Raw genomic sequence first — 455,949 nt, forward strand, 5'->3', positions numbered from 1 at the left:
GTCACCACCGCCGCCGACCTGGCCGCCCGCTGCCACAAAGCGGCGATCGAAGGCCGCTGGTCGACGACCATGCGGTTCTTCGCTGGCCCGACGCTGCTCGTCATCGACGAACTCGGCTACCTCCCCTTGCCCGCCGAAGCCGCATCAGCGTTGTTTCAGGTTGTCGCGCAACGGTATCTGAAAACATCGATCGTCATCACCACCAACCGATCGGTCTCCGAATGGGGCGAAGTCCTCGGCGACACCACCGTCGCCGCGGCCATGCTCGACAGGCTCCTACACCGCTCCGTCGTCCTCAAACTCGACGGCGACAGCTACCGACTACGAGACCACCACGCCCGCAACGAAACCCACCGCACAGCAATCGCACCCAGCCGCCGACCGCTATAATCCGACCGCACCCAGGTGAGGAATTTCAATGAGCATCACTGGGGACTTTCGATGAGCCTGATCACCGGCACCCCAGCACGTCCTACGAGTGGTCCAACGCCGTTCATCGCGGCGTGGGCCCGAAGCTCCCCCATCGCCTTCACGCGGTCGCGTGGGCACTGGCAGACCGCGCCCAGCTGGAGAACGGGAAGTTCGTCTGCTGGCCCTCTCTGAACACGTTGAGCGATGACACCGGCCTCGACCGAAGCAATATCAAGCGACACCTGGGGGAGCTGGAAGCTCTCGATTGGGTGGCCCGTGAGCCCGGTGGTCCGCGGCGAGCGACCCGGTACACCCTTGTGATTCCGGTAGGGGCGGAGGCGCGCCCACCCGAAGAATCGGTAGGGGCGGAGGCACCACAGGTAGGCGCGGTACCGCCCCTAGGTAGGGGCGGAGGCGCGCCCTCAGAGGGGGCGGAGGCGCGCCCCGAAGTATCCATAGAAGTACCCAATGAAGTTTCCAATGAAGTGCGGCTGCTCTCTTACGTAAGTAACGCGGGCGCGCGCGAACTTCCACCCCCACCACGATCCATCACCGAAGAACGACAGGACACCTACGTCGGCGTCTTCGACGGCATGGGCCGCGGCAAACCCAACAACGTGGACAAACCCGCCGACCCGCTCGCCGAGTACGCCCACCTACTCACCCCCTGGACGCGCAAGCAGCTCCTCGCACGGGCTCGCGCAGAAGTACCCGACCCCGACTACACGCCCGAGCACATGGTCGAGATCTTCATCCAGCTATTCACCCACTCCAACCGACCGCAGACGAAGGACGGCCTACGCCAATTCGTCGTCGCGATCAACGAAGCAACCGACGGCACAGGCCTACCCGAGCCCGCAGCCGTCCGAGCCCTACTCGGAATCGAGGCCGCATGACCGAGCACATCCAGCTACCCCACGGACTCACCGCCACGTACATCACCCACGCCGCAGCAGACGCACGAGGTGATGAACAAGACGGTGCTGATCTACACGATGATCCCGCCCTCTTCGATCCCGAGGACATCTGGTGAAACGCATGCAGCGTCGCGGCGAGGCCACTGTCACGCCCATCAATGCCGGCCAGGTCATGGTCCGACTCGGCGGCGACACCTGGGTTATGAGCGCAGATGAAGCCCGCGACCTCACCAACCGAATCGCCGACGCCCTCGAGACGGAGACACCATGACCGCACGACCCTGCCTTACATGCGGTGACCTCATCAGCAGCGGCACGTACTGCACCGACTGCAAGCCAGCAGAGACCGGACGCGACAAGACCAGCGCTCACTGGAACGCCGCCCTCTGGAAGAACCTCTCCCGCCACCTCCGCCGACAGTCGCCGTTCTGCGAGCTGTGCAGCAGCACCCGCAACCTGCAGGTCGACCACATCCTGCCGATCGTCGACTACCCGGAACTCACGTACGAGGTGGAAAACCTGCGCGTCCTCTGCCGCACCTGCAACGGCCGACGAGGAGCCAGCTTCACGTTAGCCGAAGCAACAGACGTCCTGAATCGCCTTCTAAGCGAGCAGGCACGCACACGCAAGGTCAAGTACCGAAAGCTCACCCCAGTCGCTCAGCGTGCCGTACAGGTGGGGAGTAGGCCCCCTACCAGCAACGTTCCGCCCGGGGGCAAGGCGCATTCCCAGTTACACATGCACGTGCATACATCTGGAGGAGGTGAAGCGGCATGAGAGCAGGCCCAAAAGCGGCTCCGAAGGGTGATCCGCTGCCCCTACATGAGCTGCCGGAAGATGGTTCGGAGCGGGTGATCGCATTCATCGAGACGTACTGCCGCGTGGTCAAGGGCGGCAAGGGCAACCCGGCCGGCGAACTGATTCGACTGCGCCCGTGGCAGCGCGAGTTCCTGGCCGACGTGTACGACCCGCAGCCGCGGCCCCGGCAAGGTCTGCTGTCCGTCGCCCGCAAGAACGGCAAGTCGCTGCTCGGTGCCGGTATCGCGCTGTACCACTTGCTCGCGGATGGGGAGGAGTCCGCCGAGGTGCTGCTCGCCTCGTCGGACCAGAAGACGGCGGAGGTGATCTTCCGGGTGGCCCGCCGCATGGTGGAGCTCGACGAGCGCATGTCTGGTGTGTGCCAGCTGTTCCAAGATCGGATCTACCATCCGGCGTCGGATTCGGTTCTCGAGCCGCTTCCGGCGAACGCGTCGAACATCCAGGGCAGGAACCCGAGCCTCAGTCTGTGCGACGAGGTCCACGTGATGCAGGCCGACACCTGGGATGCCCTGGCGCTCGCGGGCGGTACTCGCGCGCAGCCGCTCACCCTCGGTCTGTCCACCGAGTGCGGCGACGACCCTGACAACCTCATGGCCCGGTTGGTGGAGCACGGCAGGTTCGGCGAAGATCCGTCGTTCGCCTTTCGTGAGTACACCGCGCCGCTCGGTTGTGCCCTCGACGACCGAGCGGCGTGGGCCGCGGCTAATCCGATGCTGGGCGACACCCTCAGTGAGGATCACCTCGCGACGACATTGGGCACGACCAGGGAGGCCGCGTTTCGCCGGTACCACCTGAATCAGCGGGTGAACGCCGCCGGTTCGTGGCTACCGCCGGGTGTGTGGGACGCGCTGTCCACGGGCGACCCGGTACCGGACGGTACGCGGGTGGTCGTTTCGTGTGACGGCTCGTACAACAGCGACTCAACAGCCCTCGTCGTGGCCTCGGTATCGCCCACGCCTCATTTCGATGTGCTCGGGGTGTGGGAGCCACCTGAGGGCGCGGAGGACTGGACGGTACCGCTGCACGACGTCATGGACGCCATCAGGGCCGCGTGCAAGCGGTACCGCGTTCTGGAGGTTGTGTTCGACCCGTTCCGGTTCGCCCTCGTCATGCAGACCCTGGAATCGGAGCGGATCCCAGTCGTGGCGTTCCCGTGGTCACCGGCCCGGATCACCCCGGCGACGACGGACCTGTACCGGGCCGTGATCGGCGGCGAACTCACTCATTCGGGTGACCAGCGGCTCGCACGGCACGTCGCGAACGCCGTTGTCCGCGAGGACTCCAAGGGCATCCGGTTGGACAAGGCGAAACGCGGTTCCCGAGCGAGGATCGACCTTGCCGCCGCGATGCTCCAAGCACATTCACGCGCCACTTGGCGCGCGACCAAGAAGAGCAGCCGCGTGGCTGCAGTGAAGAGGTACTAGAGATGACTGACACCCTGACCAACATGCTGCAGGCCGTCGACGCGCCCGCAGCCCGGTACTCACGCCTGGATGCGTACTACGCCGGGAACAGCCCGTTGTCTTACTTGGCGCCGGAGGCCGCGGCGCTGCTGGGTGATCGGCTGCGCAGGGTCCGCGCGAACATCCCCAAGGTGCTCGTCGACTCCATCGTGGAGCGGTTGCGAATCACTGGCTTCGCGGGCGTCGACGTGTGGGCCGACTGGCTGCGCAACGACTTGGATCAACTGTCGCCGCAAGCGATGCGGGAAGCCTTGATCCTGGGCAGTGGCTACGCGATCGTGTGGGCCGGCGTCGATGGTCGCCCGTCCGTGAGCATCGAGAGCGCGCGGCAGATGGCGATGGTCACGGACCCAGGTACGCGGCAGACGGTGGCCGCCCTCAAGCGTTGGGAGACCGCCACCACCACGGAGTGCACGCTTTTCCTACCTGACCGGGTACAGCGCTACACCGCGAATTCGACCGGTGCGACGACTGCCGGGTTCCGCCTCGTAGACGAGTTGGACAACCCGCTGGGCACCGTCCCGGTGGTGCGGCTACTCAACTCCGACCGGGTGTTGGACACCGAAGGCACGAGCGAGATGGAGTCCGTGATCGACCTGTCCGATGCGCTGGTGAAGTTGCTGTGCGACATGATGATTGCGTCGGAGACCGGTGCTCGTCCGCGTCGGTGGTCGACCGGCGTCGAACTGTCCGAGGACGACGAGGGCAACGCGGTGTCGCCGTTCGCTGAGGGTGACCAGTTCCTCGTCGCGGAGGCTGAGGGCGCGAAGTTCGGACAGTTGCCGGGTGCGGACCTCGGTGGGTACGAGAACGCGATCGGCGTCATCATGCGGCAGATCTCCGCTGTCTCAGGGCTTCCCGAGCACATGCTCGGCATCGGCGGCGACAACCCCACCAGTGCGGACAGCATCCGCGCATCCGAGGCGGCACTCACCGCGAAGGCGGAGGCGAAGCAGGCCCTCTTCGGTAGGAGCTGGGAGCAGATCGCCCGCCTCATGGTGGGTGTCCGTGACGGTGCCGATCCGTCGTCGGTGGAGGCGCGTGTCGAGTGGGCCGATCCTGCTACCCGCTCCGAAGCCCAGGAGGCCGACGCCGTCACGAAACTGTTCAGCGTGGGCCTGCTGCCCGCGTCCTTCGCGCTCCGCAAGCTGGGCTACTCGGATTCCGAGATCGACGAGATCCATGCCGCCCGGGCCCGCGACAACATCGCCAACGCGGACGTCTCCAAGTTGTTCGGCGGCGCGGCATGACCCCGGGCGAGCTTGCGGAGCAGTTCGAGCTGTACGTCGACCAACTCGGCGACAAGCTCTCCGTGGCCCTCATCGCCGCGTACGAGCAGTGGCAGGCCGGCACGCTCACCACCGCGGAGTTCGAGGCCGTGTTCATCCAACTGGTCGGCACGATGAACGCCTACGCCCGCACCGGCGCGGACTGGCTCGGCAGCGTCTACCTGGCGTCCACGCCGAAGGGCACGACGCTGGTCACCGTCGCGGGTGAGACCGCGCGCCTCGCTGACGCCGCGGCCACCCTCGTCGCGCTGCTCGACACCGCCGACGACCTGAAGACCCAGCTCGACCGGATCGGCCGCAACGAGCCCACCGAGGCCGCGCAACAGCAACTCGTCCACACCTACAACGTGCACGAGGTGCCCGGCTACCGTCGCCGGCTCAACGCGGGCGCGTGCGAACTGTGCGTGTGGCTGCAGAAGAAGCACCTTGACCCCGAAGGCATCGGCTACATCTACCCGACCGACAAGCTCATGCATCGACACACCGGGTGCCGATGCACACCAGTCCCCGCAACCCGAATCGAAAGGACAGCAGCATGACCGACGACCAGACCACCGAGGATGCCCGCGTTTCAAACGCGACCAAGACAGACGAGGAGGGTCGCATTTCAAATGCGACCCTCGACGCCACCGAAGGGTCCAACCTCAAATCGGACCCCACCTCCTCGTTGGACGAGCAGTCCGAGGCCGATCAAATCGCTGACAGCGACACGTTCCCGCGCTCCTATGTCGAGCAGCTTCGGCAGGAGAGCGGCAAGTACCGGCAGGACGCCCGCGATGCCGGTGCCCGTGCGGATGATCTCGCCAAACGCCTGCACACAGCTCTCGTGGCCGCTACCGGCAAGCTGGCCGACCCCACGGACTTGCCGTACGACGAGGCCCACCTCGACGGTGATGCCCTAAGCCTGACTGAGGCCATCGACGAGCTGCTGACTCGCAAGCCGCACCTGGCCGTGCGCAAGGTTGCCGGTGACGTCGGGCAGGGAAGCCGAAACGGCACCGGGACAGTTGATTTGCTCGGTATGCTCCGCGGCAACAACGTCTAGAGGGAGGCAACACAATGGCTACATACAGGATCAATTCGCAGCAGGCAGACTTCGTCCCGAAGTACGAATTCGAGGCCGATCGCTACGCCGAGGACGGCGCGTACACCAAGTTCTACGACGCGAGCGACGCCGAAGTGAAGGCGTTCCGCACCGACACGGTGTTCGACATCGAGATCATCTAGTACCCCCATGGGGTACTCTGAAGGGGACCGGCCTGGCGCTGGTCCCCTTCAGTCGTCCTGGTGGCGCGTGGAATCCCAACATCCCACTGCTGCCCCAGGAGGCAACTCATGGCCGAAACCACGGCATCCAACCCCACTCTTCTGCAGGACCAGGTCGCGAGCCTGCTCGTCCAGCCGCTCGAGGCCGCGTCGGTGGTCCTAAGCTCCGGTGTCCGCGTCTTCGACACCAGCTCGGAGCTGCGCATCCCGCGCCTCGTCTCCGGCTCCACTCCGACGTTCGTCGCGGAGGGTGGCCTGATCCCTGACACCGCCGACATCGCGTTCGACGAGATCAAGCTCATGCCGAACGCCCGCACCAGCATCAAGACGATCATGCGGTTCACCAACGAGCTGGTCCGTCAGTCCGTCATCGGCATCGACGCGACCCTCAAGGCCCGCCTGGTCAAGGATGTCTCGGACCTGCTCGACGACGCTCTCCTCGCTGGTGCCGGAGCGTCGAACTCGATCAAGGGCATCATCAACCAGACCGGCGTCACCACGGGCGAGCTGGACGTCACCGACCCCGACTCCCTGCTCGACGCGATCGCCTCGCTCAACGCGCAGGAGGTCACCCCGAACCGCTGGTTCCTCAGTGGCGCCGACTTCGCCGCACTCCGCAAGCTCAAGGAGGGCACCGCGTCGAACCGCTACCTGCTCGAGCCCGACCCGAGCAAGGCCGGCGGCACCACCCTGTTCGGCATCCCCGCGACCGTCACTAACAAGCTCGCGGCCGGTAAGGCGATCCTCGCGGACACCAGCACCATCGCGGTGGCCCGCGACGTCGCCCCGTCCGTGACGGTGCTGACCGAGCGGTACGCCGAGTACGACCAGGTGGGCCTGCGGGTCACCTGCCGCTACGACCTCGGCCTACTGCACCCCGAGGCCGTCGCCGTCCTCACCGACGCGCCGTAATCATGGCGGTCTCCGGCCAGGACGTGGCCGACTTCCTAGGCCAGGGCGACGACACCCAGCTCGTCGCCCTGGCCGGGCAGGCCGCCACCGTCATCACCGCAATGGCGATGGCCTACACCCGCGACCAGGGATTCACCGGCACCGAGCCGAACGACCAGATCGCCGCTGTCATCACCACCGCAGCCGCACGCCTCGCCGTCCACCCCGAGCAGCTGGCAACCGACGTCGGATCCGTGTCCGTGCGCGGCGGCTTCACCGGCTGGACCCTCGCCGAGCTGTTCGTGCTGAACCGCTATCGGAAGCGAGCCCTGTAATGCTGTGGCCGCACCGGATCAAGGTGTCCTACGAACAGCCCTACGTGCCGCCTCAGTACAACAGCCATGGAAACGAGATATACGAGACCATCGAGAAGGTGGTCCCGGGGCAGGTGGTGCCCCTCGGCAACGGCAACACCGTCAACGGCGGCATCGCGTACACCGAGACGCGATACAAGATCATGCTCGCCCCGTCCCTCGAACTCCCGACCTACGGAGTCGCGGTGACCTACGAGTGGGCCGGCCGACGGTTCGACGCCCAAGGCGCTGCCGAACGCCACATGCTCGGCGGACGACTCCACCACTACGAGGCGGTGTCACAGAGCCTCACCTAAACGGGCCGGTCGGGTTCCTATCCCTGCTACCGGCAAGGGCACGCGGACTTTCGTCCCCTTTCACCCGCGCCCTGCGCCCCCACCCGCTGAGGGTGGGGGCGTTTCCCGTCTCGATGCCTCATGCGTGCCTCAACTCGGTACGACAGCCACGGATTCCCACGGACGGTGATAGACAGTCTGCGCAGGTCACGCACCACATGCAGATTCACCTACACCTCCTAGAATCGGCTTCAGCGATCTTGTAAAGCGAAGGTCGTCGGTTCAATCCCGACGGGGGGCTCCGCGAAAGGATGGCGATGTCCACAACGGTCCCGGTCATCCTGATCACCGCGCTCGTCCTCGGCCTCGTCGCCGTGGTCTTCGGCCTGGTGTACCTCTGGAACTCGAAGGTCGAGGGCACCGAGCGCGAGAAGAAGATCGACGGCTTCTTCGACAGACTCAGCGACCGGTTCTTCGACCGCTGAGCGTCACTCCTCGTCGGGCGGGACGATCAGGTCCGCCAGATAGGCGTCGAAGGACTCGGCGACGGGGAACTCGATGTCGATCCGCTCGGTGTCGATGACGGTGACCGCAGGGTCGATACGCAGGCCGGCCGGACCGGACGGCGAGCGTCGGTAGTCGAGGCACAGGTCCCAGTGACCGTCACCGTCGAAGGAGATCAGCCAGTCCGGATCCGACGGGGTCGGGATGTCCGCGTCCTCGTCCTCCCACTGCCACCACGCCTCTTTGGCGAGGTGCGGAAACTTCTCACCGATACCCCGGATCTCGCCGTGGACGATGTCGTAGTCGCGATCCTGCGGCAGGGTCATGCGAATGGGCCCACCGTTGCGATGGGCCAGAAGCGCCACAAGGGACGACGGCAGCCGCACTCCCAGCGCACGCTCCGCGGCGTCGAGGATCTCCGGCGTGAGCGGATCCTGGATGTACGGCTCGTAGCGGTCCTCCGACCACACCTTCTCCGGCTCCATGCGGTCAGCGTAAGGTCGTCGACCTGAGCATTCAAACGCACCAATGATAAATTGGTTATGGTGCATATCATGGATGGTGGACTCTACGAGGAACTGGAGGCCCACACCGAGGTGCGCCTCGGTATCGCTGCGGCGAACGCGCTGAGCACCATGCGGTCGCAGTGGACGTTCGTCGGCGGGAACGACGGACTCGTCGGGGAGCTCACCGCGCAGCTCACGGCGAGCGAGCCCTACCGGAGCTACGCGGCGAAGGTCCTCGAGCTCGCCGACGACCATCTCGCGCGGATCCACAACGGCTCGGAGCCCTTCGCCGCGGACAAGGCATTCACCCCCGAGGACGCGCGGGCGCTGGAACGGGCCGCCCTCGTCGCGCTGACCCTCGACGCGGACTGGGCCGGTTCCGTTTCCCGCATCCTGGCGCGGGCGTCGGTCGCCCCGGATCCCGCAGTGAAGGCGGTCCCGTCGCAGGCCGCAGCCTTCGCGATGGCGCGCGCCATCCTGGCGGCCCCCACGCCGGAGTCCGTATCGGCGCTCGCCGAGGCGACCAGCAACACCCGACATGCGGGCATCAAGAAGAAGTTCACGCGGTACACCCGGGACGCCCGGCGCCGCATGGCGACCCGACCCGAGGTAGCCCTTCGCCTGGACACCGAAGGTCCGACGAAGGCGCAGCTCACCACCTGGCTGAAGTCGTTGGAGGGTTCGTGGGCGGTCGCCGCCACCTGGCCGGCACAACGATGGACGCACGCCGCCTTCGCCGCCCCCGTCGTGCGGTACAGCGAGGCGCTGATCTGGCAAGTCGTCGAGGGCCCATCGCTACTGGGCCGGCCGGGTGAATTCCGCGACCCGACGGGCACGCCGGTACAGATCCCCGACGATGCGCGGGTCCGGCTCTGGCACCCGGCGGCGTCGACGGAGCCCGAACGAGCCGCGTGGCGGGAACACGTCCGGGAGTCGAGGCTCGAACAGCCCTTCCCCCAGGCCTTCCGCGAACGCTACGAATCGTCGGACACCGACCGGTTGGTCGCCGCCGGAAGCGTGCACGACGTCCGACAGGTGCTCGGTCTCTACCGCTCCGAAGGCTGGCACCACGACGGCGACGGCACCATCTCCCGCGGTAATCAGGCCGCAGTGGCGTCATTGTGGTTCGACGCCCCGATGTACCCGGGTTCCTGCGTCGAGCAGTGCCATCCGCTCGGATTGACCGTCGGCGCACCGTCGTTCACCGCGCAGGGCATCCGGACACTCGACGCTGAACCCGATACGGCGGCACTGTCGGAGGTCCTGCGGTCGGCCGACCTCATCCTCAGCGCATCGACGATCGCACTCGACGAGAACGAGGACGGGTACGAGTTCGACCGCGGGACGCACGGCGCGCAGTCACCCGCAGGCGTGCTCGCCACCCGCAGAGTCGTTCTCGAACACATCCTGGCCGAGCTGCCGACCGGCGCAGCGACCGTCACCTCCCGCCACGTGGAGGTGAACGGACACCGCGTGAGCATCGCGACCGGCCGCGTCACACACGACGGCGACCCCGTCGAGGTCACCCCGCGCCGTCGCCACGGACTGTGGCAGCCGGCCGCCGACCGACTGCTCACGACCATCGTCGGCACCGTCGTCGCACTGCTCGACGACGCCTGACGGCGGACCGTCAGCCCCGCAGGGCGGAGGCGAAGATGCCGGGCAACTTCAGCCACGAGGGCTTCGACACGAAGTCCGTGAGGCGCTTGCCCGTCACCGCACCGGTGCGGTTGGTGACGAACCACGGCGGCTTCGGCGACATCGACAGCTCTCCACCGACGAACGACCGGGGCGACGGCCGGAAGGGACCACGCACGACGGTGCGCTCGACATCGTCGAGGAGCAGCGCGTTGTGCACCACGCCGATTCCGCTCTGCACGTCGTCGATGGTGTGGCCGGGGAACGCGCCCCACGACGCGCGGGCCGTCAGGTAGCCGACACCGGTCCACGCGTTCACGGCGATCGTGCCGTAGCGCAGGTCGGTGATCGCCTGGTCGAACCGGTCACCGAGGGCCTTGATCGTGGACGGATCCGCGACGATGTTCACGCCCAGCGTGCCCTCGAAGTCCTCGTTCGCGGCCCGCACCGCGTTCGCGAGGAAGGTCGCCGCGTCGCCGGGCAGCTCGAGCACGCCGTAGACGGGCGCGAAGTACTCGGTGTGCAGGGCCTCCTCGGTCTTGTCGGCCTGGAGGCCGAAGACGAGGGTGCGGGCACCGTCGGGCCCGGCGGGCTGCGCCTGCGCGCCGTAGCCGGCCCGGGCAGCGGCCACGCGGTCGGCGGAGCCCGGGTAGTAGTCACGGCGCTGCGGGGCGCGGTCGAAGGCGGCGCGCAGCTCGGTGAGGAACTGCTCCTTCTGCGGCCAGTCGGCGCTGATCACGGCCACCTGCGAGGCGACGCAGTTGTAGCCGTTGTTGTGCAGGCGCTGCGTGGCGAGGTGCTCGGCCTGGAAGGTCAGGTCGGCACTCGACCATTCGCCGGGCACGACGATGGTCGGCGAGACGCCGCCGAGCTCGCTGGTGATGGTCTTGTCGAGGAGCGGGGCGTTCGCCGCCTTGCGCTGCGCCCCTTCGTCTCCCGTGCCGAAGACGATGGCGTCATGAGTGCGGGCGCTGCCCGTCATGTGCACCGTGGTCACACCGGGGTGGTTCACGAGGGCACCACCGACATCGGCGCCGCCGGTCACGATGCGGACCACGCCGTGCTCGATGAGCGGCGCGAACGCGGCGCGGAAGACGTCCAGCAGCGGGTCCGTCACCGGATTGAGCTTGAGCAGCACCACGCGGTTGTCGGCGTACAGCTGGTACAGGGTGTCGAGCGGCGGGATCGAGAAGATGTTGCCCGCGCCGAGGACGCCCGCAACACCGTGGGTGATCGTCGGATCGAGCTCGCCGAGGCCGGCGCGCTCACGCACCGCAGCGGCGTCGACGCCCGGCACGGTCCAGACCTGCGCCGAGAAGCCGCTCATCAACAGCTGATCGAACACGGTGTGCGGCAGCACCTCGACGGCGGACCGGCCGCCCGGGGCAGCGGTCACGGTGAAACCGTCGACGGGGCTGCGCCCCTCCTCGAGCGCCTGCAGCGACGCGGCGAGCGCCTCGCACGCGGTGATCACGGAGTACGGGCCGCTGAGCCACTCCTCGCCCAGCAGCGTCGAATCGGCGGGCAGGCCCTTGATCCCGGCCGCGGCGTCCACCCACTCCTGGGCGACGGCCGCGGTGGCCTCGCGGACGGCGTCGAGCAGGGCGCGGCGATCGGCGAGCGAGGTCGCGGCCCAGGTCCGCTCCCCCTGCTGCAGGTCCGCGACGGCGGCGTCCAAGATGTTCTCGGTGGTGGTCATTGCTTCTCCTCGCGGGTCATCGATCCTGTGAGCCCTGTCACGTCTCGCTCCATCCAGTGTGGTCCTCACGGAGGGCCGGCGCATCGTGCCGGAGCTACGGCCCGCTTGCGGTCGCGTTGTGCGCAAGCACACTCGACGCCGGAGGTCGCGCGCTAGCATCGAGGCGTGTTGACGATCACGGCCCCGGCCGGCGCCTCCCCCGCGGAGTTCGCCCGACTGCTGATGGCGGACCTGGAGCCACTCACGGATGAGCTGGTGCGGCGCATCCTCACGGGCGAGCACGCCTACGCCGAGAGCACTCTGCTCAGCGCCGAGGAGCTCCGCGAGGCTGTGCACACCAACCTCGATTCCGTCCTGCGCCAGCTCGCCGGCGAGCCCGACCACGGCCTCCACGCCGCCCGCGCCACCGGCCGCCTCAAGGCCGAGTACGGCTTCCCTCTCGCGGCGCTGCTGCACGCGTACCGCCTCGCGGGGCGACTCGTCTGGGACCACATGCGCGCCGCCTGCACCGAGAACCCGGAACTGCTCCCGGACATCGGCGCGGACGTGTGGCGGATCATCGACGACTACTCGACCGCCGCCACCGAGGAGTACGGCCGCGCGGTCGCCGAGCGCACCGGCCGCGACGCGGAACTGCGGCGCGTCGAGCTGCGGGCCCTTCTCGACGGGGTGCTCGAGCCCGGCCGGCTGCACGCCGCGGCGCAGACGCTGCAGCTGCCGGCGACGGGCGTCTTCCTCGTGGTCTGCGCGGAGTCCGGCGGCGCCACCGAGCCCCTCGCGGGGATCGAGCGCCGGCTGCGCGACAAGAACGTCGTCTCGTACTGGACGTCCGAGGTGCACACCCGCGTCGGCCTGCTCAGCCTGAGCACCGAGCACGTGCTGCCGCAGGTGCTGGACCTGCTGCGCCGCGAGGCGGGCGGGCGGGTCGGCGTCAGCGCGCGCTTCGCCGCGCCGCTCGGGGCACGGGCCGCCGTGCGGCAGGCCGAGCTCGCGATGACCGGCATCGAGCCCGGCGAGACGACCGCCGCGGCGTACGGCCAGGCAGCACTGCCACTGGCGCTGGCACACACCCCGGACGCGGCCCGCGAACTGCGCGACGCCGTGCTCGGGCCGGTACTGGCGCTCCCCGACCCCGACCGCGACGCGCTCATCACGACGGTCCGCGCCTGGTTCGACTGCGGCGGCTCCCTGGCCGCCACGGCCGAGCGCCTGCACTACCACCGCAACACGATCAACCACCGCCTGCGCCGCGTGGAGCAGCTCACGGGCCGCGACCGGTCCGACCCGCGCGCCGCCGCCGAGCTGTACGCCGCGGTCCTCGCCGACCGGCTCTTCCCGCTGCCCGAGGAGTAGCCCGGTCCGCGGTCCGCGGTCACGGATCCCCGAGAAATCATTGCGACCCGCGTCACATCGCCCTACACTCAGTCATACGACCGACTGTATATGCGGTGTCGCCGCGGACAGGAGCCCCTCATGACCGACTCGCCCGAGACCCGCCCCACGGACGCGGCGGCCGCACCGTCGGACCCCGGGACCGCGCAGCCGAGCACCGAACGGGCCACCGTCGTCGTCGTGGGTGCGGGGATCGCCGGACTGCGCGCAGCGCTGGACCTGCACGCCCGCGGCGTCGACGTGCTGGTCCTCGAGGCCGCACCCCGCGTCGGGGGTCGGGTGCTCACCGAGACCACCGCGCTCGGCACGCACGTCGACCTGGGCGGCCAGTGGATCGGCAAGGGCCATCACCGGTTCGAGGCACTCGCCGCCGAGTTCGGCGCACAGGTCTTCGAGATGGAGACGCCGAAGATGCCGAAGCTGGTCGATGGTGCGCGCACCATCGGGATGGCGAGCCCCACTCTCCTGCTCGCCGGCGCCGCGCTCGTCGCCTGGGAGGGCGTGGTCCGGCTCGGCGGTCCGTTCGCGGGAGGCGGTTCGACGGTGGCCGACCTCCTGCGCAAGGTGCCGGGGCGCGCCCGGCGGCTGCTCGACGTGCTCATCGCGATCGCGACCACCGCCGACGCCGACCGGTTCGCGCTGCGCGACTTCGCCGCCGCCGTCCGCGTGCAGGAGGGGCTGCTGACCGCCATGTCCACCCGGGGCGGCGCGCAGGACTCCCTGGTCGTCGACGGTGCCGGCACCCTCGCGGTCCGGATGGCGGAGCGCCTCGGCGACCGCGTGCACACCGACCGCGCCGTGCTCGCGGTCCACCGCGACGACGACGGCGCCACCGTGCACACCACCGCCGGCACCGTCCGCGCCCAGCGCGTGATCGTCACCGTGCCCCCGCCCATCGCCACCGCCATCGAGCACCGTCCGGCCCTGCCCACCGAGAGGTCCCACGCCGAGCGCGGCATGTACATGGGCTCGGTCTACAAGGCGCTGGCCGTGTACGAGAGCCCCTTCTGGCGCGCGAACGGGCACGCCGAGATGATCGACATCGACGGCCCCGGCGTCGGGGTGTTCGACACCACGCCACCGTCGGCCGACGGGACCGGGCCCGGGCACCTGTGCCTGCTCGTGGGCGGCGCCGACGCGCGCTCCCTCGACGACCTGAGCCCGGCGGACCGTCGGGAGACGATGCTCGCTCGGCTCGCCGTGCACCTGGGCGAGGGCGCCGAAACCCCCGCGAGCTGGCACGAGAAGTCCTGGCACCGCGACGAGTACGTCGGCGGCGGCTACCTCGCCGTCCCCGACCCGAAGGCGGGAGCGATGACCTTCCCACTCGGGCACGCCCCGGCGGGCGTCGTCCACTGGGCCGGCACCGAGACGGCGGCGGAGCACGCCGGATACATCGAGGGCGCCCTCGAATCGGGCGAGCGGGTGGCCGGGGAGGTCGCGTCGGCACTACGGTGATGCACCGAGGAGGTGCCCCGACATGAAGCCCGCGTTCCGCGATCACCTCGCGCACGCCGTCCAGTCCCTGACCGGCCGGAACGCAGCGACCGTCGACACCGCGGGAATGCCGGTGCTGACGCCGCTGCAACCGGTCGACCTGCGCGACAACGAGACGGTCGGCGAGGTCCTCGAAGTGGCCATGAAGGTCGGCGAGGTCCTGCTGGACTCGGGGACCGGCGCCGTCGACACCGAGGCCCAGGTCCGCTACGTCGCCGCGACCTACGGCATCGACGATGTCACGGTCACCGTCACCTACAACGCGATCACCGTGAGCGTGCAGCGCGGGCGGGGACTGCCACCGTCGACCTACACGCGGACTGTGAGCCACCGGTCGCTGGACTACACCCGGCTCTCCCAGGTCGACACGCTGGTGCGGCGGATCGGGCGCGGTCGGATCCGGCCGGACCAGGCGCTCTCCGCGCTGGAATCGATCATGACCGCCGGGCACCCGTACCCGCGCGCCGTCGCGACCTTCGGCTGGGCACTCATGGCGGGCGCGCTGACCCTGCTGCTCGGCGGCAAGCCGGCGCTCGCGGCCGTCGCCTTCGCGACCACCGCGGTGATCTACGTCGTGAACGTCCGGCTCAGCAACTGGGGGCTGCCGTACTTCTTCCAGCAGGTGGTGGGCGGTTTCCTGGCGACTCTGCCGGCGGCGCTGATCTACCGGCTGTCCATCGAGTTCGGCTGGGACGTGCAGCCCTACCGGGTGATCGTCGCGGGCATCATCGTGCTCATGGCGGGGCTCTCGCTCGTGGGCTCGGTGCAGGACGCCATCACCGGCGCGCCCGTGACCGGCGCGGCCCGGTTCTTCGAGGTGGTGGTGTTCACCGGCGGCGTGGTCGCGGGCGTCGGCATCGCGCTGCGCGTCACCAGCGAGCTGGGTGCCACCCTGCCCCCGCTGCAGCAGCAGCCCTTCGACTACGCGCCGCTGCCGATCCTGGTGGCGACCGGCGGCGTGGCCGCGGCGGCGTTCGCGCTGGCCGGGTACGCGCAGATCCGGGCGCTCACCGCGTCCTTCCTGGCGGGCTGCTTCGGGGCGCTCGTCGCGGGCTCCATCCTCAACCTGGGCCTCGGGCCGATCGTCTCGTCCGTGGTGGCCGCCACCGTCGTCGGCCTGGCCGGCGGTCTCCTCGCCCGACGGGCCGTGGTCCCCCCGCTCATCGTCGCCGTCGCGGGCATCACCCCGCTGGTGCCGGGTCTCGCGGTCTACCGCGGGCTGTCGGAGCTGATGGAGGGGCAGACCACGTCGGCACTGACGAACATGGCGACGGCGCTGACCGTCGGCTGCGCCTTGGCCGCAGGGGTCACGCTCGGCGAATGGGTGGCCCGCACGATCCGGCGCCCGCACATCGCGCCGATCGCGGTGCTCCGCCGCCGCCGAGTCCGCGAGTGAGCGGATCCGGGCCACCCGGGTAAGCTGGCCCGTGCTCGTCCCTTACCGATACGAAGGTGTGTTCATGCCCCCGAAGACCACGCAGGACATCAGCGAAGACGATCTCGAGCCCGTGGGCGACGAGACCGCGCGCCAGGCCCAGCGGGTCGTCGCGGCGTACGCGGAGGACGCCGACGAGTGCCGGATGCTGCTGTCGATGCTCGGCATCGGCGTCAAGGAGGCGTAGCCCTCCATGCCCGCTGCGGCGTTCGGAACATCTGATTTCGTCGTCGTGGCGAACCGCCTACCCGTCGACGTCGAGAAGGCGCCCGACGGGGAGCTGATCTGGAAGGAATCCCCGGGCGGGCTGGTCACGGCCCTCAAACCCATTCTCAGCGCGCGCAACGGCGCGTGGGTGGGCTGGCCGGGCGCACCCGACATCGGGGACGGGGCCGACGATCCGATCCCCGGCGAGGACATGCTCCTCGTGCCCGTGAAGCTCAGCGCCCAGGAGGTCGAGGAGCACTACGAGGGCTTCTCCAACGGCAGCCTCTGGCCGCTGTACCACGACGTCATCGTCAAACCCGAGTACCACCGCGAGTGGTGGAACACCTACGTCGAGGTCAACCGTCGCTTCGCGGAGGAGACGGCGCGCATCGCCGCGGAGGGCGCCACCGTCTGGGTCCAGGACTACCAGCTGCAGCTGGTACCGAAGATGCTGCGCATGCTGCGGCCCGACGTCAAGATTGGCTTCTTCCTGCACATCCCGTTCCCCCCGGTCGAGCTGTTCATGCAGATGCCGTGGCGGCGCGAGATCATCGAGGGCATCCTCGGCGCCGACCTGGTCGGCTTCCACCTGCCGGGGGGCGCACAGAACTTCCTCTACCTGGCGGACAAGCTCGCCGGGTACTCCACCAGCCGGAACTCGATCGGGGTGCGCTCGAAGTTCGGCGTGGTCACCGTCGGGTTCCGTTCCGTCCGGGTGGGCGCGTTCCCCATCTCCATCGACTCCGCGGAGCTCACCGCGACCGCCAAGCTCCCGGAGACGCGCAAGCGCGCGCGGGCCCTGCGCAAGGAGCTCGGCGACCCGGAGAAGATCATGCTCGGCGTCGACCGACTCGACTACACCAAGGGCATCGACGTGCGGCTGCGCGCCATCGGCGAGCTGTACCAGGAGGGCCGGCTCGACCCCGAGCGACACATCTTCGTCCAGCTGGCGACCCCCTCGCGCGAGCGCGTCGAGTCGTACCGGGCGATGCGCGACGACATCGAGCTGCAGGTCGGCCGGATCAACGGCAACTTCGGTCGCATCGGCCACCCCGCCATCCACTACATCCACCGCCCCGTTCCGCGCCGCGAGCTACTGGCCTTCTTCGCCGCCTCCGATGTCATGCTGGTGACTCCGCTGCGCGACGGCATGAACCTCGTGGCCAAGGAGTACATCGCGTGCCGCACGGACTCCTCCGGCGCGCTCGTGCTCAGTGAGTTCACCGGCGCCGCCGCCGAGCTGCGCCAGGCGTACCAGTGCAATCCGCACGACCTGGAAGGCGTCAAGAACGCCATCGACGAGGCCGTGCACCAGGATCCCGAGGACGGCAAGCGCCGCATCCGCGCCATGCGCCGCCAGGTGCTGCAGTACGACGTCGACCGCTGGGCCCGCTCGTTCCTGCAGACGCTCGCCGGCACCGTCGACGAGACCCGGGCATGAGCCTGCACACGGCGCTCGAGCGGTTCGCCGCGCTGGGCACGGTCCTCGTGGCCACGGACTACGACGGCGTGCTCGCGCCGATCGTCTCCGATCCGGCCGCCGCGTTCCCGTTGCCGGGATCCGTTGCGGCACTGACCTCCTTGTCCGGGCTGCCGGGCGTGACGGTGGCCGTGGTGTCGGGCCGGGACCGCGCGACGCTGGGCCGGCTATCGGGCGTCGCCGCGCCGATCGTCACCGTCGGCAGTCACGGGGCGGAGTGGGCCGAGGGCTTCGAGGCCGCGTTGGGAGCGGACCTGCTCCAACTGCGGTCGACGGTGCTGTCCGCTCTGTCCGCGATCGCCGACCGGTTCCCGGGCGCGGCCGTCGAGCCGAAGCCGCTGGGCGGCGCGCTGCACGTCCGGAACGTGGTGGACCCGGCCGCCGGCGCGCAGGCCCTGCAGGAGGCCCGACGGGGCCCCGCCGCCCTCCCCGGCGTGCACGCCACGGAGGGCAAGGCCGTGCTGGAGCTGACGGTGCTCGACGCCTCGAAGGGCCGCGCCCTGACGGTGCTCCGGGAGCAGGTACGCGCCGACGCCGTCCTCTACCTCGGCGACGACGTGACCGACGAGAAGGCCTTCGCCGTGCTCGATGCGCCCCGCGACGTGTCGATCAAGGTCGATTCGGATCCGGCGGTCGTCACCGCCGCCCGGTTCCGCGTGGACGGGCCGGCCGAGGCGCGGTCGGTGTTCGAAGAGCTGGCGGCGCTGCGGCGCAGCTGAGCGGGCGGAGGGGCGCGTGTCGTTCCGAACAGCCATGCGTCCGGCGCATGCCCGACGTTTTCGCAGGTAGAAGCCGTTTTTCACCGGACTTGCCATGCGTGTCACGCATGCCTCACCACACTCGTTCCGGTTTCGCGGGGCGTAGAACCGAAGCTCCGGGCGGCGTCCGGGCAAGGTCAGGAACGCCAGTGGTCGCGGCGGTTCGGGCGCAGGTATGCACGAAACGCATACCCCGAACAACGAAACAACCCTTTGACCGGCAGATTCGAGGGTATACGTGGGGTGTATAGCTACTCGGCAGGACACGTCCCACGATGACCGCGCGCACTGCGCGGACGCGATCAGGCGATCGGGATCAGGGCGTACGGATCGTCGGCGGGGAGGGGCGCGAGGCTGTCGGCGGTCACCGTCAGGCGCTCGAACCGGATGGACCCGCCGTGGTTGTCGAGGAAGGCGATGTCGGCGGCGTCGCGTCCGGTGGCGATCCGGACCATCGCGGCTCGCGGGGCGAGCCCCGTCGCGTCGAGCACCCACCAGTGGCCGTCGACCATCACCTCGGCGACGGCGTGGAAGTCCATCGGGTCGCAGCCGGGCGCGAAGACCGCGGACATCCGGGCCGGCAGCTTCAGCGCGCGCAGCAGCGCGATGGTCAGGTGCGCGTAGTCCCGGCACACGCCGGCGGACGCCAGCAGGGTGTCGGAGGCACCGTCGACGGACCTGCTGACGGGCAGGTAGTCGAGCCGCCCCGCCACGAACTCCCGCACCGCCACAGCACGCTGCGCGTCGCCGGTCACGCCGGCGAACTGCTTGGCGGCGAACCCGAAGAACCGGTCGACCTCGCAGTACCGGGAGGGCCGCAGGTACAGCGAGCGCAGGTACTCGTCGACCGGCTCGGGCAGCGCGAACCCCGCGACCTGCGCGTGGTACTCGAGAAGCACCTTCCCGGGGGCCGCATCGACGCGATGGATCCGGCCGCCGTGCGGCCCGACGACCTCCCGGATGGGGAGCGGCGCACCGTCGAGCGTGACGGCGAGGGACTCCTGCACGGCAAGACCCGGCACACGCGCGACGGTGGCCTGGTACTCGAGGACCGTGGGCGCGACGACGGTGCACGCGACGCGCGCCGACATCGCCCGCGCGCCGGGAACGACTACTTCTGGCGGAGCGCCGACATCGATTGCCACGTCGGCCAGTCTAGGGTCCAGTCGTAGATGTCCCCGTCGGCCTCCGACAACTCGATCGACGTGCCCGTGACCTCGACCGGGTCACCGAAGATCGCGCTCTGGAAGTAGGTCTGTGCGTTCTCGAGCGACAGGTTGATGCAGCCGTTGGTCACGTTCGAGCTGCCCTGGTTCCCGACGGTGCCCGGGTTGGCGTGGATGAACTCGCCGTTGTTGGAGATCCGCACCGCCCAGCGCTCGTGCACGTTGAAGTACCCGGCGGCGGGGTTGGACATGTAGAAGTCCTCGTGCTTCTCGCTGACCACGTGGATGCCGGACCGCGTGATGTTGCGCGGCAGGTCCGCCTCGCCGTAGGAGCAGGGCAGGTCGAGGAAGACCTGGTCGCCGCGCATCACCCGGATCCGGTGCGACGGGGCCGAGGCCTTGACGATCTGCGACCGGCCGATCACGAAGCTGCTGGTCACGTCGTCGGCACCGTACTTGCCGCCGCCATGGTCGAGGCCGTACAACTTGCCCGTCATCGACACCTTGGTGCCCGGCTTGTAGTACTCGCGGGGCCGCCAGTGCGCGCGGGAGCCGTTGTCCTCGGGCAGCCACGCCCACGCGCCCTCGGTCGGCGGGGTCGTGACCACCTGCAGCGCCTTCTCGACGGCCGCCTTGTCCTGGACGGTGCCCGCGAACTTGAGGATCAGGGGCGCTGCGATGCCGACCTCGGCATCGTCGGCGATGTTGATCTGGACGGACATCGTCGCGTCGGGCGAGACGACGGAGACCTTGCCGTCGAGGCTCGACCAGGTCCCACCGGCACCGTCGGCCGCGCCGGACCAGGCGTACGTCGCGCCGTAGCCGAGCGGCTCCGCGGTTGAGTACGTCACACCGTCCGGGGAGGCGGTCAGTTTCACCTGTTTCCCGGTGGCGCTGTTGGTCAGTGCGACGCCGGGCCGGAAGGTACCGCCCTGCACGCTCACGGACACGGTGTCGCGGGGGCCGATCTTCTTGTCCCCCGACGGCGTGTATACGAATTTGGGCGCATCGGCCCTGGTCTCGGCGGTATCGCCCGGCTTGTTGCACGCGGTCGCGACGACGGCCACCGTCGCCGCCGCACCACCGAGGAAGGCGCGCCGACCGAAGGGCGCGCGAAACATGTCGAACACCCTATGGATTCTACCGGCGGGACGAGGGCAGTTCCGCACCCACGAGGACCGGCTCCGGATGCAGCTCGACCCCGAATCGGGCGAACACCCCATCTCGGACCTCGGCCGCCAGCGCGAGCAACTCGGTGGTCGTGCCCGTCCCGCGGTTGGTGAGCGCGAGCGTGTGTTTCGTCGACAGTGAGACTCCCGTCCGGCCTCCCGCGAAGCCCTTGTGGAAGCCCGCCCGCTCGATCAGCCAGCCCGCGGACAGCTTGATCCCCGCCGGCGCGGGGTACCGCGGCGTGCTCTCGCCCGCGGCCTCCTCGACCCGCGCGACCGCGGCGTCGTCGGGCACCACCGGGTTGGTGAAGAAGGACCCGACGCTCCACGTGTCGTGGTCGGCGGGGTCGAGCACCATGCCCTTGCTCCGGCGCAGCGCCAGCACCTCGGCCCGCGCTCGGGAGGGCTCCACGGTGCCGCCCGCCTCGGCTCCCAGGGCCCGCGCGAGCTCCCCGTACCGGACGGGGGCGGAGGCACCGTCGGTCAGGGCGAACCGGACGCGCAGGACGACGTCGGCGGGGCCGACATCTGCGGCGGAGCCCGCAGGGCCGCTCGCGCTGTGCTGCTTGAGGCGCGACGTGCGGTAGGCGAGGCCGAGGGTCTCGGGCGCGACCCACGCCGTCTCCCCGGTCGCGCGATGGTAGAGCTCGACGGCGTCGAGCCAGGACGCGACCTCGACGCCGTACGCCCCCACGTTCTGCACGGGCGTCGCGCCCGCGGAGCCGGGGATGCCGGAGAGGCACTCGAGGCCGCCGAGGCCGGCGTCGACGGATGCCGAGACGACATCGTCCCAGACCGCGCCCGCGTCCGCGGTGAGCGTCGTTCCCTCGATCTCGATCCTGTCGCCGCGCAGGTGGACGACGGTGCCGTCGAAGCCGGCGTCGGCGACCACCAGGTTGGAGCCGCCACCGACCAGCAGCACGGGCTCGCCGGCGGCGTCGCACCGCGCGACCTCCCGCGCGGTCTCGGCGGCGCTCTCGCACCGCACGTACGCGCGTGCGGGGCCGCCCAGGCGCAGCGTGGTCAACTCCGATAGCAGTTCAGGCACACCGCAACGGTAACGTGTCCCCCCATGACTACCCGTCTCGAACGCTCGCTCGACTACGCCACCGGTCCGGCCGCCCTGCACGCCGCGTTCACCGACGCCGCGTACTGGCCCGCCCGCGTGGCCGAGGTCGGCGGCGAGGGCGCGCGGGTCGCGGAGCTGACCGTCACGGGCGAGGGTGCCGGCGCGTCGGTGCGCGTGCTCGTGGTGCACGTGATCGGTGAGGACAAGCTGCCGCCCGTCGTGACCGCGATCCGGCCCGGCGGCCTGGAGATCCACCGCGTCGAGGAGTGGGGCCCGTTCGACGGCACCCGCTGCGAGGGCCGCTTCTCCGCCGACATCCAGGGCGTGCCCGCCCAGCTGTCCGGGACGACGGTGCTCGAGGGCGCGCCCGGCGCGGACGGCACCGCCCGCATCACCGCCGACGGCGAGGCCAGCGTGTCGATCCCGTTCGTCGCGAAGAAGGTCGAGTCGCTGGTGGTGGAGAACCTGCAGGAGCTCATGGAGGGCGAGCGCGAGTTCACGCTGCAGTGGATCGCCGAGCACTGATCCCCGAGTAAGGTCTCCCCTCATGGCACGACGTCTCAGCTATTCGGCGCGCTTCCCGTTCCCCGCGCAGGTCTTCTACGACGCGTACTCCACCAAGGAGTACTGGACTGAGAAGATGACCGACTTCCGCAACCTCACCCCGCTGTCCGAGCTCACCGAGTTCGACGTCGACGACGAGGGCATCACGGTCGTCCAGAAGCAGAACCTGCCGCACGAGTACCTGCCGCCGATCGCGCAGGGCGTCGTGAAGAAGGACATGATCATCACACGCCAGGAGTTCTACGGCGCCTGGGACGGCGAGCACTCGATCGGCGACTACAAGGCGTCGATCCCCGCGGGCCCCGGCTCGCTCAAGGGCGAGGCCGACCTGTTCAACACCGAGACCGGCTGCACCATGCGCTACACCAGCGTGGTGAAGGTGTTCGTGCCCTTCGTCGGCACCAAGCTCGAGCAGCTGATCCTCATCAACCTCGTGGACCTGTTCCGCGCCGAGGCCGAGTACCTCAAGTACTGGGTCGACAAGCACTGACCCGTGGCCGCGCCGCAGGGCCGGATCACCCGCGGCACGACCGGACTCAACCGTCTCCGGCGCAGTGACCGCTGGTCGGCGCACTCCCCCGCCGTCGTGGCGGCGCTCGCCGGCCCCGCTCCGCTCGCCGTCGACGTGGGCTACGGCGCCCGTCCGAACACCACCCTCGAGTGGGTGTCCTGGCTGCGCCGCGTCAGTCCCTCCGTGCGGGTCACGGGCTTGGAGATCGACCCCGCCCGGGTGGTCCCCGGCCGCGACGGGGTCGAGTTCGCCCGCGGCGGCTTCGAGCTCGCCGGCCTCCGGCCGAATCTCGTGCGCGCCTTCAACGTGCTGCGGCAGTACGACGAAGCCGAGGTGTCCGACGCCTGGGCCACAGTCGTCTCGCGGCTCGCCCCGGACGGGGTCTTCATCGAGGGCACGTGCGACGAGCTGGGCCGACGGTGCTGCTGGCTCACCCTGGGTGCGTCGGCGGACGCCGCTCCGGTGCCGCGCACGCTCACGCTGGCGTGGCACCCGGGATTCACCGACCACCCCTCCGACCTGGCGGAACGGCTGCCGAAGGCCCTCATCCACCACAACGTCCCGGGCGAGCGGATCCACGACCTGCTCACGCTCGCGGACCGCTGCTGGGACGAGTCCGCCGGTTACGCGCCGTACGGCAACCGCATCCGGTGGCGGGCCGCCGGGGCGGTGCTGGCCCGGCGGACCGACGGTGCCGCCCGCCCGCCGCGTCGCCCCGTCCGGGACAACCTGCTCACGGTCGACTGGGAGCTCGTCGCGCCGTAGTCGGTTCACGATCTGGACTTCTGCGGCACAGGACGTGCCACACGCGGCCCTGCACTGCCGCAGAACTCGACATCGTGAGCCGCGCGACCTATCGAACGCGAGTCAGTAGTGTGGTGCGCATGACATCGCTGACCGTCGCGCTGGCGCAGATCGAGGCCACCGCAGATCCCGCCGCCAACGCGGCGCTGGTCGAGGACGGTCTGCGCCGCGCCGCGGACGCCGGCGCGCAGCTCGCGGTGTTCCCCGAGGCCACGATGTGCCGGTTCGGCGTCCCGCTCGGACCCGTCGCCGAGCCCCTCGACGGCCCGTGGGCCACCCGCATCGCCGCGGCGACCGCCGCCACCGGCGTGCACGTGGTCGCGGGCGTGTTCACGCCCGGCTCCGACGGCCGCGTCCGCAACACGCTGCTGTCCGCCGCGCCGGACGGCACGATCGCGCACTACGACAAGGTGCACCTCTACGACGCCTTCGGCTTCGCCGAGTCGCGCACCGTCGAACCGGGTGACCGGGCCGTCATCGTGCACGTCGGGGAGGTCGCCGTCGGGCTGAGCACCTGTTACGACCTGCGTTTCCCCGCCCTCTACCAGGCGCTCGCCGATGCCGGTGCGCAGGTGATCGTCGCGCCCGCATCGTGGGGCGACGGCCCCGGCAAGCTCGACGCCTTCACCACGCTGGCCCGCGCCCGCGCACTCGACTCGACCACGTTCGTCGTCGCCGTCGACCAGGCGCGGCCCTCCGACGCCGAGCCCGGCAGCGCCCCGCGCGGTGTGGGCGGCTCGCTGGCCGTCGGGCCCGACGGTGCCGTGCTCGCCTCCGCGGGCGCCGCCCCGGAGCAGATCGTCGTCGACCTGCCGCTGGACCGGCTCGACGAGGTGCGGGCCGTGCTGCCCGTGCTGACCAACCGTAGGGACTTCACCGTCTCCACCCAGGGATGAGGAACAATCGCCACCGATGGACACGAACCCGAACCACCCGCAGAACCCCGGCCCGCAGCATCCGGCCCCGCAGAACGTCGGCCCGCAGGACGGCCTGACGCGGCCGATCGAGTCTGCGGCGCGGCCCTCAGGCGCGCACGCGCGACCCGAGCCCGGCCAGCAGCCGCCGGTGCCGCCCGCCCAGATCCCGCCCAGCGGACCGTCGGGACAGGGAGGCCCGGGCGGCCCCGGTAAGCCCCCGAAGGCGAAGCGGTCCACCGGCAAGCTGATCGGATTGATCGCGGCGGGACTGGTCGCGCTCGTCGTGATCGCGTTCGTCGGTATCGAGCTGTACGTGCGCAACCACATCGAGGGTTGCCTCGCGGACAACATCAAGGGCGGCGCCAAGGCCAACGACGTCTCGGTCTCCTTCGCCAAGACGCCCATGCTGATCCAGAACGCGAGCGGCAAGATGTCGTCGATCGACATCAACATCGACGGCATGCAGGGCACCTCGGGCCTCAACGTGCACATCCTGCTCAAGGGCGTCGATCCCAGCGGCGACAACAAGATCGACGACGCGACCATCCTGGGTGAGTTCACCGCCGACGGCATCAAGAACAAGGTCTCGCAGGTGCCCCTCCTGTCCGACCCGAAGGTCACCCTGAATCCGTCCGCCAACCAGATCGAGATCACGACGGGCCTCATCACGATCAATCTCACGCCGTCCATCAAGGACAACAAGGTGGTGCTGACCGCCAGCAAGGCCTCGATCTTCGGCTTCGGCGTCCCCGACGATCTGGCGCAGCAGGTGATCACCGCGATCGCCGACATCCCGACCCCCAACGGCCTGACCGCGAGCGACCTGAAGATGACCGACCAGGCCGTCAGCGTGCGCTACTCGGGCCAGAACGTGCTGCCCAAGGACATCGAGAGCGGCAACGACGTGGGCGCCACCAACTGCTCGGTGCTCTGACGATGCTGCTGCCGGCGGCGCTGGCGACCCGGGTGCGCTGGGGGATCATGCACGGCCTCCCCCGGCGCGCCCTGCCGCGGCGCGCCGAGCGCGGCGACCGCATGGCCCAGATGCTGCTCGGCTACGGCGAACCCGGGTCGCAGTACGAGGTCTTCGACGCGCTGCGGGCGGAGGGGCCGCTCGTGCGCAGCGAGGTCGGCGCCACCACCGCGGATCACGCGGTGTGCCGGGAGATCCTGCGCGACCAGCGCTTCGGCACCGTCCAGACCGCGGACTTCGGTTTCCCGGGGCCGCTGCTCCGTCTCCTGGAGCTGCTCGACCCGCAGCTGCCCAACCCCGTCGAGCCGCCGTCGATGCTGGTCAGCGAGCCGCCGGCGCACACTGCCTACCGACACCCGATCGCGAAGACCTTCACGCCCCGGTCCATCGAGCAGCTCACCGACCGCGCGCGCACGGTGACCGCCTCGCTCCTGGACGCGATGGCGGAGGCGCCCGCGCCCGACCTGGTCCGCGACTTCGCGGCGAGGCTGCCGGTCACCATGATCGGGCGGCTCCTCGGCCTGCCCGAGAAGGACGACGACTACATGCTCGAGTGGGGCGAGGCCGCGGCGCCGCTGCTCGACCCGGGTCTGTCGTGGCCCGTCTACCGGCGCTCGCAGGTCGCGCTGACCGGGCTGCGCGAGTACCTCACCGCGCACTTCGCGCGGGTGCGCGCCGACCCCGACGCCGACGCCGACCATCCGTTCGCCCTCCTCGCCTCGAGCGGCGAGCTGTCGGACCGCGAGCTCATTGCGAACGCGGCGCTGCTCATCGGGGCGGGCTTCGAGACGACCGTCAACCTGATCGGCAACGGCATCGCCCTGCTGCTGGCGCACCCGGACCAGCTGGCGATCCTGCGGGAGCGCCCCGAACTGTGGCCGAACGCCGTCGAGGAGGTCCTGCGCTTCTCGAGCCCCATCCAGCGCACGGCGCGCGTCGCGCGGGAGGACGTGGAGGTCGCGGGCGTACGCATCGGACGCGGCACCATGGTCTCGCTGCAGCTCGCCGGCGCGAACCGCGACCCGAAGGTCTTCGACCGGCCGAACGAGTTCGACGTGACTCGCCCCGACGCGAAGAAGAACGTCAGCTTCGGCTACGGCATCCACGCCTGCATCGGCGCCGCGCTGGCGCGGATGGAGGGCGCCGTCGCCCTGTCCGGGCTGTTCGAGCGCTACCCCGCGGTCGCCCTGTCCGACGGTGCGCGGCATCGCGGGCTCTCGACCCTGTACGGGTACGCCGCGCTCCCGGCCCGCCTGCGCTGAGCCCGGCGCACCGTCGGGCGGCCCGACGGTGCCGGCCTACTCCGGGAAGCCCGCCAGCACGGCGCGCGAGCCGGAGAGGCCGAGCCGGTTGGCACCGGCGTCGATCATCTCCTGCGCGGCCTCGGCCGTGCGGATGCCACCGGAGGCCTTGACGCCCACGTCGGGACCGACTGCGGCGCGCATGATGCGCACCGCCTCGGCGGACGCGCCGCCGCTGGGGTGGAAGCCGGTGGAGGTCTTGACGAAGGTCGCGCCGCCCTTGACGGACCGCTTGCACACCTCGGTGAGCAAGTCTGCGTCGCCGAACTCGAGCAGCGCGGCGGACTCGACGATGACCTTGAGCACGGGATCGGCGCCGATGGCCTCGCGGACCGTCAGCACGTCGGCGAAGACGCGGTCCAGCTCCCCGGCGAGGGCGAGTCCGACGTCGATCACCATGTCGACCTCGTGCGCGCCCTCCTCGATCGCCATCCGCGCCTCGGCGGCCTTGATGAGCGTGTGGTGCTTACCGGACGGGAATCCGGCGACGACGCAGGTCCGGGGAGCCCAGCGCCCGCCGGCGGCGTGCGCCTCCTGCGCGTCGATCGCGACGCGCAGCGGCAGCATCGACGGCGACAGGCAGACGGCGTAGACCCCCAGGTCCAGCCCCTCCTGGTAGGCCGCAGCAGCGGCGGCCTCGGTGGCCTCCGGCTTGAGCAGGGTGTGATCGACGAGGGCGGCGACTTCGGAGCGTGTGAGCACGTTTGAGACGATACCGTCCGTGACCCGCGATACCCGCTATGTCCTGACCCTGGGCTGCCCCGACACCACCGGCATCGTCGCCCGCATCTCGACCTTCCTCGCCGACGTCGGCGGATGGATCGTCGAGGCCGCGTACCACTCCGACGCCGACTCCGGCTGGTTCTTCACCCGCCAGGCGGTCCGGGCGGACAGCGTCTCCCTGTCGCTGGACGAGCTGCGCGCGCGGTTCGCCGCCGAGGTCGCCGCGGAGCTCGGCCCCGAGACGGAGTGGCGCCTGACCTCGAGCGCCGAGCCGAAGGACATCGTCCTGCTGGTCAGCAAGGAGGGGCACTGCCTGCACGACATCGTCGGGCGGGTCGCGACGGGTGAGCTGAACGCGCGCATCGCCGCCGTCATCGGCAACCACGAGGACCTGCGCGATTTCACCGAGCGCCTCGACATCCCGTTCCACCACGTGCCCTTCCCCGGGCCGGGCGCGGACAAGTCCGCGGCCTTCGCTCGCGTCGCGGAACTCACTGATGCGCTGAACCCCGACGCGGTGGTCCTGGCCCGGTTCATGCAGGTGCTGCCTGCGGATCTCTGCGCGGCGTGGGCGGGGCGGGCGATCAACATCCACCACAGCTTCCTGCCGTCCTTCGTCGGCGCGCGGCCGTATCACCAGGCCTTCGCCCGCGGCGTGAAGCTGATCGGCGCGACCTGCCACTACGTGACCGCCGACCTCGACGCCGGCCCGATCATCGAGCAGGACGTGGCCCGCGTGGATCACGCCGACGCCGCCGCGGACATGGTGCTCCGCGGCCGCGACATCGAGAAGGTCGTGCTGGCCCGCGGCCTGCGCTGGCACCTCGAGAACCGGGTCCTCGTGCACGGCCGCAAGACCGTCGTCTTCTCCTGACGCGATTGAACACCGTTATGGAGAAACCGACCTGCGGGTTCCCCCTCCATAACGGTGTTCAATTGCGACGGTGCGCTACTCCGGGGCGCCGGACGCGACGGGCCGACCGTCGAGGATGGAGTCGAGGAGGGCATTGAGCTTCTCCGGCTGCTCCAGCGGCAGCATGTGGCCGGAGTCGCGGATCACGGCGAACCGGTCGAGATATCCGGAGACGCGCAGCTCTCCGGCGATGACATCGGCGTCGGACGGCGGCGTCAGGTGGTCGTATTGGCCGACCACCACCGAGGTGGGGACGGTCAGCGTGCGCAGGCCGTCGGTCACGTCGAGCCCGGCCAGCACGTGGCCCCACTCGCCCCGGACGTCGGGCGGGCACGTGGCGAGCATGTCCTCGGTGTACTTCACGGCGCCGTAGGAGGCGTAGCCGCACAGCGCCGAGTACCGGATCACGGCGGTGTGCAGGCGGTTGTTGCGGACCCGCACGGGCGCTCCCAGCACGGCGTCGCCGAGGCGGTCGGTGAAGCGCGGCACGAGCCGCGGGAGTGCAGCGAGCGGCGTCGCACCGACGAAGTTCGCTACGGCCTCGCGGGCGTAGGTGGACACGAGCACCGCGTGGTGCGCGTACCGCTCGACCTCGTCGGAGTACTTGCCGGCCCACGCCATGATCGTGATGGCGCCCATGCTGTGGCCGACGAGCAGCGCCTGCTTCCCGTCCGGCACGTGGGCCTCGAGGACGGCGTGCAGGTCGTCGGCGAGGACGTCGGTGGAGAACGCGAACGCGCCGGCCTCGGACTCGCCGTGGCCGCGCTGATCGTAGCCGATCACGCGGTAGCCGCGCGCGACGAGGTGCTCGACCTGGCGCGGGAAGTTGGTCACGTTGCACGTCCAGCCGTGGATCAGCACCGCGAGCGGACCGTCGACGGGGCCCCAGACGCGGGTGTGCAGCCGGGTCCCGTCACCGGAGACGACGGTGCCGTCCTCGGACGGGCCGTCGTAGTCCTCGATCAGCTTGGCGTTGGCCGGCTCCGTCGGCGACGACAGCGCGTACGCGGCGGCACCGGCGGCGACCGCCGCGGCACCGGCTCCGAGGGCGCCGAGCGCACCGACGACGAGCTTGCTGGAGATCTTCATGCGACCAACCTTACTAACTAATGCTCAATAGCGCGGGCGGCGGACCTCGTCCAGCTTGGGCTTGACGTCCAGCATGTAGACCAGGACGCCGATCGCCCCGATCACCAGCCCCATGCCATTGAGACCGGCCAGGGCCAGCAGTATGCACGCGACGAGCGTCAGCGACCAGTACTTCTTCTGCCACTTCCCGGTGGCCCGGAAGGCGTCCTCGGGCGCACGCAGAGCGTGCACCAGCGCGAACAGCCCGCCACCGACGATGAGCACTGTCACCACCAGATAGGCGTAGAAAGTCACGGAGCCGAACGCGTACAGCAGGTTCATGGCACCAGCCTAAAGGTCGGGCGCCCGGCGGCAGTGCCGCCGGGCGCCCGGGGTGGAGCTGAGGGTGTGACGATCAGGCGTCGGCCTTCTTCGGCGCAGCCTTGGGGGCGGCCTTCTTGACGGCGGCGGTGGCCTTCTCGGTGGTCTCCTTGACGGTGGCCTCGACCTTGTCGGCGGCGGCCTCGGCCTCGTCACCGGCACGGTTGACCAGCTTCGCGGCGCGCTCGCCGACCTGCTTGGTGGCGGACGCGACCTGGCCCAGCGAGGACTCGGTCAGCTCGACGGCCTGGTTGTAGGCCTTGGTCGCCTGCTCGGTGGCGTCCTCGATCACGGAGCCCGACTTGATGCGCTCGAAGGCGCTCTCGCCGCGCTCGGCGAGCGACTCGTAGATGTCGGTCGCGACCTGGATGTAGGCGGCGGCCACCTTGCGCAGCTCCTCGGGGGTGAACTTGGCGCGCAGCTCGTCGACGTCCTTGGGCAGGCCGTCCTTGGCCTCGGTCAGCTTGGCCTGCGCGGAATCGGCGGCCTCCTCGACCTTCGCCTGGGCCTCCTCGACCTTGGTCTGGAAGTCCTTCGACGCGTCGGTGGCTGCGGCGCGCAGCTTCTCGACGACCTCGGCCACGGCCTCGTAGGCGTAGTCACCGGCGCCGAGGGCGGCGAACAGGGGGGTCTTCAGGTCTTCGAGGGTGTTCTGCTCGGTCATGGGACGTTCTCCTTCAATGCGGTCTCGTTCTCGCGGCGGAAGCTCTCGTAGACGTCGAGTAGGGCCTGCTTCTGCCGCTCGTTGATGGCAGTGTCCGCGATCAGTGCGTCGCGTACCGGGGACTCCGGACGCTCCTCGAGGATCCCGGCCTGCACGTAGAGCACCTCCGCCGAGAGCCGTAGCGCTTTGGCGATCTGCCCGAGCACGTCGGCCGACGGTCGTCGGAGCCCCCGCTCGATCTGGCTGAGATACGGGTTGGAAACCCCCGCCCTCTCCGCCAGTTGCCGGATGGACACCTCCGCCGCAAGACGTTGCGCCCGGATGAACGCTCCAATATCGGATCCCGAGTTCACTGAATTCACTTCGGGCTCTTCATTGCTCGTCATGTCCGGTCTCCCGTCTGCGCGGCTGACACCACGCTAACAGCTAGTGCTAGCTCTTGCAAGCAGTTGGTTAGCAGTGTGATTCTGATCATTGACACGAACCGCGTGCCTCAGAAGAAGATCTGAGTGATCGTGTAGATCGCCAGGCCGGCCAGGGCGCCGACGACGGTTCCGTTGATCCGGATGAACTGCAGGTCCCGACCCACCGCGAGCTCGATCTTCCCCGACGCCTCGTCGGCGTCCCAGCGCGCGACGGTGTCGGTGATGATCGAGGTGATCTGCCCCGCGTAGTTCTCGACGAGGTGCCGCACCGAGCGATCGACCCAGAAGTCGACCTTCCCGCGCAGCGCCGGGTCGTCGCGCAGTCGCACGCCGAACCGGGCGGCGGACTCGCTGAACTTCTCGCGCAGCGTCGAATCGGGGTCGTCGACCGACGCCTCGATCATCCGCTTGGCCGCGCGCCAGGCCGCCTGCGCCGCGGTGCGCACCTCCTCGCGCCCCATCAGCTCCGCCTTGACGTCCTCGACCTTGGCGATGGTCCGCGGGTCGTGCTGCAGGTCGGAGGCGAAGTCCCAGAGGAAGGTACTCATGGCGTGCCGCACCTCGTGGTCGGGGTCGCTGCGCACCTTCCACGTGAACTCGACGAGCTCGCGGTAGATCCGTTCCCCCAGCAGCGAGTTGACGAACTTGGGCGACCACTGCGGACCGTCGGTGTCGACGATCTTGTCGATGACGCCCTGGCTGCCCAGGGCCCAGTGGTGGGCGCGCTCGGCGAGCAGGTTGATCAGCGGCAGCTGGCGCTGCTCCTGCAGCAGGGTCTCGACGAGGCGCCCGATGGGCGGCCCCCACTCGGGTTCGGCGAGCCGTTTGATGATGGTGGAGTTGAGCACGGCCTCGACGTCCTCGTCGCGCAGCACCTCGCTCATGACCTTGACCAGCTTCGCGGCCTCGGCGCCCAGCTTCTGCGAGTTGTCGGGGTCCGCCATCCAGTTGGCGACGCGGCCGCTGAGCTCGAGCGAGCCGACCTTCTCCGCGATCACGTCGGGCGTGAGGAAGTTGCTCTCGACGAACCCGCCGAGCGCGTCGCCCAGCTGGTCCTTCTTGCGCTTGATGATGGCCGTGTGCGGGATCGGCAGGCCCAACGGGTGCCGGAACAGCGCGGTCACCGCGAACCAGTCCGCGAGGCCGCCGACCATGCCCGCCTCGGACGCGGCCTTGACGTACCCGACCCACGGCCCGGCGATCGACAGGTGCGCACCCTTGGTGTCCAGGTACTCGCAGATCAGGTAGATGATGGCCGCGCCGATGAGGAAGGAGAGGGCCAGCGCCTTCATCTTCCGCAGGTCTCGGCGCTTCTGCTCGTCGGGCGTGCCGAAGGGGCTCGCCTGCGGGGCGAGGGGCGTGGCCGCCGGGGATGACACCGTCACGAGTCGATCTTGCCCGAAGATCCGTACCTCCGACGGATAGGGTGACCCCATGGCGAAGAAGAGCGGTTGGTCCGGTTCCGTCTCCGAGGCCCTGCGGTGGCGTCCCGGGGGTCTCGTGCAGGACATCGACACCTCCGGCAAGCCGGGTTTCGACGGTGACAAGGCGGCGGGCGAGGCGCTCCTCGCCGAGCGCGGCGAGCGGCTCTCGCAGCTGCAGGAGCTGCTGTACGCGAACGGTCGCGCGGGCGATCACCGTTCGGTGCTGCTGGTGCTGCAGGGCATGGACACGGCCGGCAAGGGCGGCATCGTCCGGCACGTGATCGGCATGGTCGATCCGCAGGGCGTCAAGACCGCCTCGTTCGGCAAGCCCACCGAGGAGGAGCTGGCCCACGACTTCCTCTGGCGCATCCACCAGCAGACCCCCAAGGGCGGCCAGATCGGTGTCTTCGACCGCTCGCACTACGAGGACGTGCTGGTCGTCCGCGTGCACGACCTGGTGCCGCAGTCGGTGTGGGAGCCGCGCTACGGGATCATCAACAGCTTCGAGGAGGACCTGGCCGCGTCGGGCGTCACCGTGGTCAAGGCCGCGATGTTCGTCTCGCTGGACGAGCAGAAGAAGCGACTGCAGGAGCGACTGGACCGCCCCGACAAGTACTGGAAGTACAACCCCGCCGACATCGACGAGCGCGGCTACTGGCCGAAGTACCAGGAGGCCTACCAGGCCATGCTCGACCGCACCAGCGTCGACGGCGCTCCCTGGCACGTCATCCCCGCCGACCGCAAGTGGTTCTCCCGCCTCGCGATCACCGAGCTGCTCATCGAGGCGCTCGAGGGCCTCGGGCTGGACTGGCCGCCCGCCGATTTCGACGTCGAGCACGAGAAGGCCCGCCTGGCGGACGCGTAGCCCGCTCGCGCTCCACATGCCCGACGGTGCGCCGTCGCCCGGCCCGCCGCTGAGATGTCGACCCCATGCCGGCGGGCACCCGGAGTAGCGATCACGCCAGGCGCGCAGCCCGGCGCTTGCCGGACCACACCTCCTCGACGACGACCTGCACCAGCAGGGCGAGCGCGCTCCATACCAGCGCGGCGAGCGGCGTGGCGCCGGCGGCCACGGCCGCGACGCCCGCGCCCAGCAGGGCGAGGGTGATGCACACCGCGAAGGCGCGGTGGCCGTCGAAACCGGTGAGGTAGGCGTCCATGACGCCGATCCCGAGGACCGCGACCGCCAGCGGCACGACGAACGCCGACGCGACCACCACGTTGCTGACGTGCGCCTCGTGCGAGATGCCGAGAGCCTCGACGTGCAGCCCGGCACCGAACGCCGCGATCCCCATGAAGATCACCATGTGGCCGTAGCCCCAGGCGAAGCACTTGTTCGGGTTCCGCACGAGCGCCTCCCCGACCGGGATCGAGAAGTAGATCCACCAGATCGACAGGTTGAGCATCATCGCGGCGACGCCGAGCACGGCGATGTCGGGGCTCCAGCCCTGGGCCTTGAGCAGCGCCTGCAGCGCGACGACGGTGCCGACCACGCCCTCACCCAGGGTGATGATGGTGAGCAGGCCGTAGCGCTCGGCGATGTGGTGCGGGTTCCACGGGGTGCGCTCGCGCCGCTCGGCGACGTACGGCCCGCCGAGCTCGACGATGAACAGGATCAGGCCCGCGACGAGTACCTGCGCCAGGGTCAGCGGCGCGAACGCGCTGAAGATCCACCCGATCTGGGCGGTGGTGATCGCGACGATGTAGATGACTGCTGCCTTGCGGTACTGGGGCGACGAGACGGCCACGCGGGTCCACTGCGCGAGCAGCGCGACGCGCATCACCACGTAGCCGATCACCAGCACCGTGTTGTTCGGCTGCTCGTGGGCGGCGACCGACGCGAAGAAGGGTTCCACGCCGAGGCCCATGATGCAGACGCCGATCATCTGCAACGCGGTGACGATGCGGAAGAGCCAGTCGTCCGTGTCGAACGCGGAGGCCATCCACGTGAAGTTGATCCACGCCCAGATCGCGGCGAAGGCGCAGAACCCGAATCCGAGGAAGGCGGCGAAGTAGTGCCCCTCCGCGATCGCGTCGGCGAGCTGCACGCCCGCGAGGGAGAAGACCACCACGAAGGTGAGGTCGAAGAGCAACTCCAGCGTGGTGGCCGTCCGGCCCTCCTCGTGCGGATCGCGCCCGGACATCCGGACCAATCGACGGCGCATCGCCGACGGCGCTTCACTCACTCGCGTCTCCCTCTTCGCAACCCCACAGAACGAAGCTCATCGTAGGCGCGCCGAACGCCCTCCGCGCGCCGGGATCAGCGGGTGGTGTAGCCGCCGTTGGCGAACAGGGTCTGCCCGGTGATCCAGTGCCCGTCGGTGGCGAGGAAGTCGACGATGGGCGCGATGTCCTCGATGAGGGTCAGCCGGCCGCCCATGCCCTGCGACTTGTGGAACTCGACGCGCTCGGGCGTCTCCTGGCCGTAGAAGAAGGGCGTGTCCATCGGCCCGGGCGCGATGGCGTTGACCGTGACCCCGCGGCCCGCGAACTCCTTGGCCGCGGCGCGGTTGAAGTGCTCGACGGGCGACTTGCCGCCCGCGTAGGTGGAGTAGCCGTCGGTGAAGGCGCCGAGCAGCGCGGTCACGATCGTGATCAGCGTGCCGTCGTCGTTCAGCGTGCGGCCGGCCTCCTTGATGAAGAAGTAGGCGGCCTTGGCGTTGATGTCCAGCATCGAGTCGTATTCGGCCTCAGAGGTTTCCAGGATCGGCTTGCGAAGCACTTTGCCCACCGTGTTCACCGCCACGTCGACGCCGCCGAACTCGGCCACCGCCGCGTCGAACAGCTCGGTCACCTTCGCGGGCACCGTGAGGTCGCCCTGGACCAGCAGCGCCTTGCCGCCGGCGGCCTCGACGGCGGCCGCGGTCTCCCGGGACTCCGCCTCGGACGAGGCGCTGTTGTAATGCACGACCACGTTCGCGCCGAGGCCGGCGAGGTGGCGACTGACCAGGCCACCGAGGTTCTTGCCGCCACCGGCGACGACTGCGGTCTTCCCTGCGAGCTTCGTCATGTTGTCGTTCTCTTTCCTTCGTCGGATCTGTGACTTCTTCTAACCTAGGCAGAGAATCGACAAACTACTAGCGAATGTTTCCGGACTATTCACCAGTAGCAGTTGTGAATAGGATGGCCGGATGACCACCCCCGACCTCCGCCGCCTGGAGCAGTTCGTCGCCGCGATGGAGGCGCCCTCGCTCGCCGCCGCGGCCGTCCGCCTGCACCTGAGCCAGCAGGCCCTCTCCGCCGCACTGCGCCAGCTCGAGCGCGAGCTCGGCACGCCGCTGTTCACGCGCTCCGCGCGCCGCCTCGCCCCCACCGCCGCGGCCCGCACCCTGTACGACGGTGCGCCGTCCCTCCTGTCCGGCGCCCGGCTGCTCGCGGCGCGCGCCCGGGACGCGGGGGCGCAGCGCCGGCCACCGTTCGTCGTCGGCCGCAGCCCCGCGGTGACCGCCGACGAGGCCTACGAGATCCTGGAACCGCTGATCACCCAGGAGGATCCGCCGTCGGTCACCGTGCGCGAGCTGTTCCCGGCGGCGATGGTGGCCGAGCTGCAGGAGGGCACCGTCGACCTGGTGCTCCGGCGCGGCGCAGCCCTACCGGACCAGCTGGCGGGCGGCACGCTCGTCTACCACCCACTGCGGGTCGCCCTGCACCGCGACCACGAGCTGGCCGGTCGCGAACGCCTCGCGCTGGCCGAGCTCGCGCCGTCGCCGATCGTGGTGTGGGCGCCGCCGCACGCGTCGTTCTACACGGATTTCCTGGTCGCGCAGTGCCGTCGGGCCGGCTTCGAGCCGGACCTGCTGATCAACCACGTGCAGGGCACGCCGCCCGCGACGGCGGTGCTCGCCGCGCCGCACGCGGCCGCGTTCGTGACCGGTCCGCCCGGGGAACGCCTCGGGGGCCGGGTCACGGTCGTCGAGCTCGACGATGCCCCGCAGGTCCCGGTGCAGGCGCTGTGGCTGCCGCACACCACCGATCCGGTCCGCGCCGCACTCCTCGCCGCCCACCCGCCGGCCTGACACACGCTTCTTCCCGCGAGGCCCAGCGGCACGCCCCGTCTCAGCTCACTGTGGTGGCGATCAGTCCGCGCGCCGCGCGGTGACGAACTGGCCCTGACCGCTGACCGTCTGCTTGACGTCCACGAGGCCGTTGTCCCGGAGCCAGCCGGTGATCTCGTCCTTGCCGAACCAGCGGAAGCCCGAGACCCGTTCGGCCGTGGACGATCCGAGGACCGAGGTGAGCGGGGTCTGCAGCGAGGTGAACAGCGCGACCCGCCCGCCGGGCTTGACCACGCGACAGATCTCCCGGACCGCCAGCCGGGGCGCCGGGATCAGGTACAGCGCGGCCAGGCAGACGACGGTGTCGAAGGCACCGTCGGGGAAGGGCAGCTCGAGGGCACTGCCCCGGACGTAGACGACGCGATCCCCCGCGTTGTCGCGCACGGCGCGCTGCAGCATCGCGTCGGAGACGTCCAGGCCGACGACCGCCCCGTCGCCGCTGAGCTTGCGCGCCAACGGTTTCGTGTACAGCCCCGGACCGCAGGCCACGTCGAGGATCTTCTGGTCGCCGCGGCCGGTCAGCTCGTCGAGGAGCACGTCCTGCCGGCTCAGGGTGCCGGAGCCACCGAGGCTGAACAGACGGGTGAACGCGGGCCGCCACGCCTTCTCGTACACCGCGGCCAGCGCCGGGTTGTGCATGAGCGCATTGCTCAGCCCCGTCGGCTTCGCGCTCTCGGGCTTGAGCACGTCGAGGTAGCCGTGAGTGCGGTCCGGCTCGCGGCCGAGCCGGGTGGGGTCGAGCATCGCCTCGACCCGGTCGATCGCGCCGGTCATGCGGCCCACGCTAGCGCGCTACGCGCCGACCCGGGTCCGTTCCCGTTCGATGTCGCTCTGCAGCAGGTGCGCACTGATCGCAGTGGCCGCGACGGAGCCCGCACCGGCGGCGACGATGACCTGGGCCATGGGGTTGACGACATTGCCCGCCGCCCACACGCCGGGCTGTCCGGTGACGGCACCCATCGGGTCGACGGGCACCGTCGGGAAGGGGCCCGCGGCGACGCGCTCGGCGCCGAGTCCGATGAGCAGGTCGTCCTGCGGGACGAACCGCGGGCCGACGAACACGGCCTCCCGCTCGATCTCCGTGCCGTCGGCGAGCCGGACGGCGCGCAGGGCGTCACCCTCGACGACCAGGCCGGCCACGGCACCGTCGACGATGCTGGTGCCGCGCGCCTCGATCGTGGCCCGGTCCTCGGTGGAGATGTCGAGGCCGTTGGTGAAGAACACCATGTCGCGCGACCACTGCGGGATGAGCAGCGCCTGGTGCACGGACATCGCGGCCACCTCGCCGCCGATCACCGCGAGCGGGCGGTCGCGGACCTCGTAGCCGTGGCAGAAGGGGCAGTGCAGGACGTCGCGGCCGAACCGCTCGGCGACGCCGGGGATGTCGGACAGCACGTCGGTCAAGCCGGTGGCGACCAGCAGGGTCCGAGCGCGCAGCACCTCGTCACCGGCGACCACCTCGATCAGGTCGCCGTCCCGCCGCGCGGCCGTCGCCCTGCCGGAGTGGATGCGCACGCCGTAGGCCTGCGCCTCGCGCCGACCGATCGCCAGCAGCTCCGCCGGGTTCAGTCCGTCGTGCCCGAGGTAGCCGTGCATGTGCTCGGCCGGGGCGTTGCGGGGCTCGCCCGCATCGACGACGGTGACCGAACGTCGCGCCCGGCCGAGGACCTGTGCCGCGGTGAGGCCGGCGGCCCCACCGCCGACAATGACGGTGTCGATGATGATCTCGTTCATGGGATCCACCGTGCCCCGGAAACGACTGAACCGGCAAGTTTCCTTGCCGGTTCAGCAACTGTTCTGTCTACTTCGCGGGGTACTCGAAGAAGCCGCGGCCGGCCTTCTTGCCCTTGTAGCCGGCCTCGACCATGCGCAGCAGGAGCGGCGGGGCGGCGTAGAGCGGCTCCTTGTACTCCTCGTACATGGCGTCGGCGATGAACTTCACGGTGTCCAGGCCGATGAGATCGGTCAGCTTGAGCGGGCCCATCGGGTGTGCCAGGCCCAGCACGATCGCCTTGTCGATGTCCTCGGCCGTGGCGAAGCCCGACTCGTACATACGGATCGCCGAGAGCAGGTACGGGACCAGCAGGGCGTTGACGATGAAGCCCGAGCGGTCGGTCGCGTGCACGACCTGCTTGCCCAGCACCTCGGAGGCGAACTGCTCGGCGCGGGCCACGGCACCGTCGGACGTGGACAGCGAGCTGATCACCTCGACGAGCGGGAGCACCGGCACCGGGTTGAAGAAGTGCAGGCCCAGGACGCGGCCGGGGTTCTTCGTGGCCTCGGCGATGCGCTGGATCGGCAGCGACGAGGTGTTCGACGCGAGCACGGCGTCGGGGTCGGTCACCACGGCGTCGAGCTTGCCGAACACCTCGGCCTTGACGGCCTCGTTCTCGACGATGGCCTCGATCACCAGCTGGCGGTCGGCGAAGTCGGCGAGGTCGGTGGTGAAGGTCAGCCGCTCGGCGGCCTGGTCCCGCTCACGCTCGGTGATCTTGCCGCTGGACACGGCCCGGTCCAGCGACTTGAGGATGCGCGCGCGACCGCCGGCCGCGAGCTCCTCCGTGGCCTCCCAGACCAGCACGTCGGCGCCGGCGCGGGCCGACACCTCGGCGATACCGCCACCCATTTGGCCGGCGCCCACGACACCGACGCGAGAAACACTCTCAGACATTTCCGCCTCTCCGAAACTTCTGCCGATATGAAGGAGGCCCGCAACGTCGCGTTGCGGGCCTCCTGTCAGGTATTCGGGCACGTTTGCGCGTACCCCTGTGGGATTACCCTCGTCTCACCTCACGCACTCGTCGCGTGTGACACGGGGCACTCCCAGACCAACTCCCTAGTGGAACTGGCCTTCCTCGGTCGAGCCCTTCAGCGCCGCGGTGGACGTGTTGGGGTCGACGGTGGTGGCGATGCGGTCGAAGTAACCGGCGCCGACCTCGCGCTGGTGCTTCGTGGCGGTGTAACCGCGCTCCTCAGCAGCGAACTCGCGCTCCTGCAGGTCGACGTAGGCCGACATCTGGTTGCGGGCGTAGCCGTGCGCCAGGTCGAACATCGAGTAGTTGAGGGCGTGGAAGCCGGCCAGCGTGATGAACTGGAAGGTGAAGCCCATGGCGCCCAGCTCGTTCTGGAACTTCGCGATGGTCGCGTCGTCCAGGTGCTGCTTCCAGTTGAACGACGGCGAGCAGTTGTACGCCAGCAGCTGGTCCGGGAAGTCGGCCTTGACGGCCTCGGCGAACTTCTTGGCGAGCTCGAGATCGGGCTTGCCGGTCTCCATCCAGATCATGTCGGCGTAGGGCGCGTAGGCCTTGGCACGGGCGATGCAGGGCTCGACACCGTTCTTGATGCCGAAGAAGCCCTCGGACGTGCGGGTGCCGTCGAGGAAGGGCTTGTCACGGTCGTCCACGTCGGTGGTCAGCAGCGTGGCCGCCTCGGCGTCGGTACGGGCGATCACCACGGTGGGGGTGTTCGCGACGTCCGCGGCCAGACGGGCCGAGGTCAGGGTGCGGATGTGCTGCTGGGTGGGGATGAGCACCTTGCCACCGAGGTGGCCGCACTTCTTCTCCGAGGCGAGCTGATCCTCCCAGTGGGTACCGGCGGCACCCGCGGCGATCATGGCCTTCTGCAGCTCGTAGACGTTGAGCGCGCCACCGAAGCCGGCCTCGCCGTCGGCGACGATCGGCACGACCCAGTTGTCGACGGCGTTGTCGCCCTCGACCTTGGCGATCTCGTCGGCACGGAGCATCGCGTTGTTGATGCGGCGGACCACGGCCGGAACCGAGTTGGCCGGGTACAGCGACTGGTCCGGGTAGGTGTGGCCCGCGAGGTTCGCGTCGCCGGCGACCTGCCAGCCGGAGAGGTAGATGGCCTTGAGGCCGGCGCGCACCTGCTGCACGGCCATGTTGCCGGTGAGGGCACCCAGGGCGTTGATGTACGAGCCGTCGCCCTTGGTCACGCCGTCCCAGAGGATCTCGGCGCCGCGCTTGGCGAGCGTGTTCTCCTCGACGACGGAGCCCTGGAGCTCCTCCACCTGAGCGGCGGTGTAGTCGCGCTTGATGCCGTTCCAGCGCGGGTTGGTGTCCCAATCCTGCTGGATCTCTGCGGCGGTCCTCGGCTGTCCGACGGTGCTCATTGGCTCCCCGTTCTTCGCTCTAGTCGATAAAGATTCAATCGGCCACCGATGGCGGGCGAGAGGCTGATCGCTAACCCGCTTCACTGCACCGGCGTTGCGCCTGAAGCCACTGTGCCACACCTAAAGCCGCAGGCCAAGGCAGTCGACGATGCCAAAGCAAGCCATGAAATCAGGAAGATCGTGCTAATTCTGCGAAGGATCGTCGCACGGCCCGCAGAAAAAAGTACGTCCGTACTGGGAGTTTGCGGGCCGGGCTTCCCGGCCCCGTCGGGCCGATTCCGACGGTCCGCCGCGGCCCGGCCGCGCACCGTCGGACCGGTTGTGTGACGTACTTCACTGCGAAGGTGGGCGATCGCTCCCGGAACGCACCGGTAGCTGGGCTTCCACGACTAATATTCGCTGCATGTCCAAGACCTTCGTGGGTGCTCGCCTCCGGGGCCTGCGCAAGGAGCGCGGGCTGTCGCAGGCGTCCCTCGCGGAGGCGCTGGAGATCTCGCCGTCCTACCTGAATCAGATCGAGCACGACGTGCGGCCGCTCAGCGTGCCGGTGCTGCTGAAGATCACCGACGTCTTCGGCGTGGACACCTCGTTCTTCAACTCGCAGGACCAGACACGGCTCATCGCGGAGCTGCGCGAGGTCACGATGGACGTCGACGCGCCCACCAGTACCGACGAGCTCTCCGAGCTGGCCCGCGACCACCCCGGCTTCGCCCGCGCCATGGTCGCGCTGCACCGCCGCTACCTCGGCGCCGCCGACCAGCTCGCGCAGGTCACCGACGGCCGCAACGACCCCGGTGCGCGCGGCAGCATCCCCAACCCGCACGAGGAAGTGCGGGACTTCTTCTACCAGCGGCAGAACTACTTCCACGAACTGGACACCGCCGCGGAAGAGCTCACCGCCCGGATGCGCATGCACAGCGCCGACGTCCGCACCGAGATCGTCACCCGCCTCGAGGCCGTGCACAACGTGTCCATCCGCCGCCGCGTCGACCTGGGCGAGACGGTGCTCCACCGGTACGACCCGCGCACCCGCGTGCTGGAGATCAACCGGCACCTGTCGGGCGGGCAGCAGGTCTTCAAGATGGCCGCCGAGCTCGCGTACCTCGAGTGCGGCCGCGAGATCGACGCCATGGTCGACGGTGCCGGGTTCGGCTCCGAGGAGGCGGGTCGCCTCGCGCGGCTCGGGCTCGCGAACTACTACGCCGCTGCGGTGGTGCTGCCGTACACGCAGTTCCACGGCGCCGCCGAGGAGTTCGAGTACGACATCGAGCGGCTGTCCGCGTTCTTCTCCGTGAGCTACGAGACCATCGCGCACCGTCTGTCCACGCTGCAGCGCCCCAACCTGCGCGGCGTACCCCTCTCCTTCGTCCGCGTCGACCGCGCCGGGAACATGAGCAAGCGGCAGAGTTCCACGGGGTTCCACTTCTCGGCGTCCGGCGGCACGTGCCCGCTGTGGAACGTCTACGAGACCTTCGCGTGGCCGGGCAAGATCATCACGCAGATCGTCGAGATGCCCGACGGCCGCAACTACCTGTGGGTCGCGCGCACCGTCGAGCGCCGTGCCGCGCGGTACGGCCAGCCCGGCAAGACCTTCGCCATCGGCATCGGCTGCGAGCTGCGGCACGCCCACCGCCTCGTCTACGCCCGCGGCCTGGACCTGAGCGACGCCAACGCCACCCCCATCGGCGCCGGCTGCCGCGTCTGCGAGCGCTCCGGCTGCCCCCAGCGCGCCTTCCCCGCCATCGGCAAGAGCCTGGATATCGACGAGCACCGTTCCACCGTCTCGCCCTACCTCGTCCGTTAGCGACGTGCCCTCGACATCCCCGCCAACCGCTCCACGGTCAGCCCCTACCTCGTCCGTTGGCGACCTGCCCTCGACATCGCCGCCAATCGCTCCACGGTCTTCCCCTACCTCGTCCGGTACGCCGATCGCCCGACGGTGAAATGAACTTCGTTCAAATCCTGCTCCCGGCGGTGCACCGCACGCGGTAGCGTCGGGTCATGACACCGCGTGTGACGCCCGGCGGACTCGGCCGGCTCGGACCGATCAACTACGCCATCGCCAAGGTCGGGGCGCGGGCCGTCCGCGCCGACGACATGCACCTGTTCTCCACCCTCGGCCGCACGAAGCGGCTGTTCCTCGGCTGGCTCGGCTACTCCGGCATGCTGATGCCCTTCGGCGCGCTCAAGCGGACGGAGTCCGAGACGGTCATCGTCCGCGTCGCCCACCTGCGGGGGAACGCCTACGAGCTCGGCCACCACCGTCGCATCGGCGCCCGCGCCGGCCTCACGGCGACCCAGTTCGAGCGGATCTTCGACGGCTCCGGCTGGAACGAGCGCAGCGCTGCACTACTGGACGTGGTCACCGAGATCGTCGAGGACAAGTCCGTGTCCGACGATGCCTGGGCCCGCCTCGCCGAGTTCTACGACGAGCGTCGGCTGGTCGAGATCGTCCTGCTCGCCACCAATTACGACGGCCTCGCCACCACGATCGACGTCCTGGGGATCGAGCCGGAGCGGTGACGGCGCCGTCGACCGCCCTGCTCGCCGCCGCCCAGCGCGACGACCTGTTGTCGCGCTGGAACGAGCCGCACCGCAGGTACCACACCGTCGACCACCTTGCCGGGGTGCTGCGCGGCCTCGATGACCTCGCGGCGGCCGGCGCTCCCTTCGATCGCGACGCCGTCGAGCTCGCCGCATGGTTCCACGACGCCGTCTACGTGATCGGCGCCCCGGACAACGAGGAGCAGTCGGCCGTCCTGGCCGAGCAGATGCTGGGCGGTGAGCTGGGTACCGAGGTCGCGCGACTCGTGCGGGTGACGGCCGACCACGACGTCCCCGCCGGCGACCCCGACGCCGCGGCCCTGTGCGACGCCGATCTCGCCGTCCTCGCCTCCCCGCCCGACCGGTACCGCGCCTACGCGGCAGCGGTGCGGGCGGAGTATTCGACGGTGCCCGACGACCTGTTCCGGCCGGGCCGCGCGCAGGTTCTCCGCGGCCTGCTCGAGCACGCCTTCCTGTTCCACACCGCAGCGGGGCGGGCCCGGTGGGAGGAAGCGGCGCGCGCCAACCTGGTCGCGGAATTGAACGAGCTGGAGGCCTGATCATGCAGGTGCACAAGGTGATCACCAACATCGCGGTCGACGACATCGACGCCGCCCGCGGCTTCTACGCCGACTTCCTCGGCCTGCCCGACGAGGAGTTCAACCTCGGCTGGGTCGCCCGCTTCTCCTCCCCCGACCATGCCGCCAGCGTGCAACTCGTGACCGGCGACCGCACCGCGGAGATCGACTCCGACATCTCCGTGATGACCGAGGACGTCGAGGCCGCGTGGGCGGAGGCGCAGGCCTCGGGCTACGAGATCGTGCACCCGCTGACCAGTGAGGAGTGGGGCCCGCGACGGTTCTTCGTCCGCGCCCCGGACGGCACGGTGGTCAACGTCGTCGGCCACCCGCACTGACGGCTCACGAATTCGAATTCTGCGGCATCGCAGGGTGCGCAAGAGCACACGTGACGCCGCAGAACTCGAATTCGTGAACCGCTAGCGCGTCGCCAGGTAGTCCGGGCGACGGGCGTCGGCCGCGAAGGGCTCGCCCAGCTCGTTCGACGCGGCGTTGAACACGACGAACAGGTTGGACCGCGGGTACGGTGAGATGTTCCCGGCGGAGGCGTGCAGGCAGTTGCAGTCGAAGTACAGTGCGCTGCCCGCACCTCCGGTGACCTGCTCGATCCCGTATTCGTCGGCCATCGCAGCGATGACGCTCTCCTCGGGCGTCCCGAACGGCGGGCGGTAGGACTTCAGCGACTGGCGGTGGTACTCCCCCGGCGTCCGGCCGACGCACGAGACGAACCGGCGGTGCGATCCCGGCATGATCATCAGCGATCCGTTGAACGGCGTGTTCGGCGTGAGCGCCAGCGAGACGCTCACGGCGCGGGGCGTCGGCATGCCGTCCTCGGCGTGCCAGGTCTCGAAGTCGCTGTGCCAGTAGAAGGGCCCGCCGGCGAAACCCGGCTTGAGGTTCACCCGGCTCTGGTGCACGTAGACCTCGTCACCGAGCAGCTGCCGGGCGACACCGGCGATCTCGTCGCGGGCGATGATCGACGCGATGCGCTCGCTGAGCTCGTGCACCGCGAACACCGAACGCACACTGCCGTCCGAGGTCTCGCGGATCACGCGCTCGTCCGGCCCGAGCCGTGCCGTGACCGCGTCGATCTCCGAGCGCACCTCACGGATGTCACCGGCATCGAGCACGCCCTCCACCGCACGGAAGCCGTGCGTCGCGAAGTGGTCGACGGCACCGTCGGGCCAGGGTCCGGAACGTCCGGGCCAGACGACGGGGTCGCGTCGATCCTGGATCTCACTGGTGTCGACGCGCGTCGGGTAGTGGTCGGTGAGCGTCGCTGCGTGGTTCATCGATTCCTTCCGTCCGTGCAGTGCGTTCCACTGCTGCCTCACGGCGCGGACGTCCGACGGTGACCGATGCCCCTTCTCGACCCGGCGCCGTGGCATCGCCACGCCGCGCACCCGACCCTGCCAGGGTCCGGGACGAGTGTCCAACTCAGCCGGTCAGTCCCACCAGAACGACCAGTGGGTCCATTCGGTCAGGCCCTCGCGGTACGCGGCGGTCCCCTCACCCCGGTCGACGTTGTCGGGGCAGAAGGCGTAATGCTCGGACAGCACACCGTCGAGCTGCTCGGGAGACTGCGGCGGGCGCGCGACCTGCAGCATCAGGGCGTCGTCGCCGATCGACACGGGCACTGCGCCGAACCGCTCCTCCCACGAGCGCAGCACCGACGAGACCTCCGTGCCGCTCAGCCCGTCGTCGCTCGCGCCGAGCCAGCCGACCGCGTGCGGCACGTCGGCGGGTCGCGCGACGGGCACGAGCAACAGCGCGCCGGCGCCCTCCACGTCGAGCGCGCCGGCGGGCAGCTCAGCGCCGGGCACCGCCGCGGCCAGTGCGGTCACGGCCGCCGGGCGGTCGGGGTCGGCGTCCGGATCATCGGCATCTGCGTTCTCGGCGCCGAGCCGCAGGAGCACGGGTAGGGCGTCGCCGACGGTGCTCTCCGGCCCGGCGAGTTCACCGTCTCCCCACGGCTGCCCCAGGTCTCCCCCGCTCCATGCCGCGTCGTCGCCGACGTCGCCCGGGACGTCGCCGTCCCACGAGTCCGGGCCGTCCTGGCCACGGCCGTGCGCCTGCAGCGGCCACAGTCCGGTGGTGCCGAAGACGGCCGCGAGGTCGCGGATCAGCGCACCCAACTGGTCGGCGGGCACCACATCGGCGCTGATCCAGGCGATCTCCTCGCCGCCCTGCGAGTTCACCGCCTTGCCCGGCGGGAGCTTCACACCCCCGATCTCGGTGGTATCGGCGGCGGGCAGCTTTCCGGGGGTGGCTCGGAACATCGTCGAATCTCCTGAACTCGAAGGGAATGCACGTCGGCCCGGCACCGTCGATGACGATGCCGGGCCGACGAGGGTGCGGTACCTACAGGTTGATCATGTGGCCCGCGAGGCCGTGGATCGACTCCTGCAACGCCTCCGACAGCGTCGGGTGCGTGTGCACGTTGCGCGCCAGCTCGTTGACGGTGAGGTCCCACTTCTGCGCGAGGGTCAGCTCGGGCAGCAGCTCGGAGACGTCGGGGCCGATGAGGTGGCCGCCAAGCAGCTCGCCGTACTTGGCGTCGGAGACCAGCTTGACGAAGCCGACGGGCTCGCCCAGGCCCTGGGCCTTGCCGTTCGCCGTGTACGGGAAGGTCGCGGTCTTGACGTCGTAGCCCTCGTCCTTGGCCTGCTGCTCGGTGAGGCCGAACGAGGCGACCTGCGGCTGGCAGAACGTGGCGCGCGGCATCATGCGGTAGTCGCCCAGGGCCTGGGTCTCCGCGCCGGCGATGGTCTCGGCGGCGACGACGCCCTGCGCTTCGGCGACGTGCGCCAGCTGCAGCTTCGCGGTGACATCGCCGATGGCGTAGACGCCCGGCACGTTGGTGCGCATGAAGTCGTCGATGGCGATGGCGCCGCGCTCGGTGAGGGCGACGCCCGTCTTCTCGAGGCCGAAGCCCTCGACGCGGGGCGCGAAGCCGATCGACATGAGCACCTTGGAGACGGTGATCTCGCCCGGGCCCTTGGGGCCGGTGTACTTCACGACGACCTGCGAGCCCTGATCGTCGACCGACTCGACCTTGGTGGAGGTCAGGATGTTCACGCCCAGCTTCTTGTACTGCTTGGCGATCTCCTTGGAGACGTCGGCGTCCTCGTTGGGCAGCGCGCGGTCCAGGAACTCGATGATGGTGACGTCCACACCGTAGTTCTTCAGGACGTAGGCGAACTCCATGCCGATGGCGCCGGCGCCGACGATGGCGATCGACTCGGGGAGGTCGCGGGTGAGGATCTGCTCCTCGTAGGTGACCACGTTGTCGGACAGCGTCACACCCGGGAGGAGGCGCACCGTCGAACCCGTGTCGATGATGATGTTGTCGGCGGTCACCGTCTGATCGCCCACCTGGATGGTGTGCGCGTCCACGAAGGTGCCGTAGCCGTTGATCTCGGTGATCTTGTTCTTCTTCATCAGGAAGTGAACGCCCTTGACGATCCCCTCGGAGACCTTGCGACTGCGGTCGAACGCGGCCCCGAAGTCGAACGAGACGTCACCGGAGATGCCGAAGAGCTGCGCCTTGTGCGTGAAGGTGTGCGCCAGCTCGGCGTTCTTCAGGAGCGCCTTCGACGGGATGCAGCCCACGTTCAGGCACACACCGCCCCAGTACTTCTCCTCGATGACCGCGACCTTCTGCCCGAGTTGGGCGGCGCGAATAGCAGCGACGTAGCCTCCTGGGCCTGCGCCGAGAACAACAGTGTCAAAGTGATCAGCCACGGGATTCAGCGTAGCCCTACTGTGGTGTCCATGGACCAGTACGCATGGCTCGAAGAAGTGGAATCCGCCACTGCCCTCGATTGGGCTCGCGCCCGCAACGCCGAAAGCACGCGCCGCCTGACCGGACCACGGTTCGACGAGCTCGAGTCGCGCGTCCTCGCGATCCTCGACACCGACCAGCGCATCCCCTACCCGGTCCGCCGCGGCGAGCACCTGTGGAACTTCTGGCGCGACGCCGACCACCCCTACGGCCTGTGGCGCCGCACCACGCTCGAGTCCTTCCGCACGGACAGCCCGGAGTGGGAGGTCGTCATCGACGTCGACGCCCTCCGCGAGGCCGAGGGCGAGAACTGGGTCTGGGGCAGGGCGGCCGTCCTGCGCGGGGAATCGCCCGACGGTGCGCGATACGACCGGGCGCTCGTCTCCCTCTCGCGCGGCGGCGCCGACGCGAGCGTGGTGCGGGAGTTCTCCATCTCCCGCCGGGAGTTCGTCGACGGTGGCTTCTCCCTCCCCGAGGCGAAGAGCCGGATCTCGTGGATCGACAAGGACACCGTGTACGTGGGCACGGACTTCGGGCCGGGCTCGCTCACCGACTCCGGGTACCCCCGGCTGGTGAAGCGGTGGCGCCGCGATACCCCGCTAGGACACGCGGACCTCGTGTACGAGGGGCACCACTCGGACGTCTCGATCGGCGCCGGCTATGACGACACCCCCGGCTACGAGCGGCATTTCGTCACCCGCGCGATCGACTTCTACAACAGCGAGATCTACCTGCTCTCTCCGGATACGCTGGCGCTGGAGCGGATCGACGTCCCGACGGACGCGGACGCGGACGTCCACGAGTCCCGCCTGCTGGTGCGCCCGAAGTCCGCGTGGGAGCTCCCCTCCGGCACCGTGCCGCCGGGGGCGTTGGTCGCCTTCGACGTCGACGCGTACCGGGCGGGCTCGCGCGAGTACAGCACCGTCTTCACCCCCGACGCGCACACGGCGCTCGCCGGATACGCCTGGACCAAGTCGTACCTGCTGCTGTCGACGATGCGGGACGTGCGCTCGGAGCTGCACACCCTCGAACCGGGGACCTGGGAGCGCCGTGAGACGCGCGGCTTCCCGGAACTGGCCGAGATCGGCGTGTACTACACGGACCCCCGCGAGGGCGACGAGATCTTCGCCACTGCCAGCGGTTTCACGCTGCCTCCCACCTTGCTGCACGGCGAGGCGGGCGGATCCGTCGAGCCGCTGAAGTCCGCGCCCGCGTTCTACGACGCCGAGGGGGTGACCTCCGAGCAGTTCTTCGCGACCAGCGAGGACGGGACGCAGGTGCCGTACTTCGTGGTCCGCCGCCCGCAGGAGGGCCCGCAGCCGACGCTGCTCTACGGCTACGGCGGCTTCGAGGTCTCTCTCACACCGGACTACACCGCGGTGTCCGGCGCGGCGTGGATCGAGCGGGGCGGGGTGTACGTGCTGGCGAACATCCGCGGCGGCGGCGAGTACGGGCCCGATTGGCACACAGCGGCCCTCAAGGAGAACCGGCTGCGCGCCTACGAGGACTTCGCCGCGGTCGCGAAGGACCTCGTGGCCCGCGGCATCACCACTCGCGAACAGCTCGGCGCGCAGGGCGGCTCGAACGGCGGACTGCTCATGGGCGTGATGTACACGCGGTACCCGGAGTTGTTCGGCGCCATCGTCTGCCAGGTGCCGTTGCTCGACATGCGGCGCTACCACCAGCTCCTCGCAGGCGCATCGTGGATGGCGGAGTACGGCGACCCCGACGATCCCGCGCAGTGGGCGTACATCAGCGAGTACTCGCCGTACCAGAACCTGCCCGAATCCGCCGGTGCGCCCGGAGATCTGCCCGCGCTTCTGGTCACCACGTCCACCCGCGACGACCGCGTGCACCCGGCGCACGCCCGCAAGTTCGTCGCGGCGCTCGAGGCGCGCGGCATCGACGTGGACTACTACGAGAACATCGAGGGCGGCCACGGCGGCGCGGCCGACAACAAGCAGGCGGCGTTCAAATCCGCTCTCGCCTACGAGTTCCTGTGGCGCGAGCTGGGATCCGCGGAGTCCTGATGCCGGTCCGCACCGCCCGGTCGCTGGCGATCTTCATGGGGCTGATGACCATCGCCTGGTCGGTCCTGGGCCTGCACGCGTACCCGCTCGTCGCCGCGATCGGCGCGGTGCTGGGCGCGGCGATCGCCCTCGGCGCGGTCGTCACCGCCCGGCGGGGCGCCCCGGCCCCGGCACCGCCGTCGCCCGGGACCGGAGAGGCGAAGGCCCGCCAGGTGTTCCGGATCGCGGTCGCGCTGGAGACGGTGGCGATCCTGGCCGCGATCGTGGTCCTCAACAAGACCGGTCACCCGGAGTTCATCATGCCGTCGATCGCGCTGGCGGTAGCGCTGCACTTCTTCGTGTTCCTGGTGAGCCAGCCGAGGTTCGCACTGCACGTCGTCGCCGGCACGGTGGGCACCGTCGGCGCGGTCACCGCGATCGTGCTCATGGCCACGAGCATCGTCGGGGCCGCTGCCGGCCACGCGATCGCCGGCGGGGCGCTCGCGCTGTGCACCCTGGCCTACGGGCTGACCTTCCTCCGCGTCGTCATGTCGAACACCACCGGCCGCGGCCGGAACTGAGAGGACACATCATGCTCGCAGCTTTCTCGATCAGCCCCATGGGCGGCGACCAGAGCCCCGACGGCGGCGTCGCCGCAGCGGTCGCGGAGGCCGTCGCCATCGTGCGCGCCTCAGGCTTGCCGAACGAGACCACGTCCATGTTCACCACCATCGAGGGCGAGTGGGACGAGGTGATGGGCGTGATCAAGGCATGCGTGGACCGCCTGGCCGAGTCCGCCCCGCGGGTGTCCCTCGTGGTCAAGTGCGACATCCGCCCCGGCCACACCGGCCAGCTCACGGCCAAGCTCGAACGGATCGAGCAGCACCTCCGCGACAACGATCACTGACCGTCACGCGAGGCCCGACTCGGCGTCGCCACCCCTCCCGCGGAAGTTCTTCACCCGTCATCGGGTTGCAACCCACTACTCAGCGAGAGACTCCCGCGGGAGAACGGTCGCGGCCGGGCCGCAGGACTTCATGAGTGCCGACCACCATGTCATACTGTGGCGCATGTTACTAAAGAGGCGCCAGGTACTCATGAGGTTCGCCGCGATCCCCGCGGCGGCCGTCGCCGCATCGCTGGCGATCCCGCACGCCGCAGCAGCCGACGCCGACAAGGCCCTGCTGGACGCCGCCATCGCGGCAGCTCCGAGCGCGCGCGAGGTCATCACGGTCGCGGCACCGTCGTTCTCCTCGACGGACGTGCAGGTCTCGGCGTGGGCGCTCCTCCAAACGGGCTGGACGAAGGTCTTCGGGCCGGTCCCGGGCAAGGTCGGGGAGCAGGGCATCGGCGAAGGCAAGGACGATGTCCCCCGCACCCCGTTCGGCGTCTTCGCGCTGGACCAGGCGTTCGGCCGGCAGGAGAACCCCGGCACGACGCTGCCGTACACCAAGGTCACCGATCAGCAGTGGTGGGACGGCAACCAGAGCTCACCGACCTACGACACGATGGTCACCCGCGCCACCAGCCCCGGCCCGGGCAGCGAGAACCTCTACGGCGCCGGTCCCGTCTACGACTACGCCGTGCATTTCAACAACAACCCGTCCCACACGCCGGGCAAGGGCGGCGCCATGTTCCTGCACGTCACAGACGGCAAGCCCACTCTCGGCTGCGTCGCGATCAGCAAGGAAGGCATGGTCACTCTTCTGAAATGGCTGGCGCCCGCACACAACCCGGTGCTCGTCACCGGCCTCGCCGGGTAGCCATGCGCCACACGCATGGCTCATCTCCCAAAAATCACCACTGACCTGCAGTTTCGCAGCCATGCGCCGCACGCATGGCTCGTGCGATCGACCATGCCACTCCGCCGAGACGCGCTACACCTTCTGCGCGATCCATCCCGACAGCGCGGGAACCACCGCATCGGGCGAGAGGATCCACTGGTTGTGGCCCAGCGGTTCCGCGATCCGTCGATGCACGGACGCGGGGAACTTCTCCCCCACGAACCGGGACTGCTCGTCGCTGACCAGTTCGTCGCCGGCGATGGCCAGTGTCAACACCGGCGTCTTCGTTCCCGCCAGCCGCGCCTCGTAGTCCACGTCCGCTCCGGAGACGTTGAAGTCGCCCGTCTGCACCAGGTGGTCGAAATCGCGGACGATGCCCTTCGGAACCTCTCCCAGCCCGTCGGGACCGGACCAGTGGCCCCGTCGGGCCGCGGTACGCGCGGCGACGGAGGTACCGATTCGGCGGGCGGCGCCGGACAGCCCGTCGAGCTTGTAATAGCCCGTGCCGCAGGCGATCAGGACCACCCCGGCCAGGTTCCGCCGGGCCCGCGCGGCGTACATGACACCCATCAGCCCACCGAGGCTGTGCCCCACCAGGATCCGCGGCGCACCGGGGAACTTCTGCCGCGCCAGGGCGGACACCGCCGGGTAGTCCTCCACCACCACGTCCTGGAAGCCGTGGGAACCGCCGGCACCGCGGGGCCGCGAATCGCCCTGCCCCCGTAGCTCGGCCACCACCGCGTTGAAGCCCGCGTCGATGAGCCCACGCCCGAAGTCGTCGAAGTACCCGGCGGGCACGTTCACGCCCGGCCAGATCATCAGTACGGGCGCGGCCGGGTCCGGCCCGCGGAAGATCCGGACGGGGTTCGTGGTCCCGTCCTGGTAGGTCAGCGTCGCGACGGTCGGCCGGGCGGTGGAACTCACCAGTCCCGCCGTTCGGCCCGCCGCGCCGCGACCGCGCCGAGCCCGCCGAAGATCAGCCCCAGCAGCGCGAGCGCGCCGCCGACCGCCGCCTCGGTCACGATCCACGGGGTCAGGCTCTTCGTCACCTGGCTCAGCGCCGCGTCGATGACCGGGCTCAGTCCGCCGGTGCCGCTGCGGCCCGTCACGTACGACGGTGCCGCCACGCACAGCATCCAGGTCACGCCCGCGGCGACCGCGCCGCCCAGCCCCAGGTAGAACAGCATGAATCCACGACGGTGCGCGGCGAGCAGCGCCAGCAGCGCGGCGACCACCGCCACCAGCGGCGCGATCCACGCGACCTGCTTCAACTTGTCGGCGATCTCGGCGTACCGTCCGGCCCGGAACAGGTCCCGGTTGGCGCCCGTGCCGGACAGGTCGATCGTGACCCGCTCGGGAACCGTCACCTTCACGTTGTTCGCCTCGGCGACGGACGTGATCATCGGCGCGAGGTCGATCTCCGCAGTGGTCGCGCCGCGCAACCGCTGCTCGGCGGTCGGCCGCACCAGCAGCCACGTGTGCACCTGCCCGATCGCCTCCTTGAAGGCGCCCGGGAACTGCGGGCCGTGGGTGTAGGTCGAGACATAGGGCGTGATCGCGGACAACGGCGGGCGCGCGTCCCCCTGCTCGGTGAGCAACCGCTGCACCTGCTGGGCGATCTCCTGCGCCATGGCGTCCTGCACCGCCGGGTCGTGCCCCAACGGCTCCATGAGCGTCATGAACGCGCCGCGGTCGAGCACGGTGTTCTTCGCCCAGACGGCGGGGACCGCCACGAAGGTGGCCAGGATCGCCACCAGAACGAGGAGGAAGGCCGTCAGAGAACGCACGGCGACAACGGTACTCGACGGTGCCGCCGGGCCCGGTCCGCTCGGCGCACCGTCGGCCCCGCGAACCGGCCCGCGCGGCGCACCGTCAGTCCCCGATCAGGTCCCGGCCGCGCCCGACGATGAGAGGATCCGGTCCCGACGCGAGGACCTCCATGTCCTTGTTGTCGTAGTCGAACTTGTCGAGGATGTAGCGCATGGCGTTGAGGCGGGCGCGCTTCTTGTCGTTGCTCTTGACCACGGTCCAGGGCGCGTAATCGGTGTCCGTCGCCGCGAACACCTCCTCCTTCGCCGCGGTGTAGCCGTCCCACTTGTCCAGCGACGCGAGGTCCATCGGCGAGAGCTTCCACTGCCGCACGGGGTCGATCTGCCGGATCGCGAAGCGGGTGCGCTGCTCGAGCTGGGTCACGGAAAACCAGAACTTGGTCACGTCGATGCCGTCTTCGACCAGCATCTTCTCGAACAGCGGCACCTGGTGGGTCCAACGCTCGTGCTGCTCGTCGGAGCAGAAGCCCATGACCCGCTCGACGCCGCCGCGGTTGTACCAGGAGCGGTCGAACAGGACGATCTCACCCTTGGTCGGGAAGTGGTCGATGTAGCGCTGGAAGTACCACTCGCCGGCCTCACGCTCGGTGGGCTTGACCAGCGCCACCACGCGCGCGCCACGCGGGTTGAGGTGCTCCATGAACCGCTTGATGGTGCCGCCCTTGCCGGCGGCGTCGCGGCCCTCGAACACGATGACCAGGCGCTGGCCGGTGTCCTTGACCCAGCGCTGCAGCTTGAGCAGCTCGATCTGCAGCAGCCGCTTGTCCCGCTCGTACTCCGAACGCGCCATCCGCTCGGAGTACGGGTAGCCCTCGCGCCACGTGTCCACGACGTGCCGCTCCGGGGTGAGCAGCACCGGATCGTCGTCATCGTCGTCGTTCACGGAGAAGCCCTCGGTCGCCCGGAGGTCGACGATCTTCTGCAGTGCCTCGCGGCCGCTGACCGCGCTCAAATCGATGCCCACGGGCAGGTCGAGATCCATCACGGCCGGAAGCGTACGGGCAGGTCCGGACCGGCGGGTGAACGTCGCATGAACGCGGGGTGCATCCGACCCGCGTAAACTCCTCGGCGATGCCTACCACCGCCAACCGCGCACGCCGGCGCGCCGAACACCTCGGTCCCGAGCGTCGCCGCCCCCAGGTCCTGGACGCCGCGCTGGAGATCGCCGCGCGCGACGGTCTCGGTGCCGTGACGATCGGCACCGTCGCCGACCGCCTGCAGGTCACGCGCCCCGTGATCTACTCGTGTTTCCCGGACCGCGTCGCGCTCATCACCGAGCTGCTCGACCGCGAGACCGAGACGATGATGGCCTTCGTCCTCGCATCGCTGCACAGCGCCCACGGGGAGGATCCCGAGCAGGCCTTCATCATCGGCATGCGCGGCCTGCTCGACGCGGTGAACGAACGCGCCGACACCTGGCAGTTGTTGTTCTCCGGCGTCACCGACCCGGAGGTCGTGCACCGCGTCGTGGCCGCCCGCGCCACCCTGGCGCGGCAGGCGGAGGAGTGGATCCGGCCCGCGCTCACCCGGTGGTGGGACATGCAGGGCCTCGATGAGAAGCTGCCGATGCTGATGGAGCTCTTCGTCTCGGTCTGCGAGGCGGCAGTGCGGTCGATGCTCGCCGACCGCCCCGACGACGCCCCCGCCTCCTGGCGCGGCGATTCCGAGCGGATCGGCACGTTCTACGGTTCGGCCGTCTACCGCGCCTTCCACGACGCCTGACGGTCCGCCCGCCGGTACTGCCGGCGGCCCGTCCCGGTCCGCCCGCCCGACGGTCCGCCGTCACCTCACCGATGCCGGGACCAGGCGGCCCAGAGCCGGGCGTACCGTCCGCCCGCGGCGCGCAGGCTCTCGTGCGTGCCCTCCTCGACGATGGCGCCGTGCTCCATCACCAGGATCCGGTCGGCGCGCGCCGCCTGGCTCAGGCGGTGCGCCACCACCATCGCCGTGCGCCCGGCGAGCGCGGCCTGCGCGGCGTCCTCGAGGACGTCGGCGTCGGCGCTGTCCGCGTCGGCGGTGGCCTCGTCGAGGATCACCACCGGCGGATCCAGGAGCACCAGCCGGGCGAGCGCCAGCTGCTGCTCACGCTTCGGGGTCAGGGCGTGCCCGCCGGCCCCGACGACGGTGTCGAGTCCGTCGTCGAGCATCTCCACCCACTCGCGGGCGCGAACGCGGTCCAGTGCGGCGCGCAGATCGTCGTCGGTGGCATCGGGCGCGGCCATTCGCAGGTCCTCCGCGAGGGTCCCGGCGAAGACGTGCACGTCCTGCGTGAGCAGCACGGGCGCGGCGTCCTCGGGGAGCGTCGCGAGGTCGGTGCCGCCGATCCGGACCGCGCCGGCGTCGGGCACGTGCACCCCCGCGATGAGCGCGGCGAGCGTCGACTTGCCCGCACCGGAGGTGCCGACCACGGCCACCGTCTCCCCCGACTCGAGGGCGACGCTCACCCCGTCGAGCACGCGGCGCGCGCCGCCGTACCCGAAGGCGACGCCGTCGACCTCCACGCGGGGCGGCCCGTCCGTCCGGTTCACCACGCCCGACGGTGCGCTCTCCCCGTCCGCCAGCCGGATGACGCCGACGATGCGGGCGAGCGAGGCGCCCGCGGACTGGATGTCGTCCATCACCATGAGCAGGGCACCGATGGGTCCGAACAGCCGCAGGAAGAGCAGCATCGCGGTGGTCACGGCGCCGACGGTCGCGAGCTCGCGATCGACGAGCGCGTAGCCGAGCAGCAGGATGGTGGCCATGCCGACGAACTCGGCGAGGTTGACCCGGCCGAACAACCGGTTCTGCACGATCCGCGCCCGCATCGTCCAGCGCACGACGCCCCACGACGCGGTGCTCACCCGCAGGCTCGAGCGCTCCATGAGGTCGAAGGCGTGCACCGTGGGCAGGCCGCGGATCGAGCCGAGCATGTGGTGTGCACGCACTGCCATCGCCGCCCGTTCTGAGCGGTAGACCGGGGGCGCGGTGCGCACGTACATGCGGGCGCCCAGCGCGTACACGGGCAGCACCACGAGCACCACGAGCAGGAACCGCCAGTCGAGCGCGGCGAAGCCGCCGATGGTGACGACGACGGAGAAGCCCGACCGGGCGAGTGCGGGCACGCCCCGCGAGATCGCCTGGCTGACAACGCTGACATCGTCGGTGGCGCGGGAGACGAGGTCGCCGGAACCGGCCTCCTCGACGCGCGCCTGCGGGAGCCGGAACGCGGCGCCCACCATGGACTCGCGCAGCCGCGCGAGGGCGGTCTCGAAGAGCTGGGCCGTGAGCGCGATCCCGATGCCGGTGAACGCAGCCGACGCGATGGCCGCGACCACCATGAGGCCGCCGATGCGCAGTACCTCGAGGTATCCGCCGTCGTCGATGGCGATGTCGACCATCGCGCCGAATCCCCAGGGCACGGCGAGGCCGAGGGCGGCGCCCACGAGCAGGACCGCGAACACGACGAGCAGCGGCCCGCGTTTCCCGGTGAGCAGCCCGCGGGCGTAGCGGAAGGTCTCGCGTCCGCCCGCGACGGGCAGGGCGCCCTCGGCGGTGTCGGTGGCGATGGTCATGCGCGTACCTCCGGTGCGGCCGTGACGATCTCGTCGTCGCGGCTCAGCGTGAGCACGGTGTCGGCCGCGGCGATGAGCGTCGGAGACTGCGTGAACACCACCGTCGCGAGGCCCGCGCGCGCCGCGCCGAGTCGCTCGGCGATGGTGGCCTCGGTGACGGAGTCCACGGCGCTCGTCGGGTCGACGAGTACGAGGGTCCGGGTGTCGGTCGCCAACGCGCGGGCCAGCGCGACGCGCTGCCGCTGGCCGCCGGACAGTAGCCGGCCGGCCTCGCCGACGGGCGTCTCGAGCCCGTTCGGGAGCACCTCGAGGACGTCGTCACAGGCGGCGGCGAGCAGCGCGGCGGCCACCCGGTCGGGCGCCGCGTCGGCGCCCACGTTGTCGGCGACGGTGCCCTCGAACAGGGTGGTGGCGTGCGGCGCGACACGCACGGCCCGCAGCGCGGCCGGCTCGTCGAGCGTGTACAGGTCCGTGGTCCCGACGGTGACCGACCGGCCGGGGTCCGGGGCGCCCGTCCGGGCGAGCAGCGTGGTCGCGGCGGTCGCGGTCCCGGGGTCGCACACGACGGCGGTGACGCCGACGGACGGGAGCTCCAGGTCGACGGTGCCGCCACCCACCGGCAGTCCCGTGATCCGCACGGGCACGGCACCGTCGGGATCGGCGACCGTGCCGGCGTCCCGGGCGTACCGCGCCTGCAGCACCATGAGCACGCGCTTCGCCGAAGCGTTGCCGGCGACCCAGAACTTGCCGAAGTTGGTGCCCATCGCCTGCAGCGGCGACATCACCACCTGGGTCAGGCCGACGACGGTGATGAGCTGCCCCACGCTGAGGTCACCGTGCACGGCCTGCACCCCGGCCAGCACACCCACGACTACGACGAAGACCGCGGCGACGGCCTCCATCGAGCCGACATAGGCGCCCTCCGAGCGGCGGGCGCGGATGACGGCGGCCAGGGCGCGGGCGCTCGCCGCGCGGTAACGCCGGTCGGCCTCCCTCTCGGCGTGCATGCCCTTGACCACCCGGAGCCCGGCGACGAGATCGGCCGCGGAGCCCGCGGCCTCGCCCGCCGCCCGCTGCTCGGCCTCGCTCCGGGCGCGCAGTGCGGCGCCCGCCTTGTCGAGGCACCAGAGCATCGCGGGGGCGCCGAGCAGCACGAGCAGGCCGAGCTGCCAGGAGATCGACAGCAGCACGACGCCGCAGAAGACCACCGCCGCCAGCTCGCCGACCGGATAGAGGCCGAGCGCGACCGACATCGCCAGCCGCTGCACGTCCGAGGTGGCGATCGACAGCAGCACGCCCGGCGGGTGGCCGCCACCCAGGCCGCGCGGGTCGAGGATCCGGTCGGTGACCTGCGTCCGCAGCCGATGCTGCACCGTGTTCATCCCGAGGAAGCCGATCCGTGAGCCGAACCGGAAACTGAAGGACAGGAAGGCGAACAACACGCCCAGCAGCAGCACCCAGCGCACCGTCGATCCCCAGTCGCCGGTCTTGATCGCGCGGTCGATGGCGAGCCCCATCACGACGGGGACGAGCGCCTCGCCCACCTGGTGCCCGATGATGAGCAGCCCCGCGGGGAGCGTGCGCGACGGGTTGCCGAACATGGTGCGCAGCACCAGTGTGCGGGGCGTGGTGTCGTCGTCGACGCCGATCGGCCGGTGGTCCGGCTGCTGCTCGGGCGCCTCGAAGAACACCGGCAGGCGGCTGCCGGTCCAATCGGTCATCGGGTCAGCTCCGGGCGGTCTCGGTGACGAGGAAGGGTCCGAGCACGGTGCGCAGCTTGTTGTGCGTCTCGGTGAGCTCGGCCCGCGGGTCGGACGCGCCGACGATGCCGCCGCCCGCGTAGGCCCGCAGCGCTGTCCCGGCGACCTCGGCGCAGCGGATGCTCACGCGCCAGTGCCCGTCGCCGCTCGCGTCGGTCCACCCGACGGCGCCGGCGTAGAAGCCCCGCTCGCCCTCGATGTCGGCGATGGCGCGGGCGGCGCTCGCGCGGGGGAAACCGCACACCGCCGGGGTCGGATGCAGGGCCAGCGCCAGGTCGAGGGCGGTGGTCGACGGGTCGCGCAGCGTCCCGGCGATCCTGGTTCCGAGGTGCCACACGGGCCCGGCCCGGGTCACCGACGGTGCGCCGGGCACGTCCAGCTCGGCGCACAGAGGCGCGAGCGCGGCCGCGATCTCGTCGACGACGTAGGCGTGCTCCTCGCGGTCCTTCTCGGAATCCAACAGGCCCTCGGGCGTCGACGCGGTGCCCGCGAAGGGGTGGCAGTAGACGGTGTCGCCCATCCGCGCGACGAGCACCTCGGGGCTCGAGCCGACCAGCGCGCGCCCGCGGAACGCGTCGCCGGCAGCCGCGAGGTCGACGGCGAAGGCATTGCCCTCGAGATCGCGGTCCGCCAGCGCTGCGGCCACGGCGAACGGATCGAGCGGCTCGGCGGCCTCGAAATCGACCGCGCGCGCGAGGACGACCTTGCGCAGGTCCCCGGGGCCGGTGATGAGCCGGACGGCCCGCTCGACCCGCGCCACGTGCTCGGCGGGCTCGGGGTGCTGGGCGGTCAGCGTCAGGGTCGGCAGTTCCGCGGCGGGGCGCGCGGGCAGGGCGCCGAATCGGACGGGCACCGTCAGCGCGGCGGGATCGTGCAGGTCGAAGGGCAGGGCGCCGACGACGACGGGAGCGCTCCCGTCGCGCAGGGCCGCGGCCGCCGCGTGCGGGTCCGGGAACACCGCGCGGACGCCGCTCCCCGCGTGGGACCGCCCCGCAGCGGTCAGCAGGAAGTGCGGCTGCTCGCCTTCCTGAGTCATCGCAGTGCCTCCAATACCCGATCCGTGCTCTCCACTCTGCCGCATCGAGTGGACACGTAGGTGAGTGCGCGCTCGTGATCCTCCACCGAGAAGTCCGCGACGGCGTCGCGCACCACGTAGGGCTGGACATCCCGCATGAACGCGTCGAGGGCGGTGGTCATGATCCCGATGTGGGCGTAGATCCCGGCGATCACCAGCTGGTCGCGGCCCCACGCGCGCATCCGCTCGGCGAGGTCGGACTTGGCGAACGCGCTGTAACGCCACTTGGTGAGCAGTACGTCGTCGGCCGCCGGGGTGAGCTCGGCGATGATGTCCTGGTTCGCGGTGGCCAGCCCGGGCCCCCAGAAATCGGTGAGCAGCGCCCGCTCCTCAGGGTCCTGGTCCCCCGGCTGCGCGGTGTAGACGACCGGCATTCCTGCGGCGCGCGCCGCGGCGCGCAGGGCCACGATGTTCGGCACGACGGTGCGCAGCGGCTCGGCGTCGCGCCGGAACGGGCCGACGAAGTGCTCCTGCATGTCGTGGATGAGCAGCACGGCCCGGCCGGGTTCGACGGCCCAGTCGACGGTGTCGGCGCACTCGATGCCGGGCAGTTCGTAGACGATGCTCTTGGGCAGGCTCATTGCTTGTCCTCCTGGTCCGCCCTGGAGAGCTGCTCCGCCAGGGTGCGCCGCAGCTCGCGGCGACTGATCTTGCCGACGCCCGTGGTCGGGAACTCGTCGGCGAACACGATGCGATCGGGCACCTTGTACTCGGCCACGCCCCGGGCGCGGACGAACTTCTTCAGTTCGGGAACGGTCGGCCGCGCGCCCGCGGTCAGGACGACGGCGCAGGACCGCTCGCCGAGGAAGTCGTCGGCCACGGCCACGACCGCCGCGTCGATCACGGCGGGGTGCGCGATGAGGTGGTTCTCGACCTCCTCGGCGGCGATCTTCTCGCCGCCGCGGTTGATCTGGTCCTTCGCGCGGCCCTCCACCACGAGGTGCCCGCTCGGCAGCCGCCGGACGATGTCCCCGGTGCGGTAGAAGCCCTCGGCGTCGAAGGACTCGGCGTCGACGCCGCCCAGGTAGCCACGGATCGTGTACGGGCCGCGCGTCCAGAGGAGGCCGGGCTCGCCGTCGGCGACGGGGAGGCCGTCCTCGTCGAGCACGCGCACCTCGTCGTCGGGCGAGATCGCCCTCCCCTGGGTGCCGAGCACGAGATCCTCGGGATCGTCCGCACGCGTGTAGTTCACGAGCCCCTCGGCCATGCCGAAGACCTGCTGCAGCCGGCAGCCCAGCTCGGGCTCGACGCGGCGCGCGGCCTCGGGGGTGAACTTGGCGCCGCCCACCTGCAGGACCTCGAGGCTGGACAGGTCCGCGGTCGCGGTGGGCCGGGCCTGCAGCCAGAGCATCGCGAGCGGCGGCACGAGCGAGGTCATGGTCACCTTCTCGGCCTCGATCAGCGGGAAGGCCCGCGACGGTGCCGGGTCGGTCCCCAACACGACGGTGCCGCCGGCCCACAGCACTCCGAGGATGCCGGGGCTGCTCATCGGGAAGTTGTGCGCCACGGGCAGGACCACCAGGAACCGGGTACCGGGTCCGAGTCGGCAGATCGTGGCGGACTCGCGGACCGAGTACAGGTAGTCGGCGTGGGTGCGCGGGATCAGCTTCGGCACGCCGGTAGTACCGCCCGAGAGCTGCAGGAAGGCCAGGGATTCCGGTTCGACGGTGACCGGCGTCCCGCTCGCTACGCTCCCGGCGACGGTGACCGGCGTCCCGTCCGCGTTCCCGGCGCCGAAGGGCTCGTCGTCCACCACGAACGCCCGCACGCCGGTCTCCGCAGCGACCTCTGCGGCGAGGCCGCGGTGATCGAACCGGTTGATCGACGCGGCGGTGACGAGCGCCTTCGCCCCGGCCGTCAGTACGAAGTGGGTGAGCTCGCTGCGACGGTGCGCGGGGAGCGCGAACACGGGGACCGCACCGATCCGGAACAGCCCGAACAGGACCGAGACGTACTCGACGGTGTTCGGCAGCTGCAGCACGACGCGGTCGCCCGCTCCGATGCCGCGGGCGACCAGCCCCGCCGCGATGGCCGCGGCGGCGGCGTCCAGCTCGCGATAGGTCAGGCGGACCCGATCACCCGTGCGGTCCTCGCCCACGAGGGCCTCGGCGTCGCCGAACCGCTCCGCGGCCTCCGGAAGGAAGCCGGCGAAGGTGTCGCCGTTCCAGTACCCCGCCGCGCGGTAGCGCTCCGCGAACTCGGGCGGGAAGTACCGGGTCTCGGTGCTGGTCATGCGGTGGCTCCTCCGTCGACGGTGAGTACCTGCGCGGTCACGTGCCGCGCGTCGGGCGAGAGCAGGTACTCGATCGCCCCGGCGATGTCGTCCGCATCGGCGATGCGGCCCAGCGGGATTCCGGGCCGGTGCCGCGACAGGTCGCCGGCGATGGCCGCCTCGGCGGCCGCGGCGCCGCCGAACGCCGTCTGCATCGGCGTCGCGGTCGAGCCGGGAGCGACCACGTTGACCCGCACGCCGCTGCCCGCCACCTCGAGCGCCAGGGCCAGTGTGAGGTTGTGCGCGGCGGCCTTCGACGCGCCGTACACGCCCAGGCCCACGCGGGGGCCGTTGCCGGCGTTGGACCCGACGACGACGGCGGAACCCGTTCCGCGTTCGGCCATCCGGGAGACGACAGCGGTGAGGACGTTCGCGGTGCCGGTCAGGTTCACGCCGAGTGCGGCCGCGATGTCGGCGGCGGACGCATGGAGCACGGGCCCGGTCACGAGGACTCCGGCGCAGTGCGCGAGCGCGTCGACCGGCCCGCCTGCGCGCTCGGCGGCGTCGAGGGCCGCGAGCACGGCGGCGCGGTCGGTCACGTCGACCACGTGGGAGGACGCCGTGCCGCCCGCGGCGGACACGGCGCGCGCGGTGGCGACCAGGCCGTCGGCGTCACGGTCGGCGAGGGCGACGGGTCCGCGCCGCGCGAGCCGCAGGGCGGTCGCGGCACCGATTCCCGACGCCGCGCCGGTCACGAATGCGTGCATCAGTGGTCGTCCTCGTCGAAGTCGGCGACGCCGAGCTTCCAGTAGCCCGTGATGTCCTGGTCGTGCTTGGGCAGTTTCCACGCCTCGGCGACCCAGCGGCGCAGGGGCTTGAGCACCCCGGCCTCGCCGGCCAGCCAGCAGTACCACCGCTCACCGTCGGGTACCTCCTGCGGGAGCTCGGCGACGGCACGCTCCAGCACGTCGGAGGTGCCGGGCGCGGCCTCGCCGCGGTGCAGCCAGCGGACCTGGAAGCCCGGCGGCGGGTCGAGCGGGATCTCCTCGGAGGCGTCGATCACCTCGATGAGCGCCCAGCCGGCGGCGTCGCGCGGCAACTCCTCGAGCCAGCGGTCCATCGCCGGCAGCGCGGTGATGTCGCCGGCCATGAGGTACCGGTCGTAGCGCGGGGGCACGATCACGCCGCCGGGCGGGCCGGCCACGTGGATCCGCGCGCCCGGGGCGACCGCCTCGGCCCAGTCCGAGCCGAGGCCACCCGGGTGCAGGGCGATGTCGATGTCGAGCTCGCCCGCGGCGGCGTCGTAGCGGCGCACGGTGTACTCGCGGGTGATCGGCCGCGGGTCGCGAGGCCAGTGCAGCATGAGCCCGTCCTTGCGCGGCAGGTTGAGTTCGCCGCTCTCCTCGGGGTAGAGGAACTTGATGTGATCGTCGGCGGCGTGGGTCTGGAAGCCCTCGAGCTCGGGGCCTCCGAGGGTCACCCGGATCAGGCCTGCGCCCACCCGTCGGGTGCCGCGGATCTCCAACTCGCGCATGCCGATCGGGTAGGGCACGCGCTCGGCGCCCTCCGTCGCACCGCCGAGCACCTCGGCGATCCGCTCGTGATGTCGAGCGCGGTGATCGGTTCGTGCCATGTCGATGGTCCTGTTCGTCGGGCTGGGCTGGGCTGGGCTGGGCTGGGCTGGTGGTCGCGACGGGCGGGTCAGGTGCCGAGGTAGGCGCCGGAGTCACCGAGGATCTTGGCGGCGGGGTGTTCGGCGCCGTCTGCGGTGCGGACACGCTCGACGACGAGGGCGGGGTTGCCGCCGCGCCAGGCCTCGGGGCCGGCGACGACGGCGATGCCCTCGCCGTCGGGGACGCATACCCGCCCGGGCGTGCCGCCGTACCGCTTGGTGGAGACGGACGCGGCGGTGATCGCCAGTCGCTCACCACGGAAGACGGTGTGCGCGTTCGGGTACGGGTCGGACTGCGCGCGGATCAGGCGTTCGATCGCGTCGGCCGGCCAGGACCAGTCGATCGCGCTGTCGGAGTCGGAGCGCTTGTGGAAGTACGTCGCCGCGGCGGGGTCCTGCGGGATCGGCTGTGCGGTCCCGGCTTCCAGCTCGCCGAGGGACCGGGCGACCAGCGGGCCGATCAGGTCGACGGTGCGGTGGAACAGGTCGACGGTGCGGTCGGCGGGCCCGACGGCGATCGACTCCTGCGCGATGATCGGACCGGTGTCGAGCCCGTCGTCCATGAGGTGCGCGGTGACCCCGACATGGGTCTCGCCGTTGATCAGCGCCCAGATCAGCGGCGAGAAGCCGGCGTAGCGGGGCAACAACGAGTCGTGGATGTTGAGCGTGCCCAGGCGCGGCATGTCGTAGATCGACTTCGGCAGCCAGGTGCGCCAGTTGTTGGCGACGATGATGTCCGGATCGGCCGCTGTGACGGCCTCGAACAGGGCGTCGTCGGGCTTCTTCGCGAGGTGCACCGGCACGCCGCGGTCGGTGGCCAACTGCTCCACCGAGTCGTTCCACATCATCTCGTACGGGTTGTTCGACACGGGATGGGTCACCGCGAGGGTGACCTCGTGGCCCGCGTCGAGGACGGCGGACAGCGTGCGGTGGCCCCAGGTCTGGAAGCCGAAGGTGACGACGCGCATCATGCTCCCTTCGCGACGGTGGTGAGGGCGGTGTCGGCGACGAGTCCGTCGAGGATCTCGCCGGAGCGGACGGCGACGTTCGACAGCAAGGTCGACCCGAGGCCGTGGGTGGATTCGGTGGCACCCTGCACGTACAGGCCGGCGACGGGCTCGCCGTCGATGGTGAGGCGGTAGTCGCGGCCGACGCCCAGGCGCTCGGGCGCCACGTCCCATCCGGCGAGCACGTCGGAGACGCCGATCGAACGGAAACCGGTGGCGCACACGACGGCCGTGTAGTCGGCGGTGTCGGTGACGCCCGCGAGGCGGTCGTGCAGGTCCACGCGGACCCCGGTGTCCGACGGTGCCGCGGAGACCACGGCGGTCGCCGGGCGCATGACCAGGCGGCGGCGCCCCGTGACCTTCTCCTGGTACTCGACGGCGAAGAGCTCGTTGATCAGCTCCAGGTCGACGCAGCCGTAGTTGGTGGTGGCGTGCCGGGTCATCAGCTCGGCGCGCACCTCCGCCGGCGCGTCGTAGAAGTCGTCCACGGCCTGCGGGTCGAACACCCGGTTGGCGTACGGGCTGTCGTCTGCGGGCTGGAAGCCGTAGGAGTTGAACGCGCACTCCACCACGGCCTCCGGGTAGCCGCGGTGCAGGTACTGCGCGACCTCCGCCGCACTCTGACCGCCGCCCAGCACCAGGAAGCGGTGCGGCGCCGTGGGGTCGAGCGCGGCGGCATCGAGGTGCTCGAGCAGTCGGTGGTTGTGGAACAGCCGGGGTCCGGTCTCGGCCCACTCGGGAACACGCTCGCGCAGCCCCGTCGCCACGACGACGGAGCGGGCGCGCAGTTCCCCCGCACCGTCCGGGCCGGTGTACCGGACGAGCCACCGCGCACCGTCGACGGCGATGCCGTCGAGCCGCTCGACGGAGGTGACCGTGGTGCCGTACTCGATGCGCGCGGCGACGGTCTCGGCCACCCAGGAGAGGTAATCGGTGAACTCGACCCTGGTCGGGAAGAAGGTCTGGTGATTGATGAAGTCCACGAGCCGCCCTCGCGCCTCGAGGTAGCTCAGGAAGGTGAACGGGCTGCGTGGATTGCGCAGGGTCACCAAGTCCTTGAGGAACGCGATCTGCATGGTCGCACCGTCGAGCAGCATGCCGGGGTGCCACGCGAAGGACGGTTTGCGTTCGAGCACGGTCATCGAGATCGGGGGCAGGCCGGTGCGATTGCGCTCATCGACGGCGGCGGCCAGGCCCAGGTTGGACGGGCCCGCCCCGATCCCGATCACGTCGACGATCGCGTGCTGCTGTGCCATGTGTCTCCCTCGTGCTGACCAACTTAGATAGGATAGGCATACCTGAAATTCGGTACGGTTCGCCAGTCGATCCACTCGCTGTGTCCAGTGCCACAGCCCCGACGAACCAGGAGAGAAACCGTGTTCTTCCGACCCCGACTCGCGCGATCGGCGCTGGTCATCACCACTGCCGCAGCACTTCTCGCGGGCACCGCGGCGTGCGGCTCCACCCCCGCCGGCGAGGACCACGCGCAGCACGACGCAGGCTTCCCCGTCAGCATCACCAGCTCGCTCGGCACGGCCGAGATCACGCAGCGGCCGCAGCGCGTCGTGACCCTCGGCTGGGGCAGCACCGAGGCTGCGCTCGCGCTCGGCGTCACTCCGGTGGGCATGCGCGACATGAAGTCCGACTCGGGCACCGTCGACGGGATCCTGCCCTGGGTCAAGGACCGGCTGGGCGACGCGAAACCGGTTCTGCTGCAGGAGACCAGCAAGGCGATCCCGATCGAGGAGATCGCCGCGCTCAAGCCGGATGTGATCCTGTCGGTGCAGTCCGGGCTCACCGCGGACCAGTACGCGCAGCTGAGCCGGATCGCCCCCACCGTGGCGCAGCCGGGCCGCGCCTGGCAGACCTCGTGGCAGGATCAGACCACGATCGTGGGCAAGGCGCTCGGTCGCGACGCCGAGGCGAAGCAGCTCGTCACCGACACGGATCGACGCATCGGCGAGGCGAAGACGGCGCACCCGGAGTTCGCGGGGAAGACGGTCGCGGCGGCCAGCGCCACCACCACGGACAGCCTGAACCTGTACTTCGACACCGATCCGCGCGTGCAGCTGCTGCAGGGCCTCGGCTTCACCCCGCTGCCGGGCCTGGCGAAGCTCCGCGAGGAGTCGCCGGCCGGCAAGTTCGCGGTGCCGGTCAGCTGGGAGAAGGTCTCGCAGTACAACGCGGACGTCCTCACCGCCTGGTACCTCTCGCCCGAGACCCAGCGGACGGTCGAGGCCAACCCGGTGTTCGCGAGCCTGACCGCGGTGCAGCGCAAGTCCTATGTGCCACTGACCGATCCGCCACTGGTGTTCGCCGTGAGCTCGCCGAACGCATTGAACATGCCGTGGCTGCTCGAGCGCTACACACCGCTGCTCAAGGCCGCCGTCGACTCCGTTCGCTGACACGGCTACAACCCGGCGGCCTCAAGGGCCTGTTCGTAGAGATCCGTCGCCTCGTCGCGGGAGAGTCCCGCAGCGAGGGCGTCGGCGAACACGCCGCGGAGCCGGTCCTCGCCCACGGCTTCGAACCGTTTCGTCCACTCCTCGGCGTCGAACCGCCAGTAGCCGACGACATCGGCACGGTCCCGCACCCACCCCAGCCCGCGCACGTGCTTCTTGGCGGCGCGGGTGTCCGCCGCCTCTCCCGCGAGCCAGAGGTAGGCGTCGGTCGGCAGGTCGACGGTGCGCAGCAGCGCCGGCAGGCGGCTGGGCGCGGCGCCGTTGCCGGTCCCGATCGCCTCGATGATCTCGGTCCCCGGGCGGCGCGGCAGGTAGTCGATCTCGCTGCGGTCCAACACCTCCGCGATCACGGTCACCTCGATGCCCGCCGGGGTGTCCTCCAGGATCCGGGCGAGCGCGGGCAGTGCCGCCAGGTCGCCCGCGAGCACGTGCCGGACAGCGTCCCCGGGCGGCTCGTACCAGGAGCGCGGCCCGGCGGCGAGGAGCCGCCAGCCTGGCTGCGCCGCCCGGAACCAGTCGATGGCCGGGCCGTGGCCGTGTTCGGCCACGTCCACGACCATCCGCCTGGTGCCGGGGTCGTAGCTGCGCACGGTGTAGTTGCGGTGGCCGAGACTACGGGCCTCGTCGCCGATCTCCCAGCCGCCCAGCGCCTTCGGATCGTCCGACGGTACGGCCCGCAGCTCGGCACCGTCCGGCGAGAAGTAGAACGCGATGGACTCGTCCCCGGGGGCGATGGGGGTGTAGCCCCCGCCCGATCCCTCGCCGACCTCGAACTCGAGGCGCAGCAGGTTCCGGGCGACCTGCGAGACGCCGGTCACGGTGAGGACGAAATCGTTCCACTTCACGCTTGCACTCCGTTCTTCCTACTTCTTGCGGAAGGTCTTCTCCACCACGTCCAGCGTGTCCATCGCCCGGTCGAAGTCGGGACGCTGCACCCAGTACGGCAGGTCGTAGGCGTGGTTCGTGGTGAATGCGGGCAGCGCGGCGTACACCGGCTCGCTGCGCAGCTTGGCCACGTCGAAGGTGTCGCGGTTGAAGCCGATGATGAACACCGTCGGCTGGGTGATCACCGAGGGCAGCAGCTCACTGCTGAGTTCGAACGAGTCGCCGCCGGCCTGATAGGGCTTGTACTTCCCGCTCGCGAACAGCGGGTCGGTCGTGAAGCCCAGGCGGGCGAACTCAGCGGGCAGGCCGCGGTTCTCGATGAGCACGAAGGGCCGCTTGTCGGCGGTCATCGACAGGAACGAGACCGGGTTCGGCGGCACCGTGATGTTGCCCTTGACCTGCTCGATGCGGGCGTCGTAGCGCTTCGCGGCGTCCGTGTAGACGTCCGGCTTGCCGAAGGAGTCCGCGATCCACTTGAACTGCTGCTGCCAGGTGTCGAGCTTGTTGTCCACGAGCACCGTGGGCGCGATCTTGCTCAGCTTGTCGTAGCTGTCGCTGGCCTGCTTGAACGGGAAGGCCAGACCGCCCGCGAGGATCAGGTCCGGCTTCTGGGCGGTGATCGCCTCGATGTCGAAGCCCGTCGAGGGCCAGGGCAGGAACTTCGTTCCGGCCTTGTCGAAGTCCGCCTTCCATGCGTCGCGGGGAACGCTGGTCTTGTCGGTCGCCTCCGGCGTCATCGCAACGATCGGCAGACCGAGGTCGAAGGCGTAGCCCGCCAAGGAGTAGTTCAGCAGCACCACGCGCTTGGGCGCGACGGGCACGGTGACCTCGCCCTTGACGGTGCTGATCGTGCGGGTCGCGGTGTCCGCCGGCGCGTCCTTCGCGCCGGAGTCGCCACAGCCGGCGACCAACGCGACCGCACAGGCAAGGGCGGCGATGATACGGAACTGTCTCTTCACGGGGGACCTTTCTTCGAGGATGTCCGTAGGTCAGGGTAGACTAACCTAGTTTTGGATAGGCATGCACTACCCTTCGCCGACCTTCAGGAGTACTCACTCATGACCGCCCCCACCCTCACCGCCGCGCAGGTCCGCACCGACGTCGCCGAGCTGCTGCAGAGCGACCCGTCGTCGATCGCGCTCGACGACAACCTGTTCGACCTGGGCCTGGATTCGGTACGAGTGATGACGCTCATCGAGCGCTGGCGCACCGCCGGCGCCGCGGTCGAGTTCCCCGATCTCGCCGAGCAGCCGGAGCTGGGCCACTGGCAGGCGCTGCTGGGACTGTCCGAATGAACCCGTTCGACGAGGCCGACGGCGCATTCCTCGTGCTCGTCAACCACGAGGACCAGCGCTCGCTGTGGCCCGCGTTCGCCGAGGTGCCCGACGGCTGGCGGCCGGTGTTCGGGCCGGCCGGCCGCGCCGAATGCCTCGCCCACGTCGAGACCACGTGGACCGACCTGCGCCCGCTCTCACTCCAGGAGGCTCTGCGCCCGTGACCCGTGCCGATCTCGATGCTCCCCACGATGCGGGCCCGACGGAACCCGACCGGACCCCGGATCGTCGCGGACCCGCCGCGGCGACCGATTCCCCCGAGGCGCTGCTCCCGCTCACCGCGGCACAGCTGGGGATCTGGAACGCCCAACGCCTGGAGCCGGACTCGCCCTTCTACGTGGTGGGCGATGTGATCGAGATCGGCGGGGGCCCCGCGATCGACGGTGCCGCGCTGCGCCGGGCGATCGCCGACACCGTCGACGAGGCGGACAGCCTCCGGGTGCGGATCCGCGAGACCGCCGACGGTCCGCGGCAGTGGATCTCGACGGAGCCGACTCCCCTGCCCGAGGTCCTGGACCTGCGCGGGGAGAGCGATCCGCACGCCGCGGCGGAGGCCGCCGTCACCGCCGAGCGCGCGCGGATCGCGGCGCGGTGCCGCGCGATGACCGACCGGCCGCTGTTCGCGCACCGCGTGCTCGTCCTCGCCGAGGACGAGGTCTGGTACACCCAGCTCGGCCATCACCTGGTCTTCGACGGCTACTCCGCGGCCATGCTCTCGCGCCGCGTGGCCGCGCGGTACACCGCCGCCGTCGACGGGACCCCCCTGCGGCCCAGCCCCTTCGGCAGTTTCGCCGAGCTGATCGCCGACGACGCGCAGTACCGCGCGGGTGAGCAGCACGACGCCGACCGGGCCTACTGGCGGGACCGGCTCACCCCGCTCCCGGACATCCCGCCGCGCGGCGAGGTCGACGGTGCCGCGGCCGGCACCCTCAGCGCGCGCGGCATCGTCGACGCCGCAACCCGCGAGCGCCTCGCCGAGGTGGCCGGCGAGTCCGGGACCACCTGGGGCGAGGCGATGATCGCCTGCTACGCGGCGTTCCTGCAGCGCAGCACCGGCGTCTCCGACGTGGTCTTCGCCCTGCCCCTCATGTGCCGCACGGGCTCCGTCGCGCTGCGCACCCCGGCGATGGCGGTCAACGTGCTGCCCCTGCGGGTGCGCGTGGACGCCGGCGACACGCTGCCGGAGTTGAGCGCACGCGTCGCGGAGGCCATGCGCGAGATGCGCACTCACCAGCGCTACCGTGGCGAGGACCTCCCCCGCGACCTCGGAGCACCCGGGGCCGGCGCGATCCTGCACGGCCGCGGCATCAACCTCAAGGCCTTCGACCTCACGCTCACGTTCGGCGGGGCGTCGGGTGTCATGCGCAATGTCGCCGGCGGACCGCCGGAGGACTACGGGCTCAGCGTCATTCCGGCCGGCGACGATCTTCTGCTCGGCTTCGAGGTGGATTCCCGGGCGGCCGACCAGGACCGGGTCGACCGCCGTATGGCCGCGATGCTGGCCTTGATCGAGGGACTCACCGCGGACGATCGCCCGGCAGTGGGACAGGTCCCGCTCCGCGGCGCCGCGGAATCCGCGGCCCTGCTACACGCCTGGCACACACCCGACGACGCGCCGCTGCCGTCGGCGATCGACGCACTCGCGGCGCTCGACCCGGCGGCCCCGGCCCTCGTCGCGGGCACGGAACGTCTCACGGCCGGCGACCTCACCGCCCGTGTGCACCGCCTCGCGCGGCTCCTGCGTGCCCGTGGGGTCGGCGCCGACGACGTGGTCGCGATCGCGCTTCCCCGTTCCGCCGACCTGATCGTCGCGCTGCTCGCGGTCCTCGACGCCGGTGCCGCCTACGTGTGCCTCGACCTCGCCCACCCCGACGCGCGACTGCGCGACCTGGTGGCCGACGCCCGCCCCGCGCTCGTCCTCACGGATTCCGCGCACGCGGGCGAGCCCTGGCGCGGCGACGTCCCGGTCCTGGACCTCGACGGCGCCGCCGCGGAACTGTCCACCCTTTCGGCGGATCCGCTGGTACCCCGCGAACTCTCGGCGCCCCGCCACCCCGACCACCTGGCGTACGTCATCTACACCTCCGGTTCGACGGGCCGCCCCAAGGGCGTACTCGGCCGCGTCGGAGGGCTCGCGAGTCTGCTGCGGCACCACCGTCGCACGCTGCAGCCCCACGCCGCCCGGCAGGAACCGCAGGGACGGTTGCGGACCGCGCACACAGAGTCCCCTCTCCCCGCCCAGGGCGTCGCCCGGCAGGAACGGTTGCGGACCGCGCACACAGAGTCCCTTCTCCCCGCCCAGGGCGTCGCCCGGCAGGAACGGTTGCGGACCGCGCACACCTACTCCTTCTCCTTCGACGCCTCCCTCGACCAGCTGCTGTGGCTGCTCGACGGGCACGAGCTGCACCTCTACGACACCGGGATCAGCCGCGACGCCGAGGCGCTCGCGGCCGCGTACGCCGCCGACCGCATCGACGTCGTGGACACCACCCCGTCGATGGTCCAGCCGCTGCTCGACGCCGGGCTGCTGACCTCCGCGCACCCTCCGGCGCTGCTGCTCCTGGGCGGCGAGGCGACGCCGCCCGCGCTGTGGCGCACCGTCGCGGCCAGCGGGGTCCCGGCGCTGAACCTGTACGGCCCCACCGAGGCCGCCGTCGACGCGACCGCCGCGCCGATCACCGGCACAGCGCCGACCATCGGGCGAGCCGTCGCCGGCACCACCGCGATGGTGCTCGACGGCGCCCTCGAACCGGTACCCGAGGGCGAGACCGGCGAGCTGTACCTCGCGGGCCCGCACCTGGCTCGCGGCTATCTCGGCATGCCGGGCACGACGGCCGAGCGATTCGTCGCGAATCCCCACGGCGAACCCGGGTCCCGCATGTACCGGACCGGTGATCGGGTGCGCTGGAGCGCTGCCCAGGGCCTCGAGTTCCTCGGCCGCAGCGACGACCAGGTCAAGATCCGGGGATACCGGATCGAACTCGGCGAGGCGGAGACCGCCCTGGCCGACGTCCCGGGCGTGACCGCGGCCGCGGTCATCGTGCGGTCCGACGGCGGTCGCCCCCGCCTCGTCGGCTACGTGACGGGCGCCGTCGACGCGGACGCGGTGCGCGCCGACCTCGCGGACAGGCTGCCGGAACACCTCGTGCCCAGCGCGGTCGTCGTGCTCGACGAGTTGCCCGTCACCATCAACGGCAAGCTCGACCGCGCCGCGCTGCCCGCGCCGCAGGTGCGCTCCGAGGGCCGCGCACCGCGCACCGACGCGGAGCGCACCATGGTCGCGGTCGTCGCGGCCGCCCTCGGCCTCGAATCGGTGTCGATCGACGACGACCTGTTCTCGATCGGCGGCGACAGCATCTCGGCGATCACCGTGTGCAGCGCGCTCCGCGCCGAGGGACTGGAGATCCGTCCGCGGGAGTTCCTGTCGGGCAGGACCTTCGCCGCGCTCGCGGCCGCGGCGCAGCGCACCTCGGACGCCGTGGTCGCGCCGCCCGACGAGCCCCTCGGCGAGGTCCCGCCGCCGCCGATCGTGCGCTCGCTCCTCGCGGCGGCTCCAGACCTGGACGTCATCGCGGGCTACGCGCAGTGGACCGCGCTGCGCGTCCCCGCCGGCCTGTCCGAGACCGCCCTGGCCGCGGCGTTCGACGAGACCTTGCGCGTCCACGACGCCCTGCGGCTCCAGATCGGAGACGACGGCGTGCTCGTCGTGCCGCCCGTCCCCGCCTCGGGCTCGGGAGAGCCCCCGGTGCTCACCGTCTCCGACGGTGCCGCCGACCCCCGGTCCGTCGCGGAGCGCCTCGGCGCACGGCTCGACCCGCGGGTCGGCCGGATGCTGGTCGCCGAGCTCATCCGCACCGGCGGCGACGAGGATCGGCTCGTGATCGTTGCGCATCACCTCGTGGTGGACGGCGTCTCGTGGCGGATCCTGGTGCCCGATCTGGAGGCCGCCTACGCGGGGGCGACGATCGCGCCCGCGGCCACGAGCTGGCGCAGCCACGCGCTGGCTCTCGCCGGTACCCCACCGCGCCCCGCCGAGACCGCGCTGTGGGAGGCCGCGGATGCCGCGGTGTTCCGGCTCGGCGACCGCCCCCTCGATCCGCACCTCGACACGGTCGCCACCGCACGGATCTCGCACACCGGGACCGCGGCCGCCACGACGGCGCTGCTCGACGACCTGGCCGCAGCGTTCCGCGCGGGTGTCGACGACGTCCTCCTCGCGGCGCTCGCGCTCACCGTCGCCGCGTGGTCGCGCGGGGCGCGCGGCGCGGTCCCCACCGCCGCGACGGTGACGGTCGAGGGCCACGGACGCGAACCGCTCACGCCCGGTGCGGATCTGGCGCGCACTGTCGGCTGGTTCACCACCGAGTTCCCGCTGCGGCTCCCGCTCGATGCGGTCGCCGACGGCTCCGCGGGCGGCGATCCGTCTGCCGGCGATCTCGCCGATGCGCTGCGTGGCGGCTCCGCGGCGGGGCGGCTGCTGCGGGCGGTGAAGGAGTGCAAACGCGCGATCCCCGACGGCGGCATCGGTCACGGCCTGCTCCCCAGCACCGGAGCCGTGCCGGACGCCACCGCGGGCGGCGCGCAGAACTCCGCTCCCGACCTCGTGCTGAACTACCTTGGCCGCTTCGCGGACGCCCCCCACGCCGGGTGGCGACTCCCCGAGGAGGAACCGTTCGGTCTGCTCGACCCGTCCGCGAAGGCGCTCGAACAGGTACTGGCGATCAACTGCTTCCGCGTGGGCGACGGCCTGCGCACGGAGTGGACGGCGGCATCGCGTGCGGTGTCCGAGGGCACCGTCGAGCGGCTGCAGGAGCTCTGGGCCCGGTCCCTCGACGGGCTCGCGGCGTACGCGCGATCCCTCGGCGGACGCCGGGGCGCGCTGACGCCGTCCGATGTTCCGCTGGTACGGATCCCGCAGGCGGAGCTCGACGTGTTGCAGGCCGACCGTGCGATCGCCGATGTCCTGCCGGCGACGCCGCTGCAGGTGGGGCTGGCGTACCAGACGATGCTCGCCGCCGACGGCGACGCCGACGCCTACGTGGTGCAGGCCGCGACGCATCTGTCGGGCACCGTCGACCCCGATCGGATGCGGCGGGCCGCCGAGGAACTGTTGCGGCGCACGCCCGCGCTGCGGGCGTACCTCGCCCAGATCGAGGGCCGGGACGCCGACGATCAGGTGGTCCAGGTGGTCCCCACGGAGACGGCGCCGGAGTTCCGGTTCATCGACCTGCGTTCCGCGCCCGAGCGTTTCGAGTCCGAGGCGCTCGTCGAACGGACCCGGCCCTTCGATCCGGCCGAGCCGCCGCTGATCCGGTTCCTCCTGTGCCGCACCGGCGGCGAGGAATACCGCCTGGCGATCACCAATCACCACAGCCTGCTCGACGGCTGGTCCATGCCGATCGTGGGCCGCACGCTGCTCGCGCTCTACGCGGAACTGGGCGGCGGCCCCGTCGCCCCGGCCGCGGAGCCGCTGGGCGAGTACTTCCGATGGCTCGCGGGCCGCGACGCCGAGGAGGCGCGGACCGCGTGGCGCTCCGAGCTCGAGGGCCTGGACGCGGGGACGCACCTGGTCCCCGCCCGGCCGGCGGGCCCGGCGCAGGCCGCGGAGCGCGTGTACACCGACCTCGGTGCCGACCTCACGCGGCGCGTCGAGGCCCTGGCCCGCGCGCAGGGCGCGACGCTGACCTCGGTGCTGCACACGGCATGGGGCGTGCTGCTCGGGCGGCTCACCGGCCGCCGGGACGTGACCTTCGGCTGTCCGGTGTCCGGCCGCCCGCCGGAGGTCGACGGCGTCGGCCGCATGGTCGGGCAGCTCGGCAACACCATCGTGGTGCGCGTGGGCTTCACCCCGGCGACCCCGGCCGCGACCGTCATCGCGGACGTGCACGCCCGCTCGCTCGCCGTCGCCGACCACCACCACGTGGGTCTCACCGAGATCACGCGGCTGGCCGGCGTGGGCGAGCTGTTCGACACGATGGTGGTCACCGAGAACTTCCCGATGTCGGACCGGCACACCGAATCGATCACGGCGGAACTGGATCTCACGGGCGTCGACATCGCCGATGCCACCCACTACCCGCTCACGCTGATCGTGCTGCCGGGCGAGACGATCCGCATCGGCTTCGGCTACCGGCCGGAGCTGCTCGACGAATCCGTGGTGCGCGGCTACGCGCGGTGGCTGACTCGGCTGCTCGAGTCCCTGGTCGCGGCACCGGATCTCCCGGTGGGCCGCCTGCGGCACCTGCCCGGCGACGAGGAGCGGCGGGTCCTGGACCTGGGTCGCGTGCCCTCCTCCCACCGCCGCGGGCCGATCCTCGACGAGCTCGCCGCCCGCACCGCGGAGACGCCCGACGCCGAGGCGCTGGTGTGCCGCGACCGGTCCCTGACCTTCGCGGAGCTCCGCGGCGCGGTGAACACCGCTGCGCGGGAGCTGATCCGGCGGGGCGTGGCGCCGCAGGACACCGTCGCCGTGTTCGCCGAGCGGGACGTCGAGATGACGATCGCACTCCTGGCGATCCTCACCGCGGGCGCCGTGTACCTGCCGCTCGATCCCGCGCATCCGGCGGGTCGCCTGCAGTACATGCTCGACGACGCCGCGCCCGCCCTGGTGGTGACGACCGGTTCCGTGGAGATCCCCGCGGAGCTCGCGGCGGAGCGCCCCGTCTGGCACCTGGCGTACGAGGCGGGCACCGTCGACCCCGGGGATCCGGCGGCGGCGCGCTCCCGCCTGACCCCGGACGCGCTCGCGTACGTGATCTACACGTCGGGCACGACGGGGCGACCGAAGGGCGTCGCGGTCCCGCTGCGCGGTCTGCCGGACCTGATCTCGTTGCAGGAGGAGGTCGTCGGGATGCGGCGCGGCGAACGCTACCTGCAGTTCGCGTCGACGGGCTTCGACGTCGCGGTGTGGCAGATGCTCGGGCCGCTGCTCTCCGGCGGCACGTCGGTCATCGCGCCGGACGAGGTGCGGCTGCCGGGCGACGAGCTGTTGGACTACATCGCCGAGCACCGCGTGACCGGCGTCAACCTCCTGCCGTCGTTCCTGGCGGCGATGCCCGACGACCGCGCCGTGCCCGACGACGTGTTCTTCGTGGTCGGCGCCGAGCGGCTCGACCCGGCGCTCGCGCGGCGATGGGGCGAGGGCCGCACGGCCCTGTTCAACGCGTACGGGCCGACGGAGGTCACCGTCAACGCGGTGACCTGGCGCTACGACCCGTCCGATCCCGGCCCCCTGCCGATCGGCCGCCCGGATCCGGATGTGGACGCGTACGTCCTCGACGACGCCCTGCTCCCCGTGGGCGTCGGCGTCGTCGGCGAGCTGTACCTCGCCGGCACCTCCGTGGCCCGCGGCTACCTGGGCCGGCCCGACCTGACGGCGTCGGCGTTCACGGCGAACCCGTTCGGTCCGAGCGGGTCCCGCATGTACCGCACCGGCGACCGGGTGTGCTGGCGCGAGGACGGGAACCTGGTGTTCCTCGGCCGCGTCGACCACCAGGTGAAGATCCGCGGTCTACGGGTGGAGCTGGGCGAGATCGAGACCGTTCTCGCGCAGCAGGACTCGGTCCGCGCCGCCGCGGTCCTGGTTCGCGATGACGACGCCACCGGGAAACAGCGATTGGTCGCGTACCTGGTGCCGTCCGACGGTGCCGTCCCCGACCCGGATGCGATCCGTGCGGCCGCGGCGCAGCGGCTACCGGACCACATGGTGCCCACCGCGTACGTCGTGCTCGACCGGTTCCCCCTGGGCGCCACCGGCAAACTCGATCGCGACGCGCTGCCCGCGCCCGCGGCCGCCTCGGGAGGCGCGGACCGGACACCGTCGACGGACGCGGAACGGGCCCTGCTGCCGATCTTCCGGGACCTCCTGGGCGACGACACCGGTATGGACGACGATTTCACCGACCGCGGCGGCGACTCACTGCTGTCGCTGCAGGTGGTCTCGCGGGCGCGGCGCCGCGGCTGGACGCTGAGCCCGCGGGACGTGCTCGAGGGCCGATCGGTGGCGGGCATCGCCCGCCGCGCCGTGCCCGCAGCGCGCGAGACCGGTATCGAGGTCAGCGATTTCGAGGATCTCCTGGCCGTGCTGCACCTCGCCGACGGCGAGGCGCCGGGCGTCTTCTTCGGGCGGCACCCGGCGAAGGTCGGCGTGCACACCTTCGGTGGGCAGATCCTGGCGCAGGCGATCGTCGCCGCGGGGCGCACGGTCGACGGGCTCCCCCTGCACGCGGCGCATACGCACTTCGTGGAACTGGGTTCCGTGACAGCGGATCTGGTCTATCGCGTGGTGGCGCTGCGCGACACCCCGTCGGCGGCGAACCGGCAGGTCACCGTGGAACAGGACGGCCGGGTCGTCGCGGTGATGACGCTCGCGTACCAGGCGGACGCCCCGGATCCGCTGACGCACGCCGACCCCGCGCCGCGGGTCGCGCCACCCGAGTCGCTGCCGCGGATCCAGGAGTCCTTCGCCGGACGCGAACGCGAACTGCACGCCCTCGTGGATGCCTCGCACCCGATCGACATGCGGTTCGCATCGGATCCCGTGTGGGTGCGCCGGGAGACGGAGACCCGCGAGGGCGGCAACCGGGTGTGGATGCGGGCCGACGGCGCGCTCCCCGACGATCAGGTGGTGCACGACGCCGCGCTGGCGTGGGCATCGGACATCACGGTGCAGGACCCGATCGTGATGCGGCACGGCCTGTCCTGGGGCTACGACCGCGTGGCGGCGGCGACGCTGAACCAGTCGCTGTGGTTCCACCGGCCGGTACGGTTCGACGCCTTCCACCTGTTCGCCACGGACTCGCCGGTGGCGCGCCGCGGGCGCGGACTCTCGACCGGACACTTCTACACCCGGTCCGGGGAACTGGTGGCGACCGTGACCCAGGAAGCCGCCGTCCGGAGGACGCACGCATGACCCGGGCCGAGCGGCCCTCCCCCGCCATCGTGGTCGCGCGGACCGTCGCGCTCGCGGTGGCGGGCCTGGTCCTCCTGCTCTTCACGGCCGCCGTGCTCCTGTCTCAGATCTTCGCCGCGATCTCCGCGGCGTCGGCGTTCTCGCCCGTGTGGCGGACCGTCGGGGCTCTGGGCGCGAGGGTGACGGGCACCGCCCCCGCCCCGGTCGACGTGGCGACGGGCAGCGACCTCGCCTGGGCCTGGCAGTTCCACGCGGGAGCGCTCGTGATCGGCATCGCCGTGGGACTGGTGTGGGGCGTACTCGCCGTCCGCGGCGACGACCGGGGCCGGGCCGGCATCGAGCGCGCCGGCCGCGTACTGCGGGCGGCCGCGATCGGCGTCCTCGCCGTCGCGATGCTGCTCTACGGCCTCGCCAAGGTGATCCCCGCGCAGATGGGGTACATGAACCTGCCCGCGTACCAGTTGCAGGCCGTCGGCGACACGGAGCCCTTCTCCCTGCTCTGGGGATACATGGCGGCGTCCACGCCCTACACCGTGATCACGGGGGCGATCGAACTCACCGCGGGACTGCTGCTGATCGTCCCCCGCACCCGGCTCGTCGGGGCGATGCTCTCGATCGCCGCGCTGACGCAGATCGTGCTGCTCAATGTCTTCTACGACGTGCCGGTCAAGCTGCTCGCCGCCGAGCTGCTGGTGATCGCCGTGGTCCTGGTGTTCCCGCATCGCCGGGAACTGCTGCGCGCCGTCCTTCCCACCGCCGCATCGCCCGCGCGGCGGACGGGCACCGTCGTGGCAGGCGTGCTGGCCGCCGTCCTCATCGCCGCGACCGTCTCCGGAAACCTGGCGCGGGTCGACACCATGAACACGCCGCGCGATCCGCGGGACGGGGTCTGGCGGGCGGTCTCACTCACCGTCGACGGTGCGCCCGCCCTCGCCACGGGCGAGGCCGGCCCCGTCTGGACGTCGATCGCGATCACGCTGCGCGGGACCGCGGACCGTCCGGCGAGCGGATCCGCACAGGACAGCCTCGTCACGCAGGCCCCCGACGGGGCCGTGACGGCCTGGGGCCTGCGGGTGCGGGGCGATCGGTTCACCGTGCGCCGGGGTGCGTCCGCGGCGCCGGTGGACCTGCTGGTCACGACGGTGCCGGGCGGACTCCGGATGGTCGGCACCGTCGACGGGCGGAGCCTCGACGCGCGGTACGAGCGGCGCGCACTCGAGCGTCGGGACGACATCCGACTGGTGCAGGCGCCCTTCGATCGCACCCGCCCGCGCCTGTAGTGGCACAGTGGTCTCCCATGGAGCTACGCATCTTCGTCGAACCCCAGCAGGGCGCCACCTACGCCGACCAGCTCGCCGTGGCCCGGACCGCGGAAGCATCCGGGTTCGGTGCCTTCTTCCGGTCCGACCACTACGTCGCCATGAACGTCGACGGTGCGCCCGGCCCGACGGACTCGTGGGTCACGCTCGGCGGGATCGCGCGGGAGACCTCGTCGATCCGGCTCGGCACCCTGGTCACCTCGGCCACCTTCCGCTTCCCCGGCCCGCTGGCGATCTCGGTCGCGCAGGTCGACGAGATGTCCGGCGGGCGTGTGGAACTGGGCCTCGGTGCGGGCTGGTTCGCCGACGAGCACCGCGCCTACGCCATCCCCTTCCCCGAGGTGAAGGAGCGCTTCGCCCGGTTCGAGGAGACCCTCGAGATCGTGACCGGTCTGTGGGAGGCTCAGGGCCCGTACAGCTTCCAGGGTGAGCACTTCTCCGTGGTCGACTCCCCCGCGCTGCCCAAACCGGCGCAGGCGCACGTCCCGATCGTGCTCGGCGGGGCGGGCCGCACGCGCGGGGCGGCGCTGGCGGCGCGGTTCGCCGACGAGTACAACACCCCGTTCGTGCCGGTCGCCGAGGCGGCCGCGGTGTGGGGCCGGATCGATGCGGCCTGCGAGGCGGCGGGCCGCGATCCGCGATCCGTGATCAAGTCCGCCGCGCAGGTCGTGTGCGGCGGCTCCAGCGAGGCCACCGTCGCCCGCCGGGCCGCGACCATCGGTCGCGAGCTGCCCGAGCTCCGCGAGAACGGCCTCACCGGGTCCGCGGACGAGATCGTCGACAAGCTCGGCGTCTTCGCCGAAGCGGGCGCATCGCGGGTCTACCTGCAGGTGCTGGACATGAGCGATCTCGACCACGTCGAGTGGATCGGCGCCGAGGTGCTCCCGCAGGTCGCCGGGCTGTAGCGGGCCGCCACCGCCCGTCTCCTTCCCGCGACCGCGACGTGTTCCCGCGATCACCGTGGTGATCGCGGGAACGATTCGTCGCCGCGGGAGACGCCGTGCGGCGGCGATCAGGCCTTCGCGGCCAGCAGGTTGGTCGCGGTGCGGCGGGCCAGCGCCATCGTCGTGATCATCGGGTTGACGCCCGAGCACGTGGGCATACCGCTGGCGTCGGCGATCCACACGCCCCGGGTGTCGTGCAGCTCGCCCGAGGGCTTCGCCACCGAGGTCGCGGGGTCGGCGCCCAGCGGGGCGCTGCACATCTGGTGCGCGCTGAACACCGGAGTACCGCCGGGGCCGATCGGGATCGCGTTCACCTGCTCGATGAACGCCTCGAGATCCTCGCCGCGGGTCCAGGGCTCGAATCGCTGGCCCGCCACGTAGATCCGTCGGGCGCCGGCGGCCTCCTGCATGCGGATCGACGCGACGATCCCCTCGCGGAAGTGCTTGCGGTCCAGCTCGTCGTCGAACGGGTAGGCGTGCACGGCCTCGCCGTCGGGGCCGATCGTGACGGTGCCGGTGCCGCGGTCCTTGACCAGCACCACCCAATCGGCCCGGTTCCCGTACTGCGCGGTCAGCTCCTTGTGCGCGGCACCGCCGAGCCACGGCACGACGCTGTTGAACAGGCCGGGCAGGTGCTGCACGGACTCGACGAGGAAGCCGTAGCCCGAATCGGCATCGGCGAACTCGTTCATCACGCCGGACATCGCCGGGCCGTACCAGGGGTTCTGCGGCTCGTCGTAGATGCCGCTGACCAGCGTGGCCGGGTGCAGCCGGAGGCTCTGCCCGACGGCGGGGCCGCCGATCCCCGACCGCAACAGCAGGGCGGGCGTCTCGAGACTGCCGGCGGAGACGACGACGACGGGCGCCTCGATCCGCACCGGCGTCTGCGCGCCGGTCTCGGGGTCGGTGTACACGCCCTCCACGCCTGTCGTGGTGCGCGTACCGTCGGCCGCGTCGACGGTGGTGACGGTGGCGATCCGGGTGTTCGGCAGCAGCCGCGCGCCGGCGTCGGAGGCGTCCTGCAGGTAGGTCCTCATGGTGCCCTGCTTGGCGCCCGTCTGATCACCCATGCCGCTGTACGCGCTGCGCACCGGATCGAACCGGTCCGGGCTCACGTTGAGATCGACCTTCCGGTAGGTGTAGCCCAGGCCCGCGGCGCCCTCGGACAGCCGCTGGTGGGGCTCGTTCTGCAGCGCGACATCCTCGTTGCAGCCAAGCCGGGCGAAGACCGCGTTCAGGTGCTCGTCGAACTCGGGGCCGAGGGCATCGTCGAGGCCCGCACCGGCCCATTCCTTGCGGACGATCTCGGGCGTCTTGAGCGAGTTGGACCAGTTGACGGTGCTGCCGCCACCGACGGTGCCGCCCGCGGCCAGCATGATCATGCCGTCGGACGACGGGAAGAAGCCGCCGCGCAGGAACAGCGTCTGGTACGCGAACAGTTCGTTCTGCACGAAGTCGGCCTCGTTGCGGTAGGAGCCGCCCTCGACCACGATGACCTTCTTGCCGGCGCGAGCCAGCTCGGCCGCGGCCACACCGCCGCCGGAGCCGGAGCCGACGACCACGGCGTCCGCGGTCAGGGTCTCGCCCGCGGTCGGTGCGATCGCGGTGATCGTCTTCGGGGTGGCGGGCGGCGCGGACACGGGCCCGGGGTAGCCCATCCCGGCCCACAGCGGGTTGCGGCCCTCCTCGTCCATGAGGCCGTACGCGATCATCGTGGACAGCTGGCACAGGCTCGCGACAGCGAGGCCGGACTCAGGCGTGATGCCGCCGAGGTTCGCGAGGATCACCTCACGGACGGCCTGCGGCTGGTTCTTCAGGCCCACGAGGGCCGCGGTGTCGAGCAGCTGGGCGAGGCCGGCGAGCCCCTCCTCGGGCAAGTGGGCGAGCAGGTACTGCTCGACCGCGGCATCGACCATCAGGTCGCTGCCCTTGACGGCCCAGAAGCCGGTGGGATCGTCCTCGCGGGGCACGGAGGCGACGAAGGTGTCGACCACGGCGGTGAGCGTCTTGCGCTGGCGCGCATCGAATTCGAAGGTCATGATGGGTCCTCTCGGGAAGGTCGGTCGTGGAGTCGGGTGCGCACTCAGGGCAGCTGCATCGACTTGGTCTCGAGGTAGTCGTCGAGGCCCCACGCGCCGAACTCCCGGCCGTTGCCCGACTGCTTGTAGCCCCCGAACGGGGCGTTGATGTTGAAGGCACCGTCGTTGATCTGGACCTGCCCGGCCCGGATGCGCCGGCCCACCGCCACTGCGCGGTCCTGATCGGCGGAGAAGACCGCGGCGTTGAGGCCGTACGGAGTGTCGTTGGCGAGCTCGACCGCCTCGTCCTCGGTGTCGTAGGCCTGGATCACCAGGACGGGACCGAAGATCTCCTCGCGGACGATCGCCATCCCGGCGTCGACGTCGGAGAACACCGTCGGGCGGACGAAGTAGCCGCGATCCAGTCCTTCCGGCGCGGTCGGGCCGCCGGCGACCAGACGCGCACCGTCGGCGATGCCCTTCTCGATGTACCCGACCACCCGGTCCCGTTGCTGCGCGGAGACCAGCGGCCCGAGCACGGTGTCGGGCTCGAAGGGCCCGCCCACCTTGATCTGCTCGACGCCCGCCGCGGCGATGGCCTCGAACTGCGGCATCGCGGCTCGGGGCACGATCATGCGGGTCAGCGCGATGCAGGTCTGGCCGGAGTTGAGGAAGCACCCGTTCAGGCCGGCGGTGACCGCCTCGACCGGGTCGGCGTCGTCGAGGACCACGAGCGGCGACTTGCCGCCGAGCTCGAGGGCGACCTTCTTGATCGACTGCGCGGCCACCGCGCCGATGCGGCGGCCCGCGCCGGTGGAGCCGGTGAGCGAGACCATGTCGACCTCGGGGTGACCGACGAGCGCCTCGCCGACCGTCTGCCCGGTGCCCGTGACCACGTTGAACACGCCCTTCGGCAGCCCCAGTGCGTCGAAGACCTCGGCGAGCACGAACGCCGTCAGAGGCGCGACCTCACTCGGCTTGAGCACCACGGTGCAGCCGGCGGCGAGAGCGGGCGCGACCTTGGCGACCACCTGGTGCAGCGGGTAGTTCCACGGCGTGATCGCGACGACGACGCCGATCGGCTCGCGGACGACCAGCGAGTTGTACACCGTCTCCTCGAAGGCGTAGGTGCTCGCGACCTCCGCGATCGAGACCAGCGACTGCACCGGCAGGCCGGCCTGCACCACGTTGCTGTACGCGAAGGGCATGCCCACCTCCTGGCTGACCAGGGTCGCGATCTCGGTCTGCCGGGCCTGCAGGGCGCGGGCGGCGCCGAGGAGGAAGTCGAGCCGCTCGGCCAGGGGCGTGCGCGACCAGCCGTCGAAGGCGGCGCGGGCGGCGGCGACCGCGGCATCGGCATCGTCGGCGGTACCGGCGGCGACCCGGGCGATGACCTCCTCGGTCGTCGCGTCGTGGACGTCGATCGTCTCGGTGCCGGCCGACGGCCGCCACTGTCCGTCGATGTAGTGACTGGTGCGGTCGATCATGTCAGGCTCCTGCGGTCGGGTGTGTTGTTCGACACTCCTATGATCGTGTGTGATGAGCGTCATATTCTTGGTGTCATGAGCAAGGTTCGGCCCGATTTTTGTCCCTCCGAACAAAGCCCGTCGTCGTGACGGCGCTGTCGCCGCCCGCCCGCCGGTGGCTCGCGGAATTCGCGCGGGCCGGCGAGAACGAGCAGGCGCTCGACACGATGGTGCGCGACGTCGACGACGCGATCGTCGCGGCGCTGCCCGAGATCGACGAGCCTCTGCTGCGCGCCGAGCTCGACGCCAGCACCCGCGCGCACTGGCGCGGCGTGCTCGGCAACGCCACGCGCGAGACGATCACGATCCGCCCCGGCGAGGAGACCCACGACCTGGCCCGCACCATGGCGCGCCGCGGCCACGAACTCCGCGTCCTCCTCGCGGTCTACCGCGTGGGCCAGAGCGCGGCGTGGGAGCTGTTCACCACCACCGCTGCCGCCGAGATTCCCGACGCGGAGGTCCGCTCCGAGGTGCTGCTGCACTTCTGGCCCCGGACCACGCAGTGGCTGGACGTCTCGATCGAGGCGATGATCGGCACCTTCGTCGCGGAGCGCGAACAGTGGCAGCGCGGCGCGCTGGCCCGGCAGGCCGCCACCGTCGAGGCGCTGCTGTCCGGGCAGGACGTCGACCCCGCCGATGCCAGTGCTGCGCTCGGATATCCGGTGAACCCCGTGCACACCGCGTACACCCTGTGGGCCGACGAGGGCGTCCTCGACGCCGACGTGCAGCGGCACCTCGAGCGCGCAGGCCTCGCCGTGCACCGGGCCGTGGGCGGCGAGCACCGTCTGGCCCTACGGACCGGAGCCCGGTCACTGCGGTGCTGGAGCACGGGATCGACGGTGCCCGATCCCCCGGACCTCCCCCCGACGGTGCGCTGCGCCCTCGGCACCGCGCACCCCGGGATCGACGGATTCCGGACCAGTGCAGCCGAATCCGCGGCGGCCCTGGAGGTCGCGCAACGGACCGGCCGGCGGATCGTCGCCTATCGGGACGTGGAGCTGGCCTGCCTGGCGCACGGGATCGCGGGGCCGACCGGCGCGGACACGCTGATCCGGCGGGAGCTCGGCGACCTCGCCGCCGCGACGGATTCCGCTGCGCGCCTGCGGGAGACGGCGCTCGCCTACCTCGGCGCGGGCGGCGATGCGAAAGCCGCCGGCGAGTCGCTGATCCTGCACCCCAATACCGTTCGGTATCGGATCCGGCAGGTCGAGCAGCTGCTCGGGCACTCCATCGACGAGCGGCGCGTGTACGTCGAGCTGGCACTGCACGCCGTGAAGACCTTCGGTGCGGGCCCCGCGTGACGAGTCAGATCGTGGACTCGAGGGCGCCCTTGAGGTAGGCGGCGGCGCCGAGGTGCTGGGCGCAGTCGTCGACGATGCTCACCAGCCGCACGGCGACGGTGACCGGCGGGTCCCACGCCTCGTCGATCACGCGGGCGAGCTCGTCCGGTGTCACATCGGTCAGATAGGTGCGGGCCATCGCGTCGACGTCGCGGAAGTAGCCGATGAGCAGCGCGTCGCTGCCGTGCACCTGCGCCGCCTCCACGCGGGTGTGTCCGTATCCGGTGGAGTCCGCGGGCAGATCGAGGCCGAACCGGCCGAACCAGTCCTGCGCGGTCCAGACCTGCTCGACCCCGGCGATCGGCGCGAGCTGCGCGTCGATCACCCGGGCGCTGTGCCAGACCAGCCACGCGATCGTGTTGGCGTCCGGCACGATCCGACGGTCCGCGATGTCCGCGGTGAGCCCGTCCGTCACGGCCTCCGCGTGCTCGGCGATCCTCGCGAAGGAGTCGATCAGCAGGTCCCGGGCAGCGGTCGCGTCGTCCATGGACCCGACGGTACGCCTCCCGCCGCCGATCAGCCGAGGTTGCGGGCGAGCTGCCGGGCGAGCACCGCGGCGAACTCGGCCGGGTCGTCCACGGCACCGCCCTCGGCGAGCACCGCGGTGCCGTAGAGGATCTCGGCGGCGTCCTGCAGATCGTCGGCGGGCTCGCCGTCGCCGACCTTCTCGCGCAGGGCGAGCACGAGTGCGTTGTCCGGGTTGAGCTCGAGCGTGCGCCGGGTGCGCGGCACCTCCTGGCCGCTGGCGCGGTACATCTGCTCGAGCTGCGGACTGAGATCGAACTCGCCGCCCACGAGGCACGCGGGCGAGCTGGTCAGTCGGGAGGTGAGGCGCACGCCCGAGACCTTGTCCTCCAGCGTCTTCGCGAGCCAGGCGGTGAGCGACTCGAAGCCCTCCGCCTCCGGCGCGTCGCCGCCGAGATCGGCCTCGCCCTTCGCCACGGAGACGAACCGCTTACCGTCGAACTCCGCGCCGGTGGTCCAGAGCTCGTCGACCTGGTCGGTCAACAGTAGGACCTCGAAGCCCTTGGCGGCGAACGCCTCCAGGTGCGGGGACGACTCCAGCTGGCGCCGCGACTCGCCCGCCGCGTAGTAGATGACGTCCTGCGCCTCGGGCATGCGGGAGACGTACTCCGCCAGGCCCGTGGTTCCGTCCGCGCTGAAGGTCGACGCGAACGACGATGCCTTGAGCAGGGTTTCGCGGTTGTCCTGATCGTCGAGCAGCCCCTCCTTGAGGACGGCGCCGAAGGCGGTCCAGAAGGTGTCGTACTTCTCGCGTTCGTTCTCCCGCATTGCCGTGATCGTCTGCAGCACACGCTTGACCAGGCGCTTGCGGATCATCACCAGGTGGCGGTCGTTCTGCAGGATCTCACGGGAGACGTTGAGCGACAGGTCCTGTGCGTCCACGACGCCGGTGATGAAACGGAGGTACGGGGGCAGCAGCGCCTCGCAGTGATCCATGATGAACACCCGCTTGACGTAGAGCGCGGGGCCCGGCTTGGTGTTCCGGTAGAACATGTCGAAGGGCGGCATCGTCGGGATGAACAGCAGCGCCTGATACTCGAAGGTGCCCTCGGCGCGGACGGCGATGGTCTCCAGCGGCTCGTCGAAGGCGTGGCTGGTGTGCCGGTAGAAGTCGGCGTACTCCTCGGCGCTCACCTCGTCCTTCGGGCGCGCCCAGAGCGCCTGCATGGAGTTGAGGGTCTCCGGGCCGGACGGTGCGGCATCGTCGGCCTCGGTGGTCTCACCGTCCTTCGCGGCCGGGAGGACCAGTCGGATCGGGAAGGCGATGAAGTCGCTGTAGCGCCGCACGACCGTGCGGAGCACGTGCTCGGAGGCGTAGTCGTGGAGGCTGTCGTCGCCGTCCGCGGCGCGCAGGTGCAGCGTGATCGCGGTGCCGTGTTGGGCGGGGACCTGGTCGCCGGCGAGATCGGTGACCGTGTACGTGCCGTGGCCCTCGGACTCCCAGCGGGTCGCGGTGTCCTCCCCCGCCTTGCGAGTGACGAGAACGACGTGGTCGGCGACCATGAAGGCGCTGTAGAAGCCGATGCCGAACTGGCCGATGAGCTCCGCCGAAGCCCCCTGCTCCTTGGCCTGCTTCGCGGCCTCCAGCTTGCGCTTGAGTTCACCGGTGCCGGACTTGGCGAGCGTGCCGATGAGGTCGACGACCTCGTCGCGGCCCATGCCGATGCCGTTGTCGGCGATGGTCAGCGTGCGGGCCTCGGGGTCCGGGCGCAGCTCGATGTGCAGATCGGACGCGTCCGCCTCGAGGTCCTTGTCCTGGTACGCCTCGAGGCGCAGCTTGTCGAGGGCGTCGGAGGCGTTGGAGATCAGCTCGCGGAGGAAGACGTCCTTCTCCGAGTAGACGGAGTGGATCATCAGCGACAGCAGCTGATCGGTCTCGGCCTGGAACTGCAAGGTCTCTGCGGTCACGTCTCGCGCCTCTCTCGTACGACTGGTGCGCCGACGATTCTGCCAACCCGATGTCGATCGGACGGAGGGGGTACCGGTCACGCGCCCGGCGCAGCAGAAATCGCCGGGCGCAGCGAACACCTCCGCTCGCCCCGTGGATTCTCGGGGCGAGCGGAGGTATCTGCAGCCGCTGAAGATTTCTGCTGCCGGCGCGGTCAGCCCTGCGCCGTGGGGAGCACGATCATCGAGGCGACGTTGACACCCGTGGGCAGCGCCGCGCTCCAGGCCACGGCGTCGCCGATGGCGGATGCCGGGATCGGCGGGTTCTGGATGGCGTACTCGCGCAGGGCAACAGCGGCGTCCGGGTCCGTGACTCCCGCTGCCAGTTCCGACTCGATCATCCCCGGCTCGATCGCCCGCACCCGCACACCCCGCGGCCCGAACTCACCGCGCAGGTGCGTTGTGAGGTGCGTGACCGCCGCCTTAGTCGCGTTGTAGACCGAATATCCGGGGAGGACGATGTGCGCGCCGATGGAGCTGATCAGGATCAGATCGGCAGCGCCTCCGGCTTCGGCGGCCGCCGCGAGATCGCCGATCGACTCACGGGCCGTCGTGAGCAGACCCGTGATGTTGGTCGCGATCATCCGGTCCCAGTCCAGCGGATCGGCGGAATCGAACGCAGCGGGGAGCATGGCGCCGGCGTTCGCGACGACGAGGTCGAACGGCCCGGTCTGCGCGCGGACCTCCGCGATCGCGTGCGTCAGCGCGTTCCGATCGGTCACATCGGCCGAGGTGAACACAGCTCCCGTCGCTGCTGCGACCTCCGCCAGCCGGTCGGCACGACGACCGATCATTCCCACCCGCGCACCGGCCGCAGCCAGGGCGACCGCGGTCGCGGCGCCGATACCGGAACCTCCTCCGGTCACGAGCGCGGTCCGGCCGATCAGATTCTGTGTCTCTGTCATGGGATCGAGCCTCGCGGAGACGTCCGATGCCAAGAAGGCCGCGTCACTGCCGGGTAGCCGCACTACCTGGCTGGACCTGCACGAATGGGTAGCGTGGGACGGGTGACCGACAACGTGCTGGGTGAGTTCCTCCGCGCGCGCCGCGAACGCGTCGACCCGAAGGCGCTCGGGCTGCGCGCCATGGGCGTACGACGCACCCCGGGCCTCCGACGCGAGGAGGTCGCAGCGCAAGCGGGAATCAGCGTCGAATACCTCGTGCGCCTGGAGCGAGGGCGGGACCGCAGGCCGTCCCCCGCCGTGGTCGCCGCGCTCGCGGGAGTTCTCCAGCTCGACTCCGACGGTGCTGCCCACCTCGCACAACTCGCGGAGCTTCCCGATGGTCGTGGCGGCGAGGTGGTCGACGAGATGTCCGATGTGGTCCGCCGCCTGCTCGATTCATGGCCGAACCCGACGATCGTCACCAACTCGCTCCTCGATCTCATCGGGACCAACGCGGCGGGTGGGGAACTGCATCGCGGGATCGGGCTCGAAGTCGGCGACAACATGGTGCGGTCCCTGTTCCTCGACCCCCGATCGCGAGAGGTGTTCCTGGACTTCGACACCGTCGCCCGGGAATCAGTCGGGAACCTGCGGGCACTCTCGGGCCCGAACCCGTCGAATCCTCGATTGATGGCGCTCGTCGGCGAGCTTTCGGTGCGCAGCGAGCACTTCGCCCGCCTGTGGGGCGATGGTGAGGTTCAGGCCAAGACCAACGGCGGCAAAGTGATCGCACATCCCGAGTTGGGAGTTCTCGAACTGGAATGGTCCACGCTCGAGGTCGCCGCGGCGCCGGGGCAACTCGTCGTGGCATACCAGGCCCAAGAAGGCACCGCGACGGTGGCCGTACTCGACGCCCTGGTGCGGCGGGTGCCCGTTCCTCGTGACGTTGCAGCCTCCCGCCGAAAGTGACAAGAATCCCCGCATGACGCGAATGTTGTCACTTAGCTTCGCCGTAAAGTGACAATGCGCAGGTCGAGGGCAGAAACGGGAAGGGCCCGGCACCGTCTTTTGCGACGATGCCGGGCCCTTGAATCCCTAGCCGAGGGGGAAGGACTTAGAAGTCCATGCCGCCCATGCCGCCGGTCGGATCGCCCATGGGCGCTCCGGCCTTCTCCGGCTTGTCGGCGACGACGGCCTCGGTGGTGAGGAACAGCGCCGCGATCGAGGCTGCGTTCTGCAGCGCCGAGCGGGTGACCTTCACCGGGTCGTTGATGCCGGCGACCAGCAGGTCCTCGTAGACGCCGGTGGCGGCGTTGAGGCCGGTGCCGGACGGCGAGTTGCGGACCTTCTCGGCCACGACGCCGGGCTCGAGGCCGGCGTTGAAGGCGATCTGCTTGACGGGGGCGTCGAGCGCGACCTTGACGATGTTCGCGCCGGTGGCCTCGTCACCCTCGAGAGCGAGGGCGTCGAACACGGAACCGGACTGCGCGAGAGCGACGCCACCACCGGCGACGATGCCCTCCTCGACGGCGGCCTTGGCGTTGCGCACGGCATCCTCGATGCGGTGCTTGCGCTCCTTGAGCTCGACCTCGGTCGCAGCGCCGGCCTTGATGACGGCGACGCCGCCGGCCAGCTTCGCGAGGCGCTCCTGCAGCTTCTCCCGGTCGTAATCCGAGTCGCTGTTCTCGATCTCGGCACGGATCTGAGCCACGCGGCCGGCGATCTGCTCCTGCGAGCCCGAGCCGTCGACGATGGTGGTCTCGTCCTTGGTCACGACGACCTTGCGGGCGGTACCCAGCACCTCGAGGCCGGCGGTGTCGAGCGACAGGCCGATCTCCTCGGAGATGACCTGGCCACCGGTGAGGATCGCCATGTCCTGCAGCATCGCCTTGCGGCGATCGCCGAAGCCGGGGGCCTTGATGGCGACCGACTTGAAGGTGCCGCGGATCTTGTTGACGATGAGCGTCGACAGGGCCTCGCCCTCGACGTCCTCGGCGATGATCGCGAGCGGCTTGCCCGACTGGATGACCTTCTCCAGCAGCGGCAGCAGGTCCTTGACGGTCGAGATCTTGCCGGCGACGAGCAGCACGTAGGCGTCCTCGAGCACGGCCTCCTGACGCTCCGCGTCCGTGGCGAAGTAGCCCGAGATGAAGCCCTTGTCGAAGCGCATGCCCTCGGTCAGCTCCAGCTGGAGCCCGAAGGTGTTGCTCTCCTCGACGGTGATGACGCCTTCCTTGCCGACCTTGTCCATGGCCTCGGCGATGAGCTCACCGATGGCGGGGTCGCCGGCCGAGATGCCCGCGGTAGCAGCGATCTGCTCCTTGGTCTCGACCTCCTTGGCCTCCTTGAGCAGGTGCTCCGTGACGGCCGCGACGGCCTTCTCGATGCCCCGCTTGAGGCCCAGCGGGTTCGCACCCGCGGCCACGTTCCGCAGGCCCTCGCGCACGAGCGCCTGGGCCAGAACGGTGGCGGTGGTGGTGCCGTCGCCCGCGACGTCGTCGGTCTTCTTGGCGACCTCCTTGACGAGCTCGGCGCCGATCTTCTCGTAGGGATCCTCGAGCTCGATCTCCTTGGCGATGGAAACACCGTCGTTGGTGATCGTGGGGGCGCCCCACTTCTTCTCCAGCACGACGTTGCGGCCCTTGGGGCCGAGCGTCACCTTGACGGCGTCGGCGAGGGCGTTCAGGCCCCGCTCGAGACCGCGGCGGGCCTCTTCGTCGAACGCGATGATCTTGGCCATTGCGAAGTGATTCCTCCAGATAGGGGCCGGTTCGGCCCGTACTTTGGACACGTCTTCTAGGTCGATTCGGTGCCCGCGACGGACGACCCGGCGTGTCACCTGCGCGGGTTGCGCACAGGGCCCGGTCTCACCTACTCGACCTAGCACTCACGTAATCCGAGTGCTAAGTCGTTTCTAGCACTCGACAGGGTCGAGTGCAAGGTCGATGCCGGCTGTTCCGCCACGGGCGGAAGCACGGCACCGTCGGGCGCTTCCTACTGCCGGGTAGGATCCGGTCATGGCAACCCCCGTATTGGAGTCGAGCGTCGTGATCGACGCGCCCGTGGAGAAGGTCTGGACCGTCGTGTCCGACCTCGAGGCGATGGGCCGTCGCAGCCCGCAGTGCAAGAAGGTGTTCGTGTTCGGCGGCCCGCTCAAGGTCGGCAGCCGGATGCTGAACATCAACCGTCAGGGCTGGAAGGTCTGGCCCACCAACACCCGGGTCACCGAGTTCACGACGAACGAGCGCGTGGCCTTCCGTGTGGCCGAGAACCACACCGTCTGGAGCTTCACCCTGGTGCCGGACGGCGACAAGACCACCGTCGTCGAGCGTCGCGAGGCGGCCGGCGGCAAGACGACCGCGGTGAGCAGCGGCCTCGTCGCCGCGCTCCTGGGCGGCAACGAGGACTTCGAGCGCGGCCTGCTGGTCGGCATGAAGCAGACCCTCTCCCACATCAAGACCGAGGCCGAGGCGAAGTAACCCACTGGCTCACGACCGAAGGGCGCACCCGGCGAGGGTGCGCCCTTCGTCGTCAGCGCTGTTGCGGCGCCGCGCGCCTCACTTCACGTCCCGCAGGATCAGGTACTCGGCGCCGATGCGTTGGACGACCTGTTGCTGCTGCCCCGCAGCGACTTCGACGACGAATCGGCCCGCCGTGGCGATGCACCAGTTGGTGGTGATGGAGCTGCCCGGGTACATCGGCAGCACCATGCACACCACGCCCGGGATGTTCTTCGCGGCGATGGGCGTGTTCGTCGAGTAGAAGCTCCGGACGTCGTCGACGAAGGACTTCTGCATCCGGACCGCCGCTGCCGCGTCCTTCGCGCGGTAGACGGTGCTGTTGCCGACGCCGACCGCGTCGACGCCGGCATCGTCGAAGGCCTTCTTGGCACTGGTGACGTCGAGCTGGTTCTGCAGGGCCACCGTGATCGGCAGTGTTCCTGTGCGCGTGGGGTCCTCGGTGCTCGGCGGGAGCGTGTACTTCGCGACACCGGAGTCGTCGACGGGGAGCGTGGTGAGCTTGTCGACGGGGGTGGGCGTGAAGCCGTCGAGGCCCTTGGTCTGCTCGTCGAAGTACCTCTGGATCTGCACCGGCGAGAAGGAGCCGTAGCTGAAGATCACGAACTGCTTGTACGCGAGGAACGCCACGTTCGGAGTGCCGGTCTTGAACGCCTGCGAGTACGCGATCGCCTTGTCGTAACCGGGAATCGATATCGTCTTCTTCTCCGGAGTCTCCGCGTCCGCATCGGGCTCGCGGCCCCGCAGGCCGACGGTGACGGCGGCCGCCGCTCGAGCCGGCGACGGCATGCGCAGCACCCCGACCGTGATACCGCGGGACTTCGTGGTCGAGGAGCTGCGGACACCGGGCTTCTGATCGCTCGCGCCGATGAAGAAACCCACCTCGTGATCGCGGAAGGCGTCCGCACCGAGCTGCCCGATCATGAACTTCACGCTGCGCTGCCCGGTGTTGAGCCGCCCCGTCTCCACCTGGCTGCTGTAGCGGATCGCGGGGTCGATGTCGAAGACGAGCGGCGACGTCGCCGCCATCCGACGTCCCTCGAGCACGAGACCCAGTGCGGTGTCGGCCGTCCCGACATCCCGGGGCTCGATGCGGTTGGAGCCGTACTCCGGCTTCGGGACCGCAGAGGGGTCGACGACGGCGGTGCCGGGCACCGTCGTCGAGCAGGCTGCGAGGAGAGCCACCGAGGCGACCACCAGTGCCGCGCGGGTCTTCACTTCGCCCCCTGCAGGACGAGGTACGACGCGCCGACGGCCTGTTTGGTCTTCTCGAGCTGGGTGCCGGAGACCTCGACGAGATACCGACCGACCGGGGCGACGCAGTAGCTCCGGGAATCCTTGGACCCCTTGTACGGCGGATAGGTCAGGCACTGACCGCCCGGCACGCCCTTGACCGTGGAGGCCGTGTTGCCGGCGTAGAAGCCCTTGAGTTCCGCGACGAACGCGTCCGCGAGCAGCCGAGCACCGGCCGCATCCTTGGCGCGGTACACCGTGTTGCCCGCGCGGGCGACGACATCGACACCGGCGTCCGCGAAGTTCTTCACCGATCCGGTGATGTCCGACTGGTTGACCACCGCGGTCCGCGCCGGCAGCACGACGTCACGGTTGCCCTCGCCCGCCAGGGTGTACTTCAACAGGTCGTCCCGATCCTTGGTGAGGGTGCTGAACCTGTCGACAGGAGTCGGCGTGAAGCCGCCCAGCGCCTTGGTCTGCAGGTCGAAGAACTTCTTCACCGCGTCCGCGGTCATGGTGGTGTAGGTGAACAGTACGTACCGATCGCTCGCGAGCACCGCCACGATCGACACCGTCTTGGTCGACGGCCAGGTCATCCGGTAGGCCTTCGCGGCCGAGTAGCCCGGGATCGCGACCTGTTCCTTCGCCGGCTCCGAGGTGCTGAACTGAGGCTTCTCGGCCGCCAGGATCGCCGGGTCGGACACCGCCGCCGTCGCGGCGGCAGCGTCCTTCATCCGGGCGAAGCCCATGAGCAGCGATGTGCCCGGGGTGTCGAAGGTCGAGACGCCGGGTTTGGTCGACTGCGCCGACGAGTACGCGCCGACCTCCATGTCCTTGAGCGCACTGCCCACGCCCTCACCGAACGACAGTCCGAGACTGGGCTTTCCGACCGATATCGATCCGTTGTACCGCTGCGAGGGATCGACATCGGGCGGCATGGGGATGATCTCCGCCATGCGATAGCCCTCGGCAGCACGTGCCTGCGAGTCCGTGAGCGAGCCGACGGTGCGCGGGGCCGTCGGGAACGAGCCGACGTCCGGCTTCGGCACCGCCGACGGGTCCGCGACCGGAGTACCCGCGATCGTGGACGAGCAGGATGCGAGGAGAAGCGCCGTACCCACGACGGCCAGTGCCGCGCGGACTCTCACTTCACGCCCTGCAGGATCAGGTACGACGCGCCGATGGCCTGGTTCGCGCGCGTCTGCTGCGTATCGGAGACCTCCGCCAGGTAGCGCCCGACCGGCGCGACGCAGTACGTACGGGTGTCTTTGGATCCGGAGTACGAGGGATAGGTCAGGCAGCGCCCGCCCGGCACCCCCTTCGGCTTAGACTCGGTCGACCCGGCGTAGAAGGTCCGCGTCTCGGTGATGAACCGATCCGCGAGCAGCGAGGCACCGGCTGCGTCCCGCGCACGATAGACGTTGTTCCCGGCGCGGGCGATGTAGTCGACGCCGGCGTCGGCGAAATCCTTGACGGCAGCAGTGATATCGCTCTGCATGGGCGTCATCGTCCGGGCGTTCAGCGTGGCCTGGTAGATGGTCGGGGTCGATTCCGCGAGGGTGTACGTGAGCAGATCGTCGTGGTCGCGCGTCAGGGTGGAGAACTTGTCCACCGGCGTCGGCGTGAAGTCCTTCAACGCCGGGATCTGCAGGTCGAAGAACTTCTTGACCCAGTCGAGCGAGCCCGTCGTCCAGCCGGCGAGGACGTACCGCCCGCTCGCGAGCAGTCCGACGGTGCTGGTCGAGTACGTGGTCGTCTTCGTGTACGCCTTCGCATCCGCGTATCCCGGGACGGTCACGGGCACCTTCGGTGTCGGCGTGGAACCCGCGAAACCCTTGTCGTCGGCGAAGACGGCCGGATTGCCGACCGCCGCGCGCGCCGCGGCCTCGTCCTTGAACCGGAACACGCCCGTGATCAGGTCCTTACCGGAATCGGTCGACTTCGAGCCCGGCGCCTTGTCGCCGGCCGACGTGTACGCCCCCACTTCCAGGCCCTCGAGCGCCGTGCCGACCCCGTCACCGATGGCTGACCCGATGGAGCTCGAGATCCGACCGAAGCCCGGCCTCCCCGGGTACCGGACCGAGCCGTCGATCTGGGTGGCGAGCGGGATGATCTCCATCATCCGGAACCCCTCCGCGGCGGCCTGCACCTTCTCCGTCATCGGTTCGACGGTCCGCGGAGCTGTCGCGTACGAGCCCGTGTCCGGCCTCGGCATCCCCGACGGATCGGCCTCGGGTGTGCCCGCCACCGTTGTGGAACAGCCCGCGAGCAGCAGCGCTGCCCCCACCGCTGCGATCGACTTTCGCACCATGGATTCCTCCTCCAGAGTCATCTCAGTGAACCACGGGACGCCTATCGGCTCTCTGCGCCGCGCTATCGTGAACCGATGACCGACAGCAGCCTGCGGCGCACCGTCGAATCCCTGATGGACCGGGCCCGCTCGGACCTCGCCGAGTTGGTGGCGCACCCGTCGGTGCACGACTCCCCCGAGTTCGGCCCGGAGCCCAACGCGGCCTCCGCGGAGTGGGTCGCGAAGGCCTTCACCGAGGCGGGCATCGGGAACGTCGAGCGGATCACGACCTCCGACGGGTCCATCGCGATCGTCGGGCACGCACCGGCACCCGAGGGCGCGCCGACGGTGCTGCTCTACAGCCACCACGACGTCCAGCCGCCCGGCCCGAGCGAGGCCTGGGAGTCCGACCCGTTCACTCTGACCACCCGGCCGGGCCCGGACGGCACGGACCGCTGGTACGGCCGCGGCGCCGCGGACTGCAAGGGCAACCTCGTGGCGCACCTGACAGCGCTGCGCGCGGTCCGCGGGGAGGACGGGACCTTCCCTGTGGGCGTGCGCATCGTCATCGAGGGTTCCGAGGAGGGCGGCGGCGTGGGCCTGGAGGACCTCGTCGCGCAGCGTCCCGAGCTCGCGCAGGCCGACCTCATCGTCATCGGCGACACCGGCAACGTCGCGGTCGGCCGGCCGACGCTGACCACCTCGCTACGCGGCGCTGCGAACGTCCGCGTCGAGGTCAGCACCGGCACCTCGGACCTGCACTCCGGCGCCTTCGGCGGCGCCGCACCCGACGCACTCGCCGCCCTCATCGCCCTCCTCGCGACCCTGCGGGACGGCTTCGGCAACACCACGATCGACGGGCTCGACAGCTCGGCCCGCTGGGCCGGAGAGCCCTACGATCCGGCGCAGTTCGCCACCGACGCCGCGATCTACGACGATGCCGCGATCCTCGGCTCCGGGACCATCGCCGACCAGCTGTGGGCGCGCCCCGCGCTCACCGTCATCGGCCTGGACGCCCCCGCTACGGCCACGGCCGCCGCCGCGATCCAGCCCCGCGCCGCCGCCCTGCTCAACCTGCGCGTACCCCCGGGCACCGACCCGCACGCCGCCACCGAGCTGCTCCTAGCGCACCTGCGCACCAACGCGCCGTGGGGCGCGCACGTCGACGCGCACATCGAGGCCGTCGGCGAGCCCTTCGCCGCGGAGACCACCGGTCCCGCCTACGCAGTCCTCCGCGAGGCCCTCGCCGAGGCGTACGACGGTGCCGAGGTCGCCTTCAGCGGCCAGGGCGGGTCGATCCCGCTGTGCACGCAGCTGCGGAAGGCCGCACCGCAGGCGGAGATCGCGCTGCTCGGCGTCGAGGAGCCGCAGTGCCGCATCCACGCCCCCAACGAGTCCGTCGACCCCGGTGAACTGCGGCGCACCGCGCTCGCCGAGGCACTACTGCTCACCCGGCTCGCGCCGGCACGGTCGGAGGCCCCGGCACCGTCGAACGCGCCGAGCGCATGAGGTCGGTGGACGAGCACCGGGCCGCGGTCGCCGCACTGATCCCGGCACCGCGGACCGTCGACCTGCGACCCGGGCTGCGTCCCGACCTGGTCCTGGCCCGCGACGTCCTCGCGCCGATCTCCCTGCCGCCCTTCACCAACTCGGCGATGGACGGCTACGCGGTCCGCGCCGCCGACGCCCCGGCGGGCGCGGTGCTGCCCGTCGCCTTCGACATCCCCGCCGGCCGCACCGACGTGCCCGCGCTCCCGCCCGGGGCGGCGTGCCGCATCATGACCGGCGCTCCCCTGCCCGACGGTGCCGACGCCATCGTCCCCGTCGAGCAGACCGACGGCGGCACCTCGACCGTGCGGATCGACCTCGCACCCGAGCCGGGGCGGTTCTTCCGCGCCGCGGGCAGCGACATCGAAGCCGGGGAGGTGGCGCTGCGCGCCGGGGAGCGGGTGAGCGCGCCCGCCGTCGGCCTCGCGGCGGCGCTGGGGCTCACCGCACTGCCGGTGCTCGAGCCGCTGCGCGTCGCCGTGCTGTCCACCGGGTCCGAGCTGGTCCGCCCGGGGACGCCCCTTCTCCCGGGGCAGATCTACGAGTCGAACGCCGAGATGCTGGCCGCCGCGCTGACCGAGTCGGGCGGGGTCACGGTCGAGGTGCTGCACCTCGTCGAGGACTCGGTGGACTCGCTCCTGGCGCGGCTCGCCGAGCGCGTCACGGCGGGCGGGATCGACCTCGTCATCACCACGGGCGGCGTCAGCGCCGGGGCGTACGAGGTGGTCAAGGACGCCCTCGCGGACCGCGGCGTCGAGTTCGCCAAGGTCGCCATGCAGCCGGGCATGCCGCAGGGGTGCGGCACCGTCGACCTGGGCGGGGCGCGCGTGCCCTTCGTGACCTTCCCCGGGAACCCCGTCAGCGCCCTCGTCTCGTTCGAGGTCTTCCTGCGCCCGGCCCTGCGGGCAGCGATGGGCCTGCCGGACCGTCCCCGACGGTCCGCGCGGCTCGCCGAGCCGGTGGACTCGATCCCCGGGAAGCGCCAGTACCTGCGCGGACGCCTGACCAAGGAGCACGACGGTACCGATTCGGTCTCGGTGCTGGGCGGACCGGGTTCGCACTACCTACGATGGCTTGCACAGGCGGATTGTCTGCTGGACGTTCCGCCCGAGGTCGAGCACCTGGCCGAGGGCGCGACGGTGGACGTCGTTGACCTGAACGGCACTCACTAGGAGGCACACATGATCACCCAGTACGCCGACACGCTTCTCGCCGAACCGTTCACGCCCGACAAGGTCGGATGGATCGGGTGGATCATCATCGGCGGCCTCGCCGGCTGGATCGCCAGCAAGTTCATGGGCACCGACAAGCAGATGGGTTTCATCCTCAACGTCGTGGTCGGCATCATCGGCGGCCTCCTCGGCGGCTTCATCCTCACCAAGCTCGGGATCGACGTGAAGGGCGGGGGGTACTGGTTCACGTTCTTCACCGCGATCGCGGGCGCCTGCATCCTCCTCTTCATCGTGAAGCTGGTCACCGGACGCAAGTGATCGCACCGTCGGGTGCGAGAATGTCACCCGACATGAGCACTGAACTGAAGGGACGTTAGGTGGCGCGCCGACCTCGCACGCCGGTCGACGGGCATCTGACCGAGCACTCCACCGGTATCGAGCACATCGCCGAGCTGATCCGGCACACCGTCCCGCCGCTGCACCCCGCGGGCACCCCGTTCATCGCGGGGTCCCTCGGGGTGGCGGCGGTCGGCTACCGCAAGGGCTGGATCCGCGTGCCCGCGCTGCTCACCGCCGCCGCGTGCGCCGCCTTCTTCCGGCACCCGCCCCGCGTGACGCCCACACTGGAGGGCGTCGCGGTCGCCCCCGCGGACGGCGAGGTCACCCTCGTGGACGAGCACGTCCCCCCGCGCGAGCTGGGCCTGGGCGATCAGCCGCTGCCCCGCGTCTCGATCTTCCTGTCGGTCTTCGACGCGCACGTGCAGCGCTCCCCGCTGGCCGGCGTGGTCGACTCCGTGGTGCACACCGACGGCAAGTTCCTCTCCGCCGACCTCCCCGAGGCCAGCGACGCCAACGAGCGCACGACGGTGCGCCTGGCCACCGAATACGGTCCCGTCGGCGTCGTGCAGATCGCGGGCCTCGTGGCGCGCCGCATCCGCACCGACTGCGCGCCGGGCGACCAGCTGGAACTCGGCGAGACCTACGGCATCATCCGGTTCGGCTCGCGGGTGGACACCTACTTCCCCGCCGGCACCGAGCTCGCCGTCTACAGCGGACAGCGCGCCGTAGCGGCTGAGACCGTGATAGCGCACCTCCCGGTCGCGCAGCCGTGAGTCCGGCCCGTCAGGAGCAGCCGCGCCCCGTCGGGATCATGATCCTGCCGTCGGTGCTGACCGTGGCAGCGCTGTGCGCCGGCCTGACCGGCGTGCGGTTCGCCGCGGCCGGCAAGGTCGACCTGGCGATCATGCTGGTCGTGGTCGCGGCGATCCTCGACGGCCTCGACGGCCGGGTCGCCCGCCTGCTGGGCGCCGCCACCAAGATCGGCGCCGAGCTCGACTCGCTGGCCGACGCGATCAACTTCGGCGTGACGCCCGCTCTGATCCTGTACTTCGTCGTGTTCCCGGGTTCGCCGGTGGGCTGGATCGTCGCGCTGTTGTTCGCGGTCGCGATGGTGCTCCGGCTCGCCCGGTTCAACACCCTCGCCGCCGACCCCACGGCCCCCGCGTACACCAAGGACTTCTTCGTCGGCGTGCCCGCGCCCGCCGGCGCGCTGCTCGTGCTGGCCCCGCTGGCCGCGCAACAGGAATGGGGCAAGGGGTGGTGGGTCAGCACACCCGCCGTCGCGATCTGGACGCTCCTGGTCGCCGCGCTCACCGTCTCACGGATCCCCACCTCCAGCTTCAAGACCATGACCGTCGAGCCCGCGAAGGCCGCCGGCGTGCTCGTGGTGGTCGCGGGCCTGGTCGCGCTGATGCTCACCTACCCGTACATCGCGCTGCTCGTGGTGATCGCGATCTACCTGCTGCACATCCCCTTCGCGTGGCGCTCGAAGCGGTGGGTCGTCGCCCGGCCCGAGGCCTGGGACAGCAAGCCCGCCGAACGCCGCCAGATGCGTCGGCAGATGCGCCACCCGGACCGCCGGCCGCTGCGCCCCAAGCGCCGCGCCGCGACCATCCGCCGCGGGAGCGGACGGTCCGCCGCCCGCCTCGGCCTGCGCCGACCGGGCCGCGACGACTGATACCGCCACGGGTCGGGTCCGCTGGCTAATCTGGACGTCGTGCCGAACCTGTCGCTCACCGTCCGTCTGCAGACCTCGGCCCTCGAGGCGCGGCGGGGCATCGTCCGGATCCATCCGGAGGCGCTCGCTGCCCTCGGCCTGCGCGAATGGGACGGCATCGAACTGCTCGGCGCGCGCCGCACCGCGGCGGTCGTGGCGGCGGCACCGTCGGGCAGCGCCCCCGGGGTCGCGCTCCTGGACGAGCTGACGATCGCCAACTGCGGTCTCCGCGAGGACGCGACGGTCGTGATCACGCCGGCCGTCGTCTACGGCGCGAAGCGGGTCCTCCTGCGCGGCAGCGCCCTCACCCGCAACGCCCTCGACGGTGCCGCCCTCCGGCAGGCCCTCCTCGGCAAGGTGATGATGCCCGGCGACAGCGTGTCGCTGCTCCCGCGCGACCTCGGGCCCGGCACGTCGAACGCCGAGGCCACCCAGCAGCTCGCGCGGCTGGTCGGGATCACGTGGACGAACGAGCTGCTCACGGTCGTGTCCGTCGATCCCGCACCCGGGCCGGTGTCGGTGCAGCCGAACTCCGCCGTGCTGTGGGCGGACGAGCAGGCTCCTGCGGCACCGTCGGAGATCGTGACGCTCGCGGAGGAGGCGCCCGAGGCCGAAGCGCCCGCGGTGCGACCCGTCGCGGACCTCGTCGGCGCGGACACCGCGGTCAAGCGCCTCACCGAGTGGCTGTCGCTGGCGCTCGACGAGCCGGAGCTGCTCGAGAAGCTGGGCGCACCCGCGCGGCTCGGGGTGCTCGTCACCGGGCCCACGGGCGGCGGCAAGGCGACCGTGGCACGAGCCGTCGTGGCGCCGCGCCCCCTCGTCGAGCTCGACGGTGCCTTCACCGGCGCGCTGGAGCCGCAGGCGCGGCTCCAGCGGGTGCGGGACGCCGTCGCGCAGGTCCGGGCCGCGGTCGACGGATCCGGGGCGGCGCTGCTGGTCCGCGACGTCGAGGCCCTGCTCCCCGCGGCGCGCGAGCCGGTCGGGGCGTTGATCCTCGACGAACTGCGTCGCGCCGTCGCCACGCCGCGGGTCGCGCTCATCGCGACCACCTCCGCGCCCGGCGACCTCGACTCGCGACTGCGGGAGCCGGACCTCGCGGACCGGACGGTCGCCGTCGACCTCCCGGACGTGGGGCAGCGGGAGAAGCTGCTCGAGCTGCTGCTGCGGGAGGCGCCGACCGTCGGCCTCGACCCGCACGAGGTGGCGCTGCGCGCACCCGGGTTCGTGGCCGCCGACCTGGCGGCGCTGTGCCGGGAAGGTGCGCTGCGTGCGGCCGCGCGGGTGCTGAACGACAGTGCGGATCACTCCCTTTCCATCACCCAACCCGACCTGCTCGGCGCGCTGTCGGTGATCCGGCCGGTGTCGCGGTCGGCGACCGAGGAGGTGTCGGTCGGGTCGATCACCCTGGACGACGTGGGCGACATGGTCGAGACGAAGCAGGCCCTCACCGAGACCGTGCTGTGGCCGCTGCGCCACCCGGACACCTTCGCGCGCCTCGGCGTCGAGCCGCCGCGCGGCGTGCTGCTCTACGGTCCGCCCGGCTGCGGCAAGACCTTCGTGGTCCGCGCGCTCGCCGCGTCGGGCCAACTGTCGGTGCACGCGGTCAAGGGCGCCGAGCTCATGAACAAGTGGGTCGGCGAATCGGAGAAGGCCGTCCGCGACCTGTTCGCCCGGGCACGGGGCAGCGCACCGTCGTTGATCTTCCTGGACGAGGTCGACGCGCTCGCCCCGCGCCGCGGGCAGTCGTCGGATTCCGGGGTGGGCGACAAGGTCGTCGCCGCGCTGCTCACCGAGCTCGACGGTGCCGAGCCCCTCCGCGACGTGGTGGTGCTGGGCGCGACGAACCGGCCGGACCTGATCGACCCGGCGCTGCTGCGACCGGGCCGGCTGGAGCGACTGATCTTCGTGCCGCCGCCGGACGCCGAGGCCCGCGCGGAGATCCTGCGGACCGGCTCGCGGTCGATACCGCTGGCCGACGACGTGGACCTTCCGGCGCTCGCCGAGCGGCTCGACGGCTACTCGGCCGCGGACTGCACCGCACTGCTGCGCGAGGCCGCACTGACCGCGATGCGCCGGGATCTGGACACGGCCACCGTCACCGCCGCGGACGTCGAGGCGGCACGCCGGGCCGTCCGCCCGTCCTTGGACCCGGACCAGGTCGCGGACCTGCAGGCGTACGCGGACCGTCGGACCTCGTAGCCGCCGGTCGGCGGTGCCGGGCCGGCGGGAACGGCGGACCGACGAGGGCGGCGATCGCTGCAGGGTGGCATGGTCGATCGCGAGTCACGCGGAACCGCGACCGCCCAGCGAACTGCCCCGACCCAGGTCTACGCCTTGCTGACGGCGTAGAACACGGCGTCCGGAACGGCGCCGGCCTGGACGGAGCTCACGGTGACGATGTAGCCCTTGCCCGAGAACTGCGCCGACCGCGACGCTCCGCCCGCACCGCCGTCACCGAGGGCGGTGTAGCCGGCGGCGACGAGCTTCTTCTTCGCCTCGTCGTACCCCTCGGGCTTGGCCTGAACCGTCACGTTGAAGACGGTCACGCCGCCCTGGGAGCGCTCGCCCGCGTCGATGAGGTTCCCGTCGACCAGCGGCACATCACCCTTGGGGAAGGTGGCCGGGAGGGTCACCGTGGCGGTGGGCGCGTCCTTGGTGTCGCCCTTGCACGCGGCGGTGCCCAGGAGCAGCCCGGCGACCGCCAGAAGTGACGCGACGGCCGGCCCGACGCGCCGACGCGCAGACCCGAACGAAGTGGTCGGACGATCCGTCATCTGGTCCATGCAGCTCCCGAGATCCCTCACCGGTAGAATCAACAAAGAACGACACCCCGCTCACCAAGGACGGAGTGCCCATTGCTTGTCATTCTCATCTGTTTATCATTGGCGACCTTAGCCGCACCGGTCGCGGTCGGCCGTTTCGGCGCGCGCGCCTTCCTCGGGCTCGCGGTGGTCCCGGCCGCGGCTTTGGCGTGGGTCATCACCGTGTGGCCGGTCTCCGGCGAACCCGCACGGACCGAGTCCCTGCAGTGGGTCCCCGCGCTGCACATGAACCTCGAGCTGCGGCTCACCGAGCTCGGCGCGATCATGTCGGTCCTGGTCCTCGGGATCGGCGCGGTCATCCTGGTCTACTGCGCGGGTTATTTCACCGGAGTCTCGAACACCCGCAAGCTACCCACCTTCGCAGCCGAACTGGTCGCCTTCATGGCCGTCATGTTCGGCCTCGTCGTCAGCGACAACATGCTGGCGATGTACGTCTTCTGGGAGCTCACCTCGGTGCTCAGCTTCCTGCTCGTCGGGTACTACGCCGAGCGCGCCACCAGCCGCCGCGCGGCCACCCAGGCGCTGCTGGTCACCACGCTCGGCGGCCTCGCGATGCTGGTCGGCATCGTCGAGCTGGGCGAGCACTACGGCACGTACCTGTTCTCCGAGATCATCGCCCGCGCGATGGCCGACCCGGCGACCATCTCCCTCGGCGTCGAGGTGGGCGTCGTGCTGATCCTGATCGGCGCGATCAGCAAGTCCGCGATCGTCCCGTTCCACTTCTGGCTCCCCGGCGCCATGGCGGCGCCCACGCCGGTCTCGGGGTACCTGCACGCCGCCGCAATGGTCAAGGCGGGCATCTACCTCGTCGCGCTGCTGGCTCCGGCCTTCTCCCACCTGAACGCCTGGCGGGTGATCGTGCTGGGCCTGGGCATTCTGACGATGATCCTGGCGGGCTGGCGCGCGCTGCGCGAGTTCGACCTCAAACTCATCCTGGCCTTCGGCACCGTCAGCCAGCTCGGCATGCTCATGGTGCTGGTCGGCACCGGCGAACGGAACGTCGCGCTCGCGGGGATGACGATGCTCACCGCGCACGCCCTGTTCAAGGCGACGCTCTTCATGGTGGTCGGCATCATCGACCACGCCACCGGCACACGCGACATCCGGCGGCTGGCGATGCTCGGCGACAAGCAGAAGGTACTCGCGGTGATCGCCGCCCTGGCCGCCGCGTCGATGGCGGGCATCCCGCCGCTGTACGGCTTCGTCGGCAAGGAGGCGGCGCTCGAGACGATGCTGCATGCCTCCCTGCCGTCGCCGATCCCGGTGGTGCTGCTCGTCGGCCTGTGCGCCGGCTCGGCGCTGACGGTGGCCTACAGCATCCGGTTCCTCTGGGGCGCCTTCGGCCGCAAGGGCCAGGCCAAGCCGACCAGCGCCGTCGAGAACATGCACGCGATCAGCCCGCTGTTCCTGGCCGGGCCCGCGCTGCTCGCGGTCCTCAGCCTGGTCGACGGTGTCCTCTCACCGTGGCTCGACCACGTGCTGGCCGAGTACCCCGATCAGTACTTCCCGCCCGCGGACGACCCGTACCACCTCGCGCTGTGGCACGGCTTCACGCTCCCGCTGCTGCTGACGGTGCTGATCATCGGGACCGGCATCGTCATCGCCCAGCCGCACAGCCCGTTCTCCCGGCTGCGGCGGCGAAACAGCGTGCTCCTGGGCAACGCCGACCGGCTCTACGACGCCACCCTGCGCGGCGCCGACGTGCTGTCGCTGCGCATGACCCAGAGCACGCAGCGCGGTTCGCTGCCGCTCACCCAGGGAACGATCCTGCTGACGCTGGTGCTGCTACCGGTCCTGGTGCTGACCTTCGGGACCCGGGCGCGGCCCGACCTGCGGGTCGAGGCCTCGCCGCTGTTCCTCGCGATCTCGGTGCTGATGTGCGCCGCCGCGCTGACGGCCGTGCTGCTGCGCAACCGCCTGGCGACGGTGCTCGTCGTGGGCGTGACGGGCTACGGCACGGGCGTGATCTTCGCGATCTACGGCGCACCCGACCTGGCGTTGACGCAGTTCCTGGTCGAGACGCTGACCCTGGTGATCTTCGTCCTGGTGCTGCGCAAGCTGCCCGCCGAGGCGCCGATCACCGGCAGCCGACCGTCGCGGGTGGCGCGGGCGCTGCTCGGCGTGGCCGTCGCTGCGATGGTCGTCGTGGTCGCGATCGCGGCCCGCGCCGCGCGTGTCGCGGCCCCCGTCGCGGACCGTCTGCCCGAGCAGGCCTACAAGTTCGGCTACGGGCACAACACCGTCAACGTCATCCTGGTGGACATCCGCGCCTGGGACACCTTCGGCGAGATCTCGGTGCTGCTGGTCGCGGCGACGGGCGTCGCCTCGCTCGTCTTCCGGAACCGCCGGTTCGGCTCCGCGCCGCGGGTCAGCGCCGCGGCGGCGGCCGCGGCCGCCGCCGCACCGGGCACCACCTGGCTTCGCGGCTCCGCGCTCCGCGACCCGCGGCACCGCTCGCTGGTCCTGGAGATCACCTCGCGCCTGGCCTTCCCCACGATCATGGTGGTCTCGGTCTACTTCTTCTTCGCCGGCCACAACGCGCCGGGCGGCGGCTTCGCCGGCGGCCTCACCGCCGGCCTCGCGCTGGTTCTGCGCTACCTCGCGGGCGGCCGGTACGAGATCGGGGAGGCCCTCCCGCTCGACGCGGGCCGCATCCTCGGCACCGGCCTGCTGCTCGCCGCGGGCGGCACCATCGTCTCGCTGCTCGCGGGCGCCCCGGCGATGTCGTCGGTCGCCTTCGAGTTCACCCTGCCGGTCTTCGGTGACGTCAAGGTGGTGACAGCGCTGATCTTCGACGCCGGCGTGTATCTCATCGTCGTGGGCCTGGTCCTCGACGTGCTGCGCAGTCTCGGCGCACGACTCGACCTGGAGGGATCCCCCGCCGACATGACCTCGCCCCTGCCCGTCCAGACGGGGGGTGGCGCACGGTGATCGTCGACATCGGACTCTTCGCCGCCATCGCGGTCATGGTCGCCACCGGCGTGTACCTGCTGCTCGACCGCAGCCTGACCCGCATGCTCATGGGCATCATCTTGTTCGGCAACGCGGTGAATCTGCTGCTGCTCGCGCTGTCGTCCCCGCCCGGGAACCCGCCCATCGTCGGGTACTTCTCTTCAGGGCGGCTCACGGAGGCGGACCCGCTGGCGCAGGCGATGATCCTCACCGCCATCGTCATCACGATGGGCATGGCGGCGTTCATCCTCGCCCTCGCCTACCGCTCCTTCACCATCAACACCGACGACGAGGTCGACGACGACCCCGAGGACACGAAGGTGCTCGAGCGCGACGTGGACATCGCCGCCGACGACCCCGACTACGACGCCTCGGACGACCCGATCACGGGCGCACCGTCGGCCCTGGGCGACGCCTACGGCCCCGACGGTGAGCTGCTGTCGGCCGAGGAACTCAAGCAGGCCCGCGTCGACGTGGTCGACACGGGCGCGCTGCCCCTGCCCAGCGTGCCGCGCGAGAAGCAGTTGCCGCCCGCTGAGAAGGAGGACGAGCGATGACCGAATCGTTGATGCTCGCCCTCATCCCGCTGCCGACGGTGCTGCCGATCGTGGCGGCCGCCATCACCATGGTGATGGGCCGGCACCCCCGGCTGCAGCGCCTGATCTCGCTGTTCTCGCTCACCGCCATCGTCGCGGTGGCCGCGGCGATGCTCTACTACACCGACCGGCACGGCACCGTCGCTCTGCACGTCGGCGGGTGGGGCGATCGTGACGGCAAGGGCGGGCCGCTGGGCATCACGCTGGTGGCGGATCAGCTGGCGGCGCTCATGTTGCTGGTCTCGGCGATCGTGCTGCTGGGCGTCCTCGTCTACTCGGTCGGCCAGGGTATCCGCGACGGCGATGAGCACCAGCCCGTCTCGATCTTCTACCCCACCTACCTGATCCTCGCGGCGGGCGTGTGCAACGCCTTCCTCGCGGGCGACCTGTTCAACCTGTTCGTCTCCTTCGAAATGCTGCTCGCCGCGAGCTTCGTCCTGTTGACGGTGGGCGGCAGCGCCGACCGCATCCGGGCGGGCGTCTCGTACGTGATGGTCTCGATGGTCTCGTCGGTGGTCTTCCTGCTGGGCATCGCCTACGCCTACTTCGCGACGGGCACGCTGAACCTGGCGGACATGGCGATCAAGCTGCAGGACCTGCCATCCGGAACCCGGACCACGCTGTTCGCGGTGCTGCTCGTGGCCTTCGGGATCAAGGCGGCCGTCTTCCCGCTGTCGACGTGGCTGCCCGACTCCTATCCGACGGCGCCGGCGCCGGTCACCGCGGTCTTCGCGGGATTGCTGACCAAGGTCGGCGTCTACGCGATCATCCGGGCGCACACGCTGCTCTTCCCGGGCGGCTCGCTCGACACCGTGCTGATGATCGCGGGCCTGCTCACGATGATCGTCGGCATCCTCGGCGCCATCGCACAGACCGACATCAAGCGCCTGCTCTCGTTCACCCTGGTGAGCCACATCGGCTACATGATCTTCGGCATCGCGCTCTCGACGCCGTTGGGCCTGAGCTCGACGATCTACTACGTGGTGCACCACATCCTGGTGCAGACGACGCTGTTCCTGGTGGTGGGGCTCATCGAACGGCAGGCGGGCGCGGCCTCGCTGCGCCGCCTCGGCGGGCTCGCCGCGGCCAGCCCGGTGCTCGCGATCCTGTTCTTCCTCCCCGCGCTGAACCTCGGCGGCATCCCGCCCTTCTCGGGGTTCATCGGCAAGGTGGGCCTGATCGAGGCCGGCGTGCAGCAGGGTTCGGTCGTGGCGTGGCTGCTGGTGGCGGGCAGCGTGATCACCAGCCTGCTGACGCTGTACGCGGTGATCCGCGTGTGGACGAAGGCCTTCTGGCGCGCCCGCGCCGACGCCCCCGAGGGGCAGCTGGCCGGCGCTCATCCGGAGGCCCTCCTCGACGACGCCGACGTGATCGAGTTCGCCGACCGCGAGGATCCGGGTCGGATGCCGATGAGCATGGTCGCGCCCACAGCGGGCCTGCTCGGCGTCGGGCTCATCCTCGCGCTCCTCGCGGGACCGATGTTCAGCGTCACCGACCGCGCCGCGGCACAGCTGATCGGCCGCGCCGACTACATCGAGGCGGTGCTCGGCCCGGAGTCCCTCGGGAAGCTCAAGACACCCGACGGTGACGGCGGCTGGCACGCGTACCAGCCGCTGGCCGACGCACCGGGCGATGCGCCCGGCACCGGCGCATCGCAGAACCGCGAGGGAGGCGCGCATGGCTAAGCGACTCGTGAACCGCGTCCTGCCCGATCTGCGCGACGGCCGCGCCGTCCTCGTCAAGCTCGGGCAACTGCTCTGGCTGGACGCCGTGTGGGTGATGCTGTGGGGCAGCGTGACCTGGGGCAACATCGCGGGCGGCCTGCTCGTGGGGCTCGCGATCCTCCTGCTCCTGCCGCTGCCCCCGGTCCCCGTCGAGGGCCGCGTGCACCTCGGGGCACTGCTCAAGCTGATCGGCGTCTTCATCGTGGAGATGTTCCGCTCGTCGATCGAGGTGGCCTGGCTGGCGATCCGGCCCGGGTCGATGCCGCTGAGCGCGGTCCTTCGGGCGAAGGTCTCGATCAAGTCCGACCTGGTGCTCACGCTGCTGGTCGACATGATGAACCTGATCCCGGGCACCATGGTGCTCGACATCGACACCAAACGGCGCCTGCTCTACGTGCATGTGGTCGACGTGAGCAGCGAGAAGGCGGTGCGGCAGTTCTACCGCAGCACCGCTCGCCTCGAGCGCCTGTTCATCAACGCCTTCGAGCGCGACAACGAGTGGCACGCCAGCCCGATGCACGGCATCGACGACGACGAGTACCACCACGTCACCCCGGGCTCGCGCAGTCTGGCCGGCGACGCCCGGCGGATGGCCGCGCCCGAGATCGCCTACCGCAGGACGCAGCAGCCCGAGGGAGAGGAGAAGGCATGACCGTCGTCTTCGTCATCACCGGCGTGATCCTGATGATCGCCGCCTTCCTCACCGCCTACCGCCTGCTGCGCGGCCCGAACACGCTGGACCGGGTCGTCGCCGTCGACGCACTGGTCGCCATCGCCGTCGGCGGGCTCGCGGTGTGGGCGGCGTACAGTCGCAACTCGTCGGTCATCCCCGGCATCGTGGCGCTCTCGCTCGTCGGCTTCGTCGGCTCGGTCTCGGTGGTGCGGTTCCGGGTGCCCGACGATGCCGGTACGGCCCCGTCGCCGCCCGACGAGACGCCGGACATCGCGCCGCGGACGGGAGGACTGCGATGATCGTCGACGTCGTCTCCTCGATCCTGTTCCTGACGGGTGCCGTCTTCGCGGTGACCGCCGCGATCGGCATCATCCGGTTCCCGGACACGCTGACCCGCATGCACGCGGCCACGAAACCGCAGACGCTCGGCCTGCTCCTCCTGCTCGCAGGCGCGATCGTCCGGATGACGGACTCCGTCGACGTCTGGATGCTGGTGCTCGTGGGCCTGTTCACGATGATCACCGCGCCGGCCGTCGCGCACCGTGTGGGCCGGGTGGCCTACCAGGAGCAGCGCCTGCGGGACAGCACCATCGCCAAGGACGACATGGAGACCGGCGCCCGGGACTGAGTCTGGGCCCGAGCTGCCCTAGATCCGGAAGCGCCGATGTCGCAGCCGCGGAATCGGCATCAGGAGTTCCTGGCGTTCCTCAAACAGATCGAACGCGCGTACCGCGACGTGACCGATGCCGCCGACGACCTGGTCGTGCTGCACCTGGTGATGGACGACTACGCCGCCCAGAAGCACGCCGACGTCAAAAGCCTGGCTCGCGAGTCCCCCGACTCATCGTGCACTTCACCCCGACCCACGCCTCCCGGATGGATCTCGTCGAAGCCTACTTCGGGATCGTCGAACACCAAGCGACCAGCCGCGGCGTATTCACCACCGTCAAGACCTCAACACCAAGACCCGTGCCTTCATCGACAGCTGGAACCCGAGAGCCCAGTCCTTCGTCTCGACCAAAACTGCGGATCAAACCCTCGACAAGGCCAGCCGTCCAACTACTTCAAACCACGCCACTAGAATGGTCTTTCCGGTGCAGCCTGCGCGCCGCCGACCTGACTCACGGACCATCCACTGATCTCCGTAAGCCTGCCCCGCCAAAACAGCTCCACGTCGCCTTCGCGCGGGGCGGGAAAGTTTGGCCCGTACCGCACGCTGCGCAGATGCATGTACGCCGGCCGCGGGGACAGCTTCCCGGCCTCATCGTCGCCTTCGGCACTGCTGTCCTCATGGCGCTTGTAGATATCCTTGTAGTTTCCGAAGTAGTCCGCGAAGACGTTTCGGACATGGAGTTGCCTGGCCTCGGCCTCGGCCATTCCCTCGGTGTCGATCCGGAGAGCGTCTGACAGAAGGTCGAAATACCGGAACCCAGAGATGAGCAGGCCACTCACCATTCCCGACGAGGTCCAAAGGGTCAGGCCGATCTCGAATTCAGTCTCGACCATGTCGTTGACCAATGCCACAAGGTCGGCCAGCATCCAGTCGTCGTCTGGCGCCGGGTGTTGTGTAGCGACTTCGTCTGCCTGCTCGCTATCGTTCTTGCTGCTCATAGCGGTTGCTCCCGACGTGAACGCGACCAGTGGACGTGGACTGCACGCGACCCGCGGGCGGGAACTGAAGGGTCCGTTACGACTGCGGCGCGCTCTAGGAGCAGTTGGAGGAAGCCTCCCGCCCCGAAGGCGGTGTCGTCTATATCGGGTGCCGCAACGATTACGGCTGCGGACAGTGCAGTGGCAGCGCTCTGCGTAGTGGGGTCAAGCAGGTGGTAGTCGAGGATCGTGTGGTCCTCCCGGTTCGGGTACGACACCTCGTCGCCGAGCGCGTGTCCTCGGGCGTTGAGCCAGGGCTTAACCTCGCCCCACAGCCACAGGCCGCGGTCTCCAGTCAGATACGGACGAGGGAACTCGCCCGCGCGGACCCAACTGCTCACGGCCTGGCGCGTCACGCCTGCGCGACGCGCGATCTCCGCCGGTGAGACCACGTCGAGGACGGTGTGCTCCGGATGCACTCCGAGACGGCGCAGCATCGCGATCGCCTCTCGGCCGGCCGTGGCCGCCCCCACGCCCACACAAGGCACCGTCACCTCAGCAACATCCCCGATCACGCTGACGAAGGCGCCAAGCTCCTCCTCGAGGACCGACACCCGCGCATCGTCGAGGGACGTGATCGCCGCAACGGCAAACGTCACCTCGAACTCCGTCATCTCTCCAGCCATATCTCCGAGTTTCCTGACCACCGACGACGTTGTCAATTGTCAAGTAGAAGGATGCCTTGCTACCGCGGCCCCGGAATCAAGTCGTGATCGTCGGGGCACTTGTCGACGGTGCGTCGGATGTTCTTCGCGCACGAGCCGGGGAACTTCGGAGTGCCCGCGACAGACACCGCTCGCCCCAGCTGGCCCCCGCACGGACAATACAGCCGCACCCCGTGTCCCTGGTCACGGACGACCCAATCTTTGCTGAGGGCATAAAGTATCGCGTCCCCGACGCAGCGGTACTGGCCCTTGTACTTCTTGCGGATCTCCGCCGCGGAGACCTCGTCCTGAGCCATCTGCACCCCCGTGCGCAGTGCGGGGCGCCGTCCCACGTCTCCCTCGCGTTCCCTGAGCTTCAGTCGAGTATATGCGGCCAGGCACTCAAACAGCTTCTACGCAACTACCTCCGCGGGGTTAGGAGAAAAGGACTAGCGGAGCCCGCTACGGAAGGATCAGCTCGCCCGTCACGGACCGCACGACGTCGCGGTAGACGTCGGTGCTGCACACGCCATCGGCGACGGCCCTCTGCCGCTGGTAGGACGCGCCCCGGCGCGGGATCGCCGCCACTGACTCCAGTTCGCGGGAGCAGCCGAGCCGCCGGGCGATCGGGGCGAGCTGCTCGAGCAGTTCGTCCAGATCCTCGGTGACGAGCCGCTCGTTGTTGTCCGCGTCCTGGATGATGATGGCGTCGAGGCCGTAACGGGCTGCGCGCCACTTGTTCTCCTGCACGTGCCACGGCGGCAGCGTCGGCAGGGTCTCCCCCGCGTCCAGTCGCTCGTCGAGCCACACCACGAGGCAGTGGATCAGCGCGACCACCGCTTCGAGTTCCGCGAACGACGACATGCCGTCGCAGATCCGGACCTCGATCGTGCCGAGGTGGCACGCGGGCCGGATGTCCCAACGGATCTCGTTGAGGTGGTCGATGATCCCCGTGGTCTTCTGGTCGTGCACGAAGCGCTCGAACTCGCTCCACTGCTCGAACTGGAAGGGCAGGCCCGCCGTGGGCAACTGCTGGAACATCATCGCCCGGGTGCTGGCGTAGCCGGTGTCGTGGCCACCCCACATCGGCGAGCTTGCCGAGAGGGCCAGCAGGTGCGGGTAGTGGTTGAGCAGCGCCGAGATGATCGGCAGCACCTTGTCCCGGTGGTTCACGCCGACGTGCACGTGCACGCCCCAGATGAGCATCTGCCGGCCCCACCACTGGGTGCGGGCGATCAGCTCGTCGTACCGCGGATTCTCGGTGAGCTGCTGCGCGTTCCACTGCGCGAACGGATGCGTGCCGGCGCCGAAGAGATCGACGCCCATCGGGTCGGCGGTCTCGCGGACGGCGCCGATGATCGCGGCCAGGTCCGCCATGGCCTCGGCCGTGTTCTCGCAGACGCCCGTCACCACCTCGACGGTGTTGCGCAACATCTCCGAATGCACCTGCGGCGCGATGTCCGGACGGGACGCGCGGACACCGTCGAACAGCTCCCCGGCCCTGCTAACCAGGTCAGCGGTCTCCCGGTCGACGAGGGCGAACTCCCACTCGACGCCGATCGTCGGCCGCGGCGACGCCTCGAAGGCGACGGTCTCGATGACTAACCGACCTTGATCACGCCGCAGGCGATACGGCCGCCGGCGTCACCGGTGCTCAGGGTCTTCTCGTCCGGCACGGGCTGGCCCGGGACCACATTGGTGTAGCGGTCGGCCGGGATGTTGCCGAAGTTGTCGGCGCCGGCGTGGATGATCAGCGCGTTGCCGTCGGCGTTCTTCTTGATGTCCGCGAGGGTGAAGGCACCGGTGCTGGTCACCGTCTGGCCGGTGCCGTTGGCGTTGACGTAGATCGACACCAGGTCGCCCGTCATGGGGTGGCCGGTGGCGCCGGGCTTCTGCCAGTGGCCGCCGGCGGAGCCGAAGTTGGTGGCGGAGCCGGGCGCGCCGTTCTTGGCGACCGAGTTCGGCTCGCACTTGCCCACCTCGTGGATGTGCATGCCGTGGAAGCCGGCGGTCAGGCCGGTGACCCGCACGTCGATCACCACGACACCGTCCTTCTCGGTGAAGGTCGCCTTGCCGGCGCTGCTGCCGTCGGGCTTGACGAGCGAGGCCTCCGCCGAGCCGGCCGACGGGCCGCTCTCGCCGGTCGCGTCCGAACCGTGGCCGCCCTCGTTACTGGTGACCAGGCCCTGGGTCGGGACGGCCGCGCCGCTCACGACCGCCGGCGCGGTGGGGCCGGTGCCCTTCTCGGCGGGCTTCTCGTTGGTGCTGCAACCGACCAGGGCGAGGGCCGCCACCGGGAGGATCGCAAGCGGGGCGAGGAACTGACGCTTCGTCATCGATGACTCCTTATGGAACGGCTTCCTGGGCGGTGCCGCCCTGGGCTGGGTTGCCCGAATCATATCGGGGTCGGTGGCCGCTGCTGCGGACAGGACCCGTGTCGGCTCTTGGCCGACCTACTTCTTCACCACGGCGACGGCGAGGACACCGGCGCACGCCTCGAGCGCCGCCGGACGTGCCGCGGTGGTCGAGCCGGGCAGGGCGGACGCGACGGTCTTGGCGTCCGCTTCGCCGCCGTCGCCGAAGTAGACGGTGGTGGCGCGCGGGGCCGCGGGGCGGTTGGGCCACACCTCGGTCTCGGACTGGACGGTGACGCCCGCCTTCTTGAGCCTGTCCGTCGCGTCGGCGAGCGGTGCGCGGGCGACGGCGAGCAGGCACACCGTCGGCTTGGCAGCCGGGGCGGCGGTCTCGGTGGCCGTCGCCTTCAGCTTGGCCTCCTGAGCGTTCAGGGCGGCCTGCGGATCGTCGTTGCGGGTCACGAGACCGTGCACCCCGATCGCCGCAAGGATGATCGCGGCCGAGATCAGGATCATGATGATCGTCCGGATCGGCACGGCGCGGGTGTTCTGAGTGCTCACGACACTCGACTGTATCGGATCACGTGATCTCGAAGCCGAGCTTGCGCGCGGCGCGGGCCTTCTGCCGGCTCGCGCGGACGCGGCGCAGACGCTTGACGAGCATGGGGTCGGCAGCGAGCGCCTCCGGCGTATCGACCAGGGTGTTGAGCACCTGGTAGTACCGCGTGGCGGACAGGCCGAACAGCTCCTTGATCGCGTCCTCCTTGGCACCGGCGTACTTCCACCACTGCCGTTCGAAGGCGAGGATGTCGTGCTCACGCCTGGTCAGGCCGTCGTCGCCCCGCTCGTGTACGGCGTGCGCGTCAGTATTGGCCAGGTCGTGCGCGGCCGCACCGGCGCCCTCCATGCGTTCCCCTCGCATTCGGAATAACACTGCTGTAGTTCGCTTCGATCTAACCACGGCCGGCTTCACGGTGGTGGGGCTACGGGGGTGTGTCGCGGATCGACCGTGCGGAGCGTCACTCTCCGGCCCGCCTGGTGGCGCGGGTGCGGCGGCAGCGGGCCCCGACTACCGTGTTCCCATGCCTGTTCTCCCCATCGTCATCGTCGGCGACCCCGTGCTGCACACCCCCACGACGCCCGTCGAACTGGACGCGGACGGCAGGCCCTCGGCCGAGATCGTGGCGCTGCTCGACGACATGTACTCGACGATGGACGTCGCCAACGGGGTGGGCCTCGCCGGCAACCAGGTGGGCCGCGACCTGCGCCTGTTCGTCTACGACTGCCCCGACGAGGAGGCCGGCGAGCGACGCCGCGGCGAGGTCATCAACCCCGTCCTCACCACCTCGGAGATCCCCGAGACCATGCCCGACCCCGACGACGACTGGGAGGGCTGCCTCTCGGTCCCCGGCGAGTCCTTCCCGACCGGCCGCGCCGACTGGGCGAAGGTCGTCGGCACCGACCGCGACGGTCAGCGGGTCGAGATCGAGGGCACCGGCTTCTTCGCGCGGATGCTGCAGCACGAGACCGGCCACCTCGACGGCTTCCTCTACACCGACGTCCTCACGGGCCGGTACGCGCGCCAGGCGAAGAAGGCCATCAAGAAGAACGGCTGGACCGAGCCCGGGCTCACGTGGATGCCCGGCACCGTCGAGGACCCGTTCGGCCACTGAACGACGTGACTCCCCCGCCTCCGAGGCCCGGTGATCGGGTCGTCGTCCGGCGGCTGCTGCCGTCCGGGCAGGCCTCGGACGTCATCGGGACCCTCGTCTCCGACGGTGAGCCTCTCGTCGTCGAGCGCGACGGGGACCGGATCATGGTGCCCCGAGCCAACATCGTCGCCTACAAGCGCGTGCCGCCGAAGCCCGTACGGGCGAGCGAGATCCGCTCGCTCGACCTGGCTCGAGCACGGTCCTGGTGGTCGGTGGAGCGGGAGTGGATCGACGGCTGGCTGTGCCGGGCCGCACCCGGCATCGCCGGCAACCGCGCCAGCTGCGCCGCGCCACTGCACCCCGACGCGTCGCTGGAGCACCTCGCCGGCGTCCGCGCCTGGTACGCGGCCCGCGACCTCCCCGTGCACCTGACGCTCTCCGACCGACTGCTGCGCGGCGCGCGCGACCTGTCCCCCGTCGTGCAGCCGACCGACGTCCTCGTCGCGCCGAGCGGCGGCCCGGCTCCCGACGGCACCGTCGAGTTCTCCGACGATCCGAGCGCCGCCTGGCTCCGCATCACCGGGACCGCGGAGGCACTGGTGACCTCGATCGACGGGCGGGCGCGGTTCGCCTCTGTTCCGGGGCCCGACGGTGCGCCGATCGCCGCGGGCCGGCTGGCCATCACCGCCGACGCGGCCGGGAACGCATGGGGCGGGCTCGGCTCGATGGCCGTCGCACCCGAGTACCGCCGACAGGGCCTCGCGTCCCGCCTGGTGCGCGCGCTGCGCGCGGAGGCGCGCCGGGAGGGCGCCGATCGGGTGTTCCTCGAGGTCACGCACGAGAACGCGGGCGCGCAGGCCCTGTACCGGAGCCTCGGTTTCACGCCTCACCACGGCTACCACTACTGGACCGCGCCGTGACGCGACCGGACGCGCCCATCTGGGACGACGCACCGGCCGGCTACCGGCGGGCGGAGATCGTCACGACGATCGGCCACGGCGACGAGGCCTTCCGCCGCGCCGCGCATGACGTCCTGCGCTGGGCGGTGAAGACGCGCAGCGGCTTCGTCGTGTCCACGCGCGAGCCCGTTGCGCCCGGACAGCGCCTCACGGTGACGGCCACCGTCGCGGGCGTCACCGTGCGCGAACCGGTAGAGGTCGTCGAGGTGGCGCGGACCGCGGATCGGTCCGGCTTCTCCTACCGCACGCTGCCCGGCCATCCCGTGTCGGGCGAAGAGGCCTTCATCGTGCACCGCGACGGTGACGACGTGCTCCTCACGATCCGGTCGCTGACGCGGCCGGCACCGTCGGGGTTCTGGCGGCTCGCCTTCCCCGCACTTCTCGTCGCACAGCGCGTGGCGCACCGGAGGTACGCCCGCGCGCTGCGGGAGGACTAGGCGCGCGCCGCGTTGACCACGTCCTGGTACTGCGGGAACCGGGCGATGAACGAGCGCACGTAGGTGCACACGGGGATCACGTGCCGGTTCCGCGAGCGCAGGTCGTCGAGGACTCCGGACACGAGCGCACGCGCGAAGCCCTGCTTGCCGAACTTCTCCATCACGACCGTGTGCAACAGGATCACATCACCGTGGTCGGTGACCTCGTAGCCCTCGACGCCGATCAACTCGTCGCCCGACCACAGCTCGTACCGGTCGCGAACGGGATTGTCGAACAAGCGCAACGACTCCGACAGCTCCATCGTGGGCGGCGGAACCTCGACCATGTCTGCCATGAACACCTCCGTGACGTGATGCGTATCACTTCACCGTACGCCGCGGCACCGACAAGTCGGCGCTGCCGACACGACCGTGTCCCGATCGATGCGCGTTTCATGATCTCGAATCCGAAAACGCCGCTACTGTGGCCGCATGACCCTGGTCGCCCGCGGACTGTCGCGGACCTTCAAGCAGCACGTGGCCGTCGAGGACGCGACGCTCACCCTGACGCCGGGCCGGATCACCGGGCTCGTCGGCCCGAACGGCGCGGGCAAGACGACGCTCCTGCTCATGCTCGCGGGGCTGCTCCGCCCGTCGTCGGGAAGCATCGAGCTCGACGGTGCGCCCATCGCCTCCGAGGCACTGCGGCCCCGCGTCGGGTGGATGCCGGACGTGTTCGGCACGTGGGACTCGTTGACGCCCACCGAAATCCTGACCACGTTCGCGAAGCTGTACGGCGTACCGTCGGGAGAGGCCCGCACCCGCGCGCACGACCTGCTCGAGCGCGTGCACCTGACCGAGTTCGCCGACCGGCCGGCGCAGGTGCTCTCGCGCGGGCAGAAGCAGCGGCTCGGCTTCGCGCGCGCCATGGTGCACCACCCGCCCGTGCTGCTGCTCGACGAGCCGGCCTCCGGCATGGACCCGCGGTCGCGGTTCGAGCTGCGGGACTCGTTGCGCGCCTTGGCCGGCAGCGGCGTCGCGGTGCTCGTCTCCTCGCACATCCTCTCCGAGCTCGCCGAGATGGTCGACGACGTGGTGATGATGGCCCGCGGCCGCACCGAAGCCCCACCCGAGTCCACGACCAGCACCTGGCGGATCCGGCTGCTCGGTGAGCCGGCCGGCGGCGGGATCTTCGTCTCCTTCGCGACCGAGGCGGACGCCGCAGCGCACCTGAAACAGATCGTCACCGACGGTGCCGCGGTCGTCGAGTTCGCCCGCGCCACCAACGCTCTCGAGGACTCCTACTTCGCACTGGAGGCGGATCGCACATGAACGGATTCACCGCATGGTGGCGCACCGTCGGCGTCCTGGTCGGTCTCGAACTGCGGCAGCGCACCCGCGCCACGCGCTGGCGCGTCCTGCTGGGCGTGTTCTTCCTGGTCGTCAGCGCAGTCGTCTTCGGTTCGCTGTGTTTCGCCCTATCGGGGACGGAACGCACACAGTGGGCGTACGACGGGTGGAGCGAGAACCTCTACTTCATCGTCCTGGGGTTCGTCGGCTTCCTCGGCCTGGTCATCGCACCGACGATGACCGCCACATCGATCAACGGCGACCGCAAGGACGCGACGCTCGCGGTCGTGCAGGCTACGCCCGCGACCGGCCTGCAACTGGCGACGGGCAAGCTCCTCGGTGCCTGGATCGCCTCGTGCGCCCTGCTCGTGGTCTCCGCGCCATATCTGATCTGGGCCGTCGCGGAGACGCCGTACCCGATCGGCTTCTCCCTCCTCGGTATCGTCGTGGTCGCTCTACTCTTCCTCGCGTACTGCGGTATCGGACTCGGTTTCTCCGCAGTGTTCTCCCGGCCTATCGGGTCCGCCGCTGTCACCCAACTGACGACCCTGTTCCTTCTCATCGGCCTGCCCGCGATCACCGCGATGCTCACCCCCGCAACGGTCTCCACGATGGAGGCCACCCAAACTCGCTTCGTCTACAACAACAACGACAGCACCGGCCGGTGCACGGAAGTGCGGAAGCAGGTCGAGGTCACCCGCACCGAGCGGATCTGGTGGATCCTGTCCCCGAACCCCGCCGTCGTTTTCGCCGATGCGGCGGCACAGTCCGATCCCGGTCGGGACGCACGGGGGAACCGCCGCAGGTACGCCGACTACACCTCATCCCAGGGCGCTCCCGACGAGACTGCGCTCGCGACGCTCGCCGATCTGGTCTCCGATGTCCGCGTCGGGGCAGATCGGAACCACGACGAGACCTGCGCCGCGCGCTACGGAGACGACTACCCGTCCTACAGCAGAAGCTACGAGGACGATTCCCGGTACGTCGGCCACTCCTGGTACTGGGGCCTCCTGGCGAACCTGGCGCTGGGCGGGATCGGCCTGGCGATCGCGGCTCGCCGTCTTCGGGTCCCGGCCGGGAAGCTCCCGCGCGGCGTGCGCATCGCCTGACGGGGCGGAATTCATGCGTTACCCTCGGTAGCGCACACCATCGGGAGCTCGCCGCAGCGAGCTGAGAGGGCGCCTGTCGCGGGCGTCGACCGTACGAACCTGTCCGGGTAATGCCGGCGTAGGGAAGAGGAGTCCCGTATGCCTGTTTCGTCGTCCACACCTGTCTCCACCGTCACCGTCGGGCCGATCGAGGGTTCCGCCAAGCAGTACCGCACCGTCCCGGGCGTCGACGGTGACCTGCACGTCCCGTTCCGGCGCATCTCACTCACCAACGGCGATCACCACGACGTCTACGACACCTCCGGTCCGTACACGCAGTACACCGCCGAGGATCAGCTGCACGACCTGGCCGAGGGCCTGCCCAAGACCCGCGAGGGCTGGAGCAGGCCCGCCCCGGTCGACGGTGCCAGTACCCAACTCGCCTGGGCCCGTGCGGGAATCATCACCGACGAGATCCGGTTCGTCGCCGCCCGCGAGGGCATCGATCCGGAGAAGGTGCGCGAGGAGGTCGCAGCCGGTCGCGCGGTGATCCCCGCCAACCGCAAGCACCCCGAGCTCGAGCCCGCGATCATCGGCAAGGCCTTCGCGGTGAAGATCAATGCGAACATCGGCAACTCGGCCGTCACCAGCTCCATCGCGGAAGAGGTCGAGAAGATGGTGTGGGCCACCCGCTGGGGCGGCGACACCATCATGGACCTGTCCACCGGCAAGGACATCCACGAGACGCGCGAGTGGATCATGCGCAACGCGCCGGTCCCCGTCGGCACCGTGCCGATCTACCAGGCGCTGGAGAAGGTCAAGGGCGACCCGACCAAGCTGACCTGGGAGATCTTCCGGGAGACCGTGATCGAGCAGTGCGAGCAGGGCGTCGACTACATGACGGTGCACGCCGGCGTGCTGCTGCGCTACGTGCCGCTCGCAGCGAATCGCGTGACCGGCATCGTCAGCCGCGGTGGCTCGATCATGGCCGCGTGGTGCCTCGCGCATCACGAGGAGTCCTTCCTGTACACCAACTTCCGCGAGCTCTGCGAGATCCTGCGCGAGTACGACGTGACCTTCTCCCTGGGTGACGGTCTGCGCCCCGGGTCCATCGCCGACGCGAACGACGAAGCGCAGTTCGCGGAGCTGCGCACCCTGGGTGAGCTGACGAAGATCGCGAAATCCTATGGCGTGCAGGTGATGATCGAGGGACCCGGCCACGTGCCGATGCACAAGATCGTGGAGAACGTGCGGCTCGAGGAGGAGCTCTGCGAGGAGGCGCCGTTCTACACGCTCGGCCCGCTCGCCACCGACATCGCGCCGGCGTACGACCACATCACCTCGGCGATCGGCGCGGCCATCATCGCGCAGGCGGGCACGGCGATGCTCTGCTACGTCACACCCAAGGAGCACCTGGGCCTGCCCAACCGCGACGACGTGAAGACGGGCGTGATCACGTACAAGATCGCGGCGCACGCCGCCGATCTCGCCAAGGGGCACCCGGGGGCGCAGTCCCGCGACGACGAACTGTCCAAGGCCCGCTTCGAGTTCCGCTGGGTGGACCAGTTCAACCTGTCGCTGGACCCGGACACGGCACGCGAGTTCCACGACGAGACGCTGCCCGCGGAGCCGGCGAAGACGGCGCACTTCTGCTCGATGTGCGGCCCGAAGTTCTGCTCCATGCGGATCAGCGCCGACGTGCGCGCGTACGCCGAGGAGCACAACCTGGTCACGCAGGAGGACATCGACCGGCAGCTCGACAAGGAGATGGCGGCCAAATCGCAGCAGTTCGCCGACGCCGGTAACCGCGTGTACATCCCGCTGGAGACCGCGGCCCCGTGACGGAGGTCCGCGGGGTGATCGACGGCGAGCCCACAGTCGTGATCGTCGGCGCACCGTCGCGCCTGCCGACCGCACCGCGGGGCACGGCACCGCACCGGGTCCTCACCATCGCAGGGTCGGATTCCGGTGGCAGCGCTGGCATTCAGGCCGACATGCGGACCTTCGCGACCCTCGGGTTGCACGCGTGCGTGGCGATCACCGCGGTCACGGTGCAGAACAGCGTCGGGGTGCAGGACTTCCGCGGGATCGAGCCGGACGTCGTCGGGGCCCAGATCCGTTCCGTCGCGGGCGACATCGGCGTCGAGGCCGCCAAGACCGGAATGCTCGCGTCCACCGCGATCATCGAGGCGGTCGCCGCGGCGGCGGATGCGGAGGGCATCGGCAACGGCCGTGCCACTCCCCTGGTGGTCGATCCGGTGGCCGCGTCGATGCACGGCGACCCCCTCCTCGCGACGGAGGCGCTGGACGCCCTGCGCTCCGAGCTGATCCCGCGCGCCACCGTCGTGACTCCCAATCTCGACGAGGTGCGCCTGATCACCGGCATCGACGTCGTCGACGGTGACACCCAGCGCCGGGCCGCCGACGCGCTGCTCGCACTCGGTGCGCAGTGGGCCCTGGTCAAGGGCGGTCACCTGCGGGACAGTCCGGACAGCCCGGACCTGCTCACCGACGGCGCGCAGTTCGTCGCGTTCACCGCGCCGCGGGTCCCCACCGGTCACGACCACGGGGCGGGCGACACCCTCGCCGCAGCGATCACGGCCGCGCTCGCGCACGGCCGCACGGTGCCCGCAGCCGTCGAGTTCGGCAAGGCCTGGGTCACCGAGGGCCTGCGCTGGGCGTACCCGCTCGGCGCCGGCCACGGCCCCGTCAACCCGCTCTGGTCGGTCGCCCCCGGCAATTGAACACCGTTATGGAGAGGAAACCCGCAGGTCGGATTCTCCATAACGGTGTTCAATTCGGTCAGACGCCGGCGGGGCGGAAGGGCTCACGCACCAGTCGCATGCCCGCCTCCGCCGGCGTGCGGTCTGCCTTGCGGTGATTGCAGTCCGCGCAGCACGCCACGAGGTTCGACCACGTGTTGCCGCCGCCCCTCGACCGCGGGAAGACGTGGTCGATCGTGGCGTCCCGCGCACCGCAGCCGGCGTACTGGCACACGGAACCGTCGCGCCGCAGGATCTCCGACCGGCTCGCGTGATCGGCGGTGCGCCGGTAGGGAACCGTCGCGTACCGCACCAGCAGCAGAGACCTCGGCACCTCGATCTCGGTGCTCGGGGACCGCAGCACGCGCGGCGGATCGTGGGGCTCCAGCGCGTGCGCGACCTCGCGCAGGAGCATGCCCACGGCGTCCCGCCAGTGCACGACGTCGAGCGGGCTGTAGTCGGCGTTGAACACCCGCACCGGCGGTGCGGAAGCAGTCGCGTTCATCCCGCACCTCCTCTTCTCGACGTGCAAGAGTAGGCGCGGCCGCACCCCGGTTCAACGGAATTACTCGCAGCGCCACACCGCTACTGCAGCGGGTTCACCACCCGGACGTCAGGGAATCGGAGGAAGTCCCTGTCGTTCGAGTGGACCGTTGCCCGCTTCTCGATCGCGAGCGCCGCGATCTGCGCATCGGGCGTGAGATTCCCTGCGGCCTCGGCGGTTCTGAGCAGCCGCAGAGCCGTTCGGACGTGGTCTGCACCGGGGACGATACGACTGACCATCGGCCTGTCGAACCACTCGCCCACCACGTCCGCGGTGGCGTCGACCGTCATCGGGTTCTCGAGGATCCGTGGATTCGTCACGATGCGGACGAACCCGAAGATCGCCACATCGCACAGGCCCACCGGCTCATCCCCGTTCAGTGCCGCATCCCACCACCTTCGCGTGCGTTCGTGCTGCGGGTAGCCATCGATCACGGCGTACACCAGCAGATTCACGTCCGGAACGATCATCCGCGCTGCCGCCGCTCGACCAGCGCGGCGTCGTCGAGCTCATCGGCGAGGCGGTTGAGGTTCGCTCCGGTGATTTCGGGCCGCACCCGGGAACGGTGCACGGGCGTGCGATACACCTCGCCCGACGCCGGCGCGGTCCCCAGTGCTGAGCGCAAGGCGTCGTTGACGATCTGCTTCATCGACGCACGCTCCCGGTGCATCGCCTCCGCGACGAGCTCCGCGACATCGGCGTCCAGTGTGATGGTCGTCCGCATGTCCACATCATAGTGTCCGATTTCGGTGGCATCAAGATGCTTAGTAGCTGTCATGACATCCCTCCCCCTCTTCCATTGGACGCACCGGCCGACCGAACGGTTCCCGGCGCTACCCTGATGTCCATGCAGCACCTGCCCCTCCCCGGCACCGGCGAGACCCCGGTCCGGGTGATGACCATCGCCGGATCCGATTCGGGTGGGGCCGCCGGTCTCCAGTCGGACCTGCGCACCTTCGCGCTCGCGGGCGTGCACGGCACCTGCGCGATCACCGCCGTCACGGTGCAGAACAGTCTGGGCGTCACCGGTTTCCATCCGATCCCGCCCGCCACCGTCGCCGGCCAGATCCGAGCCGTGGTGGAGGACATCGGCGTCGGCGCGGTCAAGACGGGCATGCTCGCGACGGCGGAGATCATCGACGCCATCGCCGACACCGCGATCGACCTCGGCATCGGCGGGCGCCTCCCCGGCAGCGCCGACAGCGTCCCGTTCCTGGTCGACCCCGTCTGCGCCTCGCAGCACGGCGATCCGCTGCTCACCCCGGAAGCGCTGGACACGCTCCTACGCCGGCTGTTCCCGCTGGCCTGGATCGTCACGCCCAACCTCGACGAGGTGCGGCTCATCACCGGCATCGAGGTGGTCGACGAAGCCTCCCAGCGCGACGCCGCGCGCGCCCTGCACGCGCTCGGCCCGCGCTGGGCGCTGGTCAAGGGCGGGCACCTGCGCACCGCCGTCACCAGCACGGACATCCTGTACGACGGTGCCGAGTTCCTCGAGTTCGAGGCCCCGAGGCTCGACACGCGCCACGATCACGGCGCGGGCGACACGCTCGGGGCGGCCACCGTCTGCGCGCTCGCGCACGGCATGGACGTTCCCACCGCGATCGCCTTCGGCAAGGAATGGGTCACCAGGTCGCTCGCCGCCGCCTACCCCGTGGGCGCGGGACACGGCCCCGTCAACGCGTCGTGGCGTCTGCGCGAGCGGCTCTGAACCCGGACAGCCGGCTCAGTGCCCCCACCACCAGCGGCAGTGCCAGCACCACGATGATCAGCCGCAGGCTCTGCACCGTCGCGATCAGCGCCATGTTCGCCGTGGAACTGCCGGTGGCGCTGGCCACCACGGCGTTGATCCCGCCGGGTGTGGTCGCGAGGTAGGCGTCCGCCACCGACACCCCGGTCATGCGCGCGGCGGCGACCGCGAGGAGCGCCACGACCCCGCACAGCGCGACGATGCCGCCGGCGATCGCGGGCAGCAGGTGCGCCAGCCGGCGGAGCAGCCTGCGGTCGACCATCAGCCCCACCTCGAGCCCCACCACGATGAGCAGCAGCTCCTTGAACGCGCCCTGCGGCGCGAACCCGCGGGTGAGCTCCGCACCGCCGATCACGGCGGCCACCAGCATCGGACCGATCAGGCCGCCGCCGGGCAGGTGGAGCCGGCGCCCGAGCCACATCCCGGCCAGTGCGAACACGATCGCCGTGGACAGGCCCGCCACCTGGTCGCCGCGTCCCACGATCTGCAGGTCGAGGGACCAGGCCTTCGCGGGCACCGTCGCCCCGCCCGCGAGGCCGACCGCCACGAAAGGCGCCGTGGCACTGACCAACAGCACCCGGGAGTACTGCATGACGCCGACCACGTCCTTGCGTGCGCCGAGCTCGTCGCACAGGGTGACGACCGCCGACGATCCACCCGCCATGAGACCGAGTGTCGCCGTGCGCTGATCGAGATCGGCGACCCATCTGCTCAGCACCCAGGCGGCCCCGACCGACAGCACCACCGTGAGCACCGAGACCGCGAGGAAGGGCGCGAGCACCGGGCCGACGGCGCGCATCGCCTCGACGTTGAGATAGCCGCCCAGCATCACCCCGATGAAGGCCTGCGTCCACCGGGAGACCTCGGCGGGTACCGCCACCTCCCGCCCGATCGCGAGCCGCAGCACGGCACCGAGCAGCAGCGCCGCCAGCAGCGCGGGCGCCGGTACACCGATCCGGCCCATCGCCTCGGCGAGCAGCCAGGCCCCGGCCAGCACCGCCAGGTACCGCACGCCGCGCCGTCCGACGGTCCGCCGGACGCGCCCCGGTGCGGCGGCCGCCGGAGCGGAGGTCGGCGTGGTCGGCGGGGCGGTGCTCTCGACGGTCACCCCTTGTGTGTAGCACTGCGAATCACCCGGCGGCCAGAGCCGTGGGCGAACGTTCACGCGATGCTTACATCATCCCTGTGACCTGCGGCGTATCATGCAGCGAGTGAGTCACGCGTCACGTCGCGCGAGCAGCGCGACCGCCCCCGTCCACAGCGCCCCGACCACCACCAGGAGGTACAGGAAGGACACCGGCGCACCCCAGGGAAGACTCGTGAACAACAACACTCCCTGCAGGTTCTGCAGGTTGGAGAACGGCAGGAACGCGGCGGCGTCGTGGGTCTGCGGAATCTGGCTGATCACGTTGTCGACCACGAACAGGTAGCCCAGCAGCAGCGCGATCGCTCCGGCGCCGTTGCGCAGCGCGGCTCCGGTCGCCACCCCCAGAACCGTCGCGAACGCCACTGCGACGGGAAATGTGAGCAGCGTGGTGTCCCCCGCGCGGAACGCCGCGAACAGCGAACCGTGCGCGATCAGTCCGTAGAGGACGGACCCGACGAGCAACGCGAGGAGGTGCACGACGGCGCAGACCACCACGACGACCGAGGTCTTCGCGAGCAGTGCCACCCACCGGTTCGGCACGGCGAGGAAGGTCGTCCGGAGGGTGTTGAAACGGATCTCCGTGGTCACCGACAGCACGCCGATGATCGCGGCGAAGACGATCGAGATGCCCGGCACCCCGCCGAACCCGGTGAACGGCGCGAAGGCGATCACCCCCTCGTCCGATACCTCCTCGGAGCGAAGGATCGACCGCATGACGAGGGCGACGATCAGTGTGATGCCGAGCGAGAACACCGTCGACCCGATGAGCAGCCACCTGGTGGCCCGGACTGAGGTGAGCTTGACGAACTCTGCTCGTATCGCGCGCACGATCATCCGATGCCTCCCATTCCCCGGTACTCCACAGCCGCGCCGGTCAGCCGCATGAAGACCTGCTCGAGCGAGCTGCTCTGCGGCGCGAGCTCGGCGAGCGGCAGACCCTCCGCGGCGGCGATCTCGCCCACCGCGTCGCTGGTCGCGCCGCGCACCGTCAGCACGGTGCGGCCGCCGCCACCCGGCGCGGGCTCGGCCGCCGCGTCGACGGCGAACCCGCGCGAGGTCAGCGCGGTCGCCAGCTCGCGATCGCGCGGGCTGCGCACGCGCACCGTGTGTTCCGAGTTCTGCGCGATGAAGTCGGCCATGGTCCCGTTCCACACGAGGTGCCCGCGACCGACGATGACGACGTCGTCCGCCGTGAGCGCCATCTCGGCCAGCAGATGACTGGAGACGAACACGGTGCGGCCCTGCGCGGCGAGGGACTTCATGAACGTACGCACCCAGACGATGCCCTCGGGGTCGAGTCCGTTGACCGGCTCGTCGAACAGCAGCACACCCGGATCCCCCAGCAGCGCACCGGCTATGCCGAGCCGCTGCGCCATGCCGAGCGAGAACCCGCCCGCCTTCTTCCGGGCGGCGTCGGTGAGCCCGACCGCGGCCAGGCACTCGTCAGCCCGGCCGGCGGGGATCCCGCTCGCGACGGCGAGCCAGCGCAGGTGATCGCGCGCGGAACGATTGGGGTGCACCCATTTCGCGTCGAGCAGGGCACCCACCTGCGTGAGCGGACGGTCCAGGGTCCGGTACTGCCTGCCCCCGATGGTGGCGGCACCGGCAGTGGGCCGGTCCAGCCCGAGGATGCACCGCATCGTCGTCGACTTGCCCGCGCCGTTCGGCCCGAGGAATCCGGTGACCCGACCCGGACGCACCGCGAACGACAGGTCGTTCACCGCCCGGACGGCACCGTAGGTCTTGGTCAAACCCGCGACTTCGATCATGGATTCACGCTAGCAATCATCCGGCGAACCCGCCCGGACGCCGCGCGGCATACACTCTCCACGATCGGACTCACGGAGGAGCGCGATGGGCGGGGACGCAGCGGGAGCACGGGCGGGGAGCACGTTCGGCCGGTACCGTCTGGTCCGACTGCTGGGCCGTGGCGGGATGGGCGAGGTCTACCTCGCGCACGACACCACCAAGGACCGCGATGTCGCGCTCAAGCTGCTGCACGCGAGCGCCGCGCAGGATCCCGGCTTCCGCGAGCGCTTCACCCACGAATCGCAGACCGCGGCACGGCTCTCCGATCCGCACGTCATCCCCATCCACGACTACGGCGAGATCGACGGCACCCTGTACCTCGACATGCGCCTGGTCGACGGCAGCAACCTCGCCGAGATCGTCGCCGCCGGCCCACTACCCGCGGACCGCGCCGTCGACCTCGTCACCCAGGTCGCCTCCGCGCTGGATTCGGCCCACCTGCAGGGCCTCGTGCACCGCGACGTGAAGCCGGCGAACATCCAGGTCACCCCGTCGGGCTTCGCCTACCTCCTCGACTTCGGGCTCGTCGTGACCGGCGACGCCGACCGCCTCACGTCCGCCGGGCTGTTCGTCGGCTCGCAGGCCTACGCCGCGCCGGAGCGGTTCGACGGTGGCGGCGCCACCCCGGCCGGCGACGTCTACTCGTTGGCGTGCGTGCTCTACGAGCTGCTGGTCGGCCGGCCCCCGTTCGCCGCGAGCTCGATCTCCGAGATGATGCGGCACCACCTGCTCTCGCCGGCGCCCCGCCCGTCGGTCGACGCGCCCCGGCAGCTGCCAGCGGCCCTCGACGCCGTGGTCGCCAAGGGCATGGCCAAGCGCCCCGAGGACAGGTACGCCACTTGCGGTTCGCTCGCCCGGGCCGCCGCCTCCGCCCTGCAGGGCACGGCGCAGAGCTGGGGCACCACGACGACGGTGCCGTCGGCTCCCCGCCCGGCGCCACCGTCCTCCGTGCCACCGCCGCCGCAGGTCTCCTACCCGCACAGCGCGCCCGGGTCGAGCGGCGGGCCGCGCTATGTCACGCCGAGCTACGCGCCCCCGGCGTCGTATCCGCCCGCACCCGCCGCACCGCCGCAGCGGAAGCGGTCCGTGGTGCCCGCACTCGTGATCGCCGCCGTGGTCCTGGTCGTCGCCCTCGTCGCCGCCGTCGCCGTGCTGCTCACTCCAGGCGGGCGCAGTTCCTCGCCGACCACGGCCGCGGCCTCCACCACGTCGTCCGTCGAGACCACGACGAGCGCGGCATCGTCGACCACCCCGACCGTGACCAAGGCCGTCCAGCCCGCCAACACCACCATCTGCACGCCCGGCACGGGCGAGGCCTTCACGTCGGTCGCGGCAGACAAGGGCAGCGGCGTCGCCGGGGAGCCCTACACCTCGTGCGAGTTCGCCGGCGCGATCGTCGCCGCGTACCGGGCCCGATTCACCGCGCCGCAGTCCGGGACCGTGGCAGCGGTCAGTCCCCGCGCGCCGGACCTCGGCGCGATCTCGATGTCGTGCACCGGCGAGTCGAACATCGTGACCTGCCGCGGAGGGAACAATGCGATCGTCTACATCTACTAGGGCCGCAGCGCTGTTCGTGATCGCCCTGAGCGCGACGGCGTGCACGGTCGGGGACGACGGTGCCGCCGCCCCGTCGTCCACGGGGTCGACGGTGGCCCCGGCCCCGTCCGCGGCGGGCCCGGGGCGCCCGGCACCGTCGCAGCGCACAGATCCGCTGCAGGCGGCGCTCGACCGCGCCGTCGGCGCGGTGCCCGGGCGGGCGACCATCGCTGTCGCGGCAGGTGGCCGGGTGGTGACTGCGGGCGACTCCGCCGACGAGCTTCCGGCGTGGTCGACCTCCAAGGTGCCGCTGGTGATGGCGGCCCTCGAGCGGTCCGGGCAGCAGCAGGCCACGGACCGGATGCGCGCCGCCATCACGCAGTCCGACAATGACGCCGCGGAGGCGATCTGGGAGTCCCTCGGCACCCCGGCGCAGGCCGGTGCGGCGGTGCAACAGGTCCTCCGCACGGGCGGCGACGCTCGGACCACGGTGCAGACCCGCAAGGTTCGGCCCGAGTACTCCGCCTTCGGCCAGACGCTCTGGACCGACGACGCCGCAGCGCGTTTCGCCGCCCGGATCCCCTGTTCCCCCGCGGGGCGCACCGCCCTCGGACTCATGCAACAGGTCGCGGGGAACCAGCAGTGGGGCCTCTACGGGTTGCGCGGCGCGCAGCCGGTCGGCGTCAAGGGCGGGTGGGGCCCGGGTACCGACGGTGCCTACGTCGTACGGCAGCTCGCCGTCGTCCGGACCGAGCGCGGCAGTACGGGCGTCATGCTGTCGGTCCGCCCGGCCGACGGTGCCCTCGCCTCCGGGGAGGCCGCGCTCACCACACTCGCGAACGCGGTCCGCACACAGCTCGGAACCCTCCCCGCGGCCCCCTGCTGACCTCTCCTCGTTCGGACTACACGGACGAATCGGGCATGCGATGATGGATCTTCCCTCTCGTCCGCCCGGAGATCGCAGATGACCGCCCACGGCACGCTCGACAGCGACACGACCCGGGCAGCCCTCCGCACCATTCGTACGCGCACGGAACTTCCAGTGTCCTTCGTCGGCCTGGTCGACGACGACAGGCTCGTCCTGCGCGGCGGCATCGGCCTGCGCACGCCCGCGCTCAGCGGGCTGCCCGTCGCGCGCGGCGCCGGCGTCGGCGGCCACGTCCTGCGCACCGGGCGCCCCACCGCGGTCGCCGATTACGGCACCGCCGGGATCACCCAGCACTACCACGCGCAGGTCCACGCGGAAGGGCTGCGGGCGATGGTCGCGGTGCCGCTGGCCGTGAACGGCGTCGTCCGAGCCGTGTTCTACGCCGCGGACCGGCGCGAGTCCACCTTCGGCGACGCCGTGCTCGGCGCGGTGGCGCGCACGGTTCGCGACCTGGCGAACGAGCTGCGCGTCCGCGACGAGGTCGAGCGTCGAGTACGGTTCGCCGAGGCCGCGGCGGCCGAGCGCAGCGCGCTGGGCGGGGTCGACCGCGAACTTCTGCGGGAGGTCTTCTCCGAGCTCCGAGCGCTCGCCGGGGAGATCTCCGACGGTGCCGTCCGCTCCCGTCTCGAATCCGCATGCGGCCGGATCACCGACTTCGGCCGCGGGTCCGACGGTGCCGCGCCCGCCACCGCGCCCCCGCGCGCCCTCACCGTCCGGGAGCTCGACGTCCTCGCCCATGTGGCCCTCGGCTGCACCAACAGTGAGGTGGCGCAGCGCCTCTCGATCGGCGCCGAGACCGTGAAGGCCTACCTGCGCAGCGCCGCGCAGAAGCTGGGCACGCGCACGCGGTTCGAGTCGGTCACCCGTGCCCGCAGCCTCGGGCTCCTGCCGTAGCGCGGCGCACCGTCGGACCTTCTACCCCCTTTCGGGGGTACCCGGCGTGTGAGCCGCATCACTATCGTTCGGGAGGTCCACAGACCCCCGAGGAGCACACGTGAGCGCACCCGAACTCCCCGCCGTCCCCAAGCCCCGGCTCCGCCGGGTGGCGATGGCCAGCTCGATCGGCACCACGATCGAGTTCTACGACTTCTTCATCTACGGCACCGCCGCCGCGCTGGTGTTCCCGACCATCTTCTTCTCCGACATGTCGCCCGCCGTGGCGACCCTGGCGTCGTTCGCCACCTTCGCCGTGGCCTTCTTCGCCCGCCCGGTCGGCGCGATCCTGTTCGGCCACTTCGGTGACCTGATCGGCCGCAAGCGCACGCTGGTGTGGACGCTCCTGATCATGGGAGCCGCCACCGTCGCGATCGGCCTGCTACCCGGCAGCGAGACCGGCGTCTTCGGCCTGTTCCCGGACGGCATCGGCACGCTCGCGCCGATCCTGCTCGTGGTCATGCGCTTCCTGCAGGGCTTCGCCGTCGGCGGCGAGTGGGCCGGCGCGACGCTGCTCACCGCGGAGTACGCCCCGAAGGGCAAGCGCGGCCTGTACGCAATGTTCCCGCAGCTGGGCCCCGCCTTCGCGTTCTTCCTCTCCAGCGGCACCTTCCTCATCTTCACGCTGGTCGCCGGCGACACCAAGGACGCCGACAGCGCGTTCATGACCATCGGCTGGCGCATCCCGTTCCTGATGTCCGCTCTGCTGGTGCTGGTCGGCCTGTGGGTGCGGCTGTCGGTCGAGGAGACGCCGGTCTTCACCGAGGTGCGCAAGCGCGCGCTGTCCGAGATCAACCGCACGCGGCTGCCGTTCCTGGACGCGATCCGCTTCCAGTGGAAGGAGATCCTCATCGCCGGCGGCGCGCTCGCCAGCCTGTTCTCGCTGTTCTACATGGGCACCGCGTTCCTGACGAACTACGCCACCAAGAACCTCGGTTTCCCGCGCACCACCGTGCTGGCGATGGGCATGGTCGCGGCGGTCTTCTTCGGCATCTCGATCGCGGCGTCCGCGGTGTACTCGGACCGGATCGGCCGCCGCAAGGTGATCATGACCTCCTGCGCGCTGGCCGTGGTGTGGGCGCTGGTCCTGTTCCCGATCCTGGACACCGAGTCCCTGCCGATGTACGCCCTCGGTCTGATCGGGACGCTCATCATCTTCGGCATCGCCTACGGTCCGGCCGGCGCCGCGCTGCCCGAGCTGTTCCATGAGCGGTACCGGTACACCGGTGCGGGCCTGGGCTACAACCTCGCGGGCATCTTCGGCGGCGCGATCCCGCCGCTGCTCGCCGCCCAGCTCGTGGCCGACGGCAAGGTGCTGTGGGTGGGCATCATGCTCGCAGCGCTGTCCGCGGTGAGCGTGTTCTGCTGCTACCTCATGGTCGAGACCAAGGACAACGACATCGTCGAGGCCTCCGGCGACCGGGACGACGCGCCCGAGGGCGAGGATCTCGCGGCCGTGTGACCGATCAGTGCGGGCGGGCCCCGCCGAGGAGCAGGTTCGTGACCACACGGGCGCTCTCGGCGGGGCTCGCCACGTCCACCTCGCTCACCATCGCGGCGACCGCGCCCAGCATGTAGCCGAGCCACGCCTCGGCGGCGACGGCGATGTCGACGGTGTCCTCGATCAGGCCGGCCGCAGCGCCGGCGGCCAGGATCGCGGCGTACCGGTCGGTGCCCTCGCGATAGAGCCGCAGGTAGTCGTCGAAGGCCTCGGCGTCGACGCCCGGCACCTCGAAGGTGAGGAAGCGGAACTCGTCCAGCCGGGCCGCGATGTCCTGCAGCGCACCGGTGTTGACCGCGAGGATCGCCTCGTACAGCGCGCGGGCGGTCAACGGCTCGTCGAAGGTCGCGGCCGCATCCTCGAGCCGTCCGAGAAGTAGCGTCCTATTCCGGTCGATGAGAACCGACAGCATGTGTCGCTTGCTGTCGAAGTAGTTGTAGAAGGTGCCGTGGCTGACGCCCGCGCGCTCGGTGATCTCCTTGACCCCGACCTCGGCGTAGCCGTTCTCGACGAACTCGCCGATCGCCGCGTCCAACAGCTCCGCGGCTCGTCCTCCCGCTCCGTCCCCGCTCAGTGACCGTGCCTCGCGCGGGGCCGACTCGGCGCCGGAGGGCAACGGCTCGGCCCTCAGGGCCTCGCGCGCACCGTCGGAGACCAGACCGCTAGCCGACATCCGGACCGCCACGCGCACGTACGCCTGCCGACGTCCGGGATCGGCATCGCCGTTGAGCGCCATGACCAGTCCCGGCACGCCGAGCGCGGGGAGCAGCCGCCCCAACTCGACGGTCTCCGCCTCCGGATTGTCGGTGCGGGTCACGATCCACCCGCGATCGCGCGCGTGCGCGAGCGCCCGCCCCATCATCGCGTCGAAGGTCTGATACAGACCGCGGATCCGGTAGCGCAGTTCCTCGTCGACGGTGCCCGCCTGCACCATCACGACCTTGAGGATGTCGGGCCGCGCGTCGACGAGATGGAACAGCCTCTGGCTCAGGGCCTCCACCATCGCCTCGGAGGCTGCGAGGTCGCCCGTCGCGGTCGTCTCGATCACCTCGTCGGGCGAGATCGCCGTCATCAGTTCGTCCACGGAGCGATCGAAGACGAGGTCGAGCAGCTCGCGTTTGCCGTCGACGTAGCGGTACAGGGTGCCCTGTCCCATACCCGCGCGTTTCGCGATGTCGGCGACGGAGGACTGCTCGTAGCCCAACTCCGCGAACACCGCGAACGCCGCGTCGGTCAGCTCGTCCCGGCGCCGCTCCGCAAGGCCGGCCGAGGGCGGCCGGCCGCGGCGGGGCTTGGACCCGTCGCGGACTTCCGACTCCGGTTCCGACATGGTTGAAGACTCTAGCGTGACGGGTTCACCCGGCGCGCACGCCACTCTGCAATCTCAACCCCCATGGCCGTCGTCGGCCCCGTGATCCCCAGGACCTCGCACGCCACGTCCCGCCACGCGGCCGTCGCTCGCAGCTCACCGAGCAACGCGACCGTCGAGATGTCGGTGCGCCGGCCGAGGGCATGGGCCTCCTGCAGCATCTGGCCCTCGAACTTGTCGAAGAAGCCGCCGGCCGGCAGGGTCGCGGTGATGACCGCGTCGCGCGCGGTCCGCGGCGTCACGGTGATCTCACCCTCGTGGATGTGCCAGCCGACCACCTTGTCGATGTACTCGGCGAGGTCCTCGGAGGTCATGAGGTCCGGGCGGCCGATGAATCCCGCCTGCACCGCGAGACGGTGCACCTGCTCGTGCTCGCCGCGCAGCAGGGCCGTGAACAGCTCCTGCTCGAACTCGTGATCGGCGGGGCTCAGGTGCACCGTCATACCGAAGTCGACGAAGCCCGCCCTCCCGTCCGCGAGCACGATCACGTTGCCGGGGTGCGGATCCGCGCAGAAACGCCCCGTCCGATACATCTCACCGCAGTAGAACCGGTAGATCGCCTCCCCGAGCCGGTTCCGAACGGCCGGGTCGTCGTCAAGTGCCTCAGCGAAGGGCTTCCCGTCGAGGAACTCGGTGACCAGCACCCGGTCGGTACACAGCTCGTCGACGGGTTGCGGCACGGCGATCGACGGATGTCCGGCGAACAGGTCCGCGAAGTAGCGGTGGTGGTCGAGCTCGGCGACGAAGTCGAGCTCTGCCATCACCTGCCGCGAGATCTCCTCCGACAGTTTCTCCGCGTTGGACGCGGGGATGTACTTGCCGAGCACCTTCATCAGCAGGCGCATGTTCTTCAGGTCCGCCCGGACCATGGCCTGGACGCGGGGGTACTGGATCTTGATCGCCACGGCGCGCCCGTCGTCGAGCACACCGCGATACACCTGGCCGATCGACGCGGCCGCGATCGGACCCTCGAGCGAGACGATCCGGCCGCGGCGCTCGCCGAGCTGATGATCCAGGAGTTTCATCATCTCGGCGTCGGTCCACCGCGGCGCCGATCGGAACAACGGTTGCAGCCGCTGCGCGAACTCATCGCGCGCCGCGCCACTCGTGATGCCGATGTCGATCACCGCGAGCAGCTGGCCGAGCTTCATCGCGGCGCCGCGCATCCCGCCGAGCACCGTCACCAGGTCGTCGGCGAGGGCCAGGATCATCGCATCGCGCGCGTCCCGGTCCGCCTGCTCGTCGCGGAATCTGGAGGCGACCATCGTGCCCGCCGTGCGCGCCGCGTGGCGGACGGCGACACCACCGATCTGGGCACCGCGCCGCACCCTCCCTGTCGCAGCGGCCGATTCGGTGTCGAGAGGCTCCCCGCGTTCACGCCGTGCCACGGCCGGCCCCCGCCCCGAGTCGCCCCGCGGTCGGAGACGCTCCACTGCCACGACCACCGCTCGCCCCGGTTCCCAGCCGCCCTTCCACCGGGGATGACGCCCTCGCCCATCGCCGCTGGGGGATCCGCCCGGCCCCGCGCGCGAGGAGCCCGGCCTCGACGGCCAGCCGCATCGCCGTCGCCATCGCCTCCGGTTCGGCCGCCCGAGTGACCGCCGATGCGAGAAGCACTGCGTCGCAACCGAGTTCCATCGCCAGGGCCGCATCGCTCGCGGTGCCGATCCCCGCGTCGAGGATCACGGGGACCTCGCTCTGCGCCACGATCATCTCGATGTTGTGCGGGTTGAGGATCCCCAGCCCGGTGCCGATCGGCGCCCCCGCGGGCATCACCGCGGCGCAGCCGACGTCCGCGAGGCGGCGCGCCAGGATCGGGTCGTCGTTGGTGTAGGGCAGCACGGTGAAGCCGTCGGCCACCAGCTCCTCGGCGGCCTCCACCAGCGCGACCACGTCGGGCAGCAGGGTCTCGTCGTCGCCGATCACCTCGAGTTTGATCCAGTCGGTGTGCAGCGCCTCCCGCGCCAGTCGCGCGGTGAGGACCGCCTCGGCCGCGCCCAGGCAGCCGGCGGTGTTCGGCAACGGCACGATGCCGAGCTCACGGATGAGGTCGAGGACCCCGCCGCCCTCCGCCAGGCTGGTGCGGCGCAGCGAGACCGTGGTCATCTCGGTCCCCGAGGCGACGAGCGCCGCCCGGAGGTGATCCAGGTTGGCGCTGCCGCCGGTGCCCGTGATGAGCCGCGAGCCGAAGGCGCGGCCACCGATCACCAGAGGCCCGACGGGCGGGGTGCTCGGCGCCGTGTCAGCCACCCTGGACCGCCGTGAGCACCTCGACATCGGCGTACGCCGGCAGGACCTCGTCCCACCGCGACCGCGGGTGGACGGCGCCGTTCACCGCGATCGCGACGCCCTTGTCGGGCAGCCCGAGCTGCTCGAGCAGCGACTCCGCGGACGTCCCGTCGAGGACCTGCCGGTCCTCGCCGTTCACCGTCAGCTCCATGCGTGCACCTCCTGGTCGAGAACCATATCCGCCGCGCGCGCCCCGGTGACGGGAGCGAGCAGGATGCCGTTGCGGCCGTGTCCGGTGGCGGCGAAGACGCGCCCGCCGACCGGCGCGATCACGGGTACATTGTCCGCCGTCGTGGGGCGCAAGCCCGCGGTGACCTCGAGCAGGTCGTACTCGCGGAGGAAGGGCAGCACCGTGAACGCGTCGTCGAGCAGGTCCACCACCGGGCCGACGCGGGGCGCGAGGTCGCGGTCGTTCTCGTACTGGGTGGCCCCGACGACCACGCCGTCGGCGCGCGGCACCACGTACACCTGCCGGCCGTGCACGCGGGCCCGGACGGTCACCGTCGGCGGGGGCAGACAGGACGGGCCGCACCGCAGCCGCACCACCTCCCCCTTGACGGGGCGGACCTTCAGGTCCGCAGCCAGGGCCCCGGAAGCCGAACCCGCACAGACGATCACGGCATCGCCGCTCAGGTCCTCCAGCCCCGACGGTCCGCCGACGGCCTCCGCCCGGAACGCGACCCCGGCGTCGGCGCAGGCCGCCGACAGGGCGCGGTGCACGAGGCGGTTGTCGACGGCGATCTCCCGCGGTGCCGTCGCGGCGGCCCGGATCCGCGGGGCCGCACCGGGCACCGTCCGGATCGCGACCGACGGGCGCAGCGGCCCGAACAACTCGTCGTCGCCGACGGCGGCCGTGACGGTCGCGAGGTCGGCGGCGTCCCCGTCGTCCATCGCCAGCCAGACGGTGCCGCGGGCGGTGATCAGCGGACCGTCGGCGTAGGGCTGGAGGGCTGCTGCGAAATCGGCCCACAGTCCGAGGGATTCGACGCCGAGGGCGTACAGCTCCTCCTCCCCCGGCCACGCTTCCGAGTACGGGGCGATCATGCCGCCCGCGACCCAGGACGCCCCGGAACCGGGCTCCGGATCGACGACGGTGACGGCGCACCCCCGGCGCGCCAGCGACCACGCCACAGTGAGGCCGACGGTTCCGCCGCCCACGACCGACACGCTCTTGTTCATCCGCACGGGATCCTTCCTTCGCCGGCATTACCCGGATCAGGTCTGACGGTCAGGGGCGGCGCGTGCCCCACTCTCAGCCCCGCGACCTCGGGACTCCCGTGTGTACGTCCGCCACCCTACTCCCGGCGCCTAGGGTTGGGGCATGGTCTCCCCACGCGAGCGGCTCGCCTCCTCCTCCCTGTACCTGTGCACCGACGCACGTCGCGAGCGCGGAGACCTGGCGGAGTTCGTGGCGGCGGCGCTGCGCGGCGGCGTCGACATCGTGCAACTCCGCGACAAGGGCTCGGCGGGTGAACGCGAGTTCGGAGCGCTCGAGGCTGCGCAGGAGATCGAGATCGTGGCGCAGCTGCGGGAGATCGCCCACGAGCACGAAGCGCTGGTCGCCGTGAACGACCGCGCCGACATCGCGCTCGGTGCCCGTGCCGACGTGCTGCACCTGGGCCAGGACGACCTGCCGGTTCCCGTCGCGCGCGCGATCGTGGGACCGGACGTCGTCATCGGCCGGTCGACGCACGACGCCGCGCAGGCCCGGTCCGCGGCGGTCGAGGACGGCGTCGACTACTTCTGCACCGGCCCGTGCTGGCCGACCCCCACCAAGCCCGGCCGGTTCGCGCCGGGCCTGCCCCTGGTCCGCGAGACTGCGGCCGCCGCTCCCGCGCGAAGGTGGTTCGCCATCGGCGGCATCGACCTCGAGCGCGTACCGGAGGTGACCGCCGCGGGCGCGAACGCGATCGTCGTGGTCCGCGCCATCACCGCCGCTGCGGACCCCGAGGCCGCCGCCCGCGCCCTCAAGGCCGCCCTCGGCTGATCGCTCACGGACAATTCGTTCGGGGTGGGAGATCCGGCGTTCCGTGGGGACTCGGCGTCGCGTGGGCCACGGTATGCGACATCTTTCGAAGCGTTCTGCGACGGGATCGGCCCGATTCGTCGCAGAACGCTTCGAAAGATGTTGAGTGGCGACGCCACGCCGGCGCGCACCGGGCAAGGTTCGACAGCCACGGCCTCACACCCGCCGTCTCAGCAGCAGCGGTATTCGCGCCCTGCATAACGCTCCGAAGAAGCAGGCCACTGAACTGCGCAAACATGGGTATACAGCCCGCGTATGACTGCGCGCAAAGACACTCCACGCCGACTGGAGGAGGCGGGGCGGCTACTCGCCGGCGAGAGCGCGGACCTGGACCTGCAGTTCCGGCCAGGCGGTGGCGAAGGCCGGATGCAGTTTGCGGTCGGTGACGGAGCCCAGTGCGACCCACTCGAGGGCGGTGGACTCCTCGTTCGGCACCAGCTCGCGCGGCTCGACGAGACGGGCCAGCACCGTCGTATAGGTCCACCCGACGGCGGAGCGGGCGGTGACCACCTCGGACAGCACCTCCAGAGAAGTGGGCGGCAGGCCCGTCTCCTCGAAGGCCTCGCGGAGTGCTGCGTCGGCGGCGGACTCGTGCGAGTCGCGCGCGCCGCCGGGCAGCGCCCACGTGCCGCCCTGATGACTCCACCACGCTCGGTGCTGCAGTAACACGCTGCTCTCGTCGGGCGACAGAGCCAACAGACCCGCCGCGCCGAACCGGCCCCAGAACCGGGAACCGTCCGGGTCGCGCACCCAGCCGTTCCCGTCACCCAACATGCACCCCACCGTAGCCGACGAACCGCGGACTCGGGCGAGGACAAAGCGCGTCATGCGCGCCGATCCAGTGGGGTCGCGCGATAGGGTCGAAGCACGTTGTCCGTAGTGGCCCGACCTCGGCCGGAGGGTGAACTTCAGGAAGGAGCAGACGGTGACAGCCCAGGCGTCGAAGAATCGGCAGCTGTCGTCCCTGCGCCTCCGATCCTTCCCCGAGTCATCGGTTTTCGGCGAGCTCCGCGAGTTCTTCACCTCCAGCCCCGGCAAGCTCGTGTCGATGACCCTGGTGCTCATCACCATGTGCCTGTTCACCGGATGGTTCACCTCGGCCGTGCAGCTCTCGCGCACCGAGGTGCTGCAGCAGAACCTCGCCGACTACGAGCCGCGCGCCCACGCCGCCCAGGTGCTCTACAGCTCGCTGTCCGCGGCGAACGAGTCCGCGAACGCGGCCTTCGTCGCCGGCGGCCTCCCGTCCGACGAGATCCAGAGCAGCTACAGCCTCGCCGTCGCCACCGCGGGCAAGGCGCTCATCACCTCCGCCACCAGCCTGCCGCCCGAGGACGGGCGCGCGCACGGCAACCTCGACACCATCGCGATGAACCTCCCCGTGTACACCGGCCTCGTCGAGACGGCCCGCACCAACAACCGGCTCGACAACTCGGTGGCGGCGGCCTACCTCGCGACCGCCTCGACCCTCATGCAGGACACGCTCCTGCCGGCGGCGGAGAGCTTCTACCGCGAGGAGACGGAGAACCTCCGAGACACGCACGCGAAGTTCGCCTCGCCGCCCTGGGCCGTGTTCGGTGTGCTCGGGATCGCGCTCGCGTCGCTGCTGCTCACACACGAATACCTCGCACGCCGCACCCAGCGCCGGATCAATCGCGGGCTGGTCGTCGCTGCGGCGGCGCTCACCATCGCCCTGACGTGGGTGGCGGTCGCGGGCCTCGCATCGTCGACCTACTCCCTGCGCGCCGAGCAGCGCGGCACCGCAGCGGTGGACGCGCTCTCGCAGGCCCGGACCCTCACCCAGAAGGCGCGCTCGATGGAGACCATGGCGCTCGTCCAGCGCGGCGCCGGACGAGGTGTACCGCCGAGCGCCTTCGCCGAGACCCTGCAGCAGGCGCAGTCCGAGCTCGAGTCGCTGGGTACGCCCGACGCCGAGATCTCCGCGGCGGTCGAGGCCGCCAGGGCCGACGCCGCGCACTGGATCTCCGCGCACCAGCAGATCGCCGCGCGGGAGGCCACGGGCGACTACCTGGGCGCGACGCGGCTCGCCATCGGCTCGGACCCCGGCTCCGCGGCGGTGGCCTACCGCTCGCTCGACGAGCACCTCACCGCTGCGATCGACCGGGCCCGAACCCTGTACCGGGACAACGTCAACACGGCACGCTTCGCCATCGCGTTCTCCGGCCCCAGCGCCTTCGTGCTGTGCGTGCTGGCGGCGGCGGGCGTCGCCGCCGGCTTCTACCCCCGCGTGAGGGAGTACCGATGATGCGCAGGCTGCTCAGCGGAATCGCCCTCGGCACGGCCGTCGCCCTCGCGTCGACGGGGTGCGTGGTATCGGCTCCCGAGGCCCCGGGCGACGCGGTCACGGCGTACTCCCAGCCGGTGCCGGGTTCCGGGTCGGTCGTCCCCACCGACGCCCCGATCCCCGCCGAGGTGTCCATGTGCCCCGGTACCCTGGCACCGTCGGGCCTGCCGCCCGCGGGCCAGATGGTCCCCGGCACCACGATGGCGACCATCCACGATCGCGGCCGGCTCATCGTCGGCATCGACATCGGGTCGAACCTGCTGTCCTTCCGCGATCCGATCACGGGCGAGATCAAGGGTTTCGACGCCGACATCGCGCACCAGATCGCCGCCGCGATCTTCGGCGACCCGAACCGGATCCACTTCCGGATCCTCTCGACCGCGGATCGCCAGAAGGCACTCGAGGACGGCACCGTCGACATCGTGGTCAAGACCATGTCCGCGACCTGCGACCGCGCCAGGACGGTGGCCTTCTCCGCCACGTACTTCATCGCGCAGCAGCGGATCCTCGCGCCGCGCGGCGCTCCGATCAACACGGTCGGCGACCTGTCCGGGCGGCGGGTGTGCGAGGTGCGCGGCACCACCTCGCTCGACCGGGTGCGGCGACTCGTGCCGAGCGCGAGCGTGGTCGCCGCGGATTCGTGGTCGGACTGCCTGGTGATGCTGCAGCAGTCGCAGGTCGACGCCGTCTCGACCGACGACGCCATCCTCGCCGGGCTGGGGCAGCAGGACCCGAACCTGACGCTGACGGGGCCGTCCATGGGCCTCGAGTACTACGCCGTCGGGATCGGGAAGAACCGACCGGACCTCGTACGTTTCATCAATGGGGTGCTGCTGCGGATGGCCTTCGACGGCACGTGGATGCGCCTCTACAACCAGTGGTTCGCGCCGTCGCTGGGCCAGGTGTGGTCGGCGCCCGCGGCCAGGTACGAGGGGTAGGTGAGCACGATGAGCGACGAGGCCGAGGAGGCGGAGCGCACGCAGGCGCAGGTCGTCGTGTTCGACGAGGACGACGAGGGCCCGGGCACCGTCGGCGCTCCGATGGACGGGCTGCTGGACGACGAGGACGAGGGCACCGTCGGGGCACCGATGGAGGGGTTGTTCGACACCGAGCCCCCGCCCGTCGGCACCCAGGTGACGACGGTGCCGCCCCCGGCCCCGGCGGTCCAGACCGAGGCGACGCCGCGGTTCGGGAACGGACCCGTCCGCGCAGCGAGCACGACGCGCGTCGCGGCCCGCCGCCGCGTGGGCGGCGGCCTCGTCGAGATCCCCCGGATCACCGAGGTCGACCCGTCCGAGGCGATCCGGACCAACCCGATCATCGCCGAGGGCAAACGGTACTGCTGGAACTGCCGCAAGCCCGTCGGCCGCGCCCACGACGGCGAGCCCGGCGCACTGATCGGCACGTGCCCGCACTGCGGTGCCCGGTTCTCGTTCGAGCCCGCGCTCAAGCCCGGCGACATCGTGGCGGACCAGTACGAGATCCAGGGCGCGATCGCGCACGGCGGCATGGGGTGGATCTACCTCGCGACCGACCTCAACGTGGTGGACCGGCCCGTCGTGCTGAAGGGCCTGCTCAATTCCGGCGACGCCCAGGCGCAGGCGGTCGCGGTCTCCGAGCGCCGGTTCCTCGCCGAGATGACGCACCCGTCGATCGTGAAGATCTACAACTTCGTCGAGCATCCCGATCCGGACGGCACCCGGATCGGCTACATCGTGATGGAGTACGTGCCGGGCAAGACCGTCAAGGACATCCTGTCGGAGGCGGAAGCGGGCGACGGTCCGCCGTCCGCGGCGCGGGTGGAGGTCGAGCAGGCGATCGCGTACATCCTCGAGGTGCTCCCCGCCCTCGGCTACCTGCACAGCCTCGGCCTCGCCTACAACGACCTCAAGCCGGACAACATCATGATCAGCGAGGAGGACGTCAAGCTCATCGACCTCGGCGCCGTCGCCCCGCTCGGCGGCTACGGCTACATCTACGGCACGCCCGGCTTCCAGGCGCCGGAGATCGCCAAGACCGGGCCGTCGATCGCCTCCGACATCTACACGGTGGGCCGCACCCTCGCGGTCCTGGTCGCCGACGTGCCGATGGAGAAGGGCCGGTACGTCGACGGTCTGCCCTCCCCCACCGACGACGACACCCTCGCGAAGTACAACTCGCTGTACCGGCTGCTGGTGAAGGCCACGGCGGAGGATCCGGACGAGCGCTTCGGCTCGGCCGCGGAGCTCACCGACCAGTTGCTCGGCGTGCTCCGGGAATGCCTGTCCACCAAGTCCGGCGAGCCCCGCCCCGGGCTGTCGGTGGTCTTCACGCCGCAGCGTTCCACCTTCGGCGTCGAGCTGATGCTACGGGCCGTGGACCCCGACCCCGAGGTGCACGACGACCGGCTGCGTGCACCGGAAGTGCTGGCGGCGCTGCCGATCCCGATCGCGAACCCGTCCGACCCCGCAGCGGGCGTCCTCGCGCTGACGATGCGCAGCGATCCCACCCAGATCCTCGACTCGCTCGCCGAGCTGCGCGAGGCGATGGCGGGCACGGTCGAGATCGATCTGGCCGAGGCGCGCGCACACCTGGAGTTGGGCGAGGTCGACGCCGCGACCACGCTGCTCGACTCGCTGGCTGCGCGCGAGCCGCACCGCTGGCAGGTCACCTGGTACCGCGCCGAGACCGCGCTCATGCAGGGCGACTACGCGGCGGCCTACGACTACTTCGAGACGGTGACCGACCAGGCGCCGGGCGAGGCGGCACCGAAGCTCGCCGCGGCGGTGGCCGCCGAGTTCTGTTACATGTCTGGCGAATCCGATCCGGAGGGCTGGCTCGACCGCGCCCGCTGCCGGTACGAGAACGTGTGGCGCACCGATCGCGGCATCATCTCGGCGGCCTTCGGCGCCGCCCGGATGCGCCGCGCCGCAGGCGATATCGCGGGCACCGTCGAGATCCTGGACCAGGTCCCGTCCACCAGCCGGCACTACCACAACGCGCTGTGCAGCTCGGTGGTCGCGCTGGTGCACGGCCGCGATCTGGCCGAGGTCACGGAGGCACAGCTGCACGAGGCCGCGCGCCGCGTGCGCACGCTCCCCAAGTCCGAGTTCCGTCGGATGCAGTTGCGCGCGTTGGTCCTCGGCGTCGCGCTGGGTTGGGTGCAGCACCGCAATCAGCACGGTCGGCTCGACGGCACGGGCACCCTGCTCGACCACGCCCTCACCGAGCGCGGGCTGCGCAAGGCCACGGAGAAGTCGTTGCGCGAGATCGCCGCGCTCGCCGAACGCAAGCGCCAGCGCCACGCGCTCGTCGACCTCGCGAACGCGATCCGCCCGCGCACGTTGTTCTAGCCGGTGCGGCGCGCGCCGATCGGGATGATGCACGGGCGGCCGGGCGCGACGGGATCGTCGATCACCGTCGAGTGCAGGCCGAAGGTCTCGCGCAGCATCTCCTCGCTGATCACCTCCGCGGGCGATCCCTGGGCGACCACGGCACCGTCGCGCATGGCGATGATGTGGTCGCTGTACCGGATGGCGAGGTTCAGGTCGTGCAGCACCATGACGACGGTCCGCCCCTGGCTGCTGAGCTCGTCGACCAGGTCGAGCACGTCGAGGGCGTGCGAGAGGTCGAGGTAGGTGGTGGGCTCGTCGAGGAGCAGCAGGTCGGTGCCCTGTGCGAGGGTCATGGAGATCCAGACCCGCTGCCGCTGGCCGCCGGAGAGCGAGTCGACGGGGCGATCGGCGAGGTCGCGCACGCCGGTCTGCTCGAGCGCGGCGTCGACGACCTCCGCATCGTCGGAGCTCCACTGCCGCAGCCAGGTCTGGTGCGGGTGCCGGCCGCGGGCAACGAGGTCGCCGACGGTGAGTCCCTCGGGCGCCAGCGGGCTCTGCGGCAGCAGGCCCATCGTCGTCGCGATCTGCTTCGTCTTGAGCTTCGCGATGTCGGCACCGTCGAGCACGACGTGACCGGACGAGGGCTTGATCAGACGCGCGAGGGTGCGCAGCAGCGTCGACTTGCCGCACCCGTTCGGCCCGATGATCGTCGTGACCACCCCGGTGGGGATGTCAAGGTCGAGGTCGTCGAGGACCGTGGTGTGGCCGTACCCGGAGGAGACCTTGCGGGCGCCCAGGCGCGACGGTGCCGTCGTCGCGGTATCGGTGGTGGTCACTTGGCCCCCTTGAGGTTCTGGCGGACGAGCAGGTAGACGAGGAACGGGCCGCCCACGGCGGCGGTCACGATGCCCACGGGCAGCGCGACGGAGAACAGGGTGCGGGCGACGAGGTCGGCGCAGGCCAGCAGTGCCGCGCCCATGAACGCGGACGGGATGAGCGGTGGCGTGGGCAGCCTGGTGAGCCGCATCGCGAGCTGCGGGGAGACGAACGCGACGAACGCGATCGGTCCGGCGGCGGAGACGCCGGCCGCCGCGAGCAGGACCGCCGCGATGAGCAGGATCGCCCGGGTCCAGCCGAGGCGCACGCCGAGGCCGAGGGCCACGTCGTCGCCGAGCTGCACGGCGCGCAGTGCGAACGCCGCACCGAGGGCCAGGATCACCGCGGGGACCGCGATCCCCAGCGCCGACCACACGTCGGTCCAGCTGCGGCTCTCCAGTGAGCCGACCAGCCACGCCTGGGCGCGGGCCACATCGCGGATGTCGGCGCGCACCAGCATCCAGTCGATGAGCGCGCGCATCAGCGCGGTGATCGCGATGCCGACGAGGATGAGCCGCATGCCGTCGACCCCGCCGCGCACGGCCAACAGGTACACGAGTGCGCCGGTGGCGAGACCACCCGCGAGCGCGACGATCGGCAGTCCGACACCGTTGTTGAGCGTCGTGGCGAGGGTGCCCGTGGAGGTCACGAGGAAGACCGCCGCCACGCCCGCGCCGGCGGTGATGCCGAGGATGTCGGGGCTGGCCAGCGCGTTACGGGCGATCGACTGGACGATCGCCCCGGACATGCCGAGCGCCGCGCCCACGATGATCGCGACCAGTGCCCGCGGCATCCGCAGCTCCATGATGATGAAGTGCGTCATCGAGTCGCCGCGGCCGACGAGGGCCTGCAGCACCTCGCCGAAGGTGAGCGGGAAGGCGCCGATCCGGATGCTGGCGCAGAACGCGACGAAGGCCACCGCCGCGATGATCGCGGTGACGATCACGGGCCAGGGTCGCCACACGAAGGAGACGACGGTGCCGAAGCGCAAGCCGGGCTGGATCGGCGGCTTCTTCGCCACGTCCGTCCGATCGATCGTCGTGCTCATACCCGGACCGCCTTCCGCCACCACACGAGTCCCACGAAGAAGGGCGCACCGACCATCGCCACGACGATGCCCACCTCGAGCTCGCCGGGCCGGGCCACGACCCGGCCGACGATGTCGGCCGCGAGCAGCAGCCAGGCGCCCATGAGCGCCGAGTAGGGCAGCAGCCAGCGGTAGTCGGGGCCGGTGAAGTACCGGACGATGTGCGGCACCATGAGGCCGAGGAAGGCGATGCTGCCGCACGCCGCCGTGGCCGCGCCGACGAGGATCGTCACCGCCACCACGCCGACGGTCCGCGCGAGGTTGATGTTCAGGCCCAGTCCCTTGGCAACGTCGTCGCCCATGTTGAGGAGATTGACGGCCGGGCCGTTGGCCAGGGCGAGGATCACGCCCAGCAGGATCGGGAGGGCGACGACACCGATCACGTCGTAGCCGCGGCCGACGACGGCACCCGCGTTCCAGAACCGCAGCGTGTCGAGCGAGGCGTTGTCGCTGAGCGCGATCGCCGAGGTCATCGAGCTGAGGAAGACGCTCACACCGGTGCCCGCGAGCACCAGCGTCAGCGGCGAGGACACGCCACGCCCCATGCTGGAAAGGCCGAAGACGACCACCGCGGCGATCGCCGCGCCCGCGAACGCGAACCACACGTACTGGATCGGCGCGGTCAGTCCGCCGAGGAAGGTCGCGCAGACCACGGCGAACGCCGCGCCCTGCGTGATGCCGAGGATGCCCGGGTCGGCGATGGGATTGCGGGTGTGGCCCTGGATCAGGGAGCCGGCCAGCGCCAGCGCAGCGCCGGCGATGAGCGCCAACAGCGTGCGCGGGACGCGCAGCGTCTGGATGATGATCGCGGCCTGGTTCAGTTCGGCGTCGGCCGGGTTCGGGCCGGTCGTGTACCGGTGCCACAGACCGGCCCACACGTCCGACGGTGCCAGACTGCGCGAGCCGATCGTGAGCGACGCGATCACGGTCACCACGAGTAGCACGATCAGCACGGCGAGCCCGACCGTGCGGCGCCGTCGCCGGGCGGCGCCGGAGGTGGACTCCGGGCGCGCGGGAGGCGTCGCCCCGGGGGCGGCCTCCTCAGTCGATGTAGCGGTCACATCCGTAATGATAGGCTGCCCTTCATTCTAAGGAAGGGGCGGTATGCGTCTGATCTCGGTGGTACTCGCCATCCTGGTGTCCCTCACCGTGACCGCGTGCGGGACCTCCTCCGAAACGGGCCCCGCGAGTTCGGCGCCCGCGAGCCCGCAGCGCGTGGCCTCCCTCGGCCTCGGCGATGTGGACACCCTCCTCGCGCTCGGCGTGGTCCCGGTGCTCGTCGCACCGTGGGCGCAGGACGCCAAGGAGCCGGTCGGTGAGTGGGCCAAGCCGCTGCTACAGGGGAAGAATCCGCAGATGCTGCTCGGCACCGGGACCAAGCTCGACACCAAGGCCCTCGAGACCCTGGCCGCCAGTAAGCCCGACGTGATCGTCGCGGTCAACTCCGGCTTCGACGACGCCACCTTCTCCCGGCTCGAGACGATCGCGCCCGTGGTCCGCCGGCCGGCGCAGTTCGCCGCGTGGGGTGTGCCCTGGCAGGAACAGGTCCGGGCCATCGCCTCCGGCGTCGGGCGCGCCACCCAGGGCGACGCGCTGATCACCAAGACCGAGAACACCATCCGCCGTACCCAGGAGCAGCACCCGCAGTACCGCGGTCGGACCGCCGCCACGGTACTGCCGAAGTCCGACGGCGGCTTCTACGCCTATGCCACCACAGACGGCCGTGGCCAGGTGCTGACGATGCTCGGCTTCACACTGCCCGAGACGATCTCGTCGGTGGTCCCGGCCGGGAAGTTCTACGCCGAGATCCCCGCGGAGAAGGTCGCCGTCCTCGATCTGGACGCGCTGGTCTACCTCGACTACGGCACGAAGGTCAGCGAGGACACGGCCTTCCGCGCGCTCGCGGTCAGCCGCGAGAACCGGGTGACGACCATCGACCGGACCCTCGGCAACGCGATGTCGATGCCCAATCCGGTGACCATCGAGTGGGTACTCAAGACCCTGCCGCCGAAGCTGCCCGCGTTCACCTGATCGCGCCGCCGCGCCGACCTCCCGGGCGGGGCGCGGTCACCGTCGGGCGAGGAACATCCACGTCGGATGCGAACGGCCCCGGAGCACCTCGGTCGGGCCCTCGCGCCACCGGCGCCGCTCCGCGGGCTCGGCCGCGTCGAACGCCGAACCGGAGGCCCACGGCACCGTCGGGTCGGCCTTGGCGTAGGTAGAGAGCCGTGCGGCCTCGTTGACCGGATCGCCGATCACCGTGTACTCGAAGCGGTCCGCCGCGCCCACGTACCCGGCGACGACGGTGCCGTAGGTGACGCCGCAGCCGGCCCGCACCTCGGGCACCTCGCGGGCGAGGCGCCGCATCATGGCGCGCGACGCGGACAGCGCCGCGCCGGCCGGGTCCGACAGGGCGGCGGGCGCGCCGAAGATCGCGAGCACGGCGTCGCCCTCGAACTTGTTCACCAGACCGCCACGACTGTTGACCTCGGCCACGACGACGCTGCAGAAGCGGTTCAGGATGTCGACCACCTCGGCTGCGGGGCGCTCCGCGGCGAGCGCGGTCGACCCCACGAGGTCGATGAAGATCACCGCCACGGTCTGCTCCACGCCGCCGAGCTCGGGGTCGCGCTCGATGCTCGCGCGGGCCACCTGCTCGCCCACCTGCCGGGCGTAGAGGTCGCGCACCCGCTCCCGCTCCCGCAACCCGTCCGCCATGGCGTTGAAGCCGGACTGCAGGTCGCCGAGTGAGGTTCCGTCGTAGACCACGACCTCGGTGTCGTACCGCCCCTCGGACACACGCCGCATCGCAGCGATCACGCTGCGGACCGGCGAGGACACCCGCGTCACCCCGAGGAGATTGAGGACGACGCCCGAGAGGATGCCGCCGCCCGCGACCGCGCAGATGCTGACGGCCATGCCCCGCACCGTCATCCCCTCCGGGCCGGCGAGGGCGAACAGCGCGATCATCAGGACCCCGGCGGTCGGCAGGCCCGAGCCGAGGAACCACAGGCCGAGCGAGCGCGCCTGCAGGGTCTGATGTCTCGGTGTCGGACGGTAGGTCTGGAGCACGATCGCCGTCACCGGCCGGAGGCTGAACTCGGCCAGCACCTTGCACACGCCGGCGGTCAACAGGCCCACGCCGGCGAGCACCAGGACCACCTTCGGCACCAGTTGCACATCCCGCGAGCCGTACATCAGGCCGAACAGCGCCGCGGCCAGGAACCAGCTGAACAGCTCGAACAGATAGATCCGCTGCGGCAGGGCCAATGTGCGCCGCGCCTCCCGCTCGGTCGGCGGAACGTCCAGCCCCGACCAGTGCAGGGCGCGGTGGACCGTGAACGTCGCGTACCCGAATCCCACCAGGACGCCGGCGAGCACGTAGGAGGGCACCCCCACCGCGTTGACGACGCGCAGCTCCGGCCGCAGCACCGAGGGCTCGGGCAGCCCCACCATGATGAGCATGGTCGCGTAGCCGGCGCCGACGATCGTCGCGATGGTCGTGGCTCCACTGAGCAGCAGGACGGTTCGCAGCCGCCGTTGCCGGGCGCCCTCCGTGCGCGTGCCGAGGAGCGGCGATCCGAAGTCGCCGCCGTCGTCCTCGATCCTCGCCGGGCGCCCGAGGGGCATCAGAGCGCCGCTGCTTCGCGCGCGATCGCGAGCTCCTCGTTGGTCGGGATCACGAGCACGGCGACGGGGGCGTCGTCGGGCGAGATCCGGGTGGGTTCGGAGATCCGGCCGGCGTTCCGTTCGGGGTCGACGACGATGCCGAATCCCTCCAGCCCGGCGAGGGCGTCGGCCCGGACCTGCGCGGCGTTCTCGCCGACGCCGGCCGTGAAGCTGATCGCGTCGGCCCCGCCGAGGTCGACCAGGTACGCGCCGATGTACCGCCGCAGTCGATGGATGTACACGTCGTAGGCCAGCTTCGCGTGCTCGTCGCCCTGCGCGATGAGGGCGCTCAGCGCGCGGAAGTCGTTCTCGCCCGCGATCCCCTTCAGGCCCGACCGGCGGTTGAGGAGGGCGTCGATCTCGTCGATGCCCATCCCGAGGGATCGCCCCAGGTGCAACACGAGACCCGGGTCGATGTCGCCGGACCGAGTGCCCATGACGAGGCCCTCGAGCGGGGTGAGTCCCATCGACGTGTCGACGGCGCGGCCCCCGCGGACGGCGGAGGCCGAGGCGCCGTTGCCCAGGTGCAGCACGATCTGGCTCACCTCGGCGGTCGGCCGGCCGAGGAACGCCACCGCCCGCTGCGAGACGTACTCGTGCGAGGTCCCGTGGAAGCCGTAGCGCCGCAACGCGTGCTCCTCCGCGAGCTCGCGGTCGATCGCGTAGGTCGCTGCCGCGGCGGGCAGGTCGAAGAAGAAGGCCGTGTCGAACACGGCCACCTGCTTGACCCCCGGCAGCAGCTCTCGGGCGACCTCGATGCCCTGCGCGTTCGCCGGGTTGTGCAGCGGCGCCAGCGAACTGAGCCGGCGGATCTCCGCCAGTACGTGATCATCGATCACGGTGGGCGAGTGGAAACTGCGACCGCCGTGCACCACTCGGTGCCCGACGGCGACGAGCCCCTCCGGGCTCCCCGCACCGTCGGTCAGGTCCAGTCCGCGCGCGGCGAACTCGTCGAACACCAGGCGCAGCGCGGCCTTGTGATCGGGCACCTCGGCCTCGCCGATCCGCTCGACGATGCCGCCGTGCACCACCTCACCCGAATCCGGGTGCAGCAGCTGATACTTCAGCGACGACGAGCCCGAGTTGAGGACCAGGACCGCTCCCGCGACCGCGTTCATGACTGTCCCTTTCCTGCGGCCGGCTCGGCCGTCGCCCCGTGCCCGCTCCACTCCTGGGCGAAGGCCTGCGCCTGGATCGCGGTGATCGCCACGGTGTTGACGATGTCCTCGACCAGCGCCCCGCGGGAGAGGTCGTTGATCGGCGCGTTGAGGCCCTGCAGCACAGGGCCGATCGCGATGGCGCCCGCCGAGCGTTGCACCGCTTTGTAGGTGTTGTTGCCGGTGTTGAGGTCGGGGAAGACGAGCACCGTCGCCTGACCGGCCACCGGGGAGTCGGGCATCTTCGACGCCGCCACGCCGGGATCGACGGCGGCGTCGTACTGGATCGGGCCCTCCACCAACAGTTCCGGAGAGCGCTCACGGACCAGCGCGGTGGCTGCGCGCACCTTGTCCACATCGGCGCCCGTACCGGATTCGCCCGTCGAGTAGGAGAGCATCGCGACCCGCGGGTCGATGTCGAACTGCGCGGCGGTCTGCGCCGACGAGATGGCGATGTCCGCCAGCTGCGTCTCCGTCGGGTCCGGCACCACCGCACAGTCGCCGTAGGCGAGCACCTTGTCGGCCAGGCACATCAGGAAGATGGACGACACCGTCGACACGCCGGGCTGGGTCTTGATGATCTCGAACGAGGGGCGGATGGTGTGCGCCGTGGTGTGCGCCGCACCGGAGACCATGCCGTCCGCCATGCCGAGATGGACCATCATCGTGCCGAAGTAGCTCACGTCCACCACGGCCTCGGCGGCGCGCTCCAGCGTCATGCCCTTGTGCTTGCGCAGCTCGTAGTAGGCCTGGGCGAACTTGTCGACGAGGTCGGTCGCACGCTTCGGGTCGATCACGTCGGTGTCCCCGAGGTCGACGCCGAGTTCCGCGGCCCGGGCCCGCACCCGGGACTCCTGGCCGAGGATGGTCAGATCGGCCACCTCGCGTTGCAGCAGTCGGCCGGCCGCCCGCAGGATGCGATCGTCGCCGCCCTCGGGCAGCACGATGCGCTTGCGGTCGGCGCGCGCCCGGGCGATGAGGTTGTACTCGAACATCTGCGGGGTCACGACGCCCGGGTTCGACACCTGCAGCGCCTCGAGCAGAGCCTCCGAGACCACGTGCTTCTCGGTGAGCGCGATCGCGAGGTCCACCTTGCGCTCCGAGCCGGGACCGACGCGCCCGCGGGTCTTCGCGGCCAGCCGGGCGGTCTCGTACGTACCGTGCTCGACGGAGATGATCGGCACGTTGGGCGCGAGCCCGTCGACCAGCGCGGCGGTCACCGGGTGCGGCATGTATCCGCCGTTGAGGATGATCCCGGCCAGCGACGGGAAGCCTGCGGCGCGGTGCGCGGTGACCATCGCGAGCAACACCTCGGAGCGATCACCCGCGGCGATGACGGCGACGCCCTCGGTGACCCGTTCGAGGCTGTGCTCGGCCGTCATACCTGCGACCAGCACCGACATCGCCTCGCGGGAGAGCAGCTCCGGGTCGCCCCACAGCAGTTTGCCGTCCATCGCGTCCATGAGCTCGCCGATGGTGGGCGCGGTGAGCACGGGCTCCTCCGGCAGCGCCCAGACGGGCAGCCCGGTGTCGGCCTTGAGCGCCTCGCAGACCGCCTCGCGCTGTTCCGGCGCGCACCGGTTGGCGATGATCGCGGCCGTGTGCGCGTGGTTGGCACGGATCTCGGCCATGCACTGCTCCGCCACCGAGACGACCTGCTCGGGCGTGCGGTCCAGGGCCTTGACCGCCAGCAGGATCGACGCTCCGAGGTTCGCGGCGATCCGGGCGTTGAAGGACAGCTCGGTCGGCGTGGTGACATCGGTGTAGTCGGAGCCGAGGACCAGCACGAAGTCGCACTTGTCGGCGACGGCGTGGAAACGGCTCACGATCTCGGCGATCGCCGCGTCCGGGTCCTCGTGCACCTGCTCGTAACTCACTCCGATGCACTCGTCGTAGTCGAGTTCGGCGGTCGCCTGCTCGATGAGCAGTTCCAGGATGTAGTCGCGCTGGTCGCCGGTGGACCGCGGGATCGGCCGGAACACCCCGATCGTCCAGCCGGTGGACGTGAGCAGGTTCATCGCGCCGAGCGCGATGGTGGACTTGCCCGTATCGCCCTCCGGAGAGGCGATGTAGATACTGGTCGTCTTCGGTGCTCGATCCGCGGCCATGAGCTCCACTCTTCCAGCCGAGGGTCAGCCGAGCGCGCGCAGGCGGGGCTCGAGATCGCGCTGGAAGTTGGTCAGGAACCGCCGCTGGTCGTGGCCGGGGGCGTGGAACACGAGGTGGTTCAGGCCCGCATCCACGTACTGCTTGACGGCGGCCACGGCCTCGTCGGGATCCGAGGAGACGATCCAGCGCTTGGCGACCTGCTCGATCGGCAGCTCGTCGGCGAGGCGCTCCATCTCGGCGCTCGAGTTCACCGAGTGCTTCTGCTCCGCAGTGAGCGAGAGCGGCGCCCAGAAGCGCGTGTTCTCCAGCGCCAGTTCGGGATCCGGGTCGTAGCTGATCTTGATCTCGATCATCTTGTCGAGCGCGCCGAAGTCGCGCCCCCCGAGGCCCGCCCCCTCCTGAGCGGCGGGGATGAGCTTGTCGGTGTAGAGCTCCATGCCCTTGCCGGAGGTGCAGATCATGCCGTCGCCCACGCGGCCCGCGTACTTGGCCACGACAGGTCCGCCCGCGGCGATGTAGACCGGCACGGGGCGCTCCGGAATGTCGAAGAGGACGGCGTCCTTGGTGTGGTAGTACTCGCCCTCGAAGTTCGTGATCTCACCCGACCACAGTTCGCGCATGAGGCGGACGGACTCGCGCAGCCGCGCGAACCGCTCCTTGAACTCGGGCCACTCGCCCTGGAAACCGGTGGCGTACTCGTTGAGCGCCTCGCCGGTTCCCGCGCCCAGGAAGATGCGGTCCGGGTACATGCACGCCATGCTCGCGAAGGCCTGCGCGATCACCGCGGGGTTGTACCGGAAGGTCGGGGTCATCACCGAGGTACCGATCTTCACGCGCTCGGTGCGCTCGCCCACCGCCGCCATCCACGCCAGGGAGAACGGGGCGTGCCCGCCGTTCACCCGCCACGGCTGGAAGTGGTCGCTCACCGCGACCGAGTCCATGCCCGCGGCCTCCGCCGCGACCGCGATCTCCACCAACTCGCGGGGCCCGAACTGCTCCGCCGATGCCTTGTACCCGAGCTGCAACTTCGCCATACGGTTCAGCCTACTGGGAACGGTCCCCGCGTCCACGGCGCTCGGGGCACACGCCTGACGACGATCGGTACCGGAGCCCGACGGTGCCGACCGCGACGGTTCCGCCCCGGATCACCGGACGGGGTCGACCGCCGGATCGTCCGCACGGGAGGCGCCGTACTCGGTCTCGTAGACGCGGCCGTTCTGGGCCATGACCAGACCGCTCGTGCTGGACACGGCGGCGTCGGTGCGCGGATCCTCCTTGTCGATCCCGCCGTACACCTGCGAGCCCTGCGTGTCGTCGAACTCCTCGCCCCGCGCGGCGCCGCGCACGAGGGCGTAGGACCGGGCGGCGATGGCCTGGGCCTGCAGCGCGGCGGTACCGCCCTGATCCGCCCAGCCCGGCGAGTTCTCGACCGGAACCACGCTGCGCACGTAGTCCTCGATGCCGACGACGTTGATCACGCCATCGGGCCGGGCCGTGAGCCGCCCCCGGTAGCCGGCGTTGCTGCCGCAGAACCGCAGCACCTGGTTCGGGGCGAGGGACTGGTCGTTCGTCAACGGGCTGACGGTGGCGTCGGGCACCTCGAGCGTCCCGAGCACCTGCCCGCCGCAGCCCGAGCGCACCGTCGCCGTGGTCCCGCTGATGCTGACCGCCTGGCCGGGGGCCAGGGACTTCCCCGCGATCATGCCGCCCGCGGGGGCGACGACGTCGAGTCGACTCTGGTTGGTCAGCCGGACGGTGATCGGCAGGCCCGTGTTGACCCGCCCGAGCGTGGTGCCGGGGTAGTACTTGGCCAGGATCTGCTCGGCGTTCCAGCCCTGCTTGGCGTACGTGAGCGCGCCCAGCTGGCTCATACCGCGGCCGTGGCCGCCGGCGCCACCCGGTGCGGTGTCGTTGGGCCCGTCGACCAGCGTGGTCGCAGGCAGTTCGCCCGATCCGACTAGCGCCCCGCCGATGAGCAGTGCGGGCGCTACCGCGACCAGCGCCGCGCGGGTCGCCAGGGCACGCGGAGAGCGACGGGGGCCTCCGTCGATCCACACGGGCATGGTCTCTCCTGACGGTCGACTGCGAGACAGATGTGAATATTGTGACTAATGCGATTACTGAGACTCATGTATTCGTCCCAGGATGTCAAGGGCACTCCTTGCCGCAGCACAGTCCACCGCCCCCCGCAGATATCCCCGGACGCCCCGCGGATACCCGCCGCGACCGGGGATATCTACGGGGAGCAAGGGTGTCTGCCGCCTCGTTCAGCGCCGCGTCGGCCCGGCCGGTTTCGCGGGGAGCGAAAAGGGGTGGACATGAAGGTAACTTGAGGTCCTAGCCTTGCATGCATGAGCATGGAATCGGTCGCGTGGAGCACGCTGTATCAGGGGAACCGGTCGCTCGATGCACCGTCGAGGCGTCCGAGCGAGACATTGCGGCGGATGGGCCCGTTCGCCCGACCGCACCGCTGGCGGCTCACGTGGTTCCTCCTTCTCTCGATCGTCTCGGCGCTCCTGGCGGTGGCGACGCCGCTGCTCGCGGGCAAGGTCGTCGACCGGATCGTGGGCGGCGGACCGACCAGCACCGTCGTCGAGCTCGCGATCCTCATCGCGGTGATCGCCCTCGTGGGTGCCGGCGTGGACCTGCTCTCCCGCTGGTTCTCGAGCCGCATCGGGGAGGGCCTGATCTACCAGCTGCGGACCGCCGTCTTCGACCACGTCCAGACGATGCCCGTGGCCTTCTTCACCCGCACCCGCACCGGCGCCCTGGTGAGCCGGCTCAACAACGACGTGCTGGGCGCGCAACGCGCATTCTCGGACACCCTGGCCGGCGTCGTCACCAACATCGTCACGCTCGCGCTGACGCTCGGCGTCATGCTCAGCATCTCGTGGCAGATCACGCTCCTCGCGCTCGTGCTCCTGCCGGTGTTCATCGTCCCGTCGCGCAGCATGGGCGTGCGGATCGCGGCCATGTCGCGGCGCGCGGCCCGGCACAACGCGTCCATGAGCGACCAGATGACCGAGCGCTTCTCCGCGCCCGGCGCCACCCTCGTCAAGCTGTACGGCCGGCCCGAGATCGAATCGCACGAGTTCGCCTGGCGTGCCGCGGCCGTCCGCGACATCGGCGTCCGCACCGCGATGGCTCGGATGACCTTCGTGACCATGCTGACGCTGGTCAGCTCCCTCGCGCTGGCCCTCGTCTACGGCCTCGGCGGCTTCTACGCCCTCCGCGGCGAGCTGCAGGCCGGCGCCGTGGTCGCGCTCGCACTGCTCCTCACCCGTCTGTACGTTCCGCTCACCGCGCTCGCCAACGCCCGGGTCGAAGTGATGACCGCTCTGGTCTCCTTCGAGCGCGTCTTCGAGGTGCTCGACCTCGAACCCATGGTCCGCGACGCCCCGGATGCGCACACCGTCGGCAAGGGCCCCACCCGACTGCGCTTCGAGAACGTCGACTTCGCGTACCCGTCGGCCGACAAGGTCTCGCTCGCCTCACTGGAGGAGGTCGCGCAGCTGGACACCCGCGGCGGCGAGACGGTGCTGCACGACGTGTCCTTCACAGCCGCACCGGGTTCCATGGTCGCGCTGGTGGGCAGCTCGGGCGCCGGCAAGTCGACGATCGCGCAGCTCGCGACCCGGCTGTACGACCCGGATCGCGGGGCGATCACGCTGAACGGCACCGACCTGCGCGACATCACCGCCCGGAGCCTGCACGGCACCGTCGGCCTCGTGACGCAGGACGGGCACCTGTTCCACGACAGCATCCGAGCGAACCTGCTGCTCGCGAACCCGGACGCGTCCGACGCCGAGGTCCACGACGCGCTCCGCCGCGCCCGGCTCGACGACCTCGTCGAGCACCTGCCCGACGGGCTCGACACCGTCGTCGGTGAGCGGGGCTACCGACTCTCCGGGGGCGAGCGGCAGCGGCTGACCATCGCGCGCCTGCTCCTCGCGCAGCCCTCGGTCGTGATCCTCGACGAGGCCACCGCGCACCTCGATTCGACCTCGGAGGCGGCGGTACAGGCGGCGCTCGGCGAGGCCCTGGCCGACCGGACATCGCTGGTGATCGCGCACCGGTTGTCCACGATCCGCGCCGCCGACGAGATCCTGGTGCTGGAGGCCGGGCGCATCGTCGAACGGGGAACGCACGAGACCCTGCTCGCGCAGGGCGGGCGGTACGCGGAGCTCTACCGCACCCAGTTCGCCGATCAGGCGGCCTGAGCCGTCGACGAAGAACCGAGCTTAGGCTAACCTCTAGCCGATGGCCTCGACGCCCCGACGCACCCGCGCCCGGGCGCGTGGCGGGAGGGCGGCGAGATGGCACGCGGGTTCAGTGGGGCGGTCATGCGGGCGTTCGGCGCGCAGGACTACGCGATCACGGTGGTGGACAAGGAGCAGCGCACCGCGCACTGCATCCGGATCCGGTTCCACTCCGACACGCTCTTCGACGTCGTCTCGGACGGACCCACGTCCTGGATCCGCTGCTGGTTCCCCGACGACTCGGGCAAGGAGTTCCAGCGCGCGTACACCTTCTCCGAGGTCGACGCCGCCTCCGGCCGGTTCGCCCTCGACTTCGTGCTGCACGAGCCGGCGGGCCCCGCGTCGAACTGGGCGCGCGCCGCGCAGCCCGGCGACGAGCTGGCCGTGAACTACATGAGCTCGGTACCGCTCGAGATCCCGGAGGAGAATCCGCCCGCCGGCTACCTGCTGATCGGCGACTCGGCATCGGTTCCCGCCATCAACACGATCATCGCCGCGATGCCGCCCGAGATCCCCGTCGAGGTCTATCTGGAGGAGCACGAGCCCGCCGACCGCGAGCTGCCGTTGGGCGCGCACCCCCGGCTCCGGGTGCACTGGGTGCACCGCGCGGGAACGCACTCGCTCGCCGACGCCCTCGAGGCGCGCGACTGGTCGAACTGGTACGCGTGGGCGGGACCGGAGCAGAACTCGCTCAAGCTCATTCGCGCGCGACTCAAGGAGTTCGGCTTCCCGCGCTCCGAGACGCACGCCCTCGCCTACTGGTCGCAGGGCAAGGCCATGGGCAAGGAGCGCGCCCCCGAGACTCCCGAGTCCGACGGTGCCGCAGCACCCGCCGTGCCCGACGGCACGGCATCACCGGCCGGGCCCGACGGCGCCGCCCCCGGGCCCGGGATGCCGGCGCCGGCCACCGGGGCCGACGGTGCCGCCGCCCGTCCTGAGCCGGAGCGCGGGGCACCGTCGAAAACCACTCCCCCGCAGGGCCGCTGGCGCGCGGCCGGCGCGGGACGACTGCTCGCACCGCTCAAGCGCACGCTGATCCTGGCCGGGGCGGCGCAGGCCGTCGTGACGCTGCTGCAGTTCGCGCCCTACCTGCTGCTCATCGAGCTGGGCCGCCGACTGTTGGACGGCGCACCCGCGTCGGACCTGTGGTCGGTCGGCGTGCTGGCGATCGTGCTGCTGGGCGTCGGCACTCTCCTCGAATCGGCACTCATGCTGTGGCTGCACGCCGTCGACGCGCGCTTCTCGCGGGACCTGCGCGGCAGCCTGCTCGGCAAGTTGGCGCGGCTGCCGCTGGGTTGGTTCTCCGCGCGGAGCTCCGGCGGTGTCAAGACGCTGATCCAGGACAACACGCTCGCCCTGCACTACCTCGTCACGCACGCGACGCTCGACGCCGTCTCGGCGGTCGTCGCGCCCATCGCCGTGCTGGTCTACCTGTTCACGGTGGACTGGGGCATCGCCCTGTTCCTCCTCCTGCCGGTCCTCGGGTACGTGATCACCATGTACCGCATGGTGATCGCTTCGTCGGCGCAGATCCCGCAGCATCAGGCCTGGGTCGACAGGATGGGCGGCGAGGCCGGCGCCTACCTCGACGCACAACCCGTGATCCGGGTGTTCGGCGGCGTGCTCGCCTCCGGCTTCCAGCGGAACCTGGACGGCTACATCGATTTCCTCTCCGGCTGGCAGCGCCCCTTCGTGCGCACCAAGACCGTCATGGACATCGTGACGCGGCCGACCACGTTCCTGTGGGTGATCGCCACCGCCGGAACACTCTTCGTCATCCAGGGCTGGACCCGGCCCGTCGACCTGCTGCCCTTCCTGCTCCTCGGCGCGACCTTCGGGGTCCGCCTGCTGGGGATCGGCTACGGCCTCAGCGGGCTGCGTGCGGGCATGATCGCGGCCCGCGACCTGCAGACGGTCCTCGACGAGCCGGAGCTGGCGACCCGCGCACCGTCGGACGACGGTGCCGTGACGGCCGCGCCCGGCGCGGTGGAGGTCCGGGGCGTGACCTTCGGATACCGACCGGACGTGCCGGTGCTGCACGACATCTCGATGAGTCTGGCGCCGGGCACGGTGACCGCGCTGGTCGGGCCCTCGGGCTCGGGCAAGTCGACGCTCGCTGCTCTGCTCGCCCGGTTCCACGACGTCGACGCCGGCACGATCACCGTCGGCGGCCGCGACATCGCGACCATGCCGGCCGACGAGCTGTACGCCCGCCTCGGATTCGTGCTGCAGCAGACCCAGCTCGTGGTGGGAACGGTCGCCGAGAACATCGCGTTGGCGGTTCCCGACGCCACGCAGCAGCGCATCGAGGAGGCGGCCCGCGCGGCGAACATCCACGAGCGGATCCTGCGCATGCCCCAGGGCTACGACACCCCGCTCGGACGGGATCCCGCGCTGTCCGGCGGTGAGCGACAACGCCTCACGATCGCCCGGGCGATCCTCGCCGACGCCCCGGTCCTCGTACTCGACGAGGCGACGGCGTTCGCCGACCCCGAATCCGAGTACCTCGTACAGGAGTCGCTGAGCCGACTCGCCGCGGGCCGCACGGTGCTCGTCATCGCGCACCGCCTGCACACCGTCGTCGACGCCGACGCGATCGTCGTGCTCGACGGGGGCCGGATCGTCGAGAGCGGCACGCACGACGATCTGCTCGCCGCGGGCGGCGCCTACCGCTCGCTCTGGGACGCGGCGCGACCCGCGGCACCGTCGATGGGAGAGACCCGATGATCCGCACACTGCTCGCCCTCCTCCCCCGCGACCGCCGTCCGCTCGTGGTGCGCTTCCTGGTGCTCGCGATCGTCTCGGTCGCCGCTCGTGCCGCCGGGGTGGTGCTGCTGATCCCGCTGCTCACGGCCCTCTTCGAGGGCCGGAACTCCGATGCCCTCGGGTGGCTCGGCGCGCTCACCGCGGCCGCCGTCCTCGGCTGGATCATCGACGCCGCGACCTCGCGCGCCGCCTACGAGCTCGGCTTCGACACACTGAACAGCGCGCAACACGCCGTCGCCGAACGCCTCTCGCGGATCCGCCTCACCTGGTTCGGCACGGACAACGTCGCCACGGCCCGACAGGCGATCGCGGCGACCGGACCCGATCTGGTCGGCCTCGTCATCTACCTGGTGCTACCGCTGCTCACGGCACTGCTCCTGCCCGTCGCGATCGGCCTGGCGCTGTTCCCGATCGCATGGCAACTCGGCCTGGTCGCCCTGGCCGGAGTGCCGCTGCTGCTCGGCGCACTGTGGGCGGGCGGCGCGATCAGCCGTCGGGCCGACCATGTCGCCGACGAGGCGAACGCGCTGCTCGGCGAGCGGGTCGTCGAGTTCGCGCGGACCCAACAGGCGCTGCGTGTCTCCCGTCGGGTCGAACCGGAGCGCAGCCTCGCCGGCGAGGCGCTGCTCCGCCAGCACGGCGCGACCATGCGGCTGCTCCTCCTCCAGGTACCCGGGCAGATCGTCTTCGGCATCGCCGGGCAGATCGCGCTCTTCGCTCTCGCGGGCACCACCGCCGCTCTCACCCTGCGCGGCGATCTCACCGCACCCGCGGCCGTCGCCCTCATCGTGGTGGCGGTGCGCTACCTCGAGCCCTTCACCACGCTGGGCCTCCTCTCGGGTGGCCTGGAGACGACCCGCCTGACCATGCGCCGGATCAAGGCGGTACTGGACGGTCCCATCGCACCGTCGGGCGCCGCGACCCGCACGATCGACGGTGCGCCCCGCATCGAGTTCCGAGGTGTCACCTTCCATTACGACGATCCCGAGCACCCGGTGCTCAGCGACCTGGACCTCGTGCTCGAGGCGGGCTCGACCACCGCGATCATCGGGGCTTCAGGCTCGGGCAAGAGCACGATCCTCGGCCTCCTCGCCGGACTGTTCGAACCGGTGTCCGGCCGGATCCTGGTCGACGGTGCCGATGTCGCGGACCTCGATCTCACCTCACGTCGGGCGCTCACCAGCGTGGTCTTCCAACAACCCCATCTGGTGGCGGGCACCGTCGCCGAGAACGTCCGTGCCGGTGACCCCGAGGCATCGCCGGAGCGCGTCGCGGCGGCCACGGCGCTCGCCCGCGTCGACGAGCTGGTCGAACGGATCCCCGGCGGCCTCGACGCGCGCGTCGGCGAGGCCGGGAGCGCGCTGTCGGGCGGCGAACGCCAGCGGGTGAGCATCGCCCGCGCTTTGCTCAAGCCCGCCCCGATCCTGCTCATCGACGAGGCGACGAGCGCGCTCGACAACGTCAACGAACGCGCTGTCGTCGACGCGCTGTCCGCGGACGCGACCGCCCGGACCCGGGTGATCGTGGCGCACCGTCGGGCGGGGATCCGGCGGGCCGACCGCGTGATCGTGCTCGACGACGGACGGATCGTCGAGTCCGGAACACCGGACGAGTTGCTCGCCGCCGACGGACCGTTCGCGCGGTTCTGGCGCGCTCAGGACTCCGCAGCGGCATGGCGGCTCACCGACGCGCACTGAATCACCCCTGGGCGATGCAGAATTCGTTGCCCTCCGGATCCGTCAGCACGGTCCACTGCACGCCCCACTCGTCGTGGTCGCGCAGGTGAGTCGCGCCCAGCGCCAGGACCCGGGCGACCTCGGCGGCCCGGTCGTCGGCGTGCAGGTCCAGGTGCATGCGGTTCTTGACCGTCTTGCCCTCGGGCACCGCGAGGAACATCATCCGCGGCAGCACGGGATTCTGATATCCGACGGTGCGCATGAAGGCGTTGCCGTCGTTCTCGTCCACGGGCACTCCGAGCGCCTGCGACCAGAACGCCGCCTGCCCGGCGACATCGGCACAGTCGAGGTTGATCATCTGCACGGTCAGGGCCATGTCATTTCTCCTTCGTCGCGGTGGCCAGGACCGGCCACCAGATCTCGGTGCGCAGGTCCGCGGGGTCCGCGGCGGCGCAGGGGTCCACGAGGTAGCGCTCGATGATCGCCCCGCGCGCGTCGGTCGCGTTGCGGGCGACCCAGGCGCCGAGCTGGCCGTAGGTCTCGTCGAACCGCTCGTACGAACCGTGGTGCACGGCGACGGCGCACAGCGCGCGGCCCAGCCGCCGGTTGCTCACCCGCCCCGTCACGGAACCGGGGCCCGAGACGGGGATCATCGCCGACACGTGCTCGACCTCGCCGACCTGCGACGGGTACTCGGCGAGCGAGGGCCCTGTCACCGTCAGGCCCGCGGCGGCCGCGCACGCCTCCAACTCGGTGTAGGCGGCGTCGAGGAACTCGGGGAGCCGCGTGTGCTCGACCTCCGCAGCGATCTCCAGGACGTCGATCGCGTCGAACCCGCGGAGATGCGTCGGGGTGTGCGCGACCGGGGCCGTCGCGTCCTGCAGCGCGACGATGGCGCGCTCCAGGTCGGCGCGGCGCGCCCGTAGCGTCGCCTCGTGCTCCGTGAGGACCTCGCGGGTGATGTCCGGGTCGCGCGCCTCCAGCACCCGGGCCACGGCCACGAGCGGTAACTCCAGGTCACGCAGCCGGGTGAGCACCGCGGCGTCGTGCACCCGCGCGGCGTCGTAGTGCCGGTACCCCGTCGCTGGGTCGATCGCGGCGGGCACCAGCACGCCCTGCTCGTGGTAGCGCCGCAACTGCTTGACGGAGAGCAACGTTGCGCGCGAGAACATCCCGATCGACATGAGGCCCGATGTGGTCACGGGTCGAGTATGGGCTCTCCCCCCGAGGGGAGGGTCAAGACCGGCATCTCGGACTACGGTCGAAGCCATGTCCCACACTGCCCCGCTCCCAGAGGATCTCCCCCATCTGCGACGTTGCGTCGACCTCGCCCGCGCCGCCCTCGACGACGGCGACGAGCCCTTCGGCTCGGTGCTGACCTACGGCGGCGAGATCGTCTTCGAGGATCGCAACCGGGTGGCCGGCGGGGACGCCACGCGGCACCCCGAGTTCGAGATCGCCCGCTGGGCCGCAGAGCACCTCACGCCCGTGGAACGCGCGGACGCCGTCACCTACACCTCCGGCGAGCACTGCGCGATGTGCAGCGCCGCGCACGCCTGGGTGGGGCTCGGTCGCATCGTCTACGCGGGGAGCACCGAGCAGTTGGTCGGCTGGCAGGCGGAATCGGGCGTGCCGCCCGCGCCCGTCGCGCCGCTGCCCATCGGCGCGGTCGCGCCGGGCGTCCCCGTCGCCGGCCCGGAGCCGTCCCTCGCCGCCGAACTGCGCGCGCTGCACGCCCGGTCCGCCGGGATCGAATCGTGAAGCGACTCGGCCTGTTCTGCGCGGCGGCGCTCCTCGTCGGGTGCGCCACCCCGGAACCCGCGGCACCGTCGTCGACGGTGCGCCCCGCCCCGAGCCCGGAGGCGACCCGGGCGCTCGTGAGCGCCGTGACCACGGGCGACCTCGCCGCGACTCGGGCGGCCATCGCCGCCGGCGCGGACCTCGAGGTCCGGATCACCCGCGCCCGCACGGCGCTGGTCGCCGCGACGAAAACCGGGCACACGCAGATCGCACTGGCCCTGCTCGATGCCGGCGCGGACCCGAACACCAAGGACGACATCCAGGACTCCGCGTACCTGTACGCGGGCGCGGAGGGGATGACCGAGATCCTGGCGTCGACGCTGAGGCACGGCGCAGATGTGCGCAGCCTCAACCGCTACCGCGGGACTGCGCTCATCCCGGCCTGCGAGCACGGGCACGTCGAGAACGTGAAGCTGCTCATCGCCGCCGGCGTGGACGTGGACCACGTGAACGGCTCGGGATGGACCTGCCTGCTGGAGGCCGTGATCCTCGGCAACGGCGACGACGCCCACGTCGAGACGGTCCGCCTGGTGCTCGACGCGGGCGCGCGCCCCGGTCTCGCGGACCGCGACGGCGTCACCGCGAGGCAGCACGCAGTGAACCGGGGGCAGACCGCCGTGGTCGCCGAGATCGACCGGCGCCGCTGAGAAGATATTGGCAAGGCTCCCCTATTTAATGCAATACTCTCCGGTAAATACCGAGAGAGGCGGCGCGATGCCCGAACCCACCAACGAACTCCCGCTGCACGCCCGCAGGACCGAGGATCTGCCCGGGCACTGGCTGCTCGCGCGCCTCGGCAAGCGGGTGCTCCGGCCCGGCGGCCGGAAGATGACCGAGGACCTGCTCACCGACGCGAGCCTGCGGGGCGCCGACGTGGTCGAGCTGGCTCCCGGTCTGGGCAAGACCGCCGCCGAGATCGTGGGCCGCTCCCCCGCGTCGTACATCGGTGTCGAATCCGACCCCGCCGCGGCGGACTGGACAGGCGCGGCGGTGGGCAGCGGCGGCCGCGTCGTCGTCGCGGAGGCTCAGGCCACCGGCCTCGACGCAGCCAGCGCCGACGTGGTGATCGGCGAGGCGATGCTCACGATGCAGACCGAGCGCGGAAAGAAGGAGATCGCCGACGAGGCGCACCGCGTACTCCGCCCCGGCGGCCGCTACGCGATCCACGAGCTCGCGCTGCACCCCGACACGCTGCCGGACGAGACCAAGACCGAGATCCGCAAGGCCCTCGCCCGGTCGATCAAGGTGAACGCGCGGCCGCTCACCGAGGACGAGTGGCGGGCGACGCTCGACCGGTCGGGCTTCGACGTCGAGGTCGTCCGGTTCGCGCCGATGGCGCTGCTCGAGCCCCGGCGCGTGATCGCCGACGAGGGCGTCGTGCGGACCCTGCGGTTCGTGGGCAACGTCCTGCGCGACGGCGCGGCGCGCAAGCGCATCCTGGCGATGCGCACGGTGTTCACCCGGCACAAGGCCAACCTGGCCGCGATCGAGATCGTCGCCGTGAAGCGGGCGGAGGCGTGAGCGCGGGCTGGGCCGAGGTCGACGGGCTCGCCGAGGGGACCCCGAAGGCCGGCGACGCCCCCGATGTGAAGCTGCGGCAGCGCACCGACGCCGCACGCATCATCCAGATCACCTTCGCCGCAGGCCAGAGCATGCCCGGGCACAGCGCGCCCCGGCCGATCGTGCTCCTCGGGCAACGCGGCACCGTCACCGTCGAGATCGACGGCGACGTGGTCGCTCTCGAGCCCGGGCGGGCGGTCCAGATCGACGAGCGCGTCCCACACTCCCTCACCGCGGTCACCGCCGCCGACGTCACCCTCATACTGGTGGGGTGAGCGCCCGGGCCCCGGGCGAGAGAGTCCGGGAGGTCATGCGCATGGAGTCGGCGGGACGCGGCGGGGTGCTGACACTCGTGCGCACGAGGGGCCCGATGACCGCCACGGAGGTCGCCGACGCGCTCGACGTCCACGTGAGCACGGCCCGGTTCCACCTGACCAAACTGGTGGAGTCCGGCCTGGTCGAGACCGCCCCGGACAAGCGGCGCACCGTCGGCCGGCCGCGCGTCACCTATGCCGCCCGCCCGCAGGCGCCCACCGGAGAGCTCCTCGGACTGCTCCTCGCGCAGCTCGGGCCCACGCCCGAGCTCCGGGAGCGGGCGGCGGCCGACGCCGGCCGACTGTGGGCCGCGTCGCGCGCCGTCGTCGCGCCGTCCGACGGCCTGCCGGACCCCACGGCCGTCGCGGGCGCGATCCTGCGCGCCCTCGGCTTCGAGATCGAGTCCACGACCAGCGCGTTCGGCACGCATACGCTGCAGATCTGCGCGTGCCCGCTGCAGAGCCTGGCGAGCGGCTCCCCCGAGGTCGCACGCGGGGTGGTCCGCGGCGCCGTCGAGCAGGCGCTGGCGATCGCCTCTCCTTCGCTCGGCTCGCAGTACGTGGTGCGCGTGCAGCCGGATCCCCACGGCGACTGCGCGATCGGCGTCCGCCTGGCCCCGATGGCGACCCACAGCGTGTGATCGACATCTCCACAAGGCGAGCCTTGCCTAAATTATTTGAATGAGTCAGACTCCTTTTTATCCGGGCGGCCGTCGCCCGGTAAGAGAGGAACCGATGCCGACCATCCGCCCGCGCACCGTCGCCGCCACGCTCCTGGCCCTCAGCGCGCTCGTGCCCGCCGCTCCCGCCCTGGCCGCCCCCGGCGCCGGATTCCGCGTCACCTCGGAGAATCCCACCGCGGCCGAGCTGAACGACCTGGTGCAGTTCATCGTCACGACACCCGCCAGCGACGCCGACAAGGCCGCCAACGTCGAGGGCGGCATGTCCTCGGTCGTCGTGCCCCGCACCGTCTACACCCTGGGCCTGTTCCGCGCGCCGCGCGGCTCCAGCGAGGTGACGGGCCCGCTGGCGCGCAACGGCGATCGGGTCACCGGGAACCTGACAGCGAGCTCGGTCGGCATCCCCACCGTCCGGATGAAGGTCGACTTCGTCCGCGAGGGCGGCAACTGGAAGCTCGCCTCGAGCTCGATGTGCGAGGGCGTCAAGGCCGTCGGCCTGCCCATCTTCTGCAACGCCTGATGATCTCGGTCCACGAGCTGCGGGTGCACCGCGCCCGGCGCCCGGTCCTGCAGGGCGTCACGCTCGCCGTCCCCGACGGTGCCGTGACCTACCTGCTCGGACGCAACGGTGCCGGCAAGTCGACATTGCTCCGTGCCATCGCCGGCCTCGTCCGTCCCAGCGCCGGCACCGTCGACCCGGGCGGCGACATCGGCCTGCACCTGGGCCCGGACACCGCCGATCCCGGGCACACCGTGCGCCGCCACCTGCGCTGGATCGCCGCGGGTTCGGGGTGCCCGCGGGCACGCGTGGACGACGTGCTCGGCGAGGCCGGCCTCGACGGGGCGGCCGACACCAGAATCGGTGCCCTGTCCCTGGGCTGGCGACAGCGCGTCGCGGTCGCTGCGGCCCTACTCCCCGGCGCGGGCACCGTCGTCTTCGACGAACCCCTCAACGGCCTCGACATCGACGCGGCACTGTGGTTTCGCGACGTCCTCGCAGACCTCACCGACCGCGGCGCGAGCGTGCTCGTCGCGACGCACCACCTCGACGAGGCGCTGCGCACCGGCGACCGGCTCGCGGTGCTCGCGGGCGGGCGCATCGTCGGGGAGCACCTCCCGTCGGACTTCGCCGACGGAGCCTCCCTCGAGGCCGCGTACCTGCGCATGATCGGCGAGTCCGCGTGACGGCGCTCGCGATCGCCGCCCGCGCGGAGGTCGTGCGTATCGGCGGGCTGCGCGGCGCGGGCGCGGCGCTGCTGACCCTCGCGATCGTGGGCCCGGCCGCGGTGACCGTGGCAGTCGCGGCGCTGGCGGAACATGTCTCACGGATCGCGTCGTCCGTCCAGGTCACAGCGGTCTCGACGACGAATTCCGCGTACTGGCTGCTGTCACTGACTCCGGTGGCGTGCTGCGCAGTCGCGGCGTACGCCGCGGCGGGCTCGGCGCGCCGGGAGTGGGACCACTTCCTGATCCCGAACCCGGCCGTCGGAGCCGGGGCCCGGTGGCTGGTGTTCGGCGGGTTCGCCGCAGCCGCGACCGCGGGCCCGACCGCGGTCGCCCTCGCCGCGCTGCCACTCGCCTTCCCTCGTGTCTACGGCGACGTGCGATTGGCGAGCGCCACGGGTGTGCGGATGGTCCTGGTGGGCGGCATCACGGCGTTCCTCCTCGTCGGCGCCGCGATCGGCGTCGCGCTCCTGCTCCGGCACCCGATCGCGGCCATGGTCACCGTCGTCGGATGGGCCGAGATCGTCGAGCCGGGCATCGCGCTGATCCCCGGTGCCGCGAGCGCCCAGCGGTACATGCCCTTCCTCAACGCCGTGTACGCGAGCGGGCAGGATCTGATCTTCGCCCCGCCCTGGTCGCCCAACGGAGCCGTCACGTACCTCGTCGTGCTGTGTCTGGTCCTCCTCACCGTCGGACTCGTCGGAGACGGGCGGCTGCGGCCACGATCAGTCCGGCGAATCCGATCAGGCCCGACGAACCCGGCGTAGTGCCGCCACCGCGAGGCCGAACCCGACGATCAGCACCGCGACCACCGGAAGCGACCACCACGATTGCGTGGCGGTGAGCAGCCAGGACATCGGCGGGCCGGGCAAGCGGTGCTCCTCGGCACCCGGACCGGGCGGCGTTCCCGTGAAGTCCGGGGCGTCGGAGCGGCCGAAGACCGCGTTGGCGCACGTCGGATACTCCCAGCGCGGACCGCCACGCTCGACGACCATGCGAATCGTCTGCCCGTCCTGGAACTCGCTGCCACACGAGGAGTTGGTCGCAGCCTCCGCCCGGATGACGGTGACCCGCTCCGGCGGCGCGCCGTACATCGAGGTCACTCGCACCTGCAGATCCACATATCGCGAACCCACCTGTTGCTTCTCGACCACGCCGCGAACGACGACCAGATCAGTCGGAATCGGCTCGTTCGGCGCGTAGCCGCAGCTGCAGGCGGACGCGGTTCCGGCCGGCCCCGGCAGCACCACTCCGATACCGAGAACCGCGAGCACCGCGGCCGCCGCCGTCGCGAGCACGCGAACGATCGATTGCCGAGTCATACCCGGAGTTTACGATGAAGAACCCTCGGTGCGCTTCTGTTCGCGCGCCTGATCAGGCGGCGTCGCTGCGCGCGCCGTCCGCCTCCGCCTCGGTCAGCTGCGCGGAGAGGAAGGCCACCGCGGTCTTGTACGCGGCCCAGGACTCGGGGGTCAGGCCCGCGCTCACGACGAAGGCGTGTACCTGAGCGTCGTAGAGGTGCACCTCGTTCTCGATGCCCGCGCGGTCCAGCGACGCGTGCAGCTCCAGCGAATCCAGTTCGAGGGCCTCGCGGCTCGCCGCGAACAGGATGGTGGGTGGGAAGTACCGCGCGGTCGCGTCGGTCGTCATGTTCTGCGGACCACGCAGCGGCTCCGGGCCGCGCCCGAGCACCATCCGCAGCTTGCGGATCTTGCCGAGCGGCAGCATCGCGTCGTGCCGCGACGACCGGGGCAGCTCCGCGCTGATGTCGAGGAAGGGCGAGAACCCGGCGAACGCCGTCGGGCCCTGGATGCCGGCCTCGCCGGCGTACTCGACGACCTTCGCGCAGACGAAGCCGCCGGCGGAGTCGCCCGCCACGACGATCCTGTCGAAGTCACCGGAGTCCAGCAGCTCGCGGTAGGCCGCGAATCCGTCGGCCACGGACGTCCCGACGCCGCCATCGGGGTATTGGCGGTACTCGACGTTGTAGACGGGCACCCGCAGGCCACGGGCCAGCAGCGCCGCGATGCGTCGATGGGTGTCCAGTCCGCAGCCGATGAACGCGCCGCCGTGGAAGTAGATCAGCGCGGCGCGCGGGTGGGGGTCCGCGTCACCGTCGGGGACGATCCGCTCGGTCGGCACGCCGCCGAGGGTGACCTTCTCGATCCGCACGCCCCGCACCGAGTTCGGCACCCGACTCAGATAGGGATCGAAGGCGCGCAGGATCGGCAGCGTGCGGTCGCTCATCGGGAACACCCGGAACAGCGTCTTCATCACGATCCGCACGAACCACAGCACGATCAGCGCGCGCACACTGCGGCCTCGATGGGCGACGACGGCCATCGCGATCACTCCTTGTTACTGGCCGGTAATCAATACGCCCATAGTAGCGCCGGAAGCCCCTGCTGCAGGATTCCTGTGACCTGACACAATCAACGCGAAGTTCTGTGCTCTCTGTCGTCCCCGTTCTCTTAACCGGAGGAAGTCGGCCACCGTGGTCCCGCACGAGATCCCCCCGCAGTACCTGCTCTCCGCGCTCGCCCCCGAGCCCCGCACCCTGATCGACATCCTCAGGGCGTCGGTCGACGAGCATCCCGAGGCGCCCGCGATCGACGACGGTGACGTCGTCCTCACCTACTCCGAGCTGTGGGAGGAGGTCCTCGAGGGTGCCGACTTCCTCGGACGCAGCGGCGTCGCAGCGGGCGACCGCGTCGGCATCCGCATGCCCTCCGGGCACCGCTCGCTCTACGTCGCGATCCTCTCGACGATCGCGGCCGGCTGCGCCTACGTCCCCGTCGATGCCGACGACCCGCAGGAACGCGCCGACCTCGTCTTCGGCGAGGCCGTCGCCGCCGCGATCTTCACCGGCGACGGCCTCTGGCGCGCACCGTCGACCAAAGAACGGGCGGCCGCGATCGAGGCCGGCACCGCCGAGCCCGGCAACCGCCTGCCGACGCCCGACGACGACTCCTGGATCATCTTCACCTCCGGTTCGACGGGCACCCCCAAGGGTGTGGCCGTCACGAACCGCAACTCGGCGGCCTTCGTCGACGCCGAGGCACGGCTCTTCCTGCAGGCCGAGCCCCTCAAGCCCGGCGACCGCGTGCTCGCCGGACTGTCCGTGGCCTTCGACGCCTCCTGCGAGGAGATGTGGCTCGCCTGGCGCCACGGCGCCTGTCTGGTCCCCGCCCCGCGCTCGCTGGTGCGCTCGGGCATGGACCTCGGGCCCTGGCTCGTCTCCCGCGACATCTCCGTGGTGTCGACGGTGCCGACCCTGGCCGCGATGTGGCCCGCAGAGGCACTCGAAGCCGTCCGCCTGCTGATCTTCGGCGGCGAGGCCTGCCCGCCCGAGCTGGCGCAGCGGCTCGCGGTCGACGGCCGCGAGGTGTGGAACACCTACGGTCCGACCGAGGCCACCGTCGTCGCGTGCGCCGCCCCGCTCGACGGGCAGGGCCCCGTCCGGATCGGCCTGCCGCTGCAGGGCTGGGACCTGGCCGTCGTCGATCCGGCGACGGGGCTGCCCGTCGCGGTCGGCGAATCCGGCGAGCTCGTGATCGGCGGTGTGGGCCTGGCCCGCTACCTCGATCCGGCCAAGGACGCCGAGAAGTACGCGCCGATGGAGACCCTCGGGTGGGATCGCGCGTACCGTTCCGGCGATCTCGTGCGGCTCGAGCTCGAGGGGCTGTTGTTCGAGGGCCGCGCCGACGACCAGGTGAAGGTCGGCGGTCGGCGCATCGAACTCGGCGAGGTCGACACGGCGCTACAGAACCTGCCGGGCGTGTCCGGCGCGGCCGCCGCGGTGCGGAAGAACTCGGCCGGTACGTCGATGCTCGTCGGCTACCTCGCGTCGACGGACCCCGACTTCGATCTCAAGGCGGCCCGCGAGCTGCTGTCGAAGGAGCTCCCCGCGGCGCTGGTGCCGCGGCTCGCGCTGATGGACGAGCTGCCCACCCGCACCTCGGGCAAGGTCGACCGCAACGCGCTCCCCTGGCCGCTCCCCGGCTCCGACGACACCGACACGGGCGACCTCGCCGGCACCGCGGCGTGGGTCGCGGAGCGCTGGGCCGGCATCCTCGGCGCGTCGATCACGAGCGAGGACGCCGATTTCTTCGCCGAGGGCGGCGGGTCGCTCAGTGCGGCGCAACTGGTCACGGCACTGCGCGAGCAGTACCCGTCGATCACGGTCGCCGATCTCTACGACCACCCCCGGCTCGGATCCCTGGCCGCGTACCTGGAGTCGCTGCGGCCCGCGGAGGTCGCGGAGCCGCGCGAGGTGCGGCCCACGCCGCGGTCGACGGGGCTCGCGCAGATCGTGCTGTCGGTCCCGCTCACCACCCTGACGGGCCTGCAGTGGCTCACCTGGATGGCCATCGCGAACAACGTCTTCGCGTGGGCCACCGGCTCGACGCTGCTGCCCACGCTGAACTGGTGGGCCGTACTCGTGCTGTTCCTGGTGTTCATCACGCCGATCGGGCGGATGACGCTGTCCGTGATCGCGTGCCGCCTGCTGCTGGGCGGGCTTCAGCCGGGCGTCTACCGCCGCGGCGGCCCGGAGCACCTGCGACTGTGGATCGCCGAGCGGTTCACCGCCGCGTCCGGCGCCGAGAACCTCTCCGGCGCACCGTGGATGATCTACTACGCCCGCGCGCTGGGCGCGACGATCGGCCGCGGCGTGGACCTGCACGCCCTGCCGCCCGTGACCGGCATGCTCGAGTTGGGCGACTACGCGTCCGTCGAGCCGGAGGTCGACCTCGCCGGGCACTACCTCGACGGCGACGAGCTGCACATCGGCGAGATCAGCATCGGCGAGGAGGCGTCCGTCGGGGCGCGGTCCACGCTGCTGCCGGGCGCGAAGGTCGGCAAGCGCGCCGAGATCGGTCCGGGCTCGGCGGTGTTCGGCAAGGTCAAGGCGAAGCAGCACTGGGCGGGTTCGCCCGCGGAGAAGATCGGCAAGGCCGAGCACCCGTGGCCCGCGGAACACCCGCCGCGCAAGCCCTTCTGGGTGTGGGTCTACGGCGTCAGCTCGGTGCTGCTCGCCGGACTGCCGATGGTCGCGATCGCCGCGGGCCTCGCGCTGATCGGCTGGTTCGTCCGGGACGACGCCTACCTCAAGGAGGCCGCGCTGCACGGGCTGGCGGTGCTGCCGATCGCCGTCCTCATCTCGCTCACGGTCTACGCGCTGCTCACCCTGATCGCCGTGCGGCTGCTCGCGATCGGGATGAAGCCCGGCTACCACGCGGTCCGCAGCCGCGTCGGCTGGCAGGTGTGGGCCACTGAACGGCTCATGGACGCCGCGCGCACCTTCCTGTTCCCGCTGTACGCCTCGCTGCTGACGCCGATCTGGTTCCGCATGCTCGGCACCAAGGTGGGCAAGGACGCCGAGATCTCCACGGCGATGGTGATCCCCAAGTTCACGACGATCGGCGACGGTTCCTTCCTCGCCGACGACACCATGGTCGGCAGCTACGAGCTCGGTGGCGGCTGGATGCGCATCGATGAGGCCAAGATCGGCAAGCGCGCCTTCCTCGGCAACTCGGGGATGACGGGCCCGGGTCGGCGCGTCCCCAAGGACGGCCTGGTGGCCGTGCTGAGCGCCACCCCGTCGAAGGCGAAGAGCGGCAGTTCCTGGCTCGGCTCTCCTCCGGTCCGCCTGCGCCGCACCGCCGGCAACACCGACTCGACCTTCACGTACAACCCGTCGCTCGGCCTGCGCATGGCCCGTGGATCCGTCGAGACGGCGCGCCTGCTCGCGGTGTTCGTCAGCTTCGGCCTCGGCCTGGCGACGCTGGTCGCGTTGAACTACTTCGCGCACAACGTGGGCTGGTGGCTCGCGGCGCTGCTCTCGGGCGTGACGCTGCTGGTGGCCGGCGCGATCGCGTGCTGCGTCGCCGCCGCGGCGAAGTGGCTGGTGGTCGGGCGGATCGGCCGCGAAGAGCACCCGCTGTGGTCGTCCTTCGTCTGGCGCAACGAACTGTCCGACGCGTTCGTCGAGTGCGTCGCCGCCCCGTGGTTCGCGCACGCCGCGACCGGCACGCCGATCCTCAACCTGTGGCTGCGCATGCTCGGCGCGAAGATCGGCCGCGGTGTGTGGTGCGAGACCTATTGGCTGCCCGAAGCCGACCTGGTGACCCTCGGCGACGCCGCCACCGTCTCGCGGGGCTGCGTCGTGCAGACGCACCTGTTCCACGACCGGATCATGGCGATGGACACCGTCGTCCTCGGCAAGGGCGCCACGCTCGGCCCCCACTGCGTCGCTCTGCCCGCGTCGTCCGTCGGCGACGGTGCCACTGTCGGCCCCGCCTCTCTGGTGATGCGCGGCGACTCCGTTCCGGCGAACACCAAGTGGCAGGGCAATCCGATCTCGCCGTGGATCTTCAACTCGGGCAAGCGCAAGCGCGACTGACCGGTCCCGGGCCCGACGATGCCCCTCCGCCGGAGATGACGTCGCCGTCACTAGTGTGGTCCACGACACCCCCCGACGAAAGGTCCCCCGTGAGTGACGGGCTCGAGATCACCCCGTTCCAGCCGAGCGACGTGGCGGAGCTGCTCGTGCTGCAGCGGTGCTGCTGGGTGCAGGAGGCGATCGCGAACGACAGTCTCGACATCCCGCCGCTCACCGAGACGCACGACGACATCCTGCAGTGGGCGTCCCAGTGGGCGACCTTCATCATGCGGCTCGACGGTCGGCTGATCGGTGCGGTCCGCGGCCGGGCGGAGGCCGATCACCGCTGGCACATCGGGCGCGTGATGGTCGCGCCGGACCTCGCCGGCCGCGGGCTCGGCACGGAGCTCATCGCCCTCATGGAATCCCTCGCCCCGCAGGGCACCGAGGAGTTCGTCATGTTCACCGGCGCCGGCAGCGAACGCAACATCCGGACGTACGAGCGCGCGGGTTACGCGGTCTCCGATCCGGAGCCCGCGCCGCACGGCGGCGTCGCCACCGTGACGCTGCGCAAGCCGGTAAGGTGATCACCCGAACCCCAGCGAAAGGAAGTGCGATCCGTGGTGCGCAAATCGGTCGGCCCGAAGCTCGTTGCCGCACCGAATCCGCAGCACGCGCGCGCGGTGGATCCGTACATCCCCGGCCACGGCAATCCGGGCTACCGGGTGTCGCGGTACGACCTGGAGCTGACCTACAAGGTCGAGAGCAACCGGCTCGACGGTAAGGCCGAGATCACCGCGACGGCCTCCGAGCCGCTCAAACGCTTCTCCCTCGACCTGTCGGACGCACTCACCGCGTCGAAGATCTCGGTCAACGGTCGCCGCCCGCAGCGCTATGCACACCGTGGGGGCAAGCTCACGCTCACGCTCGCCGACGCGGTCCCCGCCGGCGCGGCGATGACCATCTCGATCCGGTACGCGGGCACGCCCCGGCCGATCCGTTCCACGTGGGGCGAGGTCGGCTGGGAGGAGCTGTCGGAGGGCGTGATCGTCGCCTCGCAGCCGAGCGGTGCACCGTCGTGGTTCCCCTGCGACGACCATCCGGCGTCCAAGGCCTCGTACCGCATCACCATCACCACGGACTCCCCCTACCGTGTGGTGTCCAACGGAAAGCTGGTCTCCCGGAAGGTCTCGGCCGCGCACACCACCTGGGTCTACGAGCAGGCCGCCCCGATGGCGTCGTACCTGGCCACCATCCAGATCGGCGCGTACGACCTGCTCAAGGTCGCCGACAAGCCGGTGCCGATCCGGGCCGCCGTCCCCGCGCGGCTGACCTCCGACTTCCAGCGCAGCTTCGGCAACCAGGAGCGCATCATGCGCGCCTTCACCCGCTGGTTCGGACCGTACCCGTTCCCCGAGTACACGGTCGTCGTCACGGACGACACGCTGGAGATCCCCGTCGAGGCCCAGACCGTCTCGATCTTCGGGGCCAACCACTGCGACGGTACGCGGCACGCCGAACGGCTCGTGGCCCACGAGCTGGCCCACCAGTGGTTCGGCAACTCCCTGACGCTGACCCGGTGGAAGGACATCTGGCTGCACGAGGGATTCGCCTGCTATTCCGAGTGGCTGTGGGCCCAGGAGTGCGGCGAGGCCACGACCCAGCAGATGGCGGCGCGGTACTACGCGAAGCTGGCGGCGTCGCCCACCGACATCGTCGTCGGCGATCCGGGCCCGGACCTGATGTTCGACGACCGGGTGTACAAGCGCGGCGCACTCACCGTGCACGCGCTACGGGTGGCGCTGGGCGATCCGGCGTTCTTCTCCCTCCTGCACGAGTGGACCTCCGAGTTCGCCCATCAGTCGGTGTCCACCGACGACATCGTGACCCTGGCCGCGAAGCACAGCCCCGAGCCGCTCCGCGAACTGTGGCGGGCGTGGCTGTACGAGACCTCGCTGCCGCCGCTGCCCGTCCTCACCGCGCTCTGACCGCTGCTGCCGGATCGCGACGTTCACCGATCGCGGGAAACCTTCTGTGGGGATGATGTCGAAGCGGGGTCGCCCCGTTCGACGTACGGGTGAGACACGCTCCACCCACCACAGAGAAGGACTGATCGACATGCCTCGTTTCATGGGATTCGTACGGATGGCAGAGGGCCCCGAGGTCGGCGCGCCGCCCCAGGCACTCTTCGACGCGATGGACGTCTACATCGGGGAGCAGGCCGCGAAGGGCCACTTCCTCGACGGCGGCGGCCTGTACGGCACGGAGGACGCGGTGAACTTCGTCGTCCGCAAGGGCGAGATCACTCGGGTCGACGGACCCTACGCCGAGTCGAAGGAGATCGTCGGCGGCTGGTCGCTGCTGCAGTACGACACCCTCGAGGAGGCGATCGTCGCGTCGGAGGAGTTCGCCCAGCTGCACGCCACCCACTGGCCCGAGCTGAACATGGTCTCCACGCTGCGGCAGATCTCGGACGAGCCGCCGACCCCGGCGGACGCCTGACGGCCCGTCCGCCGACGCTTCGGCGGTGGTCCCGCCTACGCTGGTCGAGTGCCAGCCGGGACCACCGCCGAAACGATCACCGCCACCTGGCGGGCGGAATCGACGCGCCTCGTCGGCGCGCTGACCCGCATGACCCGCAGCATCCAGCTCGCGGAGGACCTCGCGCAGGACGCGTTGGTCGCCGCGCTGGAACAGTGGCCCGCGACCGGGGTCCCCACCAACCCGGCGGCGTGGCTGATGACCACCGCGAAGCGCCGCGGCGTCGATTCCATCCGCCGCGCCGAGACCCTGCGCCGCAAGACCGAGGAGATCGGCCGCGGCCTGCGGGAGGACGACGGTATGCCCGACCTCGACGCGCAGGTCGACTTCATCGAGGACGACGCGCTGCGCCTGATCTTCCTGTCCTGCCACCCCTCGCTCACGCCGGAGTCGCGTGCGGCGCTGACGCTCCGCGTGGTGGGCGGCCTCACCACCGCCGAGATCGCTCGCGGCTTCCTGGTTCCGGAGAAGACCATGGGGCAACGGATCTCACGCGCGAAGAAGACCTTGACCACCGCCCGCGCGGAGTTCGAGCTGCCCACCGGCGAGGAGCGCACCCGCCGTCTCGACGATGTGATGGCCGTGATCTACCTGATCTTCACCGAGGGCTACACGGCCACCGCCGGCGATGACTGGATGCGGCCGGAACTGGCTCGCGAGGGCATCCGGCTCGCGCGGATGCTCGCCGGGCTCGCGCCGGACGAGCCCGAGGCCCACGGCCTGCAGGCCCTGCTCGAACTCCAGGGCTCGCGCCTCGACGCGCGCACGGACTCCGACGGTGCGCCGGTCCTGCTCGATGATCAGGACCGTGGCCGGTGGGACGCCCTGCTGATCCGCCGGGGCCTCGCCGCCCTCGACCGCGCAGAATCCCTGGCGGCGCGGGGCATCCCGGTGGGCCGGTACTTCCTGCAGGCGGAGATCGCCGCCCAGCACGCTCGCGCCGGAGCACCCGGCGAGACGGATTGGACGAGGATCGCGGCGCTCTACGACGCACTCGCCGAGGCTGCACCCGGCCCCGTCGTCGAGGTGAACCGCGCTGTGGCGCACGGACGCGCCCACGGGCCGGAGGCGGGATTGGCGGTGCTCGACGCCGTCGATCCGGGCGCGCTCGGTGATTCCCCGCTCCTGCCGAGCGTCCGTGGAGATCTCCTGGAACGGGCCGGCCGGCACGCCGAGGCCGCCGGACAGTTCGACGATGCCGCCCGCCGCACCCGCAACGAGGGCGAACGCGGCCTCCTCGAGCGTCGGGTGCGGGAGAACCGTTCGGAACAGGACTGATTCAGCCGAGCCACCGCGGCAGCGCGCCCGCCGCGAGAGCCTCCGCCAGCGACGGTGCCGCCGTGTCCTTCTCGGACAGGATCGGCTGGACCTCACTCGGCCAGTCGATCCCGAGGTCCGGGTCCAGCGGATCCACGCCGTGCTCGGCGGACGGGTTGTACTCGGAAGACACGTGATACGCGACCACGGCACCGTCGGTCAGGGCACAGAAACCGTGCCCGAGCCCCTCGGCGACGTAGACCGTGCGATGCGCCTCGTCGTCCAGACGCACCGTCTCGACGGCGCCGAAGGTCGGCGAGCCGACCCGCAGGTCGACGATCACGTCGAGGGCGGATCCGTGGAGGCACGCGACCAGCTTCGCCTGCCCCGGAGGGACATCCGCGTAGTGGATGCCGCGTACCGCGCCCGCGCGGTTGACGGACACGTTGGTCTGCGCGACCACGAGTCCGCGTCCCGTGGCCGCGCGGAACGCGGTTCCCTTGAACAGCTCGAAGAACTCGCCACGCTCATCGGGTCGGACGACCGGATCGAGCACGAACGCGCCGGCGATCGACAATTCCTGCACGTTCATCGCGTGCCCTCCTCGAGCAGTCCGCGCAGGTAGCCGCCGTAGCCCGACTTGTCGAGCCGATCGGCGTGCGCGAGCAGTTGCGCGTCGTCGATGAAACCGTTGCGCCACGCGACCTCCTCGGGCGCGCCGATCTTGGTGCCCTGCCGCTGTTCCACCGCACGTACGTAGCCCGTGGCATCGGCGAGGGCGTCGAACGTGCCCGTGTCCAGCCACGCGGTCCCCCGCGGCAGCACCTCGACGGCGAGCCGCCCCTCGTCCAGGTAATGCCGGTTCACATCGGTGATCTCGTACTCGCCGCGCGCCGAGGGCCTCAGGTTCCGGGCGACCTCGACGACCGAGGGGTCGTAGAAGTACAGGCCCGGCACCGCGTACTGCGAGCGCGGCCGCTCCGGCTTCTCCTCGAAGCCGATGGCGCGGCCGGCACCGTCGAACTCGATGACCCCGTAGGCCCGCGGATCGGCGACCCGGTACGCGAAGACCGCGCCCCCCTCGATCCCGTCGAAGCGTCGCAGCTGCGAGCCGAGGCCCGGCCCGTAGAAGATGTTGTCGCCCAAGATGAGCGCCACGGTCTGATCACCGATGAAGTCGGCGCCGAGCACGAAGGCCTGGGCGAGGCCGTCGGGGCTGGGCTGCACGACGTAGTCGATGTGCACGCCGAACTGCGAGCCGTCACCGAGCAGCCGACGGAACTGCGCGGCGTCCTCCGGCGTGGTGACCACGAGGATCTCGCGGATCCCCGCCAGCATGAGCGTCGACAGCGGGTAGTGGACCATCGGCTTGTCGTAGACGGGTAGTAGCTGTTTGCTGACGCCGACGGTGATCGGATGCAGCCGGCTCCCCGTGCCTCCGGCCAGAATGATCCCTCGCATATACAAACAATAACTTCCCACCCACGGTAAGTATTGTGTGCATATGCACATCGTGGTCACCGGCGGCGCCGGCTTCATCGGCGCGAACTTCGTCCGCCGCACGGTGGCGACCCGCCCGGACGTGCGGATCACGATCCTGGACGCACTCACCTACGCCGCCAACGAGTCCTCGCTGGACGAGGTGCGCGAGCGGATCGACTTCGTCAAGGGCTCGATCGTCGACCCCGCGGTCGTCGACGAGGTCGTCGCCGGCGCCGACGCGGTGGTCAACTTCGCCGCCGATACGCACAACGACAATTCGCTGAGCGATCCGTGGCCCTTCCTGGACACCAACATCCGCGGCACGGCGGTCCTGCTCGACGCCGTGCGCCGGCACGACGTCCGCCTGCACCACATCTCCACCGACGAGGTCTTCGGCGACCTCCCGCTGGACACCCCGGAGCGATTCACCGAGGACACGCCGTACCGCCCGTCGAGCCCGTACTCGGCCTCCAAGGCGTCGTCGGACCACCTGGTGCGGGCGTGGGTGCGCAGCTTCGGCGTGCGGGCCACGATCTCCAACTGCTCCAACAACTACGGGCCGTACCAGCACGTCGAGAAGTTCATCCCGCGACAGATCACCAACATTCTCAGCGGCGAGCGCCCCAAGCTCTACGGCGCGGGCGCGAACGTTCGCGACTGGATCCACGTCGACGATCACAACGACGCGGTCTGGACCATCCTCGACCGGGGCGAGATCGGCGAGACCTACCTCATCGGGGCCGACGGCGAGCGGTCCAACCGCGAGGTGCTCCGCACCCTGCTCGAGGTGATGGGCCGCCCGGCGGACGACTTCGACGTCGTCCCCGATCGCGCGGGCCACGACCTGCGGTACGCGATCGACTCGAGCAGGCTCCGGCGCGAACTCGGCTGGGAGCCCACGCACGCCGATCTCGATGCGGGCCTGCGCGACACCGTCGAGTGGTACCGGCGCAACCGCGCGTGGTGGGAGCCGGGCAAGGCCGGCGTGGAAGCCGCCTACGCGCGCCGGGAGACGGCGCGCTGACGCCGGAAATCGTGTGATCTTCGACCGAACCACCGCGGAAAGCACAGGTCCGGCGCGAAAACCTGTTTCAATTGTCGCGACATCAGACGCGACCGACCGTCCGGACCATCGACCGGCGGCCGACGAGATCCACGAGGTGACCACCCATGCCGCCCGAAGGCACCCCCGCCGCTACCGCCACCGCCACCGCAGCTCCACCGCGGGAGGACCTCGACACCGCGGGGCAGCGCGAGCGGCGCAAGCGCATCATCGACGCCACGTTGGCGCTGGCCCGTAAGGGCGGCTACGACGCTGTGCAGATGCGGGCGGTGGCGAAGAAGGCGGACGTCGCGCTCGGCACGCTGTACCGGTACTTCCCGTCGAAGGTGCATCTCCTGGTCGCGGGCCTGGTCAGCCAGTTCGAGCGGGCGGGCGAGCGGATCGGGAAGGCCCAGATCCCCGGCGACACGTCGGCCGAGCGGCTGATGTTCGTTCTGGACCGCAACACCGAGGCGCTGCAGCGCGCACCACTGCTGACCGAGGCCATGGTGCGGGCGTTCATGTTCGCGGACGCGACCGCCGCCGCCGAGGTGGAGCGGGTCGGCCGCCTGCTGGAGGACATGTTCGCGCACGCGCTCGGCGTGGAGGACCCGGACGATCGCCAGCGCGACACCTTCCACCTCATCGCCGACGTCTGGATGGCGAACCTCGTCGCCTGGGTGACGCACCGCGCGTCCGCCACCGAGGTGCAGAAGCGCCTCTCCGTGGCCGTCGACCTCCTGATCAAGGACTGACGAACCACCTGGTCACGACCGGTCTCGGATCAAAAAACTGAAACACGTACTAGTTCTGCCGCGGCAGTTGATACGCTCCTTCCGATAATTGAGGGAGAGGGACAGACGATGGCGCGTTCGTCAGGCACGGCATGAGGGCCGCGGCGCTGTACCGGCTGTATCAGTTGGCGGCGATCTTCACCAAGAGTCTGTCCACGGTCGGTCGGTCGGTCCTGTTGGCCGGGCAGATCATCACCTGGACGGTGCGCGGCGTCCTCAAGCGGAACTTCGCAGTCGGCGAGACGATCACTCAGGCCGTCACGCTGCTGCGAGTGACCACTCTGCCCGCGATCCTCGTCGCGATCCCGTTCGGCGCGGTGGTGTCGGTGCAGGTCGGCGCACTGGTCGACACCGTCGGGGCGAACTCCCTGGTCGGCGCGGCCAGTGGCATCGGCATCATCCGCCAGGGTGCGCCGCTCGCCACCGGCGTGTTGCTGGGCGGCGTGTGCGCCTCGGCCATCGCGGCCGACCTCGGGTCCCGTACGGTGCGTGAGGAGCTGCAGGCCATGCAGGTCATGGGCGTCGACCCGATCGCCCGGCTCATTGCACCCCGCATGCTCGCGCTGATGCTCATCGCGCCGATGCTGCTGGTGGCGATCGTGGCGGTCGCGATGATCGTCGCGCTCACGGTCTCGGTGTGGCAGTTCGGGCTCAGCTCCGGCGGCTTCTGGTCGTCGTTCGGCGCCTTCTCGGCACCGTCGGACCTCGCCTTCGCCGTGCTCAAGGCCGAGACCGGGGCGATGATCGTCGGTCTGGTGGCCGGCCTCCGCGGCCTGGAGGCCTCGGGCGGCCCGCGCGGCGTCGCCGACGGTGTGAACTCCTCTGTGGTGCTGTCGATCACGCTGATCTTCCTCTCCTTCCTGGGACTGACTCAGCTGCAGACGATGTTCTTCCCGAGTCAGGTGGCCTGAGATGACCACGAACGCGCCCGCTCCGGCCGGGACTCCCGAGGCGAAGCCGAAGCGCAGCCCCCTCGCCTCGGGTCCTGCGGGGCTCGTGGCCCGGATCGGCGAGGCCGTCGTCTTCGTCGCGCAGTCGATCTACCTGGTCCCCCTCGCGCTCAAGAGGTACCGCGGGGAGACCTCGCGGGTGCTCAAACAACTCGCGTGGGGCCGCGGATCCGTGATCGTCGACGGCGGCGTGGTCGTCATGATGGTCATCCTCGGCGCCGCCAGCGGTGCCGCGGTCGCGATCGAGGCCTACGCGGGCCTGAACCTCATCGGCTTCGGCCCACTCACCGGCGTCATCGGCGGCCTCGCGAACATCCGCGAGATGATCCCCATCTCCGCGGGCATCGGCTTCGCCGCGCAGGCCGGCTGCCGGATGACCGCGCAGATCGGCTCGATGCGGATCGCGGAGGAGATCGACGCCGTGGAGGCGCTCGGTATCCGGTCGATCCCGTACGTGGTCAGCACCCGCCTGATCGCCGGCATCGTCGTGGTGCTCCCCGCGTACCTGCTCACGCTGCTGCTGAGCTTCCTCACCTGCAAGCTCATCGTGGTCGTCTTCCACGGCCAGGCGCAGGGCACCTACAACCACTACTTCGAGCAGTTCCTCAGCCCCGGCGACATCGCGCTGTCCACGGTCAAGGCCGTCGTCTTCTGCGCGGCCGTCACGATCATCCACTGCTACTACGGGTACTTCGCCAAGGGTGGCCCGGAGGGCGTCGGCCTCGCGAGCGGGCGCGCCGTACGAGCGAGCCTCGTCACCGTGCTGACGCTCGACTTCATCATGACCATCGCGATGTGGGGCCTCACGCCCGAGATCGTGTTCAAGGGTTAGGGGGAGCCGTGTACGAATTGCTCGGTGGCACACCGCAACGCCAGCAGCGGGTCTTCTTCGTCGTGGGCGCCGCGACGGTCGCGGTCATCCTGGTCGCGGCCCTGGCCGGCTTCATCTCCTCGCGCATCCCCGCATCGGACAGCCGCCTCGCGGTCACCGTCGAATCCGCGGACGTGGGCCCGGGCGTGAAGGCCGGCACGCGGGTCACGCTCCGCGGCGTCCCGGTCGGCGAGGTCCAGTCCGTCGTGATCCCCCGCGCGGGCCAGGCCAAGGTCTCGGTCCGGCTGGATCGCGGGAGCATCCGCGGCCTGACCGACGCACTGTCGGTGCGGTACCAGCCCGGCAACTACTTCGGTGTCACCGAGATGGCCCTGGTCCCGGGCAAGGGCGGCGGGGACCTTCGCTCCGGCAGCACCCTGCGCCCCACGTCCAGCAACGACACCATCTCCGACCTGCTCACGCGGAGCGCAGTCTCCGTCTCGGGGGTGATGACGCCGAAGCTGATCGAGGTCACCAAGAAGGCCACCGCGTACACGCAGGCCATCACCCCGCTGCTGCAGGTCGCGTTCTCCGTCGAGCAGCAGAACGCGCTCACCGTCAAGGTGCCCATCGCGACCACGCTGCACACCGTGCGTACCACGCTCGACGGGGTGCCGGGCCTGGTCGAGGGCGCATTCGAAGGATGGTTCGTCCCGCAGATGCGCGGCGGCGAGGCCGCCGGCACCCTCGACTACACCGTCAACAACTACGACAAGATCGACAAGACGACGACCCTGCTGGGAACCGGCTTCTTCACCCCGCTCGCCGACATGTTCGGCTCGCACGAGGCCGAGTTCACGTCCGGCACCGTCCTGCTGCGCGTCGTCATGGACAGCACGACCAAGGTGATGCGCACCGTCAGCGTCCCACGCCAGATCGTCCCGTTGATCACCGGCCTGAACAACGCTTTCATCACCGTTCCGGAGGGCACCGCACTGCGCATGAACATCATCGCCGACCGCATCCCGGCAGCCGCCTCAGTGCTCGAGGGGGGCCGCTGACATGCGCGCGAAGAACACACGCGCCGCCGTCACCCTGGCCATCGCGCTCGTCGTCACGCTGGTCATCGCCGCGGGCATCTTCGCCGCGCTGCGCAACCCGGCGGGCGGCGAGACCCGCGGCTACGAGGCGCATCTGTCCGATGCGTCGGGCCTGCGCGTGGGCAGCGACGTGCGGCTGCGCGGCGTGCTCATCGGCAAGGTCACCTCCGTCGACGTCCGCAGCACGGCCGACGGGAACGGCAACGAGGCGGTGGTCGGCTTCTCGGCGCAGAAGGACCACCCCGTCACCTCGACCACTCGGGTCGCGGTCAAGTACCGCAACCTCACCGGCGAGCGGTTCATCGAGGTCCAGCCCGGCTCCTCCGCCGGCGGCGTGCCCACCTCGACGATCCCGATGGGCCGCACCACCCCGTCGTTCGACATCACGACCCTGTTCAACGGTCTCGCGCCCGTGCTGCGCACGCTGAGCCCCGAGGACGTCAACGATCTCACCCGCAACCTGCTCGGACTGCTGCAGGGCGACGACACCACCGCGGCGCAGACCTTCGGGGCGATCGACAAGATCACCGCGAACCTGGCCGACCGGCAGACCGTGATCAAGACCCTCGTCGACAACGTCACCCGGGTCGCGAACATGATCAACGACTACTCACCGCAGGTCGTGGAGTTCATCGTCAACTTCGACCTACTGCTGACGAAGGTGCTCGAGAACCTCGACGAGTTCCGGCGCACCGCCACGTACGGGCCCGGGTTCGGCGCCGCGACCAACCGGGTGCTCACGGCGCTCGGCCTGTCCAAGGACCTCGATGTGGAGAACCTCGTCCGCACGGCCTTCAAGGATCCGGGCGCGGCCGTCCAGGCCATGGGCAAGCTGCCCGGTCTGTTCACCGGCGTCGCCGCGCTCCTCGGCGCGCCGCCGGCACCGTGCTCGAAGGGCGCGGCGCAACTCCCGAACAAGGTCACCGTGCTGACCGGTGGAACGAATGTGACGGTGTGCCTGAAATGATCTTCACCGGACGTCCGCCCTGGCGCGGACTCATCAACCGCACCACACGGATCGGCGCGATCGCCGTGGCCGTCGCCCTCCTCATCACGGCGGGCCTGGCGTACGTGTACCTGCGCCCGCCGGGGCAGAAGGAACTCACCTTCGTCACCCAGGACGCGGCGCTCATCAAACCCGGTGTCGAGGTGCGCGCCTCGGGCGTGCGCATCGGCTCGATCTCCGCGGTGGAACTGCGCAAGGACGATGTCGAGGTGACGGCGCGCATCGACGACTCCGTGTTCGTGGGCGACCAGACCTCCGTCGCCGTCCGCATGCTCACCGTCGCCGGTGGCTTCTACGTCGCGGTCACCTCCGCGGGCCGGGCGTCCCTGGGCGACAAGCCGATCCCCCGCACCCGGGTGGAGCTGCCGTACAGCATCGGCGACCTCCTGCAGGACACTCCCGAGAAGCTGGTGCCGGTCGACCGGACGCAACTCGCCGCGTCGATCAAGGCGCTGAGCACGGGCCTCGACTCGAACCCGGGATCCGTCGACAACATCGTCAAGGGCGTGAACTCGCTCATCGGGCAGCTCACCGACCAGCGCGACCAGGTGGGGCGCATCGTCAACATCAGCACGCAGTACACCACCGATTTCGCCAAGCAGCGCGAGACCATCATGAACATGATCCACAAGGCGTCTCTGGCGATCGTCACGCTCGATCAGACCGCCGCGAACTTCGGCATCGCCTATCAGGGCCTCGCCGGGATGTTCGGCAAGATCAAACCCTTCCTCGACCTGTACTGGAAGTACCGCGACACGCTCGGCGACGCCTTCGCCAAGATGGAGTCCGCGCTGAAGACGACCAACGTGACCATCCCCGCGATGATCGGCGAGCTGCAGAAGGCGATCGACACCATGCAGAAGACCCTGGAGAAGCAGGGCAAGCCCATGTCACCGGACGCGGTGCTGGCCAGCCGCCTCTGCTTCCCGACGGCGACGGTGAGCTGCTGATGCGCCCCGCGAGGATCTCCCTGATCGCGGCGGCCACTGCGCTCGTCGCCGCGACGGTACCCGCTGCGATCGGCACCGCCGCAGCCGCTTCCACCACCCAGTGCGCCTACCTGGCTGACGGCATCGGCCTCTACCCGAACAACGATGTCACCCAGATGGGCGTGAAGATCGGTTCGGTGCGCAAGGTCGAGCCGAACGGCGACGGCGTGAAAGTCACCTTCGACGTTTCCGGCCGCACCCTTCCGGCGACCGTGAAGGCCGTCACCCGCTCCACCTCGATCCTCGCGGACCGGTCGCTCGAGTTGGTCGGCAACTACTCGTCCGGCGCGACGCTCTCGCCCGGAACGTGCATCACCCGGGACCGGACGGCGACACCGAAGTCGATCTCCGAGACCACATCCGCCGCAACGCGGCTGGTCGATTCGGTCACCGAGGGCGGCGCGTCCGCGGACCTCGGCAAGCTCCTCACCCGACTCGACACGGAGGTCGGCCCGTCGGTGCCGCCGCAGGCCGCACGCTCGCTCACCAATCTCTCGACTCTGCTCAGCGATCCGGCCGGCTTCCTCGGCGATGTGACCACCGTGGTGAGCGATATCCGGCCGCTGATGCAGAGCATGGACTCCCAGTGGGGCGAGTTGCTGCTCACCCTGCAGCACGTGGGCAACGTGTTGGACCAGTACGGCAAGGTCACCTTCCCCGCGGTGTCGGAGATCTTCCAGACGCTGCCGGTGTTCTTCCTGGTGGGCGACGATGCGATGCGCCGCTACGGCCACATCCTGCGGCCCGGCGGCACGATGGCCGCCGACGCGGTGCGGCTCGCCGCGACCGGCGTGCGCTCGAACGAGGCGCTCGCCCGGACGCTCCCGGTGTTCGGCTCGCAGATCGCGCCGTACCTGCCCCGCGGCGGCGACGAGGGCCCCGTGACCGTCGCCGGGGTCCCCGTCACCACGGTCGCGACGAGCGATCCGGCGAAGCTCTGCGCGAGCATCAACGCCCAGGCGCCGGGGAGTTGTTCGGTCGTCGCCGGCAAGGCGCAGACCGCCACCGTCAACCTGCTCCAGCTGCCCCTGCAGGGAGGTCGATGATGTTCGGCACTCGGAAGCCCGTCCGCTGGCTCCCCCGGTCCGTCGCCGCAGCGATCGCGCTGACCGCCGGCGTCATGCTCGCCGGATGCACGGTGAGCCCGGCGAACATGGACATGCGCAACCCGATCGGCGACGGCGACCAGTACGACGTGAAGCTGCAGTTCGCGGACGTCCTGAACCTTCCCATCGGTGCGCGGATCTCGCTCGGCGGGCTGACCGTCGGCCGGGTCAAGGCGGTCAACCTCGGTGAGGACGCGGCCACCGTCACCGTCCGCGTGGACAAGTCGGTCGAGCTGCCCTCGGACATCCACGCCTCGGTCCTGCAGGACACCCTGTTGGGTGAGGCCTACGTCCGGCTCGAGGCACCGGAGACGCCGAGCGCCTCCGCCACGCCGCTCCGCGCGGGATCCGTTGTCCCCCTGACGCAGACGAGCCCGCCCCGCTCGGTGGAGAGCACGCTCACCATCCTGGCGGACTACTTCGGCAGCGGCTCGGTGCAGGAGATCAGCCGCACGATCAACCGGCTCAACACCGCGGTGCCCAAGGACCGCCCGCAGTTCGAGCAGCTCTCCGATCAGCTGAGCCGCGACGTCACGGGCATCGGGTCGTCGACCGCCGAGGTCAACCGGCTGCTCGACTCCGCCACGGAGATGGCGGACCGACTGGCCAAGCAGGAGAAGAACTTCAAGGACACGTTGTCGCCCTACCACCTCAAGTACTGGAGCAACCAGGGCAAGCTGATGTCGAACATCGGCGTCCTGCTGCCCGCCGTCGGCGGCATGCTGCAACAGGGCTCGTGGCTGATCCCGCTGATGAACAGTTCGTCGGACCTGTTCGAGCTGCTCACGGCCGACATGGTGTCGCTGGGCACGGCGATTCACGGTGGATCGATCCTGGTGAACAAGAACCTCGTGCCGTTCGTGAACAAGCCCGTCGTCAAGATCGATTCGGTGACCGGCGCGGGCGGGCAGGATCTCTCGCCAGGCACGGTCAAGGTCCTCCGACTGATCGGACAGGCACGATGACCCGTTCCGGAATCGCCTCCACCCTCGGCCTGATCGCGCTCGTCGTCGTGTCGGTGCTCCTCCTGGGACAGCAGGGCGTGCAGTGGCTCTCGCCCTCGGGGCAGCGCACCGCCTACATCCAGCTGACCGACGCCAACGGGCTGCAGGAGGGTTCGCGGGTCCTCGACCGGGGCGTCGAGGTCGGCAAGGTCCGCGCCCTCACGGTCAACGCCGACCGCGTCGAGGTCGAGGTCCGCTACGCCAAGGACACCCGGATCACCTCCGGCGCGAAGGTCCGGGTCCAGAACCTGTCCGGGCTGGGCGAGACCTACCTGACCATCGCCCAGGGCGACGGTGCGCCCGTCCCCGACGGCGCCCGCCTCGAGGGCGTCGTGGACACCGCTGATTCCACCGTCGGCGCGCTGTCGAGTTCGCTGTCGCGCCTGATGAAGCAGCTCGATCCCGCGACGGTGCAGCGTCTCCTCGCACGCGCGGACGAGGCCCTGCCCGCCGGCGAGCAGACCGTGCCCACGATCGACGCCGGCGCACTGCTCACCGCGACGTCGATCCTGCGGCAGCTGCCCGACATCAAGGACCTCATGCAGTCCTTCAACTCGATCACCCCGCGCGCGGGCGACGTCGGCGCGCTGCTGCTGAGCCTGAACCAGCCGCTGCGGACCTTCGGCAAGGGCTACGGCGAGATGGCGCCGTACTCCGTGTCCTACATCAGCCAGGGCGACTATCCGAACGTCATCAAGGACGGCATGCTCGAGCTGTTCAAGATCATCCAGAACTTCGAGGACCGTTCGGCGTCCAGCGTGCAGTACCTGTCCGACCTGATGCTCCCGTCGGTGCGCGCCATCGCCGAGCCCCTCTCGACCATCAACGGCGGGCAGCTGCTCGACACCGCGCTCTCGTCCGTTCGCGGCCGCACCGGGGCCGTCACGCTGCGGATGGCACCGTCGGGCGCCCCCGCGGGCGCGACGGCCGCCAAGCCCTCCGGCGCACCGTCGAGCGCCGCGCCGGCGACCTCCGGGGCCGCCGCACCGTCCAGTACCCCTGCCAAGCCCCGCTGACGCGGGACCAAGGAGAACCCGGAGACCATGGCCCTCGCGCTCACCGATGTCCAACTCGCCCTAGCTGATTCGATCCGCGACTGGGCGGACCGCGCACACCCCGTCGATGCCGTCCGTTCGGGCGACCCCGGGGCCGTGGAGAAGGCGTGGCGCGGTCTGGCCGACATCGGGGTCTTCGGCATCACGCTGAGCGAGGACCTGGGCGGGTTCGGCGGGACCGCCGACGACGCGGCCGCCGCTGTCGAGGCCGCCACCGCCGTCCTCGCTCCCGGGCCGGTCGCGGGCACCGTCGCGGTCGGGGTCCTGCTGGAACGTCACCTGCGCGGGACGGACCGGCTCGCGGGTGTGCGGGCCGAACTCGCCGCGGGTGAGGCTCGTGCGGCGCTCGTCGTCGACGGTGACGGCTCGCTCGCCCCGGACGCCACCCCGGGTTCGCATCTCCTCGTCGCTTCTCCCGAGGGCACGTGGCACCTGCTGCCACCCGGGCACCCCGGGGTCGTCGTGGAAACCGTTGCCGGGCTCGATACCTCGCGACCGCTCGCGCGGATCCACCTGGAGGACCCCGCCTTCGGCGACGACACCCTGGTCCCCGGCGTCACCTCGGACGACGCCCGCGCGGCGCTCGCCGCGTTCGCCGCCGCGGAGGCCGCGGGCGTCGCCGCCTGGGCGCTGCGCACGGCGGCCGAGTACGCCAAGGTCCGCGTGCAGTTCGGCAAGCCGATCGGCTCCTTCCAGGCGATCAAACAGATCGCGGCCGACATGCTCTGCCGCTCAGAACAATCCGCCGCGCTGGCGTGGGACGCGGCGCGATCCCTCGGCGCGGGCCCCGAGCACCTGCTCGCCGCCGCTGTCGCCGCCGCGGGGGCCCTCGACGCCGCGGTCGAGAACGCCAAGGACGCGATCCAGGTGCTCGGCGGCATCGGCTTCACCTTCGAGCACGACGCCCACCTGTACCTGCGTCGCGCGACCGCGCTCCGGGCGCTGCTGGGCGATTCGCCGCGCTGGCGCACGCGCGCCGCGGAACTCGCCCGCTCGGGCGTGCGCCGAGGGCTCGACTACGAGGTGGACGGCGATCACGCCGGCGCCGCCGCGGAGGTCGCGGCGATCGCGGAACTGCCGGCGGGCGAGCAACGGCGCGCGCTGGCGGAGTCCGGACTGCTGGTGCCGCACTGGGATCCGCCCTACGGCCGCGGCGCGGGCCCCGCCGAGCAGATCGTGTTGGACGGCGCGCTCGAGGCGGCCGGGATCGAACGGCCGACGCTCGTGATCGGCGCGTGGGCCGCTCCCACCGTCCTCGAACACGGCACCCCAGAGCAGGCGGAGCGTTTCGTGTGGCCGACCCTACTCGGCGAGATCAGTTGGTGCCAGCTGTTCAGCGAGCCCGAGGCGGGTTCCGATCTGGCGTCACTGCGTACGAAGGCGACGCGGGTCGAGGGCGGCTGGTCGCTGACGGGCCAGAAGGTGTGGACCTCGCTCGCGCACGAGGCGGACTGGGCGATCTGCCTGGCCCGCACCGACCCCGACGCGCCGAAGCACAAGGGCATCACCTACTTCCTCGTCGACATGCTGTCCGACGGCCTGGACGTGCGGCCGCTCCGGGAGATCACCGGCGACGTCCGGTTCAACGAGGTCTTCCTCGAGGACGTCTTCGTCCCCGACGACTGCGTCGTGGGCCCGGTGAACGGCGGCTGGCGGCTCGCCCGCACGACCCTCGCCAACGAGCGGGTCGCGATGAGCGGCTCGGGACTGGGCGCCCGCCTCGAGGCGCTCATCGCCGAACCGGGCGCGGACGCCGACCTCGGCGAGCTCGGCGCGCTGATCACCGAAGCGGCCTCCTGTTCGCTCCTCGACCTGCGGGCCGTCATCGCCAGCGTCGGCGGCCAGGACCCCGGCGCCGCGTCCAGCGTCCGCAAGCTGGTGGGCGTGCGGCACCGTCAGGCGGTCGCCGAGGCCTGCCTGCGCAGTCTCGGTCCCGACGGTGCCGTGGCCGGCCCCGACGACCCCGCCGACGTGCGGTACGAGTTCCTGCTCACCCGCTGCCTGTCCATCGCGGGCGGCACCGAGCAGATCCTGCGCAATGTCGCGGCGGAGCAGTTGCTGGGCCTCCCCCGCTCCTGATCCGAACTCAACAGCGTCAGCCCAGAGGCCGTCCTGCGGAAACGCCTGCATCGAGTGCTTGCTACCCGCGAGTAACCCGCGGTTCCGCACCGCCCGACTGAAACCTGTTCTAGTATTCGATCATGGACGATTCCGCCATCTCCGCCGCTGCCGACGCGCTGCTCGGCGCCTACGCGGCGCGCACCCCGATCGACCCGATCATCAGCCGCTTCCCCGAGGCCACGATCACCGACGCCTACCGCATCCAGCAGGAGCAGGTGCGCCGCTGGGAAGCCGACGGCGACCTGGTGAAGGGCCACAAGGTCGGGCTCGCATCGCTCGCGATGCAGCGCCAGATGAACGTCTACGAACCCGATTTCGGGCACCTCACGGCGTCGATGTTCCACCTCGAGCAGATGCCCATCGACACCTCGGCGTGGATGCAGCCCCGCATCGAGCCCGAGATCGCCTTCGTCCTCGGCCGCGAGCTCAGCGGTCCGGGTGTCACGGTCGCCGATGCGATCCGCGCGGTCGATTTCGTGGTGCCCGCGCTCGAAGTGGTCGATTCGCGCATCACGGACTGGAACATCTCGATCGTCGACACGGTCGCCGACAACGCCTCCTCGGGTGGCGTGATCCTCGGCAGTCGCCCTACCCGCCTGCACGACGTCGACCTGCGCACCGTCGGGTGCACGTTCCGGATCAGCGGCGAGCAGGTGGGCACGGGCGCCGGCGGCGCCGTCCTGGGCTCGCCCATCAACGCGCTCGTCTGGCTCGCCAACACCGTCGGACCGCTCGGCACCGTCCTGCAGCCCGGCCACGTCGTGCTGCCCGGCTCGATGACCCGGGCCGAGCCCGTCCGCGCCGGCGATGTCGTCGTCGCCGACATGGGCCCGCTCGGGTCCGTGACCGCAGTCCTGGCCCCCTGACCACCACGAAACGGAGAATCACCATGAAGATCACCATCGGCGAGGCGTGCACCGGATTCGGCGTCTGCGAGGGAATCCGGCCCGATGTCTTCGAGGTCAACGACGAGGGCTTCGCCGAGGCCACCGACGAGGGCCTCACGGACGCCGACCGCGAGGACATCGAGTACGCGGTGAGTCAGTGCCCCACGCAGGCCATCACCGTCGAGTACTGACACCCCTCCGACCGAACAGCAGTGGAGCCCTGACCCTTCGGCGAAAGGTCGGGGCTCCACTGCTGTCGCGTCACGGGAGGGGGCCCGACGGTACGCCGCCGGGCCCACCCGTCAGGCCTGCTGCGCGGCCGCCATCTCGACGGCGATCGCGATGATCATGTCCTCCTGGCCGCCGACGTAGCCGCGGCGCCCGCACTCGTAGAGGATCTCGTACGCGGGTACCCCGTAGCGCTCCTGCGCCCGCTCCGCGTGCAGCAGGAAGCTGGAGTACACGCCCGCGGCGCCCTGGACGATCGAGCTGCGGTCCATCACCGGCAGACGCGTGATGTACGGCTTGACCACAACCTCCGCGGCGGCCATGAGCGCGTCCTTGTCGGTGCCCGTGCGGATGCCGAGCTTCTCGAAGGTGGCCGAGAGCACCTCGGTCGGCGAGTTGCCCGCGCCCGCACCGAGTGCCAGCAGCGAGCCGTCGATCCACGTCGCGCCGGCCCGGTGGGCGATCACCGAGTTCGCCACGCCGAAGCTGAGGTTCTGGTGGCCGTGGTAGCCGACCTGGGCGTCGTCGCCGAGCTCCGCGACCAGCGCCTCGACCCGCTCGCCCGCGTCCTCGAGGATGAGGGCACCCGCCGAATCGACGACGTACACGCACTGGCACCCCGCGTCGGCCATGATGCGCGCCTGCTTCGCCAGCGCCTCGGGCGTGGACATGTGCGAGAGCATGAGGAATCCCGCCGTCTCCAGACCGAGTTCCCGTGCGGCGCCGAAGTGCTGGATGGAGACGTCCGCCTCCGTGCAGTGAGTGGCGATGCGCAGCGCGCCCGCCCCGAGATCCGCCGCGATGCGGATGTCCTCGACGGTGCCGAGGCCGGGCAGCATGAGCACGGCGATCTTCGCCTGCTGCGCCTCGTCGACGGCGGCGGCGATCAGCTTGCGCTCGTCGACCAGGGAGAAGCCGTAGTTGAAGGTGCTGCCGCCCAGACCGTCCCCGTGGGTCACCTCGATGAGCGAGACCCCCGCATCGTCGAGGGCGCGCACGGTGTCACGGACGTTCTTCTCGGTGAACTGGTGCGCCATCGCGTGGCTGCCGTCACGCAGGGAGGTGTCGACGATGCGGACGTCCCGGTTCGGTTCGCTCCACAGGTTTCCGTTGATGCCGCTCATACCTTCACTCCTGCCAGGATGCGCTGCGCCAGCAGCTCGCCGGCGCGCGCGGCGGCGGCGGTCATGATGTCCAGGTTGCCCGCGTAGGTGGGCAGGTAGTCGCCGTTGCCGGCCACTTCGAGGAACACGGCGACGCGCGCCTTGCCCTCCCAGCCCGGCCGGGGCTCGTCGAACTGCGGGGGCGCCTTGAGCGTGTAGCCGGGAACGTACTGCTGCACGTCCGCCACCATCTGCTCGATGGACGCGGTGATCGCGTCCCGGTCGGCGTCGGGGTCGATGGCACAGAAGACGGTGTCCCGCATGATCATCGGCGGCTCGACCGGGTTGATGATGATGATCGCCTTGCCCTTGACTGCGCCGCCGACCTCCTCGATGGCGCGGGCGGTGGTCTCGGTGAACTCGTCGATGTTCGCGCGGGTTCCGGGGCCCGCCGAACGCGACGACACCGACGCCACGATCTCCGCATAGCTGACCGGCGTGACCCGGCTGACCGCGTGCACCATCGGGATGGTCGCCTGGCCGCCGCAGGTGATCATGTTGACGTTCGGGGCGTCGAGCTGCGCCTCGAGGTTCACCACGGGGCAGGCCAGGGGGCCGACCGCGGCGGGCGTCAGGTCGACGGCGACGATGCCCGCCTCGGCGTACCGGGGCGCGTTCGCACGGTGCGCCTTCGCGGACGTCGCCTCGAAGACGATCCGCGGCGGCTCGGGCCGGCTCAGGAGCCAGTCCACACCCTCCGCCGAGGTCTCCAGCCCGAGGTCGGCCGCGCGCTTGAGCCCGTCCGATTCGGGGTCGACGCCCACCATGTAGCGCACGTCGACGTGCTCGCTCCGCCGCAGCTTGGCCAGCAGATCCGTGCCTATGTTTCCGGGGCCGACAATCGCAGCAGTGACCTTGCCGTGTTCCGTCATCGACATCCCTCGTTCCCCGTTGCGACGATGGCCGCCGTTACCTTCTGAGTCATGTCTCACAGCGTCGACCACCGACGCCCACCGGTCCACGTTCGCGTTCCGCTGAGCGGGACGGCACCGCGGATTGGCCGACTCTTGACGATTGACGGAACTCGTTCTACTTTCGATACATATCATCGGTTTCGTCTCACATCATCCGGAGTGCCCATGACGACCGCACCGACCTTCGCCCCGTTCTCCGCCGAGACCTGGGCGGATCCGTTCGCGCTGTACCGGGACCTCCGCGCGTCCGGCGCGGTCCACCGAGCGGAGCCGCTGGACGGCGAAGATCTCGAGTACTACGTCCTCCCCCGGCACGCGGACGTGTGGCACGTGGTCCGCTCCCCCGAGGAATTCTCCTCCGCGCAGGGCCTGACGCTCCACTACGGCGAGCTCGAGAAGATCGGCCTGCAGGAGAATCCGCCGATGGTCATGCAGGATCCGCCGGTGCACACCGACTTCCGCCGCCTCGTGGCGCGCGGCTTCACGCCGCGACAGGTGTCCGCGATCGAGCCGGACGTGCGCGCCTTCGTCGTCGAGCGGATCGAGCGGCTGCGCGAGCAGGGCGGCGGCGACATCGTCGCGGAGCTGTTCAAGCCCCTGCCGTCCATGGTCGTCGCGCACTACCTCGGCGTGCCGCCGGCGGACCGCGGGAAGTTCGACGTGTGGACCGAGAGCATCGTCGCCGCCAACTCGGGCGGCGGCGACCTCGCATCCGTGGTGGCCTCCGCGGCCGATGCCGTCGGCGAGCTCATGGGCTACTTCGCCGCCCTCATCGAGCGGCGGCGCACCGAGCCGGAGGACGACGTGGTCTCGCACCTCGTGGCCGCGGGCATCGGTGCCGACGGCGACCCCGCCGGCGTGGTCTCGATCCTCGGATTCACGTTCACGATGGTCGCGGGCGGCAACGACACCACGACGGGGCTGCTCGGCGGCGCGATCCAGCTCCTGCACCAACGTCCTGACCAGCGGCGCCTGCTCCTCGAAGATCCAGGACTGATCCCCGGCGCGGTCGAGGAGTTCCTCCGCCTGACCTCGCCGGTGCAGGGGCTCGGGCGCACCACCACCCGCCCGGTGGAGGTCGACGGGACCGTGATCCCCGCGGACCGTCGGGTCCTGCTGCTCTACGGCTCCGCCAACCGCGACGAGACGGTCTTCGGTGACGACGCCGACACCCTGGACGTCACGCGCAACCCTCGCAACATCCTCACCTTCGCGCAGGGGCCGCACCACTGCCTGGGCGCGGCCGCAGCGCGGATGCAGTCGCGGGTCGCGCTGGAGGAATTGCTCGCCCGCGTTCCGGGGTTCGAGGTCGATCTCGACGGGGTGCGCTGGGCGCCCGGGGCGTACGTGCGGCGCCCCACGACGGTGCCCGTCACCGCGGGCCGGCTGCCGTGACCCGCGCAGCGAACACGAGCTGGTCCGACGCCGCGCGCTCGGGCGCCACCGAGCGGATCCTGGACGCGGCGGCGGGCCTGTTCGCCGAACACGGTGTCGCCGCGGTGGGCATGGACGACATCGCCCGCGCCGCGGGGTGCTCGCGCGCCACGCTCTACCGCTACTTCGCGAACCGCGAGCGCCTGCGTTCCGCCTACGTCCTCCGCGAGATGACCGGGGCCCTCGCCCATCTCGCGGCCCGCGACGGCGCCACGGGCACACCGCCGGAGCGGTTGGTGGGGGTCATCGAGTCCGCGATCGCCTACGTGCGGGAGCGGCCGGCGCTGCTGGCCTGGTTCTCCTCGGAGGACTTCGCCGTCGGCCCCGTCCTCGCCGAGAACGCCGAGGCTCTCGCCACCGCCGCTGCGGGCGCACGCGTCGCGGACGACCTGCCGGAGCTCGCCGATCCCCAGGTCTTCGATTGGGTCGTCCGCGTGATCGTCGGGCTGCTCACGCACCCCGGCGCCGACGCCGGCTACGAGCACGCACTCCTGGTCCGGTTCGTCGGTCCGATCGTCGATCGCCGATAGCGCGACGGCCCCGGGCCGAGGCTGGCAGACTGATCCCATGCGTCCCGCTGAGCGGAACGACGGTGCCACCGTCGACCGGATAGCCGCCGTGCTCTCCGCCTACCGGCCCGGCGACGGCGGCCTCGGCGTGTCCGAGCTCGCGCGGCGCACCGGCCTGCCGAAGTCGACGGTGCACCGCCTGACGGGGCACCTCGTGGCCGCGGGGCTGCTCGCGCGCTCCGGCACGGATCTGCGGCTCGGCCTGCGGCTCTTCGAGATCGGGCAGCTCGCGACCGGGCACCGGGACCTCGTCGACGCCGCACGTCCGCTCCTCGCGGACCTGCGCTCGGGCACCCGGAACACCGTTCATCTGGCGCGGCTCGAGGGCACCGAGGTCGTCTACTTCGAGGTCCTCCCGGGTCCGGACGCGCCGAACCTGCCGTCGCGGGTCGGCGGGCGCATGCCCGCGCACGCGACGGGCGTCGGCAAGGCGATCCTGGCGTTCTCGGACGCCGCGGTCGTGGACGGCGTGATCGCGACCGGCCTGCCCCGGCTGAGCACCCGGACCATCACCTCGCCCGCGATCCTGCGCCGGCAACTGCAGCGCGTCCGGGACGACGGCGTCGCCTACGAGCGCGAGGAATCGAGCACGGGAACCGTCTGCGTGGCCTGCCCGGTCCTCGACGCCGACGGTGCCCCCGTCGCCGCCGTCTCCGTGGCCGGGTGGAGCAACCGCATGCGTCCCGAGCGGGTCGCTCCCGCGGTCCGCGCCGCCGCCCTCACCCTCTCCCGCGTCGCCGCCCGCCGCCCCGATTGAACACCGTTACGGAGAGGAAACCCGCAGATCGGAATCTCCATAACGGTGTTCAATCGGGGAGGTGGACGGTGACCGTCGGCTCCCGTCCGCACAGGTCGACGAGGGCCACGCCGCGGCGGGCACCGTCGTACACCGTGGCGGTCACGGCCGTGCCGGAGGCGAGGACCTTGCCCACCTGCAGTCCGCGCAGGTGCAGCAGCTCGGTGGCCCGCCGCCGGCCGCTTCCGCCGACACCGCGGACGCCGCCCAGGAATGCCAGGGCGGCACGAGGACCGAGAGTGCGGAACAGACGCGGTCCGAGCAGGGCGCCCGCAGCGAGGCCGCGCGGCCCGGAGAGCAGCAGCTGCGCGATCATTCCGCGCAGCTCCCAGTGGGCGTGCAGCCCGGTGATCGCGGCGCCGTCGGGACCGTCCGCCACGGTGTACCGCAGGTGCATCGGGATGTGCAGCGTGACACCGGTACTCATCGTGGTGTGCACGGTGAGGTCGCGGACCATCAGTCCCTCAGCCGCGAGGATCACGTCGTGCTCGACTTCGAAGACGATGGTGTTCGGGCCGATGAACATGTCGTAGAAGCGGGCGATCGCCGCGGGAGTCGTCTGCGGCGGCGGCCCGACGGGGTCGTGCACGGCCCCGTCGGGCGCGAACAACGCGGTCCATGCCGCCTTGTCGTGCGCGGCGACGGCGGTGGGCGAGGCCTCGACGACCCGCCGGATCGCTTCGATGCCGGGCATCTACAGCTTCAGGGCGTGGGTCGCGGTGGCGCCGCCGTCCGCCACGAACTCGGCGCCGGTGCTGTAACTCGCCTCGTCGGAGGCGACGAACAGCACGAGCGAGGCGATCTCGTCGGCGCTGCCCTGCCGCCCGATCGGCAGTCGCTGCTTGAGCCAATCGGTCGGCGGTTCGTTGCCGCCCAGCGCATCCGCCACCATCGCGGTGTCGATCATGCCCGGATGCACGGAGTTGACGCGGATGCCGTACTGCCCCAGTTCCATCGCGGCGGACTTGGTCATGCCGCGGATCGCGAACTTACTGGCGGTGTACGCGGTGAGGTAGGGCATGCCGCCCAGCCCCTCGACGGACGAGGTGTTGACGATCGATCCGCCGCCCGCAGCCTTCATCGGCTCCACCGCGGCGCGCATGCCGAGGAAGCAGCCGAACTGGTTGATGCGGATGACCCGCTCGTAGTCGGCGAGTGCCGTCTGCTCGATCGCCGAGAAGAACAGCACGCCGGCGTTGTTCACCAGCACGTCCAGTCCGCCGAAGCTCTCCTGCACGGCCGCGACCGCAGCCGCCCACTCATCCTCCGAGGTCACGTCGAGGTGCCGGTACACGGCGGCGCTGCCGAGCTCGGCGGCCAGCGCCTCACCCTGTTCGTCCAGCACGTCGCCGAGCAGCACCTGCGCGCCCTCCGCGACGAACCGGCGCGCCACCGCGGCGCCCTGTCCCCGTGCGGCGCCCGTGACGAGCGCCCGCTTCCCCGTGAGCCTTCCGGTCATACCGATCACCCTTCCAACTGTGCTGCGACGAACATGCGGTCGTCGCGGTCCGCGAAGTAGCCGCCCACCGCGGCGGCGAGACCGGCCTCGTCCCACTGCCCGCCGTCGGCGTCGAACCGCTGCTCGAGCGAGGGCGGCGCCATGAGCGCCACCATCCCGCCGTGCACCACGAACACCTGCCCGTTGATCCTCGCGGCCTCCGGTCCGGCGAGGAAGCGCACGAACCGCGCCACGTGGTCGACCGACAGGGGGTCGACGGTGCCGTCGGGTGCGTCCCCGAAGACGCCCTCGGTCATGGCCGTCCGCGCGCGGGGGCAGATCGCGTTGGCACGCACTCCGTATCGTCCGAGTCCCCGCGCGGTCGCGATGGTCAGTGCCGCGATGCCGGCCTTGGCCGCCGCGTAGTTGGGCTGGCCGACCGAGCCGAACAGGAAGGCCTCCGAGGACGTGTTGACCACCCGGCCGTAGACCTCGCCGCCGGACGCCTTCGCCGCGTCCCGCCAGTACGCCGATGCGTTGCGCGAGAGCAGGAAGTGCCCGCGCAGGTGCACCCGGACCACCGAGTCGAACTCGTCGTCGGTCATGGAGAAGATCATCTTGTCGCGGCAGAAGCCCGCGTTGTTGACCACGATGTGCAGCCCGCCGAGCCCCTCGGCGGCGGCCATCAGCGCGTCGGCCGTCTCCCGGTCGCCGGAATCGCCGAGCACCAGCTCGGCGCGGCCGCCGTCGGCCCGGATCGACGCGACCACCTCCTCCGCCGCGGGCGAGACATCGCCCACCACGATCGCGGCGCCGCCGCGGGCGAGCGCCAGCGCCTCGGCGCGGCCCAACCCGGCGCCCGCGCCGGTCACGATCGCGACCTTGCCGTCCAGGCTCGCCACCTCTGCCTGCGTCATGTTCCACCCTTCGATGTAAGAACCTGTTCACTGCGGAGCTCACGCTCCCCCTCCACAGGAAAATACTGCCGAGACCGCGGTTTCGTTCCACTTTTCTAGAACTTGTTCTACAGTGACGCCATGCGGATCGACTATGCGCCGGAACAGCAGGAGCTGCGCGCGGAACTGCGCGGCTACTTCGCCCAGCTCATGACACCCGAGCGCCGCGAGGCCCTGCTCGGCGCCGGCGGTGAGTACGGTGACGGCGAGGTCTACAAGGAGATCACCCGGACCCTCGGCAAGGACGGCTGGCTCGCGATCGGGTGGCCCGAGGAGTACGGCGGGCAGGCGCGCCCGATGCTCGACCAGCTGATCTTCACCGACGAGGCCGCCGTCGCCGGCGTGCCCGTCCCCTTCCTCACCGTGAACACCGTGGGCCCCGCGATCATGGCGGGCGGCACGGCCGAGCAGAAGGCGGAGCTGCTGCCCGGCATCGCCGCGGGCGAGACCCACTTCGCGATCGGCTACTCGGAGCCCGAGGCGGGCACCGACCTGGCGGCCCTGCGCACCCGGGCCGTGCGCGACGGCGACGACTACGTGATCAACGGCCAGAAGATGTGGACCTCGCTCATCGAGTACGCCGACTACGTCTGGCTCGCCGCGCGCACCGATCCCGAGGCGCAGCGCCACCGCGGCGTGTCGATCATGGTGGTCCCCACCGCCGCCGAGGGCTTCTCCTGGACCAAGGTGCACACGGTGGCCGGCCCCGGCACCTCCGCCACCTACTACCAGGATGTCCGCGTGCCGGCCACGGCCGTGGTGGGCGAGCTGCACAGCGGCTGGAAGCTCATCACCAACCAGCTCAACCACGAACGCGTCGCGCTGACCTCCGCCGCCCCGCTGCTGGACTCGGAACGGCAGGTGCGGCACTGGGCGCAGAACACCAAGCTGGCGGACGGCTCGCGCGTCATCGACGCCGAGTGGGTCCGTACCCACCTGGCCCGCGTGTACGCCCACGCGCAGTACCTCAAGCTGCGGAACTGGAAGATCGCGTGGGCCGCCGACCACAGCGAGCTCGGCCCCGCCGACGCCTCCGCCACCAAGGTCTTCGGCACCGAGTACGCCACCGAGGGCTACCGGCTCCTCATGGAGGTCCTCGGCACCGCCGCGATCGTGCGCGCGGGCTCGCCCGGCGCGCTCCTGCGCGGCCGGATCGAACGGCTGCACCGCAGCTCCCTGATCCTCACCTTCGGCGGCGGCACCAACGAGATCCAGCGCGACCTGATCGCCGGAGCCGGGCTCCGGCTGCCGGTCAGCCGCTAGGACGTCAAGGAGACACACGACATGGATTTCACCGTCCCCGAGGCACGCACCGACCTCGCCGAGCTGACCCGGCGCATCGTCGAATCGTGGCGGGACAAGACGCCCCGCCCTACCGATTCCGGTCTCGACCAGGAGCTCTGGGCCACGCTGGCGCGGTCGGGCGTGCTCGACGCGGCGCTCCCCGCCACCGTGGGCGGCGGCGGGCTGGGCCTGCTGGCCCACACCGCGGTCCTGGCCGAGCTCGGTCGCGTCGCGGCCCCGGCGCCCTACCTCGACACCGTCCTGGTCGTCGCCGAGAGCCTCGCCGAGGCCGGGAGCCCGGAGCAGATCGAGCAGTGGCTGGTTCCGCTCGTGCGCGGAAGGTCCACGGCCGCGGTCGCCTTCGGCGATGCGCTGAGCGGGTTCACCGCCCGTCCGTCGGGTGACGGCTGGCGGGTCGACGGTGCCCAGACCGCGGTCTCGTCCGCCGCCTTCGCCGACCTCCTCGTCATCGAGGCGACGACGCAGGACGGGCCCGCGCTCTTCCTGCTCCCGCGCGCCACGACCGGGCTGTCGGTCACGGGCCAGCACGTGGGGAACGGGACCGATGCCGCGCTCGTCGAGGCCGATGCCGCGCTCGTGCCCGCGCCGGCGCGGCTCGGCGGCGCCGACACCGCGGCGCGCGCTCGCCGCCTCGCTACCCTCGGCTGGTGCGCTCTGCAGGCCGGCATCACGGAGCGCGCGCTCGAGCTCACCGCCGACTACGCCCGCACGCGTGAGCAGTTCGGCAAGCAGATCGGCTCGTTCCAGGCGGTCCGGCAGCGCCTCGCCGACGCCTACATCGATGTCGAGGCCGTCCGCCTGACGGTGCTCGAAGCCGCCTGGCGCGAGTCCGAAGGCCTCGATGCAGCGGCCGAGATCGCCACCGCCAAGTTCTGGGCCGCCGAGGCCGGACACCGGGTGGCGCACACCGCGGTCCACGTGCACGGCGGCGTCGGCATCGACACCGACCATCCCACCCATCGCTACTTCGTGGCGGCCAAGCGCGCGGAGTTCGCGCTCGGCGGCGCGACGGCCCATCTCCGCGCCCTGGGCGCGACCCTCGCCGGAAGGAACCCCGCATGATCCGCAAGACGTACAAGACCACGACCTCCGCCGTGTCGCCGAACGAGGCGGTCGACTACATCGTGATCGGTTCCGGCAGTGCGGGTTCCGTGATCGCCGGACGGCTCGCCGACACCGGCGCCAGCGTCGCGCTGCTCGAGGCCGGCCGCAACGACAACACCCGACTCGCCCAGGTCCCCGGCATGATCTCGATGGTCCACACGGTCCCGCAGCTCAAGGCGCGGGTCGCCTGGAAGCAGTACTCGACCCCGCAGAAGTTCGCCAACGACCGCCGGATCCCCATGACCCGCGGCAAGGTGCTCGGCGGTTCCAGCTCGATCAACGGCATGCTCTTCGTCCGCGGCAACCGCGCCAACTACGACTCGTGGGCCGCCGAGGGCGCCACCGGCTGGGACTACGAGGGCGTGCTCCCCGCCTTCAAGCGCCTCGAGAACTGGGAGGACGGCGCCACCGATCTGCGCGGCACCGGCGGCCCCATCGAGGTGACCCGACAGGCCCACCTCACCGACGCCACGAGGTCCTACATGGGGGCACTGTCGTCGACGCTGAACGCGCCCATGATCGACGACTACAACGGCCCGTCCCAAGAGGGCGTGAGCGTCTTCCAGCAGAGCGCCGCCGGCGGCACCCGGTTCAGCTCCGCGCACGGTTACCTGCGCGAGGCCCGCCCGAACCTGCGAGTGCACGTGAACGCCCACGTCAAGCGCGTGGTGATCGAGAACGGCCGCGCCACGGGCGTCGAGGTGCTGGACGGGAACGCCGTGACCACGATCCGCGCCAACCGCGAGGTCATCGTTTCGGGCGGTGTCATCGGCTCGCCGCAGATCCTCATGCTGTCCGGCATCGGGCCCGGTGCGCACCTGCGCGAGAAGGGGATCGACGTGCACGCCGACCTCCCTGTGGGCCAGAACCTGCACGACCACCTGTTCGTCCCGCTGACCTTCCTCATGAAGGACGCCGTCCACAAGGGCACGCCCGCGTACTTCGCGAAGGGCCTGGCGAAGGAGTGGCGCAGCCCCGGCCAGAGCTTCATGGCGAACACCGTTTTCGACGCCGCGGCCTTCGTGCGCACCTCCTACGCCAAGGACATCCCGGACCTGCAGATCCACTGCCTGCCGTGGAACTACCCGACGCCGAACCAGGACGCCGACAAGCTGCACATGGTCGACCCGCGGCCGGGCCTGACGATCCTGCCCACGTTGATCTACCCGCAGAGCCGCGGCGAGCTGCGGCTGAACTCGGCGAACCCGCTCGAGCAGCCGTCGATCGACCCCGGGTACCTCAGCGACCCGCAGGACACCGAGGTCCTCATGGAGGGCATCGGCATGATCCGCGAGGTGATGCGGCACCCGTCCGTCGCGCCGATGGTGAGCGAGGAGTTCACGCCCGGCGCCTCCTTCATGGACGATGCCGCCCTGCGCCGCGAACTCCCGAACCGCGTGCACTCGGTGTACCACCCGGTGGGCACCTGCCGCATGGGCACCGACGAGCGGTCCGTCGTCGACCCCGAGCTGCGGGTCAACGGGATCGAGGGGCTCCGCGTCGCGGACGCCTCGATCATGCCGTCCATCACGGGCGGCAACACGAACGCGCCGTCGTACATGATCGGCGAGATGTGCGCGCGGTTCCTCGGCGCGTGAGATGAGCGCTGCCCTCCCGCAGTCACTTCCGACTGTCGCCGACCTGCTGCTCGCCCGCGCCGGGGACTCCCGCGCGGGCCTGCGGGCCGGTGACCGGACGTGGACCTGGACCGAGCACGTCGAGCAGTCCGCGGTCCGGTCCGCCGTCCTGCGGGAGCTCCTGCCCGACGACGCCGGAGGCGGCCCCAGCGCAGGAGCTGCGCCCCGTCACATCGGGGTGCTGGCGGACAACGTTCCGGAGTTCTCCTTCCTGCTCGGCGCGGCAGCCCTGTCGGGTGCGGTCGTGGTGGGGCTCAACCCCACCCGCCGCGGCGAGGCGCTCGCCCGGGACGTCGCACTGGCCGATTGCGGCGTGGTCCTCACGCAGGGCCGGCGCGCCGCGCTCCTCGACGGCCTCGATCTCGGCGTGCCGGTCATCGACCTCGACGGTCCGCGGTGGGCGGAGCTGCTCGCCGCGCACGCGGGCGCGTCGCCGCCCGCCGCGGCGGTGAACACCGACAGCCTGCTGGCCCTCGTCTTCACCTCGGGCACGAGCGGCGAGCCGAAGGCCGTGCAGGCCACGCACGGCAAGTTCACGGGTGCCGGCATCATGCTGGCGCAGCGGTTCCGGCTGACCGGCGACGACACCGCGTACATCGCGATGCCCCTGTTCCACTCCAACGCGCTGCTCGCGGGGTGGGCTGTAGCGCTGGCCGCCGGCGCGACCATCGCTCTGGCCGAACGGTTCTCGGCGTCGGGCTTCCTCGACGACGTGCGCCGGTACGGCGCCACCTACGCCAACTACGTAGGCACGCCCCTGTCGTACATCCTCGCCACGCCGGAGCACGCCGACGACGCCGACAATCCGTTGCGCGTGCTCTACGGCAACGAGGGCCGCGCCGACGACATCGCCGCGTTCGCTGCCAGGTTCGGCTGCCACGTCCAGGACGGGTACGGCTCGTCCGAGAACGGTGTCGCGATCGCCCGCACGCCGGACACCCCGCCCGACGCGCTCGGCCCCCTGCCCGACGGTGTCGCCGTCTGGAAGCCCGGCACCGCGCAGGAGTGCCCGCGTGCCGTGACCGGCCCGGACGGGGCGCTGCTCAACGCCGACGAGGCGATCGGCGAGCTGGTGAACACCGCGAGTACCGGCGGATTCTCCGGCTACTACAAGGATCCCACCGCGGACGCCGCGCGCGCGACGGGCGGCGTGTACCGCACGGGCGATCTCGCCTACGTCGACGAGGCGGGCTTCGTGCACTTCGCCGGCCGCACCGGCGACTGGATGCGGGTGGGTGGCGAGAATCTCGGCGTCGCACCGATCGAGCGCGCTCTGCTGCGCCATCCCGCCATCGCCGAGGCGGCGGTGTACGGCCTGCCCGATCGCGTGGGCGACCAGGTGGCCGCGGCACTCGTGCTGGTCCCCGGCGCGACACTGACACCGGGCGACCTCGCGGACTTCCTCTCCGTCCAGCCGGATCTGAGCCCGCGCCAGCACCCGCGCCGCCTGCGCATCGTGGACGAGCTGCCCCGCACCCCGTCGTTCAAGGTGCTCCGGCGGGCCCTGGTCACCGACGGGATCGACGCCACCGATCCGCTACTCGGGTAGCAGTGACCGCACCGCCTCGATCGTGTCCGCCTCCGCGGCGGACTTGTCCGGGCGGTAGCGCAGCACCCGGGCGAAGCGCAGCGCAACACCGCCCGGGTACCGACGCGAGACCTGCACGCCATCGAGCTCGATCTCGACGACGATCTCGGGACGTAGGAACACCGTGTGCTCGTCCCGCTCGCGCTCGTGGAGCGGGAACTCCTCGGTCTGCCAGCGCAGCAGCGCATCGGTCAGGCCCTTGAAGGTCTTGCCCACCATGATCGGATCGCCGCCGCCCGGGTCCCGGGCACCGAGGTGCAGGTTCGAGAGCATGCCCGTGCGGCGGCCGTAGCCCCACTCGGCGCCGAGCACCACCAGGTCGAGCGTGTGGACCTGTTTGACCTTCTGCCACGCCCGCCCGCGGCGGCCTGCGGCGTACGGCGACGTGAGGTCCTTGATCATCACGCCCTCGTGGCCCGCGGCGAGCGCGGCGGCGTAGTGGGCGGCTGCCTCGTCCGGCGTGGGCCGGGCCAGGGCGGGGATGCGGAGCTCGCCCGCCGCGGCATGCAGCGCCTCCAGGCGCACGGACAACGGCTCGTCGAGCAGGTCCCGCCCATCGAGGTGCAGGCAGTCGAAGAAGTAGGGCCGCAGCACGGTGTCACCGGAGTCCGTCGACCCGAATCGGCTCATCGTCTCCTGGAAGGGCCGCGGCCGCCCGGCGTCGGTCAGCGCGAGCGACTCGCCGTCGAGCACCACGGAACTGCACGGCAGCTCCCGGGCCAGCGCGACGATCTCGGGCACCGAGCCGGTGATGTCGCGCAGCGTGCGGGTGTAGACGCGGACCTCGTCGCCGAGCCGGTGCACCTGGATCCGCGCACCGTCGAGCTTGAACTCGACGCTGACCTCCGGCCCGAGGTCAGCCAGCGCGGAGGCGACGCCCTCCGCCGGAGAGGCGAGCATCGGTGAGACGCCGCGCAGTACCTCCAGCCCGAATCCGGCGAGCTCAGCCGCACCGCCCGACAGCGCCGCCGCGGCGGTGTCCGGAAGGGAGCCCGAGAGCATCGCGGCCCGGCGCACCACGTTGAGCGGGACCTCGGCGGCGCGCGCCACCGCGTCGGTCACCACGCCCGCGAGCGCGCCCTGCCGCAGCTCCCCGGTGACGAGCCCGACCAGGAAGCGCTGTTCAGCCGCCGTCGCGCGGCCGAGCAACCCGGCGAGGACGGCGTCCCGTCGGGCAACCGAGCCGGCACCCGAGGTCCCGGCCAGCTCGTCCAGCGCGCCGGAGACCTCCTCGACGCTCAGCGTGGGCTCGGCCGCTGGGTCCAGACCGTCGACGGTGCGCCCGACGGTGCGCCAGCCCGCGCCGAGGCGGCCCTGCAACAGCCCGCCCGACAGCCACGCGACGACCGGCCGCACGTCCGCGACCCCGGCGGCGCGGATCACGGCCGCCAGTGCGGCGATCTTCGCGGTGCGCGAGCGGGTGCCCGCGACCTCGGCGGATGCGGCGACGACCTCGGCGAACAGCACTCCGCCATTGTCGCGCAGACCCCTGACATTTTCGGTGCGAGCGCCGCGACAGGCGGCGTCAGTGCCGTGCAAGGTCCGCGACAGCGACGCGATGCATCGTGATGAGCATGACGATCACACAGATGAGGACCGGCCACGTCCCGTCCTCCCCCACCGACCTCGCGATCGACGCCCGCGGTCTGGTCAAGCACTTCGGTGCCACCCGCGCCGTCAACGGCGTCGACCTGCAGGTGCCCACCGGCACCGTCTACGGCGTGCTCGGTCCCAACGGCGCCGGCAAGACGACCACCATCAGCATGCTCGCGACCCTGCTGCGGCCCGACGCCGGCAGCGCCCGCGTCTTCGGGCACGACGTGGTGGCCGAATCCACCCTCGTCCGCTCGCTCATCGGGGTCACGGGCCAGTACGCGTCCGTCGATGAGGACCTCACCGCGAGCCAGAACCTCGTGCTGTTCGCCCGGCTGCTCGGCAAGAGTCGCCCCGCCTCGCGGGCGCGCGCCGACGAGCTGCTGCACGCCTTCGGTCTCGAGGACGCGGCGAACCGTCCGCTCAAGGAGTTCTCCGGCGGCATGCGGCGGCGGCTCGACCTCGCGGCCAGTCTCATCGACACCCCTCCGCTGCTGTTCCTCGACGAGCCGACGACGGGCCTAGACCCGCGCACCCGGTCCCAGATGTGGGACACCATCCGCGATCTCGTCGCCCAGGGCTCGACGGTGCTGCTCACCACGCAGTACCTCGACGAGGCCGATCAGCTGGCGGACCGGATCGCGGTGATCGACCGCGGGCTGGTCATCGCCGACGGCACGGCCGACGAGCTCAAGGCCTCGGTCGGCTCCGCGACCCTGCAGCTCACGCCCGCCGACCGCGCGGACGCGCCGACGGTGGCCCGCACCGTCGAGCGGATCCTCACGGAGACGGCGGCGTTCAGCCCCGAGGCCGCCCGCGTGACGGCCCCGCTGCATCGCCCCGACCTCGTCCCCGACCTGCTCATCGCCCTCCGCGAGGAGGGCGTCGCCATCGAGGAGATCGTCGTCTCCAAACCCAGCCTCGACGAGGTCTTCCTCACCCTCACCGGCCGCCCCGACGACAGTTCGGAAGGCTCGGCCGCCACCGACACCGCCCAGGAGGCGTCATGACCACCACCCTCACCCCTGCACCCGGCAGGACGCCGGAACGCATGGCCACGAACCACATCGGCCTCGCCGAGACCGTCCGGCAGTCCTTCACCATGGGCTGGCGCGGCGTGCTCAAGATCCGGCACAACCCGGAACAGCTCTTCGACGTCGTGCTGCAGCCGATCATCTTCACGCTGATGTTCACCTACATCTTCGGCGGCGCGATCAGCGGCGACGTGCAGCACTACCTGCCCGTGATCATCCCCGGGATCCTCATGCAGACGGTGATCGTGGCGTCCATCGTCACCGGCACCCAGCTGCGCGAGGACATGGACAAGGGCGTCTTCGACCGGTTCCGGTCGCTGCCCATCGCCCGGATCAGCCCGCTCGCAGGTGCCCTACTCGCCGATGTCATCCGCTACCTGATCGCCACCGTCATCACCTTCGCGGTAGGCATCGCCATGGGCTGGCGCCCCGACCCGGTGGGCGTCCTCGCCTCGACCGCGCTGATCCTGTTCTGCGCCTTCGCGGTGTCGTGGATCTTCGCGCTGATGGGCTGCCTCATGAAGAAGGCCACGGCCGTGCAGGGCGTGTCGATGATGATCATGTTCCCGCTGACCTTCCTGTCCAACGCGTTCGTCCCGGTGGACACGATGCCGGGTTGGCTGCAGGCCTTCGTCAACGTCAATCCCGCGAGCCATCTGGTGACCGCGATCCGGGAGCTGTGCGACACCGGCCACGCCGGCATCCACGTGGTCTGGAGCCTCGTCGGCGCCGTGGTGCTGATCGCGGTGTTCGCGCCGCTCGCCGTGCGCGCCTACATCCGCAACGCCCGCTGACGCCGCGCTCCCGGCGCCGCCGCTACCCCTTCTCGCGCAGCGCGGCGGTGGTCTCGCGCAGGAGGCGGACCGCCCTCGACCGGGACAACCCGGCGATGCGGTCCGCCTCGGCGCGCCACCTGACGTCCGGGAGGTCCGACGGTGCCGCGAACCGCTGCAGCGCCGCGTGCATGACCGGGTAGTCCTGCCGCGCACCGAGCCTGCGCGCCAGGCTGATCAACACGGTGGCCTCCTCCGACGCCGGCTCGGTGGCGACGAGGTACGACCCGACTGCGAGCGCCATGGTCGCGGCCTGTGGGAGATCCCAGTACCCCGTGATACCGAACATGGCCTCGTCGCCGGCGATCAGCGCCGCGACCAGTTCCCGGCCGGTCTCCGCCGCGCCGCACTCGACGACGCCGAGCAGGGCCGTGGCGACGAGCATCTCGCCGCCGGGATCCCTCCCGCCGTTGGGGATCCGGCGTATCAGCAATTCCCCCGCCCGCCGGTACAGTGCCGCGTCGGGCTCGCCACGGAGCCGCGCCAGCTCCGCGGCGCCGATCAGCACGGAGGCCGCGACCTCGGGGCCGCCGTCCGGATCCGGTCCCGTAGGGTCCCAACCGTCCTCGAGCGTCCGCTGCAGGGCAGCGGCCTCGTCGATCCGGCCGAGGCAGCACAGACCGGCCACGAGGTACGCGGTCGCCTGTTTCACGTCCTCGTCCGCACCGATCGAGGCCAGCTTCTCGGCGGCGATCCGGTAGCGCCGGACGGCCTCCTCCCAGTCTGCCCGCTGGCCGTACACGCTGCCGGTGCTCATCGCCAACATCGCATCGGCCCACGCGTCCCCGTCGTGGCCGAGCGCGCTGATCGCCTGTGAATCCTGGAGCGCGCCCACGAGGTCACCGCGATTCTCCCGCAGGTTCATCCGGGCGGCGAGCGCCGGAACGCGGACCTCGTCCGCGGGGGCGTCCACGCCGGCGACGACGAGCCGCAACACGCCGGTCACCGAGTGCTGCAGGAACAGGGCGCCGAAGTAGTCCGCGGGTCGGTTCAGCCGCAGGTCGGGGCGGTGTAGCCGCCGGATCATGGTACGGCCGCGGGCCATGTGCCGCGCCCTCGGGTCGACGCCCGGCGCCGCGCACGAGGCGAGCAGCGTGATCTGCCACAGCTCCCGCTCCTCCTCATCGATGCCCGCGGCGATGGCGGCGCGCGGATCGGGGAGTGCTCCGACGATCCGGTGGCCGATCTCCTGGACCTGCCCGTGCAGGCTCCGCATCGACCACAGGCCCGCGATGAGTGGGAACACCCGGATCACCGTCCGGGTCGCAGCGGTGTCGCCGGCGACCATCTCCGCGACGGCGCCGCGGAGCACGAAGACCAGGTTCTCGATGTCCTCCGCGAGGCGTCCGATGACGCCGTGCCCGCCGACCGCACGGTATTCGCGCCACATCCGGACCGCGACGTCCGCCGCCCACTCCGCCATCGCGGCGTCCACGTCCGCCGATTCCGAGCCCTCGAGCGCCGTCGGGCCGCCCTCAGCGAGGCGTTCCTCGCCGAACTCGCGGACCGTCTCCAGCATGCGGTACCGGGTGCGACCGCCGTTCTCCGTGACCTGGAGGAGTGACTGATTCGCGAGCGAGACCAGTGCGTCGTCGAGCGCCAGCGGGTCGAGACCCGTCGTGGCGGCCGCCGCCTCGGCGTCGAACCCCGCGGGGAACCGGCACAGTCGGCGCAGCGACAGCTGCGCGTCCGGCTCGAGCAGGTCCCAGCTCCATTCGATGACCGCGTGGAGCGTCCGGTGCCGGTCCGGTGCGGAGCGATCCGCCGACCGCAGCAATGCGAACCGCTGCTCGAGCCGCGCGGTGATCTCCTCGACGCCGAGGGTCCGTACCCGTGCCGCCGCCAGCTCGATGGCGAGCGGCAGGCCGTCCAGACGGCGGCAGAGCTCGGCGACCGCCTCCACGGGAAGCCGCACGTCGGGGCGCACGGCGCGGGCGCGCTCGCCGAACAGCTCGACCGCCGCGGCTCCCTCGCCCTCGGTCCCGAGCACCGGGAGGGGGTGCACCCACTCGGCGCGTAGTTGCAGCGGAGATCGGCTGGTCGCGAGCACGCTGACCCCGGACGCCCCGGCGACGAGATCCGCGACGACGTCGGCACAGGCGTCCACGACCTGTTCGCAGTTGTCCAGGACGAGGAGGCACCGTCGGCGCCCGAGATGCTCCAGCAGACGCTCCCCCAGATCCCGGATCGTCATGCGGGGCAGGCCGTCCGCGCCCAGATCGGGTTCGGAGAGCCCGAGCACGCGCGCGACGGCGGGGAGCACGCCGTCGGCGGATCGGACCGAGGCGAGGGGCACGTAGTAGACCGCGGTGCCGGCGCGCGCGAGCGCGTTGCCGACGGCCTCGGCGATGCGGGTCTTCCCGACCCCGCCCGGCCCGAGCACCGTCACGATCCGCCGGTCCGCGAGCAGGCCGACGAGCTCCGCGACCTCGTCGTCGCGGCCGATGAGCGGCGTGACCTCGGCCGGGAGACCCACCGCGGCCGCCCGGTCGGCCGACGGTGCCGCGCTCGCCCCGGCCAGCAGGTCGCGGTGCAGGCTCGTGGCCTCGGCGCCGGGGTCCGTGCCGAGCTCTGTGATCGCGACGCGCCGGAGCTCGGCGTACGCGGCGAGCGCCTCGGACGTGCGTCCCGCGCCGGCGAGGGCGCGCATGAGCAACACTCGAGCCGGTTCGTCGAGCGGATCCGCCGCGATACGACGCTCCGCGATCGCCTGCGCCGTCGCATGATCCCCGTTCTCGAGGGCATCGGCGGCGACGCGGGCCTCGAGTCGGTCGAACGCCGACGCCGCGCGGCGGGCGAGCTTGTTCGTGGGGCCGAGGCCTTCGAGATCATCGCCGGGGGCGCCGCGCCAGAGCCGCACCGCGGCGGCGTGCCCTTCGCCCTCGCGCACCGCGGACTCCGCGCGGGCCAGGTCGGTGTCGGCCTCGAGACGGTAGCCGCCGGCGACCGCGTCGACCGTGACCGGCCGGAGCAGCGTGCGCAGCCGGGAGATCTGCGTGTGCAGCGCCGCGTGCGGGGACCTCGGGGGCTCGTCGCCCCACACCTCGTCGACGAGGCGGTCCGCGCTCACCGGGCGGCCGTCCGCCAGCACGAGGGCCACCAGCAGGCGCCGGGCCCGAGAGCCCGGTACGGCGCGACCACCGACGACGACCGGTCCGAGGACGCCGATCATCGCCGCTTCGTCGGGAGCGCTGCCGTCGTGCACCCGGCCAGCGTAGTCGCGTGGCGCGCGGTCAGCGGATGCGCAGCTTGCGCATCCAGCGCAGCACCTGGACGGTCTGTTGGGCGTACTGCGCGTAGCTCTGCCCCGGACGCACGCCGTAGACCTGCTTCTTCAGTGTCGCGAGGTTGGTGGTGTCGGTGTACTTGAGCAGGCCCGCGTCGCCGTGACGCACGCCGACCCCCGAGGCCTTCCAGCCGCCGGACGGGGTGCCCTTGCTCGCGAACGAGGCGGCGAAGCCGTCGTTGATGTTCACGTTGCCGGCCTCCAGCTGGGCGCCGACCCGTGCCGCACGCTGGAGGTCCTTGCCCCACACGCTGGCGTTGAGGCCGTAGCGGGTGTCGTTGGCGAGGCGGATGGCCTCGTCCTCGCTCGAGTACCGGAACAGGGCGACGACGGGGCCGAAGGTCTCGGCCGTCGCGAGGTGCATGTCGGGCGTGACGCCGGTGAGCACCGTCGGGGCGTAGAAGGCGGGGCCGACGTCCGTGCGTTCGCGCCCGCCGCACAGGACGGTGGCGCCCTTGGCGCGCGCGTCCTCGACGTGCGCGGCGACGCGGCGCAGCTGATCGGGCGAGGCCAGCGAGCCCATGTCGGGGTCGTAGTCGTAGGTCGCGCCCAGCTTGAGCGCGCCCGCGGCGGCCACGAACCGGCGGGAGAACTCGTCGAAGATCTTGTCGTGGATGTACATCCGCTCGATGTGCATGCAGGCCTGGCCGGCGTTGGCGAAGACGGCGAAGATCGCCGAGGTGATCGCCTCGTCGAGATCCACGTCGTCGAGCACGATCATGGGGTTCTTGCCGCCGAGCTCGAGGCTGCAGCCGATGAGGTTGCGCCCGGCCCGCTCGCCGACCGTCGTGCCCGTGGCGCTGGACCCGGTGAACATGACGAAGTCGGACTCGTCGATGAGGGCGGGCCCGACGTCGGGACCCTGGCCGCAGACCACCTGGAACAGCCCGGCAGGAGCGCCGGCGCGGCGCAGGAGCTCGACACCGTAGAGCGCGGCGAGGGCGGTCTTGTTGTCGGGCTTGAGCACCACGCCGTTGCCCGCGATGAGGGCGGGGATCGCGTCCGAGAGGGCCATCGCGAACGGGAAGTTCCACGGCGCGATCACGCCGATGACGCCCTTGGGGCGGTGCAGTTCCACGGAGTTGCTGAGCACCGGCACGGGGCCGCCGCGACGGCGCGAGCGCAGCAGCTTGGGCGCGGCCTTGAGGTAGTGGCTGATCACCATGGGAACGTCGCAGGACTCCTCGAAGGCCATCCGCCGATTCTTGCCGGTGCCGCTCTGGATGAGATCGACGAGGAGCTCGTTGTTCTCGAGGATCAGCTCGTGCAGTCGGCGGAAGACGGCGAGCCGGTCGTCGAGCGGACGCTGCGCCCACTCCCGCTGCGCCTCGCGCGCACTGGCGAACGCCGCGACGACATCGCTCGAGGTGGACTGCGGGAGCGTGCCGATCGGGGCCCCCGTGAAGACCTCGGTCATGGCGAACGGGTCGCGACTGCCGTCGGCCACCACGAGCGCCGTGAGGCGCTCGACGAGCTCGTCCGTGACGCGCGCGGGCAGGGTGTTCTGAATCTGCGTGGGCGAAGCCATACCGAACTGTAACCCAAAACATAGAACTTGTTCTAGATTCGAGGAATGGTCAACGATCTCAATCTGGGCATCAATCTCGGCTACTGGACGCGTGGGCCGGAGGACCACACCGAGACCGTGGTCGCCGCTGACGGCCTGGGCTACGACTACGTGTTCACCGCGGAGGCCTACGGCTCCGACGCCTTCTCCACCCTGGCCTGGTACGGGTCGCGGACGAAGCGGATCAAGCTCGGCACCGCGGTGGCGCAGATCCCCGCGCGCACGCCCGCCGCGACGGCGATGCACGCCCTGACGATCGACGGGCTGTCCGGCGGGCGCATGGTGCTCGGGCTCGGCGCCTCCGGGCCGCAGGTGGCGGAGGGCTGGTACGGCAGCCCCTTCCCGAAGCCGCTCGCGCGCACCCGCGAGTACGTCGACATCGTGCGCCGGGTGATCGCCCGCGAGGAAGCCGTCACCAGCGCCGGCCCGCATTACCCGTTGCCGCTGCCCGGCGGCACGGGGCTCGGGAAGCCGCTCAAGTCCATCGCGCTGCCCGTCCGTCCGCGGATCCCGATCTTCCTCGGCGCGGAGGGACCGAGGAATGTGGCGCTGTCCACTGAGATCGCCGACGGTTGGCTCCCGTTGTTCGTCGACCCGCAGCAGGTCGACGCGGTGTTCGGCGGGTCCCTCGCGGGTCGCTCCGCCGATTTCGAGATCGCGGCGACGGTGTCGGTGATCGTCTCCGACGACCTCGACGCGGCACTCACGCAGGCGAAGATCCCGCTGGCCTTCTACATCGGCGGCATGGGCCACAAGTCGACGAACTTCCACCTGGACCTCATCGGCCGTTTGGGGTTCGCGGACGCCGCCGTCGCGGTGCAGGAGAAGTTCCTCGCCGGGGATCGCGCCGGCGCCATCGCCGCCGTCCCCGACGAACTCGCCGACTCCATCGCCCTTCTCGGTCCGATCGACCGGATCGCCGAACGTCTCGAGCTGTGGCGGGACTCCCCCGTCACGACGGTGCTGTTCTCCGGAGTCCGGGACGAGCCGACCCTGCGCGCGCTCGCCGAGGCGGCCCGCCGCTGAGCGCACAGTCTCAGCGGTACCCGATCGCGGCGACCTCCTCGCCGGAGACCAGCAGCAGCCGATCACCCACGGCGACGAGCTTGCTCGACGACGCCCCCATGAACTCCGTCAAGGTCCACGCCCGGCTCCCGTCCCGCAGGTCGAGCGCGACCAAGCCCAGCTTCTCGTCGAGGAGCAGGGCGCGCTGTCCGTCCGAGACGACGGAATACCCGTTGACGCCGACGGACTTCCAGCGGAGCCGCCCGTCGGCCGCGTCGAGCGCGACGATCGTCCAGGTCTTGTTCTCGTACACGGACAGGAGAAGGGCGTCGTCGACGAGGCCGATCACGGTGCCACCACCGAGGCCGTCTTGCAGCATCGACGACGACCAGATCCGCGCACCGTCGGGAAGGGAGAACACCTCGCCCGTCTTCACATCGATGCCAAGCGGCCGATCACCCTCGACGAACCGCAGGTCCGCCGAGGATCGGAACAGCCGCTTCCCCGCGCCGTTGTAGATCGTCAGCCGCGAGCCCGAGGACGCGGTCACCCAGCCCTTGCGCGTGAGCCGATAGCACCCGTCGTCGTGCAGCGCCGGCAGGATCTCCGCCCCCGACGCGTCGAAGACGACGCTCGAGGAGCCCCGAATCGAGCCCCGGCAGACCGCACCGAGGTCGCCGCGCGACTCCCAGCCCAGGTTGCCGTCGGACGACGGCCCGTCGATCCGCCAGTCGAGTGCCGTCGCCGACCGCATGTCGCCGCCGGTCACGCGAAGGCTCTCGGCACCTGCGGAGACATATGCCAGCGACCCGCCCACCTGGATCACGCTGTGATAGTCCGTCGGCGCGGGCACCGATCCCAGGAGCTCCCCGGACCCGGTCGCGAGGAAGGAGACCGTCCCCGTTCTGCCACACGCGATGCGACCCTTCGCGAGCAGCGGGCTGCAGCCCGTGCTGTACGCGGCAGCCTCGGCATCGCCCTGTGGACCGCTGCGCCAGCGCACCGCGCCAGTGCCGATGTCGATGCCCGTCACCGCCTTCTCCGCCGCCACTCCCCGAGCCGACTGGACGAGCACGCCATCGCTCACGATGTACCCGGTGTCCTCGCGGGCTCCGTAGTAGGTCATCGGAGTCCCCCAGGAGCTCGCCCCGACCGCGCTCGGCTTCAACCGCCAGAGCGCCTGCGGCCGCTTCGCGAACGAAGCGCTCAACCGCTCATGGTCCGGGTCGATCGTGGATCCGGCGGATCGCGAACGCATCACCAGCACACCCGCAGTCACCGCCAGGGCGATGACGACGACTGCGGCCACCGCCACGAGCACGAGCCGCCCGCCGCGGGTCATCGGAGCACCTCCGCGGCGCCGCCGGTCGCGCCGTAGGCGACGACGGCGCTGTTGGTGGCCACGATGATCGAGTTCCCAGCCGCACGCAGTTCGGGCACGGAATAGCTTGTGCTGTCAATGGGATCGGGTATCCGCCACGCGACCGATCCTGTGCGCAGATCCGCGCCGACCAGCGCACCGTCGCGGTCGAGGTAGAATACGCGCACGCCGTCGGTCAGGACGTTCGCCCCCTTCACTCCGGGCACCGACCACAGGCTGGTTCCGCGTTCGGTATCCACCCCGGTCAATCCCGTCGAGCTCAGCACCACGGACACCTCTGTCGCGACGATCTCGAGTCGGTGGAAGTTCTCCATCGCGGAGGCGACCGGTCGCGCGGCCGCGGCCTTGCCCCGGAGGATCTCTCCGTTCACCGCGTACACGTCCTCCAAGCCACGCGCGACCACACTCGGAGTGGTGGCGTGGAACGACGACGGCGGATTGACCGGCACCGAACTGACCTCGCCGTTCGCACTGAACACGGATATCGCGCCGTTCGTGGCGTCCGTGGCGGGCGCTGTCACGGCGACGACGGCTCCGTCTGCGCGGGTCGCGATGGAGTACCCCTGAAAGGGCTCTCCGACCCGATCCCCCGTGCCGGCGCGGATCACGGTCGCGGCACCGTTCACGGAGCCGGTCACGAGATCGCTGGTGGCGGTCAGGCCCAGACTGTCCCCCTGCGTCACGGCGGCACGCGAGCGCTTCGTCCAGATCAACCCGTCGGTAGCGACCTTGCTCAGTTGCGTCACTGCGCCTACATACGCGGCGTCGCCGTTGTACGCGACCTGATAGGGCGACGTCCCGTCCGGTAGCTGGACCGGCCGGCCGGCCGTGCGCGCGGCGGGCTCCACGATCACCACCGATGGTGAGTTCTCCCCACCGGACCCGACGACGGTGCAGGCCAGGCGTCCGGAGACGAGAGTGTCGGAGCAGTGTCGGACCTGACGGATCCCTGGGCGCCACTGCCCGCCGGTCGCCGCGTCGAGGATGACGATCTCGCCGCCCGTCGAGACCACGACCGACGTGTCATCGGTCACTGCGCCGGCCTGCATGAACGACCTCGCCGGATCGACGACGTACTCCGCGCCGAGTTGCGCCGCCGTGACCGCCCATGCGACATCGGGACGCTGCGGAAACGCTCCGGTCAGTTGTCCGCGCACCGGACCGCGCGGCCCGTCGTCACGCTGGAGCATCACGACGCCGACCACGACGAGGGCCGCCACCAGGGCCACCGCGGATCCGATGAGCACCCACCGCAGGGGGCGGCGGGCCGGCCTCGCGGGCTGCGGACGGCCCGGATCGCCCTGCGGGTACGCGTTCTGCATGAATTCCTGCCCCTCGGCACGGCCCGGCCGCATCATGCGGTGGGCGGGTAGTAGGTGATCGTGGTATTGCCGTGCAGGAGGAATCCGCCGCCCACGCGGTACAGCGTGCCCCCGGCGATTCCGGTCGACATGGTCCACGCGGTACTGCCGTCGCGCACATCGATCGCGGTCAGCCCGCGAGTGCCGGCGGTGATCACGCGGGTACTGTCCGTCAGCCAGGTGCGACCCGTCTTCGTCCCGTAGCCTCCGAGGGACGCACGGGTTCCGGACCACCATCGCTCGCCGGTCGCCGGATCGAACCCTGCCAACTCCGAGCACGATGTGCCGCAGGATCGCTCGATGATCAGGGTCCCGCCCACCAGATAGGCGTCGCGGCGCTGATCCGCCGGATAGGTCGCGGGGTCGAGTCCCCACAGCCGGGTGCCCGAGGCGAAGTCGTACAGGTCCGAGCCGTTGAGGTACGGGGCATCACGCGACAAGCTGCCCGCGGTGTCGAGCGGAGCGTCCGAATCGGCGCGCAAGGTGTGCAGCGGCTTTCCGCGCCCGTCCAAGAACTGCACCGTGCGCGGGGAAACCGCCGAATCGCTCTCACAGGTCTGGCCCGCGACGCCCTGTCCCGGGCGCACGTCGAGCATCGTCAACTCCTCGGGGTACGCCGTAGCCCCGGTGCGGGCGTCGACCAGCACCTGGCCGGCGTCGTTGCCGAAGTGGATGAAGTCCTCATCCGCCCCGAAGTACAGGACGTCTCCCGTTCCCCAGCACCTCGCCGTGGGCGACGGTGACGTCTCCCACTCCGCCGAGAGGGACTCAACACTGCCCCTGGTCACGATCGTGGTGCCGAGGCCACCGCCACCGGTCACGCCCTGCACCGTCACGATGGACTCGCCCACCACCTCCACGTTGCGGACGGACCCCTCAGCGGGCAGGACCCGCTCGACGCTGCCGTCGGCGACGCGGATCAGCGACACACCACGCGCCTCGCCCGACGCGCCGGGCGTCACGGCGCACGGAAGCAGGCCGTGAACGGCCTTCGACGCGCACTTCTGTACGTCCGCAGGTGTCTGCCAAGCAACCCTGCCGGTCGCGGTCTCCAACGCCACCAGCACCGGATGCTGCTCCGTCGAACCGGATTGCGAGCCCGCAGCGATACCCACGACTGCCAGCTCGCCGAGGTCGATGACGACGGATCGTCGCTGGTAGGTCATCCGCACACCGAACACCGGGTCGTTGAACATCGCGGGCGCCACCTCCGATGCCGCGACCGTCCAGCCGACCTCCGGGCCGCGCGGGAAGGCACCCCTGGTCTCTGCTTCCGCGAGGGGCCGGGGCGAGCGGTCCCGGTTCATCGCGTAGATCGCGATCCCTACAGCGGCCACGAGCAGCACGACCAGTGGTACCGCGATGAACAGTAGGGTGCGCGCGGTGAACCGATGGCCCTCCGATGCCGGATCGACAGGAGCCGCCGGCCGCCTCGAACGCGGCTGACCGGGCTGCGGCTGATGCGGATTCATCCCAACCACGCTCAGATCCAGAACTGCCAGCCGGGCGGCGGCACCGGCCAGGAGGGATCGGGTCGCCAGTCGTGAGATGGCACCCACCCCGCAGACGGTGGCGATGGCCAGCCGGGCGCGGGCCGGAAGGTCGCCGTCGGTGTTGGACGGATGAAGGGGGACGGATTCGCGGGCCGCGCACCGGATGGGCCGGGACCGTCGAACCGCGGAGGCCCGGGCTGAACAGGCGCACCGGCACCGATCATCTCCCGCACCTCGCTCCACCCCCGGGACAGTGGTACCGGCGGAACCGCGAAGCACAATTCGAGGGAGCCCCCGTCCTCGACCGCGCGAATGTCCGCGTACACGATTCCCTGACAGGTGAAATAGCACATCGCGATGAAGATGCCGCCGGCGATCAGCACCATCCCCATGAGCGCGAGCGGCAGCGCGAACCCCAGTATGAGCAGCGGCGCACCCACGCACGCCCAGAGCACATGGAGGCCGATCAGCTGCGGTAGTGCCTGCCGGGCGAGGCCCGCGGCCCTCCGAAGCGCGGCGAACACGCCCTTGCCCTCGAAGAGCACGGCCCACGGCGCGAACTCCATGGCGATGACCATCGACACCATGACAACGAAGGCGAACAGCGAGAAGGCGATCATCCCACCCGACGAGTAGTACACCTCCGCGGGGACCAACACGACGAGCAGCACCATCAGCAGGAAGGGAGCGACCAGCATGATCGTGAACACCGCAGCGAGAGGCACGAACCGCGAACGAATCCTCGTGAAGACCTCACGTGCCGTGGGCCGCTGTCTATTCCGAATCGTTGAGTCCGTCGCCACCGCGACGATCCCGATCCACGGCACGTCCAGGATCGCATTCACGACCAGAACCACGAGCCAGCCGATCACACCGAAGATCGCCGCGGTCTGCATCGCGGATTCCATGTCCGCGTACTCGGTCGTGTCCGACTCGAGTGCGTCGGCGATCGCCATGAGGACGAAGACGAGGACCGCGCTCAGGATGCCCACAGCCACGACATAGGCCAGCGCAGAAGCCAGAATAAACGGCCATGTGCGACTGAGGATCTGGAACGTGCCGACGATCAGTTCCTTGAACGTGAGCCTACGCGCGCGAGGCACCGGCGCGCCGGGGTACGGATACATCGGCCGAGTGTATCCGTGCCACTCCCCCCATGTCGATCCTCTGTTCGGATGAATCCCCACTCCCCCTCGCCCGATCCGACGCAGGGCGTCACCGCCGACCGAAGGTGAAGGCGAGGTCCCAGGGGTCGATGTTCCAGCGGCTGATGGCCTCGATCATCACGGTCGGGGCCGTCGCCACCGTCTCCGGGCCCGACGGTGCGCTGATCGTGGCGGTCCGGTCCCACTCGTCGACGTAGGGCGCCCACAGGTCCGACTCGCGGGGCGGCGGAGAGGTCTCGACGACGGTGACGAACACACCCGGCTCCGTCCCGGCGGGGAGTACTGCGAAGAGGCAGAACGGTTCCCGCCTCGCGTCCCCGGCGCCGCGCTCGACCACGAGGTACTCGTCGGTGGCGGCGCAGTGCTCGACCGCTCGGGTGAGCACCTCGCGGAAGTCCTCGAAGGTCGACCGGGAGGGCCGCTTCTCCGGCCCCAGCGCGACGACCTGCTCGGCCATGGTCAGGTTCCCGTCGGCGCCCCGCATCGGGCCCCGAGGGCGGACGAGCAACGCACCGTCGGGCTCGGAGAGGCGCGCCGCCTCGCGATACCGGTTCTCCTTGCGGGAGACGCGTCCGATCCGGCCGGTGGCCTGGGCGTCGCGGATCCACGCGTCGTCGGGCACCGACCAGAGCCGGGAGGCACCGTCGTCCGACCAGGTCCGGACGAGACCCCCGACGCAGGGACTGAGCTCGACGAGGCCGGTGGGATCATCTCGCTGCGCGTGCGATCCGGGCATGCTCACCCCTTACAGGAACGCCGCCGTCGATCCGCTCACCGGCATTTCGGGCATGCCGAGCTTGCGGTGGTCCCAGCTGCGCACGCGGTCTGCGCGGAGACGCACCGCGACGCGCTTGTTCATCATCGCGTCGATGGCGGGCTCGAGCTCCTCCGAGTACGGGCCGAAGTAGCGCTCGTAGACCTGTTCGCACACGGCGCGTACGGTCGCCTCGTCCTCGACGATCTCGGCCGTGCCCTCGAACGTGACGCCGCGGAGCTGATCGTAGGACTGGCCCGACTCGATCGACGCGCTCATCGCCGCGTTGCGGCGCAGGTTCACGACCTTCTGCGACTTCGCCTTCGTCTCGATCCACAGATCGCCGTCGATCACGGCGTACCACATCGCCACGAGGTGGGGCACCCCGCTGGAGCCGACAGTGGCGATGGTGGCGGTCCGGCTGCGCTCGATGAACGCCTCGATCTCCGCCTCGGACATCTGGATCTGGCCGCGCTGATTGTTTCCCATGGAGTCAGCGTGCCAGGTTCAGGCGTTCGACGGCGGCGTCGAACTCGCCGACCAACTCGGCCATGATCTCGGCGACGGGCCGCACAGCGTTCATTCTCCCCACGATCTGGCCCACCGGCATCGCGACGACCGAGGGATCACCCGAGGCGTGGATCCGGCTGTGCGCCTCCCCCACCAGGAGGTTCTGCAGGGGCATGGGCAGGGCCGACGGTGCGCCGGGCTCCTCCCAGGCCTGCGTCCACCGGGTCTTGAGCAGGCGCGCCGGCTTGCCGGAGAAGATCCGGGTGCGCACCGTGTCCGCACTCGTCGCGGCGACCAGGGCCTCCTGCATCGTCTGCGATGTGGTGTGCGTCTCGAGGTACTCGGTGGTGGTGAGCCAGTAGGACCCCATCCACACGCCCTCGGCTCCGAGGGTCAGCGCGGCGGCGATCTGCCGACCGGAGCCGATGCCGCCCGCGGCGACGACCGTGGCGTCCTCGCCCACCTCGTCGACGATCTCCGGCAGCAGCACCATCGAGGCGATCTCGCCGGTGTGGCCGCCGGCTTCGTAGCCCTGCGCGATGACGATGTCCACGCCGTTGTCGACGTGGGCGCGGGCGTGCTTGGCGCGACCCGCCAGGGCCGCGACCTTGACGCCGTGATCGTGCGCCGCATCGATCACGTCCGCCGGCGGAGAGCCGAGGGCGTTGGCGATCAACGCGATCCGATGCTTCAGCGCCACATCGACGTGGGAACGGGCGACCGAGTGCAGCCAGCCGAGCACCCCGGCCCCGGCGGCACCGTCGGGCAGCTCGGGTACGCCGAGCTCGCGGAGCGTGCGCTCGACGAAGGCGCGGTGCTCCTCGGGGATGAGTTGCGCGAGATCGCCGGCGGCGCCCTCGGTGGGCACCTTGTTGGGCATGACGATGTCGACGCCGTAGGGACGGCCGTCGGTGTTGGCGTCCATCCAGTCGAGGACGGCGTCGAGCTCGTCGGGGTCGTTGAAGCGGACGCAGCCGAGCACGCCGAGGCCGCCCGCACGGGAGACCGCCGCGGCGACGTGCTCGGACGGGGTGAACGCGATGACCGGGTACTCGATGCCCAGGTCGTCGCACAGGGGTGTGCGCATGGAATTCCTCCTGAAGAGATCTTTCCACCAAACTAGAACCTGTTACTGTTCCATGGAAGAGGATTCCCGCATTTGCCGATCCTCGTTTCGGCGAGGATCTCGACCCAGGAGGTCCAGCCGTGACCGATGTCGCCCCGCACGCCCTCGTCGAACAGCGCGGACACACGCTGCTCATCACCATGAACCGGCCGGAGCGCAAGAACGCACTCACCGGTGAGATGCTGCAGATCCTCAGCGACGCCTGGGATCGCATCGACTCCGACCCCGAGATCCGCAGCGCGGTGCTCACCGGCGCGGGAGGTGCGTTCTGCGCCGGGGCCGACCTGAAGAACATGGCGAAGTCCAACCCGGGAGACGCAATGTCCGGCGGCGGCTGGGATCCGGCACGGATCCCGGGACTGATCAAGGGCCGCCGCCCCGGCAAGCCGCTGATCGCCGCCGTCGAGGGCGCCGCCATCGCCGGCGGCACGGAGATTCTGCAGGGCACGGACATCCGCGTCGCGGGCGACAGCGCGAAGTTCGGTGTGTCCGAGGCGAAGTGGAGCCTGTATCCCATGGGCGGCTCCGCCGTCCGGCTGCCGCGCCAGATCCCGTACACGGTGGCCGCCGACCTTCTACTGACCGGCCGGCACATCACCGCCGCGGAGGCCAAGGAGTACGGGCTGATCGGACACGTCGTTCCCGACGGGGGCGCGCTGGACAAGGCCCTGGAGCTCGCTGAGCTGATCAACGCGAACGGCCCCCTGGCCGTGCAGGCGATGCTGCGCACCATGCGCGCCACCGAGGGCATGCACGAGGAGGAGGCCTTCGCGATCGACGCGAAGGAGGGACTGCCGGTGTTCCTCTCCCAGGACGCCAAGGAGGGCCCCCGCGCCTTCGCCGAGAAGCGCAAGCCCGTCTTCGAGGGCCGCTGACCCCTGCATTGAACACCGTTATGGAGAGTCCGACCTGCAGGTTTCCTCTCCATAACGGTGTTCAATTCGGTGGGGGGTCAGGCGTAGATCGCGCGCAGGGCCTTCTTGTCCGGCTTGCCGAGGGGGCTGATGGGGATCGAGTCGACGAGGTCGACGGTCTTCGGCGTGTAGACGGCGCCCTTGCGGTCGCGGACCAGCTCGCGCAGTTCCTCCACGTCCACCGTCGCGCCGGCGCGGGGCACCACGACCGCCTTGACGGCCTCGCCCCACTTGTCGTCGGGCACACCGATCACCGCCACGGACGCGACGGACGGGTGCGTGGAGATCACGTCCTCGACCTCGCGGGGGAAGACGTTGAAGCCGCCGGTGACCACCATGTCCTTCTTGCGGTCGACGATGTACAGATAGCCCTCGTCGTCGAAGCGGCCGATGTCACCGGTGTGCAGCCACCCGTGCTCGGTGGCCTCGGCCGTCTGCTCGGGCTTGTTCAGGTACCCCTGCATCACGAGGGGGCCACGCACGCAGATCTCCCCCGGCGCACCGGGTTCGACGGTGCGCCCGGCATCGTCGAGCAGGGCGACGGTCACCCATGGGACCGGCTTGCCGCAGCTCGCCAATCGTTCGGGTTTCGACGGGTCGTGGTCGCCGCGGCGGAGCACCGCGATCGTCATGGGGCACTCGGCCTGCCCGTAGAACTGGAAGAACTTGGGGCCGATCCGCTCGATCGCCTCGGTCAACCGGGTGGGTGAGATCGCGGACGCCCCGTAGAACACGGTCTCGAGGCTCGACAGGTCGTAGTCGTCGAACTTCGGGTGGTCGAGCAACGCGTAGATCATGGTGGGCACCAGCATCGTCGCGGTGATCCGGTACTTCTCGATAGCGGCGAGCACGGCCTCCGGCTCGAACCGCGGCAGCACGACCATGGAGCCGCCGGACATCGACGTCGGGTTCCAGAACGCCCCGCCCGCGTGGCTGAGCGGCGCGCAGACCAGGAACCGGATCTCGTGCGGCCATTCCCATTCCGTGCGCTGGATGCGCAGTAGCGACGCGCCGCCGGTGTAGCTGAGCATGACGCCCTTGCTCTTGCCCGTGGTGCCACCGGTGTACGCGAGGCTCGCGGTCGACGACGGATCGGCCGTGTGCGCGGTGAGCGGTTCGGGCTCGAAGCCGGCCGCCACCTCCGTGAGATCGACGCCGGTGCCCTTGGGCCCCAACGAGAGCAGCGTCTTCAAGCCGGGAACCCGTTCTCGCAGGTCGGCGGCGCGCTGCTCGTACAGCCGCGGATCGTAGATGAGGGTCTCGATCCCCGCGTCCTCCATGACGTACACGTGGTCGTCGAGGGAGCCCATCGGGTGGAGCGCGGCGAAACGCACGCCGGTGATCAGGTTGGTGGACTGGGCGATCAGCACCTCGTGCCGGTTGCCCGACAGCATCGCGACGGGGCTGCCCACGCCGAGACCGAAGGACGCGTAGGCCTGCGCGTACCGGCTGACCTCGTCGCGCACCTGCGCGTAGGTGAGCGTGCTGTCGCCCTGCGGACCGGTGACGTGCACGGCGGTCCGTTCGGAGTAGGCGCCGAGCGAGCCGAGCAGGATGTCGCCGGCCAGCGGCTCGCGATGCAGATCGTCCATGGAACACCTCGTGGATCGTTGCGGAACACCGCCTTCTCGTGCGGTACGAACGTCTCCACGGTAGGGGCTCAATCCCATTTCCGGGATACCCTTGCGCCAAAAAGTTAGAACATGTTTCACTCGTGAGGTGACCGCAGAACCGCAGACCCTCTCGGCGCCGATGAACCTGTCCTTCGACTACACCCGGTCGCTCGGACCGGTGCTGGGCGCGTTCATGACCAACCTCCGCGCGCGCCGCATCATCGGCACCCGGGACGCCGCCGGGCGGGTGCACGTGCCCCCGCTCGAGTTCGACCCGGACACGTACGCCCCCTTGAACGAGGTCGTCCCCGTGTCCGACACCGGCACCGTGACCGGCTGGACCTGGAACACGCACCCGGTCGACGGGCAGCCCTTCGACCGGCCCTTCGCCTATGCGCTCATCAGGCTCGACGGTGCCGACACCGCCGTCCTGCACGCCGTCGACGTCACGAGCCCGGACGAGATCTCGACGGGCATGCGGGTGCACGCCCGCTGGGCCCCCGAGACCACGGGGGCGATCGGCGACATCGCGTGCTTCGTCCCCGGAGAGGGCGACGGCGTGCCCGAGGGCGCGGCACCGTCGGACGATCCGGTGACGATGCTGGTCACCCCTGTCGCCCTGACGCTCGAGCACTCCGCCTCCGAGCCCGAGACCCGTTACCTGCGGGCACTCGCCGAGGGCCGGCTGGTGGGCCAGCGCTGCGGGAAGTGCGGGAACGTCTACGTCCCGCCCCGCAACGCCTGCCCGATCGACGGCATCCCGACGACGGAGGAGGTGGACCTTCCGGACACCGGCGTGGTCACCACCTTCTGCGTGGTCAACGTGCCCTTCCAGGGCCAGCGGATCAAGCCGCCGTACGTCGCCGCGTACGTGCTGATCGACGGTGCCGACATCCCCTTCCTGCACCTCGTGCTCGGCTGTGACCCGGCAGAGGTCCGGATGGGCATGCGCGTGCGGGCCACGTGGAAGCCCCGCGAGGAGTGGACCGAGAGTCCCGGGAACATCTCGCATTTCGAACCGACCGGTGAGCCGGACGCCCCCTACTCCAGTTACGAGAAGCACCTGTGAGCACACGCACCTGCACCGACCCGGACGGCTCCGTCGCCGTCGTCGGCTACGCCGCCACCCCGTCGCTCCGCGCCGCCGAGACCACCACCAACGGCGTGGAGATGCTGATCCCGCTGTTCGCGGACGTCTTCGCTCAGACCGGACTCACCAAGTCCGACATCGGATTCTGGTGCTCCGGCTCGTCGGACTACCTGGCGGGACGGGCGTTCTCGTTCATCGCCGCGGTCGACTCCATCGGCGCCGTGCCACCGATCAACGAGTCGCACGTGGAGATGGACGCGGCCTGGGCGCTCTACGAGGCGTGGATCAAGATCCGCACCGGCGAGATCGACACCGCGCTCGTCTACGGCTTCGGAAAGTCCTCCGCCGGCGTCCTGCGCCGCACGCTCACCATGCAGTTGGATCCGTACACCGTCGCGCCGCTGTGGCCGGACTCGGTGTCGGTCGCCGCGCTGCAGGCGCGCGCCGGACTCGACTCCGGCGCATGGACCGAGGCGGACATGGCTGCGGTAGCCGCGCGCAGCCTCACCGACGCGACCACGAACCCGGCCGCGCAGTTCTCACGTACCGTCTCTCCCGAGGAGTTGCTGGGGGAACCGATGTGGTCGGATCCGTTGCGCCGGCATGATATCGCGCCCATCACCGACGGTGCCGCGGTCGCCATACTGGCGTCCGCCGACCGCGCTCGCGAACTCCGTGAGAACCCCGCTTTCATCACCGGCCTCGAGCACCGCATCGATTCCCCCGCACTGGGCTCGCGTGATCTCACACAGTCCCCGTCGACCACTGCCGCGGCCCAGGCCGCCGGCGCGGACGGCGTGCAGTTGGCCGAGCTGCACGCGCCGTTCACACACCAGGAACTGATCCTGCGCACCGCGATCGGGCTGGGCGACGACGTGCGGATCAATCCGTCCGGCGGTGCGCTCGTGGGCAATCCGATGTTCTCCGCGGGGCTCGCGCGCATCGGCGAGGCCGCCCGCGCCGTGTGGAACGGCGACGCCGAGCGCGTCCTCGCGCACGCCACCGGCGGGCACGCCCTGCAGCAGAACCTGATCGCAGTGATGGAGGCCAAGTGATGGGTAAGCCCACCGCCGTGCTCGGAACCGGCCAGACCCACCACCGAGCCAAACGCACCGACGTCTCCATGGCGGGCATGATCCGCGAGGCCGTCGACGCGGCCCTGCTCGACGCGGGCACCACGATGGCTGACATCGACGCCATCGTCATCGGCAAGGCCCCCGACATGTTCGAGGGCGTCATGATGCCCGAACTGTTCCTCGCCGACGCACTCGGTGCCGTCGGCAAGCCGATGCTGCGCGTACACACCGCGGGATCCGTGGGCGGGTCCACTGCCAATGTGGCTGCCGCGCTGATCAAGTCCGGCGTGCACAAGCGGGTGCTCACGGTGGCGTGGGAGAAGCAGTCGGAGTCGAATGCCATGTGGGCCTTGTCGATCCCGGTTCCATTCACCGTGCCCGTCGGCGCGGGCGCGGGCGGCTACTTCGCGCCGCACGTGCGCTCCTACATCCGCCGCTCCGGGGCGCCCTCTCACGTGGGTGCCATGGTCGCCGTCAAGGACCGGCGCAACGGCGCCCGCAATCCCCTGGCGCACCTGCACCAGCCCGACATCACGCTCGACTCGGTGCAGGCCTCGCAGATGCTCTGGGACCCCATCCGGTTCGACGAGACCTGCCCGTCGTCCGACGGTGCCTGCGCCATCGTCCTCGGCGACGAGGCGGCCGCGGCGGAATCCGAAGCGGCCACCGGAAACCGCGTCGGCTGGGTGCTCGCGACCGCGATGCGGACCGAACCGCTCGCCTACGCGGGACGCGAGCACGTGAGCCCACAGGCCGGACAGGACGCCGCGGCAGCGCTGTGGCGTGATGCCGGCATCACCGATCCCCTGAACCAAGTGGACGCCGCCGAGATCTACGTCCCGTTCTCGTGGTTCGAGCCGATGTGGCTCGAGAACCTCGGCTTCGTCCCCGAGGGCGAGGGCTGGAAGCTCACCGAGTCCGGGGGCACCGAGATCGGGGGCACCCTGCCCGTCAATCCGTCCGGCGGCGTGCTGTCCTCGAACCCCATCGGCGCGTCTGGCATGATCCGGTTCGCCGAGGCCGCCAAACAGGTCATGGGCCGCGCCGGGGACTACCAGGTCGACGGTGCCCGGACCGCCCTGGGCCACGCCTACGGCGGTGGCTCGCAGTACTTCTCGATGTGGCTGGTGGGGGCGGACAAGCCGCGATGATGGGCCGGTGCGCGGCGTTCGTCGCAGGCACGTGCGGTGGTTGGCTGACAGCCGGCGCCGTCACCCGGCTCCCCCGCCGATTCGGCACTGCAGGAGCCGCGACGGGGCTGCTCGTGGCGGCGGGCATCTACCCCGCAAGCAGGTTTCGTCGCTCGGCACCACGCCGCGGAGAGATCGCTGTCGTCACGGCGTGCGGCGCGGCGCTGCCCCTGGTGCTCCAGCTTCCCCCGCGACAGGCCCGGCACCTCGTGGCCGTCGGATGGCTTGGTCACGCGGCGTTCGATGCTCGCTACCACCATGCGGCGTCCGAAACAGCTCTACCGGCCTGGTATGCCGCGTTGTGCGCCGGCTACGACATCGGACTGGGCGGGGCACTTCTGATCATGAACCGCTACTCCGCCGGGAAATCGAGTCTCACGGTGGATCGTTCACGTCCAGCGACGTAACAATGCTTCCGCGCGACACTCGGATTCTGCCCACTACGGACACGCCGTCCGAAACGGACAAAATCCGAGTGTCGCAGGGAAGTCGATCTCCACGGAACCAGGGCTCGTCCGACCCCGCTTTCAGCAGCCAGTCCCGTCCCCGCGACATGTGGCACACCTACCGCGACGCGACTGTGCCCCCGAGAAGGATCTCGGGGGCACCGTCGTCGTGACGAGCGGCCCTACTCGTACGCGACCTTCCAGTGCTTGATGCCGTTGAGCCAGCCGGACCGCAGGCGCTGCGGGGGCTCGAGCTCGCGGAGGTTGGGCATCACGTCGGCGATCGCCTTGAACATCAGGTCCATCTCCAGGCGAGCGAGGTTCGCGCCCACGCAGTGGTGGGTGCCCGAGCCGCCGAAGCCGACGTGCGGGTTCGGGTCGCGGAGGATGTTGAAGGTGTACGGGTCCTCGAAGGCGTCCTCGTCGAAGTTGGCGGAGGCGTAGAACAACGCGACGCGCTGGCCCTTCTTGATCGTCTGCTCGCCGAGCTGGACGTCCTCGAGGGCGGTGCGCTGGAACACCGACACCGGCGTCGCCCAGCGGACGATCTCGTCCGGCGCGGTGCGCGGGCGCTGCTCCTTGTAGATCTCCCACTGGTCGGGGTGATCGACGAAGGCCTTCATGCCATGACTGATCGCGTTGCGGGTGGTCTCGTTGCCGGCGACCGCGAGCAGCAACACGAAGAAGGCGAACTCGTCACTGCCGAGCGACTCGCCGTCGATATCGGCCTGGATGAGGGAGGTCACGATGTCGTCCATCGGACACTTGCGGCGTTCCTCCGCGAGGTTCCAGGAGTAGCCCGTGAACTCGGTCATCGCCTCGAGGTAGTTGCCCTCGAACTCCGGGTCGTCGTAGGCCATCATCGAGTTGGACCAGTCGAAGAGCTTGCGGCGATCCTCCTGCGGCACGCCGAGCAACTCGGCGATCGCCTGCAGGGGCAGCTCGCTCGCGACCTGCTCCACGAAGTCACCGCCGCCGGTCTTCCGCGCCTCGTGCACGATCTGCTCGGCCCGCTCCGCCAGCGCGTCGTGCAGCGACTGCACGGCCTTGGGAGTGAACCCGCGCGAGATGATGCGCCGCGTCTTGGTGTGCTGCGGCGGATCCATGTTGAGCAGCAGCATGCGCTGCATGTCGATCTGCTCGCGCTCGATCTCGGGCCCGAACCGCACGATCGCGCCGTTCTCCCAGTTCGAGTACTGCTTCGGGTTCCGGGAGATGGCCTTGATGTCCTCCAACTTGGACACCACCCAGAAACCACCGTCGTCGAAGCCCGTGGTGCCGGGCGGGATGTCCTGCCACCAGACCGGCGCCGATCGCCGGAGTTCGGCGAACTCGGCTTCGGGCCGCCGCTCCGACCACAGGTCGGGGCTGGTGAAATCGAACCCCGCGGGGAAGTGCACGCTCACGCCGCCTCCTCAAGCGTCTCCACCTGGCCCTAGCCAGGCGCATCTGAAACATGTTCTACTCATTGAAGCACAGACTGTCCGCCCGTGAGCTAGATTGCGGAGGACGCTGGTTGCACAGCAGTTACACAGGGACGAATCCGTCGCGGCGCCACCGCATGAGGCTCGACAAGGCCGGAGTTGCGCGCCACAATCGAGAACGTGCTCTACCCACAGGGCGGAGCCAAGAATGTGAGGAACGATCGATATGGGAATCCCCGTCATCGTCGACGCCGTCCGCAGCCCCATCGGCAAGCGGGGCGGTTGGCTGAGCGGACTGCACCCCGCCGAACTCCTCGGGGGCACCGTCACCGCCCTCCTCGGACACGCCGGGGTCGACCCGGCGCAGATCGAGCAGATCATCGGCGGCAATGTCACGCAGGCCGGTGAGCAGGCGGGCAACATCACCCGCACCGCCTGGCTCAACGAGGGTCTCCCGGAGCTGACCGGCGCCACCACGATCGACGCGCAGTGCGGATCGGCCCAGCAGGCCACGGGCCTGATCGCAGGCCTCATCGCCACCGACGCCATCGCGGCCGGCATCTCGTGCGGAGTCGAGTCGATGAGCCGGATCCCACTCGGCGCGAACCGCCCGGAGGGCCTGGGCACCTCCCGTCCCCCGTCGTGGACCATCGACATGCCCAACCAGTTCCTCGCCGCCGAGCGGATCGCCGAACGCCGCGGGCTCACCCGCGAGGACATCGACGCCTTCGGCCTCGCGTCACAGCGCAAGGCGCTCCAGGCCTGGCAGGAGGGGCGGTTCGACCGCGAGGTCGTGGCGCTCAAGGCCCCCGCGATGGCCGACGGTGCGCCCACCGGCGAGACCATCGAGGTCTCCCGGGACCAGGGCCCGCGCGAGAGCACGCTCGAGGGGCTCGCCAAGCTCAAGCCCATGCTCGACGGTGGCCGGCACACGGCCGGCACGTCCTCCCAGGTGTCCGACGGTGCCGCCGCCGTACTGCTCATGGATTCCGACCGCGCCGCGGCGCTCGGCCTGAAGCCGCGCGCCCGCATCGTCTCCCAGGCCCTGGTCGGCGGGGAGCCGTACTACCACCTCGACGGGCCTATCCGTGCCACCGAGCGAGTCCTGGAGCGCTCCGGCCGGTCGCTGCGCGACATCGACCTGTTCGAGGTCAACGAGGCCTTCGCCTCCGTCGTCCTGTCCTGGCAGCAGGTCATCGGTCCCGACCCGGACAAGGTCAACGTGAACGGCGGCGCCATCGCGCTGGGCCATCCGGTCGGCTCGACGGGTGCGCGGCTCATCACCACCGCGCTGCACGAACTGGAGCGGCGCGACGCGTCGAGCGCGCTCATCGCGATGTGCTGCGGCGGCGCGATGGCCACCGGCACCATCATCGAGCGGATCTGACGGCATGCGGGTAGCAGTCACCGGCGCGGCCGGATTCGTGGGTGGAAACCTCTTGCAGCAGTTGGTCGAGCACGGGCACGAGGTGGTCGCGATCGACCGGACCTCGTCGCCGCACGCACCCGAGGGCGTGCGGTGGGTGCAGGCGAGCGTCCTCGAACCGGACGAGATGCGCGCGGCGTTCGAGGGCGTCGAGGTCGTCTACCACCTGGTCGCGATGATCACGCTGCGGATGGAGGACGAGGCCGCGTGGCGCCTCAACACCCAGGGCGTGCGCATCGTCGCTCGCGCAGCGCTCGACGCAGGTGTGCGGAAGATGGTGCACCTGAGTTCGATCCACGCGTTCGATCAGGACCTGGTCGAGGTCATCGATGAGACCGCGCCGCGGTCCGTGCGCCCCGAGATCCCCGTCTACGACCGGTCCAAATGGGCCGGCGAGCAGGAGCTCCGGAAGGTCATCGACGACGGGCTGGACGCGACCATCTGCAACCCCACGGGCGTGTGGGGGCCGGCTGATCACGGCGTCGCCCTGTCGCGCTTGAATCGACTCGCGCACACGGCCGCCCGTGGACGGATGCCCGCCTTCGTCTCGAAGGCCGGCTTCGACCTGGTCGACGTCCGGGACGTGGCCGCCGGCGTCATGCTCGCCGCGGAGAAGGGCCGGACGGGCGAGAACTACCTGCTCGGTGGAGAATTCGCGCCGATCATCGACGCGATGCGTCTGTCCGCACGCGCCGCGGGCCGCTCCGGACCGCGCGTGGCCGTGCCGATCGGGGCGCTCGCCGCGGTCATGCCCGTCCTCGAGCCGATCAACAGCCGGCTGGGGTCCGACGTGCTGTCGAAGGCGGCACTCGGACCACTCTTCGCATCCCCCCTGGTGGACATCTCGAAGGCCCGTAACGAACTCGGGTACGCGCCGCGCTCGATGGAGAGCACCGCGACGGAGCTGGTGCAGTTCTTCGTGGACTCCGGTCGGCTCAGCGCCCGGGCCTGACCTCACGAACTCGGCCCACCCCTCGCCGAGACGCGGCCGGCCGCGCGGAGATCCCCTCCCGCGCGGCCGGCATCGTCGTCTCCCGGGGCTCCGCCGGAGCACCCGGGCCTGCGTTACGCGCCGTAGACGGCCTCCGGGGCCGGCGCCTCGGCGATCAGGCCGCGCACGACCGTCCCGAGTTCCGCGGGCTCCCAGCGGGCGCCCTTGTCGCGCTGCGGGCCGTGTCGCCAGCCCTGCGCCACCGAGACCTTGCCGCCCTCGACCTCGAAGACGCGGCCGGTGATGTCCGCGGATTCAACACTGCCGAGCCAGACCACGAGCGGCGACACGTTCTCCGGCGCCATCGCGTCGAATCCGTCCTCGGGCGCGGCCATGTCATCGGCGAAGGTCGTCTCCGTCATCCGGGTCCGGGCCGCAGGCGCGATCGCGTTCACGGTGATCCCGTACCGCCCCATCTCCGCGGCCGCCTGGATCGTCATCTCGGCGATGCCCGCCTTCGCGGCGGCGTAATTGCCCTGGCCGATGCTGCCGAGCAGGCCCGCGCCCGAGCTGGTGTTGATCACCCGCGCGTCCGGCTGCCGCCCCGCCTTGGACTCGTCCCGCCAGTAGCCGGCCGCGTGCCGGAGCATCGCGAAGTGCCCCTTGAGGTGCACCCGGGTCACCGCGTCCCACTCCGCCTCGGACATGTTCACCAGCATCCGGTCCCGGAGGAAGCCCGCGTTGTTCACCAGGACGTCGAGGCGCCCGAACTCGTCGATCGCCGTCCGCACCAACGCCTCCGCGCCCGCCCAATCGGCGACGTCCGACGGATTCGCGACCGCCCGGCCGCCCGCGGCGCGGATCTCCTCGACGACCTGCTGCGCCGGTCCCGACGAGGCCTCGGCACCGTCGAGCCCCACGCCGTAGTCGTTGACCACGACCGCCGCGCCCTCCGCGGCGAAGGCGAGTGCGTGGGCGCGACCGATACCCCGGCCGGCTCCGGTGACGATGACGACGCGGCCGTCGACGATTCCTGTCATGAGTGTTCTCCTAATTGGTGGTTCGGATCTACCGCGCGTCGCGCTCGGCGTTCGCCGCGGCGAGGAAGGCGGGGCGTTCGCCGCCGCCGTGGACGAGTAGGGTCGCGCCGCTGACATAGGACGCGAGAGGCGACGCGAGGAACGCGGCGCACGCGCCGACCTCCTCGGGATCGGCCAGGCGGCCGAGCGGCACGGTCGCGCCGATGGCAGCGATGCCGGCGTCGTCGCCGTAGTGCTGCTCGGCGGCCTCGGTGCGGACCATCCCCACGTCGAGAGCGTTGACCCGCACCGCGGGTGCGAACTCCACCGCGAGGCTCGCCGTGAGCGAGTCGAGCCCCGCCTTGGCCGCGCCGTAGGCCGCGGTGCCCGGCGAGGGGCGGGTGGCGCTCACGCTGGAGACGTTGACGATCGCCCCTCCCCCAGCGCTCTGCATGACCGCATTGGCCTTCTGCGCCACCAGGAGCGGCGCGAGCAGGTTGAGCCCGACGACCTTCTCGTGGAAGCGCGGCGAGGCCGTGGCGGCATCGGCGAAGGGGGCACCGCCCGCGTTGTTGACGAGCACGTCGAGCCGGCCGTGCCGGTCGACGACGCCGGCGATCAGGGTCTCGACCTGCTCGGGCTCGCGGACATCGGCGGCGACGAATTCGGCCACGGCACCGTCGACCTCGACCTGACGCTCGGGCTCCCGCCGGGCGCAGACCACCACCGTCGCCCCGTGCCGGAGGAACACGCGGGCGATGCCCGCGCCGATCCCGCGGACGCCACCGGTGACCAGGACCACCGCGCCCTCGAGTCCCAGGCCACCTGGGACGGCTGCGCTCGACATGGATTCTCCTCTTCGTATTCCGGCTGACCCGGCTTCGGTGGTAGCGTACCAAGCAATTGCTAGGTTTAGATCACGTTCTACCTGTCTACCTCGAAGGAGTCGGTGTGCCTTCACCGATCACGACCACCGTCGACGAGCCCGGGATCCACACGATCACCGTCGATGCACCCCCCGTCAACGCCCTCACCGTGCAGGGCTGGTTCGACCTCGCGAACGCCATCACCGAGGCGGGTCGCGACCCGTCGTGTCACGTCGTGGTGGTCCGCGCGGCGGGCCGCGGCTTCAACGCCGGCGTGGACATCAAGGAGATCGACGCGGCGCAGGCCGCCGGCGACGGCTACGGCGCGCTCATCGGCGCGAACGCGGGGTGCGCCGCGGCCTTCTCCGCGGTGTACGACTGCGCGGTCCCCGTGATCGTCGCGGTGAACGGCTTCTGCCTGGGCGGCGGCATCGGCCTCGTCGGCAACGCCGACGTGGTCGTCGCCTCCGACGACGCCACCTTCGGGCTGCCCGAGGTCGACCGCGGAGCGCTGGGCGCCGCAACGCATCTGGCGCGTCTCGTGCCGCAGCACCTCATGCGCACGCTGTACTTCACCGCCGGCACCGTGACCGCGCAGCAGCTGGAGCACTTCGGGTCGGTGTACCGCGTGGTGCCGCGCGACGAACTCGACGAGACCGCGCTCGAGGTGGCTCGGGCCATCGCCGCCAAGGACACCCGGGTGATTCGCAAGGCCAAGGAGGCCATCAACGGGATCGACCCGGTGAACGTGCACACCAGCTACCGGTTCGAGCAGGGATTCACCTTCGAACTCAACCTCGCGGGCTACTCGGACGAGCACCGGCGGGAGTTCGTCGCCACCGGCCGCACCGTCGGCGACGCGTCCAGCGCCGGGGGCGGAGCGAGCGGGCGGCCCGTATCCGACGACGCAGCACAGGAGAACGCATGAGCGACAAGACCATGACCCCCGAGCAGGTGGTCGCCGAACTCGAGGACGGCATGACGCTGGGTATCGGCGGCTGGGGCTCGCGGCGCAAGCCGATGGCCCTGGTGCGCGCGATCCTGCGCTCCGACCTCACGGACCTCACCGTGGTGTCCTACGGCGGCCCCGATGTGGGCCTGTTGGCCGCGGCCGGGAAGATCCGCAAGTTGGTGTTCGGCTTCGTCACCCTCGACAGTGTGCCGATCGACCCGAACTTCGCCCGGGCCAGGCAGTCCGGCGCCATCGAGGTGGCCGAGTGGGACGAGGGCATGTTCGCCGCGGGCCTCAAGGCCGCCGTGCAGCGCCTGCCCTTCCTGCCGATCCGGGCCGGCCTGGGCTCGTCGGTGATGGACATCAATCCCGATCTGCGCACCGTCGTCTCGCCCTACGCGGACGGCGAGGAGCTGGTGGCCGTGCCGGCGCTGCGGCTCGATGCGTCACTCGTGCACATGAACCGGGCGGACGCCCGCGGCAACGCCCAGTACCTGGGTCCGGACCCGTACTTCGACGACGACTTCGCCCTCGCCGCGGACCGCTGCTACGTCTCGTGCGAGCGGATCGTCCCGACCGAGGAGCTGGTGGCCGGCGGACCGGTGCAGTCGCTGATCATCAACCGCAGCGCCGTCGCCGGCGTCGTCGAGACGCCGAACGGTGCCCACTTCACGACCGCCGTCCCGGACTACGGCCGCGACGAGAAGTTCCAGCGGCACTACGCCGCGAGCGCCAAGGATCCCGAAGCCTGGGCCGCCTTCGAGGAGCGCTTCCTCAGCGGCGACGAGGCGCACTACCAGGCTGAAGTGGCTGCATGGGCCGCGGAATCGGCTGAGCAGGAGAAGAAATGACCGACATCACCCGCGCCGAGGTCTGTGTGGCCGCGATCGCCGATCTGTTCCGTGGCGACGGTGAGATCACCGCGAGCCCGATGGGCCTGATCCCCTCGCTCGGCGGCCGACTCGCCCGGCTCACGTTCGCCCCCGACCTGCTGCTGTCCGACGGCGAGGCCTACCTCGTCGCCGATGCGGCCAACCCGTCCGCCGGGATCGAGGGCTGGCAGCCCTTCAAGAAGGTGCTCGACGTGGTGGTGCCGAACGGCAAGCGCCACGTCATCATGGGCGCCAGCCAGATCGACCGGTTCGGCAACCAGAACATCTCCGCCATCGGCGATCACGCCGCCCCGACCCGACAGTTGCTCGGTGTGCGCGGCGGTCCGGGCAACACGGTGAACAACCGCACGTCGTACTGGATCCCCAAGCACTCCACCCGCGTCTTCGTGGAGGCCGTGGACGTGGTGAGCGGCGTCGGCTACGACCGCGCCCGCGCGGCCGGTCCCGCCGCGAGCCGGTTCCACGACATCCACCGCGTGGTCACCGATCTCGCCGTTCTGGGCTTCAACGACGACGGTGCGATGACCATCCTGTCGGTACATCCGGGGGTCACGGAGCAGCAGGTGCGCGAGGCGACCGGATTCGAGCTGGACGGCGCCGGCGCCCCCGAGACCCGCGTGCCGACCGCCGAGGAGCTCGAGCTGATCCGCACCGTCGTCGACCCGAAGGGCCTGCGCAGCAGGGAGGTCCCCGCATGACGCTGCGGACGCGCCTGACGGAGCTCGTCGGCATCGAGCACCCCGTGGTGCAGACCGGCATGGGCTGGGTGTCCGGCGCCCACCTCACCGCGGCCACGGCGAACGCGGGCGGCCTCGGCATTCTCGCGTCCGCGACGATGACCTACGCCGAACTCGAGACGGCGATCCGGAAGACCAAGGAACGCACCGACAAGCCCTTCGGGGTGAACCTGCGCGCCGACGCGGAGGACGCGCAGCAGCGCGTGGAGCTCATGATCCGCGAGGGCGTGAAGGTCGCCTCCTTCGCGCTCGCGCCGCGCAAGGAGATGATCACGCAGCTCAAAGACGCCGGGCTCGTGGTGATCCCGTCGATCGGCGCGGCGCGGCACGCCGAGAAGGTGGCCGCGTGGGGCGCCGACGCCGTGATCGTCCAGGGCGGTGAGGGCGGCGGCCACACCGGCGGTGTCGCCACCACGCTCCTGCTGCCGTCCGTCCTGGACGCCGTGGACATCCCCGTGATCGCCGCCGGCGGCTTCTTCGACGGCCGCGGCCTCGCTGCGGCGCTCGCGTACGGCGCGTCCGGCGTGGCCATGGGCACCCGCTTCCTGCTCACCCGGGACAGCCGCGTCCCCGAGTCGGTCAAGGCGGAGTACCTCCAGCGCGGGCTCGCGGACACGGTGGTCACCACCAAGGTCGACGGTATGCCGCACCGGGTCCTGCGGACGGCCCTCGTCGAAGCCCTGGAACGATCGCACGGCGTCGCCACGCTCGCGCACGCCGCGCGGAACACCCTGCGGTTCCAGGCCCTCACGGGCGTCTCCTGGAAGGGACTCGTCACCGAAGGCCTCGCGCTGAAGAAGGGCGGCGACCGCACCTGGAGCCAGCTCATGATGTCGGCGAACACGCCGATGCTGTTGCGCGCCGGGCTCGTCGAGGGCAATACCGACGCGGGCGTGCTGGCCTCGGGACAGGTGGCCGGCATCATCGACGACCTGCCGACCGTGGCCGAGCTCATCGAGCGCATCGTGGCCGAGGCCGAGACCCGCCTCGACCACCTCGCCACCCTGCGGGCCTGACCCGCACCGCGCACCGTCGCACCCGTTTCCTGACTCAACAGCGTTAGCCCATACCGAACCCGCAGGTCACGGTATGGGCTAACGCTGTTGAGTCAGAGGGGGCGGCTCAGAGTCGCTCGATGATGGTGACGTTGGCGGTGCCGCCGCCCTCGCACATCGTCTGCAGGCCGTAGCGGCCGCCGCGGCGCTCGAGCTCGTGCAGCAGGGTGGTCATCAGCTTGGCGCCGGTGGCGCCCAGGGGATGCCCCAGCGCGATGCCGCCGCCATTGACATTGACCTTGTCATGCGGGATGCCGAGCTCGTCCATCCACGCCAACGGCACCGAGGCGAAGGCCTCGTTGCACTCGAACAGATCGATGTCCTCGACCGTCAGACCCGTCTTCTGCAGCGCGTACTGCGTGGCCGGGATGGGGCCGGTCAGCATCCACACCGGGTCCGCAGCGCGCACGGAGATGTGGTGGATGCGGGCACGGGGCGTGAGGCCGTGTCGCTGGGCGAAGTCCGCCGACGCGACCATGACGGCGGCGGCACCGTCGGCGATCTGGCTCGCGACGGCCGCCGTGATCGCGGAACCCTCGGCGAGCGGGGCGAGTCCGGCCATCTTCTCCAGTGACGTGCCCCGACGGGGCGTCTCGTCCACCGCGAAGCCGTCGACCGGCGCGATCTCGGCCGTGAAGCGGCCGGCGTCGCTCGCAGCGATCGCCCGCTCGTGGCTGGCGAGCGCGAACTCCTCCATGCGCGCGCGGGAGACGCCCCACTTGGTCGCGATCATGTCGGCGCTGGCGAACTGCGAGACCTCGACGTCGCCGTACCGCTCGCGCCACCCCGTCGAACCGGAGAACGGGTCGTCGAAGCCGTACTCGCGCCCGGCGAGCATCGCAGCGCTGATCGGGATGGCGCTCATGTTCTGCACGCCGGCGGCGACGACCGCGTCGGCGGTGCCGGACAGCACGGCCTGCGCCGCGAAGTGGACGGACTGCTGGCTCGATCCGCACTGACGGTCGACGGTGACACCCGGGACGTGCTCGGGCAGCCCGGCTGCGAGCCAGGAGGTGCGCGCGATGTTGCCGGACTGCGGGCCGATCGTGTCGCAGCAACCCATGATCACGTCGTCGACGAGCTCGGGGTCCACACCCGATCGGACAACCGAGGCCCGCAGCACGTGCGCGCCGAGGTCGGCGGAATGCACGGCCGCCAGAGACCCGCCGCGTTTACCGGTCGGGGTGCGCACCGCGTCGAGGATGTAGGCGCCGGGGGCGAGGTCGGTCATGATTGCTCCTTCTCGGGACTGGCGATCCCGTGCTCGAGGATCGTGAGGTACTGATCGGCGACCGTGCCGACGGGCAGTTGCCCGCCGGGCCGGTACCAGCGGACCGCGATCCAGACGGTGTCGCGGAGGAAGCGGTAGGTGACGTCGACGTCGAGATCTGCACGGAAGGCGCCGGATTCGATGCCCCGACTGAGGATGCCGCGCCACATCGTGCGGAACTCCTGCAGAAAGTCGGCGATGTAGCCGAACCGCTCCTGCTGGGCGAGGCCGCGGGCCTCCGACTGGTAGATGGCGACGGCGTCGGGCCGGGCGTCGATCGCGTCGAACGAGGCGATGACGCACCCGCGCAGCTGTTCCCGGGGATCGTCGACGGCGGCCAGGACTGCGCGGTAACCGCCGAAGAGCTCGCCGAGGAACTCCCGCAGGATCTCGTCGAGCATCGACTCCTTGGAGTCGAAGTGGTGGTACAGGCTGCCCGACAGAATCCCTGCCGCGTCGGCGATGTCGCGGACGGTCGTGGCGCGGTAGCCGTTGTCGGCGAACAACTTCGCACTGATGGACAGGACCTCCGCGCGCCGCGCGGACGGGTCCGGTTTAGGCATGCTGACTACTCACCGAGACCACCTCGCCGGTCATGTAGCTCGAGTAGTCCGAGGCCAGGAAGGCGATGACGTTCGCGACCTCCCAGGGCTCCGCGGCGCGGCCGAAGACCTCGCGCCGCGACAGCTCGTCGAGCAACTCGTCGGAGGTCACCTTCGCGAGGAAGGCGTGCATCGCGATGCTCGGTGCGACGGCGTTGATCCGAATCCCGTGGGGTGCGGCGTCGACCGCGGAGCACCGGGTCAGCGCCATGACGCCCGCCTTCGCGGCGGCGTAGTGGGCCTGCTCGGCCTGGGCGCGCCAGCCGATCACCGAGGCGTTGTTGACGATCACCCCGCCCCCGCCCTGCGCGATGAACCGGTTGATCGCCGCACGGGTGGCACGGAAGGTGCCGGTGAGGGTGACATCGAGCACGCGCGACCACTGCTCATCGGTCATGTCCTGCACGGCGACGCTGCCGCCGAGGCCCGCGTTGTTGACCAGCACGTCGACCCGCCCGAAGCGCTCGGCGGCACCGTCGAGCAGGGCCTGGACCTGCTCCTCGACGGTCACGTCGCAGACGATCGCATGAACGCGATCACCGAACTCCGCCGACAACTCGTCGCGCTTCTCACCGAGGCGGCGCTCGTGCCAGTCGGAGATCACCACGCGGCCGCCCTCCTCGAGGCAGCGGCGGGCGGTTGCGGAGCCGATGCCGGTCCCGGCGGCCGCGGTGACGACGACGACCTTGTCCTCGACGAGGTTGCGGCCCTTCGGATACTGGGGTGCGGGGATCGCGTTCACGGGCGCGCCTCTCTGGGTAGGCCGAGCACGCGCTCGGCGATGATGTTGCGCTGGATCTCGTTGGAGCCGCCGTAGATCGTGTCGGCGCGGGTGAACAGGTACAGGCGCTGCCAGTCGTCCAGTTCGGGGTCGGCGAGTAGCCCGGCGGCGCCGCGGACGGTCATGGCGATCTCGCCGAGCCGGCGGTGCCAATTCGCCCAGAGCAGCTTGGCTACCTCGGCGGTACCGGTGGCGGCGGAGCCGAGGGTGCGGAGCGCGTGCGCGCGCATCACGTCGAGGTCGGTCCACGCGCGCCGGAGTTCGTCGGCCACCTCGGGCCGGTCGGCGGCTCCGGTGTCCAGGGCGAGGTCGGTGAGCCGCTGCAGCTCTCGACGGAAGCCGATCTGCTGGCCGAGGGTGGCGACGCCGCGCTCGAAAGCGAGGGTGCCCATCGCGACGCGCCACCCCTCGCCGGCCTCGCCGACGACGTTGGCCGCGGCGGTGCGCGCACCGTCGAAGAAGACCTCGTTGAACTCCGAGGTCCCCGTCAGTTGGACGATCGGGCGGACCTCGATCCCCGGCTGGTCCATGGGCACGAGGAGATACGAAAGCCCCTTGTGCCGCGTGGATCCGGGTTCAGTGCGGGCGACCACGAAGCACCAGTCGGCGACGTGCGCGAGGGACGTCCAGACCTTCTGCCCGGAGATCACCCACTCGTCGCCCTCGAGGCGCGCGGTGGTGCTGACGTTCGCCAGATCGGAACCGGCGCCCGGCTCGGAGTAGCCCTGGCACCAGAGTTCGCGGACGTCGCGGATGGCCGGCAGGAAGCGGGCCTTCTGCTCGTCCGTGCCGAAGGCGATGAGGGTGGGGCCCAGCAGTTCCTGGCCGAGGTGGGAGACCTTGGCGGGCGCGCCCGCGCGGGCGTACTCCTCGTGGAAGATCACCTGTTGCGCGAGAGAGGCTCCGCCGCCGCCGTTCTCCGCGGGCCAGCCGATGCAGTTCAGTCCCGCGGCGGCCAGATGCCGCTCCCAGGCGACGCGCTCGTCGAAGAACTCATGCTCGCGGCCGGGCCCGCCGGCACCTCGGAGCCCGGCGAACTCTCCGGACAGGTTGGTCGCGAGCCAATCGCGGATCCGCGCCCGGAATTCCGCGTCCGTCTCGTCGCTCGCCGTGGCCACGGCACTCCCTTCGCCACTCACCAAGCAAGTGCTTGGTGGAATCAGGTTACACAGACCTGCCTCGCACTGTAACGTGTTCTACCAAGCACTTGCTAGGCAGAAGGGTTTGCGCATGTCACGCACCATCGCAGGGGCTCTGCGCGGCGCCGCGGAGCAGTACGCGGATCGCACCGCCGTGGTCGACGGCGACCTGCGGATCAGTTACGGCGAGCTGCACGAGCGCGTTCGCGACGTCGCGCGGGCGCTCCTCGCGGAGGGGATCGAGAAGGGCGATCGGATCGCGATCTGTGCGCCCAACGGGCACGAGTGGATCGAGGCCGCGCTCGGCGCCGCCTACATCGGCGCCGTGCTCGTTCCCGTCAACACCCGGTACACCGGGCCCGAGATCGTGGACCTGCTGGTCCGCACCCGCTCACGCGCCTTCGTCGTCGCGGGCCCGTTCCTCGGCGTCGACCGGCTCGACCTCGTGGTCGACACGGCCGGCGGCCTCCCCGGCGACATCGTCGCGGTGTTCCGGCTCCCGGACTGGAACGAGGTGCCCGCGCGGGGCGCGCACGTCACGGACGCGGAGCTCGACGGTGCCGCCGCCGCGGTCGCCCCCGACGCACCGTCGGACATCTTCTTCACGTCCGGGACCTCCGGACGGAGCAAGGGCGCGGTGAGCACGCACGCGCAGACGCTCGCCAACGCGGCGAACTGGGCCGAGCTGGTGGGCGTCACCGACGCCGACCGGTACCTGATCGCGAGCCCGTTCTTCCACATCTTCGGGTACAAGGCCGGGATTCTCGCGGCCCTCCAGCACGGCGCCGCGATCTACCCGGCGCAGACCTTCGACGTGGTCCGGACCTTCGAACTCATCCAGCGGGAACGGATCTCGATCCTGCCCGGCGTGCCCACCGTGCACCAGATGATGCTCGACCACCCCGCCCGCGCGGACTACGACCTCTCCAGCCTGCGCGCCGCCACCACCGGCGCGGCCACGATCCCCGTCGTGCTCATCGAGCGGATGCGCGACGAGCTGCGGTACGACCGGGTGCTCACCGCGTACGGGCTCTCGGAGGCCCCCGTCGTCACCATGTGCCGGGAGGACGACGCGCCCGAGGTGATCGCCACGACCTCCGGGCGCGCCGTGCGCGACATGGAGGTCCGGGTCGCGGACGACGGGGAGATCCTGGTCCGCGGGCCGAACGTGATCGCCGAGTACTTCGAGGATCCCGCGGCGACTGCCAAGGCCTTCGGCGCAGACGGCTGGTTCCACACCGGTGACGCCGGGTCGATGGACGAGGCCGGGAACCTGCGGATCACCGACCGCATCAAGGACATGTTCACCAACGGCGGCTTCAACGTCTACCCGGCGGAGATCGAGCAGGTGATCGCGCGGATCCCCGGCGTCTCGGAGAGCGCGGTGGTCGGCGTGCCGGAGCCGCGCCTCGGCGAGGTCGGCAAGGCCTTCGTCGTGCTCACCGCGGGGCGCGAGCTCACCGAGGAAGCCGTGATCGAGCACTGCCGGGAATTCCTGGCGGGCTTCAAAGTCCCCCGGAGCGTGGAGTTCGTGAGCGAACTGCCGCGCAACGCGACCGGAAAGGTGCTCAAGCGCGTCCTGCGCGGCGAGCCCGACCCTGCAGCAGGAGAGAAGCGATGACCGATTCCGTACCCCAGACCACGTCGGACGACGGCGCGACCGCGGAACCGGAGGTGGTGACCTACGAGGTGCGCGGCCCCGTCGCCGTGGTCACGATGAACCGGCCCGAGTACCGCAATGCGCAGAACTCGGCCATGACCTACGCCCTGGACGCTGCCTTCGTCCGCGCGGTGGAGGACCCGGCCGTGAAGGTGATCGTGCTGGCCGGCAACGGCAAGCACTTCTCCGCCGGCCACGACATCGGCACGCCGGGCCGGGATGTGGACCAGCACTTCGAGAACAAGGCCGTGCTGTGGTGGGACCACGTGGGCCGCGAGGGCGGCGATCAGCGCTTCGCGCGCGAGTCCGAGGTGTACCTCGGTATGTGCCGGCGGTGGCGGGAGATCCCCAAGCCCGTGATCGCCTCGGTGCAGGGTGCGTGCATCGCCGGCGCGCTGATGCTGGCGTGGAGCTGCGACCTGATCGTGGCCTCCGACGACGCCTTCTTCTCGGATCCCGTGGTGCGCATGGGCATCCCCGGCGTCGAGTACTTCGCCCATCCGTGGGTGATGGGCCCGCGCGCGGCGAAGGAGTTCCTGTTCACCGGGGACCGGTTCTCGGCGCAGCAGGCCAAGGAGTGGGGCATGGTCAACCGCGTCGTACCCCGCAGCGAGCTCGAGGAGGAGACCCTCGCGCTCGCCGAGCGGATCTCGGACATGCCGAGTTTCGGTCTGGCGCTGACCAAGAAGGCCGTCAACCAGTGCGAGGACCTCATGGGAATGCGCGCGGGTATGGACTCGGTCTTCGGCCTGCACCACTTCGCACACGCGCACAACGCCGAGATGTCCGGCGGGGATTCGCTGGGCGGGCAGAGTGCCAAGTCGATGGCGTCGGGCGCACGGAAGGCCGAGTAGTGGACCTGGACTTCGACGACGCCACCCTCGCGTTCCGCGACGAGGTGCGCGCCTGGCTCGCGGCGAACGTGCCGGCCGAGCCGCTCCCGTCCTTCGACACCGCTGAGGGCTTCGCCGCGCACCGCGCGTGGGAGGCGACGCTCGCCGACGCCGGTCTGGCCGCAGTGTCCTGGCCCGCCGAGTTCGGCGGCCGCGACGCGACGCTGCTCCAGTGGGTGGTCTTCGAGGAGGAGTACTACGCCGCGGGCGCTCCGCTGCGGGTGAACCAGAACGGCCTCTTCATGCTGGCCCCCACGCTGTTCAGCCACGGCACCGACGAGCAACGCGCGCGGATCCTGCCCGCGATGGCCCGCTCCGAACGGGTCTGGGCGCAGGCGTGGTCCGAGCCCGAGGCGGGCAGCGACATCGCCTCACTCCGATCGACTGCCACGCGCGTGGACGGCGGCTGGAAGCTGTCCGGCCAGAAGACCTGGAGCTCGCGCGCCGCCTTCGCCGACGGCGCCTTCGGCCTGTTCCGCAGCGAACCCGGCTCAGAGCGGCACCGGGGCCTGACCTATCTCACGTTCGATCTGAGGGCGCCGGGCGTGACGGTGCGCCCCATCCCCCAGCTCGACGGTGAGCCGGGCTTCGCCGAGATCTTCCTCGATGAGGTCTTCGTGCCCGACGCCGACGTGATCGGCGAGCCGGGTCAGGGCTGGCGCGTGGCGATGACGACTGCGAACAACGAGCGCGGCCTCTCATTGCGCAGTCCCGGCCGGTTCCTCTCCGCCGCGGACGCCCTCGTCGACCTGTGGGAACGCGAGGACGGCGACACCACGAGCGCGGACGCACAGCGCGTCGCCGATGCGTGGATCGGCGCCCGCGCCTACCAGCTGTACACCTTCGGCACCGTGACCCGCCTGGAGGACGGCGGCGAGCTGGGCCCGGAGTCCAGCGTGAACAAGCTGTTCTGGAGCCACCTCGACGTGGCGCTGCACGAGACCGCGCTCGACCTGCTCGGGCCGCTCGGCGAGCTCACCGGCGCGGATGCCCCGGATGACGGGCGATGGCCGGCCGGCTATCTGTTCTCGCTCGCCGGCCCCATCTACGGCGGCACCGACCAGATCCAGCGCAACACCATCGCCGAGCGCCTCCTCGGCCTACCCCGGGGAGCCCGATGAGATTCGTACCGTCGCAGGAGAACCAGGACTTCGCGAGCTCGCTCGACGACCTCCTCTCGAGTGCCGACGTCGTCGCTGCCGCGCGCGCGTGGGCGGCCGGCGACGCCGGACCCGGACACCGGATCTGGGGGGCTCTCGCCCGCCTCGGCGTGCCCGCGCTCGCCGTGCCCGAGGAGCACGGCGGTGTCGGCGGCGACCCCGCGGATCTCGCGGTCGCCTTCCAGCGCCTGGGGTACCACGGTGTTCCCGGGCCCGTCGTCGAGTCGATCGCCGTGCTGCCCGTGCTGCTCGGCGCCGACTCCCCACACCTCGCCGCGCTGGCGGAGGGCGCGATCGGCACCGTCGCCCTCGCGCCCCGCACCCCGTTCCTCCTCGACGCCGATGTCGCGGACCTGCGGTTCGTCGCGGGCGTCGACGGCTCGATGACCGAGGTTCCGGCACCGTCGACCGAGCCTCTGGGCTCCATCGACCGGACGCGCCGCCTGTTCCACCCGCAATTGAACACCGTTACGGAGGGAGAACCTGCAGGTCGGATTCTCCATAACGGTGTTCAATCGGGAGAGGTGGCGGGGGCCTTCGCGGTGGCGGCGCAGCTGCTCGGCGCCGGGCGGCGCCTGCTGGACGACACCGTCGAGTACGCGAAGGCACGGTCGCAGTACGGCAAGGCGATCGGTGAGTACCAGGCGATCAAGCACCTTCTCGCCGATGTGGCGACGCGCCTCGAACTCGCAGCGCCGCTCCTGCACGGAGCTGCGGTCGCCCTGTCCGGGGCCGCCTCGCGCGGTGTCGATCTGGACCCGGTGCGCGACGTGTCCGCGGCGCGAGTCGCGGCGGCCGATGCCGCATATCTGGCCGCGCGCACCGCGCTGCAGGTGCACGGCGCGATCGGCTACACCGCCGAACACGATCTGGGCCTGTGGATCACGAAGGTCCGAGCGCTCCAGTCCGCGTGGGGAACCCAGGCCGAGCACCGCGCGGTCGTGCTCGACGCGGTCCGGAAGGCGGCACGATGACCGACGAGCTGAACGACCTCGCCGACGCCGTCCGCAGCGTCGTCGACCGGCGGTGGTCGGCGGCAGCGCTGCGGGCCGCGATCGACTCCCCCGAGGGCTACGACCGCGACCTGTGGTCGGTGCTGTGCGAGCAGGTCGGCGTGGCCGCGCTCGCCGTCCCCGAAGAGAACGACGGCGTGGGCGCCGGGGTCCGCGCGCTGCAGGTGGTGGCGGAGGAGCTGGGGCGCCAGCTGATCCCGTCGCCCTTCCTCGGCTCCGCGGTCCTCGCGACCGCGTTGCTCGCGCAGACCGACGACGCGGAGCTCCTCACCGCCCTGGCCTCCGGCGCACGCACGGCGACGGTGGCGTTCGCGGGCTCGTCGTTCGCCGACAGGCCGATCACCGCCGCCGCCGGAACACTCTCCGGCACCGCGCAATACGTCCTCGACGGTGACCTCGCGGACGACCTTCTCGTGGTCGCGGGCGACGAGCTGTACCTCATCGACGGGGCGTCGGCGCACCGTCGGCACACGCCCTCGATGGATCCCACCCGACGGTTCGCGGAGGTCACCGTCGACGGGCTCGCCGGACGGCTACTGCCGGGCGGCTCGGAGGCCGTCCTCTCGCACGCGCTCGACGTCACGTGCGCCGTGCTCGCCGCCGAACAGGCGGGGGCCGCGGCCCGGGCTCTCGAGCTCACCGTCGAGTACGCGGGCTCCCGCGTACAGTTCGGCCGACCCATCGGCTCCTTCCAGGCGCTCAAGCACCGGATGGCGGACATGTACGTGCTCGTGGAGTCCGCGCAGTCGGCGGCCGGCGCCGCGGGCGACGCCCTCGACCGCGGCGACGCAGACGCGTCGCTCGCCGTCGCGACGGCGAAAGCGTACTGCTCGGAGGCGCTGTGTACCGTCGCCGCCGAGATGATCCAGTTGCACGGCGGCATCGGCATCACCTGGGAACACGACGCGCACCTGTACTTCAAGCGGGCCCACTCGTCGTCGCAGCTGTTCGGCGACCCGACCCACCACCTGGCTCGGCGGGCTCTGACGCACACCTGAAACATGTTCTTGCCGCGCCTCGCGACACGATGTACTTTCGTAGGCGAACTACTTGCGAAAGGAAACACCGATGGCGAGCAGCACGCGTACGGACGGCGACACCTGGACGATCACAACCAGCGTGGGCTTCACCGCGCTGCTGGTGGCCGCTGCCCGGGCCGTGGAGACCGAGCGCCCCGACGCCCTCGCTCAGGACCCGTACGCCCGGGTCTTCCTCGAGGCGGCGGGCGACCAGCGCGCCGTCGCGCTGGCCGACGCCGGGGACGGCGCGGGCAATCCGATGGCGGCAACCCGCCACCTCGGCGTGCGTACCCGGTTCTTCGACGACTTCGTCCGGGACGCCGTCGCCGCCGGCGTCCGGCAGGTCGTCATCCTCGCCGCCGGGCTCGACGCCCGCGCGTACCGCCTCGACCTGCCGGCGGGCACCGTCGTCTACGAGCTCGACCAGCCCAAGGTGCTGGCGTTCAAGGAGGAGACTCTCGCCGCGCACGGGGCGAGCCCGGCCGCCGGGCTGCGGCACGTCCCCGTCGACCTGCGCGACGATTGGCCGGCCGCCCTGCGGTCCGCCGGGTTCGACGGTGCCGCACCGACCGCCTGGCTGGTCGAGGGCCTGCTCCCCTACCTGCCCGCCGCGGCGCAGGCGCTGCTCTTCGAGCGGATCGTGGAACTCTCCGCACCGGGTAGCCGGGTCGCCGTCGAGGGTCAGATCGGATCGCTCGACCTCGGCCGGTTCCGCGCCATCACCGACAGGTACTCGCAGAAGGGGAATCCCCTGGGCGACTTCGATGTGACCGCGTTGTTCGTCACCGATGAGGACCGCGCCGATCCCGCCGAGTACCTCGCCGCGCAGGGCTGGACCGTGACTCGCGCGGGGAACCCGGTGGAACTGGGCCGCAGCTACGGCGTGCGGGACACCGTTCCCGCGGACGCGGAACTCCTCTCCGGCACGATCGGCTACTTCACTGCGGCGCTGCCCGCAGGCTGATGGTGGGAGTACCTCGTCTTGCATGGAGTGTAGATCGCCTTCAGTTTCACGATGCACTGCGCTGATCGCGTCCGCGATCGTGCTCGGCACCGCGGGGTGCACGACGGCACCCGGGGAGCCAGCAGGCGACGGCCACGTCGGCGATCGAGTCCTCATCCGCGCCGACGACTGCCCCGTCCGCGGCACCGTCGTCCGCGGCGGTCCCGGTGAGCACGGTGCGCGAACGGTGTCCCGATCCGTATCCGGGCGCCGGCGGGCCGGACTGCTTCGCCGAGGCGGACGGATACCGCGTGACGAAACAGCTGCGCGACAAGCGGGCCGTCGTGACGGTGCAGCGCGCGGGGGCCACGGTCCAGACGATCACCGTCCCCGTCGACGGCTACGTCGGATCGGGGGCGCTACTCCTGCGCCGCCTCACCGCGGACGCCGCACCTGACATTCTGGTGTCGACGACGGGCTCCGGCGCGCACGGTCAGAACTCGACCTGGTCGGTGTGGCACAGCTCCGGCGGCGCTTTCACCCCGATCGGCGACCTCTACGGCAACCAGTTCTGGGACGCCGGCTCCGGCCTGGTCGGAACCTACGCCTCCGGCGGCGGATGGGCGGTGACCTTCTCCACCCGCGCGGACGGTCGGCTCCGCGCCGTGGCCGAGGTCGGGCGCTCCGACACCGCGGGGTTCCGCGACCCGAAAGCGCCGGAATGCACCGTGATGTCGAGCAAGGCGGGCGCGCCCGCGGACCCGTGTGCGCTGGCACTGAGCCAGGCCCACGAACACGGGCTGAAGACCTGAGCTACATCCAGTCGTCGCCGACGGGCCAGGTGAGGAACGAATCGAGCGACAGGGCACGGGGAATGGCCTGGCCGGGATCGGTCACCGTCTGGGTGTAGCGGCCGCGGTAGAACAGCAGCGGCCGACCGGCGTTGGGCGCACTGAGCTCGAGCACGCGACCGATCACGATGTGGTGGTCGCCGCCGTCGTGCACCGTCTCCACCGCGCAGTCGATCCAGCTGAGCGCACCGTCGAGTAGCGGAGAGCCCGTGCGGGAGGGCTTCCAATCGACCGCCCCGAACTTGTCCGGATGCCGCGATCCGAACACGGAGCTGACGTCCTGCTGGCCCTCGCCGAGCACGTTCACCGCGAACCGGCCGGAGCGCTCGATGGTGCGCCACGCGCCCGACGTCTTCATGGGACAGAACAGGACCAGAGGGGGGTCGAGCGAGAGCGCCGAGAAGGACTGGCAGGCGAATCCGACGGGGCCCTCGTCGTCGGCCGCGGTGATCACCGTGACGCCGGTGCAGAAGTGCCCCATGGCCGTCCGGTAGTCGAGCGGCTCGATCGCCGCGGGTGCGGTCATCACTGCTCCTTGAAGCCGATGGTGAAGTCGTGTCCCCAGAGGCTGACCGCGGTGGACTCGCGGGCGATCCAGTCGTCGTTCTCGACCTCGAGTCCCTCGCAGCCGAACTCGATGTCGAAGCCGCCCGGTGTCTTCATGTAGAAGGACAGCATCTTGTCGTTGATGTGCCGCCCCAGAGTGGCGGACATCTTGACCTTCTTGCGGTTCGCGCGATCGAGGGCGAGCCCGACGTCGTCGGAGTTCTCCACCTCGACCATGAGGTGGACGATGCCCGTCGGGTTGGGCAGCGGCAGGAAGGCGAGCGCGTGATGACGCGGATTGCAGCCGTAGAACCGCAGCCAGGCGGGGTCACCGTCAGCCGGACGACCCACCATCTGCGGGGGCAGGCGCATCGAGTCGCGCAGCTTGAAGCCGAGCACGCCCTGGTAGAAGTCCTGCGCCGCAGCGTCATCGGAACAGGTGAGCACGACGTGCCCGAGCCCCTGCTCGCCGGTGACGAACCGATGCCCGTAGGGGCTCACGAACCGCCGACCCAGGTACTGCGCCCCGTGGAAGGCCTCGAGCGTGTTCCCCGCCGGATCCCGGAACCGGATGAGTCCCTCGACGCGACGCTCGAGCTTCTCCTCCTTGGTCCCCTCCTCGAAGGAGACACCGGCTGCCGTGAGCGTGTCGCGCAGCTCCTGCAGGCCGGTCGCGTCGGTGACCTCCCACCCGGAGACGAGCAGGCGGTCCTTCTCGCCCGGCACGATCACCAGCCGAGCCGCGAAGTCATCCATGCGCAGGTAGAGATTCTGTGAGGTGTCGCCCGCACCGGCCGGTGGAGCACCCTCCATCATCCCGAGTACCTTGAGCCCGTACTCGCGCCAGGCCGCCATGTCGGTGGCCTCGATGCGCATGTACCCGAGCGCCTTGATCGCCATATTCGTTCTTCTCCCCGAATGCCTTTGTCAGCCGGCCAGGAAATCGGCCGTGAGCCGGTTGAACTCGTCGAACTTCTCGAGCTGCGCCCAGTGCCCGCACTGCCCGAAGACGTGCAGTTGTGCGCGCGGGATCTGCTTGAGGGCGAGCAGGGCACCATCGAGCGGGTTGACCCGGTCCTCCCGGCCCCAGATCATCAGCACGGGCTGACGCAACTTGTACGCGTCGCGCCAGAGCATGCCCTTCTCGTAATCCGCGGAGGCGAAGGACTTCCCCATCGCCGTGAACGCGGCGATCGCCTCGGGGTCGAGCGCGAGCTCGAAGCGTTCCTCGACGAGTTCGGGCGTGATCATCTTCTGGTCGAAGACCATGATCCGCAGGAAGTCCTCGAGTCGCTCCTTGCTCGGCGCGGCGTAGAACTTCTGCAGGGTGCGCAGTCCCTCGGTGGGGTCGGGCGCGAAGGTGTTCACGCTGAGCCCGCCCGGCCCCATGAGCACGAGGCGGCCCGCGCGGTCCGGGAAGTCGAGCGCGAACCGCACCGAGGTGCCGCCGCCGAGAGAATTGCCCACCAGGTGAACGCGTCCGGTGACCCCGAGCGTGTCGAGCAGGCCGGCCAGGGCCGTGGCGCTGTGCACGAAGTACTGCGGGTGTTCGGTCGGCTTGTCGGACCGGCCGAAGCCCGGCTGATCGACCGCGAGCACGTGGAAGCGCTGCGCCAGCACCGGAATGTTGCGCCCGAAGTTGCTCCACGAGGAGACGCCGGGGCCGCTGCCGTGCAGCAGGACGACGGTGCCGTTCGCCCGGTTCTCCTCGCCGACCTCGTGGTAGTGCAGGGTGAGTCCGGCCGCCGTGGTGGCGAACTTCCCCTCCTTGAGGACGTCGATCTCGGTGTCCGCCACCTCTAGACCATCCCGTCCATGACGGGAAGGCCGAACTCGCCGGTGCCGAACATCTTGTAGGCGCGCTCGGGATCGTTCGCGGCGTGCACACGGCCCGCGTGGGCGTCGCGCCAGAACCGCTGGATCGGCGTGCCCTCGGCCAGCGCGCGGCCGCCGGAGTTCTCGAACATCCGGTCCACGGCGAAGATCGCGCGCTCGGTGCCGCGCACCTGATCGCGACGCACCTTGAGCCGCAGGTTGAACGGGATCTTCTCGCCCGCCTTGACGAGGGCGTACTCCTCGTTGATGTTGGAGATCAGCTGGAGCCAGGCCGCATCGATCTCGCTACCGGCCTCGGCGACGCGGACCATGGCGAACGGGTCCTCCTTCGCGGTCTCGCCGGCATAGGCGGCGCGCACGCGCTTGCGCTGGTGCTCGACGTGCGCGTCGTAAGCGCCCTGCGCCATGCCGATGATCGGAGCCGTGATCGTGGAGGGGTGCACCGAGCCGAAGGGCATCTTGTAGAGCGGGCTGTCGTTGACCTCCTGGCCCGGGCCCTTGCACTTGCTGACGTCCTTGAAGCTCAGCGCGCGGCGCGCGGGGACGAAGACGTCCTCGACCACGATGTCGTTGCTGCCGGTGCCCCGCAGGCCGACGGTGCGCCACACGTCGTTGATCGTGTAGTCACTGATCGGCACGAGGTAGGTCAGGAAGTCGACCGGCTTGCCGTCCTGGAACGCGGGACCGCCCAGCAGCGCCCAGGTGCCGTGGTCGCAACCGGAGGAGAAGCTCCACTTGCCGGAGAGCCGGTAGCCGCCCTCGACGATCTCCGAGCGGCCCATCGGCGCGTACGACGACGAGATCAGGGTGTCCTGGTCCTCGCCCCAGACCTCCTGCTGGGCCCGGTCGTCGAACAGCGCGACGTTCCACGGATGGATGCCGAGGATCGAGGAGACCCAGCCGGTGGATCCGCACGCGCTCGCCAGCATCTTGACCGCGGTGTAGAAGTCCGCCGGGTCGGCCTCGAAGCCGCCGTAACGCTTCGGCTGCAACAGACGGAAGAAGCCGCTCTTCTGCAGCGCCTTGATGGACTCGGCCGGGATCCGGCGGGCGTCCTCGGTCTCCTGCGCCCGGTCCCGGAGGGTGGGCAGCAGCTCCGCCACTTCCGCCAGAACCGCGTCGACGCTCTGATCGCTCATCTTTCCTCGCCTTCGTCAGGGCCACCTGGCGAGCACCCACGCCCGCCGCTGGAGACCAATACTAGAACACGTTCTCATTTTCTGACGCGAAACGCTACATCAAAGGTTCCGATCCACCTATGTTCCTGATGCAACCGGTTCCGACACCGACCGAGGAGAGCCATGCCCGAAAGCCGCCGCCCCGTCGCGTTCGCCGACATCGATACATGGGACCTGGAAGCCGACGTGGTGATCGCGGGCCACGGCATCGCGGGAGTCTCCGCGGCGATCGAGGCCGCGCGAGCCGGTGCGGAGGTCCTGATCCTGGACCGCGCCGGCGGGTGGGGCGGGGCCGCGGCGCTGTCCGGCGGGTGGATCTATCTCGGCGGCGGCACGCCGCTGCAGCGGGCCCTGGGCTTCGAGGACAGCGCGGAGAACATGGAGACCTTCATGACCGCCGCGCTGGGTCCGGGCGTCGACGGTGGGAAGATCCACGCCTACGCCCACGGCAGCCTCGAGCACTACGACTGGCTCACGGGCTGCGGCGTGGTGTTCAAGGAGGAGTTCTGGGGCGAGCCGGGGTGGGAGGTGCCGCACGACGAGGGACTGGGCTACTCCGGCGGCGAGAACGCGTCGCCCTTCCGTGAGATCGCGACGCCCGCGCCGCGCGGGCACATCCCGCAGATGACCGACAAGCGGACCGGCGTGCGCGGCGCCGGCTACATGCTGATGAAGCCCCTGGTCGAGACCGCCGAGACGCTCGGAGTACGCGCCGAGTACGACATTCGCGCGCAGCGCCTGGTGACCGCGGCGGACGGCACGGTCGAGGGGCTCGTCGCGCGCCGGTTCGGCACGGACGTGCGCGTGCGGGCCCGACGGGGCGTCGTCCTCGCGACCGGCAGTTTCGCCTACAACGCGGAGATGATCGAGGCCTACGCCCCGCGCCTGATCGGCCGTCCGGCCGCCGCCATCGAGGAGCACGACGGCGCCGGGATCCTCATGGCACAGGCCGCCGGCGCCGCGCTCGCCCACATGGACGCCACCGAGGTCGCGTTCTTCGGCGACCCGCAGATGATGGCCCGCGGCATCCTGGTCAACGGCCGGGGCCAGCGCTTCATCGCCGAGGACACCTACGGCGGCCGCATCGGCCAGGCCGTCCTGATCCAGCAGGACAACGCCGCGTACCTCGTCATGGACATGGACGCGCACGAGGAAGCGCTCGGCACCGAGACCTCGACCCCGTACTTCCGGCAGCCGCCCACCTGGGCGGCGGAGACCGTCGCGGAGCTCGAGTCCGACATGGGCCTGCCCGCCGGGACGCTGACGGCCACCGTCGACGCCTACAACCGGCACGCCGCTGACGGCGCCGATCCCGTACTGCACAAGAAGGCGCAGTGGCTGCGCCCACTGTCCGGCCCGGTCGCCGCGTGGGACATGCGCGGATTCACCGCGGGCTTCACCCTGGGCGGGTTGCGCACGGACGTCGATTCGCGGGTGCTGCACGTCGACGGTGCGCCGATCCCCGGCCTGTTCGCCGCGGGTCGGTGCACCTCGGGCGTCTGCGCCGGCGGGTACGCGAGCGGCACGAGCCTCGGCGACGGGAGCTTCTTCGGTCGCCGGGCGGGAGTCTCCGCGGCATCCGGGTAGGCGTTGATTTGCGACTGCACCGACTCAGCAGGGTCTCCACCATCGAGTCGTCGCGATCGCGCAATCCGCACTGATACGGCATACCGAAGAGAAGTTCAGTCACCGGACATCCAGTGCCACATCGTCACTCGTGTTCGCTACCACCTACCGGGGCGCGCGTCGCACACTGGGAGTATGTCGGTATGACTGCGACGATCTCTGCCGCGTCCGCACCCCGACGAGGAGGGCGTGGATCATGACGCATCGAGTCGATTCCGGAACTCGGCGGCTCGGCGGTTTCGCCGGCCGAGTCCTCGCCATCGCCGCCGCGGCGGCCCTCTGCGTCGCGGCGATCGCGGTGACAGTGAGCATGTGCAGCGGCCCCTCGCCGGCGCCGCGCCCGGTGGTCGCGCCGTCCGGGACATCGGGCGCTCCGTCGGCCATCCCCTCCGGTCCCGCCTCCCCGAGTCCGAGCGCACCGTCGACCCCGACCGCGCCGAGCATGCCGAGCACGCCGTCCGCGGCGGCCCCGTCGACCCCCGTCACCACACTCGCCCCGACGCCCCGGACCACCACACCGGCCGCCACCGCGCCCCCGCGCGTGACGCCGACGACCACGCGGCCCGCGCCGTGCACACCCGGTTCGCGCTGGGTCTTCCGGCCCAGCACCGGGACCTACGAGAAGATCACCATCCCCTGCTGACCGCGCTCCGGACCGCCTCGACCATCGCCGAAGCAGAAAGGCGAGCAGAGCCCGCGCCTCGAGGTGAGCTCGCCGATCGACGTCATCCCTAGATACTGGAACGTGTTCTAGTCTATGCTGCAGTCATAGCGCGTACCTGCTGCCCATCGGCGCAGGTGAGGCTAGAGAACTTGTTTCAGCAATGAGGAGAGTCGATGACGGCGGAAGCCACCGAGTACGACGTGATCGTGGTGGGCAGCGGCGCGGCGGGCATGGCCGCCGCGCTCAAGGCCGCGGACACCGGGCTCAGCGTCCTGGTCGTGGAGAAGGCCGAGCACTACGGCGGATCGACCGCGCGCTCCGGCGGCGGCGTCTGGATCCCCGGTAACGAGGCGCTGATGAAGGCCGGGATCAAGGACTCCCCGGACGAGGCGCGCAAGTACCTGCACGCCATCATCGGCGACGTGGTTCCGGCCGAGCGGATCGACACCTACATCGACCGCGGCCCCGAGGTGATCGAGATGATGCACCGGATGAGCCCGCTGGAGCTCACCTGGGTGCCCGGCTACTCCGACTACTACCCCGAGGCGCCGGGCGGCCGCGCGCACGGGCGCTCGTGCGAGCCGAAGCCCTTCGACGGCAAGCAGCTGGGCGACGAGCTGAAGAACCTGGAGCCGGACTACACCAAGGCCCCGATGAACCTCGTGGTCACCCAGGCCGACTTCAAGTGGCTCAACCTGATCATGCGTCACCCCAAGGGCGTGGCCCGCGCGCTGCGCGTCGGCGCGCGCTTCTACACCGCGAAGGCGCGGGGCAAGCACCTCCTGGGCCGCGGCCAGGCTTTGGTCGCCGCGCTGCGCGTGGGTCTGCAGCGCGCGAACGTGCCGCTCTGGCTGAACACCCCGCTGGTCTCGATCCAGCAGGAAGGCGACCGCGTCACCGGGGTCACCGTCGAGCACGAGGGCCGGCCCGTCGTCCTGACGGCGCGCCGCGGCGTGATCCTCGCCGCCGGCGGCTTCGAGAGCAGCAAGGAGATGCGCGCGCAGTATCAGCGCCAACCGATCGGCACCGAGTGGACCAACGGCGTGCCCGCCAACACGGGCGATGCGATCCGCGCCGGCCAGGCCGTGGGCGGCGCTCTCGAGTTCATGGACGACGCCTGGTGGGGACCGTCGATCCAACTGCCGAAGATGGCCTGGTTCGCGCTCTCCGAGCGGTCGCTGCCCGGCAGCCTCATGGTCAACACCGCCGGCGAGCGGTTCGTCAACGAGTCCGCACCGTACGTCGAGGCCGTGCACGCCATGTACGGCGGCGAGTACGGGCAGGGCGACGGCCCGGGCGAGAACGTGCCCGCGTGGCTCGTCTTCGACCAGCGCTACCGCAACCGGTACCTGTTCGCGGGACAGAGCCCCCGCCAGCCGCTGCCCAAGCGCTGGTTCGAGTCCGGCTGCATGGTGCGGGCGAGCAGCCTCGCCGAGCTGGCCGAGAAGATGGGCGTGCCGGCCGAGGCGCTGACCGGCACCGTCGAGCGGTTCAACGGTTTCGCCCGGGCCGGGCGCGACGAGGACTTCCATCGGGGCGAGAGCGCGTACGACCACTACTACGGCGATCCGCGCAACAAGCCGAATCCCAGTCTGGCGGAATTGGCCACGGGGCCGTTCTACGCTGCGCGTATGGTTCCCGGCGATCTCGGCACCAAGGGCGGCCTGCGCACCGATGTCGCGGGCCGGGTCCAGAGGGAGGACGGCACCGTCATCGACGGGCTGTACGCCGCCGGCAACACCAGCTCGCCCGTCATGGGCCACACCTACGCCGGTCCCGGCGCCACCATCGGTCCCGCGATGGTGTTCGCGTACCTCGCGGTCGAGGACATGGCCCGTCAGGAATCATCGACGCCCGCGGCGGCAGCCCCCGCCCGCGCGGAGGAGGAGATCTCATGAGCAGCACCACCGAGGCGGCGGCCCGCCTCATCGACAGCGGTACCGCGCCCACGCGGTACGCCCGCGGCTGGCACTGCATCGGCCTGCTGAAGGACTTCACCGACGGGAAGCCGCACGCCATCGAGGCTTTCGGTACCAAGCTCGTGGTGTTCGCCGGCGAGGACGGCGCCGTCAACGTGCTCGACGGCTACTGCCGGCACATGGGCGGCGACCTGACGCAGGGCACCGTCAAGGGCAACGAGATCGCCTGCCCGTTCCACGACTGGCGTTGGGGCGGCGACGGCAAGTGCAAGGGCATCCCGTACGCCAAGCGCGTACCGCTGCGCGCCCGCACGCGGACGTGGCCCACGATGGTCGAGAACGACCAGTTGTTCGTCTGGCACGACGTCGAGAACTCCAAGCCCCCAGCGGAGCTCACCATCCCGAAGATCGACGGTGACGTCGACGGGCCCGAGTGGTCGAACTGGGTGTGGAACGAGATCGTCATCGAGAACAGCAACTGCCGCGAGATCGTCGACAACGTGGTCGACATGCCGCACTTCTTCTACATCCACTACGGCCTGCCCACGTACTTCAAGAACGTCTTCGACGGGCACATCGCCTCGCAGTACCTGGACACCAAGGGGCGCAACGATGTCAGCGACATCGGCCTCTCCGGCGGCGACGACGTTCTGCTCAAGTCCGAGGCCCACTACTTCGGGCCGTCGTACATGATCAACTACCTGCACAACGACTACAAGGGCTTCCTGATCGAGAACATCCTGATCAACTGCCACTACCCGATCGATCAGAACTCGTTCAAGCTGATGTACGGCGTGAAGGTCAAGAAGCTCCCCGGTTTCGACGACGAGAAGTCCGATTACCTGGCCGGCAAGTTCGCCAAGAACGTGGGCCTGGGCTTCCTGCAGGACGTCGAGATCTGGAAGAACAAGACCCGCATCGACAATCCTCTCCTCTGCGAGGAGGACGGCCCCGTCTACCAACTGCGCCGCTGGTACGAGCAGTTCTACGTCGATGCCGCCGAGGTCTCCGAGGACATGACGCAGCGGTTCGAGTTCGAGATCGACACCTCCCACGCCGTCGAGGCCTGGGAGGCCGAGGTCGCGCAGAACATCGCGCGGCAGGAGTCCGAGAAGGCCGCGGCCGCCGACGCTTCCGGCGCGGGGGCCTGATCCGCATGTCCCCGACGGTGACGATGTTCGGCGAGCCGGTGACCAGGCCGGCGACGGTGGCCGACCGCGAGGGCTTCCTCACGGACGGTTTCACCCCGCTGAACTGCGGCACCTGCGGGGTCGCGGTGCAGGTCAAGAAGAACAGCCGCGAGCAGACCTCGATCCAGTGGTACGGTTCCGCGCGGGAGTGCGCGGTCTTCGCCGCCGACGGTTCCGGCTCCGCGCTGCGGGCCACGTGCCCGCGACTGATGGAATCCATCACGCGCGCCGCCAAACTGGGCGAGGTGCCCGTCCCGACGAACGACATGTCGTCGGACACCGACTAGGAGAGTGACGAAGAAGTGAGCATCCACCGACTGCTGGTCGCCAAGGTGGTCGCGGAGACGCACGACGCGCACTCCATCGAGTTCGAGGTGCCGGCCGAGCTGGCGTCGAGCTTCACCTACAAACCCGGCCAGTTCCTCACGCTGCGCGTCCCGAGCGAGCGGACCGGCTCCGTGGCGCGGTGCTACTCGCTGTGCAGCGCGCCGCACGACGACGGTCCGCTGCGCGTGGCCGTCAAACGCACCGCCGACGGCTACGCCTCGAACTGGCTGTGCGACAACGCCACCCCCGGCATGGAGATCGACGTGCTGGTGCCCGCGGGCATCTTCACGCCGAAGTCCGTCGACGTCGACATGCTGCTGTTCGCCGGCGGCAGCGGCGTCACGCCGATCCTGTCGATCCTGCGCACGGTGCTCGAGACCGGTAGCGGCTCGGTGACGCTGATCTACGCCAATCGCGATGCGCAGTCGGTGATCTTCGCCTCGGCGCTGGCCGAGCTGACCCGGACGTATCCGGATCGGCTCGCGGTGATCCACTGGCTGGAGTCCGTGCAGGGTCTGCCGAGCGCGGCGAACCTGGCGACGCTCGCGGCGCCGTACGTGGACCGCGAGGTGTTCGTGTGCGGGCCCGGCCCGTTCATGGACGCCGTGTCCGAGGCGATGACGGGGCTCGGCAAGGGGCGCCGCGAGGTGCACATCGAGAAGTTCCGTTCCCTGCCCCGCAACCCCTTCGAGGTCGAGGCCGCGCGGGAGGAGGCGGAGGAGAGGGCCGCGATCGCCGAGGCGGAGGATCTGCCGGTCGCGGACGCCCCCGCACCCGCCGACGACGGGGGCACCGTCACCGTCGAACTGGACGGGAAGACGACCGAGCTCGCCTGGCCCGCGGAGAAGAAGCTGCTGGATGTGATGCTGGCCGCCGGCATCGAGGCTCCGTACTCGTGCCGCGAGGGCGCGTGCAGCGCGTGCGCGTGCCGCCTCGTCGACGGCGAGGTCGAGCTCGCGCACAACGAGGTGCTCGATCAGGAGGACCTCGACGACGGCCTCATCCTCGCGTGCCAGTCGATGCGCCGCAGCGCGGCCGTGCACATCACCTACGAATAGACCCATTGCCGGACCCACTGCACCAAGGGAGACCCATGCCCATCGACCCGTCGGTCGCCATCGGCGCCGAGCTCGGCACCGCCGAGTTCTCCTGGAGCACCTCGGATGTGCTGCTCTACCAGCTCGCCCTGGGCGCGGGCGCGGACCCGCTCTCGCCGCGCGAGCTGCGCTACGCGACCGAGCAGGGCACCGTCGTGCTCCCCACCTTCGCGACCGTGGCCCAGAACTTCCACGCCACCGAGGCACCGAAGGTGTCCTTCCCCGGCGTGGAGATCGACCTCGCGAAGGTGGTGCACGGCAGCCAGTCCGTGACGGCACACCGCCCGCTGCCGGTGTCCGGCAGTGCGGTCGCGCGCACCCGGATCAGCGATGTGCACGACAAGGGCAAGGCTGCGGTCATCTGGCAGGAGACCGAGGTGGTCGACGCCGCCGGCGAGCCCTTGTGGACGGCGCGATCCTCGATCTTCGCCCGCGGCGAGGGCGGTTTCGGCGGGGAACGCGGACCGTCGGAGAAGCTCGAGCTGCCGGACCGCGAGGCCGATGTGACGGTGGACGTCCCGACGCTGCCGCAGCAGGCGCTGCTGTACCGCCTGTGCGGCGATCGGAACCCGCTGCACTCGGACCCGGCGTTCGCGAAGCGCGCGGGCTTCGACGCGCCGATCCTGCACGGGCTGTGCACCTACGGGATCGTCGCCAAGGCGGTGACCGATGCCGTGCTCGACGGCGACGCCTCCGCGGTGGGCTCGTGGTCGGCGAAGTTCGCCGGGATCATGCTGCCGGGCGAGACCCTGCGCGTACGGATCTGGCGCGACGGCGTTCGGCACCTGGTGACCGCGGAGTCGGTGGAGCGGTCCGCGCCGGTGCTCGCGGATGCGGTGTTCACGGCCCGCTGATCGCGCGATGCCCCGGAGCCGGGTCTGATGGACGCGCACCTACCGCATGGGATGCGTTGTAGTTCGAAGAGCCATACGCGCAACGCATACCTGGATATGCGCAGTTCAATAACCCTTTTCAGCCGCGTGGGTATGCGCTTCTTGCATACCCCGAGGGTCGGCCACGCCGCGACGAGCTCGGCACCGTCGGCCACCCGTCCCCACGGCCGTACCGGACCGCAGTCCACCGATCGGTTCGTGCCGGATCCGGCCTCGTGTGGGCGTAGAAGCGTGGATTCACAGACGGGGACGGATCACAGGCCTAGAGGGCGGGCGGTGGCCATGGCTCGGTCGACCTCCCAGAAGGCGCGGAGCGCAACGATCTTCCCGGCATCGTCGACCTTGTACGTGAAGACGCCTTCCGCGTCGATGACGTGCCCGCCGATGACGGTGCGGATGAGGCCCGTGAAGGCGACCTCGTTCCCGCAGGCGAAGCCGTCGCCGAAGAGGAACTCCAGGGACTCGGCGACGCCGATCGTCTTGTCGTAGAAGGCTGCGATCTCCTCTCGGCCGTGATGCCCCTCGCCCTCGGGGTCGAACCCGGAGGGGCCCACCGGATCCTCGACGACACCGTCGGCGGCGAACAGGTCGAGCCACTCCTCCTTGCGGTGGCCGCTGGCCGCCGCCTGGGAGGCGCGTCCCGCGAGGACGGCGGGGTGATCGTCTTTCATCGGGATCTCCTTGAACTTCAGGCGAACTTACTGATGACGGAGTCGGCGTAGCGGCGCAGGTGGTCGATCTTGGGCTGCAGCGGCTCGGTGTCGGGTCCGAGCTGGTAGGGCAGGCGGAAGCCGACGATGACATCGGTGACGCCCTTGTCCTCAAGGCGCTTGATGCCGTCCACGGTGTACGCGTCCAGGGAGATCACGTGGATCTCGAACTCCTTCTTGTCGTGCTCGGCGCGCAACTCGTCGATCCGGGCGAGCATGCGGTCGAGCTCCTCGCCGTCGCCGCCCGCGTGCATCCAGCCGTCGCACAGGCGCACCGCGCGGCGCAGGGCGGCGTCCGCATGGCCGCCCACCAGGATCGGCAGCGGCTCCGTCGGAACGGGGGCGATCTTGATCGACGGGATGTCGAAGAACTCGCCGTGGTACTCGAAGTACTCGCCGGTCGAGAGCCCCTTGATGATCTCGATGCACTCGTCCATCCGCTTACCCCGGCGCTCGAACGGGACACCCATGATCTCGAAGTCCTCGGGCCACGGGCTGATCCCGACGCCGAGAGAGAACCGGTTCCCACTCATCGCCGCCAGCGAGGCGGCCTGCTTGGCGACCAGCACCGGTGGGCGGATCGGCAGCTTGAGCACGAAGGGCGTGAAGCGGAGGGTCTTCGTGGACGCCGCGAGTGCCGAGGCCAGCACGAAGGTCTCGATGAACTCCTTGCCGTCGAGGAACTCCCGGCTTCCATCGGGCGTGTACGGGTACGTCGAGTCCGAGACCTCGGGATACGCGATGCTGTCGGCCACGCACATGCTGTGATAGCCGACCTCCTCGGCCGCCTGTGCGAGCGGCACGTAGTACGACGGGTCCGTCATCGCCTCGGCGTACGTGAATCGCATGGTCACCCTTTCGTCGATCCGCTTGCGGGCGTTCGCCCCACTTGCTAAAAATAGAACACGTTTCACCGTTTGTACGCGGTATCGAGATCAGGAGTGCGCGTGGACTTCCGTCCGGACGAGAACCAGGTGGCCGTCGCCGGCCTTGCCGCCGACGTGCTCGGCCACGCCGCCGCGCGCCGTGCCGACGGCGCCGCCGCCCACACCGAGGACGCCTGGCGCGCCATCTGGGCCGACCTCGCCAAGGCGGACCTGCTCGGCCTTCCCGCGCCCGAGGACCTCGGCGGCGCAGGCCTCGGCGCCGAGGAGGTGGCGGCCGTACTCACCGAGGGCGGGCGGCTCGCGATCGGCGCGCCCCTGCTCGCCGGGCTCGCACTCGGCATCCTGCCCGTCGCGGCGCACGGCACCCCCGAGCAGCGTGCGGCCCTGCTGCCCGCGGCCCTGACCGGCGACGAGCTCATCGTGGGCGCCCTGGGCGAGGCGGGCGCCGCCATGCCGGTCACCCCCGCGACGCGCGCCGTCCGCACCGCGAGCGGGTGGGCGCTGACCGGACGCAAGGTCGCCGTCGGCTACGCGCAGCACGCCGCGCAGCTGCTCGTGAGCGCGGCCACCGACGACGGTGCCGCGGTCTTCCTGGTGCCCGCGTCCGCGCCCGGTGTCTCCGTCGTCCCGAGCCCCACCTCGACGGGTGCGCCTGAGGGCACCGTCGACCTCGCGGGCGTGGAGGTCCCCGCCGAGGCGGTACTGGGCGCCTCCACGGACGGCACCGTCGCACAGGCGGTGCGGGAGTGCGGCCTGACGGGTGCGGCCGCCGTCGCCGACGGTGCGCTCGCCGGAGCCCTCTCGCTCACCGTCGACCATCTGCGCAAGCGTGAGCAGTTCGGGCGCCCGCTGGGCGCCTTCCAGGCCGTGGCGCAGCAGATCGCGGACGTGTACATCGCCTCCCGCACGCTGCACCTCGCAGCCGTCTCCGCCGCGTGGCGCACGGGCACCGGGTCCCCCGCCGACGAAGCCACGGCGCTCGCGGCGCACTGGCTGGCGACGGAGGCACCGTCGGCCGTGCGGACCTGCCACCACCTGCACGGCGGCATCGGGGTCGATGCCACGTACCCGCTGCACCGGTTCTACTCGACCATCAAGGACCTCACCCGGTTCGTGGGCGGCGGCCCGCAGACGGTGCGCGCCCTCGCCGCGGCGCACCGCGACGACGCCACCGGCGCCGACGAGTCCGGGCGGTTCCTCGCGCTGACCACCGCGCAACGGGCGCTGCAGGCGGAACTGCGCGACTACTTCTCCGCACTGATGACCCCCGAGGAACGCACCGAGATGCTCGTGCAGCGGCACGGCGAGGTGTTCCGGGACGTGGTGCGGCGCATGGGCCGCGATGATCGCCTGGGCGTGGGCTGGCCGACGGAGTTCGGCGGCAAGGGCTTCGGGCCGATCGAGCAGTACCTGTTCGTCAACGAGGCCTCGCGCGCCGACGTGCAACTACCGTCGGTGACACTGCAGACCGTCGGGCCGACGCTCCAGGCGTTCGGCACCGAGGAGCAGAAGGCGCGGTTCCTTCCCAAGATCCTCTCGGGCGAAGTGCATTTCGCCATCGGCTACACCGAGCCCGAGGCGGGCACGGACCTCGCGTCGATCCGCACCACCGCCGTCCGCGACGGAGACCACTACGTGGTGAACGGCCAGAAGATCTTCACGACCGGCGGCCACGACGCCGACTACGTGTGGATCGCGGTCCGCACCGACCCGGATGCCCCGAAGCACAAGGGCATCTCGATCCTCATTCTGGACACGAAGGATCCCGGCTACAGCTGGACGCCGATCATCACGGCGGACGGCGCGCATCACGTGAACGCCACGTACTACAACGACGTGCGGGTGCCCGCGGACATGCTGGTCGGCGTCGAGAACGAAGGGTGGAAGCTGATCACCACCCAGCTCAACCACGAGCGGGTCATGCTCGGCCCGTCCGGCAGGATCGGCTCGCTGTACGACCGGGTGGACGCCTGGGCCCACGAGAAGGAACTGCTGGGCGACCCCGACGTGTCGGGTGCGCTGGCGCGGGTCCGCGCGGCGGAGCTCATCAACGAGTTGCTGAACTGGCAGGTCGCGGCCGCCGAGGCGGGCGGCCCCGTCGACGTGGCGGACGCCTCCGCCACCAAGGTGTTCGGCTCCGACCGGATCCAGGGCCTCACGGCGCTGCTGGAGGAGACGGTCGGGACGCACGGCGACCCGTCCGATCCCGCGACCGCGGAGCTGCTGCACTGGCTCGACGTCCAGGCCAAGCGGCACCTGGTACTGACCTTCGGCGGCGGCGTCAACGAGATCCAGCGCGAACTCATCGCCCTCATGGGCCTGCAGCTGCCGCGGGTGCCCCGATGAGCGCGGCGAGTCCCGCGACTGGCGGCACGGACGAGACCACCGCCGCCGTGCTCGCCGCGGCGGAACGGATCCGCGCCCTCGGCGAATCCGCACCACGAGCCGGCCGGGACCCGGTGAACCAGCCGATGATCAACAACTGGACCGAGGCCATCGGCGACGCCAACCCGCTGTACTCGGACCCCGCGTTCGCGGAGCAGTCGGTGTTCGGCGGGCCCGTGGCGCCGCCCGCGATGGCGCAGGTGTGGTCCATGCGCGGGCTGCACGGCGAGCGCGCCGCCGACGACCCACTGGGCCTGATGACGGAAGCGCTGGACGAGCTCGGCTTCACCTCGGTCGTCGCCACCAACTCCGACCAGACCTACCACCGGCACGTGCGCCCCGGCGAGGAGATCACCGCGTCGTCGCGCCTCGAGGACGTGGTGGGCCCCAAGAAGACCGGGCTCGGCGAGGGCTGGTTCTTCACCACCCGCACGCTGTGGCGGGTGGGCGACGAGGTGGTCGCCGAGATGGTCTTCCGGATCCTCAAGTTCCGGCCGCCGGCCGCCGACGCCGCCCCGGCGGAGACCGCCGTGCCCACCGCGGGGCCCAGCGGACGCATCGTGGACGCCTCCGGCTACGCGGGCGGCGTGCTACGGCCCGTGATCTCGCGCGACACGGCGTTCTACTGGGAGGGCGCCACGATCGGCGAGCTGCGGATCCAACGCTGGGGCGAGACGCTGCGGCACCCACCCGGGCCCATGGACCCGGGCGGCGACCTGTCGCTCGTCCCCGACCACATCGTCTCCCCCGGCACCGGCACCGTCTTCAGTTTCGTGGTGCACCACCACCCCAAGGTCCCCGGCAAGCGACTGCCCTTCGTGGTCGCGCTCGTGGAGCTCGACGAGGGCGTGCGCGTACTGGGCGAGCTGATCGACGTGGATCCCGAGACCGTCGAGATCGGGATGCCCGTACAGGCAGTGTTTTTGCGAGTCGATGACGACCTGACCCTGCCCGCGTGGGAGGCCCGGTGACGTACCCCTCTTCGCTCCGCGATGACGACGACATGACCCTGCCCGCCTGGGAGGCCCGGTGACGTACCCCTCTTCGCTCCGCGATGACGACGACATGACCCTGCCCGCCTGGGAGGCACGATGACGTACCCCGCAACCCTCAGGGCCGCCGAGGTCACCGTCGGGACGGCGCTGCCGCCCATGACGATCCACGCGACCACGACCTTCGTCGCGACCACCGCGATCGCGACCCGCGACTTCCAGGACGTCCACCACGACCGCGACGCGGCGATCGCGCGCGGCAGTAAGGACGTCTTCGTCAACATCCTCACCGACAACGGCCTGGTCCAGAAGTACGTGACCGACTGGGCGGGCCCGGAGGCCTTCGTGCGGAACATCTCCATCCGGCTCGGCGCGCCATGCTACGCCGGCGACACCCTCGCGTTCTCGGGCACGGTCACGCAGGTCGACGGTGCCGCCGTCACCGTCGCCGTGACCGCGAAGGACAGCCTGGGCGACCACATCTCCGGCACCGCGACCGTGGTGCTGCCGGCATGAGCGGGCTGAGCGGCAGGGCCGCGATCGCCGGCATCGGCGCCACCGAGTTCTCCAAGGACTCCGGCCGCAGCGAGCTGCGCCTGGCCGTGGAATGCGTGCGCGCGGCGCTCGACGACGCGGGCCTCACGCCGCAGGAGGTGGACGGCCTGGTGACCTTCACCATGGACACCAACTCTGAGATCGCCGTGGCCCGCGAGCTGCGCATCCCAGAGCTGAAGTTCTTCAGCCGCATCAACTTCGGTGGCGGTGCGGCCGCGGCCACGGTGCAGCAGGCCGCGATGGCCGTCGCGACCGGCGTCGCCGACGTCGTGGTGGCCTACCGCGCCTTCAACGAGCGGTCGGGGCACCGGTTCGGGCAGGTGTCGAACGCCGCTGCGCAGCAGGTGAACACGAACGGCATCGACAACGCCTTCCACTACCCCGCCGGGATCGCCACGCCGGCAGCCACCGTCGCCATGGCGGCGCGCCGCTACATGCACGACTTCGGCGCCACGAGTGAGGACTTCGGCCGCGTCGCGGTCCTGGATCGCGCCCGGGCCGCGACCAACCCGAAGGCCTGGTTCCACGGGAAACCGATCACCCTCGACCAGCACCAGGCGTCGAAGTTCGTCGCCGAGCCGCTCCACCTCCTCGACTGCTGCCAGGAGTCCGACGGCGGTGTGGCGCTGGTGATCACGAGCGCAGAGCGCGCCCGCGACCTGCAGCGGACGCCCGCGATCATCTCCGCCGCAGCGCAGGGCAGCGGCCCCGACCAGTACGTGATGACCAGCTACTACCGCGACGGGCTCACCGGCCTGCCCGAGATGGGCGTCGTGGCCGGCCAGCTGTGGGCGCAGGCGGGAATGGCACCGTCGGACATGGACCTGGCGGTGCTCTACGACCACTTCACCCCCTACGTGCTCATGCAGCTCGAGGAGCTCGGCTTCTGCGGGCGGGGGGAGGCACCGTCGTACCTGGCCGCCGGCACCTGCGAGCTCGACGGGGCCCTGCCCCTCAACCCGCACGGCGGGCAGCTGGGCGAGGCGTACATCCACGGTATGAACGGCATCGCCGAGGCGGTGCGCCAGCTGCGCGGGACGGCGGCCAACCAGGTCGCCGGCGCGGAGCGCGCCGTGGTGACCGCCGGGACCGGGGTTCCGACCAGCGGTTTGGTGCTGAGTAAGGTCTGAGGGATGAGCGAGTCGGATTCGGACAAGGTGGACCTGCGCAGCGAGATCCCGCGCTTCAAGGAAGCCACCCCGCCGCCCGCGTTCGGCGAGTTCGTCGAGAACATGCGCCGGCTGCAGGACCTCGCGGTGAGCGTCGACGCCCCCGACGGGGTGTACGAGGCCGCACGGGACAGGGTCGCCGAGCTGATCGAGCTGCTGGCCCCGTTCCAGGCGCGCGAAGGCAAGGGACCCGCGAACCGATCCATGTCGCTGCCCGGGCGCGGCAGCCTGCTGATGCCGCCCTTCCACGTCGAGAAGTTCGATGCGGAGTCCGTCGTGGCTCGCGGCGTGCTCCGTCGGTATCACCTCGGCGGCGGCGGGGTCGCGCACGGCGGCGTCCTGCCGCTGATCTTCGACGACAACTTCGGCAACGTGGTCTACGCGGCGAAGCGGCCCATCAGCCGGACCGCGTACCTGCACGTCAACTACCGCAAGGTGACCCCGCTCGACGTGCCGCTCGTGATCGAGGGCAAGGTCGATCGGGTGGACGGGCGGAAGACCTTCATCACCGCCCGGCTCACCGAGGAGGACGGGACACTGCTGGCCGACGGCGAGGGCCTGATGGTGCAGCTGCTCCCCGGCCAGCCCTGAGGCACGCCGGGGAGCCGTTCGCGCGGCCGAGCCGCGGCTGCTACTTCTTGCCGCCCAGCGCCCCGTCGATGCTGCTCACGTCGCTGATCACCCAGTTCTGCTTGGTGTCGATCGTCAGCGCGTAGGTGGTCACGGACGGAATCCCCTGGGGCCGCTGCGTGCTCTTGGTGACGACGTTGACGAAGACGTTGACGACCATGATGTCGTCCTTGTCCGAGACGACGATGGTGCCGAGCGGAGTGGCGGTGGACTGCCACTGCAGCGGTACGTACACCTGCTCCAAGTCCGTCGAAGCGGTCTTGAGCGTGTTCGCCAGCTCCGGCGTCGTGTTCGCCACCAGCGCGGTGCGCCAGGGATCGAGGTTCTGGTAGTCGACGGTGGCCGCGCCGATCGCGTACTTGACCGCCACGTCCTTGGCGCGCGCGTTCCGGTCCTCGGTGTGGGTGATCGACGCCAGCTGCCCGCGCGCGTCGTCGCGATCCGACGACGCCGAGAGCCAGAGGAATCCGAACGCGGTCGCGGCGACGGCGAGGACGACGACGACCGCCGCCAGGCCGAGCATGAGCGGCGTGACCACGATGCCCCGCTGCTTCTCCGGCTCCGCGGATGCCACCTGCTCCGCAGCCTTCTTCGTGAGCTTCGGCGTCACCGGTGCGGTCGGCTCGTCGACCTCGTCCGCGCCCGTCAGGCCGTCGTCGAGGACCCCGTCCGGATCCGATTTCGTTGCCGCCATGGTGCTACCCCTCTCCCGCGGCGCCGTCCTCGAATGCCCAGGCAGGACAGCTCAGCGCCACGGTATCGTGAGCAGAACTGTAACACGTTCCAGTTTTGGCCGGAACGATTCGCGGACGATTCCCGGAGCCGGGCGTCACATCGACGCGACGGCCCGAAGGCTACCCGGCACGGGACTGCCGCGCGAACGGATCGTCGAACACCGCCGTCGACTGCGCGGCGGCGATCCGCCAGGCCCCGTCCTCCTTGGACAGCACGTAGAGCGGGGCGGACTCGAGCTGCGGCGCACCGTCGGACCCGAGGGGCCGCACCCGGACGCTCACCGCGGCCACGTCCGGACGGATGAACAGGATGCGCTCGACACGGTAGTGCGCCCCTGCCCGCACCCCGGAACCGCGGACCGTCCGCGCGAGGAAGCCGTCGATCGCGGCCCTGCCGTGCAGCCGGCGGCCGTGCGCGGTGGTCCAGACCGCGTCGTCGCGGAAGAGCGAACGCACGCGGGGCACGCTGCCCTCGCGTTGCGATGCGAGCACCTCGGAGACGAACTCCACGATCGCGGCGGCGTCGTCGAGCGTGCCGTCGCCGAGGACGTCGGGAAGGTCGCGGAAGCGGTCGTCAGCCATGCCTCCAGGCTCGCTTATCAACCCCGGTTGAGGTCAAGGCTTCGATTCAGTGCGATTCGAGGGGATGCGCATCCACGCGCCGGTAGTACAGCTCGTGGATCAGGCGCAGGGTCAACAGAACGCCGGTCACGATCAGCAGGAAGATCATGAGCCGGAACGTTATTCGGGCCCGCATCGGGCCGGTAGGGATGTTGACGCGGTCCTGACGGAACCTTGACGGCGGCGACGTCAAAGTGATATCACTTAAATTAAGTGATATCAGAATAAGGAGGGGTGATGACAAGCATCGTTCAACCCGAGGACACCCAGGTGGCCGTCACGGAGCGCACCGCGTGGCATGCCGGCGCCGGCGCCGCCGTGGCCGCGTTCGTCGGCTTCCTCGCGCTCGTCGCGGGCGCGGTCGGTCTGGTGATCCTCTCGATCTCGACGCAGACGCCGGTGCTGATCGTCGGCGCGGTCGTCCTGGCCATCGCCGCGCTGCTGCTGGTCAGCATGGTCGTGGTCGTCGCGCCCGGGCACACCCTGGTGGTGCAGCTGTTCGGCAAGTACGTGGGAACCGTGCGCGCCCAGGGCCTCGGGCTCGTCCTACCGCTGACGACGCGGCAGCGGGTCTCGGTGCGCGTGCACAACTTCGAGACCGCCGAGCTCAAGGTGAACGATTCCACCGGCAACCCGGTGAACATCGCGTCGATCATCGTCTGGCAGGTCGCCGACACCGCCCGGGCCACCTTCGCCGTCGAGGACTACGAGGAGTTCATCGTCTCGCAGGCCGAGTCCGCGCTGCGGCACGTGACCACCAGCCATCCCTACGACGCCGACGAGGGCGTGGCGGGCGCGACATCGCTGCGCGGATCCACCGACCAAGTGGCCGCCGAACTGGCCGAACAGGTCGCCGCGCGCGTCGAACTGGCCGGACTCGAGATCCTCGAAGCGCGCATCTCCTCGCTCGCCTACGCCCCGGAGATCGCGCAGGCCATGCTGCAGCGACAGCAGGCCTCCGCCCTCCTCGCGGCGCGCGAGAAGATCGTCGAGGGCGCCGTCGGCATCGTCGAGAACGCGCTCACCCGGCTCGAGGAGAACGGCACCGTCGAGCTCGACGACGAGCGCCGGGCCGCAATGGTGTCCAACCTCCTGGTGGTCCTGTGCTCGGACAGCCGCACCACGCCGGTGGTGAACACGGGGAGCCTGTACAGCTAGTGGACGCACCGGAGGCGGGAAAGGAGCGGGGCCGCAAGGCGGTCCCGCTCCGGATCGACCCCGCGGTGCACCAGGCGCTCGCCAAGTGGGCCGCGGACGATCTGCGCAGCGTCAACGCGCAGATCGAATTCCTCCTGCGCCGCGCGCTCGACGATGCCGGGCGCATGCCCGCGAAGGCGCGCCCGATGCGCGGGCCGGGGCGGCCGCCGACGAACCCTGAACAGCCCTAACGATTGTTGTCCAGATCGATAAGGCAAGCGTAACCTTCCTTCTCGCAGATCGCGGCCCCGCGACATCGCGACCGGAAGGAACCCCCGTCCCATGAAGCTCTCCCTGGCGCGCGTCACGCTCGCCGCACTCACGATCGGCGCGCTCACCGCGTGCGGCAGCGGCGCACCGTCGGACTCGGCGAACAGCAGCACCAGCGCCGGAGGCGGGTTCCCGCGGACCGTCGAGCACGCGATGGGAACGACGACGATCCCGAGCGCGCCGCAGCGGGTGGCCGCGCTCGACGCGTCCTTCACCGACGCGACGCTGATGCTGGACACGAAGGTCGTCGCGTTCACGGAGTACAACACCCTCGGCAGCAAGCTGCCCGACTACCTCGGCGCGTCCGCGACGAACTTCGGCGCGGAGGCCGTGAGCGTCGGGAAGCTCGCGGCGCCGTCACTGGAGAAGGTCATCGCCACCAAGCCCGACCTCATCGTCAGCGCGAAGGTCCGACACGGCAAGGAGTACCAACAGCTCTCGGGTATCGCGCCGACGGTCTTCAGCGAGACCACCGGTCCCACGTGGAAGGACAACATCCGACTGCTGGCCAAGGCCCTCGGCAAGGAGACTCTCGCCGACCAGCGGCTCGCGGAGTACGAGGCGCAGGCGCGGGCGGTGGGCGCCGCCGTGAAGGCGAAGGCGGGACCCGACACCACCATCTCCGTGGTGCGCTTCCTCGACGGCCCGACGCGCCTCTACGCGAAGAAGTCCTTCTCCGGCATCGTGCTCCAGGACGCGGGTCTCGCGCGGCCGGCGTCGCAGGACATCGACGACTTCATGACGGAGATCAGCGCCGAGCGGATCCCCGCCGCGGACGGCACCAAGATCTTCGTGACCACCAACGGCGACAAGGGGTCCGACTCGTTGAACACCTTCCGGCAGAACCCGCTGTGGGCCCCGCTGGTGCCGCGGGTCGTGGAGGTCAAGGACGCCGAGTGGATGAGCGCCGTGAGCGTGCAGGGCGCCTATCACATCCTCGCGGACATCGCGAAGGCCTTCGACGTGACGGGTCCCGTTGTCCCGGCGTGGATCTCGGGGAAGTAGCGCGCCCGGCGGCCGCTTAGGCGACCGCCGCGGGGACGGCGACTCGAGGCCGGATTCGACGGATGGGGTCGATCCGCGGGCTATGAAATTGTGACCGCCAGTGCCAAACCGGACGTCTCCGGTGGGCACTGGCAGTCACGATGAACGGGGCGGCGAACGCGGTGCACCGTAGCATCGGGGCATGACAACGGTGCCGATCCTCGCCGAAGCAGGACTGAGTGAATGCGCGCGGATACCCGAGTGCGCTCAGGAGATGAACCGCGACATGCTCGTCTTTCTCGGGATCTTCGGCGGCGTCCCCCTCCTTCTGATCGTCTCCGCGGTCGTGTTCCTGCTGTTCCGGGTCCTCCCGCGGCGGCGATGATGACGGTGCAGCCGACGATCGAGCGCGAGACTCTCGACGCAGAACTGCGTGCTCAGTTCGAAACCTTCCTCGATGAGCACCGGGAGCGACTGGCCGCCGTCCTCGACGGTCTCACCGAGCAGGAAGCAAGGGCGTCTCTCGTCCCGTCCCGCGCCACCCTGCTCGGCCTCCTCAAGCACGGATCCTTCGTGGAGAAGGTGTGGTTCGACGCCGCGCTCACCGGCCGGACCCGCGCGGAGATCGGGATCCCCGAGAACCCGGACGAGTCCTTCGTCCTCGCCGCCGACGACGACATCCCGACGGTGCGCGCGACGTACGAGCAGGCGTGCGCCGCCTCCCGCCGGGCGACTGCGCATCTCTCGCTCGACGACCCCCTGCCCGGACATCGACTCAGCCCTCTGCCCCTGCGATGGGCGTATCTCCACGTGCTGCGCGAGCTGGCCCAGCACCTCGGTCACGCCGAGATCCTGCGGGAGCAGCTACTCGCCAAACGTGCCAGCTGAGCGGTGCATTTGGTGGTCGACGGGGCGGTCAGTACACTTGGTCCTCGGTCCTGCACCCGTGTGGGGCCACGCCGCCTTAGCTCAGTCGGTAGAGCGCTTCACTCGTAATGAAAAGGTCGCGAGTTCGATTCTCGCAGGCGGCTCCACCGAAGGCCAGGTCGGACACGTTTTCCGACCTGGCCTTCGCCGTACCCCGTGCCGTCGCCGGATGTCTGGACACACTCGCGCCCGAGCCCTGCAGCGCAGAGCCGGGCACATCCCGGATTCCCGGACTATCGTCTGGACTCATGTCCAGCTCGACGGAACTCCCCCGCAGGCGGCTGTCCCCGGCCCAGGCCGAGACGGTGGCCAGGCTGTGCGCCGCGGTGCCGGCGGCGCTCGCCGAGCACGGTGTCGACGGGTTCACCGTGCGCGTGGCGGCGCGCGCAGCGGGCGTCTCGCCGGCGACTGCGTACACGTACTTCTCCTCAAAGAACCACCTGATCGCGGAGGTGTTCGCGCGCCGCGTGGAGGCGGAACTCGTCGGGCCCGACCCGGCGGCCGCGCCGCGGGAGCGCGTCCTGCAGGTGCTCACCGGCCTCGTCGAGCTGGTGCTGATCGACCCGCAGTTCGCGACCGCGGTGAACACCGCGCTCCTGGGCCACGAGTCCGACGCCCAGGCCGCGCGACTGCGCGTCGGGCTGCTCATCCGCGCCAGGCTGTTGGAGGCCCTGGGGCGCGGCGCACCGTCGGGCCTGGTGGAGTCCGTCGAGCTCGCGTACTCCGGCGTGCTGGTCCAGGCCGGGATGGGGTACCTCGACGTCGAAGCGTCGAAGGCGGCGCTGACGCGCGCCGTCGACCTGATGATGTCGAACTGACGGACAAGAACCTGTTCCCCTTCGACACGTTCTGGACTATTGTCTGGACACATGTCCAGTCCAATTCTCGATCCGTACTCCTACGCCTTCCACGACGACCCGTACCCGGTTTTCGAGCGGCTGCGCGCGGAGCGGCCCGTGTACTACAACCCGGAGCGCGACTTCTGGGCCCTCTCGCGGTACGACGATGTGCGCGCCGCCTTCCGCGACACCGAGCGCCTCTCCAGCGCGTGGGGCGTGACGCTGGAACCCGCGGCCTACACACAGGACGCCGAGTACGCGATGAGCTTCCTCGCCATGGACGACCCGCGTCACCTGCGGATCCGGCGACTGGTCGCGAAGGCGTTCACCCCCAAACGCATGGCGGCACTGCGGCCGTGGATCGAGGAGCGCGTACGCGCGCACTGGGCGGCGTGCCTGGACCGCGGCGAGTTCGACTTCGTCGCCGACTTCGCCGCGCTCGTCCCGATGGAGGTGATCTCCGAGATGATGGGCGTCCCGATCGCCGACCGGGACGAACTGCGCCGGCTCGGCGACGTGTTGATCCACAGGGAGGACGGCGTTTTCGACGTCCCGCAGCCCGCCGCGGAGGCCTTCTTCGGCCTGTATCGGTACTATCTTGACCTCGTCGGCGAGCGTCGCGCTCGGCCAGCGGACGACCTGGTCTCCGCATTGATCGCTGCGCAGGTCAAGAACGACAGCGGTGCACAGGAATCGCTCACCGACGCGGAGATCGTCGGCATCCTGATCCTCATGATCGTGGCCGGCAACGAGACCACCACCAAGCTGCTGGGCAACGCGATCTACTGGGGCGCACGACATCCCGACGAGGGAGCGAAGCCCTTCGGCGCACCGTCGGCCATCCCGGACTGGTCGGCGGAGACCCTGCGCTACGACACGTCGACGCAGATGTTGCTGCGGCGCGCGGCCACCGACGTGGAGTTCCGTGGAACTGTAATCCCCCAAGGGGATCGGGTCCTGCTGCTCGTGGCGTCGGCGAACCGCGACGCGGACGTGTTCAACGATCCCGCCGCGTACCGGATCGGTCGGGACACCTCTGCGTCACTGAGTTTCGGCTTCGGGAGTCACTTCTGCCTCGGCTCGCACCTGGCGAAGCTGGAGGCCGATATCGCGCTGGGCGAGGTGGTGTCGACGGTGCGCGGCTACGAGGTGGACTTCGAGAACGTCGAGCGCGTGCACTCGCTCAACGTGCGCGGACTCTCCTCACTGCCGGTGCGGGTCTCGCGACGGTGATCCGTCCCGTTAGTCGACGAGGACGCGCCACCACCCGTCGGACAGGCTCTGGCATCGATTGGTGCCGCAGCGGTCCGGGGAGCTCCCGTCGGGCCGGTATTGGAGCGTCGTCATGCTGAAGAACCCGTCGCTGCTGAACAGACGGAAAGTGACCACTCCGTCGACCTTGCTCGTGCTGGACACCTCCTGAGTGCCGATCGTCCGATCATTCTGATCGTGGAACTCCGCGCGCGGATCGGCGATCGCCTCCCGCGCCGCCACGGTGAGCCGGGGCTCGTCGTACGCCCACCGCGCCTTCTGCGGCAGTCCCGAGAATGCTGCACCCAGCCCGAGCAGGCCGATCGTCGGGATGATCAGCAAGTGCCATGCGAACCGCTTACGACGGAACGCCCAGGTCACGAGGTAGGCGAGCCACGCGACGACGAGCGCTACGCCGACGAGGAGCGTGAGCACCGACCACCCGAAGCCCGCGCCGATGGTCTGCGCCCACAACCAGGCGAGCACCTCGATCACGACAAGCCCGGCGAGAATCGCACCGAAGGTCCCGAGCGCCGTCGCCCCCTGACCGGAATCCGCATCCATCACGCCAGGATAGCGATTCACGAACTACGTCTAGCGGATCCATCGCGGGATCAGGCGGACGAACACGACCATCACCACCAGCTCGACGAGGGTCTGCGTGACCACCACCAGCGGCGCCAGATCGTACGCGGCCGGTAGGGCCAGGACCAGCGGCAGGATCACCAACGAGTTCCGGGTCACGCCGCTGAACACGACGCTGCGCCGGCTCGGGACGTCCAATCCGGCGAACCGTCCCGCGACCGCGCCGATCGGGGTCATGACGACCGCGAACAGCACGTAGACGGGGACCGTCAGCAGCAGAGACGACAGCTCGGAACGCACACCCGCGATCTGCGACGCGACCACCACCGCGAGCGTGAGCACCATGACCGGCACCATCGCGCCCGACACCGCCGCGGAGAGCACAGCACCCCAGCGAGTGCGCGCCGCCGCCCACTGCGTCGCACCGGCCAGCACCAGCGGCAACGCGATGATCACGACGAACGCTCGCACGAAGGGCGCGACGTCGAGGGTCCGCACGACATCGGCACCCACGAACAGCCACAGGTACGCGGGCAGCAGGATCATCTGCGCCAGCATGAGCAGCGGCGCCGCGGCGAGCAGCCGGTCCTTCGCCCCGCCCGCGAGGCCGCTGAACACGATCACGTAATCGATGCACGGCGTCAGCAGTACGAACAACACCCCGACCAGCAGCACCCTGTCGTGCGCGACGATCCGCGACACCAGCAGCACCACGATCGGCACGGCGACGAAGTTCACCGCCAGGACCGTGCCGAGGAAGCGGACATCGCGCAGCGCCTCCCCCATGCGCGCGAACGGGATTCCCAGAAAGGTCGCGTACAGCAGCGCGGCGAGGGCCGGTTCGACGAGCGCCCCGGCGGGGCCGGACACCGTCGGGACGGCGAGGCCGAGCGCGGCACCGATGGCGAGCCCGGCCACGTACAACGCGACCTGGTGCGTCTCCATCCGATCCACGACTGTCCGAATTCCCGTCACGCGCACACCCTAGCGACGCCCCGGATCAGTAGGGTTCCCTCCATGGGTGCGCCGACGGAACAGAACTGGCCCGAGCCCTCGGACCGGGTCAAGGAGCTCATCCGGCGCGCCGCGGAGTTCGCCAGCAACGCCCCCGACGAATGGGTGACCGCGCTGCAGGACGCGACGCTGACCGGCATCATCCTGTCCCCCATCGCCGCGGATCCGACCCTGGCGGAGCTGGTGCGCAACTCCGACACCGCGGTCATGCTGCACTGGGCGGCGCACAACCTCGCGCACCCGGGCCGCCGGGTACCGCCGAACATCGACTCCGCGGACGCCCTCGCCGTCGCCCGGGACCTCGTCCGACGGGGCCTCGACCTGCACGGCATCGACACCTACCGCAAGGGCCTCAACACCGCCTGGGCGCTGTGGATGAACGTCTGCTTCGAGCTCACCGACGACCCCGCGGAACTGCGCGAACTCCTGTCCGTCACCTGGGCCTCGATGTCGGCCTACGTCGACGACACCATCGACGCGATCACGATCCGGATGGCCGGCGAACGCGAGCAGCTCACGACGGGGACCAACGCGGACCGTCTGGCTGCGGTCACGCTGATCCTCGAGGGCGCCCCGATCACCCGGTCACGGGCCGAGCAACAGCTGGGATACCGGCTCACCGGCCCGCACACCGCCGCGGTCATCTGGACCACCGGCACCGTCGGCGACCTCGACGCCGCCGCCCACGCCCTCGCGCGGCACGCCGGGGTGACCCGGCCGCTGACCGTCGTCGCGAGCGCGTCGGCGCTGTGGCTGTGGCTCCCAGGCACCGTCGTCACGAACTCCGGAGACCTGGCCCGCGAGCTGTCCGACCACCCCGAGGTCCGCGTCGCGATCGGCCGACCGGGCGACGACCTCGAGGGTTTCCGCCGCAGCCACCTGGACGCGGGCACGGCGCAGCGCGTGATGACCCGGCTGCGGACCCGTCGCCGCGTGGCCGGGTACGACGACATCGCGCTGATCTCGCTGGTCACGAGCGACACCGGGAAGGCCGACGAGTTCGTCCGGGACACCCTCGGTGACCTGCTGACCGCCGACCGGGAGACCCGCGAGACCGTGGCCGCGTACGTCGACGAGCAGTTCAACACCTCCCGCACCGCCGAGCGGCTCTACACCCACCGCAACACGGTGATCCGGCGCCTGACCAGGGCGGACGAGCTGCTTCCGCGCCCGCTGACGGACAACCCGACGGGCGTGGCCGTGGCGCTCGACGTGCTGCGCTGGCTCGGCCCGGACGGGCCCGCATGACGCGGCCCGGACGGCCGGCATGACGAGGCCCGGAAGGCCGGCATGACGCGGCCGGGCGGGCCCGCGTGACGATCTGCACCAACCTGTGGGACAACCGGGTGCAATCTGCGCTGGCCGCGAGGGGCCGCCGAGCGAGAGAGTGAGTCATCGGTTCTATCACGGAGCCCTCGGACCAGGAGAGACACGCATGACGAACACCACCGGAGAGCATCTCGACATCATCGTGATCGGCGCCGGCATCTCCGGCATCGGCGCGGGACACTACATCACCGACGAGCTGCCGTCGAAGTCCTTCGCGATCCTCGAGGGCCGCGCGACCTTCGGCGGCACGTGGGATCTGTTCAAGTACCCCGGCATCCGGTCCGACTCCGACCTGCACACCTTCGGCTACGAGTTCAAGCCCTGGGAGTCCAAGGACTCCATCGCCGACGCGCACAAGATCATCGACTACCTGCGCGAGACGATCGAGGAGAACGACCTCACCGACAAGATCCGCTACAACCACAAGGTGCTCTCCGCCGACTGGTCGAGCGAGGACGCCCGCTGGACCCTGCAGGTCGAGCGCGACGGGGAGCAGGTCGCGATGACCGCGAGCTGGGTGTTCTTCGGCAGCGGCTACTACGACTACGAGCAGGGCTTCACCCCCGAGTTCACCGGCCGCGAGACCTTCGCGGGCCAGATCATCCACCCGCAGTTCTGGCCCGAGGACCTGGACTACACCGGCAAGAAGGTCGTGGTCATCGGGTCCGGCGCCACCGCCGTCACGCTCGTCCCCTCGCTGCTGACCGGCGCGAAGCGGGCCTCGCACGTCACCATGCTGCAGCGCACGCCGAGCTACATCATGCCGGTGCCCAAGCAGGACCCGCTGACGAACCTGTTCCATCGGGCCTTCGGCCACAAGATCGGCCACGGGCTCAGCCGCAAGCGGTTCATCTGGCAGCAGCGCGGCGTGTACGTCTTCGCCCAGCGCTTCCCGGATCTCGCACGCAAGATCATCCGCAAGGAGAACGCCAAGCGCCTCCCCGAGGGCTACCCGGTGGACGTGCACTTCAACCCGCCGTACAACCCCTGGGACCAGCGCCTGTGCGCCGTTCCCGACGGTGACCTGTTCAAGGCCATCCGCAGCGGCGACGCGGCCGTGGCCACCGACAAGATCGTGACCTTCGACGAGACCGGCATCGAGCTCGCCGGCGGCGAGCACCTGGACGCCGACATCATCGTCACGGCCACCGGCCTCAAGCTCAAGCTGTTCGGCGGCGTGCAGCTGTCCGTCGACGGGCGGCCCGTCGACGTCACCGAGTCCGTGATCCACCGCGGCGCGATGCTCTCGGGCGTCCCGAACGCGGCGCTCGCCATCGGCTACACCAACTCGTCCTGGACGCTCAAGGTCGGGATGCTGTGGAAGTACATCACCACGCTGATCGGCACGATGGACGAGCGCGGCCTCGACACGGCCGTCGCGGTCGCCGACCCCGACATGCCGACCCGCCCCGCCCTCGACTTCGAGGCCGGCTACGTCCAGCGCGCACTGAACGAGCTGCCCCGCCAGGGCGAGGCCGACGACTGGCGCATGTCCATGAGCTACTTCGAGGACGCCAAGCGCCTGAACAGCGAGCTCTCCCTCGGAGAGGAGTCGGGCCTGCGGCTGACCTCCAGCGCGCACGCCAAGGTCACCGTCTGACCTGCAACGATCACCGCTTCCGCCCGTCTACCGCTACCGTTGACTCGGTGCGGTCGACGGGCGGCGCGGATGAGGTGGGGATGAACGAGAAGCAAGTCGCGGGTCAGCGGGTGACCCGTGCGCTTCGCCGCGGAGGTCTCGGATGAACGAGCAGCAGGTCGCGGGCTACCGGGTGGTCCGCAAGCTCGGCGGCGGCGGCATGGGCGAGGTCTACCTCGTCCAGCACCCGCGCCTGCCCCGCCAGGACGCCCTCAAGCTGCTGCACACGTCCGTGAGTAGCAACCCGCAGTACAAGGCGCGGTTCGATCGCGAAGCCTATGTGCTCGCGCAGCTCAACCACCGCAACATCATCCACCTGTACGACCGGGGCGAGGTCGACGGCCGGCTGTGGATCACGATGGAGTACGTCGCCGGGCCGGACACCGCGCAGATGCTCGCCCAGCGCGGGCCGATGCCGCTGCCGCTGGCGATCGAGATCGCCGACGGTGCCGGGGCGGCCCTCGACTACGCCTACCGGCAGGCGCGGATCACCCACCGCGACGTCAAGCCCGCCAACATCCTTGTGGCCTTCGATTCCGACGGTGCGCCGCAGGTCAAGCTCGCCGACTTCGGCATCGCCAAGGCGGCGGGCGAGGCCGTCGGCGTCACGTCCACGGGCATCACGGTCGGCACGATGTCGTACATGTCGCCCGAGGCCTTCGACAACAAGAACCTCGACAACCGGGCGGACCTGTACTCGCTCGGCTGCACCGTGTTCGAGCTGCTCACGGGCGCGCCGCCGTTCCCCGGCGACTCCCCCGCGGCCGTCATCGCCGCGCACCTGAACCAGCCCGCCCCGAAGATCACGGCCCGCAATTCTTCACTGCCGGGCCACCTCGACGCCGTCTTCCGCAAAGCCCTCGCCAAGCGTCCCGAGGACCGGTACGCCACCTGCGCCGAGTTCGTCGCCGGGCTGCGCGGAGAATCGCCGTCCGTGCCGCCCGGCACCGCACAGCAGCGTATGCCTGCGGGGACCGCGCAGCAGTCCGTTCCCGCCTTCACCGGCGAACACACGGGCGCCCAGCCCGGCTCCGGCACCGCGCCGTACCCGGGGCCGCCGACGGGGCAGTACGTCCCGACCGGCGAGTACCCCGGACCGCACACCGCGGCCCAGCCCGCTCCCACCCGTGCCGAGCAGCTCCCCGCCTCGGCCCGGCAGCAGGAGCCACTCACACCCGCCCCGGCGAAGCCCCGGAGGTGGGGCCGCGCGGTCGCCGCGCTGGTGGCCGTGGTGATCATCGCGCTGGCGGCGGGCGTGTTCTACGTGGTCAACCAGCCCGGGGGCGGGGGATCCGGCGGGGGCGGCTCGACGGTGACCGCCTCCTCGGTCACCCCCGTCTACTTCCAGGGCGGCGCCGAAGCGTCCAAGTACGCCCAGAACGTCCTCACGGGAGACAAGCCGTCCTGGCGCACCGACGACTACTTCTCCGGTCCCGGCTTCGGCGGCCTCAAGAGCGGGACGGGTCTGCTCATCACCCTGGACAAGGCGGTGTCGATCACCTCGGGCACCATCACCTCGCCCAGCGACGGCTCGACCGTGGAGATCCGGATCGCCGACTCGGCGTCGCTGAACTCGCTCGACGGCACGACCAAGATCTGGAGCGGGACACTGTCGAGCGGCGAGACGCACTTCAGCGCGAGCGGGGCACCGTCGTCGAAGTACGTGCTGGTGTGGATCACCGGACTGGTGAAAGTCGACAGCGGTAAATGGTCCACCACCCTGGCGCAGGTCCAGTTCAGCGGGAAGTAACCACCAGCTCCCCCGCTCGGCCGGGCCGGCTCAGCGGCGATGGTCGCGCAGCGCCGAGGAGACGCCGGCGGCCATCGCGTCGAGCGCGACGACTGGCTTGACGTTGAGGTCGATGGCCTCGCGGCACTCGAGGATCGACTCGACGCACCGCAGTAGGCCCTCGGGGCGGGCGAAACCGGCGAGCCGCCGGGTCTGCTCGGCTTCGTCGGGATGCATGAGGGTGACCTGCGCGCCCGTGCCCTGGACCAGCGCATCGCGGAACAGGGCCGCGAGGTCGATGAGCGCGCGGTCGAGCGCATCCCGCACCGCACGGGTGCCGCGGGCCTTCTGCCGCTTCTCGAGGTCCTTGAGCTGGCCCGCCGAGCCGCGCATGACGCCCGCAGTGCCGCGGCCGCTGCCGCCCGCGCCGAGGGCCGTCTTCAGATCCTCGGTCTCGCGCTCGTTGAGATCGGCGTTGATCTCCTTGGCGGTGCTCTCCGCGTCGCGGAGCAACTGCTCGACGACGCCGTACACGCCCTCCGAGGTGGCGGCGCGGGCCAGCCCCAGCGCCTGTTTGCGCTGTTTCTGCGCCTCGGGGTCCGTCGCGAGGCGTTTGGCCCGGCCGACGTGGCCGCCGGACACCCCGGCGGCCCACGCGGCGCGATCGGCGTCGATGCCGTCGCGCTCGAGCACCGCGGCGATCGCGGGCGCCGAGGGTGTGACGAGCGGCACGTGCCGGCAGCGGGACTTCAGGGTGACGGAGATGTCCTCAGGGTCGACAGTAGGCGCGCAGAGCAGCACGATCGTCTGCCCCGGCGGCTCCTCGACCATCTTGAGCAGCGCGTTGCCGGCCTGCTCCGTGAGGCGATCGGCGTCCTCGATGAGCACGATCTGCCAGTGCCCGACGGACGGCCGCCGCGACGCGTCGGCCACCACCTCCCGCATCTGCTTGACGGCGATGGACAGCCCGTCCGGGGCGATGGACCGGACGTCGGCATGGGTCCCGGCCAGCACCGTCGTGCAGGCGCGGCAGCGTCCGCAGCCCGGCTCGTCCGGGTCCTCGCACTGCAGCGCCGCCGCGAGCGCGCGCGCCGCGACGGACCGGCCGGACCCGGGCGGTCCGGTGAACAGCCACGCGTGCGTCATGGCCGATCCGGCGAGGTCCGCGACCGTGCCCCCGCTCGCGACGACCTCCCGCGCGGCCGTCGCGGCGGCCCGGAGGCCGACCACCACCGCTTCCTGCCCCACCAGGCGATCGAACACTGAGCTCACCCCCACAGCTTAGCCATCCGGCTGGCCCTCCCCCGATCACACAGCGCAGGCTAAGTTGGAGCGGTGGCAGCACCGAAGAGCAGACTCAGTCGCGCACTGCGACTGGCGCGGTGGCTCGCCAAGACGCCCTGGCCGATCTTCGCGCTCGACATCCTGCGGTCGAACATCCTGGGCGCGGTGTTCGTGTTCGGCTTCCTGCGGTTCGCGCTACCCGTTCAACAGTCCGTGCAGTTGCAGGAGATCAGCGGCGTCAACCTGCTGGTGTTCGTCACCTACCTGGTGGCCGCGAGCCTGCTGGGCATGCTGATCGGACTGCAGCTCGTGCTGCCGGTGCTGCGCTGGCATCGCCGCAGCGCGCCCCACGACCCCGAGATCTCCCGCCGCGCACTGGCGATCCCCGGGCGCATGGCGCTCCTGCAGGCCGTGCTGTGGCTGGTGGGCGGCGCGATCTTCGTCGTCATCAACTTCACCAGCTCGCACGGCATCCCCATCGTCATCGCGATGACGGTGCTGCTGGGTGCGATCACCACCTGCGCGCTGAGCTACATGCAGACGGAGCGGGTGCTGCGGCCCATCACCGTCGCGGCGCTGGCGCAGGAGCCGCAGGGTACGGCGGGGCTCTCCGTGACCACCCGGATCCTGCTGAGCTGGGTGCTCGGCACCGCGACCCCGATCGTCGGCATCATCATGGTCGTCGTCTCCCAGGAGACCGGCGTGATCGACCCGGACGCGCGCACCGTCGTCAATCCCGTGCTGCTGCTGTCGGTCGTGGCCCTGGGCGCGGGCCTGCTCGGCACCGTGCGCGCGGCGAAGTCGATCGGCGACCCGATCAGCGACCTGTTCCGCGCTCAGCGCAAGGTGCGGGGCGGCGACTTCACCGCGTCGGTGAAGATCTACGACTCCAGCGAGCTGGGCCTGCTGCAGGCCGGGTTCAACGACATGGTGCACGACCTCGCCGAGCGGCAGCGGATGCGCGACATGTTCGGCCGGTACGTGGGCGAGGACGTCGCCCGACAGGCGCTCGAGCACGGCACGCACCTCGGCGGCGAGATCCAGGAGGTGGGCGTCCTCTTCGTCGACCTGGTGGGCTCCACGAAGCTCGCCGTCACCGAGGAGCCGGCGGCAGTCGTGGACCTGCTCAACGACTTCTTCAAGGTGGTCGTGGACCTGGTCGACCTGCACGGCGGCTTCGTCAACAAGTTCCAGGGCGACGCGGCACTGGCGATCTTCGGCGCCCCGCTGCCGCACCCGGACGCCGCAGGAGCCGCGCTGGCGGCGGCGCGGGAGATGCGGTTCCAGCTCAGCGACGTGCTCGGTGGGACGGGCTTCGGGATCGGCGTCTCCGCCGGTCAGGTCGTCGCCGGACACATCGGTGCGCGGGCGAGGTTCGAGTACACCGTGATCGGCGACCCGGTCAACGAGGCCGCCCGGATCACGGAGATCGCGAAGTCGGAGCCCTCGTCGCTGCTCGCCGCCGGCCGGGCCGTGGAGGCCTCGACGCCCGCTGAGCAGGCCCTGTGGGTGCTGGGCGAGGCCATCGAACTGCGCGGGCGCGGCCAGCTCACCCGACTGGCGCGCCCCGTGGAGGACTGAGGGCCGCGGGGCGCCGCCGATGCGCTCGACCGCCGAGGCGGAGGGCGGGGCGAGGGCGGGCGCGGCACAGGGCGTGGTCCACCTGACCACCCATGCGCCGGACGCATGGCTACAAAAACCCATTTCAGAGACTGTTTTTCGCGTTCTTGCCATGCGTGCCACGCATGCCGCACCACACTGAGCCGGTGGCGGATGCGAGAGAAGCGTCGGGACGCCACGGCGTTCGGCGGTGCCGCTCGGCAGGCGGTGTGGGCGTCACCATGCGACCGAGTCGCAGTCGACATCTTTCGAAGCGTTCTGCGACAGATCGGACTGAATCGATCGCAGAAAGCTTCGAAAGATGTTCGCCGGGGTGCGGTTTCGCAGAATCTTCAGTAGTGCGCCCCGGGATCGACCGCGCGTACAGGGACGCCCGCAGATGAGCGCCATGCACGGCGCGCATACCCTCCCGACTGAAAACCGGATTGACCTGCGGAAACCGCGCCATACGCGCGGCGCATGGCGTTCTGAACGGCCTCGCCTTCCTGCGCTCCCGACGGCCCGTCGAAGACTGAAGCCCGACGGACCCGCCGGGGTCCAGTAGGTCAGCTCGCGTCGGTCGACGCCGCCGCCGGCGCCGTGGTCTTCTTCGCGACGGTCTTCTTCGCCGCCGTCGTCTTCTTGGCCACGGTCTTCTTCGCCGCCGCCTTCTTGGCAGCGGCCTTCTTCGCGGGCGCCTTCTTGGCCGGCGCCTTCTTGGCAGCGGCCTTCTTGGTGGCCTTCTTCTTCACCGGGCCGCGGGCGCGACGGTCCGCGAGCAGCTCGGACGCGCGCTCGTCGGTGATCGTCGCGACCTCGTCGCCCTTGCGGAGCGACGCGTTGGTCTCGCCGTCGGTGACGTACGGGCCGAACCGGCCGTCCTTGATGACCATCGCGGTGCCGGACACGGGGTCGTTGCCCAGCTCGCGCAGCGGCGGCGCAGCGGCCGCGCCGCGGCCCCGTCGCTTGGGCTCCGCGTACAGCTTGAGCGCCTCCTCGAGGGTCACCGTGAACATCTGGTCCTCGGTGGCCAGCGAGCGGGAGTCGGCGCCCTTCTTCAGGTACGGCCCGTAGCGGCCGTTCTGGGCGGTGATCTCCTCCTTGGACTCGGGATCGACGCCGACGACGCGGGGCAGCGACAGCAGTCGCAGCGCGTCCTCGAGCGTGACGGTCTCGATGTCCATGCTCTTGAGCAGCGAGCCGGTACGCGGCTTCGGGCCCTCGACCTTCTTCTTCCGCGTCTTCGGCTTCGCCTTCGCGGCGCCCGTCTCGTCGAGATCCTCCGCCTCCGCGGGCTCGTCCTCGGGCGCGGGCAGGAGCTCGGTGACGTACGGACCGAAGCGGCCCTCCTTGGCGACGATCTCGTGCCCCGTGGCCGGGTCGACGCCCAGCGGGCGGCCGTCCTGCGGGGTCGCGAACAGTTTCTCCGCGACCTCCTCGGTGAGCTCGTCGGGCGTCATGGACGCCATGATGTTGGCGCGCTGGACCGTCGGTTCCCCGGCACCGTCGGCCGGCGCGACGGTGCGCTCGAGGTACGGGCCGTACCGACCCACTCGCACGTAGACGACGTTGCCGTCGGTGTCGGTGTAGAGCGGGATCGAGTTGATCTCGCGGGCATCGATCGCGTCGAGGTTCTCGGCGACGAGGTTCTTCAGGCCGGGCGAGACGCGCTCGGCACCGTTGGGCTCGACCACGTCGGAGCCGAAGTAGAACCGGGTGAGCCAGTCGACGCGACCCTCGCGGCCGCCGGCGATCTCGTCGAGATCGTCCTCCATCGAGGCGGTGAAGTTGTAGTCGACGAGGCCGCCGAAGTGGCCCTCGAGCAGCCCGATCACGGCGAAGGCCACCCACTGCGGGACGAGGGCGTTGCCCTTCTTCACGACGTAGCCGCGGTCCTGGATGGTCTTGATGATCGACGCGTAGGTCGACGGTCGGCCGATGCCCAGCTCCTCGAGCGTCTTCACCAGGGAGGCCTCGGTGAAGCGCGCGGGCGGGCTGGTCACGTGGTCCGCGGCGGTCAGCTCGGCGGCCGTGATCGCCTGCCCGGTGACCAGCTGCGGCAGGCGCGACTCGGCGTCGTCGGCCTCGCCGCCCGCCTGGTCGTCGACGGTCTCGACGTAAGCCGAGAGGAAGCCGGGGAAGGTGATGGTGCGGCCCGACGCGGCGAACTCGCAGTTCTCACCCGACGATGCCGTGCCGCCGATCCGCAGGCTCAGGGTGGTGCCCTTGACATCGGCCATCTGCGAGGCGACGGTGCGCTGCCAGATCAGCTCGTAGAGCCGGAACTCGTCCGAGTTCAGCACGGACGCCAGCGCGCCCGGCGTCTGGAAGGTCTCGCCGGCGGGGCGGATCGCCTCGTGCGCCTCCTGCGCGTTCTTCACCTTGCGCGTGTACTGGCGCGGCGTGGGATGCACGAATTCGGGCCCGTACAGCTGCCGCGCCTGGTCCCGGGCCGCGGTGATCGCGGTCTCGGACAGCGTGGTCGAGTCGGTACGCATGTAGGTGATGTAGCCGCCCTCGTAGAGGCGCTGCGCGATCTGCATCGTGCGGTCGGTGGTGAACCGCAGTTTGCGGCCCGCCTCCTGCTGCAGCGTCGAGGTCATGAAGGGCGCGTAGGGCTTGCGCGTGTAGGGCTTCTCCTCGACCGAGGTCACCGTCAGGCTGGCGCCCTGCAGGCTCGCCACCAGGGCGTTCGCCCGGGCACCGTCGAGCACCGTGATCCCGGCCGGCTTGCGGAGCTGTCCCGTGGCGTCGAAGTCGCGGCCGGTGGCGACGCGGTCGCCGTCGATCGAGACGAGACGAGCGCCGAAGGTGCGCGGCGTCGCCTCGGCGCCGGCGTCGAGCTGCGCGGCGATGTCCCAGTACCCGGCGGTGCGGAAGGCGATGCGCTCGCGCTCCCGGTCGACGATGATGCGCGTCGCGACGGACTGCACGCGGCCGGCGGACAGGCCCTGGTTGACCTTGCGCCACAGCACGGGGCTGACCTCGTAGCCGTAGAGGCGATCGAGGATGCGACGGGTCTCCTGCGCGTCGACGAGGTTCATATCGAGCTCGCGCGGCTCGTCCGCGGCCGCGAGGATCGCCTGCTGGGTGATCTCGTGGAAGACCATCCGCTTGACGGGGACCTTCGGCTTGAGCACCTCCTGCAGGTGCCACGCGATGGCCTCGCCCTCGCGGTCACCGTCCGTCGCGAGGTAGAGCTCGTCGGCCTGCTTGAGCAGGGACTTCAGCTCGGAGACGGTGGAGCGCTTGCTCGCGGAGGTGACGTAGTGGGCCTCGAAGTCGTGGTCGACGTCGACGCCGAGGCGGGCCCAGGGCTTGCCCTGGTCGGCCTCGGGGAGGGGATTGTCCCGGCTCGGGAGGTCACGGATGTGGCCCATCGACGCCCGGACCGTGTAGTTCGGCCCCAGGAAATCGCCGATCTTCTTGCCCTTGGCCGGGGACTCCACGATGACCAGACGCTGCAGACCGTCGCCGCCTGCTGCCTTCCCGCGTGCCGCCATGGACCCTCCTGATCTGTTCCGGTGGCACCTGCGTCACCACCAACGACCCCTCACGTCACCTACAACGCAGCGGTCACTCCGGTACGCATTCTGCCGCACCTTTCGCCCCACCTTATATACAGGGTCCGTCGCACGCCTCGCGGAATACTCGCTGTCAGTCCGCGACGGAGCGTCCCGACACTCGCGCCGTGTGCCGCCTAAGAACGTCGGTGGTCGCGCGCTGGAAGTCGGCGATCGTCTCCTGTTGTTCCGGCGTGAACCGCTCGTCGAGCATCGCGGCCATGTCCACTCCGAGGGGGCCGAAGACCTCCGCAGTCCGCCGATCGAGGTCCGGGTTGGATGCCAGGCTCACCACGATCCGCCGACGGTCCTGCGAGTCCGGCTCGCGCAGCGCGAACCCACGTCGCACCAGTCGGTCGACGAGGCCGGTGACCGCGCCGGAGGTGAGGCCCGTGTGCTCGACCAGCTGCGACGCCGAGACGGGGCCGAGGCGGCGAAGGACGTCCAGCGTCTTACGCTCCACGGCCGTCAGCCCCATCGACCTGCCGACGGCCTCGTGGAACATCACGATGGCGGTGATGAACTCCCGTCCCAGCAGTTCACCCGGCGTCGGCTCCGACATGACTCGATGTTATCTCAGCAGATAATTCTCTTAGTTGCTAAGTTATGAGAGTGACCAAGATTCTTAGGAGTCCTGCGCTGGCTCTGTACTTCCTCTCCCCGCTGATCGGGGAGTTCTTCCTGGGCGATTTCCCGGTCGTCCTGCTTCCGCTGATCGTGGTGCTCGCGCCCTGGTACGGCGCGGGCGCGCTCCTGATCCGGGAGGTCGCGCGCCGACGCGGCCGGGGCTGGCCGACGATCGCCCTCCTCGCTCTCGCCTGGGCGTTGATCGGCGAGGGCCTGCTCGGACAGTCGCTGTTCAACCCCGGCTACGCCGACGCGCACTTGCTTGACCACGGCTTCCTGCCGGGGCTCGGCATCGGCGCGACGTGGACCGTCTTCGTCCTCGCGATCCACGTCGCCTTCAGCATCTGCCTGCCGATCGCGATAGTCGAGCTCGGCATGTCCGAGCCTCGTCAGCCTCTGCTGCGCCGCCGAGGAATCCTCGTGTGCACGGCGCTGCTCCTGGTCGGAGCGGTCGTCACCGTGACGACGGCGTACCGCACGTGGGGGCACTTCGTCGCCCCGTGGCCGCGCCTCGCCGGTACCGCCGTGATCGCCGTGGCGCTCGTCGCCCTCGCCCTCCGCCTGCCGGGCCGCGCGCCCGACGGTGCGCGTCCGCCCGGGCCCGGCATCGTCTGCGGGCTCTTCCTCGCATGCGGCGCCGCACTACTGGGCGGCGTGCGTCTCGCGACCGCGGCCGGACTGGTGACGATGACGGTCGGCATCGTCGTGGCCGTGATCACTCTCGCCCTGTGGGCACCGTCGCCGATGTGGACGGACCGGCATCGTCTGGCGGTGATCGCGGCGGGGCTCCTGACCTATGGCTGGTCGGCACCGATCCGGATGTGGGGCCACAGCCCGGCCGACCACGCCCTCGCCCTGGTCAGTGGGGTCGTCTACCTCGCCGCGGAGACCGCGATCGTCGTCCACCTGCACCACGCGGTCGTCCGCCGCGAGCGCACGACCTACGGCTGAGGCCAGTGCGCAGCGGCATCGGGATGCGCCGGCGGGTCGCCGATGCTCTCCCGCAGACGCAACAACCGACGGTGCCCGGAGACCCGCAGCGCGGGTCTCGTCCCGCGGGTGCCCACGAGGGTCGGGGCGACGCCGGCGCGCATCAGGGCGGTGGCCAGGACCGGTGCGCTCTCGGGCGCGTGCGGGTCCAGGTGGAGCAGGTAGTGCACGCCGTCGACGTCGCCCGCGGCCAGGGCCCAGGCACGCAGGGCCCGCGGTCCGGGCACCCAGGTCGGGGGTGCCGTCTTCGCCGCACCGCGCGTCCAGGCCAACGACATGGGCTGCAGTTCGGGCGCCGCGAGGGTCCGGACCAGCGGCGTCCCCTCCTCGGAGACGCCCTGCTGGGCACGCAGCCCCGCCTCGTCGATCATCACGGCGATGGCATCGGCGCGCCACTGGTCCGGGACGACCACCGACACGCGGGCACTACCGCCCAGCTGCACGATCTGCCCCGACGCGGCCAGAAGACCGGCCAGGTCGCGCGGCGACGGCTCGGTCTGCTCCGCGGAGAACAGTGACAGTTGGGACACATGATGAGCCTAGAGCCCCGTGGTGCGGCAGAGCTCCGTCGACACGAGAACGTGACCGAAATGCACAACGCCCCTCCGCTGTGACAGCGGAGGGGCGTTGCGAGAAACGCTTATCGCGTGGTGCGGGGTTTCTTAGAGGGCGCGGACGCCGGTGGCCTGCGGGCCCTTGGTGCCCTGGCCGACCTCGAACTCCACGAGCTGGTTCTCCTCGAGGGTACGGAAGCCGTTGCCCTGGATCTCCGAGTAGTGGACGAACACGTCATCCGAGCCGTCGGCCGGTGCGATGAAGCCGAAGCCCTTCTCCGCGTTGAACCACTTCACAGTTCCCTGTGCCATTGAGATGTTTCCTAACTTGTCTAACTACCGGTGTAGGAACCGTTCCCCGAGTGGGGTGCGACTCCTGGCCGGTTCCGGCCGCCATACTTTCTGGAGCCGTTTGCGGAGACCGCACACAAAAACCTTCAGTACCACGCCCGCAACATCGATCCCCCGATGGTCCTCTAGGACCCCCGGCGGGAGCTGCGACCGCATACAGTCAATCACGATTTCCAGGCGAGCGACAGCGGGCGGCGGGAATTCGCCTCATGTTCACCCTCCGTCCCACCCGCCGATCGCCTGTTCGCGCCGCCGCTAGACTGGACGAAGCCCGCCGTCACCGCCTCCTGCGGCCGCGGGCGCACGTTTCGAAGCGAGGTCTGACACGGTGGAGCACAACACCTTCGGGCGCGAGCTCCTGGCCAGGATCCAAGCCGGCGCAGGCCCCGGCGCCGAGAGCCTGACTCATGTCGCGGACATCCCGTCACGGCGCGCGGAATTCGCCGACTGGCCCTCATGGGTTCCGCCCCGCCTGCGGGACGGGCTCGTCGACGAGGGCGTCCAGCGGCCCTGGCGACATCAGGCCGAAGCGGCGGAACACGCGCACGCAGGCCGCCACACCGTGATCTCCACGGGCACCGCATCGGGCAAATCGCTCGCCTACCAGCTGCCGGTGCTCGCAGCGCTCGCCGACGATCCGCGCGCGACGGTGCTGTACCTCTCGCCCACGAAGGCGCTCGGCACCGACCAGCACCGCGCGGCGGTCCGGCTCACCACGGACTACGGCCCGCACGACGCCTCGCCCGCCATGTACGACGGTGACACCTCGCAGGAGATGCGCCGCTGGGCGCGCTCGGACAGCCGCTGGGTGTTCACGAACCCGGACATGGTGCACGTGGGACTGCTTCCGCGGCATGCGAAGTGGGCGCGATTCCTGCGCGGTCTGCGCTACGTCGTGGTGGACGAGTGTCACCATTACCGCGGGGTGTTCGGCTCGCACACAGCGCTGGTGCTGCGGCGCCTGTTGCGGGTGGCGGCGAAGTACGGCGCCACGCCGACGGTGATCTGCGCGTCCGCCACCACGTCCGATCCCGGCGGCGCGGCGTCCCGGCTGATCGGCGCCGACTGCGTTGCCGTGACCGAGGATTCGTCACCGCACGGACCGCGCACCGTCGTGCTGTGGGAGCCCCCGCTCCTGCCCGACCTGGAGGGCGAGAACGGCGCGCCGGTGCGCCGCCCCGCGACGACCGAGGCGGCGCGGATGCTCGCCGACCTGGTGGTCGAGGGTGCGCGCACCCTCGCGTTCGTCCGGTCCCGACGGTCCGCCGAGACCGTCGCGCTCTCGGCCCGGCGGATGCTCGCGGAGGCCACCCCGGAACTGGCCGAGCGGATCGCCGCCTACCGGGCGGGGTACCTCGCCGACGACCGGCGTGCCCTGGAGCGGGGGCTGAACGACGGTGCGCTGCTGGGCGTCGCCACCACGAACGCCCTGGAGCTGGGCGTGGACATCGCGGGCCTGGACGCCGTGCTGATGGCGGGCTTCCCCGGCACCGTCGCCTCGTTCTGGCAGCAGGCGGGGCGCAGCGGGCGACGCGGGCAGGGCTCGCTGATCCTGCTCATCGCCCGCGACGACCCGCTGGACACCTACCTCGTGCACCACCCGGAGTCGCTGCTCGGCAAGCCGGTCGAGGCCACCATCACGGACCCGTGGAACCCCTACGTCCTGGGGCCGCAGCTGCTCTGCGCCGCGAGCGAGATCCCGTTGACCCGACCGGAAGTGGTATCGCTGGGCGCGGTGGACGTGGTCGGGCGACTCGTCGCCGACGGGCTGCTCCGCGAGCGTCCGGCCGGCTACTTCCTGGCCGCGGGCATCGATCCCCATGCGGGCGTGAACATCCGGGGCGGCGCGGGCAGCGAGATCCTCATCGTCGAGGAGGCCTCGGGCCGGTTGTTGGGCACCGTCGACTTCACCCGTGCGCTGTCGACGGTGCACGAGGGCGCGGTGCACGTGCACCAGGGCGAGTCCTACGTGGTCGACGAGCTGGACCTCGACGAGGGCCTCGCGCTGGTCCACGCGGAGGAGCCCGACTGGACCACCTCCGCGCGCGAGGATCTGGACGTGCACGTCACCGCCGTCCACGCGACGGAGGTACTGGGAGAGGTGGCCGTACGGTTCGTCTCCGTGGAGGTCACCAGCCGGGTGGTCGGCTACCTGCGCACGCTGCGCAGCGGCGAGGTACTCGACGCCGCCCCGCTGGACCTCCCCGAGACCACGCTGGCGACGCGCGCGGCGCTGCTCACGCTGTCGCCGGAGGTGCTCGACGGCGCCGGCCTGGTCCCGGAGCGCTGGCCCGGAGCGCTGCACGCCGCCGAACACGCCGCGATCGGCCTGTTGCCGCTGGTGGCGTCATGCGACCGCTGGGACATCGGCGGCCTGTCGACCGCGCTGCACGAGGACACCGGTCTGCCGTCGATCTTCGTCTACGACGGCTACCCCGGCGGCGCCGGTTTCACCGAGCGCGGCTACGAGTCGATCGCCACGTGGCTGGTCGCCACGCGCGACGCCGTAGCCGCCTGCGAGTGCCCGTCCGGCTGCCCCTCGTGCGTCCAGTCGCCCAAGTGCGGCAACGGGAACGACCCGCTCGACAAGGAGGGCGCGGTCATCGTCCTCGACCTCGTGCTCGCGGCGGTGGCCCGTGGAGAGTGAGCTGCCGGAGCCACCCCGGATCGACCGGTACGCCGAGTTCGTGATGTCGATGCCGGAGGAGTCGCGCCGCCGGCTGGGCAGGCTCCTCGAGAACCTCGCCACCCGCGACGAAGGCGGCTGGCTCATCGTGAACCAGACCGCAGACGACTTCCTGCGCAGGCATCGGGAGTACCTGCGGTCCATCGTCGACAACGACTACCCCGACGCCTTCGACGCCGGGGAGTGAACCGCTACTTCGGCGGCAGGGACCGCGCGTAGTCGACGGTGCGCCGCACCCATTCCGCGAGCTCGACGTCCGAGGCCGTCGCCTCCGCGCTGAGGTCGAGCCAGCCGCGCATCTCGCGGCCGCGCATGACGGTGGCCCGCACGTGCGGCCCGATCAATCCGTCCGTGGCCTCCGGGTGCAGGTGGACCATCGCCTCACCATGACTGTTCGCCGCGATCGCCATGTGCCCGTCGACGAGGAACGCCAGCCCGCCGAACATCCGCTTCTCGATGACCCCGGGTTCACCGTCGATCGCGTCGCGGATCCTGTCCGCGAGCCCCTCGTCGTACGCCATCGTCTCAGTGTGCGCCGGTCGACGGCACCGCGCAGCACGTCTGTGCTCGACGCAGCTCAGGCGGGGAGGTGAAGCAGATCGCTCCATCCCTCCGCGAGAATGCTCCGACGGAGCACATCGGAGGCACCATTGACTTCCAGCCACCTCGCGACGGCGATCTTCTGCTGTTCGTTCGGCAGGTCACTGACGCCGAGACGCATGCGCAGCTGGGGGATACTGAAGATTCTCGGCGCCGAGGCCGCCGGCACCGCGGACAGGTCATCGGAGAATCTCGACATCTAACCCACCACCCTCCCGTGCAGGAGCGGGACGGCGCCGGGCCGATCCACCCTCCACAAGCGTACAACTGGATCGAGGAGCAGCACCTCCCCCTGGTATCCCAGGTCGGTGAGCCCGATACCGCCCACCCAGAGCCTCGAGTACCACGTGGCAGTTCGAGGCGGATCACGACCGGGCCACCGGCTCCGGGTGGGGCGGCGAACTCGCTGACAGCGATGTCGCGATTCAACGAGGAAGCAGTGATCCCGTCCAGTCGGAGGTCGCGAGGACCGGCCGATGTGGGCTTGTCGTACGAGTCGCCGAGCGCGCGCTCCACACTCCGAATCCCGCGCCACACCGTCACGTCGCGAAGGTCACTCGGGCCCCGCACGCGCGACGGCGACGGCCTCGTCGGACCCGAAGACCGCCAGCGAGACCGGGACGCTCACGCGCACGACCACGTCGAAGCCGTCGACGGAACAGGCGCGCAGCGATCCCGCGTTGGCCCGGGCCAGACGGTCCGCCGCGGCGCACGCCGCGTCGACGTCGATCGCGCTCGCCGCACCGGCGAGCGCCGCGAGGTCGGCGGCGGCCTGGGCTCGGTGGCGCGCGGACACCGCGGCGCCGACGTCCACCACCATGACGACCACGGTGATGATCGCAGCGACCATCACCGCGGCCAGCACCGTCGCCACCCCGTCCTCCGCGCCCGCACGCAACGGCGCCGCCCGCGGCCGAGCGCAGGTCACGGCCCCGTCCCGGGCTCGACCGCCGCCACCGCGACGGCGGACACCGTCAGCCCTGGGAGCAGCGCCACCGGGGCCCTGACCCGCACCGTGACGGTCTCGCCCTCGCGGCTCACCGTCGACGACGCGCCGGGCGGCCCGACCTCGGCGACCGCACGGGACGCTCGACCGTCGTCACCCCGGGCGGCGAGTCGAGCCGCCTCCCGCGCCGCGTCGACGCACCGGACGTGCGCGGTGACACCCACGACCGCACCGACGCTGAGCACCAGCACCGTGATCAGGCTGGCGACGGCGAACGCGGCCTCGACCGTGACCGCGCCCGCATCGCCCGCTAGCCGGTGGAGGTGCCCAGCGCCTTGCCGATGATCGAGGTCAGACCGCTGATGATGTTGTCGCCGGTGACGACCCCGTAGAGCACCGCGCCGAACGCCGCGGCAGCAATAGTGCCTATTGCATATTCGACGGTGCTCATCCCCTCGTCCTCCAGCATGAGCTCGGTCATCCTGCACCGCAATCGAATCCACATTCCATCCCCCTTCCGTCGGGCCGCTACAGCAGCCCCTCCCCGAGCACCTTGCCCGCGAGTCCCATCACCACCGGCACAATGCCGAGGCACACGAAGGCCGGCAGGAAGCACAGGCCGAGCGGCCCCGCCACCGCGACCCCGGCGCGCTCCCCCGCCGCCACGGCTCGGTCCTCCGCCTGCGCCCGCTCCGTGCGCGCCAGGTCCGCCAACCCGACCGCGGGCGGCGACCCGGCCCGCGCGGACCGTCGCAGCATCCGCGTCAGCGCGACCACTTGCGGGTCCGCCGAGTCGGTGCGCCAGGCGGTTTCGGCGTCGGATCCGAGTGCGAGCAGCTCCGCCGCCCGGTTCAACACCTCCGCCAGCGCCGCCGGCGCCTCCCCGGCTACCGCCCGTGCCGCGTCCGCCGTCGGCATGCCCGCGCGCAGGCACACCGCGAACAGGTCGTACGCCGCTGCGGCGTCGAACGGGTCCGGTTTCGGGGCACGGCGCGGGATCCGGGGGCGGAGCCGCTCCGCGCCGCCCGGGGCGTCCGCCGCCAGCCGCGCCCGCGCCGCCAGGGGGAGTACGAGGACTGCGGCCGCGAGCATGATCAGGGCCGCCGCGAGCGGCCCGTGCCCGCTCACGAGCCGTCCCCCGACGACCGACTGCCCGACGGTGCGCCGGCGGCACCGTCGGCGATCGCGCGGGACCAGAGCAGCCCTGCGCAGGTCAGGCACGTCCCGACGACGAGCAGTACCCCGCCCGCACCGGTACCGAGCAGGGTGCCGACGGGGTCGGCGTCGATGAGCTGCCCCATCAGGACGCCCAGGACCGGGAGCGCCGCGAGCACCTGCGCGGTGGCGCGAGCTCCGGCGAGGGCGGAATGCGCACGCCCGAGGTATCTTTCGCGGGAGCGCAGGTCCTCGCGCACGGACGCGAGCAGCTCACCCATGCCGATGCCGTGCCTGGTCCCCGTCTCCCACGCGGCCGCGATGCGTGTCCAGGCCGCGCTCTCGGCGGCGTGCGCCCGGAGGCCCGCCGCCACGTCGCCACCCAGTTCCGCCCGCCCCGCCATCTCGGCGAAGACCGCGCGTACGTGCGGATCGTCCGCGTCCCGTCCCGCCGTGCCGCACGCCGCAGCCGGGTGCGCGCCGACGGACAGCTCCGCGACCATCGCGTCCACGCCCGCGAGGACCGCCGAGAGCCGCGCGGCGGCCTCGTTCCGTGCGCGGGAGCGTGCCCACAGTTCCCGGGCCGTGCCCGCGGCCAGCGCCGCGGCGAGGGCCTGCCCCGGTCCGACGGCCAGCGCGCCGACGGGAACGGCGACGGCGAGCCAGCCCCACCGCATCACCCGGTGCGGCTTGCCCGGTGCGTTCATCGCGCGGAGCCTGGCCGCACCGAGCCCGCCCGGCCACGCCAGCAGCGCGGCGGCGAGGAGCATCAGGACCACGGCCGTCACGACGCACCCCGTTCCGCGAGCAGCGCGGACACCCGGTCAGCGGACGCCGTGAAGCCGCCGTCGCGCTCCCAGACGGGCAGGACCCGCACGTAGCCGGATCCGCCGCGCTCGACCACGCCGATGCTGCGCAGCCCGCGCCGGCCCGACGGCCAGCGGTGCACCGAGAAGACGATCTGGAAGGCCGCCGCCAGCTGTGCGTGCAGTGCCTCCCGGCCGAGCCCGCCGAGCGCGGCGAGCGCCTCGAGCCGCGCCGGGACCTCCCGCGGGGAGTTGGCGTGGACGGTGCCCGCGCCACCGTCGTGGCCGGTGTTGAGCGCCGTGAGGAGGTCGACGACCTCGGCGCCGCGCACCTCGCCGACCACGATCCGGTCCGGCCGCATCCGCAGGGCCTGCCGCACCAGGTCGCGGACAGTCACCTCGCCGACGCCCTCGACATTGGCCCCGCGCGCCAGCAGCGAGACCACGTGGGGGTGCACCGGATCGAGCTCGTGCGCGTCCTCGACGCACAGCACCCGCTCGTCCGGATGCACCGCACCGAGCAGCCCGTTGAGCAGCGTGGTCTTGCCGGAGCCGGTGCCGCCCACCACGAGGAACGCGAGCCGCGCTGCCACCACCCGGCGCACCAGCTCCGCCACGTCCGCAGGCACCGCGCCGCCGTCGATCAACGTATCGAGCGTCTGGGTGGCCGGCCGCAGCACGCGGAGCGAGATGCACGTGCCGCCGTGCGCCAGCGGCGGGAGGACGGCGTGCAGCCGGATCCCGCTGCCCGCCCGGCCGCCCGGACCCGCGGGCAGGTGCCCGTCGACCCACGGCTGGGCGTCGTCGAGGCGCCGGCCCGCGGTGAGCGCGAGCCTGGCCGCGAGGCGGCGGACGGCATCGTCGTCCTCGAAGACGACGTCCGTGAGCTCGAGCCCCGCACCCCGGTCGACCCACACCCGCCGCGGGCCCACGACGAGGACGTCCGCCACCGCCGGGTCCGCGAGCAGCGGCTCGAGCCGGCCGGCGCCGACGAGCTCCGTCTCGAGATGGGCGAGACCGTCGAGCAGGTCGGTGTCGCCGAGGACGCCGCCGCATTCGGCGCGCAACGCGGCGGCCATGACATCGGGTGTGAGCGCGGTGGCGGTGTGGGCCAGCCGCTCCCTCACCCGGGCGAGCAGGTCCGGATCCGGCGAGGTCACGCCGCACCTCGCCGCACGCCGTCGAGCACGCGCCCGGCCGCGACCGCGAGGGGCGTCCCCTTGCGCAGGCGCAGCCCGGCACCGTCGAGCTGCTCGTCGAGACGTGGCTGCGGGCGCATCGAGGCCAGGAGCGGGAGACCGACCGCCCGCTCCACGTCGCGCGCCGACAGCCCGCCCGGTGACGGTCCGCGGACCACCAGGCCCACCGATCGGGCCCTGTCCGCCAGCCCGCCGGCCACCGCCCGGCCCGCAGCGCAGCCGCGGACGGTGGCGCCGACCACCACGACCACGACGTCGGCGACCTCCAGGCACGCCGAGGTGGCCGGGTCGTCGCGGCGCGGTAGATCGACGACGGTGACCCCGACGCTGCGGCGCCCCGCGTCGATGACCGCGAGCAGGCCCTCGACGGGGATCTCGGGGACGCCGACACCGCCGGCGGACAGCACCGCGACGGCGCCGGCTCGGCCCGGCAACGCCGCCACGAGCGCCTCGGACGGGACGTGCCCGCCCCGCAGCGCCAGATCGCCCCAGCGCAGGCCCGGCAGGTCCGCGCAGCCCAGCAGCAGATCCAGGCCGCCGCCCCACGGATCCGCGTCGACGGCCAGTGCCGTCACGCCCCGGCCCGGTGCCGCGACCGCGACCGCAGCGGCCAGCACCGAGGCGCCCGCGCCGCCGTGCCCGCCGACGACGGCCACGACCCTGGACCGCTCACCGTCGTCCGGCTCGCGGGCGGCGAGGAACCGGGCGAGGTCCCGAACCTGCCCGGGGAGGACGAAGACCTGCGCGGCGCCCACCTCGACCGCGGCCGCGAGCTCGGCCAGCCCGGCCTGGGCGGCGACGATCGCGACGCCCTCGCGACGGGGCAGGCCGCCGGCGCGGGCGGCCTCGGCCATCGCCGTGGCGGCGCCCAGGTCCAGGACCATGCCCGCGGCCGACGCCCACCCGGCGCGCGGCCGCCCCCGGTCGATGTCCGTCACCGTGCGCGCCGCCGCCGCCGCCGCGCGACGCACGTCGTCCGCCAGCGCACCGTCGGCCACCGCCATGCCGATCTCGATCCCTCGCATGGGCCCAGCATCGCCCTCGGACCGGCCCGATCCCCCTGCGTCCGGACCCGGCCTGTGGAGGAATCGCGTCATTGCAGAAACCTGTGGAGGAATCCGGGGTCCGCTCTTGCGGGGTACGGATCGATGTGGCAGCGGTAGTGTGTTCCGCGTGAGCCCAACCGCGCCCGACGAGGCCCCGGTGCGCCGGGTCGCCGCCTTCTTCGACCTGGACAAGACGATCATCGCGAAATCGTCCGCGCTGGCGTTCTCGCGCCCCTTCTTCGACGAGGGCCTCCTCAACCGCCGCGCCGTGCTCAAGTCGAGCTACGCGCAGTTCCTCATGATGCTGACGGCGGCCGATCACGACCAGATGGAGCGCATGCGGGACCACCTCACGCAGATGTGCGAGGGCTGGAACGTCGAGCAGGTCAAGTCCATCGTGCGCGAGGCCCTGCACGATGTCGTCAATCCGCTGGTGTTCGCGGAGGCGTCCGAGCTGATCGCCGGCCACCACGCCCGCGGGCACGACGTGGTGATCGTGTCGGCCTCGGGCGAGGAGATGGTCGCCCCGATCGCCGAGATGCTGGGAGCCGACTACGCCGTCGCCTCGAAGATGAAGGTCGAGGACGGCAAGTACGCCGGCGAGGTGGAGTTCTACTGCTACGGCGAGAACAAGGTGGTCGCGATGGAGGCGCTCGCCGCCGAACACGGATACGACCTCTCGCAGTGCTTCGCATACTCGGACTCGATCACCGATGTCCCGATGCTCGCGGCCGTCGGCCACCCGACCGCCGTGAACCCCGACCGCGGCCTGCGCAAAGAGTCGTCCGAGCGCGGTTGGCCCGTCGTGTCCTTCTCGAACCCCGCCCCGCTCCGGGACCGGATCCCGACCCCCTCGCGGAACTCCGTCCTCGCGACGGCGGGCCTCGGCATGATCACCGCAGGTGTGGGGTTCGCGACTTACCTTGCGCTGCACCGGAAGAAGAGCTGACGACGGATCGCGACCCGCATCATCGGGGAAAATTCTCGCTCACCCCTTGCTGTGACGGCGATCACAGGGTAGAAATGAATCACGGAGCGGCGCAAAGCCAGATCCTCACCGGAAGAGAAGGTCGAGGGTCCCTGAGCGTCAAGGCTCCCAGCACGGACACCAGGCACCCACGCGGAGCTCGCCACCTATGGCGGAAAGCGCTGTCGGCCTGCGTCACCGGAGAAATCAGTGGTCAGCACAAGGTCTGCGGATAGTGGACCTCTCTCCGGCTACGCCGAGGCCGTAATACAGCCCACCCTCACGCACGCTTGGTAACCGGGATCCGTGCTAGCGAACGGCGATTCGGACCCGTTCTTCAGGACACACCGCCAGGTGCGCACCTGGAGCTCAGGCCGGGTCGCCGTTGCGCATGTCCGGGGTAGGTGGCGCGATCAGCGCTCGGCCAACGCGAGTGCCTCCGCTCCTCCCGCCTCCAGCGCCTGGCAGCACAACACCACCCACGCCACTACGCCGTCCGGGTCCCCCATCCCGAACGCGTCCGCGGCATCGGCGTAGCTCGGGGCGAACTTGAGCCACGTGGTCTCGGGGATCCCCAGCGCGTGCGGGTCCAGACCGGACGCCACGGTGACCAGGCGCGACGCGGCGCGGGCCACCACCCCGTCGGACACCTCGAAGGGACGCAGCGACAGCAGCTCCCCGTGCACGACAGCCGCGATCACCGGTGCGGGCGCCTGCGTACCGCCCGTGACCAGCTGCGCGAGCAGCGAGAGCCGCTCGCCCGCGCCCGGTCGTGGCCGGCCGAGCCGGGAATCGTCACCGTCGACCAGATCGGCAGCGGCCAGGGTGTGCAGCCGGGCCAGCACCTGGAGCGGCGCGCGGCGCCACACCCCGACGCTCGCGTCCAGCAGGTCGCCGTCGATGGCCTGGTAGGCGCGCATCGCGCCCGCCAGGACCGGGTCGTTGATCAGCTCGTCGCGGCTCAGCGCAACCGCGGCACCGTCAAGCGCCGCCGACGCGCGGGCACCGCGCAACGACGATTCCGTGGCCGTCGCCCGCCACTGACGACGGTTCGCGGGATGACGGTGCACCTTCGCGAGCGCCTCCCGGGCAGCGGCGGCCGCCTCCGCGACGGCGGGCACGGCGACGAGCGGGCTCAGCGGGTCGGTCATGAGCCCACCCTAGCCCGGTCGCGCCGCCGCCCGGCCGCCCTGCCCGGCGCCCCGCGGATCAGCCCGCGAGCTCGATCGACCCGCCGGGGATGGCGTCGATCAGCTTGCGCGTGTAGTCCGAGGTCGGGTTGTCGTACACCCGGTCCGTCGGTCCCTGCTCCATCACCTTGCCACCGGCCATCACCAGCGTCTGGTGCGCGATCTGCTTGACCACCGCCAGATCGTGGGTGATGAACAGGTAGGTCAGGCCCAACTCCCGTTGGAGCCCTTCGAGCAGGGTCAGGATCTGGGCCTGCACCAGCACGTCGAGCGCCGAGACCGCCTCGTCGAGCACGATGACCTCGGGGTTGAGCGCCAGCGCCCGCGCGATCGCGACGCGCTGCCGCTGACCGCCGGACAACTCGTTGGGGTACCGGTGCATGGTGTCGTTCGGGAGCGCCACCATCTCGAGCAGTTCCTTCGCCCGATCCACCCGCGAGTTCTTGTCGCCGACACCGTGCACCACCAGCGGCTCGGTGATGGCGCGGTAGATCGAGTACATCGGATCCAAAGAGCCGTAGGGGTTCTGGAACACGGGCTGCACCCGCCGCCGGAACTTCTTGGCCTCCGCGCCCTGCAGGGCGCGCACGTCCGTCCCGTCGAATTCGACGGTGCCGCTGGTCGGCTCGAGCAGGCCCAACACCATCTGCGCCACCGTCGACTTGCCCGAGCCGGACTCGCCGACCACCGCGGTCGTGGTGCCGCGCAGCATGGTGAAGCTGACATCGTCGACCGCGCGGAAGTCGCTGCTCTGGAAGGGCAGCGACCCACGGATCGGGAAGTCCTTCACCAGGTGCGAGGCGACGACCACCTCCTCGATCCCCTTCGTCGACGCGTCCTGGGCCTCGCCCGTCAGCGTCTCGGCGTACACCTTCTCGTCCCGCGCCACGGCCGCCGGCTCCCGGACCTCGGTGACCGACGGTGCGTCCGTCCTGCGGGCCGCGAGCGACGGTGCCGCGGCAACGAGCCGCTTGGTGTACTCGTGCTGGGGATCCTGCAGGATATCCAGCGCCGGACCGGATTCCACGACCCGCCCCTTGTACATCACCACCAGATGGCTGGCCCGCTCGGCGGCGAGCCCCAGGTCGTGCGTGATGAGCAGCACCGCGGTCCCCAGCTCCTGCGTGAGCGACTCGAGGTGGTCGAGGATCTGTCGCTGCACCGTCACGTCCAGGGCCGACGTGGGCTCGTCGGCGATCAGCAGCTTCGGCCGGCAGGCCAGGCCGATCGCGATGAGCGCGCGCTGCTTCATGCCGCCCGAGAACTCGTGCGGGTACTGATTGACGCGCTTGTCGGGATCCTTCATGCCGGCCTCGGCCAGCAGCTCGATCGCCCGCCTCTTGGCATCACCCTGTTCCGCGTTGTTCGCCTTGAGCGTCTCCCGGACCTGGAACCCCACCCGCCACAACGGATTGAGGTTCGTGTTCGGATCCTGCGGCACCAGGCCGATGCCGCTTCCGCGGATCTTCTGGAAGTCCTTCTCCGAGGCGTGCGAGAGGTCCTGGCCGTCGAACACGATCTGGCCGCCGGCCACCTTGCCGGTGCCCTGCAGCAGGCCCATCACGGCCGCGGCCGTCGTGGACTTGCCCGAGCCGGACTCGCCGACGATGGCCACCGTCTGGCCCGGGTAGACCGTGAGGTTGGCACCCCGCACGGCCTGGACCTGGCGGTCCTGCACTCGGAACTCGACGACCAGGTCGCGGATCTCGAGGAGGGGTTCGGGTTGAGCACTCATCAGCGGGTCCTCGCCTTCGGATCGAGAGCGTCGCGCAGGACGTCACCGAGCATCATGAACGTGAGCACGGTGAGCGCCAGGGCACCGGCGGGGTAGAACAGGATCGGGGTGCCCTCGCGCAGCAGGTCCTGCCCGGAGGCGATGTCCTGGCCCCACGAGACCTCGGTGGCCGGGAGGCCGATGCCGAGGTACGAGAGCGTGGCCTCGGTGACGATGTAGATACCGAGGGAGATGGTCGCGATCACGATGATCGGCCCGAGGCAGTTCGGGATCACGTGCGTGAAGAGCGTGCGGACCTTGGAGGCCCCCAACGACTTCGATGCGGTGATGAACTCCTCGTTCCGGATCGAGATGGCGGCCGACCGCGCGATCCGGGCGATCTGCGGCCAGCTGAAGATCGCCAACACGAAGACCACGGTGAAGACGGTGCGGTCCTTGATCATCTGCATGACCACGACCGCGGCCAGCATCAGCGGGATGCCGAAGAAGATGTCGGCGACGCGGGCGATCACGGAGTCGAGCCAGCCGCCGTAGAAGCCGGCGATGGTGCCCAACAGACCGCCGATCACCACCACCACGATCGTCGTGAGGACCCCGACGAGCACCGATGCCCGAGCGCCGTAGACCATCCGCGCGAAGATGTCCCGGCCCTGCTGATCCGTGCCCAGCAGGTGGTCACCGCCCGGCGAGAGCAGGGACTGCTGGAGATCCTTGAACTGCGGGTCCTGACCGGCGAAGTTGAACAGACTCGGCCAGATGACGACCAGCAGGATCAGAATCAGCATGATCGACGCGACGATGAAGACGGGCTTGCGGCGAAGCTCCATCCACGCCGACTTCCAGAAGCCCGCGGGTGCCGAGTCGGTGTCGACCGCGTCGACCGCTCCCACCTTGACGTCCTCCGCGGAGGCGACGAAGCGTTCCTGTCCCGGGTAGATCTTGTTGTCAGGCATAGCGAATCCTCGGGTCGAGGGCGGCGTAGAGCAGGTCGACCACCACGTTGGAGATCAGATAGATCAGGATGAGCACGGTGACGAACGAGACAACCGTGGGCGCCTCGCCGCGGATCACCGCCTGGTAGATGGTGCCGCCCACGCCGGGCACGTTGAAGATTCCCTCCGTGACGAGGGCGCCGCCCATCAGCGCACCGAGGTCGGCACCCAGGAAGGTGACCACCGGGATCAGCGAGTTCCGCAGCACGTGCACCACCACGACCCGCCAGCGCGGGAGGCCCTTGGCGGTGGCGGTCCGCACGAAGTCGGCGGTCAGGTTCTCCGCCACCTGCGAGCGGGTGAGCCGCACGACATAGGCGAAGGACACCAGCCCGAGGACGATGCCCGGCAGCAGCAGGTGGTAGAAGTCCAGGTTGCCGCCGACGGTGACCGGGAACCATTGCAGTTTCACGCCGAAGACGTACTGCGCGATGAAGCCCAGCACGAAGATCGGCACCGCGATGATGATCAGCGACACGAACAGGATCGTGGTGTCGAAGATCTTCCCCTTCTTGAGGCCGGCCAGGACGCCGAAGAAGATTCCGAGGATCGCCTCCACCGCGAGCGCGATGAGCGCCAGGTTCACGGTGACCGGGAAGGCCCGCTTCATCACCTCCCACACCGGCTGCCCGGAGAACGAGGTGCCGAAGTCGAGCGTGAACACGCCCTTGATGTAGTACCAGTACTGCCAGAAGAAGTTCTGGTCCAAGTGATACTGAGCGCGCAGGCCCTCGACCACGTCGGGCGGCAGCTGCCGATCACCGCCGAGCGCGGCGATCGGGTCGGACGGCACGAGGAAGACGAGCGCGTAGATCAGCAGCGTGGCACCGAAGAAGACGATGACCAACTGCCCGAGCCGGCTCAGGAGAAATCTCAGCATCGGTCGTCACTCCTTGGTGATGTTCGGATAGTCGGGGTCACCGCTCCAGGTGAGCTCCGCGTTGACACCGTCCGCGCGGCCGCCCACCGCCAGGTAGTCCCACAACGGCACCACCGGCAGATCGTGCAGGAGGATCACCTGCGCCTCGTTCGCGAGCCGGTTCGACGCCGTCTGGTCGGGAGCCTGCTCCGCGGCGCGGACCTTCGCGTCGAACTCTGGATTGCTGTAGACCGCGTCGTTCGAGCTGCCGGTGCTGATGTACTGCGGCCCCAGGAAGTTGAGGAGCGAAGGGTAGTCCGCCTGCCAGCCGGTCCGAGCCGCAGATTTCAGCGAGCGCGCGGTTACTTCGGTGCGGATCTGCTTGAAGGTGGCGTAGGGCTTGCCCTGCGCCTGGATGCCGAGCGTGTTCGTGATCTGGCCGCACACCGCGTCCACCCAGGTCTGGTGGCCGCCATCGGTGTTGTACGCGATGCTGAAGATCCCATCCCAGGGGCGGATCGCGTTGGCTTGTGCCCACAGCTGCTTGGCCTTGTCCGGGTTGTGCTTGAGCGTGTCGTTGCCCGGGATGTTCGGATCCCAACCGGGGATCGTGCGGGCCGTGAAGTCCACCGAGGGAATACGGGTACCGAAGAAGATCTTGTCCACGATGAGGTCCCGGTCGACCGACATCGAGATGGCCTCACGACGCAGCCGTCCCTCCTCGTCGTACTTGAAGTGGTCCAGGTACTCCGGGATCGAGAAGGCCTGGGTCTGCGCGGTCGGCTTGACCATCGCGCGCGAGCCCAGCGACTTCTTGTACGAGCGCAGCGCGCTGGGCGGCAGGATCTCCATCACGTCGAGGTTGCCCGACCCGAGGTCGGCGTACGCCGCATCGAGCGTGGCGTAGAGGATGAAGGTCAAGCCGCCGTTCTTCGGCTTCGTACCCTGGTAGTCGTCGTTGCGCACCATGTCGACCTGCACGTTGTGTCGCCACTGCTTCAGTTTGTACTGGCCGTTGCCGATCGGGTTCTGGCCGAACTTGTCCTTGCCCTCGGTGAAGAAGACGTCGGGCAGCGGAACGAAGGGGGTGTGGCCGAGACTCAGCTTGAAGTCGATGTTCGGCTCCGTGAGGTCGATCGTGAAGGTGTTGTCGTCGACGACCTTCAAGCCGCGCATCTCGGTGGTCGACGTGCCCTTGTGCGAGACGTCTTCGAAACCGTCGATCGCGGCGAAGAAGTCCTGCTGCTTCTGCAGGTTCCCGACCGCAGCACCGAAGTTCCACGCCCGCACATAGTTGGAGGCCTTCACGGGCGTACCGTCGGTGAACTTCCAACCGGGCTTGAGCTTGACGACGAAATGCTTGTTGTCGGTGGTGTCCACCGACTGCGCATTCGCCAGCTGCAGCTTGCCGTCCGCGTCGTACTGATACAGACCGGTGAACAGGGAGCGGATCATGCGCCCGCCCATCTGTTCGTTGGTGTCAGTGGGCACGAGCCCGTTCTGGGGCTCGCCCGCGTACGCGCGGATGATCGCGTTCGGCCCCGTCGTGTTGACGGACCTCGCGCCCTCCATGCTGCACCCCGACACCGCCAGGGTCGCCGCGACCGCGGTAGCGAGGATCGCCCGCGCCGCCGGCCACCGCCTACTTCGTATTCCCACAACTTCCTCCGCCTGAGTTCGGCTATCTGGTGAACAGAACCTTAAAGGTGTCCACGCCGCCTGTCCCGGCAAACGTGAGCACTCCTACCGGAATGCTCTGGATTGCGGCCGCCGGGCGATGCGGGCGCCCGGCCTCGGGGACCTGCAACCCTCGTGCAACCCCTGGTCGATACGGTCGAATTTCAGCTTTCCCACCGCCCGCCACCCACGCCGTACCTAGGATTCGACTTATGACTGATTCCGCGACAGCCGCCTACCCGCCCTCCGCTGAATTCGCAGCTCAGGCCAACACGCACGGTCGGGAATTGTACGATCGTGCCGAAGCTGACCGTTTGGGCTTCTGGGCGGAGCAGGCGAACCGGCTGCACTGGGACACCCCGTTCGACGAGGTCCTGGACTGGAGCGGTGCCCCGTTCGCCAAGTGGTTCGTGGGCGGCAAGCTCAACGTGGCGTACAACTGCGTCGATCGCCACGTGGACGCGGGCAACGGCGACCGCGTCGCGATCCACTGGATCGGCGAGCCCGGCGACAGCCGCGACATCACCTACTCCGACCTCAAGGACGAGGTCAGCCGTGCGGCCAACTACCTCAGCTCGCTGGGCCTGAACGCCGGCGATCGCGTTGCGATCTACATGCCGATGGTTCCCGAGGCCATCGTGGCGATGCTGGCCTGCGCGCGTCTGGGTCTCACGCACTCCGTGGTCTTCGGCGGCTTCTCCGCCGGCGCGCTGCGCTCCCGCATCGACGACGCGCAGGCCCGCGTCGTGATCACCACCGACGGCCAGTTCCGCCGCGGCAAGCCGACGCCGCTCAAGGCCAATGTCGACGAGGCGCTGGACATGGACGTGGACGGCAAGCAGGCCGAGTCGGTCGAGAAGGTCATCGTCGTACAGCGCTGCCGCAACGACATCGATTGGCACGACCGCGACGTGTGGTGGCACGAGAGCGTGGGCGCGGCATCGTCGGACCACACGCCCGAGGCCTTCGACGCGGAGCATCCCCTGTACCTGCTGTACACCTCCGGCACCACGGGCAAGCCCAAGGGCATCGTGCACAGCTCCGGCGGCTACCTGACGCAGGCGGCGTACACGCACCACTACCTCTTCGACCTCAAGCCCGAGAAGGACGTGTTCTGGTGCACCGCCGACATCGGCTGGGTCACCGGGCACACCTACATCGTGTACGGCCCGCTCGCCAACGGCGCGACGCAGATCATCTACGAGGGCACCCCGAACTCGCCGAACGAGCACCGGCACTTCGAGATCATCGAGAAGTACGGCGTCTCGATCTACTACATCGCGCCCACGCTGGTCCGCACGTTCATGAAGTGGGGCCGCGAGGTCCCCGACGCGCACGACCTGAGCTCGATCCGCCTGCTGGGCAGCGTCGGCGAGCCGATCAACCCCGAGGCGTGGCGCTGGTACCGCGACGTGATCGGCGCGGGGAAGGCCCCGATCGTCGACACCTGGTGGCAGACGGAGACGGGCGCCGCGATGGTCGCACCGCTCCCCGGCACCACGACGCTCAAGCCCGGCTCGGCGATGGAGCCCGTGCCCGGTATCAGCGCGAACATCGTCGACGACGACGGGAACAGCCTGCCCCGCGGCGAGTCCGGCCTGCTCGTGCTCGACAAGCCCTGGCCGGCGATGCTGCGCGGCATCTGGGGCGATCCGGAGCGCTTCGTGGACACCTACTGGTCGCGCTACGCCGACCAGGGCTGGTACTTCGCGGGCGACGGTGCGCGGTACGACGAGGACGGCGCCCTCTGGGTGCTGGGCCGCGTGGACGATGTCATGAACGTCTCGGGTCACCGCATCTCGACCGCCGAGGTCGAGTCGGCCCTCGTCGGCCATCCCGCCGTCGCCGAGGCCGCGGTCGTGGGCGCCTCCGATGCGACCACGGGCCAGGCCATCGCCGCGTTCGTCATCCTGCGTCAGGGCGTCGACGCCTCCGATCCCGCGCGGCTGGTGGACGAGATGAAGGCGCAGGTGTCCAAGGACATCTCGCCGATCGCCAAGCCGCGCGAGATCAACATCGTGCCCGAGCTCCCGAAGACGCGGTCCGGCAAGATCATGCGCCGCCTGCTCCGCGACGTGGCCGAGGGCCGCGAGCTGGGCGACACGTCCACGCTCGTCGATCCGTCGGTGTTCGAGAACATCCGCAAGCAGAAGGGGTAAGCCGGGGGGCTGGCCCGAGACACGGGAGGGCGGTAACGTCAGGCCACTGTGACGTCGCATCACGCGACCGCGGTGTCCGGGCCTGCCGCCCTTCTCCGTTCCGTCCGGTCCTTCGTTCTCCCGTACGCCCGCCTGACGGTGGCGGGCTTCCGCCAGCAGTCCACCTACCTGGGCGCGGCGGCCGCCGGCGTGTTCACCAACGCCGTGTTCGGGTTCATCAAGATGGCCATCCTGCTGGCGACGCTGGCCGGGGCGGGCGGCACGGCGGGCGGCTACACCCCGCAGCTGATGGTGAGCTACATCTTCCTTTCCCAGGGCATGCTGTCGGCGATCGGCGCGTTCGGCGGCGACGGTTCCCTGGCGGAACGTATCCGGAGCGGCGACATCGCCGTCGATTTCCTCCGCCCGGTCGACGTGCAGTTCGCCACGCTCGCGACGGCGGTCGGTGGCGCGGTCTACTCGCTCATCCCGCGGGCGCTGCCGCTCGTGGTGATCGGCGCGGCGACGTCCATGATGGCCTGGGCCGCCGAGCCCGCGGCGTATCCGCTCGGCGCGCTCAGCGTCCTGCTGTCGATCGTCCTCGCGCAGGCGCTGCTGTACTGCGTGCAGATCCTCGGCTTCTGGGTCGTGGACACACGTGGTATCCAGACGTTCTACGTCGTCGCCGGTACCTTCCTCATGGGGATGTTCGTCCCCGTCGGCATGTTCCCCGGATGGCTCGCCCTGATCGCGGAGTACACGCCCTTCGCGTGGATCCTCATGCCGCCGTGCGACATCCTGTCCGGGCGGATCGACGCCGCGGCGGGACTGACCGCCGTCGCGGTCCAGGCGGGGTGGACGCTGGCCGTCCTCGCGCTGGGACACGTCCTCACGGTCGCGGGCCGACGACGTCTGGAGGTGCAAGGTGGCTGACACCGCCTCCGCGCGGCGGCCCGGGCCGCTGGCCCCGTACCGCGCCGTACTGTTCTCCCGGGTCCAGGCGCAGGTCACCTACCGGGCCTCCCTCACGATGGACCTGTTCTCGGCGCTTGTCCTCGGCCTCGTCGAGCTGGCGGAGGTGTGGCTGCTCTTCCACAACGCGCCCGTGATCGGCGGCCTCACCTTCTCCGCGGTGCTCCTCGTGTTCGCCCTGGCCGACCTCTCGTTCTGCGCAGCGGACGTCCTCTTCGGCCGCCTGGACAAGCTGCCGCGCTACGTGCGCGCCGGCACCATCGACGTGTTCTACCTGCGGCCCCAGCCGATCCTGGTGCAGCTCATGACGAGCGATATCCGGATCCACCGGCTCACCCGCCCCGCCGTCAGCCTGTTCGCCCTCGGGTACGCCCTCACGCACAACGAGATCGACTGGGGCCCGGGCACGCTGGGAATGCTGGCGCTGACACTGGTATGCGGGCCGACGATCTACGCGGCCGTCTTCGTCATCGCGGCGGGATGTCAGTTCGTGCTCGTCAACGCCGCCGAGTTCACGAGCTCGTTCGTCTACGGCGGCCGGTACGCAGCCACCCAGCCGGCGTCGGTATGGCCGGGAGCGATCAAGGCCACCTTCGGCTTCGTCCTTCCGCTCGCGTTCACGGGGTACCTTCCCGCGCTGTACGTCCTTGACCTGCCCGGGCAAGGAGTCTTCCAGCCCGGGGCGGCCTGGCTGCTGCCGGTGGTCACGGTGTGGGCACTGGTCCTGGCGGGCGCGACATGGCGGTACGGGCTCCGGCACTACCGAGGAGCGGGCGGATGACCGGCGACCACGTCATCGAGGCGCAGGGCCTGACCCGCACGTTCGTCAAGCGCGGATGGAACGGCCGCACCAAGGCGGTCACCACTGCGGTCGACCATCTGGACCTGCGGATCACCCCCGGCGAGTCCGTCGGATACATCGGCGCGAACGGCGCCGGCAAGTCGACGACCATCAAGATGCTCATGGGCATCCTGGTGCCCACTTCCGGGACGGTGCGCACCGTCGGGCTCGATCCCCTCGCCCGCCGACGCGACGTGGCCCGGCGCGTCGGCGTGGTCTTCGGGCAACGCTCGCAGCTGTGGTGGGACCTGTCCACGGGTCGGTCGCTGGACATCCTCGCAGCGGTGCACCGCCTGCCCGACGCGGTCGCGAAAGAGCGGGCGGGCAAGCTGATCGAGCAACTGGAGCTCGGCGAGTACCTCGACCGTCCCGTGCGACAGCTCAGCCTGGGCGAGCGGATGCGCGCGGAAGTGGCCGCGGCGCTGCTGCATTCGCCGGACCTGCTCATCCTCGACGAGCCGACCATCGGCCTCGACGTGCTCAGCAAACAGCAGTTGCGGGAGTTCCTCATCGCCGAGCGCCGCGAGCGCGGCCTCACCCTCCTGCTCACCACCCATGACATGGGCGACGTGGAACGCCTCTGCGAGCGCATCCTCGTCGTCGATCACGGGCGCACCGCGTTCGACGGCACGCTCCCCGGCCTGATCGACACCGTCGGCGCCGCGCGGGTACTCGTAGTCGATCTGGACCGACCGACCCCGGATCTGCAGGTCGACGGTGCCCGGCACCTCGCGAGCGAGGGCGGGGGCCTCCGGCAGCGGCTCGAGCTCACCGGCCCGCTTCCGGCGGTCCTGTCGGCGATCTCGGCGTGCTCGACGGTGCGCGACCTCACCGTCGAGGAACCCGACGTCGAGGACGTCGTCCGTCGGCTCTACGAGCGATCCCGGCCGAACACCTGAGCGCGCAGCGCATCGACCGGGTCGCCGCCCCGTGCGGGCGGCGGGCCCGCCTCGGGAATCCCCAGCGGCCCGGTCAGGTCCTTCTCCCACCGCGTCCAGTCGGTGACGGCCCAGCGCTCGGCGAGGGCCCACCGTCCGGCCCGGCGCTCGAACCGGTCCACGTAGCGCAGGCCCAGCGTCAGGTAGGCCTGCAGCTCCGCGCCGGGCGCGGACCAGTGCGTCGCGGTGCAGTAGGTCTCGACCACCGCCACGTCCCCGGACAGCTCGCACAGGTGGTTGCCCACCTGGTGGTGCGTGCCGCCCAGCGACTCGAGCTGCCCGCGCACCCAGGGCACGTACTCCTCGACGGGGCCGTCGAATCCGGTGTGGTGGTCGACCGCGCCCGGGTGATAGCAGGCGCGAACCGCATCGAGGTCGAGCCGGTCGATGCCCCGGCAGTAGCGCAGCACCACGTCGTGGATCTCGGTGCGGGCGAGCAGATCGTCGACGGTCATGGGCCCCAGTGGACCACGCGGGCGCGACCCTGTAGGCAGTAATCCATGGGCTTCACGCGCGAACAACTCCTCGCCTACTCCGATACGACGGTTCCCGACCTGATCGGTCCCGGCTGCCGGCTGCTGTTCTCGGGCATCAACCCCGGCCTCTGGACGGCCGCGACCGGGGCGCACTTCGCCCGGCCCGGCAACCGCTTCTACCCCGCGCTGTACGCCGCGGGGATCGTCGACCACCTCATCGACGCGTCCGACGGCATGACCTTCGCCGACCGGAACGCGCTGGTGGACGCGGGGATCGGCATCACGAACGTGGCGCCGCGGGCCACCGCGAAGGCGAGCGAGCTCACCGCCGAGGAGCTCCGGACCGGCGGCGAGGCGCTCGTCGAGCGCGTGTCGCAGGTGGCCCCGCGGATCCTCGCGGTACTCGGGATCACCGCCTACCGCACGGCCTTCCACGAGCCCAAGGCCGCGCCCGGCCCGCAGGACCGCACCATCGGCGACACGCAGGTGTGGGTGCTGCCGAATCCCAGCGGGCTCAACGCCCACGAGACCGTCGACACGCTCGCCGCGGCCTACCGCGCGGCCGCGGAGGCCGCGGGCGTCAGGATCCCGCCCGCTGCAGAGCGTCCGCCCGCACCTGGACCAGGGTGAGGTCGAGGAGGGGCGTCGCGACCCCCAGCTCCCGCGCGCGGACCGCGAGGTCGCCGAGGATCTGCTCGGCCTCATGGGGCAGGCCCGCCACGAGATCCCGGTAGAGCGAGGAGGTCATCGTCGAGTCGGCGTCCACGAGCGTCGCGACGGTCCGCTCGTGGGAGGCCGCGGGAACCGGGTGGCCGGCGGCCGCGGCCACCCCCTCGGTCTCGGCGATGAGCGCCCGCACCTGCGGCTCTCCGCCGGCGCGGATCACCGGGCCCGCCGCGCTGCGGAACAGGCAGCAGTCGATGCCGCTGGCGGCGATGAACGCCCACTTCGCCCACATCGCGCCGACGATGTCGTCCTCGACGGTGAGCCGGATCCCCGGCACGTCGAGGGCCTCGGCGACCGCGGGCGCACCGTCGCCGATGGTGATGGCGGACCAGTCGTTCATCTGGACCACGGCACCGTCGTCGAGGGTGGCGACGATCATCGCGAGCCCGCCGAGGACCCGGCTCCCGAAGGCCTGCTCGAGCCGGTCCACGTGGGCCATACCGTTGAGAACGGGCAGGACGACGGTGCCGTCCCCCACCGCGGGCGCGACATCGGCGATCGCGGCCTCGAGCGCGGGTGCCTTGACCGTGATCACCACGAGGTCGAAGGCTTCGGGCGCAGCGGCGAGCTCGTCCGCCGTGCGCACGCCGACGCGGAGCGTCCGGGTGCCGGACGGGTCCGTGAACCGGAGTCCATCGCGCCGCAACAGGGCCGCGCGGGCGGGCCGGACGAGGAAGGTCACGTCCCGCCCGGCCTCGATCAGGCGCGTTCCGAACGCGCCACCGGTCGCACCCGCACCGACGATCAGGATCCGCATGGATCAGACCCTATCGAGCTCCACGTCCCGCGTCTCGCGCATGACGACGAGCGCGATCAGCGTGGCCAGGCCTGCGATCGCGAGGTAGACGCCCACCCACGCGACGCCGTAGCTGTGTACCAGCCAGGTCGCGATGAAGGGGGCGATCGCCGCGCCGAGGATGGACGCGAGGTTGTAGGAGACGCCGCTGCCGGTGTACCGGACATTGGTCGAGAACAGCTCGGGCAGCACGGCGCTCATGGGGCCGAAGGTCAGGCCCATGAGCGTCAGTCCCACGATGAGCACCGTCAGCATCGAGCCCTGCGTGGTGCTCGCCGGGTCGAGGATCCACTTGAACAGCAGGCCGTAGACGATGATCGCGACGGTCACGACGATCAGGACGAGCCGGCGCCCGAACCGGTCCGCGAGCCAGCCGGAGACCGCCACGAAGACCGCGAAGAAGAGCACCGCGATCAGCTGCATCTTGAGGAAGTCGGTGAACGAGAAGGTCAGCTTGATACCGGACTTGTCCACGACCTTGCCCACGCCGTACGACGCGACCCACGTGGTCACCAGGTAGAACAGCGTGTACGTGGCGACCATGACGAAGGTGCCGATGATGAGCGGGCGCCACGCCGTGCGGAAGACCTCGCCGATCGGTGCCTTGACCTTCTTGCCCTCCTCGACCGCCTTCGCGAAGACGGGCGTCTCCGAGATCCGCAGTCGCACGTACAGGCCCACGATCACCATCACTGCGGAGAGCAGGAAGGGCACGCGCCAGCCCCAGGTCATGAAGGCGTGGCTGGTACTCGGATCCTTGGAATCGAAGTCGAGCACCTCCATGAGGATCAGGAAGACGCCGTTGGCCAGGAAGAAGCCGAAGGGAGCACCCAGCTGCGGCCACATCGCGGCCCACGCGCGTTTGCCCTTCTCCGCGGTCTCCGTCGCGAGCAGCGCCGCTCCCGACCATTCGCCGCCGAGCCCGAGTCCCTGGGCGAAGCGCATGAGTGCGAGCAGTCCGGGGGCCCAGTACCCGGCCACGGCGTAGGTCGGGAGCAGACCGATGAGGAAGGTCGCGACGCCCATCGTGAGCAGCGAACCCACGAGCGTCGCCTTGCGGCCGATCCGATCGCCGAAGTGGCCGAACAGGATCGAACCGAGGGGCCGCGCGGCGAAGGCCAGTCCGAAGGTCGCGAACGAGCTGAGCAGCGCCGCCGTGTCGTTGCCCTTCGGGAAGAACAACGTGGGGAAGACCAGCACTGCTGCGGTCGCGTAGATGTAGAAGTCGAAGAACTCGATGGTGGTGCCCACCATGGAGGCGACGACGATCCGACGGCGGTTCACGGGCCGGTCGGTTGCGGTCACGGTCATGAGCGCAGAGATTACCGTTCGCGAGGTGCACGACCGCGAGTGACCCGGATCACCGGGCGGCACTGGGGTAGGTTCGACGGATGACCGACGCACCGCCGCGGTTCACGGCCTCACGCGCATTGATCCGCTTCCTCCGCACCGAGACCGTCGGCGGCACAGCACTTCTCGTGGCCGCAGCCATCGCCCTCATCTGGGCCAACTCGCCGTGGTCCGGCGGCTACCTGCACCTCGGCGAGATCCACCTCGGCAGCGACGACTGGAGCGTCTTCGGCCAGAGCCTGCACCTGCGGCTCTCGCTCGCGGACTGGGCCAAGGACGGCCTGCTCGCGATCTTCTTCTTCGTGGCCGGGCTGGAACTCAAGCGCGAGTTGGTGGTCGGGGAACTCTCCACGCTGCGCGGCGCCGCGCTGCCCGTGCTGTGCGCGGTCGGCGGCGTCGTCGTCCCCGCGGTCATCGCCTTCACGGTCGCCCGCGACAATCCGCACATCGGCAGCGCGTGGGCCATCCCCATCGCCACCGACATCGCGTTCGCTCTCGGCATCCTCTCGCTCATCGGGTCCCGGCTGCCCTCGGGGGCGCGGGTGTTCCTGCTCGGCCTCGCCGTGGTCGACGACCTGATCGCGATCGCCGTCATCGCCGTCCTGTTCGCGGGGGACCTCCGCGCGGGCTGGCTCGCCGTCGCCGCCGCCGGCTGCGCGCTGTACTGGTTCGGGCAGCACCGTCGGATCTCCACGCCGTTCCTCTACGTCCCGATCGCGATCGTCGTCTGGGTGGCCATGTTGCAGTCGGGGGTGCACGCCACGATCGCGGGCGTGGCGCTCGGCCTACTCACCCGCGTGAAGCCGGACCCCGGCGAGCACTCGTCCCCGGCCGAACGGCTCGAGCACCGGATCCAGCCGGTGTCGGCGCTGATCTGCGTGCCGGTCTTCGCGTTCTTCGCGTCGGGCGTCGCGGTGAACGGCGCGGTGTTCCGCGAACTGTTCACCGACGACCTGGCGCTCGGCATCATGATCGGCCTGTTCGTCGGCAAGATCGTCGGCATCTCGGGCGCCAGTGCCCTGGCGGTGCGGCTCCGGCTCGCCGAGCGCCCCGAGGGTCTGGTGGGCCGGGACATCCTGGCGCTCAGCGTGCTCGGCGCGATCGGCTTCACCGTGAGCCTGCTGGTCGCGGAGCTCGCACTGCCCGCCGACGAGGCCGATCTCGCGAAGGCCGCGGTCCTGCTGACCTCCGTGGTGGCGTCCGTCGTCGGGTCCCTGCTGCTGCTCCGGCGTGGGAGGGTGCACGCGCATCCGTGACCTCTGGCACGATGACTACAACTAGAGGAGGACCACAGTGAGCTTGGACAGCACACCCACAGGCGGGACCCCGCGCACGCTCTCGGCGATCCCGCTCACCGATCCCAACGTGACCGCCTCCGGCGATCCGACGATCGGCAGCCTCGTGCGCGACGCATCGGCCCAGGTCTCCTCGCTGGTCCGCGCCGAGGTCGAGCTGGCCAAGGCCGAGACCATGCGGGACGTGAAGAAGGCCGCGACGGGCTCGGCGTTCTTCGCCGTCGCAGGCGTCGTCGCGCTGTACTCGTCGTTCTTCTTCTTCTTCTTCCTCGCGTGGCTGCTCAACGTGTGGCTGCCGATGTGGGCGGCCTCGCTCATCGTGTTCGTCCTGATGCTGATCGTGGCCGGCCTCGCGGCGCTCTTCGGCTTCCTCAAGGTGCGGAAGATCCGCGGCCCGCAGAAGACGATCGCCTCGCTCAAGGAGTCGCAGTCGATCCTCAAGGGCGACGTCGACCCGATGGCGGCCCTGAAGGGCGGCGCACCGTCGGGCGACGCCCGGCGCTGACCCGACGAGCCGAGGCGAGGAGAAGGTGACCAGCCCCGACCCGTCGAGCGTCCGGTTCGCCGGTCCCTGGGAGCACCTCGACGTCCGCGCCAACGGGATCCGGCTGCACGCCGTCGAGTACCGGCCGGACCCCGGTCCCCCTGCCGCCGATCGGCCACTCGTGGTGTTCCTGCACGGCTTCGGCGGCTTCTGGTGGAGCTGGCGGCACCTGCTGCCCCAGCTGCACGAGGCGGGCCACCGGGCGGTCGCCGTCGACCTGCGCGGCTACGGCGACAGCGACAAGCCGCCCCGCGGCTACGACGGCTGGACCCTGGCCGGCGACATCAGCGGCCTCATCCGCGCGCTCGGCCACACGTCCGCCGCCGTGGTCGGGCACGGCGAGGGCGGCCTGGGCTGCTGGGCCACGGCCACCCTGCACCCGCGGGTCGTCTCGGCGATCGCGGTGATCTCCTCGCCGCATCCGATCGCGCTCAAGCGCTCGGCCCTGCGCAACAAGGACCAGCGCTCGGCGATGCTCGGCCCGATCACCTTCGCGCAACTCCCCCGTGTCGCCGAGGACCGCCTGACCAGGGACGACGGCGCCGAGATCGGTGCCCTGTACGCCGCCCGCAGCGGCGCGACCTGGCGCCGCACCGCCGACTACGCCGAGGCGCTCACGCAGTACCGCAGCGCCATCCAGATCCCCGGCACCGCGCACAGCGCCCTCGAATACGCGCGCTGGGCCTGGCGCAGCCAGTTCCGGCCCGATGGCAGCCGCTTCCTCAGCAGCATGAACCAGCGGCTGCACATCCCGGTGCTCGCCTTCCGCGGCGAGGACGACCCGTACGTCCTGCCGCAGCCCGTGTACTCGAGCCACGACTGGGCGAACGACTACCGGGTGCGCGCGGTCGAGAACGCCGGGCACTACGCGCACGAGGAGGCGCCCGGCATCGTCGGGCCGCAGTTGGCGACCTTCCTCGCGGACCTGCCCGGGCCCCGCCTCCTGCCCTGAGCAGGCCCGCGGTCCCGCAGGCCGACGGTGCCGCGGCCCGGACCCGTGAGTCGGGCGCCGTCAGCGGTTGACGCAGTCCCCCGTCGAAACGCCTGCGGTGGCGGTACTGCCGGCCTGCAGCGCCGGCTCGACCTGCTTGGCGGTGAGCGCGAACGCGGTGTCGGCGTCGTCGACCGCGACGCCGAAGATCACCCCCACCACGTTGCCCTGACGGTCGAACATCGGCCCGCCGGAGTTGCCCGGGCGGACCTGCCCGCGCAGCAGGTAGACGTCGCGCCGGACCTGCGCGTCGCGGTAGATGTTGCGACCCTCGAGGGTCTGCTGGCTGCGCACGCGCGACGAGGACAGGGTCAGCGGCCCGCCGCCGGGGAAGCCGAGCACGAAGCCCGGATCGCCCGGCTTGGCGCCGTTGAACACGATCCGCAGCGGTGCGGCGTTCATGCCGGGCACGTTGAGGACCGCGACATCGGTCTGCGGGTCGAAGTAGACGACCTGCGCGCTGTACTTCTTGGTGCCGTCGACGGTGACCTGCACGCTACGAGTACCGGCGACGACGTGTGCGTTGGTGACCACGCGGCCGGCCGTCGAGACGAAGCCCGAGCCCTCGAGCGCGCGGCTGCAGGACGGGGCCTGGCCGTCGATGCGCACGACCGAGGAGCGGACCCGCTGCACGACGGGGTCGGTGAAGTCGACGCGGTCGGGGGCGTCGACGCTCACCACGGGAGTGTTCACGAACGGCCCCAGTGCCTGCGGCAGCCCGGAGTCGTCGATGATCGACGCGAACTTCTGCGGCAGCCCGTCGGCGCCGACCACCTTGGCGAAGCCGTTGACCTTGCCGAGCACGTACGAACCGTTGACGGACCGCGCGATCTGCGGGGCGGCGGCGGTGGTGAGCGGGATCGCGACCAGCCACGCCGCCACCAGCAGCGCGCCCACCTGCACGACCGCGCCCACGCCGGAGTCCACCGTCCGCAGGCCGCCGTGCCGGATCGAACTGCGCACGGCGCGGCCGAGGACCATGCCGGACAGCTCGCCGATGATCACCAGGCCCGCGAGCAGGCCGACGCCGAGCACGACGCGCCCCGTCGGATTGTTCACCGAGTCGAGGACGTGCGGGGCCAGCAGGACACCCGCCGCGGCGCCCAGCACCACGCCGACGAACGCGAGCACCGAGGCCGCGGCGCCCTGGCGGTAGCCCGACAACGCCGCGAGCAGCATGAGCCCGACGACGACCACGTCGACCCAGGTCGATCCTGTCATCGGGCGTTCTCCTGCCAGGTCGCGGCGCGCGCCGCGGCGGCGCGCACCTCGTCGGTGAGTGGCCGCACGTCGTCGGTGTTCCACGGGCGTTCCCAGCCCGCGGAGCGGATCAGCGCGTTCACCAGGCCTCCCGTGAAGCCCCAGACCAGCATCGGCCCGGCCGCGAACGCCGGCCCGCGGTAGAAGGACTTGCGCACCATGAACCGGTGCGCGGGGTCGATGAGCTCCGCCAGCGGCACGCGGCGGACGAGCGCGGTCTCGCCCGGATCCACGACGCCCACCTCGGACGGCCGTGCGGCGTAGCCGATGACCGGAACCACGCGGAAGCCGGACACCGGCACCTCGATCGGGTCGAGCTCGGCGAGGATCTCGACGGAGTCGGGGTCCAGCCCGGTCTCCTCCCACGCCTCCCGCAGCGCGACCGCCACGTCGTCGGCGTCCCCCGGGTCCCGCTTGCCGCCGGGGAAGGCCACCTGGCCCGAATGCTGCCGCAGGGCCGACGCGCGCTGCGTGAGCAGCACCGTCGCGTCCTCGGGCGGGGTCGCGCCGGACGCGCCCGGGTCACCGTCGAACAGGATCAGGACGGACGCCGGACGCGGATGCTTCGCCCGTTGCAGCGCCGCGACGGCGCCGCCGCGCAGCCGGAGCTCATCGGCGACATCGCCGAGATTGCCCAGCAGCGGGTCGAGCCACTGCGGCGCGCTCATAGGCTCACCCCGAGCTCGGTGCGGACCAGGGCGGCCACGTCGTCGGCGGAGGTGAAGGGTTGGGCGTGCACACCGGCAACAGTGCCATCGGAACGCAACAGAACGGTCACGGGGTAGGCGCGCGGGGCGCCGAGCAGCGCCGCGACGACGGCCTGCGGGTCCTGCACGGTGGGCAGCTTCACCTTCAGCTCGGCCAGGAGGTCCAGGCCCGCGACGGGATTCGGGTCGGCGTGCACGCCGAGCACCGTCAAGCGGTCACCGGCGCGCGCGGCGATCTCCGCGAGGGCGGGCAGCTCGACGCGGCACGGCCCGCACCACCAGGCCCAGACGTTGATGAGCGTCGGCCGGGCGGTCGGGGCCGCGAGGTCCACGGGCGCACCGTCGCCGAGGCAGCTCAGCGACAGGCCCTTCAACTGCACGGCGCCGACCCCGGCGGGGCACGCCGGCTGCGCCGCCCTCTCCCGGGCCTCCGCCAGTCGGCCGGGGCTCACGTCGGCCGACGGTGCCGCCCCCCGCGTCGGCGAGGTCGGCGCACCGTCGCCGCCCCGGGGCCAGATGGCGACGGCCAGGGCGACCACGACGACCGCGCACACCACGAGCCAGCGCACGCGCGCAGGGACGCGGCCGGGCCGCTCGCCCGGGAGCAGCGGGGCGGGCGTGGTCATCGACCCGCTCCGGCCTGCACGCGGCGCCGGCGGGGCGGGGGCGGCGCGATCTCCAGCAGATGGTCGCGCTCCGGGCCCTTGACCAGCTCCGCGGCCTCGACGGGGTCGATCGGGCCGGCGCCGAACGAGGGGCAGTCCTTGGCCAGGACACACACGCCGCACGCGGGCTTACGGGCGTGACAGACCCGACGGCCGTGGAAGATCACCCGGTGGCTCAGCAGGGTCCACTCCGCGCGCGGAATCAGCTCGCCCACGGCGTGCTCGATCTTCACCGGGTCCTGCAGCTCGGTCCACTCCCAGCGGTGCACGAGGCGGGAGAAATGCGTGTCGACGGTGATGCCGGGGACGTCGAAGGCGTTGCCCAGGATGACGTTCGCCGTCTTGCGGCCGAAGCCCGGGAGTGTCACGAGTTCCTTCATCGTGCGCGGCACCTCGCCGTCGAACCGGTCGACGAGCGCCTGCCCGAGCCCCATGATCGAGGTGGCCTTGTTGCGGTAGAAGCCGGTGGACCGGATGTACTCCTCGAGCTCCGCGCGGTTCGCCCCCGCGTAGTCGGCGGCCGTCCGATACCGGGCGAACAACGCCGGTGTGACTTGATTCACCCGGACATCGGTGCACTGCGCCGAGAGGATCGTGGCGACCGACAGCTCGAGCGGATCCGTGAAGTCGAGTTCGCAGTACACGTGGGGAAACGCGGTCGCCAGGGTCCGGTTCATCCGGCGGGCGCGCCGCACCAGCGCGAGGTGGGATTCCGGCTCCTGGGGCATGAGAATCGATTCTAACGACGACGACGTCACTCGTTCGTTGCCGTATCGAGACCTTGGCTGTGTTTACTGTCCGGCATGCAAGGATTGCTCGGGCTGCTGTTCCCGGTGGTGCTGATGCTGTTCGCATTGGCCATGGAGCGTATCGAGACGCGGGTGACCGCCGAACGTGCGGCACCGCCCGTCACCGGCGACGACGAGGTGCCCGATGTCGAGACGCTGGCGCGGATCGGGCTGCCCAAGGCCGTCGACAGCCTCGACCTCGACGGCGGCGCCGACCGACGGGCCAGCTGAGACCGCGCTCCTCGACCTGACGAGCCCTCGCCCAGCCCGCCTTCGCCGACTTCGCTACGGCATCGGACGGGCCGGATGTGGAACGCAGACGTGCCGTTCATCATGCGAACGGGTAATGTTCACGACAGACGTCTGTGCGATTTCCCACATCAGCGCGGAACGCTGCATAAACTCACACTCCAGGTCGCGGCGATCACCGCCTGCGACGGATGGTCGATCAAGGAACGAGGTACCCCGTGGACGAGGTCCTGGCGCGGGCCGGCATTTTTCAGGGTGTCGAGCCGGGCGCGGTCGATGCGCTCACCAAGGATCTGCACGAGGTCGATTACCCCCGCGGGCACGTGATCTTCAACGAGGGCGAGCCGGGTGATCGGCTGTACATCATCCTCGCCGGCAAGGTGAAGCTCGGCCGCCGCTCGCCGGACGGTCGCGAGAACCTGCTGTCGGTGATGGGCCCGTCGGACATGTTCGGTGAGATGTCGATCTTCGACCCGGGCCCCCGCACGTCGAGCGCCACCTGCATCACCGAGGTCCGCGCGATGACGATGGACCGCGAGGCGCTGCGCGCGTGGATCCGCGACCGGCCGGAGATCGCGGAGCAGCTGCTGCGCGTGCTCGCGCGCCGCCTGCGCCGCACGAACAACAACCTGGCCGATCTGATCTTCACCGACGTTCCCGGCCGTGTCGCCAAGCAGCTGCTGCAGCTCGCGCAGCGCTTCGGCACGCACGAGAACGGCGCCCTGCGCGTGACCCACGACCTCACGCAGGAGGAGATCGCGCAGCTCGTCGGCGCCTCCCGCGAGACCGTGAACAAGGCCCTGGCCGACTTCGCGCACCGCGGCTGGCTCCGCCTCGAAGGCAAGTCCGTGGTGATCACGGACAGCGAGCGTCTGGCCCGCCGCGCCCGCTGAGGCCTCGCGACCGCGAGGTCCCTGATCGAGAAATTGTCCGGTCATTCGTTCTCACGATCATTGAGACGAACGACCGGACATTTTCGTCCGCGGGGCGGCGCACGGCCCCCGCCGGCATCACGACGCGCTGCCCGCCCCTTCGAGCCTCGGTGCGTGTCGGCGACGACACGCCGAGGCGCCGTCGCAGAGGTGCACCCATGTCCGTTTCGGCACGGGCGGTCACGGTTGCACAGCCCCCGGACCGATACGGGGAACCGTGCCGCGGCCCTGCGGACCGGGCGCCTCAGCCCCGTTCGACGAGGTACCGCAGCTGGACCTTGACGGACATGCGCGCTGCCGGCCACGCCTTCTTGTCGACGTCGCGGTAGACGTGCTTGACGACCTTCATCGGCTTGGCCTCGGCCGCGCTCACGCCGAGCTCGTCGAGCGCGTCCCGGACCTGCTGCAACCGGTCCTGACGGTGCGCGGCGTACGCCGCGACGACGGGCCCCGCGTCCGGCAGGTCCGGGCCGTGGCCCGGCAGCAGGACGCGACCGGCGGCCACCGTCGACAGCGACTCCAGCGAGCCGAGGTAGTCGGCGAGGGTGCCGTCCGTGGCGTCGAGAACGGTGGTGCCGCGCCCGAGCAGCGTGTCGCCCGAGACGAGAGCCCCGGGGTCGCCCTCGGCACCGTCGACCAGGAAGCTCAGCGAATCGGCCGTGTGCCCCGGCGTGTGCAGCACCGTGATCCGCAGACCCGCGACCTCGATCACCTCGCCGCCGACGAGCGGCGTCGCGGTGTTGATGCAGTACTTCGGCGAGAAGGCGCGGATGGGGCTGCGCGTGAGCTCCTCCCACTTCTTGAGCCCGCCGGTGTGGTCCGCGTGCCGATGCGTCACGAGCGTCAGCGCGACGGTGCCCGCCGCCTTCGCGACCCGCTTGAGGTGCTTCTTGTCGCCCTTGGGGCCGGGGTCGACGACCACTGCCTCCTCGCGCCCGGGCGCCCGGAGGATCCAGGTGTTGGTGCCCTCGAGGGTCATCACCGACGGGTTGTCGCAGAGCAGCACCGCAGCGAAGGGCGTGACCTGCCGCAGCTTCCCCGGTGCTGGATGCTCGAGGGTCATACCTGGACCGTGAGCTCGACCTCGACGGGCGCACCCAACGGCAGCTCCGCGACGCCGACGGCGGACCGGACGTGCACGCCCGCGTCACCGAAGACCTCCCCGAGCAGGAGCGACGCACCGTTGACGACGGCGGGCTGACCCGAGAACCCGGGCGCGGAGGCGACGAATCCGGTGACCTTGACGACGCGCTTGACGTTATCGATGCCGACGAGCGCGTGCACGGCGGCCAGTGCGTTGAGTGCGCACTGGCGGGCCGCGGCCACGGCTGTCTCGACGTCCACGACACCCTCCGCGTTCTCGCTGACCTTGCCCTGCGCGAGTAGGGCACCGTCGACGAGCGGGAGCTGGCCGGACGTGTGGACCAGGTCGCCCACCTGCGTGGCCGGGACGTACGCGGCGAGCGGCGGCACGACCTCGGGCAGGACGATGCCGAGCTCGGCGAGCCGGACGGACGCGGCGGTCACGAGAGCGGCCGCTTCATGTAGGCCACGTGCTGCTCACCGGTGGGGCCGGGGAGCACGGTGACGAGTTCCCAGCCATCGGAGCCCCAGGTGTCGAGGATCTGCTTGGTGGCATGGGTCAGCAGGGGGATGGTGGAGTACTCCCACGTGGTCTTCTCGCTCATGGCCTCACCCTATCCACCTCCCGGTCAGCGCGATAGGCGCGATCCCTACAGCGGTGCAGAACGTGTTCTCGGTCGCATTGCACGGGGAGGTTCACGCTATCGGCCCGGGCGTGCAGGGCGGTATGGATATGCTCCGGTCGTGGTGGTGAGTGAGGCGGGCCCCGGCGGGGTCGCGCAGGACACGGCGGCGGCATGGCCCGATGGGCTGCGGGACTCCCGGCTGCACTTCGTGTCCGGCAAGGGCGGGACCGGCAAGTCGACGGTGGCCGCGGCGCTCGCGCTCGCGCTGGCCGAGCGCGGTAGGAAGGTCCTGCTGATCGAGGTCGAGGGCCGCGCCGGCATCGCCCCCACCTTCGAGCTCGGCGAACTGCCGCCGACGGAGACGAAGATCGCGACCGCCGGTACCGGCACCGTCTTCGCGCTCCCGATGGACGTCGAGGCCACCTTCCTCGACTACCTCAAGACCAACTACGGCATGGGCCTCGCGGCCCGCGCGCTCAAGTCGATCGGCGCGATCGAATTCGCGACGACGCTGGCGCCGGGCCTCAAGGACATCCTCATCACCGGCAAGATCATGGAGTGCACGCAGCGCCGTGACCGCGACGGCCGGTACGCCTACGACGCGATCGTCGTGGACGCGCCGCCCACGGGCCGGATCGGGAAGTTCCTGGACGTGACGCGGGCGATGAAGGAGATCGCGAAGGCGGGCCCGATCGCCGGCCAGGCGGACCGGGTGGTGCGCCTGCTGCACTCCCCCGACACCGTCGTGCACCTGGTGACGCTCCTCGAGTCGCTGCCGATCCAGGAGACCGCGGAGGCCGCGCGGGAGCTGCGCGAACTCGATCTCACGGTCGGCGCGGTCATCGTCAACCGGACGCTGCCGCAGCTCCTCGACGCCGACGAGCTGCGCGCCGCCGCGGACGGCACCGTCGACGGCCCCGCGGTCCGGGCCGCGCTCGACGGTGCCGGGCTCGCCCTGTCCGACGAGGATCTCGCCGGGTTGCTCACGGAGACCATCCAGTTCGCGCGAACGGTCGACGGGCAGGACGAGGCGCGCGCGGACCTGCGGGCGATCGATGTCGCGGGCCGGTTGGAGCTGCCTCTGCTGACCGGCGGGGTGGACCTGCGAGGCGTCCGCGAACTGGCGGGTGCACTGGAAGAGGCGGGGGTCCGATGATCGGCCTGGAACTGGGTCCGCAGCTGGTGGATCCGGGTACCCGCGTGGTGGTGTGCTGCGGCTCCGGCGGCGTGGGCAAGACGACGACGGCCGCGGCGATGGCGCTGTGGGCGGCCGAGCAGGGGCGTCGCGTGGTGGTCCTGACGATCGATCCCGCACGCCGGCTCGCACAGGCGCTCGGCGTGGCCGACCTGACGAACGAGCCGCAGGAGGTGGACGTCCCCGGCGACGGCACCTTGCACGCGATGATGCTCGACATGAAGCGGACCTTCGACGAGATGGTCACCTCGAACGCGGATCCCGCACGCGCGCAGGAGATCCTGAACAACCCCTTCTACCAGACCGTGGCCAGCTCGTTCTCCGGAACGCAGGAGTACATGGCGATGGAGAAGCTTGGCCAGCTCACCGCCGACGAGCGCTGGGACCTCGTGGTGGTGGACACGCCGCCGTCGCGCAACGCCCTCGATTTCCTGGACGCGCCGAAACGGTTCGGCTCCATGCTCGATTCGCGCCTGATGGGGCTCATCGCGGGCCCCACCCGTGGCTTCGGCCGGCTGGTCTCGGGCGGCATGGGGATCGCACTGAAGCTGGTCTCGACCATCGTCGGCAGCCAGATGCTCTCGGACGCTTCCGGATTCGTCTCCCAGATGGACACGCTGATCGGCGGCTTCCAGGAGCGCGCGGATCGTACCTACGCGATGCTCGCACGGCCCAGCACGCGTTTCGTAGTGGTCGCCTCACCCGAGGAGGACACGCTGCGGGAGGCGACCTACTTCGTGGAGCGCCTCGCGGGCGAGTCGATGCCGCTCGCCGGCCTCATCGTCAACCGCACGCATCCCGGACTGGCCGCGGTCCCTGTCGAGGCCGCCCGCGCCGCGTCCGGCCGTCTGGGGCCCGACGGCGCCGCCCGCACCGCCGAGGCCGTCCTCCGCGTGCACGCGTGGCGTGCGGAGATCGCGGCGCGCGAGGTGCAGGTGCTCGGGGAGTTCGTGCGACGGTGCCCGACGGTGCCGGTGGTCGGCGTGCCCTCCCTGCCCTTCGAGGTGGCAAACCTGGAGGCGCTGCAGGCCGTCGCCGAGCAGATCGTCGGCCGAGTTCAATAGCTGGACAAACGAAAGGGCCCCACACCGTCGAAGGTACGAGGCCCTGATACCTCCCGCCGGGAGGCGGGGAGTCAGCCGGCGACGACGCGCTTGCGATCGCGCTGGGCTTCGAAGAAGGCGCGCCAGCTGGTGACCTCGGGGTGCTGGCGGAGGAGGGCGCGGCGCTGGCGCTCCGTCATACCGCCCCAGACGCCGAACTCGACGCGGCTGTCGAGCGCGTCGGCACCGCACTCGAGCTGGACCGGGCAGTGACGGCAGATGGTCGCGACCTTGCGCTGGGCGGCGCCACGGACGAACAGCTCATCGGGATCGACGTCACGACACTTGGCCTTGGAGACCCAAACCAGGCGATCCTCGTCGTCGACCAGAACCCGTGCACTTGTCATGTGACATCCCCTTTCGCGTGTCGTGGTCCCGACCTCCCCTCGGTCCTTCCCGGAGGTGTACGGGGGGCCGATCGAGGTGCTCACCACATCGTCTGCAATAGTGTTACCTGAATCACACGGAGGAAACAAGTCGGGGACCGAGGTAAATCGGAACAGTGGTCCAAGAAAATCTGTACGTCCGTACCGATGCCCAGGTCGGCGCGTCGGGACCCCGGAATCGGGCGGGTCGGCACGTATCCTGGTGACCGTGTCGAAACCCGGAGTGATCGCGAAACTGGTCGGCTGCATCCTGCTGGCCGGCCTGCTGGTCGCCGGTGTCCTCTTCCCGTACATCGGCGGCGTCGGCCTCATCTCGAACCGTGCGGCGGACACCGTCGACAACATCAGTTCCGAGCTGCTCGAGGGCCAGGTGCCCGAAGTGACCACGGTGGTCGACTCGACCGGAGCGCCGATGGCCTACCTCTACGACCAGCGACGCGTGCAGGTCCCGTTCGACCAGATCTCGCCGAACATGGTGCGCTCGATCATCTCGATCGAGGACAAGCGGTTCATGGAGCACGACGGCGTGGACTACCAGGGCACCCTGCGCGCGTTCCTCAAGAACCAGTCGGCCGGCGAGGTCCAGCAGGGCGCATCGACACTGGATCAGCAGTACATCAAGAACTACCAGCTGCTCGTCCTCGCGAAGTCGGACGCGGACCGGCGGGCGGCCGTCGAGACCACCCCGGCGCGCAAGCTGCGCGAGGTGCGGATGGCGCTCACGCTCGAGCGCACGCTCACCGAACGCGCGAAGAAGGAACACGGCGTCGACGACACGCGGGCGAAGGTGATCGCCAAGGAGCAGATCCTCGCGCGGTACCTGAACCTGGTGCCCTTCGGCAACGGCGCCTACGGCATCGAGGTGGCGGCCCAGACCTACTTCGGCAAGCGGGCCTCGCAGCTCAACATCCAGGAGTCGGCGATGCTCGCCGGCATGGTCCAGTCCAGCTCCTCACTGGACCCGTACACCAACCCCCAGGGCGTCACGATCCGGCGCAACACCGTCCTGGACACGCTCGTGGCGAACTTCCCGGACAAGGCCGCGGAGTACCAGGCGGCGAAGCAGACACCCCTCGGCGTTCTCCCGCGCCCGAACACGCTGCCGGGCGGCTGCATCTCCGCCGTCGCGAACCGTGGCTACTTCTGCGACTACGTGCTGCAGTACCTCGCCCAGGCCGGGATCCCCAAGGACATGGTGATGCGCGGCGGCTACACGATCCGCACCACTCTCGACCCGCGTGTCCAGGACTCGGTGCAGTCGGCGCTCACCGCCACCGCCAGCCCGACGCTCTCCAACGTCGCGCAGGTCATGAACGTGATCAAGCCCGGTCAGACCTCGCACGACATCGTCGCGATGAACTCCTCGCGCGTCTACGGCCTCAACGTGGACAAACGCGAGACCGTCCAGCCCGAGCCCTTCGCGCAGGTGGGCGACGGTGCCGGCTCGACCTTCAAGATCTTCACCGTCGCGGCGGCGATGGAGAAGGGCATGGGTCTGGACACGAACGTCACCGTGCCGTCCACGGTCTCGGTGAAGGGGATGGGACACGGCGGCTACGCGGGCTGCCCGTCGGATTCCTACTGCGTGAAGAACGCGGGACCGTATCCGTATTCGATGTCGCTCACACAAGCCCTCGCGACCTCGCCGAACACGCCCTTCGTCAAGCTGATCGAGCAGGTCGGCGTCACCCCGGTGGTCGACATGGCGGTCAAGCTCGGCATGCGCTCGTACACGCTGCCCGGCAGCTCGGGCTTCGGCAACGACAGCCTCGCCGACATGTTCAAGAAGCAGAACCTGGCCTCGTTCACCCTCGGTCCGACCGCGGTGAGCGCGCTCGAGCTGACGAACGTCGCGGCCACGCTGTCGTCGGGCGGCATGTGGTGCCCCGCCAACCCGATCCAGTCGATCACCCAGCCCAAGCGCAACAGCGACGGCATCCAGACCGTGGGGGCCGACGGTAAGCCGGAGACGACCCCGGTGCCCTTCAAGTCCGAGAAGTGCGAGCAGGTCATCGACAAGGGCCTGGCGAACACGCTCGCGAACGCGCTCAGCCAGGACGACCGGGGCGGGGGCACCTCCGCGGGCTCGGCCTCCCGCGTCGGCTGGACGCTCCCGTTGTCCGGCAAGACCGGCACCACGGAGACCTTCCGTTCGTCGGCCTTCCTCGCGTTCACCAACCAGTACGCGGGTGCCAGCTACGTCTACAACGACGGCAACTCCCCCGGCCCCATCTGCACGAGCCCGCTGCGGCCCTGCGGCGAGGGCAATGTCTACGGCGGCAACGAGCCGGCCCTGGCCTGGTACACCGCGATGAAACCGATCTCGACGATCTACGGCCCCGTCGCGCTGCCCTCGGTCGACCCGAAGTACCGGGACGGCTTCGGCCCCGGCAAGATCCCGAACGTGATCGGGCTCAACGAGTCCGCGGCACGCGCCCGGATCGAGGCCGCAGGCTTCAAGGCGACCGTCGCGTACGTGAACAACTCGGCCGCGAAGGGCACCGTCGTCTCGACCTCGCCGTCCGGCTTCACCCAGCCCGGCTCGACGATCACCCTCAACCTGTCGAACGGCATCGCCCCGGCACCGACGGCCCCGTCGCTCCCCGGCGTCCAGACGGGGCCGGGCGGCACCACGATCACCATCCCGGGCTTCGGGCAGTTCACCATCCCCGGTGCGGGCGGCCAGGGCGGCGGCCCGGTTCCCACGCCGGCGCCGACCCCGGACAACTGACGTGCGCGGCGGACGCGCCGTCGTCGCGCTCCTGCTGGCGGGTTCGACGGTGACCGCGTGCGCCGGTCCGGCGTCGCCGCCCGCCGGGTCGACCGGCCGGTCCGGCGCGTCGGTGGCCGTCTCGGTCGCGCCGTCGACCACGTCCGCGGCGGAACCGTCGTACGACTTCGGTCCTCCCGGGCCCACCGCGGCCCCGGCGCACGGCTACGTACCCGGTCTCGACCGACGCAAGGGCGTCGACGGTCCACTCACCTACGACGTGCAGGTGCCGACGTTGTCCGGAGGTGCCGCCGCCGTCACTGCGCGGTTCAACGCGTCGATGCAGGCCTCGCTGTCGGAGGTGATGAACGCCCTGACCAAGAACGAGCGCGCGACTCTCGCGAACGGCAATCTGGTCAACGGCGAACGCTCGCGGGTGACGCACATCGGCTCTCGCGTCGTCGCCGGCATCCTGCTGACGAACTACTACGTCACGGGCACGGCGCATCCCAGCAATGGTCTCGGCACCATCGTGATCGACACGACCACCGCGCAACCGATCTTGCTCACGCAGGTCTTCCCCACGTCCGAGGGGCAGGCGCGGGTGCTCTCGCTCGTTGCCGCGAAGCGGTACGGTCCAGCGATTCCGTTCGCCCGGGAGTTCGCCCGTGACCTCGCGAACTGGGTTCCGTCGGACGAGGGCCTCACGGTCTACCCCGACGTGGCCCACGCGGCCGGCGACTACGGTACGGTCACGATCCCATGGTCCGAGCTGAAAGACGTGGTGGCACCGGCGATGTGGCCGGTCGTCACGTCCTGATCAGCCGATCTTCGGGGTCACGCGGTCGAGGATGGCGGCGGTGTCGACGTCCTGCGGGAGGGTGCCGAAGACGTCGCCGCGGTCGCCCGCGAGCCGGCTGCGGGTGTAGGCGTCCGCGACGGCGGGGTGGCCGAACCGGACCAGGAGCGAACCCTGCAGCGCCGCAGCCATGTCGCCGACGAGGCGGCGGGCGCCGAACTGCAGCGCCGTCTGATCGCCGAGGTCGAGCGCACCGAAGGAGCCCTTGAGCTTCGCGACGGCAGCGTCGTAGACGGAGTCCGCGCCGGCGGCGGCGTCGAGCTCGGCGAAGAACGCCGCGACGGCCTGCGGTTCGCGGGCCATGGCGCGCAAGACATCCAGGGCTGCGACATTGCCGGAACCCTCCCACACCGAGAGCAGCGGGGCCTCGCGGTACAGGCGCGGCATCCGCGAGTCCTCGATGTAGCCGTTGCCGCCCAGGCACTCCAGCGCCTCGGCGGCGTGGATCGGGCCGCGCTTGCAGACGTGGTACTTGGTGACGGCCAGGGCGATCCGGCGCAGCAGCGACGCGTCCTCGTCGCCGGCGACGGAGCGGTCGGTGAGTCCCGCGAGCCAGAGCCCGGCGGTTGTCGCACCCTCGGCCTCCACGGCGAGGTCGGCGAGCACGTTGCGCATGAGCGGCTGGTCGATGAGGCTGGCGCCGAAGGCCTTCCGGTGCGCGGCGTGATGCGCGGCCTGGGTCAGCCCGGCCCGCATGCCGGTCGCGGTGCCCAGCACGCAGTCGAGGCGGGTCATGTTGACCATCTCGACGATGGTGCGCACGCCGCGCCCCTCCTCGCCGACCAGCCAGCCGACGGTCTCGTCGTATTCGACCTCGCTGCTGGCGTTGGAGTGGTTGCCCAGCTTGTCCTTGAGGCGCTGCAGGGCGAAGACATTGCGCGTCCCGTCGGGCAGCACGCGCGGGATGAAGAAGCACGAGACACCCGACTCGGTCTGCGCGAGCGTCAGGAACAGGTCGGACATCGGCGCCGAGGTGAACCACTTGTGGCCCGTGATCCGGTACGTGCCATCGGATTGCGGGATCGCGCGGGTGGTATTGGCACGGACGTCCGAGCCGCCCTGCTTCTCGGTCATCGACATGCCGGCGATGAGGCCGCGCTTGCTGAGCGGGGCGCGCAACCCGAAGTCGTACTCCTTCGCGGTGAGCAGCGGCTCGTACTGCGCCGCGAGCTCCGGGTTCGCGCGCAGGGCGGGGACCACGGCGTAGGTCATGGAGATCGGGCAGCCGTGTCCGGCGTCGACGTGGCCCCACACGCTGAACTTCGCGGCGCGCACCAGGTGCGCGTTCGGGCTCGGGTCCGCCCACGGCGCGGCGTGCAGGCCGTGCTCGACGGCGACCGTCATGAGCCGATGGTAGGCGGGGTCGTACACCACCTCGTCGACACGGTTGCCGTACCGGTCGTGGGTCTTCAGGACGGGCGGGTGCGCCTCGGCGAGGTCGCCCCACTCGAGTGCCTCGGCGGTGCCGCCGAGCGCGCCGAGCGCGTGGATCGCGTCCAGCTGCGTCGCGTCCACGTGCGCGCAGCGCAGCGCATCGTCGATCATCGGGGTCTCGGCGGTGTTGAAGCCGAGCAGCGGGGGCACCTGGTTGGTCACTTCGTGCGTGGGCATGCTGCGGTTCCTCCGGTTCGACGGTGCGCGACCCGCCCGGGCCGTTGCGTCCAGTGTTGCATATGTTCGACAGTCGCACCACAGATGCAATGGATCCGTGGGGTCAGCTGTTCTCCCGCGGTGTAGCGTCGACGCCGATGTCCCCCTCCCTCACCGCCACGGTCTCGGCACGATCGGCCGTGCTCAGCCTGCTGCTCGGCGCGCACCCGCCCGAGCTGGAGGGGCGCGAGATCGTGGCGGCGATGCGACTGTTCGGAGTCTCGGAATCGACGACCCGCGCCGCGATGTCGCGCATGGTGACCGCAGGCGACCTGGTGCGCGACGGCGGACGGTACGCGCTCTCGGAGCGGCTGGTGCGGCGTCAGGCGCGCACGGACTCCCCCACAACGACGGTGTGGGACAGGACGTGGGAGACCGCGATCATCACCACGAGCGGCCGCAGCGCCGGCGACCGCGCGAACCTGCGGGCCGAGATGACCCGGCTCCGCCTCGCGGAGCTCCGCGAGGGCGTGTGGATGCGGCCGGCGAACCTCGACCGCCCGTGGACCGACGCGGTGCGGGACGTCGCGTCCCGCTTCTCCGCCCGGCCCGAGGACGACCCCGTCGAGCTCGCGCACGCGCTGTGGGACCTGCCGGAGTGGTCCCGGCACGGGCACGCGCTGCTGGCCGCGGTCGATGACGCGGGCGACGACGGGCAGGCCCGGTTCCTGACCATGGTGGCGCTGGTGCGCCACCTCTACGAGGACCCGGTGCTGCCGCCGGAGTTGCGTCCCGCCGACTGGCCGGCGGAGGCGCTCACCGCGGCCTACGCGGACTTCCGCGCCTGGCTCGCGGCGATGCGGATCGGCCGGGGCTGAGGCGGCCGCCGCCGATCAGGCGAGGGTGTTCGCCACCTTGGTGATGCGCGCCTGCAGCCGACGCAGCTGCAGCCCCTGGTCGTCGAGGCGGCGGGCGATGGACTTGACCGCGTCGCACGAGCCGGTCTCGTGCAGGCTGCGGGCGTCGATCTGAAGGTCGTCGCCGGTGCGACCGAGGGAGTCTGCAATGAGTGTGAGCTGGGCGGTGAGATCGTCGAGTTCGCTGCGGACGCTGCCTGCGAGCCCCATGATGTTCCCTCTCTGCACGACCCCGGACGGAGCCGTTCCACCTGCACAGTAGGTGGCGAGTGTTACCCGTGTGACGAATTGCAGGTGACCGATGCGTGTCCGTTACCCGACGATTCGTCGGCATCGCACGCCGCGCCCGCTGTGATCGTCAGGCACTCCCGAGGCCCGCGAAGACCACGTCGAGTAGCCGGGTCGCCTGGGCTCGGCCGTCCGGCGTGGGCGCGACTCGCCAGAGGAAGCTCATGAGCATGATGACGTCCGCAGCGTCATGCCCCTGCGCGACAACACCTTCCGCAACGCACGCATCGAGCAGCTTTCCTACTGCGACGCTCATCGGACCCCATGCTTCGTCTGCGACGGCCTGCGCGGCGGCCGAGTGCAAGGCGTCGCCCAGTCGGTGTTTGCGGCGGATCGAGGCCGCCAACATCGCGAACCACTCGACGAAAGCATCCTTCGCCGAGGCGCTCGCGCGGAGGACGTCGTCGACGGATTCGGCGAGCGCGTCGATCTCGCCCTGATAGGCGGCGAGCAGGAGATCGTCACGGGTCGGGAAGTGACGGTAGAGCGTGCCGGGACCGACCCCCGCGCGGCCTGCCACCGCCGTCAGGGTGGCGTGTGGATCCTCGGCGAACAGCTCTCGCGCGGCGTTGACGATGAGGGCCCGGTTTCGAGCGGCTGCGGCGCGCTGGCGCCCGTACCCGCCGGCCTGGTCGACGTCCTCCACAGGTTTCCTCCCGTTGCCTTGCGGAGGATCCTCCGCTATCTTGAAATTACGGAGAATCCTCCGCATGTTGTTGACCATACCGCGCCGAGTCGCACAAGAGGCGGCGCTGAGGAGTTTGAAATGACACAGGTGCTGGTCACAGGTGGGTCGGGATTCATCGGCGGTTGGTGCGTCCTCGCCGCGCTCGAAGCCGGACATGATGTCCGAACGACCGTCCGCAATCTCGACAAGGGGGATGCGCTGCGCACGCGACTCCATGCCGCCGCCACCTTCGACGATTCCAGACTGACCGTCGTCCAAGCCGATCTGACCAGCGACGACGGCTGGGGCCCGGCCACCGCCGGAGTGGACTACGTACTCCACGTCGCGTCACCGACCCTGCGCAACGGCCCGGTCGACGAGCAGCAGATGGTTGATGCGGCGCGCGGCGGCGTGCTCAGAGTACTTCGCGCGGCTCGCGGCGCCGGCGTTCAGCGTGTTGTGCTGACGAGCGCGTCCGGTGCCGTCGTGTACGGGCACGAGCCGCAGTCGGAGCCGTTCACGGAAGAGGACTGGACTGACATCGATGCCGGCGTCCCGCCGTATCAGAAGTCGAAGACTCTGGCCGAGCGTGCCGCGTGGGAGTTCGTCGCCGGCGAAGGGCAGGGCCTGGAGCTCGCGACGATCCAGCCGACCGCCGTCCTCGGCCCGCTTCTGGGCAACGATGATCCGCCGTCGCTGCGCACCGTCGCCGGCATGCTCAACGGGTCCTTGCCGGTATGTCCGCCGTTCGGCACCGGCTGGGTCGACGTCCGCGACGTCGCGGACCTGCACCTGCGTGCGATGACCGATCCGGCGGCCGCCGGGGAGCGGTTCATAGCAACATCCGGGCACAGTCTGAGGATGGTTGAACTGGCGCGGATTCTCCGAGATCGACTCGGCGACCGAGCGGCGAAGGCGCCCACGCGAGAGATGCCCCTGCTACTGGCGAAGGTTCTCGCCCTGGTCAATCCGCAGATGCGGGCCCTGCGGCCGCAGCTCGGATTGAACCTGGACTCGAGCTCGGCCAAGGCGGAGCGAGTGCTCGGTTGGCGGCCCCGAACGGTCGCGGATTCCCTCGAAGACACCGCGAACAGTCTTCTCTCGCAGGGATCGGCGGCCGACTGACATCCCGCACAGCTGTGCACGTTCCACGTCGATCCGGACGAGGAACGGTACGTCGACGACGTGCCGCCTAGAGGACCGTCGAACCGTGCCGTCCGGCACCGTCGGAGAAGCGGGTGGCACCCTCGACCGCTCCGTCGGCGAGCGAGGCCAGGCCGTAGCGGTACTCGATCGCGAGGGCCGCGGGCTCCGGCTCGGCCTCGCCCTCCAGCATCGACAGCCTGTCGTTCCGCAGGCAGGCCTGCGGGAATGCGGCGAGCTGCCGACCGAGCTCGACGGCCGCCGCCAGGGCGGTCCCCGGTTCGACGGTGCGGTTGACCAGCCCGATCGCCTCGGCCTCCGCCGCGCCGACGGGGCGGCCGGTGAGGATCAGGTCCATCGCGCGGCTCGCGCCGATGAGCCGGGGCAGGCGCACGGTTCCTCCGTCGATGAGCGGCACGCCCCAGCGGCGGCAGAAGACGCCGAGGGTCGCGTCGCTCGCGGCCACGCGCAGGTCCGCCCAGATCGCGAGCTCGAGACCGCCCGCCACGGCGTGGCCTTCGATCGCGGCGATCACCGGCTTGCTCAGCCGCAGGCGGGAGACGCCCATCGGGGCGTCACCGTCGGGCTCGACCCGGTTCGGGGTGCCCGCGGCCACGGCCTTGAGATCGGCCCCCGCGCAGAAGGTCCCGCCGCGACCGTGCAATACGGCTACCGCGGCGTCGGGATCCGCCTCGAAGGCGCGGAAGGCGTCCGCCAGGGCTTCGGCGGTGGCGCGGTCGACGGCGTTGCGCACGCCGGGCCGGTCGATCTCGACCACGGTGACGGGCCCCTCGCGGGTGACGACGACGGTGCTCATGACGACGTCGGCCCGTGGACGGCGGAGCCGGTCGCGATGCCGGTGACGGTGCAGACCCCGAAGCGCCCGCCGCGGTCGAACATGCTGGCCGAGGAGATGCTGACGCCGTCGACGATGACGAATTGATCCGCCTCCAAGCCGATCTCGTCGCTGATCGGGGCTCGCGCGAGCGCCATCGAGACATCGCCGTTGATGGTCTCGACGCCGCCCGTTCCCATGCCGGTGACCAGGTTGGTGCAGTCGGAGACCATCGCGGCGCGGGCGAAGGGCGTGGTCTCCTCGCCGTCGAGAACCCGCCAGCCGGCCGTCCAGATCCGCTTGCGCTCGGCGTTCGCCCACGCGGCGGGTGTTTCGGCGGAGATGTAATCGCCGTTCCCGCTTGCCATCGCGAGGCGCAGCCCGTCGTCGGGCGGCGGCGCGGGGACGTGCGGATCGGACCAGACGGCACCGTCGGGCTGCGGGGCGGGGTGGTAGAAGGTGACTGTAGCGCGGACGACGGTCTTGTCCTCCTGGACGATCTCGGCCTCCGCCACGCGGATCCGGCGACCCGAGCGGACGAGGCGGGTGCGCACCTCGAGGTGGCCGGAGCGGACCATCCGGAACATGTCGCAGTGCCACCTCGCGCCGACCAGTCCCGCACCGAACTCGGTGTCGAGGACCTGCGCGAGGAGACCCGTGATCGCCGGGCCGGACAGGGTGCCGGGCGCCCAGCGCCCTTCCGCCGCGGGCAGCGAGTCGAAGCCGCCGCCGCTCCGGGTGAATTGTGGTGATACGTCCTGCCTGGTCACCCTTATCGGTCTACCAGGCGCCCGGACGGGGGTCGTCGGCAACCCGGTCGTCAGCAACCCAGCTGGTCGGCGAGGTCGTCCATGCCGGTGGCGTGGTAGGCGTCGAGCGGTTCGCGCTGTTCGGGCTTGTCGACGGGGCCCCACTCGCGCGGCCGTTCGACGTACGCCGTGCGCAGCCCGCAGGAGCGGGCGGCGGCCAGGTCGGAGACGTGCGTGGCGACCATGAGCACCTCCGCGGGTTCGACCCGGAACAGTTCGGCGATGCCGAGATAAACCTCGGGAGCGGGCTTGTAGTGCCGCCACAGGTCGGCGCCGCCGAGGAAGTCCCAGTCGAACCCGTTGTGCTTGGCCATCTCGCTGAGCAGCGCGACATTGCCGTTGCTCAGCGCGGTGACGGTGTACCGGGCCGTGAGGCGACGGATCGCGCCGGCGGCGTCGGGCCAGCCGGGGATCACGTGCCACGCGTGCACGGCATCGTCGAGTTGCGCTGCGCCGGCGACGGTCCCGTGCTTCTCCCGGAGGATCGTGTCGAGTTCGGAGCGGTGCAGGTCATCGAGCAGCGTCCACGGTCGGACGCCGGATTCGACCTCGGCGAGCGCGGGGCTGTAGCGCAGGCGCCATTCGAGGGCGAGCTGCCCCGCGTCGATGTCGGGGAAGATCCGCGCGAGCGCCGCCGACACCCCGGTGTGCCAGTCGGTCACGGTGCCGAAGGTGTCGAAGGCGAGGACCTTGATCTGCTCCATGCATCGATCCTGCCAGCCGCGGCCGCCGAACAGGTCCGGGTCGCGCGACGGTGCGGTACCAATGGGGGCATGGGTGATTCGTTCTTCGTGAAGCTGTGGCCCCGACTGGTCCGGAACGAGCCGCCGTTGGTGAGCGAGCTGCGGCGCCGCAACCTGGCGGGGCTGTCCGGTCGCGTCCTCGAGGTGGGCGCCGGCACGGGCACGAACTTCCCGCTCTACCCGGCGGACGTCACCGATGTGGTCGCGCTGGAACCGGCCGCCGAGCTGCGCGCCCTCGCCGTGCGGGCTGCGGACGGCGATCCGCGGATCGAGGTCCGGCCCGAGCGGCTCGACGAGTACGTTCCCACCTCCCCGTTCGACGCCGTCGTCTTCAGCCTCGTCCTCTGCTCCCTTCCCGACCCCGAGGGTGCCGTTCGGCAGGTCCGCGAGCTCCTGGTGCCCGACGGTGAGCTCCGCTTCCTCGAGCACGTCGCCGCACGGGGCGGGATCCTGGAGGGCGTGCAGAAGGCGGCGGACGCCACCGTCTGGCCTCGAGTGTTCGGCAATTGTCACGCCCACCGCGACGCCGTGGGCCTGATCAGCGGCGCCGGTTTAGCCGTGACCACCGTCGAGGACCGGATGCTGGCGCCCGCCTGGGTCCCCTTCCCGACGTCACCCCTAGTCCTCGGCCGGGCGTCGGCCCGGTAGAACTGACGGATGACGATCGACGCGGCACACCTCGGGCTGGACACTCGGCTCACCCTGCTGGCCGCGGGTCTCGTGTTCTTGTGGGCGCTCGCGCTGGGAGTGTGGAAGTACCACGGGATCATGACCTCGCCCGACCATCAGGCGCACGTGTACGTGGACATCGCGCACCGCGCCGCACTGCTGTACTCGTTCGCGCTGCTGCTGACGGCCGTGTTCGTGCAGTTGAGCGCCTGGCCACAGTGGGTCGACCTGACCGCCGCCGCAGTGCTGACCTTCTTCTTCGCCGCCGCGATCGGCAGCTACTGCTGGCACGGCGCGCGCCGCGACACCGACAATCAATTCGCCCCGCCCGCTCCCGGAGTTCACGGGTTCATGCTCGCGCTGATCGTCGCCGAGATCGGCGCGTTCGCAGTCCTTCTCGCGGGGTTCGTCGCGGGCTGGTAGGCGCGAGCTCACTGTTGGTCAACGCAGCGGACGCGGTTCACCGATCAGGCCTCGGCGCACGGAGGACCTCTGTGACATCGCGATGGAAGCCATTGACCAAATCGACCATGCTGGAAACGAAGCCGTTCTCCGATGCCGCCCTTTTCGATCCCATCGACGCCTCTGCGGTGATCGTGAACTCGCGGATGTCACGCCCGCTGGGAGGCACGAGCATCGCCGGGTCGTCCCGAGCGGACTCCATCAATGCGGACGTCGTCTCGGTTCGACTCCCGAAATGGTGCGCCGTCACTCGAAGCTTCGGAGGCGCGGCGTCCAACTGCCGCAGGAGCCAGTTGATCTTGGTCGTCGTCCTCCCCGCTCGTGGCGCCTGGACAGCCTGAGAGCAACCGACTTTCAGCCGCGACAGGTTGGCGTTCAACACGATCGGCGCAGTCGCCCCGTCGACACGGAGCGTCCCGAAGAGCTCACCGGAATCGGCCAACTGCTTGGCCCGACTGACAGCATCCGCACGACTACTCGGAATCTGCGACGACGCCGTCTGGCCGGTCAATGCGGTGAGCTGCAGCGCGAGATGTCTCGTCAGTTGATCGAACCGCGCGCAGACCTCCGCTGTCGCCGGATCGCTCGCCGAGAGCGTCCCGTCGGCGACGCCGTTTCTGACCTTGACCCAGTGACGACCCATGTCGCCGAACTGCCACATACCGGCCTGCTGCTCCGACGCGTACAACAGGAACTGCTCCATGATCCGATCATGAAGACGATCTCCACCTGAAGCCGCTAGGGCCAGTGAGCCCTCGGTCACGATCTCTTCCCACGAAAGATGCGTCACCGAAACAGACTTCGGTGGTCGCGCCTTCAGCTGAATCGGCAGTTCGCCGGGACAAGGCGGCACATCGCAGGTGATCGTGACGACGGCGTCGAACCCCTTTGCACGAGCAATCTGGACGTACCGGTCGATCTGATCGGCGTTGAGCGCTCCCTTCGCCGTCTTCACCTCGACCAGCGCCACCCACTCCTTCGACCCGCGCGACACGCGGATGAGACCGTCCGGCCGGTGCTCCTGCCCTCCCAGTGGGAACACGACCTCCGTGAATGTCTCGGTACGGCCGCGCGGTGCCCCCATGAGCGAGGCGATCCTGCGACCGAATTCCGGAACCGTCGACATCACCGACAGCAGTACTGAGGTCGTCCGCCCCTCCTGCTCCGCACTGCTCCTGATCCCCACCGCTGGGAACAATCGGGCCCGCCGCCACGGGCCCGCCGCGACCTCGACGGGGAGGCCCGGACACGCTCGCTCCTTCCAGTCCACAGGCAGCTTCGCTACGGCCTTCCTTCGGCGCGAGAGAGCGACCTTCGTTCCCGGCACAACCGGCACATCGCCGACGAACTCCTGTTCCTCGATGACGTCCGCCGCTCCGCCGGCGACGTCGTCATCACGATCGGCGGGCGGATCATCGACGTCGACGCCGTACTCGCCGACCAGAGCGCGCAGGCCCGCACTGTAGCCCTGCCCGACCGCGCGAATTTTCCACTCCGATTCCCGGCGGTAGATCTCACCGAAGATGACGGCGCGCTCGCCCGCCAAGCCCGTCAGTTCACTGACCACAACGGAATCGGACGACTCATCGGTCGACTCGGCCGTCATGCAGAGCGATTCAGCCTCACCGAATGTGCGTTCCGTCCCGGCGGAACCGTCGATGCTGGCGGCGATGAGGACTCGATCGACCGACTCCGGAAGTCTCGCAAGATCCACCTCGATCGTCGCCTCGTCAGCGGTCACCTCACCCGACCCGACACTCGAGGTCAGACGAACAGCCGCATCGGCCCCCAACGGTTGGTTGTAGAAGATCAGGTCGTCATTCGATCGAACCTTCCCATCACCACCGAGAATGAGCACGCTGACGTCGGTGGGAATCCTCTCCACGTCCGCACCGACCCTCGTGGCGATCGTCACGGTGACATGAGCGCTCGGATCCCCGAACACTTCGCCGACCTTGATGTTCGCCCCCTTGACGAGGACATGCGACTCCGACATTTCGTCAATGTATCGCCGCCCGCCTCAGGGCGTCGGCAAAGTCCCCAGCTTCATCCAACGCCGTCGGACTCCCACGCTGGATCACGCTTCCCCGACTGCCCCGGACGACGTTCCCTGCACGTTGCACGTACGTGTTAGCTTGCAGATCATGCGCAGTCGGCGTGGTCGTGCAGCGGCCCTCACAGCCGTGGCCATCCTCGTCGCCGGCTGCACCCCGATCGCGGGGACCGCCGTGCCCGATCCGACTGCGATGAAGCGTTTCCAGCTCAACACCGGCAACTTCTCCACGACTCCACGCACGGTGACGGCGGGCAACGCGCTCGATGCATGGCAGCAGGAGGGCTGGCGGATCGCGTCCGCCGTCGTACCGCCGTGGGACGTCGACACGACGCTCGGCACCACCGGCGGCGGGGATGGCAGCAGCATTCCCATGTTCACCGCGACGCAGCTGATCAAGACCACCGACGCCGTCACCGCGGAGCAGGCCGTCGCCCTCGGAGCCAACGGCTACCAGACCGGATACCTCGCCAGCAGCCACGACACCGCTGACCGGACGCGACTCAGGATCGGGATCCTGCGGTTCGCCGACGAAGCCGCGGCGACACGCGCGGTCGCGGCGGCCACGGCCAAGAGCCCGTCCAACACGCGGACGGTCCCCTCCGACTTCCCGGTGCCGGGCGCCTCCCTGACGCTGCTCGGAACGAAATCGAACGAGACCATCGTCGGCATCACGACGATGGTGCCGCGCGGGAATCTCGTCGCCATCGCCGGAGTCCGCGCCGCGGGCACGCGCGACGACACCGACCGGCTACTCGCCCTCGTCGGCCGGGCGCTCGCCGCGCAGGTGGCGAAGCTCGGCGACTACCGGCAGACCCCGTTCGACGCGACCAGGGCCGAGATCCCGCCCGTACCGATGGACGACGACGGCATCGTCGGGCTCACCCAGGAACCGAAGCAGGCCCAGGGCTCCACCGGACTGTCGTCGAACAACGCCCCGGGTAGCGGTTGGGGCGATGCGCACGCCTACTCCCTCAGGGGGCACGAAACCGTCTCCGGGCTCGAGCGTTTCGGCTCCGCCGGCCCGAACACCGTCTACCGGTTCACCGACGAGGCATCTGCCGCCCGCATCTTCACCTCATGGGTCGGCGACAAGCGTGAGACGATCCCCGGGATCACAGGCCAATACGGTGGCTGCGTCACGGGTCAGGTGCTCACCATCTGCTTGATTCGCCAGGGCCGCTACATCGCCGAGTCCGTGTCGCAGACATCCGACGCCTCGAAACAGCTGTCCGCCGCAATGTTCCTCAAGCTCCGGTCCGCGAAGTGACCTCGGAGACTTCTCCGACGGTGCCCCATCCGCGTTGCTCGGTCGTCATGCTTCTCAGACGATTCCGGCCGCGACGAGAGCACCCACGATCAGCAGCACCGCGGCGGTGATCAGGTTCGCGCCCTTGTCGATCCACGCACCGCGCAACTGATACCCCGCGAGCGCGCCGAGCATCGTGAGGCCGACGATCGTCCCGATCGTCACGATCGAGAAGGCTACGAGGGTTCCCGTCGCGGCGACGACTCCGAGACCACTCGCAGCGAGGAACACCGGCAGGATCGTCAGATCCGGCGACGCTGCGGCTCCGAAGGGGACCACGAACGCCATCAGCCGCACCGTCCTGCCGCCGTGGTCGTGCGCATGACGGCCGTCGTGCACGTGACCGCCATGGTCGTGTACGTGGTGACCGTCGCCGTGGCCGTGGCCACCGTGCTCGTCGTGGGCATGGGAGTGGCCGCGCCCGAGGACCTCCATCACGAGGAAGACCAGGCCGGTCAGGACCAGGAGGCCGCCCACGATCAGGCTCTGGTTCCGCTCGATGACGGAGCGGAACTGCAGTCCGATCGCGATGATCGCCGCGCCGAGTAACAGCGACAACGCGACGTGCGCAACACCGGCGAGTGCGGACAATCGCAGCACTCGACGCAGCGAATAGCGTTGCGTCCGTGCAATCACCGAGAGCGGAACCCAGTGATCGGGCATAACGGCGTGGCCGAATCCGACTCCGGCGGAGGCTGCGATCAAGGCGGGGGCGGCGAGGCTCATCGCGTAACCATATCGCATATCTGCGTATCAATGAATATACGAAGATCGCGAATCACAGGTGTAGCCTGTGCGATGACCGGCGCCGCGCCGACGGAGGAGGCACTGCAAGATGGGCCACTCAGCCACCGACATCTACAGCGGATCGACCCACCACCCCGAGCGACTCAGCAATGAGCAGGTCGACGCGGCGGTCTCCATGCTGGCGATGCTCGCCGAACCGACCCGACTCCGGCTGCTCTGGGCCCTGCGCGATGACGAACTGGGTGTCGGCACCCTCGCCGAGAAGGCCGGCTGCACACCGACCGCAGCTAGCCAGCACCTCGCGAAACTGCGTCTCGCCGGTGTGGTCGTCAACCGCGCCGACGGCACCGCCCGGCTCTACCGCCTGGCGGGTGGGCATGTCCTGCGTCTCCTCCTGGAGTCCGTCGCGCAGGCCGACCACACCGTGACGGGAACGCCCGACCACCTCTGATCACCGCGCGGGCACGCCCGGATCGCGCCCACGGAGCACCGTCGACACCCCTACCGGCTGTACGTTCCGGAACAGGACGTGCGGCTCGTATTCGCGTAGCCCCAGCCCCATTTCACGGTCGTGTCGGCGGTGAAGCGGACGGTTCCGGCACCGGTGTCGATGTCTGCGAACCGCCCATCGGCCGCCCGCAGCACTCCATGGGCACCCGTCCGTAGGTTCTGCCAGGTCAGCGTTCCGGAGGTCTTCGGCATGACCTGCATGAATCCTGCGTTGTACTTCGACGCGTCGGCGATGGTGTCCACCCAGGTGCGGCCGGGGACCGGATAGCCGCCGTGCACACCGTCACGATCGGACGCACTCACCGAGACACCGTCGCTCGTGCAGACCAGCGCTTCGCCGCCGGCCGCCTGAGCAACGCCGCCGCCCGCGACGAACAGCCCCGATGCGGCGACCGCGCCGGCGATTCCCACGACGAGAGAGGGCTTCACGTCCACAAGATGGAGCCGTGAGTTGGTTGAGGTCATGTCGAGTCTCCTACTCTTGCTGTGGATCGATTCCTTCCAGAACGTCGACGCCTGGATGTTATTCGTTACGTTCGCTACTTAATTCCGGGAACTCTCAGCCCGCCCCTTACCTCGACTCGCGAGGACGAGCCCCACCACGGCCGCCGCGACGTAGACGACGAGGTGCACCACGAACCCGCCGGGCATCCATCGCAACAGCCCCTCGTTGGCGTGATCGACGAGCAGTCGAATCCCGCCCTGCACTCCCAACACCAGCAGCGCAATGCCCGCTACCAGCACGATTCCACTCCGCACCGCCACACCCCTACCTAGCAGTCTTGTTGGTTCGATCGAACCATAACATCCTGTTGTTACGCTCGCACCACGAAAATTCGAGAAGGGCTGGACGCGATGCCGAGGCAGGTGGACCACGACGAGCGACGGCGCCAGATCGCGGAGGCGGTCTGGCGCCTGGCGATGCGGGGCGGTCTCGAGCAGGTCACCCTGCGCCAGGTGGCGACGGAGGCGGACGTCTCCGCTCGACTCCTGCAGTACTACTTCGGAACACGCGATCAGGTGCTGCTCGGCGCACTGGAGATCCTCAACGCCGACGCCGAACGCCAGGCGAAGCGACGCATGGACGAGCTCGGCGAGTCACCGACCATCCGCACCGTCGTCCGGGGCGTCCTCCTGGAGATGCTGCCGCTCGACCAGGAGCGCCGCGACCGGCACACCGTCTACGCGGCCTACTTCGTCCGCTTCCTCACGGAACCCGCCCTCGCGTCGGTCGCCGAGGCGGCCACCTCCGGGCTCGCCGATCTGGTGACGGACCTGATCGCTGCCGCCCGCGCAGCCGGGCAGGTCGTGGAAGGCGTCGAACCCGCCGTCGAGGGAGCCTTCCTCACCGCCGGCGCGGAAGGCCTGCAGACGCGGATGCTGCTGAGCCAGTTGTCGTCCGACGACGCCATCGCGATCATCGACCGCCAACTCGATCGCGTCTTCACGACTGCATGACCGCCCCGACGACGGCCACCCCTACTCGGCGCACAAGTAAGGCCCCTGGCCAGTGTTTCCACTGATCAGGGGCCCTGCTGTCGTCTCAACCAACGAGTCGGGGTGGCGGGATTCGAACCCACGACCTCTTCGTCCCGAACGAAGCGCGCTACCAAGCTGCGCCACACCCCGTGGTGACAACCTCGATAAGGTTACTACAGCCACCGTCGGGCGGGAAATCGGCAGGTCAGGCCTGTACTGCCTCAGGGGCGATGACGGGGCCGAGCTCGACCTCCCGATCGCGGACGGGCGCGCCGACGAGGGTCAGCAGCGAGGCCTCGGGGCGACAGAACGTGCGGAACGGCGCCCAGGGCGACGTGCCGAGGCCGGCGCTGACGTGCAGCTTCATGTGCGCACCCCAGGCGGAGGCGCCCTTCACCCGCGAGCGATCCAACCCGCAGTTGGTGATCAGCGCGCCGTACACGGGCAGGCACAGCTGGCCGCCGTGGGTGTGGCCGGCGAGGGCGAGGTCGTAGCCGTCGGCGGCGAACTTGTCGAGCACGCGCGGCTCCGGCGAGTGGGTGAGGGCGAGCCGCAGGTCGACGGCCTCGTCGGCCCGCCCGGCGATCGTCTCGTACCGGTCCCGCTCGATGTGCGGATCGTCGACGCCCGCGACCTGGATCGTGACTCCCCCGGCCTCGAGCCGGCGGCGTTGATGCGTGGCGTCGAGCCAGCCGCGCTCGGCGAACGCGGCGCGCAGGTCCTGCCAGGGCAGGGGCTCGCCGTGCTTGCGCTCGTGGTTCTTGTCGAAGTACTTGGCCGGGTTCTTCGGGGTGGGCCCGAAGTAGTCGTTGGACCCGAACACGAACAGGCCGGGGCGCGCCAGCAGCGGGTTCAGGGTCTGCACCACCGACGGCACGGCCCGCGGATGCGACAGGTTGTCACCCGTGTTCACCACGAGGTCGGGCTCGAGCGCCGCCAGGTCCCGCACCCAGCCCTGCTTGAGCCGCTGCCCGGGCGTCATGTGCAGGTCCGAGATGTGCAGGATCCGCAGCGTGGGCGTGCCGGGCGGCAGAATCGGCAGCGTGTGCTCGCGCAGCGTGAACGCGTTGCGCTCGAGGACCGTGGCATAGGCGATGGACGCGACGCCCGCGCCCGCCAGGCCGGCGCCGGCGCGGATGAGTGGGTGAACTGCCATTGCCCCAGGATACTCAGCTGCCGCCCCCACGCACACCGCGTAACTTGGAGGCCATGTCAGAAGTGAAGGCCGCGATCCGCGACGATCTCAAGACCGCGATGAAGGCCAAGGACGTCCTGGTCACCGGCACGCTGCGGATGCTGCTGTCCGCGATCCAGAACGAGGAGACCTCGGGCACCGCGCACGCGCTCACCGACGAGGAGTTCCTCAAGGTGGTCGCGCGCGAGGTGAAGAAGCGCGGAGAGGCGGCCGAGATCTTCGCCGCGAACGGCCGCGATGAGCTCGCCGACAAGGAGCGCGCCGAGGCCGAGGTCATGTCGCGCTACCTGCCGAAGCAGCTCGGCGACGACGAGCTGAACACCCTCGTCGACGCCGCGGTCGCCGAGGTGACCGCCGAGCTCGGCGAGGCCCCGACGGTGCGCCAGATGGGCCAGGTCATGAAGGTCGCGAACGCGAAGGCGGCGGGCGCCGCGGACGGCAAGCGGCTGTCCTCCGCCGTCAAGGCCCGGCTGGCCTGACGGTGGCGAAGGCACGCCGTCCGGGCGCGATGTGGCTGTGGGTCCTGATCTCCCTCGCCGCCGGCGCGGGCGCCATTGCGCTCCACGTCACTGCGATCATCCAGTGCTCCGCGCTGCTGGGCACCATGGGCTACCCGGGGAACTTCCCGGGATCGCCGCTGGGCGTGCGCACGATCACGATTCTCGTGCTCGCCATCGCGGGGCTGGTGGTGTGCGCCGCAATGGCGTTCACGGGCCTGTTCGCGCTGTTCGGGCAACGCTGGGCGACGGCGCTGTACGGCCTCGCAGTGTTCGCCGGGTTCCTCGCCGCCGCGGCTGCGGCGCTGCTGGGGAACGAGCGCGCCTACTCGGATCCGGTGAGCCGCTTCGGCATCGACCACAACGGCGCGCCGCTCGCAGGTCTGCCGATGTGGGGTGCAGTCATCGTCATGCTGCTCATGCTGTTCTCGCTGATGCTCACGCGCCCGGTGTACCGGTACGCGCAGGAGCGCAGCGGCGCGTAGCGCAGATCAGAGTGCGCCGAGGGCGTAGCCGCCCCACACCGCGACGACGCTCGCGACCAGCGTCGTCAGACCGTAGACCACGCCCTCGCGGTAGCGCTTGTCCCGCAACAGGGTCAGCGTCTCGACGGTGGCGGTACTGAAGGTCGTGTAGCCGCCGCAGACGCCGGTGCCGATGATCGCGAGGGTCTCGCCACCGACCCCGTTCTTCGCCGCGAGGCCCGCGAGGACCCCGAGCACGAAGGAGCCGGTCGTGTTGATCACGGCCGTGGACCACTCGACGAGTCGGCGCCGCAGCGCACCGTCGACCAGGTACCGCAGGACGGCCCCGAGCCCGCCCCCGAGGGCGATCAGAAGGGTGGTCACGCCGGGATCACCTTGGGCACCAACATCGCCCCGGCGAGCGCCGTGACGAGACCGAGGAGCACCGTCGCACCGGCGTACACGGCGCCGACGGCCGGCGAGGCACCGTGGATGTCGAGCGCGAACGCACTGTAGGTGGTCAGTCCCCCGCAGAAGCCCGTGCCCAGCAACAACTTGACCCGACGGTGCCGTTCGTCGTCGGGCCGCTGCGAGAGCGCCTCGACCACGCCGCCGAGCAGGAACGCGCCGACCATGTTCACCGCGAACGTGGCCCACGGGAACGGGGTGTGCGGCAACCAGTGCCCCACCTCGGCGCGCGCAAAGGTACCGACCGCGCCGCCCAGGAACACCAGTCCCAGGGCGGCGGGCCGCAGCAGAGTGCTCAGCGGACGATCAGACCGCGGTGGTCAGGTCGACGTCGATGTTGCCGCGCGTCGCGTTCGAGTACGGGCACAGCTGGTGCGCCTTGGCGACGATCGCCTCGGCGTCGGCCTGCGCGAGCCCCGGGAGGGTCGCCGTGATCGCGGCGTTGATACCGAAACCGGTCTCGGTCTTGCCGAAGCCGACGGTGACCTCGACGGTGGCGTCGTCGGGGATCGCGACCTTCTCGTTCCGGCCCACGGCGCGGACGGCGCCCAGGAAGCACGCCGCGTAGCCGGCGGAGAACAGCTCCTCCGGGTTGGTGCCCTCGCCGTTGCCGCCCATCTCCTTCGGGGGCCGGGTGTCGAGGTCGATGCGGCCGGTGGCCGACTTCACGTGACCGTCGCGGCCACCGCCGTTGGCGGTCGAGGAGATGGTGTAGACGACGTCCAGGCTCATATCGGGCGCTCCTTCGCATTCGTGCCGCCCGGTCCGGGCGGCGTCCCCCTCGACAGTAGTCCGCATCACCGCTCACGTCCCCGGGGTTCGACGGTGCGCCGACCCGAAGCGGAACGCGCCCGGAGTGTGCGGCCCGAGGGAAGCGAGTACCGCAGGAATCAGCGCGCGGCGGCGCAGTCGGGACAGTAGCCCCAGAAGGTGACCTCGGCCTCGTCGATGAGGAAGCCGTGATCGTCGTCGGCCGTGAGGCACGGGGCGGCGCCCACGGCGCAGTCGATGTCGACGATCCTCGCGCAGGACCGGCACACCAGGTGGTGATGGTTATCGGCGACCCGCGCCTCGTACCTGACCGCGGATCCGGCGGGTTCGATGCGCCTGAGCAGGCCTTTCTCGGCGCAGACGCGCAGCACGTCGTAGACGGTCTGCGTGGCGACGGTGCCGAGCCTGCCCCGCAGGAACTCCGCGACGTCGTCCGCGGTGGCATGGGGATGCCCGTCGAGGAAGCCCAGCGCGGCGACGCGGGGTGCGGTGATCCGCAACCCCACGCCGCGCAGCCGATCCTCGGCGTTGTCCACCTCGCTCATGCGAAATAGAGTACGCCCGATGTCAGAACGATTCCAGGTTCAATCGCGAGCTGTGAGCAGACCGGCCTTCCGACCGCGCCACTGGCGCCGTCCGAGGTGCGGCGTCCCGAGGAACTCGTCGATGACCGGCGCCAGCTTGTCCGCACGGGTCACCAGGTCCACGTGGCCGCCGTCGTGACGATGCAGGGTGGCCCGGGGCAGCAGGGTCTCGAAGATCCGCCCGTTGACCATCGGGACGATCGGGTCGTCCTCGCCGAACACCAGGAGCGTCTTCTGCCGGATCACCGGCAGAGCGAAGATCGAGGTCCACACCGACCCGGCCATGAGCTGGTGCAGGTAGCCCATCTTCGAGCCCGCGTGCATCTGCCGCGAGAAGGTCTCGCCGATGTCCGCCGAGTCCTCCCGCACCGACCCGCCGTACAGCTCGCCGGCCACCTGCGCCGCGTACTCCGGATCGCGGAAACGCTTCGGCGTGACCATCTTCCGGAGCACCCGCGGGTCACCGGGAACCATGATCGCGCCCGTTCCGGTCGACACGAGGATCAGCCGCCGGCAGCGCATCGGGTTCTGGAAGGCGAACTGCTGAGCCAGCGCACCTCCCCAGGACAGGCCCAGGATGTCGACGACGCCGACGCCCAGCTCGTCCAGCACCCTGCCCAGGACCCACGCCAGGTACGGAAAGCCGTAGGGCAGCATCGACGTCGGCGACTCGCCCGTGCCGGGCGCGTCGAACCGGACGACGGGGCGCTCGGGGTCGAGGGCCTCGACGAACGGGTCCAGCACCTCGAGGCTCGCGCCGATCCCGTTGCACAGCACCAGCGGCACGCCCATGCCGGGACGGTAGCGCACCCGGATCCGCTGCCCGCCCGTGGCGATCAGCAGGTCCTCGGGCAGCTCCACCTCGGTCCCCTCGGCACCGTCGCCGGCGCCGGATGCGTTGTCGCTCATCGGTACAGCACCACCGTCTCGGCGATGCACGCCGGACGGTCGGCACCGTCGACCTCGTAGGTCAGGCGGAAGACCGCCTCGATCGCCCCGTTCTTCTCCTGCGCGGACACCAGCTCGACGGTGGCCCGCAGCCGCGAGCCGACCGGCACGGGCGACGGGAAGCGGACCTTGTTGAGCCCGTAGTTCAGCGCGGCCGAGAACTCCTCGACGACGACGGCCTCCTGGAGCAGCACCGGCGCGAGCGACAGGGTGAGGTAGCCGTGCGCGATGGTCCCGCCGAACGGGCCCTTCGCCGCCTTCTCCGGGTCGACGTGGATCCACTGATGATCGTCGGTGGCGTCGGCGAACAGGTTCACCCGGTCCTGGTCGATGCTGACCCACTCGGTGGTGCCGAGCGTCTGCCCGACGAGTGGAAGCAGGTCCTGCGGGGTCTTGACGGTGGTGGTCATGCGCTCACTTCTCCATCACGTAGGTGCCGGGGGCGGGGGCGAGGGGCTCGTAGCCGGCGGCACCCAGGGCCGACGGTGCGTCGACCTCCGCGCCGCTGCGGGCGTCGAGCCACTCGAGGTGGTGCGGCCACCAGGAGCCGCCGACCTTCTCGGCGCTCTCGAACCACTCCTCGGGCGTCTGGTCCTGCAGGACCGGCGCGGTGCGGTAGGAGGCCTTGGGGTTGCCGGGCGGGTTGACCAGCGACGCGATGTGGCCGGCGGTGGACAGCACGTAGGTGTTGTCCTTGCTGCCGAACAGCGCGGCGCTGCGCTCGGTGGCCTGCCAGGGGCAGATGTGGTCGGAGATGCCCCCGAGCACGTACAGGTCGGCCTCGATCTTGCCCAGGTCGACCGGGGTGCCGAGCATCGTCGACGCGCCGGGCGTGACCAGCTTGTTGTCCAGGCCCATGAGCACCATGTCGCGGTGCAGCGCGGCGGCCATGCGAGTGGTGTCGGCGTTCCAGAACAGCACGTCGAAGGCGGCCGGCGGGCGGCCCTGGATGTAGTTGTTGACCACGTAGCGCCACACCAGGTCCGTCGGGCGGAGCCAGGCGAACATCTCCGCCATGGCGGCACCGTCGAGGTAGCCCTTGCTCGCGGAGGTACGGATCGCGGCGTCCGCGGCCCGACGGTCCGCCAGCGCGGAGGCGAAGCCCGCGTGGCTCTGATCGAGGACGGTGACGCCGAAGGTCAGGCCGGCGATCCGGTCGCCGTGGCCCGTGGCGAACAGGTGCGACATGACCATCGCGGTGAGGATGCCGCCCGAGCAGGTCGCGAAGACGTTCGCCTGGTCCGACCCGGTGATCACCTGCAGCGCGTCGAGCGCCTCGATGATGGCCTTGCCGTACTCGTCGAAGCCCCAGTCCCGGTGCCGCGCCGAGGGATTGCGCCACGAGATGGCGAACACCTGCTGGCCGCCCTTGACGTAGTGCTCCACGAGACTCCGGCCGGGCGCGAGGTCCATGATGTAGAACTTGTTGATCACCGGCGGCACCAGCAGCAGCGGGACCTCGCGCACCTGCTTGGTCTGCGGGGCGTACTGGATCAGCTCGAACATCCGGGTCCGCAGGACGACGGTGCCCTTCGTCGTCGCGACGGACTCGCCCACGTTGTAGGCCTTCGGGTCGATCATCGACGGGATGCGCGGCTTGGAGGCCATGTCCTTGGCGAAGGCGGTGAGGCCGCGCACCATCGACAGCCCGCCGGTGTCGATCATCGCCTTCCACCCGAGCGGGGAGACGAAGGGGTTGTTCGTCGGCGACAGGCCCTCGATGAGGTTGTCGAGGACGAACCGCATCTTCTCGGCGTCCTTCCAGTCCAGGTCGGCATCGTCGTAGAGCTGGTTCGCCAGGTCGGAGATGGCCAGGTAGGCCTGCTCGATGCGGTTGAGCAGCGGGTTGTTCGCCCAGGCGGGATCCTTGAACCGGAAGTCGCCCTTCTGCGGCTCGCGGCCGCTGCGGCCGACGGCGATCAGGCCCAGCTCCTTCGCCAGGCCCGCGGCGCGCTCGGCCACGGTCACCGGCTGGCCGGCGAGGGACTGCCCGAACCGGGCCCAGGCGGCGTTCGGCACCATGCGGGACGCGAAGCTCTTGGTGGAGTTGACGAGCAGCAGATCCAGGGGGGCGACGATCTCGTCGGCGCCTTCAGCGGTGGTGGTCATGTCAGGTGGCCTCGACTCTCTCGTTCGTGGGTTGTCAGTTGATCTCTACGGGGACGGTGATGTCGCGCTTCTGGACCTTGCCGGTGGCGCCCTTGGGGAGCTCCGTCAGCAGCCAGATGTGGCGCGGGTACTTGTAGGCGGCCACGCGGTCCTTGACGTACTGGCGCAGCTCGTCGACGGTGGCCGTGGCGCCGGGCTTGAGGGCGATGGCAGCGCCGACCTCCTCACCCAGTTCGGCGTGCGGGATGCCGATCACGGCGGCCTCCGCGATCTCGGGGTGGCTGTAGAGCACCTCTTCGATCTCGCGCGGGTAGACGTTGAAGCCGCCGCGGATGATCATCTCCTTCTTGCGGTCGACGATCGAGAAGAAGCCGTCCTCGTCGACGATCCCGATGTCGCCGGTGGAGAACCAGCCGTCGGCGTCGATCGCGGCGGCCGTCGCCTCGGGCAGGTTCCAATAGCCCTTCATGACGTTGTGGCCGCGCACCTGGACCTCACCCCGCTCGCCCTGCGGCGACTCCCTGCCGGAGTCGTCCACGACGCGCATCTCGACGCCCTCGATGGGGGTGCCGATGGTGCCGGCCTTGCGCGGCTTGTCCGGGTGGTTGAAGCACGCGACCGGCGAGGTCTCCGACAGTCCGTAGCCCTCGAGGATCGCGGCGCCGAAGGCGTCCTCGAAGTCGGTGATGACCTGCAGGGGCAGCGCCGCGCCGCCGGAGGCGCAGACCTGCAGCGAGGAGACGTCGTCGCCGGGCTGCTTCGCAGCGACGAGCGCCGAGTACATCGTGGGCACGCCCTCGAAGATCGTGACCCGGTCGCGGGCGATCACCTCGAGTGCCTTGCGCGGATCGAACCGGGGGATCAGCGTCAGGGTGAGGCCGAAGCGGACGGCCGCGTTGAGCCCACAGGTGAGGCCGAAGACGTGGAACAGCGGCAGGCAACCCATCATCACGTCGCCGGGCTTCGCGTGGAACAGCGTGCGGCCGGCGATCTCGCAGTTGCGGCCGAGACCGTCGTGGGTGAGCTCGGCGCCCTTGGGCTTGCCCGTGGTCCCGGACGTGTGCAGGACGACCGCCGTGTCGGAGGGCTCGCGGGGCTCGACGGCCGGCGCGGGCCGCTGGTCCGCCAGTAGGGCTGCGAGGGCGGCGTCGTCACCGAAGTGGCAGGTGGCGCCGGCGGCCTTCGCCCCGGCTTCGGCGTCCTCGGCGAAGACCGGCGTGGCGAACAGTGCCTTGGCGGACGTGTTCGCCAGGTAGAACTCGACCTCGGCTGCCTTGAGCAGCGGATTCATCGGTACGGCCACCGCGCCGCGGCGCATGATCCCGTAGAAGACGATGGCGAAGGCCGGGGTGTTCGGCAGCATGATGCCCACCCGGTCCCCGGGCTCGATCCCCTGGTCCGCGAGATAGCCGGCGAACCGCGCCGAGGCATCGTCGAACTGCGCGTAGGTGTACGTCAGGTCGTCGCACTTGAGGGCGATCGTCGCAGGGTGGGCTGCCGCGGCGGCGGTGAGGTTCTCGGCGAGGTTCGTCATCGAGTGCTTCCTTCGTGTGGTGTCGTCTTCGTCCATTCCAGAGTGACCCCTCACACCCCACCGGGTCGATGGTGACGGAGACAGCCTTTCGCAGCCGTGGGTGTTACCGAGCACAATCACCCGTGCTGGGAATCCCGGCTCACTTCCCGAAGGGGGCCGCGCACGGCGCCGGAGCCGCGGCGCGGGCGGCCTGCGAGCTACCGCGGGAGCGGCGGGCGCCGCAGGTGGAAGTCGGTGACGCCCTGATAGGCGTGGCCCGCCTGGAGCACCAGTTGCTCGGCGAATTCGCCGCCGCAGAACTGGAAACCGAGCGGCGTTCCGCGGTCGGTGAACCCGCCGGGCAGGGTCAGCGAGGGCAGCCCGGCGATGTCGAGCGGTGCGGTCGGCACGAGCAAGCCAGCGAGCAGTTCCTCGTCGCTGCCCAGGTTCGCCATCTGCGCCAGCGTCGGCGAGGCGATGCCCGTGCCGGGGAGCAGCAGCAGGTCCACCGTCGCGAACAACCGCCGGCAGCGGCCGATGAAGTCCCGCCGCCATTCGAGCATCCCCTGGTACTCCACGCCGCTGATCCCCTGCCCGAGGGTGATCAGATCCCGCAGGTCCGGACCGTATTCGGCCTCGCGCCCCGGGAAGGTGTCGCGATGCTCGTAGGCGGTCTCGACGGCGCACAGGGGAGCCCAGTGCTGCGCCGCCGCCGCGAAGTCCGGGGTCTCGACCTCCACCACCAGGAAGCCCAGGTCCCGGACCGTCTCGACGACACCGTCGAGCATGGCGCGGGTGGGGGCGTCGAAGGTCTCGTTCAGGCGCGGGTCGACGCCGAGCCGTGGGACCCGGCGCAGCTCGATGTCGTGGAGGTAGTCCGGTACGGGCAGGATCGAGGTCGTCGGATCGTGCACGTCCTGGCCGGCGATGGCGCCGAGGATCGCGGCGCAGTCCTTCGCGCTGCGCGCCATCGGGCCGACGTGGTCCATGCTCGCGGCGAGCGCGGTGCTGCCGTGCCTGCTCACGCGGCCCCAGGTGGGCTTGAGCCCCGTCGTCCCGTTCGCGCTCGACGGTAGGCGGATCGACCCGCCCGTGTCCGTGCCCAGCGCGCCGAAGCACAGCCCGGCGACCGGCGCCACGCCCGAGCCGCTCGACGACGCCCCGGACCAGGTGTCGGGGTCCCAGGGGTTGACCGGTGTCGGCAGGTCCGGATGGTGGGCGGTGTAGGCACCCTCCGTCATCGTCAGCTTGCCCAGGATGACGGCGCCCGCTGTGCGGAGCCGCGCGACGACGGTGGCGTCGTGGTCCGCGCGGTGGCCGGCGTGCACGGTACTGCCGGAGCCGGTCGGCGCGTCCGTCGTGTAGAACAGGTCCTTCACCGCGAGCGGAACACCGTGCAGCGGACCGCGATACCGGCCGCAGGCCAGCTCGGCATCGGCCCGGGCCGCGGCGTCCAGCGCCGCCTCACGCCCGACGTGCGCGTAGCTGTGCAGGTCCGGATCGAGGGTCTGGATGCGGGCCAGCAGCGCCTCGGTCACCGCGGTGGAGGTGGTCCGCCCGGAGCGGATGAGCTCCGCGACGTCGGTCAGGTCGAGGAAGGCGAGATCGTCGGCATCGGGCATGGGAGAGTCCTCCGGATCGATGTGGCGCACGTCACGTGCGGCCCCCTCAGGCTGTCACATCACGCGGTGCGTCGATCTGTAAACGGACACGGGCGTCGACCTCGAACGCCAGGCACAGCTCGGCGACCTCGCGGGGCGCGTTGATCGATCGATCCGTGAGTTGCTCGATCCGGCGCAGGCGGTGGCGCACGGTGTTCGGGTGCACGAACAGCCCGGCCGAGGCGTCCTTGACATTGCCGTCGTGCGCGACCCACGCGCGGAAGGTCGCGAACAGCGGATCCCGATCCTCGGCGGGCAGCGCGTAGAGCCTGCGCAGCACCGCGCGGGCCAGGTCCACGGTGGTCTCGGGTGCGGCGATCGCCGCCGTGCCGAGGACGGAACCGTCGAACACCGACACTCCTGTGCCCGGCCCGACCAGTTCCCGCCGCGCGAAGTTCAACCCGTGCGGAGTGTCCCGGAGTTCGCTGAACGGCGCACTGACCCCGACACGGGCGGTCGCGATGCGGCGCAGCAGGTCGATCACGGCGGTCCGCACGGCGACGGTGGGCGCGTGCACGATGCCGATCTGCTGGTCGGGCAGCAGCCGCCACGCGGAGTAGACATCGATCGCTCGGAGCCGGTCGACGATGCCGGGCAGGGGCTGCTTGCCCACCTCCGTTGTCGCCGCAGCCACCGCGAGGTAGGGCCCCGTCGTGGGCAGACGCAGCAGCGTGGCGATCTCCCACAGGCTCTGATCGCTCGGGATACGCCCCTGCAGAAGGTGTTCGGCGAGGGCGGCGCGCTCGGCGGCGTCGTCGAGGGCCTGCTCGGTGGTCCGGTCTCGATGGGCCCCGGCCATCGCATCGACGAACTGGTCCTGCGCCTCCCACATGTGCTGCGCCGCGCTGAGGAGGGACTGCCGACTGAGGCCCGGTTGTGCCTCCGCGACAGCCATCACCTCCTGCCACATACGGTGCACGCCGATGCGGTAGGCGTGCATCACGGCGGCGAGGGGTACGCCGAGCTCGGCCCGGGAGCGACCGGTCGCCGCGGCGGGAGCGGTGTCGAACGACGAGGCCGTCAGCGCGTTCACCATGTACGTCAGGTTGTCCCGCACGGACTCGGTGATGAGTTCGTCGGAGACCGCGTCGGACGCCCCGTAGAAGGGGATGTCCGCGCGGATCGACCCGACGACGGCCACCGTCACCTCGCCCATCCGGGCGATCAGCGCCTCCCGGATCTGCGCGATCTCTGCATCACTCACACCTGTCGATTGTGCTGCCTCCCGCCGTCCGGCGTGCCCGATTCACCGCGCGTGGCACACCTCGGGCATCCGGACGTGCTCGAAGCCTCCGGCGACTCGACCTAGACTCCGGCTCATGGATCTGATCCGGCACCTGCGGTTCTTCGTGGCGGTCGCCGAGGAGCAGCACTTCGGGCGCGCCGCGGACCGGCTGGGCATCACCCAGCCGCCGGTCTCGGCGGGCCTCCGACGGCTGGAGGAGGCGCTGGGCGTCACGCTCATCGATCGCAGCCGACGGGGCGCCGACCTCACGCCGGCCGCCCGCGAACTGCTGCCACGGGCCCGCGTCATGGTGCGCGACGCGGACCGGTTCGTCGCGGAGGCGGCGCGACTCGGGGCCGGGGCCGGCGAGCGGCGCGTCGCGCTGTGCGACGCGCTCGGGTCCGCGGTCTCCGCCGTCTGCGCCGCGGCTCTCGCCCAGGCGGACGACGGTGCACCACTGACCCTCTCGGCGGGCCCGTCACCTCACCTCGCGCGGGCCGTCGGCGAGGACCTGCTCGACGTCGCAGTGGTCGAACACCCCGTACTGGGGGGCGGGGCACCGTCGGGTCCCGTGATCGCGCTGCCTCGGGACTTCCTGGTGCCGGACGGCTTCAGTGCGCCGCGGCTGCGCGATCTTTCAGCGCTCGCCGTCGCATTGCCACCCCGCGCGGCGAACCCGCCCGCGGCGGATCTGCTGCTGGACCGCCTGACCGCCCGCGGCATCACCTCGTCGGTGTTGATCGCCGAAACGGAGGCAGCGGCACTGGCAGCCGTCGCCGCGGGTCTCGCGTTCACCCCCGTACCCGCCGGCGGTGGGGCCCCAGCGGGTACCGAGCGCCGCTCCGCGAACGACTTCCCCCTGCGGGTCAAGGTTCTCGGGCACCGGGATCATCCGGACACGGCCCGTCTCGAGTCCGCGTTGTGGCGCGCGGGGCGGTCCCGGAAGTGACCGCGGGCGACGCGCGCGAGCGGATCGAGGCGGTCTTCGCGGACGCCGGGTGCAACGGTTGGTTGCACGCCCGGGTGATCGGCGACGGTGCCGAGCTGTCGGTGCGCGGCGGGCAACCGGTCGTGCCCGCGTCGGTCTACAAGGTCGTGTTACTGGTGGCCGCGGCGCGCGCCGTCGACGCGGGTCGGCTGGATCCGCGGGCCCGGGTCGTCGTCGATCCGGCGACCGCGACGCCCGGCCCCACCGGCCTTGCGGCGCTGTCGGATCCGGTGGAGATGAGCGTGCGCGACCTGCTCCGGTCCATGGTCGCAGTCTCGGACAACGCGGCCGCGGGCGTGGTGATGCGGCTCGTCGGTCTCGATGCCGTGCAGATGACCGCGCGCGACCTCCGGCTGAACGACACGCGGATCGTCGGCGGAGACGCGGAGATCCACGCCGCGATGATGGCCGAGACCGACACCCGGACGGTCGCCGAGGCGTTCGCGGCCCTTGCGGACGACGACCTCGCGCGTCCGGTGCGCGCCTACGACCCGTCGTTCGGCAGCGCCACGACGGCAACGGACATGACGGCACTTCTCGCCGCGGTGTGGTCCGACACCGCGGCCTCCGCGGAGCAGTGCGCGTTCGCCCGGTCCGCGCTGGGCGGTCAGGTCTTCCGCCACCGCGTGGCATCGGGCTTCGGTTCGGCGCCCTCGATCGCGGGCAAGACGGGGACCCTCGGCGCACTCCGGAACGAAGTGGCGGTCGTCGGCTACCCCGGTGAGCATCCCGTCGCGGTCGCGGTGTTCACCCACGCAGCGCGCAGCGACCCGAGCCTTCCACTCGTCGACGCGGCCATCGGGCGGGTGGCCGCGATCGCGGTCGATGCACTTCGCGTGCCCATCGACCTGTAGCGATATCGATCCGCTATCGCCCGGGAGCGTTTCGCACTTTGGTCGATATCACCGCGCGCAGGTTCACTGGTCGCCATGCGCCATTCCTCACGCCGGCACGCGCCGACCCGACCCGCCCGCGCACTGCCCGGCGTCGCCCTGGTGATCGCCGCCCTCGCGGGATCGCTCGTCGCGTGCTCGGAGGACGACGTGGTCACCAAGTTCGCGACCGCGGTGTCGGCGCGCGACGCGGCGCACGCCGGCAACCTCACGTCGGACCCGACCTCGGCGACCGAAGGGCTGCAGGCCACCTTCGACGGCATGGGCGACGCGAAGCCCACCGTCACCGTCGGCAAGGACGGTGAGGATCGAACTCTCACCTGGTCGTGGGCACTACCGCGCCAACACGGCGTCCGGTACACCACGAAGATCGCAGCCGGTGGCGGCAAGGTCACGTGGGCACCGACTCTGGTCCACCCCGACGCCGTCGCCGCGGGCTCGCGCCTGCGGTACGCCGACGAGAAGCCGTACACCACCAGGGTCGTGGATCGGAAGAATGCACCGCTCATGACCTGGCAGACGGTCACCGTCGTGAATCTCGCCCCGGAGAAGGCCGTGTCCGCGGCGGACGCGCTCGCCACGAAGCTCCGCACCGCCGACCCGTCGGTGACCGCCGCCGGACTCCGGAAGTCTGTGGCGGGCAAGGACTCCCCCACCGCCGTGATCTCACTGCGGGCCGACGACGCGAAGCGGGTCGGCCCGCTCACCGGGATCGACGGGGTGACGGTCCGTGAGGAGGGCCGCCTGTTGACCGCCTCGCCCGCGCTCCGCTCCCCGGTGATCCCGGGGTTGGAGGAGCGCTGGCGGCGGGACGTCGACGCTGCGGCCGGATCGTCGGTCACCGTCGTCGACCGCGACGGCGACCCGGTACGCCTCGTCGACACGTTTCCAGCGAAACAGATCCCGCCCGTTCGAACCACCGTGGACGCGGGATTGCAGCGCGCCGCGAACGCCGCGGTCGCGGGCGAGAAGCGCGCGACGATGCTCGTCGCGATCCGCCCGTCCACCGGCGGCATCCTCGCGGTCGCGCAGAACGCCGCCGCCGACACGCAGGGCCCCGTCGCACTGACCGGCCTGTACGCGCCCGGATCCACCTTCAAGACGATCACCACCGCCGCGGCGCTGGACGCGAAGATCACCACCCCGGACGCACAGCTCGCCTGCCCCGGTCGAGCGACCTTCGGCGACCGCACCATCCCCAACGAGAACGAATTCACCCTCGGCACAGTGCCTCTGCACACCGCCTTCGCCAAGTCCTGCAACACCACGATGGCGGGCCTGGGCACGAAGCTCGGCGACACCGCGCTCACCGACACCGCGAAACGTTTCGGCCTCGGCGTGGACTTCACCCTCCCCGGCATCACCACCGTGACCGGCTCGGTACCCGCCGCGCGCACGTCGGCCGAGCGCGTCGAGGAGTCCATCGGGCAGGGGCGGGTCACGGCCTCGCCCTTCGGGCTCGCCGTCGTGGAGGCCTCACTCGCCGCCCGCAGTACGGTCCGGCCCGCACTGTTCGACGGTGAACCCGCCCGCACGGACACCGAAGCCCTGCCCATCGACGCCGGCGTCGCCGCGGCGTTGCGCGCCGCGATGCGGGAAACAGTGACCGCGGGGACCGCGACCGCATTGCGCGACATCGAGGGCCTGGGAGGCAAGACGGGGACCGCGGAGTTCGGCGACAACACCCACGCGCACGGCTGGTTCGCCGGGATCGTGGGCGACCTGGCCTTCGCGACCCTGGTCGTCTCCGGCGAGAGCTCGGGCCCCGCCGTCGCGGTCAGCGGCGCCTTTCTTCGCGGCGCCGGCGGCGACCTGCCGTGACCGCGTGTGCAACCGCACATCACGTTGATACACTGAAACCAACATTCACTGTGAAGGGGTTTTCATGGCACACCGTCGCCCGCTCGGCCGCCGCGCGCTGGCCACCGGCCTCGCCTCGCTCGGCCTCATCTCGATGAGCCTCGTCTCGCCGATCGCCGTCGGCGCTGCGAACGCGCTCGAGCCCTGCCCGCCGGGGCAGATGCCCTTCTACAACGGCAAGAACTGCGCCATGCAGCTGTGCACGCCGCCGTACAACCCCACCTTCCCGCCGTGCACGATGCCCCTGCCCACGCCGACCCCGACCCCCGGGATCACCGGGCCGAGCGGAATCCCCGGCCAGCCCTTCTGACCGGGCCGGTAGGCTCGGCCCGATGTTCGTCAAGGTGTGTGGGCTGCGGACCGCCGAGACCGTGGCCTCCGCGGTGGCGGCGGGCGCTGACGCGGTCGGCTTCGTCTTCGCACCCGGCAGCGTCCGGCTGATCGACGCGGGCGCGGCCGCGCCGCTGGTCGCGGGAGTGCCCGAGAGCGTCGAGACGGTCGGGGTGTTCCGCGGTCAGCCGATCGACGAGGTGCTGCGCCTGGCCCGCGAGGCCGGGGTCGACACGATCCAGTTGCACGGCGACGAGCCCGACGACCACTTCGTGCGCGCCACGGCCGCGGGGTTCTCGACCATCCGCGCGATCTCCGCGGTCCGGTACACCGCCTCCGGGCACGCGGGCCCCGAGCGGCTGCTCATCGATGCGACGGTGCCCGGTTCGGGCGCCGCCTTCGACCCCGCGGACCTACCGGTTCCCCCGGACGCCGACTGGCTGCTCGCCGGCGGACTACGCCCCGACAACGTGGCCGCGCTCATCGCGGCGTTCGGGCCGTCCGGCGTGGACGTCTCCAGCGGCGTGGAGTCGGCGCCCGGCGTCAAGGATCCGGCCCTCATCCGCGCATTCCTCGCCGCCGCCAAGCCCTGACCTGCCGCTTCCCGCCCCGTCCGCCTCCCCTACAGGGGGTAGTATTCGGCGCATGCTCCGCCCCGCCCGCCCCGAAGCCACGATCCGTGGCGCCGCGGTGGGCGTGGTCTCCTTCGCCGCGAGTCTGACGGCGCACGCACTCGCCATGCGGGGCACCGGAGCGGCGATGCCGGGACACCACACGGGCGGCGCGATGCCGATGACGTCCGCACACGCCGGGCACTCGATGCCGCCGATGGCCTCGATGCCGGGCCACGACATGGGTGCCGCAGGGGCGCACGCGATGCACGACATGACGTCGACGGCGATGCCGGCTGGGGCACCGTCGGTCCCGATGACCGCAGTGCTCGTGCTGGCGCTCGCGTGCGCGGCGCTCGGGGCGCTCGCGGCCCGGCCGCGCACGACCAGCGCCGCCGGCGCAGCGGCGATGCTGCTCCTGGGCCAGGGCGCCGGCCACCTCGCACTCGGCCTCACGATGGGGCACCTCGCGCTGAGCCCCACCATGGCCGCTGCCCACCTCGCCGCAGCGATCGTGGCCGGCGCGGTGATCGCCGGAGCCGAGCACGCGCTGCGCACCGCCCTCGCCACACTCGCGCCCCTGGCAACGACGTGGCGGGAGCGGCCCGGCACCGTCGTCGCCCCGATCTGGACCTTCCGCGTCGCCCCGCTCCCCGTGCTCGCGCGGCACGGGGCGCTGCGCGCGCCGCCGCGCTGACATCACCTCCCTCTTCTCCGCCCGGATCGGCCCCGCCGCCCGGGCTTCCCGCGCGTACGCGCACAACTCTCGAGGTGACTCATGTCTGTGACCGAATCGGCGGCCGAGAACGCGCCGCCGACCCAGCCACCCCCAGCCGCCGGCCCGCCGGCGCGGCCGGGGTGGCGCGCCGCGATCCTGCGGCTGCACTTCTACGCGGGCCTTCTGGTCGGCCCGTTCCTGCTCATCGCGGCGATCAGCGGAGGGCTCTACGCCGCGGCGCCCACCGTCGAACGATTCGTCTACGCGGACCAGATCGTCGCCGCAACGGACGGTCCGGCACGGCCGCTGTCGGAGCAGGTCGCCGCAGCGCAGGCGACCCGTCCGGATCTCCCGGTCGCGGGGGTCCGCACGGGGGACGGCGCGGGCCGCACGACCCGCGTGCTGTTCGACGATCCCGCTCTCACGGCCGAGGGGCGCCAGCTCGCGGTGTACGTCGACCCCGCGTCGGCGCGGGTCCAGGGCGCGCTGCCGGTCTACGGCTCGGCCGAGGCCCTGCCGATCCGGTTCTGGATCGACAGGTTGCACGTCGATCTGCACCTCGGTGCCGTCGGCCGCTTCTACAGCGAGCTCGCGGCGTCGTGGCTCTGGGTGGTCGCCCTGGGCGGCCTGTTCCTGTGGTGGCGGCACCGTCGGGGGAACCCGAAGCGCATGCTGGCGTACCCGCGCGCTCAGAAGGGCCGGGGTGGCCGGATGAGCCGCCACGCAGCGATCGGCACATGGCTGCTGGTGGGCCTGCTGTTCTTCTCCGCGACTGGCCTGACCTGGTCGAAGTACGCGGGTGAGAACATCGGCCAGCTGCGAGCCGAGCTGGGCTGGGTCAAGCCGACCCTGTCCACCTCACTCACCGCGGGCGGCGCGAACACCGGCGGCGGCGAGCACGCCGACCACCAGATGCCCGCCGAGGTTCCGACCGTGTCGCCCGAGGTCGCCGCGCAGACCCGGGCCCGCAACATCGCGGTCCTGGACCGGGCCGTCACGGCCGCCGCGGAACGGGGCGTCGACGGTGCCGTCCAGGTCTCGATCCCGACGGATCCGTCCGTCGCGATCACTGTCGCGCAGACCCGGCAGCCGTGGCGGATGGGCGTCGATTCGGCGACGATCGACCCGTCGACGGGGCAGGTGGTGACCGTGCTCGCGTTCGCATCCTGGCCGCTGTTGGCGAAGGCGACGGAGCTGCTCATCAACACGCACATGGGCTGGCAGTTCGGTCTGCTCAATCAGATCGCGCTGATCGTGTTCGCGGCGCTGCTGGTGACCGTGATCGTGCGGGGCTACCTGATGTGGTGGCAGCGGCGACCGAAGCGGGGCGGGTTCCCGACACCGGCCGCCCGGGGCGCGATCCGGAAGGTCGAACCGTCGCACGCGATTCCGGCGATTCTGGGCATAGCGTTCCTGGGCTGGTTCCTCCCGGTGTTCGGTGTTTCGCTGCTCGCATTCGTCGTCCTCGACCTTGCGATAGGCGTGGCTAAGAGGGGTAGGGCTAACCTAAGAAATAGGGTCTGACCTGCGCAAAGGGTCGCCTTGCCTGCGTTGCGCGGCAGCTGGAACGGTTCTAGAGTCGTCCGTATGAAGCTGACGGATGCACTCGAAGAGAAGTTCAACGATCAGATCACGCTCGAGTTCGAGGCCTCGCTGGTCTACCGCCAGCTGGCCATCGAGATGGAGATCCGTGACCTGCCCGGTATCGCGGCGTGGCTGCGCCACCAGGCCGACGAGGAGATCGTCCACGCGAACAAGTGGATCGACCACCTCTCGGACCGCGACAACCACCCGAAGATCGGCGCCTCGGCGGCCCCGAAGGTGGACGTGACGACCGTCCTCGACGTGTTCGAGGTCGCGCTGGAGCACGAGCGTCGCGTGTCGGACTCGATCCGCGACCTCTACCGCGCCGCGAACGAGGACATCGACTCCAAGAGCCTCATCCAGTGGTTCGTCAACGAGCAGGTCGAGGAGGAGGCCACCGTCAGCGAGATCGTCGGTCGCCTCAAGCTCATCGACGGTGACGGCCCGGGCCTCCTGCGTCTCGACGAGGAGCTGGGCTCGCGCCCGACTCGCACCACCGAGGCCTGATCAGACCACTATTGCAGCCCGGGAAACGGGGCTCTCCGCATGCGGAGGGCCCCGTTTTTCGGTTGTCCATCTTGACCGCACGTGCTAGTTTTTGACCATGGGGCCAGAAAATAAGTCGGACGGCCAGAGGTCGTTCATCGAGGAGGCGCGGCGCCGGCAGATCATCGCGGCGGCGGCCGAGGTCCTCGCCGACGAGGGGTACGGCCGCGCCACGTTGGCCCGCATCGCCCGACAGGCCGGGATCTCCAAGGGCGTCATCTCGTACCACTTCGACGGCAAGGACGACCTGATGCGACAGGTGGTGATCCACCTGTTCGTAGCCGGTGCCGAGTTCATGGGCCCCCGGCTCGCCGAGCAGCACACCGCCACCGACATCCTGCGCACCTACATCGCCACCAACCTCGAATACATCAAGGCGGAACGCCGATTCCTGGGCGCCATGGTCGAAGTGGTCCTCAACCTCCGCAATCCGGACGGCACCCCCGCCTTCACTCCGAGTGACGGCGAGAAGGAGATGCTCGCTCCACTCGCCGAGATCCTGCGAGGCGGCCAGGAATCCGGCGAGTTCTCCACCGACTTCGACGCGATGATCATGGCGCGCCTGATCCGCGACGCGATCGACGGCGCGGCCGGCCACGCCGCCCGTGACCCCGAACTCGACCTCGACGCCCACGCGGAACAGATGGTCCGCGTCTTCCTCGCCGCGGTGCAGCCCTCGCCGCACGGATCCGCATCACTCGCACCATCGGAGGACACCGATGACTGAGACCACGCCCGCTCCTTCCGTCCACCCCACCCCCACGTCGCCCCCGCCCGTTGCGTGGGTCGCGATCGTGCCCGTCGTCGTACTCGGCGCGATCGCCGCCACGTTCGGCGCGAGCAAGTACCACCTGTTCGGCGACGAGCTGTACTTCATCGCAGCCGGACAGCATCTCTCCGTGAGCTACGCCGACCAGGGGCCGATCCTGCCCCTGCTGGCACTCCTCGGCAACGCCATGCCGGGCGATTCACTGGTACTGTTCCGCCTCCCGTCCGTTCTCATCACCCTCGTCGGGATCCTGTTGTCGGCCTTGCTCGCCCGCGAGTTCGGCGGCGGACGTCTCGCGCAGGGCCTCTCGGCGGGTGCGTACGCGACCTCGACCTTCCTACTGCTGCAGTCCTCCCTACTCGCCACCAACGCGATCGACACTCCACTGTGGGTGGCGGTCACCTGGCTGGTGGTGCGCTGGGTGCGCACGCGCCAGGACTGGCTCCTGTTCGCAGCGGGTGTGGTGACGGCCATCGACATGCAGGTCAAGTGGCTGATCCCGGTGTTCTGGGTGTGCGTGATCGCCGCCTCGCTGATCTGGGGGCCGCGCGAGCTCCTCCGGCGCCCCGCGCTGTGGGCGGGCGGCGCATTCACCGTGATCACGATGATCCCGGCGCTGATCTGGCAGGCTCGACACGGCTGGCCGTACCTGCAGCTCACGAGCCAGGTCGCGGAGGAGAGCCAGTACACCGGCGGACGATTGTTGTTCGTCCCGATCATGCTGCTACTCGCGGGAATCCTCGGCACACCGTTGCTGGTGTACGGGCTGTACGCGCTGTTCCGCTCGCCGGACCTGCGACCGTTCCGCTTCCTCGCCCCCGCGTTCGTGCTGCTGGTGGTCGTCTTCATCCTCACCGCGGGACGGCCCTACTACCCCGGCGGCATGCTGCCCGTGATCATCGCCGCGGGTGCCGTCGCCTTCGAACGGATCCGATGGCCGCGATTCCGATGGATAGCCGCGCCACTGTCGGCGTTCGCCGTGGTCTTCGTGGTCGTGAGCCTGCCCTTCACCCCGGAATCGAAGATCGCAGAACCGAAGTCGGTCATGGAGGCCGGGATGCAGATCTCCGTGTACGGCCAGTTCGGTTGGCCCGAACTCACGCGGGCCGTGGAGGATTCGATCACCGCGCTGCCCGAATCCGAACGCCCTCAGGCGATCGTCACGAACTCCTACTGGCAGTCGGCGGCCCTGCAGTACTACGGAAAGGGTCTCCCCCCGGTGTACAGCCCGAGCCGCGGGTACGGCTATCTCGGGCAGCCCGACGATTCCGCGACGACCGTGCTCTGGGTCGTCGACTCCGACGCGGAGCAGCCGGGCGACATGTGCGAGACCTCGCGAACCCTCCGGTCGGTGCACCACCGCATCGGGATGCCCACCGCGTCGACCGGTGTCGACATCCGACTGTGTCATGCCCGCGCGCCCTGGTCGCAGCTGTGGCCGGACCTCCGGCGGATGTGATCGGCGCGCGGCTCAGACCAGCTGATCCAGAGCGATCTCGAACGCGGTGGCGGCCACCAGCGTCGAGCTCGCGGACCGGGCGTGGCAGCGCTCGAGCGCGGTGCCGATGGTGCGGGAGACGTCACCGAAGATCGACTCGTCGGAGACCTCGACCTCGCCCTCCATGAGCATCGCGAACGCGCGGGTCATGCCGCAGTTGGCGATGAAGTCGGGGATCACGGCAACCTGCTGATCGGCGTGCTCGTAGACGGGACCGTAGAAGATCTCGGGGTCGGCGAAGGGCACGTTCGCACCGCACGCGACCACCTCGAGGCCGGCGCCGATCATCGCGTCGACCTGCTCGCGGGTCACGAGACGCGATGCGGCACAGGGCAGGAAGACCTCGGCGCCGACCGACCAGATCCGCTCTGCGGCCTCGTCGAAGGTCAGCAGGTCGTCGGCCACCAGCTGGTTGCCCTGCTTGGCCAGGTACAGGTCGGTCACCTCGTCGGCGCTGATGCCCTCGGGCCGGACGATGCCGCCGTCACGGTCCAGGATCCCGACGATCCGCGCCCCGGCCTGCCCCGCGTAGTAGGCCGCCGCCGCACCGACATTGCCCCAGCCCTGCACGATCACGCGCTTGCCCTCGAGCGAGCCACCGTGCACGCGGTAGAAGTGGAGCACCGATTGCGCGACACCCCACCCCGTGATGAGGTCGGCCACGCTGTAGCGGCGGCCGTGGTCCGGCGTGAACCGAGGGTCCTCCACGATCTTCGCGACGCCGAGCCGCAGCTGCCCCACCCGCTGCACGTGATCGCGGCCGTCGGGAGCGAAGTGGCCGTTGACGACTACCTCCTGCGGGTGCCACAGGCCGAGGCTCTCGGTGATCGGGACGACCTCGAGCTTCTCGTCCACGTTGAGGTCGCCACCCGTGCCGTAGTACGCCTTGAGCAGCGGCGTGACGGCCGCGAACCAACGGCGCAGCACCTCGTCCTTGCGCGGATCGGTCGGATCGAAGTCGATGCCCGACTTGGCGCCACCGATCGCCGGGCCGGCGACGGTGAACTTGACCTCCATCGTCTTGGCGAGCGACTCGACCTCCCGGCGGTCCAGGCCCCGTCGCATCCGGGTACCGCCACCCGCGGCCCCGCCGCGCAGGGAATTGATGACGGTCCAGCCGCGGGCCGAGGTCTCGGGGTCGTGCCATTCGAAGACCACCTCGGGCGCCTTGGCTTCGAACCTGGTGAGCAGCTGCTTCATGTCGCTCCTGTGGGTCTGCGAGATCGGGTGTGAACGAGATCACTGTGCGACCGGATGACGGCTCCGGACAACCGATGCACGACTGACCGCGCAGAATGCCCATCCCATGTCGGACCCGCGATCGAGAACTGCGCAATCTGCTCAGCGGCCCGCGTCGAACGTGATCAACCGCGATAGCGGGGTGCTCTCGACACCGGCCGGGCGTCGAGCGTCCGCAACAGCGGCATCGCCCGGAAGGGCACGATCTCGGACAGCACGACGATGCTGATCGACCGCGCGACCAGCGGCGATCGCCCGATCCGGAGCAGCGTCTCCTGCAGTCCCCGATGCGAGTCGGCGGCCACGCGGCAGAGCACGTCACTGCCGCCGGTGGTGGCGAAAGCCTCGAGCACGTTCGGGATCCCTGCCAGTTCATCGGCGACGGCGCTCAGCTCGCCCTGGGCCGTCTCCAACTGCACGAAGCACTGGACACCGAAGCCGGCGGCCGCGACATCGAGGTGCGGCTGGTATCCGGCGATGACGCCCGCGTCCTCCAGCTTCTTCAGCCTGGCCTGCACGGTCGCGCGGGCCACGCCCACACGGCGCGAGGTCTCCAGCACGCCGATCTGCGGGTCGCGGTTCAGCGAGTCGAGCAGCGCGAAGTCGACATCGTCCAGTTTCACCGGTTCCTGCATGACGACATCCTTCCTAGTCGAAATGACTACATCAGTCGGTGTATCACCGGCGCATCACGGCAGTTTGAGCATTCGAAGCTGTCGATATTGCCACCGGGCCGCGCGCGGCCGATCGTCGTGATGCACGTTACATCCAGCCCGGAAGGTGAGCAGACCCATGACGCAGACCACCGCCCCGCAGTCCTCCCTCGAGCAGACGCTGACCGACGAGGAGAAGCTCGCGGGCCTCGGCGCCGACCAGCTGCAGCAGCTCGTCGGCCTCGTCTCCTACGACGCCACGCGCGACGACTTCCCCGTCAACGGCTGGGACTCGATCGTCTTCGTGGTGGGCAACGCCACCCAGACGGCGCACTACTACCAGTCGGTCTGGGGCATGGAGCTCATCGCCTACCGCGGCCCGGAGCAGGGCGAGCGCGACCACAAGTCCTACGTGCTCCGTTCGGGTTCCATCCGGTTCGTCGTCCAGGGCGCCGTCAGCCCGGACAGCCCGCTGATCGCGCACCACACCCGTCACGGCGACGGGGTCGTCGACATCGCGCTCGAGGTCCCGGACGTGGACCGGTGCATCGCCCACGCCCGGGCCTCCGGCGCGACGGTGCTCGAGGAGCCCCACGACGTGACCGACGAGCACGGCACGGTCCGGATCGGCGCGATCGCGACCTACGGGGAGACCCGGCACACGCTGGTGCAGCGCGTGGTCGACGGTGCGCGGTACCAGGGCGCGTACCTGCCCGGTTACGTTCCGGCCACCAGCACCTTCCGCAAGCGCGACGGTGCCCCCAAGCGGATCTTCCAGGCCCTGGACCACATCGTCGGCAATGTCGAGCTGGGCCGCATGGACGAGTGGGTCGGCTTCTACAACCGCGTCATGGGTTTCACCAACATGGCGGAGTTCATCGGCGACGACATCGCCACCGACTACTCGGCGCTCATGTCCAAGGTGGTGGCCAACGGCAACCACCGCGTGAAGTTCCCCCTCAACGAGCCCGCGATCGCGGCCAAGAAGTCGCAGATCGACGAGTACCTCGAGTTCTACGGCGGGCCGGGAGCGCAGCACCTCGCCGTCGCGACCAACGACATCCTCACCGCCGTGGACGCGCTGCGCGCGGAGGGAGTGGAGTTCCTCAACACCCCTGACGCCTACTACGACGACCCCGAGCTGCGCGCCCGGATCGGCGAGGTGCGGGTGCCCGTCGAGGAACTGCAGAAGCGCGGCATCCTGGTCGACCGCGACGAGGACGGCTACCTGCTGCAGATCTTCACGAAGCCGCTGGGCGACCGGCCCACCGTGTTCTTCGAGCTCATCGAGCGGCACGGCTCGCTCGGCTTCGGCAAGGGCAACTTCAAGGCCCTGTTCGAGGCCATCGAGCGCGAGCAGGACAGCCGCGGCAACCTCTGACGCGACACCACCACCAGGAGGGTTCCCATGGCCTACTACCGCAGCGTCGGCACGATTCCGCCCAAGCGCCACACCCAGTTCCGGCGAGAGGACGGCGAGCTCTACTACGAGGAGCTGGTCGGCGAGGAGGGCTTCTCGTCCGACTCCTCGCTGCTGTACCACCGCGGCATCCCGTCGGCGATCACCGCGGCCGAGCCCTGGGAGCCGAGCGACCTGAGCCTGACGCCCAACGCCCCACTGCTGCCCCGGCACCTGCGGCTGCACGACCTGTTCGACGACGCCGCGGCCTCCGCCGCGGACGTGGTGACCGGCCGGCGGCTGGTGCTGGGCAACGCCGACGTGCGGATCTCCTACGTGGTGGCGGGCGCACCGTCGCCCCTGTACCGCAACGCGATCGGCGACGAATGCGTGTACATCGAGGACGGCGCCGGCACGGTCGAGACCGTCTTCGGTGCGCTCACCTTCCGCACCGGCGACTACGTGCTGATGCCCCGGGCCACCACCCACCGCTGGGTGCCGGCCGCGGGAACGACGGTGCGCGCCTACGCGATCGAGGCGTGCGGCGGGGGCGGCGGTCACATCGCCCCGCCCAAGCGGTACCTGTCGCGGTACGGGCAGCTGCTCGAGCACGCCCCGTTCTGCGAGCGGGACCTGCACGGACCGTCGGAGCCATTGCTGCGCGCGGGCACCGACGTCGAATTGCTGGTCAAGCACCGCGGCCCCGGCGGCGCGACCGGCACCCGGTACGTCCTGCCGACGCACCCGTTCGACGTGGTCGGTTGGGACGGCTGCCTGTACCCGTACACGTTCAACGTGGAGGACTTCGAGCCGATCACGGGCCGGGTGCACCAGCCGCCGCCCGTGCACCAGGTCTTCGAGGGACACAACTTCGTGGTCTGCAACTTCGTGCCGCGCAAGGTCGACTACCACCCGCTGTCGATCCCCGTGCCGTACTACCACTCCAACGTCGACTCCGACGAGGTGATGTTCTACGTGGCGGGCGACTACGAGGCGCGCAAGGGAACGGGCATCGGCCCGGGATCGATCTCGCTGCATCCGGGCGGCCACGCCCACGGCCCGCAGCCCGGCGCGATGGAGGGCAGCATCGGCCTGGAGCGGTTCGACGAGCTCGCCGTCATGGTCGACACCTTCGCGCCGCTGCAGCTGGGCGAGGGCGCCCGCGCCACGGACGACGGTGCCTACTACCGCAGTTGGTCACGGTGACCGCCCTGCTCGCCGGGTTCGTCGACGACGCGGGTCTGTTCCCGCCGACGGCGCTGCCGATGAGCGAGGCCCTGGCCCGGCACCGGCACGACCTCGCCGTGGGCGATCCGATGCTCACGCACCGGTTCCTCTGTCCCGCAGCGCGGATCGACGAACTGCGTGCGCACCTGGTCGAGGACGACCGGATCGCCGTGGGGATCATCGCATCCGCGGACGCACCGGACGGTGCCCTCGCCGCCGCGGCGGCCGCCGCCGACGCCGACCCCCGGACGCAGCTCGCGCTGGTCGAGATCGCCTGCGATCTCGCTGATCTCGACCCCGCGCTGGCAGCCGCCACTGCGTACGGCACCCCAGTTTTCGTCGAGGCCACCGAGCGCACCGAATCGCCGCGTTTCGCCGCGGTGCTCGCGGGACGCGGTGCTGGCCTGAAGATCCGGTGCGGCGGCGTGCGCGCCGACCTGTTCCCGGAACCCGCCGAGGTCGCGAACGCCCTGGTCTCCGCCGCTGCGGCAGGCGTGCCCGTCAAGGCGACCGCCGGCCTGCATCACGCCGTGCGGTACCGGGACCCGGCCACCGGGTTCGTGCACCACGGCTTCCTCAACCTGGTGGTCGCAGCGGCGCGCGCCGCCGCAGGAGCCGGGTCCGGTCCCGTGGCCGACGTCCTGTCCAGCGCCGACGGTGCCGCCCTCGCCGCCGAGGCCGCCGCCCTGACGCCCGACGGTGCCACCGCGGCCCGTCGCCTGCTCGTCTCGTACGGATCCTGCAGCACCACAACCCCGCCCACCGAAGCCGCCGATCTCGGACTCTCCCCCTCCGCTCTCGACACAGAAGGACAACGATCGTGACCACCACCTGGGCGCCCGTGCCCGCCGGCTCCGGCTTCGGCGTCGAGAACCTGCCCTACGGGGTCTTCCGCCCGGTCGACGGCGCCGCCCGCGTGGGCGTGCGTATCGGCGACCACGTGCTCGATCTCGCGGCCGCCCTCGGAGACCCCGTGTTCGCGACGCCGTCGCTGAACGGCCTCCTCGCCCGCGGCCGCACGGAGTGGAGCCGAGTGCGCGCCGAGATCGTCGCGCTGCTCACCGATCCCGCGCGCGAGACGGACGGAGCCGCGGCCCTGCATCCGCTGACGGAGGTGACGCTGCATCTCCCCTTCGAGGTCGCCGACTACGTCGACTTCTACGCCAGCGAGCACCACGCCACCAATCTGGGCCGCATGTTCCGCCCGGATTCCGCTGCGCTGCTGCCGAACTGGAAGCATCTGCCGGTCGGGTACCACGGTCGTGCGGGCACCGTCGTCCCCTCCGGGACGCCCGTCGTGCGGCCCGCCGGGCAGCGGAAGGCACCGTCGGACGACGCACCGGTGTTCGGTCCGTCCGGTCGCCTGGACATCGAGACCGAGCTGGGCTTCGTCGTGGGTGCGCCGACCACGCTCGGAAGCAGCATCGGCACGGGCGATTTCGCCGAGCACGTCTTCGGCGTGTGCGTGGTGAACGACTGGTCGGCGCGCGACATCCAGGCGTGGGAGTACGTGCCACTGGGCCCGTTCCTCGGCAAGAGCTTCGCAACCTCGATCTCGCCGTGGATCGTCCCGCTGGAGGCCCTGGAGGCCGCTCGCGTCGTGGTCCCCACGCAGGACCCCGTGCCGCTCCCCCACCTGCGGGAGATCGAGAAGTGGGGCCTGGACATCGTTTTCGAGGTCGAGCTCAACGGCGTGCAGATCTCCCGCCCGCCCTACGCGCAGATGTACTGGTCACCCGCGCAGATGCTGGCGCACATGACCAGCAACGGCGCGAGCCTGCGCACCGGCGACCTGTTCGCCTCCGGCACCGTCTCCGGCCCGGAGCGCGACCAGCGCGGCTCGCTCATCGAGCTCACCTGGAACGGCACCGAACCACTGCGTCTCGCCGACGGTTCCGAGCGCACCTTCCTCTCGGACGGCGACGTGGTCACCATCAGCGCCACAGCGCCCGGACCGAACGGCACCCGCATCGACCTCGGCGAGGTCACAGGCAGGATCGCACCCACCCCGAGCTGACGGCGGACCGTCGAAACCCGGAAGCACCGGCCGGGCCGATCGGGTGCGGGAAGGCATCCGCACCCGTTCCGCACGTACGCACCCGGCATACCGGGTGCGCTCGGGTGTTTCGGGTGCGGATAGCCTTCCGCACCCGAATCGCCCGAGGTCTAGACCAGCAGTTCCGCGATCTGCACCGTGTTCAGCGCAGCGCCCTTGCGCAGGTTGTCACCGCTGATGAACAACGCCAGGCCACGTCCCTCGGGCACGCCCGGATCCTGGCGGATGCGGCCGACGAGCGAGTCGTCGGCGCCCGCGGCGGCCAACGGGGTGGGCACGTCGACGAGCTTGACGCCCGGCGCGGATGCGAGCAGCTCCTGCGCCCGCGCGACCGACAGCGGCGAGGCGAACTCGGCGTTGATCGACAGCGAGTGGCCGGTGAGCACGGGCACGCGCACGCATGTTCCGCTGACCAACAGGTCGGGAAGGCCCAGGATCTTGCGCGACTCGTTGCGCAGCTTCTGATCCTCGTCGGTCTCGCCCGAGCCGTCGTCCACGATCGCGCCGGCCAGGGGCAGCACGTTGAAGGCGATCGGCGCGACGTACTTGTTCGGCGCCGGGAACGTCACGGCGGAACCGTCGTGCACCAGCTTCTCGGCCTCCGGCTCGACGGCGCGCACCTGGGAGACGAGCTCCTCCACGCCGGCCAGGCCCGAACCGGACACGGCCTGGTACGAGGAGACGATCAGCCGCTGCAGGCCGGCCTCGTCGTGCAGCACCTTGAGCACCGGCATCGCGGCCATCGTGGTGCAGTTCGGGTTGGCGATGATGCCCTTCTTGAGGTCGCGGACCTGCTCGGGATTCACCTCCGAGACCACCAGCGGCACGTCCGGATCCTTGCGGAAGGCGCTCGAGTTGTCGATCACGGTGACACCGGCGGCGGCGAACCGCGGCGCCTGGACGCGGGACATCGTCGCACCTGCGCTGAACAGCGCGATGTCGAGGCCCGCGGGGTCTGCGGTCTCGGCGTCCTCGACGACGATCTCGCGGTCGCCGAAGGGCAGCGTCCTACCCGCGGACCGCGAGGACGCGAAGAACCGCACCTCGTCGGCCGGGAAGTTCCGGTCCAGCAGCAGCTGACGCATGACGGCGCCCACCTGGCCGGTGGCGCCGACGACTCCTACACGCACACCCATGACTACCGCCCCGTTCCCGCGTAGACGACGGCCTCTTCGTCCGTGCCCAGGCCGAAGGCGTCGTGCAGCACCTTGACGGCCTCGTCGAGCTCGGTGTCGCGGATGAGGACCGAGATGCGGATCTCCGACGTGGAGATCAGCTCGATGTTGATACCGGCCTGCGACAGCGCCTCGCAGAAGGTGGCGGTCACGCCGGGATGGCTCTTCATGCCCGCGCCGACCAGCGAGACCTTGCCGACGTGATCGTCGTAGACCACCGAGTCGAAGCCGATCTCGCGGCGCAGCGCCTCGAGCTTCTCCACACCCAGCGGGCCGAGCTCGCGCGGCAGCGTGAAGGTGATGTCGGTGCGGCCCGTGTCGACCTTGGACACGTTCTGCAGCACCATGTCGATGTTGATCTCGGCGTCGGCGATGGCGCGGAACACGCGCGCGGCGTAGCCGGGCTTGTCCTCGAGGCCGACGACGGTGATCTTCGCCTCGCTGCGGTCGTGGGCGACGCCGGTGAGAATTGCCTCTTCCACGGGGATGTCCTCCATAGATCCGTTGACGATGGTGCCGGGCTTGGTCGAGTACGAGGAGCGCACGTGGACCGGGACGTTGTAGCGGCGCGCGTACTCCACGCACCGGAGCATGAGCACCTTCGCGCCACACGCGGCCATCTCCAGCATCTCCTCGAAGGAGACCTTCTCGAGATGGCGGGCATTGGGCACGATGCGCGGGTCGGCGGTGTAGATGCCGTCGACATCGGTGTAGATCTCACAGACATCGGCGTTCAGTGCCGCGGCCAGGGCGACGGCCGTGGTGTCCGAGCCGCCGCGCCCGAGCGTGGTGACGTCCTTGGTGTCCTGCGAGACGCCCTGGAAGCCGGCGACGAGGACGATCTTGCCGTCGTCGATCGCGGCCTGGACGCGCCCCGGGGTGACGTCGATGATCTTCGCCGCGCCGTGCTTGCTGGTGGTGATCACGCCGGCCTGCGAGCCCGTGAAGGACTGCGCCTCGGCGCCCAGGGAATGAATGGCCATCGCGACGAGCGCGTTGGAGATGCGCTCACCCGAGGTGAGCAGCATGTCCATCTCGCGGGCGGGCGGCGCGGGGCACACCTGGTTGGCGAGATCGAGCAGCTCATCGGTGGTATCGCCCATCGCGGAGACGACGACCACGACGTCGTTCCCCGCGCGCTTCGTCTCGACGATCCGTTCGGCCACGCGCCGGATGCGCTCGGCGGAGGAGACGGAGCTGCCTCCGTACTTCTGGACGACGAGTGCCACGTGGAACCTCTCCGTTGCGGGCTTCGATGGTCGACTCGATCCTACCGACCTGGGTTCTTCGGATTCGAGGGCACCGTTCCAAGCGGTGCGCAACCCGCCGTTCAGCGACATCGGGGATGATCGACGGGAACGCGAAACCTCAGGAGATCCGATGAACCCCTACGGCGGCGGCCAGAACCCCGGTCAGTACCCCGGTGGCCCGTACCCCCAGGGCGCCCCGCAACCCGGCGGACCCACCGGCCAGCAGTACGGCGGGCAGCCCTCGCAGAGCGGATTCCCGGGCCGGCCGGGCCAGCCACAGAGTCCGAGCCAGGGCCCGCAGGCCACCACACCCTTCAGCCCGCAGCAGGGCGGGTACCCGCAGGGGGCGTACCGGCCGGGCGGCTACCCGCCCGGACCGCCGCAGCCCCCGTACGGCGGCCCCGGTGGTCCCGGTGGCCCAGGCAATGGCGGCGGAGGCGGCAACCGCAAGGGCCTGATCATCGCGCTGACCGCGATCGTCGCGATCCTGGCCGTCGCCGGGGTGATCGCGATCGTCGTCGCGACGAAGAGCGACGGCTCGTCCACGACCGCCTCCCCCGTCACCTTCTCGGCCGATGCCAGCACGACCGGCGCCGCGCCCACCACGGGCGCCGCCCCGACGACCGGCACCGCGCCCGCCACCGAATCGGACGGCTTCCTCACCACGGCGCCCAAGCCGACCAGCGGCGCACCGTCGGGCGGCGTGTCCGTGCAGCTCAAGCTGTCCGCGGGCGGCAACGGCGCGGGCGTCGTCATGGTCACCGGCGTCCAGGAGGGCACGGTCCCCAAGGCCTCGACCCTGCCGTGGGAGTGGCAGGGCACCGCGACGATCGGCGCTCGGATGTCCCTGATCGTCACCGGGACCGGCCCCGTGACCTGCACCATCACCGTCAACGGGCAGGAATTCGCCAAGTCCGGCGACAACTACGTCAACTGCACGATCACGCGGATCAGCTCACCGTGACCGCGGTCGGCGCGCGCGGCGACGACGCCGACCGGACCGTCGGTACGATGCAACGCGTGCCGACCGCCCCCGACCTCGCCGCGACCGGAGCCGACACCCGAGCGGGCACCGGCGCCGCGCCGGCACCGTCGTCCCTGCTCGACCGCACCCGGTCGATCTGGCTGCCGATCGTGTTCTACCTCGCGATCCGCGGTATCGGGCTGGCGGTGCTCGCGCGATTCGCGCAGCTCCGCAACCAGAACCTCGCCGATCTGCTGACCGCGTGGGACGGCAAGTGGATGATCGGGCTGGCCACCTACGGCTACAACGACATGCCGTGGCGGTTCGTCGACGCGCGGGGCGAGCACACCGCCGACACGGCCTACGCCTTCTTCCCCGGCTTCCCCATGCTGGTCCGGGCGGTGGCACAGCTGCCCGGCTTCGACGCCTACCGCGCGGCGCTCACCGTCAACACGATCCTCGGCTGCGTCGCGGCGGTGGCCGCCTATCGCCTGGGCCGGCTCTGCGTCGAGCACATGCCGCGCGTGCCCACCCACCTCGCCGAACGGGCGGGCCTGCTCACGACCGTCCTGTTCGCGGCCGCGCCGATGTCGATCGTGCTGACCATGGCTTACACCGAGGCGCTGTACTGCGCCCTCGCCGGCTGGGCCCTGGTCGGGGTCATGGAGCGCAGGTGGATCCTCGCGGGCGTCTGCACGGCGCTGGCGGGGCTGTGCCGCCCCACCTCCGTGGTCCTCATCGGGGTGGTCGCGCTGGCGGCCCTCATCGCGGTCCTCTCGTCCGACGGTGCCGAACGCGTCAAGGCCGTCGTCTGCGTGCTGCTCACGCCGATCGGGTGGCTGACCTACCTGCTCATCGTGGCGCACCACACCGGGAGCCTCACGGGGTGGTTCCGCATCCAGACCGAGGGCTGGGGCACGACCTTCGACCTGGGCGTGCAGACCTGGCAGTTCGTCAACTACAGCCTGATCAACGGTTCCGACATCGCCGACCTGTCGGTGGTCGGGCTGCTCGCCGCATCGATCGTGCTGATCGTGCTCGCGATCCGCGCGAAGATGCCGTGGCCGATCACGCTGTACGGCTCGCTCGTGGTGGTCTCACTGCTCGGCTCCGGCGGCCTGATGATGTCGCGGCCCCGGCTGCTGCTGCCCGCCTTCGTGCTGCTCATCCCGATCGCGATCGGCCTGGCGAGGCGTTCCCGGAACGTCCAGATCTGGACCTGCGTCGGCATCGTCACGGTCACCTGCTGGTACGGCGCCCACATGGTGAGCGTCTACCCGCACGCCATGTGACGGGATTCGGGCACGGCGCACCGTCGGACCCACGAACGTGGCGTCCGCTCCGTCCGGGAGCGAGGACGGTGCCGCGTACTCCGGGCACGGCGACGGCCGACAGGACGACTGCCCTGCCGGCCCCGCCGATCGGAACTCTCAGGCGCGCAGACTGAGCGGACGGATGTCCGTCCACGCGGACTCGATGTACTCGAGGCACTCCGCCCGCGAACGGCCGCCCTCGCCGAAGGCGATCGTCCAGCCCCGGGGCGCCGGCCGGAAGGTCGGCCACAGGGAGTGCTGGCCCTCGTCGTTCACGAGGACCTCGAACTCGCCCGACTCGTTGTCGAAGGGATTGTTCATTTCATTTCTCCTTTGTGGGAGGGATACGGCGATGGGTTGTCGATGAGCACGCTCGCGGCGCGAGCGCGCGGGTCAGTGGCGCATGTAGGCGCGCGCGGCGAAGGGCACGATGACGACGATCATCACGAGCGAGACGATCGCGGAGTAGGCGGTGGCGTGCTGCGCCGCCCAGTTGACCGGCTCGTTGAACACCGGCTTGGGACTCAACGGATTGCCGAAAGCCTCACGGAGCGAACGGGCCATCGAGGTCACCGGGTTCCACGACGCGATCGTGCGCAGCGGGCCCGGCAGGTCGCCCGACGCGATGAACGCCGACGAGATGAAGGCGATCGGGAACATCACGATCATGCAGAGCGCCTGCGCGGACTCGGGCGTCGAGACCGAGAGGCCGATGAGCGCGCCCAGCCAGGACATCGCGAAACCGAACAGCAGCAGCGTCGTCAGGGACAGGGCCGCGTCGACCCAGCTGCCGCGGAACCGCCAGCCGACCAGCAGGCCGACCACGAGCATCACCGCCACGCTGATCACGTTCACGACGAGGTCCGAGAGCGTGCGCCCGACCATGACGGCGAGCCGCGACATCGGCAGCGAACAGAACCTGTCGATGATGCCGTTCTTCATGTCCGATGCGACGCCGATCGCCGTCTGGCCGGAGCTGAAGGCCACCGTCTGGACCAGGATGCCGGCGAGCAGGAACTCGCGGTAGCGGTCGCCGCCCACCTCGCCCCCGAGCGCCGAACCGAACACGTAGCTGAAGAGCAGCACGAACATGATCGGCTGGACCGTCGCGCCCAGGAGCAGCTGCGGGATCCGGATCAGCGTGGTCAGGTTGCGGCGGGTCATCACCGCGCAGTCACTGAGGAATCCGTTCAGCGACGACTCCCGCTCCTGCGGGAAGGTGATCGCGGTCATCAGTTGCTCTCCTCGGTCTTGTTCGCGTCCTCGCCGGTGAGGGCGAAGAAGACGTCGTCCAGGGTGGCCTCGCGCAGCATCGCGGACTCGACGTGGACGCCGGCCTCGCGCAGGTCGTTGAGGACGGCGACCAGCTTGTACTGGCCGTCGGCCACGCGGATGGCACTGAGGCCGGAGGCCTCGCGGATCGCCGTGCCGTCGATGGCGTGGCGGGCCAGGATCGGCCACGCGGTGACCCGATCGCGCTCGCGGATCCCGATCTGGATCAGGTCGGCCGCGGCGGCCGACTTGAGCTCGGGCACCGTGCCGGACCGGATGATCCGGCCCTGGTCGATGATCGTGACCAGGTCGGCGAGCAACTCGGCCTCGTCCAGGTACTGCGTGGTGAGCAGCACCGAGATGCCCTCCTCCTTGCTGAGCCGGGCGATCACGTCCCACACGTCCTTGCGGCTGCGCGGGTCGAGACCGGTGGTCGGCTCGTCGAGAACGACGAGGCGCGGCCGCGCGATGATCGCGCCGGCCAGGTCGAGACGCCGGCGCATGCCGCCGGAGTAGGTGCCCGACGCGCGGTCGGCGGCACCGGTGAGCCGGAACTGCTTGAGCAGCTCCGTCGCCCGGGCCTTCGCAGCGCCCTTGTCGAAGCCGTACAGGCGGGCGAACATCTCGAGGTTTTCACGGCCCGTGAGGTTCTCGTCCACGGCCGAGTACTGGCCCGAGAGGCCGATGATCGAGCGCGCCCGGCGCGGGTCGGCCAGGGCGTCGACACCGTCGATGGTCACGGAGCCCTCGGAGGGCTTCATGAGCGTCGAGATGATCTTCACCGTGGTCGTCTTGCCGGCGCCGTTCGGGCCCAGCAGCGCGTGCACGCTGCCCGGCGCGATGTCGAGGTCGACCCCGTTGAGCGCGTACACCGCCTTCTTGCCGCGGCCGTACTTGCGGGTCAGGCCCCGGACGCTGACGAGCGGCTTGGTGTCGTCGAGCGTCTTGCTCGTGGACTTCACCACGCTGGTGTAGTTGCCCGTGAGGAAGACGTTCATCGTCCGGGCGATCTCGTCGATCGCCGGGGCGGAGCCGAGCTGATTGTGCGTGGCCTCGATGTCGTGCACCTGCACCAGGCCCGTCACGTACGGCCGCCACAGCTGCGGCACGAGGCCACCCGTCGGCTGCTCCGTCGCGCGGAAGACCAGCATGTTGCCGTCGTACTCGCGCGGACGGTGCGAGTAGCCCAGCGACGTGTTGTGCCGGTAATTGGTGAGCAGCCGCTCCATCTGGCCGCGCGAGAGCTCCCGCGCCGGTCCGCCGGCGGAGGCCAGCAGGTCCAGGGCGTCGTCGGTGCTCAGCTCGGCGTCCTCGTCGATGTCGAGGCCGACGAACTCGCGCAACAGCGCCGCGATCGACATCTCCTCGCGCGGTCCGCGGTAGTCGCCCAGCGGGTACGCGTCCATGAGCGCGAGGTTGACCTTCTCGCCCAGTTCCCGCAGCTCGACGGCCATCTCGTGCGCGATCAGGCCGCCGAGCGACCAGCCGAGGAGGTTGTACGGACCGTGCGGGCGGGCCGCGCGGATGGACCGCACGTAGGTGCGGGCCAGTTCCTTGATCGAGTCCGCGGGCGGCATCGGGTAGGAGATCCCGGGAGCCTGCATGCCGATGATCGGGATGCTCGGGTCGAGCTCGCTGGAGAGCCCCAGGTAGTTCCACGCCAGACCGACGGCGGGGTGGATGCAGTACAGCGGGTCCACACCTGGGGTGCCCGCGCGCAGCGGCAGGATCGGGTCGGTGATCGCGGTATCGGAATCCGCTGCCACACCGGTGATCACGGCAGTGGTCGAGACCCGGGCCGGAGCACCCGCGATCCGTGCCGCGATGGTCCCGACCTTCGCGTCCTCGAAGAACCAGCGGATGCTGGCGTCCTCGGAGCTGAACCGCTCACGCAGCCGGTCGACGGCGATCGCGGCCTGCAGCGACGTGCCGCCGACGGCGAAGAAGTCGTCCTCCATGCCCAGCGACGCGACGCCCAGCACGTCGGAGAGGATCTCCGCGACCGCACCCTCGAGGCTGGCCGACGAGACCGCGCGCCGTTTGGGCGCCGCGGGCTCGGCCAGTGCCGCCAGGGGCGAGACCGGAGCCTCGTCCGCCGACGGTGCCGGCGTGAGCGGCGCACCGACCGGAGGCAGGGCCTTGAGATCCGTCTTGCCGTGCGCCGTGACCGGGACTCTGTCGATCTCCTGGAACACGGCCGGAACCATGTGGCGCGGAAGCCGATCCGCGACGTACGCCCGGAGACCGTCCACGGTGACGGCACCGTCGGTCACGTAGTACGCGACCAGCCGCGCCGCGGCCTGCGCCTCGAGCGAACCCTCGGGTCGGTCGACGACGACGACGGCCTGCCGCACGTTCGGGTGTCCCTCGAGCGCCGTGACGATCTCGCCCGGCTCGACGCGGAAGCCGCGCACCTTGAGCTGATCATCGCTGCGCCCGACGAACTCGAGCACCGGATCGCCGGATTCCGATGCGCGCCAGCGCACCAGATCGCCCGTGCGGTACATGCGCTTGTAGCCCTGCGCGTCGTTGTACGGGTTCGCCACGAACCGCGATGCCGTAAGATCGGGGCGGTCCAGGTAGCCGTGCGCCACACCGGGTCCCGCGACGTACAGCTCGCCGACGGTGCCGGGCGCGACCAGGTTCAGCCGCTCGTCGCAGATCATCAGCTGCGCGTCCGTGACGGCACTGCCGATGCCCACGTTCTCGGGATCGACGGCGCCGATGGTCGCGGCGATCGTGACCTCGGTCGGGCCGTAGGCGTTGATCAGGATGCGCCCGTCGGACCAGCGGCGCGCCAGCTCGGTCTGCAGCACGTCGCCGCCGACGCTGAGCGCCTCCAGCAGCGGCAGGTCGCGATCGGGGATCGTAGCCAGCGCGGCGGGAGTGATGAAGGCGTGGGTGACCTCGTGCTCGGCGAGGAAGTCGCCGAGGGGCGAGCCGCCGTAGAGGGTGACCGGCGCGACCACGAGCTCGGCGCGCGACCAGGTCGCGAGGAGCAACTCGAGGATCGACGCGTCGAAGCTCGGCGACGCGAAGTGCAGCACCCGCGCGTTCGCCCCGACGGCGTGCTGGCGCACGAGCGTGTCCGCCATCGCGGCCAGACCGCGGTGCGGGACGACGACGCCCTTGGGCTTGCCGGTGGAACCGGACGTGTAGATCACGTACGCCGGGTCGTCCATGCCGATCTGCGCGATGTCCGCCGATGGGTGCTGCACCCGGGACGTGCTCAGGTCCACGGTCACCCAGTCCACGAGCTCGGGCAGGTCGCTCGCGGTGTCGCGCACCGTCAGGCCCATCGCGGGCTTGGCGTCCTCGAGGATGTACTGGACGCGCTCGGCGGGGTAATTCGGGTCGACGGGCACGTACACCGCGCCGAGCCGTGCCACGGCCCAGAACGCGACGACGGACGCGGCGGAGCGCGGGATCGACACCGCGATCCGGGTGCCCGCCCCCACGCCCAGGCCGGCCAGGCGGTTGGCGAGCGCGGAGATCGACGAGTCCAGCTCGGAGTAGGTGTACCGCACGTCGCCCGCCCGCAGCGCGGGCGCGCCGGGACGCTGGCGCACGGCGCGCGCCAGGATCTCGGCCATGGTGTGCGGCTCGATCGTGGTGGAGGCCCGCCGGAACAGTTCCTCCTCCTCCGGCAGCAGCACCGGAAGATCGGCGACCGGCGTGTCCGGCGACGCGACGCCGGCGGTCACCAGGCGCACGAGGCGGGCGACGATGCCCTCCGCGGTGCCCGGACGGTACAGGTCGGTCCGGTACCGCAGGTTGAACCGCAGGCCCTCCTCGACCTCGCGGACCTCGAAGGTCGCGTCGAAGGTCGTGGTGGCGGCGGCCAACGGCAGCGGCTCGAGGTCGAACAGACCGCCGCCGTCGGAGCTCAGCACGCTCAGCGGGTCGCCGAGGTTCTGATGGCTGAGCACCACCTGGAACACCGGGTGCCGGTCACGGCTGCGCGGCGGGGCCAGCGCCTCGATGACGCGCTCGAACGGCGCGGTCGCGTGCACCAGGTCGTCCAGGTCACCGCTGCGGATCCGATCGACGAGCGCGTTGAAGGTCTCCGTGCCGGTCACCGAGGTGCGCAGCGCGACGGTGTTGACGAACATGCCGACGACGTCCCGCAGGCGACGGTCCGTACGACCGATCACCGGCGTGCCGATGACCACGTCGTCGGCGTCGTTCACGCGATGCAGCAGGGCGGCCAGGGCCGCGTGCAACACCATGAACATCGAGACACCGCGCTTGCCGGCGAAGTCCGCCAGCGCCTCCCGCTCGGCGAGCGGCAGGACGACGGCGACCTCACCGGCGTCCGTGGAACCGATGGTCGGCCGCGGGCCGTCCGCGGGGAACGAGCTCTCCTCCGGGATGCCGCGCAGGCGATCCGCGAAGTAGTCGACCGCGCCGGCGTCCTTCTCCGCCTGCCCGCGCTGCCACACCGCGTAGTCCGCGTACTGCAGCGGCAGCTCGGCCCACTGCGGCTCGGTGCCCGTCGTACGGGCGAGGTAGGCGGCCATCAGGTCGCGGGTCAGCGGCACCACCGAGGCGCCGTCGGCCGCGATGTGGTGCACAGCGATCGCGAGGATGGATCCCTTGCCCGTGGGCGCCGTCATCACGCGCAGCGGGAGATCGCGGTTCAGCGCGAACGGGCGCGCCACGAACTCGGCGATCGCCGACTCCTGGCCGGCGACGTTCGACGTGGCGGTGCCGACCTCGGCCGCGAAGTCGCGAACCACCGGCGCGCCGGCGGGGAGGATCTCCTGGTAGGGGCCCTCCGCAGACGACGGGTACCGGGTGCGCAGGCTCTCGTGCCGCTCGAGCAGGTCGCGCAGAGCGGCGTCGAGCACGGCCTTGTCCACCGGGCGGCTCGCGAGGAAGGCAGCACCGATGTTGTAGGTCGGGCCCGGATCGATCTTGTTCTGCAGCCACATCCGCTCCTGCGCGGAGGACAGCGGCATACGGTCACCGCGCTGGACACGACGCAGCCCCTGGTCCTCGAGAGCGGACTCGTTGGAGATGCGGTCGGGATCGCCCGTCAGGGCGGTCGCGATCGCCGCCGGGGTGCGGAGATCGAAGACGGTGCGCGCCTCGATCCCGTTGCCCAACAGGCTCACCAGCTCGTTGGCCGACAGCGAGTTGCCGCCGAGGTCGAAGAAGTCGTCCTCCACGCCGATCGCATCGCTGCCGAGCACCTTCCGGAACGCCTCCACGACGCGGGCCTCACCAGGAGTGGTCGGCTTCGCGGCGGCGTTGCCGGTGCCGCCGAAGTAGGGCTCCGGAAGCGCGGCGTTGTCGAGCTTGCCGGTGTTGCCCATGGGCACCTTCGCGATGATCATCACCGCGGCCGGAACCATGAAGCCGGGCAGTCGCGTCCGGACGTGCGTGCGGACCTCGGACGGATCCACGTCGCCCTTGACGTACGCGACGAGCGCGGGGGCACCGTCGGGCCCCGGACGCACCTGGGTCGAGACGAAATCGACCCCGGGCATGGTGTCGATCGTGGAATCGATCTCGCCCAGCTCGATCCGGATGCCGCGGATCTTGACCTGGAAGTCGTTGCGGCCCACGAAGTCGACGATCAACTGGTCGGCATCGCTGCGGGTCCAGCGGACCACGTCACCGGTGCGGTACATGCGGTCGCCGGGCTCGCCGTACGGGTTCGCCACGAACCGCGACGCCGTGAGCTGCGGGCGGCGGTGGTAACCCCGGGCCAGCTGCGGCCCGGCCACGTACAGCTCGCCGGGCATGCCGACGGGGACGGGGCGCAGCTCGTCGTCGAGCACCAGGAGACCCTGGCCGCGGACGGGCGGCCCGATCGGCACGCGGCCGTCGCCGGACAGCGCGTCGGAGATCGCCGTCATGATGGTGGTCTCGGTGGGGCCGTAGCCGTTGTGCAGGCGCCGGCCGACGCTCCACTTCTTGGCCAGGCCGGGGCCGAGCGCCTCGCCGCCGGCGAGCACGTGAGTCCACGAGGGAACCGCGTCGGGGTTCACCGTCGCCAGGGTGGACGGCGTCAGGAAGCCGTGGGTCACACCGTGATCGGCGATGATCCGCTCGAGCTCGCGACCGCCGGTCGTGCCGGCGGGCACGACGACGAGGGGCGCGCCCACGCGGATCGCGAGCAGGTGCTCGAGCACCGTCGCATCGAAAGCGGTGGAGGCGAAGGCCATCACGCGCGTGTCGGCGCCGCTCTGCAGCCGCACGTGCAGTTCCTCGGCGAAGTTGCCCAACCCACGGTGCGTGACGACGGTGCCCTTCGGCTGTCCGGTCGAGCCCGAGGTGTAGATGACGTACGCGGCGTCGTCGAGGTTCGGCACGATCTGAGGGTCGTAGCCCTCGCCGCCGAGCTCGTCCATCGCCACCCAGTTGACGCCCTGCACACCGGTTCCCGTCGCGGTCACGCCCACCCGGGCGCGCACGTCGTTCGCGATGTAGTCGCGCCGGTCCTGGGGGTACTTCGGGTCGACCGGGGCCACGGCGGCGCCGGCCAGGGTGATGCCCCAGAAGGCGGTGATGGACTCCGCCGAGCGGGGCAGGTCCGTGAGGACCGCCTCGCCGGGGCGCGAGCCCGCGGCCAGGACGGCCGCGGCCACCTTGCGGGCGTCCGCGTAGAGCTCGCGGTAGGTGAGCACACGGGCACCGTCGATCACGGCGGGCCGGTTCGAGTAGGTGCGAGCGGCCTCGCGCATGAGCTGGCCCAGCGGCGTGTGGAAATCGGCCTCCACGCCACGCACGGGCGTCAGCTCCGCGAGCCGGTGCGCCGACATGATCGGCAGCTCGCCGATCGTGGTCTGCGGGTCGTGACCCACCGCGGTGAGGACCGCGACGAGCGCGTCGAGGATCGACTCGGCCTGCTCGGTGCGGTAGAGCTCGGACGCGTAGCGCAGCTCGATCGTGCCGTCGGCGCCCAGCGTGACCTCGAGGTCGAAGCGGGCGATCGGAACGTCCACCGGGACCACCTCGACGTCGACGCCCGCCATCGGGAAGTGCGTCGTGTCGAAGGGGCGCTGGTTCAGCATCACCTGGAAGACCGGGTGGCGGCCGGCGGCGCGCGGCGGGTCCACCAGTTCGAGCACCGACTCGAAGGGCAGGTCGGAGTGGTCGAGCGCGTCCAGATCGCCCTGACTCACCGCGGCGAGGTGCTGCGCGAAGGTCTGATCGTCGGTGGTGCGGGTGCGCAGCGGGATCGAGTTGACGAACATGCCGACGAGACCGTCGAGCTCCGCTTCGCCGCGTCCCGCGACGGCGGTGCCGATCACCAGATCACCCTGGCCCGACAGGCGCGCGATCGCGGCGGCGAGCGCGGCGTGCACCACGATGAACGGCGTGGTGGTGTGCGCTCGGGCCAGGCCCGCGACGCCCGCCCAGACCTCGGGGGCCACGCGCGTGTCGATCGAGCTGGCGGCCGAGACCACGCCGCCCGAGCGGGGCACGGCGGCGGGCGGCACCGACTCGGCCGGCGGGTCGGCCAGGACATCGGCCCAGAACCGGTCCAGAGCCTGGCGCGGGGCACCGGTGAGGCGGTGCTTGTAGGAGCGTGCGTGCTCGGTGTAGGTGCGCGGCAGCGGCGGGAACTTCGGCGCCTTGCCCTGGGTACGCGACGCGTACGCGGTCGCGAGGTCGCCGGCCAGCGGCATCATGGACCAGCCGTCGGCGGCGATGTGGTGGATCACCAGCACGAGCACCTGGTGCCGGTCGTCGATGCGGTAGAGACGCGCGCGGATCGGCACGTCGGCCGCCAGATCGAAGGGCTCGCCGGCGTAATCGGTGGCGGCGGCGGTCAACTCGTCGAGCTCCACCGACCGCTCGGTGAACGGCACCAGGTTCGGCCCCGCGGGCAGCACCTGCACCTCGGGCTCACCGGCCGTGGGGCCGTTGCGGTAGACGGTGCGCAGCGGGGTGTGCCGCGCGACCACATCGCCCAGGGCGACGCGCATTGCGGAGACGTCCACGTCTCCACGCAGGTGCAGAGCGACCGGGATGTGGTACGAGCCATCGGGACTCAGGCGGTTGCGGACCCACATCTGATGCTGGGCGGGGAGCAGCTCGGCCGCCTCCTCCGGGTCCGACGGTGCCGCGTACTCCGGCTCCGGCTCGGCTCCGGCCACATCGACGGCCGAGGATGCCGCCAGCGCGGCGGCGGGCACCGGCGCGCCGCCGATGGCGGCCGCGAGCCCCTCCACCGTCGGGTTGGCGAACACCGTCGCCACGCTCACGCGGCTACCGGTCGCCGAGCCCAGGCGGGCCGCGATACGTGTGGCGGACAACGAGTTCCCACCCAGATCGAACAGCGTGGTCGCGACGTTGAGGTCGTCCTTGACGACGCCGGGGATCACCTCGGCGAAGGCCTCCGCGACCAGCATCTCCGCGTCGGTCCTCGGGCCGCGTCCGGCGACCACCGCGACCGCGCTGCGCTCCGGCTGCGGCAGCTGCTTGTGATCGACCTTGCCGTTCACCGTGAGCGGGAACTCGGCGAGCGGAACGATGTGCGCGGGAACCATGTACGCGGGCAGCTCAGCGGCGATGCCCGCGGAGATCGCGTCGGGCTCCGCGGTGCCGGTCACGTAGGTCACGAGCTCGGCGGTGGCGGTGTCGTCACCCTTGACCACGGTGATCGCCCGCTCGGTGCCGGCCACGCGCATGACGGCGGCGTCGATCTCGCCCAGCTCGATGCGGAAGCCGCGGAGCTTGACCTGCGAGTCGATGCGGCCGAGGAACTCCAGCGCACCGTCGGCGTCCCACCGGACGAGATCGCCCGAGCGGTACATCCGCGCACCGTCGGCCTCGAAGGGGTTGGCCACGAAGCGTTCCGCAGTGAGCGCCGGGTTGCCGTGGTAGCCCCGGGCGATGCCCGGACCGGAGATGTAGAGCTCGCCGGGCACACCGGCGGGCGCGGGACGCAGGTACGGGTCGAGTACGTACAGCCGCGTCCCGGGGATCGGTCCACCGAGCCGGACCGGAGCGTCGGCGTGGAGGCCGCCGAGCGTGACGGCGATGGTGGTCTCGGTGGGGCCGTAGACGTTGACGAGGGTACGGCCCTCGGTGGCCCACTTCTCCACGAGCGCCTGCGGGACGGTGTCGCCGCCGACGCCGAGCGAGGTGAGCTCGGGCAGCTTCTCCGGATCCATCGTGGCGACGGCGGCGGGCGTGATGAAGCCTCCGTTGACGCCGCCCTGCGCGAGGACCTCCTCGAGCTCCTCGCCGCCGTAGACCTCCGGCGGCACCACGACCAGGGTGGACGCGCTGTCGACCGCCATGAGCAGCTCGAGCACGGAGGCGTCGAAGCCCGGCGACACGAAGTGCATGACGTGCGAGCCGTCGGCGAGACCGTGCGAGCGCACGAGCTCCGCGGCGAGGCTCGACAGGCCGCTGTGGGTGACGCTGACGCCCTTGGGCCGGCCGGTGGAGCCGGACGTGAAGATCAGGTAGGCGGGGTTGGCGAGATCGATCGCCGGCCAGTCCGCGTCGCTGCTCCCCGCGTTCGCACCGGGCCCCCACACGCGGGCGAGGTCCGCCGGCGTCAGGGTGGCGACCGGGGCCGCCGCCGTGGCGATGTGCTCGGCGCGCTCGGCGGGCAGTTTCGGGTCGATCGGGACGAACGCGGCACCGGTCTTGGTGACGGCCCAGACGGCGATGACGGACTCCAGCGAGCGCGGAATACGCAGCGCGACACTGGCCTCCGGGGCCGCGCCGACCGTCATCAGGTAGCGGGCGAGGCGGTCGCTGTAGCGATCGAGCTCGGCGTAGGTGATGCTGCGGTCACCGTCGACTACCGCGACCCGGTCCGGATGCGCTGCGGCGGCGCGGCGCAGCAGGTCGGGCATCGGGACGGACGGCCCGGCGGCCTGCCGCGCACCGTCGGCCGCGCCGGCGAACCGGGTCCACTCGACGGCCTCGGACTCGGTCGCGACGGTGAGCGCGGAGAGCGGGGTGGCGCCCGTGGCGGCCGCGAACCGGTCGAGGTACTCCATGAACCGGGCGTAGTGCGCGTCGAGGTCCGCGACGGAGTACGACGCGGGGTTGGCCTCCATGTCGATCCGCAGCGCGCCCTGCTCGGACTCGTAGACGGTGACGGCGACGTCCTCAGCAGGACCCGAGGTGAGCAGGTTCAGGGTGCCGGCGGCCTCGCCCAGCGTCATCGCCGAGGAGAACATCATGATGTTGATGGTGTCGCCGAAGGTGGACCCGACGACGCCCTCGCGGAGCGTGGGCGCCTCCATCCGCGCCGCGGGGTAGAGCTGGTGCCGCAGCCCGTTGCGCAGGTCGAGCCCGGTGCCGTCGATGACGTCGGAGACGGTGGCGCCGGAACCGGCCCGCACGGGGACCGGTAGCACGTTGGCGGTCATGCCGGTGGAGCCTCGCAGGGCCGCGGTGGTGCGCGCGGCGACGGGGACCGACAGCGAGATCTCCTCCCGCCCCGACACCGCGGCGACGTACGCGCCGAAGGCCGCGATGACGAGCCCCGTGCGGTTGGTGCCCAGCCGCTCCGCCGCCGCCTCCAGGCGCGCTCCCGCTTCGGAACTGGGAACACCGTTGCGACGCAGGTTCAGGGGCGACGGTGCCGCGGCCATGCGGCTCAGGCCCGCGGCCTCGGGGAGCGTCGCGACGATCTCCGCCCAGTAGTCGGCGTCACCGTCGGAGCGCGCGGACGCGAAGTACTTGTCCTCGGCCGTCACGAACCCCTCGGGGCCCAGGGGCGCGGGCTTGAGCGCAGGAGTCTCCCCGCCGGTGACGCGGGCGGTGTACAGCTCCGCGACGCGGCGCTGGAGCGTCGAGGCACCGTATCCGTCGATGACGACGTGGTGCGCGCGGGCGTACCAGAGCCAATGCTCGTCGGCGACGCGGATGAGCCTGTTGATGATGAGGTCGTCGACGGCGAGGTCGAGCGGACGGGAGTACTCGGCGCGCATCCAGGCGACCGCGGCATCGATGCGCTGATCCTCGGGAAGGTCCGCGAGCCCCAGGTCGATGACCTGTGCAGCACCGTCGATGGAGCGATCGAGCCGCTGTACCGGCGCGCCCGACTCGTCGACGTCGATGCGGACGTACGGCGACTGGAACTCGTCGCCGGCCTCGCGGGTCACGGCCTGCATGGTCTCGACGTCGAACGGTCCGCGGATGTCCACGTACTGCGCAACGGTGTAGGCGACGTCCGGGGACATCTGCTGGCTGAGCCACATTCCGTACTGGGCTCCGGTCAAGGAGTGCACCACGTGCTCCACCAAGCTCTCCTTCGCATCGCGATCGCAACGCAGAACGGTTGCAATCGCAGAATTGTAGGGAGGTCAACGTTGAAATTGCAACATCTTCAACACGGATTCCCGCGGGTGAAGGCCACAGCAAGTCAGCAGGTGAAGGATGTGATGGTTCGCCAAAGTTCACCAACCGCCATCTGTCCTGCGGATTCACAGACAAACGTGATCATCAACGGCAGCTCGCGATGCATGATCACGAATTCTGCAACCTGCACCGAAGCACGGGATCGTCGGAACGTGTTCTAGATCACACCCGGTCATCGGCGCACACACCGCCCTGCCGCGCGGTCGCACCGTGCGCTACATTCGACCTGTGCAGTGGCGCGCCCTTCTCCTCGGTTGCCGCGGCGGGGTCTGATCCAGACCGGCTCCCCGTCGCGGGTTGAGCCGTGGGAACAACGGCACCGCCGGTCGAGCCCTCCAGGTCGCATCGCGACCGATTACGTCCCTGCCAGCCGCAGGGGCGCCCCGAGAAAGTAGCCTCGACACCATGAGCCCTGCAGCCGATTCCTACACGTCCGGCGTATCGAAGATCACCGCCCCCGCCGGCCCCAGCAACCCTGGCCAGCCCGCGTGGAACCCGCAGCGCGGAAGCGCCATGCCCGCCCACCGCTACCGCCCCTACGCGGACGAGGTCGAGCAGATCGCGCTCCCCGACCGCACCTGGCCGGACAAGGTCGCCACCACCGCTCCGCTGTGGTGCGCCGTCGACCTGCGCGACGGCAACCAGGCGCTCATCGACCCCATGAGCCCCGCGCGCAAGCGCCGCATGTTCGACCTGCTGGTCCGCATGGGCTACAAGGAGATCGAGGTCGGCTTCCCGTCCGCGAGCCAGACGGACTTCGACTTCGTCCGGGAGATCATCGAGGACGGGGCCATCCCCGACGACGTGACCATCCAGGTGCTGGTGCAGTGCCGCGAGGAACTGATCGTCCGGACCTTCGAGGCCTGCCAGGGCGCGAAGAACGTGATCGTGCACTTCTACAACTCGACGTCCGTGCTCCAACGCCGAGTGGTCTTCCGCGCCGACAAGGCCGCCATCAAGAAGATCGCCGTCGACGCCGCCCACCTGGTGCGCCGCGAGGAGAAGAAGTACCCGGACACCGCCTGGCGCTACGAGTACTCCCCCGAGTCGTACACCGGCACCGAGCTGTCCTTCGCGAAGGAGGTGTGCGACGCGGTCGTCGAGGTCATCGACCCGACGCCCGCGAAGCCGATCATCCTGAACCTGCCGGCCACCGTCGAGATGGCCACCCCGAACGTCTACGCCGACTCGATCGAGTGGATGAGCCGCAACCTGAACCGCCGCGACAGCATCATCCTGTCGCTGCACCCGCACAACGACCGCGGCGAGGGCGTCGCGGCGGCGGAGCTGGGCTACCTGGCCGGCGCGGACCGGATCGAGGGGTGCCTCTTCGGCAACGGCGAGCGCACCGGCAATGTCTGCCTGGTCACGCTCGGCCTGAACATGTTCAGCCGCGGCATCGACCCGCAGATCAACTTCTCCGACATCGACGAGATCCGGCGCACCGTCGAGTACTGCAACCAGCTGCCCGTGCCCGAGCGGCACCCGTACGGCGGCGACCTGGTGTACACCGCCTTCTCGGGCAGCCATCAGGACGCCATCAACAAGGGCCTGGACCAGATGAAGGTCGACGCCGACGGGGCCGACAAGGACGTCGACGACATCCTGTGGCAGGTCCCCTACCTGCCGATCGACCCCAAGGACGTGGGCCGCAGCTACGAGGCGGTCATCCGCGTCAACAGCCAGTCCGGCAAGGGCGGCGTCGCGTACATCATGAAGACCGACCACGGGCTGCAGCTGCCGCGGCGCCTGCAGGTCGAGTTCAGCCAGTCGGTGCAGAAGATCACCGACGGCGAGGGTGGCGAGGTCACGCCGAAGGAGATGTGGGACGTCTTCGCCGGCGAGTACATCGACCCGATCGTGCCGCTGGAGCGCATGCGCCAGAAGGTGACGGCCTCCGAGGTCGACGGTGGCGTCGACCGCATCGACGCCGTGGTCAAGGTCGACGGTAAGGAGCAGGAGGTCTCGGGCGAGGGCAACGGCCCGCTCGCGGCGTTCGTGGACGCGATCAGCACCGTCGGCTTCGACGTCCGGGTCCTGGACTACAGCGAACACGCCCTCTCCGCCGGCGACGACGCCCAGGCCGCGGCATACGTCGAAGCGATCGTCCGCGTGGACGACGAGGACCGCACCGTGTGGGGTGTGGGCATCGCCCCGTCGATCACGACCGCCTCTCTGCGCGCGGTGGTCTCCGCGGTGAACCGCGCGAACGGCAGCGTCCGAGCGACCGAGGCCGCCGTCGGCGAGGCCTCGACGCGCACCTGGGCCCCGTAGGTTCCTCCAGCTGCAGCAGAAATCCCCGCTCCCCTCGTGTATTCGCGAGGCGAGCGGGGATTTCTGCGGGGAGACGCCTCAGCGACCGGATCTGGTGCGGACCGCGAGGGCGGCGGAGGCGATCACGGCAAGGCCGCCGAGCACCGTCGACCACCCGACGGACTCGCCGAGCAACACAGCGGCCCAGGCGATCCCGAACACGGGCTGGACCAGCTGCACCTGGCTGACGGTGGCCATCGGTCCGATCGCGAGGCCGCGGTACCAGGCGAAGAAGCCCAGGAACATGCTCACCACGCCGAGGTAGGCGAAGGCCCACCAGCCGGATGCCGTGCCACTCACCCCACCTCGGGTACTGAGGGCCGTGAGCACCAGCATCACCGGCGCGGCCACCACGAGTGCCCACGAGATCGTCTGCCACGCGCCGAGTTCCCGCGAGAGCAGTCCACCCTCCGCGTAACCGATCGCCGCGGCGACCACCGCGCCGAACAGCAGGAGATCCGAGGCGCGCAGGGTGCCGAGGCCGCCGCCCTGCAGGACGGCGAAGACCACCGCGCACACCGCGCCGACCGCCGCGGCGCCCCAGAACGCGGGACGCGGCCGTTCTCCTACCCGCCACACGGCGGCCACAGCGGTCGCGGCGGGCAGCAGGGCGATCACGACGGCACCGTGCGAGGCGGAAGCCGTGGTCAACGCGAAGGAGGTCAGCACGGGGAAACCGATCACCACGCCGAGCGCGACGACGCCGACGCGGACCCACTGTCGGCCGCGCGGAAGCGCCTGCCGGGTGGCGAACAGCGCAATCGCTGCCAGCGCTGCGGCCACGACGGCACGGCCGGCGCCGACGAAGAGCGGCGGGAGGCCGCCGCCGGCGACCGCGACGCGGGTGAAGGGCACGGTGAAGGAGAAGGCGAGCACCCCCAGGAGTCCCCACAGCAGCCCCGATCTCACGATCGGCGACCCCGGTATCACTGGTCGACGTTGGACAGTAGCGCTATCATGCTGGTTCATGTCTGACGATAGCAGTGGGGCACGTCTGACGACAGCCCTCCGATCCTGGATCGCCGCGGCTCCACCCGGCGCCAAGCTCCCGTCCACTCGGGCGCTCGTGGCCGAGTACCGCGTCAGCCCCGTCACGGTGCAGCAGGCGCTGCGCTCGCTCACCGCACTCGGTGTCATCGAGACACGGACGGGTGTCGGTACTTTCGTGCGCACAGAGCGCGCCGCGCGGCCCGTCGACCTGGGCTGGCAGACCGCCGCCCTGGGCGCTTCGGGGCGCCGCACACCAGTCGCGCCCACCGCCCTGCAGCCGTCCGACGGGGACGCCATCGGCCTGCACTCCGGGTACCCCGCGCGGGAGCTGCTACCGGAACGCCTGGTCCGGCCTGCCCTCGCCCGCGCTGCGCGGAGCGAGGCGCTGATGGGACGACCGCCCGTCGCCGGGCTCCCCGAGCTGCGATCCTGGTTCGCCGCCGAACTCGCCGCGCAGACGCCGGCCGGGACCGGCCCCGTCGGCGCCCGCGACGTGGTGGTCACGCCCGGCAGCCAGGGCGCCCTGCTCGCCGCCTTCCGGGCGCTGGTGGGCGCCGGGCGGCCGCTGGTGATGGAGTCACCCACCTACTGGGGCGCGATCCTCGCCGCGGAACAGGCTGGGGTCGAGGTGTTCCCGGTACCGAGCGGACCGTCGGGCCCGGATCCGGACGTCGTGCGGCGCATCCTCGCCGAGACCGGGGCGCGCGCCTTCTACGCGCAGCCGGCGTTCGCGAGTCCGACGGGTGCCGTGTGGGATCCGGACCGTGCGGGGCGGATCCTCGCCGCGGTACGCGACGCCGGCGCGTTCCTCATCGAGGACGACTACGCGCGGGACTTCGGCATCGACGCCGCGCCGGTCCCCCTCGCGACGCGGGACGACTCCGGACACGTGGTGTACGTCAGGTCCCTGAGCAAGAGCGTCGCGCCCGCGGTGCGCGTGGCGGCGATCATCGCGCGCGGCCCGGCCCGGGACCGGATCCTCGCCGACACCCAGGCGGACGCGATGTACGTCAGCGGCGTCCTCCAGGCGGTGGCACTCGATGTGGTCACGCAGCCGGCCTGGCGGACGCACCTGCGGCGGCTGGGACGGCAGCTCGGCGACCGTCGAGACCTGTTGCTGCGCAGCCTCCGCGCGCACGCGCCCGATGTCGCCGTGGACGCAGTACCGCGCGGCGGCCTCGCGCTGTGGGCGCGCCTGCCCGACGAGGTCGACCTCGGCACCGTCGTCGAACGGTGCCGCCGCGACGGCCTGATCGTGGGTCCCGGTGACGAGTGGTTCCCCGCGGAGCCCACGGGGAACCACCTCCGTCTCGCCTACGCCGGACCGCAGCCCGAGCGCTTTCCGGAGGGGTCTCGCATCCTGCAGAACGCGCTCACACCGACGGCGTGAACGCCTCGAACCACACGCGCTCCCGCGGGAGACCGGCGACCTCGAGCTGATCGGCCGTCCCCGACATGAAGGGCAGCGGTCCGCACAGGTACGCGTTCGCATCGCCCGGGATCTCCATCCCGGACAGGTCGATGCGGCCGCGGGACTCCCCCTCCTCCAACGGATAGCCGTCCGGGAGATCGTCGTACCACGTGTGCAGCTCGGCACCCGGGATCCGCGCGACCAGCTCCGCGAGCTCGGTGCGGTGCGCGTGCGTAGCGCGGGTGCGGTCGGCATGCGCGACGACGACTCGCCGGCCGCCCTCCTCCTCCGCGAGGTGGTAGAGCATGCCGAGCACCGGCGTGATGCCGATGCCCGCTGATGCCAGGACCAGGGGCGTCGTCGGATCGCTGTCCAACACGATGTCGCCGAAAGGCGGGGAGACCTGCAGCTCGACACCCTCGAACGCGTACTCGTGCAGGTACGACGACACTTCGCCGTCGCGCCGGACCCCGACCCGCCATCGGCCCTCTCCGGCGCCGGAGAGGCTGTACTGGCGGATCTGGCGGGCACCGTCGGGCAGGCGGACCGCGACCGAGACGTACTGCCCGGGGAGGAAGTCCGGGAGCGGAGCCCCGGACGGGTCCGCCAGGACGAAGGCGACGGTGCGCGGGGTCTCCTGCTGCCGCTCCGCGACGACGACGGTGCGCCATACGGATTCGGGCGTGATCGCGGCGGCTGCGTAGAGCCCCTTCTCGATGGCGATGAGTTCGTCGGCGAGCTGCCAGTACAGCGCGGTCCAGGCCTCGGCGACCGCCGGTGTGACGGCCGCCCCGAGCACCTCGCCGATCGCCGCGAACAGGTGCTCGTACACGACCGGGTACTGATCCGGCGCGACGCCCAGGGATGCGTGCTTGTTCGCGACGCGCTCGAGCATCGTCCGCGCGGAGACCTCGTCGTCCACGACGGCCGTGGCGTACATGGCGATCGACGCGGCGAGCGAGCGCTGCTGCGCGCCCACCGCCTGGTTGCCCCGGTTGAACAGGTCGCGCTCCAACGCGGGATGCGCGGCGAACAGGCGGCGGTAGAAGTTCGGCGTGATCTCGTCGATCGCGCCGCCGACGGCGGGCAGAGTCTCGCGGATGACGATGATCTGGGGTTCGGTGAGCATGGGGCATCTGTCCTCGGGCTGACGGGAAGGGCTACTACGACGTTATGTAGTAGTAGCCCGTCGCCGCCAGGGACGGATGTCCCGCAGCTCCGGGACCTACCGCTTGAGGCCGTGCCGCCGCGCCACGATGCTGGACACCACCTCGACCGGGACGAGCCTCTTGAGCAGGAAGACCAGCGGCGCATTGCTTCCCACCGCGTAGAACTCGCGCGGCTTGTCGGCCTCGATCGCCTTCACTATGACCTCCGCCACTTCCGCCGGCGTGATCCCCGAGCGCTCGTTCGCGTCGAGGTTCTCGATCATCGTGTCGAAGTCGGCGCGGTACACGGAATCGTCGGCCACGTACTTGGTGCGGCGCTCGCCGATCCCGGTGGCGATCGAGCCGGGTTCGACGGTGGACACCCACACGCCGAACGGCGACAGCTCCTGCCGCGCCGCCGAGGCGAAGCCCTTGAGGGCCGCCTTCGCGGCGACGTACGAGCCGCGGTACGCGAGCGGGAAACTCGCGAGCATCGACCCGACCATGATCACCCGGCCGTGGCGCCCCTCACGCATTGCGGGCAGCAGGCGCTGGGTGAGCTGCACGGCACCGAAGACGTTGGTCTGGAACAGCCGGTCCACGGCGTCGGCGGGCAGCTCCTCGAGCGGCCCCGACTGGCTCTCACCCGCGTTGTTCACGACGACATCGACGGCGCCGGCCGCGGCGGCGCACTCCGCGATCGACGCGCGATCGGCGAGGTCCAGCGCCAGGTACTCGACTCCGGGGATCCGCTTGTCGGCGGGGATCGTCTCCGGGTTCCGGCTGGTGCCGAGCACCCGGTATCCCTTCTGCGCGAGCAACTTCGCCGTCTCGTATCCGATGCCCGACGATGCCCCCGTCACCAGTGCCGTCCGCTCAGTCATGTCCGTTCCCCGTTCGTCCGCCGGTGGCGGCCGCTGCTGCGCGGCCCGCCGTCATCCCCGAGAATATGCACCCGCCGAGGAACGTGCCCTCGAGAGCGTTGTAGCCGTGCACCCCGCCGCCACCGAACCCCGCGACCTCGCCCGCGGCGTACAGGCCGGGGACGGGGGCACCGTCGGCCCCGAGGACGCGCGCCTTCAGATCCGTCTCGAGTCCGCCCAGGGTCTTACGGGAGAGGATGTTCAGGCGGACGGCGATGAGCGGCCCGTGCGCCGGATCGAGGATCCGGTGCGGCTTGGCGACCCGCACCACCTTGTCTCCCAGGTAGTTCCGCGCGTTGTGCATCGCCTGCAGCTGGGCGTCCTTGCTGAAGGAGTTGGCGACCTCGCGGTCGCGCGCCTCGATCTGCCGGCGGAGGTGGTCGAGGTCGACGTGCCCGCCGCGGCCCAGGCCGTTCATGCCCTCGACCAGTTCCTCGAGGGTGTCGGCCACGACGAAGTCCTCGCCGTGCTGCTTGAAGGCCTCGACGGGGCCGGGCGCGCCCTTCGACTTCACCCGGCCCAGAGCCAGTTTCAGGTCCTTCTCGGTGATGTCCGGGTTCTGCTCGGAGCCCGACAGTGCGAACTCCTTCTCGATGATCGACTCGGTGAGGACGAACCACGAGTAGTCGTAGCCGGTCTCGAGGATCGCCTTCATCGTCGAATTGGTGTCGAAGCCGGGGAAGTTCGGGGCGGCGAAGCGGTTGCCGTTCGCGTCGAACCACAGCGACGACGGCCCGGGAATGATGCGGATCGCGTGGTTCGGCCAGATCGGGTCCCAGTTGTGGATGCCCTCGGTGTAGGCCCACACCCGATCGCGATTGACGATGTTCGCTCCCGCTTCCTCGGAGATCGCCAGCATGCGGCCGTCGACGTGCGCCGGCACGCCCGCGATCATGTGCTCCGGGAAGGGGCCGAGCCGCTCCGTCGGCCAGTACTGCCGCATGAGCTCGAAATTGTGGCCGATGCCACCGGAGGTGACGAGCACCGTCGGGGCGCGGAACGCGAACTCCCCGACTGCTTCCCGACCGCTGGCGACGCCGCGATCGAGGTCGGAGGGTTCGAGGACGGCGCCGCTGACGCCCACGATCGCGCCGTCGTCGCTTCGCTCCAGTTCGTCGACGCGGTGTCGGAAGGCGAAGCGCACCAGGCCCTGCCGCTCCGCTCGCTCGACCGGCTCGCGGAACACGCGCACGACCTCGGGCCCCGTCCCCCAGGTGAGATGGAAACGCGGGACGGAGTTGCCGTGTCCGTCGGCCGCGCCGCCGCCGCGCTCCGCCCAGCCCACCACGGGTGTGAAGCCGAGCCCGAGACCCCGCAGGTAGTCGCGCTTGCGGTGCGTCGCGAACTCGACGTAGGCGCGGGCCCACTGCCTGGGCCAATGGTCCTCATCGTCGCGGTCGAAGCCCGCGGACCCCGTCCAGTCCTGCCACGCCAACTCGAAGGAGTCCTTGATGCCCAGGCGCCGCTGCTCGGGCGAATCGACCAGGAACAACCCGCCGAGGCTCCAGAAGGCCTGACCTCCCAGGTTGTTCCGGTTCTCCTGGTCGAGGATCAGGACCCGACGGCCGACCCGGGACAGCTCGTACGCCGCGACGAGGCCGGCGAGGCCCGCCCCCACCACGATCGCGTCGGGCGCGAAGCCGTTCGGACCCGTCGACGATTCCTCGGTCATGCGTCCACCTCTCGATGCCCATAACTGGACTGGCTGTTCTACTTATCGCTAGCATGGCACGCATCACATCCCGCGTCAACGAGAGGACGAGCGATGGCCAAGGGCGAGCAGACCCGCGCCCGCAGCGTGGAGCGGTTCCTCGACGCGGGCCTGGACGTGTTCGCCGAGCGCGGCTATCACGCTGCGTCGATGGACGAGATCTGCCGCCGCGCCGACCTGTCCCGCGGCGCCTTCTACTCGAACTTCTCCGGCAAGGAGGCGCTGTTCCTCGCCCTCTTCGACCGGCACACCGAGCGGCAGGTCGGACGCGTCGCCGCCGTGATCGACGGGGCCGGGTCGCTGGACGACGCGATCGCGGCCGCTGCTCTCGCCGCCGCGCCCGACGATCCCGAGGAGCGCCGCTGGGGACTGCTCTCCACCGAGTTCACCATCTTCGCCGCCCGCGACGAGGCCGCCGCGGCACGGCTCACCGAGCGCGATCGCGCGGTCCGGGAGCGTCTGGCGGGATCGCTCCGCAGGTTCGTCCCCGCCGACGACGCGGCGTCGCTGGCTCGCTTCGCCATCGCGCTCTACGAGGGCGCGCAGCTCACCCACCTGGTCGACGGTGACTCGGCCGCGGCCCGGGAGTTGCTCCTACGCTTCCTGCCCGCCGGGCTGCACACCGTCGCCGAGCGCTGACGGAGCCCCGACCGTGCGATCGCCTCCGGCGAACACTCCGCACAGCAGCAGCGGTATCAGGAGCACCAGGAGGCTGATCAGCGGCAGGTTCCAGTTCCCGTGCACGCCGTGCAGCACGCCCATGAGCATCGGGCCCCACGCGGCGAGCAGGTACCCGACCGTCTGCGACATCGCCGACAGCGAGACCGCTTCGGCCGTGGTCGCTGCGCGCAGGTTCATCATCGTCACCGCCAGGGAGATCATCGCGCCCAGGCCGAAGCCGACGAAGACGTTCGCGATCCAGGCCCCGATTCCGTTCCCGAAGGCGAGGACGCCGAGTACGCCGATCCCCTGCAGCGCCACGGCCGCCACCGCGACGATCCGCTGCTCCCGGCGCCGGGCCGCCCACTGCGGGAAGGTCAGCGCGGTCAGCACGCTGAGCAGCCCGCCGATGGCGAGCATCGCCCCGGCGGTCTCCGCGGACAGTCCGCGGTCGCGGTAGATCGTGGGGATCCAACCGATCAGGGCGTAAGCCTGCAGCGACTGCAGGCCCATGAAGCCGGTGACGGCCCATGCGACCGGGCTGCGGAGCACCGTCCGGACGGCACCCGGCGCGTCGGCACCGTCGGCCTCGGGAATGTTCCGGCGGAACCGGAGGTACCGCACCGTCACCACGGCGAGCAGCAGGACCGCGACCAGCGCGGGGACCGCCCAGAGTGCCAGCGCTCCCCGCCAGCTGCCGCCGAGCGCGGTGGCGCCGGGCACCGTCAGGGCGGAGGCGAACCCGGTGGAGACGCAGACCATCGCGGTGAACAGGCCCGTCATGAGACCGATCCGGTGCGGGAAGAAGATCCGTACGAGGACGGGACCGAGCACGTTGCCCACCGCGATCCCCGCGCCGGCCAGCATCGTCCCGCCGAGAAGCACGGGCCAGCTCGGCAGGATCCGGAGCGCGCTGCCGACGGCGATCATCGCGAGCGCCACCGCCGCCACCAGCGGAGCGGTGTACCGGCGGGCCAGGCGGGGCGTCGCGGCCGAGAAGAGGCCGAGGCAGAGGACGGGGCCGGTGGTGAGCAGCGCGACCTCCGCGCCGTTCAATCCGTAGGCATCGCGGATCTCGGAGAGCACAGCGGACGAGCTGCCGAAGATCAGCCGCAGGCAGACCCCCATCACGATGAGAGCGACCGCGCAGGTCAGGGCACCGACCGCTCGCAGCGCGGCGGGGGATGAGGACTCCTCACGGACGGTCACCCCTCGAATCATGGGATGTATTCGGCTCGGGGTCAATTCTCGGGACCCGTCGGCGCGCTACCGTGACGGAGGTGGCCGCCCTCCCGAACGACCGCATCATCGGATACCGCCTCCGCGCCCACGGGCTCGTCGAGCGGGCGGATCCGGACGCCCTCCCGACGGCGGCCGGGCGGTGCGGAATCCAGGACAGCCCGCCCGGATCCGCGCTCCTCGCGCTGCACGCCCGGGTCACCGGAGTCGCCCCCGGCACCCTCGACGCGCGCCTCGACGACCGCGCCCTGCTGCGTACGTGGTGCATGCGCGGCGCCCCGTTCGTCATCCCCGTCGACGGTGCCGCCGTCTTCACCGCCGGCGTCCTGCCGGGCACCGAAGCCGCCGTCCGGCACTTCCTTCTCGGGCTCGGTCCTGCGCTCGACGATCTCGGGATGTCCGCCGACGGTGCGGTCGCCGCCGTCGCGGTGCGCACGACCACCGTGCTGTCCGGTCGCAGGCTCGCGATCGGCCCGCTCGGGGCGGAGGTCGCCGAGGCGATGACGGCCGAGCTCAGCCCGGCACAGCGCTCGGTCTGGACCGCCGACGGGCCGTGGTCCGCCGGGCAGTCGCTCGGCGAGGGCGTGGTGCACTTCTGCCTGCGGATCCTCACTCTGCGCGGGCTCGTGTGCTTCGCGCCGCGGGAGGACGACACCGCACCGTTCGTCCTCGTCGAAGAGTGGCTGGGCCACCCCCTCCCGGGACCGGATGGAGACGATGCCCGCGCGGAGCTCGTCCGGCGGTACCTGCGCTGCTACGGGCCGTCGACGAAGGCCGACTTCGCCGCATGGCTCGGCGTCCGCGCCGGCGACGCCGGCCTGTGGTGGAACCTCGTCGAATCCGACCTCGAGCGCGTCGAGACGCAGGCGGGGCGCGCGTGGGTCCACGCGGACGACCTCGAATCCCTGCGGACCGCAGCGGATCCCGCCGGGACCCGCCTGCTCCCTCCCCGCGACCCCTACACCCGGGCCCGGGACCGCTCCGTGATCGTCGCGCCCGAGCACCACCGGGCTGTGTGGCGCACCGTCGGGGAGCCTGGCACGGTCCTGATCGATGGACGCATCGCCGGGACCTGGCGCCCGCGCAAACACGGGAAAAGGTTGACCCTCACCATCACTCCCTTCGCGCCGCTCTCGGCTCGAGCCCGCAGGGCCGTGACTCACGAGGCCGAACAGGTGGGCACGCTCCGCGGTGCCGCATCCACCGAGGTCGCTATCGACTCCTAGCGCCCGCGGAAATCTCCGGCCCCGTCAGATATCTCCGGACACACCGACTATTCGCGGGGCGAGCGAGGATATCTGCCGCGCGCGAACATTCCTGCCGCCTTACGGCTGGACCGCGGCGACCTCCTCGTCGAGGGCCCGCAGGACCGCGGCGACCGCGGGGCGGCGCTCGGCGCCGGGCCGGATCGCGACCTCGAGGATGCGGGCGGCGAGCACGCCGACGATCTCCAGCCCGCGGACGCCCGGATGGGTCACGGCATGCCGGGCGACGAGCGCCACGCCGAGATCGGCGGCGACCATCGCCTGGATGGTGTGGAAGTCGTTGATCCGCTGGACGACCCGCGGCTGCACGCCGGTAAGCGTGGCCAGCGAGCGGAGCACGTCGTCGACGGGGAAGCCGTCCCGCACGCTGATCCAGTCCAGGTCCGCCAGCTGCGTCGCGTCGACCCGGCCCGCGTCCGCCAGCGGATGTCCCAGGGGCACGACCAGGTCGATCGGCTCGCGCATGAGGACGCGAGAGGCGATGCGCGGACCGCCGAGCGGTGCGGCGCGCTCGTCCCGGTGCGCGACGACGATGTCCGCGTCGGCGAGCATCGCCGGGAGTTCCGTGCCCGGCAGGTCCGCGTCCGACGCGGTGACCCGCACGCCGGCGGCCCTCGTCCGGCGCAGCACACCCGGCAGCAGCAGCTCCGCCGCGGACGGGAACAGCGTCAGCCGGACCACACCGACCGGCGTCGAGCGGTAGCGGTCCATCTCGGCCCGGGCCCGATCGAGTTCGCCCAGCACCGATTCCGCGCGCACGACCAGCGCAAGCCCGGCGTCGGTGAGCCGCACGCGCCGGCCGTCGGGTTCGAGCAGATCCACCCCGGCCTCCCGGGCGAGCACCTTGAGCTGCTGCGACACCGCCGACGGGGTCATGTCCATCGCCCGCGCCGTCGCGGCTACCGTGCCGCGGTCGGCGAGCTCGCGCAGGATCCGCAGGCGGTGGACGTCCATGCGCAGTGAGCGTACGCGCGGCTCAGCGCAGGGCGTACCCGCCATCGACGTACAGCGTCGAGCCCGTGGTGTAGGTGTTCGTGAACAGATGGACGACCGCAGCGGCGATCTCGTCCTCGGTCCCCGGCCTGCCGAGCACCGCCTCGCGGCGGATGTGCGCGAACGCCGCGTCCCGAGCCTCGTCGGGCCGCCCCGCCCACAGGTTCCCGTCGACGGTGCCGGGCGCGATCGCGGTGACCCGCACCGGCGCCAGCTCCACGGCCAGGCCGCGGGCGAGCCCCTCGATCGCGGCGTTCGCGGCGACATAGGGCGCCGCCGGCCCCGCGGGCCGGACACTGGCGGCGCCGGAGACCAGAACGACTGCGGCATCGGCGCTGAACTTCGGCAGGGCGGCCTTCACCACGCGGTACTGGCCCCAGAACTTCGATTCGAACGGGCTCCGTGCGGCATCGGGGTCGAGATCCTTGAAGGAACCCACCGTGTAGGTGGCCGCGGTCGTCAGCAGTGCGTCGACCGTGTCGATGTCCGCGAAGAAGTCCTCCACGGACGCGGGATCCGCGGTGTCGACGGCCCGCGCCGTCGCGCCCGGTCCCAACTCGGCGACGGCACCGTCGAGCCGCTCCCGCGAGCGACCACCCAGGACGACCCGGGCACCGTCGGCGATCACGCGGCGGGCGACGGCGAGGCCGATCCCGCTGCCTCCCCCGATGAGGACGACGGTGCGATCGCGCAGTTCGAAGGTCATTCCGCGACGCTAACCGCAGCTCTGCACCGGCGGCAGACCTGCGCGCCGCATGATTCCAGGTTCATGTAGGTCGACTACATGGTTGATCAAGAAGTATTCGATTGTGCTTCCGCTCGCGCGCCGGAACAGTGGAGGTCATGAGCCCCCGTGACCGCCTCGTCGCCCTCACCGTCGTCGTGCTGTGGGGGCTCAACTTCCTCGCCATCCGCTACGGCCTGGACTACTTCCCGCCGTTGTTCCTCGGCGCCCTGCGCTTCCTGGTGCTCGCGGTCCCGGTACTGCTGTTCGTGCGGCCGCCGAAGGGCCCGGTGAAGTGGCTGCTCCTCTACGGAATCGGTTCGGGCACCTTCCAATTCGGGCTGCTGTTCACCGCGATGCACATCGGCATGCCGACCGGCCTGGCCTCGCTGGTCCTGCAGTCCTCGGCGCCGTTCACGGTGTTGCTCGGCGCGGTCCTGCTGCACGAGAAGCTGACCGTCCGGCAGGTCGCGGGTATCGGGATCGCCGTCGTCGGCATGTCCCTGATCATCCTGGACCGCGCCGACGCCGCGTCCGGGGTCGGCGTCCTCGGCGTCGCCCTTACCCTGCTAGGTGGTCTGAGCTGGGCGTTCGGCAACATCGGACAGCGACTCGCGGCACCGTCGGAGCCCTTCCGGTTCACCCTGTGGATGTCGGTCATCCCGCCCCTGCCCCTGCTGGCGCTCAGCGCCGCGATCGAGGGGCCCACCACGGGCTGGAAGGCCCTGGCCCACAGCTTCGACGGTGCCGAGGGCCGCCTCGCGCTCCTGGGCGTCGCCTACATCGCGATCATGAGCACCGTCGTCGGCTACGGACTGTGGGGCGCGCTGATGGCCCGCTACCCCGCCTCGACGGTGGCGCCGGCGACGCTCCTGGTTCCCGTCGTCGGCATCGCGGCGAGCGCGGCCGTGCTCGGCGAGCATCCGACGGCCCTCGCCCTGACCGGCGCGGCAATCGTCATCGCCGGCTGCCTGCTCGGGATGCTGCGCAAGCCCGCTCCACTACCGGGTGGCGATGAGGGCGGTCGTGCCGGCGGCGAGCTCGACGTCACGATCGCCGATGACCGCGGCGAGCGCGGCGCGCAGGGCGGACCGGCGGTCGTCCGGCAGCGTTGAGTGCGACGAATAGGTGAAGACGAGGTCGAGCCACCGCTCCTTGGGCTGCGTCTCGGTCCAGTCGTCCTCGCGCTCGGTCACGGCGAAGCCCGCGTCCTCGAACGTCCTCCTCAGCGCGGCCATCCGGAACATCTGGTCGTGCGGGGTCCCCGCGCCAGCGGCCTCGACGTTCACGTAGTCGCTGCTCGCGGCGCGGAGGTCGTCGTTGGGCGGTGACGTCGGGCGGAGCTTGTTCCACAGCAGGACCACGCGCCCGCCCGGGTTGAGCAGCTCCAGGAAGCGCGGGATCGCGCGGTCCGCGTCCACCCAGTGGAAGGACTGCCCGAACGTGATGAGGTCGAAGGTGCGGCCGCGGTCGTCCCACTCCTCGAAGGTCGCGACCTCGGCCGGCACGCCCGACGCCCGCGCGAGGGCGGCCATGGCACCGTCGGGCTCCACGGCCAGGACGTCCAGGCCCCGGTCCCGCAGCTGCCGGGCGAGGATCCCCGTCCCGGCGCCGACGTCCAGGGCCGAGCGGCCCGTCGCGATCGCGTCGAGGGTCACCTCGCTGTACCGGGGCCGGAGCCGGTCGTAGTCCGCCGCGATCGCCCCGAACGACAGTGCCCGCTGCCGGTCCTCGTGCAGTTCAGCCATGCAACCACCTTGCCCTATCCTGGAACGCATGCCCGGACTCCCCCTCCGCGCCCGCGCGGCGCTGCTCGCCGCCCGATCCGCAGCCTGGGCGTCGCAGCGCGCCGGGCGCGGCAAGGGCTCGATGATCGGCGGCCTCGTCGCGCTCAAGATCGAGCCGAATCTCATGGCCCGGCTGGCCGACGGTAAGCGGACCGTCGTCGTGACCGGCACGAACGGCAAGTCGACCACCACGCGGATGACCGCCGCCGCCCTCGCCACGACGGGCCGCCCGGTCGCCACGCAGGCCGACGGGGCCAACATGGACGCCGGCATCGTCGCCGCGCTCACCGCGCACCAGGGCGCGTCGCTCGCCGCGCTCGAGGTCGACGAGCTGCACGTGCCGCACGTGCTCGATGCCACCGGCGCCGAGGCGCTCGTGCTGCTCAACCTCTCCCGCGACCAGCTGGACCGGGTGGGCGAGATCAACGCCATCGAGCGCCGCCTGCGCGCGGGCGTCGACGCCCACCCCGAGCTGACGGTGGTCGCCAACTGTGACGACGTGCTCGTGACCTCCGTCGCGTACGACGCGAAGAACGTCGTGTGGGTCGCCGCCGGGGCGGGGTGGACCAGCGACTCCACGTCGTGCCCCCGCTCGGGCGAGCCGATCGTCCGCGACGGGGACCACTGGTACTCGACGGGGACCGATTTCTCCCGCCCGGAGCCCGACTGGTGGGTGGACGAGTCGGACATCCACGGGCCGGACGGCTTCGTCGCTCCGCTGGTGCTGGCGCTGCCCGGCCGGGCGAACCGCGGCAACGCCGCACAGGCCGTCGCCGCCGCCGTCGCCATGGGCGCGGATCCGCTGGAGGCGGTCCGCGCCGTCGGCACCGTCGGGGAGGTCGCCGGACGGTACTCGACCGTCACCGTCGGGGAGCACACCGTCCGGATGCTGCTCGCCAAGAACCCCGCGGGCTGGCAGGAGGCCATGTCGATGATCGACGGCACCGCAGAGGGTCTCGTGATCGCCGTGAACGGGCAGGTACCCGACGGCGAGGACCTGTCCTGGCTGTGGGACGTGCAGTTCGAACGGTTCGAGAACGGCAAGGTCGTGGCGTCCGGCGAGCGCGGGGCCGACCTCGCCGTGCGGCTGACCTACGCCGGCGCCGAGCACACCCTGCTCCCGGATCCGTTGGCCGCCATCGCCTCCTGCCCGCCCGGGCGCGTGGAGGTGCTCGCGAACTACACGGCGTTCCGCGACCTGAACACGGCACTGGAAGGGCGGAGCGCGTGATCGACTTCTCCGGATCCGAGACCCGGATCACCGAGTCCACCTTGGTGATCGGCCTCGTGCTGCCCGACGTGATGGGCACGTACGGCGACGGCGGCAACGCGCTCGTACTGCGGCAGCGTGCTCGGCTGCGCGGCATCGACGCCGAGGTCCTGCCGATCACACTGTCCGACCCGGTGCCCGCGTCGTGCGACATCTACACCCTCGGCGGCGCCGAGGACAACGCGCAGCGGCTCGCCACCCGACACATGACGCGCTACCCCGGCCTCCAAGAGGCTGCAGCGAAGGGCGTTCCGGTGCTGGCGATCTGCGCTGCGATCCAGGTGTTCGGCCACTGGTACGAGACCTCCGAGGGCGAGCGCGTCGACGGCATCTCCCTGTTCGACTTGACCACGACACCGCAGGAGAAGCGCTCCATCGGTGAGGTGGAGGGCGTACCGCTGATCGAGGGCCTCACGCAGCCGCTGACCGGGTTCGAGAACCACCGCGGCGGCTCGACTCTGGGGCCGGACGCCGCACCCTTGCAGCGCGTGGTGCGGGGCACGGGCAACGGCGCCGGCGTGGCGGTCGACGGGGTCGTGCAGGGCAGCGTGCTCGGCACCTACATGCACGGCCCGGCGCTGGCCCGGAATCCCGAGCTCGCGGACCACCTGATCTCCCGTGCGACCGGGCGGCCGCTCGAGCCCCTGGACCTGCCGGACGTGGAGCTGCTGCGCCGCGAGCGCCTGCGGAAGTAGGCGCGCCCCGGCGTGAGTCCGCGGGCGCGAGCAGGCAGGTGGCTTCTCGAAAGCCATGCGCGAGACGCATGGCTACATCACCCCTGTTCATAAGGCATTTCTACACTCGAGGCCATGCGTGCGATGCATGGCCTCGCGCCGGATCCGATGAGTACGACCCTCGTGAGAGAACTTGTCAGTGGGTCGTTCTAGCGTGTCCCCATCATCGAGAGTTCGGGGGGACTTCATGAGCAGAACGAGCAAGCAGCGGCGGGACGCGCGGAAGAAGCGGAACCGACGAGCGCCGACGCCGCCGAGGAAGAATACGCAGGCAGCGACGCCGGCGATCCCCTTCGACGGATCGAGGTCGAACCACACGCCGACCTCAGATGCGGCGGATCCGGCTTCACGGAATCGCAAGGACGCGAGGGACGCCCGGCTCGCCACGCTGTTGCGATTCCTCTACACCCGCGTCGAAGACTCCCTCTACGAGACGATGTGCGAGTTGTACGAAGAGCTGTGCCCCGACGACGACCCGTCCGTCATCTACGAGCTGGCCGTTCCGGAGACGGCGGTCGCTGAAGTGGCAGTGGAGATCATCCGGGTCAGCGCTGGCGGGTGGCCGGACGAACCGAAAATGAGCGCCGCATGAGTAGCACAATGAGTGCTACATTCGGGGATATGGAGCAGATCGGGGTCCGGGAGCTGCGGCAACACGCCTCGAAGTACCTCGCGCGTGTGGAGGCGGGCGAGGAGATCGAGGTGACCAACCACGGCAAGCTCGTCGCTCGCCTGGTGCCGGTGAGCGAGAAGGAGCGCCAGTACCGCGAATTGGTGGCCTCGGGACTGATCATTCCCGCCGAACGGCCGCTCGACTTGGCCGCGATCACAGCGATGCGGAACGCCCGCCGTCCGCGCGAACCGGGCGAGAAGTCGTTGACAGAGATCCTCATGGAAATGCGGGATGAATAGTGATCTATCTCGACACGTCCGCTCTCACGAAGATGCTGAACCCGGAGAACGAATCGGATGCGCTCGCCGCGTGGATGGCTGCACAAACCGACGGAGGAGAGGAGCTGACCACGAGCGTCATCGGCCGGATCGAAATGGCGCGTGTCGCCGCGCGGTCACCTGATCCGGACGACGTTCCGCAGGCACAATTCGTAGGATCCCGGCTGGTGACGATCCCACTGAACACGACAATCGCGCGAGCGGCGGAAAGCGTGGGCCCGGCGTACCTGCGCTCGCTCGACGCCGTTCATCTTGCATCGGCCGTCAGCATCCGGGACCAGATCGCTGCCTTCGTCAGCTACGACAAGCGACTTCGCAAAGCCGCAGAGGCGGAGGGGCTCACGGTCGTTTCGCCGGGAGCGGAGGAGTAGTCACCAGAGCCCGAGCACGGCCTGTTCGGTGGAGAGCAGGCGCATCTTGGTGGTAACGCCGCCACCGGCGGAGAAGCCGCCGGTGCGGCCGTTCGCCGCGGTCACGCGGTGGCAGGGCACCACGGGCGGGTACGGGTTCTCGCCCAGCGCCCGCCCGACGGCCCGCGCAGAACCGGGAAGTCCTATCTCCGTGGCGATCTCGCCGTAGGTACGGGTGCTGCCCGGCAGGATCCGCCGGGCAGCCTCGTAGACGGCACGCTGGAAATCGGTGAGCCCGTTCATATCCAGCGACACCCACGACAGGTCGTCGTCGAGGTTCGCACCGGAGACCAGGTCGACGATCGCGGCGATCACCCGCGCGACCTCGGCGGGCGGCTCGGACGGATCCGCCCCTGCGCCGAGATGCCGGGCCGTCGCCTCGTCGGACTCCTCCGGCAGCCGGACGGCGGTAACGGCATCGTCTGCGCCCCAGGCGATCCCGCACCGCCCGACGGCGGTGTCGAAAAGGGCGTAGCCGGCCGTCACGGTCAGGCCGTCCGCCGCACGAGCTCGTCCAGATTGGCCTCCATGCCGGCCCGCCACACGCCGAGACGGTAGTCGACGATGCGCCCCTCCTTCTCGGGCTGCGCGGCGACCACGGCGGCGAAGGGCGAGGCACCGTCGCCGACCCGGGCCCACTGCCGGACGATCGCGCCCTGCCGGGACGGGTCGACCTCGAAACCCCAGGTGGCCCACGGCGCAGCTCCCTCGGGCCCGACGGCCCAGACCCAGCGGCGCCCGTCCTCGACCTCGACGACGACGGAGTCGGTGGTCCACTGCCCCAGCTGTTCGTTGCTGTTGTACCCGCGGAACCGCGCCCCCTCGGCGACGCCGGTGGCACCGTCGAGCCACTCGGCGCGCTCGAGCTCACCGTCGACAATGGTGGGCAAGGCGATGTCGGTGACGAACTCCCACGCCTGTTCGGGTGAGCAGTTCAGGACTCGGGAGACCTCGACGGTCGGGTTGTCACGCAGGCGCATGATCGGATCCTATTCGGCGGCCCGCGCGGCGACGACGGTGCAGCGCTCCCGCGTACCGTCGACCGCGAACCAACCGCGCTCGAACTCCTGCCAGCGCGCGAGCTCCGCGCGGGCCTCCTCGCCGTCGCGCGCGACGGCGCGCTCCAGCCGCTCCTGTGCGGTGCCGCCGTCGAGCCACAGCGCCAGCGAGATCCGGTCGGCGAAGGCACGACGCGCACTGGAGACGCCCTCGATCACGATGAGCGGGGCCCACGGCAGGCGCAGTTCCTCGCCCGGCGTGGGGACGCCCTCCCGCCAGACCATCGGGCGGTAGAAGGCGTCACGGCCGCGCACCAGCGGGTCGATCACTTCGGCCACGAGCTGCGGCCACCACGACACCGGGTCGTCCCAGGTCGCGTAGTGGTCCGTGCGCACCAGGGCGACGCGGGCACCCTCGGCGCGGAGATCGTCGACGAGGCGCTGCGCGTAGGTCGATTTGCCGGCCCCGGACGGCCCGTCGACGGCGACGATGCCCTCGGGCACGCCCAGCCGGGCCAGCACGTCAGCGGCGTTCACGGGTCAGCTCGGCGGCGTCTCTTCGAGCACGCGGGGCGGCTCGGCGAGGGTGCGGCGGCCGCTCATCGCCCGGCCGAGGGTCAACTCGTCCGCGAACTCGAGCTCGGCGCCCATGGGCAGACCCGCAGCGGGGCGGGTCACGCTCAGGCCCGGGAAGTCCTTGAGCATCCGGACCAGGAAAGCCGCGGTGGCCTCACCCTCCGTGTTGGGATCGGTGGCGATGATGACCTCGTCCACATCGACGCCGTCGACCGCGGTGCCGAGCCGTACGAGCAGCTCGCGGATCCGCAGCTTGTCGGGTCCGATGCCCTTGATCGGGTTCAGCGCGCCACCGAGCACGTGGTAGAGCCCGCGGTACTCACGGGTGCGCTCCACGGCCTGCACGTCCTTGGCCTCCTCGACCACGCAGATCTTCGAGGTGTCACGCCGCGGATCCGAGCAGATCCGGCATCGGATCTCGGCCGAGACATTGCCGCAGACCTCGCAGTAGCGCACGTCGTTGCGCACCCGGACGAGGGCATTGGTGAGCCGATCGATGTCGGTGGGCTGCACCCCCAGGAGGTGGAACGCGATGCGCTGGGCGCCGCGCGGCCCCACCCCCGGGAGCTTGGCCAGCTCGTCGATCAGCTCCTGAACGGGTCCTTCGTACACGTGCCGACCGTCAGAAGGGCAGGCCGCCGGCCAGCGGCCCCATCTTCTGCTGCGCCACCGCCGCGGTGTTGTTCTGAAGGTCGGTGAGCGCACCCAGGACCAGGTCCTGCAGGGTCTCGACATCCTCCGCGTCGACCACCTTGGGATCGATGGTCACGGCCGTCACCTGGCCGTCGCCGGTGCCGGCGACCTTGACGAGGCCGCCGCCGGCCTGCCCCTCGACGGTGGTCACCGCGAGTTCCTGCTGTGCCGCCATGAGCTGCTGCTGCATCGCGCCGACCTGGGCCATCAGGTCTTCCATCGAGCCTCCGGGCTGCATGCTTGTCTCCCTACGCCGGTCTCACGACCCGCTATGTCCGATTCATGTTACTCGTGATACCACTGTGCCGGTTGGGGCGGTACAGTGCGATCTGTGAAGAACCGCCGTTCCGCCCTCCTGGCCGCGACCATGATCCCCGCGCTGGTCCTCTCCGGCTGCACCATCGGTGACGCCGGACAGCGACGGGACGCGGCCGCTCCCTCCAGACTATCGTCCGGCGGGCCGGCACTCGTGAACAACGCGGCGCCGCTCGGTGCGGGCGCGCTGAGCGGCAAGAAGATCTTCGTCGATCCCGGCCACAACGGCGCCAACGACGCGTCGATCAACAAGCAGGTACCCACCGGTCGTGGCGGGACCAAGCCCTGCCAGACCACCGGCACCACCAGCGTGAACGGTGTGCCCGAGCACACCTTCAACTACGCCGTGGCCTACAAGCTGTATCAGGTGCTCACCGCCGCGGGCGCCCAGGTGATGCTCTCCCGCAACGATGACACCTCCGTCGCCTCCTGCATCGACGCCCGCGCCGAGGCCGCCAACACCTGGGGCGCCGACGCCGCCGTGAGCATCCACGCCGACGGCTCCGCCCCCGGTAACCGAGGGTTTCACGTGAATCTTTCCTCGCCGCCGCTCAACCCCTCACAGCAGACCGCGAGCCCCACGTACGCCAAGGCGATGGTCTCGGCGCTGACCTCCGGCGGCTTCACCCCGGCCACCTACATCGGCTCCGGCGGCCTCTACCCCCGCTCCGACCTCGCCGGGCTCAACCTGTCGACGGTGCCGTCCGTGCTCGTCGAGGCGGGCAACCTCAAGGACGCCGCCGAGGCCAAGGTCCTCGAATCGGCCGACGGCCAGCAGCGACTCGCCGACGCCATCGCCGCCGGCATCGCCGCGTACCTCGCAGCTCCGCAGACCAAGTAGTCGTGAATCCGGCCGATTCCTAGGTCACGAGGCCGAATCGTCCCTCGTGGCCGAGGAATCGGCCGGATTCACGACCGTCAGTTCACGGAGGCTGGCGTATGCGCGCTCAGCCCCGTCGATCGGGTCGACGAAGGCCAGACGTCGCGCCAACAGGCGCAGTGGATCGCTGAAATCGCCGTCCACGACCTCGCGTGCCTGCGGGTACAGCGGGTCCCCCAGAATCGGGGCGCCAAGACCGGACATGTGCAGCCTCAGCTGGTGCGTCTTCCCGGTCTCCGGCCGCAGCCGGTACCGCCCGACGGTGCCGCCTCTGCCGTCCGGGAGCTCCGCCTCCAGCTCGACGTGCGAGCGCGCGTTCATCGGGCCGTCGACCTCGTAGGCCCGCATGATTCCCGGTGTCTTCTCGATCCGGGACTCGACGACGGCCGGCAGCTCGAGGTCCTCACGGATCGGCGCCAGCGCCGTGTACTCCTTGCGTGCGCTCCCCGTCGCGAACAGCTGCTGGTACGCGCCGCGCACCGCGGGGTCACGCGTGAACAGCAGCACACCGGCGGTGAGCCGGTCCAGACGGTGCGCGGGCGAGAGCAGCGGCTCTCCCAGCTCGCGACGCAGTCGGACCAGGGCGCTCTGCACCACCCGCGCACCGCGGGGCATCGTCGCGAGGAAGTGCGGCTTGTCCACGACGACGATCCGCTCATCCTCGAACAGGATCGGCATAGCGAAGGGCACGTCGACCTCGTCGGGCAGTTCGCGGTACATCCACACGGCCTGCCTGGCCGTCACGGGCGTCGACGGGGCCAGCGGCGCACCGTCGGACCCGAGAACACACCCGTGGGCGCTTTCCCGGGCCACGTACTCCGAGGTGCCCGGGAACCGGGCCTCCAGGACCTCGCCGAGCGTGCGCCCGGCCTCCTCCTCGGCGATGACGAGACGCGTCGGGTCGACCCCGTCGCGCAACGGCAACGGCGCGACGGGGGCGCCGCGATGCCGCCGCGGGCGCCTAGCCGTTGGACTCGACCTGCACCTTGAGGTTGGTCAGCAATTCGTCGTAGATGCGGCCGAGACCCTTGGGCGCGAAGGTCTTCTCGAAGAAGCCGCCGATCCCGCCCGCGCCCTGCCAGGTGGTGGTGATCGTGACGGTGGACTGCTCGCCGGCGCCGGTCACGCTGTAGACGGTGACCATCGAGCTGTTCGCATCGGTCTCCGTGACGGAGTCGCCGGAGACGGTGACGGTGGCCCGCACGTTCCGGGAACGCTTCTCGGTGGCCTGCAGAACCCATTCGGCGACGGTGCCGGCGCCGTGCCCGCCCTCGACGACACGGAAGTCGCGGTAGTTCGGGGGCAGGATCTCGGCCCGGCGGGTGTAGTCGGCGACGGCGGCGAGGACGGCCTCGGGCGCGGCGGCGATCGTGGTGGACTTGGTGGCGGTTACCTGGGCCAACGTACTTCGATCCTCTTAGTGACGGGGCCGGCGGCGAGGCCACCGGCATGGATGTCGGCACCGCCGACGTGTTCGATGCCAGCCTAACCAATCGGTAACGAGGCGCGCGCGTCGCGCCCGAGAGGTATAGCGTCGGTAGATGTGAGCGATCGCAATGCCGCGCCGGTCCGCACTCCGACCACAGTCCCGATCGGGGGCGAATCCGCCTACCGAGAGGGCCTCGAGCGCCTGCTCGCCAGCTATCGCGCCATCCCCGCCGACGCCCGCGTGCGCCTGGCGAAGAAGACCTCGAACCTGTTCCGGGCCCGGGCCGCGACCGACGCACCCGGCCTGGATGTTTCGGGTCTGGGCGAGGTGATCTCGATCGACCCGGCGGCGCGGACGGCCGACGTCGGTGGGATGTGCACCTACGAGGACCTGGTGGCGGCGACGCTGCCCTTCGGACTGGCTCCGACCGTCGTGCCGCAGCTCAAGACGATCACCCTCGGCGGCGCGGTGACCGGCATGGGCATCGAGTCGAGTTCGTTCCGCGCCGGCCTGCCACACGAGGCGGTCCGCTCGATGGACATCCTCACGGGTACCGGCGAGATCGTCACCGCCACACCGGATGGGCCGCACGCGGACCTCTACTTCGGCTTCCCGAACTCGTACGGCACGCTGGGCTACTCGACCCGCATCACCGTCGAGCTGGAGCCGGTGGGGCGGTACGTGGAATTGCGCCACGTGCGCTTCCACACCCTCGACGACCTGCAGGACACGATGATCGACATCGTCGACGAACGCGAGTACGACGGCGAGCGGGTCGACTACCTCGACGGCGTGGTCTTCTCCGCCGACGAGTCCTACCTCGTCCTGGGCCGCGGGACCGACGAGGACGGGCCACTCAGCGACTACACGGGCCGGGACGTCTACTACCGGTCGATCCAGCACGCCGACGGCGTCACCCGCGATCGGCTGACGACCCACGATTACCTGTGGCGGTGGGACACCGACTGGTTCTGGTGCTCGCGCGCGTTCGGAGCGCAGAACCCCACGGTCCGGCGACTGTGGCCGAAGCAACTGCTGCGCAGCAGCTTCTACTGGAAGCTCATCGCACTCGACCGCAAGTGGGACATCGGCGACCGGCTCGCCGCCCGCAAGGGCGAGCCGCCCGGTGAGCGCGTGGTGCAGGACATCGAGGTCCATATCGACGACATCACCGAGTTCCTGGAGTGGTTCCTCGAAGAGATTCCCATCGAGCCGATCTGGCTGTGCCCGTTGCGGTTGCGTGAACCGCTGCCGCCGGGCGCGGATCCGGACCGGCCCTGGCCGCTCTACCCGCTGGAACCCCGCGAGACCTACGTCAACGTCGGCTTCTGGTCCGCGGTCCCGAAGCAACCCGGCCAGATCGAGGGCCGGGCGAACCGCCTGATCGAGGAGAAGGTCTCGGAGTTGGGAGGACACAAGTCCCTGTACTCCGAAGCCTTCTACGAGCGCGCCGAGTTCGACGAGCTCTACGGCGGAATCCACTTGGAGAAGTACAAGTCCCGGTACGACCCGGAGGATCGTCTCCTGGGCCTGTACGACAAGACAGTCAGGAGGCAGTGATTTGACGCGCTCCACGGAGCATCTCCCGAAGCTGAGCCTCGCGGAGATCATCGAGAAGGTCGCGGGCGGGAAGCTCGCGATCCGGGTGAAGGCCTACGACGGCTCCTCGGCCGGCCCGGACGACGCACCGTACGGACTCGACCTGCTCACCCCTCGCGGGACCACGTATCTCGCAACGGCACCGGGAGACATGGGCCTCGCCCGCGCCTACATCGCCGGCGACCTCGAGCTCACCGGCGCTCCCCCGGGAGACCCGTACGAGGCACTCAAGGCGCTCTCGGACGACCTGCAGTTCGCGAAGCCCGGGCCGAAGCTGATCGCACAGATCGCGCGGTCGGTGGGCGCCGAGCGGATGATCCCCGTGGCGCCGCCGCCGCAGGAGGCGATTCCCCGCTGGCGTCGCATCGCAGAAGGGCTGCGGCACAGCAAGGCTCGGGATGCGGACGCGATCCAGCATCACTACGACGTCTCCAACCGGTTCTACGAATTGGTCCTCGGCCCGTCGATGACCTACACGTGCGCCTGCTACCCGGACGTGGACGCCACACTGGAGGAGGCGCAGGAGAACAAGTACCGCCTGGTCTTCGACAAGCTCCGGCTGAAGGCCGGCGACCGGCTGCTGGACGTCGGCTGCGGCTGGGGCGGCATGGTGCGCTACGCCGCCCGGCGAGGTGTGCACGTCATCGGCGCAACGCTCTCCAAGGAGCAGGCGCAGTGGGCACAGGCCGCGATCGAAGCCGAGGGCCTCGGCGAGTTCGCCGAGGTGCGCTACAGCGACTACCGCGACGTCCCGGAGGGCGACTTCGACGCGATCAGCTCGATCGGCCTGACCGAGCACATCGGCGTGCACAACTACCCGTCGTACTTCACGTCACTGCGCGACAAGCTGAAGACCGGTGGGCTGCTGCTGAACCACACCATCACGCGGCACGACAACAAGCTGTCGGGCAAAGGCGGCCAGTTCATCGACCGGTACGTCTTCCCCGACGGCGAGCTCACCGGCTCCGGCAGGGTGATCGCCGCGATCCAGGACGTCGGCGGCATGGAGGTTCGGCACGAGGAGAACCTGCGCGAGCACTACGCGCTGACCCTCGCACAGTGGTGCAAGAACCTGGTCGCCAATTGGGACGAGGCCGTGGCCGAGGTGGGCCTCGGCACCGCCCGGGTGTGGGGCCTGTACATGGCGGGATCGCGGCTCGGCTTCGAGCGCAACGTGGTTCAGCTGCACCAGGTCCTGGCTGTGAAGCTGGACGAGAAGGGTGGCGCCGGCGACCTGCCCTTGCGCCCCTGGTGGGACGCCTGACGCCGGAGCCCTTCCCCCTTCCCGCGACAGAGAAGTGTTCCCGCGATCACCGTGGTGATCGCGGGAACGTTTCGTCGTCGCGGGAACGCAGCGGAGCGCTCGCCCCGATCAGATCGGGCGGGCGCCGAGTTCGTTGCGGAGCAGTTCGAGAGCGATCTCGTCGGGGTCGCGGCGGGGCGCGGTGGCGCCGCCCGACACCGCGTCCTCGCGGTGTGCGGCCTCGATCATCTCCTCCTCGGAGACCTCCTCGACCGGCGCCGGCTCGGGGTCCGGCTCGGGCGGAAGCGGGATGTCGTCATGGTGCGACGGTGCGCGGTTCTCCCGCCCGGCGGGCCGGGGGTCGGGCCGCTGATCGCCCGCACGGCTGCGCCGTTCGAAGGTGGGCGGGGCCTTGCGCTGCGGTTCCGCGGCAGGACGCTGCTGCGGCTGCGCGGCGGGCGCTCCTTGCTGCGGGCGGGCGCCGCTGCCGTCGCCGACCTCGACGTTCCACTGGGTGCCGAAGACCTCGCGGACCGCCTCGCGCAGGTTGCCCACGTGCTGCTGGTCGCTGAACCGGCCGAGCAATGCCGGGATCGGCAGCGCGAGATGCAGGACATCCCCCGCCAGGCCGAGCACCTGCATGTTCGTCATCAGCGTGGCCGTGACCTTGCTGCGACTGCTGACCGCCCGGAGCACCTTGGGCCAAGCCGTGCGGACCTCGTCGATCGACGGGCCCGACGCTACCTGCGCCGCAGCGGGGTCCACCCGGGGCGCCGGCGCGGGCTCGGGCACGCGCTCGGGCTCGTACGCGGGCTCCGGTGGCGCGACCGGCTCCGGCGCGGGCGGTGCCGACTGCTCGACCGGCTCCACGCGCGGCGGCACGGCCGGTTCCGACTCAGCGACGGGCTCGGGGTTCGGCTCCGGGTCCCGCTCGGGAGCCGGCCGGTGCAGTACCGGCTCGGACTCTGCGACCGCCGCGGGCTCGGGCGCAGCGGGCTCCTGTACAACGGGCTCCGGCGCGACGGGCGCGACGGGCGCAGCGGGGGCGGCTTCCGGCGGCGCTGCGGGAGCCGCCTCAGCCTGCCGCTGGCTGGGCCGAACGAAGCGGGAGGCGGCACCGTCGGGCTGGGGGGCGGGGGCCGACGACGGGGCCGGGGTGGCACCGTCGGACACCGGACCGGTGGGCACGGACCCGACGGCGAGCGGCGCGCCGGCGGGCCGGCGTTCGAGCGCCTCGATGCGCTGCAGGAGGGCGGCCTGCGAGTCGTCGGCGGCGGGGAGCAGCATCCGCGCGCACATGACCTCGAGCAGCAGCCGAGGCGACGTCGCGCCGCGCATCTCGGCGAGGGAGGCGTGCGTGACCTCGGCGCAGCGGGTGAGCGTGGCCAGCCCCAGCTTCGCGGCCTCCCCGCGCATGGTCTCGAGTACATCGACCGGCACGTCGATGAGGCCGCGATCGGCCGCGTCGGGCACGGTGTGCAGCAGGATCAGGTCCCGGAGGCGTTCGAGCAGGTCCGTGGCGAACCGACGGGGATCGTGCCCGGCCTCCATCACCCGCTCGACGGCGCCGAACAGCGCGGCACCGTCGGACGTGGCGAGCGCGTCGACCGCGGCGTCGATGAGGGCCGTATCGGTGACGCCGAGCAGGCCCAGGGCGCGCTGATAGGTGACCCCCTCGGCGCCCGCGCCGGCGAGCAATTGGTCCATGATCGACAGCGAGTCACGCGGCGAGCCGCCGCCGGCGCGGATGACCAGCGGATAGACCTGCGGCTCGACGGAGACGTGCTCGGCGCCCGTGATCTTCTCCAGCAGCGGCCGCATCACGTTGGGCGCGAGCAGCCGGAACGGGTAGTGGTGCGTGCGGGAGCGGATGGTGGTGAGCACCTTCTCCGGTTCCGTGGTAGCGAAGATGAAGATGAGGTGCTCCGGCGGCTCCTCCACGATCTTCAGCAGGGCGTTGAATCCCTGCGGCGTGACCATGTGCGCCTCGTCCACGATGAAGACGCGGTAGCGGGACTCGGCGGGGGCGTAGAAGGCGCGGTCGCGGAGCTCGCGCGCATCATCGACACCGCCGTGGGAGGCGGCGTCCATCTCCGTGACGTCCAGATTGCCGGGACCGCCGGGGGCGAGCGCGACGCACGAGTTGCAGACCCCGCACGGCGTGCTGGTGGGCCCCTGCTCGCAGTTCAGTGAGCGCGCCAAGATACGGGCCGACGAGGTCTTGCCGCAGCCGCGCGGCCCGGAGAACAGATAGGCGTGGTTGATGCGGCCGGAATCGAGCGCGGTACTCAGCGGCTCGGTGACGTGCTCCTGCCCCACGACCTCGGCGAACGTCGCTGGACGGTACTTCCGGTAGAGAGCCACGGTGTCAGGCTACCGGGGCGGGGTGACATGCACGGCCGACGGTTCATCGGTGCACATGCCGCCTCGCCCCGGTGGCGCCCTACTTCTTGTCGCGATCCAGACCGAGCACGTCGGTGATGTAGAAGAACGGGTCGGTCTGATCCGTCACGCCCACGACGTTCGCGGCGCCGGGACCGTACGCGGCGATGCGGACCTGGCCACCGGTGTGCTGCTCCTCGCCGGGGTCGAGCGACGTGCCGTAGTTGACGGTGAGGACTCCGCCGTCCTTGGTGTTCAGCGTGCGGGTCAGGCCGGGCGTGACGGTGCCCGCCTCGATGATCTGGCTGGTGTGCGCGTGGTCGCCGGTGACGATGACCAGGGTGTCCTTGTCCTGCTTGGCGAACTCGAGCGCCGTGGAGACGGCCTCGGACAGCTGCACGGTCTCGCCGATCTGACCGCAAGGATCGGCGTCGTGGTTGGCCTTGTCGACGGACCCGGACTCGACCTGCAGGAAGAAGCCCTTGTCGCCCTTGAGCAGATCGATGGCCTTCTTCGTCATCGACGCGAGCTTGGGGGTGGCACCGAACGCCGGGTTGGGTGCGCAGGTGATCGGCGCCTCCTTGCCGCCCTCCTTGGTGGCGGTCGCCTTGTCCCACAGGCGAGGCAGGTTGCCGTCGGCGAACACGCCGAGCAGCGGCTTGTCCTGATCGGCCGCCTTGATCGCGTCGAGCTCGTCGCCGGAACGGACGATCTGGTAGCCGCGCTCCTTGGCCTGCGCCTCGAGGGTCTTGTCCCGGTACTCACCCGCGGTCGCGGTCTGCGAGAAGGTCTTCCAGCCGCCGCCGAGAGTCACGTCCGCACGGGCCGCCAGCAGCTGCTCGGTGATGGAACCGAGGCCGCCGTTCTCCAGCGCGTCGGAGGTGCACTTCTCCTTGGTCTCGACGGGGCCGTAGCACTTGCGCTGGGAGACGTGCGCGACCTGCACGGCGGGGGTGGCGTCCTGCAACTCGGTGGTGGTGACGTTGCCGGTCCGGCGGCCGTTGGCCCGCGCGATCTCCAGGATCGAGCGCTGCGGCTTGCCGTTCACGTCGACCCCCACGGCGCCGTTGTAGGTCTTGGTACCGGTGGCCCACGCGGAGCCGGAGGCGGCGGAGTCGGTGGTGTAGTCGGGCTTCTTGGTGGTCTTGTCCAGCGCGTAGGTGGTGTAGTCGCCGGAGAGCGGCAGCTCGTCGATGCCGGGGATCCTCCCGCCCGCGCCCCACTGGTAGTTCCGCGCCAGCGTGAGTTCCTGGTTCGCGGTGCCGTCGCCGATCACGAGGATCACGTTCTTCGCCTTCGACCGCTGGATCGAGTCGGCGATCGCCTGCGTCTGGTCGCCCGCGAGGCGCTTGGCACCGCCGTGCGCAGTGATGTCGCCGGCCGCGACGCGATTGATCTCGACCTTCGCCGCGGTCTCACCCGAGACGCCGGGACCGCCGTTGTCGCCGCCGCACGCGGCGACCATGCCGAGCACCGCCACAGCGCTCACCGCGAGAGCCACCGGGGCCTTGCCACTACCGAGTTTCGTCATTCCAGCATGGAAACATGCGCATTTGAACATTTTTCGGTGCGCAGATGAACAACCCGTTACCGGGGCGCGCGAAGGCGCGCGAGCGGTCCGGCGGCCGCCTGCGCCATCGCGGATCCGAACAGCAGGCCCAACGCCAGGGCGCAGATCACCGCGCCCACGTCGACGACGGTCCGCACGCCCTGCTGCGGATCGATGCCGATCGAGGTCACCGACAGCAGCCCGAGACTGCCCGGCACGAGCACCCAGAACGCGGGTAGGAAGACCACGAGCCGCGGCAGCTGTGGCCGCAGGTACGCGGCCAGCGAGGCACCCAGGCTGCCCGCGATGGCGCCGAGGAAGCCGCCCAGCACCGCACCCGACGCCGCCTGCCCCGCGAGTTGCGCCCCGAAGGCCGCCGCAACGACCAGCGCGATCGCCGGCAGCAGCCGCATGGACGCCCCCTCGTTGAGGCACAGCCCGACGCAGATCACCGCCAGCCCGACCGGCGGTCCCCACGCCCCCAGCTGGTTCACCCGCACGTTCGCCAGCAACTCGGGTGCGACGCCGAGCACCGTCGTCGCGCTGAGGATGCCGAGGGAGAAGAGCAGCAGCTGCACCGTGCCGAAGGTGAGCCGGGCGCTGCCCGCCACCATCGCCCCGGCGGCCAGCTCCGACATGCCTGTCACCACGAGCGCGCCCGGCAGCAGGACGGCGAGCGGCGCGAGGAGGGTGCGCAGCGGACCGTCGAGCCAGCCCGCCTGCGCGGCGGCGAACACGCCCGTGCCCACCACGAACGCGGCGATCGTGGGGAGCAGCGTGGCGGCGAGCCGCACCCGGCCGGCGAGCCGGACGAGCAGCATCACCGCACCGCCGCCGATCGCGGCGGCGGCGATGTTCGGCCACCCGGGCTGCAGCAGCATCGCGATGCCGACCGCGATGACCGACCACGACAGGTCCTGCAGCCATCGCGGGTAGCGGTGCGGCAGCGACCGCAGGTTCCCCAGCCGCGCGAACGCCTCGTCGGCGGTGAGCCGCCGGGCGTTCAGGCCACGTCGGACCTCCGAGACGACCGCGGACTGGTCCAGCCGGAGCGGGCCGGCGACGGACTCGAACGTGGCCGGGGAACCGGGCTCGAGTCCCAGCGTGAGCCCCGTCGGTGTGGCGCCGACCTGCGCGAGCGGATAGCCCAGAGCCGTGGCGACGCCCTTGAGGTCGTACTCGACCTCGTGCACGGGCTGGCCCCCGGCGATCATCGCGGTGCCGAGGTAGGCGAGCAGCCGGCGGTCCTCGGCGACGCTGTCAGGCTGCACGATCGGCCCGGTCCGCGCGCCGCAGATGCCAGGTCGCGCCGACGAGGGTCGCGGCGAAGATCCACACGTAGACGCCGCCCGCGAGGGCCTTGAGCAGCGGATTCTCCATCGGCCGCAGGAAGATGCCGATGGCGTAGGTGTCGTGCACATCGTCGACGCCGGTGGGCTGCAGATGCGGGAAGTAGGTCACCCAGATGAAGGTGGCCGCGACGAGCCCGACGGCCGCCAGCAACGGGAGCGCACGGTCCACCCACGCTTTCGCCTGCAGCGCACGACCGAGCAGCAGTACCAGCAGCGGCACGATCCACACCCAGTGGTGCCCCCAGGAGAAGGGCGACACGGCGCAGGCCGTGAGCCCGACGACGGTGATCGCGAGCAGCGTCTCGCCGCGACGGTGCGCCCACGCCGCGATCGCCAGGCCCGCGAGCGCGGCCGGGACCGCGACCGCGAGCCAGATCGCCGTCGAGGGCTTCTCCGCGTGGGTGAGGAAGGCGATGAGGCCGTTGATCGACTGGTTGCCCACCTGGTTCGGCTCGCCGACGCGGTTGGCGTCGAGGAACGTGCCGGACCAGTACTTCCACGACTCGTGCGGGATCACCAGGAACCCGATGACGACGGTGCCGACGAGCGCGCCCAGGGCGTTCCGCGCCTCCCGCCACTGCCTGGTCACGACGAGATAGGCGAGGAAGAAGGCGGGCGTGAGCTTGATGCCCGCGGCGATGCCGATGCTGAAGCCCTTGAACCGTGCGCCCCTGGGCCGCCCCAGATCCCACAGCAGGAGCAGCATGAGGAAGACGTTGATCTGGCCGAACCAGATCGTCGTGCGGACGGGCTCGAGCACCGTCGCCACGAGGGTCAGGCAGATACCGGCGAACCACAGGCGCCAGTCCCGGGCGAAGCCGAGCAACCGGAAGGCGATCATGATGCACGCCAGCAGCGCGAGCAGCACCGCCCCGGTCCAGACCCAGCGCATCACGTCCGTGGACATCCAGCTCAGCGGCACGAACAGCACGCCGGCGAACGGCGTGTACGTGAAGGGCAGGATGTCGTTGAGCAGGGCACCGTCGTAGAGGCCCTCGCCGCCGCGGGCCACGATCTGGCCGCCCTTGCGATAGACCTCCGCGTCGATCTGGTTGTGGAACAGCCCGTACATCGGCGTGGAGAACGGGATCCGGACGAACTGCTGCCACACGGCGACCCCCGCGGACACCGCGAAGAGGGCCAGCACCCACCACTGCCGGGGGAACCGCCGGCTGTTCTCGTCCGCCACCGGCGCGATCCTCCTGCTCTTCGCGCGCCCTATTCGGGCTGCGACATCAGCTTTTCAGCAGAAGCCAAGAGTACACAGGTCGCCACGCCGTCCATTGCGGTCTCAAGCTCATCGATCGACGGGAAGGTCGGCGCGAGCCGGATGTTGCTGTCGTGCGGGTCCTTCCCGTGCGGGAAGGTGGCGCCGGCGGCCGTCAGGGCGATCCCCGCCTCCTTCGCCAGCGCGACGGTCCGCGCCGCCGTCCCGTCGAGCACGTCGAGGCTGATGAAGTAGCCGCCCGTGGGCTCGCTCCAGGACGCGACCTTAGCCGCGCCGAGCCGCTCCTCGAGGATCTCCAGGACCCGCGCGAACTTCGGCGCGATGAGGTCGCGGTGCTTGCGCATGTGTGCGCGCACGCCCTCCGCGTCGCCGAAGAACCGGACGTGCCGCAGCTGGTTCACCTTGTCGGGCCCGATCGAGGTCAGTCCGGTGTACTTCCCGTACCACGCCAGGTTCTCGGCGGAGGCGCCGAGGAAGCTCACGCCGGCACCCGCGAAGGTGATCTTCGAGGTGCTGGCCAGCACGTACGGCCGGTTCGCGTGGCCGGCCTCGGCGGCCAGGCCCAGGACGTCCGGGTCCGACGGTGCGTCGCCCACCAGGGGGTGCACGGCGTAGGCGTTGTCCCAGAAGATGCGGAAGTCCGGCGCGGCGGTCGGCATCGAGACCAGCTCCCGGGTGATCTCCTCGGAGTAGACCGCCCCCGTGGGGTTGGCGTACTTCGGCACGGTCCAGATGCCCTTGATCGACGGGTCGTTCGCCACCAGATCCTTGACCACCGCCATGTCGGGGCCGTCCGGGTTCAGGGGCACGACGATCATCTCGATGCCGAACTCGGCGGTGATGGCGAAGTGCCGGTCGTAGCCGGGGGCCGGGCAGAGGAACTTGACCGACTCCTCTGCGCCCCAAGGCCGCTCGCCGTCGACGGTGCCGTGGATCCACGCGAGCGTGATCAGGCGGTGCATGATCTCGAGGCTGGAGTTGTTCTGCGCGTAGAGGTTCGCGACCGGGATGCCGAGCAGCTCACCGAAGATCGACCGTAGCTCGGGCAGGCCGGCGAGGCCGCCGTAGTTGCGGGTGTCGGTACCGTCCGCGGCGCGGTAGTCGCCCTCGCCGGGCAGCGCGAGCAGCGCGTTCGACAGATCGAGCTGGTCGGGCGCGGGCTTACCGCGGGTGAGGTCCAGCTTCAACCCCTGGGCCTTCAGCGTCTCGAACAGCTCCGTCAGCTTCGCGTGGACATCGGCGAGCTCGGACTGACTCAGGGACACGTAGGTGGACATCGGGTGCGCCTCCGGCGGAAATCGGGCCCGGACATAAAGGGGACTCCGCGCACCCGCCAGAGCCCGTTGACCCTTGCTGCGTTCCCGCCCTGGGGGAGTTCACAGGATGGACGCCGCGCGGAGTCCGTGGACCACTATACGGGTCCGGCCCCGTTTGGGTCGACGGGGGCCTTCGTCTACAGTGGTCCACGGAGGATTCGCCTAGTGGCCTATGGCGCTCGCCTGGAACGCGGGTTGGGTTAATAGCCCTCAGGGGTTCAAATCCCCTATCCTCCGCAGATCAGGGGCGGTTCCGAGTTCATCGGAACCGCCCCTGAGTCGTTCCTCGGCATAAACGGCACGGTCCAACGGTTGCTCCGGTGAGAACCGTCCCGTTCCCCGAGCAAGGAGTCACCGTGGCCAAGGGCTATTGGGTCAGCGTCTACCGCGTCATCAAGGATTCCGAGAGGCTCGCCGCCTACGACGAACTGGCGCGGGTCGCCGTCCAGGCCGGAGGCGGGCGTCTCCTCTCGCGCGACGGGCGTGTCACCGCGTACGAGCAGGGCGTCGCCGAGCGCACGATCGTCATCGAGTTCGACAGCTTCGAACAGGCCGTCGCCACCCGGGAGAGCGCGGCGTACCAGGAGGCACTGGCCGCGCTGGGCGACGCCGTGGAGCGCGACTTCCGCATCGTCGAGGGGCTCGGCTGACGGTGACCGACGACCGCTTCCGCAGCGCCGAGGGCGCCCGCGCGGTGGGCGAGGAATACGCGCGACTGGTGTCGACGTACCTGCCGGGCGTGGAGCGCACCGTCGTCGATGGGACGCACGTCCTCAGTGCCGGGCCCGACGGTGCCCCTTCCGTCCTGCTCCTGCACGGCTCGGGCGGCACGTCGCTGAACTGGGCGAACGAGATCCCGCAGCTCGCGCGGACGCACCGGGTGCACGCGATCGACCTGCCGGGCGAGCCGGGCGGCACCGTCGTATCGCGACTGCCGCTGGAGTCTGGTGCGCACGCCGCCTGGCTCGCGGGCGTGAGCGATGCGCTCGACGCGGCCGAGGCGACGGTGATCGGGGAGTCGCTCGGCGGATGGGTCGCGCTGGACTACGCGGCCGAGCACCCTGCCCGCGTCCGGACCCTCGGCCTCCTCTCGCCCGGCGGGCTCGGGCCGCGCCGAACGGCTCCGCTCCTGGTGGCGGGCCTGTTGAGCCTGCTCGGCGAGCCCGGCCGCCGGGCCGCGATGCAGTACTTCACGGGCTGGACGCCGCCCACGGACCCCGGACTGGGCCGCGATCTCGCCGCGTTCAGCGGGCTCACCTTCCGGAACTTCCGGCCGCGCACCGACGGCCTGCCCGTCTTCCCCGACGCCGCGCTCGCCGGCATCACCGCCCGGGTGTCCGCCGCGTTCGGCGGTCGCGATCGGATGCTCGACGGTCCGCGCGCCGCCGAGCACGCGCGGGCCGTGTTCGGCGAGGACGCGGTCGCGCTGCTCCCGGACGTGGGGCACCTGCTCCCCGACCGCGCCGAGCGGGTCCTGGCGGTCTGCTCGGGGTAGCCGGGCGGCGAGCCGCACCGCGGAGGGTTGCGTTCGTGAGCGCAACGAGACGACCCGTGCGAAACTGAGAGCAACCTGAACACGAGAGGCCGCACCGTCATGCGCGAAACCGCCCGCAAGCTCGGATACGTCCTGGTCACACTCCTCGGTGCGATCACCCTCACCCTCACCTCGGCGGTCGCCTGGGCGGCGACGACCGTCCTCGTGGTGCCGGGAACAGGCACCAAGGACCCGTCGAAGGTGGCGGGCTACCAGGAGCACGCGATCGGCTATTACGTCGCGCCGACCGGTGCGTGCGCCGTCCCGGGCGGCTGTGAGGCGACCCCGGTGCCGTACATCGCCGAGTTCTGGCCCATCCCACTCTCCGGGTGGGGCGGCTTGCAGGGCGCGAAGTGGGACGATTCCGTCGCGAGCGGCGTGACGAGCCTGAACACCGCGTACGGCGCGGCGGACAAGACCGATCCGATCGTGATCTTCGGCTACTCCCAGGGCGGCACCGTCGTCAGCGCGGTCAAGAAGCAGCTGGCGGGACAACCCGGCGGCGTCCCCGACAATGTCTCGTTCGTCCTCATCGGCAACGCGAGCCGCCCCAACGGAGGGCTGTTCACGCGGCCGTCCTTCCTCGGCCACATCCCGATCGTCGATGTGACCTTCGGCCCCGGAACGCCGACGAACACCGCGAAGCCCGGCACGATCAACACCACCGATGTCGCGTTCCAGTACGACGGCGTGGCCGACTTCCCCCGCTACCCCGTCAACCTGCTCGCGACGGCGAACGCGCTCGCAGGATTCTGGTACGTGCACGGCACGATGCTCGCGCCCAAGGGATCCGACGATCAGTCGGCCACGCCCATCGGATACACGCCCGACGAGGTACGCGCGGCCGTCGACGCGGCGACGAAGGACTGCACTGCGGCCACCTACTGCCAGACCAGCGGTGACACCAGGTACATCACGCTGCCGGCGAAGATCCTGCCGATCATGCTGCCGTTGCTCGATCTCGGCGCCGCGACCGGGACGACCGCCGTCGTCCGGCCGTTCGTCGACCTCGTCTCCCCGCTGGCGCGCGTGATCATCGAGACCGGTTACGACCGTTCCGATTACGGGAAGGCGACGCCGTTCGGGCTGCTTCCCCCGATCGATCCGCTGCGGCTCGGCGGCGACCTACTCGGTGCTGCGGTCCAGGGCGTGGGCCAGGCCGCCACAGGCACGGGCGACGCGTCGCGCTACCTGGCGCCGACATCCACCGCGACCGCAACGACGACCGCTGACGCCCCGACCAGTGGCACCGAGGCTCCCCCGGCGGGCGATCGGTCGACGCTGCTGCAGCTCGCCAGAAGCGCCGCCCCGCTGCCGAACACGACATCGCAGGCTGAGACTTCCGCCGCCGAGTCCGCGATCCCGACGGAGCCCGCAGGCTCGACCGAGCCGGCTGCCGGAGCTGGGACGCCGACCGGAGAAGCGCCGTCCGAGCCGGCCACACCGGTCGTCACGGACGCGGCCGCGCCCGGAAGCGGCGCGGCAACGGCGGAGACACCGACGGGATCGACGCCGAGCGCGACCGCTCCGTCCGAGCCTGCGCCGTCCGACCCTGCGATGTCCGCGCCGGAGAAGGACTCCGACGACGCACCCGTGGTGCCGGCCGCGGCGGCCTGACCGCTACTCGCCCGAGAAGAACGCGGCGGTCCGCTCGCCCTGCGCGCGAGCGAATTCGGCGGGCACCCCGGCGGACTCGGTCGCCGCCGCCCACGACATCGCCGACTCGACGATGAAGGACTTCGCGGCCGGCGTCGCGAAGAACGCTTCGGCATCCTCCGGGCGGTCCTGGCCGGTCGTGATCAGTGCGTTCAGGCCCAGGAACCCCAGATCCCAGCCGACGCCGGTGGCGCCGGGTCCGAACTGCTCGTAGAAGTCCCGGGCGTTCTCCCCCGAGTGGGTCAGCGTGAGACGGGCACCGTCACCGTCGGCCTCTACGGCGACCTCCACCTGCGAACTGCCGCCCATGATCTCCCAGGAGATCAGGTACCGGTGCGGCGCATCGCATTCGAGCACGGTACCGGCGGCGTTACCCTCCACCTGGAAGCGGCCGCCGAGTACGAGCTCGCCGTGGACCGGCGCGAACCAGCGCGGTAGGCGCTCGGCGCTGGTGACGGCGTCCCAGAGGTCGGCGACGTCGGTGGGGTAGGTCTGGCTGAGCGAGGCGGAGACGAAGACCTGCCCCTCGCCGCTGTCGCGCACCTCGGCGCGACGGGTGACCGCCGCCGGCTGGGCCGTGGCGAGATCGTCGATGTCGTAGGTCATTTCTCGTCCTTGTCCCTAGTCGATCGGCGGGCCCTCTTACCGCGCGCGATCTCGGTACCGAGGGCCGCGAGACGCGGCGCCCAGAAGTGTCGGAAGGGCACCAGCCAGTCATCCACCTGACGCAGCGGTTCGGGGCGCACAGCGTACAGGCGGCGCGTCCCCTCCGGCCGGACGGCGACGAATCCCGCCTCGCGCAGCACCTTCAGGTGCTGCGAGACCGCGGGTTGGCTGATCCCGAAGCGTGCCCGCACGTCGTCGCTCAGCGCGCCCGCCGACAGCTCCCCCTGAGCGAGGAGCTCGATCAGGTGGCGGCGGACGGGATCACCGAGGACGTCGAAGGCGTGCACGAGAACAAGTATTTCAGTAACTGCTTATATAAGTCAAGAGTGAATAAATGGGCGCGATACTGAGGGCATGGCAGACATCGACTGGGAGGCGGTCGGGACGGCGCTCATCGCGCAGGTGGAACGCGCCGTCCGCGTCGCGGCGGAGGACTCGCACGGCGCGGCCCTGCGGTGCGCAGCGTTCCACGGCTTCTACGCCGACGGCACGCAGGTCGCGTGGCCGGTGGTCTCCGTGGCCACCGCCGAGTGGGTCGCCGACAACGTCGCCGAAGGCGGGCTGAACCCGGCCGACATGCCGTACTTCTACGACCCCGACGATCCCGACCGGCTCGAAGCCGCGATCACCGCAGCGGCCGTTGCGGACGACGGCGAGCGGTTCGCGGAGGTCGTCGCGCGGTTCGAGGACGCCGTGGTCGCGGCCTGCGCACCCGCCACCGCCCGCATCCGCGCCGCGGGCCTGGTGGGAGGGGACTTCTTCGTCGTCGCCGCCGACGAGGGCGAGGAGCTGGTGCCCCGCTCCGTGTCCGCCGCCGTACTGCGCGAGTGCTTTCCGCGCCTCGTCGCCGCGGACACCGAGCGCGCCCGGATCGCCGGCCTCCCACCCGCGGAGCGGGCCGAGGAGTTCCTCGCCCTCACCGGCCGGTTCGACGGTCCGCTCACCGCCGAGGACGGTGCCGCCGGGCTGATCGGGCTGGGGGCGGAAGCGCTGCCGGCCCTCATCCGACGGATCGCCGAGGCGCGCGACCCGTGGTGGTTCGCCATGATCGCCGCCGAGATCGGCGTGCCCGACGAGCGGGTCGTCGCCGCGCTGACGCGCCGTCTGGGCACCGTCGGCCTGCGGGAATCCACGCTCAACTGGCTCGCGTCCGCACTCGGCGCCCTCGGCCGCCTCGACGCCGTGGAGGCGGCCGGCGCTTCCGACGAGGCCGTCGCGGCAGCCGCGTCATTCCCGCTGCGCTCGATGGTGCGCCCGCGCGGACCGCTCGACTACGGCCCCCTCGCCGACCTGCTCCAGCGCAGGCCCGACCTGCACCGCCCCGTCGCGGAGCGCCTCGCGCCCGGCACGAGCTACCGCGAGCTCGGCCCGGGCGACGCGCCGGCGGCATTCGCTGCGCTCGCATCCCCCTGGCCCGTGATCCGGTGGCACGCGATGTTCGTGCTGTCCCACGCGCGCCTCACGCCCGCCGAACGCGCCGCGTTCCGCAGCGCCCACGCCCGGCTCCTGATGGACGACCCGTCGGCCGAGGTCCGGGAGTACGCCGGGCGGGTCGCGCCCTGACCCTACCCGACGGTGACCGTGATCGTCCGCTCGACGACGGGCTCGTTCAGCTTCGTCGTGTCGACCTTGAGTATTTCGAGGCTGTCCTGCAGCCCGTTGGCCAGGATCTTCGCCGTGAGCTGGAAGGGCGTCCTCGGGCCCGCGATCCCAGCGAGTCCGAAGTCGCTGTCGTTGGCGATGAACAGGGTCTTCCCGCCGTCGGTGGTCGCGAGGCCCTCCACCTTGTCGTGGCCGAAGAAGGTCCCGGCGGGGTTGAGCTTGTCGACCAGGCCGCTGAGGTCGAGGGCCGTCGTCTTGCGGACCGGGGTGATCCCGGCGCCCTTGAGCGCCGCCTCCGCCTCGGGCGTCGTGCTCACGCCCACGATCGTCTCGGGAGTCTGCTCACCGAGCGGGGTGGCACCGTCGAGGCTGATGCGGTAGACGGTCTTGTTCGCCCGAGGGGCGGGCTTGCCGTCGCGCTCATCGACGAGGAACTCCGTGTTGGAGATCGCGGTGATCTCGGAGACCGCCTTCTTGGTGTCCTTCGGGTTGTCCAGGAGGTAGACGAACTGCTGGACGGCCTTGGTCTTGAGGTCGACGACGACGATCCGCACGGCCGGCACCTCCTTCGCGTTGCCGTTCAGGCCCGGGACGTTCAGCGCCGACTGCATGATCCCGACCAGGCGCGAACCGTCGGGCGTCACGGTGAGTCCCTCCATGCCCTGGTTGGGCGTGCGGGACTTCAGCACCTCCGGCAGCCCCTTGCCCGGCACGAGGCGATCGAGTTCCTGGCCGTTGGCATCGAAATGGATGAGGAAGGGCCCGTATTCGTCGGACACCCAGAAGGATCCGTCGGGCAGCGCGACGAGCCCCTCGGGATCGATGCCGTGGTCGGTCGGCGGGATCTCCCGGCCGTCGAGGTCGAGCATCTTCTCCCCGGTCGGTGCGGCGGTGTCGTTCCTACCGTTGAGCGGCTTGCCGTCGCGACCCTTGAGCGTGATCACGCTGGTCAGCTTCACAACACCGTCCTCGAGCGCGAACCGGCCGATCTGCGGCGTGAAGTCCGGCGTCACCGACACCTTCTCGTCCTTCCCGGGACCGTCGACGTTGGGGCCGCGGTCGGTGAGGCCGTAGAACTCGCCCTGCGCGCCGGGGACCGGCGTCCACACCGAGCCGTAGCCGCTGCCGTCCACGGATACGCCGCCGACGGTGGCGAGCGGCGGGATGTCCGATGAGTACAGCGCGACCGCGGGTGAGACAACGGCCTTGAGCTGGACCGACCCGGTGAAACCGGCCTTGGGCTTGAACACCAGAGCGCCGCCCTTCGCCGCCTCGACGGTGCCGTCGGCCGTCGGCTTGACGGCGACGACGGCGCCGCCCTGCGCCAGACGCGCGAGCTGCCCGGCGCTGATCGTGAGCGGCGCGTTCGCACCGGTCTTCAGATCGAGCTTGGCCGCGTCCTCTGCCTTACCGGGCGAGCAGGCGACGAGTGTGCCGCCCGCAAGAACAGCGACGAGGGCGGCGGCGAGGTGGCGACGTGAACGCATGTCCTGTGCATACCAGATGCGGATGAACCGGACGCTACCCGAAGCGAGCGACCAACTCCCTGCGGTTGGCGACGCCCGCCTTCGGGTAGATCCGGTACAGGTGCCCCTCGACGGTGCGCAGGGCGACGCCGAGCACCTCGGCGACCTCCCGATTGGTGCGGCCCGCCACGACGAGCTTGATCACCTCGCGCTCCCGCGCGCTCAGGCCCTCGTACGACGGGGCCGCCTCCGCCTCCGCGGCCACGCGCGCGTCCCGCACTCCCATGCCCCACCCCCGGTCCGCGAACAACTCGCTCTCCGCCCGCAATGCACGTGCGTCCCGCTCCGCCATCGCGACCGCGTAGTCGTGTACCGACGCGACGAGCGGAGTGTCGAGCCGCGTCGCCAACGCCGCCGTGACCGCCACCTGATCCCGGGCACCCAGCCATACCAGTCGGATCCGCATCCGCAACTCCCCAACCAGGTCACCCCGCGCGTGCGCCCCCGCGACGGCGCGCTCGAGGTGGCGCACCGCCTCGCGATCGTCGCCAGCGATGCCCGCGCGCGCGACGTGTAGCTCCACGTCGAAGAAGTGGACGTACGGGGGCATCGTCGCAATGGCGAACTCGCAGGCCGCGACTGCCTCCTCGCGCTGCCCGGCGGTCGACGCGGTGTCCGCGAGCCAGGCCGCCACGACGGCCTGCCACACGGGGGTGGCACCGCTGCGCGCGGCCTGCGCCGCACGGCGCATCGCAGCGACGGCACCGTCGATGTCACCGGCCGCGATCGCGACCCGACCGGCGAGCGCGTCCACAATGCCCGTGGCCTGCGGCTCGCCCGCGGCGCGCGCGTACAGGTCGTCGCAGATCCGCAGGGCCTCGTCGACCCGTCCCCGCGCCAGCGCCGAATCGGTTAGGGCGAGGCCGAGAGTGAACCGTTGCGTCCCCGAGGCGCTGCGCTCCGAAGCCGCGAAGCCCAGGCGCGCATGTCGCTCAGCCTCCTCGAACCGCCCTGCAGCCGACAATGCATTGGCAGTGGCACTGGTGAGCCAGACCATCGCCGGGGAATCGATGTCGACCATCTCCACCATCGGCAGTCCGTCACGAAGCACCGTCGCCAGGTCGCCGGCGAAGAACGAGAACTGGATCATCAAGGCGTCCAATAGATCCCGATGCGGGGACTGAGCGAACCGCTCACGAGCTGCGGTGACCACAGCAAGCGCCCGATCGCCGGCGCAAAGATTGCAGTGCAGGTTCGCCGCGCGGGCGGCGGCGACCCGCACCGCGGTCGCGTCCTCGAGGTCCTGCGCTGCGAGGTCCGCCAACCGGGCTTCGGCGTCGTCCGCCGCGCCGCTCCACGTCAGCGCCTCGGCGAGCACCAGGACACCCTCGGCACCGGCTCCCGCGTCAACGGCCAGGCGCGCCAATTCCCTGGCCAGCCCGATATTTCCGACAGTGTGCGCCGCCTGTGCGGCCTGGACCAGCAGCCCCGGGTCGTACTCGGCGACCGAACCCCGCCGCATCACCAGAGCGCTCTGGATCAGGCGACGCGGGTCGGAGTCGGTCCGAGTGCGTAGCGCACGCACGAGATCCGCGCACAGTCGATCCCGGTCCGCCGCGCCGAGCTCGGCCAGCGCCTCATCTGCGACAGCACGCTCCGCCAGAGTGACGCGCGCGCTGAAACGGACCGCCTGCACTCGAACCAGACCCGCGGATTCGACCGCCGCCGTCGCCTCGGACCCGAACAGGCGTTCTGCATCGTCGAGTGAAAGATCGCCTGCGAGCGCGAGTGCTTGAAGAAGGCGTCGATGCAACGGATGCAGTGAGCGAACGGTCGGCGGGCGTTCGCCGCCACCTCCCCCTTTCCAGGTGACCACCGGGAGAGCGTCGATGAACGCCCGCACGGCGCCTTCGCTCACCTCCTGCGAGCGCGACGCGAGGGCGACGACGCGCACCGCACCGCGGAGCACCGACTGGTGCAGCGAGATCGCACTGAGCGGATCGAGAAGGTGCACATGGTCGATCACGACCACGGGCTCGCCAAGTGCGGCGATCTGCCGGCAGGCCTGTGCCATCAGGGCCGGGGGATCGCCGCCGGACAGCCGGACCATCCCTCCTAACGCCCCGAACGGTAGATCGTGGAGGGCCGCGCTCCCTTCGACCCGGAAGACCGAACGACCGGCTATCCGCGCGCGCTTCGCGAGGTCGGAGAGCACGGCGCGCGCGCCGACGGCACCGTCGATCCGCACCGCACAGGCTCCCTCACCCGCCACGACCTGGTCGAGTACCGCGTCCACGCTCATGTCTCCGTCTCCCGCCACGGCAGTGCGTCCACCAGCTCGGTGCGGTTGCTCACCCCCAATTTGGCCAGCAGGTGGTACACGTGTCCCTCTACCGTGCGAATCGATACACCGAGCCTGGTCGCGAGCTCGCGGGTTTCACCTCCGCGCGCGAGCTCGCGTGCCACGTGCCGTTCCTTCGCACTGAGCCCGGCGCAACGCATCTGGGCAGCCCAGCGCGCTGGTGTCCGGAGGTCTGAATCCGAGCACACCGAGGCGAGGGCGGCGGTGGCGGCAGGCCCGTCACCGGCCCGCGTGTATTCGACCGCAGCCCAGGCCTGCGCATCGGCCGCCGCGGACGCCATGCCCGCGGCGTGCAGCCGCCGGCCCGCCTCGAGCAGCGCCCCGGGCGCCCGCGAGCGAAGCGCCCGGGCGAAGCCGGCCACCAGCCCGGCACCGACCGGACCCCCCGGCGGGTGCACGGTCGACGACGGTGCGGTGCCGCGATCGCCGAGGCGAGCCAGTGTTAGGCGCGATCGCAGCTCCGCCTCGCGATGCCCCTGTGCGAGAGCGTCTTCGAGCGCCGCGCGCGCGGCGTCGACAGCCCGCTCGACGTCGCCGCGGGCCGCGAACGACCAGGCCCGAGCAAGTCCCAGATCGGTGCGGTACACCTGCATCCCGTCCAGTTGCTGCGCCTCGGCACGGCCCAGGGCCGAAGCCGATTCGCCATGCCGCCCCAGCTCTCCCAGTGCCTGCGCCAGCCCGGCCCCAGCGACGCTCTGCCAGCCGCGCGGCATGCCTTCCATGGCGATCAGGGCTTCCTCGAAGGCTGCGCGGGCAGCCTCCGGCCGACCTGCGGCCAGCAGTGCTCGCCCGCGCGCCACGGCGACGACGGCCGACGCATGTGGTGCGCCAGCGGCGAGCCGGTCGAAATCATCCCCGCGGCGCAGCGCCCGTCCTGGGTCACCGTCGGCAATCGCGGCATCGGCCGCTGCCACGGCGAGCATGAACCTCTGCACGCCGGAGTCGCAACGTCGGGCGGCGGCCAGTCCCACACTGATTGCGGCCTCGGCTGCCCGGCTTTCGCCGTGGGCCGCACGGGCCGCGGCCGCGGCACTCGCGGCCCACACCACCGCCACCGGTGACGGGTTGTCGAGCAGTGGATCAGCCAGGGCGAGAGCGCCATCCAGATCGCCTTCGAAGTACCGCAGTAGCGCGATCGTGGCGTCCAGCAGAGCCGCATCGGGGTGCTCACCCAACTCGTCGCGGCGCTGCTGCAGCAGCGTGCGAGCGGCGTCGATGCGGCCGTCGTTCCAGGCGAGCGAGCCCGCTCCGACGAACGCACAGAAGGAGCGCAGTTCCGGCGGCGCCCCCGGCACGTCCAGCCCGGCAAGTGCGGACTCGACCGCGGCACCGTCGCCGGTCCAGGCAGCCGCGGCGGCGAGTTGGAGCCGCGCAGGCAGACCACCCCCATGATCCGCGGCGAACTCCGCGAGGCGCCGCCCGAGATGTGGTTCGCCCATCGTCGCCGCCGCGGCGGCACCGGCAGTGAGGACGTCCACGTCGATGCATCCCGCGTCGGCGCGGGTCATCAGATCGGCCATCCAGATCACGTGCCGTGTATCGGCCGGTCCGCAAAGTCCGGCCGCGGCCTGGGCGGCCCGCACCACCTGGCCGGCGCGCAATCGCCGCGCGGCGATCCCCATGCCTTCAAGGAGCCGCTGCGCGACGTGGGGGTCCGCCAGTCGTAGTGGGTCCCCCGGTCCGAGTATCTGCGCGGCGCGGAGCCGACGCAGGTGCTCCTCGTCTATGAGCTGTGGCCGGAGGACAGCCGGCAGGGTGCCGGCCACCGCGAGGATCTCCGCCGCCACAACGAGATCAGCGTCAACCGCGGGCGCCCGCCGGGGCCCTGTCCGCGGAGTCGAACGTTCGACGATGCGGTGCCCGTCCTGTCGTAGCCGCCGAACGACGATCGTCGATAGCGGGTCCAGATGCTCGGCATCGAGGACCACGATCCGCGCCGGCCGCGCGGCGCTGACCTGCGCGATCGCCGCACCGATCAGCTCCGACGGCGCGGCGGCCGCGGGGACGTCGATCTCGCCACCGAAGGACGACAGCGGGATCTCGACGCCGGGGATGCCGACCACCGTGAACGTGGTGATCGGCATCCCCCGCGGCCCCGCACCGGCACCACCGCGGCCATCGACCATTGCGAGATTGTAGCGCCGCGACGGCACTGCTGCGCGTAGTCCGAACGATGTAATTTCGTTACGGCAGAACAACTACCGGTCACAGCAACTTCGGTATCTCGCACCTGTGAACCTCCTATGGCGAGACTCCACCGGCACCTCCCACGCCTCCGCTACCTCCGGCGCCGCCACCGCCCCCGGTACCGCCGAGTCCTCCGTACCCGCCGGAGAACGCGCCGCCGCTACCGCCGGGCTCTCCGCCCGTTCCCGGGGTTCCGGGGTTCCCCGGCGAGCCATCACGTCCATCGATCCCGGGCATGTTCCCCGTTCCCTGATCGCCCGCTCGGCCGGGCTGACCGGGCTGCCCGGCGGCACCGCTGCCGCCTTGGTCACCCTGCTGCCCCACCTGCCCGGGCTGCCCGACGATGCCGGGGGTCCCGCCCGTGCCCGCGGAGCCGAACAACCCGCCCGACCCACCGGTGCCGGGCCGACCACCTGCGCCCCCGGCACCGCCCGCGCCGCCGATCCCGCCCGCGCCACCAGCGCCGCCGCCGCCCGGAGCACCCGGATTGCCGCCGTTACCACCAGGACCGCCAGGACCGGAGTAGCCACCGGTTCCACCGATACCGCCGGGCCCACCGCTTCCGCCGGTACCCCCGGGCGCACCGGCGCCACCATCGCCGCCACTCGGGGTCGATGCACCGAATCCGCCGGCACCGCCGTTTCCACCGAGACCGCCCGTGCCGCCCTGGCCGCCCACTCCGCCGACCCCGCCATCACCGCCCGGACCGCCCGTGCCGCCCTGGCCGCCATCACCGGCATCGCCGCCGGTGCCGCCGGTGCCACCGGTGCCACCGCGACCGCCCTGTCCTCCGGTGCCGCCGGAACCACCGTTGCCGCCCTGACCACCCCCGCCGAACAGCGCGAACAGACCTGCACGTCCGCCCGCTCCACCGGAGCCGGCGGCAGTGCCCGACTGTCCCGCCCCGCCCTGGCCGCCGGTCCCACCTGTCGCCCCGGCGGTACCCGAACCGCCTGTGCCTCCAGTACCTCCTGCCCCACCGACTCCGCCACGTCCACCGGTCAGCCCGGTTCCGCCGATTCCTCCCGCGCCGCCGTTCTGCCACTGATAGAACAGCGCATCGTCACCGTCGGCTCGACCCCACAGGCCGTCGCCGCCGGCGAGCCCGGGATCGCCGGGCTGCCCCGGTGCTCCCCGCGGACCGGTCCGACCGACGCCGCCGACACCACCGTCTGTTCCACCACTGCCTGGCGATCCGCTGCTGCCCTGGCCGCCCGGGGCGCCCGCGGCCCCGCTCCCGCCGTCGCCGCCGCGACCGCCGTAGGCGAAGACGGCGAGCAGGCCTGCCGCGCCACCGCTTCCGCCGTCCGTACCCGCGAATGTTCCGGTGCCGTTCGCCCCGCTACCGCCGTTCCCGCCGTTTCCGCCGAAAAGGCCGCCATTGCCACCCTTGCCTCCGGCAACGCCGGCGACGGTGCTGTTCCAACCGTTGCCGCCCTTCCCGTACAGCAGGCCGCCGTCGTAGCCATCGGGATGTGCGGCGGTGCCGTCTGCGCCGTCGCCGATGAGCGCGTGGACAGCACCCGCGAGGGGATTGAACGGGGCGATCGCGCTCGCCACATTCTCCACCGCTCGTCCGGGAACTGATCCGCCGGTGACGATGATCCCGACCAGCGAACCCGGCAGCACCGAAGCGAGATCGGGTCCCGAATTCGAGAGTGCCGCCGGACTCGTCGCGATCTGCGTCGACACCAGTAAGGTCGCGGACGAGGGTGCCTCGGTTGACGGATCAGCGCCCGACCCAACACCCGACGGCCGATCGGGACCGGTGCTGCCCGCCAATGAAACGGTCGTCGCTGGGGAGCGGAAGTGCGGCGCAGAAGACAGACGTGGCGCCCCGAGCGGCGACCGTCGGACATCCACGGTCCACCCGTGCGGAAGCGGGATCACCTGGAGTTCGCCGTCGACCCGAGTAACGGCAGCCCGAACCCGTACCGCTAGCACGGCGGAGCTAGCTCGTGCCTGAACGTGGGACGGCAAGGGTGGTACGGAACGAGCCGCATACGGCGCGGGCACCGTACCGATGACCGCGAGCCCGGTCACCGCGGCTGAAAAGAGCACCGTTCGTCTGGTCGTACTGGACATGATGATTCCTTATGTTCGCTGGTATCCCGAGGACTGTTCACTCACTGGTGCGATGCGCCGGTCGAACCGGGGGCACCATCGGCGCCGGCACTGCCCGGTGCACCTGCTGCGCCGGGTGATCCATCCGCGCCGGGGCCGCCGAAGACGGCTCCTCCGGTGCCGCCCGCGCCGCCGGCACCGCCACTGGCGCCCGCCCCGCCCGCGCCGCCGATGCCTCCCGCACCACCGGCACCCGGCGTTCCCAGGTTCGTCCACCCGTGGTCGGGGGAGTTGTGCCCGCCCGCCGCGCCTCCGGCTCCGCCGTCGCCGCCGGACGAGCCCGATCCGCCGGCGCCACCGCTGCCGCCCGCACCTCCGGCGCCACCGATTCCGCCGAGCCATCCGCCAGCTCCACCCGTACCGCCGGACGAGCCCGCCGATCCCGCGCCGCCCGGGAGTCCGTCACCGCCGCGACCGCCGCGACCGCCCGTTCCACCGGTGGCAGTGCCGCCCACGGATCCCGGATCGACGGTTCCGCCGGATCCGCCTGCTCCTCCGGCCGCTCCGGTGCCTCCCGCGCCTCCGGCCCCGCCCGTTCCACCGCGGGCGATACCGCCTCCGACGATGGTCGCCCACCCGCCGGGACCGCCGGATCCGCCCGCTGCGCCGGCACCGCCCGCGCCGCCGGGCCGCCCCGCGCCACCCGCCGCAGAACCGGTGCCGTAGTTGTGTGCGGCTCCGCCCTCGCCGCCATTCCCACCGGCTACGCCGGGCCCTCCCGGTTGGCCCGCTGCAGCTGCGTCCTCCCCGGTGACGGTGCCCGATGTGGTCCCGGAGGCCGGCTGCCCGTTGAGCCCCGACGGGGCTCGGGCTCCGGAGGCGGTGGGGTTGACGGCATCCGTGCCCCGGACTCCCGGAGCCCCCGCGCCACCCGCGCCGCCGGCGCCGAAGAACAGCCCGCCCGTCCCGCCGTTGCCACCGTTCGCCCCCGCGACCGTGCTGTTCCAACCCGCGCCACCGTCTCCGAGAAGAAGGCCCGCGTTGCCGCCATCCGGGTGCGCCGCTGTTCCCGGAGCTCCGTCAGAGATGAAGACCCGAACGATTGACGCGAACGGGTTGATCGGAACCACCGCATCAACGAGGACGACGATGACTCGGCCGATGACGCGTCCCGCCTGTGACACAGCGCCCACCATCAGGTCGTATCCGGGCACGTGCTGTAGGAGGGAGGCGAACTGCGTCACCGCGGGCAGGGCCATCGGGTTCGGTGGCGCCATCGGGCTCGGTAGCACCGAGGCGTGGTCGGGAACGACGAGGCTCGCCGAGCGTGCCGACACACCGCCTAAGACCGAGTCCGTGAGCGTCGGGGCGGTGGACCTGACGGTCCCCGTGACCGACGCGAGCCCTGCGGATCCCCGCGGCACCGCGATCGTCGTGCCGGTTATCACGTTCGCCTGCCTGAGCACATCGTCGACCTGTGCGATCACCGCCAGCATCGCCTGGTTGACGGGAGGCGGCATATGCCGGACCACCGAGTTCGGGGTGAGGGCGGGGGCCACAGTGGGGCCGGCCCCGGCGGGTGGCGCGAAGATCAGCACCGAACTACTTGCCATTGCCACGCCGGCGACTGCGGCCCTCCGGATTCTGCGGGACATGGTTCCTCCTCGACTGGACGTTCGGCTCCAGCCAAGCCCTTCCGGTCGAGGACGTCGCGAGTAGTCGACTACGCGAAATCCCACCGCGAAAATTCGAGTAGTCGACTACTCGTGCACCAGGGCCTCCGGGCGAGAAGGCTCGGTCGGAGAAGCTCCTACGCGTCAGGAGGCCGAATCATGCCCGACGGATATCCGCACACCTATCCCGGCGGACTTCGCCGCTCACGCGGACTGAACTGGCCGTCCGGACGCAGGTCCGATCGATCGATCTCCATCGACGTGGTGCGCGGCGCGGATCTGGTTGCGCTGGCGGTCGAGTTCTTCGAGGTCGGGTTGTCCGTCGAAGCCGGAACGCCCGTCATTCGCGCCGTTGACGAAACGGCGGCCCGCATGATCGTTGGGTTCTCGTACCAGCACGGACAGGAGGCGGCGCAGTTCGTCACCGATCCCGGTGGGCCGGCGACGTATGAGGTGGTGGACGGCTTCCTCGACCGCAAGCACCCGATCACGCCGCCATTGGCAGCGTTGTCTCGTCCGGTGACCCCGGTCGCCTATCAGCCGGCGAGGGCGAGCCGCCTCACCTTCCGGATCGGACCCGACGACCGGATCGAGTTCACGCGCACCGGGATTCTCGCCGCGATCCGCACTCTCGAGCCGATTCTTCCCCAGGCCGCTCGACCATCCGGTGCGGCGGGCGCTGTATCCGCCTCATTCGACACCCGCCCGTCGCTCCTCTGGGTAGGACCGGACCTGATCGGCCGGTACACCGGGGCCGGACTGGTCATCGCCGCGGCGACCGCCGCGGACCGTCGCGCCCTTCCCGCCCCCGCCACCCGGGCAGAGGCGGCGGAAGTGTTCGCACGCAACATGGACCTGATCCGCAACGTCGGCGGCACCGTCCGCGTGGAGTCGGGCCATTCGCTCACCGCCGGGCTGCGGGATCTGCTCGGATCGAAACGCGTAGTGCAGCTTCCCGGCGGACCACGTCTGCCGATCCCGATTCCGCCGATCCGCGACGAATGGTGGAAGCACCCGGGCGCGGTGTCCCTTCCCCCGCGGTGGGACGAGACCGCCATCGAGGCACCGTATCGTCTGGTGATCGCGCCGTCCCAGGACGGCGTCTGGACCCACGCCGACGGCACGGTGGACGACGGGGCCGGTGGTGGCGCCGTCGAGCTGTGGCACAGTCGATTGGCGACCCGCGTCGACGGCGCGGTGGACGAGGGCCCACGCAGCGACCGCATCGTCCGGGCCGTCTGGACGCGCGACCGCGACCTCTACCCGAACTGGATCGAGACCGACCCGCCGGTGACACCGAGCAAGGACGATCCGTTCCAGGCCACGGGTTCCCTCACACCGAGGGATCGGAACTGCCTCGTTCGGCAGACATCCGAACACTGGCCGGGGATCGACGAGCCGCGCTCGGTGCGACCCGTGGCTGCGGATCGACTGTGGCTCTCGGCGCTCGGTGCGTGGCTCGACCTGCACGGCGCGTGGTACACGAAGGAGTACTCGGCATCGCACCTGCGCGCCAAGGGCGGCCTGAGCTCGATCCTCGCCTGGGACCACATCGCCCCGCAGGGTCGCGACCAGTACGTCCGGGTGGTCTACCCCGGCTACCTGTACCCGCTCGGACACGCCGCCGCACTGGTGAAGGTCACCGAACGCCAGGTGTCGGGCCCAGGACAGGGAGTCGACGCCGGGCCGACCGCGTCGCTGTACCAGCGGATGTACATCGTGGTCAGCGAGCGCAGCCGCGACTACCCCGACACTCCGGCCTGGCCGTTCAGCAGAGTCGACCTAGGACCGGCCACCTCGCCGCCGATCCTCAAACCCTCCGACGAGGAGGTCTTCTGGCCACGGCTCGCCGAGACCACCCCGGTGATGTTCGATCTGCGCACCACCGATCGGGTGGGACGCGAACAGGTGCTCCGCGCGCCGCTGCTCTGGGTAGCGGAATCGGTTTCTCCCCTTGATGGTCGAATCGGGCAAGCGTACATCGGCGCCGACCCGTCCTGGCGCAACATCGCCGCCCACGGACAACGCGTCGGGTTCACACGCGACACCGGCTCGGTCAACCCCACGCAGGCCTTGCGGTTCACCGGAACCGCCGCACAGGGCGACAGCGTCCCCCGGCTGGAGTCCGCGGACATCACCGTCGAAGCCGCCGCGCGGTTGGCCGCCACCCCGCCACTCACGGTGCGGTACCGAGTCCCCGGTCCGGAGGCCGGCGACCAGCGCGACGCCCCGTGGCCATCGGCCGCGGTATCCGACGATGTCTGGGCGGTGGTCGATGCGAAGACCGCGGGCAAGCCGGAGGTCATCTCGTTCGGCACCCCCGCCGCCGGCAGTGACCGGGCCGGTGGATTCGTCACGCCGAACCTGCCCGCCCGGTTCCTCTCCTGCGCGAAGGGCGCCGTCGGCACCCCGAAGGACGCGCTCGACGGGAGCCTGCAGGATCCGGCAGCGTTCTTCGCCGGGGCACTGCCGCGGCTGTTCGGGTTGGTCGACCTGGCTGCGCTGATCGCACCCCGCTCCCCGCTCCCCGCCATGGTCACCGAGCAGCTCACGGCGGTCGCGGCGCTCGTGCAACAAATCGACCGGGGAACCGCTCTCGCGGCGCAGCTCGCGGCCGATGCGCCCGGCAAGGTTCTTGCCGAGGCCAACGCTCTACGCGCGCAGCTGGAATCGCTCGCCGGGCTCCTCTCCCAGGCCGTCGGCGCCGGGGCCGATCCGAAGATCCCCGAGCTCACCACTGCGGTCACCGATGCCCGCAACGCCCTTGCCACCCTGCTCTCCGAGCCCGAGCTCCCACTCCAGGGCTGCAGCGCGCTCAAGGCCCTCGACGGTGCCCTCGCGGCAGCAACCGACATCGCCACAGTGATCAACGCGATCGGCGCACATCCGAGCTTCCGGTACGAGTTCCGCCCGACGTTGAAGACCACCTGGAAACTGCCCACCGGCGCAACCGTTCTCGAGCTCGAGAAAGATGGCTTCACGCTCTCGGTGACGGGCGAGGTGACCGGGAACGGCACCGTCACCATGCGATCGTCGGCGGAGTTGCGGAACGTCACCCTGCACCTGATCGGAACCGAAGACGAAAACTTCTTCCCGCTGATGCGGGTGAAGGTGAAGAACATCTCCTTCGTCGCGGGCACGTCCGGCAAGCCCGAGATCGACGTGAAGATGGGCGAGATCGCCTTCCTCGGCATTCTGGGATTCGTCGACCGGCTGCGGCGACTGATCCCGCTGGACGGCTTCAGCGATCCACCGTTCGTGGACGTCGACACGAGCGGCGCGCGAGCCGGGTTCACGCAGGCCATCCCCAATCTCGCGATCGGCGTGTTCAATCTCAGCAATGTCTCGCTCGGCGCCGACGTGCAGATCCCGTTCCTGGGCAAGTCGCTCAGCGTCGGCTTCAACTTCTGCACCCGCGAGCGACCGTTCGCACTGACCGTGCTGTGCCTCGGGGGCGGCGGATGGTTCGTCGTACGGCTCGCGCCGGACCGACTGACGTTGCTCGAGGCCGGTCTCGAGGCCACCGCCGCATTGGCGGTCGATTTCGGAGTCGCGTCGGGATCGATCTCGGCATCGATCGGCGTCTACCTGCGGCTCGAGGGTGACGGCGGGCAGCTCGCCGCGTACTTCCGGATGCGCGGCGAGGTCAGTGTTTTGGGCCTGATCTCGGCGTCCATCGAGCTCTACCTGGAACTGTCCTACGACTTCCACACCGGCAAACTCGTCGGCTACGCACGGATCACCGTGCAGGTATCGGTCGCCTTCTTCTCGCAGAGCGTGAGCATCGAGTGTCGTCGACAGTTCGCCGGTTCCAACGGGGACCCGACGCTCGCCGAACAGGTCCTCGAAGCCGATCGCTCCGCACCGGCCTGGGACGAGTATTGGAACGCATTCGCAGTGGAAGGGTTGTGAACTGATGGCCGAGAACTTCATCGCGATCGCCCTGCCTCATTCCACCCGAGATGACGACCGGTTCCACGTCTCGGTGTTCATCAGCCCGAAGCTCGACGGTGCCGACCACCTCGGGGACTTCCCCACGTTCGCCGAGTGGACCGCGGTAGTCGCCGACGGCCTCCGGGTGAACCTGCTGTGCAACGGCACTGCCGTGCCTGCGCGCCCGCTCTTCGAGGCGCGAGGCGACATCCTCGAACCCGGTCTCTGGGCGGCGTTGTTCCCATCCGACACACCGGTCCGGTTCAATGACGTGCCCGACCTGTACGACCGTCCGTGGGGCACCTTCGATGCCGCAGCAGTCCACGACCTCGGTGCCATGGTGGGGCTGCTGACCGCCGCGTCGTCGATCGAGCGCCCGCCAGCCCCGTTGCAGCACCCGCTCGGACCGGCCCTGTTGGCCGAGCTCCGCAGGCCCCGGCGCGGTCATCGTCAGGGGTTCCTCCCCACCGAGAAAGACGCGACCGGGAGCCCCATCCGGCTGACCGTGGACGACGAGGGATTGACCGCGGAGTACGACAGACGCATCGGGCTGGATGACATGCCAGACGGTGACCTGCGCCGGCGCCCGATCCGGGAGGCGCACCTGGACGAACGCGGTGCTGTCGGGGTGATGCTCGAGCGCCTCCACGAGGCGCGCCGCCATTACGACCGCCCGGACACGAAAACGCCGTATACGGCGACGCCCGTCCCGGCTGCTCCGCTGCCTCCACTGCCTGCACGGGACCCGGAGTTCCACGAACGGATCGGAGCGCTCGGCGATCATCCCGATCTGCTCCGCCGGCTCGGGTTGGTGATCGATCTCGCAGTGCTCGAACCGGGATCGCTGCGCACCGCCGACTGGATCTCAGCCGAGGTCAACGTCGGCGATCTGGCCGGCGCGGCGCCGCGCACCGTCTGCCGCTGCACCCTCGACGGTGCCCTCGTGACGGTTCCGTCCGACGTCGACTGGACGGACGGCGCATTGGCACTGGGGGATTCGGCGCACTTCTCGGTGTTGGACGCCGATGCCGACGGTACCGCTCTGAAGACCGATCAGTACGTCCGGCTGCTTCCACGACTGACGTTCGCCGAGTACAACGGCGAGCAGGTCGACGCGGCATCACCGGCGCTGCGTTCCAGCGGGTTCACCGTCGTACGTACCGGGAGGGCCGATACGGTGCGCAACAGCCTTCCTCGTCAGAAGGAGTTGCGCGACACGGTGGATCTGGGTGCGGAACTGTTCAGTGAGGACGTCGCCCGCGGTATCCGCGTGGAGGCGATGGACACCGCGGACGGAATCTGGCGATCATTGCATGCCCGCACCACCACGGTGACTCTGCTCACCGACGGGGCCGAGCGCGATCTCGGTGCCGGTCATGGTTTCCTCCAGGGCAGCCCCGTCGAACAGGGCATGACCCCCGACAAGAAGCCGGAGAACACCGTGCACGCGCACGAGGCCGTCTTCGGGTGGGAGGGCTGGAATCTGTCCGTGCCGCGGCCGGGACGGCGTATCGACAACGTCCCCGTGCTCCGGCCCGACGGTACGCCTCAGCTCGACGAGCACGGCTACCCGGCGATGCGCGAGCAGGTGCTGCCGGACCCGGCGGCAGCGGACCGCCCGACCAACCCCCTGACCTTCCGGCACCGTTCGGTTCCGGGCACGCTTCCCGCGTTGCGATACGGTCATTCCTACGCGTTCCGGGCGTGGATGGTGGACCTCGCGGGCAACGTACGCCCGGAGCCGTCGGTCGACGCCGACCAGGATGCAGCCGAAGCCCACTGGCGAGGACTCCTCGAATCGGTCGGTCCGGGTTCGTTCGCGGCCGAGCAGATCGCGGCGTGGAGCTCGCTGTCGAGTCTCGGAGAGCGCCTGGGAGCGGTCGGTTCCGGGCTGCTGCAGCACGCGCAGGACGCCATCGCCTCCCCGCCCGTCGGACCTCCCGTCCCGGCGCTCCCCGAACCGGTCCACGCCGCCATCGCGGCCCGGTTCGCCGCACGACTCGGCGTCATCCGTGATGTTATGACGCCGAGCACCACGCCCGGAAGCATGCTGACCTCCGCTGCGCGGGACGTTCTCCGACAGGCGTACGCGGACGACTTCGGCGCGCTCACCGATACGGACCCACGGGTCCTCTCGCACGTGCTGGCAACGCAATTCGCCCGTCTGTACGGCGGGCAGGACAACGACTACGCCTTCCGGGACGGGAGGCGCACCGTCACCGTGCCGCGCCCGTACCTGAGGTGGGATCCGGTGCAGCCCCCGACCCTCGTACCCAGGAGCCGGTACTCCTCGGCCGAGTCCCAGCGGGTGATGGTGATCAGGTCCTCGGTGGAGCAGGACCCCGAGACCTTGGCGATCACCGTGACGACGACGGGAGAGGTCAACCAGCGGCTCGTGTTGCCGCCCAAGGTATCGCAGGTGCAGGCCGAGCACCACGGTGCGTTCGATGCGATGGTCCGAGGCGAGCGAACCGCCGGTGACAGGTCCGCGGGGATCCGCCTCGCGCTCGGCGCGGCACTGCGGGAGAGCGGATCGATCACGGACCCTCGGATCGCGCGAATCTCCGACCCGGGCGTCTTCGACGAGCTGCCGAAGGGCGCCCTTGTCGTCGAGCTCGAGCCCGGCGCGGACGAGAAGGACCGGGTCGAACTTCCACTGCCCCAGGGCGAACCGATGCCGGCCAAGCAGTACGTGCGACATCCGGGGACGCCGATGCGAGTTCCCTACCTGCCCGATCCGCTCGTTCGCGGAACCGCGTTCCAATTCCCGGACGCGCAACTCTCCCCTGCGCTCGAACCACCGTTCGGCATCGAAGGTTTCAGCCTGAACTACCCGTCCGACGCCGCGGCCTGGCCGGAGGCGTCCTCGGCGCAGATCACGCTCGCGGGTACAGCCTTCCCCGACCGGCCGACTGCATCCGCGGCGAACGGCGAGGCCCGCTTCGTAGTCCCCGCAGGCGCGACACTGCGGGTCCGTGTCTCATCTTCCCTACGCGAGGGAGCACCCGATCTCCTCGGCAGCTGGCGCGCGCAGCCCGAGTCCCTCCGCGACCTGTCCGGCATGCTCACCGCTGCCCACGACGGCTACCTCTGGTCGCTCACGCCCGCGGAGGAGGTGCGCCTGGTCCATGCCGTGAATCGGCCCGTCGAAGCACCGACGATCCTGAGTCTGGAAGCCGGCCGCACCGATGCCTCGACCTACGCGAACATCTACGGAAGCATCGCGGTTCACGGAGGCAGCACCGGAGACCTCTGCCTTCGCGGCAGCTGGACCGATGTGTCGGACGATCTCGCGAGCGCCGGGCCCGTGCGCACGTCCAGCACCGTCGATGCGTTCAGAACCGCCGTCGAGGAGACGGAACGACTGGCACTGCTGTGGTCGCGCGACGACCTGCCCGACGGGGACGTCGCCTGGCCCGAGGACGCCACCGTCCGCCTGCACGGAACGCGCCACGACTTCGGCGATACCAAGCATCGCGACATCGACTACCGATTCATCGCCTCGAGCCGATTCCGGGAGTACTTCCTGCCCGAGGATCCGGCCGACCCCCAGCCCGAGACCCATGTGATGAGCGCGTCTATCCGGGTATCGGTTCCCTCGTCCTCGCGGCCACCAGCACCACAAGTTCATTCGGTGGTCCCGCTGTTCCGCTGGTCGACGGACAGACCGTACCAAGTTGGTCAGCCACTCGCGCTCCGGCGGGATCGTCGCGCGGGAGTGCGGATCTACCTGCACCGGCCGTGGTTCGGCTCAGGCGACGGTGAGCTCCTCGCTGTTCTGCTGTCCCCCAGCCCCGGAGACGGCGGTACCGGACCGTACTCCCGCTGGGCGGCCGATCCGATCTGGGAGACCGAGTCCGCGTTCGACGGTGACCTGCACGGACTGACCATGACCGATTTCTTGACCACGGTCGGCCTGGACGATCGGCGTGATCCGTCCGAGCCGTGCCGGATCGGGCCGAATCTGGACGCACCGGCCGGCCCCGACTCCACGTACCGCGTCACCGCACTCGGCTACGAGCCCCGGTACAACGCAGATCGTGGGTTCTGGTTCGTCGATGTCGCGCTTCATCCACGGGACGCGGCGTGGCCCTTCCTCCGGTTGGCCGTGGCTCGGTACCAGCCGGACAGTATCGCCGGCTGCGAGCTCTCCGCGCCGACGGTCTGCGACTTCTCCCCGATCCCACCGGAGCGCACCCTCCACGTCACACGGGTGGATGACGGTGCCGTCCGTGTCGCCGTCTCGGGGCCCTCCGCGACTCGGCATACAGGCTCCGAACGGGTACTCGTCGCCACGCTGCAGGGACGCATTCCGGACCTTCCCGGCGACCTCGGTTGGCGGTCGATCGCCCATGCCGAACTGGCCGATCTGGCTACCTCCGGCGGCCCGGTCAGGCAGTGGTCAGGGAAACTGACCCCACCCGCGGGGACCGGCATCCGCACGCCCTCCGGTGGATCAGGATGCCGGGTGACGGTGGAGGAATGGGAGCGCTTCCCCGGTGATCCGGACCAGCCCGGTGGGGACCCCCGGTGGGAACAGCGCCTCGTGTTCGCCGACGAGGTCGAGCTGTGACAGATTGCGCGCATCCCCGCCACCCCCAACCATCGGAAGCAGCGAAATGACCACTCTCAGAACCGTATCAGCCGACCGCGATGACATCATCATCACGACACAATCGGGCTGGGGCGTGATCGGATTCGACGGACGCAACCTCGATGCGCCGTACTTCGCCCGCAACGGCTCCCGCATTGGCGATTGGCTACTGGGCAGCACCGAATGTGTAGTCCGAGCGCGTGCCGATCTTGACGGGGACGGAATCGGAGAGGTTCTCCTGTCCAGCCCGTGGGGATTGGGGGTACTGAAGGCGCGCGGACGCCAGATGACGAGCATCGCGATGGCCCAGAACGGTTCACGCGTCGGCGGCTGGGTGGTAAACACGGCAACCGACACGATACAGGGATCCGGGGATATCAACGGTGATGGCCGCGAGGAACTCCTCGTTACCAGCGACTGGGGGCTTGGGCTGCTGAGCTTCAACGGTCGCCTGACAACACTAATGCTGGCCCCCAACGGAACCCGATTCGGACAGTGGTTGCTCAACACCGCGGATAACAATTTTGTAGCAATCGCCGACTTCACTGGGGCCGGACGCGCACAGGTCCTCGTCACGAGCCCTTGGGGACTCGCCGTACTCGGCTGGATCGGCGGAGCTCTCACTACCGTCACCGCGATTCCTAACGGTATCGATCTCGGTGGCTGGCGCCTCGACACCACACAGGACAGGATCGAGTGTGTGGCGTACTTCGACGGACGCGGCGTTGCGCGAATTCTGGTGAACAATCAGCGAGGACTGGCGATACTGGGTGTCGACGGCTCCACCCTCAAGGCGATCGCCGTCGTGGACGACGGCGCCGACCTCGGCGGCTGGGCTCTCGACTGCCATGACAATCAACTCAGCCTGGCAGCCGACTTCTACGGATACGGCCGTTCCGACCTTCTCATCACCGGAAAATCGGGCATCGCGATCGCGGGGATTGACAGCGGCACCTTGCGCACATCCGTCGTCGTCTCGAATGGCACTCGGCTGGGCCAGTGGCTTCTTAACACGCGGGACAACCGATTCGCGATCGCCGACCTTGACGGGGATGGCCACGATGAGATCTTCGTCTCGAGCCCATGGGGCGTCGGAGTCCTAGCCCGGGCCGGCATGAACTTCGAGTCTCGTGCCACGCATCCGAATGGGAACGCACTGGGCGCGTGGACCACATCGACGAGCGATGCTGACTTTATCGCGACCCCGCAGACTGCGACCGCGATTATCCTGTGGCATCAGCATTGGCATTCGGCAGTGGACAACACCGCCGCTGTCTTGCGGACCCGGGGATACAAGACGATCGTGACGCAGTCAGAGGACTTCGGCCTCACGGCGCTCCGCCGCGTCGCATTGACGTGTCGCCCATCCGACCGCGTATTCGTGTATCTAGCAACCCATGGGGCCTCAGCCCGCGCCTACTCCGACACCGGCACCGAAGCGTGCGACACACATTCGATCCTAGTCGGGCTACCCGCGACAGACGACCCGAAGGGCTTGGGCACAGAAGCATGGGTCGATTACGGAGAGCTCAGGAGGATATTCGAGCGCATCGCTGCTTCAGGCTCTGAACTGAGCGTCTTCGACGGGTCCTGCACCGGAGGCGAGGCATCCCTAGCAGCAATCGGACAGCGCTACTCGGCGTTGTCCACTGTCGCAGTCTTCTCACCGGGAGCCACCTTCACACCCGACCCCTCAGTGCTCATGAACGCCACCGCTCGGCCGGCATCGTTCGGTCTGTGGTGGAGCCGACAGAAGGTTGCCAGCCTCATGACTGCTCAAGTTCCCCACAGATTCCCGCAGAAAATATACCGCAATGACGAGACCCAGATCAACCGCGCTTCCCTGTTTTATCGATCGGCAATAGATCTATACGAAACGATCGCCGGACCGTGGTTCTTCGAAGACGGTCGTTGCGAACTGTTCAAGTACGTTTATGGCGACAAGTGGTCCGCATTCGATCATTCAAAGCAGGCTGAATTCACAGTTCCGCTCGAGCAATACCTGTCCAACCGTTTGGCGCCGATGACTGATCTCGAACCGACTATAGACGATCTTCGAGCCGTTCTTACTGACACTTCTATCGTCGCCCGGGCAGCCGAGGTGTATGCTGAATTCTTCCCATCTTCGTGGCAGACGATGTTCGGAGACCTCACGTGGAATATCAAGACCGAGCCCGTACGCGTCAGCCCCTGGGGTACACCTATCGAACCCGGACGGTTCACTGGAACCGACGGATTTCACCGCCTGGTACGCGCGGTCATTACTGGCATCGACTCACTGAAGACTCTGTGCGACGAGCAGATACAGCTGCTCCGCCAACTGGACGTGCGCGTGACGCCCAGCATCATTCATACTCAGACGGTACCGATTTCGGATCCGAATACCACCAGAGCTGCAAGCGTTCTCTCGCAAATCGAGTTCAGCCGAGCTGCGGAATTCGAGATGCAACACATTAAGTCGATTCTCCGAGGAATGCCTCGCGACCTGGCTGGTACTCCGGACTACACTCGGCTCGTCGATGCGCTTGGCGAACTGGTGTCGACCGAACATGTGTCTTTAGGTACGAAAGATCTAGCGGCTCGCATCTACGCGATTCAGATCGCCAGCATCCCGGTGAAGGATCACCTGCTGTACGAGCTGACTATCGTCGAAGAAGCCGTCTCACGAGCTACCAGCCGGCAAACGGAACCCGGTGATCTCGTGAGATTCTGACTCAGCGAATTCAAAGTCGGTTGCCCTCCGCGTCCCAGTGCTCGGCGACCTTCTTGCTGGGCTGCACACGGGGCGGCTCGCCGGGCATCTTGGGGTAGTCGGGCGGGTAGTTCAGCTCGACGGGGTGCTGCTCCCACAGGTCGAGCAGGGGCGTGAGGTCGTGCGCGACCTCGTCCATGTCGGCCCACGGGTTGCCGTCGGCGAGGCGCTCGGGGACGGTGAACAGGTTGAGCTCGTGCGGGTCCTGCACCTCGGCCAGCTGATCCCAGGTGAGCGGGGTGGAGACGGTGGCGCCCTGCACGGCCCGCAGCGACCAGGCGGAGGCGATGGTGCGGTCGCGGCTGTTCTGGTTGTAGTCCACGAAGATCCTTGCCCCCCGCTCCTCCTTCCACCATGCCGTCGTCACTCCGCTGTCGCGCTTCTCCAGCTCGCGGCCGAAGGCGATGGCGGCGTGCCGCACGTCCACGAAGTCCCAGCGCGGCGCGATGCGCACGAACACGTGCACGCCCCGGTTGCCCGACGTCTTGCAGTAGGCGCGCAGGCCGAGTTCGTCGGCCAGTTCGCGCGCGACGCCGGCGACGCGCACCGCGTCCCGGAAGTCCGTGCCGGGCTGCGGGTCCAGGTCGATCCGCAACTCGTCGGGATGGTCGACGTCGGCGCTGCGTACCGGCCACGGATGGAAGGTGATAGTGCCCATCTGCGCGCACCACACTCCGATCGCAGGTTCGGTGGGACACAACTCGTCGGCCGGACGGCCGGACGGGAAGGCGATCCGCACCGTCTTCGCGTAGTCAGGCGCGCCGCGCATCATCCGCTTCTGGTAGAAGCCGTCGGCGTCCTTGTCCTGCGGGCCCTGTGCCAGCCGACCGCCGGGGTGGACGCCGCCCGGCCACCGCTCCAGCGCGGTGGGGCGGTCCCCGATGGCGGCGAGCAGCGGCTCGCCGACCGCCGCGAAGTACTGCGCCACCTGGAGTTTGGAGACCTCGGGGGTGAGGTCGGTGGCGGGGTAGATGATCCGGTCCGGGCTCGAGACCCGGACGGTGCGGTCACCGTCGGGCCCCTGGACGAGGACCTCCGCCGCCGGAGTCTTGGCCATCTACTTCCCTTCCTGCAAGACGTCGTCGAGGTCGTAGTTGACCGGGACGTCGAGCTGCTCGTACCCACAGCTCAACGGTTCGCGGTCGGGGCGCCAGCGCTTGAACTTCGCGGTATGCCGCAGGCGCATGCCCTCCATCTGGTCGTAGTCGAACTCGACGACGAGCTCGGGGCGCACCGGCACCCACTCCCCCGTCTTCTCCGCGGAGGACCAGCGGTTGGGCTCGCCCTGCGCCGACTCCGCGGTGCGCATCGGCTCGAGCAACTGCAGGTACTCCTCGCGCTTGGCCGCGGTGAACGCGCCGATCCCGCCGATCGAGAGCATCTCGCCGTCCCGGTACAGGCCGAGCAGGACGGACCCGACGGCGTTCGGCTGCGACTTGTGCATCCGGTAACCGATGACCACCGCCTCGGCGGTGCGGGCGTGCTTGACCTTGATCATCTCGCGCTTGCCCGGTAGGTAGTGCCCGTCGATCCGCTTGGAGATCACCCCGTCGAGGCCGGCGCCCTCGAACCGTTCGAACCAGTCGGCGGCCACGGCGGCGTCGGTGGTGACGCGGCTGATCTTGCAGGTGCCGGTGCCGGCGTAGGCGGACTCGAGGACCTCGCGCCGCGCGGTGAAGGGCTTGCCCATGAGGTCGACGTCCGCCATCGCGAGCGCATCGAAGCCGATGAAGATCGCCGGCGTCTCCTCGGAGAGCTTGGTGATCCGCGACTCCGCGGGATGGATCCGTTGCGAGAGCGACTCCCAGTCGAGCCGCTTGCGGCCCTCGCGATGCGCCGCGACGGCGATCTCGCCGTCGAGCACGCACCGCTCCGGCAGCTCCGCACGCGCGGCGGCCACCACCTCCGGGAAGTACCGCCCGAGATTCTTGCCGCTGCGCGAGCCGATGAACACCTCGTCACCGTCGCGGAAGATCAGGGCGCGGAAGCCGTCCCATTTCGGCTCGTGCGAGTACGCGGTGTCACCGTCCGAGCGCGGTATCGCCTTGGCGGCCTTGGCGAGCATCGGGTCCAGCGGCGGGTTCACGGGGAGGTCCACGCGTCCGATCGTAGGCGGGGCCACCGACACGTGACCCCGCCGCGGGGAAATCCCGCTATCCCATGCTCTTCTGACCGTCGATCGCCTCGCGGATGATGTCGGCGTGGCCGGTGTGCTGCGCCGTCTCCGCCGCGATGTGCAGGAAGACGCGGCGCACCGACCAGAAGACGCCCGGCGGCTGCCACGGCGCCTCGGGCAGCTCGTAGGACGCGTCCAGATCCGCGGTGCGCACCATCTCGTCGGTGATGGCGCCCGTCCGCTCGTATTCGGCGAGAGCCCACTCGAGGGTCTCACCGTCGACCAGCCGGAAGCCGTTCTGGAACGCCTCGATCTGCCCGTCGGCGGGGTTCTCCCAGTCGATGTCTGCCATCACGTGGCCCTCGCCCCGCGCGAACTGCTGCCACCCCTTCTCGACCGCGGTGACGTGCTTGATCAGCCCACCGATCGTCAGCTCGCTGACGGTGCTACGGGTGGTCGCCTGCTCGTCTGTGAGGTTCTGCGCGGTGAACCGGAGGAAGTGCCTGCGACCCGCGAGGAGGTCGAGGATGTCGGTGCGCTCTGCGGAGATGTTCTGTGTCTCGGTCATGTCTAGAAGGCTATGAGGTATTAGTGTCAGTTTCTGTCCGTAATGGAAAACACACTGGAAGACATGGCGAACACGAGCTCCCGCACCCTGCGACTGCTGTCCCTCCTGCAGACGCACCGGTACTGGCCGGGCGGCGAACTGGCCGACCGGCTGGAGGTCTCCGTCCGCACCCTGCGGCGCGACATCGAGCGGCTACGCGATCTCGGCTATCCCGTCAACGCCACCCGCGGCGTGGACGGCGGCTACCAGCTGGCCGCCGGTGCCGCCCTGCCGCCGCTGGTCCTCGACGACGAGGAGGCCGTGGCGATCGCCGTCGGCCTGCAGACTGCGGCCCAGGCCGGGATCGCCGGCATCGCCGAGACCTCCGTGCGCGCGCTCGGCAAGGTCGCGGCGGTGATGCCGCCGCGGCTGCGCAAGCGCGTCGAGGCGCTGGGCGCCGTGACCCAGCCCGCCGTCCTCACCGGTGGCCCGGCGGCCGACCCGCGCATCCTCACCGGCCTCGCGGAGGCGTGCCGCGCCGAGGAACGGATCGAATTCGGCTACACCGCCGCCGACGGCGCGCGCACGGACCGGCTCGCCGAGCCGATGCGGCTCGTGCCACTCGGGCGCCGCTGGTACCTCGTGGCCTACGACCTGCACCGGCATGACTGGCGCAGCTTCCGGCTCGACCGGATGGGGGCACCGTCGCGAACCGGGGTCCGGTTCCGTCCGCGCGCGCTGCCCGCCGAGGACGCCGCGGCCTACGTCCGCTCCTCGGTCGCGCGGACGCCGAGTCGGCGCATCGAGTTCCTCGTCGATGCCCCCGAGGAGCGCGTCCGGGCCGCGATCGGCCCGTACGCCCGCATCGAGTCCGACGGTGCCGCCACCGTCGTCCGGATGGAGACCGAGTCCCTGGACTGGCCGGCCATGGCGATCGCGGTCCTCGGCGCGCCGGTCACAGTGGTCGAGCCGCCGGAGCTCGTCGAGCACGTGGCGCGCTGGGCCGAGAACCTCGGCCGGGTCCGCGGCGTTCGTAGACTGGAACGATGACAGCCGGTCGGTACGCCCCCAGTCCGTCGGGCGACCTGCACGTGGGCAACCTGCGCACGGCCCTGCTCGCGTGGCTGTTCGCCCGCTCGACGGGGCGCGAGTTCCTCCTGCGCGTCGAGGACCTCGACCGGGTGGCGGACGGCGCCGAGGCCCGCCAGCTCGCCGACCTCACCTCGATCGGGCTGGACTGGGACGGGCCCGTCGTCCGGCAGTCTGCCCGGACGGACCGGTACGCTGCGGCGCTGGAGAAGCTCGACGTCTACGAGTGTTATTGCACGCGACGGGAGATCCTGTCCGCTCCGTCGGCGCCGCACGCACCCGAGGGGGCCTACCCGGGCACGTGCCGCGATCTCACCGAGGCCGAGCGAGCGGTCCGGCGGCGGGACCGTCCAGCAGCGTTGCGCCTGCGTTCCGCAGTCGACGCGTTCACGGTGACGGACGTGCTGCACGGCGAATACACCGGCGTTGTCGATGATTTCGTGCTCCGCCGGGGCGACGGCACCTACGCCTACAACCTGGCCGTGGTGGTCGACGATGCCGCCCAGGGCGTCGACCAGGTGGTCCGCGGCGACGACCTGCTGTCCTCCGCGCCCCGCCAGGCCCACCTCACGACACTGCTCGGAGGCGTCCCCGCGACCTACGCCCACGTACCGATGGTGCTGGGCCCCACGGGCATCCGCCTGGCCAAGCGCGACGGTGCCGTCACCCTGGCCCAGCGCGGTGGGGCGGGCGTGGTGCTGCCGGAGATCGCCGCGAGCCTGGGGCTGCGCGGGAGCACGCCACACGAGATGCTGGACGATTTCGACCCCGCCCGGCTGCCCCGGGAGCCGTGGACCCTGCCGCTGTGACCGAAGACTTCGGTCACGAAACCCAAGGATCCTTGGGCCCCGTGACCGAAGCGTTGCGGCCTAGTCGGACTTGGCGAGGTGGTGCTGGGTGCCGCGGTAGTAGCGGCCCAGGAACTCCTCCTTGAACTCCCAGTACGTGCCGTCGAGCATCGACTGCCGGATCTTCGCGACCAGCGAGACGATGAACTGCTCGTTGTGGATCGTCGCGAGCGTGGCCGCGAGCCCCTCCTTCGCCTTGAACAGGTGATGGATGTACGCGCGGGTGTACTGCGAGGTGAAGTTCTCGGTCTCCGGGTCCAGCGGCCGGAAGTCCGTCTTGAACCGCGAATTGGTGACGTTGTAGCGGCCGTCCAGCGAGTAGATCGCGCCGTTGCGCGCCACCCGCGACGGGGACACGCAGTCGAAGGTGTCGATGCCCTGCTCGACCGCGGCGAAGATGTCGTCCGGCTCCGAGATGCCCAGCAGGTGCTTCGGCTTGTCCTCCTCCAGCTCCTGGTTCACCCAGCGCACGATCGTCGACAGGTTCGCCTTCTCCAAGGCGCCGCCGATGCCGTAACCGCCGAACCCGAGACCGCCCGAGAGCCGGTCCTCGTCGCTCAGCGCGCGCAGATCCCGCGCCGCCTTGCGCCGCAGGTCCTCGTACTGCGCACCCTGCACGACGCCCCACAGGGAGATCGCGTCGCGGCGCTGCGCCGTGAGCCAGTTGTGCTCGGACAGGCAGCGGCGGGCCCACAGGCGGGTCCGCTCCAGCGACTCCACCTGGTATGCACGGGAATTGTGCAGGGTGGTGAGCTCGTCGAAGGCGAAGATGATGTCGGCGCCCAGCTGATGCTGGATCTGCATCGACACCTCCGGGGTGAACCGGTGCTCGGTGCCGTCGATGTGGCTGCGGAAGGTGACACCGTCGTCATCGACGCGCGAGAGGCGGTCCTTGCCCTCCGCGATGGCGTCGTCGCCCTGGAGCTCCTCCCCGCCGTTCATGTCGATGACCTTCTTGAACCCGGAACCCAGCGACATCACCTGGAAGCCACCGGAATCGGTGAAGGTCGGGCCGTCCCAGTTCATGAACTTCCCGAGCCCGCCGGCCTGCTCGACGATGTCCGGACCGGGCTGCAGGTACAGGTGGTAGGCGTTCGCGAGCACCGCCTGCGCCCCCAACTCCGAGACCGCCTCCGGCAGCACCGTCTTCACCGTGGCCTTGGTACCCACGGGAATGAAGGCGGGCGTGAGGATCTCACCGTGCGGGGTGAGCAACCGACCCGCACGGCCCAGCGGACCGTCGGGCCCCTCGAGGCGTCCGTCGATGTCGAAACGCGTGGGGTCGCTGATGTGCTCGCTCTGCAGGCGCGTCCGGCTCGCCATGGACCGGTAGTCCGACCGCAGCGCACTGAGCTCCGCCGCGATCACCTTGTTCTGCTCACGCAGCTGGGCGATCTCGTCGAAGGTCCGGTCGCCCCGCGGGCGTCCGACGATCGGTCCCGTGGTCGTCTGCTCGGGCCGCGGAACACCGGGCCGCGCCACCGGGTACTCCCCCGTGTCCTGCGCAGTGGGCTCGGGCGCCTCGACCTGCGCGGCCTGTTCGACGGTGGCCGGCTCGTCCTTCGCGAGCGGCACCAGGGGAACGGGGCCCGTGGGCGCGTCCGAGGGACGAGCGACGCCGTTCGCGTGCCCGTTGAAGCCGTTGGTGTCGACGCTGTCGACCCCGTTGAGCTGCTGCACGCGGGCCTTGCCGCGGGCGTGGACGTCGGTGGGGCCTGCGGCGACGAGTTGTTCAGTGGGGACCGGGATCTCGGCGGTAGCCGGGGCGGGGAAGGCGACGGTGTCGGCCCCCGCATCTCCACGGCCGAGCATCGCGACGAGCGCCTCGCCCTCGATGTCGACGTTCGGCAGGAGCTTGTCGAGCCACTTGGGCAGCCACCACGCCCACCTGCCGAGCAGCATCATGACCGACGGGATGATCACCATCCGGACCACGAAGGCATCCAGCAGGACCGCGGCCGCGAGGCCGAAGCCGATCTCCTTGATGAACACCTGCTCGTTGAGGATGAACGAGGCGAACACCGAGATCATGATGATCGCCGCGGCGGTCACCACGCGGGCGCCGTACTGCACGCCGGTGATCGTGGCGCCCGTCGCGTCGCCGGTGTGCACGAACTCCTCCCGCATCCGCGAGACCAGGAACACCTGATAGTCCATCGCCAGGCCGAACACGATGCCCACCAGGAAGATCGGCAGGAAGGACACCAGCGGCTGGGTGTTGTCGATGAGTCCGAGCGCACCGTCGGTGAAGATCGCCGAGGTCACGCCGAAGGTGGCCACGACGGACAGCAGGAAGCCGAGCACCGCGGTGAGGGGCACCAGGATCGAGCGGAACGCGATGAGGAGCAGGAGGAAGGCCAGGCCGACCACGATGGCCACGTAGATCCACAGCGCCGTGCCGAGCTTGTCCGAGATGTCCATCTCGATGGCGGTGTTGCCCGCCACGCCGAGGT

General features: G+C 70.6%; 422 protein-coding genes, 3 tRNA genes, 1 other RNA gene, 3 pseudogenes and 2 riboswitches (1 of these 431 only partly in view). Of the genes and pseudogenes, 224 read left to right on the forward strand and 205 right to left on the reverse strand.

Annotation, left to right across the window (positions count from 1 at the left end):
• The 15 genes and pseudogenes from AXK60_RS10530 to AXK60_RS26950 form a co-directional block, all read left to right on the forward strand.
• Positions 1-390: ATP-binding protein (locus AXK60_RS10530; protein WP_175399990.1), on the forward strand; the 390-nt coding region annotated here is incomplete at its 5' end.
• Positions 391-503: 113 nt separating this feature from the next.
• A pseudogene (locus tag AXK60_RS27935) lies at positions 504-671 on the forward strand (helix-turn-helix domain-containing protein); the annotation flags it as partial.
• 225 nt (positions 672-896) lie between these two features.
• Entirely contained in the window at positions 897-1,307 is a 411-nt protein-coding gene (locus tag AXK60_RS27625; protein WP_244881089.1) for a hypothetical protein, read from the forward strand.
• Positions 1,304-1,444 (forward strand): hypothetical protein, encoded by a 141-nt coding sequence (locus tag AXK60_RS26935; protein ID WP_175399992.1) that lies wholly within the window; start codon positions 1,304-1,306, stop codon positions 1,442-1,444. Before AXK60_RS27625 ends, AXK60_RS26935 begins: the two co-directional genes overlap by 4 nt.
• Entirely contained in the window at positions 1,441-1,599 is a 159-nt protein-coding gene (locus AXK60_RS26940) for a hypothetical protein (RefSeq protein ID WP_164711477.1), read from the forward strand. The genes AXK60_RS26935 and AXK60_RS26940 overlap by 4 nt, the downstream gene beginning before the upstream one ends.
• Positions 1,596-2,105 (forward strand): HNH endonuclease, encoded by a 510-nt coding sequence (locus AXK60_RS25805; RefSeq protein WP_082777958.1) that lies wholly within the window; start codon positions 1,596-1,598, stop codon positions 2,103-2,105. Before AXK60_RS26940 ends, AXK60_RS25805 begins: the two co-directional genes overlap by 4 nt.
• A gap of 74 nt (positions 2,106-2,179) precedes the next feature.
• The gene (locus AXK60_RS10540; protein WP_068571097.1) at positions 2,180-3,571 is read left to right on the forward strand and encodes a terminase large subunit domain-containing protein; all 1,392 of its coding nucleotides are present in this window, start codon (positions 2,180-2,182) and stop codon (positions 3,569-3,571) included.
• Positions 3,572-3,573: 2 nt separating this feature from the next.
• On the forward strand, positions 3,574-4,860 hold the full coding sequence (locus tag AXK60_RS10545; protein WP_068571098.1) for a phage portal protein: 1,287 nt from the start codon (positions 3,574-3,576) through the stop codon (positions 4,858-4,860).
• Complete coding sequence (locus AXK60_RS10550; RefSeq protein WP_068571099.1) at positions 4,857-5,438, forward strand: hypothetical protein; 582 nt, start codon at positions 4,857-4,859, stop codon at positions 5,436-5,438. The genes AXK60_RS10545 and AXK60_RS10550 overlap by 4 nt, the downstream gene beginning before the upstream one ends.
• Positions 5,435-5,944, forward strand: a complete 510-nt coding sequence (locus AXK60_RS10555) for a hypothetical protein (RefSeq protein WP_139057882.1) — start codon at positions 5,435-5,437, stop codon at positions 5,942-5,944. The genes AXK60_RS10550 and AXK60_RS10555 overlap by 4 nt, the downstream gene beginning before the upstream one ends.
• A 14-nt stretch (positions 5,945-5,958) precedes the next feature.
• Positions 5,959-6,126: a hypothetical protein gene (locus tag AXK60_RS26945; protein WP_175399993.1), complete on the forward strand. Its 168-nt coding sequence runs from the start codon at positions 5,959-5,961 to the stop codon at positions 6,124-6,126.
• Positions 6,127-6,234: 108 nt separating this feature from the next.
• The gene (locus AXK60_RS10560; RefSeq protein WP_068571100.1) at positions 6,235-7,077 is read left to right on the forward strand and encodes a phage major capsid protein; all 843 of its coding nucleotides are present in this window, start codon (positions 6,235-6,237) and stop codon (positions 7,075-7,077) included.
• 2 nt (positions 7,078-7,079) lie between these two features.
• A complete protein-coding gene (locus AXK60_RS10565) occupies positions 7,080-7,391 on the forward strand; it encodes a hypothetical protein (RefSeq protein ID WP_068571101.1) in 312 nt (103 codons plus the stop codon).
• Entirely contained in the window at positions 7,391-7,726 is a 336-nt protein-coding gene (locus AXK60_RS10570; RefSeq protein WP_068571102.1) for a hypothetical protein, read from the forward strand. The genes AXK60_RS10565 and AXK60_RS10570 overlap by 1 nt, the downstream gene beginning before the upstream one ends.
• A gap of 296 nt (positions 7,727-8,022) precedes the next feature.
• On the forward strand, positions 8,023-8,190 hold the full coding sequence (locus AXK60_RS26950; protein ID WP_175399994.1) for a hypothetical protein: 168 nt from the start codon (positions 8,023-8,025) through the stop codon (positions 8,188-8,190).
• Between the two features lie 3 nt (positions 8,191-8,193).
• On the opposite strand, the gene AXK60_RS10575 is transcribed toward AXK60_RS26950, so the two are convergent.
• A complete protein-coding gene (locus AXK60_RS10575) occupies positions 8,194-8,694 on the reverse strand; it encodes an SMI1/KNR4 family protein (protein ID WP_068571103.1) in 501 nt (166 codons plus the stop codon).
• Positions 8,695-8,763: 69 nt separating this feature from the next.
• On the opposite strand from AXK60_RS10575, the gene AXK60_RS10580 reads away from it, so the two are divergent.
• Positions 8,764-10,335 (forward strand): DUF4132 domain-containing protein, encoded by a 1,572-nt coding sequence (locus AXK60_RS10580; RefSeq protein WP_175399995.1) that lies wholly within the window; start codon positions 8,764-8,766, stop codon positions 10,333-10,335.
• A gap of 10 nt (positions 10,336-10,345) precedes the next feature.
• Here the strand turns inward: AXK60_RS10580 and AXK60_RS10585 are convergent, their stop codons facing one another.
• Positions 10,346-12,052 carry an aldehyde dehydrogenase family protein gene (locus AXK60_RS10585; protein WP_068571105.1) on the reverse strand — a complete coding sequence of 569 codons (1,707 nt, stop codon included), beginning with the start codon at positions 12,050-12,052 and terminating at the stop codon, positions 10,346-10,348.
• Between the two features lie 165 nt (positions 12,053-12,217).
• Between AXK60_RS10585 and AXK60_RS10590 the strand changes: the two genes are divergently transcribed.
• From AXK60_RS10590 to otsB, 6 genes are all read left to right on the forward strand, one after another.
• On the forward strand, positions 12,218-13,405 hold the full coding sequence (locus AXK60_RS10590; protein ID WP_068571106.1) for a PucR family transcriptional regulator: 1,188 nt from the start codon (positions 12,218-12,220) through the stop codon (positions 13,403-13,405).
• 120 nt (positions 13,406-13,525) lie between these two features.
• Positions 13,526-14,902 carry a flavin monoamine oxidase family protein gene (locus AXK60_RS10595; protein ID WP_082777959.1) on the forward strand — a complete coding sequence of 459 codons (1,377 nt, stop codon included), beginning with the start codon at positions 13,526-13,528 and terminating at the stop codon, positions 14,900-14,902.
• Positions 14,903-14,924: 22 nt separating this feature from the next.
• Positions 14,925-16,337 carry a threonine/serine exporter family protein gene (locus AXK60_RS10600; protein ID WP_068571107.1) on the forward strand — a complete coding sequence of 471 codons (1,413 nt, stop codon included), beginning with the start codon at positions 14,925-14,927 and terminating at the stop codon, positions 16,335-16,337.
• A gap of 64 nt (positions 16,338-16,401) precedes the next feature.
• Complete coding sequence (locus AXK60_RS26955) at positions 16,402-16,563, forward strand: hypothetical protein (protein WP_175399996.1); 162 nt, start codon at positions 16,402-16,404, stop codon at positions 16,561-16,563.
• 6 nt (positions 16,564-16,569) lie between these two features.
• Positions 16,570-18,024, forward strand: a complete 1,455-nt coding sequence (locus AXK60_RS10605; protein WP_068571108.1) for an alpha,alpha-trehalose-phosphate synthase (UDP-forming) — start codon at positions 16,570-16,572, stop codon at positions 18,022-18,024.
• A complete protein-coding gene (otsB, locus tag AXK60_RS10610) occupies positions 18,021-18,782 on the forward strand; it encodes a trehalose-phosphatase (RefSeq protein ID WP_068571109.1) in 762 nt (253 codons plus the stop codon). The genes AXK60_RS10605 and otsB overlap by 4 nt, the downstream gene beginning before the upstream one ends.
• 341 nt (positions 18,783-19,123) lie before the next feature.
• On the opposite strand, the gene AXK60_RS10615 is transcribed toward otsB, so the two are convergent.
• The 3 genes from AXK60_RS10615 to AXK60_RS10625 are packed head-to-tail and all read right to left on the reverse strand — an operon-like array spanning position 19,124 to position 22,204.
• Entirely contained in the window at positions 19,124-19,966 is an 843-nt protein-coding gene (locus tag AXK60_RS10615) for a transglutaminase-like domain-containing protein (RefSeq protein WP_139057883.1), read from the reverse strand.
• Positions 19,933-21,108 (reverse strand): L,D-transpeptidase, encoded by a 1,176-nt coding sequence (locus AXK60_RS10620; protein WP_068571483.1) that lies wholly within the window; start codon positions 21,106-21,108, stop codon positions 19,933-19,935. Before AXK60_RS10620 ends, AXK60_RS10615 begins: the two co-directional genes overlap by 34 nt.
• Before the next feature lie 19 nt (positions 21,109-21,127).
• Complete coding sequence (locus AXK60_RS10625) at positions 21,128-22,204, reverse strand: UDP-N-acetylmuramate dehydrogenase (RefSeq protein WP_068571111.1); 1,077 nt, start codon at positions 22,202-22,204, stop codon at positions 21,128-21,130.
• Positions 22,205-22,228: 24 nt separating this feature from the next.
• Here AXK60_RS10625 and AXK60_RS10630 point away from each other — a divergent pair, with 24 nt between their 5' ends.
• From AXK60_RS10630 to AXK60_RS10655, 6 genes are all read left to right on the forward strand, one after another.
• Entirely contained in the window at positions 22,229-22,750 is a 522-nt protein-coding gene (locus AXK60_RS10630; protein ID WP_068571112.1) for a DUF2505 domain-containing protein, read from the forward strand.
• 22 nt (positions 22,751-22,772) lie between these two features.
• Complete coding sequence (locus AXK60_RS10635; RefSeq protein WP_068571113.1) at positions 22,773-23,279, forward strand: DUF2505 domain-containing protein; 507 nt, start codon at positions 22,773-22,775, stop codon at positions 23,277-23,279.
• 3 nt (positions 23,280-23,282) lie between these two features.
• On the forward strand, positions 23,283-24,065 hold the full coding sequence (locus AXK60_RS10640) for a methylase (protein ID WP_068571114.1): 783 nt from the start codon (positions 23,283-23,285) through the stop codon (positions 24,063-24,065).
• Between the two features lie 128 nt (positions 24,066-24,193).
• The gene (locus tag AXK60_RS10645) at positions 24,194-25,000 is read left to right on the forward strand and encodes a carbon-nitrogen hydrolase family protein (RefSeq protein WP_068571484.1); all 807 of its coding nucleotides are present in this window, start codon (positions 24,194-24,196) and stop codon (positions 24,998-25,000) included.
• Positions 25,001-25,016: 16 nt separating this feature from the next.
• Positions 25,017-25,955 carry an LmeA family phospholipid-binding protein gene (locus AXK60_RS10650; RefSeq protein WP_068571115.1) on the forward strand — a complete coding sequence of 313 codons (939 nt, stop codon included), beginning with the start codon at positions 25,017-25,019 and terminating at the stop codon, positions 25,953-25,955.
• A 2-nt stretch (positions 25,956-25,957) separates the two neighbouring features.
• Positions 25,958-27,256 carry a cytochrome P450 gene (locus AXK60_RS10655; RefSeq protein WP_197466785.1) on the forward strand — a complete coding sequence of 433 codons (1,299 nt, stop codon included), beginning with the start codon at positions 25,958-25,960 and terminating at the stop codon, positions 27,254-27,256.
• A gap of 36 nt (positions 27,257-27,292) precedes the next feature.
• Here the strand turns inward: AXK60_RS10655 and deoC are convergent, their stop codons facing one another.
• Entirely contained in the window at positions 27,293-28,009 is a 717-nt protein-coding gene (deoC, locus tag AXK60_RS10660; RefSeq protein WP_068571486.1) for a deoxyribose-phosphate aldolase, read from the reverse strand.
• Positions 28,010-28,016: 7 nt separating this feature from the next.
• On the opposite strand from deoC, the gene purU reads away from it, so the two are divergent.
• The gene (gene purU / locus AXK60_RS10665) at positions 28,017-28,892 is read left to right on the forward strand and encodes a formyltetrahydrofolate deformylase (protein ID WP_139057885.1); all 876 of its coding nucleotides are present in this window, start codon (positions 28,017-28,019) and stop codon (positions 28,890-28,892) included.
• Between the two features lie 75 nt (positions 28,893-28,967).
• Here the strand turns inward: purU and AXK60_RS10670 are convergent, their stop codons facing one another.
• The 5 genes from AXK60_RS10670 to AXK60_RS10690 all read right to left on the reverse strand — a co-directional run bounded on the left by AXK60_RS10670 (position 28,968) and on the right by AXK60_RS10690 (position 32,854).
• Positions 28,968-30,020 carry an alpha/beta fold hydrolase gene (locus AXK60_RS10670; protein WP_068571117.1) on the reverse strand — a complete coding sequence of 351 codons (1,053 nt, stop codon included), beginning with the start codon at positions 30,018-30,020 and terminating at the stop codon, positions 28,968-28,970.
• A 24-nt stretch (positions 30,021-30,044) separates the two neighbouring features.
• On the reverse strand, positions 30,045-30,341 hold the full coding sequence (locus AXK60_RS10675; RefSeq protein ID WP_068571118.1) for a DUF2516 family protein: 297 nt from the start codon (positions 30,339-30,341) through the stop codon (positions 30,045-30,047).
• Positions 30,342-30,414: 73 nt separating this feature from the next.
• A complete protein-coding gene (locus tag AXK60_RS10680; protein ID WP_068571119.1) occupies positions 30,415-31,044 on the reverse strand; it encodes a hypothetical protein in 630 nt (209 codons plus the stop codon).
• Positions 31,041-31,430, reverse strand: a complete 390-nt coding sequence (locus tag AXK60_RS10685; RefSeq protein ID WP_068571120.1) for a helix-turn-helix domain-containing protein — start codon at positions 31,428-31,430, stop codon at positions 31,041-31,043. Before AXK60_RS10685 ends, AXK60_RS10680 begins: the two co-directional genes overlap by 4 nt.
• 107 nt (positions 31,431-31,537) lie before the next feature.
• Positions 31,538-32,854 carry a DUF445 domain-containing protein gene (locus AXK60_RS10690; RefSeq protein ID WP_068571121.1) on the reverse strand — a complete coding sequence of 439 codons (1,317 nt, stop codon included), beginning with the start codon at positions 32,852-32,854 and terminating at the stop codon, positions 31,538-31,540.
• A 49-nt stretch (positions 32,855-32,903) separates the two neighbouring features.
• Between AXK60_RS10690 and AXK60_RS10695 the strand changes: the two genes are divergently transcribed.
• A complete protein-coding gene (locus AXK60_RS10695) occupies positions 32,904-33,758 on the forward strand; it encodes a polyphosphate kinase 2 family protein (RefSeq protein ID WP_068571122.1) in 855 nt (284 codons plus the stop codon).
• Between the two features lie 91 nt (positions 33,759-33,849).
• Here the strand turns inward: AXK60_RS10695 and AXK60_RS10700 are convergent, their stop codons facing one another.
• Together AXK60_RS10700 and AXK60_RS10705 are read right to left on the reverse strand one after the other, a co-directional pair.
• Positions 33,850-35,079, reverse strand: a complete 1,230-nt coding sequence (locus tag AXK60_RS10700) for a low temperature requirement protein A (protein ID WP_244881090.1) — start codon at positions 35,077-35,079, stop codon at positions 33,850-33,852.
• Positions 35,080-35,153: 74 nt separating this feature from the next.
• Positions 35,154-35,903, reverse strand: coding sequence for an SDR family oxidoreductase (locus AXK60_RS10705; RefSeq protein ID WP_068571124.1), 750 nt, complete (start codon positions 35,901-35,903; stop codon positions 35,154-35,156).
• A gap of 121 nt (positions 35,904-36,024) precedes the next feature.
• On the opposite strand from AXK60_RS10705, the gene AXK60_RS10710 reads away from it, so the two are divergent.
• The gene (locus AXK60_RS10710; RefSeq protein WP_068571125.1) at positions 36,025-36,909 is read left to right on the forward strand and encodes a LysR family transcriptional regulator; all 885 of its coding nucleotides are present in this window, start codon (positions 36,025-36,027) and stop codon (positions 36,907-36,909) included.
• A gap of 60 nt (positions 36,910-36,969) precedes the next feature.
• Here AXK60_RS10710 and AXK60_RS10715 read toward each other — a convergent pair whose 3' ends face one another.
• The 4 genes from AXK60_RS10715 to aceA form a co-directional block, all read right to left on the reverse strand.
• Complete coding sequence (locus tag AXK60_RS10715; protein ID WP_068571126.1) at positions 36,970-37,722, reverse strand: class I SAM-dependent methyltransferase; 753 nt, start codon at positions 37,720-37,722, stop codon at positions 36,970-36,972.
• 18 nt (positions 37,723-37,740) lie between these two features.
• A complete protein-coding gene (locus tag AXK60_RS10720; protein WP_082777992.1) occupies positions 37,741-38,682 on the reverse strand; it encodes an NAD(P)/FAD-dependent oxidoreductase in 942 nt (313 codons plus the stop codon).
• A 67-nt stretch (positions 38,683-38,749) separates the two neighbouring features.
• Entirely contained in the window at positions 38,750-39,619 is an 870-nt protein-coding gene (locus AXK60_RS10725) for a 3-hydroxybutyryl-CoA dehydrogenase (RefSeq protein WP_068571127.1), read from the reverse strand.
• Positions 39,620-39,784: 165 nt separating this feature from the next.
• Positions 39,785-41,077, reverse strand: coding sequence for an isocitrate lyase (gene aceA, locus AXK60_RS10730; protein WP_068571128.1), 1,293 nt, complete (start codon positions 41,075-41,077; stop codon positions 39,785-39,787).
• Between the two features lie 403 nt (positions 41,078-41,480).
• On the opposite strand from aceA, the gene ramB reads away from it, so the two are divergent.
• From ramB to AXK60_RS10750, 4 genes are all read left to right on the forward strand, one after another.
• On the forward strand, positions 41,481-42,881 hold the full coding sequence (gene ramB / locus AXK60_RS10735; protein ID WP_068571129.1) for an acetate metabolism transcriptional regulator RamB: 1,401 nt from the start codon (positions 41,481-41,483) through the stop codon (positions 42,879-42,881).
• Positions 42,882-43,078: 197 nt separating this feature from the next.
• Entirely contained in the window at positions 43,079-43,600 is a 522-nt protein-coding gene (locus AXK60_RS10740) for a carboxymuconolactone decarboxylase family protein (protein ID WP_068571130.1), read from the forward strand.
• Positions 43,597-44,181 (forward strand): HD domain-containing protein, encoded by a 585-nt coding sequence (locus tag AXK60_RS10745; protein ID WP_197466784.1) that lies wholly within the window; start codon positions 43,597-43,599, stop codon positions 44,179-44,181. Before AXK60_RS10740 ends, AXK60_RS10745 begins: the two co-directional genes overlap by 4 nt.
• A gap of 2 nt (positions 44,182-44,183) precedes the next feature.
• Positions 44,184-44,537: a VOC family protein gene (locus tag AXK60_RS10750; protein ID WP_068571131.1), complete on the forward strand. Its 354-nt coding sequence runs from the start codon at positions 44,184-44,186 to the stop codon at positions 44,535-44,537.
• Positions 44,538-44,618: 81 nt separating this feature from the next.
• On the opposite strand, the gene thpD is transcribed toward AXK60_RS10750, so the two are convergent.
• The 3 genes from thpD to lpdA form a co-directional block, all read right to left on the reverse strand.
• Entirely contained in the window at positions 44,619-45,491 is an 873-nt protein-coding gene (gene thpD, locus AXK60_RS10755) for an ectoine hydroxylase (RefSeq protein WP_068571489.1), read from the reverse strand.
• A gap of 153 nt (positions 45,492-45,644) precedes the next feature.
• Positions 45,645-46,478 (reverse strand): DUF4253 domain-containing protein, encoded by an 834-nt coding sequence (locus AXK60_RS10760; RefSeq protein WP_068571132.1) that lies wholly within the window; start codon positions 46,476-46,478, stop codon positions 45,645-45,647.
• 82 nt (positions 46,479-46,560) lie between these two features.
• Complete coding sequence (lpdA, locus tag AXK60_RS10765) at positions 46,561-47,943, reverse strand: dihydrolipoyl dehydrogenase (protein WP_068571133.1); 1,383 nt, start codon at positions 47,941-47,943, stop codon at positions 46,561-46,563.
• Between lpdA and AXK60_RS10770 the strand changes: the two genes are divergently transcribed.
• From AXK60_RS10770 to AXK60_RS10785, 4 genes are all read left to right on the forward strand, one after another.
• A complete protein-coding gene (locus tag AXK60_RS10770) occupies positions 47,932-50,013 on the forward strand; it encodes a prolyl oligopeptidase family serine peptidase (RefSeq protein ID WP_280512886.1) in 2,082 nt (693 codons plus the stop codon). The two genes, lpdA and AXK60_RS10770, sit on opposite strands and share 12 nt — an antisense overlap.
• On the forward strand, positions 50,013-50,573 hold the full coding sequence (locus AXK60_RS10775; protein WP_068571135.1) for a hypothetical protein: 561 nt from the start codon (positions 50,013-50,015) through the stop codon (positions 50,571-50,573). Before AXK60_RS10770 ends, AXK60_RS10775 begins: the two co-directional genes overlap by 1 nt.
• Positions 50,574-50,584: 11 nt before the next feature.
• Positions 50,585-50,899 (forward strand): thiamine-binding protein, encoded by a 315-nt coding sequence (locus AXK60_RS10780; protein ID WP_068571136.1) that lies wholly within the window; start codon positions 50,585-50,587, stop codon positions 50,897-50,899.
• A gap of 190 nt (positions 50,900-51,089) precedes the next feature.
• Complete coding sequence (locus AXK60_RS10785; RefSeq protein ID WP_068571137.1) at positions 51,090-51,755, forward strand: L,D-transpeptidase family protein; 666 nt, start codon at positions 51,090-51,092, stop codon at positions 51,753-51,755.
• Between the two features lie 114 nt (positions 51,756-51,869).
• Here the strand turns inward: AXK60_RS10785 and AXK60_RS10790 are convergent, their stop codons facing one another.
• From AXK60_RS10790 to ppk2, 3 genes are all read right to left on the reverse strand, one after another.
• Entirely contained in the window at positions 51,870-52,700 is an 831-nt protein-coding gene (locus AXK60_RS10790) for an alpha/beta fold hydrolase (RefSeq protein ID WP_068571138.1), read from the reverse strand.
• On the reverse strand, positions 52,697-53,563 hold the full coding sequence (locus AXK60_RS10795) for a hypothetical protein (protein WP_068571139.1): 867 nt from the start codon (positions 53,561-53,563) through the stop codon (positions 52,697-52,699). The genes AXK60_RS10790 and AXK60_RS10795 overlap by 4 nt, the downstream gene beginning before the upstream one ends.
• Before the next feature lie 85 nt (positions 53,564-53,648).
• Positions 53,649-54,587, reverse strand: a complete 939-nt coding sequence (gene ppk2, locus AXK60_RS10800; RefSeq protein WP_139057923.1) for a polyphosphate kinase 2 — start codon at positions 54,585-54,587, stop codon at positions 53,649-53,651.
• An 89-nt stretch (positions 54,588-54,676) separates the two neighbouring features.
• On the opposite strand from ppk2, the gene AXK60_RS10805 reads away from it, so the two are divergent.
• Complete coding sequence (locus AXK60_RS10805) at positions 54,677-55,327, forward strand: TetR/AcrR family transcriptional regulator (RefSeq protein WP_068571141.1); 651 nt, start codon at positions 54,677-54,679, stop codon at positions 55,325-55,327.
• Positions 55,328-55,392: 65 nt separating this feature from the next.
• Here AXK60_RS10805 and AXK60_RS10810 read toward each other — a convergent pair whose 3' ends face one another.
• From AXK60_RS10810 to AXK60_RS10850, 9 genes are all read right to left on the reverse strand, one after another.
• A complete protein-coding gene (locus tag AXK60_RS10810) occupies positions 55,393-57,159 on the reverse strand; it encodes an ABC transporter ATP-binding protein (protein ID WP_068571142.1) in 1,767 nt (588 codons plus the stop codon).
• The gene (locus tag AXK60_RS10815) at positions 57,156-58,880 is read right to left on the reverse strand and encodes an ABC transporter transmembrane domain-containing protein (RefSeq protein ID WP_068571143.1); all 1,725 of its coding nucleotides are present in this window, start codon (positions 58,878-58,880) and stop codon (positions 57,156-57,158) included. The genes AXK60_RS10810 and AXK60_RS10815 overlap by 4 nt, the downstream gene beginning before the upstream one ends.
• Before the next feature lie 4 nt (positions 58,881-58,884).
• Positions 58,885-59,955: an isochorismate synthase gene (locus AXK60_RS10820; RefSeq protein WP_068745063.1), complete on the reverse strand. Its 1,071-nt coding sequence runs from the start codon at positions 59,953-59,955 to the stop codon at positions 58,885-58,887.
• On the reverse strand, positions 59,952-60,575 hold the full coding sequence (locus AXK60_RS10825) for an isochorismatase family protein (RefSeq protein WP_068571144.1): 624 nt from the start codon (positions 60,573-60,575) through the stop codon (positions 59,952-59,954). Before AXK60_RS10825 ends, AXK60_RS10820 begins: the two co-directional genes overlap by 4 nt.
• Positions 60,572-62,227 carry a (2,3-dihydroxybenzoyl)adenylate synthase gene (locus AXK60_RS10830; RefSeq protein ID WP_068571145.1) on the reverse strand — a complete coding sequence of 552 codons (1,656 nt, stop codon included), beginning with the start codon at positions 62,225-62,227 and terminating at the stop codon, positions 60,572-60,574. Before AXK60_RS10830 ends, AXK60_RS10825 begins: the two co-directional genes overlap by 4 nt.
• Complete coding sequence (locus AXK60_RS10835) at positions 62,224-62,973, reverse strand: SDR family oxidoreductase (RefSeq protein WP_068571146.1); 750 nt, start codon at positions 62,971-62,973, stop codon at positions 62,224-62,226. Before AXK60_RS10835 ends, AXK60_RS10830 begins: the two co-directional genes overlap by 4 nt.
• The gene (locus AXK60_RS10840; RefSeq protein WP_068571147.1) at positions 62,973-63,839 is read right to left on the reverse strand and encodes a siderophore-interacting protein; all 867 of its coding nucleotides are present in this window, start codon (positions 63,837-63,839) and stop codon (positions 62,973-62,975) included. Before AXK60_RS10840 ends, AXK60_RS10835 begins: the two co-directional genes overlap by 1 nt.
• Positions 63,840-63,907: 68 nt before the next feature.
• Positions 63,908-64,846 carry a methionyl-tRNA formyltransferase gene (locus tag AXK60_RS10845; protein ID WP_068571491.1) on the reverse strand — a complete coding sequence of 313 codons (939 nt, stop codon included), beginning with the start codon at positions 64,844-64,846 and terminating at the stop codon, positions 63,908-63,910.
• On the reverse strand, positions 64,846-66,141 hold the full coding sequence (locus AXK60_RS10850) for a lysine N(6)-hydroxylase/L-ornithine N(5)-oxygenase family protein (protein ID WP_068571148.1): 1,296 nt from the start codon (positions 66,139-66,141) through the stop codon (positions 64,846-64,848). Before AXK60_RS10850 ends, AXK60_RS10845 begins: the two co-directional genes overlap by 1 nt.
• Positions 66,142-66,261: 120 nt before the next feature.
• On the opposite strand from AXK60_RS10850, the gene AXK60_RS10855 reads away from it, so the two are divergent.
• Positions 66,262-67,290, forward strand: a complete 1,029-nt coding sequence (locus AXK60_RS10855; protein WP_068571149.1) for an iron-siderophore ABC transporter substrate-binding protein — start codon at positions 66,262-66,264, stop codon at positions 67,288-67,290.
• 5 nt (positions 67,291-67,295) lie between these two features.
• Here AXK60_RS10855 and AXK60_RS10860 read toward each other — a convergent pair whose 3' ends face one another.
• Together AXK60_RS10860 and AXK60_RS10865 are read right to left on the reverse strand one after the other, a co-directional pair.
• Positions 67,296-68,192, reverse strand: a complete 897-nt coding sequence (locus AXK60_RS10860) for a siderophore-interacting protein (RefSeq protein WP_068571150.1) — start codon at positions 68,190-68,192, stop codon at positions 67,296-67,298.
• Positions 68,193-68,210: 18 nt separating this feature from the next.
• Entirely contained in the window at positions 68,211-69,191 is a 981-nt protein-coding gene (locus AXK60_RS10865; RefSeq protein WP_068571151.1) for an ABC transporter substrate-binding protein, read from the reverse strand.
• 99 nt (positions 69,192-69,290) lie between these two features.
• On the opposite strand from AXK60_RS10865, the gene AXK60_RS10870 reads away from it, so the two are divergent.
• Genes AXK60_RS10870 through AXK60_RS10890 form a run of 5 tightly spaced genes read left to right on the forward strand, consistent with a single transcriptional unit; the run spans position 69,291 to position 80,701 of the window.
• Complete coding sequence (locus tag AXK60_RS10870; RefSeq protein WP_068571152.1) at positions 69,291-69,527, forward strand: phosphopantetheine-binding protein; 237 nt, start codon at positions 69,291-69,293, stop codon at positions 69,525-69,527.
• Complete coding sequence (locus AXK60_RS10875) at positions 69,524-69,730, forward strand: MbtH family protein (protein ID WP_068571153.1); 207 nt, start codon at positions 69,524-69,526, stop codon at positions 69,728-69,730. Before AXK60_RS10870 ends, AXK60_RS10875 begins: the two co-directional genes overlap by 4 nt.
• Positions 69,727-78,477: a non-ribosomal peptide synthetase gene (locus AXK60_RS10880; RefSeq protein ID WP_068571154.1), complete on the forward strand. Its 8,751-nt coding sequence runs from the start codon at positions 69,727-69,729 to the stop codon at positions 78,475-78,477. Before AXK60_RS10875 ends, AXK60_RS10880 begins: the two co-directional genes overlap by 4 nt.
• Positions 78,474-79,757, forward strand: coding sequence for a hypothetical protein (locus AXK60_RS10885; RefSeq protein WP_068571155.1), 1,284 nt, complete (start codon positions 78,474-78,476; stop codon positions 79,755-79,757). Before AXK60_RS10880 ends, AXK60_RS10885 begins: the two co-directional genes overlap by 4 nt.
• 17 nt (positions 79,758-79,774) lie before the next feature.
• Positions 79,775-80,701: an LLM class F420-dependent oxidoreductase gene (locus AXK60_RS10890; RefSeq protein WP_068571492.1), complete on the forward strand. Its 927-nt coding sequence runs from the start codon at positions 79,775-79,777 to the stop codon at positions 80,699-80,701.
• Between the two features lie 107 nt (positions 80,702-80,808).
• Here the strand turns inward: AXK60_RS10890 and AXK60_RS10895 are convergent, their stop codons facing one another.
• Positions 80,809-82,779, reverse strand: a complete 1,971-nt coding sequence (locus AXK60_RS10895; protein ID WP_068571156.1) for a GMC family oxidoreductase N-terminal domain-containing protein — start codon at positions 82,777-82,779, stop codon at positions 80,809-80,811.
• A gap of 44 nt (positions 82,780-82,823) precedes the next feature.
• Complete coding sequence (locus tag AXK60_RS10900; protein ID WP_068571157.1) at positions 82,824-84,245, reverse strand: aldehyde dehydrogenase family protein; 1,422 nt, start codon at positions 84,243-84,245, stop codon at positions 82,824-82,826.
• Positions 84,246-84,343: 98 nt separating this feature from the next.
• On the opposite strand from AXK60_RS10900, the gene AXK60_RS10905 reads away from it, so the two are divergent.
• Complete coding sequence (locus AXK60_RS10905) at positions 84,344-85,585, forward strand: RsbRD N-terminal domain-containing protein (RefSeq protein WP_139057887.1); 1,242 nt, start codon at positions 84,344-84,346, stop codon at positions 85,583-85,585.
• Positions 85,586-85,589: 4 nt separating this feature from the next.
• Here the strand turns inward: AXK60_RS10905 and AXK60_RS10910 are convergent, their stop codons facing one another.
• From AXK60_RS10910 to AXK60_RS10920, 3 genes are all read right to left on the reverse strand, one after another.
• Positions 85,590-86,111, reverse strand: a complete 522-nt coding sequence (locus tag AXK60_RS10910) for a mycothiol transferase (protein WP_068571159.1) — start codon at positions 86,109-86,111, stop codon at positions 85,590-85,592.
• A 29-nt stretch (positions 86,112-86,140) separates the two neighbouring features.
• Positions 86,141-88,057 (reverse strand): molecular chaperone HtpG, encoded by a 1,917-nt coding sequence (gene htpG, locus AXK60_RS10915; RefSeq protein ID WP_082777960.1) that lies wholly within the window; start codon positions 88,055-88,057, stop codon positions 86,141-86,143.
• A gap of 194 nt (positions 88,058-88,251) precedes the next feature.
• The gene (locus tag AXK60_RS10920; RefSeq protein ID WP_068571160.1) at positions 88,252-89,001 is read right to left on the reverse strand and encodes an SDR family oxidoreductase; all 750 of its coding nucleotides are present in this window, start codon (positions 88,999-89,001) and stop codon (positions 88,252-88,254) included.
• Positions 89,002-89,103: 102 nt separating this feature from the next.
• Between AXK60_RS10920 and AXK60_RS10925 the strand changes: the two genes are divergently transcribed.
• A complete protein-coding gene (locus tag AXK60_RS10925) occupies positions 89,104-89,949 on the forward strand; it encodes a helix-turn-helix domain-containing protein (protein ID WP_082777961.1) in 846 nt (281 codons plus the stop codon).
• A 145-nt stretch (positions 89,950-90,094) separates the two neighbouring features.
• Here the strand turns inward: AXK60_RS10925 and groL are convergent, their stop codons facing one another.
• A complete protein-coding gene (gene groL, locus AXK60_RS10930; RefSeq protein ID WP_068571162.1) occupies positions 90,095-91,720 on the reverse strand; it encodes a chaperonin GroEL in 1,626 nt (541 codons plus the stop codon).
• Positions 91,721-91,997: 277 nt separating this feature from the next.
• On the opposite strand from groL, the gene AXK60_RS10935 reads away from it, so the two are divergent.
• Positions 91,998-92,459: an SRPBCC family protein gene (locus AXK60_RS10935; RefSeq protein WP_068571163.1), complete on the forward strand. Its 462-nt coding sequence runs from the start codon at positions 91,998-92,000 to the stop codon at positions 92,457-92,459.
• 78 nt (positions 92,460-92,537) lie between these two features.
• Here the strand turns inward: AXK60_RS10935 and AXK60_RS10940 are convergent, their stop codons facing one another.
• Genes AXK60_RS10940 through AXK60_RS10950 form a run of 3 tightly spaced genes read right to left on the reverse strand, consistent with a single transcriptional unit; the run spans position 92,538 to position 96,042 of the window.
• The gene (locus AXK60_RS10940; protein WP_068571164.1) at positions 92,538-93,716 is read right to left on the reverse strand and encodes a DUF7373 family lipoprotein; all 1,179 of its coding nucleotides are present in this window, start codon (positions 93,714-93,716) and stop codon (positions 92,538-92,540) included.
• A complete protein-coding gene (locus tag AXK60_RS10945) occupies positions 93,713-94,852 on the reverse strand; it encodes a DUF7373 family lipoprotein (RefSeq protein ID WP_139057888.1) in 1,140 nt (379 codons plus the stop codon). The genes AXK60_RS10940 and AXK60_RS10945 overlap by 4 nt, the downstream gene beginning before the upstream one ends.
• Before the next feature lie 23 nt (positions 94,853-94,875).
• Entirely contained in the window at positions 94,876-96,042 is a 1,167-nt protein-coding gene (locus AXK60_RS10950) for a DUF7373 family lipoprotein (protein ID WP_139057889.1), read from the reverse strand.
• A gap of 75 nt (positions 96,043-96,117) precedes the next feature.
• Here AXK60_RS10950 and AXK60_RS10955 point away from each other — a divergent pair, with 75 nt between their 5' ends.
• From AXK60_RS10955 to AXK60_RS10980, 6 genes are read left to right on the forward strand one after another with little or no spacing between them, the layout of a single operon-like run.
• Positions 96,118-97,530: a M20/M25/M40 family metallo-hydrolase gene (locus tag AXK60_RS10955; protein ID WP_068571167.1), complete on the forward strand. Its 1,413-nt coding sequence runs from the start codon at positions 96,118-96,120 to the stop codon at positions 97,528-97,530.
• Entirely contained in the window at positions 97,527-98,741 is a 1,215-nt protein-coding gene (locus AXK60_RS10960) for a molybdopterin molybdotransferase MoeA (RefSeq protein ID WP_068571168.1), read from the forward strand. The genes AXK60_RS10955 and AXK60_RS10960 overlap by 4 nt, the downstream gene beginning before the upstream one ends.
• Before the next feature lie 9 nt (positions 98,742-98,750).
• Positions 98,751-99,059 (forward strand): GlsB/YeaQ/YmgE family stress response membrane protein, encoded by a 309-nt coding sequence (locus tag AXK60_RS10965; protein ID WP_068571169.1) that lies wholly within the window; start codon positions 98,751-98,753, stop codon positions 99,057-99,059.
• Between the two features lie 59 nt (positions 99,060-99,118).
• On the forward strand, positions 99,119-99,853 hold the full coding sequence (locus tag AXK60_RS10970) for a phosphatidylserine decarboxylase (RefSeq protein WP_068571170.1): 735 nt from the start codon (positions 99,119-99,121) through the stop codon (positions 99,851-99,853).
• Positions 99,854-99,891: 38 nt separating this feature from the next.
• Entirely contained in the window at positions 99,892-100,758 is an 867-nt protein-coding gene (locus tag AXK60_RS10975; protein WP_068571494.1) for a CDP-alcohol phosphatidyltransferase family protein, read from the forward strand.
• Positions 100,759-100,797: 39 nt separating this feature from the next.
• Entirely contained in the window at positions 100,798-102,996 is a 2,199-nt protein-coding gene (locus AXK60_RS10980; RefSeq protein ID WP_068571171.1) for an AAA family ATPase, read from the forward strand.
• Positions 102,997-103,124: 128 nt separating this feature from the next.
• Here AXK60_RS10980 and AXK60_RS10985 read toward each other — a convergent pair whose 3' ends face one another.
• On the reverse strand, positions 103,125-103,571 hold the full coding sequence (locus AXK60_RS10985) for a hypothetical protein (RefSeq protein WP_139057890.1): 447 nt from the start codon (positions 103,569-103,571) through the stop codon (positions 103,125-103,127).
• 81 nt (positions 103,572-103,652) lie between these two features.
• On the opposite strand from AXK60_RS10985, the gene AXK60_RS10990 reads away from it, so the two are divergent.
• From AXK60_RS10990 to mnhG, 6 genes are read left to right on the forward strand one after another with little or no spacing between them, the layout of a single operon-like run.
• Positions 103,653-106,550 (forward strand): Na+/H+ antiporter subunit A, encoded by a 2,898-nt coding sequence (locus tag AXK60_RS10990; RefSeq protein ID WP_068571173.1) that lies wholly within the window; start codon positions 103,653-103,655, stop codon positions 106,548-106,550.
• Positions 106,547-107,128, forward strand: coding sequence for a Na(+)/H(+) antiporter subunit C (locus AXK60_RS10995; protein WP_068571174.1), 582 nt, complete (start codon positions 106,547-106,549; stop codon positions 107,126-107,128). The genes AXK60_RS10990 and AXK60_RS10995 overlap by 4 nt, the downstream gene beginning before the upstream one ends.
• Entirely contained in the window at positions 107,125-108,852 is a 1,728-nt protein-coding gene (locus tag AXK60_RS11000) for a Na+/H+ antiporter subunit D (protein WP_082777962.1), read from the forward strand. The genes AXK60_RS10995 and AXK60_RS11000 overlap by 4 nt, the downstream gene beginning before the upstream one ends.
• On the forward strand, positions 108,845-109,543 hold the full coding sequence (locus tag AXK60_RS11005; protein ID WP_068571175.1) for a Na+/H+ antiporter subunit E: 699 nt from the start codon (positions 108,845-108,847) through the stop codon (positions 109,541-109,543). The genes AXK60_RS11000 and AXK60_RS11005 overlap by 8 nt, the downstream gene beginning before the upstream one ends.
• Entirely contained in the window at positions 109,540-109,863 is a 324-nt protein-coding gene (locus tag AXK60_RS11010) for a monovalent cation/H+ antiporter complex subunit F (protein ID WP_068571176.1), read from the forward strand. Before AXK60_RS11005 ends, AXK60_RS11010 begins: the two co-directional genes overlap by 4 nt.
• Positions 109,860-110,192 (forward strand): monovalent cation/H(+) antiporter subunit G, encoded by a 333-nt coding sequence (gene mnhG / locus AXK60_RS11015; RefSeq protein ID WP_068571177.1) that lies wholly within the window; start codon positions 109,860-109,862, stop codon positions 110,190-110,192. Before AXK60_RS11010 ends, mnhG begins: the two co-directional genes overlap by 4 nt.
• An 18-nt stretch (positions 110,193-110,210) precedes the next feature.
• Here mnhG and AXK60_RS27805 read toward each other — a convergent pair whose 3' ends face one another.
• The 8 genes from AXK60_RS27805 to AXK60_RS11050 form a co-directional block, all read right to left on the reverse strand.
• Complete coding sequence (locus AXK60_RS27805) at positions 110,211-110,336, reverse strand: hypothetical protein (protein WP_280512887.1); 126 nt, start codon at positions 110,334-110,336, stop codon at positions 110,211-110,213.
• A gap of 305 nt (positions 110,337-110,641) precedes the next feature.
• Positions 110,642-111,175, reverse strand: a complete 534-nt coding sequence (locus AXK60_RS26400) for a hypothetical protein (protein WP_068571178.1) — start codon at positions 111,173-111,175, stop codon at positions 110,642-110,644.
• Entirely contained in the window at positions 111,172-111,828 is a 657-nt protein-coding gene (locus AXK60_RS11025) for a helix-turn-helix transcriptional regulator (RefSeq protein ID WP_139057891.1), read from the reverse strand. Before AXK60_RS11025 ends, AXK60_RS26400 begins: the two co-directional genes overlap by 4 nt.
• A 71-nt stretch (positions 111,829-111,899) precedes the next feature.
• Entirely contained in the window at positions 111,900-112,211 is a 312-nt protein-coding gene (locus tag AXK60_RS11030) for a hypothetical protein (RefSeq protein ID WP_139057892.1), read from the reverse strand.
• A gap of 109 nt (positions 112,212-112,320) precedes the next feature.
• Complete coding sequence (locus tag AXK60_RS11035) at positions 112,321-113,457, reverse strand: glutamate--cysteine ligase (protein ID WP_068571181.1); 1,137 nt, start codon at positions 113,455-113,457, stop codon at positions 112,321-112,323.
• 2 nt (positions 113,458-113,459) lie between these two features.
• Positions 113,460-114,194 carry a superoxide dismutase[Cu-Zn] gene (sodC, locus tag AXK60_RS11040; protein WP_068571182.1) on the reverse strand — a complete coding sequence of 245 codons (735 nt, stop codon included), beginning with the start codon at positions 114,192-114,194 and terminating at the stop codon, positions 113,460-113,462.
• A 117-nt stretch (positions 114,195-114,311) separates the two neighbouring features.
• Positions 114,312-114,773, reverse strand: a complete 462-nt coding sequence (locus AXK60_RS11045; protein ID WP_068571183.1) for a LytR C-terminal domain-containing protein — start codon at positions 114,771-114,773, stop codon at positions 114,312-114,314.
• Between the two features lie 19 nt (positions 114,774-114,792).
• Positions 114,793-115,119: a nucleoid-associated protein NapA gene (locus tag AXK60_RS11050; protein ID WP_068571184.1), complete on the reverse strand. Its 327-nt coding sequence runs from the start codon at positions 115,117-115,119 to the stop codon at positions 114,793-114,795.
• A gap of 175 nt (positions 115,120-115,294) precedes the next feature.
• On the opposite strand from AXK60_RS11050, the gene AXK60_RS11055 reads away from it, so the two are divergent.
• The 3 genes from AXK60_RS11055 to AXK60_RS11065 are packed head-to-tail and all read left to right on the forward strand — an operon-like array spanning position 115,295 to position 117,260.
• Positions 115,295-115,885, forward strand: coding sequence for a peptide deformylase (locus tag AXK60_RS11055; RefSeq protein ID WP_068571185.1), 591 nt, complete (start codon positions 115,295-115,297; stop codon positions 115,883-115,885).
• Positions 115,886-115,890: 5 nt separating this feature from the next.
• Positions 115,891-116,784, forward strand: a complete 894-nt coding sequence (locus tag AXK60_RS11060; protein ID WP_068571186.1) for a GNAT family N-acetyltransferase — start codon at positions 115,891-115,893, stop codon at positions 116,782-116,784.
• Positions 116,781-117,260, forward strand: a complete 480-nt coding sequence (locus tag AXK60_RS11065; RefSeq protein ID WP_082777964.1) for a DUF1990 domain-containing protein — start codon at positions 116,781-116,783, stop codon at positions 117,258-117,260. Before AXK60_RS11060 ends, AXK60_RS11065 begins: the two co-directional genes overlap by 4 nt.
• On the opposite strand, the gene AXK60_RS11070 is transcribed toward AXK60_RS11065, so the two are convergent.
• Entirely contained in the window at positions 117,257-117,595 is a 339-nt protein-coding gene (locus AXK60_RS11070) for a GNAT family N-acetyltransferase (RefSeq protein WP_068571187.1), read from the reverse strand. The genes AXK60_RS11065 and AXK60_RS11070 overlap by 4 nt on opposite strands.
• Before the next feature lie 136 nt (positions 117,596-117,731).
• On the opposite strand from AXK60_RS11070, the gene AXK60_RS11075 reads away from it, so the two are divergent.
• The 4 genes from AXK60_RS11075 (at position 117,732) to thiD (AXK60_RS11090) (ending at position 122,421) form a co-directional block, all read left to right on the forward strand.
• On the forward strand, positions 117,732-118,571 hold the full coding sequence (locus AXK60_RS11075) for an ABC transporter ATP-binding protein (RefSeq protein WP_068571188.1): 840 nt from the start codon (positions 117,732-117,734) through the stop codon (positions 118,569-118,571).
• Complete coding sequence (locus tag AXK60_RS11080) at positions 118,568-119,698, forward strand: ABC transporter permease (protein ID WP_068571189.1); 1,131 nt, start codon at positions 118,568-118,570, stop codon at positions 119,696-119,698. The genes AXK60_RS11075 and AXK60_RS11080 overlap by 4 nt, the downstream gene beginning before the upstream one ends.
• A gap of 30 nt (positions 119,699-119,728) precedes the next feature.
• A riboswitch (TPP riboswitch) is annotated at positions 119,729-119,840 on the forward strand.
• The gene (thiC, locus tag AXK60_RS11085) at positions 119,837-121,519 is read left to right on the forward strand and encodes a phosphomethylpyrimidine synthase ThiC (protein ID WP_068571190.1); all 1,683 of its coding nucleotides are present in this window, start codon (positions 119,837-119,839) and stop codon (positions 121,517-121,519) included. (Overlaps the previous riboswitch by 4 nt.)
• Positions 121,520-121,560: 41 nt before the next feature.
• The gene (thiD, locus tag AXK60_RS11090) at positions 121,561-122,421 is read left to right on the forward strand and encodes a bifunctional hydroxymethylpyrimidine kinase/phosphomethylpyrimidine kinase (RefSeq protein ID WP_425315215.1); all 861 of its coding nucleotides are present in this window, start codon (positions 121,561-121,563) and stop codon (positions 122,419-122,421) included.
• 58 nt (positions 122,422-122,479) lie between these two features.
• Here thiD (AXK60_RS11090) and AXK60_RS11095 read toward each other — a convergent pair whose 3' ends face one another.
• The 3 genes from AXK60_RS11095 to AXK60_RS11105 all read right to left on the reverse strand — a co-directional run bounded on the left by AXK60_RS11095 (position 122,480) and on the right by AXK60_RS11105 (position 123,707).
• On the reverse strand, positions 122,480-122,944 hold the full coding sequence (locus tag AXK60_RS11095; protein ID WP_068571191.1) for an HNH endonuclease: 465 nt from the start codon (positions 122,942-122,944) through the stop codon (positions 122,480-122,482).
• An 80-nt stretch (positions 122,945-123,024) separates the two neighbouring features.
• Positions 123,025-123,438: a TA system VapC family ribonuclease toxin gene (locus AXK60_RS11100; protein ID WP_175399998.1), complete on the reverse strand. Its 414-nt coding sequence runs from the start codon at positions 123,436-123,438 to the stop codon at positions 123,025-123,027.
• 11 nt (positions 123,439-123,449) lie between these two features.
• A complete protein-coding gene (locus AXK60_RS11105; RefSeq protein ID WP_068571497.1) occupies positions 123,450-123,707 on the reverse strand; it encodes a hypothetical protein in 258 nt (85 codons plus the stop codon).
• 123 nt (positions 123,708-123,830) lie between these two features.
• On the opposite strand from AXK60_RS11105, the gene thiD (AXK60_RS11110) reads away from it, so the two are divergent.
• A complete protein-coding gene (gene thiD, locus AXK60_RS11110) occupies positions 123,831-124,694 on the forward strand; it encodes a bifunctional hydroxymethylpyrimidine kinase/phosphomethylpyrimidine kinase (protein ID WP_068571498.1) in 864 nt (287 codons plus the stop codon).
• On the opposite strand, the gene AXK60_RS11115 is transcribed toward thiD (AXK60_RS11110), so the two are convergent.
• The 3 genes from AXK60_RS11115 to AXK60_RS11125 all read right to left on the reverse strand — a co-directional run bounded on the left by AXK60_RS11115 (position 124,660) and on the right by AXK60_RS11125 (position 127,649).
• Positions 124,660-125,841 (reverse strand): AbrB family transcriptional regulator, encoded by a 1,182-nt coding sequence (locus tag AXK60_RS11115; RefSeq protein ID WP_082777965.1) that lies wholly within the window; start codon positions 125,839-125,841, stop codon positions 124,660-124,662. The genes thiD (AXK60_RS11110) and AXK60_RS11115 overlap by 35 nt on opposite strands.
• A 108-nt stretch (positions 125,842-125,949) precedes the next feature.
• The gene (locus tag AXK60_RS11120; RefSeq protein WP_068571193.1) at positions 125,950-126,714 is read right to left on the reverse strand and encodes a hypothetical protein; all 765 of its coding nucleotides are present in this window, start codon (positions 126,712-126,714) and stop codon (positions 125,950-125,952) included.
• Positions 126,711-127,649: an ABC transporter ATP-binding protein gene (locus AXK60_RS11125; RefSeq protein WP_068571194.1), complete on the reverse strand. Its 939-nt coding sequence runs from the start codon at positions 127,647-127,649 to the stop codon at positions 126,711-126,713. The genes AXK60_RS11120 and AXK60_RS11125 overlap by 4 nt, the downstream gene beginning before the upstream one ends.
• An 85-nt stretch (positions 127,650-127,734) precedes the next feature.
• Here AXK60_RS11125 and AXK60_RS11130 point away from each other — a divergent pair, with 85 nt between their 5' ends.
• From AXK60_RS11130 to AXK60_RS11145, 4 genes are all read left to right on the forward strand, one after another.
• Entirely contained in the window at positions 127,735-129,246 is a 1,512-nt protein-coding gene (locus AXK60_RS11130; RefSeq protein WP_068571195.1) for a serine/threonine-protein kinase, read from the forward strand.
• Positions 129,224-130,111: a serine hydrolase gene (locus AXK60_RS11135; RefSeq protein WP_068982524.1), complete on the forward strand. Its 888-nt coding sequence runs from the start codon at positions 129,224-129,226 to the stop codon at positions 130,109-130,111. Before AXK60_RS11130 ends, AXK60_RS11135 begins: the two co-directional genes overlap by 23 nt.
• 78 nt (positions 130,112-130,189) lie before the next feature.
• Positions 130,190-131,047, forward strand: coding sequence for a LuxR C-terminal-related transcriptional regulator (locus AXK60_RS11140; protein WP_068571197.1), 858 nt, complete (start codon positions 130,190-130,192; stop codon positions 131,045-131,047).
• 154 nt (positions 131,048-131,201) lie between these two features.
• Positions 131,202-132,548 (forward strand): MFS transporter, encoded by a 1,347-nt coding sequence (locus AXK60_RS11145; RefSeq protein ID WP_082777994.1) that lies wholly within the window; start codon positions 131,202-131,204, stop codon positions 132,546-132,548.
• A 4-nt stretch (positions 132,549-132,552) separates the two neighbouring features.
• Here the strand turns inward: AXK60_RS11145 and AXK60_RS25455 are convergent, their stop codons facing one another.
• From AXK60_RS25455 to thiO, 5 genes and pseudogenes are all read right to left on the reverse strand, one after another.
• Entirely contained in the window at positions 132,553-133,917 is a 1,365-nt protein-coding gene (locus tag AXK60_RS25455) for a TetR/AcrR family transcriptional regulator (protein ID WP_068982525.1), read from the reverse strand.
• A gap of 11 nt (positions 133,918-133,928) precedes the next feature.
• Positions 133,929-135,221, reverse strand: coding sequence for an ABC1 kinase family protein (locus AXK60_RS11155; protein ID WP_082777995.1), 1,293 nt, complete (start codon positions 135,219-135,221; stop codon positions 133,929-133,931).
• A gap of 199 nt (positions 135,222-135,420) precedes the next feature.
• Positions 135,421-136,206, reverse strand: a pseudogene (gene thiG, locus AXK60_RS11160) (thiazole synthase); the annotation flags it as partial.
• The gene (gene thiS, locus AXK60_RS11165; protein WP_068571199.1) at positions 136,199-136,396 is read right to left on the reverse strand and encodes a sulfur carrier protein ThiS; all 198 of its coding nucleotides are present in this window, start codon (positions 136,394-136,396) and stop codon (positions 136,199-136,201) included. The gene thiS and the pseudogene thiG, both read right to left, overlap by 8 nt.
• Positions 136,387-137,424: a glycine oxidase ThiO gene (thiO, locus tag AXK60_RS11170; protein ID WP_068571500.1), complete on the reverse strand. Its 1,038-nt coding sequence runs from the start codon at positions 137,422-137,424 to the stop codon at positions 136,387-136,389. The genes thiS and thiO overlap by 10 nt, the downstream gene beginning before the upstream one ends.
• A riboswitch (TPP riboswitch) is annotated at positions 137,421-137,534 on the reverse strand. (Overlaps the previous gene by 4 nt.)
• Before the next feature lie 32 nt (positions 137,535-137,566).
• Here thiO and thiE point away from each other — a divergent pair.
• Complete coding sequence (gene thiE, locus AXK60_RS11175) at positions 137,567-138,232, forward strand: thiamine phosphate synthase (RefSeq protein ID WP_068571200.1); 666 nt, start codon at positions 137,567-137,569, stop codon at positions 138,230-138,232.
• A 342-nt stretch (positions 138,233-138,574) separates the two neighbouring features.
• On the opposite strand, the gene AXK60_RS11180 is transcribed toward thiE, so the two are convergent.
• On the reverse strand, positions 138,575-139,045 hold the full coding sequence (locus tag AXK60_RS11180; protein ID WP_068571201.1) for an NUDIX hydrolase: 471 nt from the start codon (positions 139,043-139,045) through the stop codon (positions 138,575-138,577).
• A 151-nt stretch (positions 139,046-139,196) separates the two neighbouring features.
• On the opposite strand from AXK60_RS11180, the gene AXK60_RS11185 reads away from it, so the two are divergent.
• From AXK60_RS11185 to AXK60_RS11195, 3 genes are read left to right on the forward strand one after another with little or no spacing between them, the layout of a single operon-like run.
• Positions 139,197-140,534 (forward strand): hypothetical protein, encoded by a 1,338-nt coding sequence (locus AXK60_RS11185; RefSeq protein ID WP_139057893.1) that lies wholly within the window; start codon positions 139,197-139,199, stop codon positions 140,532-140,534.
• Entirely contained in the window at positions 140,531-141,511 is a 981-nt protein-coding gene (locus AXK60_RS11190) for a glutamate ABC transporter substrate-binding protein (protein ID WP_082777966.1), read from the forward strand. The genes AXK60_RS11185 and AXK60_RS11190 overlap by 4 nt, the downstream gene beginning before the upstream one ends.
• 9 nt (positions 141,512-141,520) lie before the next feature.
• Positions 141,521-143,905, forward strand: coding sequence for a serine/threonine-protein kinase (locus AXK60_RS11195; RefSeq protein WP_068571501.1), 2,385 nt, complete (start codon positions 141,521-141,523; stop codon positions 143,903-143,905).
• On the opposite strand, the gene AXK60_RS11200 is transcribed toward AXK60_RS11195, so the two are convergent.
• The 3 genes from AXK60_RS11200 to AXK60_RS11210 are packed head-to-tail and all read right to left on the reverse strand — an operon-like array spanning position 143,902 to position 146,911.
• Positions 143,902-144,723: an ABC transporter ATP-binding protein gene (locus AXK60_RS11200; protein ID WP_068571204.1), complete on the reverse strand. Its 822-nt coding sequence runs from the start codon at positions 144,721-144,723 to the stop codon at positions 143,902-143,904. The genes AXK60_RS11195 and AXK60_RS11200 overlap by 4 nt on opposite strands.
• Positions 144,720-145,811, reverse strand: coding sequence for a FecCD family ABC transporter permease (locus AXK60_RS11205; RefSeq protein WP_068571205.1), 1,092 nt, complete (start codon positions 145,809-145,811; stop codon positions 144,720-144,722). Before AXK60_RS11205 ends, AXK60_RS11200 begins: the two co-directional genes overlap by 4 nt.
• Complete coding sequence (locus tag AXK60_RS11210) at positions 145,808-146,911, reverse strand: FecCD family ABC transporter permease (protein WP_139057894.1); 1,104 nt, start codon at positions 146,909-146,911, stop codon at positions 145,808-145,810. The genes AXK60_RS11205 and AXK60_RS11210 overlap by 4 nt, the downstream gene beginning before the upstream one ends.
• A 43-nt stretch (positions 146,912-146,954) precedes the next feature.
• On the opposite strand from AXK60_RS11210, the gene AXK60_RS11215 reads away from it, so the two are divergent.
• A complete protein-coding gene (locus tag AXK60_RS11215; RefSeq protein ID WP_068571207.1) occupies positions 146,955-147,881 on the forward strand; it encodes an ABC transporter substrate-binding protein in 927 nt (308 codons plus the stop codon).
• A 36-nt stretch (positions 147,882-147,917) separates the two neighbouring features.
• Here AXK60_RS11215 and AXK60_RS11220 read toward each other — a convergent pair whose 3' ends face one another.
• The 5 genes from AXK60_RS11220 to AXK60_RS11240 form a co-directional block, all read right to left on the reverse strand.
• Positions 147,918-149,480: an adenylate/guanylate cyclase domain-containing protein gene (locus tag AXK60_RS11220; protein ID WP_068571208.1), complete on the reverse strand. Its 1,563-nt coding sequence runs from the start codon at positions 149,478-149,480 to the stop codon at positions 147,918-147,920.
• Complete coding sequence (locus AXK60_RS11225; protein WP_068571209.1) at positions 149,480-150,637, reverse strand: acetate kinase; 1,158 nt, start codon at positions 150,635-150,637, stop codon at positions 149,480-149,482. The genes AXK60_RS11220 and AXK60_RS11225 overlap by 1 nt, the downstream gene beginning before the upstream one ends.
• A complete protein-coding gene (gene pta, locus AXK60_RS11230) occupies positions 150,634-152,784 on the reverse strand; it encodes a phosphate acetyltransferase (protein ID WP_068571502.1) in 2,151 nt (716 codons plus the stop codon). The genes AXK60_RS11225 and pta overlap by 4 nt, the downstream gene beginning before the upstream one ends.
• 24 nt (positions 152,785-152,808) lie before the next feature.
• Positions 152,809-153,819: a glucose-6-phosphate dehydrogenase (coenzyme-F420) gene (fgd, locus tag AXK60_RS11235; protein WP_068571210.1), complete on the reverse strand. Its 1,011-nt coding sequence runs from the start codon at positions 153,817-153,819 to the stop codon at positions 152,809-152,811.
• A 111-nt stretch (positions 153,820-153,930) separates the two neighbouring features.
• Positions 153,931-154,848 (reverse strand): SpoIID/LytB domain-containing protein, encoded by a 918-nt coding sequence (locus AXK60_RS11240; protein WP_068571211.1) that lies wholly within the window; start codon positions 154,846-154,848, stop codon positions 153,931-153,933.
• Between the two features lie 288 nt (positions 154,849-155,136).
• Between AXK60_RS11240 and AXK60_RS11245 the strand changes: the two genes are divergently transcribed.
• The 3 genes from AXK60_RS11245 (at position 155,137) to AXK60_RS11255 (ending at position 161,507) form a co-directional block, all read left to right on the forward strand.
• Positions 155,137-157,005 (forward strand): ABC transporter ATP-binding protein, encoded by a 1,869-nt coding sequence (locus AXK60_RS11245; RefSeq protein WP_068571212.1) that lies wholly within the window; start codon positions 155,137-155,139, stop codon positions 157,003-157,005.
• Positions 157,006-157,101: 96 nt separating this feature from the next.
• On the forward strand, positions 157,102-159,771 hold the full coding sequence (locus tag AXK60_RS11250; RefSeq protein ID WP_068571213.1) for an ABC transporter ATP-binding protein/permease: 2,670 nt from the start codon (positions 157,102-157,104) through the stop codon (positions 159,769-159,771).
• Positions 159,768-161,507, forward strand: a complete 1,740-nt coding sequence (locus tag AXK60_RS11255) for an ABC transporter ATP-binding protein (RefSeq protein WP_068571214.1) — start codon at positions 159,768-159,770, stop codon at positions 161,505-161,507. Before AXK60_RS11250 ends, AXK60_RS11255 begins: the two co-directional genes overlap by 4 nt.
• A 1-nt stretch (position 161,508) precedes the next feature.
• On the opposite strand, the gene AXK60_RS11260 is transcribed toward AXK60_RS11255, so the two are convergent.
• Both AXK60_RS11260 and AXK60_RS11265 read right to left on the reverse strand, forming a co-directional pair.
• A complete protein-coding gene (locus AXK60_RS11260) occupies positions 161,509-161,862 on the reverse strand; it encodes a VOC family protein (protein WP_068571215.1) in 354 nt (117 codons plus the stop codon).
• Between the two features lies 1 nt (position 161,863).
• The gene (locus tag AXK60_RS11265; protein ID WP_175399999.1) at positions 161,864-162,688 is read right to left on the reverse strand and encodes a MerR family transcriptional regulator; all 825 of its coding nucleotides are present in this window, start codon (positions 162,686-162,688) and stop codon (positions 161,864-161,866) included.
• A gap of 67 nt (positions 162,689-162,755) precedes the next feature.
• On the opposite strand from AXK60_RS11265, the gene AXK60_RS26405 reads away from it, so the two are divergent.
• The 8 genes from AXK60_RS26405 (at position 162,756) to AXK60_RS11305 (ending at position 167,831) form a co-directional block, all read left to right on the forward strand.
• The gene (locus AXK60_RS26405) at positions 162,756-163,247 is read left to right on the forward strand and encodes a nucleoside deaminase (RefSeq protein ID WP_068571217.1); all 492 of its coding nucleotides are present in this window, start codon (positions 162,756-162,758) and stop codon (positions 163,245-163,247) included.
• Positions 163,244-163,933, forward strand: a complete 690-nt coding sequence (locus AXK60_RS26410; RefSeq protein ID WP_231855494.1) for an ankyrin repeat domain-containing protein — start codon at positions 163,244-163,246, stop codon at positions 163,931-163,933. Before AXK60_RS26405 ends, AXK60_RS26410 begins: the two co-directional genes overlap by 4 nt.
• A 67-nt stretch (positions 163,934-164,000) precedes the next feature.
• Positions 164,001-164,807, forward strand: coding sequence for a class I SAM-dependent methyltransferase (locus AXK60_RS11280; protein ID WP_068571218.1), 807 nt, complete (start codon positions 164,001-164,003; stop codon positions 164,805-164,807).
• Positions 164,804-165,121 (forward strand): cupin domain-containing protein, encoded by a 318-nt coding sequence (locus AXK60_RS11285; protein WP_068571219.1) that lies wholly within the window; start codon positions 164,804-164,806, stop codon positions 165,119-165,121. The genes AXK60_RS11280 and AXK60_RS11285 overlap by 4 nt, the downstream gene beginning before the upstream one ends.
• A gap of 41 nt (positions 165,122-165,162) precedes the next feature.
• The gene (locus AXK60_RS11290) at positions 165,163-165,801 is read left to right on the forward strand and encodes a helix-turn-helix transcriptional regulator (protein ID WP_068571220.1); all 639 of its coding nucleotides are present in this window, start codon (positions 165,163-165,165) and stop codon (positions 165,799-165,801) included.
• 94 nt (positions 165,802-165,895) lie between these two features.
• Positions 165,896-166,360, forward strand: a complete 465-nt coding sequence (locus AXK60_RS11295) for an MTB12 C-terminal domain-containing protein (protein ID WP_068571221.1) — start codon at positions 165,896-165,898, stop codon at positions 166,358-166,360.
• On the forward strand, positions 166,360-167,025 hold the full coding sequence (locus AXK60_RS11300; protein WP_068571222.1) for an ABC transporter ATP-binding protein: 666 nt from the start codon (positions 166,360-166,362) through the stop codon (positions 167,023-167,025). Before AXK60_RS11295 ends, AXK60_RS11300 begins: the two co-directional genes overlap by 1 nt.
• The gene (locus AXK60_RS11305; RefSeq protein WP_068571223.1) at positions 167,022-167,831 is read left to right on the forward strand and encodes a hypothetical protein; all 810 of its coding nucleotides are present in this window, start codon (positions 167,022-167,024) and stop codon (positions 167,829-167,831) included. The genes AXK60_RS11300 and AXK60_RS11305 overlap by 4 nt, the downstream gene beginning before the upstream one ends.
• Here the strand turns inward: AXK60_RS11305 and AXK60_RS11310 are convergent.
• Both AXK60_RS11310 and AXK60_RS11315 read right to left on the reverse strand, forming a co-directional pair.
• Positions 167,808-168,386: a hypothetical protein gene (locus AXK60_RS11310; RefSeq protein WP_068571224.1), complete on the reverse strand. Its 579-nt coding sequence runs from the start codon at positions 168,384-168,386 to the stop codon at positions 167,808-167,810. The genes AXK60_RS11305 and AXK60_RS11310 overlap by 24 nt on opposite strands.
• A gap of 52 nt (positions 168,387-168,438) precedes the next feature.
• Positions 168,439-169,407 carry an alpha/beta hydrolase gene (locus AXK60_RS11315; protein WP_068571504.1) on the reverse strand — a complete coding sequence of 323 codons (969 nt, stop codon included), beginning with the start codon at positions 169,405-169,407 and terminating at the stop codon, positions 168,439-168,441.
• A gap of 151 nt (positions 169,408-169,558) precedes the next feature.
• Between AXK60_RS11315 and AXK60_RS11320 the strand changes: the two genes are divergently transcribed.
• The 5 genes from AXK60_RS11320 to AXK60_RS11340 all read left to right on the forward strand — a co-directional run bounded on the left by AXK60_RS11320 (position 169,559) and on the right by AXK60_RS11340 (position 177,265).
• Positions 169,559-173,467 carry a Pls/PosA family non-ribosomal peptide synthetase gene (locus AXK60_RS11320; RefSeq protein WP_068571225.1) on the forward strand — a complete coding sequence of 1,303 codons (3,909 nt, stop codon included), beginning with the start codon at positions 169,559-169,561 and terminating at the stop codon, positions 173,465-173,467.
• An 89-nt stretch (positions 173,468-173,556) separates the two neighbouring features.
• The gene (locus AXK60_RS11325; RefSeq protein ID WP_139057895.1) at positions 173,557-174,033 is read left to right on the forward strand and encodes a GNAT family N-acetyltransferase; all 477 of its coding nucleotides are present in this window, start codon (positions 173,557-173,559) and stop codon (positions 174,031-174,033) included.
• A 36-nt stretch (positions 174,034-174,069) separates the two neighbouring features.
• On the forward strand, positions 174,070-175,434 hold the full coding sequence (locus tag AXK60_RS11330; RefSeq protein WP_068571505.1) for a M1 family metallopeptidase: 1,365 nt from the start codon (positions 174,070-174,072) through the stop codon (positions 175,432-175,434).
• A gap of 157 nt (positions 175,435-175,591) precedes the next feature.
• Positions 175,592-175,948, forward strand: coding sequence for a YciI family protein (locus AXK60_RS11335; RefSeq protein WP_231855492.1), 357 nt, complete (start codon positions 175,592-175,594; stop codon positions 175,946-175,948).
• 48 nt (positions 175,949-175,996) lie between these two features.
• A complete protein-coding gene (locus AXK60_RS11340; protein ID WP_068571228.1) occupies positions 175,997-177,265 on the forward strand; it encodes an RNA polymerase sigma factor in 1,269 nt (422 codons plus the stop codon).
• Position 177,266: 1 nt separating this feature from the next.
• Here the strand turns inward: AXK60_RS11340 and rfbC are convergent, their stop codons facing one another.
• Together rfbC and rfbA are read right to left on the reverse strand one after the other, a co-directional pair.
• Positions 177,267-177,836, reverse strand: a complete 570-nt coding sequence (gene rfbC / locus AXK60_RS11345) for a dTDP-4-dehydrorhamnose 3,5-epimerase (RefSeq protein WP_217491780.1) — start codon at positions 177,834-177,836, stop codon at positions 177,267-177,269.
• On the reverse strand, positions 177,833-178,705 hold the full coding sequence (gene rfbA, locus AXK60_RS11350) for a glucose-1-phosphate thymidylyltransferase RfbA (RefSeq protein WP_068571229.1): 873 nt from the start codon (positions 178,703-178,705) through the stop codon (positions 177,833-177,835). Before rfbA ends, rfbC begins: the two co-directional genes overlap by 4 nt.
• Before the next feature lie 43 nt (positions 178,706-178,748).
• Between rfbA and rfbB the strand changes: the two genes are divergently transcribed.
• The 13 genes from rfbB to AXK60_RS11415 all read left to right on the forward strand — a co-directional run bounded on the left by rfbB (position 178,749) and on the right by AXK60_RS11415 (position 191,782).
• Positions 178,749-179,750, forward strand: a complete 1,002-nt coding sequence (gene rfbB / locus AXK60_RS11355) for a dTDP-glucose 4,6-dehydratase (RefSeq protein ID WP_068571230.1) — start codon at positions 178,749-178,751, stop codon at positions 179,748-179,750.
• A gap of 146 nt (positions 179,751-179,896) precedes the next feature.
• On the forward strand, positions 179,897-180,523 hold the full coding sequence (kstR, locus tag AXK60_RS11360) for a cholesterol catabolism transcriptional regulator KstR (RefSeq protein ID WP_068571231.1): 627 nt from the start codon (positions 179,897-179,899) through the stop codon (positions 180,521-180,523).
• Between the two features lie 131 nt (positions 180,524-180,654).
• Positions 180,655-181,473 (forward strand): MlaE family ABC transporter permease, encoded by an 819-nt coding sequence (locus AXK60_RS11365; protein ID WP_068571232.1) that lies wholly within the window; start codon positions 180,655-180,657, stop codon positions 181,471-181,473.
• Between the two features lies 1 nt (position 181,474).
• Positions 181,475-182,344, forward strand: coding sequence for an MlaE family ABC transporter permease (locus AXK60_RS11370; RefSeq protein ID WP_082777969.1), 870 nt, complete (start codon positions 181,475-181,477; stop codon positions 182,342-182,344).
• Between the two features lie 8 nt (positions 182,345-182,352).
• Positions 182,353-183,384 (forward strand): MlaD family protein, encoded by a 1,032-nt coding sequence (locus AXK60_RS11375; RefSeq protein ID WP_068571233.1) that lies wholly within the window; start codon positions 182,353-182,355, stop codon positions 183,382-183,384.
• A gap of 1 nt (position 183,385) precedes the next feature.
• Positions 183,386-184,390 (forward strand): MlaD family protein, encoded by a 1,005-nt coding sequence (locus tag AXK60_RS11380; RefSeq protein ID WP_068571234.1) that lies wholly within the window; start codon positions 183,386-183,388, stop codon positions 184,388-184,390.
• A complete protein-coding gene (locus AXK60_RS11385) occupies positions 184,387-185,379 on the forward strand; it encodes an MlaD family protein (RefSeq protein WP_068571235.1) in 993 nt (330 codons plus the stop codon). The genes AXK60_RS11380 and AXK60_RS11385 overlap by 4 nt, the downstream gene beginning before the upstream one ends.
• Positions 185,379-186,464, forward strand: a complete 1,086-nt coding sequence (locus tag AXK60_RS11390) for an MlaD family protein (protein WP_068571236.1) — start codon at positions 185,379-185,381, stop codon at positions 186,462-186,464. The genes AXK60_RS11385 and AXK60_RS11390 overlap by 1 nt, the downstream gene beginning before the upstream one ends.
• A complete protein-coding gene (locus tag AXK60_RS11395) occupies positions 186,464-187,489 on the forward strand; it encodes an MlaD family protein (RefSeq protein WP_068571237.1) in 1,026 nt (341 codons plus the stop codon). The genes AXK60_RS11390 and AXK60_RS11395 overlap by 1 nt, the downstream gene beginning before the upstream one ends.
• On the forward strand, positions 187,486-188,544 hold the full coding sequence (locus AXK60_RS11400; protein ID WP_068571238.1) for an MlaD family protein: 1,059 nt from the start codon (positions 187,486-187,488) through the stop codon (positions 188,542-188,544). Before AXK60_RS11395 ends, AXK60_RS11400 begins: the two co-directional genes overlap by 4 nt.
• A gap of 27 nt (positions 188,545-188,571) precedes the next feature.
• A complete protein-coding gene (locus tag AXK60_RS11405; protein ID WP_068571239.1) occupies positions 188,572-190,662 on the forward strand; it encodes an acyl-CoA dehydrogenase family protein in 2,091 nt (696 codons plus the stop codon).
• A 122-nt stretch (positions 190,663-190,784) separates the two neighbouring features.
• On the forward strand, positions 190,785-191,570 hold the full coding sequence (locus tag AXK60_RS11410; RefSeq protein WP_068571240.1) for a 2-keto-4-pentenoate hydratase: 786 nt from the start codon (positions 190,785-190,787) through the stop codon (positions 191,568-191,570).
• A gap of 23 nt (positions 191,571-191,593) precedes the next feature.
• A complete protein-coding gene (locus AXK60_RS11415; RefSeq protein WP_068571241.1) occupies positions 191,594-191,782 on the forward strand; it encodes a ferredoxin in 189 nt (62 codons plus the stop codon).
• Between the two features lie 111 nt (positions 191,783-191,893).
• Here the strand turns inward: AXK60_RS11415 and dmpG are convergent, their stop codons facing one another.
• Both dmpG and AXK60_RS11425 read right to left on the reverse strand, forming a co-directional pair.
• On the reverse strand, positions 191,894-192,943 hold the full coding sequence (gene dmpG, locus AXK60_RS11420; RefSeq protein ID WP_068571242.1) for a 4-hydroxy-2-oxovalerate aldolase: 1,050 nt from the start codon (positions 192,941-192,943) through the stop codon (positions 191,894-191,896).
• Entirely contained in the window at positions 192,940-193,854 is a 915-nt protein-coding gene (locus AXK60_RS11425; protein ID WP_068571508.1) for an acetaldehyde dehydrogenase (acetylating), read from the reverse strand. Before AXK60_RS11425 ends, dmpG begins: the two co-directional genes overlap by 4 nt.
• Positions 193,855-194,061: 207 nt before the next feature.
• Between AXK60_RS11425 and AXK60_RS11430 the strand changes: the two genes are divergently transcribed.
• The 3 genes from AXK60_RS11430 to AXK60_RS11440 are packed head-to-tail and all read left to right on the forward strand — an operon-like array spanning position 194,062 to position 196,656.
• Positions 194,062-195,291, forward strand: coding sequence for a cytochrome P450 (locus AXK60_RS11430; protein ID WP_068571509.1), 1,230 nt, complete (start codon positions 194,062-194,064; stop codon positions 195,289-195,291).
• Positions 195,288-195,860: a TetR/AcrR family transcriptional regulator gene (locus AXK60_RS11435; RefSeq protein ID WP_068571243.1), complete on the forward strand. Its 573-nt coding sequence runs from the start codon at positions 195,288-195,290 to the stop codon at positions 195,858-195,860. Before AXK60_RS11430 ends, AXK60_RS11435 begins: the two co-directional genes overlap by 4 nt.
• A gap of 37 nt (positions 195,861-195,897) precedes the next feature.
• A complete protein-coding gene (locus AXK60_RS11440; protein WP_068571244.1) occupies positions 195,898-196,656 on the forward strand; it encodes an IclR family transcriptional regulator in 759 nt (252 codons plus the stop codon).
• A gap of 49 nt (positions 196,657-196,705) precedes the next feature.
• Here the strand turns inward: AXK60_RS11440 and AXK60_RS11445 are convergent, their stop codons facing one another.
• Genes AXK60_RS11445 through AXK60_RS11455 form a run of 3 tightly spaced genes read right to left on the reverse strand, consistent with a single transcriptional unit; the run spans position 196,706 to position 199,050 of the window.
• Entirely contained in the window at positions 196,706-197,389 is a 684-nt protein-coding gene (locus AXK60_RS11445; protein WP_068571245.1) for a nuclear transport factor 2 family protein, read from the reverse strand.
• Entirely contained in the window at positions 197,390-198,154 is a 765-nt protein-coding gene (locus AXK60_RS11450) for a glucose 1-dehydrogenase (RefSeq protein ID WP_068571510.1), read from the reverse strand.
• A 5-nt stretch (positions 198,155-198,159) separates the two neighbouring features.
• A complete protein-coding gene (locus AXK60_RS11455; protein ID WP_068571246.1) occupies positions 198,160-199,050 on the reverse strand; it encodes a 3-oxoacyl-ACP reductase in 891 nt (296 codons plus the stop codon).
• A gap of 120 nt (positions 199,051-199,170) precedes the next feature.
• On the opposite strand from AXK60_RS11455, the gene AXK60_RS11460 reads away from it, so the two are divergent.
• The 4 genes from AXK60_RS11460 to AXK60_RS11475 are packed head-to-tail and all read left to right on the forward strand — an operon-like array spanning position 199,171 to position 204,684.
• Positions 199,171-200,352: an acyl-CoA dehydrogenase family protein gene (locus AXK60_RS11460; protein ID WP_068571247.1), complete on the forward strand. Its 1,182-nt coding sequence runs from the start codon at positions 199,171-199,173 to the stop codon at positions 200,350-200,352.
• A gap of 21 nt (positions 200,353-200,373) precedes the next feature.
• Positions 200,374-201,456, forward strand: a complete 1,083-nt coding sequence (locus AXK60_RS11465) for an acyl-CoA dehydrogenase family protein (protein WP_068571248.1) — start codon at positions 200,374-200,376, stop codon at positions 201,454-201,456.
• Positions 201,453-203,096 (forward strand): GMC family oxidoreductase, encoded by a 1,644-nt coding sequence (locus tag AXK60_RS11470; RefSeq protein WP_068571249.1) that lies wholly within the window; start codon positions 201,453-201,455, stop codon positions 203,094-203,096. Before AXK60_RS11465 ends, AXK60_RS11470 begins: the two co-directional genes overlap by 4 nt.
• Before the next feature lies 1 nt (position 203,097).
• Positions 203,098-204,684: a long-chain-fatty-acid--CoA ligase gene (locus AXK60_RS11475; RefSeq protein ID WP_068571250.1), complete on the forward strand. Its 1,587-nt coding sequence runs from the start codon at positions 203,098-203,100 to the stop codon at positions 204,682-204,684.
• Here AXK60_RS11475 and AXK60_RS11480 read toward each other — a convergent pair.
• A complete protein-coding gene (locus AXK60_RS11480) occupies positions 204,673-206,190 on the reverse strand; it encodes an ATP-dependent DNA ligase (RefSeq protein ID WP_068571251.1) in 1,518 nt (505 codons plus the stop codon). The genes AXK60_RS11475 and AXK60_RS11480 overlap by 12 nt on opposite strands.
• Positions 206,191-206,291: 101 nt before the next feature.
• Between AXK60_RS11480 and AXK60_RS11485 the strand changes: the two genes are divergently transcribed.
• Positions 206,292-207,326, forward strand: a complete 1,035-nt coding sequence (locus AXK60_RS11485) for an ATP-binding cassette domain-containing protein (protein ID WP_068571252.1) — start codon at positions 206,292-206,294, stop codon at positions 207,324-207,326.
• Positions 207,323-208,144: an ABC transporter permease gene (locus tag AXK60_RS11490; protein ID WP_068571253.1), complete on the forward strand. Its 822-nt coding sequence runs from the start codon at positions 207,323-207,325 to the stop codon at positions 208,142-208,144. Before AXK60_RS11485 ends, AXK60_RS11490 begins: the two co-directional genes overlap by 4 nt.
• Before the next feature lie 22 nt (positions 208,145-208,166).
• On the opposite strand, the gene AXK60_RS11495 is transcribed toward AXK60_RS11490, so the two are convergent.
• A complete protein-coding gene (locus AXK60_RS11495; protein WP_231855491.1) occupies positions 208,167-211,388 on the reverse strand; it encodes an ATP-binding protein in 3,222 nt (1,073 codons plus the stop codon).
• Between the two features lie 28 nt (positions 211,389-211,416).
• On the reverse strand, positions 211,417-212,997 hold the full coding sequence (locus tag AXK60_RS11500) for a succinic semialdehyde dehydrogenase (protein ID WP_068571255.1): 1,581 nt from the start codon (positions 212,995-212,997) through the stop codon (positions 211,417-211,419).
• A gap of 45 nt (positions 212,998-213,042) precedes the next feature.
• Between AXK60_RS11500 and AXK60_RS11505 the strand changes: the two genes are divergently transcribed.
• The gene (locus tag AXK60_RS11505; RefSeq protein WP_068571256.1) at positions 213,043-214,062 is read left to right on the forward strand and encodes an LLM class F420-dependent oxidoreductase; all 1,020 of its coding nucleotides are present in this window, start codon (positions 213,043-213,045) and stop codon (positions 214,060-214,062) included.
• Between the two features lie 10 nt (positions 214,063-214,072).
• On the opposite strand, the gene AXK60_RS11510 is transcribed toward AXK60_RS11505, so the two are convergent.
• From AXK60_RS11510 to AXK60_RS11540, 7 genes are all read right to left on the reverse strand, one after another.
• Positions 214,073-215,383, reverse strand: a complete 1,311-nt coding sequence (locus tag AXK60_RS11510) for an outer membrane protein assembly factor BamB family protein (protein ID WP_068571257.1) — start codon at positions 215,381-215,383, stop codon at positions 214,073-214,075.
• Positions 215,380-216,744: a hypothetical protein gene (locus AXK60_RS11515; RefSeq protein ID WP_139057897.1), complete on the reverse strand. Its 1,365-nt coding sequence runs from the start codon at positions 216,742-216,744 to the stop codon at positions 215,380-215,382. Before AXK60_RS11515 ends, AXK60_RS11510 begins: the two co-directional genes overlap by 4 nt.
• Before the next feature lie 32 nt (positions 216,745-216,776).
• Complete coding sequence (locus tag AXK60_RS11520; RefSeq protein ID WP_068571259.1) at positions 216,777-218,255, reverse strand: outer membrane protein assembly factor BamB family protein; 1,479 nt, start codon at positions 218,253-218,255, stop codon at positions 216,777-216,779.
• Between the two features lie 11 nt (positions 218,256-218,266).
• Positions 218,267-219,403, reverse strand: coding sequence for a hypothetical protein (locus AXK60_RS27400; protein ID WP_068571260.1), 1,137 nt, complete (start codon positions 219,401-219,403; stop codon positions 218,267-218,269).
• Positions 219,404-219,491: 88 nt separating this feature from the next.
• Positions 219,492-220,178, reverse strand: a complete 687-nt coding sequence (locus tag AXK60_RS11530) for a hypothetical protein (RefSeq protein WP_068571261.1) — start codon at positions 220,176-220,178, stop codon at positions 219,492-219,494.
• A 9-nt stretch (positions 220,179-220,187) separates the two neighbouring features.
• Complete coding sequence (locus AXK60_RS11535) at positions 220,188-220,685, reverse strand: pyridoxamine 5'-phosphate oxidase family protein (protein WP_068571262.1); 498 nt, start codon at positions 220,683-220,685, stop codon at positions 220,188-220,190.
• Positions 220,686-220,689: 4 nt separating this feature from the next.
• A complete protein-coding gene (locus tag AXK60_RS11540) occupies positions 220,690-221,793 on the reverse strand; it encodes an NAD(P)H-dependent flavin oxidoreductase (protein WP_068571263.1) in 1,104 nt (367 codons plus the stop codon).
• A 119-nt stretch (positions 221,794-221,912) separates the two neighbouring features.
• On the opposite strand from AXK60_RS11540, the gene AXK60_RS11545 reads away from it, so the two are divergent.
• On the forward strand, positions 221,913-222,707 hold the full coding sequence (locus AXK60_RS11545; protein ID WP_068571264.1) for a crotonase/enoyl-CoA hydratase family protein: 795 nt from the start codon (positions 221,913-221,915) through the stop codon (positions 222,705-222,707).
• Between the two features lie 77 nt (positions 222,708-222,784).
• Here AXK60_RS11545 and AXK60_RS11550 read toward each other — a convergent pair whose 3' ends face one another.
• On the reverse strand, positions 222,785-224,338 hold the full coding sequence (locus tag AXK60_RS11550) for an AMP-binding protein (protein WP_068571265.1): 1,554 nt from the start codon (positions 224,336-224,338) through the stop codon (positions 222,785-222,787).
• A 160-nt stretch (positions 224,339-224,498) separates the two neighbouring features.
• On the opposite strand from AXK60_RS11550, the gene AXK60_RS11555 reads away from it, so the two are divergent.
• The 3 genes from AXK60_RS11555 to AXK60_RS11565 are packed head-to-tail and all read left to right on the forward strand — an operon-like array spanning position 224,499 to position 227,676.
• Complete coding sequence (locus AXK60_RS11555) at positions 224,499-225,428, forward strand: Zn-ribbon domain-containing OB-fold protein (RefSeq protein WP_068571511.1); 930 nt, start codon at positions 224,499-224,501, stop codon at positions 225,426-225,428.
• Positions 225,425-226,504 carry a thiolase domain-containing protein gene (locus AXK60_RS11560; RefSeq protein WP_068571266.1) on the forward strand — a complete coding sequence of 360 codons (1,080 nt, stop codon included), beginning with the start codon at positions 225,425-225,427 and terminating at the stop codon, positions 226,502-226,504. The genes AXK60_RS11555 and AXK60_RS11560 overlap by 4 nt, the downstream gene beginning before the upstream one ends.
• A complete protein-coding gene (locus AXK60_RS11565) occupies positions 226,504-227,676 on the forward strand; it encodes a thiolase domain-containing protein (RefSeq protein ID WP_068571267.1) in 1,173 nt (390 codons plus the stop codon). The genes AXK60_RS11560 and AXK60_RS11565 overlap by 1 nt, the downstream gene beginning before the upstream one ends.
• Before the next feature lie 667 nt (positions 227,677-228,343).
• Here AXK60_RS11565 and AXK60_RS11570 read toward each other — a convergent pair.
• Complete coding sequence (locus AXK60_RS11570; protein WP_068571268.1) at positions 228,344-229,567, reverse strand: cytochrome P450; 1,224 nt, start codon at positions 229,565-229,567, stop codon at positions 228,344-228,346.
• 244 nt (positions 229,568-229,811) lie between these two features.
• Here AXK60_RS11570 and AXK60_RS11575 point away from each other — a divergent pair, with 244 nt between their 5' ends.
• The gene (locus tag AXK60_RS11575) at positions 229,812-230,972 is read left to right on the forward strand and encodes a steroid 3-ketoacyl-CoA thiolase (RefSeq protein WP_068571269.1); all 1,161 of its coding nucleotides are present in this window, start codon (positions 229,812-229,814) and stop codon (positions 230,970-230,972) included.
• A gap of 4 nt (positions 230,973-230,976) precedes the next feature.
• Positions 230,977-231,963 (forward strand): NAD-dependent epimerase/dehydratase family protein, encoded by a 987-nt coding sequence (locus AXK60_RS11580; protein WP_068571270.1) that lies wholly within the window; start codon positions 230,977-230,979, stop codon positions 231,961-231,963.
• Positions 231,964-232,076: 113 nt separating this feature from the next.
• On the opposite strand, the gene AXK60_RS11585 is transcribed toward AXK60_RS11580, so the two are convergent.
• Positions 232,077-232,982 carry an SDR family oxidoreductase gene (locus tag AXK60_RS11585; protein WP_068571271.1) on the reverse strand — a complete coding sequence of 302 codons (906 nt, stop codon included), beginning with the start codon at positions 232,980-232,982 and terminating at the stop codon, positions 232,077-232,079.
• A gap of 28 nt (positions 232,983-233,010) precedes the next feature.
• A complete protein-coding gene (locus AXK60_RS11590) occupies positions 233,011-233,808 on the reverse strand; it encodes an SDR family oxidoreductase (RefSeq protein ID WP_068571272.1) in 798 nt (265 codons plus the stop codon).
• Between the two features lie 104 nt (positions 233,809-233,912).
• Between AXK60_RS11590 and AXK60_RS11595 the strand changes: the two genes are divergently transcribed.
• Genes AXK60_RS11595 through AXK60_RS11610 form a run of 4 tightly spaced genes read left to right on the forward strand, consistent with a single transcriptional unit; the run spans position 233,913 to position 237,425 of the window.
• Entirely contained in the window at positions 233,913-234,755 is an 843-nt protein-coding gene (locus AXK60_RS11595; RefSeq protein WP_068571273.1) for an enoyl-CoA hydratase family protein, read from the forward strand.
• Entirely contained in the window at positions 234,752-235,630 is an 879-nt protein-coding gene (locus tag AXK60_RS11600) for a CoA transferase subunit A (RefSeq protein WP_068571274.1), read from the forward strand. The genes AXK60_RS11595 and AXK60_RS11600 overlap by 4 nt, the downstream gene beginning before the upstream one ends.
• Positions 235,627-236,370, forward strand: coding sequence for a CoA-transferase subunit beta (locus AXK60_RS11605; protein WP_068571275.1), 744 nt, complete (start codon positions 235,627-235,629; stop codon positions 236,368-236,370). The genes AXK60_RS11600 and AXK60_RS11605 overlap by 4 nt, the downstream gene beginning before the upstream one ends.
• The gene (locus tag AXK60_RS11610; protein ID WP_068571276.1) at positions 236,367-237,425 is read left to right on the forward strand and encodes an NAD(P)H-dependent flavin oxidoreductase; all 1,059 of its coding nucleotides are present in this window, start codon (positions 236,367-236,369) and stop codon (positions 237,423-237,425) included. The genes AXK60_RS11605 and AXK60_RS11610 overlap by 4 nt, the downstream gene beginning before the upstream one ends.
• A gap of 106 nt (positions 237,426-237,531) precedes the next feature.
• Here AXK60_RS11610 and AXK60_RS11615 read toward each other — a convergent pair whose 3' ends face one another.
• Genes AXK60_RS11615 through AXK60_RS11630 form a run of 4 tightly spaced genes read right to left on the reverse strand, consistent with a single transcriptional unit; the run spans position 237,532 to position 241,235 of the window.
• On the reverse strand, positions 237,532-238,695 hold the full coding sequence (locus tag AXK60_RS11615) for an acetyl-CoA C-acetyltransferase (protein ID WP_068571277.1): 1,164 nt from the start codon (positions 238,693-238,695) through the stop codon (positions 237,532-237,534).
• The gene (locus tag AXK60_RS11620; RefSeq protein WP_068571278.1) at positions 238,692-239,297 is read right to left on the reverse strand and encodes a TetR/AcrR family transcriptional regulator; all 606 of its coding nucleotides are present in this window, start codon (positions 239,295-239,297) and stop codon (positions 238,692-238,694) included. Before AXK60_RS11620 ends, AXK60_RS11615 begins: the two co-directional genes overlap by 4 nt.
• The gene (locus AXK60_RS11625; protein ID WP_197466782.1) at positions 239,290-240,078 is read right to left on the reverse strand and encodes an SDR family oxidoreductase; all 789 of its coding nucleotides are present in this window, start codon (positions 240,076-240,078) and stop codon (positions 239,290-239,292) included. Before AXK60_RS11625 ends, AXK60_RS11620 begins: the two co-directional genes overlap by 8 nt.
• Complete coding sequence (locus AXK60_RS11630) at positions 240,075-241,235, reverse strand: acyl-CoA dehydrogenase family protein (protein WP_082777973.1); 1,161 nt, start codon at positions 241,233-241,235, stop codon at positions 240,075-240,077. Before AXK60_RS11630 ends, AXK60_RS11625 begins: the two co-directional genes overlap by 4 nt.
• Before the next feature lie 112 nt (positions 241,236-241,347).
• Between AXK60_RS11630 and AXK60_RS11635 the strand changes: the two genes are divergently transcribed.
• The 6 genes from AXK60_RS11635 (at position 241,348) to AXK60_RS11660 (ending at position 247,965) form a co-directional block, all read left to right on the forward strand.
• Complete coding sequence (locus AXK60_RS11635) at positions 241,348-242,877, forward strand: FadD3 family acyl-CoA ligase (protein ID WP_068571280.1); 1,530 nt, start codon at positions 241,348-241,350, stop codon at positions 242,875-242,877.
• On the forward strand, positions 242,874-243,770 hold the full coding sequence (locus AXK60_RS11640; protein ID WP_068571281.1) for an enoyl-CoA hydratase: 897 nt from the start codon (positions 242,874-242,876) through the stop codon (positions 243,768-243,770). The genes AXK60_RS11635 and AXK60_RS11640 overlap by 4 nt, the downstream gene beginning before the upstream one ends.
• The gene (locus AXK60_RS11645; protein ID WP_068571282.1) at positions 243,770-244,930 is read left to right on the forward strand and encodes an acyl-CoA dehydrogenase family protein; all 1,161 of its coding nucleotides are present in this window, start codon (positions 243,770-243,772) and stop codon (positions 244,928-244,930) included. Before AXK60_RS11640 ends, AXK60_RS11645 begins: the two co-directional genes overlap by 1 nt.
• Positions 244,927-245,943 (forward strand): acyl-CoA dehydrogenase family protein, encoded by a 1,017-nt coding sequence (locus AXK60_RS11650; protein WP_068571283.1) that lies wholly within the window; start codon positions 244,927-244,929, stop codon positions 245,941-245,943. The genes AXK60_RS11645 and AXK60_RS11650 overlap by 4 nt, the downstream gene beginning before the upstream one ends.
• A complete protein-coding gene (locus tag AXK60_RS11655; RefSeq protein ID WP_068571284.1) occupies positions 245,940-246,980 on the forward strand; it encodes an acyl-CoA dehydrogenase family protein in 1,041 nt (346 codons plus the stop codon). The genes AXK60_RS11650 and AXK60_RS11655 overlap by 4 nt, the downstream gene beginning before the upstream one ends.
• Positions 246,981-247,050: 70 nt before the next feature.
• Complete coding sequence (locus AXK60_RS11660) at positions 247,051-247,965, forward strand: SAM-dependent methyltransferase (protein WP_068571285.1); 915 nt, start codon at positions 247,051-247,053, stop codon at positions 247,963-247,965.
• A gap of 46 nt (positions 247,966-248,011) precedes the next feature.
• Here the strand turns inward: AXK60_RS11660 and AXK60_RS26960 are convergent, their stop codons facing one another.
• Positions 248,012-248,179, reverse strand: coding sequence for a hypothetical protein (locus tag AXK60_RS26960; RefSeq protein ID WP_156485620.1), 168 nt, complete (start codon positions 248,177-248,179; stop codon positions 248,012-248,014).
• A gap of 76 nt (positions 248,180-248,255) precedes the next feature.
• Between AXK60_RS26960 and AXK60_RS11665 the strand changes: the two genes are divergently transcribed.
• Positions 248,256-248,756 (forward strand): hypothetical protein, encoded by a 501-nt coding sequence (locus AXK60_RS11665; protein ID WP_139057898.1) that lies wholly within the window; start codon positions 248,256-248,258, stop codon positions 248,754-248,756.
• A gap of 1 nt (position 248,757) precedes the next feature.
• Here the strand turns inward: AXK60_RS11665 and hsaB are convergent, their stop codons facing one another.
• The 4 genes from hsaB to hsaA are packed head-to-tail and all read right to left on the reverse strand — an operon-like array spanning position 248,758 to position 252,316.
• Positions 248,758-249,321, reverse strand: coding sequence for a 3-hydroxy-9,10-secoandrosta-1,3,5(10)-triene-9,17-dione monooxygenase reductase subunit (gene hsaB, locus AXK60_RS11670; RefSeq protein ID WP_068571287.1), 564 nt, complete (start codon positions 249,319-249,321; stop codon positions 248,758-248,760).
• Entirely contained in the window at positions 249,321-250,241 is a 921-nt protein-coding gene (hsaC, locus tag AXK60_RS11675) for an iron-dependent extradiol dioxygenase HsaC (protein WP_068571288.1), read from the reverse strand. The genes hsaB and hsaC overlap by 1 nt, the downstream gene beginning before the upstream one ends.
• A 27-nt stretch (positions 250,242-250,268) precedes the next feature.
• The gene (gene hsaD / locus AXK60_RS11680) at positions 250,269-251,138 is read right to left on the reverse strand and encodes a 4,5:9,10-diseco-3-hydroxy-5,9,17-trioxoandrosta-1(10),2-diene-4-oate hydrolase (protein WP_068571289.1); all 870 of its coding nucleotides are present in this window, start codon (positions 251,136-251,138) and stop codon (positions 250,269-250,271) included.
• A gap of 2 nt (positions 251,139-251,140) precedes the next feature.
• Positions 251,141-252,316, reverse strand: a complete 1,176-nt coding sequence (gene hsaA / locus AXK60_RS11685; RefSeq protein ID WP_068571290.1) for a 3-hydroxy-9,10-secoandrosta-1,3,5(10)-triene-9,17-dione monooxygenase oxygenase subunit — start codon at positions 252,314-252,316, stop codon at positions 251,141-251,143.
• Between the two features lie 162 nt (positions 252,317-252,478).
• Between hsaA and AXK60_RS11690 the strand changes: the two genes are divergently transcribed.
• From AXK60_RS11690 to AXK60_RS11720, 7 genes are all read left to right on the forward strand, one after another.
• On the forward strand, positions 252,479-253,942 hold the full coding sequence (locus AXK60_RS11690; protein ID WP_068571291.1) for an FAD-dependent oxidoreductase: 1,464 nt from the start codon (positions 252,479-252,481) through the stop codon (positions 253,940-253,942).
• A gap of 235 nt (positions 253,943-254,177) precedes the next feature.
• On the forward strand, positions 254,178-254,624 hold the full coding sequence (locus tag AXK60_RS26420; protein WP_139057899.1) for a hypothetical protein: 447 nt from the start codon (positions 254,178-254,180) through the stop codon (positions 254,622-254,624).
• A 194-nt stretch (positions 254,625-254,818) separates the two neighbouring features.
• The gene (gene kstD, locus AXK60_RS11700) at positions 254,819-256,543 is read left to right on the forward strand and encodes a 3-oxosteroid 1-dehydrogenase (protein ID WP_068571293.1); all 1,725 of its coding nucleotides are present in this window, start codon (positions 254,819-254,821) and stop codon (positions 256,541-256,543) included.
• Positions 256,540-257,715, forward strand: a complete 1,176-nt coding sequence (locus AXK60_RS11705; protein WP_068571294.1) for a 3-ketosteroid-9-alpha-monooxygenase, oxygenase component — start codon at positions 256,540-256,542, stop codon at positions 257,713-257,715. Before kstD ends, AXK60_RS11705 begins: the two co-directional genes overlap by 4 nt.
• A gap of 5 nt (positions 257,716-257,720) precedes the next feature.
• A complete protein-coding gene (locus AXK60_RS11710; protein WP_197466781.1) occupies positions 257,721-258,041 on the forward strand; it encodes a hypothetical protein in 321 nt (106 codons plus the stop codon).
• Between the two features lie 15 nt (positions 258,042-258,056).
• Positions 258,057-259,139: a ferredoxin--NADP reductase gene (locus tag AXK60_RS11715; protein ID WP_068571295.1), complete on the forward strand. Its 1,083-nt coding sequence runs from the start codon at positions 258,057-258,059 to the stop codon at positions 259,137-259,139.
• Positions 259,140-259,174: 35 nt separating this feature from the next.
• On the forward strand, positions 259,175-260,032 hold the full coding sequence (locus tag AXK60_RS11720; RefSeq protein WP_068571296.1) for a MaoC/PaaZ C-terminal domain-containing protein: 858 nt from the start codon (positions 259,175-259,177) through the stop codon (positions 260,030-260,032).
• Between the two features lie 293 nt (positions 260,033-260,325).
• Here AXK60_RS11720 and AXK60_RS11725 read toward each other — a convergent pair whose 3' ends face one another.
• The gene (locus AXK60_RS11725; protein WP_068571297.1) at positions 260,326-260,742 is read right to left on the reverse strand and encodes a nuclear transport factor 2 family protein; all 417 of its coding nucleotides are present in this window, start codon (positions 260,740-260,742) and stop codon (positions 260,326-260,328) included.
• A gap of 17 nt (positions 260,743-260,759) precedes the next feature.
• Positions 260,760-261,629, reverse strand: a complete 870-nt coding sequence (locus tag AXK60_RS11730; RefSeq protein WP_068571514.1) for a TIGR03619 family F420-dependent LLM class oxidoreductase — start codon at positions 261,627-261,629, stop codon at positions 260,760-260,762.
• Positions 261,630-261,728: 99 nt separating this feature from the next.
• Between AXK60_RS11730 and AXK60_RS11735 the strand changes: the two genes are divergently transcribed.
• The 5 genes from AXK60_RS11735 to AXK60_RS11755 all read left to right on the forward strand — a co-directional run bounded on the left by AXK60_RS11735 (position 261,729) and on the right by AXK60_RS11755 (position 267,360).
• Entirely contained in the window at positions 261,729-264,014 is a 2,286-nt protein-coding gene (locus AXK60_RS11735) for an acyl-CoA dehydrogenase family protein (RefSeq protein WP_068571515.1), read from the forward strand.
• Positions 264,011-265,024: a bifunctional MaoC family dehydratase N-terminal/OB-fold nucleic acid binding domain-containing protein gene (locus tag AXK60_RS11740; protein ID WP_068571298.1), complete on the forward strand. Its 1,014-nt coding sequence runs from the start codon at positions 264,011-264,013 to the stop codon at positions 265,022-265,024. The genes AXK60_RS11735 and AXK60_RS11740 overlap by 4 nt, the downstream gene beginning before the upstream one ends.
• Before the next feature lie 120 nt (positions 265,025-265,144).
• Positions 265,145-265,561, forward strand: a complete 417-nt coding sequence (locus tag AXK60_RS11745) for a hotdog family protein (protein WP_068571299.1) — start codon at positions 265,145-265,147, stop codon at positions 265,559-265,561.
• Positions 265,558-266,730: a lipid-transfer protein gene (locus tag AXK60_RS11750; RefSeq protein WP_068571300.1), complete on the forward strand. Its 1,173-nt coding sequence runs from the start codon at positions 265,558-265,560 to the stop codon at positions 266,728-266,730. The genes AXK60_RS11745 and AXK60_RS11750 overlap by 4 nt, the downstream gene beginning before the upstream one ends.
• A gap of 3 nt (positions 266,731-266,733) precedes the next feature.
• The gene (locus AXK60_RS11755) at positions 266,734-267,360 is read left to right on the forward strand and encodes a PaaI family thioesterase (protein WP_068571301.1); all 627 of its coding nucleotides are present in this window, start codon (positions 266,734-266,736) and stop codon (positions 267,358-267,360) included.
• Positions 267,361-267,400: 40 nt separating this feature from the next.
• Here the strand turns inward: AXK60_RS11755 and AXK60_RS11760 are convergent, their stop codons facing one another.
• Positions 267,401-268,093, reverse strand: a complete 693-nt coding sequence (locus AXK60_RS11760) for a hypothetical protein (RefSeq protein ID WP_068571302.1) — start codon at positions 268,091-268,093, stop codon at positions 267,401-267,403.
• Positions 268,094-268,253: 160 nt separating this feature from the next.
• Positions 268,254-268,715, reverse strand: a complete 462-nt coding sequence (locus AXK60_RS11765; protein ID WP_068982526.1) for an SgcJ/EcaC family oxidoreductase — start codon at positions 268,713-268,715, stop codon at positions 268,254-268,256.
• 276 nt (positions 268,716-268,991) lie between these two features.
• Between AXK60_RS11765 and AXK60_RS11770 the strand changes: the two genes are divergently transcribed.
• The 8 genes from AXK60_RS11770 (at position 268,992) to AXK60_RS11800 (ending at position 274,204) form a co-directional block, all read left to right on the forward strand.
• Entirely contained in the window at positions 268,992-269,912 is a 921-nt protein-coding gene (locus AXK60_RS11770) for an SPFH domain-containing protein (RefSeq protein ID WP_068571303.1), read from the forward strand.
• On the forward strand, positions 269,912-270,142 hold the full coding sequence (locus tag AXK60_RS11775; RefSeq protein ID WP_068571304.1) for a type II toxin-antitoxin system antitoxin: 231 nt from the start codon (positions 269,912-269,914) through the stop codon (positions 270,140-270,142). The genes AXK60_RS11770 and AXK60_RS11775 overlap by 1 nt, the downstream gene beginning before the upstream one ends.
• A gap of 91 nt (positions 270,143-270,233) precedes the next feature.
• Positions 270,234-271,226 carry an ABC transporter substrate-binding protein gene (locus AXK60_RS11780; protein WP_068571305.1) on the forward strand — a complete coding sequence of 331 codons (993 nt, stop codon included), beginning with the start codon at positions 270,234-270,236 and terminating at the stop codon, positions 271,224-271,226.
• Positions 271,227-271,407: 181 nt separating this feature from the next.
• Positions 271,408-271,590 carry a hypothetical protein gene (locus AXK60_RS26425; protein WP_139057900.1) on the forward strand — a complete coding sequence of 61 codons (183 nt, stop codon included), beginning with the start codon at positions 271,408-271,410 and terminating at the stop codon, positions 271,588-271,590.
• Positions 271,590-272,093, forward strand: a complete 504-nt coding sequence (locus AXK60_RS11785; protein ID WP_175400000.1) for a DinB family protein — start codon at positions 271,590-271,592, stop codon at positions 272,091-272,093. Before AXK60_RS26425 ends, AXK60_RS11785 begins: the two co-directional genes overlap by 1 nt.
• Before the next feature lie 70 nt (positions 272,094-272,163).
• A tRNA-Thr gene (locus AXK60_RS11790) sits at positions 272,164-272,239 on the forward strand.
• Between the two features lie 141 nt (positions 272,240-272,380).
• Positions 272,381-272,950, forward strand: coding sequence for a TetR/AcrR family transcriptional regulator (locus AXK60_RS11795; protein WP_068571307.1), 570 nt, complete (start codon positions 272,381-272,383; stop codon positions 272,948-272,950).
• Positions 272,951-273,001: 51 nt separating this feature from the next.
• Entirely contained in the window at positions 273,002-274,204 is a 1,203-nt protein-coding gene (locus AXK60_RS11800; protein WP_068571308.1) for a cytochrome P450, read from the forward strand.
• Between the two features lie 9 nt (positions 274,205-274,213).
• Here the strand turns inward: AXK60_RS11800 and AXK60_RS11805 are convergent, their stop codons facing one another.
• Both AXK60_RS11805 and AXK60_RS11810 read right to left on the reverse strand, forming a co-directional pair.
• Positions 274,214-274,786 carry a hypothetical protein gene (locus AXK60_RS11805; protein WP_068744174.1) on the reverse strand — a complete coding sequence of 191 codons (573 nt, stop codon included), beginning with the start codon at positions 274,784-274,786 and terminating at the stop codon, positions 274,214-274,216.
• Positions 274,787-274,816: 30 nt separating this feature from the next.
• Entirely contained in the window at positions 274,817-275,782 is a 966-nt protein-coding gene (locus AXK60_RS11810; protein ID WP_244881092.1) for an arsenic resistance protein, read from the reverse strand.
• 42 nt (positions 275,783-275,824) lie between these two features.
• Between AXK60_RS11810 and AXK60_RS11815 the strand changes: the two genes are divergently transcribed.
• From AXK60_RS11815 to AXK60_RS11825, 3 genes are all read left to right on the forward strand, one after another.
• Positions 275,825-277,069, forward strand: a complete 1,245-nt coding sequence (locus AXK60_RS11815; RefSeq protein ID WP_068571310.1) for a PucR family transcriptional regulator — start codon at positions 275,825-275,827, stop codon at positions 277,067-277,069.
• 187 nt (positions 277,070-277,256) lie between these two features.
• On the forward strand, positions 277,257-278,750 hold the full coding sequence (locus AXK60_RS11820; protein ID WP_068571311.1) for a flavin-containing monooxygenase: 1,494 nt from the start codon (positions 277,257-277,259) through the stop codon (positions 278,748-278,750).
• Between the two features lie 142 nt (positions 278,751-278,892).
• Positions 278,893-280,539: a serine/threonine-protein kinase gene (locus tag AXK60_RS11825; RefSeq protein WP_068571312.1), complete on the forward strand. Its 1,647-nt coding sequence runs from the start codon at positions 278,893-278,895 to the stop codon at positions 280,537-280,539.
• Between the two features lie 30 nt (positions 280,540-280,569).
• Here AXK60_RS11825 and AXK60_RS11830 read toward each other — a convergent pair whose 3' ends face one another.
• Positions 280,570-281,790 carry a DNA polymerase III subunit delta' gene (locus tag AXK60_RS11830; RefSeq protein ID WP_068571313.1) on the reverse strand — a complete coding sequence of 407 codons (1,221 nt, stop codon included), beginning with the start codon at positions 281,788-281,790 and terminating at the stop codon, positions 280,570-280,572.
• Positions 281,791-281,853: 63 nt separating this feature from the next.
• On the opposite strand from AXK60_RS11830, the gene AXK60_RS11835 reads away from it, so the two are divergent.
• A complete protein-coding gene (locus AXK60_RS11835; protein ID WP_068571314.1) occupies positions 281,854-283,383 on the forward strand; it encodes an adenylate/guanylate cyclase domain-containing protein in 1,530 nt (509 codons plus the stop codon).
• Positions 283,384-283,967: 584 nt separating this feature from the next.
• On the opposite strand, the gene topA is transcribed toward AXK60_RS11835, so the two are convergent.
• Positions 283,968-286,904: a type I DNA topoisomerase gene (gene topA, locus AXK60_RS11840; RefSeq protein ID WP_068571315.1), complete on the reverse strand. Its 2,937-nt coding sequence runs from the start codon at positions 286,902-286,904 to the stop codon at positions 283,968-283,970.
• Between the two features lie 154 nt (positions 286,905-287,058).
• Entirely contained in the window at positions 287,059-287,526 is a 468-nt protein-coding gene (locus AXK60_RS11845) for a MarR family winged helix-turn-helix transcriptional regulator (RefSeq protein WP_068571316.1), read from the reverse strand.
• Between the two features lie 50 nt (positions 287,527-287,576).
• Here AXK60_RS11845 and AXK60_RS11850 point away from each other — a divergent pair, with 50 nt between their 5' ends.
• On the forward strand, positions 287,577-288,542 hold the full coding sequence (locus AXK60_RS11850) for a hypothetical protein (RefSeq protein WP_068571317.1): 966 nt from the start codon (positions 287,577-287,579) through the stop codon (positions 288,540-288,542).
• On the opposite strand, the gene AXK60_RS11855 is transcribed toward AXK60_RS11850, so the two are convergent.
• Together AXK60_RS11855 and AXK60_RS11860 are read right to left on the reverse strand one after the other, a co-directional pair.
• Complete coding sequence (locus tag AXK60_RS11855) at positions 288,533-289,111, reverse strand: hypothetical protein (protein ID WP_068571318.1); 579 nt, start codon at positions 289,109-289,111, stop codon at positions 288,533-288,535. The two genes, AXK60_RS11850 and AXK60_RS11855, sit on opposite strands and share 10 nt — an antisense overlap.
• A 132-nt stretch (positions 289,112-289,243) precedes the next feature.
• Positions 289,244-289,447: a cold-shock protein gene (locus tag AXK60_RS11860; RefSeq protein ID WP_068523077.1), complete on the reverse strand. Its 204-nt coding sequence runs from the start codon at positions 289,445-289,447 to the stop codon at positions 289,244-289,246.
• A gap of 367 nt (positions 289,448-289,814) precedes the next feature.
• Between AXK60_RS11860 and AXK60_RS11865 the strand changes: the two genes are divergently transcribed.
• Entirely contained in the window at positions 289,815-292,133 is a 2,319-nt protein-coding gene (locus AXK60_RS11865; RefSeq protein ID WP_068571319.1) for a DEAD/DEAH box helicase, read from the forward strand.
• Positions 292,123-292,359, forward strand: coding sequence for a hypothetical protein (locus AXK60_RS11870; RefSeq protein ID WP_068571320.1), 237 nt, complete (start codon positions 292,123-292,125; stop codon positions 292,357-292,359). Before AXK60_RS11865 ends, AXK60_RS11870 begins: the two co-directional genes overlap by 11 nt.
• A 4-nt stretch (positions 292,360-292,363) precedes the next feature.
• Here the strand turns inward: AXK60_RS11870 and AXK60_RS11875 are convergent, their stop codons facing one another.
• From AXK60_RS11875 to ssd, 9 genes are all read right to left on the reverse strand, one after another.
• Positions 292,364-292,693, reverse strand: coding sequence for a TfoX/Sxy family protein (locus AXK60_RS11875; protein ID WP_068571321.1), 330 nt, complete (start codon positions 292,691-292,693; stop codon positions 292,364-292,366).
• Between the two features lie 56 nt (positions 292,694-292,749).
• Positions 292,750-292,971 carry a hypothetical protein gene (locus AXK60_RS11880; protein WP_068571322.1) on the reverse strand — a complete coding sequence of 74 codons (222 nt, stop codon included), beginning with the start codon at positions 292,969-292,971 and terminating at the stop codon, positions 292,750-292,752.
• Between the two features lie 354 nt (positions 292,972-293,325).
• Positions 293,326-293,700, reverse strand: coding sequence for an Rv3654c family TadE-like protein (locus AXK60_RS11885; protein WP_231855439.1), 375 nt, complete (start codon positions 293,698-293,700; stop codon positions 293,326-293,328).
• Positions 293,697-293,969 (reverse strand): TadE family type IV pilus minor pilin, encoded by a 273-nt coding sequence (locus AXK60_RS11890; RefSeq protein ID WP_231855440.1) that lies wholly within the window; start codon positions 293,967-293,969, stop codon positions 293,697-293,699. Before AXK60_RS11890 ends, AXK60_RS11885 begins: the two co-directional genes overlap by 4 nt.
• 59 nt (positions 293,970-294,028) lie before the next feature.
• A complete protein-coding gene (locus AXK60_RS11895; protein ID WP_068571323.1) occupies positions 294,029-294,223 on the reverse strand; it encodes a DUF4244 domain-containing protein in 195 nt (64 codons plus the stop codon).
• 23 nt (positions 294,224-294,246) lie between these two features.
• A complete protein-coding gene (locus AXK60_RS11900; protein ID WP_082777974.1) occupies positions 294,247-294,846 on the reverse strand; it encodes a type II secretion system F family protein in 600 nt (199 codons plus the stop codon).
• The gene (locus AXK60_RS11905) at positions 294,843-295,661 is read right to left on the reverse strand and encodes a type II secretion system F family protein (protein WP_068571324.1); all 819 of its coding nucleotides are present in this window, start codon (positions 295,659-295,661) and stop codon (positions 294,843-294,845) included. Before AXK60_RS11905 ends, AXK60_RS11900 begins: the two co-directional genes overlap by 4 nt.
• On the reverse strand, positions 295,658-296,839 hold the full coding sequence (locus AXK60_RS11910) for a TadA family conjugal transfer-associated ATPase (protein WP_068571325.1): 1,182 nt from the start codon (positions 296,837-296,839) through the stop codon (positions 295,658-295,660). Before AXK60_RS11910 ends, AXK60_RS11905 begins: the two co-directional genes overlap by 4 nt.
• Positions 296,836-297,903, reverse strand: a complete 1,068-nt coding sequence (gene ssd / locus AXK60_RS11915) for a septum site-determining protein Ssd (RefSeq protein ID WP_068744188.1) — start codon at positions 297,901-297,903, stop codon at positions 296,836-296,838. Before ssd ends, AXK60_RS11910 begins: the two co-directional genes overlap by 4 nt.
• 139 nt (positions 297,904-298,042) lie before the next feature.
• Between ssd and AXK60_RS11920 the strand changes: the two genes are divergently transcribed.
• Positions 298,043-298,873, forward strand: a complete 831-nt coding sequence (locus AXK60_RS11920; RefSeq protein WP_068571326.1) for an HAD family hydrolase — start codon at positions 298,043-298,045, stop codon at positions 298,871-298,873.
• Positions 298,874-299,304: 431 nt separating this feature from the next.
• On the opposite strand, the gene AXK60_RS11925 is transcribed toward AXK60_RS11920, so the two are convergent.
• The 5 genes from AXK60_RS11925 to AXK60_RS11945 are packed head-to-tail and all read right to left on the reverse strand — an operon-like array spanning position 299,305 to position 305,239.
• Positions 299,305-300,042 (reverse strand): Fic family protein, encoded by a 738-nt coding sequence (locus tag AXK60_RS11925; protein WP_068571327.1) that lies wholly within the window; start codon positions 300,040-300,042, stop codon positions 299,305-299,307.
• Between the two features lie 58 nt (positions 300,043-300,100).
• A complete protein-coding gene (locus tag AXK60_RS11930; protein ID WP_068571328.1) occupies positions 300,101-301,816 on the reverse strand; it encodes a dipeptide ABC transporter ATP-binding protein in 1,716 nt (571 codons plus the stop codon).
• Positions 301,816-302,769, reverse strand: coding sequence for an ABC transporter permease (locus AXK60_RS11935; protein ID WP_068571329.1), 954 nt, complete (start codon positions 302,767-302,769; stop codon positions 301,816-301,818). Before AXK60_RS11935 ends, AXK60_RS11930 begins: the two co-directional genes overlap by 1 nt.
• Positions 302,762-303,688 carry an ABC transporter permease gene (locus tag AXK60_RS11940; RefSeq protein ID WP_068571330.1) on the reverse strand — a complete coding sequence of 309 codons (927 nt, stop codon included), beginning with the start codon at positions 303,686-303,688 and terminating at the stop codon, positions 302,762-302,764. Before AXK60_RS11940 ends, AXK60_RS11935 begins: the two co-directional genes overlap by 8 nt.
• Positions 303,689-303,694: 6 nt before the next feature.
• The gene (locus tag AXK60_RS11945; RefSeq protein ID WP_139057901.1) at positions 303,695-305,239 is read right to left on the reverse strand and encodes a peptide ABC transporter substrate-binding protein; all 1,545 of its coding nucleotides are present in this window, start codon (positions 305,237-305,239) and stop codon (positions 303,695-303,697) included.
• 317 nt (positions 305,240-305,556) lie between these two features.
• On the opposite strand from AXK60_RS11945, the gene acs reads away from it, so the two are divergent.
• From acs to AXK60_RS11965, 4 genes are read left to right on the forward strand one after another with little or no spacing between them, the layout of a single operon-like run.
• Entirely contained in the window at positions 305,557-307,503 is a 1,947-nt protein-coding gene (gene acs, locus AXK60_RS11950; RefSeq protein WP_068571331.1) for an acetate--CoA ligase, read from the forward strand.
• A 48-nt stretch (positions 307,504-307,551) separates the two neighbouring features.
• Positions 307,552-308,415 carry an ABC transporter permease gene (locus AXK60_RS11955; protein WP_082777975.1) on the forward strand — a complete coding sequence of 288 codons (864 nt, stop codon included), beginning with the start codon at positions 307,552-307,554 and terminating at the stop codon, positions 308,413-308,415.
• Positions 308,408-309,235, forward strand: a complete 828-nt coding sequence (locus AXK60_RS11960) for an ABC transporter permease (RefSeq protein WP_068571332.1) — start codon at positions 308,408-308,410, stop codon at positions 309,233-309,235. Before AXK60_RS11955 ends, AXK60_RS11960 begins: the two co-directional genes overlap by 8 nt.
• Positions 309,232-310,194, forward strand: coding sequence for an ABC transporter ATP-binding protein (locus AXK60_RS11965; protein WP_068571333.1), 963 nt, complete (start codon positions 309,232-309,234; stop codon positions 310,192-310,194). Before AXK60_RS11960 ends, AXK60_RS11965 begins: the two co-directional genes overlap by 4 nt.
• Here AXK60_RS11965 and AXK60_RS11970 read toward each other — a convergent pair.
• Positions 310,167-310,688, reverse strand: a complete 522-nt coding sequence (locus AXK60_RS11970) for a nuclear transport factor 2 family protein (RefSeq protein WP_068571334.1) — start codon at positions 310,686-310,688, stop codon at positions 310,167-310,169. The genes AXK60_RS11965 and AXK60_RS11970 overlap by 28 nt on opposite strands.
• Before the next feature lie 45 nt (positions 310,689-310,733).
• On the opposite strand from AXK60_RS11970, the gene mug reads away from it, so the two are divergent.
• Entirely contained in the window at positions 310,734-311,339 is a 606-nt protein-coding gene (gene mug / locus AXK60_RS11975) for a G/U mismatch-specific DNA glycosylase (protein ID WP_068571335.1), read from the forward strand.
• Here mug and AXK60_RS11980 read toward each other — a convergent pair.
• Positions 311,290-312,192, reverse strand: coding sequence for a 2-dehydropantoate 2-reductase (locus AXK60_RS11980; protein WP_068571336.1), 903 nt, complete (start codon positions 312,190-312,192; stop codon positions 311,290-311,292). The genes mug and AXK60_RS11980 overlap by 50 nt on opposite strands.
• Before the next feature lie 3 nt (positions 312,193-312,195).
• The gene (locus AXK60_RS11985) at positions 312,196-313,542 is read right to left on the reverse strand and encodes an MFS transporter (protein ID WP_068571337.1); all 1,347 of its coding nucleotides are present in this window, start codon (positions 313,540-313,542) and stop codon (positions 312,196-312,198) included.
• Positions 313,543-313,622: 80 nt separating this feature from the next.
• On the opposite strand from AXK60_RS11985, the gene nhaA reads away from it, so the two are divergent.
• Genes nhaA through AXK60_RS12000 form a run of 3 tightly spaced genes read left to right on the forward strand, consistent with a single transcriptional unit; the run spans position 313,623 to position 316,372 of the window.
• Entirely contained in the window at positions 313,623-314,837 is a 1,215-nt protein-coding gene (gene nhaA / locus AXK60_RS11990; protein ID WP_068571338.1) for a Na+/H+ antiporter NhaA, read from the forward strand.
• Positions 314,838-314,874: 37 nt separating this feature from the next.
• Positions 314,875-315,381: a phage holin family protein gene (locus AXK60_RS11995; RefSeq protein ID WP_068571339.1), complete on the forward strand. Its 507-nt coding sequence runs from the start codon at positions 314,875-314,877 to the stop codon at positions 315,379-315,381.
• Positions 315,382-315,406: 25 nt separating this feature from the next.
• Positions 315,407-316,372 carry an alpha/beta fold hydrolase gene (locus AXK60_RS12000; protein WP_068571340.1) on the forward strand — a complete coding sequence of 322 codons (966 nt, stop codon included), beginning with the start codon at positions 315,407-315,409 and terminating at the stop codon, positions 316,370-316,372.
• Positions 316,373-316,432: 60 nt separating this feature from the next.
• Here the strand turns inward: AXK60_RS12000 and AXK60_RS12005 are convergent, their stop codons facing one another.
• From AXK60_RS12005 to nth, 4 genes are read right to left on the reverse strand one after another with little or no spacing between them, the layout of a single operon-like run.
• A complete protein-coding gene (locus AXK60_RS12005; RefSeq protein ID WP_068571341.1) occupies positions 316,433-317,632 on the reverse strand; it encodes a MarP family serine protease in 1,200 nt (399 codons plus the stop codon).
• A complete protein-coding gene (locus tag AXK60_RS12010; RefSeq protein WP_068571342.1) occupies positions 317,629-318,339 on the reverse strand; it encodes an NUDIX hydrolase in 711 nt (236 codons plus the stop codon). The genes AXK60_RS12005 and AXK60_RS12010 overlap by 4 nt, the downstream gene beginning before the upstream one ends.
• Positions 318,336-319,004 carry a TlpA family protein disulfide reductase gene (locus tag AXK60_RS12015; protein WP_068744209.1) on the reverse strand — a complete coding sequence of 223 codons (669 nt, stop codon included), beginning with the start codon at positions 319,002-319,004 and terminating at the stop codon, positions 318,336-318,338. The genes AXK60_RS12010 and AXK60_RS12015 overlap by 4 nt, the downstream gene beginning before the upstream one ends.
• A complete protein-coding gene (gene nth, locus AXK60_RS12020; RefSeq protein WP_139057902.1) occupies positions 319,001-319,771 on the reverse strand; it encodes an endonuclease III in 771 nt (256 codons plus the stop codon). Before nth ends, AXK60_RS12015 begins: the two co-directional genes overlap by 4 nt.
• Positions 319,772-319,846: 75 nt before the next feature.
• Between nth and AXK60_RS12025 the strand changes: the two genes are divergently transcribed.
• A complete protein-coding gene (locus AXK60_RS12025; RefSeq protein WP_139057903.1) occupies positions 319,847-320,062 on the forward strand; it encodes a hypothetical protein in 216 nt (71 codons plus the stop codon).
• A gap of 236 nt (positions 320,063-320,298) precedes the next feature.
• Positions 320,299-320,973 (forward strand): Crp/Fnr family transcriptional regulator, encoded by a 675-nt coding sequence (locus tag AXK60_RS12030; RefSeq protein ID WP_068571345.1) that lies wholly within the window; start codon positions 320,299-320,301, stop codon positions 320,971-320,973.
• Positions 320,974-321,256: 283 nt separating this feature from the next.
• On the opposite strand, the gene AXK60_RS12035 is transcribed toward AXK60_RS12030, so the two are convergent.
• The 3 genes from AXK60_RS12035 to sp36 are packed head-to-tail and all read right to left on the reverse strand — an operon-like array spanning position 321,257 to position 322,700.
• Positions 321,257-322,075, reverse strand: coding sequence for an MBL fold metallo-hydrolase (locus tag AXK60_RS12035; RefSeq protein WP_068571346.1), 819 nt, complete (start codon positions 322,073-322,075; stop codon positions 321,257-321,259).
• Positions 322,072-322,539, reverse strand: coding sequence for a RidA family protein (locus AXK60_RS12040; RefSeq protein WP_068571347.1), 468 nt, complete (start codon positions 322,537-322,539; stop codon positions 322,072-322,074). Before AXK60_RS12040 ends, AXK60_RS12035 begins: the two co-directional genes overlap by 4 nt.
• Positions 322,536-322,700 carry a Sp36 family protein gene (sp36, locus tag AXK60_RS26430; protein WP_139057904.1) on the reverse strand — a complete coding sequence of 55 codons (165 nt, stop codon included), beginning with the start codon at positions 322,698-322,700 and terminating at the stop codon, positions 322,536-322,538. The genes AXK60_RS12040 and sp36 overlap by 4 nt, the downstream gene beginning before the upstream one ends.
• A gap of 139 nt (positions 322,701-322,839) precedes the next feature.
• Between sp36 and bagA the strand changes: the two genes are divergently transcribed.
• Positions 322,840-323,877, forward strand: a complete 1,038-nt coding sequence (bagA, locus tag AXK60_RS12045) for an ATPase BagA (RefSeq protein ID WP_425315213.1) — start codon at positions 322,840-322,842, stop codon at positions 323,875-323,877.
• Positions 323,874-324,980 (forward strand): ArsA family ATPase, encoded by a 1,107-nt coding sequence (bagB, locus tag AXK60_RS12050; RefSeq protein ID WP_068571348.1) that lies wholly within the window; start codon positions 323,874-323,876, stop codon positions 324,978-324,980. Before bagA ends, bagB begins: the two co-directional genes overlap by 4 nt.
• 71 nt (positions 324,981-325,051) lie before the next feature.
• Here the strand turns inward: bagB and AXK60_RS12055 are convergent, their stop codons facing one another.
• Positions 325,052-325,366: a WhiB family transcriptional regulator gene (locus AXK60_RS12055; protein WP_068571349.1), complete on the reverse strand. Its 315-nt coding sequence runs from the start codon at positions 325,364-325,366 to the stop codon at positions 325,052-325,054.
• A 247-nt stretch (positions 325,367-325,613) separates the two neighbouring features.
• Between AXK60_RS12055 and AXK60_RS12060 the strand changes: the two genes are divergently transcribed.
• Positions 325,614-328,136 carry a penicillin-binding protein gene (locus tag AXK60_RS12060; protein WP_068571526.1) on the forward strand — a complete coding sequence of 841 codons (2,523 nt, stop codon included), beginning with the start codon at positions 325,614-325,616 and terminating at the stop codon, positions 328,134-328,136.
• A 1-nt stretch (position 328,137) separates the two neighbouring features.
• The gene (locus AXK60_RS12065) at positions 328,138-328,935 is read left to right on the forward strand and encodes a hypothetical protein (RefSeq protein ID WP_068571350.1); all 798 of its coding nucleotides are present in this window, start codon (positions 328,138-328,140) and stop codon (positions 328,933-328,935) included.
• Here the strand turns inward: AXK60_RS12065 and AXK60_RS12070 are convergent, their stop codons facing one another.
• The gene (locus tag AXK60_RS12070) at positions 328,936-330,585 is read right to left on the reverse strand and encodes an acyl-CoA dehydrogenase family protein (protein WP_068571351.1); all 1,650 of its coding nucleotides are present in this window, start codon (positions 330,583-330,585) and stop codon (positions 328,936-328,938) included.
• 137 nt (positions 330,586-330,722) lie between these two features.
• Here AXK60_RS12070 and AXK60_RS12075 point away from each other — a divergent pair, with 137 nt between their 5' ends.
• Positions 330,723-331,442: a PaaX family transcriptional regulator gene (locus AXK60_RS12075; RefSeq protein ID WP_068571527.1), complete on the forward strand. Its 720-nt coding sequence runs from the start codon at positions 330,723-330,725 to the stop codon at positions 331,440-331,442.
• A gap of 15 nt (positions 331,443-331,457) precedes the next feature.
• Here AXK60_RS12075 and AXK60_RS12080 read toward each other — a convergent pair whose 3' ends face one another.
• The gene (locus AXK60_RS12080; protein ID WP_068571352.1) at positions 331,458-331,691 is read right to left on the reverse strand and encodes a hypothetical protein; all 234 of its coding nucleotides are present in this window, start codon (positions 331,689-331,691) and stop codon (positions 331,458-331,460) included.
• Positions 331,692-331,839: 148 nt separating this feature from the next.
• Positions 331,840-332,415, reverse strand: coding sequence for a TetR/AcrR family transcriptional regulator (locus AXK60_RS12085; RefSeq protein ID WP_068571353.1), 576 nt, complete (start codon positions 332,413-332,415; stop codon positions 331,840-331,842).
• An 18-nt stretch (positions 332,416-332,433) separates the two neighbouring features.
• Here AXK60_RS12085 and AXK60_RS12090 point away from each other — a divergent pair, with 18 nt between their 5' ends.
• A complete protein-coding gene (locus tag AXK60_RS12090) occupies positions 332,434-333,561 on the forward strand; it encodes an SDR family oxidoreductase (RefSeq protein ID WP_231855441.1) in 1,128 nt (375 codons plus the stop codon).
• Between the two features lie 67 nt (positions 333,562-333,628).
• Here AXK60_RS12090 and AXK60_RS12095 read toward each other — a convergent pair whose 3' ends face one another.
• The 3 genes from AXK60_RS12095 to AXK60_RS12105 are packed head-to-tail and all read right to left on the reverse strand — an operon-like array spanning position 333,629 to position 335,927.
• The gene (locus AXK60_RS12095) at positions 333,629-334,396 is read right to left on the reverse strand and encodes a crotonase/enoyl-CoA hydratase family protein (RefSeq protein WP_068571355.1); all 768 of its coding nucleotides are present in this window, start codon (positions 334,394-334,396) and stop codon (positions 333,629-333,631) included.
• Positions 334,393-335,184 carry an acyl-CoA thioesterase domain-containing protein gene (locus tag AXK60_RS12100; RefSeq protein ID WP_068571356.1) on the reverse strand — a complete coding sequence of 264 codons (792 nt, stop codon included), beginning with the start codon at positions 335,182-335,184 and terminating at the stop codon, positions 334,393-334,395. The genes AXK60_RS12095 and AXK60_RS12100 overlap by 4 nt, the downstream gene beginning before the upstream one ends.
• A gap of 50 nt (positions 335,185-335,234) precedes the next feature.
• Entirely contained in the window at positions 335,235-335,927 is a 693-nt protein-coding gene (locus AXK60_RS12105) for a haloacid dehalogenase type II (RefSeq protein ID WP_068571357.1), read from the reverse strand.
• 69 nt (positions 335,928-335,996) lie between these two features.
• On the opposite strand from AXK60_RS12105, the gene AXK60_RS12110 reads away from it, so the two are divergent.
• Positions 335,997-336,614 carry a class I SAM-dependent methyltransferase gene (locus tag AXK60_RS12110; protein WP_068571358.1) on the forward strand — a complete coding sequence of 206 codons (618 nt, stop codon included), beginning with the start codon at positions 335,997-335,999 and terminating at the stop codon, positions 336,612-336,614.
• Positions 336,615-336,623: 9 nt separating this feature from the next.
• Entirely contained in the window at positions 336,624-337,058 is a 435-nt protein-coding gene (locus AXK60_RS12115; RefSeq protein WP_068571359.1) for a hypothetical protein, read from the forward strand.
• 37 nt (positions 337,059-337,095) lie between these two features.
• On the opposite strand, the gene AXK60_RS12120 is transcribed toward AXK60_RS12115, so the two are convergent.
• A complete protein-coding gene (locus AXK60_RS12120; RefSeq protein ID WP_068571360.1) occupies positions 337,096-339,093 on the reverse strand; it encodes a TerD family protein in 1,998 nt (665 codons plus the stop codon).
• Positions 339,094-339,241: 148 nt separating this feature from the next.
• Between AXK60_RS12120 and AXK60_RS12125 the strand changes: the two genes are divergently transcribed.
• A complete protein-coding gene (locus tag AXK60_RS12125; RefSeq protein ID WP_139057905.1) occupies positions 339,242-340,420 on the forward strand; it encodes a DUF7373 family lipoprotein in 1,179 nt (392 codons plus the stop codon).
• 54 nt (positions 340,421-340,474) lie between these two features.
• Here the strand turns inward: AXK60_RS12125 and AXK60_RS12130 are convergent, their stop codons facing one another.
• Positions 340,475-341,185, reverse strand: coding sequence for a hypothetical protein (locus AXK60_RS12130; protein WP_068571362.1), 711 nt, complete (start codon positions 341,183-341,185; stop codon positions 340,475-340,477).
• Positions 341,186-341,294: 109 nt separating this feature from the next.
• On the opposite strand from AXK60_RS12130, the gene AXK60_RS12135 reads away from it, so the two are divergent.
• On the forward strand, positions 341,295-341,657 hold the full coding sequence (locus AXK60_RS12135; RefSeq protein ID WP_082777978.1) for an ArsR/SmtB family transcription factor: 363 nt from the start codon (positions 341,295-341,297) through the stop codon (positions 341,655-341,657).
• A 50-nt stretch (positions 341,658-341,707) separates the two neighbouring features.
• Here the strand turns inward: AXK60_RS12135 and AXK60_RS12140 are convergent, their stop codons facing one another.
• Positions 341,708-342,181, reverse strand: coding sequence for a hypothetical protein (locus AXK60_RS12140; protein ID WP_139057906.1), 474 nt, complete (start codon positions 342,179-342,181; stop codon positions 341,708-341,710).
• 78 nt (positions 342,182-342,259) lie between these two features.
• Positions 342,260-342,475, reverse strand: coding sequence for a hypothetical protein (locus AXK60_RS12145; protein WP_068571529.1), 216 nt, complete (start codon positions 342,473-342,475; stop codon positions 342,260-342,262).
• A 96-nt stretch (positions 342,476-342,571) separates the two neighbouring features.
• On the opposite strand from AXK60_RS12145, the gene AXK60_RS12150 reads away from it, so the two are divergent.
• Positions 342,572-343,174 carry a TetR/AcrR family transcriptional regulator gene (locus tag AXK60_RS12150; RefSeq protein WP_068571364.1) on the forward strand — a complete coding sequence of 201 codons (603 nt, stop codon included), beginning with the start codon at positions 342,572-342,574 and terminating at the stop codon, positions 343,172-343,174.
• A 97-nt stretch (positions 343,175-343,271) separates the two neighbouring features.
• On the opposite strand, the gene AXK60_RS12155 is transcribed toward AXK60_RS12150, so the two are convergent.
• Positions 343,272-343,345, reverse strand: a tRNA-Pro gene (locus AXK60_RS12155).
• Positions 343,346-343,400: 55 nt separating this feature from the next.
• On the reverse strand, positions 343,401-344,351 hold the full coding sequence (locus tag AXK60_RS12160) for a metallophosphoesterase (protein WP_068571365.1): 951 nt from the start codon (positions 344,349-344,351) through the stop codon (positions 343,401-343,403).
• Between the two features lie 53 nt (positions 344,352-344,404).
• Here AXK60_RS12160 and AXK60_RS12165 point away from each other — a divergent pair, with 53 nt between their 5' ends.
• A complete protein-coding gene (locus tag AXK60_RS12165; RefSeq protein ID WP_068571366.1) occupies positions 344,405-344,869 on the forward strand; it encodes a GatB/YqeY domain-containing protein in 465 nt (154 codons plus the stop codon).
• Positions 344,870-344,871: 2 nt separating this feature from the next.
• Positions 344,872-345,372: a hypothetical protein gene (locus AXK60_RS12170; RefSeq protein ID WP_068571367.1), complete on the forward strand. Its 501-nt coding sequence runs from the start codon at positions 344,872-344,874 to the stop codon at positions 345,370-345,372.
• A gap of 6 nt (positions 345,373-345,378) precedes the next feature.
• Here the strand turns inward: AXK60_RS12170 and crcB are convergent, their stop codons facing one another.
• The 10 genes from crcB to AXK60_RS12220 form a co-directional block, all read right to left on the reverse strand.
• Positions 345,379-345,735, reverse strand: coding sequence for a fluoride efflux transporter CrcB (crcB, locus tag AXK60_RS12175; protein ID WP_068571368.1), 357 nt, complete (start codon positions 345,733-345,735; stop codon positions 345,379-345,381).
• Positions 345,732-346,082 carry a fluoride efflux transporter FluC gene (locus AXK60_RS12180; RefSeq protein ID WP_231855443.1) on the reverse strand — a complete coding sequence of 117 codons (351 nt, stop codon included), beginning with the start codon at positions 346,080-346,082 and terminating at the stop codon, positions 345,732-345,734. Before AXK60_RS12180 ends, crcB begins: the two co-directional genes overlap by 4 nt.
• 43 nt (positions 346,083-346,125) lie before the next feature.
• A complete protein-coding gene (locus AXK60_RS12185) occupies positions 346,126-346,551 on the reverse strand; it encodes an organic hydroperoxide resistance protein (protein ID WP_068571370.1) in 426 nt (141 codons plus the stop codon).
• A 158-nt stretch (positions 346,552-346,709) separates the two neighbouring features.
• Complete coding sequence (locus tag AXK60_RS12190; protein ID WP_068571371.1) at positions 346,710-347,135, reverse strand: Fur family transcriptional regulator; 426 nt, start codon at positions 347,133-347,135, stop codon at positions 346,710-346,712.
• A gap of 39 nt (positions 347,136-347,174) precedes the next feature.
• Positions 347,175-347,966 (reverse strand): poly(3-hydroxyalkanoate) depolymerase, encoded by a 792-nt coding sequence (phaZ, locus tag AXK60_RS12195; RefSeq protein ID WP_231855454.1) that lies wholly within the window; start codon positions 347,964-347,966, stop codon positions 347,175-347,177.
• A 113-nt stretch (positions 347,967-348,079) separates the two neighbouring features.
• Positions 348,080-348,532 carry a MaoC family dehydratase gene (locus tag AXK60_RS12200; protein ID WP_068571372.1) on the reverse strand — a complete coding sequence of 151 codons (453 nt, stop codon included), beginning with the start codon at positions 348,530-348,532 and terminating at the stop codon, positions 348,080-348,082.
• 4 nt (positions 348,533-348,536) lie between these two features.
• Entirely contained in the window at positions 348,537-350,231 is a 1,695-nt protein-coding gene (locus AXK60_RS12205) for a PHA/PHB synthase family protein (RefSeq protein ID WP_068571373.1), read from the reverse strand.
• Between the two features lie 34 nt (positions 350,232-350,265).
• Positions 350,266-351,765 carry a long-chain-fatty-acid--CoA ligase gene (locus AXK60_RS12210; RefSeq protein WP_068571531.1) on the reverse strand — a complete coding sequence of 500 codons (1,500 nt, stop codon included), beginning with the start codon at positions 351,763-351,765 and terminating at the stop codon, positions 350,266-350,268.
• A 197-nt stretch (positions 351,766-351,962) separates the two neighbouring features.
• Positions 351,963-353,366 (reverse strand): amidase, encoded by a 1,404-nt coding sequence (locus AXK60_RS12215; RefSeq protein WP_068571374.1) that lies wholly within the window; start codon positions 353,364-353,366, stop codon positions 351,963-351,965.
• Positions 353,367-353,412: 46 nt separating this feature from the next.
• On the reverse strand, positions 353,413-354,609 hold the full coding sequence (locus tag AXK60_RS12220) for a PucR family transcriptional regulator (protein ID WP_231855444.1): 1,197 nt from the start codon (positions 354,607-354,609) through the stop codon (positions 353,413-353,415).
• A gap of 115 nt (positions 354,610-354,724) precedes the next feature.
• Between AXK60_RS12220 and AXK60_RS27810 the strand changes: the two genes are divergently transcribed.
• The 10 genes from AXK60_RS27810 to AXK60_RS12270 all read left to right on the forward strand — a co-directional run bounded on the left by AXK60_RS27810 (position 354,725) and on the right by AXK60_RS12270 (position 364,388).
• A complete protein-coding gene (locus AXK60_RS27810; RefSeq protein WP_068571376.1) occupies positions 354,725-355,579 on the forward strand; it encodes a LysR family transcriptional regulator in 855 nt (284 codons plus the stop codon).
• Positions 355,576-356,472, forward strand: a complete 897-nt coding sequence (locus tag AXK60_RS12230) for a serine hydrolase (RefSeq protein WP_068571532.1) — start codon at positions 355,576-355,578, stop codon at positions 356,470-356,472. The genes AXK60_RS27810 and AXK60_RS12230 overlap by 4 nt, the downstream gene beginning before the upstream one ends.
• A gap of 75 nt (positions 356,473-356,547) precedes the next feature.
• Positions 356,548-358,332: a penicillin-binding transpeptidase domain-containing protein gene (locus tag AXK60_RS12235; protein WP_068571377.1), complete on the forward strand. Its 1,785-nt coding sequence runs from the start codon at positions 356,548-356,550 to the stop codon at positions 358,330-358,332.
• 64 nt (positions 358,333-358,396) lie between these two features.
• Entirely contained in the window at positions 358,397-358,681 is a 285-nt protein-coding gene (locus tag AXK60_RS12240) for a hypothetical protein (RefSeq protein WP_068571378.1), read from the forward strand.
• A 22-nt stretch (positions 358,682-358,703) separates the two neighbouring features.
• Positions 358,704-359,294: a phosphoribosylanthranilate isomerase gene (locus AXK60_RS12245; protein ID WP_068571379.1), complete on the forward strand. Its 591-nt coding sequence runs from the start codon at positions 358,704-358,706 to the stop codon at positions 359,292-359,294.
• Positions 359,295-359,346: 52 nt separating this feature from the next.
• Complete coding sequence (locus AXK60_RS12250; protein WP_139057907.1) at positions 359,347-360,009, forward strand: hypothetical protein; 663 nt, start codon at positions 359,347-359,349, stop codon at positions 360,007-360,009.
• An 81-nt stretch (positions 360,010-360,090) separates the two neighbouring features.
• Positions 360,091-361,554, forward strand: a complete 1,464-nt coding sequence (locus tag AXK60_RS12255) for a PepSY-associated TM helix domain-containing protein (RefSeq protein ID WP_068571381.1) — start codon at positions 360,091-360,093, stop codon at positions 361,552-361,554.
• Between the two features lie 63 nt (positions 361,555-361,617).
• Complete coding sequence (locus AXK60_RS12260; protein ID WP_068571382.1) at positions 361,618-362,121, forward strand: ferritin; 504 nt, start codon at positions 361,618-361,620, stop codon at positions 362,119-362,121.
• Between the two features lie 97 nt (positions 362,122-362,218).
• Positions 362,219-362,887 (forward strand): TetR/AcrR family transcriptional regulator, encoded by a 669-nt coding sequence (locus AXK60_RS12265; RefSeq protein WP_068571383.1) that lies wholly within the window; start codon positions 362,219-362,221, stop codon positions 362,885-362,887.
• Positions 362,880-364,388 (forward strand): ArnT family glycosyltransferase, encoded by a 1,509-nt coding sequence (locus AXK60_RS12270; RefSeq protein WP_068571384.1) that lies wholly within the window; start codon positions 362,880-362,882, stop codon positions 364,386-364,388. Before AXK60_RS12265 ends, AXK60_RS12270 begins: the two co-directional genes overlap by 8 nt.
• A gap of 12 nt (positions 364,389-364,400) precedes the next feature.
• Here AXK60_RS12270 and AXK60_RS12275 read toward each other — a convergent pair whose 3' ends face one another.
• Both AXK60_RS12275 and AXK60_RS12280 read right to left on the reverse strand, forming a co-directional pair.
• Positions 364,401-365,627, reverse strand: coding sequence for a Glu/Leu/Phe/Val dehydrogenase dimerization domain-containing protein (locus tag AXK60_RS12275; RefSeq protein ID WP_068571385.1), 1,227 nt, complete (start codon positions 365,625-365,627; stop codon positions 364,401-364,403).
• 164 nt (positions 365,628-365,791) lie between these two features.
• A complete protein-coding gene (locus AXK60_RS12280; protein WP_068571386.1) occupies positions 365,792-366,301 on the reverse strand; it encodes an Lrp/AsnC family transcriptional regulator in 510 nt (169 codons plus the stop codon).
• A gap of 157 nt (positions 366,302-366,458) precedes the next feature.
• On the opposite strand from AXK60_RS12280, the gene hppD reads away from it, so the two are divergent.
• The 4 genes from hppD to fahA are packed head-to-tail and all read left to right on the forward strand — an operon-like array spanning position 366,459 to position 370,962.
• Positions 366,459-367,700, forward strand: a complete 1,242-nt coding sequence (gene hppD / locus AXK60_RS12285; RefSeq protein ID WP_068571387.1) for a 4-hydroxyphenylpyruvate dioxygenase — start codon at positions 366,459-366,461, stop codon at positions 367,698-367,700.
• A gap of 27 nt (positions 367,701-367,727) precedes the next feature.
• Entirely contained in the window at positions 367,728-368,924 is a 1,197-nt protein-coding gene (locus AXK60_RS12290) for a homogentisate 1,2-dioxygenase (protein ID WP_068571388.1), read from the forward strand.
• Entirely contained in the window at positions 368,921-369,769 is an 849-nt protein-coding gene (locus tag AXK60_RS12295) for a hypothetical protein (protein ID WP_068571389.1), read from the forward strand. The genes AXK60_RS12290 and AXK60_RS12295 overlap by 4 nt, the downstream gene beginning before the upstream one ends.
• Entirely contained in the window at positions 369,766-370,962 is a 1,197-nt protein-coding gene (fahA, locus tag AXK60_RS12300; protein ID WP_068571390.1) for a fumarylacetoacetase, read from the forward strand. Before AXK60_RS12295 ends, fahA begins: the two co-directional genes overlap by 4 nt.
• Positions 370,963-371,111: 149 nt before the next feature.
• Here the strand turns inward: fahA and AXK60_RS12305 are convergent, their stop codons facing one another.
• Entirely contained in the window at positions 371,112-372,137 is a 1,026-nt protein-coding gene (locus AXK60_RS12305; protein WP_068571391.1) for an aspartate-semialdehyde dehydrogenase, read from the reverse strand.
• Between the two features lie 2 nt (positions 372,138-372,139).
• Positions 372,140-373,405, reverse strand: coding sequence for an aspartate kinase (locus AXK60_RS12310; protein WP_068571392.1), 1,266 nt, complete (start codon positions 373,403-373,405; stop codon positions 372,140-372,142).
• 151 nt (positions 373,406-373,556) lie between these two features.
• Between AXK60_RS12310 and AXK60_RS26970 the strand changes: the two genes are divergently transcribed.
• The gene (locus AXK60_RS26970; protein WP_068571393.1) at positions 373,557-374,390 is read left to right on the forward strand and encodes a hypothetical protein; all 834 of its coding nucleotides are present in this window, start codon (positions 373,557-373,559) and stop codon (positions 374,388-374,390) included.
• A gap of 47 nt (positions 374,391-374,437) precedes the next feature.
• Positions 374,438-375,682, forward strand: a complete 1,245-nt coding sequence (locus AXK60_RS12320; RefSeq protein WP_139057928.1) for a mannosyltransferase family protein — start codon at positions 374,438-374,440, stop codon at positions 375,680-375,682.
• 138 nt (positions 375,683-375,820) lie between these two features.
• On the opposite strand, the gene AXK60_RS12325 is transcribed toward AXK60_RS12320, so the two are convergent.
• The 3 genes from AXK60_RS12325 to AXK60_RS12335 all read right to left on the reverse strand — a co-directional run bounded on the left by AXK60_RS12325 (position 375,821) and on the right by AXK60_RS12335 (position 388,200).
• Positions 375,821-376,024, reverse strand: a complete 204-nt coding sequence (locus AXK60_RS12325) for an MbtH family protein (protein WP_068571395.1) — start codon at positions 376,022-376,024, stop codon at positions 375,821-375,823.
• A gap of 72 nt (positions 376,025-376,096) precedes the next feature.
• Positions 376,097-376,936: an ABC transporter permease gene (locus AXK60_RS12330; protein WP_068571396.1), complete on the reverse strand. Its 840-nt coding sequence runs from the start codon at positions 376,934-376,936 to the stop codon at positions 376,097-376,099.
• Positions 376,936-388,200, reverse strand: coding sequence for a non-ribosomal peptide synthetase (locus AXK60_RS12335; protein WP_068571397.1), 11,265 nt, complete (start codon positions 388,198-388,200; stop codon positions 376,936-376,938). The genes AXK60_RS12330 and AXK60_RS12335 overlap by 1 nt, the downstream gene beginning before the upstream one ends.
• A gap of 523 nt (positions 388,201-388,723) precedes the next feature.
• Between AXK60_RS12335 and leuA the strand changes: the two genes are divergently transcribed.
• Positions 388,724-390,592, forward strand: coding sequence for a 2-isopropylmalate synthase (gene leuA, locus AXK60_RS12340; protein ID WP_068571398.1), 1,869 nt, complete (start codon positions 388,724-388,726; stop codon positions 390,590-390,592).
• Between the two features lie 78 nt (positions 390,593-390,670).
• Here the strand turns inward: leuA and AXK60_RS12345 are convergent, their stop codons facing one another.
• The gene (locus tag AXK60_RS12345; RefSeq protein ID WP_068571399.1) at positions 390,671-391,600 is read right to left on the reverse strand and encodes a DMT family transporter; all 930 of its coding nucleotides are present in this window, start codon (positions 391,598-391,600) and stop codon (positions 390,671-390,673) included.
• Between AXK60_RS12345 and AXK60_RS12350 the strand changes: the two genes are divergently transcribed.
• On the forward strand, positions 391,599-393,011 hold the full coding sequence (locus AXK60_RS12350; RefSeq protein WP_068571400.1) for an aminotransferase-like domain-containing protein: 1,413 nt from the start codon (positions 391,599-391,601) through the stop codon (positions 393,009-393,011). The genes AXK60_RS12345 and AXK60_RS12350 overlap by 2 nt on opposite strands.
• On the opposite strand, the gene AXK60_RS12355 is transcribed toward AXK60_RS12350, so the two are convergent.
• The 3 genes from AXK60_RS12355 to AXK60_RS12365 all read right to left on the reverse strand — a co-directional run bounded on the left by AXK60_RS12355 (position 392,995) and on the right by AXK60_RS12365 (position 396,775).
• Positions 392,995-394,161: a globin domain-containing protein gene (locus AXK60_RS12355; protein WP_068571401.1), complete on the reverse strand. Its 1,167-nt coding sequence runs from the start codon at positions 394,159-394,161 to the stop codon at positions 392,995-392,997. The two genes, AXK60_RS12350 and AXK60_RS12355, sit on opposite strands and share 17 nt — an antisense overlap.
• 96 nt (positions 394,162-394,257) lie before the next feature.
• The gene (locus tag AXK60_RS12360; protein ID WP_068571402.1) at positions 394,258-395,064 is read right to left on the reverse strand and encodes an SDR family oxidoreductase; all 807 of its coding nucleotides are present in this window, start codon (positions 395,062-395,064) and stop codon (positions 394,258-394,260) included.
• Positions 395,057-396,775, reverse strand: a complete 1,719-nt coding sequence (locus tag AXK60_RS12365; protein ID WP_068571403.1) for an FAD-binding dehydrogenase — start codon at positions 396,773-396,775, stop codon at positions 395,057-395,059. The genes AXK60_RS12360 and AXK60_RS12365 overlap by 8 nt, the downstream gene beginning before the upstream one ends.
• A gap of 93 nt (positions 396,776-396,868) precedes the next feature.
• On the opposite strand from AXK60_RS12365, the gene AXK60_RS12370 reads away from it, so the two are divergent.
• Positions 396,869-397,453, forward strand: coding sequence for a TetR/AcrR family transcriptional regulator (locus tag AXK60_RS12370; protein WP_068571404.1), 585 nt, complete (start codon positions 396,869-396,871; stop codon positions 397,451-397,453).
• Here AXK60_RS12370 and AXK60_RS12375 read toward each other — a convergent pair.
• On the reverse strand, positions 397,409-398,683 hold the full coding sequence (locus AXK60_RS12375; protein WP_068571405.1) for an MFS transporter: 1,275 nt from the start codon (positions 398,681-398,683) through the stop codon (positions 397,409-397,411). The genes AXK60_RS12370 and AXK60_RS12375 overlap by 45 nt on opposite strands.
• A gap of 71 nt (positions 398,684-398,754) precedes the next feature.
• On the opposite strand from AXK60_RS12375, the gene AXK60_RS12380 reads away from it, so the two are divergent.
• Positions 398,755-399,939 carry a winged helix DNA-binding domain-containing protein gene (locus tag AXK60_RS12380; RefSeq protein ID WP_068571406.1) on the forward strand — a complete coding sequence of 395 codons (1,185 nt, stop codon included), beginning with the start codon at positions 398,755-398,757 and terminating at the stop codon, positions 399,937-399,939.
• A gap of 99 nt (positions 399,940-400,038) precedes the next feature.
• Here AXK60_RS12380 and AXK60_RS12385 read toward each other — a convergent pair whose 3' ends face one another.
• Together AXK60_RS12385 and AXK60_RS12390 are read right to left on the reverse strand one after the other, a co-directional pair.
• Positions 400,039-400,932, reverse strand: coding sequence for a LysR family transcriptional regulator (locus tag AXK60_RS12385; RefSeq protein ID WP_068571407.1), 894 nt, complete (start codon positions 400,930-400,932; stop codon positions 400,039-400,041).
• Between the two features lie 22 nt (positions 400,933-400,954).
• A complete protein-coding gene (locus AXK60_RS12390; protein ID WP_068571408.1) occupies positions 400,955-401,677 on the reverse strand; it encodes an SDR family oxidoreductase in 723 nt (240 codons plus the stop codon).
• Positions 401,678-401,814: 137 nt separating this feature from the next.
• Between AXK60_RS12390 and AXK60_RS12395 the strand changes: the two genes are divergently transcribed.
• Positions 401,815-402,810: an EamA family transporter gene (locus tag AXK60_RS12395; protein ID WP_068571534.1), complete on the forward strand. Its 996-nt coding sequence runs from the start codon at positions 401,815-401,817 to the stop codon at positions 402,808-402,810.
• Here the strand turns inward: AXK60_RS12395 and AXK60_RS25820 are convergent.
• Positions 402,697-403,443, reverse strand: a complete 747-nt coding sequence (locus AXK60_RS25820) for a class I SAM-dependent methyltransferase (protein WP_139057910.1) — start codon at positions 403,441-403,443, stop codon at positions 402,697-402,699. The genes AXK60_RS12395 and AXK60_RS25820 overlap by 114 nt on opposite strands.
• Before the next feature lie 28 nt (positions 403,444-403,471).
• Here AXK60_RS25820 and AXK60_RS12400 point away from each other — a divergent pair, with 28 nt between their 5' ends.
• From AXK60_RS12400 to AXK60_RS12420, 5 genes are all read left to right on the forward strand, one after another.
• Positions 403,472-404,713: a Mur ligase family protein gene (locus AXK60_RS12400; protein WP_068571409.1), complete on the forward strand. Its 1,242-nt coding sequence runs from the start codon at positions 403,472-403,474 to the stop codon at positions 404,711-404,713.
• A gap of 26 nt (positions 404,714-404,739) precedes the next feature.
• Complete coding sequence (locus tag AXK60_RS12405; protein WP_068571533.1) at positions 404,740-405,447, forward strand: type 1 glutamine amidotransferase; 708 nt, start codon at positions 404,740-404,742, stop codon at positions 405,445-405,447.
• A gap of 226 nt (positions 405,448-405,673) precedes the next feature.
• Positions 405,674-406,078 carry a hypothetical protein gene (locus tag AXK60_RS26445; RefSeq protein ID WP_139057911.1) on the forward strand — a complete coding sequence of 135 codons (405 nt, stop codon included), beginning with the start codon at positions 405,674-405,676 and terminating at the stop codon, positions 406,076-406,078.
• Positions 406,079-406,107: 29 nt separating this feature from the next.
• The gene (locus tag AXK60_RS12415; protein WP_139057912.1) at positions 406,108-406,398 is read left to right on the forward strand and encodes a type II toxin-antitoxin system Phd/YefM family antitoxin; all 291 of its coding nucleotides are present in this window, start codon (positions 406,108-406,110) and stop codon (positions 406,396-406,398) included.
• The gene (locus AXK60_RS12420) at positions 406,398-406,808 is read left to right on the forward strand and encodes a type II toxin-antitoxin system VapC family toxin (RefSeq protein ID WP_068571411.1); all 411 of its coding nucleotides are present in this window, start codon (positions 406,398-406,400) and stop codon (positions 406,806-406,808) included. The genes AXK60_RS12415 and AXK60_RS12420 overlap by 1 nt, the downstream gene beginning before the upstream one ends.
• Here the strand turns inward: AXK60_RS12420 and AXK60_RS12425 are convergent, their stop codons facing one another.
• Genes AXK60_RS12425 through AXK60_RS12445 form a run of 5 tightly spaced genes read right to left on the reverse strand, consistent with a single transcriptional unit; the run spans position 406,809 to position 409,334 of the window.
• On the reverse strand, positions 406,809-407,333 hold the full coding sequence (locus tag AXK60_RS12425; protein ID WP_068571412.1) for a methylated-DNA--[protein]-cysteine S-methyltransferase: 525 nt from the start codon (positions 407,331-407,333) through the stop codon (positions 406,809-406,811). It lies immediately after the preceding gene.
• 2 nt (positions 407,334-407,335) lie between these two features.
• Positions 407,336-407,827: an SRPBCC family protein gene (locus AXK60_RS12430; RefSeq protein ID WP_068571413.1), complete on the reverse strand. Its 492-nt coding sequence runs from the start codon at positions 407,825-407,827 to the stop codon at positions 407,336-407,338.
• Positions 407,828-407,836: 9 nt separating this feature from the next.
• Positions 407,837-408,382 (reverse strand): uridine kinase family protein, encoded by a 546-nt coding sequence (locus AXK60_RS12435; protein WP_068571414.1) that lies wholly within the window; start codon positions 408,380-408,382, stop codon positions 407,837-407,839.
• 3 nt (positions 408,383-408,385) lie between these two features.
• The gene (gene recR, locus AXK60_RS12440) at positions 408,386-409,033 is read right to left on the reverse strand and encodes a recombination mediator RecR (protein ID WP_068571415.1); all 648 of its coding nucleotides are present in this window, start codon (positions 409,031-409,033) and stop codon (positions 408,386-408,388) included.
• A gap of 10 nt (positions 409,034-409,043) precedes the next feature.
• On the reverse strand, positions 409,044-409,334 hold the full coding sequence (locus AXK60_RS12445; protein ID WP_068571536.1) for a YbaB/EbfC family nucleoid-associated protein: 291 nt from the start codon (positions 409,332-409,334) through the stop codon (positions 409,044-409,046).
• Between the two features lie 111 nt (positions 409,335-409,445).
• Between AXK60_RS12445 and AXK60_RS12450 the strand changes: the two genes are divergently transcribed.
• Positions 409,446-410,270: an N-acetylmuramoyl-L-alanine amidase gene (locus AXK60_RS12450; RefSeq protein WP_231855447.1), complete on the forward strand. Its 825-nt coding sequence runs from the start codon at positions 409,446-409,448 to the stop codon at positions 410,268-410,270.
• Between the two features lie 24 nt (positions 410,271-410,294).
• On the opposite strand, the gene AXK60_RS12455 is transcribed toward AXK60_RS12450, so the two are convergent.
• On the reverse strand, positions 410,295-411,233 hold the full coding sequence (locus AXK60_RS12455; RefSeq protein ID WP_068571416.1) for a pseudouridine synthase: 939 nt from the start codon (positions 411,231-411,233) through the stop codon (positions 410,295-410,297).
• 37 nt (positions 411,234-411,270) lie between these two features.
• Positions 411,271-411,711, reverse strand: coding sequence for an SRPBCC family protein (locus AXK60_RS12460; protein ID WP_068571417.1), 441 nt, complete (start codon positions 411,709-411,711; stop codon positions 411,271-411,273).
• 189 nt (positions 411,712-411,900) lie between these two features.
• On the opposite strand from AXK60_RS12460, the gene AXK60_RS12465 reads away from it, so the two are divergent.
• Positions 411,901-413,298, forward strand: a complete 1,398-nt coding sequence (locus tag AXK60_RS12465; protein ID WP_068571538.1) for an FAD-binding oxidoreductase — start codon at positions 411,901-411,903, stop codon at positions 413,296-413,298.
• 1 nt (position 413,299) lies between these two features.
• Entirely contained in the window at positions 413,300-414,601 is a 1,302-nt protein-coding gene (locus AXK60_RS12470) for a class I SAM-dependent methyltransferase (RefSeq protein WP_068571418.1), read from the forward strand.
• A 108-nt stretch (positions 414,602-414,709) separates the two neighbouring features.
• Here the strand turns inward: AXK60_RS12470 and AXK60_RS12475 are convergent, their stop codons facing one another.
• The 6 genes from AXK60_RS12475 to ffs form a co-directional block, all read right to left on the reverse strand.
• Positions 414,710-416,944 (reverse strand): DNA polymerase III subunit gamma and tau, encoded by a 2,235-nt coding sequence (locus tag AXK60_RS12475; RefSeq protein ID WP_068571419.1) that lies wholly within the window; start codon positions 416,942-416,944, stop codon positions 414,710-414,712.
• A 79-nt stretch (positions 416,945-417,023) separates the two neighbouring features.
• Positions 417,024-418,493 carry an alkaline phosphatase gene (phoA, locus tag AXK60_RS12480; RefSeq protein WP_068571420.1) on the reverse strand — a complete coding sequence of 490 codons (1,470 nt, stop codon included), beginning with the start codon at positions 418,491-418,493 and terminating at the stop codon, positions 417,024-417,026.
• 56 nt (positions 418,494-418,549) lie between these two features.
• On the reverse strand, positions 418,550-419,782 hold the full coding sequence (locus AXK60_RS12485; protein WP_244881093.1) for a threonine/serine exporter family protein: 1,233 nt from the start codon (positions 419,780-419,782) through the stop codon (positions 418,550-418,552).
• Positions 419,772-421,052: a glycosyltransferase 87 family protein gene (locus tag AXK60_RS27635; protein ID WP_068571421.1), complete on the reverse strand. Its 1,281-nt coding sequence runs from the start codon at positions 421,050-421,052 to the stop codon at positions 419,772-419,774. Before AXK60_RS27635 ends, AXK60_RS12485 begins: the two co-directional genes overlap by 11 nt.
• A 29-nt stretch (positions 421,053-421,081) precedes the next feature.
• Positions 421,082-422,368, reverse strand: a complete 1,287-nt coding sequence (locus AXK60_RS12495) for an aspartate aminotransferase type Ic (protein ID WP_068571422.1) — start codon at positions 422,366-422,368, stop codon at positions 421,082-421,084.
• A gap of 34 nt (positions 422,369-422,402) precedes the next feature.
• An RNA gene (gene ffs, locus AXK60_RS12500) (signal recognition particle sRNA small type) lies at positions 422,403-422,497 on the reverse strand.
• 61 nt (positions 422,498-422,558) lie between these two features.
• Here ffs and AXK60_RS12505 point away from each other — a divergent pair.
• The 4 genes from AXK60_RS12505 (at position 422,559) to AXK60_RS12520 (ending at position 425,558) form a co-directional block, all read left to right on the forward strand.
• Positions 422,559-422,644, forward strand: a tRNA-Ser gene (locus AXK60_RS12505).
• 83 nt (positions 422,645-422,727) lie between these two features.
• Positions 422,728-423,057, forward strand: a complete 330-nt coding sequence (locus AXK60_RS26975; protein ID WP_244881094.1) for a DUF1330 domain-containing protein — start codon at positions 422,728-422,730, stop codon at positions 423,055-423,057.
• Positions 423,058-423,059: 2 nt separating this feature from the next.
• Entirely contained in the window at positions 423,060-423,902 is an 843-nt protein-coding gene (locus AXK60_RS12515; protein WP_068571424.1) for an alpha/beta fold hydrolase, read from the forward strand.
• A gap of 99 nt (positions 423,903-424,001) precedes the next feature.
• On the forward strand, positions 424,002-425,558 hold the full coding sequence (locus tag AXK60_RS12520; protein WP_068571425.1) for a PE-PPE domain-containing protein: 1,557 nt from the start codon (positions 424,002-424,004) through the stop codon (positions 425,556-425,558).
• A 3-nt stretch (positions 425,559-425,561) separates the two neighbouring features.
• Here AXK60_RS12520 and AXK60_RS12525 read toward each other — a convergent pair whose 3' ends face one another.
• The gene (locus AXK60_RS12525) at positions 425,562-426,203 is read right to left on the reverse strand and encodes an SRPBCC family protein (RefSeq protein WP_068571426.1); all 642 of its coding nucleotides are present in this window, start codon (positions 426,201-426,203) and stop codon (positions 425,562-425,564) included.
• Positions 426,200-426,550: an ArsR/SmtB family transcription factor gene (locus tag AXK60_RS12530; protein WP_068571427.1), complete on the reverse strand. Its 351-nt coding sequence runs from the start codon at positions 426,548-426,550 to the stop codon at positions 426,200-426,202. The genes AXK60_RS12525 and AXK60_RS12530 overlap by 4 nt, the downstream gene beginning before the upstream one ends.
• A gap of 67 nt (positions 426,551-426,617) precedes the next feature.
• Between AXK60_RS12530 and AXK60_RS12535 the strand changes: the two genes are divergently transcribed.
• Entirely contained in the window at positions 426,618-427,826 is a 1,209-nt protein-coding gene (locus tag AXK60_RS12535) for a hypothetical protein (RefSeq protein WP_068571428.1), read from the forward strand.
• Between the two features lie 2 nt (positions 427,827-427,828).
• Here the strand turns inward: AXK60_RS12535 and AXK60_RS12540 are convergent, their stop codons facing one another.
• From AXK60_RS12540 to AXK60_RS27820, 5 genes are all read right to left on the reverse strand, one after another.
• Positions 427,829-429,352: an esterase-like activity of phytase family protein gene (locus tag AXK60_RS12540; RefSeq protein WP_068571429.1), complete on the reverse strand. Its 1,524-nt coding sequence runs from the start codon at positions 429,350-429,352 to the stop codon at positions 427,829-427,831.
• Between the two features lie 34 nt (positions 429,353-429,386).
• Positions 429,387-431,633: a helix-turn-helix transcriptional regulator gene (locus AXK60_RS12545; RefSeq protein ID WP_139057914.1), complete on the reverse strand. Its 2,247-nt coding sequence runs from the start codon at positions 431,631-431,633 to the stop codon at positions 429,387-429,389.
• A complete protein-coding gene (locus tag AXK60_RS12550; RefSeq protein ID WP_139057915.1) occupies positions 431,630-433,819 on the reverse strand; it encodes a helix-turn-helix transcriptional regulator in 2,190 nt (729 codons plus the stop codon). The genes AXK60_RS12545 and AXK60_RS12550 overlap by 4 nt, the downstream gene beginning before the upstream one ends.
• A gap of 115 nt (positions 433,820-433,934) precedes the next feature.
• Positions 433,935-435,965 (reverse strand): PGRS repeat-containing protein, encoded by a 2,031-nt coding sequence (locus tag AXK60_RS27940; RefSeq protein WP_425315214.1) that lies wholly within the window; start codon positions 435,963-435,965, stop codon positions 433,935-433,937.
• Positions 435,966-436,006: 41 nt separating this feature from the next.
• Positions 436,007-437,599 carry a PGRS repeat-containing protein gene (locus AXK60_RS27820; RefSeq protein ID WP_175400002.1) on the reverse strand — a complete coding sequence of 531 codons (1,593 nt, stop codon included), beginning with the start codon at positions 437,597-437,599 and terminating at the stop codon, positions 436,007-436,009.
• Between the two features lie 177 nt (positions 437,600-437,776).
• On the opposite strand from AXK60_RS27820, the gene AXK60_RS12565 reads away from it, so the two are divergent.
• The 3 genes from AXK60_RS12565 to AXK60_RS12575 are packed head-to-tail and all read left to right on the forward strand — an operon-like array spanning position 437,777 to position 448,857.
• Positions 437,777-441,529 (forward strand): hypothetical protein, encoded by a 3,753-nt coding sequence (locus tag AXK60_RS12565; RefSeq protein ID WP_139057918.1) that lies wholly within the window; start codon positions 437,777-437,779, stop codon positions 441,527-441,529.
• Positions 441,530-441,533: 4 nt separating this feature from the next.
• On the forward strand, positions 441,534-446,123 hold the full coding sequence (locus AXK60_RS12570) for a hypothetical protein (RefSeq protein ID WP_068571435.1): 4,590 nt from the start codon (positions 441,534-441,536) through the stop codon (positions 446,121-446,123).
• Positions 446,124-446,169: 46 nt separating this feature from the next.
• Positions 446,170-448,857: an FG-GAP repeat domain-containing protein gene (locus AXK60_RS12575; RefSeq protein ID WP_139057919.1), complete on the forward strand. Its 2,688-nt coding sequence runs from the start codon at positions 446,170-446,172 to the stop codon at positions 448,855-448,857.
• A 10-nt stretch (positions 448,858-448,867) separates the two neighbouring features.
• Here AXK60_RS12575 and AXK60_RS12580 read toward each other — a convergent pair whose 3' ends face one another.
• From AXK60_RS12580 to AXK60_RS12590, 3 genes are read right to left on the reverse strand one after another with little or no spacing between them, the layout of a single operon-like run.
• The gene (locus tag AXK60_RS12580; RefSeq protein ID WP_068571437.1) at positions 448,868-449,953 is read right to left on the reverse strand and encodes a DNA polymerase domain-containing protein; all 1,086 of its coding nucleotides are present in this window, start codon (positions 449,951-449,953) and stop codon (positions 448,868-448,870) included.
• On the reverse strand, positions 449,954-450,994 hold the full coding sequence (locus AXK60_RS12585; RefSeq protein ID WP_068571438.1) for an ATP-dependent DNA ligase: 1,041 nt from the start codon (positions 450,992-450,994) through the stop codon (positions 449,954-449,956).
• Positions 450,995-451,049: 55 nt separating this feature from the next.
• On the reverse strand, positions 451,050-451,580 hold the full coding sequence (locus tag AXK60_RS12590) for a DinB family protein (protein ID WP_068571439.1): 531 nt from the start codon (positions 451,578-451,580) through the stop codon (positions 451,050-451,052).
• 63 nt (positions 451,581-451,643) lie between these two features.
• On the opposite strand from AXK60_RS12590, the gene AXK60_RS12595 reads away from it, so the two are divergent.
• Together AXK60_RS12595 and gluQRS are read left to right on the forward strand one after the other, a co-directional pair.
• The gene (locus AXK60_RS12595) at positions 451,644-452,609 is read left to right on the forward strand and encodes a helix-turn-helix transcriptional regulator (protein WP_068571440.1); all 966 of its coding nucleotides are present in this window, start codon (positions 451,644-451,646) and stop codon (positions 452,607-452,609) included.
• Positions 452,606-453,457, forward strand: a complete 852-nt coding sequence (gluQRS, locus tag AXK60_RS12600) for a tRNA glutamyl-Q(34) synthetase GluQRS (protein WP_068571441.1) — start codon at positions 452,606-452,608, stop codon at positions 453,455-453,457. Before AXK60_RS12595 ends, gluQRS begins: the two co-directional genes overlap by 4 nt.
• 60 nt (positions 453,458-453,517) lie before the next feature.
• On the opposite strand, the gene tgt is transcribed toward gluQRS, so the two are convergent.
• On the reverse strand, positions 453,518-454,786 hold the full coding sequence (gene tgt, locus AXK60_RS25835; RefSeq protein ID WP_376766505.1) for a tRNA guanosine(34) transglycosylase Tgt: 1,269 nt from the start codon (positions 454,784-454,786) through the stop codon (positions 453,518-453,520).
• A 591-nt stretch (positions 454,787-455,377) separates the two neighbouring features.
• A pseudogene (locus tag AXK60_RS25840) lies at positions 455,378-455,949 on the reverse strand (MMPL family transporter) (its annotated part continues 1,840 nt past the right edge of the window); the annotation flags it as partial.

Source organism: Tsukamurella pseudospumae (genome assembly GCF_001575195.1).
GTDB lineage: Bacteria > Actinomycetota > Actinomycetes > Mycobacteriales > Mycobacteriaceae > Tsukamurella > Tsukamurella pseudospumae.

Excerpts from the sequence above, each read along its gene's own strand:
- AXK60_RS26935 (WP_175399992.1), top strand. The coding sequence starts at position 1,304 with ATGACCGAGCACATCCAGCTACCCCACGGACTCACCGCCACGTACATC.
- AXK60_RS25805 (WP_082777958.1), top strand. The coding sequence starts at position 1,596 with ATGACCGCACGACCCTGCCTTACATGCGGTGACCTCATCAGCAGCGGC.
- AXK60_RS10545 (WP_068571098.1), top strand. The coding sequence starts at position 3,574 with ATGACTGACACCCTGACCAACATGCTGCAGGCCGTCGACGCGCCCGCA.
- AXK60_RS10550 (WP_068571099.1), top strand. The coding sequence starts at position 4,857 with ATGACCCCGGGCGAGCTTGCGGAGCAGTTCGAGCTGTACGTCGACCAA.
- AXK60_RS10555 (WP_139057882.1), top strand. The coding sequence starts at position 5,435 with ATGACCGACGACCAGACCACCGAGGATGCCCGCGTTTCAAACGCGACC.
- AXK60_RS26945 (WP_175399993.1), top strand. The coding sequence starts at position 5,959 with ATGGCTACATACAGGATCAATTCGCAGCAGGCAGACTTCGTCCCGAAG.
- AXK60_RS10560 (WP_068571100.1), top strand. The coding sequence starts at position 6,235 with ATGGCCGAAACCACGGCATCCAACCCCACTCTTCTGCAGGACCAGGTC.
- AXK60_RS10565 (WP_068571101.1), top strand. The coding sequence starts at position 7,080 with ATGGCGGTCTCCGGCCAGGACGTGGCCGACTTCCTAGGCCAGGGCGAC.
- AXK60_RS10570 (WP_068571102.1), top strand. The coding sequence starts at position 7,391 with ATGCTGTGGCCGCACCGGATCAAGGTGTCCTACGAACAGCCCTACGTG.
- AXK60_RS26950 (WP_175399994.1), top strand. The coding sequence starts at position 8,023 with ATGTCCACAACGGTCCCGGTCATCCTGATCACCGCGCTCGTCCTCGGC.
- AXK60_RS10575 (WP_068571103.1), bottom strand. The coding sequence starts at position 8,694 with ATGGAGCCGGAGAAGGTGTGGTCGGAGGACCGCTACGAGCCGTACATC.
- AXK60_RS10580 (WP_175399995.1), top strand. The coding sequence starts at position 8,764 with ATGGATGGTGGACTCTACGAGGAACTGGAGGCCCACACCGAGGTGCGC.
- AXK60_RS10585 (WP_068571105.1), bottom strand. The coding sequence starts at position 12,052 with ATGACCACCACCGAGAACATCTTGGACGCCGCCGTCGCGGACCTGCAG.
- AXK60_RS10595 (WP_082777959.1), top strand. The coding sequence starts at position 13,526 with ATGACCGACTCGCCCGAGACCCGCCCCACGGACGCGGCGGCCGCACCG.
- AXK60_RS10600 (WP_068571107.1), top strand. The coding sequence starts at position 14,925 with ATGAAGCCCGCGTTCCGCGATCACCTCGCGCACGCCGTCCAGTCCCTG.
- AXK60_RS26955 (WP_175399996.1), top strand. The coding sequence starts at position 16,402 with ATGCCCCCGAAGACCACGCAGGACATCAGCGAAGACGATCTCGAGCCC.
- AXK60_RS10605 (WP_068571108.1), top strand. The coding sequence starts at position 16,570 with ATGCCCGCTGCGGCGTTCGGAACATCTGATTTCGTCGTCGTGGCGAAC.
- otsB (WP_068571109.1), top strand. The coding sequence starts at position 18,021 with ATGAGCCTGCACACGGCGCTCGAGCGGTTCGCCGCGCTGGGCACGGTC.
- AXK60_RS10620 (WP_068571483.1), bottom strand. The coding sequence starts at position 21,108 with ATGTTTCGCGCGCCCTTCGGTCGGCGCGCCTTCCTCGGTGGTGCGGCG.
- AXK60_RS10630 (WP_068571112.1), top strand. The coding sequence starts at position 22,229 with ATGACTACCCGTCTCGAACGCTCGCTCGACTACGCCACCGGTCCGGCC.
- AXK60_RS10635 (WP_068571113.1), top strand. The coding sequence starts at position 22,773 with ATGGCACGACGTCTCAGCTATTCGGCGCGCTTCCCGTTCCCCGCGCAG.
- AXK60_RS10650 (WP_068571115.1), top strand. The coding sequence starts at position 25,017 with ATGGACACGAACCCGAACCACCCGCAGAACCCCGGCCCGCAGCATCCG.
- AXK60_RS10655 (WP_197466785.1), top strand. The coding sequence starts at position 25,958 with ATGCTGCTGCCGGCGGCGCTGGCGACCCGGGTGCGCTGGGGGATCATG.
- AXK60_RS10670 (WP_068571117.1), bottom strand. The coding sequence starts at position 30,020 with ATGAAGATCTCCAGCAAGCTCGTCGTCGGTGCGCTCGGCGCCCTCGGA.
- AXK60_RS10675 (WP_068571118.1), bottom strand. The coding sequence starts at position 30,341 with ATGAACCTGCTGTACGCGTTCGGCTCCGTGACTTTCTACGCCTATCTG.
- AXK60_RS10680 (WP_068571119.1), bottom strand. The coding sequence starts at position 31,044 with ATGACCGAGCAGAACACCCTCGAAGACCTGAAGACCCCCCTGTTCGCC.
- AXK60_RS10685 (WP_068571120.1), bottom strand. The coding sequence starts at position 31,430 with ATGACGAGCAATGAAGAGCCCGAAGTGAATTCAGTGAACTCGGGATCC.
- AXK60_RS10695 (WP_068571122.1), top strand. The coding sequence starts at position 32,904 with ATGGCGAAGAAGAGCGGTTGGTCCGGTTCCGTCTCCGAGGCCCTGCGG.
- AXK60_RS10705 (WP_068571124.1), bottom strand. The coding sequence starts at position 35,903 with ATGACGAAGCTCGCAGGGAAGACCGCAGTCGTCGCCGGTGGCGGCAAG.
- AXK60_RS10710 (WP_068571125.1), top strand. The coding sequence starts at position 36,025 with ATGACCACCCCCGACCTCCGCCGCCTGGAGCAGTTCGTCGCCGCGATG.
- AXK60_RS10715 (WP_068571126.1), bottom strand. The coding sequence starts at position 37,722 with ATGACCGGCGCGATCGACCGGGTCGAGGCGATGCTCGACCCCACCCGG.
- AXK60_RS10720 (WP_082777992.1), bottom strand. The coding sequence starts at position 38,682 with ATGAACGAGATCATCATCGACACCGTCATTGTCGGCGGTGGGGCCGCC.
- AXK60_RS10725 (WP_068571127.1), bottom strand. The coding sequence starts at position 39,619 with ATGTCTGAGAGTGTTTCTCGCGTCGGTGTCGTGGGCGCCGGCCAAATG.
- aceA (WP_068571128.1), bottom strand. The coding sequence starts at position 41,077 with ATGAGCACCGTCGGACAGCCGAGGACCGCCGCAGAGATCCAGCAGGAT.
- ramB (WP_068571129.1), top strand. The coding sequence starts at position 41,481 with ATGTCCAAGACCTTCGTGGGTGCTCGCCTCCGGGGCCTGCGCAAGGAG.
- AXK60_RS10740 (WP_068571130.1), top strand. The coding sequence starts at position 43,079 with ATGACACCGCGTGTGACGCCCGGCGGACTCGGCCGGCTCGGACCGATC.
- AXK60_RS10750 (WP_068571131.1), top strand. The coding sequence starts at position 44,184 with ATGCAGGTGCACAAGGTGATCACCAACATCGCGGTCGACGACATCGAC.
- thpD (WP_068571489.1), bottom strand. The coding sequence starts at position 45,491 with ATGAACCACGCAGCGACGCTCACCGACCACTACCCGACGCGCGTCGAC.
- AXK60_RS10760 (WP_068571132.1), bottom strand. The coding sequence starts at position 46,478 with ATGTTCCGAGCCACCCCCGGAAAGCTGCCCGCCGCCGATACCACCGAG.
- AXK60_RS10775 (WP_068571135.1), top strand. The coding sequence starts at position 50,013 with ATGCCGGTCCGCACCGCCCGGTCGCTGGCGATCTTCATGGGGCTGATG.
- AXK60_RS10780 (WP_068571136.1), top strand. The coding sequence starts at position 50,585 with ATGCTCGCAGCTTTCTCGATCAGCCCCATGGGCGGCGACCAGAGCCCC.
- AXK60_RS10785 (WP_068571137.1), top strand. The coding sequence starts at position 51,090 with ATGAGGTTCGCCGCGATCCCCGCGGCGGCCGTCGCCGCATCGCTGGCG.
- ppk2 (WP_139057923.1), bottom strand. The coding sequence starts at position 54,587 with ATGGATCTCGACCTGCCCGTGGGCATCGATTTGAGCGCGGTCAGCGGC.
- AXK60_RS10805 (WP_068571141.1), top strand. The coding sequence starts at position 54,677 with ATGCCTACCACCGCCAACCGCGCACGCCGGCGCGCCGAACACCTCGGT.
- AXK60_RS10810 (WP_068571142.1), bottom strand. The coding sequence starts at position 57,159 with ATGACCATCGCCACCGACACCGCCGAGGGCGCCCTGCCCGTCGCGGGC.
- AXK60_RS10815 (WP_068571143.1), bottom strand. The coding sequence starts at position 58,880 with ATGACCGATTGGACCGGCAGCCGCCTGCCGGTGTTCTTCGAGGCGCCC.
- AXK60_RS10820 (WP_068745063.1), bottom strand. The coding sequence starts at position 59,955 with ATGACTCAGGAAGGCGAGCAGCCGCACTTCCTGCTGACCGCTGCGGGG.
- AXK60_RS10825 (WP_068571144.1), bottom strand. The coding sequence starts at position 60,575 with ATGAGCCTGCCCAAGAGCATCGTCTACGAACTGCCCGGCATCGAGTGC.
- AXK60_RS10830 (WP_068571145.1), bottom strand. The coding sequence starts at position 62,227 with ATGACCAGCACCGAGACCCGGTACTTCCCGCCCGAGTTCGCGGAGCGC.
- AXK60_RS10835 (WP_068571146.1), bottom strand. The coding sequence starts at position 62,973 with ATGCACGCATTCGTGACCGGCGCGGCGTCGGGAATCGGTGCCGCGACC.
- AXK60_RS10840 (WP_068571147.1), bottom strand. The coding sequence starts at position 63,839 with ATGGCACGAACCGATCACCGCGCTCGACATCACGAGCGGATCGCCGAG.
- AXK60_RS10845 (WP_068571491.1), bottom strand. The coding sequence starts at position 64,846 with ATGCGCGTCGTCACCTTCGGCTTCCAGACCTGGGGCCACCGCACGCTG.
- AXK60_RS10850 (WP_068571148.1), bottom strand. The coding sequence starts at position 66,141 with ATGGCACAGCAGCACGCGATCGTCGACGTGATCGGGATCGGGGCGGGC.
- AXK60_RS10870 (WP_068571152.1), top strand. The coding sequence starts at position 69,291 with ATGACCGCCCCCACCCTCACCGCCGCGCAGGTCCGCACCGACGTCGCC.
- AXK60_RS10875 (WP_068571153.1), top strand. The coding sequence starts at position 69,524 with ATGAACCCGTTCGACGAGGCCGACGGCGCATTCCTCGTGCTCGTCAAC.
- AXK60_RS10885 (WP_068571155.1), top strand. The coding sequence starts at position 78,474 with ATGACCCGGGCCGAGCGGCCCTCCCCCGCCATCGTGGTCGCGCGGACC.
- AXK60_RS10890 (WP_068571492.1), top strand. The coding sequence starts at position 79,775 with ATGGAGCTACGCATCTTCGTCGAACCCCAGCAGGGCGCCACCTACGCC.
- AXK60_RS10895 (WP_068571156.1), bottom strand. The coding sequence starts at position 82,779 with ATGACCTTCGAATTCGATGCGCGCCAGCGCAAGACGCTCACCGCCGTG.
- AXK60_RS10900 (WP_068571157.1), bottom strand. The coding sequence starts at position 84,245 with ATGATCGACCGCACCAGTCACTACATCGACGGACAGTGGCGGCCGTCG.
- AXK60_RS10910 (WP_068571159.1), bottom strand. The coding sequence starts at position 86,111 with ATGGACGACGCGACCGCTGCCCGGGACCTGCTGATCGACTCCTTCGCG.
- AXK60_RS10920 (WP_068571160.1), bottom strand. The coding sequence starts at position 89,001 with ATGACAGAGACACAGAATCTGATCGGCCGGACCGCGCTCGTGACCGGA.
- groL (WP_068571162.1), bottom strand. The coding sequence starts at position 91,720 with ATGGCCAAGATCATCGCGTTCGACGAAGAGGCCCGCCGCGGTCTCGAG.
- AXK60_RS10935 (WP_068571163.1), top strand. The coding sequence starts at position 91,998 with ATGGCAACCCCCGTATTGGAGTCGAGCGTCGTGATCGACGCGCCCGTG.
- AXK60_RS10950 (WP_139057889.1), bottom strand. The coding sequence starts at position 96,042 with ATGGTGCGAAAGTCGATCGCAGCGGTGGGGGCAGCGCTGCTGCTCGCG.
- AXK60_RS10955 (WP_068571167.1), top strand. The coding sequence starts at position 96,118 with ATGACCGACAGCAGCCTGCGGCGCACCGTCGAATCCCTGATGGACCGG.
- AXK60_RS10960 (WP_068571168.1), top strand. The coding sequence starts at position 97,527 with ATGAGGTCGGTGGACGAGCACCGGGCCGCGGTCGCCGCACTGATCCCG.
- AXK60_RS10965 (WP_068571169.1), top strand. The coding sequence starts at position 98,751 with ATGATCACCCAGTACGCCGACACGCTTCTCGCCGAACCGTTCACGCCC.
- AXK60_RS10975 (WP_068571494.1), top strand. The coding sequence starts at position 99,892 with ATGATCCTGCCGTCGGTGCTGACCGTGGCAGCGCTGTGCGCCGGCCTG.
- AXK60_RS10985 (WP_139057890.1), bottom strand. The coding sequence starts at position 103,571 with ATGACGGATCGTCCGACCACTTCGTTCGGGTCTGCGCGTCGGCGCGTC.
- AXK60_RS11000 (WP_082777962.1), top strand. The coding sequence starts at position 107,125 with ATGACCGAATCGTTGATGCTCGCCCTCATCCCGCTGCCGACGGTGCTG.
- AXK60_RS11005 (WP_068571175.1), top strand. The coding sequence starts at position 108,845 with ATGGCTAAGCGACTCGTGAACCGCGTCCTGCCCGATCTGCGCGACGGC.
- AXK60_RS11010 (WP_068571176.1), top strand. The coding sequence starts at position 109,540 with ATGACCGTCGTCTTCGTCATCACCGGCGTGATCCTGATGATCGCCGCC.
- mnhG (WP_068571177.1), top strand. The coding sequence starts at position 109,860 with ATGATCGTCGACGTCGTCTCCTCGATCCTGTTCCTGACGGGTGCCGTC.
- AXK60_RS26400 (WP_068571178.1), bottom strand. The coding sequence starts at position 111,175 with ATGAGCAGCAAGAACGATAGCGAGCAGGCAGACGAAGTCGCTACACAA.
- AXK60_RS11025 (WP_139057891.1), bottom strand. The coding sequence starts at position 111,828 with ATGACGGAGTTCGAGGTGACGTTTGCCGTTGCGGCGATCACGTCCCTC.
- sodC (WP_068571182.1), bottom strand. The coding sequence starts at position 114,194 with ATGACGAAGCGTCAGTTCCTCGCCCCGCTTGCGATCCTCCCGGTGGCG.
- AXK60_RS11050 (WP_068571184.1), bottom strand. The coding sequence starts at position 115,119 with ATGGAGGGCGCCGGTGCGGCCGCGCACGACCTGGCCAATACTGACGCG.
- AXK60_RS11055 (WP_068571185.1), top strand. The coding sequence starts at position 115,295 with ATGCCTGTTCTCCCCATCGTCATCGTCGGCGACCCCGTGCTGCACACC.
- AXK60_RS11070 (WP_068571187.1), bottom strand. The coding sequence starts at position 117,595 with ATGGCAGACATGGTCGAGGTTCCGCCGCCCACGATGGAGCTGTCGGAG.
- AXK60_RS11075 (WP_068571188.1), top strand. The coding sequence starts at position 117,732 with ATGACCCTGGTCGCCCGCGGACTGTCGCGGACCTTCAAGCAGCACGTG.
- AXK60_RS11080 (WP_068571189.1), top strand. The coding sequence starts at position 118,568 with ATGAACGGATTCACCGCATGGTGGCGCACCGTCGGCGTCCTGGTCGGT.
- thiC (WP_068571190.1), top strand. The coding sequence starts at position 119,837 with ATGCCTGTTTCGTCGTCCACACCTGTCTCCACCGTCACCGTCGGGCCG.
- AXK60_RS11095 (WP_068571191.1), bottom strand. The coding sequence starts at position 122,944 with ATGAACGCGACTGCTTCCGCACCGCCGGTGCGGGTGTTCAACGCCGAC.
- AXK60_RS11105 (WP_068571497.1), bottom strand. The coding sequence starts at position 123,707 with ATGCGGACGACCATCACACTGGACGCCGATGTCGCGGAGCTCGTCGCG.
- thiD (WP_068571498.1), top strand. The coding sequence starts at position 123,831 with ATGCAGCACCTGCCCCTCCCCGGCACCGGCGAGACCCCGGTCCGGGTG.
- AXK60_RS11120 (WP_068571193.1), bottom strand. The coding sequence starts at position 126,714 with ATGATCGTGCGCGCGATACGAGCAGAGTTCGTCAAGCTCACCTCAGTC.
- AXK60_RS11125 (WP_068571194.1), bottom strand. The coding sequence starts at position 127,649 with ATGATCGAAGTCGCGGGTTTGACCAAGACCTACGGTGCCGTCCGGGCG.
- AXK60_RS11130 (WP_068571195.1), top strand. The coding sequence starts at position 127,735 with ATGGGCGGGGACGCAGCGGGAGCACGGGCGGGGAGCACGTTCGGCCGG.
- AXK60_RS11135 (WP_068982524.1), top strand. The coding sequence starts at position 129,224 with ATGCGATCGTCTACATCTACTAGGGCCGCAGCGCTGTTCGTGATCGCC.
- AXK60_RS11140 (WP_068571197.1), top strand. The coding sequence starts at position 130,190 with ATGACCGCCCACGGCACGCTCGACAGCGACACGACCCGGGCAGCCCTC.
- AXK60_RS11145 (WP_082777994.1), top strand. The coding sequence starts at position 131,202 with ATGGCCAGCTCGATCGGCACCACGATCGAGTTCTACGACTTCTTCATC.
- AXK60_RS25455 (WP_068982525.1), bottom strand. The coding sequence starts at position 133,917 with ATGTCGGAACCGGAGTCGGAAGTCCGCGACGGGTCCAAGCCCCGCCGC.
- AXK60_RS11155 (WP_082777995.1), bottom strand. The coding sequence starts at position 135,221 with ATGGTCGCCTCCAGATTCCGCGACGAGCAGGCGGACCGGGACGCGCGC.
- thiS (WP_068571199.1), bottom strand. The coding sequence starts at position 136,396 with ATGGAGCTGACGGTGAACGGCGAGGACCGGCAGGTCCTCGACGGGACG.
- thiO (WP_068571500.1), bottom strand. The coding sequence starts at position 137,424 with ATGAACAAGAGCGTGTCGGTCGTGGGCGGCGGAACCGTCGGCCTCACT.
- thiE (WP_068571200.1), top strand. The coding sequence starts at position 137,567 with ATGGTCTCCCCACGCGAGCGGCTCGCCTCCTCCTCCCTGTACCTGTGC.
- AXK60_RS11180 (WP_068571201.1), bottom strand. The coding sequence starts at position 139,045 with ATGTTGGGTGACGGGAACGGCTGGGTGCGCGACCCGGACGGTTCCCGG.
- AXK60_RS11190 (WP_082777966.1), top strand. The coding sequence starts at position 140,531 with ATGATGCGCAGGCTGCTCAGCGGAATCGCCCTCGGCACGGCCGTCGCC.
- AXK60_RS11195 (WP_068571501.1), top strand. The coding sequence starts at position 141,521 with ATGAGCGACGAGGCCGAGGAGGCGGAGCGCACGCAGGCGCAGGTCGTC.
- AXK60_RS11205 (WP_068571205.1), bottom strand. The coding sequence starts at position 145,811 with ATGAGCACGACGATCGATCGGACGGACGTGGCGAAGAAGCCGCCGATC.
- AXK60_RS11215 (WP_068571207.1), top strand. The coding sequence starts at position 146,955 with ATGCGTCTGATCTCGGTGGTACTCGCCATCCTGGTGTCCCTCACCGTG.
- AXK60_RS11220 (WP_068571208.1), bottom strand. The coding sequence starts at position 149,480 with ATGCCCCTCGGGCGCCCGGCGAGGATCGAGGACGACGGCGGCGACTTC.
- AXK60_RS11225 (WP_068571209.1), bottom strand. The coding sequence starts at position 150,637 with ATGAACGCGGTCGCGGGAGCGGTCCTGGTCCTCAACTCGGGCTCGTCG.
- pta (WP_068571502.1), bottom strand. The coding sequence starts at position 152,784 with ATGGCCGCGGATCGAGCACCGAAGACGACCAGTATCTACATCGCCTCT.
- fgd (WP_068571210.1), bottom strand. The coding sequence starts at position 153,819 with ATGGCGAAGTTGCAGCTCGGGTACAAGGCATCGGCGGAGCAGTTCGGG.
- AXK60_RS11240 (WP_068571211.1), bottom strand. The coding sequence starts at position 154,848 with ATGCCCGTGTGGATCGACGGAGGCCCCCGTCGCTCTCCGCGTGCCCTG.
- AXK60_RS11245 (WP_068571212.1), top strand. The coding sequence starts at position 155,137 with ATGAGCATGGAATCGGTCGCGTGGAGCACGCTGTATCAGGGGAACCGG.
- AXK60_RS11250 (WP_068571213.1), top strand. The coding sequence starts at position 157,102 with ATGGCACGCGGGTTCAGTGGGGCGGTCATGCGGGCGTTCGGCGCGCAG.
- AXK60_RS11255 (WP_068571214.1), top strand. The coding sequence starts at position 159,768 with ATGATCCGCACACTGCTCGCCCTCCTCCCCCGCGACCGCCGTCCGCTC.
- AXK60_RS11260 (WP_068571215.1), bottom strand. The coding sequence starts at position 161,862 with ATGGCCCTGACCGTGCAGATGATCAACCTCGACTGTGCCGATGTCGCC.
- AXK60_RS26405 (WP_068571217.1), top strand. The coding sequence starts at position 162,756 with ATGTCCCACACTGCCCCGCTCCCAGAGGATCTCCCCCATCTGCGACGT.
- AXK60_RS11280 (WP_068571218.1), top strand. The coding sequence starts at position 164,001 with ATGCCCGAACCCACCAACGAACTCCCGCTGCACGCCCGCAGGACCGAG.
- AXK60_RS11290 (WP_068571220.1), top strand. The coding sequence starts at position 165,163 with ATGGAGTCGGCGGGACGCGGCGGGGTGCTGACACTCGTGCGCACGAGG.
- AXK60_RS11295 (WP_068571221.1), top strand. The coding sequence starts at position 165,896 with ATGCCGACCATCCGCCCGCGCACCGTCGCCGCCACGCTCCTGGCCCTC.
- AXK60_RS11300 (WP_068571222.1), top strand. The coding sequence starts at position 166,360 with ATGATCTCGGTCCACGAGCTGCGGGTGCACCGCGCCCGGCGCCCGGTC.
- AXK60_RS11310 (WP_068571224.1), bottom strand. The coding sequence starts at position 168,386 with ATGACTCGGCAATCGATCGTTCGCGTGCTCGCGACGGCGGCGGCCGCG.
- AXK60_RS11315 (WP_068571504.1), bottom strand. The coding sequence starts at position 169,407 with ATGGCCGTCGTCGCCCATCGAGGCCGCAGTGTGCGCGCGCTGATCGTG.
- AXK60_RS11335 (WP_231855492.1), top strand. The coding sequence starts at position 175,592 with ATGGCAGAGGGCCCCGAGGTCGGCGCGCCGCCCCAGGCACTCTTCGAC.
- rfbC (WP_217491780.1), bottom strand. The coding sequence starts at position 177,836 with ATGAACGTGCAGGAATTGTCGATCGCCGGCGCGTTCGTGCTCGATCCG.
- rfbA (WP_068571229.1), bottom strand. The coding sequence starts at position 178,705 with ATGCGAGGGATCATTCTGGCCGGAGGCACGGGGAGCCGGCTGCATCCG.
- rfbB (WP_068571230.1), top strand. The coding sequence starts at position 178,749 with ATGCACATCGTGGTCACCGGCGGCGCCGGCTTCATCGGCGCGAACTTC.
- kstR (WP_068571231.1), top strand. The coding sequence starts at position 179,897 with ATGCCGCCCGAAGGCACCCCCGCCGCTACCGCCACCGCCACCGCAGCT.
- AXK60_RS11365 (WP_068571232.1), top strand. The coding sequence starts at position 180,655 with ATGAGGGCCGCGGCGCTGTACCGGCTGTATCAGTTGGCGGCGATCTTC.
- AXK60_RS11370 (WP_082777969.1), top strand. The coding sequence starts at position 181,475 with ATGACCACGAACGCGCCCGCTCCGGCCGGGACTCCCGAGGCGAAGCCG.
- AXK60_RS11380 (WP_068571234.1), top strand. The coding sequence starts at position 183,386 with ATGCGCGCGAAGAACACACGCGCCGCCGTCACCCTGGCCATCGCGCTC.
- AXK60_RS11385 (WP_068571235.1), top strand. The coding sequence starts at position 184,387 with ATGATCTTCACCGGACGTCCGCCCTGGCGCGGACTCATCAACCGCACC.
- AXK60_RS11390 (WP_068571236.1), top strand. The coding sequence starts at position 185,379 with ATGCGCCCCGCGAGGATCTCCCTGATCGCGGCGGCCACTGCGCTCGTC.
- AXK60_RS11395 (WP_068571237.1), top strand. The coding sequence starts at position 186,464 with ATGTTCGGCACTCGGAAGCCCGTCCGCTGGCTCCCCCGGTCCGTCGCC.
- AXK60_RS11400 (WP_068571238.1), top strand. The coding sequence starts at position 187,486 with ATGACCCGTTCCGGAATCGCCTCCACCCTCGGCCTGATCGCGCTCGTC.
- AXK60_RS11405 (WP_068571239.1), top strand. The coding sequence starts at position 188,572 with ATGGCCCTCGCGCTCACCGATGTCCAACTCGCCCTAGCTGATTCGATC.
- AXK60_RS11410 (WP_068571240.1), top strand. The coding sequence starts at position 190,785 with ATGGACGATTCCGCCATCTCCGCCGCTGCCGACGCGCTGCTCGGCGCC.
- AXK60_RS11415 (WP_068571241.1), top strand. The coding sequence starts at position 191,594 with ATGAAGATCACCATCGGCGAGGCGTGCACCGGATTCGGCGTCTGCGAG.
- dmpG (WP_068571242.1), bottom strand. The coding sequence starts at position 192,943 with ATGAGCGGCATCAACGGAAACCTGTGGAGCGAACCGAACCGGGACGTC.
- AXK60_RS11425 (WP_068571508.1), bottom strand. The coding sequence starts at position 193,854 with ATGACGGAACACGGCAAGGTCACTGCTGCGATTGTCGGCCCCGGAAAC.
- AXK60_RS11430 (WP_068571509.1), top strand. The coding sequence starts at position 194,062 with ATGACGACCGCACCGACCTTCGCCCCGTTCTCCGCCGAGACCTGGGCG.
- AXK60_RS11440 (WP_068571244.1), top strand. The coding sequence starts at position 195,898 with ATGCGTCCCGCTGAGCGGAACGACGGTGCCACCGTCGACCGGATAGCC.
- AXK60_RS11445 (WP_068571245.1), bottom strand. The coding sequence starts at position 197,389 with ATGCCCGGCATCGAAGCGATCCGGCGGGTCGTCGAGGCCTCGCCCACC.
- AXK60_RS11450 (WP_068571510.1), bottom strand. The coding sequence starts at position 198,154 with ATGACCGGAAGGCTCACGGGGAAGCGGGCGCTCGTCACGGGCGCCGCA.
- AXK60_RS11455 (WP_068571246.1), bottom strand. The coding sequence starts at position 199,050 with ATGACGCAGGCAGAGGTGGCGAGCCTGGACGGCAAGGTCGCGATCGTG.
- AXK60_RS11460 (WP_068571247.1), top strand. The coding sequence starts at position 199,171 with ATGCGGATCGACTATGCGCCGGAACAGCAGGAGCTGCGCGCGGAACTG.
- AXK60_RS11465 (WP_068571248.1), top strand. The coding sequence starts at position 200,374 with ATGGATTTCACCGTCCCCGAGGCACGCACCGACCTCGCCGAGCTGACC.
- AXK60_RS11470 (WP_068571249.1), top strand. The coding sequence starts at position 201,453 with ATGATCCGCAAGACGTACAAGACCACGACCTCCGCCGTGTCGCCGAAC.
- AXK60_RS11475 (WP_068571250.1), top strand. The coding sequence starts at position 203,098 with ATGAGCGCTGCCCTCCCGCAGTCACTTCCGACTGTCGCCGACCTGCTG.
- AXK60_RS11485 (WP_068571252.1), top strand. The coding sequence starts at position 206,292 with ATGAGCATGACGATCACACAGATGAGGACCGGCCACGTCCCGTCCTCC.
- AXK60_RS11490 (WP_068571253.1), top strand. The coding sequence starts at position 207,323 with ATGACCACCACCCTCACCCCTGCACCCGGCAGGACGCCGGAACGCATG.
- AXK60_RS11500 (WP_068571255.1), bottom strand. The coding sequence starts at position 212,997 with ATGGCTTCGCCCACGCAGATTCAGAACACCCTGCCCGCGCGCGTCACG.
- AXK60_RS11505 (WP_068571256.1), top strand. The coding sequence starts at position 213,043 with ATGGTCAACGATCTCAATCTGGGCATCAATCTCGGCTACTGGACGCGT.
- AXK60_RS11510 (WP_068571257.1), bottom strand. The coding sequence starts at position 215,383 with ATGACCCGCGGCGGGCGGCTCGTGCTCGTGGCGGTGGCCGCAGTCGTC.
- AXK60_RS11515 (WP_139057897.1), bottom strand. The coding sequence starts at position 216,744 with ATGCAGAACGCGTACCCGCAGGGCGATCCGGGCCGTCCGCAGCCCGCG.
- AXK60_RS11520 (WP_068571259.1), bottom strand. The coding sequence starts at position 218,255 with ATGAATCCGCATCAGCCGCAGCCCGGTCAGCCGCGTTCGAGGCGGCCG.
- AXK60_RS27400 (WP_068571260.1), bottom strand. The coding sequence starts at position 219,403 with ATGTATCCGTACCCCGGCGCGCCGGTGCCTCGCGCGCGTAGGCTCACG.
- AXK60_RS11530 (WP_068571261.1), bottom strand. The coding sequence starts at position 220,178 with ATGCCCGGATCGCACGCGCAGCGAGATGATCCCACCGGCCTCGTCGAG.
- AXK60_RS11535 (WP_068571262.1), bottom strand. The coding sequence starts at position 220,685 with ATGGGAAACAATCAGCGCGGCCAGATCCAGATGTCCGAGGCGGAGATC.
- AXK60_RS11540 (WP_068571263.1), bottom strand. The coding sequence starts at position 221,793 with ATGCGCACACCCCTGTGCGACGACCTGGGCATCGAGTACCCGGTCATC.
- AXK60_RS11550 (WP_068571265.1), bottom strand. The coding sequence starts at position 224,338 with ATGGACGATCTGCATCGCGAGCCGCTGGCCGGCGACATCCTGCTCGGC.
- AXK60_RS11555 (WP_068571511.1), top strand. The coding sequence starts at position 224,499 with ATGAACCTGTCCTTCGACTACACCCGGTCGCTCGGACCGGTGCTGGGC.
- AXK60_RS11565 (WP_068571267.1), top strand. The coding sequence starts at position 226,504 with ATGGGTAAGCCCACCGCCGTGCTCGGAACCGGCCAGACCCACCACCGA.
- AXK60_RS11575 (WP_068571269.1), top strand. The coding sequence starts at position 229,812 with ATGGGAATCCCCGTCATCGTCGACGCCGTCCGCAGCCCCATCGGCAAG.
- AXK60_RS11580 (WP_068571270.1), top strand. The coding sequence starts at position 230,977 with ATGCGGGTAGCAGTCACCGGCGCGGCCGGATTCGTGGGTGGAAACCTC.
- AXK60_RS11585 (WP_068571271.1), bottom strand. The coding sequence starts at position 232,982 with ATGACAGGAATCGTCGACGGCCGCGTCGTCATCGTCACCGGAGCCGGC.
- AXK60_RS11590 (WP_068571272.1), bottom strand. The coding sequence starts at position 233,808 with ATGTCGAGCGCAGCCGTCCCAGGTGGCCTGGGACTCGAGGGCGCGGTG.
- AXK60_RS11600 (WP_068571274.1), top strand. The coding sequence starts at position 234,752 with ATGAGCGACAAGACCATGACCCCCGAGCAGGTGGTCGCCGAACTCGAG.
- AXK60_RS11605 (WP_068571275.1), top strand. The coding sequence starts at position 235,627 with ATGACCGACATCACCCGCGCCGAGGTCTGTGTGGCCGCGATCGCCGAT.
- AXK60_RS11610 (WP_068571276.1), top strand. The coding sequence starts at position 236,367 with ATGACGCTGCGGACGCGCCTGACGGAGCTCGTCGGCATCGAGCACCCC.
- AXK60_RS11615 (WP_068571277.1), bottom strand. The coding sequence starts at position 238,695 with ATGACCGACCTCGCCCCCGGCGCCTACATCCTCGACGCGGTGCGCACC.
- AXK60_RS11620 (WP_068571278.1), bottom strand. The coding sequence starts at position 239,297 with ATGCCTAAACCGGACCCGTCCGCGCGGCGCGCGGAGGTCCTGTCCATC.
- AXK60_RS11635 (WP_068571280.1), top strand. The coding sequence starts at position 241,348 with ATGTCACGCACCATCGCAGGGGCTCTGCGCGGCGCCGCGGAGCAGTAC.
- AXK60_RS11640 (WP_068571281.1), top strand. The coding sequence starts at position 242,874 with ATGACCGATTCCGTACCCCAGACCACGTCGGACGACGGCGCGACCGCG.
- AXK60_RS11650 (WP_068571283.1), top strand. The coding sequence starts at position 244,927 with ATGAGATTCGTACCGTCGCAGGAGAACCAGGACTTCGCGAGCTCGCTC.
- AXK60_RS11655 (WP_068571284.1), top strand. The coding sequence starts at position 245,940 with ATGACCGACGAGCTGAACGACCTCGCCGACGCCGTCCGCAGCGTCGTC.
- AXK60_RS11660 (WP_068571285.1), top strand. The coding sequence starts at position 247,051 with ATGGCGAGCAGCACGCGTACGGACGGCGACACCTGGACGATCACAACC.
- hsaB (WP_068571287.1), bottom strand. The coding sequence starts at position 249,321 with ATGACCGCACCCGCGGCGATCGAGCCGCTCGACTACCGGACGGCCATG.
- hsaC (WP_068571288.1), bottom strand. The coding sequence starts at position 250,241 with ATGGCGATCAAGGCGCTCGGGTACATGCGCATCGAGGCCACCGACATG.
- hsaA (WP_068571290.1), bottom strand. The coding sequence starts at position 252,316 with ATGAGCGATCAGAGCGTCGACGCGGTTCTGGCGGAAGTGGCGGAGCTG.
- AXK60_RS11690 (WP_068571291.1), top strand. The coding sequence starts at position 252,479 with ATGCCCGAAAGCCGCCGCCCCGTCGCGTTCGCCGACATCGATACATGG.
- AXK60_RS26420 (WP_139057899.1), top strand. The coding sequence starts at position 254,178 with ATGACGCATCGAGTCGATTCCGGAACTCGGCGGCTCGGCGGTTTCGCC.
- kstD (WP_068571293.1), top strand. The coding sequence starts at position 254,819 with ATGACGGCGGAAGCCACCGAGTACGACGTGATCGTGGTGGGCAGCGGC.
- AXK60_RS11705 (WP_068571294.1), top strand. The coding sequence starts at position 256,540 with ATGAGCAGCACCACCGAGGCGGCGGCCCGCCTCATCGACAGCGGTACC.
- AXK60_RS11710 (WP_197466781.1), top strand. The coding sequence starts at position 257,721 with ATGTCCCCGACGGTGACGATGTTCGGCGAGCCGGTGACCAGGCCGGCG.
- AXK60_RS11720 (WP_068571296.1), top strand. The coding sequence starts at position 259,175 with ATGCCCATCGACCCGTCGGTCGCCATCGGCGCCGAGCTCGGCACCGCC.
- AXK60_RS11725 (WP_068571297.1), bottom strand. The coding sequence starts at position 260,742 with ATGAAAGACGATCACCCCGCCGTCCTCGCGGGACGCGCCTCCCAGGCG.
- AXK60_RS11730 (WP_068571514.1), bottom strand. The coding sequence starts at position 261,629 with ATGCGATTCACGTACGCCGAGGCGATGACGGACCCGTCGTACTACGTG.
- AXK60_RS11740 (WP_068571298.1), top strand. The coding sequence starts at position 264,011 with ATGAGCGCGGCGAGTCCCGCGACTGGCGGCACGGACGAGACCACCGCC.
- AXK60_RS11745 (WP_068571299.1), top strand. The coding sequence starts at position 265,145 with ATGACGTACCCCGCAACCCTCAGGGCCGCCGAGGTCACCGTCGGGACG.
- AXK60_RS11750 (WP_068571300.1), top strand. The coding sequence starts at position 265,558 with ATGAGCGGGCTGAGCGGCAGGGCCGCGATCGCCGGCATCGGCGCCACC.
- AXK60_RS11755 (WP_068571301.1), top strand. The coding sequence starts at position 266,734 with ATGAGCGAGTCGGATTCGGACAAGGTGGACCTGCGCAGCGAGATCCCG.
- AXK60_RS11760 (WP_068571302.1), bottom strand. The coding sequence starts at position 268,093 with ATGGCGGCAACGAAATCGGATCCGGACGGGGTCCTCGACGACGGCCTG.
- AXK60_RS11765 (WP_068982526.1), bottom strand. The coding sequence starts at position 268,715 with ATGGCTGACGACCGCTTCCGCGACCTTCCCGACGTCCTCGGCGACGGC.
- AXK60_RS11770 (WP_068571303.1), top strand. The coding sequence starts at position 268,992 with ATGACAAGCATCGTTCAACCCGAGGACACCCAGGTGGCCGTCACGGAG.
- AXK60_RS11780 (WP_068571305.1), top strand. The coding sequence starts at position 270,234 with ATGAAGCTCTCCCTGGCGCGCGTCACGCTCGCCGCACTCACGATCGGC.
- AXK60_RS26425 (WP_139057900.1), top strand. The coding sequence starts at position 271,408 with ATGACAACGGTGCCGATCCTCGCCGAAGCAGGACTGAGTGAATGCGCG.
- AXK60_RS11785 (WP_175400000.1), top strand. The coding sequence starts at position 271,590 with ATGACGGTGCAGCCGACGATCGAGCGCGAGACTCTCGACGCAGAACTG.
- AXK60_RS11795 (WP_068571307.1), top strand. The coding sequence starts at position 272,381 with ATGTCCAGCTCGACGGAACTCCCCCGCAGGCGGCTGTCCCCGGCCCAG.
- AXK60_RS11800 (WP_068571308.1), top strand. The coding sequence starts at position 273,002 with ATGTCCAGTCCAATTCTCGATCCGTACTCCTACGCCTTCCACGACGAC.
- AXK60_RS11805 (WP_068744174.1), bottom strand. The coding sequence starts at position 274,786 with ATGGATGCGGATTCCGGTCAGGGGGCGACGGCGCTCGGGACCTTCGGT.
- AXK60_RS11815 (WP_068571310.1), top strand. The coding sequence starts at position 275,825 with ATGGGTGCGCCGACGGAACAGAACTGGCCCGAGCCCTCGGACCGGGTC.
- AXK60_RS11820 (WP_068571311.1), top strand. The coding sequence starts at position 277,257 with ATGACGAACACCACCGGAGAGCATCTCGACATCATCGTGATCGGCGCC.
- AXK60_RS11825 (WP_068571312.1), top strand. The coding sequence starts at position 278,893 with ATGAACGAGCAGCAGGTCGCGGGCTACCGGGTGGTCCGCAAGCTCGGC.
- topA (WP_068571315.1), bottom strand. The coding sequence starts at position 286,904 with ATGGCGGCACGCGGGAAGGCAGCAGGCGGCGACGGTCTGCAGCGTCTG.
- AXK60_RS11845 (WP_068571316.1), bottom strand. The coding sequence starts at position 287,526 with ATGTCGGAGCCGACGCCGGGTGAACTGCTGGGACGGGAGTTCATCACC.
- AXK60_RS11860 (WP_068523077.1), bottom strand. The coding sequence starts at position 289,447 with ATGGCACAGGGAACTGTGAAGTGGTTCAACGCGGAGAAGGGCTTCGGC.
- AXK60_RS11875 (WP_068571321.1), bottom strand. The coding sequence starts at position 292,693 with ATGGCGTACGACGAGGGGCTCGCGGACAGGATCCGCGACGCGATCGAC.
- AXK60_RS11880 (WP_068571322.1), bottom strand. The coding sequence starts at position 292,971 with ATGTCGAGATTCTCCGATGACCTGTCCGCGGTGCCGGCGGCCTCGGCG.
- AXK60_RS11895 (WP_068571323.1), bottom strand. The coding sequence starts at position 294,223 with ATGTGGATTCGATTGCGGTGCAGGATGACCGAGCTCATGCTGGAGGAC.
- ssd (WP_068744188.1), bottom strand. The coding sequence starts at position 297,903 with ATGCGAGGGATCGAGATCGGCATGGCGGTGGCCGACGGTGCGCTGGCG.
- AXK60_RS11925 (WP_068571327.1), bottom strand. The coding sequence starts at position 300,042 with ATGACCGACCCGCTGAGCCCGCTCGTCGCCGTGCCCGCCGTCGCGGAG.
- AXK60_RS11930 (WP_068571328.1), bottom strand. The coding sequence starts at position 301,816 with ATGAGTGCTCAACCCGAACCCCTCCTCGAGATCCGCGACCTGGTCGTC.
- AXK60_RS11935 (WP_068571329.1), bottom strand. The coding sequence starts at position 302,769 with ATGCCTGACAACAAGATCTACCCGGGACAGGAACGCTTCGTCGCCTCC.
- AXK60_RS11940 (WP_068571330.1), bottom strand. The coding sequence starts at position 303,688 with ATGCTGAGATTTCTCCTGAGCCGGCTCGGGCAGTTGGTCATCGTCTTC.
- AXK60_RS11945 (WP_139057901.1), bottom strand. The coding sequence starts at position 305,239 with ATGGAGGGCGCGAGGTCCGTCAACACGACGGGGCCGAACGCGATCATC.
- acs (WP_068571331.1), top strand. The coding sequence starts at position 305,557 with ATGACTGATTCCGCGACAGCCGCCTACCCGCCCTCCGCTGAATTCGCA.
- AXK60_RS11965 (WP_068571333.1), top strand. The coding sequence starts at position 309,232 with ATGACCGGCGACCACGTCATCGAGGCGCAGGGCCTGACCCGCACGTTC.
- AXK60_RS11970 (WP_068571334.1), bottom strand. The coding sequence starts at position 310,688 with ATGACCGTCGACGATCTGCTCGCCCGCACCGAGATCCACGACGTGGTG.
- mug (WP_068571335.1), top strand. The coding sequence starts at position 310,734 with ATGGGCTTCACGCGCGAACAACTCCTCGCCTACTCCGATACGACGGTT.
- AXK60_RS11980 (WP_068571336.1), bottom strand. The coding sequence starts at position 312,192 with ATGCGGATCCTGATCGTCGGTGCGGGTGCGACCGGTGGCGCGTTCGGA.
- AXK60_RS11985 (WP_068571337.1), bottom strand. The coding sequence starts at position 313,542 with ATGACCGTGACCGCAACCGACCGGCCCGTGAACCGCCGTCGGATCGTC.
- nhaA (WP_068571338.1), top strand. The coding sequence starts at position 313,623 with ATGACCGACGCACCGCCGCGGTTCACGGCCTCACGCGCATTGATCCGC.
- AXK60_RS12005 (WP_068571341.1), bottom strand. The coding sequence starts at position 317,632 with ATGACAGGATCGACCTGGGTCGACGTGGTCGTCGTCGGGCTCATGCTG.
- AXK60_RS12010 (WP_068571342.1), bottom strand. The coding sequence starts at position 318,339 with ATGAGCGCGCCGCAGTGGCTCGACCCGCTGCTGGGCAATCTCGGCGAT.
- AXK60_RS12015 (WP_068744209.1), bottom strand. The coding sequence starts at position 319,004 with ATGACCACGCCCGCCCCGCTGCTCCCGGGCGAGCGGCCCGGCCGCGTC.
- nth (WP_139057902.1), bottom strand. The coding sequence starts at position 319,771 with ATGCCCCAGGAGCCGGAATCCCACCTCGCGCTGGTGCGGCGCGCCCGC.
- AXK60_RS12025 (WP_139057903.1), top strand. The coding sequence starts at position 319,847 with ATGCAAGGATTGCTCGGGCTGCTGTTCCCGGTGGTGCTGATGCTGTTC.
- AXK60_RS12035 (WP_068571346.1), bottom strand. The coding sequence starts at position 322,075 with ATGACCCTCGAGCATCCAGCACCGGGGAAGCTGCGGCAGGTCACGCCC.
- sp36 (WP_139057904.1), bottom strand. The coding sequence starts at position 322,700 with ATGAGCGAGAAGACCACGTGGGAGTACTCCACCATCCCCCTGCTGACC.
- bagB (WP_068571348.1), top strand. The coding sequence starts at position 323,874 with ATGATCGGCCTGGAACTGGGTCCGCAGCTGGTGGATCCGGGTACCCGC.
- AXK60_RS12055 (WP_068571349.1), bottom strand. The coding sequence starts at position 325,366 with ATGACAAGTGCACGGGTTCTGGTCGACGACGAGGATCGCCTGGTTTGG.
- AXK60_RS12070 (WP_068571351.1), bottom strand. The coding sequence starts at position 330,585 with ATGCCCACGCACGAAGTGACCAACCAGGTGCCCCCGCTGCTCGGCTTC.
- AXK60_RS12075 (WP_068571527.1), top strand. The coding sequence starts at position 330,723 with ATGTCCCCCTCCCTCACCGCCACGGTCTCGGCACGATCGGCCGTGCTC.
- AXK60_RS12080 (WP_068571352.1), bottom strand. The coding sequence starts at position 331,691 with ATGGGGCTCGCAGGCAGCGTCCGCAGCGAACTCGACGATCTCACCGCC.
- AXK60_RS12095 (WP_068571355.1), bottom strand. The coding sequence starts at position 334,396 with ATGAGCACCGTCGTCGTCACCCGCGAGGGGCCCGTCACCGTGGTCGAG.
- AXK60_RS12105 (WP_068571357.1), bottom strand. The coding sequence starts at position 335,927 with ATGGAGCAGATCAAGGTCCTCGCCTTCGACACCTTCGGCACCGTGACC.
- AXK60_RS12110 (WP_068571358.1), top strand. The coding sequence starts at position 335,997 with ATGGGTGATTCGTTCTTCGTGAAGCTGTGGCCCCGACTGGTCCGGAAC.
- AXK60_RS12115 (WP_068571359.1), top strand. The coding sequence starts at position 336,624 with ATGACGATCGACGCGGCACACCTCGGGCTGGACACTCGGCTCACCCTG.
- AXK60_RS12120 (WP_068571360.1), bottom strand. The coding sequence starts at position 339,093 with ATGTCGGAGTCGCATGTCCTCGTCAAGGGGGCGAACATCAAGGTCGGC.
- AXK60_RS12125 (WP_139057905.1), top strand. The coding sequence starts at position 339,242 with ATGCGCAGTCGGCGTGGTCGTGCAGCGGCCCTCACAGCCGTGGCCATC.
- AXK60_RS12130 (WP_068571362.1), bottom strand. The coding sequence starts at position 341,185 with ATGAGCCTCGCCGCCCCCGCCTTGATCGCAGCCTCCGCCGGAGTCGGA.
- AXK60_RS12135 (WP_082777978.1), top strand. The coding sequence starts at position 341,295 with ATGGGCCACTCAGCCACCGACATCTACAGCGGATCGACCCACCACCCC.
- AXK60_RS12140 (WP_139057906.1), bottom strand. The coding sequence starts at position 342,181 with ATGACCTCAACCAACTCACGGCTCCATCTTGTGGACGTGAAGCCCTCT.
- AXK60_RS12150 (WP_068571364.1), top strand. The coding sequence starts at position 342,572 with ATGCCGAGGCAGGTGGACCACGACGAGCGACGGCGCCAGATCGCGGAG.
- AXK60_RS12160 (WP_068571365.1), bottom strand. The coding sequence starts at position 344,351 with ATGGCAGTTCACCCACTCATCCGCGCCGGCGCCGGCCTGGCGGGCGCG.
- AXK60_RS12165 (WP_068571366.1), top strand. The coding sequence starts at position 344,405 with ATGTCAGAAGTGAAGGCCGCGATCCGCGACGATCTCAAGACCGCGATG.
- AXK60_RS12185 (WP_068571370.1), bottom strand. The coding sequence starts at position 346,551 with ATGAGCCTGGACGTCGTCTACACCATCTCCTCGACCGCCAACGGCGGT.
- AXK60_RS12190 (WP_068571371.1), bottom strand. The coding sequence starts at position 347,135 with ATGAGCGAGGTGGACAACGCCGAGGATCGGCTGCGCGGCGTGGGGTTG.
- phaZ (WP_231855454.1), bottom strand. The coding sequence starts at position 347,966 with ATGGGCGTGCCGCTGGTGCTGTGCAACGGGATCGGCGCGAGCCTCGAG.
- AXK60_RS12200 (WP_068571372.1), bottom strand. The coding sequence starts at position 348,532 with ATGACCACCACCGTCAAGACCCCGCAGGACCTGCTTCCACTCGTCGGG.
- AXK60_RS12205 (WP_068571373.1), bottom strand. The coding sequence starts at position 350,231 with ATGACCACCACCGCTGAAGGCGCCGACGAGATCGTCGCCCCCCTGGAT.
- AXK60_RS12210 (WP_068571531.1), bottom strand. The coding sequence starts at position 351,765 with ATGACGAACCTCGCCGAGAACCTCACCGCCGCCGCGGCAGCCCACCCT.
- AXK60_RS12215 (WP_068571374.1), bottom strand. The coding sequence starts at position 353,366 with ATGCCCGATGCCGACGATCTCGCCTTCCTCGACCTGACCGACGTCGCG.
- AXK60_RS27810 (WP_068571376.1), top strand. The coding sequence starts at position 354,725 with ATGGATCTGATCCGGCACCTGCGGTTCTTCGTGGCGGTCGCCGAGGAG.
- AXK60_RS12235 (WP_068571377.1), top strand. The coding sequence starts at position 356,548 with ATGCGCCATTCCTCACGCCGGCACGCGCCGACCCGACCCGCCCGCGCA.
- AXK60_RS12240 (WP_068571378.1), top strand. The coding sequence starts at position 358,397 with ATGGCACACCGTCGCCCGCTCGGCCGCCGCGCGCTGGCCACCGGCCTC.
- AXK60_RS12245 (WP_068571379.1), top strand. The coding sequence starts at position 358,704 with ATGTTCGTCAAGGTGTGTGGGCTGCGGACCGCCGAGACCGTGGCCTCC.
- AXK60_RS12250 (WP_139057907.1), top strand. The coding sequence starts at position 359,347 with ATGCTCCGCCCCGCCCGCCCCGAAGCCACGATCCGTGGCGCCGCGGTG.
- AXK60_RS12255 (WP_068571381.1), top strand. The coding sequence starts at position 360,091 with ATGTCTGTGACCGAATCGGCGGCCGAGAACGCGCCGCCGACCCAGCCA.
- AXK60_RS12260 (WP_068571382.1), top strand. The coding sequence starts at position 361,618 with ATGAAGCTGACGGATGCACTCGAAGAGAAGTTCAACGATCAGATCACG.
- AXK60_RS12265 (WP_068571383.1), top strand. The coding sequence starts at position 362,219 with ATGGGGCCAGAAAATAAGTCGGACGGCCAGAGGTCGTTCATCGAGGAG.
- AXK60_RS12270 (WP_068571384.1), top strand. The coding sequence starts at position 362,880 with ATGACTGAGACCACGCCCGCTCCTTCCGTCCACCCCACCCCCACGTCG.
- AXK60_RS12275 (WP_068571385.1), bottom strand. The coding sequence starts at position 365,627 with ATGAAGCAGCTGCTCACCAGGTTCGAAGCCAAGGCGCCCGAGGTGGTC.
- AXK60_RS12280 (WP_068571386.1), bottom strand. The coding sequence starts at position 366,301 with ATGCAGGAACCGGTGAAACTGGACGATGTCGACTTCGCGCTGCTCGAC.
- hppD (WP_068571387.1), top strand. The coding sequence starts at position 366,459 with ATGACGCAGACCACCGCCCCGCAGTCCTCCCTCGAGCAGACGCTGACC.
- AXK60_RS12290 (WP_068571388.1), top strand. The coding sequence starts at position 367,728 with ATGGCCTACTACCGCAGCGTCGGCACGATTCCGCCCAAGCGCCACACC.
- AXK60_RS12305 (WP_068571391.1), bottom strand. The coding sequence starts at position 372,137 with ATGGGTGTGCGTGTAGGAGTCGTCGGCGCCACCGGCCAGGTGGGCGCC.
- AXK60_RS26970 (WP_068571393.1), top strand. The coding sequence starts at position 373,557 with ATGAACCCCTACGGCGGCGGCCAGAACCCCGGTCAGTACCCCGGTGGC.
- AXK60_RS12320 (WP_139057928.1), top strand. The coding sequence starts at position 374,438 with ATGCAACGCGTGCCGACCGCCCCCGACCTCGCCGCGACCGGAGCCGAC.
- AXK60_RS12325 (WP_068571395.1), bottom strand. The coding sequence starts at position 376,024 with ATGAACAATCCCTTCGACAACGAGTCGGGCGAGTTCGAGGTCCTCGTG.
- AXK60_RS12330 (WP_068571396.1), bottom strand. The coding sequence starts at position 376,936 with ATGACCGCGATCACCTTCCCGCAGGAGCGGGAGTCGTCGCTGAACGGA.
- leuA (WP_068571398.1), top strand. The coding sequence starts at position 388,724 with ATGAGCCCTGCAGCCGATTCCTACACGTCCGGCGTATCGAAGATCACC.
- AXK60_RS12350 (WP_068571400.1), top strand. The coding sequence starts at position 391,599 with ATGTCTGACGATAGCAGTGGGGCACGTCTGACGACAGCCCTCCGATCC.
- AXK60_RS12345 (WP_068571399.1), bottom strand. The coding sequence starts at position 391,600 with ATGAACCAGCATGATAGCGCTACTGTCCAACGTCGACCAGTGATACCG.
- AXK60_RS12355 (WP_068571401.1), bottom strand. The coding sequence starts at position 394,161 with ATGCTCACCGAACCCCAGATCATCGTCATCCGCGAGACTCTGCCCGCC.
- AXK60_RS12360 (WP_068571402.1), bottom strand. The coding sequence starts at position 395,064 with ATGACTGAGCGGACGGCACTGGTGACGGGGGCATCGTCGGGCATCGGA.
- AXK60_RS12365 (WP_068571403.1), bottom strand. The coding sequence starts at position 396,775 with ATGACCGAGGAATCGTCGACGGGTCCGAACGGCTTCGCGCCCGACGCG.
- AXK60_RS12370 (WP_068571404.1), top strand. The coding sequence starts at position 396,869 with ATGGCCAAGGGCGAGCAGACCCGCGCCCGCAGCGTGGAGCGGTTCCTC.
- AXK60_RS12385 (WP_068571407.1), bottom strand. The coding sequence starts at position 400,932 with ATGGACGTCCACCGCCTGCGGATCCTGCGCGAGCTCGCCGACCGCGGC.
- AXK60_RS12390 (WP_068571408.1), bottom strand. The coding sequence starts at position 401,677 with ATGACCTTCGAACTGCGCGATCGCACCGTCGTCCTCATCGGGGGAGGC.
- AXK60_RS12395 (WP_068571534.1), top strand. The coding sequence starts at position 401,815 with ATGAGCCCCCGTGACCGCCTCGTCGCCCTCACCGTCGTCGTGCTGTGG.
- AXK60_RS25820 (WP_139057910.1), bottom strand. The coding sequence starts at position 403,443 with ATGGCTGAACTGCACGAGGACCGGCAGCGGGCACTGTCGTTCGGGGCG.
- AXK60_RS12400 (WP_068571409.1), top strand. The coding sequence starts at position 403,472 with ATGCCCGGACTCCCCCTCCGCGCCCGCGCGGCGCTGCTCGCCGCCCGA.
- AXK60_RS26445 (WP_139057911.1), top strand. The coding sequence starts at position 405,674 with ATGAGCAGAACGAGCAAGCAGCGGCGGGACGCGCGGAAGAAGCGGAAC.
- AXK60_RS12415 (WP_139057912.1), top strand. The coding sequence starts at position 406,108 with ATGGAGCAGATCGGGGTCCGGGAGCTGCGGCAACACGCCTCGAAGTAC.
- AXK60_RS12430 (WP_068571413.1), bottom strand. The coding sequence starts at position 407,827 with ATGCGCCTGCGTGACAACCCGACCGTCGAGGTCTCCCGAGTCCTGAAC.
- AXK60_RS12445 (WP_068571536.1), bottom strand. The coding sequence starts at position 409,334 with ATGGAAGACCTGATGGCCCAGGTCGGCGCGATGCAGCAGCAGCTCATG.
- phoA (WP_068571420.1), bottom strand. The coding sequence starts at position 418,493 with ATGACGAAACTCGGTAGTGGCAAGGCCCCGGTGGCTCTCGCGGTGAGC.
- AXK60_RS12495 (WP_068571422.1), bottom strand. The coding sequence starts at position 422,368 with ATGTCCACCTACGTGTCCCTGAGTCAGTCCGAGCTCGCCGATGTCCAC.
- AXK60_RS12520 (WP_068571425.1), top strand. The coding sequence starts at position 424,002 with ATGCGCGAAACCGCCCGCAAGCTCGGATACGTCCTGGTCACACTCCTC.
- AXK60_RS12525 (WP_068571426.1), bottom strand. The coding sequence starts at position 426,203 with ATGACCTACGACATCGACGATCTCGCCACGGCCCAGCCGGCGGCGGTC.
- AXK60_RS12535 (WP_068571428.1), top strand. The coding sequence starts at position 426,618 with ATGGCAGACATCGACTGGGAGGCGGTCGGGACGGCGCTCATCGCGCAG.
- AXK60_RS12540 (WP_068571429.1), bottom strand. The coding sequence starts at position 429,352 with ATGCGTTCACGTCGCCACCTCGCCGCCGCCCTCGTCGCTGTTCTTGCG.
- AXK60_RS12545 (WP_139057914.1), bottom strand. The coding sequence starts at position 431,633 with ATGAGCGTGGACGCGGTACTCGACCAGGTCGTGGCGGGTGAGGGAGCC.
- AXK60_RS12550 (WP_139057915.1), bottom strand. The coding sequence starts at position 433,819 with ATGGTCGATGGCCGCGGTGGTGCCGGTGCGGGGCCGCGGGGGATGCCG.
- AXK60_RS27940 (WP_425315214.1), bottom strand. The coding sequence starts at position 435,965 with ATGTCCAGTACGACCAGACGAACGGTGCTCTTTTCAGCCGCGGTGACC.
- AXK60_RS27820 (WP_175400002.1), bottom strand. The coding sequence starts at position 437,599 with ATGTCCCGCAGAATCCGGAGGGCCGCAGTCGCCGGCGTGGCAATGGCA.
- AXK60_RS12565 (WP_139057918.1), top strand. The coding sequence starts at position 437,777 with ATGCCCGACGGATATCCGCACACCTATCCCGGCGGACTTCGCCGCTCA.
- AXK60_RS12570 (WP_068571435.1), top strand. The coding sequence starts at position 441,534 with ATGGCCGAGAACTTCATCGCGATCGCCCTGCCTCATTCCACCCGAGAT.
- AXK60_RS12575 (WP_139057919.1), top strand. The coding sequence starts at position 446,170 with ATGACCACTCTCAGAACCGTATCAGCCGACCGCGATGACATCATCATC.
- AXK60_RS12580 (WP_068571437.1), bottom strand. The coding sequence starts at position 449,953 with ATGGCCAAGACTCCGGCGGCGGAGGTCCTCGTCCAGGGGCCCGACGGT.
- AXK60_RS12590 (WP_068571439.1), bottom strand. The coding sequence starts at position 451,580 with ATGACCGAGACACAGAACATCTCCGCAGAGCGCACCGACATCCTCGAC.
- AXK60_RS12595 (WP_068571440.1), top strand. The coding sequence starts at position 451,644 with ATGGCGAACACGAGCTCCCGCACCCTGCGACTGCTGTCCCTCCTGCAG.
- gluQRS (WP_068571441.1), top strand. The coding sequence starts at position 452,606 with ATGACAGCCGGTCGGTACGCCCCCAGTCCGTCGGGCGACCTGCACGTG.